General features: G+C 64.4%; 351 protein-coding genes, 3 tRNA genes, 1 other RNA gene and 2 pseudogenes (1 of these 357 only partly in view). 197 read left to right on the top strand and 160 right to left on the bottom strand.

The genetic code is table 11. The annotated features are described in order from the left end of the window. Window positions 1-846: IS3 family transposase (locus SOM28_RS11160; protein WP_320468140.1), on the top strand; the 846-nt coding region annotated here is incomplete at its 5' end. Between the two features lie 155 nt (window positions 847-1,001). Here SOM28_RS11160 and SOM28_RS11155 read toward each other — a convergent pair. The 5 genes from SOM28_RS11155 to pyrG form a co-directional block, all read right to left on the bottom strand. Next, window positions 1,002-1,286 (bottom strand): helix-turn-helix domain-containing protein, encoded by a 285-nt coding sequence (locus tag SOM28_RS11155; protein ID WP_123068321.1) that lies wholly within the window; start codon window positions 1,284-1,286, stop codon window positions 1,002-1,004. 9 nt (window positions 1,287-1,295) lie between these two features. Next, the gene (gene ftsB / locus SOM28_RS11150; RefSeq protein WP_123068322.1) at window positions 1,296-1,655 is read right to left on the bottom strand and encodes a cell division protein FtsB; all 360 of its coding nucleotides are present in this window, start codon (window positions 1,653-1,655) and stop codon (window positions 1,296-1,298) included. Between the two features lie 72 nt (window positions 1,656-1,727). Then, entirely contained in the window at window positions 1,728-3,014 is a 1,287-nt protein-coding gene (gene eno, locus SOM28_RS11145; protein ID WP_123068323.1) for a phosphopyruvate hydratase, read from the bottom strand. Between the two features lie 71 nt (window positions 3,015-3,085). Further along, window positions 3,086-3,940, bottom strand: coding sequence for a 3-deoxy-8-phosphooctulonate synthase (gene kdsA / locus SOM28_RS11140; RefSeq protein WP_320468139.1), 855 nt, complete (start codon window positions 3,938-3,940; stop codon window positions 3,086-3,088). Continuing rightward, on the bottom strand, window positions 3,937-5,625 hold the full coding sequence (pyrG, locus tag SOM28_RS11135) for a CTP synthase (RefSeq protein WP_123068336.1): 1,689 nt from the start codon (window positions 5,623-5,625) through the stop codon (window positions 3,937-3,939). Before pyrG ends, kdsA begins: the two co-directional genes overlap by 4 nt. Before the next feature lie 288 nt (window positions 5,626-5,913). On the opposite strand from pyrG, the gene SOM28_RS11130 reads away from it, so the two are divergent. After that, the gene (locus tag SOM28_RS11130; RefSeq protein WP_320468138.1) at window positions 5,914-7,653 is read left to right on the top strand and encodes a methyl-accepting chemotaxis protein; all 1,740 of its coding nucleotides are present in this window, start codon (window positions 5,914-5,916) and stop codon (window positions 7,651-7,653) included. A 62-nt stretch (window positions 7,654-7,715) separates the two neighbouring features. Here the strand turns inward: SOM28_RS11130 and SOM28_RS11125 are convergent, their stop codons facing one another. Both SOM28_RS11125 and SOM28_RS11120 read right to left on the bottom strand, forming a co-directional pair. Continuing rightward, the gene (locus tag SOM28_RS11125; RefSeq protein ID WP_320468137.1) at window positions 7,716-10,142 is read right to left on the bottom strand and encodes an eCIS core domain-containing protein; all 2,427 of its coding nucleotides are present in this window, start codon (window positions 10,140-10,142) and stop codon (window positions 7,716-7,718) included. Window positions 10,143-10,306: 164 nt separating this feature from the next. Next, window positions 10,307-10,576, bottom strand: a complete 270-nt coding sequence (locus SOM28_RS11120; RefSeq protein WP_123068326.1) for a hypothetical protein — start codon at window positions 10,574-10,576, stop codon at window positions 10,307-10,309. A 200-nt stretch (window positions 10,577-10,776) separates the two neighbouring features. Between SOM28_RS11120 and SOM28_RS11115 the strand changes: the two genes are divergently transcribed. Continuing rightward, window positions 10,777-12,153, top strand: coding sequence for an MFS transporter (locus SOM28_RS11115; protein ID WP_123068327.1), 1,377 nt, complete (start codon window positions 10,777-10,779; stop codon window positions 12,151-12,153). Continuing rightward, the gene (locus tag SOM28_RS11110) at window positions 12,150-14,519 is read left to right on the top strand and encodes a GH36-type glycosyl hydrolase domain-containing protein (RefSeq protein WP_320468136.1); all 2,370 of its coding nucleotides are present in this window, start codon (window positions 12,150-12,152) and stop codon (window positions 14,517-14,519) included. Before SOM28_RS11115 ends, SOM28_RS11110 begins: the two co-directional genes overlap by 4 nt. Before the next feature lie 9 nt (window positions 14,520-14,528). Here SOM28_RS11110 and SOM28_RS11105 read toward each other — a convergent pair whose 3' ends face one another. Beyond that, entirely contained in the window at window positions 14,529-16,310 is a 1,782-nt protein-coding gene (locus tag SOM28_RS11105; RefSeq protein WP_320468135.1) for a glycoside hydrolase family 16 protein, read from the bottom strand. A gap of 243 nt (window positions 16,311-16,553) precedes the next feature. After that, window positions 16,554-17,066 carry a gluconokinase gene (locus tag SOM28_RS11100; RefSeq protein ID WP_123068330.1) on the bottom strand — a complete coding sequence of 171 codons (513 nt, stop codon included), beginning with the start codon at window positions 17,064-17,066 and terminating at the stop codon, window positions 16,554-16,556. A gap of 284 nt (window positions 17,067-17,350) precedes the next feature. On the opposite strand from SOM28_RS11100, the gene SOM28_RS11095 reads away from it, so the two are divergent. Genes SOM28_RS11095 through cynS form a run of 4 tightly spaced genes read left to right on the top strand, consistent with a single transcriptional unit; the run spans window position 17,351 to window position 21,013 of the window. Then, the gene (locus tag SOM28_RS11095) at window positions 17,351-18,745 is read left to right on the top strand and encodes a CmpA/NrtA family ABC transporter substrate-binding protein (protein WP_123068331.1); all 1,395 of its coding nucleotides are present in this window, start codon (window positions 17,351-17,353) and stop codon (window positions 18,743-18,745) included. 14 nt (window positions 18,746-18,759) lie between these two features. Next, complete coding sequence (gene ntrB / locus SOM28_RS11090) at window positions 18,760-19,638, top strand: nitrate ABC transporter permease (RefSeq protein WP_320468134.1); 879 nt, start codon at window positions 18,760-18,762, stop codon at window positions 19,636-19,638. Further along, window positions 19,628-20,524 carry an ABC transporter ATP-binding protein gene (locus tag SOM28_RS11085; RefSeq protein ID WP_320468133.1) on the top strand — a complete coding sequence of 299 codons (897 nt, stop codon included), beginning with the start codon at window positions 19,628-19,630 and terminating at the stop codon, window positions 20,522-20,524. The genes ntrB and SOM28_RS11085 overlap by 11 nt, the downstream gene beginning before the upstream one ends. A 39-nt stretch (window positions 20,525-20,563) precedes the next feature. Beyond that, entirely contained in the window at window positions 20,564-21,013 is a 450-nt protein-coding gene (gene cynS / locus SOM28_RS11080) for a cyanase (RefSeq protein WP_123068334.1), read from the top strand. Window positions 21,014-21,024: 11 nt separating this feature from the next. Here cynS and gntR read toward each other — a convergent pair whose 3' ends face one another. Further along, window positions 21,025-22,053, bottom strand: a complete 1,029-nt coding sequence (gene gntR / locus SOM28_RS11075; RefSeq protein WP_320468132.1) for an HTH-type transcriptional regulator GntR — start codon at window positions 22,051-22,053, stop codon at window positions 21,025-21,027. 224 nt (window positions 22,054-22,277) lie between these two features. Here gntR and SOM28_RS11070 point away from each other — a divergent pair, with 224 nt between their 5' ends. Continuing rightward, on the top strand, window positions 22,278-23,912 hold the full coding sequence (locus SOM28_RS11070; protein ID WP_320468131.1) for a methyl-accepting chemotaxis protein: 1,635 nt from the start codon (window positions 22,278-22,280) through the stop codon (window positions 23,910-23,912). A gap of 97 nt (window positions 23,913-24,009) precedes the next feature. On the opposite strand, the gene SOM28_RS11065 is transcribed toward SOM28_RS11070, so the two are convergent. Continuing rightward, window positions 24,010-27,216 carry an error-prone DNA polymerase gene (locus SOM28_RS11065; protein ID WP_320468130.1) on the bottom strand — a complete coding sequence of 1,069 codons (3,207 nt, stop codon included), beginning with the start codon at window positions 27,214-27,216 and terminating at the stop codon, window positions 24,010-24,012. Window positions 27,217-27,344: 128 nt separating this feature from the next. After that, window positions 27,345-29,489 (bottom strand): hypothetical protein, encoded by a 2,145-nt coding sequence (locus SOM28_RS11060; RefSeq protein ID WP_123069729.1) that lies wholly within the window; start codon window positions 29,487-29,489, stop codon window positions 27,345-27,347. Between the two features lie 317 nt (window positions 29,490-29,806). Between SOM28_RS11060 and SOM28_RS11055 the strand changes: the two genes are divergently transcribed. Both SOM28_RS11055 and SOM28_RS11050 read left to right on the top strand, forming a co-directional pair. After that, window positions 29,807-31,972: a serine/threonine-protein kinase gene (locus SOM28_RS11055; RefSeq protein WP_123069728.1), complete on the top strand. Its 2,166-nt coding sequence runs from the start codon at window positions 29,807-29,809 to the stop codon at window positions 31,970-31,972. Next, window positions 31,969-32,547, top strand: a complete 579-nt coding sequence (locus SOM28_RS11050) for a hypothetical protein (protein ID WP_320468129.1) — start codon at window positions 31,969-31,971, stop codon at window positions 32,545-32,547. Before SOM28_RS11055 ends, SOM28_RS11050 begins: the two co-directional genes overlap by 4 nt. On the opposite strand, the gene SOM28_RS11045 is transcribed toward SOM28_RS11050, so the two are convergent. Next, window positions 32,532-34,082: a sigma-54-dependent transcriptional regulator gene (locus SOM28_RS11045; RefSeq protein WP_320468128.1), complete on the bottom strand. Its 1,551-nt coding sequence runs from the start codon at window positions 34,080-34,082 to the stop codon at window positions 32,532-32,534. The genes SOM28_RS11050 and SOM28_RS11045 overlap by 16 nt on opposite strands. Before the next feature lie 229 nt (window positions 34,083-34,311). Here SOM28_RS11045 and SOM28_RS11040 point away from each other — a divergent pair, with 229 nt between their 5' ends. The 3 genes from SOM28_RS11040 (at window position 34,312) to SOM28_RS11030 (ending at window position 39,309) form a co-directional block, all read left to right on the top strand. Beyond that, complete coding sequence (locus tag SOM28_RS11040) at window positions 34,312-35,103, top strand: PhzF family phenazine biosynthesis protein (RefSeq protein WP_320468127.1); 792 nt, start codon at window positions 34,312-34,314, stop codon at window positions 35,101-35,103. 156 nt (window positions 35,104-35,259) lie between these two features. After that, a complete protein-coding gene (locus tag SOM28_RS11035; protein ID WP_320468149.1) occupies window positions 35,260-37,638 on the top strand; it encodes a TonB-dependent receptor plug domain-containing protein in 2,379 nt (792 codons plus the stop codon). 186 nt (window positions 37,639-37,824) lie between these two features. Next, window positions 37,825-39,309, top strand: a complete 1,485-nt coding sequence (locus SOM28_RS11030; RefSeq protein WP_123069724.1) for a hypothetical protein — start codon at window positions 37,825-37,827, stop codon at window positions 39,307-39,309. A 25-nt stretch (window positions 39,310-39,334) separates the two neighbouring features. Here SOM28_RS11030 and SOM28_RS11025 read toward each other — a convergent pair whose 3' ends face one another. Next, window positions 39,335-39,493: a hypothetical protein gene (locus SOM28_RS11025; RefSeq protein WP_183407436.1), complete on the bottom strand. Its 159-nt coding sequence runs from the start codon at window positions 39,491-39,493 to the stop codon at window positions 39,335-39,337. A gap of 112 nt (window positions 39,494-39,605) precedes the next feature. Between SOM28_RS11025 and SOM28_RS11020 the strand changes: the two genes are divergently transcribed. Then, window positions 39,606-40,385 (top strand): hypothetical protein, encoded by a 780-nt coding sequence (locus SOM28_RS11020; protein ID WP_123069723.1) that lies wholly within the window; start codon window positions 39,606-39,608, stop codon window positions 40,383-40,385. 136 nt (window positions 40,386-40,521) lie between these two features. Here the strand turns inward: SOM28_RS11020 and SOM28_RS11015 are convergent, their stop codons facing one another. The 5 genes from SOM28_RS11015 to SOM28_RS10995 form a co-directional block, all read right to left on the bottom strand. After that, entirely contained in the window at window positions 40,522-41,652 is a 1,131-nt protein-coding gene (locus tag SOM28_RS11015; RefSeq protein WP_123071339.1) for a branched-chain amino acid ABC transporter substrate-binding protein, read from the bottom strand. A 54-nt stretch (window positions 41,653-41,706) separates the two neighbouring features. Then, window positions 41,707-43,065 carry an ATP-binding protein gene (locus tag SOM28_RS11010; protein WP_320468126.1) on the bottom strand — a complete coding sequence of 453 codons (1,359 nt, stop codon included), beginning with the start codon at window positions 43,063-43,065 and terminating at the stop codon, window positions 41,707-41,709. Continuing rightward, window positions 43,062-43,724: a response regulator gene (locus SOM28_RS11005; RefSeq protein ID WP_005662855.1), complete on the bottom strand. Its 663-nt coding sequence runs from the start codon at window positions 43,722-43,724 to the stop codon at window positions 43,062-43,064. Before SOM28_RS11005 ends, SOM28_RS11010 begins: the two co-directional genes overlap by 4 nt. A gap of 48 nt (window positions 43,725-43,772) precedes the next feature. Continuing rightward, window positions 43,773-45,308 (bottom strand): Do family serine endopeptidase, encoded by a 1,536-nt coding sequence (locus SOM28_RS11000; RefSeq protein WP_320468125.1) that lies wholly within the window; start codon window positions 45,306-45,308, stop codon window positions 43,773-43,775. A gap of 268 nt (window positions 45,309-45,576) precedes the next feature. Next, on the bottom strand, window positions 45,577-46,059 hold the full coding sequence (locus SOM28_RS10995; RefSeq protein ID WP_123069591.1) for an Hsp20 family protein: 483 nt from the start codon (window positions 46,057-46,059) through the stop codon (window positions 45,577-45,579). Window positions 46,060-46,276: 217 nt separating this feature from the next. Here SOM28_RS10995 and SOM28_RS10990 point away from each other — a divergent pair, with 217 nt between their 5' ends. After that, window positions 46,277-48,190 (top strand): M61 family metallopeptidase, encoded by a 1,914-nt coding sequence (locus SOM28_RS10990; RefSeq protein WP_123069590.1) that lies wholly within the window; start codon window positions 46,277-46,279, stop codon window positions 48,188-48,190. A gap of 102 nt (window positions 48,191-48,292) precedes the next feature. Here SOM28_RS10990 and hisN read toward each other — a convergent pair whose 3' ends face one another. The 10 genes from hisN to SOM28_RS10940 all read right to left on the bottom strand — a co-directional run bounded on the left by hisN (window position 48,293) and on the right by SOM28_RS10940 (window position 58,405). Further along, window positions 48,293-49,111, bottom strand: coding sequence for a histidinol-phosphatase (hisN, locus tag SOM28_RS10985; RefSeq protein ID WP_320468124.1), 819 nt, complete (start codon window positions 49,109-49,111; stop codon window positions 48,293-48,295). Further along, window positions 49,102-49,470, bottom strand: a complete 369-nt coding sequence (locus SOM28_RS10980) for a hypothetical protein (RefSeq protein ID WP_123069588.1) — start codon at window positions 49,468-49,470, stop codon at window positions 49,102-49,104. Before SOM28_RS10980 ends, hisN begins: the two co-directional genes overlap by 10 nt. 69 nt (window positions 49,471-49,539) lie before the next feature. Beyond that, complete coding sequence (locus SOM28_RS10975; protein WP_123069587.1) at window positions 49,540-50,316, bottom strand: alpha/beta hydrolase family protein; 777 nt, start codon at window positions 50,314-50,316, stop codon at window positions 49,540-49,542. An 86-nt stretch (window positions 50,317-50,402) separates the two neighbouring features. Continuing rightward, window positions 50,403-51,935, bottom strand: coding sequence for a Y-family DNA polymerase (locus tag SOM28_RS10970; RefSeq protein WP_320468123.1), 1,533 nt, complete (start codon window positions 51,933-51,935; stop codon window positions 50,403-50,405). After that, window positions 51,865-52,572, bottom strand: a complete 708-nt coding sequence (imuA, locus tag SOM28_RS10965; RefSeq protein ID WP_147934489.1) for a translesion DNA synthesis-associated protein ImuA — start codon at window positions 52,570-52,572, stop codon at window positions 51,865-51,867. Before imuA ends, SOM28_RS10970 begins: the two co-directional genes overlap by 71 nt. 133 nt (window positions 52,573-52,705) lie before the next feature. Continuing rightward, a complete protein-coding gene (locus SOM28_RS10960) occupies window positions 52,706-53,713 on the bottom strand; it encodes a DUF2955 domain-containing protein (protein WP_320468122.1) in 1,008 nt (335 codons plus the stop codon). 2 nt (window positions 53,714-53,715) lie between these two features. Then, entirely contained in the window at window positions 53,716-54,888 is a 1,173-nt protein-coding gene (locus SOM28_RS10955) for an HlyD family secretion protein (RefSeq protein ID WP_320468121.1), read from the bottom strand. Then, complete coding sequence (locus SOM28_RS10950) at window positions 54,885-56,462, bottom strand: efflux transporter outer membrane subunit (RefSeq protein ID WP_320468120.1); 1,578 nt, start codon at window positions 56,460-56,462, stop codon at window positions 54,885-54,887. Before SOM28_RS10950 ends, SOM28_RS10955 begins: the two co-directional genes overlap by 4 nt. 2 nt (window positions 56,463-56,464) lie before the next feature. Next, window positions 56,465-57,598 carry an AI-2E family transporter gene (locus SOM28_RS10945; RefSeq protein ID WP_123070922.1) on the bottom strand — a complete coding sequence of 378 codons (1,134 nt, stop codon included), beginning with the start codon at window positions 57,596-57,598 and terminating at the stop codon, window positions 56,465-56,467. Window positions 57,599-57,622: 24 nt separating this feature from the next. Continuing rightward, window positions 57,623-58,405, bottom strand: a complete 783-nt coding sequence (locus SOM28_RS10940; protein ID WP_123070923.1) for a 3-hydroxybutyrate dehydrogenase — start codon at window positions 58,403-58,405, stop codon at window positions 57,623-57,625. Between the two features lie 327 nt (window positions 58,406-58,732). Between SOM28_RS10940 and hepT the strand changes: the two genes are divergently transcribed. From hepT to SOM28_RS10915, 5 genes are all read left to right on the top strand, one after another. Then, window positions 58,733-59,152 (top strand): type VII toxin-antitoxin system HepT family RNase toxin, encoded by a 420-nt coding sequence (hepT, locus tag SOM28_RS10935; RefSeq protein WP_123070924.1) that lies wholly within the window; start codon window positions 58,733-58,735, stop codon window positions 59,150-59,152. Between the two features lie 126 nt (window positions 59,153-59,278). Beyond that, the gene (locus tag SOM28_RS10930) at window positions 59,279-59,863 is read left to right on the top strand and encodes a DUF2760 domain-containing protein (RefSeq protein WP_320468119.1); all 585 of its coding nucleotides are present in this window, start codon (window positions 59,279-59,281) and stop codon (window positions 59,861-59,863) included. Beyond that, entirely contained in the window at window positions 59,860-61,716 is a 1,857-nt protein-coding gene (locus SOM28_RS10925) for an Hsp70 family protein (protein ID WP_320468118.1), read from the top strand. The genes SOM28_RS10930 and SOM28_RS10925 overlap by 4 nt, the downstream gene beginning before the upstream one ends. Further along, window positions 61,713-64,532: an Hsp70 family protein gene (locus tag SOM28_RS10920; protein ID WP_320468117.1), complete on the top strand. Its 2,820-nt coding sequence runs from the start codon at window positions 61,713-61,715 to the stop codon at window positions 64,530-64,532. Before SOM28_RS10925 ends, SOM28_RS10920 begins: the two co-directional genes overlap by 4 nt. A 98-nt stretch (window positions 64,533-64,630) precedes the next feature. Continuing rightward, window positions 64,631-67,351, top strand: a complete 2,721-nt coding sequence (locus SOM28_RS10915) for an HAD-IC family P-type ATPase (protein ID WP_414675171.1) — start codon at window positions 64,631-64,633, stop codon at window positions 67,349-67,351. Here the strand turns inward: SOM28_RS10915 and SOM28_RS10910 are convergent. Continuing rightward, window positions 67,344-67,964 (bottom strand): hypothetical protein, encoded by a 621-nt coding sequence (locus SOM28_RS10910; RefSeq protein ID WP_123070929.1) that lies wholly within the window; start codon window positions 67,962-67,964, stop codon window positions 67,344-67,346. The two genes, SOM28_RS10915 and SOM28_RS10910, sit on opposite strands and share 8 nt — an antisense overlap. A gap of 32 nt (window positions 67,965-67,996) precedes the next feature. Further along, window positions 67,997-68,665 (bottom strand): methyltransferase domain-containing protein, encoded by a 669-nt coding sequence (locus SOM28_RS10905; protein ID WP_123070930.1) that lies wholly within the window; start codon window positions 68,663-68,665, stop codon window positions 67,997-67,999. Between the two features lie 130 nt (window positions 68,666-68,795). Here SOM28_RS10905 and SOM28_RS10900 point away from each other — a divergent pair, with 130 nt between their 5' ends. From SOM28_RS10900 to SOM28_RS10890, 3 genes are all read left to right on the top strand, one after another. Further along, window positions 68,796-69,497, top strand: a complete 702-nt coding sequence (locus tag SOM28_RS10900) for a peptidase (RefSeq protein WP_183407502.1) — start codon at window positions 68,796-68,798, stop codon at window positions 69,495-69,497. An 89-nt stretch (window positions 69,498-69,586) separates the two neighbouring features. After that, window positions 69,587-70,228 (top strand): DUF4230 domain-containing protein, encoded by a 642-nt coding sequence (locus tag SOM28_RS10895; protein WP_147934476.1) that lies wholly within the window; start codon window positions 69,587-69,589, stop codon window positions 70,226-70,228. A 61-nt stretch (window positions 70,229-70,289) separates the two neighbouring features. After that, window positions 70,290-71,414: an alpha/beta fold hydrolase gene (locus tag SOM28_RS10890; RefSeq protein WP_123070933.1), complete on the top strand. Its 1,125-nt coding sequence runs from the start codon at window positions 70,290-70,292 to the stop codon at window positions 71,412-71,414. A gap of 40 nt (window positions 71,415-71,454) precedes the next feature. On the opposite strand, the gene SOM28_RS10885 is transcribed toward SOM28_RS10890, so the two are convergent. Further along, window positions 71,455-72,018 (bottom strand): hypothetical protein, encoded by a 564-nt coding sequence (locus SOM28_RS10885; protein WP_123070934.1) that lies wholly within the window; start codon window positions 72,016-72,018, stop codon window positions 71,455-71,457. Window positions 72,019-72,174: 156 nt separating this feature from the next. Between SOM28_RS10885 and SOM28_RS10880 the strand changes: the two genes are divergently transcribed. Then, a complete protein-coding gene (locus SOM28_RS10880) occupies window positions 72,175-73,152 on the top strand; it encodes a Bug family tripartite tricarboxylate transporter substrate binding protein (RefSeq protein ID WP_123070935.1) in 978 nt (325 codons plus the stop codon). A 148-nt stretch (window positions 73,153-73,300) separates the two neighbouring features. On the opposite strand, the gene SOM28_RS10875 is transcribed toward SOM28_RS10880, so the two are convergent. Next, complete coding sequence (locus SOM28_RS10875; protein WP_320468115.1) at window positions 73,301-74,911, bottom strand: mechanosensitive ion channel family protein; 1,611 nt, start codon at window positions 74,909-74,911, stop codon at window positions 73,301-73,303. Between the two features lie 194 nt (window positions 74,912-75,105). Here SOM28_RS10875 and SOM28_RS10870 point away from each other — a divergent pair, with 194 nt between their 5' ends. Continuing rightward, on the top strand, window positions 75,106-76,131 hold the full coding sequence (locus SOM28_RS10870) for an SDR family oxidoreductase (protein WP_320468114.1): 1,026 nt from the start codon (window positions 75,106-75,108) through the stop codon (window positions 76,129-76,131). Between the two features lie 361 nt (window positions 76,132-76,492). Next, a complete protein-coding gene (locus SOM28_RS10865; protein WP_320468113.1) occupies window positions 76,493-77,158 on the top strand; it encodes a PRC-barrel domain-containing protein in 666 nt (221 codons plus the stop codon). 255 nt (window positions 77,159-77,413) lie between these two features. Here SOM28_RS10865 and SOM28_RS10860 read toward each other — a convergent pair whose 3' ends face one another. Together SOM28_RS10860 and hrpA are read right to left on the bottom strand one after the other, a co-directional pair. Next, window positions 77,414-78,034 (bottom strand): TetR/AcrR family transcriptional regulator, encoded by a 621-nt coding sequence (locus tag SOM28_RS10860; RefSeq protein ID WP_123070939.1) that lies wholly within the window; start codon window positions 78,032-78,034, stop codon window positions 77,414-77,416. 256 nt (window positions 78,035-78,290) lie between these two features. After that, a complete protein-coding gene (gene hrpA, locus SOM28_RS10855; RefSeq protein ID WP_320468112.1) occupies window positions 78,291-82,364 on the bottom strand; it encodes an ATP-dependent RNA helicase HrpA in 4,074 nt (1,357 codons plus the stop codon). A 54-nt stretch (window positions 82,365-82,418) separates the two neighbouring features. Between hrpA and argA the strand changes: the two genes are divergently transcribed. Further along, entirely contained in the window at window positions 82,419-83,732 is a 1,314-nt protein-coding gene (gene argA, locus SOM28_RS10850) for an amino-acid N-acetyltransferase (RefSeq protein ID WP_123071473.1), read from the top strand. A 39-nt stretch (window positions 83,733-83,771) separates the two neighbouring features. Continuing rightward, window positions 83,772-84,044: an oxidative damage protection protein gene (locus SOM28_RS10845; protein ID WP_123071474.1), complete on the top strand. Its 273-nt coding sequence runs from the start codon at window positions 83,772-83,774 to the stop codon at window positions 84,042-84,044. Between the two features lie 167 nt (window positions 84,045-84,211). Here the strand turns inward: SOM28_RS10845 and SOM28_RS10840 are convergent, their stop codons facing one another. Continuing rightward, window positions 84,212-84,523: a hypothetical protein gene (locus SOM28_RS10840; protein ID WP_320468111.1), complete on the bottom strand. Its 312-nt coding sequence runs from the start codon at window positions 84,521-84,523 to the stop codon at window positions 84,212-84,214. 14 nt (window positions 84,524-84,537) lie between these two features. Beyond that, window positions 84,538-85,215: a ribose-5-phosphate isomerase RpiA gene (gene rpiA / locus SOM28_RS10835; RefSeq protein ID WP_123071476.1), complete on the bottom strand. Its 678-nt coding sequence runs from the start codon at window positions 85,213-85,215 to the stop codon at window positions 84,538-84,540. Between the two features lie 180 nt (window positions 85,216-85,395). On the opposite strand from rpiA, the gene SOM28_RS10830 reads away from it, so the two are divergent. The 3 genes from SOM28_RS10830 to SOM28_RS10820 are packed head-to-tail and all read left to right on the top strand — an operon-like array spanning window position 85,396 to window position 88,588. Further along, a complete protein-coding gene (locus SOM28_RS10830) occupies window positions 85,396-86,628 on the top strand; it encodes an efflux RND transporter periplasmic adaptor subunit (RefSeq protein WP_320468110.1) in 1,233 nt (410 codons plus the stop codon). Next, the gene (locus SOM28_RS10825; RefSeq protein WP_320468109.1) at window positions 86,625-87,362 is read left to right on the top strand and encodes an ABC transporter ATP-binding protein; all 738 of its coding nucleotides are present in this window, start codon (window positions 86,625-86,627) and stop codon (window positions 87,360-87,362) included. Before SOM28_RS10830 ends, SOM28_RS10825 begins: the two co-directional genes overlap by 4 nt. Beyond that, entirely contained in the window at window positions 87,359-88,588 is a 1,230-nt protein-coding gene (locus tag SOM28_RS10820) for an ABC transporter permease (RefSeq protein WP_320468108.1), read from the top strand. Before SOM28_RS10825 ends, SOM28_RS10820 begins: the two co-directional genes overlap by 4 nt. Before the next feature lie 65 nt (window positions 88,589-88,653). On the opposite strand, the gene SOM28_RS10815 is transcribed toward SOM28_RS10820, so the two are convergent. Further along, entirely contained in the window at window positions 88,654-89,340 is a 687-nt protein-coding gene (locus SOM28_RS10815) for a helix-turn-helix domain-containing protein (protein WP_123071479.1), read from the bottom strand. Between the two features lie 146 nt (window positions 89,341-89,486). Between SOM28_RS10815 and SOM28_RS10810 the strand changes: the two genes are divergently transcribed. The 10 genes from SOM28_RS10810 (at window position 89,487) to SOM28_RS10765 (ending at window position 105,472) form a co-directional block, all read left to right on the top strand. Further along, window positions 89,487-91,529 (top strand): serine hydrolase domain-containing protein, encoded by a 2,043-nt coding sequence (locus SOM28_RS10810; RefSeq protein WP_320468107.1) that lies wholly within the window; start codon window positions 89,487-89,489, stop codon window positions 91,527-91,529. After that, window positions 91,529-92,551, top strand: coding sequence for a dipeptide epimerase (locus SOM28_RS10805; RefSeq protein WP_320468106.1), 1,023 nt, complete (start codon window positions 91,529-91,531; stop codon window positions 92,549-92,551). The genes SOM28_RS10810 and SOM28_RS10805 overlap by 1 nt, the downstream gene beginning before the upstream one ends. An 8-nt stretch (window positions 92,552-92,559) precedes the next feature. Beyond that, complete coding sequence (locus tag SOM28_RS10800; RefSeq protein ID WP_320468105.1) at window positions 92,560-93,849, top strand: peptide MFS transporter; 1,290 nt, start codon at window positions 92,560-92,562, stop codon at window positions 93,847-93,849. A 38-nt stretch (window positions 93,850-93,887) separates the two neighbouring features. Beyond that, window positions 93,888-96,131, top strand: coding sequence for a TonB-dependent receptor (locus tag SOM28_RS10795; RefSeq protein ID WP_320468104.1), 2,244 nt, complete (start codon window positions 93,888-93,890; stop codon window positions 96,129-96,131). After that, the gene (locus tag SOM28_RS10790; protein WP_320468103.1) at window positions 96,131-97,162 is read left to right on the top strand and encodes an N-acetyltransferase DgcN family protein; all 1,032 of its coding nucleotides are present in this window, start codon (window positions 96,131-96,133) and stop codon (window positions 97,160-97,162) included. The genes SOM28_RS10795 and SOM28_RS10790 overlap by 1 nt, the downstream gene beginning before the upstream one ends. Further along, window positions 97,159-98,730 (top strand): serine hydrolase, encoded by a 1,572-nt coding sequence (locus SOM28_RS10785; RefSeq protein WP_320468102.1) that lies wholly within the window; start codon window positions 97,159-97,161, stop codon window positions 98,728-98,730. The genes SOM28_RS10790 and SOM28_RS10785 overlap by 4 nt, the downstream gene beginning before the upstream one ends. After that, the gene (locus SOM28_RS10780; RefSeq protein WP_320468101.1) at window positions 98,727-99,929 is read left to right on the top strand and encodes a dipeptidase; all 1,203 of its coding nucleotides are present in this window, start codon (window positions 98,727-98,729) and stop codon (window positions 99,927-99,929) included. Before SOM28_RS10785 ends, SOM28_RS10780 begins: the two co-directional genes overlap by 4 nt. A 296-nt stretch (window positions 99,930-100,225) precedes the next feature. Beyond that, entirely contained in the window at window positions 100,226-101,896 is a 1,671-nt protein-coding gene (locus SOM28_RS10775) for a methyl-accepting chemotaxis protein (RefSeq protein ID WP_320468100.1), read from the top strand. Between the two features lie 269 nt (window positions 101,897-102,165). Further along, a complete protein-coding gene (locus SOM28_RS10770) occupies window positions 102,166-103,857 on the top strand; it encodes a methyl-accepting chemotaxis protein (protein WP_320468099.1) in 1,692 nt (563 codons plus the stop codon). 121 nt (window positions 103,858-103,978) lie between these two features. Beyond that, window positions 103,979-105,472, top strand: coding sequence for a right-handed parallel beta-helix repeat-containing protein (locus SOM28_RS10765; protein ID WP_320468098.1), 1,494 nt, complete (start codon window positions 103,979-103,981; stop codon window positions 105,470-105,472). A 51-nt stretch (window positions 105,473-105,523) separates the two neighbouring features. On the opposite strand, the gene SOM28_RS10760 is transcribed toward SOM28_RS10765, so the two are convergent. The 3 genes from SOM28_RS10760 to edd are packed head-to-tail and all read right to left on the bottom strand — an operon-like array spanning window position 105,524 to window position 108,675. Continuing rightward, a complete protein-coding gene (locus SOM28_RS10760) occupies window positions 105,524-106,096 on the bottom strand; it encodes a Rhs element Vgr protein (protein ID WP_221176187.1) in 573 nt (190 codons plus the stop codon). 15 nt (window positions 106,097-106,111) lie between these two features. Continuing rightward, the gene (eda, locus tag SOM28_RS10755) at window positions 106,112-106,735 is read right to left on the bottom strand and encodes a bifunctional 4-hydroxy-2-oxoglutarate aldolase/2-dehydro-3-deoxy-phosphogluconate aldolase (RefSeq protein ID WP_320468097.1); all 624 of its coding nucleotides are present in this window, start codon (window positions 106,733-106,735) and stop codon (window positions 106,112-106,114) included. 20 nt (window positions 106,736-106,755) lie between these two features. Next, the gene (edd, locus tag SOM28_RS10750) at window positions 106,756-108,675 is read right to left on the bottom strand and encodes a phosphogluconate dehydratase (RefSeq protein ID WP_320468096.1); all 1,920 of its coding nucleotides are present in this window, start codon (window positions 108,673-108,675) and stop codon (window positions 106,756-106,758) included. 229 nt (window positions 108,676-108,904) lie between these two features. On the opposite strand from edd, the gene pgi reads away from it, so the two are divergent. From pgi to SOM28_RS10735, 3 genes are all read left to right on the top strand, one after another. Further along, window positions 108,905-110,548 (top strand): glucose-6-phosphate isomerase, encoded by a 1,644-nt coding sequence (gene pgi, locus SOM28_RS10745; RefSeq protein WP_320468095.1) that lies wholly within the window; start codon window positions 108,905-108,907, stop codon window positions 110,546-110,548. Between the two features lie 18 nt (window positions 110,549-110,566). Further along, window positions 110,567-111,463, top strand: coding sequence for an SMP-30/gluconolactonase/LRE family protein (locus SOM28_RS10740; RefSeq protein WP_320468094.1), 897 nt, complete (start codon window positions 110,567-110,569; stop codon window positions 111,461-111,463). A 92-nt stretch (window positions 111,464-111,555) separates the two neighbouring features. Next, window positions 111,556-112,653, top strand: coding sequence for an extracellular catalytic domain type 1 short-chain-length polyhydroxyalkanoate depolymerase (locus SOM28_RS10735; protein ID WP_320468093.1), 1,098 nt, complete (start codon window positions 111,556-111,558; stop codon window positions 112,651-112,653). A 9-nt stretch (window positions 112,654-112,662) separates the two neighbouring features. On the opposite strand, the gene SOM28_RS10730 is transcribed toward SOM28_RS10735, so the two are convergent. The 3 genes from SOM28_RS10730 to SOM28_RS10720 all read right to left on the bottom strand — a co-directional run bounded on the left by SOM28_RS10730 (window position 112,663) and on the right by SOM28_RS10720 (window position 115,805). Then, window positions 112,663-113,193, bottom strand: a complete 531-nt coding sequence (locus tag SOM28_RS10730) for a cytochrome b (RefSeq protein ID WP_320468092.1) — start codon at window positions 113,191-113,193, stop codon at window positions 112,663-112,665. After that, window positions 113,190-114,263: a catalase family peroxidase gene (locus tag SOM28_RS10725; RefSeq protein ID WP_320468091.1), complete on the bottom strand. Its 1,074-nt coding sequence runs from the start codon at window positions 114,261-114,263 to the stop codon at window positions 113,190-113,192. The genes SOM28_RS10730 and SOM28_RS10725 overlap by 4 nt, the downstream gene beginning before the upstream one ends. Window positions 114,264-114,365: 102 nt before the next feature. Next, window positions 114,366-115,805, bottom strand: coding sequence for a methyl-accepting chemotaxis protein (locus SOM28_RS10720; RefSeq protein ID WP_320468090.1), 1,440 nt, complete (start codon window positions 115,803-115,805; stop codon window positions 114,366-114,368). Between the two features lie 323 nt (window positions 115,806-116,128). On the opposite strand from SOM28_RS10720, the gene SOM28_RS10715 reads away from it, so the two are divergent. The 8 genes from SOM28_RS10715 (at window position 116,129) to tal (ending at window position 124,723) form a co-directional block, all read left to right on the top strand. Continuing rightward, a complete protein-coding gene (locus SOM28_RS10715) occupies window positions 116,129-117,472 on the top strand; it encodes a sensor histidine kinase (RefSeq protein ID WP_320468089.1) in 1,344 nt (447 codons plus the stop codon). Between the two features lie 53 nt (window positions 117,473-117,525). Then, window positions 117,526-117,855, top strand: a complete 330-nt coding sequence (locus tag SOM28_RS10710) for a response regulator (RefSeq protein ID WP_320468088.1) — start codon at window positions 117,526-117,528, stop codon at window positions 117,853-117,855. Between the two features lie 170 nt (window positions 117,856-118,025). Then, window positions 118,026-119,495 (top strand): glucose-6-phosphate dehydrogenase, encoded by a 1,470-nt coding sequence (gene zwf, locus SOM28_RS10705; protein WP_320468087.1) that lies wholly within the window; start codon window positions 118,026-118,028, stop codon window positions 119,493-119,495. An 18-nt stretch (window positions 119,496-119,513) separates the two neighbouring features. Next, window positions 119,514-120,368 (top strand): SIS domain-containing protein, encoded by an 855-nt coding sequence (locus SOM28_RS10700; protein WP_123067741.1) that lies wholly within the window; start codon window positions 119,514-119,516, stop codon window positions 120,366-120,368. A 93-nt stretch (window positions 120,369-120,461) separates the two neighbouring features. After that, window positions 120,462-122,198: a S41 family peptidase gene (locus SOM28_RS10695; protein WP_123067740.1), complete on the top strand. Its 1,737-nt coding sequence runs from the start codon at window positions 120,462-120,464 to the stop codon at window positions 122,196-122,198. A gap of 68 nt (window positions 122,199-122,266) precedes the next feature. Further along, on the top strand, window positions 122,267-123,241 hold the full coding sequence (locus SOM28_RS10690) for a hypothetical protein (protein WP_123067739.1): 975 nt from the start codon (window positions 122,267-122,269) through the stop codon (window positions 123,239-123,241). A gap of 28 nt (window positions 123,242-123,269) precedes the next feature. Next, a complete protein-coding gene (locus tag SOM28_RS10685; RefSeq protein ID WP_123067738.1) occupies window positions 123,270-123,767 on the top strand; it encodes a GAF domain-containing protein in 498 nt (165 codons plus the stop codon). Between the two features lie 26 nt (window positions 123,768-123,793). Continuing rightward, the gene (gene tal / locus SOM28_RS10680; RefSeq protein WP_123067737.1) at window positions 123,794-124,723 is read left to right on the top strand and encodes a transaldolase; all 930 of its coding nucleotides are present in this window, start codon (window positions 123,794-123,796) and stop codon (window positions 124,721-124,723) included. 118 nt (window positions 124,724-124,841) lie between these two features. Here the strand turns inward: tal and SOM28_RS10675 are convergent, their stop codons facing one another. Further along, window positions 124,842-125,459 (bottom strand): TetR family transcriptional regulator, encoded by a 618-nt coding sequence (locus tag SOM28_RS10675; RefSeq protein WP_123067736.1) that lies wholly within the window; start codon window positions 125,457-125,459, stop codon window positions 124,842-124,844. Between the two features lie 194 nt (window positions 125,460-125,653). On the opposite strand from SOM28_RS10675, the gene SOM28_RS10670 reads away from it, so the two are divergent. Genes SOM28_RS10670 through SOM28_RS10660 form a run of 3 tightly spaced genes read left to right on the top strand, consistent with a single transcriptional unit; the run spans window position 125,654 to window position 131,485 of the window. Beyond that, a complete protein-coding gene (locus SOM28_RS10670) occupies window positions 125,654-126,859 on the top strand; it encodes an efflux RND transporter periplasmic adaptor subunit (protein ID WP_229414808.1) in 1,206 nt (401 codons plus the stop codon). Window positions 126,860-126,881: 22 nt separating this feature from the next. Continuing rightward, entirely contained in the window at window positions 126,882-130,040 is a 3,159-nt protein-coding gene (locus SOM28_RS10665; protein ID WP_123067734.1) for an efflux RND transporter permease subunit, read from the top strand. Continuing rightward, window positions 130,037-131,485: an efflux transporter outer membrane subunit gene (locus tag SOM28_RS10660; protein ID WP_147934429.1), complete on the top strand. Its 1,449-nt coding sequence runs from the start codon at window positions 130,037-130,039 to the stop codon at window positions 131,483-131,485. The genes SOM28_RS10665 and SOM28_RS10660 overlap by 4 nt, the downstream gene beginning before the upstream one ends. Before the next feature lie 118 nt (window positions 131,486-131,603). Here SOM28_RS10660 and SOM28_RS10655 read toward each other — a convergent pair whose 3' ends face one another. Genes SOM28_RS10655 through SOM28_RS10640 form a run of 4 tightly spaced genes read right to left on the bottom strand, consistent with a single transcriptional unit; the run spans window position 131,604 to window position 137,762 of the window. Then, window positions 131,604-131,864, bottom strand: coding sequence for a PAAR domain-containing protein (locus SOM28_RS10655; RefSeq protein ID WP_320468086.1), 261 nt, complete (start codon window positions 131,862-131,864; stop codon window positions 131,604-131,606). Next, complete coding sequence (locus SOM28_RS10650) at window positions 131,857-133,269, bottom strand: T6SS immunity protein Tli4 family protein (RefSeq protein WP_320468085.1); 1,413 nt, start codon at window positions 133,267-133,269, stop codon at window positions 131,857-131,859. The genes SOM28_RS10655 and SOM28_RS10650 overlap by 8 nt, the downstream gene beginning before the upstream one ends. Further along, window positions 133,257-134,987, bottom strand: coding sequence for an esterase/lipase family protein (locus SOM28_RS10645; RefSeq protein ID WP_320468084.1), 1,731 nt, complete (start codon window positions 134,985-134,987; stop codon window positions 133,257-133,259). Before SOM28_RS10645 ends, SOM28_RS10650 begins: the two co-directional genes overlap by 13 nt. Before the next feature lie 30 nt (window positions 134,988-135,017). After that, entirely contained in the window at window positions 135,018-137,762 is a 2,745-nt protein-coding gene (locus SOM28_RS10640; RefSeq protein ID WP_320468083.1) for a type VI secretion system Vgr family protein, read from the bottom strand. A gap of 234 nt (window positions 137,763-137,996) precedes the next feature. Between SOM28_RS10640 and SOM28_RS10635 the strand changes: the two genes are divergently transcribed. The 5 genes from SOM28_RS10635 to SOM28_RS10615 all read left to right on the top strand — a co-directional run bounded on the left by SOM28_RS10635 (window position 137,997) and on the right by SOM28_RS10615 (window position 143,989). Then, window positions 137,997-138,482 carry a sigma-70 family RNA polymerase sigma factor gene (locus SOM28_RS10635; protein ID WP_123067730.1) on the top strand — a complete coding sequence of 162 codons (486 nt, stop codon included), beginning with the start codon at window positions 137,997-137,999 and terminating at the stop codon, window positions 138,480-138,482. Between the two features lie 6 nt (window positions 138,483-138,488). Then, on the top strand, window positions 138,489-139,478 hold the full coding sequence (locus SOM28_RS10630) for a FecR domain-containing protein (protein ID WP_320468082.1): 990 nt from the start codon (window positions 138,489-138,491) through the stop codon (window positions 139,476-139,478). 77 nt (window positions 139,479-139,555) lie between these two features. Next, window positions 139,556-141,928 carry a TonB-dependent siderophore receptor gene (locus SOM28_RS10625; RefSeq protein WP_320468081.1) on the top strand — a complete coding sequence of 791 codons (2,373 nt, stop codon included), beginning with the start codon at window positions 139,556-139,558 and terminating at the stop codon, window positions 141,926-141,928. Beyond that, window positions 141,928-143,049, top strand: coding sequence for a PepSY-associated TM helix domain-containing protein (locus SOM28_RS10620; protein WP_320468080.1), 1,122 nt, complete (start codon window positions 141,928-141,930; stop codon window positions 143,047-143,049). The genes SOM28_RS10625 and SOM28_RS10620 overlap by 1 nt, the downstream gene beginning before the upstream one ends. Before the next feature lie 97 nt (window positions 143,050-143,146). After that, complete coding sequence (locus SOM28_RS10615) at window positions 143,147-143,989, top strand: zinc-binding metallopeptidase family protein (RefSeq protein ID WP_320468079.1); 843 nt, start codon at window positions 143,147-143,149, stop codon at window positions 143,987-143,989. Window positions 143,990-143,992: 3 nt separating this feature from the next. Here SOM28_RS10615 and hemW read toward each other — a convergent pair whose 3' ends face one another. The 5 genes from hemW to SOM28_RS10590 all read right to left on the bottom strand — a co-directional run bounded on the left by hemW (window position 143,993) and on the right by SOM28_RS10590 (window position 148,866). Next, the gene (gene hemW / locus SOM28_RS10610) at window positions 143,993-145,228 is read right to left on the bottom strand and encodes a radical SAM family heme chaperone HemW (protein ID WP_320468078.1); all 1,236 of its coding nucleotides are present in this window, start codon (window positions 145,226-145,228) and stop codon (window positions 143,993-143,995) included. 1 nt (window position 145,229) lies between these two features. Beyond that, entirely contained in the window at window positions 145,230-145,820 is a 591-nt protein-coding gene (gene rdgB, locus SOM28_RS10605; RefSeq protein WP_320468077.1) for an RdgB/HAM1 family non-canonical purine NTP pyrophosphatase, read from the bottom strand. A gap of 363 nt (window positions 145,821-146,183) precedes the next feature. Then, window positions 146,184-146,915, bottom strand: a complete 732-nt coding sequence (gene rph / locus SOM28_RS10600; protein WP_320468076.1) for a ribonuclease PH — start codon at window positions 146,913-146,915, stop codon at window positions 146,184-146,186. Between the two features lie 17 nt (window positions 146,916-146,932). Further along, the gene (locus SOM28_RS10595) at window positions 146,933-147,859 is read right to left on the bottom strand and encodes a PP2C family protein-serine/threonine phosphatase (protein ID WP_123067723.1); all 927 of its coding nucleotides are present in this window, start codon (window positions 147,857-147,859) and stop codon (window positions 146,933-146,935) included. 2 nt (window positions 147,860-147,861) lie between these two features. Further along, window positions 147,862-148,866, bottom strand: a complete 1,005-nt coding sequence (locus SOM28_RS10590) for a serine/threonine protein kinase (RefSeq protein WP_320468075.1) — start codon at window positions 148,864-148,866, stop codon at window positions 147,862-147,864. 94 nt (window positions 148,867-148,960) lie between these two features. Here SOM28_RS10590 and SOM28_RS10585 point away from each other — a divergent pair, with 94 nt between their 5' ends. The 4 genes from SOM28_RS10585 (at window position 148,961) to SOM28_RS10570 (ending at window position 153,312) form a co-directional block, all read left to right on the top strand. Continuing rightward, complete coding sequence (locus SOM28_RS10585; RefSeq protein ID WP_320468074.1) at window positions 148,961-149,848, top strand: YicC/YloC family endoribonuclease; 888 nt, start codon at window positions 148,961-148,963, stop codon at window positions 149,846-149,848. Window positions 149,849-150,058: 210 nt separating this feature from the next. Next, window positions 150,059-150,706 (top strand): guanylate kinase, encoded by a 648-nt coding sequence (gene gmk, locus SOM28_RS10580; protein ID WP_123069764.1) that lies wholly within the window; start codon window positions 150,059-150,061, stop codon window positions 150,704-150,706. A gap of 77 nt (window positions 150,707-150,783) precedes the next feature. Beyond that, window positions 150,784-150,987: a DNA-directed RNA polymerase subunit omega gene (rpoZ, locus tag SOM28_RS10575; protein ID WP_123069763.1), complete on the top strand. Its 204-nt coding sequence runs from the start codon at window positions 150,784-150,786 to the stop codon at window positions 150,985-150,987. Window positions 150,988-151,065: 78 nt separating this feature from the next. Continuing rightward, the gene (locus SOM28_RS10570) at window positions 151,066-153,312 is read left to right on the top strand and encodes a RelA/SpoT family protein (protein ID WP_320468073.1); all 2,247 of its coding nucleotides are present in this window, start codon (window positions 151,066-151,068) and stop codon (window positions 153,310-153,312) included. 145 nt (window positions 153,313-153,457) lie between these two features. On the opposite strand, the gene SOM28_RS10565 is transcribed toward SOM28_RS10570, so the two are convergent. Together SOM28_RS10565 and greB are read right to left on the bottom strand one after the other, a co-directional pair. Continuing rightward, window positions 153,458-154,048, bottom strand: coding sequence for a biliverdin-producing heme oxygenase (locus SOM28_RS10565; protein WP_320468072.1), 591 nt, complete (start codon window positions 154,046-154,048; stop codon window positions 153,458-153,460). A gap of 28 nt (window positions 154,049-154,076) precedes the next feature. Then, window positions 154,077-154,643, bottom strand: a complete 567-nt coding sequence (gene greB, locus SOM28_RS10560) for a transcription elongation factor GreB (protein WP_320468071.1) — start codon at window positions 154,641-154,643, stop codon at window positions 154,077-154,079. Window positions 154,644-154,755: 112 nt separating this feature from the next. On the opposite strand from greB, the gene SOM28_RS10555 reads away from it, so the two are divergent. From SOM28_RS10555 to SOM28_RS10500, 12 genes are all read left to right on the top strand, one after another. Further along, entirely contained in the window at window positions 154,756-155,871 is a 1,116-nt protein-coding gene (locus SOM28_RS10555) for a sensor histidine kinase (RefSeq protein WP_320468070.1), read from the top strand. After that, complete coding sequence (locus tag SOM28_RS10550; RefSeq protein WP_320468069.1) at window positions 155,868-156,515, top strand: response regulator transcription factor; 648 nt, start codon at window positions 155,868-155,870, stop codon at window positions 156,513-156,515. Before SOM28_RS10555 ends, SOM28_RS10550 begins: the two co-directional genes overlap by 4 nt. Before the next feature lie 133 nt (window positions 156,516-156,648). Beyond that, entirely contained in the window at window positions 156,649-158,229 is a 1,581-nt protein-coding gene (locus tag SOM28_RS10545; protein WP_320468068.1) for a GGDEF domain-containing protein, read from the top strand. Between the two features lie 59 nt (window positions 158,230-158,288). Further along, window positions 158,289-159,518, top strand: coding sequence for a flagellin lysine-N-methylase (gene fliB, locus SOM28_RS10540; RefSeq protein ID WP_320468067.1), 1,230 nt, complete (start codon window positions 158,289-158,291; stop codon window positions 159,516-159,518). Window positions 159,519-159,760: 242 nt separating this feature from the next. Continuing rightward, window positions 159,761-161,212, top strand: coding sequence for a flagellin N-terminal helical domain-containing protein (locus SOM28_RS10535; RefSeq protein ID WP_123069755.1), 1,452 nt, complete (start codon window positions 159,761-159,763; stop codon window positions 161,210-161,212). A gap of 87 nt (window positions 161,213-161,299) precedes the next feature. Beyond that, the gene (locus tag SOM28_RS10530; RefSeq protein ID WP_320468066.1) at window positions 161,300-161,656 is read left to right on the top strand and encodes a flagellar protein FlaG; all 357 of its coding nucleotides are present in this window, start codon (window positions 161,300-161,302) and stop codon (window positions 161,654-161,656) included. Window positions 161,657-161,834: 178 nt separating this feature from the next. Then, a complete protein-coding gene (gene fliD, locus SOM28_RS10525) occupies window positions 161,835-164,459 on the top strand; it encodes a flagellar filament capping protein FliD (RefSeq protein WP_320468065.1) in 2,625 nt (874 codons plus the stop codon). A gap of 22 nt (window positions 164,460-164,481) precedes the next feature. Next, window positions 164,482-164,934: a flagellar export chaperone FliS gene (gene fliS / locus SOM28_RS10520; RefSeq protein WP_123069753.1), complete on the top strand. Its 453-nt coding sequence runs from the start codon at window positions 164,482-164,484 to the stop codon at window positions 164,932-164,934. A 13-nt stretch (window positions 164,935-164,947) separates the two neighbouring features. Further along, window positions 164,948-165,277, top strand: coding sequence for a flagellar protein FliT (locus SOM28_RS10515; protein ID WP_123069766.1), 330 nt, complete (start codon window positions 164,948-164,950; stop codon window positions 165,275-165,277). A gap of 15 nt (window positions 165,278-165,292) precedes the next feature. After that, the gene (gene fliK / locus SOM28_RS10510) at window positions 165,293-166,429 is read left to right on the top strand and encodes a flagellar hook-length control protein FliK (protein ID WP_320468064.1); all 1,137 of its coding nucleotides are present in this window, start codon (window positions 165,293-165,295) and stop codon (window positions 166,427-166,429) included. Then, window positions 166,422-166,781 (top strand): EscU/YscU/HrcU family type III secretion system export apparatus switch protein, encoded by a 360-nt coding sequence (locus SOM28_RS10505; protein ID WP_123069765.1) that lies wholly within the window; start codon window positions 166,422-166,424, stop codon window positions 166,779-166,781. Before fliK ends, SOM28_RS10505 begins: the two co-directional genes overlap by 8 nt. Next, window positions 166,774-167,523, top strand: a complete 750-nt coding sequence (locus tag SOM28_RS10500) for a flagellar brake protein (protein WP_123069751.1) — start codon at window positions 166,774-166,776, stop codon at window positions 167,521-167,523. The genes SOM28_RS10505 and SOM28_RS10500 overlap by 8 nt, the downstream gene beginning before the upstream one ends. A 4-nt stretch (window positions 167,524-167,527) precedes the next feature. Here SOM28_RS10500 and SOM28_RS10495 read toward each other — a convergent pair whose 3' ends face one another. Further along, complete coding sequence (locus SOM28_RS10495; RefSeq protein WP_123069750.1) at window positions 167,528-168,340, bottom strand: SDR family NAD(P)-dependent oxidoreductase; 813 nt, start codon at window positions 168,338-168,340, stop codon at window positions 167,528-167,530. Window positions 168,341-168,584: 244 nt separating this feature from the next. On the opposite strand from SOM28_RS10495, the gene SOM28_RS10490 reads away from it, so the two are divergent. Together SOM28_RS10490 and SOM28_RS10485 are read left to right on the top strand one after the other, a co-directional pair. Further along, complete coding sequence (locus SOM28_RS10490; RefSeq protein ID WP_320468063.1) at window positions 168,585-169,043, top strand: carboxymuconolactone decarboxylase family protein; 459 nt, start codon at window positions 168,585-168,587, stop codon at window positions 169,041-169,043. A 10-nt stretch (window positions 169,044-169,053) separates the two neighbouring features. After that, entirely contained in the window at window positions 169,054-170,601 is a 1,548-nt protein-coding gene (locus SOM28_RS10485; RefSeq protein WP_320468062.1) for an HD domain-containing phosphohydrolase, read from the top strand. 39 nt (window positions 170,602-170,640) lie between these two features. Here the strand turns inward: SOM28_RS10485 and SOM28_RS10480 are convergent. Together SOM28_RS10480 and SOM28_RS10475 are read right to left on the bottom strand one after the other, a co-directional pair. Further along, window positions 170,641-171,033 (bottom strand): annotated as a pseudogene (locus tag SOM28_RS10480) (winged helix-turn-helix domain-containing protein); the annotation flags it as partial. Then, complete coding sequence (locus SOM28_RS10475; protein WP_320468061.1) at window positions 170,966-171,526, bottom strand: EF-hand domain-containing protein; 561 nt, start codon at window positions 171,524-171,526, stop codon at window positions 170,966-170,968. The pseudogene SOM28_RS10480 and the gene SOM28_RS10475, both read right to left, overlap by 68 nt. Window positions 171,527-171,767: 241 nt before the next feature. Between SOM28_RS10475 and pdxR the strand changes: the two genes are divergently transcribed. From pdxR to SOM28_RS10445, 6 genes are all read left to right on the top strand, one after another. After that, on the top strand, window positions 171,768-173,204 hold the full coding sequence (gene pdxR / locus SOM28_RS10470) for a MocR-like pyridoxine biosynthesis transcription factor PdxR (protein WP_320468060.1): 1,437 nt from the start codon (window positions 171,768-171,770) through the stop codon (window positions 173,202-173,204). A 139-nt stretch (window positions 173,205-173,343) separates the two neighbouring features. Continuing rightward, on the top strand, window positions 173,344-175,002 hold the full coding sequence (locus SOM28_RS10465; protein ID WP_320468059.1) for a cbb3-type cytochrome c oxidase subunit I: 1,659 nt from the start codon (window positions 173,344-173,346) through the stop codon (window positions 175,000-175,002). Window positions 175,003-175,012: 10 nt separating this feature from the next. Beyond that, window positions 175,013-175,615 (top strand): cbb3-type cytochrome c oxidase subunit II, encoded by a 603-nt coding sequence (locus tag SOM28_RS10460; protein ID WP_123069744.1) that lies wholly within the window; start codon window positions 175,013-175,015, stop codon window positions 175,613-175,615. An 8-nt stretch (window positions 175,616-175,623) separates the two neighbouring features. Then, on the top strand, window positions 175,624-176,217 hold the full coding sequence (locus SOM28_RS10455) for a c-type cytochrome (protein ID WP_320468058.1): 594 nt from the start codon (window positions 175,624-175,626) through the stop codon (window positions 176,215-176,217). After that, entirely contained in the window at window positions 176,195-176,848 is a 654-nt protein-coding gene (locus tag SOM28_RS10450) for an SCO family protein (protein ID WP_320468057.1), read from the top strand. Before SOM28_RS10455 ends, SOM28_RS10450 begins: the two co-directional genes overlap by 23 nt. 3 nt (window positions 176,849-176,851) lie before the next feature. After that, window positions 176,852-177,409 carry a hypothetical protein gene (locus tag SOM28_RS10445; RefSeq protein ID WP_123069741.1) on the top strand — a complete coding sequence of 186 codons (558 nt, stop codon included), beginning with the start codon at window positions 176,852-176,854 and terminating at the stop codon, window positions 177,407-177,409. Between the two features lie 171 nt (window positions 177,410-177,580). Here SOM28_RS10445 and SOM28_RS10440 read toward each other — a convergent pair whose 3' ends face one another. Beyond that, window positions 177,581-178,207, bottom strand: coding sequence for a response regulator transcription factor (locus SOM28_RS10440; RefSeq protein ID WP_123070717.1), 627 nt, complete (start codon window positions 178,205-178,207; stop codon window positions 177,581-177,583). A gap of 148 nt (window positions 178,208-178,355) precedes the next feature. Here SOM28_RS10440 and SOM28_RS10435 point away from each other — a divergent pair, with 148 nt between their 5' ends. Next, window positions 178,356-178,805, top strand: a complete 450-nt coding sequence (locus tag SOM28_RS10435) for an RrF2 family transcriptional regulator (protein ID WP_147934394.1) — start codon at window positions 178,356-178,358, stop codon at window positions 178,803-178,805. Window positions 178,806-178,809: 4 nt separating this feature from the next. Here the strand turns inward: SOM28_RS10435 and SOM28_RS10430 are convergent, their stop codons facing one another. Both SOM28_RS10430 and SOM28_RS10425 read right to left on the bottom strand, forming a co-directional pair. Then, on the bottom strand, window positions 178,810-179,229 hold the full coding sequence (locus SOM28_RS10430; protein WP_320468056.1) for a hemerythrin domain-containing protein: 420 nt from the start codon (window positions 179,227-179,229) through the stop codon (window positions 178,810-178,812). Between the two features lie 136 nt (window positions 179,230-179,365). Continuing rightward, a complete protein-coding gene (locus tag SOM28_RS10425; protein WP_320468055.1) occupies window positions 179,366-180,268 on the bottom strand; it encodes a LysR family transcriptional regulator in 903 nt (300 codons plus the stop codon). Between the two features lie 106 nt (window positions 180,269-180,374). Here SOM28_RS10425 and sugE point away from each other — a divergent pair, with 106 nt between their 5' ends. Further along, window positions 180,375-180,695 (top strand): quaternary ammonium compound efflux SMR transporter SugE, encoded by a 321-nt coding sequence (sugE, locus tag SOM28_RS10420; protein WP_320468054.1) that lies wholly within the window; start codon window positions 180,375-180,377, stop codon window positions 180,693-180,695. Between the two features lie 111 nt (window positions 180,696-180,806). On the opposite strand, the gene fliE is transcribed toward sugE, so the two are convergent. Next, on the bottom strand, window positions 180,807-181,184 hold the full coding sequence (gene fliE / locus SOM28_RS10415) for a flagellar hook-basal body complex protein FliE (RefSeq protein WP_320468053.1): 378 nt from the start codon (window positions 181,182-181,184) through the stop codon (window positions 180,807-180,809). A gap of 189 nt (window positions 181,185-181,373) precedes the next feature. Between fliE and fliF the strand changes: the two genes are divergently transcribed. The 14 genes from fliF (at window position 181,374) to SOM28_RS10345 (ending at window position 193,976) form a co-directional block, all read left to right on the top strand. After that, entirely contained in the window at window positions 181,374-183,074 is a 1,701-nt protein-coding gene (gene fliF, locus SOM28_RS10410; RefSeq protein ID WP_123070712.1) for a flagellar basal-body MS-ring/collar protein FliF, read from the top strand. Next, the gene (gene fliG, locus SOM28_RS10405) at window positions 183,067-184,071 is read left to right on the top strand and encodes a flagellar motor switch protein FliG (protein ID WP_123070711.1); all 1,005 of its coding nucleotides are present in this window, start codon (window positions 183,067-183,069) and stop codon (window positions 184,069-184,071) included. The genes fliF and fliG overlap by 8 nt, the downstream gene beginning before the upstream one ends. Beyond that, window positions 184,071-184,802 (top strand): flagellar assembly protein FliH, encoded by a 732-nt coding sequence (gene fliH / locus SOM28_RS10400; protein WP_320468052.1) that lies wholly within the window; start codon window positions 184,071-184,073, stop codon window positions 184,800-184,802. Before fliG ends, fliH begins: the two co-directional genes overlap by 1 nt. Then, window positions 184,802-186,226 carry a flagellar protein export ATPase FliI gene (fliI, locus tag SOM28_RS10395; RefSeq protein ID WP_320468051.1) on the top strand — a complete coding sequence of 475 codons (1,425 nt, stop codon included), beginning with the start codon at window positions 184,802-184,804 and terminating at the stop codon, window positions 186,224-186,226. The genes fliH and fliI overlap by 1 nt, the downstream gene beginning before the upstream one ends. Before the next feature lie 36 nt (window positions 186,227-186,262). Further along, a complete protein-coding gene (gene fliJ, locus SOM28_RS10390; RefSeq protein ID WP_123070708.1) occupies window positions 186,263-186,706 on the top strand; it encodes a flagellar export protein FliJ in 444 nt (147 codons plus the stop codon). Between the two features lie 7 nt (window positions 186,707-186,713). Beyond that, window positions 186,714-188,021, top strand: a complete 1,308-nt coding sequence (locus tag SOM28_RS10385; protein WP_320468050.1) for a flagellar hook-length control protein FliK — start codon at window positions 186,714-186,716, stop codon at window positions 188,019-188,021. 348 nt (window positions 188,022-188,369) lie between these two features. After that, window positions 188,370-188,891 (top strand): flagellar basal body-associated protein FliL, encoded by a 522-nt coding sequence (fliL, locus tag SOM28_RS10380; protein ID WP_320468148.1) that lies wholly within the window; start codon window positions 188,370-188,372, stop codon window positions 188,889-188,891. A gap of 23 nt (window positions 188,892-188,914) precedes the next feature. After that, complete coding sequence (gene fliM / locus SOM28_RS10375) at window positions 188,915-189,898, top strand: flagellar motor switch protein FliM (protein WP_147934384.1); 984 nt, start codon at window positions 188,915-188,917, stop codon at window positions 189,896-189,898. A 55-nt stretch (window positions 189,899-189,953) separates the two neighbouring features. Next, complete coding sequence (gene fliN, locus SOM28_RS10370; RefSeq protein WP_123067746.1) at window positions 189,954-190,394, top strand: flagellar motor switch protein FliN; 441 nt, start codon at window positions 189,954-189,956, stop codon at window positions 190,392-190,394. A gap of 53 nt (window positions 190,395-190,447) precedes the next feature. Beyond that, complete coding sequence (fliO, locus tag SOM28_RS10365; protein ID WP_320468049.1) at window positions 190,448-191,161, top strand: flagellar biosynthetic protein FliO; 714 nt, start codon at window positions 190,448-190,450, stop codon at window positions 191,159-191,161. Continuing rightward, complete coding sequence (gene fliP, locus SOM28_RS10360; RefSeq protein WP_123067747.1) at window positions 191,151-191,888, top strand: flagellar type III secretion system pore protein FliP; 738 nt, start codon at window positions 191,151-191,153, stop codon at window positions 191,886-191,888. The genes fliO and fliP overlap by 11 nt, the downstream gene beginning before the upstream one ends. A 10-nt stretch (window positions 191,889-191,898) precedes the next feature. Then, window positions 191,899-192,168: a flagellar biosynthesis protein FliQ gene (gene fliQ, locus SOM28_RS10355; RefSeq protein ID WP_005665867.1), complete on the top strand. Its 270-nt coding sequence runs from the start codon at window positions 191,899-191,901 to the stop codon at window positions 192,166-192,168. Window positions 192,169-192,176: 8 nt separating this feature from the next. Beyond that, complete coding sequence (gene fliR, locus SOM28_RS10350; protein WP_123067748.1) at window positions 192,177-193,013, top strand: flagellar biosynthetic protein FliR; 837 nt, start codon at window positions 192,177-192,179, stop codon at window positions 193,011-193,013. Between the two features lie 51 nt (window positions 193,014-193,064). Next, entirely contained in the window at window positions 193,065-193,976 is a 912-nt protein-coding gene (locus SOM28_RS10345; protein ID WP_320468048.1) for an alpha/beta hydrolase, read from the top strand. On the opposite strand, the gene SOM28_RS10340 is transcribed toward SOM28_RS10345, so the two are convergent. Further along, window positions 193,973-194,458 carry a GNAT family N-acetyltransferase gene (locus tag SOM28_RS10340; protein WP_123067750.1) on the bottom strand — a complete coding sequence of 162 codons (486 nt, stop codon included), beginning with the start codon at window positions 194,456-194,458 and terminating at the stop codon, window positions 193,973-193,975. The two genes, SOM28_RS10345 and SOM28_RS10340, sit on opposite strands and share 4 nt — an antisense overlap. 55 nt (window positions 194,459-194,513) lie before the next feature. Further along, window positions 194,514-195,395, bottom strand: coding sequence for a CPBP family intramembrane glutamic endopeptidase (locus SOM28_RS10335; RefSeq protein ID WP_320468047.1), 882 nt, complete (start codon window positions 195,393-195,395; stop codon window positions 194,514-194,516). A 196-nt stretch (window positions 195,396-195,591) separates the two neighbouring features. Here SOM28_RS10335 and SOM28_RS10330 point away from each other — a divergent pair, with 196 nt between their 5' ends. Continuing rightward, window positions 195,592-197,619 (top strand): AsmA family protein, encoded by a 2,028-nt coding sequence (locus SOM28_RS10330; protein WP_320468046.1) that lies wholly within the window; start codon window positions 195,592-195,594, stop codon window positions 197,617-197,619. Here the strand turns inward: SOM28_RS10330 and flgL are convergent, their stop codons facing one another. From flgL to flgB, 11 genes are all read right to left on the bottom strand, one after another. Beyond that, a complete protein-coding gene (flgL, locus tag SOM28_RS10325) occupies window positions 197,620-198,849 on the bottom strand; it encodes a flagellar hook-associated protein FlgL (RefSeq protein WP_320468045.1) in 1,230 nt (409 codons plus the stop codon). A gap of 26 nt (window positions 198,850-198,875) precedes the next feature. Then, the gene (gene flgK, locus SOM28_RS10320) at window positions 198,876-200,873 is read right to left on the bottom strand and encodes a flagellar hook-associated protein FlgK (protein WP_123067754.1); all 1,998 of its coding nucleotides are present in this window, start codon (window positions 200,871-200,873) and stop codon (window positions 198,876-198,878) included. Between the two features lie 90 nt (window positions 200,874-200,963). Continuing rightward, on the bottom strand, window positions 200,964-201,938 hold the full coding sequence (gene flgJ, locus SOM28_RS10315; RefSeq protein ID WP_320468044.1) for a flagellar assembly peptidoglycan hydrolase FlgJ: 975 nt from the start codon (window positions 201,936-201,938) through the stop codon (window positions 200,964-200,966). A gap of 31 nt (window positions 201,939-201,969) precedes the next feature. Next, entirely contained in the window at window positions 201,970-203,082 is a 1,113-nt protein-coding gene (locus SOM28_RS10310) for a flagellar basal body P-ring protein FlgI (protein WP_320468043.1), read from the bottom strand. Window positions 203,083-203,097: 15 nt separating this feature from the next. Beyond that, window positions 203,098-203,751 (bottom strand): flagellar basal body L-ring protein FlgH, encoded by a 654-nt coding sequence (locus SOM28_RS10305; RefSeq protein WP_320468042.1) that lies wholly within the window; start codon window positions 203,749-203,751, stop codon window positions 203,098-203,100. A 10-nt stretch (window positions 203,752-203,761) separates the two neighbouring features. Then, the gene (gene flgG / locus SOM28_RS10300; RefSeq protein ID WP_123067758.1) at window positions 203,762-204,544 is read right to left on the bottom strand and encodes a flagellar basal-body rod protein FlgG; all 783 of its coding nucleotides are present in this window, start codon (window positions 204,542-204,544) and stop codon (window positions 203,762-203,764) included. 64 nt (window positions 204,545-204,608) lie between these two features. After that, a complete protein-coding gene (gene flgF, locus SOM28_RS10295) occupies window positions 204,609-205,349 on the bottom strand; it encodes a flagellar basal-body rod protein FlgF (protein WP_320468041.1) in 741 nt (246 codons plus the stop codon). A gap of 160 nt (window positions 205,350-205,509) precedes the next feature. Further along, window positions 205,510-207,045, bottom strand: coding sequence for a flagellar hook protein FlgE (locus SOM28_RS10290; RefSeq protein WP_320468040.1), 1,536 nt, complete (start codon window positions 207,043-207,045; stop codon window positions 205,510-205,512). Between the two features lie 40 nt (window positions 207,046-207,085). Continuing rightward, window positions 207,086-207,802 carry a flagellar hook assembly protein FlgD gene (locus tag SOM28_RS10285; protein WP_123067761.1) on the bottom strand — a complete coding sequence of 239 codons (717 nt, stop codon included), beginning with the start codon at window positions 207,800-207,802 and terminating at the stop codon, window positions 207,086-207,088. A 13-nt stretch (window positions 207,803-207,815) separates the two neighbouring features. Continuing rightward, a complete protein-coding gene (gene flgC, locus SOM28_RS10280) occupies window positions 207,816-208,217 on the bottom strand; it encodes a flagellar basal body rod protein FlgC (RefSeq protein WP_071361650.1) in 402 nt (133 codons plus the stop codon). 14 nt (window positions 208,218-208,231) lie between these two features. Further along, window positions 208,232-208,648, bottom strand: coding sequence for a flagellar basal body rod protein FlgB (flgB, locus tag SOM28_RS10275; protein ID WP_123067762.1), 417 nt, complete (start codon window positions 208,646-208,648; stop codon window positions 208,232-208,234). Between the two features lie 166 nt (window positions 208,649-208,814). On the opposite strand from flgB, the gene flgA reads away from it, so the two are divergent. The 4 genes from flgA (at window position 208,815) to SOM28_RS10255 (ending at window position 211,884) form a co-directional block, all read left to right on the top strand. Next, the gene (gene flgA / locus SOM28_RS10270) at window positions 208,815-209,516 is read left to right on the top strand and encodes a flagellar basal body P-ring formation chaperone FlgA (protein WP_123067763.1); all 702 of its coding nucleotides are present in this window, start codon (window positions 208,815-208,817) and stop codon (window positions 209,514-209,516) included. A 117-nt stretch (window positions 209,517-209,633) separates the two neighbouring features. Then, on the top strand, window positions 209,634-209,948 hold the full coding sequence (gene flgM, locus SOM28_RS10265) for a flagellar biosynthesis anti-sigma factor FlgM (RefSeq protein WP_147934366.1): 315 nt from the start codon (window positions 209,634-209,636) through the stop codon (window positions 209,946-209,948). 3 nt (window positions 209,949-209,951) lie between these two features. Continuing rightward, window positions 209,952-210,422: a flagella synthesis protein FlgN gene (locus SOM28_RS10260; protein WP_123067764.1), complete on the top strand. Its 471-nt coding sequence runs from the start codon at window positions 209,952-209,954 to the stop codon at window positions 210,420-210,422. 226 nt (window positions 210,423-210,648) lie between these two features. Next, window positions 210,649-211,884 (top strand): GGDEF domain-containing protein, encoded by a 1,236-nt coding sequence (locus SOM28_RS10255; protein WP_123067765.1) that lies wholly within the window; start codon window positions 210,649-210,651, stop codon window positions 211,882-211,884. 1 nt (window position 211,885) lies between these two features. On the opposite strand, the gene SOM28_RS10250 is transcribed toward SOM28_RS10255, so the two are convergent. After that, window positions 211,886-212,770 (bottom strand): LysR family transcriptional regulator, encoded by an 885-nt coding sequence (locus tag SOM28_RS10250; protein ID WP_320468039.1) that lies wholly within the window; start codon window positions 212,768-212,770, stop codon window positions 211,886-211,888. A 115-nt stretch (window positions 212,771-212,885) separates the two neighbouring features. Between SOM28_RS10250 and SOM28_RS10245 the strand changes: the two genes are divergently transcribed. The 14 genes from SOM28_RS10245 (at window position 212,886) to SOM28_RS10180 (ending at window position 231,310) form a co-directional block, all read left to right on the top strand. Then, entirely contained in the window at window positions 212,886-214,001 is a 1,116-nt protein-coding gene (locus SOM28_RS10245) for an NADH:flavin oxidoreductase (RefSeq protein ID WP_320468038.1), read from the top strand. A 97-nt stretch (window positions 214,002-214,098) separates the two neighbouring features. After that, the gene (locus tag SOM28_RS10240; protein ID WP_320468037.1) at window positions 214,099-214,536 is read left to right on the top strand and encodes a hypothetical protein; all 438 of its coding nucleotides are present in this window, start codon (window positions 214,099-214,101) and stop codon (window positions 214,534-214,536) included. Between the two features lie 263 nt (window positions 214,537-214,799). After that, window positions 214,800-216,155: a chloride channel protein gene (locus tag SOM28_RS10235; protein WP_320468036.1), complete on the top strand. Its 1,356-nt coding sequence runs from the start codon at window positions 214,800-214,802 to the stop codon at window positions 216,153-216,155. Between the two features lie 481 nt (window positions 216,156-216,636). Next, window positions 216,637-217,671 carry a DUF4214 domain-containing protein gene (locus tag SOM28_RS10230; protein ID WP_123068367.1) on the top strand — a complete coding sequence of 345 codons (1,035 nt, stop codon included), beginning with the start codon at window positions 216,637-216,639 and terminating at the stop codon, window positions 217,669-217,671. Between the two features lie 170 nt (window positions 217,672-217,841). Next, window positions 217,842-219,716 carry a glycosyltransferase family 2 protein gene (locus SOM28_RS10225; RefSeq protein WP_320468035.1) on the top strand — a complete coding sequence of 625 codons (1,875 nt, stop codon included), beginning with the start codon at window positions 217,842-217,844 and terminating at the stop codon, window positions 219,714-219,716. A 16-nt stretch (window positions 219,717-219,732) separates the two neighbouring features. Next, complete coding sequence (locus SOM28_RS10220; RefSeq protein WP_320468034.1) at window positions 219,733-222,075, top strand: glycosyltransferase family 2 protein; 2,343 nt, start codon at window positions 219,733-219,735, stop codon at window positions 222,073-222,075. 88 nt (window positions 222,076-222,163) lie between these two features. Beyond that, the gene (locus SOM28_RS10215; protein WP_320468033.1) at window positions 222,164-223,996 is read left to right on the top strand and encodes a glycosyltransferase family 9 protein; all 1,833 of its coding nucleotides are present in this window, start codon (window positions 222,164-222,166) and stop codon (window positions 223,994-223,996) included. After that, window positions 223,993-224,979 carry a hypothetical protein gene (locus SOM28_RS10210; protein WP_320468032.1) on the top strand — a complete coding sequence of 329 codons (987 nt, stop codon included), beginning with the start codon at window positions 223,993-223,995 and terminating at the stop codon, window positions 224,977-224,979. The genes SOM28_RS10215 and SOM28_RS10210 overlap by 4 nt, the downstream gene beginning before the upstream one ends. Before the next feature lie 107 nt (window positions 224,980-225,086). Then, window positions 225,087-226,103: a hypothetical protein gene (locus tag SOM28_RS10205; RefSeq protein ID WP_320468031.1), complete on the top strand. Its 1,017-nt coding sequence runs from the start codon at window positions 225,087-225,089 to the stop codon at window positions 226,101-226,103. A 106-nt stretch (window positions 226,104-226,209) separates the two neighbouring features. Further along, entirely contained in the window at window positions 226,210-227,208 is a 999-nt protein-coding gene (locus SOM28_RS10200; protein ID WP_320468030.1) for a hypothetical protein, read from the top strand. An 8-nt stretch (window positions 227,209-227,216) separates the two neighbouring features. After that, window positions 227,217-227,774: a D-sedoheptulose 7-phosphate isomerase gene (gene gmhA / locus SOM28_RS10195; protein ID WP_320468029.1), complete on the top strand. Its 558-nt coding sequence runs from the start codon at window positions 227,217-227,219 to the stop codon at window positions 227,772-227,774. Window positions 227,775-227,807: 33 nt separating this feature from the next. Then, window positions 227,808-229,268 (top strand): bifunctional D-glycero-beta-D-manno-heptose-7-phosphate kinase/D-glycero-beta-D-manno-heptose 1-phosphate adenylyltransferase HldE, encoded by a 1,461-nt coding sequence (gene hldE / locus SOM28_RS10190; RefSeq protein ID WP_320468028.1) that lies wholly within the window; start codon window positions 227,808-227,810, stop codon window positions 229,266-229,268. Then, window positions 229,265-230,230, top strand: a complete 966-nt coding sequence (gene rfaD, locus SOM28_RS10185) for an ADP-glyceromanno-heptose 6-epimerase (protein ID WP_320468027.1) — start codon at window positions 229,265-229,267, stop codon at window positions 230,228-230,230. The genes hldE and rfaD overlap by 4 nt, the downstream gene beginning before the upstream one ends. A 27-nt stretch (window positions 230,231-230,257) precedes the next feature. Then, window positions 230,258-231,310: a phytanoyl-CoA dioxygenase family protein gene (locus SOM28_RS10180; protein ID WP_320468026.1), complete on the top strand. Its 1,053-nt coding sequence runs from the start codon at window positions 230,258-230,260 to the stop codon at window positions 231,308-231,310. A gap of 236 nt (window positions 231,311-231,546) precedes the next feature. On the opposite strand, the gene rfbC is transcribed toward SOM28_RS10180, so the two are convergent. The 7 genes from rfbC to SOM28_RS10145 all read right to left on the bottom strand — a co-directional run bounded on the left by rfbC (window position 231,547) and on the right by SOM28_RS10145 (window position 240,822). Continuing rightward, the gene (gene rfbC / locus SOM28_RS10175) at window positions 231,547-232,092 is read right to left on the bottom strand and encodes a dTDP-4-dehydrorhamnose 3,5-epimerase (protein WP_320468025.1); all 546 of its coding nucleotides are present in this window, start codon (window positions 232,090-232,092) and stop codon (window positions 231,547-231,549) included. Next, window positions 232,092-232,973, bottom strand: a complete 882-nt coding sequence (gene rfbA, locus SOM28_RS10170; RefSeq protein ID WP_320468024.1) for a glucose-1-phosphate thymidylyltransferase RfbA — start codon at window positions 232,971-232,973, stop codon at window positions 232,092-232,094. The genes rfbC and rfbA overlap by 1 nt, the downstream gene beginning before the upstream one ends. After that, window positions 232,970-233,887 (bottom strand): dTDP-4-dehydrorhamnose reductase, encoded by a 918-nt coding sequence (rfbD, locus tag SOM28_RS10165; protein ID WP_320468023.1) that lies wholly within the window; start codon window positions 233,885-233,887, stop codon window positions 232,970-232,972. The genes rfbA and rfbD overlap by 4 nt, the downstream gene beginning before the upstream one ends. Further along, the gene (gene rfbB / locus SOM28_RS10160; protein WP_320468022.1) at window positions 233,884-234,960 is read right to left on the bottom strand and encodes a dTDP-glucose 4,6-dehydratase; all 1,077 of its coding nucleotides are present in this window, start codon (window positions 234,958-234,960) and stop codon (window positions 233,884-233,886) included. Before rfbB ends, rfbD begins: the two co-directional genes overlap by 4 nt. A gap of 252 nt (window positions 234,961-235,212) precedes the next feature. Next, window positions 235,213-237,789, bottom strand: a complete 2,577-nt coding sequence (locus SOM28_RS10155) for an EAL domain-containing protein (protein WP_320468021.1) — start codon at window positions 237,787-237,789, stop codon at window positions 235,213-235,215. A 214-nt stretch (window positions 237,790-238,003) separates the two neighbouring features. After that, window positions 238,004-239,266 carry a sensor histidine kinase gene (locus SOM28_RS10150; RefSeq protein WP_320468020.1) on the bottom strand — a complete coding sequence of 421 codons (1,263 nt, stop codon included), beginning with the start codon at window positions 239,264-239,266 and terminating at the stop codon, window positions 238,004-238,006. Continuing rightward, the gene (locus SOM28_RS10145; protein WP_148043957.1) at window positions 239,263-240,822 is read right to left on the bottom strand and encodes an ATPase domain-containing protein; all 1,560 of its coding nucleotides are present in this window, start codon (window positions 240,820-240,822) and stop codon (window positions 239,263-239,265) included. Before SOM28_RS10145 ends, SOM28_RS10150 begins: the two co-directional genes overlap by 4 nt. Before the next feature lie 231 nt (window positions 240,823-241,053). Here SOM28_RS10145 and SOM28_RS10140 point away from each other — a divergent pair, with 231 nt between their 5' ends. Beyond that, entirely contained in the window at window positions 241,054-242,103 is a 1,050-nt protein-coding gene (locus SOM28_RS10140) for a M35 family metalloendopeptidase (RefSeq protein ID WP_320468019.1), read from the top strand. 189 nt (window positions 242,104-242,292) lie between these two features. Here SOM28_RS10140 and SOM28_RS10135 read toward each other — a convergent pair whose 3' ends face one another. The 6 genes from SOM28_RS10135 to flhF form a co-directional block, all read right to left on the bottom strand. Continuing rightward, window positions 242,293-242,796, bottom strand: coding sequence for a hypothetical protein (locus tag SOM28_RS10135; protein ID WP_147936419.1), 504 nt, complete (start codon window positions 242,794-242,796; stop codon window positions 242,293-242,295). Window positions 242,797-242,893: 97 nt separating this feature from the next. Further along, the gene (gene motD, locus SOM28_RS10130) at window positions 242,894-243,649 is read right to left on the bottom strand and encodes a flagellar motor protein MotD (RefSeq protein WP_109346663.1); all 756 of its coding nucleotides are present in this window, start codon (window positions 243,647-243,649) and stop codon (window positions 242,894-242,896) included. Between the two features lie 15 nt (window positions 243,650-243,664). After that, the gene (locus SOM28_RS10125) at window positions 243,665-244,408 is read right to left on the bottom strand and encodes a flagellar motor protein (RefSeq protein ID WP_147936417.1); all 744 of its coding nucleotides are present in this window, start codon (window positions 244,406-244,408) and stop codon (window positions 243,665-243,667) included. Then, the gene (locus SOM28_RS10120; protein ID WP_109346661.1) at window positions 244,390-245,118 is read right to left on the bottom strand and encodes an RNA polymerase sigma factor FliA; all 729 of its coding nucleotides are present in this window, start codon (window positions 245,116-245,118) and stop codon (window positions 244,390-244,392) included. The genes SOM28_RS10125 and SOM28_RS10120 overlap by 19 nt, the downstream gene beginning before the upstream one ends. Window positions 245,119-245,164: 46 nt before the next feature. Then, on the bottom strand, window positions 245,165-245,986 hold the full coding sequence (locus tag SOM28_RS10115; RefSeq protein ID WP_123070318.1) for a MinD/ParA family ATP-binding protein: 822 nt from the start codon (window positions 245,984-245,986) through the stop codon (window positions 245,165-245,167). After that, entirely contained in the window at window positions 245,979-247,367 is a 1,389-nt protein-coding gene (gene flhF / locus SOM28_RS10110) for a flagellar biosynthesis GTPase FlhF (protein ID WP_320468018.1), read from the bottom strand. The genes SOM28_RS10115 and flhF overlap by 8 nt, the downstream gene beginning before the upstream one ends. A 266-nt stretch (window positions 247,368-247,633) precedes the next feature. Between flhF and SOM28_RS10105 the strand changes: the two genes are divergently transcribed. Next, window positions 247,634-247,981, top strand: a complete 348-nt coding sequence (locus SOM28_RS10105; RefSeq protein ID WP_123070316.1) for a hypothetical protein — start codon at window positions 247,634-247,636, stop codon at window positions 247,979-247,981. 696 nt (window positions 247,982-248,677) lie between these two features. Then, complete coding sequence (locus SOM28_RS10100) at window positions 248,678-249,415, top strand: DUF2778 domain-containing protein (RefSeq protein ID WP_320468017.1); 738 nt, start codon at window positions 248,678-248,680, stop codon at window positions 249,413-249,415. A 29-nt stretch (window positions 249,416-249,444) separates the two neighbouring features. Here SOM28_RS10100 and flhA read toward each other — a convergent pair whose 3' ends face one another. From flhA to SOM28_RS10085, 3 genes are all read right to left on the bottom strand, one after another. Further along, window positions 249,445-251,559: a flagellar biosynthesis protein FlhA gene (gene flhA, locus SOM28_RS10095; RefSeq protein WP_320468016.1), complete on the bottom strand. Its 2,115-nt coding sequence runs from the start codon at window positions 251,557-251,559 to the stop codon at window positions 249,445-249,447. Between the two features lie 18 nt (window positions 251,560-251,577). After that, a complete protein-coding gene (flhB, locus tag SOM28_RS10090; RefSeq protein WP_123070312.1) occupies window positions 251,578-252,747 on the bottom strand; it encodes a flagellar biosynthesis protein FlhB in 1,170 nt (389 codons plus the stop codon). 126 nt (window positions 252,748-252,873) lie between these two features. Continuing rightward, entirely contained in the window at window positions 252,874-254,172 is a 1,299-nt protein-coding gene (locus SOM28_RS10085; protein WP_320468015.1) for an MraY family glycosyltransferase, read from the bottom strand. A gap of 367 nt (window positions 254,173-254,539) precedes the next feature. On the opposite strand from SOM28_RS10085, the gene SOM28_RS10080 reads away from it, so the two are divergent. Beyond that, window positions 254,540-255,652, top strand: a complete 1,113-nt coding sequence (locus SOM28_RS10080; protein WP_320468014.1) for a hypothetical protein — start codon at window positions 254,540-254,542, stop codon at window positions 255,650-255,652. Window positions 255,653-255,771: 119 nt separating this feature from the next. Here the strand turns inward: SOM28_RS10080 and SOM28_RS10075 are convergent, their stop codons facing one another. From SOM28_RS10075 to SOM28_RS10065, 3 genes are all read right to left on the bottom strand, one after another. Further along, window positions 255,772-256,770, bottom strand: coding sequence for a fumarylacetoacetate hydrolase family protein (locus SOM28_RS10075; RefSeq protein ID WP_320468013.1), 999 nt, complete (start codon window positions 256,768-256,770; stop codon window positions 255,772-255,774). A gap of 42 nt (window positions 256,771-256,812) precedes the next feature. Then, window positions 256,813-257,949 (bottom strand): phospholipase A, encoded by a 1,137-nt coding sequence (locus SOM28_RS10070; protein WP_320468012.1) that lies wholly within the window; start codon window positions 257,947-257,949, stop codon window positions 256,813-256,815. Between the two features lie 144 nt (window positions 257,950-258,093). Next, the gene (locus SOM28_RS10065; RefSeq protein WP_123070328.1) at window positions 258,094-258,810 is read right to left on the bottom strand and encodes a pseudouridine synthase; all 717 of its coding nucleotides are present in this window, start codon (window positions 258,808-258,810) and stop codon (window positions 258,094-258,096) included. Window positions 258,811-259,044: 234 nt separating this feature from the next. On the opposite strand from SOM28_RS10065, the gene SOM28_RS10060 reads away from it, so the two are divergent. Next, complete coding sequence (locus tag SOM28_RS10060) at window positions 259,045-259,467, top strand: hypothetical protein (RefSeq protein WP_148044040.1); 423 nt, start codon at window positions 259,045-259,047, stop codon at window positions 259,465-259,467. A 366-nt stretch (window positions 259,468-259,833) separates the two neighbouring features. Here SOM28_RS10060 and SOM28_RS10055 read toward each other — a convergent pair whose 3' ends face one another. From SOM28_RS10055 to SOM28_RS10040, 4 genes are read right to left on the bottom strand one after another with little or no spacing between them, the layout of a single operon-like run. Further along, window positions 259,834-260,829, bottom strand: a complete 996-nt coding sequence (locus SOM28_RS10055) for a S49 family peptidase (protein ID WP_123070326.1) — start codon at window positions 260,827-260,829, stop codon at window positions 259,834-259,836. 26 nt (window positions 260,830-260,855) lie between these two features. Next, window positions 260,856-261,233 (bottom strand): Rieske (2Fe-2S) protein, encoded by a 378-nt coding sequence (locus SOM28_RS10050; protein WP_123070325.1) that lies wholly within the window; start codon window positions 261,231-261,233, stop codon window positions 260,856-260,858. A 16-nt stretch (window positions 261,234-261,249) separates the two neighbouring features. Further along, the gene (locus tag SOM28_RS10045; RefSeq protein ID WP_320468011.1) at window positions 261,250-261,909 is read right to left on the bottom strand and encodes an HAD-IIIA family hydrolase; all 660 of its coding nucleotides are present in this window, start codon (window positions 261,907-261,909) and stop codon (window positions 261,250-261,252) included. Between the two features lie 60 nt (window positions 261,910-261,969). Next, complete coding sequence (locus SOM28_RS10040) at window positions 261,970-262,953, bottom strand: RluA family pseudouridine synthase (protein WP_183407470.1); 984 nt, start codon at window positions 262,951-262,953, stop codon at window positions 261,970-261,972. 659 nt (window positions 262,954-263,612) lie between these two features. Between SOM28_RS10040 and SOM28_RS10035 the strand changes: the two genes are divergently transcribed. The 4 genes from SOM28_RS10035 to SOM28_RS10020 all read left to right on the top strand — a co-directional run bounded on the left by SOM28_RS10035 (window position 263,613) and on the right by SOM28_RS10020 (window position 270,410). After that, window positions 263,613-266,804 carry an Rne/Rng family ribonuclease gene (locus SOM28_RS10035; RefSeq protein ID WP_320468010.1) on the top strand — a complete coding sequence of 1,064 codons (3,192 nt, stop codon included), beginning with the start codon at window positions 263,613-263,615 and terminating at the stop codon, window positions 266,802-266,804. A gap of 216 nt (window positions 266,805-267,020) precedes the next feature. After that, a complete protein-coding gene (gene moaA / locus SOM28_RS10030) occupies window positions 267,021-268,133 on the top strand; it encodes a GTP 3',8-cyclase MoaA (protein WP_320468009.1) in 1,113 nt (370 codons plus the stop codon). Window positions 268,134-268,144: 11 nt separating this feature from the next. Beyond that, window positions 268,145-270,028 (top strand): molybdopterin molybdotransferase MoeA, encoded by a 1,884-nt coding sequence (moeA, locus tag SOM28_RS10025; protein WP_320468008.1) that lies wholly within the window; start codon window positions 268,145-268,147, stop codon window positions 270,026-270,028. A gap of 142 nt (window positions 270,029-270,170) precedes the next feature. Beyond that, window positions 270,171-270,410 (top strand): helix-turn-helix domain-containing protein, encoded by a 240-nt coding sequence (locus SOM28_RS10020; protein WP_320468007.1) that lies wholly within the window; start codon window positions 270,171-270,173, stop codon window positions 270,408-270,410. Between the two features lie 149 nt (window positions 270,411-270,559). Here SOM28_RS10020 and SOM28_RS10015 read toward each other — a convergent pair whose 3' ends face one another. From SOM28_RS10015 to SOM28_RS10000, 4 genes are read right to left on the bottom strand one after another with little or no spacing between them, the layout of a single operon-like run. Continuing rightward, complete coding sequence (locus SOM28_RS10015) at window positions 270,560-271,879, bottom strand: DNA recombination protein RmuC (RefSeq protein ID WP_320468006.1); 1,320 nt, start codon at window positions 271,877-271,879, stop codon at window positions 270,560-270,562. A 9-nt stretch (window positions 271,880-271,888) separates the two neighbouring features. Beyond that, window positions 271,889-272,314, bottom strand: a complete 426-nt coding sequence (locus SOM28_RS10010) for a group II truncated hemoglobin (RefSeq protein WP_123068871.1) — start codon at window positions 272,312-272,314, stop codon at window positions 271,889-271,891. A 54-nt stretch (window positions 272,315-272,368) separates the two neighbouring features. Further along, on the bottom strand, window positions 272,369-274,900 hold the full coding sequence (locus SOM28_RS10005) for an ABC transporter permease (RefSeq protein WP_123068872.1): 2,532 nt from the start codon (window positions 274,898-274,900) through the stop codon (window positions 272,369-272,371). 22 nt (window positions 274,901-274,922) lie between these two features. Beyond that, window positions 274,923-275,930 carry an adenosine deaminase gene (locus SOM28_RS10000; protein WP_123068890.1) on the bottom strand — a complete coding sequence of 336 codons (1,008 nt, stop codon included), beginning with the start codon at window positions 275,928-275,930 and terminating at the stop codon, window positions 274,923-274,925. 617 nt (window positions 275,931-276,547) lie between these two features. Between SOM28_RS10000 and SOM28_RS09995 the strand changes: the two genes are divergently transcribed. The 18 genes from SOM28_RS09995 to SOM28_RS09910 all read left to right on the top strand — a co-directional run bounded on the left by SOM28_RS09995 (window position 276,548) and on the right by SOM28_RS09910 (window position 298,225). Beyond that, the gene (locus SOM28_RS09995; protein ID WP_123068873.1) at window positions 276,548-278,470 is read left to right on the top strand and encodes a PrkA family serine protein kinase; all 1,923 of its coding nucleotides are present in this window, start codon (window positions 276,548-276,550) and stop codon (window positions 278,468-278,470) included. A 189-nt stretch (window positions 278,471-278,659) separates the two neighbouring features. Continuing rightward, entirely contained in the window at window positions 278,660-279,931 is a 1,272-nt protein-coding gene (locus tag SOM28_RS09990; protein ID WP_320468005.1) for a YeaH/YhbH family protein, read from the top strand. Window positions 279,932-279,966: 35 nt separating this feature from the next. Next, window positions 279,967-281,493, top strand: a complete 1,527-nt coding sequence (locus tag SOM28_RS09985; RefSeq protein ID WP_123068875.1) for a SpoVR family protein — start codon at window positions 279,967-279,969, stop codon at window positions 281,491-281,493. 965 nt (window positions 281,494-282,458) lie between these two features. Continuing rightward, window positions 282,459-283,121: an energy transducer TonB gene (locus tag SOM28_RS09980; protein WP_123068891.1), complete on the top strand. Its 663-nt coding sequence runs from the start codon at window positions 282,459-282,461 to the stop codon at window positions 283,119-283,121. A gap of 84 nt (window positions 283,122-283,205) precedes the next feature. After that, a complete protein-coding gene (locus tag SOM28_RS09975; protein WP_170976733.1) occupies window positions 283,206-284,141 on the top strand; it encodes a MotA/TolQ/ExbB proton channel family protein in 936 nt (311 codons plus the stop codon). Between the two features lie 3 nt (window positions 284,142-284,144). After that, a complete protein-coding gene (locus SOM28_RS09970) occupies window positions 284,145-284,561 on the top strand; it encodes an ExbD/TolR family protein (protein WP_123068877.1) in 417 nt (138 codons plus the stop codon). Between the two features lie 79 nt (window positions 284,562-284,640). Further along, window positions 284,641-285,072 carry an ExbD/TolR family protein gene (locus tag SOM28_RS09965; RefSeq protein ID WP_183407367.1) on the top strand — a complete coding sequence of 144 codons (432 nt, stop codon included), beginning with the start codon at window positions 284,641-284,643 and terminating at the stop codon, window positions 285,070-285,072. A 70-nt stretch (window positions 285,073-285,142) separates the two neighbouring features. Further along, the gene (locus SOM28_RS09960) at window positions 285,143-286,372 is read left to right on the top strand and encodes a tetratricopeptide repeat protein (RefSeq protein WP_123068878.1); all 1,230 of its coding nucleotides are present in this window, start codon (window positions 285,143-285,145) and stop codon (window positions 286,370-286,372) included. A 241-nt stretch (window positions 286,373-286,613) separates the two neighbouring features. Beyond that, entirely contained in the window at window positions 286,614-287,585 is a 972-nt protein-coding gene (locus tag SOM28_RS09955) for a bifunctional riboflavin kinase/FAD synthetase (protein WP_320468004.1), read from the top strand. Between the two features lie 98 nt (window positions 287,586-287,683). Beyond that, complete coding sequence (gene ileS / locus SOM28_RS09950) at window positions 287,684-290,581, top strand: isoleucine--tRNA ligase (protein ID WP_320468003.1); 2,898 nt, start codon at window positions 287,684-287,686, stop codon at window positions 290,579-290,581. 81 nt (window positions 290,582-290,662) lie between these two features. Further along, window positions 290,663-291,193, top strand: a complete 531-nt coding sequence (gene lspA / locus SOM28_RS09945) for a signal peptidase II (protein WP_320468002.1) — start codon at window positions 290,663-290,665, stop codon at window positions 291,191-291,193. Between the two features lie 12 nt (window positions 291,194-291,205). Then, a complete protein-coding gene (coaBC, locus tag SOM28_RS09940) occupies window positions 291,206-292,426 on the top strand; it encodes a bifunctional phosphopantothenoylcysteine decarboxylase/phosphopantothenate--cysteine ligase CoaBC (RefSeq protein WP_320468001.1) in 1,221 nt (406 codons plus the stop codon). A 19-nt stretch (window positions 292,427-292,445) separates the two neighbouring features. Then, window positions 292,446-292,895 carry a dUTP diphosphatase gene (gene dut / locus SOM28_RS09935; protein ID WP_123068883.1) on the top strand — a complete coding sequence of 150 codons (450 nt, stop codon included), beginning with the start codon at window positions 292,446-292,448 and terminating at the stop codon, window positions 292,893-292,895. A gap of 12 nt (window positions 292,896-292,907) precedes the next feature. Next, complete coding sequence (locus SOM28_RS09930; protein ID WP_320468000.1) at window positions 292,908-293,999, top strand: M48 family metallopeptidase; 1,092 nt, start codon at window positions 292,908-292,910, stop codon at window positions 293,997-293,999. A 112-nt stretch (window positions 294,000-294,111) separates the two neighbouring features. Continuing rightward, complete coding sequence (locus SOM28_RS09925) at window positions 294,112-295,107, top strand: XdhC family protein (protein WP_123068885.1); 996 nt, start codon at window positions 294,112-294,114, stop codon at window positions 295,105-295,107. 196 nt (window positions 295,108-295,303) lie between these two features. Further along, window positions 295,304-296,212, top strand: coding sequence for a DMT family transporter (locus SOM28_RS09920; RefSeq protein ID WP_229414881.1), 909 nt, complete (start codon window positions 295,304-295,306; stop codon window positions 296,210-296,212). Beyond that, the gene (locus SOM28_RS09915) at window positions 296,212-297,090 is read left to right on the top strand and encodes a DNA-3-methyladenine glycosylase family protein (RefSeq protein ID WP_123068887.1); all 879 of its coding nucleotides are present in this window, start codon (window positions 296,212-296,214) and stop codon (window positions 297,088-297,090) included. Before SOM28_RS09920 ends, SOM28_RS09915 begins: the two co-directional genes overlap by 1 nt. An 82-nt stretch (window positions 297,091-297,172) precedes the next feature. After that, a complete protein-coding gene (locus tag SOM28_RS09910; protein WP_183407368.1) occupies window positions 297,173-298,225 on the top strand; it encodes a glycosyltransferase family A protein in 1,053 nt (350 codons plus the stop codon). A gap of 25 nt (window positions 298,226-298,250) precedes the next feature. Here SOM28_RS09910 and SOM28_RS09905 read toward each other — a convergent pair whose 3' ends face one another. Further along, a complete protein-coding gene (locus tag SOM28_RS09905; protein WP_123068893.1) occupies window positions 298,251-298,664 on the bottom strand; it encodes a T6SS immunity protein Tdi1 domain-containing protein in 414 nt (137 codons plus the stop codon). 208 nt (window positions 298,665-298,872) lie between these two features. Beyond that, window positions 298,873-298,949 (bottom strand) — tRNA-Met (locus SOM28_RS09900). A 186-nt stretch (window positions 298,950-299,135) separates the two neighbouring features. On the opposite strand from SOM28_RS09900, the gene SOM28_RS09895 reads away from it, so the two are divergent. The 5 genes from SOM28_RS09895 to SOM28_RS09875 all read left to right on the top strand — a co-directional run bounded on the left by SOM28_RS09895 (window position 299,136) and on the right by SOM28_RS09875 (window position 303,543). Then, window positions 299,136-299,717: an NUDIX hydrolase gene (locus SOM28_RS09895; RefSeq protein WP_123069111.1), complete on the top strand. Its 582-nt coding sequence runs from the start codon at window positions 299,136-299,138 to the stop codon at window positions 299,715-299,717. A 1-nt stretch (window position 299,718) separates the two neighbouring features. Next, a complete protein-coding gene (gene aat, locus SOM28_RS09890) occupies window positions 299,719-300,537 on the top strand; it encodes a leucyl/phenylalanyl-tRNA--protein transferase (protein ID WP_123069112.1) in 819 nt (272 codons plus the stop codon). A 63-nt stretch (window positions 300,538-300,600) separates the two neighbouring features. Continuing rightward, window positions 300,601-301,329 (top strand): arginyltransferase, encoded by a 729-nt coding sequence (locus SOM28_RS09885; RefSeq protein ID WP_123069113.1) that lies wholly within the window; start codon window positions 300,601-300,603, stop codon window positions 301,327-301,329. A gap of 109 nt (window positions 301,330-301,438) precedes the next feature. Then, window positions 301,439-302,494, top strand: coding sequence for a quinone-dependent dihydroorotate dehydrogenase (locus tag SOM28_RS09880; protein ID WP_123069114.1), 1,056 nt, complete (start codon window positions 301,439-301,441; stop codon window positions 302,492-302,494). Between the two features lie 2 nt (window positions 302,495-302,496). After that, window positions 302,497-303,543, top strand: a complete 1,047-nt coding sequence (locus tag SOM28_RS09875) for an aldo/keto reductase (RefSeq protein ID WP_320467999.1) — start codon at window positions 302,497-302,499, stop codon at window positions 303,541-303,543. A gap of 60 nt (window positions 303,544-303,603) precedes the next feature. Here SOM28_RS09875 and SOM28_RS09870 read toward each other — a convergent pair whose 3' ends face one another. The 6 genes from SOM28_RS09870 to SOM28_RS09845 all read right to left on the bottom strand — a co-directional run bounded on the left by SOM28_RS09870 (window position 303,604) and on the right by SOM28_RS09845 (window position 308,753). Continuing rightward, a complete protein-coding gene (locus SOM28_RS09870) occupies window positions 303,604-304,533 on the bottom strand; it encodes a CysB family HTH-type transcriptional regulator (RefSeq protein WP_123069116.1) in 930 nt (309 codons plus the stop codon). After that, window positions 304,530-305,603 (bottom strand): sulfate/molybdate ABC transporter ATP-binding protein, encoded by a 1,074-nt coding sequence (locus SOM28_RS09865; protein WP_123069117.1) that lies wholly within the window; start codon window positions 305,601-305,603, stop codon window positions 304,530-304,532. The genes SOM28_RS09870 and SOM28_RS09865 overlap by 4 nt, the downstream gene beginning before the upstream one ends. A gap of 19 nt (window positions 305,604-305,622) precedes the next feature. After that, window positions 305,623-306,528: a sulfate ABC transporter permease subunit CysW gene (gene cysW / locus SOM28_RS09860; RefSeq protein WP_320467998.1), complete on the bottom strand. Its 906-nt coding sequence runs from the start codon at window positions 306,526-306,528 to the stop codon at window positions 305,623-305,625. Further along, a complete protein-coding gene (cysT, locus tag SOM28_RS09855) occupies window positions 306,525-307,394 on the bottom strand; it encodes a sulfate ABC transporter permease subunit CysT (protein WP_123069119.1) in 870 nt (289 codons plus the stop codon). The genes cysW and cysT overlap by 4 nt, the downstream gene beginning before the upstream one ends. Window positions 307,395-307,637: 243 nt before the next feature. Beyond that, window positions 307,638-308,276: a peroxiredoxin gene (locus SOM28_RS09850; RefSeq protein WP_147936369.1), complete on the bottom strand. Its 639-nt coding sequence runs from the start codon at window positions 308,274-308,276 to the stop codon at window positions 307,638-307,640. Window positions 308,277-308,366: 90 nt separating this feature from the next. Beyond that, entirely contained in the window at window positions 308,367-308,753 is a 387-nt protein-coding gene (locus SOM28_RS09845) for a diacylglycerol kinase (RefSeq protein WP_123069121.1), read from the bottom strand. A 151-nt stretch (window positions 308,754-308,904) separates the two neighbouring features. On the opposite strand from SOM28_RS09845, the gene SOM28_RS09840 reads away from it, so the two are divergent. After that, window positions 308,905-309,690: an IclR family transcriptional regulator gene (locus tag SOM28_RS09840; protein WP_123069122.1), complete on the top strand. Its 786-nt coding sequence runs from the start codon at window positions 308,905-308,907 to the stop codon at window positions 309,688-309,690. 163 nt (window positions 309,691-309,853) lie between these two features. Here the strand turns inward: SOM28_RS09840 and pbpG are convergent, their stop codons facing one another. The 3 genes from pbpG to SOM28_RS09825 form a co-directional block, all read right to left on the bottom strand. Continuing rightward, entirely contained in the window at window positions 309,854-311,014 is a 1,161-nt protein-coding gene (pbpG, locus tag SOM28_RS09835; RefSeq protein ID WP_370663532.1) for a D-alanyl-D-alanine endopeptidase, read from the bottom strand. Window positions 311,015-311,194: 180 nt separating this feature from the next. Beyond that, window positions 311,195-311,893 (bottom strand): nitroreductase, encoded by a 699-nt coding sequence (locus SOM28_RS09830; protein WP_123069124.1) that lies wholly within the window; start codon window positions 311,891-311,893, stop codon window positions 311,195-311,197. Beyond that, window positions 311,890-312,798: a DMT family transporter gene (locus SOM28_RS09825; protein ID WP_320467997.1), complete on the bottom strand. Its 909-nt coding sequence runs from the start codon at window positions 312,796-312,798 to the stop codon at window positions 311,890-311,892. Before SOM28_RS09825 ends, SOM28_RS09830 begins: the two co-directional genes overlap by 4 nt. A gap of 337 nt (window positions 312,799-313,135) precedes the next feature. On the opposite strand from SOM28_RS09825, the gene SOM28_RS09820 reads away from it, so the two are divergent. Then, window positions 313,136-313,720: a phasin family protein gene (locus SOM28_RS09820; protein ID WP_109346610.1), complete on the top strand. Its 585-nt coding sequence runs from the start codon at window positions 313,136-313,138 to the stop codon at window positions 313,718-313,720. 75 nt (window positions 313,721-313,795) lie between these two features. On the opposite strand, the gene SOM28_RS09815 is transcribed toward SOM28_RS09820, so the two are convergent. The 6 genes from SOM28_RS09815 to SOM28_RS09790 form a co-directional block, all read right to left on the bottom strand. Then, window positions 313,796-314,518: an ABC transporter ATP-binding protein gene (locus tag SOM28_RS09815; RefSeq protein WP_147936365.1), complete on the bottom strand. Its 723-nt coding sequence runs from the start codon at window positions 314,516-314,518 to the stop codon at window positions 313,796-313,798. Further along, window positions 314,518-315,288, bottom strand: a complete 771-nt coding sequence (locus SOM28_RS09810) for an ABC transporter ATP-binding protein (RefSeq protein ID WP_320467996.1) — start codon at window positions 315,286-315,288, stop codon at window positions 314,518-314,520. Before SOM28_RS09810 ends, SOM28_RS09815 begins: the two co-directional genes overlap by 1 nt. A 14-nt stretch (window positions 315,289-315,302) precedes the next feature. Further along, complete coding sequence (locus SOM28_RS09805; protein ID WP_320467995.1) at window positions 315,303-316,514, bottom strand: ABC transporter permease subunit; 1,212 nt, start codon at window positions 316,512-316,514, stop codon at window positions 315,303-315,305. 16 nt (window positions 316,515-316,530) lie between these two features. Next, window positions 316,531-317,460, bottom strand: coding sequence for a branched-chain amino acid ABC transporter permease (locus tag SOM28_RS09800; protein ID WP_147936362.1), 930 nt, complete (start codon window positions 317,458-317,460; stop codon window positions 316,531-316,533). A 215-nt stretch (window positions 317,461-317,675) separates the two neighbouring features. Then, window positions 317,676-318,635 (bottom strand): 4-hydroxy-3-methylbut-2-enyl diphosphate reductase, encoded by a 960-nt coding sequence (gene ispH / locus SOM28_RS09795; protein WP_320467994.1) that lies wholly within the window; start codon window positions 318,633-318,635, stop codon window positions 317,676-317,678. Window positions 318,636-318,652: 17 nt separating this feature from the next. Continuing rightward, on the bottom strand, window positions 318,653-319,105 hold the full coding sequence (locus SOM28_RS09790) for an FKBP-type peptidyl-prolyl cis-trans isomerase (RefSeq protein ID WP_147936360.1): 453 nt from the start codon (window positions 319,103-319,105) through the stop codon (window positions 318,653-318,655). Between the two features lie 192 nt (window positions 319,106-319,297). Between SOM28_RS09790 and SOM28_RS09785 the strand changes: the two genes are divergently transcribed. The 5 genes from SOM28_RS09785 to SOM28_RS09765 all read left to right on the top strand — a co-directional run bounded on the left by SOM28_RS09785 (window position 319,298) and on the right by SOM28_RS09765 (window position 323,674). Next, window positions 319,298-320,557, top strand: a complete 1,260-nt coding sequence (locus tag SOM28_RS09785; RefSeq protein ID WP_320467993.1) for a styrene monooxygenase/indole monooxygenase family protein — start codon at window positions 319,298-319,300, stop codon at window positions 320,555-320,557. 147 nt (window positions 320,558-320,704) lie between these two features. Then, window positions 320,705-321,376, top strand: a complete 672-nt coding sequence (radC, locus tag SOM28_RS09780) for a RadC family protein (RefSeq protein ID WP_123069133.1) — start codon at window positions 320,705-320,707, stop codon at window positions 321,374-321,376. A 220-nt stretch (window positions 321,377-321,596) separates the two neighbouring features. Further along, window positions 321,597-321,833 carry a 50S ribosomal protein L28 gene (gene rpmB / locus SOM28_RS09775; protein ID WP_123069134.1) on the top strand — a complete coding sequence of 79 codons (237 nt, stop codon included), beginning with the start codon at window positions 321,597-321,599 and terminating at the stop codon, window positions 321,831-321,833. Window positions 321,834-321,846: 13 nt separating this feature from the next. Beyond that, entirely contained in the window at window positions 321,847-322,014 is a 168-nt protein-coding gene (gene rpmG, locus SOM28_RS09770) for a 50S ribosomal protein L33 (protein WP_005665735.1), read from the top strand. Between the two features lie 85 nt (window positions 322,015-322,099). Next, a complete protein-coding gene (locus SOM28_RS09765; RefSeq protein ID WP_320467992.1) occupies window positions 322,100-323,674 on the top strand; it encodes a DUF418 domain-containing protein in 1,575 nt (524 codons plus the stop codon). A 61-nt stretch (window positions 323,675-323,735) separates the two neighbouring features. On the opposite strand, the gene SOM28_RS09760 is transcribed toward SOM28_RS09765, so the two are convergent. The 5 genes from SOM28_RS09760 to SOM28_RS09740 form a co-directional block, all read right to left on the bottom strand. Continuing rightward, the gene (locus tag SOM28_RS09760) at window positions 323,736-324,947 is read right to left on the bottom strand and encodes a DesA family fatty acid desaturase (RefSeq protein ID WP_123069136.1); all 1,212 of its coding nucleotides are present in this window, start codon (window positions 324,945-324,947) and stop codon (window positions 323,736-323,738) included. A 93-nt stretch (window positions 324,948-325,040) separates the two neighbouring features. Beyond that, the gene (locus SOM28_RS09755) at window positions 325,041-326,396 is read right to left on the bottom strand and encodes a mechanosensitive ion channel family protein (RefSeq protein ID WP_320467991.1); all 1,356 of its coding nucleotides are present in this window, start codon (window positions 326,394-326,396) and stop codon (window positions 325,041-325,043) included. A gap of 12 nt (window positions 326,397-326,408) precedes the next feature. Further along, window positions 326,409-327,725 carry an RsmB/NOP family class I SAM-dependent RNA methyltransferase gene (locus SOM28_RS09750; protein WP_123069138.1) on the bottom strand — a complete coding sequence of 439 codons (1,317 nt, stop codon included), beginning with the start codon at window positions 327,723-327,725 and terminating at the stop codon, window positions 326,409-326,411. A 12-nt stretch (window positions 327,726-327,737) separates the two neighbouring features. Continuing rightward, a complete protein-coding gene (purN, locus tag SOM28_RS09745) occupies window positions 327,738-328,379 on the bottom strand; it encodes a phosphoribosylglycinamide formyltransferase (RefSeq protein ID WP_123069139.1) in 642 nt (213 codons plus the stop codon). A gap of 63 nt (window positions 328,380-328,442) precedes the next feature. Next, on the bottom strand, window positions 328,443-328,970 hold the full coding sequence (locus tag SOM28_RS09740; protein WP_370660651.1) for a barstar family protein: 528 nt from the start codon (window positions 328,968-328,970) through the stop codon (window positions 328,443-328,445). Between the two features lie 263 nt (window positions 328,971-329,233). On the opposite strand from SOM28_RS09740, the gene SOM28_RS09735 reads away from it, so the two are divergent. From SOM28_RS09735 to SOM28_RS09720, 4 genes are all read left to right on the top strand, one after another. Further along, window positions 329,234-329,779, top strand: a complete 546-nt coding sequence (locus SOM28_RS09735; RefSeq protein WP_123069141.1) for a glycine zipper 2TM domain-containing protein — start codon at window positions 329,234-329,236, stop codon at window positions 329,777-329,779. A gap of 127 nt (window positions 329,780-329,906) precedes the next feature. Continuing rightward, a complete protein-coding gene (locus SOM28_RS09730; protein WP_123069142.1) occupies window positions 329,907-330,689 on the top strand; it encodes a spermine/spermidine synthase domain-containing protein in 783 nt (260 codons plus the stop codon). A 19-nt stretch (window positions 330,690-330,708) separates the two neighbouring features. Beyond that, window positions 330,709-332,505, top strand: a complete 1,797-nt coding sequence (gene tfpB / locus SOM28_RS09725) for a type IV pilus assembly ATPase TfpB (protein ID WP_123069143.1) — start codon at window positions 330,709-330,711, stop codon at window positions 332,503-332,505. A gap of 73 nt (window positions 332,506-332,578) precedes the next feature. Further along, window positions 332,579-332,654: transfer RNA gene (locus SOM28_RS09720), tRNA-Lys, on the top strand. 228 nt (window positions 332,655-332,882) lie between these two features. On the opposite strand, the gene SOM28_RS09715 is transcribed toward SOM28_RS09720, so the two are convergent. The 4 genes from SOM28_RS09715 to SOM28_RS09700 are packed head-to-tail and all read right to left on the bottom strand — an operon-like array spanning window position 332,883 to window position 339,071. After that, window positions 332,883-334,823, bottom strand: a complete 1,941-nt coding sequence (locus tag SOM28_RS09715; protein WP_320467990.1) for a T6SS phospholipase effector Tle1-like catalytic domain-containing protein — start codon at window positions 334,821-334,823, stop codon at window positions 332,883-332,885. Further along, entirely contained in the window at window positions 334,804-335,388 is a 585-nt protein-coding gene (locus tag SOM28_RS09710) for a DUF3304 domain-containing protein (RefSeq protein ID WP_123069145.1), read from the bottom strand. The genes SOM28_RS09715 and SOM28_RS09710 overlap by 20 nt, the downstream gene beginning before the upstream one ends. Before the next feature lie 6 nt (window positions 335,389-335,394). Further along, window positions 335,395-336,264, bottom strand: a complete 870-nt coding sequence (locus SOM28_RS09705) for a DUF4123 domain-containing protein (protein ID WP_320467989.1) — start codon at window positions 336,262-336,264, stop codon at window positions 335,395-335,397. Next, window positions 336,261-339,071 carry a type VI secretion system Vgr family protein gene (locus SOM28_RS09700; protein WP_320467988.1) on the bottom strand — a complete coding sequence of 937 codons (2,811 nt, stop codon included), beginning with the start codon at window positions 339,069-339,071 and terminating at the stop codon, window positions 336,261-336,263. The genes SOM28_RS09705 and SOM28_RS09700 overlap by 4 nt, the downstream gene beginning before the upstream one ends. 198 nt (window positions 339,072-339,269) lie before the next feature. On the opposite strand from SOM28_RS09700, the gene SOM28_RS09695 reads away from it, so the two are divergent. From SOM28_RS09695 to SOM28_RS09680, 4 genes are all read left to right on the top strand, one after another. Continuing rightward, on the top strand, window positions 339,270-339,896 hold the full coding sequence (locus SOM28_RS09695; RefSeq protein ID WP_320467987.1) for a hypothetical protein: 627 nt from the start codon (window positions 339,270-339,272) through the stop codon (window positions 339,894-339,896). Between the two features lie 92 nt (window positions 339,897-339,988). Then, a tRNA-Lys gene (locus SOM28_RS09690) sits at window positions 339,989-340,064 on the top strand. Window positions 340,065-340,125: 61 nt separating this feature from the next. Further along, window positions 340,126-340,740 carry an IMPACT family protein gene (locus SOM28_RS09685; protein WP_320467986.1) on the top strand — a complete coding sequence of 205 codons (615 nt, stop codon included), beginning with the start codon at window positions 340,126-340,128 and terminating at the stop codon, window positions 340,738-340,740. A 137-nt stretch (window positions 340,741-340,877) separates the two neighbouring features. Continuing rightward, window positions 340,878-342,056 carry an MFS transporter gene (locus SOM28_RS09680; protein WP_123069150.1) on the top strand — a complete coding sequence of 393 codons (1,179 nt, stop codon included), beginning with the start codon at window positions 340,878-340,880 and terminating at the stop codon, window positions 342,054-342,056. A 57-nt stretch (window positions 342,057-342,113) separates the two neighbouring features. On the opposite strand, the gene SOM28_RS09675 is transcribed toward SOM28_RS09680, so the two are convergent. From SOM28_RS09675 to SOM28_RS09630, 10 genes are all read right to left on the bottom strand, one after another. Then, on the bottom strand, window positions 342,114-343,040 hold the full coding sequence (locus tag SOM28_RS09675) for a choice-of-anchor A family protein (RefSeq protein ID WP_123069155.1): 927 nt from the start codon (window positions 343,038-343,040) through the stop codon (window positions 342,114-342,116). Between the two features lie 90 nt (window positions 343,041-343,130). Next, window positions 343,131-343,970: an HDOD domain-containing protein gene (locus SOM28_RS09670; RefSeq protein WP_313166120.1), complete on the bottom strand. Its 840-nt coding sequence runs from the start codon at window positions 343,968-343,970 to the stop codon at window positions 343,131-343,133. Window positions 343,971-344,140: 170 nt separating this feature from the next. Beyond that, complete coding sequence (locus SOM28_RS09665; protein WP_183407386.1) at window positions 344,141-345,088, bottom strand: BON domain-containing protein; 948 nt, start codon at window positions 345,086-345,088, stop codon at window positions 344,141-344,143. A gap of 298 nt (window positions 345,089-345,386) precedes the next feature. Continuing rightward, window positions 345,387-345,791, bottom strand: a complete 405-nt coding sequence (locus SOM28_RS09660; RefSeq protein ID WP_320467985.1) for a cell envelope biogenesis protein TolA — start codon at window positions 345,789-345,791, stop codon at window positions 345,387-345,389. 138 nt (window positions 345,792-345,929) lie between these two features. Then, on the bottom strand, window positions 345,930-346,622 hold the full coding sequence (locus SOM28_RS09655) for a hypothetical protein (RefSeq protein WP_320467984.1): 693 nt from the start codon (window positions 346,620-346,622) through the stop codon (window positions 345,930-345,932). A gap of 102 nt (window positions 346,623-346,724) precedes the next feature. Continuing rightward, window positions 346,725-348,338 carry a methyl-accepting chemotaxis protein gene (locus tag SOM28_RS09650; protein ID WP_320467983.1) on the bottom strand — a complete coding sequence of 538 codons (1,614 nt, stop codon included), beginning with the start codon at window positions 348,336-348,338 and terminating at the stop codon, window positions 346,725-346,727. A 105-nt stretch (window positions 348,339-348,443) separates the two neighbouring features. Continuing rightward, window positions 348,444-350,168, bottom strand: a complete 1,725-nt coding sequence (locus SOM28_RS09645; protein ID WP_320467982.1) for a DUF8614 domain-containing protein — start codon at window positions 350,166-350,168, stop codon at window positions 348,444-348,446. A 34-nt stretch (window positions 350,169-350,202) separates the two neighbouring features. Beyond that, window positions 350,203-351,636 (bottom strand): efflux transporter outer membrane subunit, encoded by a 1,434-nt coding sequence (locus tag SOM28_RS09640; protein ID WP_320467981.1) that lies wholly within the window; start codon window positions 351,634-351,636, stop codon window positions 350,203-350,205. Between the two features lie 26 nt (window positions 351,637-351,662). Next, the gene (locus SOM28_RS09635) at window positions 351,663-353,264 is read right to left on the bottom strand and encodes a DHA2 family efflux MFS transporter permease subunit (RefSeq protein ID WP_320467980.1); all 1,602 of its coding nucleotides are present in this window, start codon (window positions 353,262-353,264) and stop codon (window positions 351,663-351,665) included. Between the two features lie 9 nt (window positions 353,265-353,273). Next, window positions 353,274-354,413 (bottom strand): HlyD family secretion protein, encoded by a 1,140-nt coding sequence (locus SOM28_RS09630; protein ID WP_123070379.1) that lies wholly within the window; start codon window positions 354,411-354,413, stop codon window positions 353,274-353,276. Between the two features lie 116 nt (window positions 354,414-354,529). On the opposite strand from SOM28_RS09630, the gene SOM28_RS09625 reads away from it, so the two are divergent. Beyond that, window positions 354,530-355,192 (top strand): TetR/AcrR family transcriptional regulator, encoded by a 663-nt coding sequence (locus SOM28_RS09625; protein ID WP_123070371.1) that lies wholly within the window; start codon window positions 354,530-354,532, stop codon window positions 355,190-355,192. Window positions 355,193-355,317: 125 nt separating this feature from the next. After that, window positions 355,318-355,503 (top strand): hypothetical protein, encoded by a 186-nt coding sequence (locus SOM28_RS09620; protein ID WP_109346579.1) that lies wholly within the window; start codon window positions 355,318-355,320, stop codon window positions 355,501-355,503. Window positions 355,504-355,570: 67 nt separating this feature from the next. Here the strand turns inward: SOM28_RS09620 and SOM28_RS09615 are convergent, their stop codons facing one another. After that, on the bottom strand, window positions 355,571-355,894 hold the full coding sequence (locus tag SOM28_RS09615) for a hypothetical protein (RefSeq protein ID WP_123070372.1): 324 nt from the start codon (window positions 355,892-355,894) through the stop codon (window positions 355,571-355,573). 221 nt (window positions 355,895-356,115) lie between these two features. Between SOM28_RS09615 and SOM28_RS09610 the strand changes: the two genes are divergently transcribed. The 4 genes from SOM28_RS09610 to SOM28_RS09595 are packed head-to-tail and all read left to right on the top strand — an operon-like array spanning window position 356,116 to window position 359,918. Further along, window positions 356,116-356,517 carry a DUF2141 domain-containing protein gene (locus SOM28_RS09610; RefSeq protein WP_320467979.1) on the top strand — a complete coding sequence of 134 codons (402 nt, stop codon included), beginning with the start codon at window positions 356,116-356,118 and terminating at the stop codon, window positions 356,515-356,517. A gap of 7 nt (window positions 356,518-356,524) precedes the next feature. Next, window positions 356,525-357,997, top strand: coding sequence for a carotenoid oxygenase family protein (locus SOM28_RS09605; protein WP_320467978.1), 1,473 nt, complete (start codon window positions 356,525-356,527; stop codon window positions 357,995-357,997). After that, window positions 357,994-359,151, top strand: coding sequence for a sensor histidine kinase (locus tag SOM28_RS09600; RefSeq protein WP_320467977.1), 1,158 nt, complete (start codon window positions 357,994-357,996; stop codon window positions 359,149-359,151). Before SOM28_RS09605 ends, SOM28_RS09600 begins: the two co-directional genes overlap by 4 nt. 20 nt (window positions 359,152-359,171) lie before the next feature. Then, window positions 359,172-359,918: a LytR/AlgR family response regulator transcription factor gene (locus SOM28_RS09595; RefSeq protein WP_320468147.1), complete on the top strand. Its 747-nt coding sequence runs from the start codon at window positions 359,172-359,174 to the stop codon at window positions 359,916-359,918. A 181-nt stretch (window positions 359,919-360,099) separates the two neighbouring features. Here SOM28_RS09595 and lpdA read toward each other — a convergent pair whose 3' ends face one another. The 3 genes from lpdA to aceE form a co-directional block, all read right to left on the bottom strand. Beyond that, a complete protein-coding gene (gene lpdA, locus SOM28_RS09590) occupies window positions 360,100-361,917 on the bottom strand; it encodes a dihydrolipoyl dehydrogenase (protein ID WP_320467976.1) in 1,818 nt (605 codons plus the stop codon). Window positions 361,918-361,930: 13 nt separating this feature from the next. After that, a complete protein-coding gene (gene aceF / locus SOM28_RS09585; RefSeq protein ID WP_320467975.1) occupies window positions 361,931-363,592 on the bottom strand; it encodes a dihydrolipoyllysine-residue acetyltransferase in 1,662 nt (553 codons plus the stop codon). A 153-nt stretch (window positions 363,593-363,745) separates the two neighbouring features. Further along, window positions 363,746-366,454 carry a pyruvate dehydrogenase (acetyl-transferring), homodimeric type gene (gene aceE, locus SOM28_RS09580; protein WP_123071827.1) on the bottom strand — a complete coding sequence of 903 codons (2,709 nt, stop codon included), beginning with the start codon at window positions 366,452-366,454 and terminating at the stop codon, window positions 363,746-363,748. Window positions 366,455-366,783: 329 nt separating this feature from the next. Between aceE and folD the strand changes: the two genes are divergently transcribed. The 9 genes from folD (at window position 366,784) to SOM28_RS09535 (ending at window position 375,696) form a co-directional block, all read left to right on the top strand. Continuing rightward, complete coding sequence (folD, locus tag SOM28_RS09575) at window positions 366,784-367,644, top strand: bifunctional methylenetetrahydrofolate dehydrogenase/methenyltetrahydrofolate cyclohydrolase FolD (RefSeq protein ID WP_123071828.1); 861 nt, start codon at window positions 366,784-366,786, stop codon at window positions 367,642-367,644. Between the two features lie 80 nt (window positions 367,645-367,724). Continuing rightward, window positions 367,725-369,797, top strand: a complete 2,073-nt coding sequence (locus SOM28_RS09570) for a M3 family metallopeptidase (RefSeq protein ID WP_320467974.1) — start codon at window positions 367,725-367,727, stop codon at window positions 369,795-369,797. Between the two features lie 77 nt (window positions 369,798-369,874). After that, on the top strand, window positions 369,875-370,300 hold the full coding sequence (locus SOM28_RS09565) for a DNA polymerase III subunit chi (protein ID WP_123071830.1): 426 nt from the start codon (window positions 369,875-369,877) through the stop codon (window positions 370,298-370,300). Further along, window positions 370,297-370,734 carry a DUF2486 family protein gene (locus SOM28_RS09560; protein ID WP_123071831.1) on the top strand — a complete coding sequence of 146 codons (438 nt, stop codon included), beginning with the start codon at window positions 370,297-370,299 and terminating at the stop codon, window positions 370,732-370,734. The genes SOM28_RS09565 and SOM28_RS09560 overlap by 4 nt, the downstream gene beginning before the upstream one ends. A 144-nt stretch (window positions 370,735-370,878) precedes the next feature. Further along, entirely contained in the window at window positions 370,879-371,211 is a 333-nt protein-coding gene (locus SOM28_RS09555; protein ID WP_109346568.1) for an H-NS histone family protein, read from the top strand. Between the two features lie 92 nt (window positions 371,212-371,303). Continuing rightward, a complete protein-coding gene (locus SOM28_RS09550; RefSeq protein WP_320467973.1) occupies window positions 371,304-373,445 on the top strand; it encodes an NHL repeat-containing protein in 2,142 nt (713 codons plus the stop codon). Between the two features lie 69 nt (window positions 373,446-373,514). Continuing rightward, a complete protein-coding gene (locus SOM28_RS09545) occupies window positions 373,515-373,625 on the top strand; it encodes an FAD-dependent monooxygenase (protein WP_123071833.1) in 111 nt (36 codons plus the stop codon). Window positions 373,626-373,928: 303 nt separating this feature from the next. Next, on the top strand, window positions 373,929-374,888 hold the full coding sequence (locus SOM28_RS09540) for an FAD-dependent monooxygenase (RefSeq protein ID WP_320467972.1): 960 nt from the start codon (window positions 373,929-373,931) through the stop codon (window positions 374,886-374,888). Window positions 374,889-375,090: 202 nt separating this feature from the next. Next, window positions 375,091-375,696, top strand: coding sequence for an SIMPL domain-containing protein (locus SOM28_RS09535; RefSeq protein WP_320467971.1), 606 nt, complete (start codon window positions 375,091-375,093; stop codon window positions 375,694-375,696). Window positions 375,697-375,721: 25 nt separating this feature from the next. Here the strand turns inward: SOM28_RS09535 and SOM28_RS09530 are convergent, their stop codons facing one another. After that, on the bottom strand, window positions 375,722-376,888 hold the full coding sequence (locus tag SOM28_RS09530) for an L-dopachrome tautomerase-related protein (RefSeq protein ID WP_320467970.1): 1,167 nt from the start codon (window positions 376,886-376,888) through the stop codon (window positions 375,722-375,724). Window positions 376,889-377,098: 210 nt separating this feature from the next. Between SOM28_RS09530 and SOM28_RS09525 the strand changes: the two genes are divergently transcribed. The 3 genes from SOM28_RS09525 to SOM28_RS09515 all read left to right on the top strand — a co-directional run bounded on the left by SOM28_RS09525 (window position 377,099) and on the right by SOM28_RS09515 (window position 379,875). After that, complete coding sequence (locus tag SOM28_RS09525) at window positions 377,099-378,133, top strand: CHAD domain-containing protein (RefSeq protein ID WP_320467969.1); 1,035 nt, start codon at window positions 377,099-377,101, stop codon at window positions 378,131-378,133. Window positions 378,134-378,314: 181 nt separating this feature from the next. Then, the gene (locus SOM28_RS09520) at window positions 378,315-379,451 is read left to right on the top strand and encodes a branched-chain amino acid ABC transporter substrate-binding protein (protein WP_123071836.1); all 1,137 of its coding nucleotides are present in this window, start codon (window positions 378,315-378,317) and stop codon (window positions 379,449-379,451) included. Window positions 379,452-379,485: 34 nt separating this feature from the next. Beyond that, window positions 379,486-379,875 carry a hypothetical protein gene (locus tag SOM28_RS09515; protein WP_123071837.1) on the top strand — a complete coding sequence of 130 codons (390 nt, stop codon included), beginning with the start codon at window positions 379,486-379,488 and terminating at the stop codon, window positions 379,873-379,875. Here the strand turns inward: SOM28_RS09515 and SOM28_RS09510 are convergent. From SOM28_RS09510 to SOM28_RS09485, 6 genes and pseudogenes are all read right to left on the bottom strand, one after another. Further along, window positions 379,872-380,432, bottom strand: a complete 561-nt coding sequence (locus tag SOM28_RS09510) for a DUF3617 domain-containing protein (protein WP_320467968.1) — start codon at window positions 380,430-380,432, stop codon at window positions 379,872-379,874. The genes SOM28_RS09515 and SOM28_RS09510 overlap by 4 nt on opposite strands. Window positions 380,433-380,955: 523 nt before the next feature. Further along, window positions 380,956-381,264: a c-type cytochrome gene (locus tag SOM28_RS09505; RefSeq protein ID WP_320467967.1), complete on the bottom strand. Its 309-nt coding sequence runs from the start codon at window positions 381,262-381,264 to the stop codon at window positions 380,956-380,958. 145 nt (window positions 381,265-381,409) lie between these two features. Then, the gene (locus tag SOM28_RS09500) at window positions 381,410-381,892 is read right to left on the bottom strand and encodes a zinc-binding dehydrogenase (protein WP_320467966.1); all 483 of its coding nucleotides are present in this window, start codon (window positions 381,890-381,892) and stop codon (window positions 381,410-381,412) included. Between the two features lie 55 nt (window positions 381,893-381,947). After that, window positions 381,948-382,037, bottom strand: a pseudogene (locus SOM28_RS26305) (hypothetical protein); the annotation flags it as partial. A gap of 65 nt (window positions 382,038-382,102) precedes the next feature. Beyond that, window positions 382,103-382,465: a DUF1330 domain-containing protein gene (locus tag SOM28_RS09490; RefSeq protein WP_123071840.1), complete on the bottom strand. Its 363-nt coding sequence runs from the start codon at window positions 382,463-382,465 to the stop codon at window positions 382,103-382,105. Window positions 382,466-382,487: 22 nt separating this feature from the next. Further along, window positions 382,488-383,423 (bottom strand): NADP-dependent oxidoreductase, encoded by a 936-nt coding sequence (locus tag SOM28_RS09485; RefSeq protein WP_320467964.1) that lies wholly within the window; start codon window positions 383,421-383,423, stop codon window positions 382,488-382,490. Window positions 383,424-383,526: 103 nt separating this feature from the next. On the opposite strand from SOM28_RS09485, the gene SOM28_RS09480 reads away from it, so the two are divergent. From SOM28_RS09480 to SOM28_RS09450, 7 genes are all read left to right on the top strand, one after another. After that, on the top strand, window positions 383,527-383,979 hold the full coding sequence (locus tag SOM28_RS09480; RefSeq protein WP_320467963.1) for a winged helix-turn-helix transcriptional regulator: 453 nt from the start codon (window positions 383,527-383,529) through the stop codon (window positions 383,977-383,979). Window positions 383,980-384,047: 68 nt separating this feature from the next. After that, a complete protein-coding gene (locus SOM28_RS09475) occupies window positions 384,048-384,272 on the top strand; it encodes a TIGR04438 family Trp-rich protein (RefSeq protein ID WP_123071843.1) in 225 nt (74 codons plus the stop codon). Window positions 384,273-384,323: 51 nt separating this feature from the next. Next, window positions 384,324-385,226, top strand: coding sequence for a LysR family transcriptional regulator (locus tag SOM28_RS09470; protein WP_320467962.1), 903 nt, complete (start codon window positions 384,324-384,326; stop codon window positions 385,224-385,226). A 13-nt stretch (window positions 385,227-385,239) separates the two neighbouring features. Then, the gene (gene lgt, locus SOM28_RS09465; RefSeq protein ID WP_320467961.1) at window positions 385,240-386,049 is read left to right on the top strand and encodes a prolipoprotein diacylglyceryl transferase; all 810 of its coding nucleotides are present in this window, start codon (window positions 385,240-385,242) and stop codon (window positions 386,047-386,049) included. Window positions 386,050-386,126: 77 nt separating this feature from the next. After that, window positions 386,127-387,425, top strand: coding sequence for a c-type cytochrome (locus SOM28_RS09460; protein ID WP_320467960.1), 1,299 nt, complete (start codon window positions 386,127-386,129; stop codon window positions 387,423-387,425). Next, window positions 387,422-387,901, top strand: a complete 480-nt coding sequence (locus SOM28_RS09455; protein ID WP_320467959.1) for a (2Fe-2S)-binding protein — start codon at window positions 387,422-387,424, stop codon at window positions 387,899-387,901. Before SOM28_RS09460 ends, SOM28_RS09455 begins: the two co-directional genes overlap by 4 nt. Then, window positions 387,898-390,081, top strand: a complete 2,184-nt coding sequence (locus tag SOM28_RS09450) for a xanthine dehydrogenase family protein molybdopterin-binding subunit (RefSeq protein WP_320467958.1) — start codon at window positions 387,898-387,900, stop codon at window positions 390,079-390,081. The genes SOM28_RS09455 and SOM28_RS09450 overlap by 4 nt, the downstream gene beginning before the upstream one ends. Here the strand turns inward: SOM28_RS09450 and SOM28_RS09445 are convergent. The 5 genes from SOM28_RS09445 to SOM28_RS09425 form a co-directional block, all read right to left on the bottom strand. Further along, window positions 390,078-390,881: a sulfite exporter TauE/SafE family protein gene (locus tag SOM28_RS09445; protein WP_208281269.1), complete on the bottom strand. Its 804-nt coding sequence runs from the start codon at window positions 390,879-390,881 to the stop codon at window positions 390,078-390,080. The genes SOM28_RS09450 and SOM28_RS09445 overlap by 4 nt on opposite strands. Then, the gene (locus SOM28_RS09440) at window positions 390,882-391,352 is read right to left on the bottom strand and encodes an EVE domain-containing protein (RefSeq protein WP_320467957.1); all 471 of its coding nucleotides are present in this window, start codon (window positions 391,350-391,352) and stop codon (window positions 390,882-390,884) included. Between the two features lie 89 nt (window positions 391,353-391,441). Next, window positions 391,442-391,623, bottom strand: a non-coding RNA gene (gene ssrS, locus SOM28_RS09435) — 6S RNA. A gap of 46 nt (window positions 391,624-391,669) precedes the next feature. Further along, a complete protein-coding gene (locus SOM28_RS09430; RefSeq protein ID WP_123071851.1) occupies window positions 391,670-391,981 on the bottom strand; it encodes a cell division protein ZapA in 312 nt (103 codons plus the stop codon). Beyond that, window positions 391,978-392,229 (bottom strand): hypothetical protein, encoded by a 252-nt coding sequence (locus SOM28_RS09425; RefSeq protein WP_229415088.1) that lies wholly within the window; start codon window positions 392,227-392,229, stop codon window positions 391,978-391,980. Before SOM28_RS09425 ends, SOM28_RS09430 begins: the two co-directional genes overlap by 4 nt. Window positions 392,230-392,669: 440 nt before the next feature. On the opposite strand from SOM28_RS09425, the gene groES reads away from it, so the two are divergent. Together groES and groL are read left to right on the top strand one after the other, a co-directional pair. Then, a complete protein-coding gene (gene groES / locus SOM28_RS09420) occupies window positions 392,670-392,960 on the top strand; it encodes a co-chaperone GroES (protein ID WP_123071853.1) in 291 nt (96 codons plus the stop codon). 40 nt (window positions 392,961-393,000) lie between these two features. Further along, a complete protein-coding gene (gene groL / locus SOM28_RS09415) occupies window positions 393,001-394,647 on the top strand; it encodes a chaperonin GroEL (RefSeq protein WP_123071854.1) in 1,647 nt (548 codons plus the stop codon). Window positions 394,648-394,761: 114 nt separating this feature from the next. Here groL and SOM28_RS09410 read toward each other — a convergent pair whose 3' ends face one another. Beyond that, on the bottom strand, window positions 394,762-396,030 hold the full coding sequence (locus tag SOM28_RS09410; protein WP_320467956.1) for a hypothetical protein: 1,269 nt from the start codon (window positions 396,028-396,030) through the stop codon (window positions 394,762-394,764). 259 nt (window positions 396,031-396,289) lie between these two features. Between SOM28_RS09410 and SOM28_RS09405 the strand changes: the two genes are divergently transcribed. Beyond that, window positions 396,290-396,760 carry a hypothetical protein gene (locus SOM28_RS09405; protein WP_320467955.1) on the top strand — a complete coding sequence of 157 codons (471 nt, stop codon included), beginning with the start codon at window positions 396,290-396,292 and terminating at the stop codon, window positions 396,758-396,760. Window positions 396,761-396,775: 15 nt separating this feature from the next. Here SOM28_RS09405 and SOM28_RS09400 read toward each other — a convergent pair whose 3' ends face one another. After that, the gene (locus SOM28_RS09400) at window positions 396,776-398,626 is read right to left on the bottom strand and encodes a glucokinase (protein ID WP_123071857.1); all 1,851 of its coding nucleotides are present in this window, start codon (window positions 398,624-398,626) and stop codon (window positions 396,776-396,778) included. After that, entirely contained in the window at window positions 398,626-400,266 is a 1,641-nt protein-coding gene (locus SOM28_RS09395; RefSeq protein WP_320467954.1) for an alpha-glucosidase family protein, read from the bottom strand. The genes SOM28_RS09400 and SOM28_RS09395 overlap by 1 nt, the downstream gene beginning before the upstream one ends. Window positions 400,267-400,556: 290 nt before the next feature. On the opposite strand from SOM28_RS09395, the gene SOM28_RS09390 reads away from it, so the two are divergent. Together SOM28_RS09390 and SOM28_RS09385 are read left to right on the top strand one after the other, a co-directional pair. Continuing rightward, the gene (locus tag SOM28_RS09390) at window positions 400,557-402,104 is read left to right on the top strand and encodes a POT-type proton-dependent oligopeptide transporter (RefSeq protein WP_183407556.1); all 1,548 of its coding nucleotides are present in this window, start codon (window positions 400,557-400,559) and stop codon (window positions 402,102-402,104) included. A 126-nt stretch (window positions 402,105-402,230) separates the two neighbouring features. Then, entirely contained in the window at window positions 402,231-404,948 is a 2,718-nt protein-coding gene (locus SOM28_RS09385) for an alpha-1,6-glucosidase domain-containing protein (RefSeq protein WP_320467953.1), read from the top strand. A gap of 211 nt (window positions 404,949-405,159) precedes the next feature. Here the strand turns inward: SOM28_RS09385 and SOM28_RS09380 are convergent, their stop codons facing one another. Further along, window positions 405,160-406,675, bottom strand: partial view of a sensor domain-containing diguanylate cyclase gene (locus SOM28_RS09380; protein ID WP_320468146.1) — the 3' portion only. 335 nt of this gene lie beyond the right edge of the window; only the last 1,516 of its 1,851 coding nucleotides appear in the window; the start codon falls outside the window, past its right edge — the gene reads right to left on this strand; the stop codon is at window positions 405,160-405,162.

Raw genomic sequence — 406,675 nt, 5'->3', positions numbered from 1 at the left:
GAGCATCGCAACGAGTTTCCTGTGAAGGCGCTGTGCCATGGTCTCGAAATCAGCCGCAGCCTGTACTACGCGTACAAGAAGGCTACGCCGAGCCTTCGTAGTCAGGAAGATCTGGCCTTGCGCGCCGAAATCGTCAGGATCAACACAGCGCATCGCTGGGCGCCTGGCGCAGTGAAGATGTGGCGTTTGCTCAATGCCGAAGGCATCAAATGCGGCAAGCACCGCGTCAGGAGGCTGCGCAAACTGGAGAATATCCAGACGTCCCGCACTAAGCGCTTCCGCGCCATTCAGGCGATGCAGCGGGTGCAGCCGCCAGCGCCGAACCTGGTCAAGCGCCGCTTTAACGTCACCGCACCAAACATGATTTGGGTTGGCGACATGACAGCCATGCGCACCAAGGAAGGGTGGCTTCATCTGGCCATCGTACTGGACCTGTTTGCCCGTCGTGTCGTCGGTTGGGCGATGGATGCCACGCAAGCGACGACCTTACCCATGGCGGCCCTGAACATGGCGCTGGCACAGCGAAAGTCTAGGGCAGGATTGATCTTCCACAGCGACCAGGGAACCGTCTATGGATCGAACGATTACCGTGAATTGCTGCAAGCGAACAGCGTGCTGCCCAGCATGAGCCGCAAAGGCAATTGCTGGGATAACGCTGTTGCAGAGAGCTTTTTCTCGAACCTGAAGAACGAGGCAATGCACGACCGCCTCTTTGCATCCAGGGCCGAAGGAATGGCAGTGGTGAACGACTACATCGAGACGTACTACAATAAGCAGCGGTTACATCAAACCTTGGGCTATCAAACGCCTGCCGCCGTCGAAGCCGCATTCCGTGTGCCTAAATAACTGTCCAGAAAGTCCGGACCACCTCAGGTCTGACATTCGGACACGACCTCAGCTGTAATTGACGTCTGAGAATGGCAACTCAATGCCGCCGGGGCTGATATGGTTGAGGCCGTGTCCGAATGTCAGACCTGACCCCGATGTGTCCGATGTCGCGGTTAGCTGTCGCTATGCCCACCACTCATATGCAAATCGACCACCTTCATGATCTCGAGCGTGAGATCGAGGTCGAACTCCCCTGACGCCAATGCAGCGCCCAGCTGCTCGCGCGGCACGCCGACAGCGGCTGCTAGCGCGCCCAGTCCCGGCGCCTGCGACACCGCCTTCAGCGCGGCGCCAATGATGGCGCCATCGCCATCTTCGAAGGCATCGGCCAGGCAGTCCGCAATCGCATCGAGCGAATCGAGGCTGGCGGGATCGATCGGGGAATTCTGTTCACTCATAATGATAAATTAGTGCGTCGGGGTCGCGTCCGGCTTGGCGCCGTTTTTCGGCGGAGGCGGCGGAGGCGGCACGGTCATCGACTCGACCGGCTGCTCGTTCTTGCGCAGCACCTGCACGAAGATCTCGCCCTGCTTGATCATGCCCAGGTCGTAGCGCGCGCGCTCTTCCACGGCGCCGGTGCCATCCCTCAGGTCAACCACCTCAGAAGCCAGCTTGGCGTTCCTGGCGGTGAGTTGCTCGGTCTTGAGCCGCGTGGCCTCGACCTGGCCCTGCATGTCGGCCACGGACAGCCAGCCGCCCTTGCCGAGCCAGAGTGGGTACTGGATCAGCACGAGCAGTGCGGCAAGGGCGATCGTGATCAGGCGCATGGCAAAAAGAGGATGCAATCTGGCCGGAGAACAGGAAGAGCAAGCGCCCTCCCCGCGCGCCGGCCAGGTGGATTACTTCAGGTTGTAGAACGCGTCGCGGCCAGGATAGCTGGCGATGTCGCCCAGGTCTTCCTCGATGCGCAGCAGCTGGTTGTACTTGGCCATGCGGTCCGAACGCGACAGCGAGCCGGTCTTGATCTGCAGGGCGTTGGTGCCAACCGCGATGTCGGCGATGGTCGAGTCTTCGGTTTCGCCCGAGCGGTGCGAGATCACGGCGGTGTAGCCGGCGCGCTTGGCCATCTCGATGGCGGCGAAGGTCTCGGTCAGGGTGCCGATCTGGTTGATCTTGATGAGGATCGAGTTGGCGATGCCCTTCTGGATGCCCTCTTTCAGGATCTTGGTGTTGGTGACGAACAGGTCGTCGCCCACCAGCTGCACCTTCTTGCCCAGCGCGGCGGTCAGGGTGGCCCAGCCTTCCCAGTCGCCTTCGTGCATCGCGTCCTCGATCGAGATGATCGGGTACTTGTCGCACCAGGTGGCCAGCATGTTCGTGAAGTCAGCTGCCGACAGGCTCAAGCCGCCTTCGCCTTCCAGCACGTACTTGCCGTCCTTGTAGAATTCGCTGGCCGCGCAGTCCAGGCCCAGGGCGATGTCCTGGCCCGCCACGTAGCCGGCCTGCTCGATCGCCTGCATGATCAGCTTGATGGCTTCTTCATGGTTCGCGACCGATGGGGCGAAGCCGCCTTCGTCGCCGACGGCGGTGTTCAGGCCCTTCGAGTGCAGGATCTTCTTGAGGGTGTGGAACACCTCGGCGCCGTAGCGGATCGCTTCCTTGAACGAAGGCGCGCCGACCGGGATGATCATGAATTCCTGGATGTCCAGGTTGTTGTCGGCGTGCGCGCCGCCGTTGATGACGTTCATCATCGGCACCGGCATCTGCATCGCGCCCGAACCGCCGAAGTAGCGGTACAGCGGCAGGCCGGCTTCTTCGGCGGCAGCCTTGGCGACGGCCATCGACACCGCCAGCATGGCGTTGGCGCCCAGGCGGCTCTTGTTTTCGGTGCCGTCGAGATCGATCAGGGTGCGGTCCAGGAAGGCTTGCTCATTGGCGTCCAGGCCCATGATCGCTTCGGAGATCTCGGTGTTGATATTCTCGCAGGCCTGCAGCACGCCCTTGCCGAAGTAGCGCTTCGGATCGCCGTCACGCAGTTCGATCGCTTCGCGCGAACCGGTCGAGGCGCCCGACGGCACCGCGGCGCGGCCCATCACGCCCGATTCCAGCAGCACGTCGCATTCGACGGTCGGGTTACCGCGCGAGTCGAGGACTTCACGGCCGATAATATCAACGATAGCACTCATGTTTCTCAGTCTCCAGGAGGTGGGGAAATCGGGTGGGGCATCCTGCCGCAGGATGCTCCCAGGATGCGCTGTTACTTGAACTTGGTTTCCATGAAACCGGTCTTCTTGACGATGCGGTCGATCTCGACGAGCGTGGTCAGGAGTTCCTTCATGTGGGCCAGTGGCACGGCATTCGGACCGTCCGACATCGCATTGGCCGGATCGGGATGCGTCTCCATGAACAGGCCGGCGATGCCCGCCGCCACGGCGGCGCGCGATAACACCGGGACGTGCTCGCGCTGGCCGCCGGACGAAGTGCCCTGGCCGCCCGGCAGCTGCACCGAGTGGGTCGCGTCGAACACCACCGGGCAGTTCGATTCGCGCATGATGGCCAGGCCGCGCATGTCCGACACCAGGTTGTTGTAGCCAAACGAGGCGCCGCGTTCGCAGGCCATGAAGTTATCTTCCGGCAGGCCCGCTTCGCGCGCGGCGGCGCGTGCCTTGTCGATCACGTTCTTCATGTCGCCAGGCGCCAGGAACTGGCCCTTCTTGATGTTGACCGGCTTGCCCGAACGCGCGCAGGCGTTGATGAAGTCGGTCTGGCGGCACAGGAAGGCCGGGGTCTGCAGCACGTCGACGATGCTCGCCACTTCGGGGATCATCTCTTCGTCGTGGACGTCGGTCAGGACCGGCACGCCGATTTCGCGGCGCACATCGGCCAGGATCTCCAGGCCCTTCTCGCGGCCAGGGCCGCGGAACGACTTGCCCGACGAGCGGTTAGCCTTGTCGAACGACGATTTATAGATGAACGGGATGCCCAGCGCCGAAGTGATCTCTCTCAGCGTGCCGGCGGTGTCCATCGCCATCTGGCGCGATTCGATCACGCAGGTGCCGGCGATCAGGAAAATCGGGTGCTCGAGGCCGACGTCGAATCCAGCGAGTTTCATGCTGCATCTCCTTGCAAGGCCGGGGCCGCATTTGCTGCGCCGGCCGCGGTATTGGTGTTGGAAGCCTGGTGCGCCAGCGCCGCTTGGATGAACGACGTGAACAGCGGATGGCCATTGCGCGGCGTCGACTTGAACTCGGGGTGGAACTGCACGCCCATATACCAGGGGTGCACGTCACGCGGAAGTTCCATGATCTCGCACAGGTCTTCGTTCGGGGTACGCGCCGACACCGTCAGGCCAGCAGCTTCGACCTTCGGCAGGTAGTAGTTGTTGCCTTCGTAGCGGTGGCGGTGACGCTCGGTCACGACGTTGCCGTAGATCTCGGCGGCCAGCGTGCCCGGATTGACGGCGCAGGTCTGGGCGCCCAGGCGCATGGTGCCGCCCAGGTTTGAGTTGGTGTCGCGCTTCTCGACCTTGCCGTCGTGGTTCTGCCACTCGGTGATCAGGGCGACCACCGGCTGGTCGGTTTCCGGATCGAACTCGGTCGAGTTCGCATTCGGCAGGCCGGCCATATTGCGGGCGTACTCGATCAGCGCGACCTGCATGCCCAGGCAGATGCCCAGGTATGGGATCTTGTTTTCACGGGCGTAGCGCGCGGCCATGATCTTGCCTTCCACGCCGCGCTTGCCGAAGCCGCCGGGCACCAGGATGGCGTCGTACTTGGCCAAGTGCTCGCAGCCGCGGGTTTCGATTTCCTCGGAATCGAGGTACTCGATGTTGACGCGGCTCTCGGTGTGGATGCCGGCGTGGCGCAGCGCTTCGGTCAGCGATTTGTACGATTCGATCAGGTCGACGTACTTGCCGACCATGCCGATGGTGATCTCGTGCTTCGGATTTTCCAGCGTGTGAATCAGCTTGGTCCACATCGACAGGTCGGCCTTCGGCGCTTCGAGGCCGAGGGCTTCGAGGATGATGTCGTCCAGGCCCTGGTCGCACAGCACTTGCGGCACCTTATAGATGGTGTCCACGTCCCACACCGAGATCACGGCCTGCTCTTCGACGTTGGCGAACAGCGAGATCTTGGCGCGCTCGTCGTCCGGGATGCGGCGGTCGGCGCGGCATAGCAGCGCGTTCGGCGAGATGCCGATCTCGCGCAGCTTCTGCACGCTGTGCTGGGTCGGCTTGGTCTTGAGTTCGCCGGCCGAGGCGATGAACGGCACCAGGGTCAGGTGCACGAACGCGGCGCCCTTGCGGCCCGAGCGCAGCGACAGCTGGCGCGCGGCTTCCAGGAACGGCAGCGATTCGATGTCGCCCACGGTGCCGCCGATCTCGACCAGCGCGACGTCGACGCCTTCGGCGCCGCGGCGGATGTAGTCCTGGATCTCGTTGGTGATGTGCGGGATGACCTGCACGGTCTTGCCGAGGTACTCGCCACGGCGTTCCTTGCGGATCACCGATTCATAGATCTGGCCGGTGGTGAAGTTGTTCACCTTCTTCATGCGGGTGCTGATGAAGCGCTCGTAGTGGCCGAGGTCCAGGTCGGTCTCGGCGCCGTCGTCGGTGACGAACACTTCGCCGTGCTGGGTTGGACTCATGGTGCCCGGATCGACGTTGATGTACGGATCGAGCTTGAGCATGGTGACTTTGAGTCCGCGGCTCTCGAGGATCGCGGCGAGGGAGGCGGCCGCGATCCCTTTGCCCAGGGAAGACACGACGCCGCCAGTGACGAATACGAATTTGGTCATTGTGCTGATGGTGCCGAACGGCACGCGCGGGAAATTGAAATTATACCTTAATCCTGCAAATACTTCTTGATATCAAGGCAGCAACACCCTCCGATGGACTGTCGCCGCCCGATCACAAACCGACTATTCTGAGTGCATTTTCGTTTCGGTTGGGCAATAATTGTAACCGGTCGGAAGAGACAATAATTTGCCGACAACAGTCGTAAAGACAGATCCAGTGTCATAAGCACAAATAAGCCGCAAGGATGCCGCCAGTCCGGCGGAAAAACCCTCTTAATTAGATAAAACATGGGCAATTTCATCAAACTCAACATCGGTACGCGCCTGGCCGCCGGCTTCGCGCTGACGCTACTGATGACCGTCATCATCGCCACCGTCGGCGTCTGGCGCCTGAACCAGGTCGCGCACGAGACTTCGTCGATTCTGGCAGAACCGCTGGCGAAGGAGCGCATGATCGCCGAGTGGTATACCCAGATCTTCGCCGCCGTGCGCCGTACCGCCGCGATCGTCAAGAGCAGCGACCCGTCACTGACCGACTTCTTCAAGGAAGACGCGGCCGCCACCGGCAAGCTGTCGGCCGACCTGGTCAAGCAGATCGAACCGTTGATCAGCGGCGACGACGAGACCGCCCTGTTCAAGTCGGTGATGGAACACCGCACCGCCTACAGCAAGGCGCGCGATGGCGCGGTCAAGGCCAAAGCCGAGGGCAACGTCGAACTGGCGGACCAAATCCTGACCCAGCAATTCAACCCGGCCGCCAAGGCCTACCAGGAACGCGTCAAGGAACTGGTCGACCTGCAGCACAAGCGCATCGCCGCCAGCGCCGAGCTGATCGCCAGCACCGCCAGCCGCGGCAACTTCGTCATCGGCTCGCTGGCCGCCGGCGCCCTGCTGCTGGGCGGCGTGTTCGCCTGGCTGCTGACCCGCTCGATCACCCGTCCGCTGCGCCAGGCGGTGCACGCCGCCGAGCAGGTGGCTGCCGGCGACCTGACGGTCGAAATCGACAGCAAGGCCACCGATGAAACGGGCGCCCTGCTGCGCGCGCTGGGCCATATGAATACCTCGCTGTCGAAGATCGTCGATGAAGTACGCAGCGGCACGCAAACCATCAGCGGCGCTTCGAGCGAGATCGCGGCCGGTAGTTTCGACCTGTCCAGCCGCACCGAACAGCAGGCCGCGGCACTGGAAGAAACCGCCGCCTCGATGGAAGAACTGACCGGCACCGTGCGCCAGAACGCCGACAACGCGCGCCAGGCCAACCAGCTGGCGATCGCCGCCTCGAGCGTCGCCACCCAGGCCGGCCAGGCGGTCGACCAGGTGGTCGCCACCATGGGCTCGATCAACGATTCGTCGCGCAAGATCGTCGACATCATTTCGGTCATCGACGGCATCGCCTTCCAGACCAATATCCTGGCGCTGAACGCGGCCGTCGAAGCGGCGCGCGCCGGCGAACAGGGCCGCGGCTTCGCGGTCGTGGCCTCGGAAGTGCGTACGCTGGCGCAGCGCTCGGCCGCTGCCGCCAAGGAAATCAAGCAGCTGATCGGCGACTCGGTCGAGAAGGTCGACACCGGCACCAAGCTGGTCGACCACACCGGCGCAACGATGCGCGAAGTGGTCGACTCGATCCAGCGCGTGACCGACATCATGGGAGAAATCTCGTCGGCCAGCCAGGAACAGATCACCGGCATCGACCAGGTCAACCAGGCCATGGGCCAGATGGATAACGCGACCCAGCAGAACGCGGCGCTGGTCGAGGAAGCCACCGCCGCCACCGCGGCGCTGCAGGACCAGGCGCAGCGCCTGGCGCAGGTGGTCGATGTGTTCAAGCTCGATCCACGGCATGTGACGCCGGCGGCGCCGGTGACGCCGGTGAAGCGTCCGCCGGCACGGCCGGCGTTGGCCAAGCCTGTGGCGCAAGCCCCGGCCAAGCCTGCTGCAAAGCCTGCTGCAAAGCCCTCAACGGCGAAGACGGCCGGCAAACCAGCCGCGCCAGCCAAGGTCAACGAGGCGGAGTGGGAAGAGTTCTAATCGTCCCCTAGCGCTTGCGGATCACACCGACCGGAGGTTGGCTCCCCGGCACCGCAGGCGTATCAATCTTCGTCCAATTCGAACCCTTCATCCGCCGCATACGCCGCCGCTTCGATAATCAAGTTCACCGCCGTGTCATCGTTGATATCGATGCCGGCATACGCGACCGCCCCCGGATAGGCCTCCTCGACCATTTCCAGGTGATGCTCCAGCAACTGCAGTTCGGCGCCGGCCGCACCTGGCGTCGGGCGCGTGCCCAGCATCAACAGGTCCTGGTAGTACCCGCTTTCTGCTTCCTGGCGTTGCGGGTCTTTCATTTCCGCCCTGATGGACTGGCCAATCGTAGCCCGGTGCTGGTCCAGCCCTTTCAGATCCATAAGTCCGAGCACGGCGGCGCGGACTTCGACCTTCGTTCCCACGCCATCCTTCACATGCTTGAGCAGGATGCCACGGTAATGCCCCTCGCGCGCGCCATTCGTATTGCCAACATAAAGGGTAGCGCCGGGCGTCAGGTTTTGCAGGTCAAGCACGCAATTGATGGCTTCCTGAATGGTAAGAAGCTGCTGGAAGGGACCGATGGGACGATCGACCTGCTTGCCCGCGTTCATCGCGACGATCCTCTTCAGCTTCTTTTCCGCGGCCCCGAGCGCGGACAGCGCCGACGACAGTTTGACCAGCTGCTTGGTATCGGCCTGGAATTTCTCGGACGCGGCATACAAGTGCTCCTGCGCCTGCTCGCTGATCTCGAGCAGCGACTGTGCCGCCTCGGCCAGTGGCGAGCTTTCCAGCTGGTTGCGCATGCGGTCGATCAGTACCGTCCAGGCCGTCGTATGCGCGCCCATGGTGCCTGAGAATGGCGACGTGGTCCGCCCCTCGATGCTGACGTCGCGGATGCGACCGTCGTCGTGCAGCGAGATCGACGAGGCGAGATAGCGCTGGCCGCTCTCGCCGTTGTTTCCGCCACGCTTGCCGGGCACCTTGACGCCGTCGCGCTGGACCTCGGCGTTCTCGTCCATCTTTTGCGTGATGTTCTGCAATAGCGTCGTGATGATGCCGTCGTAACCGGGCCGCACTTGCTCGGCCGCCGAAGGGTACATCATGTCGATGGTCCAGAGGTGCTGCTTGATCATGGCCAGCGCCCGCTGCTCGGCCGATACGGCCACGCGCATGCCCGGCGCCACCTTGTCCATCATCGCCTGATCGGTGATCGAGCAGACCACGGCGGCGGAACGGGCATCGAACAGGCCAACCACGGTGTTCACCAGGGTATCGAGCGGAATCGCCTGGCCGGCATTTGCATGCACCAGGGCACGGGCAGACTCGCCCTTGCCCTTGCCCGCTAACGGGGCGTTGATCGCCTTGGTATTGATAGTCGACAGGGGCACCAGCTCGCGCGCCTCAAGAAAGGCCTCGGCAAAACGCTGGATGTGCGCCGCATCGTGCTGGTCATAGGCGGGCCCGCCTCCGTGCAGGCGGCTCATCATGCGGGGCATCAGAAACCCCCAGATCGTCTCCATCTCGGCCCGGGCGGCATGCCACCGGTCCCGGTGCGCCTGCGGTGCGCTGTCGATCAGCAGCACCCCTGGCACATTATCCAGGTTCTGGGACAGGCGATACAGGATGACCGCGGCCTGGTCGATATTGGTTTCTTTCAGCTGCGCCTGCAGGCCCGCCACAGTCGTGACAAATGCCGAGGAATGGTCTCCCATCGTCCCGCCGAAGATATGCGGTGGACGGCCGACGATCGCGATGCCGTCGATCACGCCCTCCTCTGTCCCCTCCAGGATCTGGGCTGTGACGCGTTGCACGATGCCGGCCCCGGCCACCTTGACGCGCTGCGCAGGCATGCGCGGGCCGGCATCGATGGCGTAGCCTTGCCGCCGCAACTGGTGCGCGCGCCCGTCATGCAGGAAGGTCCCCGTCGCTGCCTTTTCGCCCATGAGATCGGCCTCACGCTCGAGCTCCGGAGCATCGTTCACCATGCTGCCTCCCTTGAGCTGCATGGTTGGCTTCACCCTTCCCTGCATCTGTTGGACCACATGCCATGCCTCGTGCGCCAAATGCCTGTCCTGCCCTGGCGCCAGATGAATCTCGGTCCCTTGTGCATATCCATGCGCCTCGAGCTGCGCGGGCTTGCCCGAGTTCCGGTGTACACGCACGGCCGACATGTCCATGCCCGAGAGCGATTCGATCCCCGCCTTTAGTTGGTCAGGCATCCCGGTCTCGTTAAGGTGCGCCTCGCTCTCGACACGCTGGAGCGCAGCGCCCCCGGATCCACTCCCGGCATGATTCATGCGCTTCCCGGTCACCGCGTTTGCCAAGTCGGCCATCTCATGCAACCGCGCCACGCGTGGCGATGCCTGCGCGAGCGCCTGCTGCCTGGCCAGTTCGGCCGTTTTCACGCGGGAATCGGTCAGGGGGGGCGAATCCGCGCGTTGCTGAACGGGCGGACGCGCCGCATTCTCTAGTTGCTGGCGATCTGCATTCATGCCATTCATCATCCTATTCGAAAGGGCGCCATGCAATACATCAGCGTCTCCAGCCGAGTGACAGCGTGTAACGAAGCGCTATCGATGAGCCTCAAGCGACGTTGCAAGACGCGAGCCATGCCAACCGCGCTACCGGCCGGCATCGCAATTCGCCCGGCATCTGGTTAAAGCCTGTCCTTGATCTTCAAAGCACTGCTCTTCGCGACGCCGCTCATGGGCACCAGCGCGAGCGCTGCGTCGATTTTAAGGATTGTTGCAGCAACCTCGTCGCGGACAGCGATGTGCTCAGACCGTGCTTCCATCGCACCATGATCGGGGTGTGAATCATCCAATTTCTTCCATGCACTCTCTAGAGTGGCTTTCGCTTGTGTAAGCGTATCGAGCAGCACTGGCAGTTGTTGCATATTAAAGTGTAGATTCACCGTGCTTGTCATGGTACCTCCTTTTGAACGTCTGCGATCCAGTGTAATTTCCAGTATGCATTATGCGGCATCCTCGCGCCGATTCCATTCTCCACCCTGACAACAACGATCACATTCGCTGGTTTCAATCCATGTTTGACATACCGCCCACTGATCGGCATACTTGCCGGATATGTTAGCGCTCACATAAAACACAAAATCTGGAGACAAGCATGTTCAAGCGCGGGCCCGAGACACCTGCAGCAGCGAACGCCCCCCTTGGCTGGCGCGAAAAGCTCAGCTATGGCGTAGCCGATATGGGCTTCAATTTTTATTGGGCCAATATCGCAACCTTCCTGCTGATCTTCTACACCGACACCTTCGGCATCTCGGCGGCGCAAGCCGCCACCCTGCTGGCCTCGATCAAACTGATCAACGCCTTCACCGACCCGCTGATCGGCGCCGCCGCCGACCGCACCAGCACCCGCTTCGGCAAGTTCCGCCCCTACCTGGTCTGGATGTCGATCCCGCTCGGCGCCGCCGCCGTCCTCACCTACACCACGCCCGATCTCGACGCCGACGGCAAACTGATCTGGGCCTACGCCAGCTACCTGGCGATGATGGTGTTCTACACCTGCGTCAACATCCCCTATAACGCGCTGTCCGGCGTGATGTCGGCAGACCCGCAGGAGCGCTCGACCATCAACGGCCTGCGCTTCATCTTCGCCTTCGGCGGCTCCACCCTGGTGACGGCCGCCACGCCGGCCATGGTGGGGTGGCTGGGCGGCGGCGACGATGAACGCGGCTGGCAGCTGACCATGGTGGCCTGGAGCATCGCCGCCGCGCTGATGTTCCTGATCACCTTCGCCAACACCCGCGAGCGGATCGCGCCGCCTCCCGGCCAGAAGAGCGACGTGCTGCGCGACATCCGCGACCTCGCTGCCAACCGTCCCTGGGTGGTGCTGTTCGTGCTGGCCCTGGTGATCATGGTGACCATCACCCTGCGCACCACCACCTCGGCCTATTACTTCAAGTACGTGGTAGAACGCCCCGAGCTGATGGCCAGCTTCGTGCCGACCTATATGATCTTCGCCGCCATCGGCGCCGCCTGCACGCCGCTCATGACCCGCTACGTCGACAAGAAGCTGCTCATGATCGTCCTGATGAGCGCGACCGCGGTGTTCTCGGCCGCCTTCTTCCTGATCCCCGAAGACCGCATCGACCTGATGTTCGCGCTGCAGGCGGCCACCGGCTTCGTGCTCGGGCCCAAGTCGCCGCTGGCGTTCTCGATGTATGCCGACACCGCCGACTACAACGAATGGACCACCGGCCGCCGCGCCACCGCCATGACCTTCGCCGCCGCCACCTTCTCGCAAAAGCTCGGCACCGCGGTTGCCGTGAGCGTGATCGGCGCCGTGTTCACCGCGCTGGGCTACGTGCCGAATGCGGCGCAAACCACCGGCTCGCAGGCCGGCATCGTGTGGCTGATGTCGTTCGTGCCGGCCTCCTTCGCCCTGCTGGCGGTGCTGGTCATGTGCTTCTATAACCTCGACGGCAAATTACTGGCGCGCATCCAGGCCGACCTGACGGCGCGCAAGGCGGCGCCATGAACACACAGGAGATTCCATCCATGCTGCACCCGCAAGACGACCGCTACGTGCTCACCACTCCCACCGCGATGCCGCAGGCCGGCGGCTTCCTGTGGAACCGCAGGATGATGATCCAGTCGACCTGCCGCGGCTATGCCACCGCCCAGTTCATGCAGCCGGAACCGAGCAAGTATTCGCATGCGCCGAACATGCAGGCCAAGTCCTTCATGCAGCCGGAGCAGCACTATTATGCCCACCATCCGGGCCGCTTCTTCTACGTGAAGGACGAAGATACGGGCGAGCTGTTCTCGGCGCCCTACGAGCCAGTGCGCGGTGGCGTCGACCGCTTCGAATTCTCGGTAGGCCGCCACGACCTGCGCTGGACCGTCGAGAAGTTCGGCATCCGCATCGAACTCGTGCTCGGCCTGCCGGTGGACGACGTCGCCGAGCTGTGGTCGATGGAAGTGACGAACCTGTCGGACCGCCCGCGCCGCATCAGCGTCTATCCCTATTTCACGATCGGCTATATGTCGTGGATGAACCAGTCGGCCGAGTACCGCCACGACCTGGGAGGCATTGTCGCTTCCAGCGTCACGCCCTACCAGAAGCTGGAAGACTATTTTAAAAACCGCCTGTTCAAGGACCGCACGGTGCTGCTGTGCGAGCAGGCGCCGGACGCCTGGGAGGTGGGACAGATCGCGTTCGAGGGCGAAGGCGGCCTGCATGCGCCTTCCGCGATCGCAGGCGAACGCCTGGGCTGCGGCGACGCGCGCTACGAGACGCCGGCCGCCGTCGTCCAGTACCGGCTATCGCTGGCGCCGAGCGAAGGAACCACGCGCCGCTTCCTGTTCGGCCCCGCCTTCGACGATGCCGAGATCGCGTCCCTGCGCGAAAAATACCTGAGCGAACAGGGCTTCGCCGCCGCGGCGCGCGACTACGCTGCCTATATCGCCGAGGGCGAAGGCGTGCTCCGGATCGCGACCCCGGACCGTGAACTCGACAACTTCGTCAACACCTGGCTCGCGCGCCAGGTCTACTACCACGGCGACGTCAACCGCCTCTCCACCGACCCGCAGACCCGCAACTACCTGCAGGACAATATGGGCATGGCCTTCGTCAAGCCGGCGGTGGCGCGCGCCGCCTTCCTGCATGCGCTGAGCCAGCAGGAAGCCAATGGCGCGATGCCGGACGGGATCCTGCTGTTCGAAGGCGCCGAGCTGAAATACATCAACCAGATCCCGCACACCGACCACTGCGTGTGGCTGCCCGTATGCCTGCGCGCCTACCTCGACGAAACGGGGGACGATGCCATCCTCGATGCGCCAGTCGCCACCCACGACGGCGTTGTGAAAACCGCGTTCGAGCGCATCTCGTTGGCGATGGACTGGCTCTTGCTGCGGCGCGATGCGCGCGGCCTGTCCTATATCGAGCAGGGCGACTGGTGCGATCCAATGAATATGGTGGGCTACAAGGGCCGCGGCGTCTCGGGCTGGCTGACGGTGGCGGCGGCTTATGCGCTGAACCTGTGGGCCGACGTGTGCGCAGCGCGCGGCGACGCCGCTTCGCTGACGCGCTACCGCGCCGGCGCCGAGGCGATGAACGGCGCCGCCGAAGCCCATCTGTGGGACGGCGCCTGGTTCGCACGCGGCATCACCGACGACAACGTCAAGTTCGGCGTCGCCAGCGATACCGAAGGCCGCATCTACCTCAACCCGCAAAGCTGGGCCTTCCTGTCGGGCGCCGCCAGTGCCGAACAGCGCGCACTGATGCTGGACGCGATCGACGAGCAGCTGCGCACGCCCTACGGCGTGCAGATGTTCGCGCCGCCCTACAGCGGCATGCGCGAGGACGTCGGCCGCGTCACGCAAAAGCATCCCGGCTCGGCCGAGAACGGCGCCGTGTACAACCACGCCGCGGTGTTCTACATCTACAGCCTGTACACGATCGGCGAAGCCGACCGCGCCTTCGACGCGCTGCGCAAGATGATCCCCGGCCCGGGCCTGGACGACTACCTGCAGCGCGGCCAGCTGCCGGTGTTCATCCCGAATTACTACCGCGGCGCCTACAAGGAATATCCGCGCACCGCCGGCCGCTCCAGCCAGCTGTTCAACACCGGCACCGTGGCCTGGGTTTACCGCTGCCTGATCGAGGGCTTGTGCGGCCTGAAAGGCGACCTGAAAGGCTTGACGGTGGCGCCGCAACTGCCGTCGGGCTGGGATGGCATGACGGTGACGCGGCGCTTCCGCGGCGCGACCTTCGAGGTCGACATCGAGCGTGGTACGGTCGACCGGGTCGAGGTGATATGCGACGGCGTCGCCCTGCCTGCGGCCCGCATCGACAACATCGAAACGGGCCGCACCTACCGCCTGGATGTCACGGTTCCATGACCGGTCCCGTCATTGCATCGTATGCGTCTGCTGCTGCGTATCCACCGCGAACCCGCGCTGCGCGTCCCAGTAGGTGAACCAGTAGCGCACCACGTCCCCGATCTTGAGCCCGCCCGCCGTGTAGGTGTTGTTGGCGCCGCTGAGCTGCATCCGCACGTTCTGCTGCGGCCCGTTGTTGACGGTGTAATGCACGTCGGCCCAGCCGCCGGTGGTGGTGCGGAACTGCAGCATCGTCGACGAGGTCTGGCTGACCGAGGTCGGGCCGCTCGGCTCCGGCTGCGGCGTGGTGCCGCCACCGCCCGATTCCCACACGATATCGTCGATCGCGAACTGGAAGCTCGATGACGGCAGCGCGCCGTCGATGCTCGAGATCATGAAGATGTCGTGGAGCGACTGCGCCGCGACCAGGGGTCCGAGCAGGGTCGAGACGGGAATCGAGACCTGGCCCCACTGGCCGTTGCGCGTCAATCCAAATGCCGTGGTGTTGGCCGGGAAGTTCACCCAATTCTGGTTCGTGTAGGTGTCGCCGATGCCGATCCTGAAGCCCACGTTGGCCGGGATTCGGATGCGGAATTTCACAGTGCCGTTGGCGCGGTAGTTACTCAGGTTGCGCGCCTGGCGCGCCTGGATGCCGCCGCCGAACCACTGGCCCGGCGTCGTGTAGTTCCAGGCGATGACGTTATTGCCCTCGAACGGCGCGGTATTGCCGGCGCCGGTGGAGGCCGCGTTCCACAGGAAGATGTCGGAGCTCGTCCCCGCCACCAGCTTGTTATTGACCGCTGTGGTGTCGGTGAACACGCCGAACTTGCCGGCGACTTCGGGCACGGTCTGGTCGCCCAGCTTCACCTGGCCCTTGCCGTCCATCTGGTAGACGCGCACGTAGTCGACGTACATGGTGCCGGGCAGCGGCGCCGTGACCTGGCCCGGGTTGGCGGCGTCGGTGAAGTTGCCGCCCACGGCCATGTTCAGCAGCAGGTAGAACGGCGCCTGCAGCGCGCTCGAATTGACCGGCAGCGGCGCGTTGTACATATTGTGTTCGACGCCGTTATCGACCGTCGTGAAGCGCATCTGGCTCTCGTCCCAATAGAAGCGGTAGGTGACGAAGCGATTCGCAAGCGAATTCTGGGGCACGTACCAGTTCTTGGTCTGCCACGCGGTCGAGGCGGCGCAGCTCTCGTTGCCGGGCACGCAGGCGGCCTGCTGCCAGGTGATCACGTTCGATCCGACGAAGTGGTTCGACGACGGCGCGTTGCCGTGCGCCCGCTCGGACGCCTTGTGGCCCGCCTCCATGATGTCGATCTCGCCGTTGCGCGGCCAGGTCTGCGGGCTCACGCCCAGCATCCACGCGGCCGGCCACAAGCCGGTGCCGAGGTTCGGCGCGGCCATGCGCACCTCGATCATCCCGTACTGCACCTGCACCTTGTTCTTGGTGTCGAGCCGGGCCGAGGTGAAGACGTTGCTGCCGATCGTCTGGCTGCGCGCCTGGATCGCCAGCGCGCGCGTGCCCGATTCGAAGGGCACGTTGACGATGCTGGCGTTATTGGGGCTGTAGTACTGCAGCTCGGCGTTGCCGTAGCCGCACAGGCCGATCTGGCAGCCGTTACCGTCCTGCAGGTTCCACACGCCGGTGTTGACATTGCTGCCGTTGAACTCCTCTGACCACAGCAGCTGGCCGATCACCGGGTTGGTGACGCTGGCCGCAGCTTGCGCCCCACAGGCCAGCAGGATGCCGGCGACAAGCGCATGGAAAGGTTTCCATCTCGAGCGATGATTCTGGTTCTGGTTGTTCACGTCGACTCCTCTTATCTCACTACAAGAAATGCGGCCGTGCCGGATGGTCGTGCCGCGGCTTGCCAACTTATTCGTTGGTCTCGAATGATGTCGTGCGGATTCGTGTGGAAAACGGGATTGGAAACCTTTCCAAGTCGGAATGGAAAATATAGTCTGATTTTCAGGACGTGTCTATCCGATGTGAATGGCGCGCGCGATTACCCCGCCGGCATATGCATGCGGCGGGGAATTGGTGGCGCTGAATTAAACGCTGGCGAGGATCTGCGCGACCAGCTGCTCCTGGCTGTCGCGGATGTCGAGGGTGATGCCGGCTTCGTCGGCCTGCAAGGGTTCGAGCGTGCTCAGCTGGCTGTCGAGCAGCGACGGCGGCATGTAATGACCGGGGCGATTGCTGACGCGCTCGAGTAGTACCTCACGCGGGCCGGCCAGGTGCGCGAAGCGTACATCGCCGCCCCCGCTGCGCAGCAGGTCGCGATAGGCGCGCTTGAGCGAGGAACACGACAGCACCGCCCCGCCCTCGCGTGCGGCGAGCTTGTCGCGCAGATTCAGGAGCCAGTCGCGGCGGTCATCGTCGGTCAGCGGGACACCGGCAGACATCTTGGCGACATTGGCCTCTGAATGGAAGGCATCGCCCTCGATGAACGGCACCCCAAGAGCGGCAGCCAGCTTCGCACCGATGCTGCTCTTGCCGCAGCCGCTCACACCCATGACTACCCAGGCCGTTCCCTTGTTGTCGTCTCGCGCTTCTGTCGTCATTTCTATATGTTAACGCTAACATCGATAAGGGAGATTGTAGCGTCTGTGGACGAATGATGTAAAGCGGTCATGCACCACGGTTGGGCAAATGCGCGTAGCCGGTGCCTGTTAGTGGAAATCGCAGGCGCCGCCCTGCCGATGAAGGCCAACGCAAAAAGCGTGTTTCACCTTTGAAATGAACGGCTTACCTGTCTGCGATTCCATATGGCACAGCTCTTGCTGTCAACATGATCAGGCCACCGTTTCATTTTTTGCGTCATCACCACTACCAGGGATCTTCGCCAATGAAAGATGAGAATCTGTACCGTCCTTACTCGACCGAGTCATCCTTGAACGGCTGCCCTTGCGGCAAGCACGGCTCCCAGGACGAGCATGATCGCCAGGCCCAAGCCGCCCGACTGCGGCGCGCGGGCGACGCCGAAGCGCTGTCCGGCGACTTCGTCGAGGCGGCCGCGGTGCGCGCCCTGTTTCCCCATGACGCCACGCGCCGGAACCTGATCAAGGCGGTGGGCGGGCCGACGCTGATGGCGGCGATCGGTTCGCTGCTGCCGCTGGCCAGCCTGCAGGCCAATGCGATGGAAAAAACGGGCGCGCTCGAGAAGAAGGACCTCAAGATCGGCTTCATCCCGATCAACTGCGCCACGCCCTTGATCATGGCCGACCCGATGGGCATGTACAAGGCGCAGGGCCTGAACGTCACCCTCAGCAAGACCGCCGGCTGGGCGCTGGTGCGCGACCAGATGATCAACCGCGAGCTCGATGCCTCGCACTTCCTGGCGCCGATGCCGCTGGCGATGTCGATCGGCCAGGGCGGCACGCCGCAGCCGATGCGCGTCGCCACCATCCAGAACATCAACGGCCAGGCGATCACGCTCGCCCTCAAGCACAAGGACAATCGCGACCCGCGCAACTGGAAGGGCTTCAAGTTCGCGATCCCCTTCGAGTACTCGGTCCACAACTTCCTGCTGCGCTACTACCTGGCCGAGCACGGGCTGGACCCGGACCGCGACGTCCAGCTGCGCGTCACGCCGCCGCCCGAGATGGTCGCCAACCTGCGCGCCGGGAACATCGACGGCTTCCTCGGCCCCGATCCGTTCAACCAGCGCGCCGTGTTCGACCAGGTGGGCTTCATCCACATCCTCACCAAGGACATCTGGAACGGCCATCCCTGCTGCGCCTTCGGCGCCTCGCAGGCCTTCATCGACCAGAACCCCAACACCTTCGCCGCGCTGTACCGCGCCATCCTGAACGCCACCGCGATGGCGCACAAGGCCGAGAACCGGCCCGAGATCGCCAAGGCCATCAGCAAGCCGGCCTACCTGAACCAGCCCGAGACGGTGGTGCTGCAGGCGCTCTCCGGCCGCTTCGCCGATGGCCTGGGCAAGGTGCGCAATGAGCCGGACCGCGCCGACTTCGACGCCCTGCCCTGGTATTCGATGGCGACCTGGATGCTGACGCAGATGAAGCGCTGGGGCTACCTGAAGGGCGACGTCAACTACAAGGCGCTGGCCGAACAGGTGTTCCTGCTGACCGATGCGCGCAAGCAGATGGCTGCCCTCGGCATGCCGGCGCCGGCCGCCGCGGCGAACGGCTACCGCTCGTTCACGATCATGGGCAAGACCTATGACCCGGCCAAGCCGCAGGCCTACCTGGACAGCTTTGCGATCAAGCGCGCCTGACACCGGAGAAGCCCATGCACAAGCAACTGAGGTTCAGGGCGGCGCTGTTGTCGCTGGCGCTGCTGCTGGTCGTGGTCGGCGTGTGGCACATCGCCACCGCGCCGCGCGCCGCGGCGCCAGTGGCGGCGATGAGCGCGGAGGAAGCCGAATACGCGGCTTTGATGGGACAGGCGCCGGCCGCTGCCGATGTGGCCCCGGCGCCCGATGCGGGCAGCGGCTTTCCCACGCCGGCCCAGTTCGCGCGGCTGGCGGCCGGCCACCTGGGCGATCCGTTCTACGACAACGGCCCCAACGACCGCGGCATCGGCATCCAGCTGGGGCATTCGCTGGTGCGCGTCGGCCTGGGCTATCTGCTGGCGATGCTGGTGGCGATCCCGCTGGGCTTCGTGATCGGGATGTCGCCGCTGCTGTACCGCGCGATCGATCCGTTCATCCAGGTCTTGAAGCCGATCTCGCCGCTGGCCTGGATGCCGATCGCGCTCTACACGATCAAGGATTCGTCGATCTCGGGCATCTTCGTGATCTTCATCTGTTCGATCTGGCCCATGCTGATCAACACCGCCTTCGGCGTGGCCGGCGTGCGCAAGGACTGGCTCAACGTCGCGCGCACGCTCGAAGTGTCACCGCTGCGCAAGGCCTTCCTGGTGATCCTGCCGGCGGCCGCGCCGACCATCATCACCGGCATGCGCATCTCGATGGGCATCGCCTGGCTGGTGATCGTCGCCGCCGAAATGCTGATCGGCGGGAACGGCATCGGTTACTTCTTGTGGAACGAGTGGAACAACCTGTCGCTGGCGAATGTGCTCTTCGCCGTGCTCATGATCGGCATCGTGGGCATGGCCCTGGACCTGATGTTCGCCGCGCTGCAAAAAAAGGTGACCTATGCCGAATGACCGCTTCGTCCAGGTCGACGGCCTGGCCAAGACCTACCGCGCCGGCCAGCCGCCGGTGTTCGAGCAGGTGACATTCGCGATCGAGCGCGGAGAGTTCATCTGCATCATCGGCCATTCGGGCTGCGGCAAGAGCACCATCCTGAACGTGCTGGCCGGGCTCGAAGCGGCCAGCGCCGGCACCGTGATCATGGACGGCCGCGAAGTGACCGGCCCGGGCCTGGACCGCGGCGTGGTGTTCCAGAACCACGCCCTGCTGCCGTGGCTGAGCGTGGAAGACAATATCGGCTTCGCCGTGCGTTCGCGCCACCGCGACTGGCCGCGCGACAAGGTGCGCGAACACGGCGCGCGCTTCATCGAGATGGTCGGCCTGAGCGGGGCGGCGCGCAAGAAGCCGTCCGAGCTCTCCGGCGGCATGAAGCAGCGGGTGGGCATCGCACGCGCCTTCGCGGTCGAACCCAAGATGCTGCTGCTGGACGAACCGTTCGGCGCGCTCGACGCGCTCACCCGCGGCACGATCCAGGACGAGCTGCTGGGCATCTGCGCGGCGACGCGCCAGACCGTTTTCATGATCACCCACGACGTCGACGAAGCGATCCTGCTGGCCGATCGCATTTTCTTGATGAGCAACGGGCCTCAGGCGCGGATCGCCGAGATCGTCGTCAACACGCTGCCGGCCGATCGCAGCCGCGCCACGATCCACCGCGATCCCCAGTTCTACAAGATCCGCAACCACCTGGTCGATTTCCTGGTGCGCCGCTCGAAGATGCTGCAGCAGTCCGGCGCCGACGGCGCGGAACCGCTCGAGACGCGCATCGTGCAGCCCGGCCTGGAGGACGATGCCGCACCTTCCGCACCCGACCATTACCCTGCCCGGGCTTCGGCCTGAGCGTCCGCCCTTACCACCACCACATCGATGGAGCCCACTATGATTTCATGTCGTGAAGACGTCACCAAAATGATCTTGTCCGCCAAGGTCCGCAAGGGCATCAAATGGCGTGACGTGACCGAGGCCACCGGCCTGTCGAAGGAATGGACCACGGCCGCCTGCCTTGGCCAGATGACCTTGACGAAGCCGCAGGCCGAGGCGGTCGGCAAGATCTTCGAGCTGTCCGACGAAGCCATCGCCTGGCTGCAGATCGTGCCCTACAAGGGATCGCTGCCCACGGCGGTGCCGACCGATCCCCTGATCTATCGCTGGTACGAGCTGGTGAATGTGTACGGCACCACGATCAAGGAACTGATCCACGAAGAATTCGGCGACGGCATCATGAGCGCCATCGATTTTTCGATGGACATCCAGCGCACCGAAGACCCGAAGGGCGACCGCGTCAACGTGGTCTTGTCCGGTAAATTCCTGCCTTATAAGAGCTACTAAGCTTCGTCAGGTCAGGCGCTCTCGCGCTCACGCAGGGTAAATCCCAGGTCGATGCGCTTGCGTTCGGGCTCCTGGCCCTTGATCACCTGCAGCAGCAGGCTGGCGGCCTCGAAGCCGATCTGGTAGCGCGGCGTGTCGATGGTGGTGAGCGATGGCATCATCCATGCCGATGCCGGCAAGTCGTTGAAGCCGCAGACGGCGATGTCCTGCGGGATGCGGATCCCGTGGCGCTGGCAGTGGTAGACGGCGCCGTGGGCCAGGTCGTCGTTGCAGCAGAAGACGGCGTCGCAGTCGGGCATATTCGCCATCATCTGCCCCATCAACTCGGCGCCGAGCGCGATCGTGGAACGCTCCGGCACCATTAGCTCGAGCCGTGGATCCGCCAGGCCCGCCTCGACCATCGCGGCCCGATAGCCGTCGGCGCGGCGCAAGGTGCGCTCGTCCAGCTGGGCGCCGATGAAACCGATGCGGCGGTAGCCCTTCCGGATCAGGTGGCGCGTCATCTCCATGCCGGCCTCGAACTGAGAGAAGCCGACCGACAGCGCGTCGGCATCGTCGGACAGGTCCATCATCGACACTGACGGCACCTGCGACGCCTCCATCATCTTCGCCACGGCCGGGCTGTGGGCCTGGCTCGAGAACAGGATGCCGTCCGGGCTCGATTGCAGGTAGGTGCGCAGCAGCTTTTCTTCCTCGGCCTGCGAATAATAGGTGTTGCCGATCAGGAGCTGGTACTGGCCCGGCGCGACGGCATCGTGGATGCCTTCGAGGACGGCGGTGAACACGGCGTTGGAAAACGACGGCACCAGCACCACGATCACATGCGATTGCGAGGAGGCCAGCGCGCGCGCCGCGCGGTTGGGCACGTAGCCGAGTTCCGCGACCGCACGCTCCACCTTGACCCGGGTAACCTCGGAGACCATCTGCGGCTGGCTGAGCGCGCGCGAGGCGGTCATGATCGACACGCCGGCCATGCCCGCCACCTGCTCGAGCGTGGCCCGTCCCGTTCCCCTGCCCTTGCTGCGGCTCGTTTTATCCATGGTCATCCTGTTGTGGCGTTCTTCATTCCTGGTTCCATTCTATCAACAACGGGCCAGCCTTTTGTGACCACCTTGGCCAGCCTGGAAACCGGCCGGAAAGTCAGTTAGTGATTTTACTGATTTTATCGTTGTATTTTTGCTGAATTTGGGACCTAGGCCGCAGACGGCCTCATCAGCTGTCGCTATACTTTTTCACGCCCTGTTGCCTTGTTGAAAGACCCTATATGCGCCTGAACACGCCGATCACCAATAACGAATACCAGCTGGCCGACAGCAAGACCATCGTCTCGACCACCGATTTGCAGGGCAATATCCGCTATGCGAATCCATATTTCGTGCAGGTGAGCGGCTTCACCGAAGAAGAACTGATCGGCGCGCCGCAGAACATCCTGCGCCATCCGGACATGCCGGTGGAGGCTTTCGCCGACATGTGGCAGGCGATCCGCGCCGGGCGGCCGTGGAGCGGCATGGTCAAGAACCGCTGCAAGAACGGCGACTATTACTGGGTGTATGCGAACGTGACGCCGGTGCTCGAGAACGGCCAGGCGGCCGGCTATATGTCGGTGCGCACCAAGCCGACCCGCGAGCAGGTACGCGAGGCGGCAACGCTGTACGCCGAATTCAAGGCCGGCAACCCGCGCGGCCTGGTATTGCGCAACGGCCGCGTCGAACACGGCGGCCTGCGTGGCCGCCTGGCGGCGCTGGGACGGCTGCCGCTGCGCACCCAGGTCAACGGCGGCATGGGCCTGTTGACGCTGCTGCTGGCGGCGATCACGCTCGAATGCTGGCGCGACGGCCTGCCTGCATGGACCTTGTTGTCGCTGGCCGCATCGCTGGCCATGGTGCTGGGCCTGTGGGCCAGCCTGCGCCGCAACGTGCTGGCGCCGCTGGCCGAGGCCTCCGGTTTCGCGCGCCGCCTGGCAGGTGGCGACCTCACCTGCCGCCTGGCGCCGCGCCGCGACGACGAGATGGGCCAGCTGGTGGCGGCCCTGCGCCAGTCGGCCGTGAACCTGTTCAGCGTGATCGGCGACGTGCGCGCCAACTTCGACGAGATCCGCCCCGCCACCGGCGAAATCGCGACCGGCAACCTGGACCTGTCGAGCCGCACCGAGACGCAGTCGTCAAGCCTGCAAGAGACGGCGGCCAGCATGGAGCAGCTGACCCACAACGTGGCGCAGAGCGCCGACAGCGTCAACGCGGCCAGCGACCTGGCGCGCCGCGCCGCCGCGACGGCCGGCAACGGCCAGCGCACCGTCACCGAGGTGGTGAGCACGATGGAAGCGATCAGCGCCTCGTCGCACAAGGTGCTCGACATCGTCGGCATGATCGACGGCATCGCCTTCCAGACCAATATCCTGGCCCTGAACGCGGCCGTGGAAGCGGCGCGCGCGGGCGAACAGGGCCGCGGCTTCGCGGTGGTGGCGGGCGAAGTGCGCACGCTGGCCCAGCGCAGCGCGGTCGCGGCCAAGGAGATCAAGGCGCTGATCGACGCCTCGATCGCCAACGTCGACAGCGGCAACCGCCTGAGCGTGGCGGCCGGCGCGGCGATCCAGGAAGTGGTGGGCGCGGTCGACCAGGTGACGCGCGTGATGGACGAGATCGCAGGCGCGACGCGCGAGCAGTCGAGCGGCATCGGCCAGGTGAACCAGGCGGTGACGCAGCTCGACGCGATCACGCAGCAGAACGCGGCCCTGGTGGAGGAAGCAGCCGCCGCGACGGCGACCCTGGCGCGGCAGACCGACGAGGTGTCGCAGGCCTTGCAGGTGTTTCAGTTGCAGGCGGGTGCGCCGGCACGGGCCACGCGTGCAGCAACCGTCCAACGTACCGTAGGGTGGACGGCTCTGCCGTCTACGCGGTGATAGTTGGCAGCAAGGTCGTCCGGCACGATATCGGAACCGATAACAATCGACGCGTGGACGGCAAAGCCGTCCACGCGTCGATCGTTGCATCGTCCCCTCAACAAAAATCCCTGCTGCGCGCATCCAGCCCGCCCAGCAGGTGCGACAAGTCCACCAGCCGCTTGGCCACCAGGTGGCGCACTTCTCCCTGGCGCTGCCAGATGCCGTACACCCCGAGCAGCGGCGCATTGAGCACTTCGCGCCGCTGCTGCTCGACCAGGGTCGGCCACACGACCACATTGACGTTGCCGGTCTCGTCTTCCAGGGTCATGAACAGCACGCCCTTGGCCGTGCCGGGACGCTGGCGCACCGTGACCAGGCCGCAGGCGCGCGCTAGCTGGCCGTCCTGGAAATCCATCAGGTTTGACGCCGGTATGAAGCGCTGCTTGAGCAGGCGCTCGCGCAGCAGCGCCAGCGGATGGCGGCCGAGCGTCAATCCCTGCGCGCGGTAGTCGCCGACGATCTCTTCGCCTTCGCTCGGCGCCTGCAATGCCGGCGTCTCTTCGCGCGGCACGGTCGGGCGCAACAAATCCTTGTCGGGCGCCGCGCCCGAGGCCTGCCACAAGGCTTCGCGCCGGTGTCCGGCCAGCGAGCGCAGGGCGTTGGACGCGGCCAGTACCTGCAGGTCGCCCCGATCGAGATGCGCGCGCCGCGCCAGGTCGGCCACGCTGTCGAAAGGCCGCACGGCGCGCGCCTGCTCGATGCGCTCGGCCGACTCCTGGCTCATCCCCCGTTGCAGCGAGAAGCCCAGCCGCACCGCCGGCTGGCGCGAGCGGTCGGCGGGATCGTACTCTTCCAGCGCCGAATCCCAGCCGCTGACGGCGACGTCGACCGGCCGCACCTCGATGCCATGGCGGCGCGCATCCTGCACCAGTTGCGAGGGACTATAAAAGCCCATCGGCTGGCTGTTGAGCAGTGCGCACAAAAACGCGGCCGGCTCGTGGCACTTGAGCCACGAACTCGCATAGGCCAGCAGCGCGAAGCTGGCCGCGTGCGATTCGGGGAAGCCGTATTCGCCGAAGCCCTGGATCTGGCTGAAGATCGCTTCGGCGAATTCCAGCTTGTAGCCGCGTTCGAGCATGCCGCCCACGATGCGCTCGTAGTATTTTTCGAGGCCGCCCTTGCGCTTCCAGGCCGCCATCGCGCGCCGCAGCTGATCCGCCTCTCCCGGCGTGAAGCCGGCGCCCAGGATCGCCACCTGCATCACCTGTTCCTGGAAGATCGGCACGCCCAGGGTGCGGCCGAGCGCGACCTTCATCTCGGGGCTCGGATAGTCGACCGGCTCGAGTCCCTGGCGCCGGCGCAGGTAGGGATGGACCATGCCGCCCTGGATCGGGCCGGGACGCACCACCGCCACCTCGATCACCAGGTCATAGAAGCGGCGCGGCAGCATGCGTGGCAACATGCTCATCTGCGCACGCGATTCGATCTGGAACACGCCGATGGTGTCGGCCTGGCAGATCATGTCGTAGGTGGCGCTGTCCTCGAGCGGGATGTCCTGCATCTCGAAATCGTCGCCATAGCGCTGGCCCACCAGCTCGAGGCCGCGCCGCATCATCGACAGCATGCCCAGCGCCAGCACGTCGACCTTCATCAGGCCCAGTTCTTCGAGGTCGTTCTTGTCCCACTGGATGACGCTGCGGTCGGCCATCGTCGCGTTCTCGATCGGCACCAGGCGCGAGAGCTTGCCTTTCGCGATCACGAAGCCTCCCGGATGTTGAGAGAGGTGGCGCGGGAAGTTCAGCAGCGACTGCGCCAGCGTGGCCCACTGGCGCGACAGCGGCGCCTCGGGATCGAGGCCGCTTTCGGCCAGGCGGCCCAGCAGATCCGCGCGGCTGTCGAACCAGTGATGGGTCTTGGCCACCTTCTCGACGATGGCAAGGTCGATGCCGAGCGCCCTTCCGCTGTCGCGCAGCGCGCTCTTGGGCCGGTAGCTGATCACCACCGCCGCCAGCGCCGCCCGCTGGCGGCCGTACTTGTTGTAGATGTACTGGATGACTTCTTCGCGCCGCTGGTGCTCGAAGTCGACGTCGATGTCGGGCGGCTCGTTGCGCTCGCGCGAGATGAAGCGCTCGAACAGCAGGCTGGCGCGCGCCGGGTCGACCTCGGTGATGCCGAGGCAGTAGCACACCGCCGAGTTGGCGGCCGAGCCGCGGCCCTGGCACAAGATGTGTTGCGAGCGCGCGTAGCGCACGATGTCGTACACCGTCAGGAAGTAGTGTTCGTAACCCATGTCGGCGATCAGTTCGAGCTCGTACTCGATCTGGGCCTGCACCTTGGCCGGCACGCCGTCGCGGAAGCGCCGGTGCGCGCCGATCCAGGTTTCGCTGCGCAGGTAGCTGCTGGCATCGTGGCCTTCAGGGACCACCTCATCGGGGTATTCGTAGCGCAGCTCGTCGAGCGAGAAGGTGCACAGGCGCGCGATGCGCACCGTCTCGGCCAGCGCCTCGCGCGAATAGATATTGGCCAGGCGCAGGCGCGCGCGCAGGTGCTGCTCGGCGTTCTGCGCCAGGCCGTAGCCGCAGGCGCCCACCGGTTTACCCAGGCGCGTTGCGCTCAGGGTGTCCTGCAGGGGCTTGCGCGAGCGGACGTGCATGCACACGTGGCCCAGCGCGACGATCGGCAGGCCGTGCTGCCAGCCCACCTCTTCCACCGTGGCGCGGTGGGCGTCGTCGAAAGCGCGGTGCAGCTGGGTGAGGCCGAGCCAGGCGCGGCCCGGGAAGGTGGTGGCCACCCATGCGGCCTGCGCGTGCAGGCGGTCGACGTCCTGGGCTTCGTGGCCAGGATATGGCGGCAGCAGGATCGCCAGGCAGTCGGGCATGTGCTGCAGGTGCGCGTATTCCGGGACGGGATTGGCAAGGTCGTCGGGCGTGAGCAGGTAGGTGCCCTTCTCGCTGCGCGTGCGGCCGATCGTGATCAGTTCGGACAGGTTGCCGTAGCCGTTGCGGTTTTGCGCCAGCAGGATCAGGGACGGGGCTGGCGTCAGATCCTCGTCGGGGTTCTTGAGGTGGAAGTGGGCGCCGATGATCAGGGGCAGGTTGGCGGCTTTCGCTTCGGCGTGGGCGCGCACGACGCCGGCCAGCGAGCATTCGTCGGTGAGGGCCAGCGCGAAGTACCCCAGCTGCACCGCGCGCGCGACCAGCTCCTCGGCGTGCGAGGCCCCTTGTAGGAATGAGAAGTTCGAGAGGCAGAACAACTCGGCGTAGGGGGGCAGCGCCTGGGCCTGGGATGCCGGGGGCTGGGCGGTGGGAGTGGGCTTGGTCACGCTGGGGGGCTGTCGAATAGCCAATACTGTATAAAAACACAGTATAACCGAGCTCACTATGCCAGCGCCTCAAATGTGGCGTTGAACGCGTGGCAAGCAAAGCCTCCCACGCTACCAGCATCGACTACTCAGGCATTTGTGGGAAAGGGGCGCGGCATGGGTCCGAGGGACGAGCCGGAAGGATCTTGTGCCCCCATCCGCGCGCGCAGGCTGGACACGCCACCACCGTGTGCACGGCGCATGATCGGCTGGTCGACGCCGACCATGCGCTCATACGCCAGCATCAACGCCGTGCCGCCCGTGGAATTGACGTAGTCGAGCATATCCATCGTGGTCTCGTAAGCCCAGCCGGAGAAGCTCTCGCCTGCCTCGGCTCCTGCCGTCGCACCCGCGCTCGTGACGCCTCCCTGCACTTTCGTCAGGATCGTGACGATGGCCCACGAAATCCCCATCCATCCAGTCGTCGCAAGCGTCATGCGCAGCACCGGCATGAGGATGCCCGCTTCGTGGATCGCCTTGAGCACGCCAAGCAAGGCGCTCGCCGGCATTGCGCGGTTGCAGTCGATGGTCGCGATCAGGATCGCGATCTTGTTCATCACGCCAGGATAGCGCCGCAGAAAGCGGTACAAGGCGAGGCCGATCTGCTGCTGGTCGCCGAGGAGCCGACCAAGGCCGGCCGCCAGAAAGCAGCCGCCAGTGAGCTTCCACACCACTTTCACCAGCTTCATGTCGACCGGACCATCCAGCATCGTCGCGCTGGCGAAGGCTTGCAAATGGCTGGCATTGCCGGCCCGTGTGGGGCTCAGCAGCAGGTTGAAGCAGGTGGAAAAATTGGTGTCGTAGCTGCCGTCCACCGCGATGGCGCCGCTTGCGGTCACCGCGATGAACGGCGCTCCCGCGCCACCGACGACGCCGATATTGATGGCGCCATTGGCCTGGAGCGATGCCATCAACTGGATTGCATCCTGCGCGCTGCCGCCGGCACGCACGATGCCATCGCTATCCGCGCTCAGGTAGCTGCCGTCACGGCATTGCAGGGTGACGGCGGGTACATCCTGGGCCTCCGGTACGCCGATGGTGAACACCTCGGCCGCATCGCTCGAGGTCCCGAGCGCCGTGATCTGGCCGTCGGCAGCGATCGACCAGTAACCGCCTGCCGCGGTCTGGAGTTTGATCTCGTCGCCGGCGGCGAGCAGTCCGGCCAGCGAGACGAAGTTTCTGTCGGTGGTAAACGTTGGCTCGGGCTGGGTGATCGAGACCGGCGTATCTTCAGGCACGTTGACGCTCGATACTCCCGCCACGCCCCAGCTATAGACCATCGAGAACGACTTGACGGCGGCCGGCCAGGTGTCGCCGAAGGTCAAGCTGTCGGCCGTGAACGACAGGCTTCCATTCTCCACCAGCGCGGCAACCTTTTCCGTGACGTCGACCGGTCCGTAGGCCGCAGCGATGATGTTTAGGGCGCGTGGATCGAGCGACGCCTGTCCGGCGGGAGCGGCCGGGTCGTAGTCGATGTGCAGGGTCTGGTTCTCGGTCGTCGCGGCCATTTGCGGCTTGCGGTCGGCGTACTGGTAGACCACGTGCAGGGTCTTGCGCATGGCCGGCCAGCCATCGCCGAACACGCTGCTGGATGCGGCGACCGACAGCCTGCGCCGGCTCACGCTGGCGCGGACGATGTCGGTGACGTCCTTCAAACCGTAGAAGGCGCTCAGGATGTGCAGCGGTGGACGGTAACTGAGTGCATAGGGATTGCCCTCGACGACGATGTCGATGAATGGAATCTGGCCGCAATAGCTGGCCACGATGACGAAGGTATTGCGCTTGCCTCCTTTGCCATCTTCGCCAAGGGCGGCGCTGTTGGCGACCAGGGACAAGGTTCCAGCCGAGTGGTCGGTCAGATTGCGTACCGTCGCGCTCACGTCGGCGCAGCCGAAGCTGGCGCCCCACACGGTCAGTACCGGCTGGGCGGCATTGTCTTGCGGTGCTGGAGCAGGAGCCCGGATAGATTGCTCGAACTGCTGGGCGCCGATGTTCAGCGTCTGGCCTTCTGAAGCGGTTGCCACGAACGTCGGGCCGCGGTCATACCGATAGATGACGGTCAGCGTTTTTTCGTGGCCGACCCAGGTATCGCCGAACGTCTGGTTGCTTGCCAAAACAGCCAGGGTCTCAGGAAAAGCCTGACGGTTGACTTGCTTGATGACCTGCGCGGTGACCTGCTTGAGTCCATAAGCCGCGCCAACGATATGCAGAACGCCTGTGCTTTGGGTAGCCATACTTGAATCTTCTTTCCGGAATGAATAACATGCTTTGCGACAATTGCGATGGCAGGCGCGACGATCTTCGTTACGTCTTCCCTCGTGGTAAGCAATAGTTTGCAAGCTCCGTGCCACCCTGAAACATGGCGTCAAAGCAACAAAATCAAGGATTTAGTCGACTATTTATGCCTGTTGGGTGTAAAACAACGGGTGTTTTTACATGTCAACGAGCAAGTTGACACGCTGGTTGCCTGAATCGAAGTAGAGAATGTATATTCGGCAATTTTCTTTTCCTGTAGTATTTACGGCGCCTGCGCCGACCAAACGAGCCGCAAATGACTTCATCGCCTGACCTGATTGCCACTCCCAGTACCGAGCGCTATCGCCTCGGTAAGCTGCTTGGCAATGGCGGCTTCGGCGATGTGCATGAGGCATGGGATCCGGCGTTGCAGCGCACCGTTGCCATCAAGCGCCTGAAGCCTGACCTGGTGCGGGATCAGCCTGACAACTTGCTGCAAGAGGCGCGCCTGGCCGCATCGCTGCGGCATCCTGCTTTCATCCAGATTTATTCGCTTGAAGACGACGGCCACAGCAAGTCGATCGTGATGGAGCTGGTTGGAGGGAAAACCCTGCATCAGCTGCTGTCCACGACCAGGCTGTCGCGGGATCAGATACTCGATATCGTTTGCCAATTGGCGGACGCGATGGCGCAGGCGCATGCGGCGGGCTTGATTCATGGAGACTTGAAGCCGGCTAATCTGATGATCGAGCCGTCAGGGCAGTTGCGCATCATGGATTTTGGACTGGCGCGCAAGATCGATCCGCTGGCGACCGAGTCGGGGGATGTGCTACAGACTCAAGGCACCATCGCCTACCTAGCGCCTGAAATTTTGAACGGCAAGCATCCGAATACGCTCAGCGATATTTATGCTGTTGGCGTGCTGATGTACGAGATGATGCATGGTGAGCGGCCATTTGCGCATCTACACGGTTTGGCGCTAGCCGCAGCGCAAATACAGTCCTCTTGTGCTCAGTGGGCCTATGCTCTGGATGCTGATCAGGACATGGTTGCGTTGGTGAGAGCGATGTGCGCACCTGATCCAGCGACGCGTGTGCCGACCATGACAGCTGTCAAAGAAGCTTCGCAGAGATTAAGGGGGGCAAGCTCCGCGATACCTTTATTACCGACGGCGTCTTCGTTCTCCAAATCCCTTCCCAAATCAAGGCGTATCGTCACATTCTGCGCTGCTGCAGTCTTGGCGGCACTAGCTGGAACTGCGTATTTTGCGCCGCCGGAGAGCCTGTCTCGCCAATGGTTGCCATCGGTTTCAGAGGCAGCGAGAATGTCAAACGGCATGACGGCACTGCGTCAACTGGATCGTGACGACAGTCTGGATATTGCAACCGAAAATTTTTCTACGATTCTGGAAAAGCAACCAAAACATGCTGCTGCAACCGCAGGCATGGCACTGACCTATGCAATGCGTTATGTAAGCGATCGCAGTGATGCCAGCTGGTTGCAACGTGCAGATGCCGGAGCCCAAGCAGCGCTTGCGCTTGATGACCAATTGGCGCTTGGCTATGCCGCCAAATCGCACGTCCGCGGACTGCAAGGCCGATATGATGAAAGTTTGCGACTCGCCCAGCAAGCATTGCAGCTTGACCCATCAAACATATTTGCTCTCAATTCCAAAGGTGAGGTACTCACTCGGCTTCAACGTTATCCAGAAGCTAGAAGCGCTATTAATAACGCACGTAATACTCACCCAAACGAACGATTATTTATCGATCAATTAGGAACTTTGCTGTATCGCCAGACCGATTATCAAGCCGCCGAGCAGGCCTTCCGTCTCAGCATCGATACAGAGCCGGACGCAGTGTATGCTTACGCCAACCTTAGCGCCGTCCTGATACGACAAGACCGAGAAGACGAAGCACTTCAAGTTCTACAGCAAGGGCTACAAATACGTCCCAACGGAATGCTTTATACCAACTTGGGAGCTGCACTTTTCAACCGGGGTAATTATATTGGCGCAGCGAAGGCATTCGAGCATGCGGTATCTGTATCCAAGGGGAATAGCATTAATTATCTGCGATGGGCGAATCTGGCCGATACATTGCGCTGGATCCCTGGGCGCGAACGAGATTCCATAGAGGCTTATCGCAATGCGGCTGCCTTGCTTAAGTCGAAGATGGAGCGCTCGCCGAACGATGCGACACTGGCATCACGTATGGGTTTATACGCGGCCAAACTAGGCGACAAAGATACTGCCACTCAGCTCAGCAAAAAGGCTGTAAGCGCCCTGCCTGCAGATGTCGACGTCCGGTTCCGCGCTGCGGTAGCTTATGAGAGTACCGGTCAACGCGATGCGGCATTGACTGAGCTGGCTAGTGCCCAAAAGCTTGGATATCCAACCAAGTTGATTGGCACAGAACCTGATTTACTGGCACTGCGAGCAGACCCGCGGTTTGATTTACTTCGAATGGAAAGGAAACAATGACACAACCACTAATGACGTTGACAGCACGTTTTGATGTCAACCAAATAGACGACGGCATCGACTGGCTGTTTTCTGATATTGACTCCGGAATCAATTCCGATCGGTCCTCTGCCGAAGAGCAGTGGAATCGCGACGTCCCATTCTCTGCCGGCCAAGAATTTCGGATTGCTATCACCGCGAGCGACAAGGACCTAACCGGATTCGAGTCGTTGGAAGTGATCGATTGCTGCTTGATCACGCGTCCCCATATTTTGTCGTGCGGGCCTGGTCAACGTACTCACTATGCTCCACCTTCGCTCTTCGCTTCCAGCAGCAGCAGTGAGCTTGGTGCGTTGTATCGAATTGAACCCTCTGCGTTTACCGCACATGGAGCGGGTGTCGGACCAAATAAGGGACGACAGATTACCCTGCTATGGGACGGAAAATTGAAGGTAGGCCCGTACAATGGGATTTGGGAACTGTCTTTTTACCTCACGGTGCGCATCAAACGCGCTGGCGACCAGCCTGAACAACTGCGAGTTTTCTACTTCGATCCCGAGACTGAAGTCGGTAACGGCACTTATCCACCCGGTTGACTGACCGGAACGCCAGCATCAAGCCCAAGCTGCCCCACATGACGCCTCAGCGCCTCTGCTGGCGTCATGAGCTTTGACGCACACCGCTGGAGATCCCCATTACTGGCCGTCCAAGCCGCACGAATCTCTTCCTCCGAAATATTGGCGGGGAAACGAATCCGAGGGTGAGCCTCCAGCAATTTATAAACCGTAGGCCGCGAAATCCCTAACGCCTTGGAAGCCGCCAGAATCTGCCACTGACTCTTCTCCATCGCATCCAAAAGATCGTCATCGCTAAACTCCGACACCTTGCGCCGCACCTGCCTCGAAGCAGCAACAGACGAAGAGGACACAGCTGCACTAGGAGGAGTAACTACCTCCGCTACAACAGGCATCCCCACCGACTGCTCCAACATCGGCACATTCCCCGCCTGCAAATCCAGCGCTACCCTCCGCATCGCATGCCCCAACTGCCGCACATTCCCCGGCCAGTCCCCATTGAACACCTGGCTCAGTAACTCGAACGGCAAACTCCACCCATCCCCAGGCGCCTCAACTTCAAGAAAATGCCGCACCAACACGCCAATATCCTCACGCCGCTCACGTAACGCCGGCACCCGAATCACAAACGCCTCGAGACGCCGCCGCAAGGCCTGGTTAAACCCACCCTCCCCCAGATCCTGATCGGTCGCCGCAACGATGCGTGCATTCGACCTCGCATCCGCACCCGCCCCAAGCGGCCGATAATCGCCACTCTCCAGAACGCGTAACAGCATGGCCTGCACCGACGCCGGCGTATCCCCAACCTCGTCCAGGAACAACGTCCCATCCTCGGCCTCGGCAAACCACCCGCGCCGGCCACTGGTCGCCCCGGTATACGCCCCCTTGACCGCACCAAACAGTTCGGCCGCCGCCAACGACTCACTCAAGGTCGCCATATTGATCGCGACAAACCGCCCGTTCCGACGCCCACTGAGCGCATGAATCGCCTGCGCCGCCACTTCTTTGCCGCTGCCAGTCTCGCCCAGCAGCAGTACCGGCATATTGGTCCCCGCCACCTGCGCGATCGCCTCGCGCATCTTGATCGCCCCATCGCCCACGCCGATCAAGCCGGGCACGTTCGCCGCGCGCGGCAGGCTGCGCATCAAATGCAGGCACACGAAGATCTGGCTCCCCAGCCCGATCACGATGCCGCGCTCGAGTTCACTCGCCGTGAAGCGGTCAGTCCCATTCGACGGCCGCCCATTGAGCTCCAGCCCCATCTTGCCGCGCACGTGATCGATCTGGATACCGCCCTCGGCGACGAAGCGGATATGCACCGGCTCGCGCGTGATCGACCGCTCGCCCAACGGCGTTCCTTCATGCCCTGCACCAGCACGCGCAAACAGCGGCGCAAACCGGTTCAGCGCGATCGCGCCGCCCGCGGCCGGGCCGAGCATCTGCTCGCCGATGCGTTCGCGCTGCGGGTGCCAGAGAACCGTGATGCCGAGCACCGGCGCCGAGGCGAAGTCCTCGGCCATCCCATAGCTGGTCAGTGTCGCGTCGGGATCGCTCACGCTTGTCCGCTCACGAAGTTGGCGCCGAGGGCATCGAGATTTTCCTGAAACATGGGCAAAGTAGGCACAATCCGCTTGATGAAAAATATACACAAATTCTAACCGATCGGAACGCCGTGGCGCCCCCTCTCGACCCTGCAAAATTGTCATGGTTTGGTCAGCGCGGACAGCCGATTCAATCTATGATCCTTCAGCCCCCGCCCGCCACGCCAGACCAGAAGGAAAACCCATGCAAGTCCACACCCTGCGCTGCTTCGGCGCCACCGCAAACGCCGGCAACCCGGCTCTCGTCATCGAAGACGATCAATCAAACCCCGACGCACGCCAGTCCTTCGCGCGCGAGCACAACACCACCTGCGTCTGGATCGATCCGCCGCAGGAAGACGGCACGGCGGCCATCGTCGACTTCTACTACCCGCACACGCGCAGCCCCCTGTGCCTGCACGCCACGCTGGCCGCGGCCGCACGGCTATTCGCACGGCCAGGCGCGAACCCGCCACTGACGGTGAAGACCGCCATGCACGGCCAGCCGCTCGTACTGACCCGCGAGGGAGAACACCTTTTCGTGCGCCTGTCGCCGCAGCCCGCCCCGCAACCGGCACTCACGCCCGAGCTGCCTGCACGCCTGCTCGGCATCCCAACGGCAGCCATCGTCGCCGCGCCGCAAGTGGCCTCGATCGGCAGCCCAAAACTGCTGGTGCAAGTGCGCGACCCGGCCACCCTGCACGCGCTGACGCCCGACCTGGAAGCGATCACCCAATGGGGCAAGGAAAACGGCGTCAACGGCCTGTACGCCTACGCAGGCGACGCGGATGCACAGGTCTTCGAAGGCCGCAACTTCAACCACCTCGACCCACGACTCGAAGACAGCGCCACCGGCGTCGCAGCCGGCGCCCTCACCTTCCTGCTCGGGCGCGGATTGACCGTGCGCCAGGGCCGCGCGACCGGCCACGATTGCCTGATCCGCACCCGGATGGAAGACGGCTCCGTACTGGTCGGCGGCTGCATCGAGACGATTTGACACGTCAAATTGTCACGATTTGTCGTAACTTGGTCGAATAAGTTCTAGCTATAGCCATACTCCGTTGCGTTATTGATACATTACGATGGTTACCGAAGAAACAATTGAGTAATATCCGAATTTCCTTCGGAGAAAAATGTGATTAAACTCAAAATAATGTCTGGTTCGGTGCTGTTTGCCTTATATGGTAGCGCCGCCGTGCTTTCCCTCGTCCCCGCCATCGCCCACGCACAGACCGCGCCAAGCGTCGCCAGCGGCGACGTCATCCCCAGCGTCAGCGTCGTCGGTTCGCGCCGCGTCGGCGCCGCATCGAGCACCGACACCCCGGTGGCGATCGACTTCATCCCGATGACGAAGGCCGCCGAGCAAAGCGGCCAGTTCGACCTGGCCCAGGTGCTCTCCAACCTGTCGCCCTCGTTCAACTCGACCCGCCAGACCGGCGCCGACGGCGCCGACCTGATCGACTCGGCCGCCCTGCGCGGCCTGGGTTCGGACCAGACCCTGGTGCTGGTCAACGGCAAGCGCCGTCACACGGTGGCGCTGGTCAACCTGTTCGGCGCGCGCAACCGCGGCAATACCGGCACCGACATGAACGCGATCCCCGTGATGGCGATCCGCGAAGTGCAGGTGCTGCGCGACGGCGCCGCCGCCCAATACGGCTCCGACGCGATCGCCGGCGTGATCAACATCGACCTCAAACGCAGCCTCGGTTGCGAATCGGTGCTCGGCTACGGCCAGTACACCGCGGGCGACGGCGAGAACTGGCTGGCATCGGCCTACTGCGGCGTGGCGGTGGCCGGCGGCGTGCTGGGCATCACCGGCGAATACTACGATCGCGGCCGCTCCAACCGCTCCGAAGCGGGCAACCCGCGCATCATCGGCGACACCAAGTCCGAGAACCAGACCGTTTACCTCAACGGCGAATTCCCCACCGGCCCCGGCAAGCTGTATTTCACGGCCGGCGCGCAAAAGCGCGACGCTTCCTCGGCCGCCTGGGCGCGCGAAGGCCTGGGCTCCGAAGACATCCCGTCGCGTAACTCGGCGGCGATGTACCCTGACGGCTTCGTCCCGTTCATCGACGGCGACGTCGACGACCGCTGGGGCACCGTCGGCTACCGCTGGGCGGTCGGTGAATGGAATGCCGACGTCTCGCAGACCTATGGCTATAACCGCCTGAAGTACGACATCAATAACACCCTCAACGCCTCGATCGCCAATCTCGACCTGATCAACGGCGGCCTGGGCGTCAGCGCCAGCCGCTTCTACGCCGGCGGCTTCTCGTTCCAGCAGTCGACGACCAATCTCGACATCAGCCGCTTCTACGGCGATGTACTGAAGGGCATGAACGTCGCCTTCGGCCTCGAGCACCGCCGCGAGAACTACAAGATCTTTGCCGGCGAGACCGGCTCGTGGATCGACGCCGACGGCGTGGGCGAAGGCGGCAATGCCGGCAGCCAGGGCTTCCCGGGCTTCCAGCCGGGCGACGAGACCGACAGCGACCGTCACAGCAACGCGGCCTATGCCGACATCGAGCTTGAGGTCACCGACCGCTTCAAGGTGCAGACGGCGGTGCGTCACGAACGCTATTCGGACTTCGGCTCGACCACCACCGGCAAGCTGGCCGCCGCATACCGCCTGGCGCCGAACGTGCTGCTGCGCGGCTCGGCCAGCACGGGCTTCCGCGCGCCGTCGCTGCAGCAGATGTACTTCTCGTCGACCTTCACCGACTTCGTTGGCGGCCAGCCGCTGGACGTGGTGCTGGCGCCGAACGGCGGCCCGGTCGCCAATGCCGCCGGCATCCCGCAGCTGAAGGACGAGGAATCGAAGAGCTACACGCTGGGCCTGACCTGGTCGCCGACGCAATCGACGTCGGTCACGGCCGACCTGTACCGCATCGACATCGACGACCGCATCGTGCTGTCGGGCCGCTTCGACGCCGACAACTACCCGGCGCTGGGCGCCACCCTGCAGCAGCTCGGCGTAGGCCAGGCGCAGTTCTTCGTCAACTCGGTCGACACCAAGACGCAGGGCCTGGACCTGACCGTGTCCAACCGCAGCAAGGTGGGCATCGGCAACCTGACCACCTTCCTGGCTGTGAACTTCAGCAAGACCGAGGTACAGCGCGTGAAGGCGCCGGCGGCACTGGAAGGTTTCGAGGACGTGCTGCTGTCGGAACGCGAGCGCCTGTTCATCGAAGAAGGCGCGCCGCGCCGCAAGGCCACGCTGGGCCTCGACTGGACCCAAGGCCAGCTCGAGACTTCGCTGCGGGTGATCCACTTCGGTCCGCAGACCCTGGGCACCTTCTCGGGCCCACCGGTGCCGAACCAGCACTATGAGTCGAAGACCTCGGCCGACCTGTCGTTCACCTGGGCCTTCACCGAGAAGACCCGCCTGACCGTGGGAGGCACGAACATCTTCGACGTCAAGCCGACCCGCCAGGATCCGAACGAGACCGACAACGGCTTCAAGTACGAGAGCGTGCAGTTCGGCCTGAACGGCGCGGCGATGTTCGCGCGCCTGGCGCACAAGTTCTGATCGCACGCCAATCCAGGCCGATCCGGCAACAGCGGCCCGCCTTATCGCGGGCCGCTTCTGCTTCGTCCGTGATTGTTGCTTGATATTCAAATCGGAACGATGTAGCATTTATTGCTACAAACAATCCTCAACATCCCCGATGCGGCATCGTGCTCAAGATCGCCAGGGCATTCGGGCGCCCCCTACATGAGCCTCACAAGCATCGACCACTCCAGTGATCGCGACGCCGACCTGGCCGCAAGGATCGCCACGCTGAAGGACTTTCATCAGTACTACCGTGATTGCCTTAGCGAACCGACCAATTTTCCGACGATCGGCAATTATCCGCTCAAGCTTCTCCACTGGGTAATCGACCGCTGCAACACCGACGTTCCACAGCTGGCGGACTTTCTCGGCACGCTGCCGCCTTCGGGCCTGTCGCCGGAACATCAACTCGCGATGCACGTGGCCATGTTCACGATTCTGCAAGCCAACCTGGCGTCGCACTACAACAATACGTATCCCAATTCCACGCTGCCACCGGACGTCATCGTCAACATCAAACGTGGCTTCAAGCGCGTCCTCGAGCTGCATCCGACCGGCGACTATATGGCGCTGAACGTCCAGATGCTTTACCGGATCAAGGAGATCGAAGAAGTCCTGGCGCTGTCGGAGAGCTTTCCCGACATCTTCGCCACCTATCCGTCCTTGCGGGCGATCACGGGATTCATCCACGCCATGCTCGGCCAGCATGCGCAGGCGCTGGCCTGGCTGGAGCCGCTTGCGCAGGATCCGCAGGGGCGCGACTTGCCGCTGGTAGGACTGTCCCTGATGACCAGCCAGTATTTCACCGGCCAGCAACCCGATTGGCCGATGAGTTTTGCCAGCCTGGACAGCGCTCCGGATGCGCTGCCGCAACTACTCCAACAACTGCCTGCCATCGAGATGGTCGAGCCGCTGGCGGAGACCCCGCGGCCGGTCGTGTTCGTGGCCTGCGACGACAATTACTTCATGGAGCATGCGCGCTACCTGGCCTATTCGCTGCATGCGACCAATGTCGGCAAACTCGACCTGCACCTGCACTTGTATTCTCCCTCCCCGCAGGTCCTGGAAGAACTGACGCTGCTGCGCACACAGTTGCCGGGCCTGTCGATCGGCCTGTCGCTCGAACGCGGACCGGTGCCGGCGCAGCAGCCGACCACCTACTATGCGACGGCGCGCTTCGTGCGCGCCTACCAGGTCTTGCAGCACTATCGCTGCGAGCTGTGCATGATGGACGCCGATGCCCTGTTCAACGGCGATTGGGACGACTTCGCCCGTGGCTTGCCCGCCACTGCCGAACTGGCCCTGGCACGTGTCGAAGCTTCACCATTCTGGGAACGCATCGCTGCCGGCTTCTGCTACTACCGCCCTACCCCGCTTGCCGAGCAATTCCTGGCAAAGGTGTCCCACTTCATTCTCCACAATCTGGCGCAGGACAAGCTGATCTGGTTCACCGACCAGATCGCACTATCGGCCTGCGACGACCATGGCTTGCGTGGCAACGCCGCCGTTCACTATCTCGATCAACACACCGTGATCGACCTGCAGCACACCCCGCATTCGCTGTGCTGGATGGTCACGACAAAGAAAACGGGGCTTCCCCTCTACGACCAGGCCAGACAGCGCCTCGCACTGCGCTACGCCCCCTGAGCGGAAGGCGCGCCGCGTTTGCCGCCTACGGCTTGCCGAAGCGCTCGGCCAGCAGGCGAAGCAGGACAAGGTAGGCCACGCAGGCCAGCAGGAATACCGCGCCATGCGGCACGGATTGCTTCACATGCTCCTGTGACACGCCAAGCAACACGATGCCGATGATGTAGATATAGATCTTGCGCATGGTCGTCCTTGTCTTTCGCGATGGGGAAGAAATCGGCATCGACGATACGATACACGGCAGCATGGCCGCCCTCCGATATATCATGCTTGTCTTTTGACGCCGTTGGAATGACATGCAAAAACTGATCGCCGAACTGATGCGGCTTTATCTTCCCGCCGACGCGCCACCGGCCGAGGTGCTGACGCTGCACGTGCTCGGCCAGCAGAACGTGCCGGTCAGCCTGACGGGTGGCGACGGCCAGACACGCGCCATGATGATCCCCTTCCGCAAGGCCAAGGGCGCCGAGAGCGATGCCCACTGGCTGCGGCTGTGCGAAGTCGCCAACACGCTGCAGGAAACGCTCGGCCTGCCGGCGCCCGCGGTGAGCATCTCGGGCGGCGACGCCTATTACCTGTGGCTGTCGCTGGCGGAGCCGGTGCCGGCCGACCGGGCCCAGACCTTCCTCGAACGCCTGCGCGACGCCTGGTTCCCCGAAATCGAACTGGATACGGACGCCGTGCGCGCACCGATCGCGCTGCCGCCCTGCCTGCATCCGCGCACAGGCAAGTGGGCCGCGTTCATCCATCCGGGCATGGGCGCCTCGTTCGCCGATGAGGCGGGGCTGGACATGGCGCCGCCGCCGCTGGGCCAGGCGGCCTTCCTCGAAGGATTGGAAAGCATTGGAGAGGAGCAGTTCGAGCGGGTCTTCCAGGCGCTCGATGCGGCGCACCAGGACAAGCCGATGGCGGTTCCGGCCACTGGTGCCGCGCCAGCGCCGTCCGTTCTACGACATGCGCCGGCGCCAGGCCTGCTGCTGAAGGACGCGACGCTGGAAGACATCGTGCGCCACCTGCATGCGATGAATATCGAGCCGACGTTCAGGCACCTGCTGCCGTCGGACCGTTACGACTAGGGGGCACTGGCCTTGGGTTCCCGCCTGCGCGGGAACGACGTGCTAGCGATTGCGACTAAGAACCTCTTTCGTAGTCCGCTGCCTTCGCCCGTCGTTCCCGCGCAGGCGGGAACCCAAGTAAACCACCCGCAGCCCCCTACTTGGTCACCGCAATCATCGACCGCTTCCCACCCTTGAACGTATACAACGTAATCGTGCCATCACGAATATCACCACGCTGATCGAACGCGATCGGCCCAGTCACACCCTTGTACTGAATCTTGGCCAGCACCGGCAAATATTTGGCCGGCGCCGACGATCCGGCCTTCACCATCGCTTCCGCCATGGCCATCGTCGCGTCGTAGGCATACGGCGCATTGATCTGCACGTCGATGCCGAAACGCTTCTTGTAGTCGGCGCGGAACTTGTCCATGCCGGCCTTGGCGTCGCCCTGCACGCCGCCCGCTTCCGCGCACACCACCTGGCCGTCCGTCATGGTGCCGCCAGACAGCTTGAAGATCTCGTCCGAGCAGATGCCGTCGCCGCCCATCATGCGCACGTTCATGCCTAACTGCTTCATCTGGCGCAGCATCGGGCCGGCGGTCGCGTTCATGCCGCCAAAGAACACCAGATCCGGTTTGGTGGCGCGGATACGGGTGACGATGGCGCTGAAGTCGGTCGCCTTGTCGTTGGTGAACTCGCGCGCGACGACGCTGCCGCCAGCCTTTTGCAGGCTGCGCGAGAACTCGGTCGCCAGGCCCTGGCCGTAGGCAGTGCGGTCGTCCACCACCGCCACCCGCTTGGCCTTCATCGGGCCGGTGGCATACCGGCCCAGGGCTTGGCCCAGCTGCACGTCGTTGGCGATCACGCGGAAAGCCGTGTTGTAGCCCTGCTGGGTGTATTTCGGGCTGGTGCTCGAGTGCGAGATCTGCGGGATGCCCGCGGTGTTGTAGATCTTGGAAGCCGGGATCGTGGTGCCCGATGTCTGGTGACCGATCACGCCATTCACCTTGGCGTCGACCAGCTTCTGCGCCACGCTCGTGGCCTGCTTCGGATCGGCCGCGTCGTCCTCGGCCACCAGCTGGAAGGTGACCTTCTTGCCGCCAATGGTCACGCCTTTGGCGTTGAGCGCCTCGATCGCCATGCGCGCGCCGTTCTCGGTGTCCTTGCCAAAATAGGCGACCGGGCCGGTCAATCCCGCCACGTGGGCAATCCGCACCACTTCCTGGCTCGAGGCCACGCCGGCCAGGGTCGACAGCACGGCTGCCATGATTATCTTCTTGTTCATCAGTTCCTAATCCATTGCGATGCGGGCCGCGGATGGCCCGCCGAACCGAACATTCTACCGCGTCTGGAGCGCGGAGGCGGACGCCGTCCTGAACGTCACGACCGCCTTCAGCCCACCCAGGCGCGCCGAACTATCCAGCGTCAAGGTCGCCCCGTGGCGCTCGGCGATCGCCTTGATGATGGCCAGGCCCAGGCCGCTGCCGGCGGCATCGCTGCCGGCCACACGGTAGAAGCGGTCGAACACGCGCTCGCGCTCTTCCGGCGGGATGCCCGGCCCGCTGTCCTCGACCTGCACCACGATCTTGCCACTCTCGTGCTGGACCGCGATGTCGACCGTGCCGCCGCCGGGCGTGTACTTGACCGCGTTCTCCACCAGGTTGCGCAGCAGGATCTGCAGCGCGTCGGGCTGGCCAAGGGCGGTGGCCGGGTCGGCCTGCTGCACGCCCAGGTCGACGCCCTTGGCAGCGGCTACGCCGGCCAGGTCGGCCACGGTGCGGCGCGCCAGGTCGGCCAGGTCGACCGGGCGGGCGACCGTGCCTTCGGCGGCCGTCGCTTCTTGCCGCGCCAGCACCAGCAGCTGCTCGACCAGGCGCGTGGCGCGGTCGATGCCGGCGGTGAGGCGCGACACCGCGACGCGGCGCGCTTCCGGGGTGTCGGCGCGGTCCAGGCTCTGCGCCTGCAGGCGCAGCGCGGCCAGCGGCGTGCGCAGCTCGTGCGCGGCGTCGGCCACGAAATGCTGCTGGGCCTCGAAGGCGGTCCTGACGCGGCCGAACAGCAGGTTCAGTTCCTGCACCAGCGGCCTCACCTCATCGGGCAAGCCGGTGTCGGACACCGGCGACAGGTCGTCGGCCTGGCGCGCGGCCACCTGCGAGCGCACCCGCGCCACCGGCTGCAGTGAGCCGCTCACCACCCACCACACCACCAGCATCAGGATCGGCATCATGACCGCGATCGGGCCCAGCGTGCGCAGGGCGAGATTGCCGGCCATATTGCGGCGCACGGCCAGGTCTTGCGCGACCTGCACGGTCTGGTTCGAGGTCTGGATCGAGAACACGCGGTAGGTGGTGCCGTTGGCGCGCACATTGGAAAAGCCCAGCACCGCGCGCTGCGGCAGGCGCGCGCGCGAGACGCTGTGGAACATCTGCACGCCGTCGGGAGACCACATCTGCACGACCATATCGTCGTTGCCGCTGGCGCTGCTCTCGGCTTCCATGCGCGCGCGCGCTTCGTCGTTCGACAGCGGCGTGCCGGAGCGCAGCGACAGCGCCATCTGCTGCATGTGGTAGTCGAAGATCTGGTCGGCGTCGTGCAGCGCGGTGCGGTAGGCGATCGTCGCCTGCGCCACCGCCGCCAGGGTGATCGCCGCGAGCAGGAACCAGAGCAGGCGCCCGCGCAGCGAGTGCGTCATTTTCATGCCTTGGGCACCATATAGCCGACGCCGCGCACGTTCTGGATCAGGTCACTGCCCAGTTTCTTGCGCAGGCCGTGGATATAGACTTCGACCGCGTTGCTGGAGACTTCGTCGCGCCAGCTGTACAGTTTTTCTTCGAGCTGGGCCCGCGACAGCACCGCGCCGGGACGCGCCACCAGCGCCTCGAGCACCGCCCACTCGCGCGCCGAGAGCGACACCTGCGTGCCGTCGACCAGCACTTCGCGGGTGGCGGGATTGATGCTGATGTTACGGTACTCGAAGATCGGCTCGGCGCGGCCGGCGGCGCGGCGCAGCAGCGCGCGGATGCGCGCCAGCAGTTCGTCGAGGTCGTAGGGCTTGAGGACGTAGTCGTCGGCGCCGGCATCCAGGCCGGCGATGCGCTGCTGGACCGAGTCGCGCGCGGTGGCGACCAGCACCGGAGTGCGGTCCTTGCGCGTGCGCATCGAGCGCAGCACTTCGAGGCCGTCCTTGCGCGGCAGCCCCAGGTCGAGCAGCACCAGGTCGTAGTTCTGGTTCTGCAGCAGGGCCGTGTCGGCCATCTCGCCGTCCTTGACCCAGTCGACGGCGTAGTGCTCGGCCCTGAGCAGGTCGAGCACCACTTCGCCGATCATCGTATCGTCTTCCACCAGCAGTAGCCGCATGTGATTTCCTAAAATGAAGCCCGTGCGGGTCGAGGACGCTATGCTTCCTTACCCGATCCGCACCGGAATGAAGATTTTGTCACCACCGCGCTGGATCAGCAAGGCCACCGACTTGCTGGCCTTGGACACCATGTCGCGCACCTGCTCGACCGAGTTCACCGGCCGGCCGTTGACCGAGATGAGCACGTCGCCCGGCTCGACGCCGGCGATCAGCGCGGCGCCCGAGGCGTCCTCGATCACCAGGCCGTTGGCGATGCCGCTGCGGCGGCGCTCGACCGACTCCAGCGGACGCAGGGTCAGGCCCAGCTTGGCGCTGTTGTCGGCCATTTCGGCCAGTTCCTGGCCCTGGCCGCGGCGCGGCCGCTCGGCCGCATCGCCCAGGGTCGCGTCCAGACGCACAAGTTTACCGTCGCGCCAGACATCGAGCGCCATCTTGTCGCCCGGCTTGGACAGGGTCATCATGGCCGGCAGCTCGCCCGACGAACCGATGGTCTTGCCATTGGCGCGGCGGATCACGTCGCCCGACTTCAGGCCGGCGCGCTCGGCCGGGCTGCCGCGTTCGACGGTCGAAATCAGCGCGCCTTCGACCGTCTCGAGCTTGAACGAGTCGGCGAATGCCTGTTCCACTTCCTGTACCTGCACACCCAGCTTGGCATGCTGCACCTTGCCGGTGGCGACGATCTGGTCCTTGATGCGCACCGCGAGGTCGATCGGGATCGAGAACGACAGGCCCTGGTAGCCACCCGTCATGCTGTAGATCTGCGAGTTGATGCCGACGACTTCGCCGCGGGTATTGAACAGCGGACCGCCCGAGTTGCCGGGGTTGACGGCGACGTCGGTCTGGATGAACGGGACGGAGGCGTCCGCGATCGCGCGGCCTGTGGCGCTGACCACGCCGGCGGTGACGGTGCTTTCGAGGCCGAACGGCGAACCGATGGCCAGCACCCACTCGCCCACCAGCAGCGACTGCGATTTGCCGAGCGGCGCCACCGGCAAGCCCTTGGCGTCGATCTTGAGCACGGCCACGTCGGTGCGCGGGTCGGAGCCCAGGACCTTGGCGCGGAATTCGCGGCGGTCCTGCAGCTTGACGGTCACTTCGTCGGCGCCTTGCACGACGTGGGCGTTGGTTAGGATGACGCCGTCCGGGCTTACGATGAAGCCCGATCCGGCGCCGAAAACGGGAGCCCCACGATCACCGCCGCGTTCGCCGCGTGGATCCTGGAACTGTCGGAAAAATTCGTAGAAGGGATGGCTCGGGTCGAGGTTCGGCAAGCCGCCGCGATTGGCGGTCTTGGTGCCGCCGACGACGCGGATATTGACCACCGCCTTGCCCTGCTGGGCGGCGATGCGGGTGAAGTCTGGCAGGGCCACGGTCGACGCCGGAGCGCCCGCGGCGGCGGCCGGCGCGGGTGCAGGAGCCGGCGCGGCGGCGATGGCGGGCGCGCTTTCGGCCGCGGTATTGGCGACGGCATTATTGTGATTGACAGCGATGGCACCGACCGCGCCTCCGATGACGCCTGCGGCACCCAGGGCCAGCATGAGGCGTTTGGCAGTGATGGCAGTAACGGCACTTGGGTTCGACATGGTGTGTGCTCCTGGTGAAAATGTGTTGAATCGATGTTGAGTATCGATGGACGTATCTTCGCGCAGCCGCCTTAGATCATGCTTAAGTTGACAAGGCTTGGGGCTTAGGCGCGCCTTAATGATGGGCAAACGCCATTCTTCCGCTAACGCAAAAACGTCGTTCCCGCGCAGGCGGGAACCTAAGTCTGCCCGCGTTACCAAGACGCTCGCAAAATTAGGTTCCCGCCTGCGCGGGAACGACGTTGATTAGGCTAACGGCAGACCAGGCTTAGGCGGCTTCGCGCTGTTCCAGGGTCTTGACGTTGTCGGCGCCGATGGTGCCATTGATTGTGCCGGTCGCATCGCCGATGGCGATCTTGCGCGGCTTCAGGGCTTCGGGCACTTCGCGCACCAGTTCGATGGTGAGCATGCCGTTGTCGAACGACGCGGTGGTGACCTTCACGTGGTTGGCCAGCTGGAAGCGCTGCTCGAAATCGCGTGCGGCGATACCGCGGTGCAGGAAGGTGCGCTGGACGTCGTCCTTCTGCTTGCGGCCAGTGACGTGCAGGCTGTCACGCTCGGTGACGATCTCGACTTCGTCGCGGCTGAAGCCGGCGAGCGCCATCACGATACGGTATTGGTCTTCGCTCACCAGTTCGATGTTATACGGCGGGTAGCTCGGCTGCGCTTCGGCGCGTTGCTCGAGCAGGCTGGCCAGGCGATCGAAACCGATGGCGGAACGGTACAGGGGAGTCAAGTCGAAAGTACGCATGATAGTCATATCCTTGTTAAGTTAAGCGATAAGGGACGGAACCTCTGTTGAGCATTCCGTTGGTACCAATCTAATGTCATGCCAAACGATTTTCAAGTCATACGAAATACGGATTTTTAATTGTTTTTGCAAATTTTGTTTGCATGATGTATCAAGACAAATTTGGGTTGGATGGGGTGCTACACTCGCCGGCTTCCCCTTGGCTTCCCGCTTCACGATGACTGTCCTCCCCTTCCTCGCCCGCGCCGCCCGTCCGGTCAGCGCCCTCGCTCTTGCTCTCGCACTCGCCCTGCCCGCTTCCGCCCAGGTCCCTGCCGTCGGCAATGCCCCGTATCCAGGCACGATCGCGCTGCACGTCGACGCCAGCAACCTGTCGCAGCAGATCTTCAGCATGCGGCTGACGATGCCGGTGCAATCGGGTCCCATGACCCTGCTCTATCCGCAGTGGGCGCCGGGCAACCACGGCCCCAATATTCCGCTGACCCAGCTGGCCGGCCTGAAGTTCAGCGCGGGCGGCAAGCCGCTCGAGTGGACGCGCGACCCGGTGCAGGTCCATGCCTTTCATGTGACGGTGCCGGAAGGCGCCACCGAACTGGTGGCCGAATACCAGTTCCTGTCGCCGCTGGACACCAGCCAGGGCCGCATCACGATGACCGACGACATCCTCGGCGTGCAGTGGCAATCGGTGGCGCTGTACCCGGCCGGCTACCACGCGCGCCGCATCACCGTGCAGCCGACGCTCACCCTGCCGGCCGGCTGGCAATTCGCCAGCTCGCTGGCGGTCGACGCCCGCACTGGTGACGAGGTGCGCTTCAAGCCGCACGACCTCGACACCCTGGTCGATTCGCCGCTGTTCGCCGGCCGCTATTTCAAGCGCATCGACCTGGCGCCGGGCGCCAAGCAGCCGGTGATGCTGAACGTGGTGGCCGACAATCCCGAGAGCCTGGATGCGAAACCCGAGCAGGTCGCACTGCACCGTGCGATGGTCGACCAGGCGATCAAGCTGTTCGGCTCGCGCCACTACAAGCAGTACGATTTCCTGTTTGCGATCTCGGACGAATTCGGCGGCATCGGCCGCGAGCACCAGCAGTCGAGCGAGAACGGCGTGCGGCTCGGCTACTTCACCGACTGGGGCCGCAACGAAGCCGGCCGCGAACTGCTGCCACACGAATTCGTGCACTCCTGGAACGGCAAGTTCCGCCGCCCCGCAGGCCAGGACGTGGCCAACTTCAACACCCCGCTGCAGAACGAGCTGCTGTGGGTGTACGAAGGCCAGACCCAGTTCTGGGGCAAGGTGCTGGCCGCGCGCTCCGGCCTGGTGTCGCAGAACCATGCGCGCGAAGCGCTGGCGATCGACGCGGCGCGCTACGACAAGACGCAGGGCCGCGACTGGCGCGCGGTGCAGGACACGGTCAACGATCCGATCATCAACGGCCGCAAGCCGATCGGCTGGGGCAACTGGCAGCGCAGCGAGGACTACTACACCGAGGGCATGCTGATCTGGCTCGACGTCGACACCAAGATCCGCGAGCTCTCGGGCGACAAGCGCAGCCTGGAACACTTCGCGCGCGCCTTCTTCGGCATCGAGGACGGCAGCATCGACGCGGTTTACTACACCTTCGACGACGTCGTGGCCGCGTTGACCAAGGTGCAGAAATTCGACTGGGCCCCATTCCTGCGCGCGCGCCTGGACGGCCACGGCCCGGGCGCGCCGCTCGACGGCCTGGCCCGCGCCGGCTGGAAGCTGGTGTATGGCGACACCCCGAGCAACGCCGTCCGCGCGCTTGAAGAACGCAGCCGCAGCGCCGACTTCACCTATTCGCTCGGCTTCTCGGTGCGCAGCAATGGCGACGTCACCGGCGTGGTGTGGGACGGCGTCGGTTTCCGCGCCGGCCTGGCCGCCAACACCACCATCGTGGCGGTCAACAACCGCGCCTACAAGGGCGACGTGCTGAAAGCGGCGGTGCGCGCCAACAAGGACGGCAAGGCGCCGATCGTGCTGCTGGTGCGCAAGGGGGATAACCTGCGTACCATCACGCTCGACTATCGCGACGGCTTGCGGTATCCGAAGCTGGAGCGCATTCCGGGAACGAGGGATCGCCTGGATGCCTTGTTCAAGGCGGCAAAATAATCCTGTCCGGGCAATGACATCGCGGCGGTCTTCGGGCCGCCGTTTTTATTGGTGATGCATCCGTCATTGACCGGCGTGCGGAAACAGGAGATCGGATAGCGCTCAAGCGTTGCACAGGCGCGCGATCAGCGGCAGCAGTTGCCGATGCAGGTCCGGGTCGCCGCAGGCAATGACCGAGCCGCCGTGCTGGGGATCGCCGCCGTCCCAGGTGGTGATCATGCCGCCGGCGCCTTCGACCACGGGGATCAGGGCCTGCACGTCGTGGACGTCGAGATGCGCTTCCAGCACCAGGTCGACCAGGCCGTGGGCCAGCAGGCCATAGGCATAGCAGTCGCCGCCGAAACGCACGATCTGCGCCTGCGAGGCGATGGCGTCGAACACGGATTGCTCGGCGACTTTCGCGCCGGCCGCGGGCACGGTCAGCATCACGCGCGCCTGCGCGAGGGTCGGGCAGCGGCGCGTGCGGATCGGTGCGCCGTTGCACCAGGCGCCATCCGGCGTGCCGATGAAACGTTCGCGTGTAAATGGCTGGTCGATGACGCCGATGACGGGTTTTATTCCGTCGTTGAGGGCGATCAGCGTGCCCCAGATCGGCAGGCCGGTGACGAAGGCGCGGGTGCCGTCGATCGGGTCGAGCACCCACTTCCACGAACTGACGCCTTCCACGCTGCCCTCTTCCTCGCCGACGATGCCATGCTCGGGATAGCGCGCGGCGATCAACGCGCGCATCGCCCGTTCGGCGGCGCGATCGGCCACGGTGACCGGGTCGAACACCGCCCCGCCGGCTTGCGCGGCCTTGTCCTCGACGACGAGGTCGGCGCGAAAGTGCGGCAGGATGGCGGCGCCCGCGGCGTCCGCGAGTTCTTCGGCAAAGGCGCGCAGGACGTCCAGTTGCGCGTTGTCGCTGCCCGTCACTTCCATTCGCCGCGCTGGTTCACCAGCGTTTTCTTGCCTTCGGTGACCACCAGGCGGCCATCCGCGAAGACGGTATAGGTCACGCGGCCGGACTTGAACACATAGCCCTGGAAGGCGCCGGGCGTGACGCCGTCGGCGGCAAGCGAATGCATGGTCTTGCCGCGCAGGGAGATCGCCTTGCCGGACTTCTTGCTGGTACCGACATAGCGCACGTCGTCACAGGTGACGTTGCCCTCCTCGCACTGCTGCGTGATCTTGACGGTGAAACCCGGCGTTTCCAGGGTTTGCTGCGCCTGGGCGTGGGCGTATGTCGACGCAGCCAGCGTCAGGGCAGCCAGGGCTGCCAGGTTCGTGAATCGCTTCATGGGTCCTCCGGTCGGCTTCGATGGGCGGATTATGCCTCATCGAATCGGCGCGACCGTTCGCTGGTTCTCTTATGGCTCCGCGCGGCCCAGGTCGAGATAGCGCGAGGCCCAGGCGGCGATCACGTCGGCGATGTAGATGGCGTCGTGGCGGCGCCTGAGGAGGTGGTCGGCGCCGTCGAGCGAGACGAAGCTTTTCGGATGGCGCGCGGCCTGGAATATCTGCTCCGCGTTGGCCACGGCAACCGTGTCGTCCGACGGCGAATGCATCACCAGCAGCGCGCGGCCGAGGTCGCGGATCTTCTGTTCCAGGCGCTGCTCGGCCACGTCTTCCAGGAACTGGCGCTTGATCGTGAACGGTCGGCCGGCCAGCTGGACGTGGGCGACGCCATGCGTGGCGATGGCGTCGATGTGCTCGCGGAACATGCCGGTGACGTGGTGCGGATCGCTGGGCGCGGCGACGGTGGCGACGGCCTTCACTTCGGGCATGCTGGACGCCGCGGCCAGCACCGCGGCCCCGCCCAGGCTGTGGCCGACCAGGAGCTGCGGCGCGGCATACTCGCTGCGCAGGAAATCGGCGGCGGCCACCAGGTCGGACAGGTTGGATGAAAAATTGGTATTGGCGAACTCACCCTCGCTGGCGCCGATGCCGGTGAAATCGAAGCGCAGCACGGCGATGCCGTGGCGCGTCAGGCCTTGCGCGATGCGGGCCGCGGCGAAGACGTCCTTGCCGCAGCTGAAGCAGTGGGCGAACAGGGCGTAGGCCTTGACCAGGCCCTCGGGGGCGTCGAGGCGCGCGGCCAGCAGCTGGCCGTCGGCGCCTTTGAAGTGGACTGCTTCGCCTGCCATGCATGTCTCCTGATGTTGTCGCAGCACGATAGCATGGGCTTGCGCGGCGCCGACATCTGCCAATGGAGACATCCATCGACACGGCATCACCCGAACAAGCCATGCAAGAACCAGCGCGGCGCCGCATCCTCGCCCGTGCCGTTGATGCGCTCGCGATAGATCCAGTACAGCGCGTGGTCTTGCCCCTCGGCGATGAAGTAGTCGCGCGTTTGCGTCTGGCTCCACCAGCCGGCCTCGATGCGTTCGGGATTGGACGCCACCCGCAGCGGTGAACCGTAGAACGGCCGGTGGTCGCGCATCAGGAGCGCGATCGGCTTGGCCAGCAGCCAGCTCGGGCGCGGCAGGCTCTGCACGTCGGGCGGCATCTGCGCCGCGCGCGCGGCGGCGCTCACCTTCTGTTGCACCGGCACCCAGGCGTTGGCGACTTCGGGCCGGTAGTCGGCCACCGGCAGCGCCTGCAAGACATTGTCTGCGCCCAGGCGCGCCACCAGCAGCTCGATCATGCGCATCCGGTCTTCTTCGGTGCCGCCGGGATCGGGGAATAGCGAGTCGGTCGGCGGCGCCATCGCCTGCAATTGCTGCGCCTCCAGGCCGATGCCGATCACGGGCGCCTCGAGTTCGAGCTTGGCCAGGCGCTCGCGCAGCAGGCGCAACAGGTGCTCGTCGCGCCAGGTGGGTTCGGCCAGCGCCACCTCGACCAGGGTCGGTGGGCGCGCCATGCGGCCGCGCTCGTGGTCGAGCGACAGCCGGATGCGCTCGACCGCCAACTGGCGCGCGCACAGCCAGCCCGTCATCTGCAGCACCAGGCGATGGGCGCCGGCCAGCAGCAGATCGGCCTGTTCGAGCCGGTCGAACAATTCGAGCCGCGCATGGAAACGCTCCGGCGGCGCCACCCACTGGAACAATTCGGCGTTCAGGCCATAGGCGGCGTCCAGCATGTCGAGCAAGGCGCGCCCGCAGCGCCGCTGCAGGCCGGGTCGCGGCAGGCGCTGCAGCTCGTCCAGGCGGCGGCAGCCGATGCCCTCGAACCAGCTGGCGAACGGCCGTGCCGGTGGCAGCAGGCCCACCGGCAAGCGGTCGAGGCGCCGTACCAGCGAGTCCATCGTGAGGGCGCGGCCCGCATTGCGGCGCGCCAGCAGCCAGGCCCCGCGCGCGGTGGGCGCGCAGGCGATGCAAGCCGTGAAGCCGAGCGCCGCCATATTGGCGCGAATGCGCTCGCACAGGCGCCGGATGCCGCCGAACAGGCGCAGGCTGGCGCCGATGTCGAGCAGCAGCGTCGCTTCTTCGGCCAGCGCCACCTGCGGCGTGTACTGCAGCATGGTCATCGCCACCGCATCCATGGCCTCGGCTTCGCGCTCATGGCTGCGCAGTTCGATGCGCGCCTCGGGCATCAGCATCAGCACGCCGCCGCGGCGCATGCCGATCTGCACGCCGGCAGCGCGCGCCGTCGGCGACAGCGCCATCACCCGCTCCTGCTCGAGGATGACGCTGCCTGGGGCCGGGCCGCCAGCAGCGCCGCCGGACTCCCCCGCCGCCTCACCCGCCGATTCACTGCACCAGCGTGGGCTGAAGACCTCGAGCGGTAGCTGGGGCAAATACAGGCCGATCCAGAGGCGCATGGCGTTGCAGTAGTGAAGATCCAAGAGGAAGGAACAGTGGCGCCTCGCGCTGCGGTCCCCGACGTTTGACGAAGTCGATATTCATGCCGCCGGCCGCTGGCCGCAGCGCAAGACGCAAAGGCGCGGGAGATGCATCTTGCGCCGCCGCCAACGGACGGAGCATGAAAAACAGCGTTTCGCCGCCTTGCGCCGCCAGGTGCAGGCGGCGCAGATTGTCGTTACGCATATGGTTGGCCCAGAACAACAAAGCACCGCAACTACCGCTGCGCAACACCTGCTCGGCCGCCCACAGCGCGTCCGCGGTGCGCGTCGTGCGCAGCCACAGCAATTGGGACGGCTCCAGGCCGAGCGCGGCAAGCGCCAAGGCCTGGGGTGGATGGGGCGGCTGCAGCAGCACGATGCGGCGTTCGGCGCAGGCGGCCAGGGCCGGCCGCAGCAGGCGCAGCTCGCCGATGCCGGGCTGCTGCAAGTGCAGGTCGACCAGGGTGCCGCCGGGCCAGCCACCGCCGGGAAGCTGGCCCGAGAGCGTTGGGTGGCCGGTATCGATGCAGCGCGTGTCGGCATGCGCCAGCTGCGACGCGCGCCACAGCGATGGGTGCACTGCCTCTGGTGCGGCAAGGATGGCTGAGTGGTTCATATCAGGCTTATCAGACAAATACTGTATAAACGTACAGTACTCGCTGAAGTCGCGTTTTGCAAGACCTATTCATTTTGGCTATACCAATTAGGTTACTGGTATTGACTAAAACTAAACGTCTTCGCTTGCCTACTCAAGCCATTGACCTCGACGCGCGCCACCCTTCCAACACCCACACGACGGCCCAGGCATACAGCGCCAGCACGATGAACAAGCTCACCCGCACGAGCGAGGCATGGCCGACGTCCTTCCCCACCACGCTATCTTCAATGGCCGGCCCCAGCAGGATCAGCATGGTCACCAGGGCATTGCTCCAGAACGAGGGGGGCAGCGCCGAGGCCTTGAGGCCAAATAGCCTGGCCCCGCTCCAGAGCGCGGCGGCGGCCATCCACAGCACCAGCATCCACAGGGTCGGCAACAAGGCCAGGCCGAACCAGGCCAGGGTCGCCATGCCCGCGCCCGCCAGGGTCGACCCCACCAGTACCCGCCCCGCCGAGCGCGCGCCGGTGGAGCCGGCCTGCTGGCCCAGCAGTACCGACTTGATGATGGCGGACAGATAAAAAGCCGGGTGGATCAGGGCCAGCACCAGCACCGGCATCACCACCAGCGTGGCCTGCGCGGCGCGCCACCTGGCCGCGTGCGCGGCAACGGCGGGGGGCGCCGACCTGGTAACGGAGTCCGCCTCATCCGGGAACAAGGCATGCGACAGGCTGCCGACCAGCACGCCGACACCCATCCCCAGCGCGATGGCGGTGCTGATCGCCGGCACCAGCGCCTGGTCGACCACGCCGGCCACCGGAACCAGGGTGAAGGCAATCGCCACGATATTCGCCAGCGGGCTGCCGCTTTGCAGGCCGACGAAGAACACCGCGTACAGCAGCAGCGCCGTCAACAGCAGCGCGACGCTGGCGTAATGCTCCAGCAGCGGCACCATCAGCACGCCGGCCGCCAGCACCACGGCGACCAGCAGGGCCACCACCAGGCCCTTCAGCAAGGGCATCGGCGGCCCCGGCTTGCTCAACAACAGCACGGTCATGACACACAGCACGAACGGCGACGGCAGCGCCAGGCCATAGGCGAGCAGCACGGCCAGCGCCAGGCCGATCGCCAGCCGCAACACCGCCTTGTCAGCGCGCTCCATCGTCAATAGAGATAAGAAAGGTAGCTCATCAGGCGGATGAAGACGGCGCCCAGCCAGTTCATCAGGCCGTAGTCGTCCGTGTACACCAGCACGTCGGCCTGTCCGCCGATCCTGGCCGCGCGCAGCTGCGCGCGCTCGGAAGGATCGAACTCCACGGCAACCGGGAAGCGTTGCGCCTGGCGCAGCCAATCGCGGCTGTTGTCGATCTCGGGCAAGGTGCCGGCCTGGGCCTGCCGGCCCGAATTGACCCCGCTGCCCACGCTACGCACCCGTCCTTTCAAGACCTTGCCCGGCACGACATCGAGCACGATGGAGACCTCGTCGCCCGGCGTGATATTGCCGAGGTTATTCTCGGTCATGTCGGCGCTGATCCAGAGGTCGTGGACGGCGATCAGGGTCATCGCGGCCGAGCCGGCCTGCACGACCTGGCCGACATCGGTGCGCAAGTCGGTCACCAGGCCGCGTGCGGGCGCGGTCACGGCCGTGCGCTCGAGATCGAGCTCGGCCTTCTCGACCGCCGCGCGGGCGCTGAGCAGCTGCGCATTGCGCTCTCCCTGCTCGCCGGCCGCCTCCTCGGCGCGGCGCAGCTCCGCCTGGGCGGCGATTTCCTGGCTGCGCGCCGTGGCCAGCGAAGCGCGCGCATTCTGCACCCGGCGGATCGACAGCGCGCCGGGGTCCTTGGCAAAGATCTGCTCCATCCGGCCCGCGTCCTGCTTGGCGAACACATGCATGGCCCTGGCGGCCTGCAGCGCCGCCTCGGCCGCCTTGACCGCCAGCGCCGAGGCATTCACCGAGCGCCGCACCGATTCATAGTCCGCCAGGCTGCGCCGCAGGGCGATGCGGTAGGTGCTGGGGTCGATATGGAACAGGAGTTGTCCTTCCTCCACCTCGTCGTTGTTCTTGACGTAGACCTCGTGCACCATGCCCGTCACCTCGGACGCCACCGGCACCACGAAGGCCTGCACCCGGGCCTGCGAGGTGTATGGCGTCAGGCGATCCGCCACCAGATACCAGCCCAGGCTGGCCACGATCAGCGCCAGCACGACAATCAAGCCCAGCCGGCTTTTCTTGCCCGGCCGCGCCGGCGCCGGCGCGCTGGATGCCGCCGGGACGGGCGTCGGCGCCGAGTCGCCGGGCGGCGCCGACTGTTCGAGCTTGACCGGTTCCGGGCTCATGGCCTGCGCTCCCCTCCAGGTGCTGGCAGGCCCTCGGCGCCGGGCGCCGGCAAGGGCGCGCGCAGGACGTCCTTCCAGTCGCTGCGCCGCTCCATGACGGCGCGGGTCGCCTCGTCCACTGGCGGGCGGCTCCGGCCCTGCTCCCAGCCGCCGCCCATGGCCTTATAGAGGGCGATCAGGTTCTGCGCCAGGCTGCCCTGGCTCGTGGCCAGGAGCTCTTGTTGGCTAAACAGAGAGCGTTGGGAATCGAGCACGCGCTGGAAATCGGTCAAACCCTCCCGATACTGAAAGCTGGCAATATCCAGCGAACGCCGGGCGGCCTTGACGCCATCCGCCAGCAGCACGATCTGCGCGCCCGTCCGGGCAAAGCCGGCGGCCGCATCGTCGACCTCGCGCGCCGCATTCAGCACCGCCCCCTGGTACTGCTCATAGAGCTGCTGGAAGCGGGCATCCTGCACCAGCACGCCGTTGCTCAGCCGGCCATGGTCGAACACATTCCACAACAGGCCCGAGCCCAGCGCCCAGTTCAGCACCCGCGGCGCCCCATCGAGCGAGGTGGCCGACAGGCCCACCGATCCCAGCAGCGAGATCGAGGGATAGAGCTCGGCCGCGCTCACGCCGATCAGGGCGGACTGGGCAGCAAGCTGCATCTCGACCGCCCGCACATCGGGCCGGCGCCGCAGCAGATCGGCCGGCAGTTCGGTGATCAAGCCGGCAGGCAGCCTGGTCATCATGTGCCGGCCGTCCTCCTTCGCCTTCATCTCGGGCAGCGGGCCGGGCGCGCGCGCCAGCAGGATACTCAAGGCATTCTGCGCCTGGCGCAGGCCGATCTCGAGCGGAGGGATGGTGGCGAGGGTGCCCAGGTACAAGGTCCGGGCCTGCTGCACATCCAGCTCGGCCTCGTTACCGCCACGGAACAGCAGCTCGGTGATCTCCAGGCTGCGCAATTGCAAGGCCGCATTGTCGCGCGCGATCGTCAACCGCGCCTCGGTGGTGCGGATCGTGTAATACAGGCTGGCCACCTGGGCCGCCATCAAGACCTGGACGTCGTCGTAGCGGGCGATGCTGGCCAGGTAGCCGGCGTCGGCCGCCTCGATGCCGCGTTTGAACTTGCCCCAGAAGTCGAGTTCCCAGCTGATGTCGAGATGGGTGTCGAAGTTGCTCAGGCTGCTGTCCGGCCCGCCTGCCCGCCGCTGGCCCACGCGCAGCAACTCGCCGCTGAGCTGTTGCCCCTGCGGATAGAGCGTGCTGCCGGCGATCCCGAGCTCGGCGCGTGCTTCCATGATGCGCAGGCCGGCGGCGCGCACCGTGGGGTTCACGCGCTGCGCCTCGGCGATCAGTGCGTCGAGCACGGCATCGTCGAAGCCGCGCCACCATTGCTGGATCGATCCGCGTCCCGGCGCGCCGGCGCCGGATGTCAGCGAGGCCAGCGAGCCGCCGTCCCAGCCGGCCAGCGCGGCCGGCATATCAGGACGTTCGAAGTCGGGCCCGACCGTCCCGCAAGCGCCCAGCAGCGTCGCGCCTGCCAGCGCCAGCGCGCCCCTGCCCGACCGCCTCCCGAGCGCGGCGCACACGGTTACTCCGGCGCCGCCGTCACAGGCGCTGGCACAGGCGGCGCCACGGCGTCGGGGCTATTCGCCACCCACCACATGAAGGCCTGGTAGCTCAGGGCCAGGAAGACCGCGCCGACGAACATGCCCAGCAGGCCGGCACTGGCCAATCCACCCAGGGCGCCGAGCAGGATCACGGGCATCGGCGCATCCACGCCGCGCCCCAGCAAGAGCGGCTTGAGCACATTGTCGAGCGAGCCGGCGAGCAGGAGCAGCACGGAATACGTGATCGCCTGCGTGCTGCTGTAGCCCCCACTGGTCCAGATATAGATAATCACCGGCAGGGTCGCCAGGATGGCCGGCACCTGCACGATGCCCAGCACCAGGATGAGCAGGGACAGCAGGCCCGCAAACGGCACGCCGGCAAGAATGAACACCAGGCCGATCACGATGGCCTGGATGAAGGCCACGCCCAGCACGCCCAGGGCCACCGCCCGGATAGTCGACGTGCACAGCAGGGCGAACTCCTCGCCGCGCTCGATGCCCACCATGCGCACGAAGATGGACCTGATGGCGTTGGCGCCCGCCCGGCCCCAGGCCATGATGATGCCGGCGATGATGAAAGAGAACAGGAACACCAGCATCGCGCCGGCGATGCTGGCCACCACCTGCAGCGCCCTCCTGGTCAGGTCAGTCACTTGCGCATGCCTGCTGCGCAGCAGCGCCGGCAAGTCCGTATAGGCTTCCAACCACACTTCGTGGATGCGCTTGCCGACCAGCGGCCATTCGGCCACATTGGGCGACGGCGCGGGAACCTTCAGGGTACCGGAGCGGAGGCTGGCGACGGCGTCCTGCAGCGATTCGCCGAGCGAGGTCATCAGGATCGCCGTCGGCACCCCGATCAGCACGATGCCGACGATCACCAGCAGGGTGGCCGCCAGCCCCTGCTTGCCCGCCATACGCTGCGCCAGCTTCTGGTGCGCCGGATACAAGGTCACCGCCAGGACCACCGACCAGACGATGAGCGACAGGAAGGGCGCGAAGATGCGGTAGCTCAGCAGCGCCAGCCCGAACACGATGCCGGCCCGGATGAACACGTCCAGCAGCTTTCTCGACAGGCGTTCTTCGAGATTGGTGTCGAGCTTGTCGGGGGCATTCACGGGGCGGTCCCTTTCTTTGCTGGCCTACTCCATGAACCAGCCATGGCTCACGATCAGCGACTGGCCGGTGAGCGCATTAGAGGGGAAAGCGGCGAAGAACAGCGCGACCCGGGCAACGTCCTGGACGGTCGTGAACTCGCCATCGACGGTCTCCTTGAGCATCACGTTCTTGATGATCTCGTCCTCGGAGATGCCCAGCTCCCGCGCCTGCTCGGGAATCTGCTTGTCGACCAGGGGCGTGCGCACGAACCCCGGCGCGATCAGGTTGGCGCGCACACCATGTTTCGCGCCTTCCTTGGCCATGACCCTGGTCAGGCCCTCGAGCCCATGCTTGGCCGTGACATAGGCCGACTTGAGCACCGACGCTTCCTTGGAGTGCACGGAACCGATATAGATGATGCTGCCGCCGCGCCCGCCCGCGTACATATGCCGCACGCAGGCGCGGGTGGTGAGAAAGGCGCCGTCGAGGTGAATCGCCAGCATCTTGCGCCAGTCGGCAAACGGAAACACTTCGATTGGATGCACGATCTGGATGCCCGCATTGCTCACCAGGATATCGATGCCGCCCCATTGCGCGACAACCGCCTCGATGCCAGCCTCGACCTGCGCTTCATTTGCGACATCCATGCCCACGCCCAGCGCCTCGTGGCCGGCGACACGCATCCCGGCGGCGGCAAGCTCGGCCGCCTCCAGGTTGAGGTCGGCGATGGCAATGCGCGCGCCTTCGCGCGCATAGGTCAGCGCGATTTCCTTGCCGATGCCGCTGGCGGCGCCGGTGATGACGGCAACCTTTCCTTCGAGCTTCATGACGCCTCCGTGGAATGTCTGTCAGATGCTCGACCGCTCGCACAGTTCGGACAATTGGACCTTGGTCGCATGATCCGGACAAGGCAAAAGTCTTCTTGAGTTAGCGCAAAAACGTCGTTCCCACGAAGGTGGGAACCCAATCTTGCAAGCGTTTCGACGACGTTTGCAGCACTTGGGTCCCCGCCTGCGCGGGGACGACGTTTTTGAACTCTAGCTCAGCTAGCTTAACTGGACGGTATTAGAGCCGTGCCTTGATTATTGACGTACTGGCACTATCTATATCGTTTAGCCCTTGAGGGCAAACCGACCACCGAAAACGGAGGCACCATGGATGACGACATTCTGGTCAGCAAAGCCGGCATCATCGAACGCTGCTGCCGGCGTGCCCGCGACGAGTATGAAAAAGACCCGAATACTTTCCCTGAAGACATCACGCGCCAGGATGCCGCTACCCTGAACGTGATCCGCGCCTGGGAAGCCGCGATCGAGATGGGCGATTATGTGATCGGCAACGCCCGTCTCGGCCTGCCGCAGGACGAGCGCGAAGTCATCACCTTGCTGGCAGAACATGGGTGGATCGCCCCCACCCTGGCCGAGGATCTCAAGCGCACCGGCGAGTTCTGCCGCGCCGAATGGGATTATCAGGCGTCACCGCTGCCGGCCCTGGTGACCATCGTCAAACGTGGCCTCGACGATTTCACCGATTATTCGGCTGCCTTGCTGGGCGGCGCACGACTCGTCGAATAAACTTTCCAGCCAGTTGTCGGCACGAAAAACAGGCGCCAACTGGTATGATTCGCCTTTTTCCGGGGGTGGCTCTCCCATTGTCTGACATGACAACCAGCCATCCCGCACCTGATTACCAAGAAAAAAATGAGCACACCTTCCAATCTGCCTGGCTTCTTCAGCCGCCTGTCGATCGCCTTCGGCGCCCTGTTCAAATCGCTCGGCGACGCCGAGTTCGCCGCGCGCGTGCGCGATGACGGCGTCGGCCCGACCGCCGCGCCCGCGCCTGCCCCCGTCCCGACTCCAGCCCCGACTCCAGCGCCAACGCCGGCCCCGACGCCGCTGCGCGCCCCAAGCCCGGATTCGGCCCTGCAACTGCTGAGCCTATTCCAGCGCGAAGCCCGCCTGATCGACTTCGCCCACGAAAACCTCTCTGCCTATTCGGATGCCGACATCGGCGCCGCCGCCCGCGTCGTGCACGAAGGCTGCGCGCGCGTGCTGCGCGAGCATTTCGCCATCGAACCGGTGCGCACCGAATCGGAAGGCAGCCGCATCACCCTGAACGAAGGCTTCGACGCCGCCAGCGTGCGCCTGACCGGCAATGTGGTCGGCAAGGCGCCGTTCAACGGTACCTTGAGCCATCGCGGCTGGCGCGTATCGAAAGTCACGCTGCCGCAGCTGGCTGAGAGCCACGATGCGCGCGTGCTGGCCCCGGCGGAGGTGGAACTGTGAGCCAGCCGGAAAACGCACGCTATGCCATCGGCATCGACCTGGGCACCACCCACAGCGCCCTCTCGTATGTCGACCTGCAGGCCAGCGACGGAGAAAAAGCCGTCGACGCCGTGCTGCCGATCCCGCAGCTGACCGCCCCCGGCACGATCGAGGCGCTGCCGCTGCTGCCGTCCTTCCTCTACCTGCCACACCCGGACGAGATGCCGGCCGGCGAACGCGCCCTGCCCTGGAGCCAGGGCGAGGAAACCGCAGTGGCCGGCGAGATGGCGCGCAGCCGCGGCGCCACCACGCCGATCCGCCTGGTGTCGTCGGCCAAGAGCTGGCTGTGCCATCCCGGCGTGGACCGTCGCGCCGCGATCCTGCCGCAGGATGCGCCTGAAGAAGTCACCAAGGTATCGCCGCTGGCCGCCTCGACCCGCTACCTCGAACACCTGCGCCAGGCCTGGAACGCGGCGCACCCGGAAGCGCCGTTCGACCAGCAATCGGTCACGGTCACCATCCCCGCCTCGTTCGACCCGGCCGCGCGCGAACTGACCGCGGAAGCGGCGCGCCAGGCCGGCTTCGCCCCCACCCTGCTGGAAGAGCCGCAAGCGGCCCTGTACAGCTGGATCCAGGGCAGCGGCGGCCGCTGGCGCAAGCAGGTGCAACCGGGCGACATCATCCTGGTGGTCGACGTCGGCGGCGGCACCAGCGACTTCTCGCTGATCGCCATCCTGGAACGCGACGGCAAGCTCGAACCGCACCGCGTGGCCGTGGGCGACCACATCCTGCTGGGCGGCGACAATATGGACCTGGCCCTGGCCCATTTCGTGGCGCGCAAGCTGGCCACCAATGGTACTCAGCTCGATGCCTGGCAGATGCGCGCCCTCACCTATGGCTGCCGCAGCGCCAAGGAAGAACTGCTGGCCAATCCGAACGCCACCACCCATCCGATCGTGGTGCCGAGCCGCGGCTCGAAGCTGATCGGCGGCTCGATCCGCACCGAACTCACGCGCGAGGAAGTCACCTCCTTCATCACGGATGGTTTCTTCCCACGCGTGGAAGCGTCGGCACGTCCTGCCGTGCGCACCCGCGCCGGCCTGACCCAGCTCGGCCTGCCGTATGCGCAGGACGCCGCGATCACGCGCCACCTGGCCGCCTTCCTGGCGCGCCAGGCCGGCGCCACCGCCGAACTCGAAGGTTTCCAGGGCCGCGTGACCGCGGAGCACAGCTTCCTGCATCCGAGCGCGGTGCTGTTCAACGGCGGCGTGTTCAAGTCCGGCATCCTGGCCCAGCGCGTGATGGACACCATCAACGACTGGCTGTACATGGAGGGCGCGGAACCGGCGCGCATGCTCGAAGGCGCCGACCTCGACCTGGCGGTTGCCCGCGGCGCGGCCTATTTCAGCTACGCGCGGCGTGGCGGCGGCGTGCGCATCCGCGGCGGCACGGCGCGTTCCTACTATGTCGGCGTCGAATCGTCGATGCCGGCGATCCCCGGCATGGAGCCACCGCTGGAAGCCTTGTGCGTGGCGCCGTTCGGCATGGAAGAAGGCAGCGAGCTCGAACTGCCGGGCCAGGAATTCGGCCTGGTGATCGGCGAGCCGGTGACCTTCCGCTTCTTCGGTTCGACCACCCGCCGCCAGGACCGCATCGGCGACGTGCTCGAGTTCTGGGGTCCTGAAGAACTGCAGGAACTGAACGAGATCCAGGCCACGCTGCCGGCCGAAGGCCGCGTGGCCGGCGAAGTCGTGCAGGTGAAACTGCATGCGCTGGCGACTGACGCCGGCACGCTGGAACTGGCGGCTGTCGCCCGTGACGGCCAGCGCTGGAAGGTCGAGTTCGACGTTCGTACTGCCTCCGACGCACAGTGACGTACCTGGTAGGCATCGACCTCGGCACCACCAACACGGTGCTGGCCTTTGCCCGCGACGGCAAAGGCGCGATCGAGCTGTTTTCGGTCGACCAGCTGGTGGCGCCCGGCGAAGTCGCTGGCGCACCGCTGCTGCCGTCGATGCGCTACCACCCGGGCGCGGATGAACTCGCGCCCGGTGAACTGCAACTCCCCTGGAATACCCCTGACGTCGCCGGCGTTGAACACGTCGCGCTCGGCCGCCTGGCGCGTGCGCTCGGCGCGGCCACGCCGGGGCGCCTGGTGGCCAGCGCCAAGAGCTGGCTGTCGCATCCCGGCGTCGACCGCATGGCGCCGATCCTGCCCTGGGGCGCCGACGGTGACGTCGCCAAGGTGTCGCCGGTGGCGGCCAGCGCCAGCTACCTGGCCCACCTGCGCGCCGCATGGAATACGCGCTTTCCCAAACAACCGCTGGAACGCCAGCAGATCGTGCTCACGGTGCCCGCCTCGTTCGACGAAGGCGCGCGTGCGCTGACGCTGGAAGCGGCGAAGCAGGCCGGCCTGTCGGACGTGCGCCTGTTGGAAGAACCGCAGGCCGCGCTGTATGACTGGCTGTACCGGCATCGCACAAACCTGGCTGCGCAGCTTTCCGATGCACGCCTGGTGCTGGTGGCCGACGTCGGCGGCGGCACCACTGACTTCAGCCTGGTCAAGGTCGACGCCAAGGATGGCGAGCCAATGCTCACCCGCATCGGCGTGGGTAACCACCTGATCCTGGGCGGCGACAATATGGACCTGGCGCTGGCCCACCTGGTCGAAGCACGCATGGCCGAACAGGTCGGCGAAGACGCCACACGCACCCGCCTGTCGAGCGCGCGCCTGGCCCAGCTCACCGAACGCTGCCGCGCGGCTAAGGAGCAGCTGCTGGCCGACGATGCGCCTGACAGCATCACCGTCACCCTGCTCGGCGCCGGCAGCCGTTTGATCGGCGCCAGCCGCAAGGCCGACTTGCGGCGCGAAGACATCGAACGCATCGTCCTGGACGGCTTCTTGCCGCTCAATGCGGCGCAGGAGGACGCGAAACGCGCACGCGCCGGCATCGTCGAATTCGGCCTGCCGTATGCAAGCGATCCGGCCATCACGCGCCACCTGGCGGGCTTCCTGCGCCAGCACGCGGCCGCCGCGCGCGAGGCGCTTGGCCTGCCTGACGATGGCAGCTTACCGGTGCCCGACACAGTGCTGCTCAACGGCGGCGTGTTCCGCGGAGCGGCGCTGGCGCAGCGGCTGGTCGACACCCTGGCGGCATGGCGCGGCGCTCCCGTGCGCGTGCTGCACAACGAGAATCCCGACATCGCCGTCGCCCGCGGCGCCGTGGCCTATACGCTGGCGCGCCAGGGCTTGGCCCCGGCCATCGAAAGCGGCGCCGCGCGCAGCTACTACCTGCTGCTCGATGGCGAGGCGCAAGGAGACAAGCTGCGCACCGTCTGCCTGCTCCCGCGCGGCACGCCAGCCGCGCTCGAGGTGGCATTGGCGGACCGCAGCTTCGCGCTGCGCGTGGGCCGTCCGGTGCGCTTCCACCTGGTCTCGACCATCGCAGACAGCGGCGCGCCGCCGCAGGCCGGGGACCTGGTTGACCTGGATCCATCCGAGGTGGCTCGCCTGCCGGCGATCGCCACCGTGCTGCGCGCCGCGCGCGGTGCACCGACCGAGATCCCGGTGCGGCTGGTGACGACCCTGAGCGAAGTCGGCACGCTCGACGTGCATTGCGTCGCCGAGGATGGCGGCCAGCGCTGGCAGCTCGCCTTCCAGCTGCGCGGCAATGACGACGGCGACGGCGACACGCAAGAAGAGGTGCTGCCTCTGGAGCTGGACGCCGCCGTTGACAAGATCGAGCGCGTGTTCGGCACCCGTTCGAAACAGGTCGACCCGAAGGAAGTGAAACAGCTGCGCGCCGGCCTGGAACACCTGCTCGGATCGCGCGAACGCTGGACCACGCCCCTGCTGCGGCGCCTGTTCGACGCCCTGCTGGCGCGCGCGAAAGGCCGGCGGCGCTCGGTCGAGCACGAGCGCGCCTGGCTGAATCTCGCCGGCTACTGCCTGCGTCCCGGCTTCGGCCACCCGCTCGACGAATGGCGCATGGAACAGTTGTGGGCGATGTTCGACGGCGGCGTCCAGCACCACAAGGACAGCCAGGTGCGCGCCGAATGGTGGACCTTGTGGCGCCGGGTGGCGGGCGGCCTGTCGCTTGAGGCGCAACTGCGCGTGCTGGACGATTTCGCCTTCAACCTGCAGGCCGATGAATCCGAACGCGGACGCCGGCCGGTCACCCTGGTCGAAGGCAGCGAAGAAGACATGCTGCGCGTCGGCGCCTCGCTCGAACGCATCCCGTCGGCCTACAAGGCGGAGATCGGGGAATGGCTACTAGGGCAGATCGATGACATCCCGTCCGCCGGCAAGCTCGATGCGCGCGCCAGCGCGCGCTATGGCCGCTACCTGTGGGCCCTGGGCCGGGTCGGCGCGCGCCAGTCGTTCCAGTCGAGCGCCCACGAAGTGGCGCCGCCCGACGTGGCCGAAAGCTGGCTGGTAAAACTGCTGCAACTGGACTGGCGCAAGGTGGAGCCGGCCGGCTTTGCCGCCGCCCACATCGCACGCATGACGGGCGACCGTTCGCGCGACATCGGCGAAGCGGTGCGCGAAGATGTGCTGCGCCGCCTGGCCGCCAGCGGCGCGCCGCCGATGTGGACGGCGATGGTGCGCGAAGTGGTGGAACTGGACCAGGCCGTCGAGACGCGCTTGCTGGGCGATGCGCTGCCGCCAGGGCTGAAGCTGCTGCGCTGACGCCGCCATACCCAAGCATCGAGGTCGGGAATCGTTGATGACCAAAACTTACTATGCTAAGTTTTGCTCATCAGGTAATCAGGGAATCGCTTCCTTGCATGTCCATGACCACGTCCTCTGTCCCTTCCGCGCCGGTCGAAGACTGGCATGCGATGCCGGCCGACGCCGTCCTGCGCCAGCTGGACTCTGCCTCCGACGGGCTCGACCCGGCCGAGGCGGCGCGCCGCCTGGCCCGGCACGGCCCCAACACCCTGCCATCGCCACCACGCACACCCGCACTGCTACGCTTCCTACTGCAATTCAATAACGCGCTGATCCTGTTCCTGCTCGTCGCCGCGGCGATGGCCGCCGTGCTCGGGCACTGGGTCGACGCCGCCGTGATCGTCGGCGTGGTCACCGTGAACGCCATCGTCGGCTTCGTCCAGGAAGGCAAGGCGGAGCAAGCCTTGGGCGCCCTGCAAGCCATGCTCGCGCCCACTGCGCGCGTGGTGCGCGCCGGCCAGCACGCGACCGTCCCGGTGGCCACACTGGCGCCGGGCGACGTGGTGCTGCTCGAAGCGGGCGACCGCGTCCCCGCCGACCTGCGGCTGCTTCGCGCCCGCGCGCTATTGATCGACGAGGCGATCCTCACCGGCGAATCGGTGGCCAGCGTCAAGACCGGCCACGCCGTCGACGCCGGCGCGGCGCTGGGCGACCGCGAAGGCATGGCTTATTCCGGCACGCTGGTCGCCGCCGGTCAGGGCCTCGGCCTGGTGGTCGCCACCGGCAGCCACACCGAGATCGGCCACATCAGCACCATGCTCAGCAAGGTCGAGCCGCTCACCACGCCCCTGCTACGCCAGATCAACGGCTTCGGGCGGCGCTTCACGGTGTTGTCGATCGCCGTCGCCGCCCTGCTGTTCGCCTATGCGGTCGGCTTGAAAGGAATGGACTGGGTCGAGGCGCTGATGGTCGTGGTGGCGATCGCGGTGGCGCTGGTGCCTGAGGGCCTGCCGGCGGTGATCACCATCACCCTCGCCATCGGCGTACAGCGCATGGCCGTGCGCCACGCCATCGTGCGCCGCCTGCCAGCGGTGGAAACGCTCGGCGCGACCACCGTGATCTGCTCCGACAAGACCGGCACCCTCACCCGCAACGAGATGACGGCCTGCCGCGTGGTGACGGAAACCGCCAGCATCGGCGTGAGCGGTGCCGGCTATGCGCCGCTGGGCGCGTTCGATCTACCCGACGGCGGCGCCGGCCTGCCGGCCAACGCCCGCCGCCTGGTCGAAGCCGGCCTGCTGTGCAACGACGCCCACTTGCACCAGCAGGCGGGCGGCTGGCGGGTCGACGGCGATCCGATGGAAGGCGCGCTGGTGGCGCTGGCGATGAAGGCCGGGCTCGAGCCGGACGCCTTGCGCGCCGGCCATCCGCGCGCCGACGAGATCCCGTTCGATGCCCAGCACCGCTTCATGGCCACCCTGCACGGCCTGGCCGACGGCGGCGCCGAGCTGTTCGTCAAGGGCGCGCCGGAGCGCGTGCTGGCCATGAGCAGTAGCCAGCTCGATGCGGCCGGCGCACGGCTGCCGCTGGACGCCGCCTGGTGGGAAGGCCAGATCGCTGCGGCGGCCTCCAGCGGCGAGCGCGTGCTGGGCTTCGCGCTGCGCCGCTTCGCACAAGCGCCGCAGCAGCTGGACTTCGACGCCGTGGACGAACTCGTGTTCCTTGGCCTGGTGGGATTCATCGACCCGCCGCGTCCCGAGGCACTGGCCGCGATCGCCGATTGCCGCAGCGCCGGCATCGCGGTCAAGATGATCACCGGCGACCATGGCGCGACCGCCGCCGCCATCGCCGCGCAACTTGGCCTCGCCGAACAGCCGGTGGTGGCGACCGGCCAGGACGTCGATGCCGTTTCCGACGCCGAACTACTGACCCTGGCGCGCCACACCCACGTCTTCGCCCGCACCAATCCCGCCCACAAGCTGCGCGTGGTGCGTGCGCTGCAGGCCGAGGGCGAAGTGGTCGCGATGACCGGCGACGGCGTCAACGACGCCCCGTCGCTCAAGCAGGCCAACGTGGGCATCGCCATGGGTAACAAGGGCACCGAGGCCGCCAAGGAAGCGGCGCAGATCGTGCTGGCCGACGACAACTTCGCCTCCATCGTGGCGGCCGTGAGCGAGGGACGCACCGTCTACGACAACATCCGCAAGGTCATCGCCTGGACCCTGCCCACCAACGGCGGCGAGGTGCTGGCCATCGTCGCGGCAATGGTGCTGGGACTGACCTTGCCGATGACGCCGCCGCAGATCCTATGGATTAACATGATCCTGACCATCACGCTCGGCCTGGTGCTGGCCTTCGAACCGGCCGAACCGGGCGTGATGGGGCGCCGGCCGCGCGACCCGCAGGCGCCGCTGCTGTCGCCCTTCATGCTGTGGCGGGTGGCCTTCGTGTCGGTGCTGTTCACCGCCGGCGTGTTCGCCGTGATGGCCTGGGCCGAACGCCGCGGCCTGGGTACAGAGGCGGCGCGCACGATGGTGGTCAATATGCTGTGCGTGCTGGAGATCTGCTACCTGTTCAACGTGCGCTACCTGCACATGCGCTCGTTCACATGGCGCGGCGCACGCGGCACGCCGGCGGTGCTGTGGGCGATCGCCGTCGTCGTGGCGGCGCAGCTGGCGTTCACCTACCTGCCGTGGATGCAGGCGCTGTTCGATACCCGCGCCGTGGCGCTGGTCGATGGCGTGGCGATCCTCGGCATCGGGCTGGCGTTCATGATCGTGCTCGAAGTCGAGAAGCTGCTGCTGCGACGCGGGAAGGTGTTCGCGGAGATCAGCTGACGCCGGCTTGATCGTTAGCGCCAGGCGGCTGTTCAAGATCCACATAAGGATACAAGACCTCGACCGAACAGACGACAGACGAGCACGAGTACCAATACTCGTCGGGAACTGCCTGCGTCGGGTGATCCATGATTTGCCTGTCCTGGATCTTCATCACCAAGCGATCCTTGAAGAAGATGATATCAAGAGAATATTCGCCCAGCGCTTCAAGATCGAACGGCAGATCGGCAGCAACCAGTTCAGCGCCCTCGGACGCTTTCCAGTACGTCTTCCCGATCAAACGGGTTCCATCCTTTGTTGCGTAGGCCTGCAGACAATGCGTTGCACCGATTCGTTTGGTGTCGACACAAAAATTCATAGTGGGATTCCATTTGTCCTTTGGCTGCAGGCCGTGCGCCGCAAAGATGACGCGCATGACTTGAGGAGAATCGCTCACCACACCTGGGAGCTTCTCCGAAAATTTCTCGTACTCGCCGCCCGCGGCATCGATCAGCTTCCTGGTCGGCGTAAGCTGTTGCACCGAGCTGGCATCCGCACCCTTGGGCGCGGCACAGCCGCCCAGCCCCGTCATCATGGCTGTCAACACCAGGATCAGGATCGGTCGAAAAGTCATGGATCGCACGCTTTCATTATCAGGATGAACGTTCAACGCAGTTGCCCTGCCAGGATCAGCGACACCGGCTTGCCAGTGTGCGGATGCAGCGGTTCGCGCATCTCGACCACGCGCAGGCCATGCCGCTCGAACAGCGCGACCCAGCTCGAGATCGTGCGGAAGTACCAGGGCGGCGCATCCTGGAAGTCAATGCTGAAGCCGGCCCAGCTGCCCGCGCGCCAACCGTCGGCATAGGGGGCGTCGCCGCAGGCCATCAAGGGATGGACGGTCTGCACGATCAGCGTTCCACCGGCCCGCAGATACGTCGGCGCGGCGGCGAACAGGCCGTCGACCGCTTCATGTCCGATCAGCGAGAAGTTGGCGACGGCGACGTCGGCCGCCAGCGCCAGCTCGCCGGCCGCGATCTGTTCATACGACAGCACGCGGAAGTCGCCGCCGCCGGCCGCCCGCGCCTGCTCGACGAGACCGTCGATCGCATCCACGCCGACCATTTCAACTTCCGGCAGCGCGCGTACCAGCCAGCCTTCGCCGCAGCCGAGATCGACGCCGCTGCGCGGCGCACGCGCGCGCACCGCCTCGACGATGGCGGCATTGGTCACCAGGGTGCGGCTTTCGATTTCTCCGCTACGCACTGCGCTGGTCCAGGGAGTCGCATTGCGCGACCAGGATTCGAGGATTGCTGCATCGGTATGACTGGCCATATTCCCTCCTTGGCACCGATTATGCACCAACCGGACGCAGCTTCCCGGCATGGCCGGTCGTGATTTTCAGTGAGCCTTTTTCGTGACCGGCGCGACATAATGCAGGGTCGATTCCGGATGATGCCTGCCCATGCCCCGATCAAGATACGCTTGCCTGATTGCCTTCACCTTCCTCGCCACCGCGGCCAGCGCCGCCGAGACCACCAGGGTATTCGTCGAAAACGGCGAGCTGCATTATTCCGGCTACCTGGACGACGACGCCAACGGGCGACTGTTCGCCCTGTACGACAGCCTGGCCATCAAGCCGACGGTGCTCGCCATCGAGAGCAAGGGCGGCATCGTCGACTTCGGCCTCGACCTCGGTGACTGGGTGTACCGGAAGGGCCTGGACGTCAAGGTAAGCGCGTACTGCCTGTCTTCCTGCGCCAACTATGTGTTCACCGCCGCGCCGCGCAAGACCGTCAGCAACGTGGCCGTCATCGGCTTCCACGGAGGCATCAGCAGCGCGACGTTCAAACTTGGCGGTGAGCGGAAAGCCGCCTACGACGCCATGACGAAGGAACAGCAGGATGCATTCTGGGCCGAGCACCGGAAGGAAACCCAGCCGCTGCTCCAGCGCGAGACCGACTTCTTCAAGAAGATCGGCGTCAGGCAGGACATCACGACGTATGGACAGGCGAGCCGATTCGACCTGCCCGACATGGACGGATGGACCTTCACCAGGGAAGACTTCGCCCGCTTCGGCGTTGATCGCATCGAGGTGATCGGCGGCCCATGGCGACCGGCTATGCCCGGCAAGGCCATCACGATCACCACGATCGAGGTCGACTAGGAACCTATCCCGGCGCTGGGCGGCGTCGGTCATCGGCTGGATCGGGTAGACTGGCCGCCTTCGATTCCACGCACTGCCATCGCCGTCCCATGACATCTCCGCAACGCCTGCCGATCCTGCTCGTCGCCATCACGGCCGCCGCCATCATCTTCGCCTTCATCAAGAAGCCGCCCGAGCAGGACACGCTACCGCCGCCGCTGGTTTCCCTGGAAAAGATGGGCCACCTGGTCTCGCTCAAGATGAACTACGCGGACGTCATCGAATTCACGCAGCCGAAAGCGGTCGACATTCCCTGGTCGCAATGGGAAGTACGGCTGGGCAGCACCCGCGTGCTGCTGGTCGCGCGCGGCGACTGCACAGTGGCGACCGACCTGCGCCAGGCGCGCTACGAAGACATCGACGAGCGTACGCGCACGCTCACCATCGTGCTGCCGCCGCCGACGCCGCTGCAGGCGCGCATTAGCCACGAGGCGCGCAACCGGGGCGGTTCCTATTTCTATGCGGTCACCGAGCAGGGCCTGCAAGCCTTCATCCCTTCTGCCCAGACCCGCACCACGGCGATGAACAATGCGCTGGAGACGGCGCAGAAGGCGGTGCAGGCAGCCTGCAGCCAGCCCGCCGTGCTGAACACGGCCAAGGAAAACGCCGCCACCGTCATGCAGGCCACCCTGGCCGCCACCGGCTGGATGCCGACCGTCATCTGGGAACCGCTGTCTGCTGCCAAGCCCTGAGCAGGAGGGACCACGGTGAGTTAATGGATAATGGCGGATAACCTTCTATCAAGGATTCCGAATGCCAAAGAATCTTACGCTTGCCATCACCTTGCTCGCCCTCCTCCTGAACGCTGCCGTGTCGTCCCCGGCAGCGGCCCAGAAACCCGAAAGCCGCGCCGAAGCGGTCAAGATCGTCGCCGACATGCGGCGTCTGGTCATGCCGGGCGCCATCGAGCGGACCGAGGCGGTACGCATCGGCGGCATCGACCAGTGGATCTCGGTGCGCGGCGTCGACCGCCGCAATCCGGTGCTGCTGATGATCCATGGCGGCCCGGGCTATGTTTCGATGCCCACCAGCTGGTATTTCCAGCGCGGCTGGGAAGACTTCTTCACCGTGGTGCAATGGGACCAGCGCGGCGCCGGCAAGACCTACGCCGCCAACGATCCGGCCGTCGTGGCGCCGACCATGAAGCGCGCCCGCATGGTCGCCGACGCAGAGGAAATGGTGCAATGGCTGCGGCGCGAGTTCGGCAAGGAGCGCATCTTCGTGCTCGGCCACTCGTGGGGCAGCTCGCTCGGCATCGAGCTGGCCAGCAAGCACCCTGAGTGGCTGCATGCCTACATCGGCATGGGCCAGGCCACCAACGGGCCTGAAGGCGAAAGGCGCGGCCTGCGCTTCGCGCTCGACGCCGCGCGGCGCGACAACAACGCCAAGGCGGTGCAGGAACTCGAATCGCTCGGCCCCTACGCGGCGCCGGGCCGCCCGATCGTGCTCAAGGACCTGTACCTGCAGCGCAAGTGGCTGGGCTACTACGGCGGCGCCGTACACGGCCGCAAGGACTTCTCCCACGAAGGCGCGGCGGCGCGCCTGGCGCCCGAATACACCGACGCCGACCTGCGCACCATGTGGGAGGGCAACGAATTCTCGCAAGACCACCTGCTGGCCGAAGTCATCTCGACCGACTTCAGCGTTCATAAACGCTTCGACTGCCCGATCGTCATCTTCAATGGCCGCTACGACTACAACGTTTCGTCGAGCGTGACCGCCGAGTGGTTCGAGACGGTGAAGGCGCCGCACAAGAAACTGGTGTGGTTCGAGCACTCGGGCCACGAGATGTTCAATGAAGAGCCGGGCAAGATGCTCGAGGCGCTGCTGCGCCACGTGCGGCCGATCGCCGAGAAGGCGGGCGACGTGGCGCCTTGAAGTCGACCTGCCTGCGCCAGCCGGACGCGCTTGTCGATCGTCAGGATGCGGGCATCGACCGAAGCAACACGTCGCGCGCGTCCTTGTACTGCCGCGATCCCTTCAGACGCTCCAGGTAACGGATTGGCCGCCGCTTGTCCATGCCGATCTCGTAATTGAGGCTGCCGCGCGCACCGCAATAGGCCGCGCAAGTACGCCCGGCATCGGGAGAGGCCCGATCGGTCAGTGTCAGCTTGCCGTTCTTTTCTCCAATCGTGAGCACGCACGGCGCATCACCCGCGATCGGCGGCTCTGGATCGCGATACACGAACATGCCGTCCTCGAAGCGCGCCATGCCATAAATGCCGCAGGTGTGGCCATTGAAGAAATCGAGGTGCACGCGCACGTAAACATGATCGCGGTCGTATGGGACGATCTCGACGATGTCTTCGGCCTGGTAGGACTCTGTTTCGTCCTTGCCGGGCACGATGAATGCGCTCATGAAGCGGTGCTTGTACACGCCAGCAATACGCTCCATCGACTGCACTGAAGGCGAGGCCGGCGTAGCGGCAATCGCTACACCGGCAAGGATGGCGCCGGCCAGGAAAAAGCCTGTATATTTCATTTCCAGCCTTGAATCGTAAGTACACGCAACACTTTACAGGACAGCGGAAGGCGCACGTACTACTACGTACGCAATCGGCATAGGCATTCGTGTAAAATCGTTTCAGCAGGTTATCGAATAATCGCGTAATAATTCAACTATATAGGTGACAAAACCATGCGAGTCTTCCCGTCCAAAGGAAAATCCCTCGTCTTCGCCCTGGCAGCAACCGTCCTCTCCACCAGCGCCTTCGCCCAGAACTGGCCAACCGGCACCGTGACCGTGGTCGTGCCATGGCCAGCCGGCGGCCCGTCCGACATCGCGGCGCGCCCGCTGGCGAAAGGCCTGACCACCGACCTGAAACAGTCGTTCGTGATCGACAACCGCGGCGGCGGCGGCGGCAATATCGGCAGCGCGGCCGTGACCCGCGCCAAGCCGGACGGCCAGACCCTCCTGATCACCTCGAGCGCACCGATCGTGATCAACCCGAGCCTGTACAAGAAGATGGCCTTCGACCCGGCCAAGGACCTGATCCCGGTCACCAACCTGCTGCGTGCGCCGCTGGTGCTGGTCGCCCACCCATCGGTGCCGGCCAAGAACGTCAAGGAACTGCTGGCCCACATCCAGTCGAAGAAAGGCCAGTTCTCGTACGCGTCGGCCGGCAACGGCACCCCGCAGCACCTGACCGGTGAACTGTTCCGCGGCGTGACCAAGCTCGACATGGTGCACGTGCCGTACAAGGGCTCGGCGCCGGCGATTTCCGACCTGCTGGGCGGCCACATCCCGATCATGTTCGACTCGACCATCGCGATCATGCCGCACATCAAGAGCGGCAAGGTGAAGCCGATCGCCATCTCGGGCAACAAGCGCTCGCCGCTGCTGCCGGACGTGCCGACCTTCGCCGAAGCGGGCCTGAACATCGAGTCCTACGCCTGGTACGGCCTGTTCGTGCCGGCCAAGACCCCGAAAGCCATCGTCGACAAGATCAACGCCGAATCGCAGAAAGTCATGAAGCAGCCTGACTTCCAGCGCGTGCTGGCCGACACCGGCACCGAGTACGTGGGCGATACGCCAGAAAACTTCGCCAAGTTCGTGCAGGCTGAGAGCGCGAAATGGTCGAAGATCGTGAAGGACAGCGGCGCGACCGTCGACTGATCCACACGATCCTGTAGCACCCAGTAAAACGGGTGACGCGGCAATGCCGGGTCACCCGTTTCTTATTGGCCGATCCATTACAGGCGTAGGGTGGACGGCTCTGCCGTCCACGCGTTCAACCAGCATCCGCTTTGCCACTCATCCGATGTTATTTGGACGCGTGGACGGGAAACCCGTCCACGCTACCGGCAACGTGGTGGAAATGCGGTGACGTCAGCCTGACGCCGGCGGCGTCGAACCCGTCCAGCACGTTCTGGTGCAGGCGGTTGCGCACCTCGGCGCGCGCGCGCGGGCTGACGGCCGCCGCGTGCGCGCACAGGCGGTATTCGATATAGAAATCCGATAGCGCCGCCTGCACGATGAAGGGCTTCGGTTCGGCCGCGATGCCTTGCGTCGCGCCGGCCGCCTGTTCGAACAGCGCGTGCACCGTGCGCCACGGCGTGTCGTAGCCGACCGTGACCTTGACCTCGGTGACGAAACCATCGTCGATCACGCCGTCGCGCGAGAAGTTGCTGGTGGTGTTGGACAGCACCCAGGCGTTGGGCATCAGGACTTCTTCGCCGCTGCCGGTGCAGAGGCGCGTCTCGAACATGCCCATGTCGACCACCGTGCCCTCCTTGTCGCCCACGCGCACGTATTCCCCTTTTCTCAGCGAGCGGGTGTACATCAGGATCAGGCCCGCGGCGCCTTGCGCCACGATGCTCGAGGCGCCGATCGACACCATCAGGCCGGCCAGCACCGTCACGCCCTGGAAGGCCGCCGTGTGCGAGCCGGGCAGGTAGGGATAGGACATCGCCAGCGCGAACAGGGCGATCACGATATTGACCAGGCGCCGGGTCGGCGCCGCCGTGTCCTGGTCCAGCCAGCCCACCTGCAATTCGCCGCTCTCGACCCGCTTGAACACCGAGGCCGCAGTCAGCATCACCAGGCGCGCCAGCGCGGCGATGACCAGCACCACCAGCAGGCCGGGAATGGCGGCCGCCATCGACTGGCCGATCCCCACCGCCATCTCGACCAGGTAGCCCTTGAGCCACTCGCCCCAACTGCGGGTGTAGGCGAATTCGCCGAGCAGGAAGCTGATCCAGATATAGGTGGCCAGCAGGCGCAGGCCCCACACCACCGCCATCGTCACCTGGCGCAGGAAGCTCACATACAGATGGGCGTCGAGCAGGCGCACGTTGCGAAAACTCACCCGCGCCAGGCGCACGCCGAGCAGGCGCTCGAAGCGGCTCTTGACCGCGCTGCGCAGCAACACCAGCGCGCGCAGCACGAAGACATAGGCCAGGGTGGCGGCGACGCACAGCGCAGCGGCTTCGACCAGCACGCGCGGATCGCTCGCCTCGCGCCGCGCGGCCAGCGCGCGCTCGAGCTTGCGCGCGCTGTCGTGCGCGACGTCCTGCGGTGTGTCATCAGCCAGCAAATTGATGTCGGCCGGCGTCACCAGGAATAGCGGCGCGCCGTCGAGCAGCACCTGGCTGCCCTCGGCCAATCCGTTGACCGTGGCGCGTTGCGGCCCCTTGGCCGACAAGGCTTTGTCGAGGCGCCGCTGGGCCGCTTCGAGGCGGTCTTGCGGCGAGTGGCCGGCAAGGGTGGCGCGGAACACGAAGACCTTGCGGGTGGCGACGGTGAAGTCGGCGCGCCCGGTCGGCTGGGCCGGCGCGGCATTAGTGGCGGTCGGAGCGGTTTCAAGCTGGGCGGCCCAGGCAAAGGGATGCAGGCCCAGCAAGGCAAGGACGAGGAGTGCGCGGATGATCGCCATGGGAAAACACAAATCGGTAAAAACGAAATGTTACCCCAGAACACTTCCGCTCAGCAGGCCAGACCACCTACTTACAACAGACCAGCACCAACATCTTGCCGACAAGCTACCGTGTTCCGTGTCTTTTCGATAACGACTAACATCTTCGTCACTACCTGGCTGCGTTTGCAGCCCCACCCCATCGAGGAGCAAGCATGAGTTCGGAAGATCAGAAGCCAGAAGGCGTGACGCCATCGCGCCGCCGTTTCGTCAGCACCGTCGCCGCGGGCGTGGCCGCCTCGGCCGCCGCCGTCCCGGCCCTGGCCCAGCAAGCGGCCAGCGGCAACCAGCCGGCGCCGGGCGCGGCGCGCGAAGCGGCCAAGCGCTATCCGCGTCCGCCCTTCCCCAAGCAGGACCAACCGTGGCCGGCCCTGGCCAGCAAGATGACGCCGCGTCCCGACCACGGCGAAACCACGTATCGCGGCAGCGGCCGCCTGGCGGGACGCAAGGCCCTGATCACCGGCGGCGACTCGGGCATCGGCCGCGCCGCCGCGATCGCCTATGCGCGCGAAGGCGCCGACGTCGCCATCGGCTACCTGCCGGCCGAGGAACCGGACGCACGCGAAGTCATGCAACTGATCCGCGACGCCGGCCGCAAGGCGGTCGCCATTCCCGGCGACATCCGCGACGAGGCCTTCTGCAAGAAGCTGGTGGAAACGGCGGTGCGCGAACTGGGCGGCCTGGACATCCTGGTCAACAATGCCGCGCGCCAGCAGAACAATAATTCGATCCTCGACATCACCAGCGAGCAGTTCGACTGGACCATCAAGACCAATGTCTATGCGGTGTTCTGGATCAGCAAGGCGGCGATTCCGCACATGTCGGCCGGCAGCGTCATCATCAATACCTCGTCGCAGACGGCTTACGATCCGCCGGAAAAACTGCTCGACTATGCGGCCACCAAGGCCTTCGAGGTGGCGTTCACGAAGTCGCTGGCCAAGCAGATGGCATCGAAGGGAATCCGCGTGAATGCGGTAGCGCCGGGGCCGGTGTGGACCCCGCTGCAACTGGCGGGCGGCAATTCGCCGGAGGGGCGCGAGAAGTTCGGGGAAGATACGCCGATGAAGCGTCCTGGCCAGCCGGCCGAGCTGGCGGCGGTATTCGTGACGCTGGCGTCGGACGAATCGAGCTATACCACCGGCCACGTGTATGGCGTGGCCGGTGGCGGTGGGCAGCCGTAAGCGTTCACTTCGATCCGTCCGGCGCTGCCGGGCGGATTGTCGTCGAGCTTAGCCGCGGCGCAGCAGGCGCGCCAGCAGGGAGGCGAAGGAACGGGTGCGGATCAGTTGCCCCAGCGGGCCGGCATTGGTGCAGCGCGAAATGACAGTCATCTCTAATTCCTCCTGGACATAGCTTGGCAGATTAGCCATGCCAAGCGTACTCATCTGTGCGCTGCCTCGCATAAGGCTTCAGCCTGCTCGGCGCTAGCGCGCGCGCCCCGATCCGCTAGCGTCCTATCATGAACTCTTCGTAGTGCGGGGGTCTGCTCCAATCGGGGTGACCGTCGCATTGTTCGCAACGTCAATAGACAAGGAGGAACATATGGGCTACGCAGACCGCGATAAATACGGTATCTACAGGGACAGCAACAATATGGGCCCGGGACCGTCCCTGATGGGCGCCGACACCTTGATCGGCGAAAGCGTCGTAAATGCCGCCGAGGAAGATCTGGGCGACATCAAGGAAATCATGCTCGACATGCAGACTGGCCAGGTGGCCTACGCCGTGCTGGCCTTCGGCGGTTTCCTGGGCATGGGAGAAAAACTGTTCGCCGTACCCTGGCAGGCGCTGCACCTGGACACGGTCAACAAACGCTTCGTGCTCAACGTCGAAAAAGACCGCCTCAAGACCGCACCGGGCTTCGACAAGGATGCCTGGCCGGATATGAGCGACCTGAGCTGGGCCAGCGGCATCCACAGCTTCTATGGCACCGACCCGAACCGTTCGGGCGCACCGACCATGGGGCCGGGTGTGCCGATGGGCGGCATGGTCGGCGGCGCCGGCACCGGTAGCGCCACCTATGCGGGCGGCGCGATGGGCTCCAGCGTGGGCGCCGGACACGCCGGTTCCAGCAGCCTGGGCGGCGCGGGCGCCGGCATGGGCGATTCGCGGGCCAACCAGGGTCCGGGCCACAGCACCGACCCACGCTCCGGCAACCTGGGCGACGACAAGGATCTGAGCCGCATCCGCGGCAGCAATATCGGCTAAGGCCGCATGAGGGGCGGCGGCGTGGCCGCCGTCCTTCGCGTCATCATCCTGCCACTTCAGCAGAACACGAAATCCTCGTTCGACCGGGGAACCCGGCGCAGCACGTCGCGCACTACATACCCTGCCAGTCCGGCCAGGGACACCACCAGTAACCACAATCCAGACATGATCGACTCCTCGTGCACAGCCCGCTTTCGCACGGGCGTGCGAAATTACATTAAAAAAAGGGAGGACGACGCCCTCCCCGGCCCGACCTTATTCGAGGTCGCTGAAACTCCGGTAGGTGGAAATGAGGCGGTTGAACGCCCGCTGCGCCCGCTTTGGCGCGTCTGCGTCATGCAGGAAGCGCGCGTCGTGCATCACGCCGATCACGAGGCTGTAGATCTCGAACACCAGTTGTTCGGGTTCGGTGTCGGGCCGCAGATGCCCTGCTTCCATCGCCTGCAGCACCGTCTTGCGCAAGGTCGCGCGCCAGCGCAGCACGCCCGCCTCGATGCGCTCGCGCAGTGGATGTGGCATGGGAATGTCGTCGAATTCGAAAGCGCCCGCGGTGTAGAGGCAAGAACCGCGCGTGGTTTCGCCGGCAATCTTCCTGAGCCACAGATTGACCATCGTGGACAGGCGCGGCAAGCCGCGCGACGCGGCCAGCGCCGGCACGAAGATCTCTTCGGAAAAGCGGCGATCGTACTCGTCCAGCACGGCCGACTGCAGGGCCTCGAGCGAACCGACGCGCGAGAACACGCCGCTCTTGCTGATGCCGGTGCGCTTGGACAGCTCGCCCAGCGAAAGCTGGCCGATGCCCTCGGTCGATGCCATGCCGACCGCCGCATCGAGGATGGTGGCGTAGGTGGCTTCGCTTTTGGCCGTGGTATTCATGCAAGTAATTTAGCACATGTGTGCGAAAGCGCAAGGAATTTGTGCTGGCCGGGGGTGATGCGACCGGGCTGGCCGACGACGGTCACTTCAGCCCGCAGCCCAAAAACGTCATTCCCGCGCAGGCGGGAATCCAAGTATGCATGCGACGCCACAAGTTCTGAACTTGGTAGCGGCGCATAGGACTTGGATTCCCGCCTCCGCGGGAATGACGTTTACGGGGTGCGGGGCGAAGTGGAAAGTAGCGAGGCGATCCCGCTTAGCGCAACATCGACTCCCACACCTTCTGCAACCGCTTGGCCGACACCGGCATCGGCGTCCTCAGCTCCTGCGCGAACAGCGACACCCGCAGCTCTTCCAGCATCCACCTGAACTCGACCATGCGCGGATCGTTGTTCTTGCCGGCCATATTCTTGAGCGTGCGCTGGAACTGGGCGGCGGCCGTCTGCCATTCGGCCATCAGCTGGGTATCGCGCGATGGATTGCCGCGCAACTTCTCGAGTCGCACATTGATCGCCTTCAGGTAGCGCGGGAAGTGTGCCAGCTGGCTGTACTCGTTGTCGGCGATGAAACGCTTGTGCACCAGCGCCTGCAGCTGCGCCTGGATGTCCGACGACACCGCCGCAGGCAAGGCCTGCACGCGCTTGGGCAGGCCGTGGTACTCGCCCAGGATCTGCCCCGCCAGGCGCGCCACCTCGTTGATGAGCAGGCCAATGCGCCCCTTGCCCTCGTCCCTGCGCTTGTTGAACGAGGCGGCATCGACCGGCAGCGGATCCTGCAGACAGGCGATGTCGATCGCCTTGGCCACGATCTGGTCGCGCAAATCTTCCTGCGAGCCGATGTTCATGAACTGCATCCCCATGCCCTGCAGGCCGGGGATATTCTTCTCGGCGAACTTGAGCTGCTCCTTGAACTGCAGCGCGAACAGGCGGCGCAGGCCCACGCGGTGGGTGCGCGCCGCCACGTTCGGATCGTCGAACACCTCCAGGTCGCAGTGCGTGCCCTTGTCGACCAGCGCCGGGAAGCCGATCAGGGTCAGCTTGCCCTGGTTGATCTCCAGCAGCTCGGGCAGCTCGCCGAAGGTCCAGCTGGTGAGGCCCGTGTGCTGGCGGCCCGATGCCGATTCCTGCACAGGCGCGGTAGCCGGCGCGGTCTGCGGCGCGTTGCCTTTGCCTTTGGCGGCAGGTGCAGCGGACGCGCTCGGTGCAGCCGCCACCGGCCGCGCCGCCTGCGCACGCGCATTGGCCGCAGCCGGCGTCGCTTCCGCCATCTTCTGGAAGCTCTGGCGCGCCTGTCCACCCAGCTCGGCCTGGAGCGTCGACAGATTGCGCCCCATGTCCAGCTGGCGGCCATGCTCGTCGATGACCTTGAAGTTCATGAACATATGCGCCGGCAGGGTCTCGATCTTGAAGTCGGCGGTCTTCACGCCCACGCCGGTCTGCGCGCGCACGTCCATGATCAGCACGTCAACCAGGTCGCCGCGCCCGAACGCATTCGCCGCATGGATGCGCTCGACGAACTTGGCGGCGTATTCCGGCAACGGCACGCAGTGGCGGCGCAGCTTCTGCGGCAGCGATTTGAGCAGCAGGTGCACCTTTTCCTTGATCATCCCCGGCACCAGCCAGGCCGGCCGCGCCGAGGGAATCTGGTTCAGCGCGAACAGCGGCACGGCGAGCGTGACGCCATCTCGCACGCTGCCCGGCTCGAAGTGGTACGTCAGGCCCATCTCGATGCCGGTGACGACCATCGTCTTCGGGAACAGCTCGGTGGTGACGCCAGCCGCCTCGTGCCGCATCAGTTCTTCGCGGTTCAGGTAGAGCAGCTTCGGATTGTCGCGCGCCAGGTCCTTGTACCACTTCTCGAAGCCGGCGCCATTCACGACGTCGTGCGGAATCTCGTTATCGTAGAAAGCCGCGATCAGCTGGTCGTCGACCAGCACGTCCTGGCGGCGCGACTTGTGCTCGAGGTTCTCGATGTCCTTCACCAGCTTGTGGTTGTGGATGTAGAACGGCAGACGCGTTTCGTAGTCACCAGCCACCAGCGCGTCGCGGATGAAGATCTCGCGCGCTTCACGCGGATTGCGCTGGCCGTAGTTGATGCGCCGGCCGCCATAGATGACGATGCCGTACAGCGTCGCACGTTCCAGCGCCGTGACTTGCGCCTGCTTCTTTTCCCAGCGCGGCTCGCCCCAGGATTTTTTCAGCAGGTGGTCGCCGATCTTTTCCACCCACTCGGGCTGGATCTGGGCGATGGTGCGCGCGTACAGGCGCGTGGTCTCGACCAGCTCGGCCGCCATCACCCAGCGTCCCGCCTTCTTGCCGAGCGTCGAGCCGGGCCAGATGTGGAACTTGATGCCGCGCGCGCCAAGGTAGACGCCGCCCTGCTCGTCCTCGGCCTTGAAACCGATATTGCCGAGCAAACCGGTGAGCAGCGCCAGGTGCAGCTGTTCATAGGTGGCGGGGCTTTCATTCAGGCGCCAGCCCTGCTCGCGCACGATGGTCAACAGCTGCGAATGCACGTCGCGCCACTCGCGCAGGCGCAGCTGCGAAAGGAAGTTGGCGCGGCAGTTGTCCTGCAGCTGGCGGTTGGTCTTCTTGTGCGCGATCGCGTCCTCGAACCAGGCCCAGATCTTCAGGTAGCTCAGGAATTCGGACTTCTCGTCGGCGAACTTCTTGTGCTTTTCGTCGGCCTGCTGCTGGTATTCGATCGGACGGTCGCGCGGGTCTTGCGTCGACAGGGCCGAGGCCACGATCAGCATCTCGGTCAGGCACTGATTGTCGAGCGCGGCCAGGATCATGCGGCCCACGCGCGGGTCGAGCGGCAGCTTGGCCAGCTTGCGGCCCAGCGGGGTCAGATCGTTGTTGTCGTCGACCGCGCCGACTTCCTGCAGCAGCTGGTAGCCGTCGGCGATCGCGCGGCCTTGCGGCGCCTCGATGAAGGGGAAGGTCTCGACGTCGGCCAGGCGCAGGGACTTCATGCGCAGGATGACGGCCGCCAGCGACGAACGCAGGATCTCCGGTTCGGTGAACTTGGGGCGCTTGTTGAAATCGTCTTCTTCGAACAGGCGGATGCAGACGCCGTCGGCCACGCGGCCGCAACGGCCAGCGCGCTGGTTGGCAGCCGATTGCGCGACCGGTTCGACCTGCAGCTGCTCGACCTTGTTCCTGAAGCTGTAGCGCTTTACGCGCGCCAGGCCGGTATCGACCACGTAGCGGATGCCCGGCACGGTCAGCGAGGTCTCGGCCACGTTGGTGGCCAGGACGATGCGGCGCGCGTTGCCGCTCGGGCGGAACACGCGGTCCTGCTCCTCCACCGACAGGCGGGCGAACAGCGGCAGGATGTCGACGTGTGGCGGGTGGTGCTTGCGCAGCGCCTCGGCGCAGTCGCGGATTTCGCGCTCGCCCGGCAGGAACACCAGCACGTCGCCCGAGCCGATGCGGCACAGCTCATCGACGGCATCGACCACGCCATCCATCAGGTCGCGCTTTTCACGCGCGGCCTGGGCTTTCGGCAAGGGCTTGCTGGCGTCGGCAGGCACGCCCGGGGTCACCGGGTCACGGTCGATCGGACGGTAGCGCACCTCAACCTTGTACAGGCGGCCCGAGACCTCGATCACCGGCGCCGGCTTGTCGCTGGCGGCGAAGTGGCGTGCGAAGCGCTCGGCGTCGATGGTCGCCGAAGTGATGATCACTTTCAGATCCGGGCGGCGCGGCAGCAGCTGCTTGAGGTAGCCGAGCAGGAAGTCGATGTTCAGGCTGCGCTCGTGCGCCTCGTCGATGATGATCGTGTCGTAGTTGCGCAGCAGCGGATCGGTCTGCGTTTCGGCCAGCAGGATACCGTCGGTCATCAGCTTGACCGAGGCGCCCTTCTGCAAGGTGTCGTTGAAGCGCACCTTGAAGCCGACGTGTTCGCCCAGCGGCGAGCCAATCTCTTGCGCGATGCGCTTGGCTGTCGACGACGCTGCGATCCGGCGCGGCTGGGTGTGGCCGATCAGGCCCTTGCTGCCGCGGCCCAGCTCCAGGCAGATCTTCGGCAGCTGGGTGGTCTTGCCCGAACCGGTCTCCCCCGACACGATGACCACCTGGTTTTCCGCGATGGCCTTTGCGATCTCGGCGCGGCGGCCGGAGACCGGCAGGTCTTCAGGGAACGTAATCGGAGGCAGGGGATTGCGCACGAGCGGCGTTTCTTCGCGCGGCGCGCGCTCCTGGCGCGGGCGTGGCTCACCCTGCGGCCGGCGCTGACGGCGGTCGGCCGAGGGTGCGGTAGCGTTGGTGGCGGTGGCGCTTGCTTCGCGCGCCGGCTGTGGCGAAGGCTTGTTACTCTGTTCAGACATTGATTTTTACAAGGATTTGGTGCGCACAACGCGCAGCGAATTATAATGCGGCAAATGGAAACTCCTACCCAATTCGTCCAGTGGCTGCGCTCGGTCGCGCCGTATATTCACGCCTTTGGCGGCAAGACCTTCGTGGTCGCCTTCCCGGGCGAACTGGTGGCCGCCGGCGCCCTGCCGGTGCTGGCGCAAGATCTGTCCCTGCTAGTCGGCCTCGGCATCCGCATCGTGCTGGTGCACGGTTCGCGGCCGCAGGTGGCCGAGCAGCTGGCGTTGCGTAACGTCGAGGGCCGCTTCCACAACGGCGTGCGCGTCACCGACACCGCCGCGCTGGAATGCGCCAAGGAAGCCGCCGGCGAGCTGCGCCTCGACATCGAGGCCGCCTTCAGCCAGGGCTTGCCCAATACGCCGATGTCGAATGCCCAGATCAGCATCGTCTCGGGCAACTTCGTGGTGGCCCGCCCACTGGGCGTGATCGACGGCGTCGACTTCGAGCTCACCGGCGTCACCCGCAAGATCGCCGCCGAAAAGATCCACCCGATCCTGCAGACCGAGGACAACCTGGTGCTGCTCTCGCCGCTGGGTTTCTCGCCGACCGGCGAGATCTTCAACCTGACGATGGAAGACGTGGCCGCGTCGGCCGCGATCGCCCTGCACGCCGACAAGCTGATCTTCATCACCGAATCGCCGATGCTGACCGACGCCGGCGGCGCCGAGCTGCGCGAATTGTCGTCGCACATGGCCGAAGCGGTGCTGCAGGCCGGCTTCCTGTCCGATTCCGCCGCCTTCTACATGCAGCACGCGATCAAGGCCTGCAATGCCGGCGTCGACCGCGCCCACATCATCCCTTACGAGATGGACGGCTCGGCCCTGCTCGAGGTGTTCACCCACGACGGCGTGGGCACCATGATCAGCCACGAGAACCTGGAAAGCCTGCGCCAGGCCACAATTGAGGACGTCGGCGGAATTATCAAGCTCATCGAGCCACTGGAAGCCGACGGCACCCTGGTCTACCGCGGCCGCGAGCTGATCGAGCGCGAGATCGACCAGTTCTCGGTGATCGACCACGATGGCGTGATCTTCGGCTGCGCCGCGCTGTATCCTTTCCCCGAATCGAAGATGGGCGAGATGGCCTGCCTGACGGTGAGCCAGGACGCCCAGACCCAGGGCGACGGCGAGCGCATCCTCAAGCACATGGAAAACCGCGCCCGCGCGGCCGGTCTCACGAAACTGTTCGTGCTGACCACGCGCACTTCGCACTGGTTCAAGAAGCGCGGCTTCGTGCCGGCCACCGTGGACGATCTGCCAAAAGACCGGCAGCATATGTACAACTGGCAGCGCCGGTCACAGGTACTGATCAAGACCTTATAATAGCGGTCTTACCCGGAAAACGCACAACAGGAGTACACAATGGCCCGCACCATCCACTGCATCAAACTGAACAAGGAAGCCGAAGGCCTCGATTTCCCGCCGGTCCCAGGCGAGATGGGCAAGAAGCTGTATATGTCCGTCTCGAAAGAGGCATGGCAGGGATGGCTCAAGCATCAAACGATGCTGATCAACGAAAACCGCCTGAACCTGGCCGACGACCGCGCGCGCAAATACCTGGCGACGCAGATGGAGAAGCATTTCTTCGGTGAAGGCGCCGACCAGGCGATGGGTTACGTGCCGCCACCGGCGTAATCAGTCCAGCACCACTGCAGCAAACACGTCATTCCCGCGCAGGCGGGAATCCAAGTCATCCGCAGACCACTTGATTCAATCGTAGTGGAACGCTGGCACACTTGGATTCCCGCCTTCGCGGGAATGACGTTTTTGGGCCGCGGGGGTGACGTTTTTGGGCCGCGGATTTACATCTTGCGGCACTGACGCAATTCGCAGCGCGCCATGAATACCTTGCCATCCTGGCACTGCATCCGGTAGACCTCGATCGGCCCCGGCTCCGTAATCAGGCTGGCGCCCTGCTCGCTGGCGCAGGCCTGCGCCCTGGCCAGCTGCTCGACCGTGGTCGACGACACGCCGACCTTGAACGGCACGCGCTGGATCTCGACGACGTCGGGCGATGCGACCACCGTCGACTCCGACAAATCCACCCCACTGCCATACACCGAACACCCGCCCAGCAGGACGGCCGCGAGCAGCGTTACCAGCGCGTATTTCATGGCCGGTCTCCCGATCAGAGCGACAGGGTCTTGACGCCGTCAAGCGTGCCGAGCAGGCAGACGTTGGCGCCGGCCTTGGCGAACAGGCCCACGGCGATCACGCCGGTGATCTGGTTGATCTGTTCTTCCAGCGCCACCGGATCGGTGATCGACAGGCCCGCCACGTCGATCAGCTCACCGCCGTTGTCGGTGATGAAAGGCTGGTCGGTGCCTGGCTTGAGGCGCAGCTTCGGCTGGCCGCCGAGCGCCGCCAGCTTGCGCATCACGACGGCGCGCGCCATCGGGATCACTTCGACCGGCAGCGGGAATTTACCCAGCGTGTCGACCAGCTTCGAACCGTCGGCGATGCAGACGAACTTCTTCGACACCGAGGCCACGATCTTCTCGCGCGTGAGCGCAGCGCCGCCGCCCTTGATCATCGCGCCTTGCGCATCGATCTCGTCGGCGCCGTCGATGTAGACGGCCATCGACTCGACTTCGTTCAGGTCGAACACCGGGATGCCATGGCCGCGCAGGCGGGCGGCGGTGGCTTCGGACGAGGCCACGGTGCCCTTGATGCGGTCCTTGATCTTCGCCAGTTCGTCGATGAAGAAGTTGGCGGTCGAGCCGGTGCCGACGCCGATGATTTCACCGTCGACAACGTAATCGATGGCGGCGCGCGCCACTGCTTGTTTCAGTTCGTCTTGAGTCATGATGCGGTTGGTAGAGGAAAGGGAATACGCCATTTTAGCGGATTACCCAACACGTCATCCCCGCGAAGGCGGGGACCTAAGTTTTTTACCTCATGCCACGATCATGCAATCTGCATTTGCTAATCTTTTACCAAGGCATCACACTTGATGCTTTACTTGCCGTTCGTTTGCCTGGAACCAATGAAAATCTTTACCAAGAAACGCATCGTCATCGCCACCGCCATCCTCGTCGCCGTTGCGACCGCCGCGGTGCTGCTCAAGCCCAAGGACAACGTCGTCCCGCCGTCGAAATACCGCAGCACGGCGGTCGACCGCGGCGCCATCAACCAGACCGTGACCGCCACCGGCACCATCAATCCTGTGGCCCTGATCAACGTCGGCTCGCAGGTCTCGGGCACCGTGGCCGAGCTGCACGCCGACTTTAACGACCGTGTAAAAAAAGGCCAGGTGCTGCTCAAGCTCGAGCCGACCATCTTCAATGCCCAGGTGGCGCAGGCCGACGCCAGCATCGCCTCGGCGCGCGCCAACCTGCAACTGGCCCAGGCCACCTACAAGCGCAACGAGCAGCTCGTGGCGCAGAACTTCGTCTCCAGCCTGGCGCTCGACCAGTCGCGGCGCGAGATGGACGTCGCCGCCGCCAACCTCAAGCTGGCCCAGGCCCAGTTCGAGCGCGCGCGGGCGGACCTCAACAACAGCGTGATCCGCTCGCCGATCGACGGCGTGGTGATCAAGCGCACGATCGACCTGGGCCAGACCGTGGCCGCGTCGTTCAACACGCCGAACCTGTTCCAGATCGCGAACGACCTGACCAAGATGCAGATCGACACCAGCGTGTCGGAAGCCGACGTCGGCCTGCTCAAGGATGGCTTGCCGGCGCGCTTCGTGGTCGACGCCTATCCCGACCGCGAATTCAACGCCACCATGCGCCAGTTCCGCCTGGCGCCGAACGTGGTGCAGAACGTCGTCACCTATAACGTCGTGCTCGACGTCGACAACACCGACGAACTGCTCAAGCCCGGCATGACGGCCCAGGTGCGCCTGGTGGTGGCGAACCGCCCCGACGTGCTGCGCATCCCGACCACGGCGCTGCGCTTCCGCCTGTCCGAAGAAGAGCAGGCGACCGAGAAGAAGCGCGAAGAAGAAAAGAACAAGGGTGCGGGCAAGGAAATCAGGCAGGTCGCCGCCAAGCCGGCGCCAGCTGCGGCCGCGGCCATCGACGACGTCGCCTTCCGCAGCGAAAGCGAGACCGCGCGCATGTTCAAGATTTATAAACTCGACGCGATGAACCAGCCGCAGCCGGTCGACATCCGCGCCGGCCTGTCCAACTTCCGCTACACCGAAGTGCTGTCGGGCGACCTCAAGCCAGGCGACCGCGTGGTGACGCGTGCGCTGGCGCAGCCGGAGAATCAATGAGCGGGCCGCTGATCGACATCCGCGGCGTCACCAAGACCTACGTCAGCGGCAGCGTCGAGACGCCGGTGCTGCATGGCGTCGACATGACGGTGGAGCGCGGCGACTTCGTGTCCATCATGGGCGCGTCCGGCTCCGGCAAGTCGACCCTGATGAACATCCTCGGCTGCCTGGACCAGGCCACCGGCGGCACCTACCTGCTCGATGGCGTCGACACCCGCCTGCTTTCCCGCCCCGCCCTGGCCGACATCCGCAACCGCAAGATCGGCTTCGTGTTCCAGAGCTTTAACCTTATCAAGCGCATGAATCTGGCCGAGAACGTCGCCCTGCCCCTGATCTACGGCGGCGTCTCGCGCGGCAAGGCGCATGCGCGCGCGCTGGCGGAGCTGGAGCGGGTCGGCCTGGGCAATCTTGCAGGCCGCACGCCCAACCAGCTGTCGGGCGGCCAGCAGCAGCGCGTCGCGATCGCCCGCGCGCTGGCGACCGATCCGCCCCTCTTGCTGGCCGACGAGCCGACCGGCAACCTCGACACGCAGACCAGCGACGACATCATGAACAGCTTCGCCCAATTGAACCGCGAGCGCGGCATCACCATTGTGCTGGTGACCCACGAGCCGGACATCGCCGCCTGCAGCCGCCGCCTGGTGCGGCTGAAGGATGGGCGGGTGCTGTATGACGGACCGGCCGCCGAAGGCCTGCGCCAGTTCGCGCCCATGGGTGCGGGAGTCGCGTCATGAACCCGATCCAGATCCTGATCGAGTCGTTCCGCTCGATGGCCGCCAACCGCCTGCGCACGGCGCTGACCATGCTCGGCATCGTGATCGGCATCGCCTCGGTGGTGCTGCTGCTGGCGCTGGGCGACAGCATGCAGCGCTTCATCGGCAAGCAACTGCAGATGCTGGGCACGAATATGGTCTACATCATGCCGGGCGGCGACCGCACGGCGGCGCAACGCGCGCGCGAGGGCAAGGTGGCGGTGCTGACCCAGGGCGATGCCGAAGCGCTCAATGCGCTGCCCAGCCTGACCGGGGCCGCGCCAGCGCTGCAGGGCAGCTTCAAGGTCAGCGCCGGCAACGAGAACCTGAGCAGCACCGTGCTCGGCGTGACCCCGGACATGTTCACGATCCGCAACTGGCGGGTCGACCAGGGCACCTTGTTCGGCGAGGCCGACGTGCGGGCCAGCGCGCGGCTGGCGGTGATCGGCCAGAAGGTGGCCGACCAGTTCTTCTACCGCGCCGACCCGCTCGGGCGCTACCTGCGCATCGAGAACGTGTCGTTCCAGGTGATCGGCGTGCTGGCCGGCGAAGGCCGCCAGCCCGACGGCACCGACATGGCGGAGCAGATCGTGGTGCCGATCACGGCGGCCAGCGCCCACCTGGTCAAGTCGCCGTTCCCGCAGAACGTCCACTACATCAATGCCCAGGGCCGGCCCGACGGCTCGATGGTCGACGCCATCGAGGACATCAAGGAAGTGCTGCGCGACCGGCACCGGATCCGGGTCGACGATCCGGACGACTTCAGGGTGCAGAACCTGAACACGATCGCCGAGACGGCCAACAAGATCACCACGGGTCTTGCGCTGCTGCTCGGACTGATCGGCGCGATCTCCCTGCTGGTGGGCGGGATCGGGATCATGAACATCATGCTGGTGTCGGTGACCGAGCGCACGCGCGAGATCGGCATCCGCATGGCGATCGGGGCCCGGCCGAATGCCGTGCTGCTGCAGTTCCTGGCCGAGGCGGTGGTGATCTGCCTGGCCGGTGGACTGGTCGGGATCGCGATCGCGGCAGGCGGCGCGGCGCTGATCACCAAGTTCGGCGGCGGCGACTTCGAGGTGTATCTCACCATGTCGGGCATCCTGGTGGCGTGCGGGTTCTCGACGGCGGTGGGGGTGTTCTTTGGGTTCTATCCGGCGCGGCGGGCGTCGCGCCTGCTACCGGTAGATTGCCTGCGTTACGAATGACATTGGCGTGGGCGGCTTGCCGCCCACGCGTCCACATTACACGATGCGCGTTTCCGGATAAGCGGCTATTTTTTGACGCTGCGCTTGCGCGGTGTTGCCGGCGCCGTTTCCACGCCATCTCCCTCCCCCGCATGCGCGTGGGTATGCGTCGACATCATCGACTGCATCTGCTCTTCGTCCGCGCTCGACATCACGGTCAGCACCTCGGCTTCGTCGCAGCCTTCCGGCGTCAGGTAGGCATGCCCCATGCTCGAGTCGAAGTAGATCGACTGCCCTTCCCTGAGCACCACCGGGTCGTAGAACTCGCTGTGCAGCACCACCGCGCCCTTGAGCACGTAGGTGAATTCTTCTCCCGAGTGATGCACCAGTTGCCCGAACTCCTTGACCGACTTGGCGCGGATGCGCGCGATCACCGGAATCATGCGCTTGCGCCTTAGCTCCGCGCACAGGTAGTGGTAGTCGTAGTTGGGCGTCTCGACCCGCACCGCCGACTGCAGGTCGCCCAGGCTGCGGCGCGCGGTGACGGGCGGCTCGGCCTCGGGTTCCTCAGCGAACAGTTCCGACATGCGCATGCCCAGCTTCTGGCTGAGCTGATACAGCTTGTCATAAGTCAGCGTCAGCTGGCCATGCTCCACCTTCGACAAGGTGGATACCGGGATGCCACTTTTCACGCTCATTTCCTTCAGCGTCCAGCCCTGGCGGCTGCGCAGGCTGCGGATCAATGCACCGAGTGTTGGGGATTCAGATGTCATAAACCAATTTTTTTATATGTTGACACAGTCTCTGATTAGGAAGATATTTCTCCAATCAGAGAAAAATAACTCGGATCAAGCTTTATTTTATAGGCTGGCCGGGTGGACCGCAAATCAACCGAACGAACAGGGAGAAGGGAGACTCGATGAGATTTCTGAAGATTCTGCTGCTGGGCATGCTGTGCTGGAACGCCGGCGCACTTGCCCAGCAGGCCACGCAAACGCCCACCTTGCCGCCGCCGCCGATCACGCCGGGCCCGGCCAAGCCTTCTGCCGGCACCCCACAGACGGCCGTCCAGTCTCCCGCTGCCGCCAGCGGACGCACCCTCGACAAGACCGACCTCGACACCTGGCTCGACGGCTACATGCCGTTCGCGCTCAATACCAGCGACATCCCGGGCGCAGTGATCGTCGTCGTCAAGGATGGCCAGGTTCTGAGCGCGCGTGGCTTCGGCTATGCCGACGTCGACAAGCGCACGCCGGTCGATGGCGAACGCACGCTGTTCCGTCCCGGCTCGGTATCGAAGCTGGTGACCTGGACCGCCGTCATGCAGATGGTCGAGCAGGGCAAGATCGACCTCGACGCCGACGTCAACACCTACCTCGACTTCAAGATCCCCGAGCGCGCCGGCAAGCCGGTGACGATGCGCGAGATCATGACCCATACGGCCGGCTTCGAAGAGTCGGTGAAATACCTGATCGTCTACGACAAGAACAATGCCAGGCCGCTGGGCGAGCTGCTCAAGGCGTGGGTTCCCGATCGCATTTTCAACGCCGGCACCACGCCCGCCTACTCGAACTACGCCACCTCGCTGGCCGGCTACATCGTCGAGCGCGTGTCCGGCATGCCGTTCAACGACTACGTCGAGAAGCAGATCTTCGCGCCGCTGAACATGCGCACCGCCACCTTCCGCCAGCCGCTGCCGGCCGCATTGGAACCACTGATGGCCAAGGGCTACAGCAAGCCCGGCGAACCGTCGCTCGGCTTCGAGATCGTCAACTCGGCGCCGGCCGGAGCGCTCTCGGCCAGCGGCCAGGACATGGCCAACTTCATGCTCGCGCACCTGGCTGGCGGCCAATTCAACGGCCAGCGCATCCTGTCAGCCGCCACCGCGAAGACGATGCATGACAGCCCGCTCGACAAGATCGGCAAGTCGACGCTGCTGCCGCCGCTCAATCGCATGGAACTGGGCTTCTTTGAAACCAACGTCAACGGACGCGACGTGATCGCCCATCTGGGCGACACCGAGGGCTTCCACAGCTCGCTGCACCTGTACATGGACGACGGCGTGGGCCTGTACCTGTCGGTCAACAGCGGCGGCCGCGCCGGCGCATCCAACACGCTGCGCAGCGCCGTGTTCCAGGATTTCTCGGACCGCTACTTCCCCACCACCCTCCCCGCCGACGGCCGTGTGCCCGAGGCCGAGGCCAAGCGCCATGCCGAAATGATGACCGGCTCCTGGGAAAGCACGCGCCGCTCCGAATCGAACTTCTTCGCCCTGTTCAGCCTGTTGGGCCAGGTGAAGGTCACGCTCGACGACAAGGGCAACCTGGTGGTGCCGGCCCTGCTCGGCCCCAACGGCCGCCCGCGCGAATGGGTCGAGATCGCGCCCTTCGTGTGGCGCGACAAGAACGGTGAAGACCGTCTCGCGGCCCAGCTCGAAAACGGTCAGGTGGTGCGCTGGAGCATGGACTTCATGTCGCCCTTCATGGTGTTCGACCGCGTCCCGGCCGGCAAGGACGGCGCCTGGCTGATCCCGGCCGCCTGCGTCGCCGCCGCGGTGCTGCTGTTCGCCGTGCTGGCCATGCCGGGCGGCTGGATCGTGCGCCGTCGCTACAAGCTGCAGCACACGCTCGACAAGCCGGCGCGCCAGGCGGCACTGGCCACGCGTCTTTCCGCGCTGGCCATCCTGGCGGTGCTGGCCGGCTGGGGCGGCGTCGTGACGGCTTTCGAGTCGACACTGGAAAACGCGACCTCCCCGCTCGATCCGTGGCTGTGGCTCCTGCAGATCGGTGGCCTCTTCGCCTTCGTGGCGGCGCTGGTGGCCGGTGCGCGCAACCTGCAACTCGCCTTTAAAGAACCGGGACGCCTGCGCAAGTTCTGGAGCGTGCTGTACCTCCTGTCCGCCTTATTGTTGGCCTACGTGGCGCTGCGCGGCGGCCTTCTTTCCATGACGGTGAACTACTGATGGCCCGCCTGACGATCTCGGTCGCGACCGAAAAGCTGCAGCTCCTCAAACCCTTCCGCATCTCGGGCCATGTGTTCGAGGCCTTCGAGGTGGTGGTCGTCACCTTGGGCGACAGCCGCCACCAGGGCCGCGGAGAAGCCTGCGGCGTCTACTACCTTGGCGACAATGCGGCCCATATGCTGGCCGCGCTCGATGGCTCCAGCGCCGCCATCGCCGCCGGTCCCACGCGCGAGGAACTGCGCGCCATCCTGCCGCCGGGCGGGGCGCGCAATGCGGTCGACTGCGCGCTGTGGGAACTGGAAGCGGCGCGCGCCGGCGTGCCGGTGTGGCAGCTCGCCGGCAAGGCGGCGCCCAAGCCCTTGCGCACCACCTTCACGCTCGGCGCCGATTTGCCGAAAGCGATGGCGACGACGGCCCTCGATTACGCCCAGGCCCACGCCATCAAGATCAAGCTGACCGGCGAACTCGATCTGGACCTCGAACGCGTGGCGGCGGTACGGGCCGCGCGGCCCGACGCCTGGCTCGGGGTCGATGGCAACCAGGGCTTCGTGGCCGGCCAGCTCGACGCCCTGATCGCCGGCCTGCAGGCCCAGGACGTGCGCCTGCTCGAACAGCCGCTGGCGCGCGGGCACGAGGCCGAGCTGGAGGGATTGCGCTCGCCGATCCCGCTGGCGGGCGACGAGAGCATCCTGTCGCTGCGCGACGTCGCCTCCGCCGTCGGCCGCTACGACGTGGTCAACATCAAGCTCGACAAATGCGGCGGGCTGACCGAAGGCCTGCTGATGGCGCAGGAAGCGCGGCGCCTGGGCCTTGGCGTCATGGTCGGCAATATGGGCGGCTCGAGCCTGTCCATGGGGCCCAGCTTCGTGCTGGGCCAGGAATGCGACATCGTCGACCTGGACGGCCCGATCTTCCTGGCCAACGACCGCCGTCCCGGCGTCGAGTACGTCGACGGCGATGTCTGGTCCGGCCCCGAAGTCTGGGGCGGGCAAGCCCCAATTGCCGGATTCACCTCCCGATGAGCGCCGGCATGCACGACGAAGCCACCTGGTTCGGCCATCCGCGCGGGCTGACGATCCTGTTCCTGACCAATATGTGGGAACAGTTCTCGTACTACGGCATGCGCGCGCTGCTGGTCTACTTCATGACCAAGGAACTGCTGCTGGCGCAGACCCAGGCCTCGTTCATCTACGGCGCCTACACGGCGGCGGCCTACTTCACGCCGATCCTGGGCGGGGTGCTGGCCGACCGCTGGCTCGGCAAGCGGCGCGCCATCATCATCGGCGCGTCGATCATGGCGGCCGGGCACTTCATGATGACCTTCGACACGCTGTTCTACGTCGCGCTGGCCACCATCGCTCTCGGCAACGGCCTGTTCCTGCCGTCGCTCCCGAGCCAGGTCGGCGACCTGTACAAGCATGGCGACGCCCGCCGCGGCTGGGCCTTCAATGTGTATTACGTCGGCGTGAACATCGGCGGCTTCCTGGCGCCGCTGATCTGCGGCACGGTCGGCGAGCTGTATGGCTGGCACTACGGCTTCGGCCTGGCCGGCATCGGCATGCTGCTCGGCCTTGTCGTCTACGTCGCCGGACAGCGCTACCTGCCGCCCGAGACCCTGCGCACGCAGGCGGCCGGCGCTCCTGCCCCGCGCGGACTGGGTCGCGAGACCGTGCTGGTCCTGGTCGGCATCGGCCTGGCGGTGACGGTGTTCCGCGCCGCCTACGAACAGGTCGGCAACACGGTGGCCCTGTGGGCCGACAGCGGCGTCGATCGCACCCTGGGCGACTGGACCATCCCGATGACCTGGTTCCAGTCCCTCAACCCGCTGTTCGTGATGCTGCTCACGCCGCCCCTGCTGGCCTACTGGCACCGCCGCGCAGCTAGCGGCGTCGACCAGGCGCCGCTGCGGCGCATGGCTTGCGGCGCGCTGATCGTGGCCGGCGCCTACCTGGTGCTGGCCACCGCCGGCTGGCGCGCGGACGGCGCGGCCACCGGCTGGATCTGGCTGGTGCTGTTCTTCCTGGTGCTGACGATCGGCGAGCTGTTCATCCTGCCCACCGGCCTGGGGCTGTTCGCCCGCCTGGCGCCGCGCCACCTGGGCAGCACCACGGTCGCGGCCTGGTTCCTGGTCACCTTCGCCGGCAGCCTGTCGGCCGGCCTGGTGGGCAGCTTGTGGAGCCGCTTCGAACCCGGCGCCTTCTTCGCCCTGCTGGCGGCATTGGCGGCGCTCTCCGCCGGCCTGCTGTGGCGTCTCAACGGTCCGATGCAGCACGCGGACCGGCTGCATGCCGGCGGGGTCGCCGTCGGCGCCAACGCTTGATGTCCCTGAAACGATAACGAGAAACAGGAGAGAACCACATGGCATTTCCCACGCCAAAAGCAGCAGGCAGCATCGTCCTGACATCCATGGCGCTCGCGGTATCCAGTGCCTACGCGGCCGGGCAAGAACAACAGCGGCAACGCGAAGACGTCCAGCAGGTGGTCGTGACCGCCCAGAAGCGCGCCCAGACCATGGTCGACGTGCCGCAGTCGATGTCGGTGGTCGGCGGCGACGCGCTGGAAAAACACCAGGCCACCGGCTTCGCCGACTACCTGAAACTGGTGCCGAGCTTGCAGCTGGTGCAGAGCACCCCGGGCGAAGGCCGCCTGGTGCTGCGCGGCCTCGACACCGGCGGCGTGGCTTCCACCGTCGCCGTGTACCTCGACGAGACGCCGTTCGGTTCGAGCAGCGGCCTGGCCAACGGCGCGATCCTGGCCGGCGACTTCGACACCTTCGACCTGGCGCGGGTCGAGGTGCTGCGCGGCCCGCAGGGCGCGCTGTATGGCGCCAGTTCGCTCGGCGGCCTGGTGAAATTCGTGACCAATGCGCCGGACTTCGACGGCTTCGCCATGCGCGCCCGCATCGGCGCAGCATCGGTTGACGGCGGCGGCGTCTCGTACCGCACGAACCTGGTGGTGAATACCCCGATCAGCGAGACGCTTGCCGCGCGCGCCTCGGTCTCGTACCAGAAGGAGCCCGGCTTCATCGATTCGATCGGCACCGCCGGTTCGGACGTGGCCAAGGACATCAACAAGGCCGAGAACTATGGCGGCCGCGCCTCGCTGCTATACAAGCCGCACAAGGACTTCGACCTGCGGCTGACCGCGGTCGCGCAGAATATCGCCACCGACGCGCCGAGCATCGTGGAGAGCGATCCAGAGTCGCTCGAAACGCTCTACGGCCGTCCGACCCAGTCGCAATTCGTGCCGCAGATGCGCGACATCCACTACCGCGTCTTCAACGGCACCGCCAACTGGAACCTGGGCAGCGCCAGCCTCACCTCCTCGACCAGCTACAGCACCCAGAAGCAATATGCGCGCGAAGACGCCACGACCAATCTGAGCCAGTTCGTCGAGGACAACCTGGGCGTACCCAACGAGATGTACCTGGGCATGGAGCTGGAGGTCAAGAAGTTCACGCAAGAGCTGCGCCTGAGTTCCAACGGCGGCAGCCGGGTCGACTGGCTGGCGGGTCTCTACTACACCGACGAGGAGGGCGACCTGGCCCAGCGCTACCACGCCCTGGTGCCGGGCACAATGACACCGGCCTCCGGCTTGCCGATGCTGGCCGACGTGAAACTGGGCTCGAACTACCGCGAGGTCGCCGCGTTCGCCAACACCACCATCCACCTGAATCCGGTGTATGACCTCGATATCGGCGGCCGCTACAGCCACAACAAGCAGGACGCCCACCAGCTCGGGGATGGCGTGCTCACCTCCCCTGCCGACAACCGCGCGGAATCGTCGGAAGACGTCTTCACCTACGCCGTCTCGCTCAAGCGCAAGTTCAGCGAACGCACCGCCGTGTACGCGCGCGCGGCCAAGGGCTTCCGTCCCGGCGGGCCGAACGTGCTGCCCCCGAACGCCCCACCCGGCACGCCGACCAGCTACGAGTCGGACAGCGTGATGAGCTACGAGGCCGGCCTCAAGACCCAGACCGACGATGGCCGCTGGTCGCTCGACCTGTCGGCCTTCCACATCAAGTGGAAGGACATCCAGTTGCTGGCGAACGTGAACGGCTTCGGCATCAACGCCAATGGCGCCGGCGCGACCGCCGACGGGGTCGAGATCAGCGCCGGCTGGCGTCCGCTGCAGGGCCTGCGCCTGTCGGCCAATGGGGCCTGGAACAAGGCGCGCCTGGACGACGACACCGACCCACAGCTGGTCGGCGGCTACAAGGGCGACCGCCTGCCGTTCTCGCCGAAGTACACGGCGGCGCTGCTGGCCGACTACCGCTGGACCATCGGCGACACCACGCCGGCCTTCGCCGGCGCCTCGGTGCGGCGCATGGCCGGACAACACGCCAGCTTCGATCCCGACTACCGCCTGGCCAACGGCCGCCAGCGCGAGATCCCGTCGTATAACGTGGTCGACGCCTATGCCGGCCTCGAACTCGGCAACTGGACCGTCGAGGTGTTCGGCAAGAACCTGGGCAATAGCGACGGCAAGCTCTCGACGGCCGAGCTCATGCCGAACGGGATGTTTGCCTATCCGAACGGCGCTCTCGGCACAGGCGTGATCGCGCCGCGCACCGTTGGCTTCACCCTGACCCGGGAGTATTGATGCCTTCATCAATGGACAACCGCGCCATCGGCCGCTGCCTGCTGTTCCTCGGCGACGTCACCGAACCGGGCTTCGCCAAGACCGCCTTCGGCCTGCGCGACTGGGCCCGCGAGCGCTGCGTTGGCGAGCTGCGCCTGCCGCAAGCCACCGTCTCGGCCGGCCTGCCGCAGCTCACTTGCGAACAGGCGGCGGCGCAAGGGGCGAGCGCGCTGGTGATCGGCGTGGCGGCGCCGGGCGGGGGCATCCCCGATGCGTGGGTGCCGGCCCTGGCAGCGGCGCTCGACGCCGGCCTGGACATCGTCTCCGGCATGCATGTGCGCCTCGACGCCCTGCCCGCCCTGCGTGAAGCGGCCGCGCGCAGTGGCCGGCGCCTGGTCGATGTGCGCACGCCGCCGGCCGACATCCCGATCGCCACCGGCCTGCCGCGCAGCGGGCGCCGCATCCTGACGGTCGGCACCGACTGCGCGCTGGGCAAGAAGTACACGGCGCTCGCGCTCAGCCGCGGCCTGGCCGCGCGCGGCGCCGACGTGAGCTTCCGCGCCACCGGCCAGACCGGCATCATGATCGCCGGCAGCGGCATGCCGATCGACGCCGTGGTCTCGGACTTCGTGGCCGGCGCCGCCGAGATCCTCAGCCCGGCCGCGGCGCCCGGCCACGTCGACGTGATCGAGGGCCAGGGCTCGCTGTTCCACCCGGCCTTCGCCGGCGTCTCGCTGGGCCTCTTGCACGGCAGCCAGCCCGATATGTTCGTGGTCTGCCACGATCCGCGGCGCGACCACCTGCTCGGCTATCCCGCATCGCCGCTGCCGTCGATCGAGACCGTGATCGCGCAGACCATCGCGCTGGGCCGGGTGACCAATACTGCTATCCGCTGCGTCGGCGTGGCCCTGAACACCGGCGGCATGGACGCCGCGGTGGCGGAGGCCGAAATTGCCGCCTATGCCGCGCGCTTGCCGTATCCTGTCGCCGATCCGATGCGCGGCGGCCCCGCCTTCGAACGCCTGCTCGACGCCTGCCAGGAGACTCCATGAAACACGTTTGCTCTGCACTGCTGTTCACCCTCGCCTGCGCGCCCGCGCTGGCGGCCCCGCCGGCCGACTTCGAAACCCGCGTCGAGCTGCTCCGCCAGCGCATTGGCGTACCGGGCCTGGCGATCGCCATCGTCGAAGACGGCAAGACCACACTGGCGCGCGGCTTCGGCGTGCGCCAGCTGGGCGCGCCGGCGGCGGTCGATGGCGACACCCTGTTCCCGACCGGCTCCACCGGCAAGGCGATCACGGTAGCGGCGCTGGCCACGCTGGTGGACGATGGAAAAATCAAGTGGGACGACAAGGTGACCGAGCACCTGCCGGGCTTCCAGATGTACGACCCTTGGGTGACGCGCGAGATCACGATCCGCGATCTGCTGACCCACCGCAGCGGCCTTGGCTACGGCGCCGGCGACCTGCTGTTCGTCCCGCGCAGCAAGCTCTCGCGCGCCGAGACCGTGCACCGCGTACGGTTCCTGGAACCGGCGACGAGCTTTCGCAGCACCTACGCCTATTCGAACCTGATGTACGTGGTCGCCGGGCAGCTGATCGAACAGGTCAGCGGCAAGACCTGGGAAGAGTACACCCGTGAGCACGTGCTGCGCCCGGCCGGTATGACGGTGTCGACCACCCACAACGAAGACAATTTCGCGACCGCGAACCGCGCCTATCCGCATGCGCGTATGAACGGCGGCCTGCGCGGCGCCGGCGACCAGGTGCGGCTCGACGAGCGCGACGACCTGGGACGCAACGCGGCCCCGGCCGGCGGCATCGCCAGCAGCGCCAACGACCTGGCGCGCTGGCTGCACACGCTGCTCGGCGCCGGCGCCACGCCCGAGGGCAAGCGCGTGTTCAGCGCCGCGACCCACGAGCAGATGTGGACGCCATCGATGCCGATGCCCACCGGGCCGATGCCGCCCGAGCTCAAATTGATCGAATCGAAGCTGTCGAGTTATGGCCTGGGCTGGGACCTGATGGACTATCGCGGCGCGCGCATGATCTGGCACGGCGGCGCGGTATTCGGCTTCGGCACCGCCGTGGTACTGCTGCCCGAGCAGAACGTGGGCTTCGCCATCGCCATCAATAGCGAAGACGGAGAACTGGTGCGCGGCCTGATGTACGAACTGGCCGACCATTACCTGGGTAAACCACAGGCCGACTGGCCGGCGACCTTCCAGGCCTACAAGGCGAAGAAGGTGAAACAGGGCCTGGAACTGCTCAAGACCAAGCAGGCCAAGCCGGTGAAATCGACGCCGTCGCTGCCGCCGGCAAGCCTGGTGGGCGAATATGCCGATCCCTGGTACGGCAAGCTCGCCATTACCCAGGACAAGAAGGGCTTGCGGGTCGACTTCACCTCGACCCAGCGCATGGCGGGCCGGCTCGAGCACTGGCAGTACGATACCTGGATCACCCGCTTCGACGATCAGGCGCTGGAACCGGCGTACCTTAGCTTTTCCTTCGACAAGGACGGCAAGGTGGGCGGCATCAAGCTGGCGCCGGTGTCGCCGATCGCCGATTTCAGCTGGGATTATGCGGACCTGAACTTCACCCCGATCAAGACGACCGAATGAAAAAGACCACGACTGCCAGCCTCGCCCTCTCCTGCCTGTTCGCGCTCGCCGGCTGCGCCGCGCCCGGCGGCGCACCGGTGGATGAAGCGCACCGCCGCCTGCTCACGCTCGACGCCCACCTCGACACCCCGGTGCACTTCGGCCGCGTCGGGTGGGACTTCGGCGCGCGCCACGATCCCGCCGTCGAAGTGGCCCAGGTCGACCTGGGGCGCATGCGCGAAGGCAGTCTCGATGGCGGCTTCTTCGCCATCTTCACCGACCAGGGGTCGTTGACGCCAGAGGGCTATGCGGCGGCGCGCGCCCACGCGCTGGCGCGCTCGCAGCTGATCGACACGACGCTGGCGCGCCATGCCGACCGCATTGGCGTCGCCACCACGGCTGCCGAAGCACGTCGCCTCGACGCCGCCGGCAAGCTGGTGGCGTTCAAGAGCATCGAGAACAGCTATCCACTGGGCGACGGCGCCGCGGCGATGGCGGCGCTGGCAGACTTCCAGCGCCAGGGCGTGCGCCTGGTCGGCATCGTCCACAGCAAGAACAACCAGTTCGCCGATTCGTCGACCGACAAGCCCGCGTGGAACGGCCTGTCGCCGCTGGGGCGCGACTGGGTGCGCGAGATGAACCGGCTGGGCATGGCGATCGACGCCAGCCATGCCTCGGACGCCACAGTCGACCAGATGCTGGCCTTGTCCGCTTCCCCGCTGCTGCTGTCGCACTCGAACTCGCGCACCAGCTACGATCATCCGCGCAATATCGACGACGCGCGCATTCGCAAGATCGCGGCAGGCGGCGGCGCGATCTGCGCCTCCACCATCTACCTGAGCGAACTGAAAATGGGCCCCCAGCGCGCGGCGCTGTTCGACCGGCTCGAACACATCGGCACGCTGGCGCCGCTTGACCAAGCCGCGTTGAGCCGCGAGTGGCTGGCGCTCGATGCGGTCGAACCGTTGTGGCAGACCAGCTTCGAACAGTACATCGCCTCGCTCAAGCACCTGATCGCGGTGGCCGGCATCGACCACGTGTGCATGGGCGCCGATTTCGATGGCGGCGGAGGACTTGCAGGACTGGACAATGTGGCGCAACTGCCGCGCATTACCGAACGCCTGAAGGCGGACGGCATGTCGGATGCCGATCTGGCGAAGCTGTGGAGCGGCAATCTTCTGCGGGTGCTGGAAGCCGCCGAAAAGGGAGGCTCGCTGTAATCAAATGTCGAAAATTTGTTAAAAATAGATTGCTGCCATATATATGGTGGCGATATAAATCTATACCAAAATTATATTGAATATAAAATAACTCTAATATGTAAGTGTTATTGAGCCGTAACATCCATACATTATTTCGTTTCCCGTTTGCAACATCGAGAGCATAAACCACACTTTTAGGTTTCCCCTGCTTAGCTACAACGTGTACTTTTGACCGGATCATATAACGCCCTCCCAACGTTACATCCTGCGATTTGACAAGTCACAAGGCTCTCTCGTCCTCGGAACTGGAAACCATGAAAATCAAAGATCTCAATATCGGCATCCGCCTCGGCGGCGCCTTTGCCGTCATTCTCGCCATGATGGTCGTCATGCTGGGTACTGCCCTATGGCAGCTGAACCATATCACCAACGCCAAAGAAGCGATGGCGTCGGCCACAGACAAGGCCAAGCTGGCCCAGGAAATGCGCGCCGGCATCATCACCAATGCCGTCAGCACCGTCGCGAAGATCCGTGCCATGGACCCGGCCGAAGAGCAGTCCTACGAAGAAGGCATGAAGGCGATCAGCAAGCGCGCCGGCGAGCTGCAAAAGATCTTCGAAGAAGTGATCGTCAGTGCCGACGGCAAGGTGCTGCTGACGGCGCTGGTCGAACAGCGCGCCAAGTACGGCTCGGTGCGCAACCAGGCCTACAAGATGAAGACCGAACTCGGGGCCGGCAATCCGGAACTGCTGGCCTTCCTCGACACCAAGGTCATGCCCGAAATGCGCGCCTACACCGAGGCGGCCGGCAAGCTGGCCGACTTCCAGGAAAAGATGGCCGACGAGGCCAATGCCAGCATCGATGACATCAGCGCCTCGGTGCAGCGCATGCTGACCCTGATCGGCATCGCCGCGGTCGCCATTGGCGCCCTATTCGGCTGGCTGCTTACCCGCAGCATCACCCACCCGCTGGCGCGCGCCGTCGGCCTGGCCCAGCAAGTGGCGTCGGGCGACCTGACCGCCGACATCCACGTCGATTCGCGCGACGAACTCGGCACCCTGACGGCGGCGCTCAAGACCATGAACGAAAGCCTGCTCAAGACCGTCACCGCGGTGCGCGCCGGCACCGAGACCATCGTCACCGCATCGCAGGAAATCGCCTCTGGCAACCTCGACCTGTCGTCGCGCACCGAGCAGCAAGCCAGCTCGCTGGAAGAAACCGCCTCGTCGATGGAAGAGCTGACCGGCACCGTGCGCCAGAACGCCGACAACGCGCGCCAGGCCAATGTGCTGGCCAAGAACGCTTCCCAGATCGCCTCGCATGGCGGCGAAGTGGTGTCGCAGGTGGTGTCGACCATGGCCTCGATCAACGAATCGTCGAAGAAGATCGGCGACATCATCGCCGTCATCGACGGCATCGCGTTCCAGACCAATATCCTCGCGCTCAACGCCGCGGTGGAGGCGGCACGCGCCGGCGAGCAAGGCCGCGGCTTCGCGGTGGTGGCAAGCGAAGTGCGCAACCTGGCGCAGCGCTCGGCCGGTGCGGCCAAGGAAATCCGTGGCCTGATCACCGACTCGGTGGCCAAGGTCGACGCGGGCGGCCGCCTGGTCGACGAAGCCGGCACGACGATGCAGGAAATCGTGGATGGCATCACGCGCGTGACCGACATCATGTCCGAGATCGCCTCGGCCAGCGCCGAGCAGACCGTCGGCATCGAGCAGGTCAACGAAGCCATCACCCAGATGGACAGCGTGACCCAGCAGAATGCCGCGCTGGTCGAAGAAGCGGCGGCGGCAGCTGGCTCGCTGCAGGAGCAGGCAGCGGCGCTGGCGCAGATCGTGAGCGTGTTCAAGGTCGGCGATGAGAACGCGGTCCGCAGCGTTCGCCGCGCGCCGGCTGGCGGCGCGCTGGTCGTGCGCACGCCTGTCTCTCGCCGTGTCGAACGCACCTCGCAGGTGGAAGTGGAAGAAGACGCGATCGCCTGATCCGTCCGAACTGTTGCACCCGCTGCGGCGGCCCGCTATCTGTGTGGTCGCCGCGCAAACAAACGATATCAATCGCTTACCACCTCATATCGTTCCGCTATTTTTCTGTCCCCTGTCAGCAACATGCATGGATATTTATGGACTCCCGGTAGTCCATACCCCGCGATCCATGCTTATCCTTGATGTAGAGCAATGAAATCTCACACATTGTCACACCCGTGGCGTCGCGTGGGATGACTGGCCACCTCGTCATTCGAACAGGAGACACAATGAAAATCAGCGACCTCAAGATTGGAATCCGGCTCGGCGGCGCATTCGCCGCCGTCCTCGCCCTCGTGGCGGTCATGCTCGTCAGCGCGCTATGGCAACTCAACCGCATCGCCGAGGCCAAGACCGTGATGGCGGATGCCGCGCTCAGCGTCAACCTTGCCCAGCAGTGGTTGCGCGGCATCGAGGGCAACGCCGTGCGCACCCGCGCCAAGGCCAGCAGCGCCGATCCGGCCGAGGACGCGCACTACGACGCCGAGATGAAGAAGACCAGCGCCGGCGTGAGCGCCACGCAGAAGCGGCTCGAGGCGATGATCGACACCGGTCAGGGCAAGGCGCTGATGGACGCCGTCGCCAGCCAGCGCAGCCGCTACACCGGCCTGCGCGACGAGGGTTTCAAGCGCAAGGCGGCGCTGGGCGCCGGGCATCCCGAGGTCCGGGCCTTCTTCCGCGACAGGGTGATGCCCGAAGTCGACAAATACGTCGCGTCGGTCCAGGCGGTGGTCGCCTATGAAGAGTCGCTGTCGGCCGAGGCGCAAGCCAATATCGACGCACTCAATGTCTCGGCCAGGCAGGTCCTGACGGCACTCGGCGTGAGCGCGCTCGCGATCGGCGCCCTGTTTGGCTGGCTGCTCACCCGCAGCATCACGGTGCCGCTGGGTCATGCCGTGGGGCTGGCGCGCCAGGTCGCCGCGGGTGACCTGACCGCCCGCATCGACGTGGCCTCGGGCGATGAAGTCGGCCAGCTTCTCGCTGCCCTCAAGACCATGAACGACAGCCTGCTCAAGACCGTCAGCGCGGTGCGCGCCGGCACCGAGACCATCGTCACGGCCTCGCAGCAGATCGCCACCGGCAACCTCGACCTGTCGTCGCGCACCGAGGAGCAGGCCAGTTCGCTGGAAGAAACGGCTTCGTCGATGGAAGAATTGACCAGCACCGTGCGCCAGAACGCGGACAATGCGCGCCAGGCCAATGTGCTGGCCAAGAACGCGTCGCAGATCGCCGCGCACGGCGGCGAAGTGGTGTCGCAGGTGGTGTCGACCATGGCCTCGATCAATGAGTCGTCGAAGAAGATCGGCGATATCATCGCCGTCATCGACGGCATCGCCTTCCAGACCAATATCCTGGCGCTCAACGCCGCGGTGGAAGCGGCGCGCGCCGGCGAGCAGGGGCGCGGCTTCGCGGTGGTGGCGAGTGAGGTGCGCAACCTGGCGCAGCGCTCGGCCGGCGCGGCCAAGGAGATCCGCGGCCTGATCACCGACTCGGTAGCCAAGGTCGACGCCGGCGGCCGCCTGGTCGACCAGGCCGGCACGACGATGCAGGAAATCGTCGAAGGCATCACGCGCGTGACCGACATCATGTCCGAGATCGCCTCGGCCAGCGCCGAGCAGACCGTCGGCATCGAGCAGGTCAATGAGGCCATCACGCAGATGGACAGCGTGACCCAGCAAAATGCCGCGCTGGTGGAGGAAGCAGCAGCAGCCGCCGCCTCGCTCGAGGATCAGGCGGCCACGCTGGCGCGCCTGGTGAGCGTGTTCAAGGTCGACGACGGCGGCGCCCAGCGCCATGCTGCACGCAACCCACGTCCGACAGGCGCGGGCCAGGCGCTGGCGGTGCGCGGTGTATCCGATCGCACCAGGCCCGCAACCCACCAAACGAAAATTAACGAAACCATCGAATCCATTCTCAGTTAGTTAGTTTTATTACGTTTTTAGTTAAATATACTTTCGAATATTGATTTTAAACATAAAAACAGGTTGATTTAACGAAGTGGGGTGATTAGTATTTACGCACCATCACCCACCGGAGACACCTTTGAAACACTTCGAAGCCTTCCTCAAACTGACGGCCCCAGCCGCTGCAGCAGCCTGCCTGCTGGTCTCGACGCAACTGGCGCATGCCGCCGTCATCACGGTTGCGCCGGGCCAGTCGATCCAGACCGCGGTCAATGCCGCTGTCGCCGGCGATACGGTCCGTGTACTGCCAGGTACCTACACGCAGAAAGTGCTCGTCTCGGGAAAATCTGGTACTGCCAGCGCACGCATCCTGATCAAGGCCGATCCAGGCGTCGTCCTGCGCGGCGGCACGGGTGTGACACCCTCCGGTCGCCAGGGTCTGATCACTATCCGTAACTCGAATTACGTGCGCGTCGAGGGATTCGAGATCACCGCATTCACGACCAGCAGCGTGAGCGCGTCGCCGGTCGGTATCCTGGTCGAAGGGAACGGGAGCAATCTGCAGATCGTCAACAACAAAATCCATGGCATCAAGCATACGAGCACCTGTACGCAGGATGATGGGGATGCGTGCTGGGTCGGCGCCCATGGCCTGGCTGTGTTCGGCACCAATGCCACCGGCATCACCGACTTGCTCGTGCAAGGCAACGAGGTCTATCAGAACGTGCTGCAGTCCAGCGAGGCGCTGGTACTCAACGGAAATATCGACCGTTTCGAAGTCCTGGATAACTACGTCCACGACAATAACAATATCGGACTCGATTTCATCGGCTTCGAGGGCGAGTGCGCCTGTGGCGACAAGGACCGCGCGCGCAACGGCATCGTGAAGAACAACCGCGCGGTGAACAACTCGAGCAAGACCAATCCCTGGTATATGGGCGTGGGCTCGGCAGCCGGCTTCTACGTCGATGGCGGCCGCTACATCGTCTTCGACGGCAACACGTCGAGCGGCAACGATCTCGGTTTCGAGTTCGCCAGCGAACATGCCGGCAAGGCGACCGAGGACATCGTGATGTCGAATAATTTCGTCTACAAGAACCGTGAAGTGGGGCTGACGGTCGGCGGCTACAATGCCAGCGTCGGCGCGGCGCGCCGCATCCATGTGCACAATAACTCGTTCTACAAGAACAAGGGCTGGGGCACCGAGATCGTGTTCCAGCACAAGGTGATCGACTCGCGCTTGAGCAACAACATCTTCTTCGGGACGGGCCCCGCGGCGGACAATTACGGGAATTACGGCAGCGGCCATAGCGGCAATGTGTGGGGAACCAACCTGTGGTGGGGCACGAACGCCAGCGGCGGCAGCCTGCCCGGTGTGCGGGTGCTTGCCAATCCACGCTTCATCGCGCCGGATAGCGGCGACCTGAACCTGCAGGCGACCTCGCCCGCCATCGGTGTCGGCGCAACGAGCGTCGCATTGACGAGCTGGACCTCGCCGCTGTGGAGCCGCTACTTTGCCGGCGGCGCCATCGCCGTCAACGGCGTCACCGACATCAACGGGCAGGCGCGCATCGAAGGCACGATCGACCTCGGCGCCGACGAATTCGGCTCCGCGCCGGCATCGAGAAGGTAGGAAGCCAGCGGGCGGTCACCGCCCGCCACCACTACACCTGCACGACGCCTTTCACATCCAGGCCGGCCGCATTCTCATTGCCAGCCAGCGCGCCGGCCCGCGGTGCAGGTTGGCGCGGTCGCCCGGTGCGTGCAGGAACTCGGCCAGCACCCGCTCGTACAGCGCCAGGCAGTCGCGGTAGCGCTGCTGGCGCATGGCGCCCGGTTTTCTCAGGAATTTGAGAACGAAGTAATCGGCCAGCAGGTCGCCCTGGGCTTCCATATTGTAGTCGGCCAGGGTGGCGTCTTCGTGCAGGGTATAGCCATAGGACAGGCCGATGCGGAAGGCCCCGCGCAGCCGCACCGGATAGCCCAGCTGGTGCTGCCACACATGCGCCATCTCGTGCATGAACCAGTGGATGGCCGGCGGATCGCCGCGCGCGTAGTCGGGCAGGAAGCAGGAACGGTGAAAATACATGCTGCCGTTCGGCGTCATCGCGCAGTTACGCGGCTGGAACGGCATGTAGCGCCGGTTGTACACGCGTACCCGGCGGTAATCGATGGCGTCGCCGAACAGCAGCGACGCCATCGCCGTCTCGCCCTCGCTCAGGGGGCGAAATCGGGAAGGATAGCGCGATCGCAGCATGCGATCCTTCTGTCCTCAAGCCGCGCGCAGCGCCGCCGCAGCCCTGGCCAGCTCGGTGATGTGCGCCCAGTCGCCGGCCGCGATCGCGTCCTTCGGGGTCAGCCACGAGCCGCCCACGCAGGCCACGTTCTTGCAAGCCAGGAATTTCGGTGCGCTCTCGATCGAAATGCCGCCGGTCGGGCAGAAGGTCACGTCCGGCAGCGGGCCGCCGATCGCATTGAGCATGCCGACGCCGCCCGCCGGCACCGCCGGGAACAGCTTCAGTTGCCTGAATCCCTGCTCGCGCGCCGCCATCACTTCGGACGGCGTCATCACGCCCGGCAGCAGCGGCAGGCCGCTCGACTTGGCCGCGTCGATCAGCGCCTGGGTCAGGCCCGGCGAGACGCCGAACACGGCGCCGGCGTCGCGCGATGCCGCGAATTCTTCGGGCTGGGTGAGCGTGCCGACGCCGACGATGGCGCCTTCGACCTGGCTCATGGCGCGGATCGCGCCCAGGCCGTGCTCGGTGCGCAGGGTCACTTCCAGCACGCGGATGCCGCCTGCAACCAGGGCCTTGGCCAATGGCACGGCGTGGTCGGGGTCGTCGATGGCGATGACGGGGATGACGCTCGCCGAGCGCATGATCTCAAGTAGGGTCATTGATTGGCTCATTGGTTGGCTCACTTGTTAGTCCTGAAAAGATGGTCTTCGTCGGAGCCGGGGATGATCTCGCCGGCGTCAATGCCATCGTGCAGCGGCACGACGGTCTGTTTCGGCGACGGCAGCGGGAAGGTGGCTGCACCCTCCTCCGCCGCGCTGATGGAATTGCGGAACATGGAGAACAGTTCGCGGCCCATGCCGATGTGGCTCGAGGTCAGGTCGGCAGTGGCCTGCTTGCGCTGGGCCCAGACGTCCGCCGGCACCAGCGCTTCCATGGTGCCGCTATTGGCGTCGACACGGATCATGTCGCCATCGCGCACCAGGCCCAGCGGGCCGCCGGCCAGGATCTCGGGCGACACGTGGATCGCCGCCGGCACCTTGCCGGACGCGCCAGACATGCGGCCGTCGGTGACCATCGCCACCTTGAAGCCGGCATCCTGCAGATTGGCCAGCGCTGGGGTCAGCGCGTGCAGTTCGGGCATGCCGTTGGCGCGCGGGCCCTGGAAGCGGACCACGGCCACGAAGTCGCGGTTCAGCTTGCCGTCTTTATAGGCGTGCATGAAGTCTTCTTGCGAATCGAAGGTCAGCGCTGGAGCTTCCACCGAATAATGCTCTTTCTTGACCGCCGAGACTTTCATCACCGCGCGGCCCAGGTTGCCCTTCACCAGCACCATGCCGCCGTTGTTGTTGAACGGGTTGGTGGCCGGACGCAGCACGTTCTCGTCGCCGCTCACCGGGGTGGCGTCGCGGAACACGACCTTGCCGTCTTCACCCAGGAACGGCTCTTTGCAGTGATTGCGCAAGCCGTGGCCGAGGATGGTGTTGACGTCGTCGTGCGCCAGGCCGGCGTCGAGCAGTTCGCGGATCACGAAGCCCGGGCCGCCCGCGGCCTGGAAGTGATTGACGTCGGCATCGCCGTTCGGATAGATGCGCGTCAGCAGCGGCACCACTTTCGACATCTCGTCGAAATCGTTCCAGTCGATCACGATGCCGGCCGCGCGCGCGATCGCCACCAGGTGCAGCGTGTGGTTGGTCGAGCCGCCGGTGGCGTGCAGCGCGGCGATGGCGTTGACGATGCTTTTCTCGTCGACGATATGGCCGATCGGCATGTAGTCGCCGCCCTGCTGCGAGATCGCGACCGCGCGGTGGGCCGCAGCGGCGGTGAGCGCATCGCGCAGCGGCGTGCCCGGCGTGATGAAGGCCGAACCCGGCAGGTGCAGGCCCATGACTTCCATCAGCATCTGGTTGCTGTTGGCGGTGCCGTAGAAGGTACAGGTGCCGGCGCCGTGGTACGAAGCCGACTCGCCTTCGAGCAGTTCTTCGCGGGTGGCTTCGCCCTTGGCGTAGCGCTGGCGGATCGCGGCTTTCTCTTTGTTGGAGATACCGGTGGTCATCGGGCCGCCCGGCACGAAGATGCCCGGGATGTGACCGAAGTGCAGCGCGCCGATGAGCAGGCCCGGCACGATCTTGTCGCAGATGCCCAAGTACAGGGCGGCGTCGAACATATTGTGCGACAGGCCGACCGCGGTCGCCATGGCGATGGCGTCGCGCGAGAACAGCGACAGCTCCATGCCTGGCTGGCCTTGCGTCACGCCGTCGCACATGGCCGGCACGCCGCTGGCGAACTGGGCCACGGCGCCGACTTCGCGCACGGCTTCCTTGATCACTTTCGGGAAATACTCGAACGGCTGGTGCGCCGACAGCATGTCGTTATAGGAAGAAACGATGGCGACCGACGGTTCCTTGTATTCGCGCAGCTTCAGCTTGTCGTTGGCCGGGAAGGCGGCAAAGCCGTGGGCCAGGTTGGTGCACGACAGGGCGCCGCGCTGGACGCCCTTGATGCGGGCCGCTTCGAGATGTTCGAGATAGGCCGCGCGCGAGCGCTTGCTGCGCTGGATGATGCGGTTGGTGACCTGTTCTACTACGGGGTGGAGCGCCATGTTCGTTCCTTCCTGAATTTAGTATCTGAAATTTTACTACAGATCGGTACGCCGCGCTCATTTCCGACCGGCCTCTCTATGGGGACGGAATGGCCGAGCGGCGCCGCCTGGTGAAGGGAAGCATCCAACAAGTTGAATTCGCGCTGTTTTTTGTAGTGAATTTACGCGCAGATGCTTGTATTATTCGATAATCCATTATTGCCAACATTGTGCCACGCACCCCGACCCCATGCGCCAGCCTCCTTTGACCAGTACCGCCAGCTTCCAAGCCCTCGCCCAACATGCCGATACCGCCAAGTCGTGGCAGATGCGCGACCTGTTCGCCGCCGATCCCGACCGCTTCGAGCGCTACTCCGACGAGGCCGCAGGCCTGTTCCTAGACTATTCAAAAAATCGCCTCGACGGGCGCACGCTTGAACTGCTGGTCGGGCTGGCGCGCGAGCGCGGCCTGGAGGCGCGCCGCGATGCGATGTTCGCCGGCGAAAAGATCAACAACACCGAGAACCGCGCGGTGCTGCACACCGCCCTGCGCGCGCCGCGCGGCGCGACCTTGGTGGTCGACGGCCAGGAAGTCAATGCCGACATCCACGCCGTGCTCGATCGTGTCAAGACCTTTACCGACGCCGTACGCAGCGGCGAATGGCTGGGCCATACCGGCAAGCCGATCACCGACATCGTCAATATCGGCATCGGCGGCTCGGACCTCGGCCCCAAGATGGTGGTGCTGGCCCTGCGCCACTATGCGCACCCGCGCCTCTCCATGCACTTCGTGTCGAACGTCGACGGCCACGACATGGACGCGGCGCTGGCCCAGGTCGATCCCGAGACCACGCTATTCATCGTCGCCTCCAAGACTTTTACTACGGCGGAAACCATGATGAACGCGCAGACCGCGCGCGCCTGGTTCCTGCAGCATGCCTCCGAAGAGGCGCTGGCCAAGCACTTCGTCGCCGTGTCCACGAACACTGAAGCGATCGAGACTTTCGGCATCGACCCGGCGAACATGTTCCCGTTCTGGGACTGGGTCGGCGGCCGTTATTCGGTGTGGTCGGCGATCGGCCTGCCGGTCGCGCTGGCCGTGGGTTTCGGCTACTTCAAGGACTTCCTGGCCGGCGCGCACGAGCTGGACGAACACTTCCGCACCGCCCCGCTCGAGCAGAACCTGCCGACGCTGCTGGCCCTGGTCGGCTTCTGGAACCGCCAGTTCCTCGACTGCGCGTCGGTGTCGATCGCGCCTTATCACCAGGACCTGAACCGCTTCCCGGCCTACCTGCAGCAGCTCGACATGGAAAGCAACGGCAAGCGCGTGACCCGCGACGGCCAGCCAGTCGATACGCCAACCTGTCCCGCGATCTGGGGCGAGTGCGGCACCAACGGCCAGCACGCCTATTTCCAGCTGCTGCACCAGGGCACCGACGTGACGCCGATGGACTTCATCGCCGCCCTGCGCCCGGCCCACGAGATGGACAACCACCACACCGCCCTGCTGGCCAACTGTTTCGCCCAGTCCGAAGCCTTCATGAAGGGCAAGACGGCGGACGAGGTGCGTGCCGACCTGCAGGCGCAAGGCCTGGCGGCGGACGAAATCGAGCGTCTCACGCCGCACAAGACCTTCCCGGGCAACCGTCCGAGCAACACCATCCTGATGGAGCGCCTGACGCCATCGACCCTGGGCGCGCTGATCGCGCTATACGAGCACAAGACCTTCGTGCAGGGCGTGCTCTGGGATGTCAACAGTTTCGACCAGTGGGGCGTTGAGTTAGGTAAAGTGCTGGCGAAGAAGATCGAAGCCGAGCTGGCGGGCGAACCCGCGCCTGGCCAGCACGACAGTTCCACGAACGGCCTGATCGCCCGCGCCAAAGCGGCCTTCTGAACCCTTCACCATCACACTATGGCAACGGAAAAATTTGAAGTAGTACACGATGCGCCGATGCTGGTCGGCGAGTCCGCGATCTGGCACGAAGTCGAATCGGCGCTGTATTGGGTCGACATCGAGGGCTACACCGTCAACCGCCTGCACGCGGCGAGCGGCAAGTTCACCTCGTGGAAGATGGGCTCGCACCCGTCGGCGCTGGCGATCGACGACAACAACTTCCTGGTCGTGGCGACCCGCCACGGCCTGCTGCGTCTGAACACCACCGACGGTTCGGAAAAGCCGATCACCGACGCGCCCTACGATCCGTCCAAGGTGCGCTTCAACGACGGCCGGGTCGACCCTGCTGGCCGGTTCTGGATCGGCACCATGTACGAACCGCGCGACCAGCCGGCCGCCGAGATGTACGTGCTGGACAAGGATCAGTTGCGCCAGGCCTGGAGCGGCGGCATGACCAACTCGAACGGCCTGGCCTGGAGCCTGGATGGCCGCACGATGTACCACGCCGACACCACCACGCACCGCATCGACTGCTACGACTTCGACTCGGCCACCGGTGAGCAGAGCAACCGCCGCACCATCGTGACCTTCCCGAGCGACAAGTCGGCCGCGGACTACGGCGGCCGTCCGGACGGCGCCACGATGGATTCCGAGGGCATGTACTGGGTGGCGATGTTCGAAGGCGCGCGCATCCTGCGCATCGCGCCGAATGGCGAGATCCTGCGCGAGATCAAGCTGCCGGTGAAGTGCCCGACTTCGGTCGCCTTCGGCGGGCCAGACCTGCGCACCTTGTACATCACCAGCGCCAGCCATGGCAGGTCAAAGGAAGAGCTGGAACAGTATCCGCTCAGCGGCAAGGTGCTGTGCCTCAAGATGGACGTGGCGGGGCGCGAAGAGCCGGAATACCGCGCCTGACGCCGACGCAGGCGCGGATGGCGTGAGCCAGCGCACCGAAGAAGTCCGCCTTCGCAGTTATATTGCACTGCAACATAACTGCGGAGACGGCGGTGGCAAAAACTACCTCAAGCCCCCGTTTGCTGCGCGACCTGGCGCGCGCCGCCAAGTCGCAACGCAAGCTGGTTGCCAAGCTGTTCGATATCTATAGCGCCAAGCCGAGCGCGCGGGCCAATGCCAGGCCACCCAAGCCGGCGCGGCCGAAACCGGCGCCCCCGGCGCAAGCGCGCCTGCCGGCCGCCTCGGGCCGATGGATCGAGGGCCATCACCTGCTCCCCTACTGGCTGTATCTTCCGCAACGCACACCCGAGCACGCCGCACAAGCCAGCTGGCCGCTGGTCGTCATGCTGCACGGCTGCCATCAAACCGCGCCCGAATTCGCGCAGGGCACGCGCATGAACCGGCTGGCGCAGGCGAAGGGTTACGCGGTGCTGTACCCGCAACAACCGGCGAGCGCGCAGGCGCAGCGCTGCTGGCGCTGGTTCGACCGCGCCGCCCAGGAAGGCCGCGGCGAGACCGGCGTGCTGGCGGCGCTCATCGACCACGTGTGCGCCGGGCACCGCATCGACCGCCGCCGCATCTATGCCTGCGGCTTGTCGGCCGGCGCCGGCATGGCCGCCGTGCTGGCCCTGAACCATCCCGAACTGATCGCCGCGATTGGCATGCATTCCGGTCCCGTGTTTGGCGCCTGCAACACCCAGATCGGCGCCTTGCACGTCATGCACCGCGGCGCCGAGGCGCAGGCCGATGCGGCCATCCACACCCTGCTCGATCGCCACGCCATGGGGTCGCCGGGGACGCCGGCGAGGTCGCTACCGCCGATGCCGGCCCTGTTGATCCACGGCGAAGACGATCCGGTGGTCAATCACGTCAACCAGCAGCAGTTGGCGCGCCAATGGCTGCGCCTGAATGGCATTCCGCTTGCCACTGCCAGCCGCGCGACTGTGAAACCCGCAGGACGTGGCGGCGCCAGTAACGCGCACGAGATCCATGATTTCACCGTGCGCCGCAAGCTCATCCTGCGCGTGGTGCGCATCGCGGGCCTGCGCCACGAATGGAGCGGCGGCGATCCGGCGCTCAGGTTCAATGCCAGGGCAAAGCCGGATGCCAGCCGCCTGATGCTCGATTTCTTTGGCAGGCACCGGCGCTGAAGGCGAGGCCTATCCCCGCCGCGCCATCTGCCCGAACACCCCGTCACGCCTCACCCATGCATGGAACAGCGCTGCGCCAAGATGAGCGAGGATGGTAAAGAACAACACGTAGGCCAGGACGCCATGCAGCGGGCGCAGGAAGCCATACATGACCGGACTATGCGGCAGGATCGGCGGCAGATTCACGCCCTCGAACAACACCACCGGATAGGCGCCGGCCGACAGCATGGCCCAGCCGATGATCGGCATCGCGAACATCAGCGCATACAGCAGCCAGTGCGAGGCCTTGGCCGCCCACACCTGGATGCGCGGCAGGTCCGGCGGCAGCGGTGGCGGTGGATGGCGCAGGCGGTTCGCCAGGCGCACGATCGCCAGCAACAGGATCGCCAGCCCGAGCGGGCGATGCAGGTCGAGCAGCAGCTCGCGGTGACGCAGCGACACCACCATGGCGGCGCCGACGAACAGCATGGCAAGGATCGCGACAGCCATCGACCAGTGCAGCACGCGGGCCAGCAGGTTGAAGTGGGGTTGACGGTTCATTCTGCGCTCCCGCTGCCGGACTTGGCCAGGCCCTGGCTGATCTCACGTTCACGACGGTTGAACGAGACCGAATAGACCGCCGAGCGGGCATGCAGCACCGGATCGTCGGTCGCCGCGATCCCCGTCGGCAGGATCAGCGGATCGAAGTTCAGGTCGAAGCAGGGGCCACCGGCCTGCGCCTCGGCGCGCACCAGCGTCAGGGTTCCTACCTTGGTCTCAGGGCGAGTATCGGGCCAGGCTTTCGAAGGATCCTCGATCGGATCGCCGGGCGCGGCAAACTGCATCACCATATCCCATTGCAGCGGCCCGGCGGCCAGGCGCCGGTCGAGATCCTCGCCCAGGAAATCGCGGCTCGCGCTCTTGAGCCGTTCCGGGTCGGCCGCCACGAAAGGCGCATGCGGCCGCATCGACCAGCGCACCGCGCGCTCCCTGCCCTGGGCGTCGATCAGGCGGAATGCGTTGACGCCGTTGAAGCGCGTATTGGCCAGGCTGTCGGGCGTGGGTGCGCTCTTCGACCACGCCATGAATCTGGCGATCTCAGGATGGTTTGCCAGGACTGCCTTCATTTTTTCCGGGTCGGGCTTGCCGGTGGCCGGATCCGGAAGGCGCGCGACGTTCATCGCCTGGAAGCCTTCCGGCGTGGACGACGCGAAGAACGGGAAGCTGTTCATCGCCATGCGCCACTCCTGCCCGTCGTCCGTCTTGAGCTGCAGCGCCATGCCGCGCACGGCTGCCTTGTTGTCGGGCGCATGGGGATCGTTGCCTGGATTGGAAAAGCGGCCCAGCACCGGCGTCGACGCTTGCGAGAACACGCGCGCCGTCGACAGTTGCGCCGCTGCCGGCGTCGGCGCGAAGGTGCCGGCGATGCAGATGCCCTTGCTGTGGGCGCGGCGGAAACCCGGCTGGGGCGAGCCCGATGCTTCGGCCGTATTGGCCATGGCCTGCGGTGTGACGCCTTTGCCCCCGAACCAGCCGCCGACCCAGGCGAACAACAGCGCCAGGACTGCGACGATCAGGAAGATCGGCAGCAACAGGATAAGGGAACCGCGGCGCGGCGAGGGTTGGGTCATGGCGGATGGCTTTCTTCGGCTGATGGTGTCAGTACAGGCCGGCGAATTGTCGCATGAACATCAGGAACGGTTCGCCACGGATGGGCAAACCGGGATAGGTTCTTAGCTGGAACGCCCCATCATCCGCGCCGAGTCGTAGCCGATCCGCACCGCCCCCCAGTGCTTCCCCTGGAACACGATTGGCATCGACAAGTCATTGATCACCTCCCCCGTATCGCGCAAATAAGTTTGCAACAGGAACGGCTCGCGGTTCCTGGCCAGCCGGATCCCCACCGGATCGTCGAAGATCCGTTTGTTACGGCAGTACACCAGGTCATGCTCGCGCTGCCCGGTCGACGGCCGCGAGAACTTGGTGTTGTGGGTCGGCGCGTATCCCCGGTTGTCTACCGCCAGCGCGTACGCCGCGCCCGGCAAGTCGGTCAGCACGCGGTCGAAAAGCTGCTGCAGGTCGCGTTCCACCGCGCGGTCGTACGAGGTCGTGAAACGCGGCGGGTCGGATTGCGGGATCGGCCGGTACTGCTGGTCGAAGATATTGGCGCCGCCGGCCGCGTACCTCTCAAGGCAGGCCCTCACCTCATCGCGCAGCACGGTGGTGGTGTCCACCAGCGCATCGAAGGCGGTGCCGCCGGTACGGAAGCCCGCCAGCACGCCCTGCAGCTCTTCGGTGGCCACCCGCACCTCGTCCACGCGGCGCGAGGCGTCCTGCATCGTGGTCTTGGCGCTGGACGCGTTCTGCGCCACCTCCTCCACCCTCGCATTGATCTGCTGGTTGACGCCGTCGAGCGACTGCATCGCCGCCGCCATCTGGTCGACGGTCGCGGTCATGCGCTCGAAGTCGGCGACGAAAGCGGTGAGGTGGCTGGCCGCGCTGCCGGCTTCGCGCGCCGACACGTTCACGCCGTCGAGGATGCCGGCGGTGGCGCCCGAGGTCGACGTCACCAGCTCGCGCATCGCGCCGCTGGCGGTCGCGATCTTGACCGCTTCGGCATTGACCACCTGCGACAGGCGCCGTACCTCGGAGGCGACCACCGCGAAGCCGCGTCCGGCCGGGCCGGCGCGCGCCGCCTCGATCGCGGCATTGATGGCCAGCAGATTGGTCTGGTTGGCCACGTTCTCGATCACGGTGCCGAATTCGCCGATCTCGCGCAGGTGGCCGACCAGCTGGGTCACGGTGGCGGAAAATCCCTGCACCTGTTCTTCGATGAGCCGCATGCGCCGCTCGAGGCTGGCCAGTTCTTCCATCGATTCGCGCGCTTGCGCCAGGTTGCGCTGGGCCGTGTCGGCGATGCGCACCGTGCCGGCATTGACGTCGGCCGACAGCGCGGCCACTTCGCGCGCGCTGGCCGCCAGTGCATCGGCCGCCCCGTGCTGGCGCGCCGCCTGGTCCTGGGCCTGGTCGACCTCCTTGCGCAGGCGCGCGGCGTTGATCGCCGTGCGGATACTGCCGTCGCGCGCCTTGACCACCAGCGTGCGCACACTCTTGCCCATGCCGCGCCCGGCAGCCGGCACCGCCGCCTGCGCCCGACGGACCAGTGACTGCATCCAAGTCTTCATTGTCCCCTCCACTGCCATCTGGTTGCGATTTATGTTTATTTTCGGAAACTATAAGCCGAATCAGCAGATATGTCATTCTTGCTGCGAGCTTGGCATACCTTTCGTCGCTTTCGCACCACCTCGAGCGCGGACACCCTAAAAAAAAATTTCGGAAACCGTTTTTCGGAACACTAAATAGCGGAAGAGTTTCAGCAATTTGTGGCAATAAAATTCAATGCTGGACAAGAGCTTTTTTGATCACGGCATGATTCAGGGGCGCCGAAAACGGCTGACGAAAAACGTGATCAATATAAAAACTGGCTTTAAAAACAATGATTTATAAAGGTTTGGCTATTGAAAATCCTTACGGTCCTTTATTTTCCCGAAAACCTGCCGCATTCGCGGTCTGGTTATCGGAAGCCTGTTATGATGAATTCACCGATGTTCGCGATTTTCGCGAAAAACGACAATCAAGGACGAAAATGACCAAACATCGGCTCAGCGATTTCATTCGCAGTGATATGGAACGTGTTTTACAGATATGGGAAGACTTCGCGCGCACCATCGAGCCGCCGGCTTTGACAATGGATGACGCCGAGCTTCGCGACCATGCCCGTCAAATGCTGCTAACCATCGCCGACGACCTGGCCACGACGCAGACCAATGACGAACGTGCGGCCAAATCGCAGGGCCTGGGCCGACGCGAAGGCGCGGATACACCAGCCGAGACCCACGCCGAGGCGCGCCTACTTTCAGGCTATACCGTGGTACAACTGGTTTCCGAGTACCGTGCGCTGCGCTCGAGCGTTCTCACCTTATGGAACGTCGACGAACGTGAGCAATATGCAACCGACGTCGCCGATATCAACAGGTTCAACGAGGCCATCGACCAGGCGCTGGCAGAATCGGTCGCGCGCTATGAGGCGATGGTGAAACGCTCGCAGAACATGTTCCTGGCCATCCTCGGGCACGACCTGCGTAATCCACTGAGCACGGTCGTCACCGGATCGCAGCTCATCATGGCTGCGGTCGATATTCCGCCCAAATACATCCTGGTGGCTACGCGCATGTACAACAGCGCCACCCGCATGAGCAAACTGATCAGTGATCTGATCGATTTCACACGGACGCACCTCGGGCCGGGAATACCGATTCATGTGCGGCAGGGCGATCTGGTCAAGATTTGCGAAGAGGTCGCCAACGAGTTGCGCACCTCGCAGCCTGAAATGCAGATCGACTTCCATGCCCCGGCCAGCATCGACGCGATCTTCGATGGAGCGCGGCTCGCGCAAATGCTGTCCAACCTGGCCGGGAATGCGATCCAGTATGGCGATGCCAGGAAGCCCATCACCATCGAGCTCAAGCGCAGCGACGACGATGTCGTTATCGCAGTCAACAATCAGGGCACGCCGATCGACGCCGATAAACTGGCGCGCGTGTTCGATCCCATGGTGCGCATCGCCGCCAGCACCGACGCCGATGCAGGCGAACGCACCAGTCTCGGCATCGGACTGTTCATCTCCCGCGAGATCGTCCAGGCACATGCGGGCCGCATCGACGTGACTTCCAACGCGCAACAAGGAACCACGTTCACGGTGACCATCCCGCGCCTTCCCTCCGGATTTTCCGCGCCCAGGACCGGGCGTGACCGGGCTGGCGAAAGATCCGCATGCTAGTGGCGGGGGCGACAAGCGTTGGCAGGCCGGGCACGCTGCCGCGCAAGGTGCTCGTGGTCGACGACGAGCCCGACCTAGCCGACCTTGCACAAGCCCTGCTGGGCTATCACGGCATCGACGTGTGTATCGCCCATGGAGCAGCCCAGGCGCTGCGGATGCTCGAGGCGGATCCGCACATCGATGCCCTGTTCTCCGACGTGATGATGCCGGGGATGACCGGACTGGAGCTGGCAGATGCCACCAGCTTGCGTTACCCGCACATCAGGATCCTGCTGACCTCGGGCTATACGGCTCCAGAGTTATTGGGCCCGCACAGCCGGCAGTACCCGTATATCGCCAAGCCATACCGGATCGACGATGTGATCGAGCGCTTGCGCCGCTAGTCCTGCGGGCCCTCCACCAACGGTCACTCCGCCCATCGCCACGAGACGCTCGCGACCATGTACCGCCAGCTATGGCATGATGGACCGGCCCATTGCGTAGTATATTTTCTTGATCGACTAAAAAATATGTAGTAAATTTACAAAATCTAATTTTTGCTCACCCTATCACCATGGCTCTCTCCGATTTCGACCTCGTTTTCTTTGGCGGCAGCGGCGACCTTGCGATGCGCAAGCTGCTGCCCGCGATGTATTCGCGCGACGTCTGCAACGACCTGCCTGAAGGCAGCCGCATCATCTGCGTGGGCCGCGACGAGGCGACGCAAGAAGAATTCCTGCGCATGGTGGAAACGAATTCGAAACCGCATATCAAGGACGGCCCGGATGAAGCGAGCTGGACGCGCTTCCTGCAGCGCATCACCTATGTGGCGCTGAACGCGACCGACGTCTCGACCTACCAAACGCTGGTCCAGGCCCTGCGCGACGACCCATCGCTGACCCGCGTCTATTACCTCGCCACGCCGCCACAGCTGTTCGCCAGGATCTGCGACAACCTGGCCAAGACCGGCCTGGCCACGCCCAATTCGCGGGTGGTGCTCGAAAAGCCCCTGGGCCGCGACCTGGCCTCAGCCAAGCAGATCAACCTCGACGTCGGCAAGGTGTTCGCCGAATCGCAGATCTACCGCATCGACCACTACCTGGGCAAGGAGACCGTGCAGAACCTGCTGGCGCTGCGCTTCGGGAACATCCTGTTCGAGCCGCTGTGGCGGCGCGAATGGATCTCGGACGTGCAGATCACGATCGCCGAAAAGATCGGCGTCGGCAACCGCCTGGGTTACTACGACAATTCCGGCGCGCTGCGCGACATGCTGCAGAACCACCTGCTGCAGCTGCTGTGCATCGTGGCGATGGAACCGCCGACCTCGATCGCGCCGGACGCCGTGCGCGACGCCAAGCTGCAGGTATTGCGGTCGTTAAAACGTTTTACCCCGACCACGCTGTCGCAGAACATCATCCGCGGCCAGTACCGCGCCGGCTACATCGACGGCCAGCAGGTGCCCGGCTACCGCGAGGAACCCGATGCGCCGAAGAGCTCGCGCACCGAGACCTTCGTGGCGATGAAGGCCGAGATCGACACCTGGCGCTGGGCCGGCGTGCCGTTCTACCTGCGCACCGGCAAGCGCATGGCCGACCGCCTGGCCGAGATCGTGGTTCGCTTCAAGCCGATCCCGCACTCGATCTTCAACCAGCCGACGTCGAGCTTCCAGCCCAATAGCCTGGTGATCCGCCTGCAGCCGGACGAAGGCCTGTCGATGAATCTGATGGCCAAGACCCCGGGCGACTCGATGCGCCTGAAGCAGGCCGAGCTCGAACTCGATTTCCGCGAGCAGTTCAAGGCGCCGCGCATGGAGGCCTATGAACGCCTGCTGCTCGACGTGCTGCGCGGCCAGCTGACCCTGTTCATGCGCGGCGACGAACTGGAAGCGGCCTGGGAATGGGTCGAGCCTATCCTCGAGCACTGGGAACAGGACGACAGCGCGCCGGCGCCATACACCTCCGGCACCTGGGGCCCGGCCGCCGCCAGCGCCCTGATCGGCCGCGACGGCCTGCAATGGCGCGAAGAATCGCTGCCGGAAGACTGAAGGCGCCCGCGACATATCATGCTGCTCGACTCGATCCGCACCCAGCTCGACACGCTCTCCAAATCGGAGCGCAAGGTTGCGCTCGCGGTGCTGGCCGCGCCTTCCGCGACCGTGAGCCAGAACATCACCGCCCTGGCGCGCAGCGCCAGCGTGTCGGAACCGACCGTGGTGCGTTTCTGCCGCACGCTCGGCTACGACGGCTGGCACGAGTTCAAGCTCAAGCTGGCGCAAGGCCTGGCGCTGGCGCTGCCCGGCGCCAGCGAGGCGCCGCACCAGGACGACCTGGCCTCGGACCTGATCAACAAGATCTGCAGCCGCTCGATCAACACCCTGCTCGACCTGCGCAACAACCTCAAGCCGGAACTGGTCCAGCAGGCGCTCGAGATCCTGGCGCGCGCCAACAAGATCGAGTTCTACGGCCAGGGCACGTCCGGCTTCGTGGCCGCCGACGCCCAGCACAAGTTCTTCCGCTCGGGCGTGCCGACGGTGGCCTATACCGACCCGTCGATCCACTCGATCGCGGCGGCCCTGCTGCGCGAAGGCGATGCGCTGGTGGCGATCTCGCAGCGCGGCAACAACCCGGCGCTGACGCGCTCCGCCAAGCTGGCCAAGGCCGGCGGCGCCGACGTAATCGTGCTGGCGCCGTCCGGCACGCCGCTGGCCGAGATGGCGACCCTGCTGATCCCGATCGACCTGGTGTTCGCGACCGATCCCTATACCCCGATCTCGGCGCGGCTGGCCTACCTGGTCGTGATCGACGTGCTGGCGGTGGGCCTGGCCCTGCGCCGCGGGCCGGAATTCCGCAAGAAGATGCAGAACGCGCAGAAGGCGCTGCAGGAATTCGACATGCAGTTCGATTCCTTCATCGGCTGATTCCACACGGCGTGAGAATGGGCGAGATTGTCGCCCATTGCATTCTTGTACACTCGGCGGGCCCGATTTCCGGGCGCCCTGCCGAGGATCTCGATGCCGCGTTCGACCATTGCCCTTCTTCTTTCCGCCATCCTGGCCCTGCCGGCCGGCGCCGACGAGCGCCACGTGAATACGCTGGCCGAGGCCACATCGCCAGCCCAGGCCAGCTACGACTACGCGCAGACGGTGCGCAATGAAGTGCGCGCCAGTCTCAAGGAAAATCCGGATCGGCCCAGCCTCGAGCAAGCGGCCCAGCGCCTCGATCAGCTCGCCGCCTGGCTCGATACGCCACTGCCGCGCGAGCTGGGCACGGGCTCCCGCCCCCTGTACTTCCGCGGCGTCGACGTGCAGCGCGACCTGGCCGCCATCCACGTCCGGCTCGGCAATACCGGCAAGGCGCTGGACGCGCTGGAAACCATGCAGCGCTACGCCTGGCTGGGCGAGGCCGGCGCCATGATCCTCGGCGACGGGGCGTTCGCGCCGCTGCGCGGCGAACCGCGCTTCCAGGCGATCCTGCAGACCACCTCGACGCCGTCGCGCATGCTGAAGGACTTCGGCGCCGATTCGCCCTACCGTGAACGCTTGAGCGTCGAAGAGCGCATCGCAGGCCTGACGCAGTTTTGGTCCGACGCCAGGGAGTATTTCGTCCACTTCGACAACGCTCCGCAGCTCGACTGGAACAAGACCTATCTCGAGTTCCTGCCCAGGGTCATGGCGGCGGAGACCACCTTTGATTACTACCGCGTCCTGATGCAGCTGGCGCCGCTGCTGCGCGACGGCCACACCAATATCTTCGCGCCGCAAGAACTGCAAGAGCGCTTTGACGCGCGCCCGCCGATCGTGACCGAGCTGGTGGGCGACACCGTGCTGGTGATCGCCGTAAACAGCACGGCGCTGGCGGGACGGCTGAAGGTCGGCGACGAGCTGGTCGCCGTCGACGGCGTGCCGGTCAAGCGCCATGCCGAAGAGAAGGTGGCGCCGTTCGTCAGCAGCTCGACGCCGCAGGATCACGCGCTGCGCACTTATTCCTACCAGCTGCTGTCGGGCGACGCGGCCGAGCCGGTGCGCCTGACCCTGCGTGACAGTGCCGGACGCCTGCGCGAAGAAAGCGTTGCGCGCGGCCCGCAAGACTTGAGCAAGTATGAAAAATTCGGATTCCGCATGCTCGCGGGCGACGTCGCCTATCTCTCGCTCGACCACTTCGACAGCGACGAGGGCGTCAAGGCATTCACGAAGGCCCTGCCGCAGATCATGCGCGCCAAGGGCCTGGTCATCGACGTGCGCAGGAACGGCGGCGGCTCGACTGCCCATGGCGAGCGCATACTCGAACACCTGACCCGGCAGGCTATCCCGCGCGCCATGAGCTTCATGCGCGGCACCAGCATCGTGGCCGGCCACCAGGCGCGGCTGGTGGCCTGGGAACCGGTGGCGCGTTCCGCGCCTGCGCACAGCAGCGATGGCGATGTCTACGAAGGACCGGTGGCGGTGCTGACGGGCGCCGCGACCTTCTCGGCCGCCGAGGATTTCGTCCTTGCCTTCAATGCCCTGAAGCGTGGCGCCACGATCGGCGCCACGACCGGCGGCAGCACCGGCCAGCCGATGAACATCCGCCTGCCGGGCGGCGGCTGGGGACGCATCTGCATCAAACGCGACCTGCTGCCCGACGGCGGAACATTCGTCGGCCGCGGCCTGAAGCCGGACATCGAAGCCGGGCCGACCGTGCAGTCGATCCGCAAGGGCGGGGACCCGGTGCTGGAGCGGGCGCTGGCCCATCTCAAAAGCCTGCGCTGACGGCAAGAAACGCATTTGGTCTAGAATGGGCGGTTACTGACGACTGCCGATCGGTCCTGAATAGTTAAATGCCGACGTTTTACAAGCTACTCCTGTCGACCCTTGTTGCGGCCGTCGCCCTGACGATGTGCATGGCCAAGTCCGAGCTGCGGCTGCCTGCGCCGATCGTGATGCGCGGCGTGAGCGATGTCGAGGGCGTCGAATTGCGCCGCATCGGCTTCGACCAGCCCGGCGCGGGCCCATTCCAGCCCCTGCTCGGCCTGGACGACCTGTTGTCGGCCAACTATCCGTTCGTGCTACATCTCGACAAGGTCTATCGCCGTTCCGGCCCTGGCAGCTTCGTCGTGCATCCCCGCGGCGACGTCCGCTCGCGCTACGTGGTCGAGGAACACGCGGATCGGTCCGACGACGGGCCCGATCGCATCACCAGCCTGTCCATCCGCGACCGCGATAGTGACGAACTGCTCGGCCGGAAGTATCTACGCGGCCGGGCTGGCGAAGATGCAACGGCGTTCGTGCGCAAGGTGCTGGGGACGGCGGCCCCGGCCGGCGGCCGGCTCGACGAGCAACCGTATGGCGCAGCGCCCGTGACGCACTCGCCGCTTCGGGCCGGCCGCATCGACCCTCCCGTCCAGGGCGGCGATGGCTGTCCGCCTTCCTACCGGATCGACACGGCGGCGTCGCCCCACCAGTTCGATGCCGGCGCGTGGTCGTTCCGGCCGCGGGGCGACGTCGACAGCTTTGCCTGCACCGGCAACTTCATCCTGGTGGCGTCGGGCGACGGCGCGCGCCTGCTGCTCGACCTGCTGGACCCGAGCGGCAAACACCTGTTCCAGACCGAGGTTGCGATGCCGCTCGACGCGCGCGCCGACGCGACCGTGCTACGCCTGCGGGTGAACGGCGAGCGTCTGCAGACCGACGTGCATTATCGTCCTGGCAAGCTCCCCGACGGCAAGCCGAGGCTGCGCGAGCGGTTCAGGCTGGTCATTTCGATGACGCCGCCTGACGCCGGAGCGCCTGCGGCTGCGGTGGCTGTAAAATAGCGGTTTTCGACCAGCATTTTCGCCTGCCATGCATATCAATCCCGAACGCAGCGACCGTCCCGACTATGACCTGCTGGTGCGTCAAGTGACCAGCGTCCTCGAGGGCGAACGCGACCTGACCGCCAATGCATCCCAGTTTTCGGCACTGGTTTACGACACCCTGTCCGACCTGAACTGGGCCGGTTTCTACTTCACGGTTCCCTCGAAAAAAAGCGAAGGCCAGGACTTGCTGGTCGGGCCGTTCCAGGGCAAGCCGGCCTGCGCCCGCATCCCATTCGGCCGCGGCGTCTGCGGCACGACGGCCGTCGAGCGCAAGACCATCGTGGTGCCGGACGTGCATGCCTTCCCGGGCCACATCGCCTGCGATTCGGCGTCGGCCTCAGAAATCGTCATTCCGGTGATCAAGGATGACAAGCTGATTGGCGTGTTCGATATCGACAGCCCGAAGCCGGACCGTTTTTCGGAGGAAGACCGCGCTGGCCTCGAAGCCATGCTCGCGGCGTTCATTGCCGCCACCGATTTCTAATTGCGCCATACCATCCAGAGACCCACATGAACCAACTCGAACAGCTCAAGCAGTACACCACCGTGGTCGCCGACACCGGCGACTTTCAGTCGATCAAGGCCTATGCCCCGCAGGATGCGACCACCAACCCGTCGCTGATCCTGAAGGCGGTGCAAAAGCCGGAATACCGTCCACTGCTGGAAAAAGCGATCGCCGATGCGCCTGGAGCCTCGGTCGAAGCGATCGTCGACAGCCTGCTGATCGCCTTCGGCGTCGAGATCCTGAAGTATGTGCCGGGCCGCGTCTCGACCGAGATCGATGCCGCGCTGTCGTTCGACACCGAAGCCACGGTCGCCAAGGGCCGTGAGCTGATCGCCCTGTATGAAAAGAACGGCGTGTCGCGCGAGCGCGTGCTGATCAAGATCGCCTCGACCTGGGAAGGCATCCGCGCCGCCGAGATCCTGGAGAAAGACGGCATCCACTGCAACCTGACCCTGCTGTTCTCGCTGTGCCAGGCCGTGGCCTGCGCCGAAGCCGGCGTCAAGCTGATCTCGCCGTTCGTCGGCCGCATCTACGACTGGTACAAGAAATCGACCGGCACCGACTACCAGGGCGCCGACGATCCGGGCGTGCAGTCGGTCAAGGGCATCTACCAGTACTACCGCAAGTTCGGCTACGACACCGAAGTGATGGGCGCGAGCTTCCGCAATACCTCGCAGATCCTGGAACTGGCCGGTTGCGACCTCTTGACCATCTCGCCGGACCTGCTGCAGAAGCTGGCCGACAGCGACGCGCCGGTGGAGCGCAAACTGGTCAAGGACGACAGCGCCGCCATCGAGAAGATCGCGATCGACGAAAAGACCTTCCGCTTCATGCTGAACGAAGACGCAATGGGCACCGAGAAGCTGGCCGAAGGCATCCGCGCCTTCGTCGCCGATTCGATCAAGCTCAAGCAGATGATCGAAGGCATGCGTTAATCGTCACAAACGCACCGCCCATACACGTCGTCCCCGCCTTCGCGGGGACGACGTTTTTATGCTAACGAAGAAAAATGCGCCGCCTGCGCAGCGAGCGCCGGGAGACGGTCGATGACCTTCACCGCACCTTCAACCCCGCCAGGAAGGTGTCGATCACCTCCCCTCCCAGCGCCATCAGGTCGAACGATTCCAGGTCGAACAGCCAGTTGCGCAGCAAGCCATCGATGATGACCCACATGCAGGTCGCGGCGTTATGCGGGTCGACGCCGGCCGGCAGCTGGCCCTTGCCGCGCGCCTCGGCCAGGTTCGCTTCCATGCGCGCGCGCCACTCGGCCACCGCTTCGCGCTTGCGCACGCGGGCCGAGTCCACGTCTTCGGTGAACTCGGTCTTGAGGGTGGCGATCTCGAACACCCGGCGCGCCTTCTCGTCGTTGACCACGATGTGCAGCACCGCCATCAGCTCGTCGCGCAAGCGCTGCAGCGGGTCGGCCACCTGGCGCTCGCCCAGCTGCTGGATGGCGGTGTCCATCGGCATCGTGGCGCGGTCCATCATCGCGCTGAACAGCGCACCCTTGTCGACGAAATGCCAATAAATCGCGCCGCGTGTTACACCCGCCGCCGTCGCGATATGCTGTAATGTCGTTCGTGAAACACCCTGCTTAGCGAACAAGATTTCTGCTGCATCAAGAATGCTGTCGCGGGTCGCCGCTGCTTCTTCCTTCGTCCTGCGAACCATTTCTTTTGAGTAACCCTCGAATTAATAGGTGCTTAAAAACATTTTACATACAGTCGTGATAGTATATAAAATTATTTGCAAAAGCCAGCGTTGATCTCTCATCCCGTGCATATGTTGTTGACCGGGGTGTGACATTGGCGCGAATTACTAACTAGAAGGATGCACACGTAATGCGCTCTGCCAACTCCTCATCCATGTCCCTCACCCGGGTCGCGGCCGCCACCATGGCTGCGGTGGTCCTGCTGTCCGCCTGCGGCAAAAAAGACGAATCGGCCAAGGCCGGCGCCCCCGCCGGCCAGCAGATGCCGGCGCCCGAAGTCGGCGTCGTCACCGCTGCCTTCCAGACCGTCGCGCTGCAGAGCGAATTGCCGGCGCGCGTGGAACCGATCCGCACCGCCCAGGTCCGTGCCCGCGTCGACGGCGTGGTGCTCAAGCGCTCTTTCACGGAGGGCAGCATCGTCAAGCAGGGTCAATCGCTGTTCACCATCGATCCGGCGCCTTACCAGGCCCAGCTCGCCGCAGCCCGCGCCGACGTCGCGCGCGCCCAAGCCAACCTGGTCGCGTCACGCGCCATTGCCGAGCGCTACAAGCCGCTGGTTGAGGCCAACGCTGTCAGTAAACAGGAATTCGACAACGCCGTCGCCGCCCAAAAGCAGGGTGAAGCCGAAGTCGCTGCCGCCCAGGCCCAGTTGAAAGTTGCGCAGATCAATGTTGGTTACACCAATGTAAACGCTCCCATCTCGGGCCGTATCGGCCGTGCACTGGTGACCGAAGGCGCGCTGGTGTCGGCGACCCAGTCGACCGAGCTGGCGCTGATCCAGCAGACCGACAGCATGTACCTGAATATTACCCAGTCGGCGACCGAGCTGCAGCGCCTGAAGAAGCAAGGCGGTGGCGCCGACAACGTGCCGGTGACCGTGCTGCTGGAAGACGGCACCGAGCTGCCGACCCGCGGCCGCCTGCTGTTCTCGGACGTGACGGTCGACCAGGGCACCGGTCAGATCACGCTGCGCGCCACCGTGGACAACAAGAACAATGCCCTGCTGCCAGGCCAGTACGTGCGCGTGCGCGTGGCGCAGGCCACGCTGCCGAACGGCATCCTGATTCCCCAGCAGGCAGTCACCCGCGGCGGCCAGAACGGCGACACCGTGACCGTCATCGGCGCCGACAACAAGCCGGTTCCGCGCCAGGTCAAGATCGCTTCGCAGCAGGACGCGAGCTGGGTCGTCACCAGCGGCCTGAAGGAAGGCGAAAAAGTGATGGTCGACGGCTTCCAGAAGCTGCAGATGATGCCACCGGGCACCGCGGTCAAGCCAGTGCAGTGGACGCCGGCAGGCGCCCAGCAGGCCCCGGCGCCGGCCCAGGCGGGCGCGACCACACCGGCCGACAGCAGCCGATAAGAACAAGGAATAGGACTTTCCAATGGCACGTTTTTTTATTGACCGCCCGATTTTTGCATGGGTGATCGCGCTATTCATCATGGTGCTCGGTGGCGTTGCCATCAAGCAGCTGCCGATCGCGCAATACCCGACCGTCGCGCCACCCTCGATCGTCATCAACGTCGCCTATCCCGGCGCATCGGCGCAGACGCTTGAAGACTCCGTCATCTCGATCATCGAACGCGAGATGAACGGCGCCCAGGGCATGATTTACATGGAATCGACCAGCCAGGCCAACGGGACTGGCTCGATCACCGTCTCGTTCGAGACCGGCACCGACCCGAACCTGGCGCAAGTCGACGTCCAGAACCGCCTGTCACGCGCTACCCCGCGCCTGCCGCCGGCGGTCACGCAGCAAGGCGTGCGCGTCGACCAGGCGCGCTCGAACTTCCTGCTGTTTACGATCCTGTCGTCGGATGACCCGAATATCACCAGTATCGAGCTGGGCGACTACGCCTCGCGCAACGTGCTGCCGGAAATCCAGCGCATCACCGGCGTTGGCCAGGCCCAGCTGTTCGGCACCGAGAAGGCCATGCGCATCTGGATCGACCCGACCAAGCTGGTCGGCCTGAACCTGTCGCCGGCCGACGTCACCGCCGCGATCTCGCAGCAGAACGCACAGGTTGCCTCGGGCACCATCGGCGACCTGCCGGTCGCCAAGGGCCAGCAGATCAGCGCCACCGTGGTCGTCACCGGCCAGCTGTCGAACGTCGAACAGTTCGGCAACATCGTGCTGCGCGCGAATCCGGACGGCTCGACCGTGCGCTTGAAGGACGTAGCGCGCATCGAACTCGGCGGCCAGGCCTATGCCACCACGGCGCGCCTGAACGGCAATCCGTCGGCCGGCATCGGCGTGCAGCTGGCGCCGTCGGGCAACGCCCTGCAGACCGCCGAGCTGATCAAGGAGCGCATGGCAGAACTGCAGAAGTTCTTCCCGAAAGGCATGAAGTACTCGATTCCTTACGACTCGACCACCTTCATCGATATCTCGATCGAACAAGTGGTGCACACCCTGATCGAAGCGATTGTGCTGGTGTTCCTGGTGATGTACCTGTTCCTGCAGAACATCCGCTACACCCTGATCCCGACCATCGTGGTGCCGATTGCACTGCTGGGCTCGTTCGCCTGCCTGCTGGCGCTGGGCTTCTCGATCAACGTGCTGACCATGTTCGGCATGGTGCTGGTGATCGGTATCGTGGTCGACGATGCCATCATCGTGGTGGAGAACGTCGAGCGCATCATGAGCGAGGAAGGCTTGCCGCCGCTGGAAGCCACCCGCAAGGCGATGGGCCAGATCTCGGGCGCCATCATCGGCGTGACCGTGGTGCTGATCGCCGTGTTCGTGCCGCTGGCCTTCTTCGCCGGCGCGGTCGGCAACATCTACCGCCAGTTCTCGGTGGTGATGGTGACCTCGATCGGCTTCTCCGCCTTCCTGGCGCTGACCCTGACCCCGGCGCTGTGCGCCCACCTGCTCAAGCCCATCGAAGCCGGCCACAACCACGAAAAGAAGGGTTTCTTCGGCTGGTTCAACCGCAAGTTCACCACTGGCGCCAAGAAATATGAGGGCTTCGTCGGCGCCATCCTCAAGCGCGCCGGACGCTGGATGGTCGTGTTCGCGGTACTGGTGGCCGTGGTCGCCCTGATGTTTACCCGCATGCCAAACGCCTTCCTGCCGAACGAAGACCAGGGTTACGTGATCGCCAACATCCAGCTGCCGCCGGGCGCCACTGCCGAGCGTACCGGCACCGTGCTGCGTTCGCTGGAAGAGTTCGTGATGAAGCAGCCCGAGACCGCCAACATCGTGGCCGTGACCGGCTTCTCGTTCTCGGGCCAAGGCCAGAACATGGGCCTGGCGTTCATCCCGATGAAGCCATGGGACGACCGCAAGGGCGACGGCCAGGACGCGCAATCGTTCGCCGGCCGCATTACCGGCCACATGGGTGCGGTGCGCGACTCCTTCATCTTCGTGGTGAGCCCGCCGCCGATCCCCGAACTGGGCACCGGCACCGGCTTCTCGTTCCGCCTGCAGGATCGTGGCGGCAACGGCCACGCGGCCCTGCTGGCAGCGCGCAACCAGATGCTGGGCATGGCGTCGCAGAGCAAGATCCTGACCGGCATGCGTCCGGAAGGGCTGGAAGACGCGCCGCAGCTCAAGCTGAACATCGACCGCGACAAGGCGCAAGCCCTGGGCGTGACTTTCGGCGCGATCAATGCGGCACTGTCGACCTCGCTGGGCTCGTCGTATGTGAACGACTTCCCGAACGCCGGCCGCCTGCAGCGCGTGATCGTGCAGGCCGATGCGCCACAGCGCATGCAGCCGGACGACCTGCTGCGCATCAATGCCCTGAATGCCCAGGGCGAACCGGTGCCGCTGTCTTCGTTCGCTAGCACCGAATGGACCACCGGCCCGATGCAGACCAACCGCTACAACGGCTATCCGGCGATGAAGCTCACCGGCGAACCTGCGCCGGGCTACTCGAGCGGCGACGCGCTGGACGAGATGGCGCGCCTGGCGGGCCAGCTGCCGGCCGGCTTTACCTTCGAATGGACCGGCCAGTCGCGCGAAGAGATCCTGTCCGGCTCGACCGCGGGCATCCTGATCGCCTTCTCGCTGCTGGCGGTGTTCCTGGCCCTGGCCGCGCTGTATGAAAGCTGGTCGATCCCGGTCTCGGTGATGCTGGTGGTGCCGCTGGGCGTGCTCGGCTCGCTGATCGCGGCCAATATGCGCGGCTTGCCGAACGACGTCTACTTCAAGGTGGGCCTGATCACCATCATCGGCCTGGCGGCGAAGAATGCGATTCTGATCGTCGAATTCGCCAAGGACCTGCAGGCCGAGGGCAAGTCGCCGTACGAAGCGGCGCTGGAAGCGGCCCACCTGCGCTTCCGTCCGATCATCATGACCTCGCTGGCCTTCATCCTCGGCGTGCTGCCGCTGGTGATCGCGGGCGGCGCCGGCTCGGCATCGCAGCGCGCCATCGGTACCGGCGTGATGGGCGGCATGATTGCCGCGACCGTGCTGGGCGTGATCTTCGTGCCGGTCTTCTTCGTGGTGATCCGCACGCTCTTCAAGGGCAGCGACCGCCAGAGTAAGATGTACGCGACTCAACACCAGAAGCACGTAGAAGAAGGAAGCAAACCATGATCAAGCACATCAAACTCGTGACGCCGCTGGCGCTGGCGATGACGCTGGCGGGCTGCATCTCGCTGGCGCCGGACTATGAACGTCCGGCTGCTCCGGTGGCTGCCGCCTTCCCGGAAACCCCGAAGGCAGCCAGCGAGTCGACCAGCCCGGTGCTGGCCGCGGCGCCAAGCACGGTCGCCTGGCAGTCGTTCTTTGCCGATGCGCGCCTGCGCTCGCTGATCGACGCCGCCCTGGTGAACAACCGTGACCTGCGCGTGGCGATCGCCAATATCGAGCAGGCGCGCTCGCAATACCGCATCACCCGCGCCGACCGCCTGCCGACCGTGGGCCTGGGCGTGAGCGGCAACCGCGCCACCGTGGGCGAAGACGAACCGATCAACAGCACCTACCAGGCCGGCCTGCAGGTGTCGTCCTTCGAGCTGGACCTGTTCGGCCGCGTGCGCAACCTGTCCGACTCGGCGCTGGCGCAATACCTGGCCACCGAAGAGGCGCGCAAGGCCACGCAGATCAGCCTGATCTCGTCGGTCGCCAGCGCCTGGCTGCAACTGCTGGCCGACGAAGAGCTGCTGCGCATCACGCAAGACACGCTCAACACCCGCCTGGAATCGGACAAGCTGTTCCAGCTGCGCTTCGAGAACGGCGTGGCTTCGCGCCTGGAACTGCAGCAATCGCGTTCGCTGGTCGAGACGGCGCGCGCCACCCTGGCCCAGCAGCAGCGCCTGCGGGCCCAGGACATCAATCTGCTGACGTTGCTGGTCGGCGGCCCGCTGCCGGCCGACGTCAGCGCCGGCGCCACCCTGGCCAAGACCGAACTGCCGGACATCCCGGCCGGCCTGCCGTCGGACCTGCTGGCCAACCGTCCGGACATCCGTTCGGCCGAGCAGCAGCTGATCGCGGCCAACGCCAACATCGGCGCGGCGCGCGCGAACTTCTTCCCGCGCATCACGCTGACCGGCTCGGCCGGCAGCGCCAGCACCGAACTGTCGGGCCTGTTCGATAGCGGCACCTGGGGCTGGACCTTCGCACCGCAGGCGATCCTGCCGATCTTCGACTATGGCCGCAACAGCGCCACCCTGGGCAGCGCCCGGGCCCAGCGCGACATCGCGGTGGCGCAGTACGAGCAATCGATCCAGACCGCGTTCCGCGAAGTGGCGGACGCGCTGGCCGGCCAGGCGACCTTCAGCGAACAGCTGCGCGCGCAATCCGCGGTGACCGAGGCCGAAGCCGACCGCTTCAACCTGTCCGACCTGCGCTACCGCAGCGGCGCGGCCAGCCAGCTCGACCTGCTCGATGCACAGCGTTCGCTGTTCCAGTCGCAGCAGTTGTCGGTGCAGGCGAATCTGCTGAGGTTGCAGAATCAGGTGGTGTTGTATCGCGTGCTCGGTGGCGGGTGGACGGAGCCTGCGGCGCCGGCGGAAGGTGGGGCGCCGGTGGCGGCGCGCTAAGCGCAGACCAAGTAGATGCGAGAACTAGAACCGGGCCTTATGGCCCGGTTTTTTTTGCTTTTCTGAATGGGGCAGAGTCGAAGTTTGCTCACATCTAAATCAAACTGGTCTCGGCGAATCAGCTAATTATGAAATTTCCTACTGTGGACATCAGGAGAGCACCGCAACTGGTCCGATGTCCATCATAGGCAACAGGAACGCCGTTAATGGTATGTCGGGAGTCTCCCTCGACGATTTCCCCCTCCCCATGTACAGGACAACTACACTTGTCGCCAACACAGGCAACAGCGATTCCGCTCACAGTGAACTGTGTAGCTGCGACTTGAGTGACTTTACCTCCGTGACTGCTGGGATCAGCGAGCCGAATGACGTTAGGCATGCTTCTCCCTCGCACCATCGGTGTTCTCATATAAATCAGTTATTGAGGTGTCCAAGGCAGCTTGCGCAGGCTTATCCTCATACGCAACGAGTGTCCATGCGGTGGCGGTCTGTACCCGGCTGCCACCGAAAATTTTGGTCCAGACTCCTGCCCCTCTCGAAGTAAAGGTATAGGGCATAGCATCACCTGCTTGCAAGAACTGTCGACGGTCGTCACTGACGAGATGTTTATCGGTAGCCTCCCACCAGCCAGCTTGCGGACAGGTTTTCCCAGCACGAACCTGAGTTCCTAGCGAGACTTTGTCGATCTTGGCCGGCGTTGCATCACCCGGCTCGCGCAGCCTGATTGTCTTGATAACCTTATCCCACAGGGCCAGCGCCTCGTCATCGGTAATGCTTGGACGGATCGCGCCCTTTACATCGTCCTTGACGCCAGAATCGAGCCTAATATCCAACTGAGGATGAAACGGATCATTAGCCAATCCGACACTATAAAATCGGAACTCATGAACAGATTCCGCGTGCTTATATGCAGGCGTTCGGAATGCCATCTCTTGGCCAGTCCAATGTCCGATCTGTCGAACTTGCTCGCGTAAGATTTTCCCCTTAGAGAACACCGCGCTTAGCCCCATTGCCTCAGCCTTCTTTCGCGCACGCTCGTGCAATGTTTTTGGATTCGCATCCTCATTCACGAACTCCAGGTTTTTATGTGCATCTATAGACAGATGCACATCTGGGAACTGGTTAAACCTGATACCAACTGTTGCTTGCTCGTATTCGTACGTACCTGAAACAAAACCACCATCAATGCACATTCCTGACTCACTTGGTATTTCTTCATTTTTTCTAAGTCGTATCGATTTTGCAACGTTATTGATCCTCTCAATAAAATTATATTCTGGTAGCCCTCCATCAAGCGTTTGTATGAATAGATCTTCTTGGATAGGCACCAACGAAAATAGTTCGTATCCAATCTGATCTTTCGATCCTACAACAATTTTTTGCTCTGGCCTGCCTCCTTCGATAACCTTGCCAAACAAAGGAAGATTTTTCAAGTCGGATTTATCAAGAAACTGCCTTTCCTTTTCAACCTCCATTATCTTTGACGAGATAAGCTCGGCTACCTTCTTAGCTGCTCCCTCCTGATACATAATAGTAGACTCAACTTGCGCTGGCCCATATACGATTATTGTCTCTTCAGGCACACTCATCAAAAATCGGCCGAAGCAAACCACTTTGGTTTTATCGAATATTCCCTGCAATTGCGGCGATAAACTGATCACATTTCCTCCAGAATCTTGATTTACTGTGCGGCGACATCCGCCAAGACCGTGAAAAAAACAAAGAGCTACAAAGATGATGAGAAAAAAATGACGCACTTTAAAAACTTTCATCACTTCGGCCATTTCATAGTTAAGATAATCTTATATAAACAGTAAATCGTCGCTGCTATCACTGCCTCATCACTGTAACTGGCTTGATGCTCATACCCCGTTTGCCTGAATACTCCCTTAAACTTACCGCATCTCAACTGAGCATCCGCCGAATACATAGGAACAGTTTGGTCGCCAGGATCAATCGGTGGAAGCAAAGTAGATCTTAATTCTCTTGTCTTTGCTGTTTTCTTTGGTGCATCATCTAGCACCTCAAGCCTCAACCCTCCTCTCCCATCATCATTAGCAATACTCATCGACTCCAAGTCATCAACAAAAAAACCTCCATCGATTTTCCATGTGACTTTGTGCCATGCTAGCCCCTTAGGATCAGCACCATAATGAGCATAGCTTTGATCGTGGTAGAATTCTTCAATTTGATTGTGAAAGGCTTTTGCACGATCAAGGAGTTCAAACGAAGACTTTAAACTAACCCCAGGCAGATTTGCAGGATTAAGCCACTCCTTCCTGAGCAAACCATACCACTTGTTGCTCATCTTATATATTTCTTCGTATGGATCACCATTCTGAGGAAGGGCCTTAACTATCTTCCCTTCGTGTACAAACTGAAGCCATCCGTTCCCATATGCTTGAGTTGGAAGCAACTCCAAGCCGCCCTGAGAATTGCCAAGAACGGGCGTAACGTGAGAACCAAGATTACCAAGGATCTTCGCTGCAGTATCGTCCCCTTCAAATCCACACCGCATGCGCTTATAGGCCGTTCCGGCCCCGATTGCCGGCATTACTCCATGTATAACACCAAGAACGTGATCGCGAATATTCCCCATATCCGGATGAACCACTGCGCGGGCAACTAACCCTCCCATTGAATGCGTAATTAAGATCACTTTTTCACACTCATACCCTTGCTGCTGATAATTTTTGATCAGTGCCTTGATCCTATTAGCAGTAGCGATTCCAGATTTTTTGTTTCCCTTTAACCAGTTATATCCCATTGCGTGAACAGGAAACCAGCACCCTTTGACAGCAGCACGCAATGACACTTCGTCGATTTTATCCAAGGGCGGTGTCGGGTTTGCCTCCCATTGAGATGGACTGACATTGACAATCGAACTCATCAAGTAGGGATCTTTAAATTTTTCCGAGAAAGCTCCATTCAACCGTACTTCACACGCGCTAAGAATTGTTTCATAACTACCAAAGAATACCTCGCCCCATCCACGCTCGCGTGCTTTTCTATCTCTGGTCTTCGCATTTGGCGACCCTGGCCTATCACTTTGAAGGAGCGGGCCGTCCAAACGCCTCCAGCTTCCGCCGTATTGGCTTGAGAAATGTGCAGATTGGTTACGCAAATCCGCTGCTTCATAAATATTTCCGGGGGAATTGCCATTTGGATCATATGTATCGAGCTCAGTGTTATTAGGATCAAATCGCATTTGCCGTTCCGCCGCGCTATCGTCCGCCATGGGAATCGTCTCTAATATATTATCGGGACGCCATGCGATATTGTTTTTCTTTCCAAGCCTAGCCTGCCGATCTGAGCTCATTCTCAAATTTGATCCCATGATCCCAGGAATGAATATAATGGGCACGACCCGCTTGGGGGGAACGCTATGAACCTGCGGCATCTTGTCCTGCCTAGGGGTAATGAAACCTTGGGCAAGCTTTCCCCCACGCTCCTCGGGTTTCGTTGGAAGCTTGTAACCATTTAATTTTTGACCGGTCGCCACGACATTCCTCTCAATATCGATACCAAGAAACTATTCATCTATAGCTTCAATGTCGTAATGAGCAAATGGGATTTCGGAAGTAAAATCTTGAGTCATACCATCTGCGTCTGTACACCCCTCGATAATCTGCCCGTCTTCTAACGTGACTCGATACCGCTGACCTACCATAGGTGAGCCCGTACTTAGATCAACCATGCGGACGCGCTGGTTGTGTTTCACGACGCTCTCGGGCATGCGCATCACTACCTTCTCGCTTCCACCAGCCCCAGGAAACTCAAATTTAGCCGCCTTAACCACGAAATTCCCTGTGCAATGGTGTGTGATCCCACCATCGCCGAAAGCGACTTGAGCGCCCTGCGTGATGATCGTGACCTTAGGAGATTGCAGAACTATTTCCTCCGATGCAGCTAAGACAATGCGTTTAGCCGCTGTAATCTCAACATTCTCGTCTTGTGCTTCGATCTCGACCTTTCCGCTCCCCGCAACTAGCTTGGCGCCGAGAGAATGTGCGAATACGCTGATCCCCTGCAACGCATGAAGAAGCAGCTTGCGGCCGGCAGATACCTGTGTGTTTCGAACGCTTAAGAGGTCAATATGTGTTTGCGCACCGATCGCGACACCTGTCTGGCTTCCGACCAGCACGCCCGAAGGCGCCTCGATAGCCACGATCCGGCCTTCGCTGTTTCCTGATGCTGATTGCCCTGCGGTATTGCTGCCTTCCTCCCACTTCTCCAGATGTGTCTTTAGCTGAGTCAGCGAATCGCTTTCCACGGCATCCGTCTCATGCGCCTCAGCCAACTCGGCTAATTGCTTTTGAATACCCGACAGGGCTTCAGACAGGCCAGCCAATCCATCACGATCTAGCAATCGCCCCGCAGCGCGCAGCGACGCGTCCGCACTGATGAGAATCCCCTGCCCACCCCGCAAGGACAGCGCTGCGTCAGTACGCAATTCCGCACCTTCGCCACGCGGCTCGGCCGAACCGTCTCGCCTTGGATGCGTGAGATAACCGAGATTCAGCTGGCTATGCGCGTGTTCGCTTCCAAGCTGCGCGCTGATCTGCCCCGGCGTGTCGTCCATGCGAAGCTGATTGGCACGCGTGCCCTGCCCTTCCTTGCTCACGATGCCAGAGAGGTGCTTGTCGCCGGGAAGCACGCTATTACGGCTGAACGAAGGTGAGGGCGTCCGTGCGCCGTGAACGTTTCCGATGACAAGAGGCTTGTCTGGATCACCGCCCATGAACACCACCACGACCTCGTCACCTACGCGCGGCAGGGAGATCGCCCCATATTGGTTTCCCGCCCACCCTGACGCCACGCGTAGCCATGCCGAGTCACGATCGCTACCAGAAGCGCCCGCTCCATCCGCATGCGCATGGTCTTCCGAACGGCATGCGGGAAAGCGGACTTTGATGCGACCACGCTCGTCACAATGAATTTCCTGATTCGCAGGTCCGACCACGATGGCGGTCTGCGCCTCGGTCCGTGGAAGCTCGATGCGCGGATCGTAGGCGGGAACAATCGGGGTCCCTCTCCGCACACATGTAAAGCGGTTCGTATAACGCACGCCGCGTTCAGCGCTGGCCTGCAACAAGGCTGCGCGATCGCTGCTCCAACGGTTCAGGGAAAATAAACGTCCGATTTTTTCGTCGAGCGTTTTCGGCAGGTTGTTCTCGGCTTCCACCCGCAACTCGGTACAGACGAATTCCCGTTGATCCGCCGGATGGGTATCGATCTCCGGATGCCCATTCATGCGACGCCATTGCCCAACCCGCATGTCCCGATCGCCGCCCTCTCCCTGGAAGAACTTCGCTTCATATTCCTTGCGCTGCATGCGCAGCACGCCAAGGCTCCGATAATCATCAGCATTGTCCCCAGCATGTGGGGAATCGATCAGGTACTCGTCGAGACTCGCCGCGAACTGGTTGCCCATCGCTCCCTGGTCGACCAGACTCGTTTCCTGACTACTCATGGACCACGTCTGGGCATAATCCCAACTGTGGCGATTGACACGCCCAGCCGTCAGCTTACGTACCGCATGCCAGGACGTAATGCTGTCGCGTTGCTCCGTACCGTGATCACGGTGGTAGCGGGCCGCACCGGCCGGATTCTGCTCCAGCGCGTTCGGGCTATCGAAAAGGACTAGCGTATGGACCGGGACATCGCTGCTTCCCCGTTCATTCGACGCGCCCGCCTTGATGAACCACGCGATACCCCGACGCTTCCAGAGACGCCGCAAGAAGGCAGCATTGGATTCGTTATATTGCATCGTGAACTCGCGAGGCGGGTACTGCTTCAACCCAACCGACTCGAAACGAAATGCGGCCGCTGCGATTGGATTGGCCAGGCGCCACTCGCGCAAGATAGTCTCGGTGATGTCGATCTCGTTGCGATTGCGGAAGACCCGTGTATTACAGGTCTGCTCCAGCAGCGAAAGCGCGTCCCGAACCATCAACTGATAAGTTGCAAGCCCTCCGTCGCTCTGCCCTTCGCTCACTCCACCGATAATCCCGCATACAGTGCGAAGCTTCCCCGAGTCGGTCACGAACTGAAGTTCGACCGGATTGGCGATAAAGCGCTTGAGCTCCATGCCCGCCTGGAGTGAAACGCACTGCAGCGCATATTCAATCCCTCCACAGATCGTCTCGACGCCACTGACGTATTTCACCAACAGCAGGTCGTCGACGATACCACTTGGGGTGGACAGACGCAGCCGTATGGCGCGGTTCATGTCGGTCAAACTACTGACACCGGCTGCAATCTTATCGATGATCACGTTATCCACCTCATGAATGAATAGTTCGTTAGTGCCGGTGAGCAAAGCCGATCATAGCCATGCCAAATCACGATGAGGTTGACAGGGCGCAACTGCACCACGAGGCACGGTGGGTGCCTGACATCGATTGCAAATGAGAACAATAATCGATATCATTTGCGATTTACACCGACCATCCTTGCCGTAAGGCCTTTGCTCTCTTGGCAAACACCAGGCAGCGCGAAGTGATCCGCCATGTCTACCATCCAACTTCTGTACAAGGACAACCACGGCTGGCTATGCCGCTGGTTGCGTCAGCGGCTCGACAGTGCCGATGATGCGGTGGATCTCGCGCATGACACTTTCTTGCGCCTGCTGCGCCGGCCGGACGAAGTCCCCGGCATCGTCGAGCCGCGCGCCTTCCTGGCCACCATCGCGCGCGGCCTGCTCAACGACCATTGGCGGCGCCGCACGCTCGAGCAGGCATGGCTGGAAACGCTGGCCGCCCTTCCAGAAGATGTCGCCTTCTCGCCCGAGCAGCTCGTCTCCATGCAGCAGGAACTGCAGCAGCTGGACGCCATGCTGGGCCAGCTGGCGCCCAAGGCGCGCGAAGTGTTCGTGCTGTCGCAGCTCGAGGGACTGACCTATGTGCAGATCGCCGCCCGCACCGGGCTCTCCGACCGCACGGTCAAGCGCTATATGGCCCAGGGCTTCGAGCTGTGCCTGAACGCGATGGGCTGAACCACGGTGCCTGGCCATGATCCCATCGCCCCGCTCGATCCGGACGTCATCAAGGAAGCGGCGAACTGGCTGGTGCGCCTGCATTCCGGCGCGGCCGGCGAAGCCGACCACCAGGCCTTCGCGCGCTGGCGCAAGGCCAGGCCCGAACACGAACAGGCCTGGCAGCGCGCCGAACGGCTGAGCCGCAAATTCGGCGCGGTCGCCCCTGAGCTGGGCGTTCCCGTCCTCACCCGGCAACCAGGCGGCAACCGGCGCGCCATCCTCAAGACCCTGGCGACGCTGGGCGTTGCGCTGCCGGCCGGCTGGTTCGGCTACCGGATGTCACGCGGCGAAGCGGACAGCGTCTTCCGCGCCGGCGTCGGAGAACAGCGTCCCGTGGTATTGGCCGACCGCAGCGCGGTGCGGCTCAACACGGCCACCGATATCGCGGTGCGCTATTCGGAGAGCACACGACTGGTCGAACTTGAACGTGGAGAAATCTATATCGAGACCGCCCGCGACACGCTTGGCAAGGCACGGCCCTTCATGGTCGATACCGCCCACGGACGGCTGCGCGCCCTCGGCACCCGCTTCACCGTGCGCGCGCTCGACGAGGATGGCGGCCGCACGCTGTTGAACGTGCTGGAGCACCGGGTCGAAATCGTCCTGCGCGACAGCGGCCAACGCAGGATCGTGGAGGCCGGGGACAGCGTGCGATTCTCGGCGCGGGCGTTCGAGGACGTCGAAGCCGCGCGCCTGCCCTCGTCCGCCGCGCCGGCCTGGACCAGGGGCATGCTGGAAGCCGACGCCATGCGGCTCGACGCCTTCCTGCAGGAGCTGTCGCGCTTTCGCCCCGGGATCATCCGCTGCGCGCCAGAGGTAGCGAAGCTGCGCGTGTCGGGCGTGTTCCGGATCGAGGATACCGACCATGTCCTGGACGTCATCGGCCAAACCCTGCCGGTGCGCATCGTCCGGCGCACCGCCTATTGGGTCACGGTGACGTCGCAGGCCGGCTGAAAAATTTTTGCTTTCTCCTGTCCCTTTTCCGTCGCCCGTTCGGCTACTACGCCGTCAAGCAAACGAAAGGAATCGAATTGGAGTCGCCGCACATCCCTGCCGCCCTGGCCCGCCTCACCCTGCCGGCGCTCATCGCCTGTACCGCGCTGGCCGCAGCCACGCATGCGCCCGCGGCCCATGCGCAAGCCGCCACGCCAGACGCACGGCATTACCGCATCGCCGCCAGTCCCCTGGCGCAGGCCTTGTCCAGCTTCGCCCGCGAAGCCGGGGTCACGATCGCGTTTCGCCCTGAAGACCTGGCCGGCCTGGCCAGCCCGGGCCTGGACGGACGCTACACGGTCGCCGACGGCCTCGCGGCCCTGCTGGCCGGTACCGGCGCACAGGCCGCGCCGCAGTCCGGCGAGGGCTACGTCATCCAGCGGCCGGCGCCATCGACGTCCGACGCCGCGCCAACCGACATCGGCATGCTGGAGACCATCACGGTGGTCGGCGACTGGCTGGGCACCGGCCTGGAAAACAGTGTGCAGGGCTTCGGCGGCGCCCGGACCCTGGTGCGGCGCGAACAGATCGTCGATAGCGGCGCGGCGACGATCTCCGACGTCTTGCGCGGCATTCCCGGCGTGCAGATCAGCGGCAGCACCAGCAATACCGGCAGCTCGGTCGGCCTGCATATCGGCATCCGCGGCCTGAACCCGCGCAACTCCTTCCGCTCGACCATGCTGATCGACGGGATCCCGTTGGCCATGGCGCCGTATGGCCAGCCGAACCTGGTGCTGGCGCCGACGAGTCTCGGCAACCTCAATTCGATCGACGTCGTGCGCGGCGGCGGCGCGGTGCGTTACGGCCCGCAGAACGTCGGCGGGATCATCAATTTCAAGACCCGGCCGGTGCCCAGCCAGGGCGGCCTGACGGCGGATGCCTCGGCGCGCTACACCACCTATGAGCGCGGCGGCTCGAACCATCAGGTCTCGGCCTACCTTGGCACCGAACTCGATAACGGTTTCGGCGTCGCCCTGCTCTATTCCGGCATGGAGGGCGAGCATTGGCGCGCCGGCAGCGACGACCGCTACAACGACATCGCGCTGAAGTGGCGCCAGAAGCTCGGCCCATCGTCCGAGGTCTACGGCAAGATCGCGCACTACGACGTCAAGTCGATGACGCCGGGCGGCCTCACACCAGCCCAGTACGAACGCGATCCGTTCCAGAACACCCATCCCACCGACTACTGGAAGGGCGAGCGCGACCAGGTCGACATCGGCTACGTCAATGCCATCTCGGCCACCCGCGAATTCGAAGTGCGCGCCTACGCTTACGACAGCGCGCGCGAAAGCTCGCTGGCCAATGCCGCCCAGGGCCGCATCGAATACCAGCCGCGCGACAACGAGGTGCGCGGATTCGAGCCGCGCTACACGCAGCGCCTGGCGTGGGGGCCGGCCACCCACGACGTCACGGTCGGCTACCGCTACATCCGCGAAACGGGCCAGGACCGGCGCATTCCGACGATCGCCGCCACCGGCCAGCAGGTCGGCGCCATCCAGGTGTTCGAGAACGGCACGCGCGCGCACGCCGTCTACATCGACGACCGCATCGCCTACGGCATGTGGCGGATCACACCGGGCCTGCGCTACGAAAAGATCGAGAGCGACCGCAACCCGAGCGGCACGGCCGACGACACGCCCTTCCACGTGCGGAACAGCCGCGCGCTACCGTCAATGAACGTCTCCTGGCTGCCGAGCGAGCGCCTGACCCTGTACACGGCCTACAGCACCTCGTTCGGCGCCGTGCAGTACACGCAGCTGAACTCGATGTCCGAGACCAATCCGCTCGACCCGGAAGTCGCAAAGACGTGGGAGGCCGGCGTGCGCTACGCGGGCCAGCAGCTGCGCTCCGAATTGACGCTGTTCGACCTGCGCTTCGACAACCAGATCCTGTCGATCCCCGGCACCAACCCGGCCGTGTTCCGCAACCTGGGCGCGACCACCCACGATGGCGTCGAGCTCGCGCTCGACTACGACTTCGACAAGGCCGGGCCGCTCGCCGGCCTGAACCTGTACGCCAACTATACCTATGTGCGCGCGATCCAGGAGTCGGGCGAGTTCGAAGGCCGCGACGTGCCCTTCTACTCACGCCAGACCGGCTCGGTCGGCGCACGCTATACGGCCAACGCCTGGGCCTTCGGCCTGTCGGCCACGGCGCAGGGCAAGCACTACACCGACACCGCGAACACGGTGCCGGAGACGGCCAACGCGGCGCTCGGCCGGGTGGCGGGCTTCGGCGTGCTCAATGCGCAGCTGAGCTACAAGATGGCGGGCAAGAAGGGACCCGACTTCCAGCTGGGGATCAACAACCTGGCCGACCGCCGCTATTACACGCGCAATACCGACACCAACGGCGGCCGCATGGTCGGCGCACCGCGCATGCTTTACGTCCAGCTGCGGCTGGCGTACTGATGACGGCATCGTTGCGCGGACTCTGGCTCAAGTGCCACCGCTGGACCGCGCTCGGCCTGGGGTGGCTGCTGATCGTCTCCGGGCTGACCGGCTCGCTGCTGGTCGTGGCGCGGCCGCTGGACCGCTGGCTGCATCCGGACTACTTCGTGGCCGCGCAGCAGCCGGCGGCGCAGGCGGTCTCGCTGGAAGCGCTGCGCGCGCGCCTGGCCGCTGAATTCGGCCCCAAGGCCGCCTTCTCCTTCCGTCCTCCACGCGAAGCCGGCGCCACGCTGGAGGTGCTGGTGCGCGGCGAGTGGCGCGGCTCGCTCTATCTGCATCCGGCCACCGGCGCCGAACAGGGCCGGCGCGGCGAACATGAAGGGGTAGTGTCGCTGCTGCACGGCCTGCACAGCGCCTTGTGGCTGGAGCAGACCGGCAGGGCCATCCTGGCGCTGGCCGCGTTTGTCTACCTGGTGCTGGCCGTGTCCGGCATCGTGTTGTGGTGGCCGCGCCGCTGGCCGCCCTCGCTGGGGATCGAGCTGGGCAAGGGATTTACACGCGCTTCCTTCGACCTGCACCGCATCGGCGGCGTCGTGTTCGCGCTGATCCTGGGCGTGAGCATCGCCACCGGCGCCTATCTCGCCTGGCGGCCGATCGGCGGCTGGATCAGCCGGCTCGCGGGCGCGCCTGTCGTCGCAGCCCCGAAGCTGCCCGCCGGTGACGGACCGGCGGCCTCGCTCGACGAGCTGGCCGCCGCCGCGCAAGCGGCCTTCCCGGATGGCCGCATCGGCCTGTTCCTGTACACGCCGCACCTGGATCGCCCGCTGGCCGTGCGCATGCACGTGCCCGACGATCCGCATCCCAACGGGCGTTCGGTCGTCTGGCTCGACCCGCGCAGCAGCCAGGTGCTGGCGCGCCAGCGCTGGGACACGCTCGATCCCGGCACGCGCATGAATTCCATCGTCTATCCGCTGCACACGGGGGAACTGGGCGGCATCGCGGGCGAGGCCGCGGTGGCCGTGCTCGGCCTGATGTTGAGCGCGCTCGGCGGCACCGGCCTGGTGCTGTGGTGGCAGCGCCGCCGGGCGCGCCTGCGCGGCGGTCGGCGCACGCCGGCGCAGCCCGTCTTGTCCAAGTTGTAACGCGGAATTGCCGGTGCGCCGGCGCTTATCTGCGGCGATTTGGATACACTGGATTCACCGACTGCTGCCAATGCGCCCCGCGGCGCAGTGTGACGCCATGCGCAATTTTTTCAACTCACACTGGAAAGTCATCCTCGCGATCCTGCTGGCCATCGTGCTGGCGATGGTGACCATGGACACGAGTTCGAGCGTGCCGCCGCTGGCGGCGCGCCTGCAGGCGCACACCCAGGCGCTGGCGGCCGCCGCATCGGGCACGCCACATTACACACGGCAGGGCACGCTGCGCCACGTCGAAACCTCGCTGCGGCGTTACGGCTATTCCCCTCGTGTCCGGCAAGGCGGCGATGCGGCGCATCCGGGCCGCAGCATCGAGGTGACGGTGTCCAGGCTGGCGCCCGGCGAGCGTCCCAGCCGCACTTTCATCGTCGGCGCCCACTTCGGTCACGACGCGGCTGCGGGCAGCGCGGGCACGGCCGCCGTGCTCGAACTGGCGCGCGCGGCCCGGACGCTGCATCCCGCCTATGGCACCGAGGTCCGCTTCGTCTTTTTCGTGAACGATGAGCCTTCCGCAAGCGCGGAGCGGCGCGCCAGCGCCGGCCGCCGCGATGGCGGCAATTTCATGGCTTTTATCGGAACGCGTGAATCGTCGGCGCAGGTGCGCCAGGCGCTGGCTGCCCTGCGCAGCGATCCGATGCTGGTCCACCAGGGACTGGCGGCGCCGGCCCACGTGATGGGGCTCACCCTGTCCGGGCATGGCAGCGGGCCGCAAGACGGGCCGGCGCTGGTGATCACCGATGCCGGCTTCCTGCGCTTCCCCTATTTCCACGCCGAGACGCCAACCGCCCAGGCGCAAGACCGTAACGACTACGACGGCATGGCGCGCATCGTCGGCGGCTTGTCGCGCACCCTGGCTGCGCTGGCCGGCGCGGTCGAAACGTAGGCCTTACCCGGCCAGGAACATCTCTTGCAGGTCGTTCAGGAAGCGCTGCCCCAGCTCGGTCGGCTTGATCAGCTTGTGGTCGCGGTAGATCAGCCCCTTCGCCTCGGCCTCGTTGAGCGCCTTTGCGATCGCACTGATGTTCATGCCGGTGCGCTCGGCGAACAGGTTCGGATCGAAACCGCCGGTCAGGCGCAGCGCGTTGAGCATGAATTCGAAGCCCATGTCGGCTCGGCCGATCTCGTGTTCTTCCTGCACCGGATTGCCGCGCTTGGCCGCCTCGATGAAAGATGCCGGCTGCTTGAAGCGCGCCTGGCGCAGCACGCGGTGCGGGAACGAGAGCTTCGAGTGGGCGCCGGCGCCGATACCCAGGTAGTCGCCGAACTTCCAGTAGTTCAGGTTGTGGCGCGCGCGCCGGCCCGGCTGGGCATAGGCCGAGACCTCGTAGTGCTCGTAGCCCGCGGCGCCGGTCACCTCGGCGATCATGTCCTGCATGTCGGCGGAGAGGTCGTCGTCCGGCAGCGCCGGCGGATACTTGGCGAACACCGTGTTCGGTTCCATCGTCAGGTGGTACAGCGACAGGTGCGGCGGCGCGAACGACAGCGCCGTTTCCAGATCACGGCGCGCTTCTTCCAGTGTCTGCGACGGCAACGCATACATCAGGTCGAGGTTGAAGTTCTCGAAGGTGCTCTTCGCGATCTCGACCGCGCGCAGCGCCTCGTCACCGTCATGGATGCGGCCCAGCGCCTTCAGGTGCGCCGGGTTGAAGCTCTGGATGCCGATCGACAGCCGGTTGATGCCGCTCTCGCGGTAGCTTTTGAAACGCTCGGCCTCGAAGGTGCCGGGATTGGCTTCCATCGTGATCTCGGCGTCCAGCTCCAGCGGCAGCAGGGTGCGCAGGTCGGACATCAGACGGTCCAGGCCGGCGGCCGACATCAGGCTCGGCGTGCCGCCGCCAATGAAGACGGTGTGGATCTTGCGGCCCCAGATCAGCGGCAGCGACTGCTCCAGGTCGAGGCGCAGCGCGTCCAGGTAGGCCTGCTCGGGCAACTCGCCCTTCGCCTCGTGCGAATTGAAATCGCAGTACGGGCATTTGCGCACGCACCAGGGCCAGTGCACGTACAGCGACAGCGGCGGCAAGGCGGAGAGGTTGAGCGCGCCCGGCTGCAGGTATTGCAGCGCGGCGCTGGCCGGCGAACGCGGCTCGCCCGGCCCGGGGGCGGCGACTTTAATCGGGATCATGTCAGGCGGACTTCAGTTTCTCGACCAGTGCGCGCAGCGCCTGGCCGCGGTGGGACAGTCCGTTCTTTTCATCCGGCGCCAGTTCGGCCGTGGTCTTGCCGAGCGACGGGATCAGGAAATGCGGATCGTAGCCGAAGCCGTTCTCGCCGCGCGGGCTGGCGATGATCTCGCCATTCCAGCGACCATCGGCGATCACCGGCTGCGGATCGTCCGGATGGCGCACGTAGACCAGCACACAATAATAATAGGCCGATTTATCGCCGAGCCCCGCCAGATCGGCGACGAGCTTCTGGTTGTTGCGGGCATCCGATTTCGGTTCCCCGGCAAAGCGGGCCGAATACACCCCCGGCGCGCCGCCGAGCGCATTCACGCACACGCCCGAATCGTCGGCCAGCGCCGGCAGGCCGGTCAGGCGCGACGCGTGGCGCGCCTTGGCCAGCGCGTTCTCGACGAAGGTGCCGAACGGCTCTTCCGCCTCCGGCACGTCGAATTCGCCCTGCGGATGCAGCTCGAAACCGATGGGGCCGAGCAGCTGGGCGAACTCCTTCAGCTTGCCGGCGTTGTTGGAAGCGAGGATCAGGCGTTGGGTCATGGTTATGCGGATTGGATTGAATGAGCCGGCTATTTTACCGGCTTCACGAGACGGCGGGGTCAAGACGGCGGGGTCAGGTCTGACATTCGGACACAGCCTCAGCAATGATCGCTTTTACGGCTGAGATCGGGGGTCAGACGGCGGGGTCAGGTCTGACATTCGGACACAGCCTCAGCAATGATCGCTTTTACGGCTGAGATCGTGTCTGATTGTCAGACCTGACCCCGGTGTTACAGGCTACAACAGCTGCAAGGCCGGTCAAGACGGCGGGGTCAGGTCTGACATTCGGACACAGCCTCAGCAATGATCGCTTTTACGGCTGAGATCGTGTCTGATTGTCAGACCTGACCCCGGTGTTACAGGCTACAACAGCTGCAAGGCCTGCTTCTGCAGGTGGATCAGGTCGGCGATGCCATGCTGCGCCAGGTCCAGCAGGTGGTTCATGCCGGCGCGGTCGAAGGCCGCGCCCTCGGCCGTGCCCTGTACTTCGATGAAGTGGCCGGTCTCGGTCATCACCACGTTCATGTCGGTATCGCAATCCGAATCTTCCGGATAGTCGAGGTCGAGCACCGGCTCGCCGCGATACACGCCCACCGAGACGGCGGCCACGAAATGGCGCACCGGGATCGCCGGGATCAGGCCGGCCGCCACCAGTTTGGCGAAGGCGTCATGGGCCGCCACCATGGCGCCGGTGATGCTTGCCGTGCGGGTGCCGCCGTCGGCCTGGATCACGTCGCAGTCGAGGTGCAGGGTGCGCTCGCCGAAGGCTTCCAGGTCGAAGGCGGCGCGCAGCGAGCGGCCGATCAGGCGCTGGATTTCCTGGGTGCGGCCGCTCTGCTTGCCGCGCGCGGCTTCGCGGTCCATGCGGCTGTGGGTCGAGCGCGGCAGCATGCCGTATTCGGCGGTCAGCCAGCCCTGGCCCTTCCCTTTCAAAAATCCCGGCACCTTCTCTTCGATGCTGGCGGTGCAGATCACCTTGGTGTCGCCGAACTCGATCAGCACCGAGCCTTCGGCGTGACGCGTGTAGTTGCGGGTGAAGGCGACGGGACGCAGCTGGTCGACCGCGCGGCCGCTGGGGCGCTGTTCAAATGTCATGACGGTTGCTTTCTTATTTACTTGATGACTTGGGATGACTTCTCGATCGCCGCACGGATCTCGGCGATCGCTTTTTCGATATCGTCGTCGCCGAAGGCGTCCGCGCCGCCGGGGGCCGCATCGGCCTCGACGATGGTCGACCTGACCATGTCCTCGCCCAGCAACTGGGTCGAGATCACATTCGGCAGGCCGGCATGCGCGGTGTCGGCGCCCTGCCAGGCGATGGCCAGCGCGGTCGTGTTGTCGGCCTGGGCGCCGCCGACGGCGGCCGCCATCTGCACCATGTCGGGCACGGCCTGCACCACGCTGCCGGTGGCCAGGCGGTGCACGATCTCGGCCTCGGGCAGCATCGACCACAGGCCGTCGGAGCACAGCAGCAGGACGTCGCCCGGCTGCAGGCTGACCTGGTGCGACAGCTCGATCTTCGGCGCGCTCGAGGCGCCCAGGCAGTTATATAGTTTGTTGCGGTCGGGGTGGGTCGCGCGCTCGTTCGGATCGGCGCGGCCGCGGTCGACCAGGTACTCGAAATGCGAATGGTCGCGCGTGCGCGCCAGCACCTGGTTGCGCCGCACCCAGTACAGGCGCGAGTCGCCGGCATGGGCCCATACCGCGCAGTTGTGCTGCACCAGGCAGGCCACGACGGTCGTGCGCGGCATCTCGGGCAGGCCGTGGGTGGCGGCATAGGCCTGGATGTCGTGGTGGGCCTGCAGCAGCGCTTCTTCCAGGAAGCGCTCGGGGCGCTTGACGTAGGGACGCGCCTGCATGCGGAACATCATCGACACCGTCTGCAGCGCGATGGTGGCGGCGATCTCGCCGTTCATGTGCCCGCCCATGCCGTCGGCCAGCAGGAGCAGCAGCGAGTCGCGCGTGAAGCAGTAGCCCATGCGGTCCTGGTTGACCTTGCGGCCGCCGATATGGCTTTGCTGGTAGACGGAAAATTGCATGATTACCCCTGGCCGCGCCCGAGTGCGCCGAGACGGTCGACGAGTCCGCGCCAGCCGCCACGCGCCTCGCCCTGAAGCGCCACCTTTGCCGATGCCGATGCGGACGGCGCCGCGAGCGGCTTCGCCGGCGCGGCCTGCAGCGCTTTCTGGATCGCGAACACGCTCTGCGGCCGCGCGAGCGGATCGAGCGCCAGGCAGGCCTGCACGAGGTCAATCAGCTCGGGCGAATAGCGGCCCACCAGTTTATCGAGCTGCTCGAGCAGCTTGTCGCCGGCGCGGCGCGCCTCGACCGACTGCGGGGTCGAGCAGCTCATGCAGGCCAGCATGGCGGCGCCCAGGCTGTAGATATCGGTCCACGGCCCGAGCGTGGCGCCGCGCGTGGACAGCTCGGGCGCGGCGAAGCCCGGCGTGTACATCGGCGCCAGCATCGGCGCATCGCTGTGCAGGGTCTGGCGCGCGGCGCCGAAGTCGAGCAGCAAGGGAGAACCATCGGTGCGCAGGTAGATGTTGGCGGGCTTGAGGTCGAGGTGCAGCAGCTTGTTGGCGTGCACCTCGCGCAGGCCGGCGCAGACACCCGTAAATACCTGGCGTACGAACTGCTCGCCGGGGCGGCTGCCCTTAGCGGCGGCGCGCGCGATGTGTTCCTGCAGCGAGTGGCCGGATTCGTAGGCCATCACCATGTACACGGTGTCGTGGGCGCGGAAAAAGTTCAGCACGCGCACCACGTTCGGGTGCACGATACGCGCCAGTGCCCTGCCCTCTTCGAAGAAACACTTGAGGCCGATACGGAACACGGCCAGGTGCGGCTTGGCGACGACCGGCACCAGTTCGCCCGGCTGGCGCAGCGCCAGGGCGCTCGGCAAATACTCCTTGATGGCGACCGCATTGCCCTCGCCGTCATAGGCAAGGTAAACAATACTGAACCCACCGGACGCAATTTTCTTTACAATGCGGTATCCGGCAATGTCCAGCCCATCGGGCAGGGGAGCGTTATTCTGTGCAGCCATCCAAGTGGGTTTCCTTGCTAAACAGGGCGATTGTGTGGATAAATGTCGGCTTTGTAAAGAATAAAAACCGGGGATCCCATTGAGCATTTCAAGCATGACAGGTTATGCGGTCGCCACCAGCGAAGGCGCTGCCGGAACCCTCACGATCGAAATCAAGAGCGTCAACTCGCGCTTCCTCGATCTGCAGTTCCGCATCAATGACGAATTGCGCGCGCTGGAACCCGACCTGCGTTCGGCGATCATGGCCGCGATCACGCGCGGCAAGGTCGAGGTACGCCTGTCGTTCGGCCGCAAGGTCAGCGGCGGCTCCTCGGCACTGAACCAGGAACTGCTGGCCGACCTCGCCCGCCTGCAGGGCGAAGTGACGCGTCACTTTGCCCAGGCATCCCCGATGACGGTGGCCGAGCTGCTGCGCTGGCCCGGCGTCATCGAAGAATCGACGATCGGCCAGGAGTCGTTGCAGGCCGACGTGGCCGGCCTCACCGCCACCACCATCGCCGCTTTCGTCGACAGCCGCAGGCGCGAAGGCGCGGCGCTCGAAACGATGCTGCAATCGCGGATCGAATCGATGGAAGCGATCGTCAAGCGCATCACGCCGCTGATCCCGCAAGTCATTTCGCAATTCCAGCACAAGGCCATCGAGCGCATGCAGGATGCATTGGGCCTGGCCGGCCACGGCAATCCGTCCACGCTCACGCGCCAGGAAGTGCTGGAGCGGATCCGCCAGGAAGTGACCTTGTACGGCATCCGCATCGACGTCTCCGAAGAACTGTCGCGCCTGTCGGCCCACCTGAACGAAACCCGCCACATCCTGAAAAAAGGCGGCCAGGTCGGCAAGCGCCTCGACTTCATGATGCAGGAACTGAACCGCGAAGCGAACACGCTGGGCGCCAAGGCCTCGGTCAAGGAGCTGGCGGATGCGTCGATGGAGCTGAAGCTGCTCATCGAGCAGATGCGGGAACAGGTGCAGAATCTGGAGTGATCCGGCTGACGTTGTTCAGCAAGTGAATTAATTTTTTTGTTAGCCCCAAAACCGTCGTTCCCGCGCAGGCGGGAACCCAAGTTGCAAGCGTTTCGATATCGCTGGCAAACTTAGGTTCCCGCCTTCGCGGGAACGACGTGTTTGAGCTAACGTATCAAAACAAACACCGCGACCAAGCTCGCAACAAAACGCTTTATTCAAGGAACCACCATGCTCCCACAAGCCTTCTCCGGCAGCCTGTTCATCGTCGCCGCCCCGTCCGGCGCCGGCAAGTCGAGCCTGGTCAACGCCCTGCTGGCGCAGGAACCCGGCATCAAGCTGTCGATCTCGACCACAACCCGCAAGCCGCGGACGGGCGAGCTGGATGGCGAGCATTACCACTTCACCACCGCCGAGGACTTCGTCACCCGCGCCGAACGCGGCGAATTCCTGGAATGGGCCGAGGTGCACGGCAATTACTACGGCACGAGCCGCCTGACCGTCGAACAAGAGATGAAGAACGGCACCGACATCCTGCTCGAGATCGACTGGCAGGGCGCCCGCCAGGTGAAGAAACTGTTCCCGGACGCGGCCGGCATCTTTATTCTGCCGCCGTCGATCGAGGCGCTGGAAGAACGCCTGCACAAGCGTGGCACCGACGAGCCGCACATCATCACGCGCCGCCTGCTGGCGGCCGGCGGCGAGATGGCTCACGCTCCCGAGTTCGAGTATGCTATCATCAACGAAGAGTTTAACGTCGCCCTGGCCGAACTGCAGGCGATTGTCAAAGCGACACGTTGCCGGTTCGCCCAACAGGCCGCCCGCAACGCTACGCTGTTTGCCCAGCTGGGAATCCACGCGCATCAACCTCAATCCTGATCAGCGCGCCATTTAGGCGCGCTTTCACTGTTGTCGTTGCCCTCGCGTTTTGTATTTATTGCACATTAGGAGCACACATGGCCCGCATCACCATCGAAGACTGCCTCAAGAACATCCCTAACCGCTTCCAGCTGACCCTGTCGGCTACCTACCGTGCTCGTCAGCTGCTGCAAGGCCACACCCCGAAGGTCGAAGCCAAGGACAAGCCTACCGTCGTCGCCCTGCGCGAGATCGCCGCCGGTAAGGTCGGCATCGAAATGCTGAAAAAAGTGCCGATGTAATTCCCTTCGGGGTTGCCTGAATTAGCGTCATCCCGTCTTCTGTTATTCTGTACCTACTACGGCTTGACGATTAACGTAATGAACCTGTTTCCTCCAGATTCGACCAATTCACGCAACCCCGTTGCTCCACGCGAGCGGCGCGCCGACAATCGTCCTCCGGACTTTGCCGAGCCGGTCGCGCCCGGCGTAGCGTCCGTTACGCAGCTGATCGCGAAGCTGTCCGAATACCTCACGCCCGCCGAACTCAAGAAGGTCAAGGAAGCCTACCGCTTCTCCGACGAGATGCACCTGGGCCAGGTCCGCAAGTCGGGCGAACCCTATATCTCCCATCCGATCGCCGTCGCCGAGATATGCGCCGAGTGGAAGCTCGATGCGCAAGCCATCATGGCCGCCCTGCTGCACGACGTGATCGAAGACCAGGACGTCAAGAAGGACGAGCTGATCGAGCGCTTCGGCGCCCAGGTCGCCAACCTCGTCGATGGCCTGTCCAAGCTCGAGAAGATCGAATTCCAGAGCCAGCTCGAAGCGCAGGCCGAGAATTTCCGCAAGATGCTGCTGGCGATGGCGTCCGACGTGCGCGTCATCCTGATCAAGCTGGCCGACCGCCTGCACAATATGCGCACGCTGGGCGTCATGGTGCCGGCCAAGAAGCGCCGCATCGCCGGCGAGACGATGGAAGTGTATGTGCCGATCGCCCACCGCCTCGGCCTGAACAATATCTATCGCGAGCTGCAAGACCTGTCGTTCTCGCACCTGTATCCTCTGCGCTACCAGACCCTGTCGAAGGCGATCAAGGCCGCGCGCGGCAACCGCCGCGAAGTGGTCAAGAAGATCCTCGAGGCGGTCAAGGCCCAGCTCGAGTCGAGCGGATTGCAGTTCGAAGTCGATGGCCGCGAAAAGACGCTGTACGGCATCTATAAAAAGATGCGCAACAAGCACCTGTCGTTCTCGCAGGTGCTGGACGTGTATGGCTTTCGCGTCGTCGTCGACAGCGTGCCCAACTGTTATGTTGCGCTCGGCACCCTGCACGCCCTGTACAAGCCGATGCCCGGCAAGTTCAAGGACTATATTGCGATCGGCAAGATCAACGGCTACCAGTCGCTGCACACCACCCTGATCGGCCCCTACGGCACCCCGGTCGAATTCCAGATCCGCACGCAAGAGATGCACCGCACCGCCGAAAGCGGCGTGGCGGCGCACTGGCTGTACAAGACGGGCGACTCCAACATCACCGACCTGCAGCACCGCACCCATGCCTGGCTGCAGTCGCTGCTCGACATCCAGCAGCAGACCGGCGACTCGGCCGAGTTCCTCGAACACGTGAAAGTCGACCTGTTCCCGGATTCGGTCTATGTGTTCACGCCCAAGTCGAAGATCATCGCGCTGCCGCGCGGCGCCACGGCGCTGGACTTCGCCTACTCGATCCACACCGGCATCGGCGACCACACGGTGGGCGTCAAGATCAACAACGAAGATCAACCGCTGCGCACCGAGCTGCACAACGGCGACATCGTCGAGATCATCACCAACCCGGAGTCGCGTCCGAGCCCGACCTGGCTCACGTTCGTGCGCACCGGCAAGGCGCGCTCGGCGATCCGCCACCACCTGCGCGCGATCGACGTCAACGAATCGGTCGAGCTGGGCCAGGAACTGCTGGCCCAGGCTCTGGCGGTGCGCAATATCAAGCCAGAGCTGTCGGACGCCGTCATCGAGCGCCTGCTGGCCGAGACCTCGGCCAAGTCGCTCGAAGAAATGTATGCCGACATCGGCATCGGCAAGCGCATGCCGGCCCTGGTGGCGCGCCACATCTTCGGCCTGATGGAGGGCGACCCCGAACTGCTGCCCTCGAACAAACCGATCCCCAGCAGCGAGATCGCGCCGGTCACGATCTACGGCAGCGAAGGCGTGGCGGTGCAACTGGCGCCGTGCTGCCTGCCGATCCCGGGCGACCAGATCACCGGCCAGCTGCGGCGCGACCAGGCGCTGGTGGTCCACACCTGCGACTGCCTGCCGGCCAAGCGCATCCAGGCCAAGGAACCCGACCGCTGGATCGCGGTGCAATGGGGTGACGAGCTCAACCGCCGCTTCGACTGCCGCATCCGCCTGTTGATCAACAACGAAAAAGGCATTCTCGCCCGCGTGGCCGCCGAGATCGGCGAGTCGGACGCCAACATCACCTATGTGGGCATGGACGAGGATGACGAGCACAGCATGACGCAGCTGCGCTTCACGATCCAGATCAAGGACCGGGTGCACCTGGCGCAGCTGATTCGCAATCTGCGCCGGGTGGCGGGGGTCAATCGCGTGGAGCGGGAGCGGTCGTAAGCTTGCCCGCCGTCGTTCCCGCGAAGGCGGGAACCTAAGGCCGCTTGAGCAGCGGCTACGGTTGACTTCAACTTACGGCAGAAGACTTAGGTTCCCGCCTTCGCGGGAACGACGTGCTGGGGATGCGGGCTGCGGTGAGCCTCCCTCAGGCTTTCTTGTCGATACTCAGCGCAAGGATGCTGTCGAACGCCGCACACGCCCCCGCGCACGCATCCGCGATCTCGTCGGGCGACTTCACGTGCTCTTTCAGCGCCAGCATGAACGCGCGCCAGCGCGGCCCCGGGCCTTCGTCGGCCCCGCGCAGGTAGCGCAGCGGATGCGGCGCCAGCCGCTCCGAGAGCTTCCCGTACAACACCTTCCCGCCCAGCTGCGATCCTTCGATCACGTACACCACGCCCCAGCGGTAGGCGGCGCTGGCATCCTGTGGCCAGGCATGCGGTATTGAAGGCACGCGCACCGGCGGCATGCCGGGTTCGTTCAAGTCTGCATCGATCAGCGCCAGCCGCTCGACCGCCGGCAAGACCGTTTGCGGGCCATCGTTGAAACCATCCAGCCAGGCCTGCAGCGGCGCCAGCCAGTCGCGCACCAGGGTCAGGTGCGTGGCATAGTCGTGCATATCGGGAGCGGGACCGGACAGCGGCAGGCCGCTGTCGAGCCGTTCATGGCGTTCGGAAGTGGCGGCGCGCAGCGCGGCCAGGGCGTCCACATCGGGCGCCGTATCGTGAGGTCGGTTCATCCCCTCATCTTAGCAGCGAACCAATCACTCAGTCGGCCACGGGCTCCGGATAGTCGACCGAGATGATCTCGAGCTCGTCCATGCCGAGCGGCGTCTGCAGCGGCACCACATCGCCCTCGCGGCACTTGGTGAGCGCGCGCGCCACCGGCGACACCCAGCTGATCTTGCCCTTCAACGGGTCGAGCTCGTCCACGCCGACGATGGTGACCGTGTGTTCCTCGCCCGCCTTGTTGATATAGCCCACCGTGGCCCCGAAAAAGACCTGGTCATTGCCGTAATGAACAGTCGGGTCGACCACGAAGGCCGAATCCATGCGCTTGGTGAGAAAGCGGATGCGGCGGTCGATCTCGCGCAGGCGGCGCTTGCCGTAGATATAGTCGCCGTTCTCGGAACGGTCGCCGTTCGACGCGGCCCAGTGCACGATGCGCACCACCTCGGGCCGGTCGACGTCGATCAGCTGCAGCAGCTCATCCTTGATGCGCTGGTAGCCGGCCGGGGTGATGTAGTTCTTGGCGCCGGCGGGAATCGCCTGCGCCAGGGCCAACGCTTCTTCATCGTCGTCGTTGTCCGACTCTTTAACAAATGCCTTATTCATGACCTTATTGTAACGAGACTTGGCGTCGCCTGCGCCGGGATTCACGCGCTTTTATCGTATGATGCAGACAAGCCAAAAGCAGCGCACGAAAAAAGAAGCGACGAGACAAACAATGAGCCTGCCCTCCTCTTTCCACACCGAACATCCTTCCACCTCCGGCCTAGTCTACCAGTTCGTCCTGCATCCCGACGGCGCCATCGGCTTTCCCAGCCTGAACGACGGCTGCAGCGCGCTGCTCGGCCTCGCGCCCGGCGAGCTGCGGGACGATCCGTCCCTGTTCGAAGGCCTGATCCTGCCGGAAGACCGCCGCGCCTATCACGAGGCGATGCAGATGTCGGCCGCCGCCCTGGCGGCCTGGAACTGGGAAGGTCGCATCCGCATTCCAGCCTGGAACGACGTCAAGTGGATCAACCTGCGCGCCACCCCGCATACCCGCGAGGACGGCGCAGTTCAGTGGGATGGCATCATGACCAATATCACGGCAAGCAAGCAGGAGCAGGAAGAATCGCACCGTTCGCGCGAACGCCTGGCCGAGCTGACCGCGCATATCGAGCAGGCCAAGGAAGACGAGCGCACCCGCATCGCGCGCGAGATCCACGACGACCTGGGCGGCAACCTCACTGCGATCAAGATGGCGCTGGCCATGCTGTCGGCGCGCCTGCCTGCCGATCAGCCGGACCTGATCGACAAGGCCAACTACGTCGACGACCTGGTCGACCGCACCATCGAGGCGGTGCACCGCATTTCGCTCGACCTGCGCCCGAGCACGCTCGACCTCGGCATCGTCGCCGCTATGGAATGGCAGGCACGCGAGTTCGAGAAGCAGATGGGGATCGCCGTCGTCATGCGCTGCCCGCATAGGGACGATGGAGACCTGGAACTCGAGCCCGACCATGCGAGCGCGCTGTTCCGCATCTTCCAGGAAGCGCTCACGAACATCGCCAAGCATGCCGATGCAACCAGGGTAACGGTGTCGCTGCGGCGCCAGCGCAAGCTGCTGACGCTGTCGATCTGCGACAACGGCCGCGGCATCCAGCCCGCCGACCGCCTCAAGCCGCAATCGTTCGGCCTGCGCGGCATGAGCGAGCGCGCCAGCGCGCTGGGCGGCACGCTGGCCTTGTCGTCCGCGCCCGGAGGTGGCACGATGGTGACCATCAAGACCAGGCTGGCACCCCGGACCTCCACGCAGCAAGCCGCGACCGACCGGGCAGCCCAAGAAGAAGAATGACCGAGAAAATTACCATCCGCGTTTTCATTGCCGACGACCATGCCATCGTGCGCGAGGGCCTGAAGCAGATCCTGGCCGAGCAGCGCGACATCGACGTCGCCGGCGAAGCCGAGAACGGCGTCGACGCCGCCCGGCTGGTGGGCAAGTCCAAGGCCAATGTGATGCTGCTCGATATCTCGCTGCCCGACCGCAACGGTATCGACGTGTTGAAGCAGATAAAGAAAGACCGGCCCGAACTGGCGGTGCTGATGCTGTCGATGCACCGCGAAGACCAGTACGCGATCCGCGCGCTGAAGGCCGGCGCGTCCGGCTATCTCACCAAGCAGAGCGCGCCGCGCGAGCTGGTGACTGCAATCCGCCAGGTGGCGGGCGGCCAGAAATACGTGAGCGCGGCGCTGGCCCAGACCCTGGCCAGCTCGATCGGCGCCGACCACGAGGCGGCGGTGCACGAAGGCCTGTCCGACCGCGAGTACCAGACCCTGACCATGATCGCTTCCGGCATGACGGTCAGCGAGATCGCGCGCGAGCTGTCGCTGTCGGTCAAGACCATCAGCGAATACCGCGCCCGCTTGTTGGTCAAAATGCAACTCAAGACCAGTGCCGAACTGACGACCTACGCCATCCGTAACGGTTTGGTGGATTGAATGTGACAATCCGTTGCGCTGGGGCGGCAACCGGCGCATCCAATGGCTGTGTTACCGTTTTTTAATTGATGCACGGCAAAAAAGCTGATTATCATGTCGCCAATCCCGCGAATTCGTCATTGCGCAGTAATCCATGTCCATCTCAACTCCTGCCGCGCCCGCCGTGAACCAGCCAGCCAACCCCGCTGAGATTGCACGCGAGGCCTTCCGCCGCCTCGCCACGCGCCGCCTCGCGCCGACGCCGGACAATTACCGCGCCATCTACGACGAGATCGCCGGCACGCCATCGGCGCCGCCTCCCGCATCGACTCCCGACCTTGGCGCGATCGAGGTCCTGGCCGGCTTTGCGCGGCGCATGGCCGAGACGCCGGGCGAGCTGTCCGAGTATGGCCGGCGCATGGCGCGCGCGGTCAAGCTCGAAGACTGGACCGGCTACACCCAGGCGCTGGGGCAGATGTCCGAACGTCATCTGCGCCGCAATACCCCGGTGATGGCCCTGGGCGACGAGGAGCCGGACACCGTGCTGCTGCGCGACATGCTGGCGCGCACCCTGTCCTTCGCCTGCGCCTCACTGCTGAGCGGCGACGCCGAGCTCTCGGCCGAGGCCGAGGCGTTGGGCGCGGCGGTCAAGATCGCCGTCGGCGAATCGGAACTGCAAGACATCGCGGCGCGCCTGAAGCAGTTGTGCTTCCAGATCGAGCTGCGCAAGGACGATGGCGCCGAACAGCAGGAGCTGCTGCTGCGCCTGTTCCGCCTGCTGCTCGACAATATCGAAGGCCTGCTCGACGACGACAACTATATGCGCGGCCAGGTGCTGGTGGTGCAGGACCTGATCAAGGGTCCGCTCGACACGCGCGCGCTGGAAGACGCCACCCGCGGCCTGAAGGACGTGATCATCAAGCAGGGTCACCTCAAGCACGGCATCGACGACGTGCGGGGGGCCATGAAGAATATGATGATGACCTTCATCGACCGCCTCGGCTCGGCCGCCGCCTCCACCAGCGACTACCACGCCAGGCTGGGCGGATTCTCGGAGCGCATCGGCCGCGCCACCGACGTGAACGAGATCAACGGCGTGCTCGACGAAGTGCTGCGCGAGATGCGCAGCGCCCAGGACGAGGCGCTGGCTTCGCGCGACCGCATGGTCGGCGCGCATAAAGAGGTGCAGGAAGCCGAGCAGCGCATCCGCGAGCTCGAAGCCGAGCTGCAGCATATGAGCGAGCTGGTGCGCGAAGACCAGCTGACCGGCAGCCTCAACCGCCGCGGCCTGGACGATGTGTTCGAGCGCGAGAGCGCGCGCGCCGACCGCCGCAAGACGCCGCTGTGCGTGGCCCTGCTCGACCTCGACAATTTCAAGCGGCTCAACGATACCTACGGCCATATGGCGGGCGACGCCGCGCTCAAGCACCTGGTGAAGGTGGTGCGCGAGACGCTGCGCTCGATGGACGTCATCGCCCGCTTCGGCGGCGAGGAATTCCTGATCCTGCTGCCGGAGACCACGGTCGATGCCGCCGCCGCCGCCATGGTGCGGGTGCAGCGCGAGCTGACCAAGCATTTCTTCTTGCACGATAACGAGAAGATGCTTATTACATTCTCGTGCGGGGTGGCGCTGCGCACGCCCAACGAAGAGCAGGCCTCGCTCATGGCGCGCGCCGACAAGGCGATGTACCAAGCCAAGAATAGCGGGAAGAATCGGGTGGTGATCGCGGATTGACCGGCGTCATGCCGGATTTATACTCGGCTGCAATGTAGTCATCATCAAGCAGCCAGTCCATGCCCATCCTGCATCGCACCCAGTCCTTGTCCGCGCTCATGCCCCGCTTCGTCGAGCGGTTCCGCTGCATCGGCGCCAGTTGCGAGGACACCTGCTGCTCCGGCTGGACGGTGTATGTCGACAAGAAGACCTACAAGGCCTATCGCAAGGAATCGGTCCCGGCCCTCGGGCGCATGATGGCCAATATGACGCGCCTGGACGGTGGCGGCGAGGATGCCTACGGTGCGATCACGGCGGTTGGCCAGGAACAGCGATGCCCGGCACTCCAGGACGGCATGTGCTCGGTGCAGACCCACCTCGGCGAAACCTATCTGTCCGACACCTGCCACACCTACCCGCGCACCAACCGCAGCGTGCATGGCCAGGTCGAGCAGTCGATCACCCTGTCCTGTCCCGAAGCCGCGCGCCTGGCCCTGCTGGCCGAAGACGCCTTCGATTTCGTCGAGGCCCCGGTCCAGCTCAGGCATGCGGCCATGCTCGGCGTCGGGCCGCGTTTCGGTGTATCGCCGGCGCTGATGGCCGAGACGCGCATCTTTTGCCTGAACCTGCTGCGTACCCGCGAACTGTCCTTGTGGCAGCGCCTGGCGCTGCTGGGCGCCTTCTGCGACACCCTGAGCGCGCTATGCGCGAGTGGCGGACAGGAGAGCATTCCCGCCATGATCGACGACTTCGTGCGCCTGGTCGAAAACGGCGAGCTGGTCGCGACGCTGGACCTGATCCAGCCCGACCATGACGCCCAGGCCATGGTGTTCGCCACCTTGTGGGCAACCAAGGGCTTCGAATCCAGCTCAACGCTCGAACAGGCCTTGATGCACGAGGTCGCCACCAGGTTCGGCGCCGATGCCCACGGCCAGGTCAGCGCCGAGCGCCTGGTGGGCGCCTACCGGCATGGCCTGGGCCGCCTCGACGAGGCACTGGCCCAGGCCCCATGGCTGCTCGATCATTACCTGGTCAATGAAGTCCTGGTCGAACTGATTCCGTTCAACGGCGCAACGCCCTACGACAGCTATGTGCAGCTGATGGCGCGCTTCGGCCTGTTGCGCCTGATTCTTGCCGTGCAATGCAATACCGAAGGCGAGCTGCCGCCGCTGGCCACCCTGGTGTCGACGGTGCAACTGCATTGCCGGCGTTTCCAGCATGTGCCCGGCTATACCAAGCGCGTCAACGATTCCCTGTATGACAGCGGCTGGGCGGAACTTGGCAAACTGTACACATTACTCAAGACCTGAGCCCAAAAATAAAAATTATTTTTGCCCTCAAGTTCCTTTTTTGCCTGCCGCCAAGGCCAGCGCTTTTTGCCAGCGCCCTCCTCGCAAGCCATTTATTTCGAAACGGGGCCCTAAACTTTTTCCATAGGGCACCGTTACCAGCAACAACAGCGGTTTGAACGTCACGGAACAGCGCGACGGACCAAAGTACACAGCAGCACGGTCGCTGCACCCTGTAAGACCACGTCTCTGGAGTAGACACCATGGCATCCGTAATCAATACCAACGTTCCTTCCCTGAACTCGCAGCGTAACCTGTCGACCTCGCAGTCGCAGCTGAACACCTCGATCCAACGCCTGTCGTCGGGCATGCGCATCAACAGCGCCAAGGACGACGCCGCCGGCCTCGCGATTTCCGACCGCATGAACTCGCAGATCAAGGGCATGACCCAGGCCACCCGTAACGCCAACGATGGCGTGTCGATGGCGCAAACCGCCGAAGGCGCCCTGTCGAGCTCGGGCGACATCCTGCAGCGTATCCGTGAACTGGCAGTGCAGTCGTCGAACTCGTCGAACTCGTCGAGCGACCGTAAAGCCCTGCAGACCGAAGTTACCCAACTGACCTCGGAACTGAACCGTATCGCCAACACCACCGAGTTCAACGGCCAGAAGCTGATGGACGGCACGATGGGCACCGCGAACTTCCAGGTCGGCGCCAATGCAGGCCAGCTGATCTCGATGTCGGGTTCGAACTTCACCACCTCGACCTACGGCAATAACACCACCGACATCGCCGCCAAGAGCGCCTCTTCCGCCGCGACCAACGGCGTGGTTGCCGGCACCGTCACCATCAACGGTTCGCAAGGTTCGAAGGGCATCAACGTTGCTGCCGGCGACACCGCCAAAGCCACCGCGGCCCAGATCAACAACGCCAGCGGCGAAACCGGTGTTACCGCGACCGCCAAGACCGATGCCAACCTGGACCTGGCCGCCAACAAGTCGTACACGATGACGCTGGAGTCGGATAACGATACCGCAGTGACGATCTCGTTCTCGGTCGGCACCGACGACGCCAACGGCCATGCCGGCGCCATCAGCGCCTTCAATGCCCAGTCGGCCAAGACCGGCGTCACCGCCTCGTACGACAGCAAGAACGGCGGCATCAAGCTGACCCACGCCGACGGCAACGACATCAAGCTGAAGAACACCACCACTACCGCAGCTGCCAACGACGCCAATCTGTCGACGTACGACACGGAAGGCGTCAAGGGCACCGCAGTTGACACGATGGGCGCGAACGGCGGCACCGCGATGGGCAAGATCACCATGAACTCGGAAAAGAGCTTCTCGGTGGTTGACGCGACCACCACGATGGGCCTGGGCGGCAACTCGGACCTCGATTCGGTGGCCGACCTCGACATCGGCACCTTCGAAGGCGCACAGGCTGCCATCCGCACCGCCGATGCAGCCCTGGCGGCAGTCAACAGCCAGCGCGCCGAATACGGTGCACTACAGTCGCGTTTCGAATCGGCGATCTCGAACCTGGGTTCGTCGACCGAGAACCTGTCGGCATCGCGCAGCCGCATCGTCGATACCGACTTCGCTGCTGAAACCGCAAAGATGACCCGCGGTCAGATCCTGCAACAGGCTGGTACCTCGATGCTGGCCCAGGCCAACTCGCTGCCGAACGGCGTCCTGTCGCTGCTGCGTGGCTAATCGCTAGCCAACGGTAGTAACAACGCGAGGTAAGCGGTTCCTCGGCCAGAGAAATCTGGCCGGGGAATTTTCATTAGGGAGTGCGACATGCAGATCCAGTCAATTGGTACGCCCAGCATCGCCAAGCCCGAGGAACGTTCGGCTGCGGCCACTGCGACGGGCACGGTCAACGCGCGCCAGGTGCGTCCGGATACGCCGGATGCGCCCGATGCGCTGCCCGGCAAGGACGAAGTGTCGGCAGCCGTCAAGAAGCTCAATGAGGCGATGCCGCCCTCGGCCCAGTCCCTGGAGTTCGAGATCGACGAGGACAGCCAGGAAATCGTTGTCAAGATCATCGACCAGAGCACCAGGGAAGTGGTGCGTCAGATGCCGAGCAAGGAAGCACTGGAAATGGCCAAGGCAATCGACAAGATGCAGGGATTGCTGATCCGGCAAACCGCCTGAGTCACTATCGGGTGAAAAAGCGCCACCTCCGCGAGGACGTGGCGCTTTTTATATGGTTCTAGCCTGAGCGGCATCGTAACTGTTTCGCAAAATCAAAATAAAGCCACATTTACCGCTCTTAAGTACCGATTGTTTCTGCCGATAATCACTTACATTATCGCTTTCACGGGAGATACAAGTGGCACTCGACATCAATGGCCTGGTTTCACAGCTGATGCAGCAAGAGGCTGCACCGCTGGCCAACTACGACAAGAAAACGCTCGCGCTGCAGTCGCGCAGCGCCGCGTACAGTCAGGTCAGCGCCGCGGTCGGCACCTTCCAGTCCGCCCTGACCAAGCTGAACACTCCCGCCACCTTCCTGGGCCTGAGCGCCAGCGCCAGCAACAAGGACGTCTTTTCCGCCACTGCCGGCGCCGACGCCGTCGCGGGCAAGTACAAGATCAACGTCACCCAGCTGGCGCAGGCCCAGAGCCTCAAAAGCAATGGCTACGCCAGCACGACCTCGACCATCGGCGGCAGCGCGCCGACCACCCTGACCTTCCAGTTCGGCACCGCGAGCGGCGGCACCTTCGGCACCACCGGCAATGCGCTGAGCCTGGCCGCTGCATCGAGCGGCATCGGCAACGGTTCGCTGAGCCTGAACGGCGTCGCGATCGGCACCGGCCCGACCACGCGCAGCGCGCGCGCCCTGGCCGAGGCGATCAATGCGCAGTCCGACAAGACCGGCGTGGTCGCCACGGCCGGCGCCGCCAGCACCAGCGCCGGCCTGTTCAACAACTTCGGCCAGGTCAGCGTGGACCCCGGTTCCAGCTATGCCCTGTCGGTCGGCGGCGTGCAGCTGACCAACCTGACGCCCGGCAGCGCGCCCCTTACCGGCGCCGGCCTCGACACCGCGCTGGCCAGCGCCAGCACCCGCAATGCACTGGCGGCAGCCAATATCACCGTCAGCGGCAGCGCCGCCGACGGCACGCTGCAGTTCAGCGCGTCCGACGGCTCCTCCATCGACGTGACCGAGACCGTGACCGGTACCGTGCGCGGCGGCATCGGCCTGGCCGCTACCGCGGCCAATACCGGTTCGACCGTGACGGCGACCGCCGGCGTCACCCTGAGCTCGAACGACGGTAACCAGATCACTGTCGGTGGCACCAACCCGGCCGCCGCCGGCTTCACCGCCGGCAGCGTCGGCACCCATATGGGCGCGGGCTTTTCGCTGAACGGCGCCATCAACAGCAAGACGATCACCCTCGGCACCGGCGACCAGTCGCTGCAAGGCATCCGCGACGCCATCAACAAGGGCGATATGGGCGTGACGGCCACCATCGTGTCCGACGGCAGCGCCAAGCCCTACCACCTGGTGCTGACCTCGAACAAGACCGGCGAAGCGACGACCATGAAGATTACCGTCGGCGGCGAGGACGGCGAAGCAGGCGATCCGGCCATCGCCGCCATGCTCGGCTACGACCCGGCCGGCACGCAGGGCATGACCCAGACCGCCGGCGCCCAGAGCACCAAGCTGAACATGAACGGCATCGAGATCAAGAGCGACAGCAACTCGGTCTCGGGGGCCATCCAGGGCGTGACCCTGGATGTGTCGGCCGTCGGCAGCTCGACGCTGACGGTGTCGAAGGACACCGCGGCCATCACCAGCTCGGTGAACGAATTCGTCAAGGCCTACAATGAACTCAACAAGACGATCAACGGCCTGACCGCTTATAACACCGAGACCCAGAAAGGCGCGGTCTTGCAGGGCGACGCCAGCGTGCGCGCGATCCAGAGCCAGCTGCGCAAGCAGATCAGCACGGTCATGGAAGGCACTGGCGGCAAGCTGACCTCGCTGAGCCAGATCGGCATCGGCTTCCAGAAAGATGGCAGCCTGCAAGTCAATTCGACCAAGCTCAACAAGGCGATCACGGACAATGCGGCCGACTTCGGCGGCCTGTTCGCCGCGATGGGTTCGACCACCGACAACATGATCAAGTTCGGCCAGTCGAGCGCCGCCACCAAGGCCGGCACCTACGCGATCAATATCACCAACCTGGCGACCCGCGGCAACCTGACCAGCAGCGCCGCGCTGAGCGGTTCGACCACGATTGCACCGAACACGGTCTGGAGCGTCACGCTGAACCAGACCGACCCGGTCACCGAAACCAAGACCCAGGAGATCAAGCTCCAGGCCGGCACCTACAGCAACGACGACCTGGCCGCCCTGATCCGCTCCGCGATCAACGGCAACTCCGTCTTCGCCGGCGCCGGTGACACGGTCGAGTCCGAGGTGGGCGACGATGGCCGCCTGAAGCTGTCGTCGAGCAAGTACGGCGAACTGTCGAACATCTCGATTGCCGCCGTCAGCGGCAGCCCGGTCGACAGCATCTTCGGTGGCGCCGCGCCGACCAAGGGCACGGACGTGGAAGGCACCATCGGCGGCGTCGCCGCCACCGGCAACGGCCAGTCGCTGACCGCGGCGGCCGGCTCGCCGGCCGAAGGCATCCAGGTGTCGGTCACCGGTGGCGTGATCGGCGACCGCGGCAGCGTCACCTTCTCGCAGGGTTTCGCCCACCAGCTGACCAACCTGGCCGCGGGCTTCGTCGGCAAGGACAGCCTGCTGCAAACCAAGACCGATGGCCTGAGCGTCTCGATCAAGTCGATCGCCTCGCAGCGCGAACGCTTCGAGACGCGCCTGGAAAGCATCGAAAAGCGCTACCGCGCGCAGTTCGTCGCGCTCGACGCCATGATGAGCTCGATGCAGAACACTTCTAACTATCTCACCCAGCAGCTGGCGACCCTGTCGTCCAACTGGGGTTAATTAAGCATTACTGGAGAATCACATGTTTGGAACCCCAAAACGCGGTGTCGGCGCCTATGCCACGGTTGGCCTGGAAACCGGCGTCGCCGCCGCCTCGCCGCACAAGCTGGTGGTGATGCTGTACGACGGCGTGATCGTCGCCCTGCTCAGCGCCATCAACGGCATCAAGTCGTCGAACATCGCCATCAAGGGCGCCTCGATCTCGAAGGCCATCACCATCATCGACAACGGCCTGCGCGCCTCGCTCGACAAGAAGGCCGGTGGCGAGATCGCCGCCAACCTCGACTCGCTGTATGACTACATGAGCCGTCGCCTGCTGGAAGCGAACATCAAGAACGACGCGGCGATCGTCGAAGAAGTCCACGGCCTGATGGCCGACCTGCGCGGCGCCTGGGTCCAGATCGGCGAGCAGCAGGAAGCGCCCGAGCCGATGCCGCCGGCGATCCAGAAAGCCCCTACCCTGATGAGCGTTTGAGGAAATGATGACGATGACGATGAGCGGACAGGAAGTCGTGACCACCTACGAAACCATGGTCGGCATCACCGAGCGCATGCTGGATGCAGCCAGCGCCAATGAGTGGGATCGCCTGGCCGAGCTGGAGCAGGAATGCGCACGCCATGCCAACCGCCTGAAAGCGAATGAAGGCGGCGCGCCGCTGGGCGGCCCGGAGCGCCTGCGCAAGGTCAACGCGATCCGCCGCATGCTCGACTTCGACCGCCAGATCCGCGACCTCACCATGCCATGGATGGCCCACCTGTCGTCGCTGATGAAGAGCACCTCGACCGAACGCCGCGTCGTGCGCGCCTACGGCGTCTGATAATGGGAGGGCCCGATGCTGCCGCGTGAACTCGTCGGCAGCGTCGCGCCTGTCACCCCGGCGCGGGCGGCCGAGCAGGCCGCCGATCCGCGCCAGCAAGCCTTTGCGCGCGAAATGGCGCCGTTGCTGGGCAAGGCAATCCACGGCGCGGTCCAGGCCCGCCTGCTAGATGGTACCTTCGTCGTCAAATTCGCCGACACCCAGGCCCGCATGCAGCTGCCGCCCGGCGCCCAGGTCGGCGCCGACGTGCCGATGACCCTGGTCGGCCTGCATCCGCGGCCCACCTTCCAGGTCGGCTCGCAAACGACCACCGCCTTCGCCGAAGCCGGCCCCGCGCCGCAAGAGGATGCCGATGGCGCGCATGCGCCGCTGTCGTACCGCGAAGGCGCCGCCGTTGGCCGCGCCAGCGCCCTGCTGGCTTCCAGCGGCGCGATGGCCGCGCAGGCCTTCGCCGGCGGCACCGAAGCGAAGAACACCACCTTGAGTCCCACCGCCCAGGCCCTGGCCGGCGTGCTGGCCGCGGCCCAGAAGGCCGACAGCCAGCTGTCGAGCATTGTCGGCCGCGCGCCGCTGGTGGGCGCCCCCGGGGCCGATCCGGCGGCGCTGGCCGCAGGCCTGCAGCAGGCCTTCGGCAAGAGCGGCCTGTTCTACGAATCGCATGTGGCGGAATGGGCGCGCGGCGCCCTCCCGCTGTCCGAACTGGCCGGCGAGCCGCAGCAGCAGGCCGCCCAGGGCGGCGTGCGCCCCAATCCGCAAGATCCGGCCACCGCCCAGTTCATCAGCATGCAGCTGGCGGCCCAGGAACAATCGCAGCTGGCCTGGAAGGGCCAGCTGTGGCCGGGCCAGCCGATGGAATGGGACGTGCAGCGCGAGGCCCATGGCGGCAAGGATGGCGAGGGCGAGCAGGCGATCTGGCACTCGCGCCTGCGCCTGCGCTTTCCGCAGCTGGGCGAACTCGAGGCGCAGCTGCGCATGGTGAACGGCGCCTTGCAGGTGCAGTTCGCGGCGGCCGACGACGCCACCGCCGGCCTGCTGCGCGAGCACATGCCGGAACTGGCGAGCGCCCTCGATGCGGTGGGCACACCGCTGGCCGGCTTCGACGCGCGCGCGCGCGCCGGCAAGCCTGATTCGAAGGATGTAGGCGATGACTGAATCGGCCGGCAAGCGGCGCCAGAACGCCGTGGCGCTGGCCTATGGCGCCGGCGAGCGCGCCCCGACGGTGGTGGCCAAGGGTTCCGGCATGGTGGCCGAGCAGATCATCCAGCGCGCCCAGGACGCCGGGGTGTTCGTGCACGAATCGAAGGAGCTGGTGTCGCTGCTGATGCAGGTCGATCTCGACCGCGAGATTCCGCCGGCCCTGTATCGGGCAATTGCGGAACTGTTGGCATGGCTATATCATATAGAGTCGGCTCGACAACATGGTGAGCTCTTGCCTCCCGCGCCCGATCCGACGCCCCACCTCCCAACGGAATTAGCGGCAAGGACAGATGCAAGCAATGATTGAAGCAGAACTGGAAGACTGGCACGACTACGAAGTCGGATCGCGCCGCGAGATCGTGGCGCTGCTGCGCCAGATCGGAGAAAAGAACCAGCTGATTCGCATGCTGATCAAGGGCGAGGCCGACGTCTGCGTGACCTCGATCCTGGCGGTGGACGAAGACAGCGGCACCGTGGTGCTCGACCGCTCGGTCGACCGCGCCCAGAACGAGCGCATCGTGGCCACCGGCCGCGTCAAGTGCGAAACCACGCTCGACAAGATCCGCATCCTGTTCGGCGCCGATGGCCTGGCCGCCACCACCTGGCGCGGCGAGCCCGCGCTGCGCGCCGACATCCCGCCCACTCTGATCCGCCTGCAGCGGCGCGAGTACTACCGCATGCCGACGCCAGTCAGCAATCCGGTGCGCGCATTGATTCCGGTGCCGATCGACGCCGGCGGCGGCATGGGCGTGTTCCCGCTGCACGACATCAGCGTCGGCGGCATCGCCCTGCTCGACAACAAGCTCCAGCTAGGCGCGGGCATCGGCCGCGTGATCGAAGGCTGCCGCATCGAGCTGCCCGAGATCGGTCCGATCGCGACCTCGCTCGAGATCCGCAACTCGCTCGACCTCACCCTGCTGAACCACAAGACCAGCCGCCGCCTGGGCTGCCAGTTCGTCGACATCTCGCGCGGCGGCCTGGCGGCCGTGCAGCGCTACATCACCAAGCTCGAACGCGAGCGCAACGCCAAACTGGCGGGCTTGGCCTGAACCTTCAGGCGGCCCGCCGCGCCGGCACGCCGTAGCGTGGCGCCGGCGCGATATTGCCGAACATCCCGGCCAGCTCGCGCCGCGCCGTATCGAAGGCGGCCCACTTCTCTCCATCGTGCAGGCCCGGAATGGTGACCTGCTCGCCCTGCGCCAGGCCCGCCAGCGCGGCGTCGACCAGGTCGTCCACGCTCATGATGACCCCGGCCGGCAAGCGCTCCAGGGGATGGCCCAGCGTGTCCCAGAAACCGGTGGCGGTCACGCCCGGCAGCACCGCCTGCACGCGCAGCCCCTTGGCCCCGAACTCGTGCTGCAGCGCCTGGGTGAACGCCAGCACATAGGATTTGCTGGCGCCATACACGCCATTCATCATCTCGGTCGCGACCGCGACGATCGACGACACGTTGACGATGGCGCCGGCGCCGCGCGCCGCCATGCCCGGCGCCACCGCATAGGTCAGGCGGGTCAGCGCGGTGACGTTCAGCGCGATCATCCGGTCCATCGCATCGACGTCGTCGCCATGCAGCGGCGCCACCGAACCGATGCCCGCGTTGTTCACCAGCAGCGTGACGTCGGCGCGTACGCGCAGCAGCGCTTCGACGCGGCGCAGCGCCTGCGGATCGACCAGGTCGGCGGCCAGCACCTCGACCTTGCGGTCGGTGGCGGCGCGCACCAGGCTCGCCACCCGCGCCAGGCGTTCCTCGTCGCGCGCGATCAGCACCAGGTCGTAGCCCTGGCGCGCCAGGCGGTCGGCATACACCGCGCCCATGCCGGTCGATGCGCCGGTAATCACAGCGGTTCCCTTGTTTGCGTGCGTCATTGGATGTCCCTTTCAGAAATTGGCGGGACCAGTGTAGCGAGCCGCCCATAAAGGTGCAATCTTGATGCCTCTTTAATCGGAGGGAGGCCGGCATCGCGCATCGGCAGGCCCGGGACGGCGCGCTCCTCCTTTCGGGAGAGTTTCGAGAAAAAATCGCGCCGCATGTCACAGCCGCGCGCGCCCGCTCGTCTTATCTGCAAGAAGGCCGCACAGTGCGCCCTCGCCACCCTGAAAGGAACACATCATGTCCGCACGTCTGAACCTGTTCACCCTGGCCCCCGCCAACCTGAAAGCCATGGTCAACCTGTCGATGACCAACCGCCAGAGCTCGATCGGCGAACGCCTGTTCGAGCTGGTGCAGCTGCGCGTCTCGCAAGTGAACGGCTGCGGGGTCTGCATCGACATGCACTGGCGCGACCTGATCAAGCAGGGCGCCGATCCGCGCCACCTGAACTCGCTGGCCGCATGGCGCGAATCGCCGTTCTTCAGCGAGCGCGAACGTGCCGCCCTGGCCTGGGCCGACGCCGTCAACGCGCTGCCGCACCGCGACGACACCGACGCCGCGTGGCCGGCCCTGCGCGAGCATTTCAGCGAGAACGAGATCGCCGAACTTGGCTATACTATCGCGGCGATTCGCGGTTGGAACGTCATCAACCTGAGTCTGCGCAACCAGATCCCGGTGCATCCCGCCCCGGGCATGTAACCGACGATCGATGGACACGGCCGCGCGCGAACCTTCTTCTTCCCTGTCGCTTCCCGCGGCCTGGCTGCACGGCCACGACACCGCGACTCTGTCCCAGGCGATGGGACTGCTCGCCATCGTCGGCGACCTGAGCATGGGCCAGCCGATCGACGGCTCGGAGCGCGCCGCGCGCCTGGCCGCGCGCGTGGCCGCGGCGGCCGGCGCCAATGCCGCCGCCTGCGAGCATGCGCGCATGGTGGCGCTGCTGCGCTGGTCGGGCTGTACCGCCAACGCCGCCGGCTTCGCCGCGATGATGGGCGACGACGTCGGCGCGCGCCATGCACTGGTCAGCCGCACCCTCAATACCCAGCAGATTGCGCGCCTGCGCGACACCACCGAGCTGGCCGAAGTCCACTGCGAAGTCGCGGGCGACATCGCCGCCATGATGGGCTTGCCGGCCGCGGTCGAAAGCGGCTTGCGCCACGTGTGGGAGAACTACGACGGCAGCGGCCTTCCGTTCCACCTGCGCGGCGACGAAGTGCCGACCGTGGTGTACCACGCGGCGCTGGGCGGCGACCTCGAGATCCTGGCGCGCGTGCATGGCATTGACCGCGCGCTGGAGATGATCGCGCAGTTGGGCGACGTCAAGTATCCGGCGCGCCTGGTGGCGCTCGTGGCGCCGCACGCGCGCGCCTGGCTCGACGAACTGGAGGCCGACGAAGCGCCATCGTCGCAGGCGGATTTTCTTCCGGTGTCGGTGCCGCTCACGCTGGTGTCCGACATGATTGAACTGAAGCTGCCCTGGCTGGCCGGCTATTCGCGCCGCGTCGCGCTGCTGGCGCAGGAGGCGGCGCAGCTGGCCGGCCTGCCCGAGGCGCAGCAGCGCAGCCTGGCGCGCGCCGCCCTGCTGCACGGGATCGGGCGCGCGGCGGTGACCAACACGGTGTGGGAACGCAGCGGCAAACTGAGCGCCGCCGACTGGGAAGCCGTGCGCCTGGTGCCCTACTGGACCGCGCGCGCCGGCAGCCGCATCGACGGCCTGGGGCCGGATGCGCAACTGGCCTCGCACGTCTACGAGCGGCTCGACGGCAGCGGCTACTTTCGCAGCCTGGACGCGAGCGCCCTCGGGGCGCCGCAGCGCCTGCTGGGCGTGGCCGCCGCCTTGGTGGCGCTGCGCTCGCCGCGGCCATGGCGCGCGCCCCATGAGCCGGCGGCGGCCGGCGCCCTGCTCGCGGCCCAGGTGACGGGAGGACGCTTCGACCGCGTCATGGTAGACGCTGTCATGGCCGCGGCGACGGGCGTTCGCACCGCGACGGTAAATGGAACGAGAGATGCGGGCGCGAATGGTGGAGGCAGCGCGAATGGAAGCGCCGGCGCGCCGGTGCGCGCCACGCTGTCGGCGCGCGAAGCCGAGGTCTTGCAGCGCATCAGCCTCGGAGAGAGCAACAAGGAGGCCGCGCGCGCCATGCGCATCAGCCCCAGCACCGTGCGCACCCACGTCGAGAGCATCTTCCGCAAGCTCGATTGCTCGACCCGCGCCGCCGCCACCCTCAAGGCCCTGACCCTGGGCCTGATCTGAACCCGAAATCTGCTCGAGCGGACCGCGGAACATATAGCCGCGCAGCGGCACGTTGACGATCCAGGCGCCGGCATCGGGCGCCACCGCGCCCAGCGCCTTGCGCAGGTTCGAGACGTGTACGCGCACGTTCGCTTCTTCCACCACCAGGCCCGGCCACACCTGGCGCAGCAGTTCGTCCTTGCCCACCACCTCGCCGGCGCCCCGTACCAGGCACACCAGCAGGTCGAAGGCGCGCGAGCCCAGCGCCACTTCGCGCCCGCCGGCTTCCAGCCGGCGCCGGCGCGGGAACAGCACGCATGGTCCGATGCGCCAACCTGTCTTCACTATCACTCTCCTGCAAGGCGCGGCGTGGCCGCGCCATTGATCATGCCGCGGTATCGAGCGCGCGCGCCATCGACTCAAGCACCGCCGCGGCGTCGTACTGCGCCGCATGGCGCCGGTGCAGCGCGCCCATCGCGGCCGGGTCCATGGCGCCGCGCTGTTCGAGCTGGCGGCGGAAATCCGCATCGCGGAAGGGGTCGCGCACGCTGTCGCCGAATTCTTCCAGTCCCAGGCGGCCATCGCCATCGACGTCAAGCATCGAGTGAAGTTGCCTGGCGCGCTCCATGCCTTCGTCGCCACCGAGCCCGGTCGCCAGTTCGTCGACGCCGATGATGCCGTCGCCGTCGGTATCGATCGACTTCGCCACCTCCTGCTTGTACAGCATGGTGTACGAGCCCTGGGTCATGGTCATGCCCTTGGCGGCGAAACCGGCGATCGCATCGGCATGGCGCGCCGCGTTTTCCTCAAGGCGGCGCTTGTCTTCCGCCGAGTCGGCGCGCGCCTGGGCGATCGCGAACGGCACCTGGCTGGCCGACGGCTTCGCACTCGCGATACGGGGCATTGCCGACGACAGCGCCGACGACAGGCTGGAAGAAATCTGCATGGCTGCTCCATCATGGATGAGGGACTGTCATCGTCGCGCCGAATGCGCGCTGGATAAAGAGCCAAGATCGGGCCAATGACTGGGGCCATCGCGGCGGCGATGCGAAGTCGCATGGGACGCTACCCACGCCATGGACCAAGATCTGGATTTAAGGCTGGGCCAAGCCGTTCTTGGCCCAGTCCGCTCTTTCGTAACTACCGGTCCAAGTGCATAATCTACTGCCAAGGAGGTAACGTTTCCAATGCAAGACCTGTCCGTCAGCGACTACCTGACATTCGACGCCGGCAGCCCCATCCCGCTGTACCGCCAGATCCACGCCCGCGTGCGCGAAGCGGTCGACACGGGCGTGCTCAAGGCGGGCGACCGCATCCCCGCCACCCGCGTGCTGGCCGAGGAACTCGGCCTGGCGCGCGGCACGGTGGCCGCCGCCTATGCCCTGTTGTCGGCCGAGGGCTACCTGGAAGTGCGCGGCGCGGCCGGCTCGGTGGTCGCGCGCCGCGATCCCCTGCACCGGCCGCCGGCGCGCGCCAAGGTGGCGCCGCGCGCACGCCCGCTGCCGCTGGACGTCGGCGGCGCCGTCGCCCCGCTGCCGTTCCAGATGGGATTGCCGGCGCTGGACGCCTTTCCGCGCAAGGTGTGGGCGCGCATGGCCGCGCGCACCGCGCGTTCGCTGCAGACGCGCCACCTGCTGAAGGAATCGAGCTTCGGCGCGCCCGCTTTGCGCACCGCCATCGCCAGCTACCTCAAGCTCTCGCGCGGGATCGACTGCACGCCGTGCCAAGTATTCGTCAGCGCAGGCTACCGCGAGGTCCTGGGATTGATTGCACACGCCCTGCTGTCTCCGGGCGACATGGTGTGGACCGAAGAGCCGGGTTTCCCGCCCACGCGCCACCTGCTGGCGGGCCTGGGCTACGTGCCGCGTCCGGCCCCGGTCGACGAGCATGGCCTGGACGTGGCGCGCGCCGCGCTGCTGGCGCCGGGCGCGCGCATGGCGGTGGTCACCCCGGGCCACCAGTGCCCGCTCACGGTCAGCATGCCGCCGGCGCGGCGCCGGCTTCTCCTCGACTGGGCCGGCGCCCACGATGCCTGGATCGTCGAGGACGACTACGACGGCGAGTTCCGCCACAGCGGACGGCCGCTGCCGGCCCTGGCCAGCATGGACCGCGCCGGCCGTGTGATCTATAGCGGCAGCTTCAGCAAGGTGATGTTCCCGGGGCTGCGCCTGTCCTACGTGGTGGTGCCGCCCGAGCTGGTCGAGCGCTTCGAGGATGCCGCGAGCCTGCTCAGCAACGGCTGTCCGGCGCTCACCCAGTCCATCCTGTGCGAATTCATGCAGGACGGCCACTTCGTGCGCCACGTCCAGGCCATGCGCCGCCTGTACGCCGAGCGTTGCGAGCTCACGGCGCGCGCACTGGCCCCGGCCTTCCGCGCGCGCGCCACGATCCTGCCCCAGGCCGGCGGCCTGCACCTGGTGGCCGAAGTCGCGCCGGGCACTGACCGCCTGCTCGCCGCGCGCCTGCGCGAGCACGGCCTGGCGCCGCTGGCGCTGGCCGATTTCCATGCCGGCACGCCCACCCGCAGCGCGCTCCTGATGAACTTCACCAACGTGGCCAGCGAAGGCCAGGCCGAAGAACTGGCGCGGCGGGTGGCGCAGGCGATGGACGCGCCTCTCCCTTAATCCAGGGTACACGGGGCGGCCCGCGCCGCTCTACCCAAAGGCGTATTGCGGCGGTCCCGCCCTATTTCGTATCTTTGAGGCATCTTTTTACGGCCTGCGCACCCGCGCCTGGGCCGACCTTCTTTCGCCTGGACCCGCCATGAATACCATGACCATCCTGCTGTCCTCGTTCATCCTCTCGGTGACGGGATTGGCGATCTTCATCTGGTCGCTGCGCAACCGCCTGTTCGAGGCCAGCCCCGCCGCGGCCCGCACCATCTTCTCGGAAGGCGAAATCGGCCGCAGCGACGACCCCGCCGCCACGCCGAGACAAGCCGCGGCCCAGGCCGCGCACGATGCCGCGCCGCCCCTGACCGAGGACGAGGCGCGGCGGTTGAACGAGGAATTGCAGGCGCGGGTCGAGGCCGACCGTTCCAGCTCGCTCGTGACCTTCCTGTTCCTGGCCTGCGCCGTCGTGTGGCTGCTGGTGGCGACCGCCGCCGGCCTGCTCAGCTCCATCAAATTGCACGAGCCCGACCTGCTGGTGAACCAGGCCTGGCTCACCTTCGGGCGCATGCGCACCATCCACCTGAACGCGGTGGCCTATGGCTGGGCGCCGATGGCGGCGCTGGGATTGGCGATGTGGCTGCTGCCACGCCTGCTCAAGACGCCGCTGGTCGGCGCGCGCTACGCGATCGCCGGCGCCATGGTGTGGAACGCGGGCCTGATCGCGGGCCTGGGCTGCATCGCCGTGGGCCTGTCCGACGGCATGGAATGGCTCGAGATCCCGTGGCAGGTCGACATCCTGTTCGTGGTCGGCGGCGCCCTGGTGGGCCTGCCGCTGGTGTACACGCTGCAGGCGCGCACCGTGCGCCACCTGTACGTATCGGTCTGGTACATGGGCGCGGCGCTGTTCTGGTTCCCCACCCTGTTCCTGGTCGGTAACCTGCCGGCGATGCACTTCGGCGTGCAGCAGGCGGCCATGAACTGGTGGTTCGGCCACAACGTGCTGGGCCTGTTCTACACGCCGATGGCGCTGGCCTGCGTGTATTACTTCCTGCCGAAGATCATCGGCCGTCCGATCCAGTCGTACAACCTGTCGCTGGTGGGTTTCTGGTCGCTGGCCTTCTTCTACGGCCAGGTCGGCGGCCACCACCTGATCGGCGGCCCGGTGCCGGGCTGGCTGATCACGCTGTCGATCGTGCAGAGCGTGATGATGATCGTGCCGGTGCTGGCATTCTCGATCAACCAGCACCTGACCATGAAAGGCCACTTCAAGCGCCTGTGGGATTCGCCCACGCTGCGCTTCATCGTGCTGGGCGGGATGATGTACACGCTCAGTTCCGTCCAGGGTTCCATCGAGGCGCTGCGCAGCGTGAACACGGTGGCGCACTTCACCCACTTTACGGTCGCCCACGCCCACCTCGGCCTGTACGGCTTCTTCACGCTGGTCATGTTTGGCGCCGTGTACTTCGTGATGCCGCGCGTGATGGACTGGGAGTGGCCGTATCCGAACCTGATCTCGCTGCACTTCTGGCTGGTGGTGGTCGGTTTCGGCATCTATTTCGTCGGCCTTTCGATCGGCGGCTGGCTGCAGGGCTTGGCCATGCTGGACGCGGCGAAGCCGTTCATGGATTCGGTCAACGTGACCATCCCCTGGCTCAAGAGCCGCTCGGTGGGCGGCGCCATCATGGCCCTCGGCCACCTGGTGTTCGCGATCCACTTCGTGCTGATGGCGACCCGCCGCGGCGTGGCGCGCGACGGCGCGGCGCTGCTGAACGAACCGCTGAGGGCCACCCCGGTCGCAACGGCCGCCTGAAAGGAAGATCATGCAAGACGAACTCAAACTGCTGGGCGGCGCGATGGTGACGCTGGCGCTGGCGACATCGGCGCTGGTCGTGGTGCCGCACATGCAGCTCAAGGACGGCGAACCGCCGCCGGGCCTGAAGCCCTATTCCTCGGCCGAGCTGCGCGGACGCCAGGTGTACATCGCCAACGGCTGCATCTATTGCCACTCGCAGCAGCCGCGCGACCCGATCCAGGCGCCGGACGACAAGCGCGGCTGGGGCCGCGCCTCGGTGGCGGCCGACTACCACTACGACAAGCCGCACCTGCTGGGCACCATGCGCACCGGCCCCGACCTGTTCAACATCGGCGCGCGCCAGCCCAGCGTCGACTGGCACCTGGGCCATATGTACCAGCCGCGCGCCTACGTCGCCGGCTCGATCATGCCGGCCTATCCCTACCTGTTCGAGGTCAAGGACAAGGCGGACGAAGGCGACCGCGTGGTGACGCTGCCGCGCGGCTATACGCCGGCCGGCAAGGTGGTGGTGGCGCGCCAGGAGGCGCTCGACCTGGTGGCCTACCTGGTGGGCCTCGATCATACCTATCCGGCGGTCGAGACCATCGGCACGCAGAGGGAACGCAAATGAGTGAGCAGATGAATGATCAAGAGCGTGAGCACGAGCGCGCGCAGCGCCGCGAGAACCCCGATCCGACCGAAGGCGAGCGCCCGTTTCCGAAGCCGCTGATGGCGGTGGTGATCGGCCTGGTGGCCTGGGGCATCGGCTATATCTACGTCACCCAGAGCAACGACGACGCCGCCTTCGGCGACCACCGTACCCTGGCTACCCTGCAAGGGCCGGCGCCGGGCGCCAAGGTAGACGGCGCCCAGATCTACAACGCCCAGTGCGTGGCCTGCCACCAGGCCAGCGGCCTGGGCCTGGCCGGCGTGTTCCCGCCGCTGGCGGAATCGGAATGGGTGACGGGCGATCCGAAGCGCCTGGCGCAGATCGTGCTGCACGGCGTCTCCGGCACCCTGACGGTGAAAGGCGCGGCCTACAACGGCACGATGCCGCCGTTCAAGGACAAGCTGGAGGACGCCGAGATGGCGGCCCTTCTGACCCATATCCGCAGCCAGTTCGGCAACCGCGCCGATGCGGTCGATGCGAAACTGGTCGCCGAGGCGCGCAGCGCCAGCGCCGATCGCACGGCGCCATGGAAGGGCGACGATGAACTCGCCTCATTCAAATAACGCCGGTAGCCGCGCCACCCTCCTTGCCGTGCTGGCCATCTCCCTGGCCGGCAGCGCCGCCCTGTACTACGGCAGCAGCGGCTTTCGCGCGATCTCGACCGAGGCCGCGCGCCGCATCGAGGTGGCCGAACGTCCGCTGCGCTTGCCGCCGGCGACCCTGGGCGGCGCCGACGGCGCGGCGCGCCTGCTCGCCGACGAGCTGGCGCGCGACGGCCGCATCACCCTGGTCACCTTCATCTATGCGCGCTGCCAGTCGATCTGCCGCGTGGTGGGCACCGAGCTGCAGCAGATGCAGGAGCAGATCCGCGCGCGCGGCGCGGCGGACAAGGTGCGCCTGGTGACGATCAGCTTCGACCCGCGCGACGATGCGCGCGCGCTGACCCAGTACGGCCGCATGATGAAGAGCGATCCGGACGTGTGGCGCCTGTACGGAATAACGAACGATGCCGAACGGCGCCGCCTGCTCGACGCCTTCGGCGTGATCGTGGTGCCGGCGCCGCTGGGCGAGTTCGAACACAATGCGGCCTTCCACGTGGTCGGCCGCGACGGTCGCCTGGTGCGCATCCTCGACTATACCGAGCCCGACGCCGCGCTCGACGACGCGCTGGCGCGCGCCGCGGAAAGGACGTAGGCGATGACGCGCCTGATGCGCTGGAGCGGCCCCGCGCTGCTGGGGGTGCTGCTGGCCACCCGCGCGCCGCTGGAAGCATCGATGCTGTGCCATATGCTGGTGCAGCTGCCGCTGCTGGTGCTGTGCGGCGCGCTGCTGCGGCCCTGGCTGCGCCTGCCGCCGGGCCTGGCGCGCTGGGACTTCCAGGGCCTGGCGACCTTCACCGCGACGGCCTTCATCACCACCTACTGGATGATTCCGCGCGCGCTGGAACAGGCGCTGTTCGAGCCGCTCGCGGCCGGCGCCAAATTCGTTAGCATGCTGCTGCTCGGCGCCGCCCTGCCGGGCGCCCTGCGCCGGGCCCATGTGGTGGTCCAGCTGTTTTACGTCGCCAATATCTGCGCCATGATGGCGATCGCCGGCATGCTGTACCGTGAACTGCCGCAGCGCCTGTGCAACGCCTACCTGCTCGACGACCAGACCGTGACCGGCAGCGCGCTGGTCGGCCTGGCGCTGGCGCTGGGCATCGCCTGGTGCATCGTCAATGCCCGACATTTTGCGGATCCGCCGGAAAAGTCGTAGCGGCCACTCAGTGGCCCGCAGCCTCAGCACGTCATTCCCGCGCAGGCGGGAATCCAAGTATGCATGCTTGACCACATAATTTGGCGCTTGCCACTGCTCGGAAGCCTTGGATTCCCGCCTGCGCGGGAATGACGTGCTTGGGCTGCGGGCTACCCGATGACGTGCTGCGGCTCAGTTATACGCGCTGCGGATGCCGCTGCCGGGACGGATCAGGCCGCGCTGGGTGGCGACCACCACCGCATGGGTGCGCGCGGTGGCGTCGAGCTTGCTCATCACGCCCTTCACATGGGTCTTGACGGTGCCGACGCCGATGCCCAGCTTGCGCGCGATCGACTTGTTGCAGCAGCCTTCGGCCAGCAGTTGCAGCACATCGGTCTCGCGGCCGGTCAGGTTCTCGCGGCTGAGGCTATCGGCCACGCTGCGCGTCACCGATTCGCTCAGGTAGCGCTGGCCCTGGGCCAGCGACGTGACCGCCTTGAGCAGCTCGTCCTGGCTGCACGACTGCAGCACGTAACCATGCACGCCCGCGTCCATCGCGAGGCGCACTTCCCATTCCTTGTCGAGCTGGGTGACGATCAGGACACTGGGTCGGCGCAGCCCCGCGTGCTCGGGCTGGCGCGCCAGCGCGAGGCCCGTGTCGTAGTCGGCGACCAGCACCCGCGCCACTTGCCGCGCCTCGGGCTGGCTCAGGTGGGTGCTGACGCGCCATTCGGGGCGGTCGGCGAGGATGGCGTGCAGGCCGGCGGTCATCACCGGATCGTTGTGGATGATATGAACGGCGGATGGAATGGTAGGCATGGTGTACTCCTGATTTAGCTGCGTCGGGCTCGCTACCCGTTCGTTCATATTGGAACGACAAGTTAAGTCCGGCAAGTTAATACATGTAAAAATTGCGCCGGCAGGTCCCCGGTCGGCGTCGGGTCGAATGCGTTATACTTGGGCGATCATGCGTCTGACCTCCTTCACCGATTACACGTTGCGCACGCTGCTGCACCTGGGCAGCAACCCCGGTCGCCTGGTGACGATCCAGGAGATCGCTGACCTGCACAGCATTTCTAAAAACCACCTCATGAAGGTGGTGAATGAACTCGCGCGCAACGGCACCATCGAAACCATTCGCGGTCGCAACGGTGGTTTCCGCTTGGCACACGAACCGAAGGACATCAACGTCGGCGCCATCGTGCGCATGAGCGAGAGCGACTTCTACATGGCCGAGTGCTTCGACCCCAACGGCACGCCCTGCGGCCTGGTCAAGGCTTGCGGCCTGAAGAGCGTGCTGGGCAATGCCACCGCCGCCTATCTGGCCGAACTCGACCGCCATACCCTCGCTTCCCTGCTGCCCGAGCCGCGTCCGCGCGAAGTACCGGTCACGGTGCACCGGCGCAAGGCCGCCTGAACCGTCAGGCAGCAACCGCCCCGGCCTCGATCGCCGGATAGAATTCCCGGTCTTCGCGCCGGATGCGCTGGTACAACTTGCGCAGCACCCGATTCGCCTCTTGCCTGAACTGTTCCGGCGCCTTGACCAGCCGGCTGGCCAGGTTCCAGCGCCCGGCGAACGCCAGGTAGTCGGCGGCGATGTCACCCATCTCGTTCTGGTAAGACTGGCTCATGCGCGCCAGGCGCAGGTCGCCTTTCGCCAGCGCCGGATACAACGTGTCGTTCTCGACTGCCAGGTGCAGCCGCACCACGCCGCTCATCGCCAGGATCTGCGCGGCGATCTCTTCCGCGTGCTCGGCCACGCCCTGCTGGCTGCTGGCGCGCAGGCGGTCGATGCCTTCGAGGATGTCGAGATGCTGGTGCTTGAATTTATCGATGTTCATGATCGCTTCCTTCGTCTGTCTACCGAGGCTTGTGCTCAGCAGTTAACCAAGTGTAATGCGATTTCCGTAAAGATGCAAACGCTATGCTTCTTATGGCCCGCACTGCGTCCGGCCAGCCTTGCGGCCTGCCCTGGCCTCAGGCCGAATGGATGCGGCGCTCGTTCAACAAGGCCACGAAGCGCCGCGCCGCCAATCCTTGCGGACGGTTGTTGGCCCATACCACGTCGACGAACAGCTTCATGATGTTGGTGAAATTGGCCGAAGGGATTTGCACCAGCTGACCATCCGCCAGCGGTGCACGCACGAAGCCGGCGGGCAGCCAGGCCCAGCCGAGGCCGGCGGTGACGAGGCTGAGCGCCGCGACCGGGTTGTCGGTCTTCCACTGCAGGCGCGACATGGCAATGCGCTTGTCGACCTGGTCGGCGTGGCGGCCGGCCATCACGATCTGGCGCTCGCCCAGCAGGTGCTGGTCGCGGATCGCGCCGGCCGGCACCCGCGCCAGCAAGGGGTGATCGGGCGCCAGCACCGCCACCAGGGTTTCGTGGGCCACTTCCTGGAAACCCTCGCGCGGGTCCATGCCATAGCGCTCGAACACCAGCGCCAGGTCGGCGCGGCCATCCTGCAACATCGCCAGCGCATCGGCTTGCGCCGCGCTCAGGACGTTCACTTCCAGCAAGGGGAACGCATCGGACAGCGCGCGCAACGCATCATGCCAGGGTGCGGCGGCCATCAGCTCGGGCACCAGCACCAGGGTCAGCGAAGGTTCGAGGTCCTGGCTCAGCGACAGCGCGTGCTGGTTCAGCAGCCGCAACTGCTCGACCAGCAGGCGCGCCTGCGGCAGCAGGGCCAGCGCGTGTGCGGTGGGACGCGGTTCGCGGCCGCTGCGATCGAACAGTTCCAGGCCGAGTTCGGCTTCCAGGTTGGCGATGGCCATGCTGACGGCGGACGGCACGCGTCCCAGTGCGCGTGCGGCGGCGGAGAAGGAGCCGTGGTCGACGGCGGCGAGCACGATGCGCAATTGGTCGAGATCGAAGGCCATCTATCAATCATACTGATAGCTGCTGACTTTTTCCATCATCTCGATTCACATAAGATGTGCTCATTATCAACGGCAAGGTCTGCCGTATTCATCCAAGGAGAGCATCATGGTGTGGTTGGTCTTGTTTCTGGCCGGTTTGTTCGAGGTGTGCTGGGCCGTCGGCTTGAAGTACACGGAAGGTTTCACCCGCCTGTGGCCGACGGTCGGCACGGTGGCGGCGATGGCGGTCAGCTTCGGCCTGCTGTCCCAGGCCATGAAGACGCTGCCGCTGGGTACGGCATATGCGATCTGGACCGGCATCGGCGCGGTTGGCACTGCCCTGGTCGGCATCGTCCTGTTCGGCGAATCCGCCAATCCGGCGCGCCTGGCCTGCATCGGCCTGATCGCGGCGGGCATCGTCGGCCTGAAGCTGGCGTCGCCGGCCTGACATATTCGTGGGGGCGTGTCGATTTCACGACACCCGATTGGTCGCAGGGGCACGCCAGGCGTCGCGCCTCGGCGCTCCCCGAACCAGGAAAACGATAGGCCCCCAACGACCTTACACCTGCATATTCATGATGTCGTGATAGGCCGACACCAGTTTGTTGCGCACCTGCACCGTCGCCTGGAAGGCGATGCTCGATTTCTGCATCGCGACCATGGTGTCCGACAGGCTGACCGTGTCGTCGCCCATGGTAAAGCGCTTGCTGAGCGCCTGCGCCTCGGCCGAGCGGTCGCTCACGCCCTGCAAGGAATTGTGCAATGCCTCCGCGAAGTCCAGCTTGACCGCAGACTTGCCGCCCACCGCGCTGGCACTGCCAAGGCCACCAGGCGCAACCGGCCCCGCCGACTCCGGCTTGGTGGCCGCCGCCTTGAGCTGCTCCATCATGGCCTGGATGCGGCTGCTGTCGATGCCGCCGATACCGCCAATACTCATGTTACCCTCCTGCACGTTATTGCCTTGTAGAATCATCTAAAAATGCACTCAGGAAAGCAGAATATCAGCGCAGGCGCCAATTTCACCCGTGAGTTAGGGCGGTAAACGCCCCCTATTTCGGGGTTTGAATGTTGCCCCCGGGCTCCATAATGCTGCCTGTTCCCACACATTCACCTGAATCCATCCAACATGGCTGCAACTGCGGAAGACCTTCTCGACACCACCCAGGGCCAGCCTCCGGCAGCGCCCCAGTCGTTTTTCCAGACGACCATGGGCAAGCGCGTCGCCATCGGCGGCGGCATCGCGCTCATCCTGGCGCTGATGATCGCTGTCTGGATGTGGAGCCAGGCGCCTGAATATCGCGTGCTGTTCTCGAATTACAGCGACCGCGACGGTGGTGCGATCACCGCATCGCTCGACCAGATGGGGGTGCAATACAAGTTTTCCGAAGGCGGCACGGCGATCCTGGTGCCGGCCGAGCAGATCCACGACCTGCGCCTGAAGCTGGCCGCGCAAGGCCTGCCGAAGGGCGGCAACGTCGGCTTCGAGCTGATGGAAAACCAGAAGCTGGGCGTGTCCCAGTTCCTGGAACAGGTCAACTACCAGCGTTCGCTCGAAGGCGAGCTGGCGCGTTCGATCCAGTCGCTGGGTTCGGTGAGCGCCGCGCGCGTCCACCTGGCGCTGCCGAAGCCGTCCGTGTTCGTGCGCGACCAGCAAAAGCCGACCGCCTCGGTGCTGCTCAACCTGCAGCCGGGCCGCGCCCTCGACCAGGGCCAGGTCAGCGCCATCGTCCACCTGGTCGCCTCCAGCGTGCCTGAACTGACCTTCGGCAACGTGACCGTGGTCGACCAGACGGGCGCCCTGCTGTCGGAACAGGCCGGCAAAGGCGCGGGCAACAAGATGCTCGACGCCACCCAGCTGAAGTACGTGGACCAGGTCCAGGAAAACATCATCAAGCAGGTCGAAGCGATGATCAAGCCGCTGGTCGGCGAGGGCAATGTGCGCGCCCAGGCGACCGCCGAGATCGATTTCGCCCAGGTGGATACCGCGGCCGAGATGTACAAGCCGAATTCGCCGCCCGAGCCGCAGGCGATCCGCAGCCAGCAGACCTCGGAAACGCAAGGCGCCGGCGCCGGCGCATCCGGCATCCCAGGCGCACTGTCGAACCAGCCGCCGGGCGTGAACACCGCACCGATCGATGGCGAAGCCCCGGCCGAAGCGCCTGCTCCTACCGGTCCGAGCACCAAGAATTCGACCACCAATTTCGAAGTCGACAAGACCATCCGCTACGAACAGCGTCCGATGGGCGGCGTCAAGCGCCTGACGGTCGGCGTGGTGGTCAACTACCGCCGCATCGTCGACCCGGCCACCGGCAAGGTCACCGTGCGTCCGCTGGCGGCCAATGAAGTGGCCCAGATCAATGAGCTGGTCAAGCAGGCAATGGGTTACAGCCAGGCACGCGGCGACACCCTGAACGTGACCAACGCACCGTTCGACGGTGTGGACAAGCCGGCCGAAGCAGTGGTAGAACCGGACTGGTGGCGTGACCCGGCAAATATGCCGCTGTTCAAGGACCTGGCCCGCTACGCTTTCGTGGCAGCAGTGATCGCCTTCCTGTACTTCCGCTTCCTGCGCCCGCTGCTGCGTCCGGCGATCAAGAAGTTCGACGAAGCGACCGCCGTGCCCGAAGAGCCGAAGGAAGAAGACAAGGCCGAAGGCGAGGCAGGCGAAGAGGAAGCCGAGGCGGACGAAGAAGAGCTCGAGGAAGAAGAAAAGATTCGCCGTGACATGGGTTACCGCGCCAACCTGAAACTGGCGAAAGACCTGGCAAACCAGGATCCGCGCATCGTCGCAAACGTGATCAAAGCATGGTTGGGTTCAAATGAGTGATAAAGACAAGGACGGCACGAACAAGGCGGCAATCCTGATGCTGGCCCTGGGTGAAGCCGAAGCGGCCGAGGTGATGAAATTCCTCGGCCCGCGCGAAGTGCTCAAGCTGGGCGCCGCGATGGCGCAGATGAAGGCGGTGCAACACGGCCAGGTGGTCACGGTGCTCGAAGAGTTCGTCGAAGAGACCAACCTCCACTCGACCGTCGGCCTGGATTCGGACGAGTACATCCGCCAGGTGCTGACCAAGGCCCTGGGCGACGACAAGGCAGCCGTTTTGCTGAACCGTATTCTCGGCGGCAAGGACGCGTCGGGCATCGAGAGCCTGAAGTGGATGGACTCGGTCTCGGTGGCCGAGCTGATCCGCAACGAGCACCCGCAGATCATCGCCACCATCCTGGTCCACCTCGAGCGCGACCAGGCTTGCGAAATTCTGGCAAACTTTACCGAACGACTGCGCAACGACGTCGTGCTGCGCATCGCCACGCTGGACGGCGTGCAGCCGGCCGCACTGCGCGAACTGAACGACGTGCTGACCAAGCTGTTGTCGGGTAACGAACACATCAAGAAGTCCTCGCTGGGCGGCGTGCGCACCGCGGCCGAGATCCTGAACTTCATGAGCGGCGAACAAGAGTCGGCCGTGATGGACAATATCAAGAACTACGACAACGACATGGCGCAGAAGATCATGGACGAGATGTTCGTGTTCGACAACATCATCGATATCGACGATCGCGGCATCCAGTTGCTGTTGCGTGAAGTGCAGTCCGAGATGCTGATCATTGCCTTGAAAGGCGCCTCGCAGGATCTGCGCGAGAAGATCTTCAAGAATATGTCGCAGCGTGCCAGCGAGATGATGCGCGAAGACCTCGAATCGAAAGGTCCGGTGCGCCTGTCCGAAGTAGAATCGCAGCAGAAACAGATCCTGCAGATCGTGCGTCGTCTGTCCGACGAAGGCCAGATCGTGCTGGGCGGTAAAGGTGAGGATTCGTTCGTCTGATGGCACTACCGAAAGAACAGCAGAGCGCCTACCAGCGCTGGGAAATGGCGTCGTTCGGCGACGAGCGCCCGAGCACGCTCGCACGCCGCGCGGCCGAAGCCGCCGTGGCCGCGCCCCCTGCTGACAGCAGCCCCGCCCTGCCGCCGGGATTCAACCTGCCGAGCGTCGAAGAACTGGAAGCGATGCGCGAAGCGGCGCGCCAGGAAGGATTCGCACAAGGTCTGGACGAAGGCCGCGCCCAGGGCCATCAAGAGGGCCATGCTCAGGGTTATGCCGAAGGCGCCGAGGCCGGCCAGCGCGAAGCCGCGGCCGAGCTGGAGCAGCTGCGCCAGGTGGCCGCCGGCTTCAGCGACGCCATCGCCCAGGCCGACGAGACCATCGCCCGCGACGTGCTCGAACTGGCCCTGCGCCTGGCGCGCGGCATGGTGCGCACCGGTTTCGACGTGCGTCCCGAACTCATCCTGTCGGTGGTGCGCGACGCCATCGACCAGCTGCCCGTGCTGCAACAGCCGGCCGTGCTCACCCTGAACCCGCAGGACGCCGAACTGGTGCGCCATGGCATGGCCGAGGAATTGACGAAAGGCGGCTGGCGCATCGTCGAGAACGGTTCCATCGCACGCGGCGGCTGCAAGGTCGAGACCGCCACCAATCAGATCGACGCGCAGGCCACGGCGCGCTGGAACCGCCTGACCCATGCGCTGGGCGCCAACGTCGAATGGCTGGGCGACTGATGGACGACCACCAGCATCACCAGGAAGGCACGGGCAGCAGCGACCCGCACACGGGGCGCTGGAAATCCTATCTGCGCGATTGCGACACCCTGGTCAGCTTCGCCGATCCGCTGCAAGTGTCGGGCCGCGTCACGCGCGTGGCCGGGCTGGTGATGGAATGCGTCGGCCTGCGCCTTGCGGTGGGCGCCGCCGCCACGATCCCGACCGCCAGCGGCTTCATCGAGGCCGAAGTGGTCGGTTTCGAGGGCGAGCGCCTGTTCCTGATGCCGCAAAGCGATACCGAGGGCGTGGTGCCCGGTTCGCGCGTGTTCCCGGTCGAGAGCGTGCTGCCGCCGCCGGGCACTGTGCCGCACGGACGCCGCCGTCCGCAAGACCGCGCGCGCCACCTGCCGGTCGGCATGCAGCTGCTGGGCCGCGTGGTCGATGGCGCCGGCCGTCCGCTCGACGGCCTCGGCCCGCTCAACACGACCGAGGTGGGCCCGCTCAATGCGCGGCCGGTCAATCCGCTCGACCGCGCGCCGATCAAGGACACGCTCGACGTCGGCGTGCGCGCCATCAATGCGATGCTTACCGTCGGCCGCGGCCAGCGCCTGGGCCTGTTCGCGGGCACCGGCGTCGGCAAATCGGTGCTGCTGGGGATGATCGCGCGCTACACCGAAGCCGACGTCATCGTGGTCGGCCTCATCGGCGAACGTGGCCGCGAGGTCAAGGAATTCATCGACCAGATCCTGGGCCCGGAAGGCCGCGCCCGCTCGGCCGTCGTGGCGGCCCCGGCCGACTCGCCGCCACTGCTGCGCTTGCAGGGAGCGGCCTACGCCACGGCGATCGCCGAACACTTCCGCGACCAGGGCAAGAACGTGATGCTGATCATGGATTCGCTGACCCGCTACGCCATGGCGCAGCGCGAGATCGCGCTGGCGATCGGCGAGCCGCCGGCCACCAAGGGTTATCCACCATCGGTGTTTGCAAAACTCCCGGTGCTGGTCGAGCGCGCCGGCAACGGCCTGGAAGGAGGCGGTTCGATCACGGCCTTCTATACCGTGCTGTCCGAGGGCGATGACCAGCAGGATCCGATCGCCGATGCGGCGCGCGGTATTCTCGACGGCCACATCGTGCTCAATCGCCACCTGGCCGAGGCCGGGCATTATCCGGCCATCGACATCGAGCAGTCGATTTCGCGGGCGATGCACTCGATCACGACCCACGAACACCAACTGGCGGCGCGCAAGCTCAAGCAACTGTATTCACGTTATCAGCGCTCGCGCGACCTGATCAATGTCGGCGCCTATGCCGCCGGCAGCGATCCGGTGCTCGACCAGGCCATCGCGAAGAATGGGGTCATCGAGGAATTCCTGTGCCAGGAAATCCACGACAACGCCACGCTTCCCCAGAGCTTGGGGCAACTTTCCTCGCTATTCAACTGATTGGCAAGAATTGCTCAGCGGTAGAATCGCTGCACCATGGCCCAACTATCCGCACTTGAAACACTGATCGACCTGGCGCAGAAGGATTCCGATGCTGCCGCCAAGCGCCTGGGCGCGGCCAATAAACTGGTCGAGGAAGCCGAACAGAAGCTGGAAATGCTGGTCGGCTACCGCGACGAATATGCGCGCAAGCTGGATGCGGCCCAGGTGGCCGGCATCACGCCGTTCGCGTACCACAACTTCGTTGCCTTTATTGGCAAGCTGGACAATGCCTTGAATGGCCAGCGCGACGTGTTGAAGCATGCAATATTCAAGGCAGACACCGAGCGCAAGACGTTGCAGGAAAGCGAACGCAAGCGCTTGTCGTATCGCACGCTGAACGAACGTGCCGCGAGCGAGGCGCTCAAGGTGCAGAACAAGCGCGACCAGAAACAGATGGACGACCACGCGGCGCGTGGCGCCCGCTACAAACAACGCTGAGCCAAACATGACGACGCAGACCACGAATCTCCTGTTCCAGACCACGGGCGCCAATGCCGCCGCGCCGCGCAACACGAGTCAGGACCGGCTGGCCGACAGTGCACGCAACAATGGCGCCTTCGGCGCCACCCTGTCGCGCGAACTGGCGGCGCGCCAGCAGGCGCCGCAGCCACAGGCACCGACTCCGGCGGTCCAGCAGCCCAAGCCGGCCGCGCAGCAGCAATCGAAGCCGAACGCCGCCGACAAGCCCGCCAACCGCGAGCCGGTGCGCGAGCAGGCCAGGGCCGGCGCCAGGCCGGCCAGCCACGAAGGCGATGCGAAGACCGCGAAGACCGCGTCCGCCGAGGGCAAGGAAGAATCCGGGGCAGCCGAAGGTGCGGCCGAGGCGGCCGAAGCCGCCGCTGCGGCCACGACGCCGGTCACCGACATGCTGGCTTTCATGGCCAGCCTGACCAGGCCAGCGGCGGCCGACGCCGCAGCCGTGCCAACCGACGCTGCGGCCGCCGACGCCGGCGACCAGCAATTGAAGGCACTGGAAAGCGCGCTGGAGAACATGACCGGCGCAGCTACCGGCGCGGGCGATGACGCCGCGGCCGGCGCCGCCGTCACCGACGAACTCGGCAAGGGCGTCACGCTGGCCACCGGCGTGCAGCGCGCCCCGGTCGACCCGAACGCGCCCCAGGCCCAGGCCGGCGCCCTGCCGGAAGGCCAGCAGGATGCCGCCCAGTTCCAGACCCAGTTGCGCGAGAGCCAGCAGCAGCTGGCGGCAAGCGTCGAGGAAGCCCCGGCCCCGCTGGCCCAGCTGCAGGCCCAGGCCGCCAAGATGGCGGATGCGGTCGGCAACCCGGCCGCCGTGCCGGGCGACCGCATCCCGGCCCGGGTGGGCAGCCAGGCCTGGGACAACCAGGTCAGCCAGCGCATCGTCTACATGGTCGGCAAGGAGCAGGCCGCCACCCTGACGTTGAATCCGCCGGACCTGGGTCCGGTCCAGATCGTGCTCAACGTGAGCAACGACCAGGCCACCGTGGCCTTCTCGGCCGAGCAGCTGGAAGTGCGCCAGGCACTGGAAAACGCCCTCCCGCGCCTGCGCGAGATGATGAGTGAAAGCGGCATCGCCCTGAACAATGCGACGGTCGACGCCGGCGCACGCCAGCAGCAGGATGAGCAACGCCGTACGCCCGGCGGCGCGGGCGCCCATGGCAACCTGGCCGGCGCCGGTACCGGCGACGAGGGCGAGGCAGCGTTGAACGAAGTGGCGCCGCGTACCCGCACCGTGGGGCTGGGCGACCGTGGAATGGTGGATCTGTTCGCCTGACCCCGGCCACTTACTCAAACACGTCGTTAGCTTAAGCACGTCGTTCCCGCGCAGGCGGGAACCTAAGTTCCTCAGCACCGCCGCACCATTCACCACAGTCGGTTCGCATGCACACTTGGGTTCCCGCCTCCGCGGGAACGACGGTCTTAAGGGTAACGTTCGAATAAGCCCGACCATAAATCACCCGCCCTTTTACTTTCCGTCATCGCGCGCCTGCAACAATTCCGGATTTACTGCCTCTTCCCCCCTCTTTTCTAGGCTTGCCCGGGTGCATCTTTCCGCGACAATGCCATAATGTTGAATCCCTTTAACCAGCACTGAAGACCTATTTTGAAAGCGAATCCGAAAATGAAGGCTGATCCGAAAGCGGACACGGCAGCAGCGGCGCCGGCCGGCTCGAAGAAAAAGCTCGTCATCATGATCCTCGCCGCAGTTCTCGTGCTTGGCGCGGGCGTCGGCGGCGGCTGGTATTTCAGCCAGTCATCGGCCGCCCATGGCGAAGAAGAAGCACCGGCCAAGGAATCCAAGAAAAAGAAAAAGAAAGACCCGGCGGTCAAGCCGGAATATGTGCCGATCGAGGCATTCACCGTCAATCTGCAGCCGGAAAACGGCGAGCAGTATTTGCAGGTACAGTTCACCCTGCAAGTCGAGGGCGCGGAACAGGCGACCCTGGTGAAGGATAATATGGCGATCGTGCGCAATCGCGTGCTGCTCCTGTTGTCGAGCAAAAAAGCATCCGAAATCAATACGGTGGAGGGCAAGCAGCAATTGGCGTCCGAAATCCAGGCGGCGATCGTCGAGCCGTTTGAAAAACAGGGCGACGAACAGGAAGTGTCCGACGTATTATTCACTTCGTTTATCATCCAATAAGCATTCAGTAAACACGAAGAAACATGGCCGATAATTTCCTCTCACAGGAAGAAGTCGATGCCCTCTTAAAAGGGGTCAACGGCGATCAGGACGACATTGCGGCGCCTGAAGACACCTCGGGGGTACGCACCTATAACCTGGCAACGCAGGAGCGCATCGTGCGCGGCCGCATGCCGACGCTCGAGATCATCAACGAGCGTTTCGCCAGGTATCTGCGGGTCGGCCTGTTCAACTTCCTGCGCCGCAGCGCCGAGGTCTCGGTAGGATCGGTGCGGGTCTCCAAGTACAGCGAATTCATCCGCAACCTGGTGGTCCCGACCAACCTCAACCTGATCCACATGAAGCCGCTGCGCGGCACCGCCCTGATGGTGTTCGATCCGGGCCTGGTGTTCCTGCTGGTGGACAACCTGTTCGGCGGCGACGGGCGCTTCCACACCCGCGTCGAGGGCCGCGACTTTACCCAGACCGAGCAGCGCATCATCATGCGCATCCTCGACATCGTGTTCGAGGCCTATGGCAAGTCGTGGGAGCCGGTGTACCCGATCGAGTTCGAGTACATCCGCTCCGAGATGAACACGCAGTTCGCCAACATCGCGACCCCGAACGAAGTCGTGGTGTCCTGCACCTTCACGGTCGAGCTGGGCTCGGTGTCGGGCCAGATCCACTTCTGCATGCCCTACTCGATGATCGAGCCGATCCGCGATGCGCTGACCTCGAGCATCCAGGGCGAGGCGCTGGAAGTCGACAAGCGCTGGGTGCGCCTGCTGACGCAGCAGATCCAGGTGGCCGAGGTCGAGCTGGTCGCGGTGCTGGGCAACGGCAAGGCGAACTTCGACGAGATCCTGAACATGAAGATCGGCGACGTGATCCCGATCGTGGTGCCGGAAATGCTGCAGGCCACGGTCGACGGCGTGCCGGTGATGGATTGCAGCTACGGCGTGCACAACGGGCAATATGCGCTGAAGGTCGAAAAGCTGCTCGCGAATAGCGACACCTTCAGCAAGTAATCGATACTATTGGGACAGGCGCACGGCGCCGACCAAGGCAATACAGGAGAACACCATGTCGGACAACCAGGAAGACCAGGACCACATCGACGACGATTGGGGCGCGGCGATCGCCGAGCAGGCCGCGGCCGAAGCCGCAGCGCTCGAGCGCCAGCAACAGCAGGCGACCGCCCCGGCCGCGGCTGCCGCCGTGTTCAAGGATTTCTCGAACAAGGGCGCGCGCAACGAGACGCCGAACGACATCGACTTCATCCTCGACATCCCGGTGCAATTGACGGTGGAACTGGGCCGCACCAAGATCGCCATCAAGAACCTGCTGCAGCTGGCGCAGGGCTCGGTGGTCGAGCTGGACGGCCTGGCCGGCGAGCCGATGGACGTGCTGGTCAATGGCTGCCTGATCGCCCAGGGCGAGGTGGTGGTCGTGAATGACAAGTTCGGGATCCGACTCACTGATATCATCACGCCATCTGAACGGATTCGCAAACTGAATAAATGACCCCGCGCCGCGCCCCTGTCTTTGATTGCATACGAGTCGTCACCGCCTCGTTATTGCTCGCACCTTGCCTTGCCTTCGCCCAGCAAGCCACCGACACCACATCGAAGCCAGCGACGCCGGCCAGCATGGCCGGCACCTCGACCGCACCGGCTCCGGCCGCCCACGAGGATGCCGAAACCCCTCGCCGGCCCGGCGAAACCACCACCGGCCGCCCACCGGCGCCGGCCGTGCCGGCCCCGGCCACCACACCCAGCGCGAAAGCCCCGCCGACCGCCCCGCTCCCCGGCGATGGCGCCGCGACGACTGACACCACCCCGCCGGTCTCCACCGCGCCCGTGTCGCCGACCTCCACCGCGCCGCTGAGCGAAGCGCCGCGGGTGTCGATGCCCGCCTCGATGCCCACCTCGTCCACCGCCAGCCCCGGCGCCGGAGGCCTGCTCAAGACCATCATGGCCCTGATGCTGGTGCTCGGCCTGCTGGCCGGCCTGGCCTGGGTGATGAAGCGCTATGGCCCCAAGATGAGCGGCGGCAGCGCCAACCTGCGCGTGGTCGGCGCCCTGAACCTGGGCGGACGCGAACGCATCATGGTGGTCGAAGTCGGCGACCAGTGGATCGTGGTCGGCGCCGCGCCGGGCCGCGTCAACGCCCTGCACACCATGCCACGCCAGGAAGCGGACCTGACGCCGGCCGCCGCCCACGGCGCCATCCCGGCGAATAACTTCTCCGACTGGCTCAAGAAGACGATCGACAAACGCAATGCGAGCTAAATATTTCCTGTTGGCCGGCGCACTGGCCCTGCCGCTGATCGCGGCGGCCCAGCCCGGCATCCCGGCATTCCAGAGCAGCCCGGCGGCGGGCGGCGGCACCTCGTACTCGCTGCCGGTCCAGACCCTGCTGCTGCTGACCTCCCTCACCTTCCTGCCGGCCGCGCTGCTGATGATGACGGCGTTCACCCGCATCATCATCGTGCTGTCGCTGCTGCGCCAGGCGCTGGGCACGCAAACCGCGCCGCCGAACCAGGTGATGGTGGGGCTGGCGCTGTTCCTGACCTTCTTCGTGATGGGGCCGACGTTCGACCGCATCTACAGCGAGGCCTATCTGCCGCTGCAGCGCAACGAGATCCAGATGACCGATGCGATGAACCGCGGCGCGGTGCCGCTCAAGGAATTCATGGTCAAGCAGACGCGCCAGTCCGACCTGGCGCTGTTCGTCAAGATCTCGCGCTCGGAGGCGCTGCAGGGACCCGAAGACATTCCGCTGCGGGTCCTGATCCCGGCCTTCGTCACCAGCGAACTCAAGACGGCGTTCCAGATCGGCTTTGCGATCTTCATACCGTTCCTGATCATCGACATGGTGGTGGCCTCGGTGCTGATGGCGATGGGTATGATGATGATGTCTCCCGCCGTCATCGCCCTGCCATTCAAGCTGATGCTGTTCGTGCTGGTCGACGGCTGGCAGTTACTGCTGGGCTCGCTGTCCCAGAGTTTCTACTGAGGACGCGGCCATGACACCCGAAAGCGTGATGACGATGGGCCGCACGGCCATGGAGGTGACCCTGATGATCTCGGCGCCGCTGCTGCTGGTGGCGCTGATCATCGGCCTGATCATCAGCATCTTCCAGGCCGCGACCCAGATCAACGAGGCGACCCTGTCGTTCATTCCGAAGCTGGTCGGCGTGTTCGTCGCCCTGGTGGTGGCCGGACCGTGGATGCTGTCGGTGATGCTCGATTACATGCGGCAGGTGTTCACCGGGATTCCGGGGTTGATCGGGTAAAGCACTTCGTGCTGACATTGACTTCGGCGGAGATCAACACCTGGATCGCTGCGCTGCTGTGGCCGCTGTCGCGCATCCTGGGCCTGATCGCGGCCGCGCCGCTGTTCGGCAACGCCGCCGTGCCGCTGCGCGTCAAGGTCTTGCTGGGCGTGTTCCTGGCGCTGGTGATCGCGCCGCTGGTGCCGGCGGTGCCGGCCGTCGATCCCACCTCGTGGGCGGGCCTGCTCATCCTGGTCAAGGAAATGATCATCGGACTGGCGATGGGCTTCGCCATGCGCCTCGTGTTCGCCGCCGTCGAGTATGCGGGCGAGGTGGCCAGCCAGACCATGGGCCTGGGTTTCGCCATGTTCTTCGATCCCAGCACGCGCGGACGCTCGTCGGCCATCAGCCAGTTCATGGCCCTGGTCGCGACCATGGCCTTCCTGGCCGTGAACGGCCACCTGGTGCTGCTCGAGGCGCTGGCCGAGAGTTTCATCACCATGCCGATCACCGAGACGCCGTTTTCCTCGAACGCGGCGCTGGAACTGGCGCGCTGGGGCGGGCGGATCTTCTCGGCCGGCCTGCAGATCGCGATGCCGATCATCGCCGCCCTCCTGATCACGCAAGTCGCCCTCGGCATCCTGACGCGCGCCGCGCCGCAGCTGAACATCTTCGGCATCGGCTTCCCGATCACGCTGGGCGTGGGCTTCCTGACCCTGAGCCTGGCCCTGCCCTACCTCAGCGCACCGATCGTCAACCTGTTCAACCAGGGCATCGAGACCACCCGTTCGCTGCCGCGGGCCGGTAATCCGCAGCCGGGCGCGGCGCCGGCGCAGCCGACGCCGGTGGTGCCGGCGCCTGGATGATCACAGGAAACAAGGTTAAAATGAGAATAATTCTCATTCGCCTTGTTTCCTATGCCCGACTCCTTACCTCGCCGCCGCCTGCTCGGCGCCGCCGCCGTCACCACCCTGGCCGGCCTCGCCGCACCGCTGGCGCGCGCCGCCGAGGGATGGCAAACCGCCACCCTGCCGCTGGCCCGGCAATATGAGCTGAAGTCCGCCATCACCGGCCAGCATTACCGCATCTTCGTCGCCGTGCCGTCCGGCCCGGCACCTGCCACCGGGCATCCGGTGCTGTACGCGCTGGATGGCAATGCCACCTTCCCGACGCTGGCGCTGATGGGCCGCACGGCGGGCGTGCGCAGCAGTGTGACCGGCCAGACGCCGCCCGTCATCGTCGGCATCGGCTATGCCGGCGACCAGCCCTGGAACAGCGCACGCGGCCGCGACTACACGCCACCGACCGGCGCCGCAGGACCGGCGACCGAAGGCGGCGCCGACCTGTTCCTCGACTTCATCGACAAGGAACTCAAGCCGCTGGTGGCAACGCTGGCGCCGCTCAATCCGGCGCGCCAGGCCTTGTATGGGCACTCGTATGGCGGCCTGTGCACGCTGCACGCGCTGTTCACCCGCCCCGCCATGTTCCAGACCTATCTCGCGGCCAGCCCATCGATCTGGTATGGCGAACGTGCGGTGCTGACGGGCATGGACGGATTCGCCAAACGCCTCGCCGCCCTGCCCTCGAAGCCCTCCTTGATGCTGGCCGTGGGCGAACTGGAACAGCCGGTGGCGAATGGCGCCGTGCTGGAAGGCCGCCAGGCGATCGCAGCCAGGCGGCGCATGGTCGACGAGGCGCGCGAGCTCGCCAGTCGGCTGCAGGCGGAGCAAACACTGGCGCGGGTCCGGTTCCACCTGCTGGCCCACGAGAACCATGGCTCGGCGATGTTCCCGGCCATGGCGCGCGGGCTGGAGTTCTTCCTCGCTTAGTTCGCCGGCGCGCGATAACGCATGGCGACGTCGCAGCGCGCATAGCGCGCGCCATAGTCCGCCATGATCCCGGCGTCGTGCTCGAAGCCCAGCTTCTCGTACAGGTGGATGGCGGCGGCGCACTTGGCGTTGCTGAGCAGGTAGAGCGGCTCTGCCTCGAGCTGCATGGCGCGCGCGATCATCGCCTCCAGCAGGAACTCGCCGGCTTTCAGGCCGCGCGCGCTTTCGCGCACGCCCATCTTGGTCAGCTCGAAACTGCGCTCACCCGTCTTTTGCAGCGCACAGGTGCCGACAATGCCCAGGCCGTGCGCCTCCACGAACAGGATCACGCCGCCCGGGTCGACGATCTTCGCGCGCGGGTTTTCCAGCACCTCGCGGTCGGTCGCTTCGAGCTTGAACATGGCGTTGATCCACTCCGCATTGATGTCGTGAAAGTGGTGCGCAAGCGCGTCGCTGAACTCGTGGATCCTGAGGCCCGGCATCTGCAATCTCCATAAGGCAATAGATAGCAGTGTAACGGCTTCGCCGCGCCAGTGCTCAACCTGCCAGTGCCGGATAGGTAAACGCCACGAAGTGCACCGCATTGAGGGCGAAGTGCGCCAGAATCGCGCCCTCCACCCGCTTTGACAGCAGGTAGGCCGCCGCATAGTGCAGGCCCGCGATCGTGGCCAGCAGCGCCAGCAGGCTCCCGCCGCCCAGGTGCGCCAGGCCGAACAGGATCGACGTCACGAGCGTGGCGACGAGCACGCCGCCGCGCCAGCCGCGCATGGCATGGGCCATCTTCCCGAGCAGGAAGCCGCGGAAAAACGCTTCCTCCGCCACGCAGGTGATCAACAGGTTGGAAGCGAGGAACCAGGCCGACCAGGGCGTCCATTTGACGTCCGGACGGATCTCCCCCAGCAGCCACCCCAGTCCCAACACGAGCACCAGCACTGACGCCACCACCGGCGCGATCCGGCGCAGCATTTCCCGCCATTCGGCCGCGCTGCCGATCCGCTCGCAGAACACGCCGACCAGCACGATGCCCACGACCGCCTTGTCAAAGTTGGCCCACAGCGCGAACAGGGCGCCGTCGCTGGAAAACCGGATGCCGTCGGCCAGCATGGGATTGTGGAAGCCCGGCGCCTTGTGCAGGGCCAGCGCCAGGGCGGCGACGGCGGTCAGCACCACCAGCAGCGCCCGCGCGGTCTTGCCCCGCGCCGCGCGTGCACTCCAGGCCAGTGCGGCAAAGACCGCGATCGACAGCGGTGCGCGCCAGTCGAGGATGCCGCCGTGCAAGCCCGCGAGTATCGCCAGCACCAGGCCGCCGCACCAGGGCCAGGCGCGGTTGCCGCGGATCGCGGGCAGCGGCGCCCATAGCGACAGGACGGTCAGGGCCAGCAGGCCGAAAGTGAGCAGGACGTGGGCGGGAATGGTCATGGAGCGTGATTATATTCCGGGCAAGGTTGAATGGCAGCAACTCGTACTTACGCCATTGGCCAGACCCCGGATGCTGAAATTCCACCTTTTGAGCCGTAATGCTACTTAGCCAACAAACAAACCCGCATGGCAGGGGTAGCCTGAACATCCCAGGGCGTAGCGCCTCCACCAAGCCATGCATGTGGCCGCTATCGACATGAAAACATCAAGTCCTCTCAAGATCGTCGGCTGGATCCTGCTCGGAATCACGGTCATCGTGATCCTGTTCTTCCTCCTGTTCGACTGGAATATGTTGCGGCCGTATATCAACCGCAAGGTGTCGGAGACCACCGGCCGTGAATTCGCGATCCGGGGCGACCTGGACGTGAAGTTCCAGCGTGGCCTGGACAGCGAACGCGGCTGGCGGCGCTACGTGCCACGGCCATTCATCAGCGCCAACGACGTCACCATGAGCAACCCGACCTGGAGCACCGTCGGCCCGCAGATGGCCACTGCCCAGCGCGTCGAGATGGGCCTGCACGTGCTGCCGCTGCTGCGCAAGGACGTCGTCATCACCGACCTGCGCCTGGCGGGGCCGGACATCGCCGTGCAGCGCCTCGAGGACGGCCGCAATTCCTGGACCTTCAAGGACAACGGTCCGTCGCAATGGAAGGTCGACATCCAGCGCCTGTCCTTCAATAGCGGCAAGCTGCGCTACCAGGACGAGCCGCTGCGCCTGGACCTGCGCGCCGACGCACGCTCGATCGACGGCCAGCAGCCTGCGCCGGCCGAGGGCGTACCGCCGTATGGCCTGGCCTTCACGCTATCCGGCACCTACAACAAGGCGAAGATCACCGGCGGCGGCAAGGCCGGCGCCGTGCTGTCGCTGACCGGCGAAGACATCACCTTCCCGATCGAGGCCAAGGCCAGCGCCGGTGAAAACAAGCTCGGCCTGCGCGGCGTGGTCCGCGATCCGCGCTCGCCGTCCGGCTTCGCCCTCAAGATGGAACTGGCCGGCGCCAGCATGGCCGACCTGTACGGGCTGACCGGCGTGCTGCTGCCAGAAACGCCGCCCTACTCCACGCGCGGCGATCTGCTGGGCAAGAAGGAAGGCGAATTCTGGACGTTCACGTATAAAGACTTCACGGGCAAGGTCGGCGCCAGCGACCTGGCCGGCACCCTGAGCTTTGCCCAACGCAAGCCGCGTCCCTTCCTGAGCGGCACCCTGACCTCGAAACAGCTGCGCCTGGCCGACCTGGGTCCGACCATTGGCGCCGATACCGGCGCCGGCACCAAGGCAGCGGGCCGCGTCAAGGCGCCGCCGGCCGGCAAGGCCTTGCCGGTGGAGGGATTCAATACCGCGAAATGGGGTGCGCTGGATGCCGACGTCAAGTTCTCCGGCAAGCGCATCGTGCGTACCAATGACATTCCGCTGGAAAACCTCGAGACCACCATCCGCATGAAGAACAAGGTGCTCACGCTCACCCCGCTCAGCTTCGGCATGGCGGGCGGACGCATCGTCTCGAACATCCGCCTCGACGGCAGCACCAAGACGCTCGACGCCTCGGCCCGCCTGGCGGCGCGCGGCCTCAAAATTCGCGAGCTGTTCCCCAAGCTGCAATCGCTGCAGGCCAGCTTCGGTGAAGTCAATGGCGATGGCGTGCTGGCCGGCAAGGGCAATACGGTCGCGGCCATGCTGGGCACCTCGCAGGGCGAGATCAATGCCGTCGTTACCGAAGGCACGGTCAGCCAGTTCATCCTCGAACTGGCCGGGCTGAACGTGGCGAACGCCGTCTATGCGAAGATCTTCGGCGACAAGCAGACCATGCTCAATTGCGTGGCGGCGCAGACCACGGTGCGCAACGGCCGCGCGAATATCGACCGCTTCGTGCTCGACAGCGAGGATGCGGTGGTGAATGCCTCGGGTTATGTCGACCTGGCCAGCGAAAGCCTGGACGTCGACGTGCGGCCGAAATCGAAGGGTGCGCGCATCCTGACCTTGCGCACGCCGCTGTATGCGCGCGGCACCTTCACCGATCCGAAAGTCGGGCCGCATGTGGGTCCGCTGGCGCTGAAGGCTGGCGCCGCCGTGGCGCTGGCGGCGGTGAACCCGCTGGCCGCCCTGCTGCCGCTGGTGAACGTCGACAAGGCGCCGGACACCAACTGCGGCGCCGAGATCCGGGAAGCGACCAAGCCGCCAAAGGTGAATGCGAAGACGCCGCCGAAGCCGGTGGCGGCCGGCTAATCAGATGACGTTGAACAGCGACAGCCCCGACATCGTCTTGAACGACATCTGCGCCGCCTGCAAGGTCAGCTGCTGCTGGGAGAAGTCCGAGATCGCCTTGACCGTGTCCAGTCCCTGCAGGTCGTCCAGCGTGCTCGCATACTGGATGTCGAGGTCCATGCCGGCGCTGTCCAGGTAGTCGAGCTCGTTCATGTGAGCGCCGACCGAGGCCTGCACCGTCAGCACGTTGTCGTGGGCGTTCTTGAGGTTGTCGATCGCCGAGTTCAGCTGGTTGGTCAGGGCCGCCTTGCCGGTGGAGCCATCGGTGGGCGAGCGCAGCGTCTTGATCAGGTCGGTCACGGTGGTGAACACCGATTGCTTCTGGCTCGGCTCGACGCTGAACTTGTCGCCGGCGGTCGGCACGCCCTTGATGTCCATCGCCATGCCGCCGAAGGAGATCTGCTGGCCTTCCTTGTAGGGCAGGTCCTGCTGGTCCGGCAAGACGGTGCGCGGATCGTTGCTGGTGTTGTACACCGAATACGTCGGCACCGGCGGCGTGTCCGCGCTCATGCCGAACTCGATCTCGTACCTCGTGTTGTCCAGGCCCGGGCGGTTGACCACCGAGCCCGACGAGATGATCGCGGCGCCCTTGTTGGTGGCGTCGGCCTTGGTGGTGAACACGCCGTTGCCGGTCGGGATCGATTCGAACACGGTGCTGCCGGAGGCCGACAGCGGCACCTTGCGCGAGTCGCTCACCTGCAGCTGGCGCACGCCCGCATCGCCCTGGTAGGCGGCGCCATTCGCCGTCGCCGTGAACGGCTGGGTGGTGGTCTTGAAACCCGAGAACAGGTAGCCACCCACGCCGTCGGAGGTATTGGCCACGCCCAGCAGGTCGGTCAGGCGTCCTTCGAGTTCGGTCGCCAGCTTCTCGCGGTCGGCTGGCAGCATGATGCCGTTGCCGGCCTCCACCGCCAGCTCCTGGATTTCCTGGAGCAGGTCGCCGGCGTTCTGCAGTGCCGATTCCACGTGGGCCATCGACGACTTCGCACTGCTGCGGTTGGTCGCGAACTGGGCGTTGATGTTCTGCGACTGGGTCACCTCGAGCGCGCGCGCCGACGCCACCGGATCGTCGGCCGGGGTCAGCAGGCGGCGGTCGGTCGACAGCTGCATCTGCGTGCGCGCGAGCGCCGACTGCAGGTTGTTGAGCTGGTTGGTCGAGGTGTTGTAGAAACTCTGGGTACTGATGCGCATGATTAACTTTCGCGTGGGCCCGGGCGTTAGCGGCTGATCGACAGCAGCGAGTCGAAGATCGTGCCGGCGATCTGCATCACCTTGCTGGCCGCCTGGTAGGCCTGCTGGTACTTGATCAGGTTGGTGGCTTCCTCGTCCAGGTTGACGCCCGAGACGTCGGCCTGCGCGCCCTGGGCCTGCGCCAGTTGGGCATTGCCGGCCGCGGCGTTGATCTGGACTTCGCGCGTCTTGTTGCCGACTTCGCTCACCATCTGGGCGTACGACGACTGCAGGGTGGCGGTGCCGCCGTTGAAGATGTTCTTGGTCTGCAGCTCGCCCAGCGCCGCGATATTGCGGGTGTCGCCGACGCCGCTGCTGTTGTCGCTGATGGTGAACTGGTCGCCGCCGTTGGGCGCGCCGGTCATGGTCACGCTGATGCCGCCGAAGCTGTAGGTGGCGCCGTTCTCGAATTCGACAGGGCCGGTGATTTCGGTCTTGTTGCCCTTGGCGTCCACCTTGTAGATGGTCTCGCCGGCCGGGAAACCGGTCAGCGTGTCGGGCGTGGCGGGCGCGGGAGGCGCGGCGGGCGTGCCCTTGTTGAAGGTGAGCGTGATCGGCAGCGCCGGCGGCGTGTCCAGGAACTCGCTGTCGACCTTGGTCTCGGAGATCTTGCCGGTGCCGGTGTTGGTCGGCAGGTCGCCACCCAGGATCGGCGCCGCCGCTGCGATCTGCGACACGTCGTTGATCAACACCTTGAAATCGGAGGCGCCATTGATGGTCGGACGCACCAGGAAGGTATCGCCCTGGCGTGGACGCTCGGAGAACGAAAGTTCGACGCCGTTCACGACCAGCGTGGCATTGCCGTCGGCATCCGGCTCGACCGAACCGACCGCTTGCCGGCTCGGCAGGCTGACAACATGGTATTCGCCATCGTTGAACTTGACCTCGTAGTCGTTGTCGCTCAGCTTGCTCGGATCGACGATCTTGGCAGTCACTGCGGCGGCGGGATCAGCGGCGGTGCCCTTGGCGTTATTGATGCTTGCGCCGACAAATCCCGGCGCGATATTGAAGAAGGGCTTGCCCGGCTGGCCATTCTGGTCCAGGCCCAGCTCGTGCTGCTGGTTGAACTCGAAGGCCAGGCCGACCGCGATCTTGCCCAGCTGGCTCTGGGCCTTGTCCAGGGTCGTGCTGCGGAAATCTAGCGCACCGCCCAGCTTGCCACCGGGCAGCGCGCCGTCCGGCAGCACCGACACCTTGCCGCCCACCAGGTAGCCCACTTCGAGGCGGCTCAGGTCGGTTGGCGACGCCATGGCTGCCAGCTGGAAGGAATCCTGGCCCACCACCAGCGGTTGGCCATTGCCGATCGACACGGTCAGGCTGTTGTTGTCGCCTGGCCGGGCGTCGGCCTTGACGTATTTGTTCAGTTCCAGCACCAGTTGGTCGCGCTGGTCCAGCAGGTCGTTCGGCGGACGCTGATCCGACGATGCGTAGTTGCCGATCTGGTCATTGAGCTTGGCGATCTGCTTGGCATAGGTGTTGATCGCGGTGACGCTCGACTCGATCTCGGAATTGACGCCTTCGCGGATCTGGCCGAGGCGCGCATCGAGGTCGTTCAGGCGCGTGGCCAGCGTCTCGGCGCTCGACAGCATCGCCTGGCGCGACGGCACCGAGGCGCGGTTGGCCGCCATGTCCTGGATGCCCTTGAAGAAGCCCTGGGTCGCCGGGGTCAGGCCCGAGGTGGTGTCGGCAAGCAGGTTGTCGATCTGCTTGATCTGCGAATAATACGATTCCAGGCCGCTCGTGCCGGCCTGGGCGGTGCGTACTTGGGTATTGAGAAAGTCGTCGCTGTAGCGCTTGATCTGCGAAATCTGGGTGCCGGTGCCCATAAAGCCGACGCCGGTGTTCAGGGCCGCCGCGGTCGCCTGCACCACCACCTGGCGGCTATAGCCGGCCACATTGGCGTTGGTGATGTTGTGGCCGGTCGTGGACAGGGCCGCCTGTGCTGCGTACAGACCTGTTTTACCGATGGCGAGGAGGCTACTCATGATTTTTTTCTCTCTTTAACAAGTCCGTCTACGGCAGTTTTTGGGAAAACTTGACGGTCATTTGTAAGGACATTTTTCTGGGCCAGGTCTTCAGGCCAGCGAGTTCTTGATCAATCGGGTCAGCTTGGCCGCGTAATTCGGGTCGGTCGCATAGCCGGCGCGCTGCAGGCCCTTGGCGAACGACTCGGCATCGCCACCGCTGGCGATGACTTTTTCGTAACGCGGATTGTTGGCGATCAGCTTGGCATAGTCGCGGAAGGAATCGGCCGGCGTATCGTAGGCGCGGAATTTCTCGACCCGGGTCTGCGGCTTGCCGTTCACGTACTCGGTGGTCACGGCGGTGGCAACCTTGCCTTTCCAGCCAGGGCCGGCCTTGATGCCGAACAGGTTGTTGCTGCTGGTGCCGTCGGCATTCTTGATCATGCGCTTGCCCCAGCCGGTCTCGAGCGCAGCCTGGCCCAGCATGAACTTGGCCGGCACGCCGGTGGTCTGCTCGGCGGCGTGGGCGTGCTCATGCATCTTTTCCTGGAAGGCGCGCACGTGCGGCGCCTGCACCCGGCCACTCTCGGTGGTGGCGGCCAGCGGCGGCGCCTTGCTGGCGGCCGAGCCGGCCATCGCGCCATTCTGGTACATGGCGGCGGCGTTCATCGCCGTCGGCAGGCCCTTCATGCCAGGCGCGGTGACGCCGGCAGCACCAGCAGCAGCACCGGCGCTCACACCGTCGGCGCCGATCGCCAGCGCCTGCTGGCCCATCTGCTGCGAGCTCAGCTGACGCACCAGCACGTCGGCCAGGCCGACGCCGCGCTTGGCCAGATTCTGGCTGGTCTGCTGGTCGAGCATGGTGGTGAAGGTCTTGGTCTGCTGGTTGTCCATCAGGCCTTCCTGCGGCGTGGCGTCGCGCATGCTCTTCATCATCATATTGATGAACATCGCTTCGAACTGGGTCGCCGCTTCCTTCATGGCGGCCGGCGAGCCGTCCTTCGCGCTCTGCCGCAAGCCATTGAGGCTGTTGGTGTCGAGCGCCAGTTTGGCGGTCTGGTCGGCGGAAGTGGTCGAAGCGATCATGCGTGGCTCGGCAGGTTAATTTGAGATGCGATCAGATGATTTCGAGTTCGGCGCGCAGCGAACCGGACGCCTTCAGCGCCTGCAGGATGGCCAGCAGGTCTTGCGGGGTGGCGCCGATCGAATTCATCGCCTTCACCACTTCGGCCAGCGAAGCGCCGCCCTTCACGTTGAGCACCTGGCCCGGTTCCTTTCGGATCTCGACGCTCGGATTCTGGGTCACGACGGTGGCGCCCAGGGTGCCCGGATTCGGCTGGCTCACCTGGGTGTCGTTGCCGATCGTGATCGACAGGTTGCCGTGCGAGATCGCGCAGTCGTCCAGCATCACGGCCTGGTTCATCACCACCGAACCGGTGCGCGCGTTCATGATTACCTTGGCCGAGGCCAGCGGCTGCTTGACGTCGATCTGTTCCAGCTGGCCCAGGAAGGCCACGCGCTGGTCGCTCGACGACGGGGTGCGCACGCGCACCACGCGGCCGTCCAGGGCGGTCGCGACGCCAGGACCGAACTGGTCGTTGACAGCTTCCACGACGCGCGCCGCGGTGGCGAAGTCGGTCTCTTTCAGTTCCAGGCGGATCTGGTTGTCGGCGCCCAGGTTCGAGGCCACCGCGCGCTCGACGGTCGCGCCGCCCGAGACGCGGCCCACCGACAGGTGATTGACCTGCACCTGCGCGCCGCCGCCCGGGGCTTGCGCGCCGACGCCGCCGACCACCAGGCTGCCCTGGGCCATCGCGTACACCTGGCCGTCGGCGCCGTGCAGCGGCGCCATCAGCAAGGTGCCGCCGCGCAGGCTTTTCGCGTTGCCGATCGACGACACCGTGACGTCCAGCGTCTGGCCCGGCTGGGCGAAGGCCGGCAGCGAGGTGGTGACCATGACGGCCGCCACGTTCTTGAGCTGCAGCTGGACGCCGGGCGGCAGGTTGACGCCCTTCTGCTGCAGCATCGCCTTGATCGACTGCACGGTGAATGGGGTCTGCGTGGTCTGGTCGCCGGTGCCATCCAGGCCCACGACGATGCCGTAGCCGGACAATTGGTTCTGGCGCACGCCGGCGATGGTCGCCAGGTCCTTCAGGCGCTCGGCCTGGGCTACTGGAGCAGTTCCCCCGAGCACGGCGGCGAGCAGCATGAAGACGGTGATTTTACGCATGGGATTCTCTAACAATCAGAACGGCAGCATCGACAGGAAGAAACGCGACAGCATCGAGGTCACCTCGGCGCGGTCGAGACGGCTGTTGGTGCGGTATTCGACCCGCGCATCGGCGATCAGCGCCGACGAGACCGTATTGCCGGCCTGGATGGTGTCCGGGCTGACCATGCCCGAGAAACGGATGAACTCGGTGCCCTTGTTCATCGCGACCTGCTTTTCGCCGGCCACGATCAGGTTACCGTTGGGCAGCACTTCGGTGACGGTCACGCCGATGGTGCCGGTGAAGTTGTTCGAGGCGCTCTGGTTGTCGCCGTCGGCAAACTTGGTGCCCGACTCGAGGTCGACACCGGCGCCGATGACGCCAGCCAGCAGGCCAGGCGCGGTGAAGCTGGCGCTGCCGGTCTTGTTACCCGAGCTGGCGCCGGCCTTGGTGGCGCTGGTGCGCTCGCTGATGTTGACGGTCAGCAGGTCGCCGATATGGCGCGCGCGGCGGTCTTCGAACATCGGGCGGTAGCTGTTGACGTTGAAGATGGCGCCATCGGTGGCCGGCGCGTTGTCGACCATCATCGGACGGGCGCTGGTCGGGCCTTGCACGATGGTGGTCGGCGCGGTATTGCAACCGGCAAGCAGGACCACGGCTGCAACCAAGGACAGGGACAGGATTTTCATGAGGACTGGATTAGAGCTGCGACAGTTTCTGGAGCATCTGGTCGGACGTCGTGATCGCCTTGCTGTTGATCTCGTAGGCGCGCTGGGTCTGGATCATCGCGACCATCTCTTCGACCACGTTGACGTTCGAGGCTTCGACGTAACCCTGCATCAGGTTGCCGGCGCCATTGGTGCCAGGCACGTTCAGGTTCGGCGCGCCGGAGGCGGTGGTTTCGACGTACAGGTTCTCGCCGCGCGACTCGAGGCCGGCGGGATTGATGAAGGTGGCCAGCTGCAGGGCGCCGATCTGGGTCATCGCGGCTTCGCCGGCGATCTTGACCGACACGGTGCCGTCACGGCCGACGCTGATCGATTCGGCATTCACCGGCACGGTGATGGCGGGCTGGACCACGAAGCCGCTCGAGGTGACGAGCTGGCCGTTCTGGTCTTTCTGGAAGGAGCCGTCGCGGGTATATGCCTGGGTGCCGTCCGGCATCATGACCGGGAAATAGCCAGGACCGTTGACCATGACGTCCTTGTCATTGCCGGTCAGCTGGGGATTGCCCTGGGTGTGGATGCGCTCGGTGGCGACGGTGCGCACGCCGGTACCGATCTGCAGGCCCGATGGCAGGTTGGTTTGCTGCGACGACTGGGCGCCCGGCTGGCGCACGTTCTGGTACAGCAGGTCCTCGAACACGGCGCGCGACTTCTTGAAGCCGTTGGTGCTGACGTTGGCGAGGTTGTTCGAAATGACGTCCAGGTTGGTCTGCTGGGCTTCCAGACCGGTCTTGGCGATATACAGCGAACGAATCATGGCATTCTCCTATTGGTGGCAGGCGAACACCGCCACGCACAATAGAATTATGCCGGGGCAACTATCAATTCAAAGCGAGGATCTGGGTCGCTTTTGCGGCGTTATTCTCGGCGTTCTTCAACAGGCTCATTTGCGTGTCGAACGACCTTGCCAGGGAAATCATGTCGACCATGCAATCGACCGGATTGACGTTGCTGCCCTCGAGCGCGCCGCCCGCCACCCGCACATTGGGGTCGAGCTGGGCGTTGCCGCCATCCTTCAGGCGGAACAATCCGTCGTCGCCGCGCACCAGGTCGCCTTCCGGCGGGTTGACCAGCTTCAGGCGCCCCAGCACGGCCGGCGCAGCCGGCGAATCGACGTTGGAGATGGTCGAGACGGTGCCGTCGCCGCCGACCGTCACGGTGGCGTCGGGCGGAAGCGTGATCGGACCGCCCTCGCCGGCGATGGTCTGGCCGGATGCCGTGGTCAGCACGCCGTTCGGACTCATCTGCAGCGAACCGTTGCGGGTATATGCCTCGGTACCGTCCGGCATCTGCACCGCCAGCCAGCCCTGCCCTTTCACCGCCACGTCCAGGTCGCGGCCCGTGACCTGCAGCGCGCCCGACGAAAAATCGTTGCCGGCGGTCGAGTCGACCACGAAGGCGCGCGTCGGCAGGCCCGGGCCCTGCACCGGCGCGGCGCGGAACACGTCCATCTGGGCGCGGAAGCCGGTGGTGCTGACGTTGGCCAGGTTGTTCGAGGTCGTGGCCTGCTGCTCGAGGATGTGCTTGGCGCCGGAGGCGGCGGTGTAGATCAGGCGGTCCATGGTGTGGTCCTTAGTTTGTTGCGGTAGTGCGGCAGTGTGTTACGTCGTTGGTGCGCGAGCGTGCGTTGAACGCGTGGACGGGAGACCCGTCCACCCTACGATGCAGGCGGTAGGGTGGACGGCTTGCCGTCCACGCGTTCAACCACCGCCGGCATGATCATTAACGCAGGTTCACCAGCGTCTGCAGCACCGAGTCCTGCGTCTTGATGGTCTGCGCATTCGCCTGGTAGACGCGCTGCGCGGTGATCATGTTGACCAGTTCGGCGGTCAGGTCGACGCTCGAGGCTTCGGTCGCGCCCGACTGCATCACGCCCATGCCGCCGGTGCCGGCGGTGCCGATCAGCGCAGTGCCCGAGGCGGCCGATTCGGCCCAGGCGTTATTGCCCAGCGACTCCAGCCCGTTCGGGTTGGTGAAATTGGCCAGGATCACCTGGCCCAGCGGCTTGGTCTGGCCGTTGCTGTACTGGCCCAGGATGGTGCCGTCGGCGCCGGTGGTGAAGCGCTGCAGGGCGCCCGGCTTGTAGCCGTCCTGGTCCAGGCGGCCTTCGCTGGTCGGGCCGCCGTACTGGGTGCTGTTGGTGAAGTCGAAGGTCACCGGGATCTGCAGTTCGGCGCCGGTGGCCGGCACCACCGGCAGCGACGTCGAGAACTTGCCGTTGAAGCCAGGCGAGGTGCCGCTGGTCGCCATGTTCAGGGCGCCATTGGTGTCGAAATTCAGGGTGCCGAGCTTTGCCGCAGGCACTTTGAGCGCCTTCAGGATGGCCGCATCGACCTGCTCCGGCGTGGTGCCCGGCACGGCGGCGGCGGCGTTGGCGGCGGCGGCGATGGCGGCCTGGTCGTCCGCGCTCATCGTGGTGCCGGCGGCTGTGTAAGCGGCGAGTGCGCGGGTCAGCACGGCGCCGGAAGCGGCGGTTGCATATGCAGTGATCGCGGCGCCCTTGCCGGCCGTGGCCGCGTTGTCCCATGCCGTGCGCGCGGTCTGCGTCGGACCGTCGGTCAGCGTGACGCCGGCCACGTCCAGCGCGGTTTTTTCGGTGCCGCCCATGCTGGTGTAGACATCCCAGGTGCCGGCTTCGGTCTTCACGTAATACAGTTGCAGGGTATGCGGATTGCCCAGCGTGTCATACGTGGACATGGCGCTCTGCTTGTTGTACGAGAAAGGATCGGCCGCATTGAACGGCTTGTTCTTCGGCGGTTCGACGCGCGAATCGAGCTGGATCTCGGCAAAGATGTTCTCGGTGACCTTCGGCGGCTGGTCCGAGGTGTCGATCTTGATCGGCACCGGCGCGCCGGCGGCCAGTTGGCCGTTCGGGCCCAGGCCGTAGCCGGTCAGTTTCGCGCCCTGCGCATTGACGATGAAGCCCTGCTTGTCGAGCGAGAACTGGCCATTGCGCGAGTATTGCACCACGCCGGCCTGTTCGATGCGGAAGAAGCCGGCGCCGTTGATGGCGATGTCGAGCGGATTGCCCGAGGTTTCGATATTGCCCTGGTTGAACTGCTGGGCGACGGCCGCCACTTTGACGCCGATACCGGCCGAAATGCCGCCGGCGCCGTTGAGCGCGTTGGCGTAGACGTCGGCGAACTGGGTGGTCGAGCCCTTGAAGCCGACCGTGCTGGCGTTGGCGATATTGTTGCCGATGACGTCAAGCGATTTTGCGGCGCCGTTCAAGCCGCTCAAGCCTTGTTGGAAAGACATGGTAATACTCCTGAATAAGTAAAAGGCGTAAGCGGCTTGCTTACATGACTTGCTTGATGTCGGCGAGGGTCACAGCACCCTTGCCAGGAAGATTGAGTTTGACGCCATCCTTGCCGCCGGTGGTGACACTGGCGACGCTGTCGAAGGCCAGCGTCTTGACGTCCTTGAGCTTCTCGCCGCCGCGCGAAGCCTCCACGCGGAAGGTATAGGCGCCGTCGGGCAGCGCGATCGGCTTGCCGTCGGCGTCGACCTTGGTCGGGTCGGGCACGCCGTCCCAGGCGATCGGCAGGATGCCGGCTTCCTGTTCGCCCAGCTCGATCGAGGCCACGTCCTTGCCGGTCTTGGAATCGACGATGGTGATCTGCACCTTGTCGGCCGGGGTTTCCAGCTCCAGGCCCAGGATCGCCTGGCTCTTGTGCAGCAGGATGTTTTCGCCCTCGACCAGCACGCCGGCGCCGATCAGCTGGGTGGCCTGCAGCGATTCGGTCGACTGGTAGCTGGCCTTGAGCGATTCCAGGGTCGTGTTCAGCTTGTTCACGCCGGTCACGGTCTGCAGCTGGGCCAGCTGGCTGGTCATCTGCGCATTGTCCATCGGATTCAATGGATCCTGGTTCTGCAGCTGGGTCACCAGCAGGGTCATGAACTTGTCGGTGTCGGCCTGGACGCCATCGACTTCGGCTTTCGGCTTGGCGTTCATTGCCGACTGCAGGTCGGAGATATTATTGGCGGCACTCTGGGTGCTGATCGGGCTGGTCATGATGAATAAAAGTTTATTGTCCGATGGTCAGGGTCTTGAGCAGCATGGTCTTGGCTGCGTTCATGGTTTCGACGTTGGTCTGGTAGGAGCGCGAGGCCGACAGCATGTTCACCATCTCGTCGACCACGTTCACGTTGGGCATCGACACATAACCCTTGTCGTCGGCCATCGGATGCTTGGGATCGTAGACCTGCTTGAGCGGCGACGGGTCTTCGACCACTTCGCGCACCCGCACGCCGGTGGCGCCCGAGGCGGTCGGCACCGATTCGAACACGACCGCCTTGGCGCGGTAGGCTTCGCCGGTGGGCGACGTGGCGCTGTCGGCGTTGGCCAGGTTGCTGGCGGTGGTATTCAGGCGCTGGGCCTGGGCGCTCATCGCCGAGCCCGACACATTGAAGATATTAAATAGCGACATAATCAGTCAGCTCCTTATTGGCTCTGCAGCGCCGTCATCAGGCCCTTGAGCTGGCTGTTGATCATCATGACCCCGGCCTCGTAGCGCAGCGCGTTGTCGGCGAACTGGTTGCGCTCGACGTCCATGTCGACGGTATTGCCGTCGACGCTGCCCTGCACCACACCGCGGTACATCACCGGCGTGCCATTGGCCAGGGTGTCGCCGGTGGCGGCGCCGCGCGGCATATGGTTATTGCTGGTGGTGTTCATCGCGCCGGCGTTCTTGCCGCCCGCCATCGCGTTCTGCAGGGCGCTGGCGAAGTCGATGTCGCGTGCCTTGTAGTTGGGCGTGTCGGCGTTGGCGATGTTCGACGCCAGCAGTTCCTGGCGCTGCGAGCGCAGGGACAGTGCGGTTTCATTGAAACGCAGGTAGTTGTCGAGATTGCCGATCATGCTGCCTCCGATGGTGGCTTGTTTGGACAGAAGCGATGATACGGACCCTGCCTGCCGGCCAATCGACGAATAAGGAGGTGGAAATCCCCCGCTATTCAATGTTTCGCTACGGAATCATTGGATCTAAGATTGCAGCATTCCCGATGTCCCTTCAACTGGAATCACTATGAAACAGCAATTTGTCGCTTTTTCGCTGCTGGCTTTGCTGGTTGGCGGCGCCCAGGCGCAACAGACGCCCGGCGCCGCGCGCCAGAAGCCGGAAAGCGTGCGCGCGGTCGCCGAACAGTTCCTGAAGACCCAGAGCGCCGGCCTGCCGGGCCAGGTGACGGTGAAAGTGGGCGGGGTCGACCCGCGCCTCTCCCTGCCGGCCTGCCCTGCGCCGGAAGCCTTCCTGCAACCGGGCGCCCGTCCCTGGGGCAAGACCACGGTAGGCGTGCGCTGCAGCGCCCCGGCCTGGTCGCTCTATCTGCAGGCGCAGGTGAGCGTGGTGGCCGACTACGTCGCCGCCGCCGTGCCGCTGGCCCAGGGCCAGCCGCTCGATGCGAGCCAGCTGGTGCTGGTAAAGGCCGACATCGCCGCCATGCCGAACGGCATCATCACCGACGTGGCGCAGGCGATCGGCCGCACCCCGACCATCTCGCTGCCGGCCGGCACCGCGTTGCGCACCGACACCCTGCGCAGCCAGCAGGTGATCAAGCAGGGCCAGGCGGTACGACTGGTATCGCGCGGTTCGAACTTCTCGGTTTCGAGCGAAGCGAAGGCGATCAACAACGCCAGCGACGGCCAGGTGGTGCAGGTGCGCACCCAATCCGGCACCGTCGTCAGCGGCCTGGCGCGCAACGGCGGGATGGTGGAAATAGTGCTGTAAAGAAATTGTGATTTTGACGCGTCTATTTCGTGATTGATCGCTAAAGTTTGTAAAGGCGCAGCCGTTACAACAAGCAGATCCCGGAGCTTGTAGCTTCGAACCGAGAAGGATGATGCTGTGAAAATCAACGATACGCTCAAGGGCAACCCTGGCCTCCAGCCGGCGGCCACGCAGACGAATACCGCGCGTGGCGCCGACAAGGCCGCAACGACGGCGCCGACGACCCAGGCGCAGACCGACAGCGTGCGGCTGTCCTCGCAAGGCCAGGCCATGGCCAATGCAGTGGGCGGCGGCGCGCAGGTGTTCGACGCGAAGAAGGTCGAACGCATCAAGATGGCCATCGCCGATGGCCAGTTCCAAGTCAACTCCGAGAAAGTGGCGGACGGCTTGCTAGAAACCGTACGTGACTTGCTCCATTCAAGACAACGCTAAACCATGACGCCGAGCCCGATCCAGACTATTGCCGCAGAACACCAACACCTCGATGCCCTCGTGGCATTGATGAAACAGGAACAGCAATCCCTGGTCGCGCTCGACGCCGACGAGCTATCCAGCCTGACCACGCAGAAGAACGCCCTGCTGGCCAGCCTGTCGAGCCTGTCGCAACAGCGCCACGCGGCGCTGCAGGCAGCCGGATGCGAAGGATCGGAAGCGGGCATGGAGCCATGGCTGGCCGCCAGCGACGATGGCGAAGTGCGGGAACAATGGCAACGCATGCTGCACGTGGCCCGCGAGGCCAAGGAACTCAACCGCGTCAACGGCATGCTGATCAGCAAGCAACTGGCGCACAACCAGGGCGTGCTCAACGCCCTGCGCACCCCGACCAATGCGCCGACCGGCGCGATCTACGGCGCCAGCGGCCAGACTGTTGGGCTGGGGGTGTCGAAGCGGTATGTGGTCGGCTGAAGAGTCACGATAAACATTCCTGCTGGCAAAACATTAGCGGCATAATGCTGCTTCATCCGTATCACGGAACCCCAGCACGTCGTTCCCGCGCAGGCGGGAACCCAAGTTTTTTGCGTCATCGGTACGCTGGCAAGCTTAGGTTCCCGCCTGCGCGGGAACGACGTGCTGCCGCTAACTGTGAAAATTCTTTTGCTATCTTAGCGGCCCGATCCATAGGCTGTTTCCCATGCTCGCCACCCAGCAGATCTTCCTGATCGCCGCCCTGCTCTGCTTTCTCGTCTTCCTGGCCCTGCTGGCGGCCGGATCGGAGAACGTGCGGGGCATGCGCGCGATGCTGGCGTCCACCGTGCTGGGCCTGGCTGGCAACCTGCTGTACGCCTTCGGCCGTGAACTGCCGCCGCTGCTGGCCTATGAAGTGGCGAATATGGCCTATGCCGGCGCCGGCGCGGCGCTGGCGGCCGGCTACCGCCAGCTGGCCGGCCTGCCGGCCCGCATCAAGCCATTGGCCCTGCTGGTCGGCGCCGTCGGCCTGCTGATCGCGCTATTCCATTACCGTATCGATTCCTTCGCCGCGCGCAGCGCCGTTGCGTCGCTGTTCCAGGCGGCCGTCTGCGCCGACATCGCGCGCAGTGTGCTGGTGCGCCGCGGCGCCGGCCTGGCGCAGCCCCTGGGCGGACCGCCGGCGCGGCAGGCGCCGGCCACCCTCGACAAGGTGCAGCGCTTCGTGCTGCTCATGTGCGGCCTGATTGTAACGGGCCACGCGGTGCGCATGGCCTGGCTGCTGCTGGCGACCGAACCGCCTGGCTCGCTGCTGCAGCCGAGCATCGCCAGCCTGGCGATCCTGACCGCCGCCGCGCTGGCGCTGCCAGCCCTGACCCTCGGCGGCCTGTTGACCATGCACCGCTACATCCTGCACCAGGCCGAGTACATCGCCAACCACGACCACCTGACCGGCGCCTGGTCGCGCAAGGCCTTCTTCGACATCGCCGAGCGCGAGCTGGCGCGCAGCCGGCGCAACGGCCAGCCGCTGGCCCTGATGCTGATCGACCTCGACCATTTCAAGGCAATCAACGACAGCGGCGGCCACGAAGCCGGCGACGTCGCCCTGCAACTGGTGGCCGAACGCGCCCGCGCCTCGCTGCGCGCGGTCGACTGCATGGCGCGCCTGGGCGGCGACGAGTTCGCGGTGCTGCTGCCGGACACCACCCTGGCCCAGGCCTGCACGGTCGGCGACAAGCTGCAGGCCGAGCTGCGCCAGTTGGCCGCCGCCCTGCAGCGCCATGCCGGACAACCGCCGCTGACCCTGAGCATCGGCGTGACGGCGACCCAGGCCGACGAGCCGTTCAAGGCGACCCTGGCGCGCGCCGACGCCGCGCTGTACGCGGCCAAGTCGGCCGGCCGCGACAAGGTGATCGCGCTGGCGCCGCAGCTGCAGCCGGTGCGCCCGCGCCAGGCAGGCTGATTCAGCCGCCCAGGCGGACCAGCTCGTCCTCCAGCGCATCGAGGAACACCTTGACCCGTTCCGGCACGTAGCGCCGGGTCGGCGTCACGGCCCACACCGACAGCACTTCCATCGCCGCATCCTCCAGTTCGACGCGCACCAGGCTGCCCGCGCGCAGGTGTTCATGCACGTCCCAGAACGTCAGCATCGCCAGGCCCAGCCCCTGTACGGCGGCGGTGCGCGCGGCATCGACGCTGCTGGTGAGCACGCGGGCATCGACCCGCCTGCGCTGCAGGCTTGCGCCCACCACGAAGGGCCAGCGCGCCACCGCGTGCAGGCCGATGCACTGGTGGCGTTCGAGATCGGCCAGGGTGGCGGGCGTGCCGTGCGCGCGCAGGTAGCGCGGCGCCGCGCACAGCAGGCGCGGATTGGCGGCCAGGCGCCGCGCCACCAGTTCCGAATCGCCCAGGGTGGCCACCCGCAGCGCCAGGTCCAGGCCCTGGCCGACGATGTCCTGCACCCGGTCGGACAGGTCGAGGTCGACGCGCAGGTCGGGATGCCGCTCGAGCAGGGACGGCAGCAACGGCAGCACGATCGCCTGGCCGAACACGCTGGGCGCCGTCAGGCGCAGCAGGCCGGAGGCGCGCGTGGCGCTGGGCCGCAGCGCGCCGCGCGCGCTCTCCTCGGCCTCGGCCAGGGTGGCTGCATACGGTGCGAAGGCCTCCCCTTCGGCGGTCAGCGCCAGCGAACGCGTGGTGCGGTGAAACAACCGCACGCCAAGCTCGGCTTCGAGCGCGGCGATGCGGCGCGAGGCCTGCATCGGCCCGATATCGAGCCGGCGCGCGGCCGCCGACAGGGTGCCGCCGGCCGCCACCGCAAGAAAGATGCGTACATCCAAAATCTGCATGTTTATAACCGAATACGTTAAAGCGGCTGCACGCCACCCCGTCTTTATCGTCCGCCGGCGCTCGCCTACCATGGCTTCATCGTCGTTAAGCGACACCAACCGAGCGAGGACCGGCATGAACGATTCCCTGAACCAGATTTTATCCGCAACCGATATAAAAGGCGCCAAGCTGCGCAACCGGCTGGCGGTGGCGCCGATGACCCGTGTCTCCGCGACGCCGGAAGGCGCCCCGACCCAGGCCATGCATGACTACTACCTGCGCTTTGCCCGCGGCGGCTTCGGCCTCGTGATCACCGAAGGCCTGTACACCGACGGGGCGTTTTCGCAAGGCTACCTGAACCAGCCCGGCCTGGCCGACGACGAACAGGCGCGCGGTTGGGCGCCGATCACGGCGGCGCTGCACGAACAGGGCGCCCTCGCCTTCGCCCAGCTGATGCATGCCGGCGCGCTGAGCCAGGGCAATCGCTTCCGCAGCCACGGCGTGGCGCCGTCGGCCGTCCAGCCGAAGGGCCAGCAGATGACCTTTTACTACGGCAAAGGCGAGTATGCCGTGCCGCACGAGATCGGCGAGGAAGAGATCGCGCAGGTCGTGCAGGGCTTCGTCGACAGCGCCGTGCGCGCGGTAGGCATCGCCGGCTTCGACGGCATCGAGATCCACGGCGCCAACGGTTATCTGCTGGACCAGTTCCTGACCGCGCACACCAATCTGCGCACCGACCGCTGGGGCGGGCCGGTCGAGCAACGTGTCGGCCTGCTGGTCGAGGTGCTGACGGCGGTCAAGGCGGCCGTGGGCGACCAGGCGCCGGTCGGCATCCGGATCTCGCAAGGCAAGGTGAACGATTTCACCAATAAATGGCCCGGCGGCGAGCACGATGCACAGGCGATCTTCGGCGCACTGGCGCGGGCCGGCGCCGACTTCATCCACGTTACCGAGTTCGAGGCATGGCAACCGGCCTTCACCGATGGCGGCGACAGCCTGGTCGCACTGGCGCGCAAACATGCACCGGGCGTGCCCATCATCGCCAATGGCGGCTTGCATGACGCGCAACGCGCGGGCCAGGTGCGCGCCGCCGGCGCCGATGTGCTGGCGCTGGGGCGCGGCGCCCTGGCCAATCCCGACATGCCGGGATTGTGGCAGCGCGGTCTGGCGCCGCGCGCCTTCGACAGCGGCATCCTGGGACCGATCGCCGACATCAAGAAAAGTGAGCTGGCATTGGCTGCGACCGATTGAACGGAAAGTCCTACGCGCAGGCGCTCTGCCCTCCTATTGGGAACGATGGCAGGCAGACCCAGATGATTATTTTCTCAGCTATGCCAAGGAGCGCATCATGGAAGATAAGAAATCGAAGGACATCCAGCAGGACAATCCGGACCAGGGCCTGCGCCAGGGCCGCGCGGATTCCTATGCGGGCTTCGTGACCGACGACCAGGACGGCACGTCGAGCATCGGCTCGGGCAACCAGCAGTCCGGCGTCAACAGCAACTTCGCCAAGGCTTCGCCTGAAAGCAATGTCGGCCCGGCGGGTGCGGCGCAGAGCAGCCATGGCAATGCGTCGGGGCCGCTTCCCGGCGGCGTGCTGGGCAAGGCGGAAGCCGGGCAGAACAGCCAGTCGGCGATCGGCGGCGCGGCGACCGGCGGCTCGCCGCGCACCCATCTCGACCGCGCGGCGCAGGATTATGTGGGGCGGGCCAGTAATGACAAGATCAGTGAGCGGCTGGCGGATGGGGCCGAGAGTTCGGGGACGCCGGGGGATGGGCCGCGATAGTTTGGCAGCCTGAATTCAAGCGGGCCTTCATTCTGCCTGTAGCCTCTGCACGTCGTTCCCGCGGAGGCGGGAACCTAAGTCCGTTGCGCAGTCGATCTGTTCATATATTCCGTCAGCTCGAGCACACTTAGGTTCCCGCCTTCGCGGGAACGACGGGGTGGTGCGAATTTCGGCTAATGTGTTTAGTGTCGTAATTACGCACCAAACAGCAATACATTCGTACAAATGTTTATAATGATGGCTTCCCCTATTCACCGGCCATCATGCCGCCCGAACCCTCTTCGCACGATGTGCGCTCCGCCTTCCGGCGTGAATTCGTTTCCCCTCATCTCTGGCGCACCCGGATCGTCGTGGTCAGCATGGCCGCCATCGCCGGCCTGGTCGTGGTCGCCTTCACCTGGCTCGCCGAATCCGCCTTCGGACGATTCCAGCAACTAAATGACCTGGCATGGTGGGCGCCCCTGATATGGACGCCGCTGTGCTGCGCCGCAATCGTCTGGGTGACGCGCCGTTATGTGCGCGGCGCGGGCGGCTCCGGCATCCCGCAAGTAATGGCGGCGCTCGATCCCGCGCTGTCGGGCGGACGCCGCCCCCTCCTCGTTTCGCTCAAGCTGAGCCTTGCCAAGATCGGCCTGACCTCGGCAGGCCTGCTGGGCGGCTTGTCCCTGGGACGCGAAGGCCCGTCGGTGCAGATCGCGGCCGGCGTGATGCTATCGGCCCGGCGCTGGTTGCCACGGCGCAGCGGCATCAGCGCGCACTCCTTATTAGTGGCGGGCGGCGCGGCCGGCATCGCCGCCGCCTTCAACACCCCGCTGGCGGGCATCATGTTCGCGATCGAAGAACTGTCGCGCACACCTGAGCAGCGCAATAGCGGCCTGATCGTGGCGGGCATCGTGCTGGCCGGCCTGATCGCCGTCTCGGTCCATGGCAACGGCCCCCACTTCGGCGTGATTCATCCCGGCCCGATCGGCCTGGCGCTGCTGTGGCCGGGACTGCTGGCCGCCGTGGTGTGCGGCTTCGCCGGCGGCCTGTTCGCGCGGGTGCTGCTGGCCAGCTTGCGCGGCACCTCGCCCGACCTGCCCAGCCGCTGGCGCGCCCGCCATCCGGTGCGTTTCGCGCTCGGCTGCGGCCTGGCGGTCGCCGTCATCGGCATCGTCAGCGGCGGCGCCACCTATGGCAGCGGCAATGAAGCCACCCGCAGCCTGCTGGAGAACGAGTCCAGCGTGCCGGTCGCGTTCGCCCTGTTCAAGTTCGCCGCCACATGGCTGACCGCCTGGTCGGGCGTGCCTGCCGGGATTTTCGCGCCATCGCTGTCGATCGGCGCCGCCCTGGGCCACGACATCGCCCTGCTGACCGGCTATCCGCATGCGCCAGCATTGATCGCGCTCGGGATGGTCGGCTTCCTGGCTGCGGCGACCCAGGCGCCGTTGACGGCTTTTATCATCGTCATGGAGATGGTCGATGGACATGAAATGGTGCTGAGCCTGATGGCTTGTGCCGTGGTGGCGAGCACGGTGTCGCGGGTGCTCGGACCACCGCTTTATGGGGCGCTGGCGGCGATTCAATTGCCTCCGCGACCGGTGCGCCAGACAAGCGATAGCAGCGAACAAGCGGGATAGCACTCCATCAAGTGTTCATGCCGCATAGCAGCAACACTACCTAAAAATGTTTCGACAAGGTAATACTATTGGTATAGTGCATTTATCTGTCCGTAATTTCGTGTCATTTGCGCGTAAATACATCATGCACAATTGAATACATTTTTTAGCCATGAAACAATCGGAGAGTTTTGTTGAAGAACGATCCATGTAGAATCCCGACGATTGCGCACTGCATCATGGAAACTCTGTGAATCGGTGGAGTCAAGATTGCTGGCCTGTAGTGATAACGCTCTCAACTTGACCCGTTGCAATGACGGCGAAGCTCGTGCCGAACTCTTCGATCTGTATCGATTTCCCGTCAGCAGTATTGCCTCGGGAGCCGCCCCAGTCACGACGGGCCCACGATATCTAGGGTGCGCAAGCAAGGTCCACAGGCATTGCTTGTGTATCTGGAGCGTCCGGTCATGCCGGGAATTTTGATCCTACTTAGGAGTAGTAAATGTACGATACCAACGCCACCGCGATCAGCAACCAGCTGAAATCCACTTCGGCGACCTTCTTCACCGATGACACGATCGCCAGCATCCTGGATCTGATCTCCACGCCTAACAACAGCACAATCGTTGCCAACAACGTCCAGGCTTCGAACAACACCACCATTAGCGATGCCGCTGGCGTCGATATCGTGTTCGTGGAGACCTCGGCTACCGAGCGCACGAACGTCAACGTGACTGCCGACATCCCGGCAATCTTCTTCCAGGGCGCAGGCGGCGTGAATGCAAGCATCGGTGCTGCTCCAACACCGAGCGCTGAAGGCAACTCGTCGGCAGCTATCGTTGCCGGTGAAGAAATCGTGCGTGTCGTGGTCGGTACCGCAGGCGCCGACACCATCACCATCGTCGACGGCAAGAACACCCAGGTGGTCGCCGGTGACGAAGACACCGTCGTCGCAGGTTCGGGCCGCACCCTGGTGATCGCAGCCGAAGGCAGCAGCACCGTCGTGGGCAACGACAAGACCGTCGTCCAGGCAACGGGCGCTGAAGAAGACTTCGTCATCACCACCGCAGACGGCAAAGCCACCATCGTCAACGCCGCGACCGGCGTGTCGGTGACCATGAGCGACGTCGACTTCGTCCAGCTGGATGGCGACGATGTCCTGATCTTCGCTGCCAACGAAAAGCAGGCAGCCGTGGCCAACCTGTACCACGCACTGCTGGGCCGTAACGCGGACGCCGGCGGTCTGGAGTTCTGGTACGACCACGCCGATGGCACCACCACCCTGCACACGATCGCCTCGGGCTTCCTGGAGTCGGCCGAGTACACCGCCCTTGACCAGGATGACGCCGAATTCGTCGCCGCCCTGTACGAAGGCCTGTTCGACCGCACCGACGCCACCGGCGCCGCGTACTGGCTGGAGCGCCTGGAAGACGGTGCGTCGCGCGCAGACGTGGCAACCGCATTCGCGGAAGCGTCGGTCGACGGCGACGAAGTGGAGATCGTCGGTTCGGTCACCATCATCGACCCAACCGCGTAATCTGTAGCACGATGCAACACCCAAAAGGGGGCCCTGCCCCCTTTTTCCTCTCTACGTGCACGTCCCGCCTGCGGGACGATGCACTTCTGACGCGAGCTGTGGAATTGTTCACGGCTGGCCAGCACGCCGATGCGCTACTGGCCGCCGAGTACGTATGCCGCCGCTTGCCCATGAACCGCATCCCCGCCATCCTGCGCGCCAAGATCCTGCAAACGGCCTATCCGTTCATGGCATCCCGCGCCTGGCACGCTGCATGGCTGAGCGAAGCGGAGAATCCCCTGTTGCAGGACATCATGCTGCAGACCTGGCTGAAGGACGGCGGCCGCGCCGACGTCGCCAGCCTGGGCCCGGCCTTCCTGCCCGCGCGCTGCCGCGCGGGGCGCCATGACAGCCTGATGCCCATCCTGCGCGCGGCCGGCGTCACCCATACCGGCGCCTGCTGGAAGAATGGCGACGCGATCGAAGCGATGGTCTTCCTCGGCACCGCCGGCAACAACGCGCCACGCGCGACCCTGCTACTGTCCGACGAAACCACCCAATACCAGTTCGAGGTGCCCGGCGACGGCGCCCGCGTGCGCCTGATGCCGCCGCGCCCCGGCGCCGTGTGGTCGATCACCCTGCTGCAACCCGACGGACGCCGGCAACTGCTGCCCGGATCGCCGCTGGCGTTCTACGAAACGCCAACCATTCGCGCTGGCGCGGCGCCAGCCGCGACGAATCCTGCCGAGACCGATATTCGGCCGGTATCGATCGTGATCCCCGTCTACCGCGAGCTGGCGCTGGTGCGCGCCTGCATCGAGAGCGTCAAGAGCAGCCTGCCGCTCAACCAAACCCCGGCCCGGATGGTGGTGGTGGACGACTGCAGTCCGGAACCCGCGCTGTCGGCCTGGCTCGACAAGCAGGCTGCGGCTGGCGCCATCACGCTGCTGCGCAATGCCTGCAACCTCGGCTTCATCGAGACGGTCAACCGTGGCATGCGCGCCCACCCGGACCACGATGTGCTGCTGCTCAACGCCGACACCCAGGTGCACGGCGACTGGATCGACCGCCTGGCGCGCGCGCTGTATGCGACGACTGACGTCGCCTCCGTGACGCCATGGACCAATAACGGTGAGATCAGCAGCTTTCCGGTGATGAGCCAGGCTGCGCCTGCGCCTGACACGCGCGAACTCGCGCTGCTCGACCAGGTGGCGGCCGAAGTGCGCGCCGCCCCGGACGGCGCCGACATCGAGCTGCCGTCCTGCTGCGGTTTCACGATGCTGATCCGGCGCACGGTGCTCGACGCCGTCGGCATGCTGGACGGCACCGCGCTCATCCGCGGCTACGGCGAAGAAGTCGACTGGTGCATGCGCGCCCGCGCTGCCGGCTGGCGGCATCTGCAGGCCACCGGTGTCTTCGTGGCGCACGAAGGGACGGTGTCGTTCCGTGCCGAGAAGACGCTGCGCGTGGCGCAGAACCGGGGCGTAGTGGTGGCGCGTTATCCCGATTATTACTCCGAGTTTTCGGACTTTACGCGCAACGATCCCCTGTCCGGCGCCCGCGCGCAGTTGCGCGATGCGCTGGCCCAGTCGCGCGCAGCCGGCTGGCTGCGCAAGGCCGACGCCGCGCAGCACACCGCCGCCCTGCCGCAAACGGTGGCGAAGAAGCCCTTGCCGGCGACGCTGCCTGCGCTGCCGTCATCTGTGCAGCGCATTGCCGTCTGGCGGCATGATCCGCTGGCGCCAGTGGCCCGACAAGTGCTGGCGCTGGCGCGCATGCTTGCCAGCCGGCCGCAGCTACATTTGCGGCTGCTGGTGATCGGCGGCGCGAGCGACGCGCTCCTTCACACCGGCGTAGTCGACCACGTACCGGAACTCCAGGGCGATGCCCTGGCGCTGCTGGACGACGTGCGCCTGCTTCAGATAGCCGGCTGCCGCGCCGTACTGACCGATGACCCTGCGGGCCTGCCTTCCAAGCTGCGTCCCGTGCTCCTCGACGACGGCTTCAATGCCGCCGCCTGGCTGAACGACTGGCTTACCCGCAACGCAGGCGCCAAGGCCGCCTGATTTCTGCTTTCCCTGAATGAAAAACGAATCCGAAATTCTTGATGAGGCGACTGTCGGCGCCGCGCGTTGGCATGGCGCGCTCGATGGCATGTATAAACAGCTGGTGTACGGTTGGGCCGTTGACCGGAATCGTCCTGACGCACGTGTGATCGTTGAGATCTGCCGCGACGATGTGCCTATCGCCTGCATCCTGGCCGATGTGGCGCGAACCGATCTGGCTGCGGAGCTGGAGGTACTCGGCGCGCCTGACTTGTGCCATGGCTTCGTGGCCGATCTCGGCGCGCTCCCGGCTTCGTCCGGCGGCGTCATCTCGGCACGCGTGGCGAATACAGAGGTTACGCTGACGGGCGGCTTCCGGCTCGAGGAATCGAAGACACCGCCTGCGGCCGCCATCAATAACGTCGTCGGAGACGGCGGCCTGCGCCTGCATGGCTGGGCGCTCGACCCCGCCGACCAGAAAAGAACCGTGACGGTGCGCGCGTTCGTCGGCAACGAGATGGTGGCGCAAGCCGCCGCCAATATTATCCATCCTTCGATGCGCGGCTATATCGACGGCGCGCACGGATTCGACCTGGCACTGCCGGCGTCGTTGGCCGATGGCGCCGTGCACAGCGTGCGCGTGGTGGATGACGAGGGACGGTCGATAAACGGCAGCCCGTTGACGATCTGCTGCTCGATGGATGGCCTGGTCGGCCTGCTGCCGGACGACGCCGACGAACTGCTGCTGAAGGTGGCCGATATCTATCAGCGTCACCTGCCGCGCAGTCTTCCCATGTCGGCCTGGCCGGAATGGTCGGCGCGATTCGATCGTGAGGGCCCGACCACCCTGCCGGCATTGACGACAGCCGTAATTGTGACAGGAGAGGCAGACGCAGAGGCGCTGGAGCGCACGCTAGCCAGCCTGGAGTCGCAGCACGGCATGACCGTGCAGGTCTTCTCCGACCAGCCATTCGCGGCCCTGCTAGCGCAGGCGCTGGCATCAAACTGCGATGTGCTCTGCTGCGTACGCACCGGAGACACCCTGGCACGGCATGCGCTGGCTTGGGCGTTGGAGGGATTCGCGCTGCCACAGGCACAGGTGGTGTATACCGACAGTGAAACCAATGGCACGCCGTGGTTCAAGCCGGCGTGGAATCCTGACTATGCGCTGGCCAGCGACTATCCGCTCGATCTGCTGCTGGTACGTGCAACAACGGCAAAATGCCTGCTTGAAGTGCACGATGCCGCCGACTTCGCCTGGTCGGCGTTGGCCGCGGCTTGGTCGCAAGGCTCTGAAACCATCGTGCACGTGCCACGCGTGCTGTTGCAAAGAGCCTCGCCGCCGGATGCTGCCGAACAGTCCGCACGCCTGGCGGCCGCCACGCGCGCCTTGGCCGCAGTGTCGCCGCAGGCCGTGCTGGAAGAGCTGGACAGTATCTCGCCCGGCAGCGCGCATTCCGCGCGCCGGGTCCGCCATCCGCTGCCAACCGGCGCACGCGAATTGACCGTTAGCCTAGTCATCCCGACGCGCGACCGCGCCGACCTGCTTCAGCGCTGCATCGACACCATCCGGCACTTCACCGACTGGCCAAAACTTGAAATCGTCGTGATCGACAATGGTTCGGCCGAAGCAGCCACGCATGCCTATTTTGCCGCGATCTCTGCGCAAGGCGTGCGGGTACTGCCGATGCCCGGCCCCTTCAACTACGCGGACCTGAACAACCGAGCGATCGCCCAGGCCAGCGGCGACATCATCGGTCTGGTCAACAACGATATCGAGGCGCTTCACTCAGGCTGGCTGGACGAGATCATGGCCCAACTGTTGCGCCCCAATGTCGGCGCAGTCGGAGCCAAGTTGCTCTGGCCAAACGGCATGGTGCAGCATGGCGGAGTGTTGCTCGGCGTCGGCAACGTTGCCGGCCACTTCGGCAACCGCCTCGCGGACGCGGACTGGGGCGACCATGGACGAAACCAGCTGGTGCAGCAGGTCAGCGGCTGCACTGCCGCCTGCCTCTTCCTGCGCAAGACTGACTACCTCCAGCTCGGGGGCATGGATGCGAATGCGTTCCCGGTCGCCTTCAACGACGTTGACCTGTGTCTGAAAGTGCGGGCATCGGGCAAGGCGATCGTCTGGACCCCATACGCCAAGCTGCTGCACGCCGAATCGGCCAGCCGCGGGCACGAAGACACGCCACAGAAGAAGGCGCGCGCGCAGCGCGAGGTCGATCAGCTGCGGATGAAGTGGAGGCATGTACTAATGCGGGATCCGGCGTATCACCCGGCACTCAACCTGGATCCGAATAGTCATGCATTTGGTGGGGTGGCACTGCCGCCGCGGGAGCGATCTCCAAGAAGGTCCTCATTGCCGAGCGAACGATAGGACCAACACCGACCAATGCCGAAGTGCTGCGGCCCAGCGTTGGCATCGGCGCGACGCCCATGACTACAAACATAATGAAAAGAATCCAATGACTACGGAAATGCATCACAAATCGCTGATCGATACGCTAATCGCGCAAAATGCCACGCTGTCTGGTCGTGTCAGCCAACTCGAATCCGAAAACAGTTCCCTTCGCATCCAGCATGCCGGCTTCGAACGTTATTTCAACGAACACCGCCGCGATCTGTATCGCCGGCACCGAACCGCGCTGTACGGAATTACGGGCGAGCCCGCAGCCGGTAATATGGGAGACATCCCGACGCGGCGCGAAGCGTTCCTAAAGCTCGTCTCGGATATCCCAGGCTGCGATAGCCTGCAGGCGCTACATCCCCACAACGGAATGGGCTCTCGCTACCGCGTCCTGCTGTTGAGTGCGGGGGGTATGGGCGATTGCCTGATCCTTACCTACTTGGCAGCGCTGGTTCGCGCTTACCTCCCGGTAGATTACTTGGCGGTCGGTTTCGAATCGAAACAGGTCAAGGAGATCTTTGCCGACACCGCACTGGCGGACGCAGCGCTTTCACTCAACCATGAGACTCGGGATGCACTGTTCTCGGTAGCGACAGCAATCGATATCTTCGATATCGTGATCGACGTCCGCTATGCGGCAGTCGCATTCTTTCCGCCACAATCCCGTGTCCCGCTCGAGTATCAACTCACGGTGCGTAGCTTCAGCGAGCCGTGGTTCAAGTACAACCTCTTCGATTGGCCGCACCTCAACCACCATTTCGCGAATGCCGCGATGGAAGCCAAGCTCACCGCGTATTCGCTATTCCCACACTCGCTCGCGCTCGGCAACGTCCGTATGAGACCGGTCATGGACATCGAGCCAAGCTACTCTTCCGCGATCGATGAACTCCTGGCGTTCAAGAAGCCTATCGTATGCTTGGGCATCGGTAGTGATGCCAAGATGGCGAGCGACAAGGGCTTGTCGACAAAAACCATTCCGCTGGAAACTGTCATTGCGACAGCCGACGAACTCAACAAATTGGGATATCTGACCGTTCAACTCGGGATGTCCCATGAGCCCATGATCGGGAGTGTTGCGGTCGACATGCGTGGGCGCCTTGCCGTCCGCGAGTCCGCCGCGATCCTGAAATTAGCCGTCTGCTTCGTCGGTGTGGAGGGCGGCCTCGTGCATATGGCAAAAGCGGTGGGCACTCCGTCCGTCGTCTCCTTCGGTCCCACCCCCGCAGCGTTCTTCGGCTATGACGAAAACGTGAACATCAGCACCAATCAGTGTACGCCTTGCTGGTGGACTACGCGTGAATGGATGACGCGCTGCATCTCGCAGACCGAGCGGCACGGTTGCATGAAAGGGGTGAGTGCTGCCGATTTGATTGACGGCGTAAGGACCTTGCACAGCAGGCAGGTCCGCAAGCTTGAACTCACAATCGTGCCCGAGAAACAGCTCAGCTTCGATGCAGTTCCAAGTGACGGTTTTCCTGACATGGGCTCCATCTATCAGGACCTCCCTGAAAGTTCATTGCCGCATACAATCGTGTCGTCTTATGTCGATTACGCTGGCGATTCTGGTGTCCTTGTCCTGAAGAGGAACAATGTTCCCCATGCCCTGTCTATCAAGAACTATACCTTCGTCGATGGGTCCGACCTTCATCGACTGAAACTTCAGGTAACGAACGTGTCAAACATCCTTGACGCAGGAGGGGCAGGCACGATTGCCGTGGGTAGGCTCGAGGCGCAGAAGTTGAATGGCCTCTCGTCCGGCGCCATCGAGACTGCATTCCAAGAAATCATTTCGGCATTTACTGCGAAAGGCCACCCCTTCAAAGCTCTTAAACCGAAAAAGCTGTCATCTGATACCAACTACTACGTCACGATCAAGTGGGCGGCTGAATGAACGTCGCGCGATTGATGGAGGACCTAGTATCTTCTCTACAAGCTCAGCCGGAGGAAGTTCGTTCGAATTATTTCGATTCTAGTCTCACTCTTGCCTGCAATCTGATCACGAACACGAATTCCGGCGATCTCTCCGACGCTAACCTCATTGCCTATCTGGACCAAGAGTTCCTGAAAATGCTGCTTGGACGACGCTTCGGCACCAGTCCCTTGGGCCAAGGTATCCCTTTGCTCCTGCAAGGCTTATATTACCTGCGCACCAACGGCTCATCCCAGCTCAACGGGGATGTGGTCAATGCTTGCCTGCTAGATTTCTATAGGGCGGCGCTGCCCTTGGGAGACTGGGATGACCTGCTCGTTGAGGAGCGCCGCCCACACCCGACTGCCCGGAGACTGCTGGCGTATATTCGTCCGGATATCAGGCCCCAACTGCAAAGTGAACAAGATCGCAACGCTTGGCTGATCAGACATGGTTTTCAGGAGCTACCACTTTATCGGTCTCGACTGCGCCGTTATTTTGCGGAAGCGACCGGATACAAGGACTTCCAACTACAAAGCGGCGATATCGGCTATGCGTTTCATCAAATTTCCTCGTCCACACCACCGAAAGACCACGATCTTTTCCACCACGACCTGAGTTTCAGACGATGGATTTGCGTGCGCGGTGCGATGCTCATGTATAAGAAGAAGCCGTTCGAAAATCGCATTCATGATCTGCGCTGGTTAAACCAGAATACAACGCTAGCACTGCGTAACGTCTACTTGGGAAATGAAGGACGCGTGTTGCTTTCGCTGGGTGCTCTCGGCGGCACAGGCAGTTTCAAAGTAACGATTCATAGCGCAACGGATGACCAACAACGAACAGTTAATTTCGACAACGTCTCAGCATTATTATGTGAATTCCGCATACAGAAGTGGGTAGATACAATTCGCATCAGCATCGAATCCAGCGGAAACTATGTCGCCGATCTAGGGACGACTTAAAAAACGTATAACGTGATTTTCTAAAGAATCACGTATCCAGATTTTTCCCGTCACCCTTAAGTCAATCATTCTAGCCGCATACCAAACCCGCACCATGGAACGAAATAATGAATAGCTGCAATCGAATAAACTTTGAAGTTTTTAACAATTCGACCGAGCACCTCATTGTCGTGATGTCGCCGATGGAACTTCCGATCGATAAACTCCCCCATTACAAGGATGAGAATTTCGATAATTTCAGCCGAATATTGATCAATCCTGGCTCACGAAATTACTATAAAGACTGCGTTGCAGAAGTGCGGGATGCCATATCAACTGCGATAAAGGAGACCGGCGCTAAACACTTGGTTTTCTGCGGATCATCGATGGGCGCATTCGGGGCGATTTATATGGGCTCTCTATTCGTAGAGACCAAGTACATCGTCGCTTATGCACCGTTCATCCGCCTTGATCATCCTGGCACGTTATCGAAGTCATCTATCGATCCTGATTTTCTCATGGATGAAGATCGCAACTCTAGTGAATTGACAGAGAGATTAAAAAATACCAAGGCCAAAGTATTCCTTTTCTATCCCTGTATTGATGGACAAGATGGGGTAAAGATCGCTGAATCGGAAGCATTTAACGAGTGTGCGCATATCGCCAGATATTATCTGATGTGCGAACATAATATTCATCAGCACATAGGCTTACCAGCACTAGTAGCCGACCTCATAGATTCGGGCAAGGTTTCGACAGAAAAGATCGAACAACTGGCCGCCACTGAGGATGATAAGAAATTTTCGCAATACACCTATCAGTTCTATATTGCGGAGTTGGAAAACTCGAAGATAACATTTGAGTTCCCAAGCATGCCGCTGGAAAACACTAAAAACTGGTTGTATTTCTATTGGAAAGCCCGCTATCAAGCGAGGCAGGAGCAACATTGGGAGAGCCTATGCAACTATATGGTATCAATGTCGAATGGTGGCGATAATGTAGTGGAAACACACTTCTGCGTTGCTAACACACTCAAGACGCTTGGCTTGAAACACGCAGCACTCGGCTACTATCAGGAGGCCTTCAAGCGGTCTCCAATGAATAATCAGATCGCACTCATCATTAGCGATTTATTGACGGCATAACGCAAATGGTAGCCATCTGAACGACACGTGTAAGTTGCAATCAAATTAAGTTGAAGTACGCCAGAAGAGCGATTGCACGACCGTTCACAAGCGCTGTAGAGATCATATGAAAACCAAAGTCTACTCCGTACTCCGGCCCTGTGACTCAGACACGCTCGTCGTGATCTTAGCGCCGATGAACTTGCCAGCAACGCAACTTCCACACTACAGGAATTCGGAGATCATAAATGCCAGCAAACTCCTTATCAATCCGGCAAACTCAAACTTCTACCAAGACTGCGAAATAGAAGTTAAAGAGCTGATCTCCAGTTCACTGGTCACTACGCAGGCGAAAAAACTGATCATTTGCGGCAGCTCTATGGGGGGATACGGCGCCTTACTGTTCGGACCCCAGTTCAAGGAAACGATTGCATTGTTCTCGTACGCTCCGGCTTTTAGGCTGGATCATCCCTATTCCCGCTCGGCCTTACAGATGGAAGTAGAGCACCAGAATGGATCAGGGAGCGTGACTGAAGGTTTGGCGAGAACATCGGCTGATATACATCTGTTTTTTCCGTGCTTCGACCATCAAGATGGGGTCAACATCGCTGATGCATTGGCACTGACAGGGGATTATCCACATCTGGCGATCCACTACCTTAACTGTACGCACGATATCAATACCCATCTTCCATTACCTGAGTTGGTGAACTGGTATCTACAGACATCGCGAATTCCGGAAGACAAAATCGCTCCTTTGCGTGCTTCCTTATACGATGCCCGCATTGCAGCCTCGACGTATGCGCTCTATTGCCGGGAGAATGGAATTTCCGTAGATATCGAGTTCGACCATTACCCCACTGAAAGAACGGCGAATTGGCGATATTTTTATTGGAAAGCCCGCAATTTGGCAAAGATGCAGAAAATGTGGGAAAGCGTACATAACTTTATCGCAGCCATGGAAAAAGGTGGCCTAAGCGTCAGCGAAGTGCAGTTCTGCCTTGCGAATGCCTACAAGGACATAGGAATGACACAAGCCGCAGTTGGTCACTACCGGGAAGCCGACAGAATCAGGCCAAATGACCCAACCACGCTCTCAGCAATCGACGCTCTCACCAAACAATAACCTAGATCATGTTTAAAGAATCTCTACAGAATCACTTAGACGTTTTCAGCCGCCTACTCTCGATTGAACCCGAGCTGGACCGCGCGATTGAAATCATGTATGAGTCGTTGAAAAACGACGACAAACTGATGTTTTGCGGAAACGGTGGCTCTGCCGCCGACAGCCAACATCTGGCTGCAGAGTTTGTTGGGCGATACATTAACGATCGACCTCCAATCGCCGCAATTGCTCTTTCTACAGATACTTCAGCACTAACATGCATTAGTAATGACTATGGATATGAGCACGTGTTTTCCCGCCAAGTGAGCTCGCTCGGCCGCGCAGGCGACACGCTCATCGGCATATCCACCTCGGGCAATTCGGCCAACGTCATCCGTGCTGTAGAAGCAGCAAAACAGAGGGGTGTGCATACGGTCGCGCTGCTCGGTCGCGATGGCGGCGCGCTCAAGGACATGGTGGATGTAGCCATCGTAGTGCCATCGAACGTGACAGCGCATATTCAGGAAGCGCACATCTTCATTGGTCATCATTTTTGCTCGGCGCTCGAGCAAAAGCTTGGCTACTAATAATCTTAAGTATCGATAGAGGATTGGATTGTAATGGACTCAGGTAACGGACAACGTTTCCTTACGCGGATTCCCGATTTTTCGGGAGCCAAGCTATTAGTCGTCGGTGACGTCATGCTCGACAGCTACTGGCATGGGGTGACTAACCGAATTTCTCCCGAGGCACCTGTCCCAGTGGTAAAAATCGATCAGGAAGAAGTCCGGGTCGGCGGTGCGGGCAACGTAGCGCTCAATGTGGCGTCCCTTGGCGCATCTTCGTCCCTGATCGGACTGGTCGGCGGAGATGCCGCAGCCGACCAGTTGCGTGCGCTGCTGTCGGCCGCGAACGTCGAGCCGCTGCTGCAGGAGGTACCCGGGTCCAGAACCATCACTAAGCTTCGTATCGTCTCGAAACATCAGCAGTTGATCCGTGCCGACTTCGAAGATAATTTCCCGCACTGGGACACGGGCAGAATGCTTGCGGAATACCAGGACCGACTGGCCGATGTCGACGTGGTCCTTCTGTCGGACTACAAGAAGGGGGCATTACGCCACTGCCCGGAGCTGATTCGTGCTGCAAAGACTCTCGGCAAGGCAGTGGTCGTGGATCCAAAGGGATCCGATTTCTACCAGTACCGCGGTGCCACCGTCATCACGCCCAATATGTCCGAGTTCGAAGCCGTTGTCGGGCCATGCCAAAACGACGAGGAAATCGTCCAGCGTGGCACCGAGCTGCGTGACAAACTTGAATTGGATGCGGTCCTGATTACGCGAAGCGAGAAAGGCATGACCTTGCTGGCCCGCGGGCACGAACCATTTCACCTGCCAACGCGTGCACAGGAGGTTTTCGATGTTACCGGCGCCGGCGATACGGTCGTTGCGACCCTGGGCGCCGCCTTGGGCGCGGGCCTATCCTTGCATGAAGCCGTCATACTGTCGAATATGGCCGCAGGCATTGTGGTGGCCAAGCTGGGTACGGCGACGGTCTCGGTCAAAGAGCTGCAGAATGCCCTACATTCTGGCGCGCCGGAATACAGTGAAAAAGGCCTTGTATCTGAAGAGCGCCTCATTCGCGCAGTCCGTGCAGCCCGCGCACGCGGAGAACGCATCGTGATGACGAACGGCTGTTTCGATATGCTACATCCTGGCCATCTCGACTACCTGGAAGAAGCGCGCATGCTGGGCGACCGGCTGATTGTTGCGATCAATGACGATGCATCGATTACCCGCATCAAGGGGCATGAGCGTCCGGTAAACAGCATCGACATCAGGGCACGGATGCTAGCCGGCCTGGCATCCATCGACTGGGTAGTGCCATTTTCGGAAGATACCCCCGCGCGGCTGATTGGCGCTGTCCTGCCGGATATTCTGGTCAAGGGTGGCGACTATACCGTGGATCAGGTGGCAGGGGCGGAAGCCGTACGCAACTCAGGGGGGCTCGTACAGATCCTTGGTTTGACGGAGGGGCATTCGACGAGTGCGCTCATCGAACGCATCCGGAGGGGCGCAGAATGATCATCGTCACTGGCGGCGCCGGTCTTGTCGGCAGCAACATTATCGCGGCACTCAACGCACGTGGGATCAGCAATATTCTGGTGGTCGATCACCTGAAAAATGGCCGCAAGATGATCAATCTTGCCGACCTCAACTTTATCGACTATATGGACAGGGAGGACTTCATCGCGCGCCTGCGGTCGGGCCATTCGTTCGGCAAGGTGGAGGCTGTCTTTCACGAAGGCGCGTGCTCGGCCACTACTGAATGGGATGGGCAGTTCATCATGCGCAACAATTTTGAATATTCAAAAGAATTGCTGCATTGGTGTCAGCGACAAAACGCACAGTTTCTCTACGCTTCGTCGGCCTCAGTCTATGGGTTGGCCGAACACGGGTTCAGCGAAAATCGGGAATGCGAGATGCCGATCAATATGTACGCTTTCTCGAAATTCCAGTTCGACCAGTACGTCCGGTCGCTGAAAAATGAGCTGAAACGGCAAGTCGTCGGCCTGCGCTATTTCAACGTGTATGGTCCGCGCGAGTCGCACAAAGGGTCGATGTCCAGCACGCCATTCCATTTCAACAATCAGATCGTCGCAAACGGCGTTGCGCGCCTCTTCAGTGGCGCCGATGGGATCGGTGATGGCTTGCAGCAGAGAGATTTCGTTTATGTCGAGGACTGCGTCGCGGTGAACCTCTGGTTCTTCGACAACCCACAGCGCAGCGGTATATTCAACCTTGGTACCGGTATGGCGCGCACCTTCAACGACGTCGCCAGAGCGGTCATCGCCTGGCACGGTCGGGGCCACATCGAGTACATTCCGTTCCCCGAACATCTGAAAGGTGTGTACCAGAGCTACACGCAGGCCGACATTCGCAATCTACGTGCAGCTGGTTACGACAAATCCTTTCACACGATCGAGGAAGGGGTTACAAAATACATGGCTTGGCTCAATCGAGCTTCGCAGGCTTCGGCCATCTAAACACGGTCTGCTCCTGTGACAGCGCATATGACTACTACCCCCCTTCCCGGCGTTCCACATGTCGAGTCGCCTTTCTTCTCGCGCATCTTCAGTGCGCCTGACATGGACGAGGAAACCCGCCGTATCGCCTTCGACCTGTCCGTCAAAGGCTACGCCGTGCTCGAGTTCCCCGACGTCGCTTTCGCCGGAATGACCGACAGGATCAAGGCGAACCTGCACGCCCACTACGACTTCGACGGCTGGCGCACCCACGGCCACCCAGCCGGCATCAGCCTGCGCGTGCAGGACGCCTGGTCCTTCGACGAGAACGTCAAACGCATCGCCTGCAACGAGCATATCATCGCGCTGCTTTCGCGCCTCTACGGCCGCCAGGCCTGGCCCTTTCAGACGCTGAACTTCCCGGTCGGCACCCAGCAGCACTTCCATACCGATTCGATCCACTTCAGCTCAAGTCCCGAGCGCTTCATGTGCGGTGTCTGGGTGGCGATGGAAGACATCGACGAGACCAACGGTCCGCTGATGTATTTCCCCGGTAGCCACCGCTGGCCAATTTATACGAATGAGCACATCGGCACTTGCGTCGCCGAGCTGGAAGGCACGCCGACGCAGGCGATCTACGAGGCGATGTGGCGCGACCTGGTGGAAGCGCATGGCGTGGAGCCGCAGTATTTTCATGCCAAGAAGGGACAGGCCCTGATCTGGGCCGCGAACCTGATGCACGGCGGGACGAAGCAGCGCGACCCGGCGCGCACCCGCTGGTCGCAAGTCACCCACTACTTCTTTGACGACTGCGCCTACTACACGCCGATGATGTCCGATCCCTTCTACGGCAGCATTGCGTTCCGAGCGCTCACCAACATCGTGACCGGAGAACCTGTCCCCAACCGTATCGCTGGGCACGATGTGCCTGCGCGCTTCATCGAAGCAACGACGCCGGGTCAGGTGAAATGGCGGGAGGAAGAAGCGTTCGATCCACAGTTGTACCTGCTCGCCAATCCGGACGTGGCGGCAGCCGGAATCGATCCAGCCCAGCACTATCTGCAGCACGGCATTCAAGAAAAGCGCCGACTCCGTCCCTGAGCACTATCTTGGTATGGCACTGGATGGAAAACAGGTCGGCTTGCCGACGAGAGATAGTCTGCCATAGCAGAGCCCATAGCCATGTCATCCCTCCCAGACCCCGTTAGCCAGCGTGATCTCGATGATGTTCATCTAGTTGTAATCCGCCGCGATCACTTTCCAGTTGCCGGCCGTGAGCGTGCCGCGATTGGCCAACGTGTCGATCTGCCCGACCGGCTTGCCAATGAAGGTAAGGCTTAGTCGAAGGTTTCTGCGGTCTTGAGCAGCAAGCCACAACCATCCTTGGCCGACAACATCGGCGCGTGGCCGATCGGCCAATCGACGTTGATGGCTGGATCATTCCAGGCGATGCAGCGTTCGTGCTCGGGCGCGTAGTAATCTGTTGTCTTGTAGACGAATTCAGCGGATTCGGACAGCACTAAGAAACCGTGAGCAAACCCTTCAGGAACCCACATCTGCGCCTTGTTCTCAGCGCTCAGGACCTCGCCCACCCATTGTCCGAACGTCGGCGACGAGCGACGCAAATCCACCGCTACGTCAAAGACGCTGCCGGCGACGACCCGCACCAGCTTGCCCTGCGGCTGGCGAATCTGGTAATGCAGACCGCGCAGCACGTTATGAGCCGATTTCGAATGGTTGTCCTGCACGAAGGTCACCGACCGGCCGACTGCCTCCTCGAACCGGGCTTGATGAAAGCTCTCGTAGAAAAATCCACGCTCATCACCAAACACGCGAGGTTCGATACGCAGGACGTCAGGAATGGCCAAGCGGGTAATCTGCATTAAAACACCGTTTCTTTCAAAACACGCATCAGGTATTGGCCATATCCGTTCTTCTTCATCGGATCAGCCAGTTTTTCGAGCTGACCAGCGTCGATCCACCCCTTGCGGAAAGCAATCTCTTCCGGACATGCCACTTTCAACCCCTGCCGACGCTCGATCGTCGCGATGAACTGGCTTGCGTCGAGCAGTGACTCGTGGGTACCTGTATCGAGCCAGGCGTAACCGCGTCGCATGATCTCAACGTGCAGCTTGCCCGTTTCCAGATAGAGGCGGTTCAGGTCCGTGATCTCGAGTTCTCCGCGCGCGGACGGCTTGAGCGTGCGAGCCATCTGCGACACGTTCTCATCGTAAAAATACAAGCCCGTCACAGCGTAGTTCGAACGCGGCGCCGCCGGCTTTTCGTCCAGGCTCACGGCCTTGCCTTCACGATCGAATTCAATGACCCCATACCGTTCCGGATCCTGCACGTGATAGGCAAAGACGGTCGCGCAATCGGTCCGCGCATTCGCACTGTCGAGCAAGATGTTGAGGTTGTGCCCGTAGAACAGGTTGTCGCCCAGGACCAGCGCCGAGGGAGAGTTATCGAGGAATCGCTCGCCGATCAGGAAAGCCTGCGCCAGTCCGTCCGGCGACGCCTGCTCGGCATACGACAGATTCAGGCCCCAACGCGCGCCGTCCCCCAGCAATTGCTGAAAACGCGGCGTATCCTGCGGCGTCGAAATAATCAGGATGTCGCGAATCCCACCCAGCATCAGTGTGCTCAGCGGGTAGTAAATCATCGGCTTGTCAAACACCGGCAACAACTGCTTCGAGATCGCCAGCGTGGCCGGATGCAGCCGGGTGCCGCTGCCGCCGGCGAGAATGATGCCCTTGCGTTTCACGGGTTCGCTCCTAGGTTTCCTTGCGCCGACAATTCGGCGATCATGCGGTTCACGTGGTAGCGCCAGTCTGGCAGCACCAGGCCGAAAGTCGCGCAGAATTTGCTGCAATCCATGCGCGAGTTAGCCGGCCGCACAGCTGGCGTCGGAAATGCGCTCGAAGCGATCGGCTGCACCGACTCGGGCCCTGCCTTCAAGATTGCGCCATGTTCCTGCGCCTGCGCCAGCACGTGCCGCGCATAGGCATGCCACGTGGTGGCCCCACTTGCAGCCAGGTGATAGGTGCCGGACAGAGCGAGCGCCTCCGGCCCCAAGACCGCGATGCGATGCAAAGCCAGTGCCGTGACATCGGCCAGCAGTTCCGCGCCAGTCGGTGCGCCATGCTGGTCGGCCACCACGCTCAGGGTTTCGCGCTCCTTCGCCAGGCGCAGCATGGTCTTGGCAAAATTGCCGCCGCGCGTGGCGAATACCCAGCTCGTGCGCAGGATCAGATGCATGGCGCCGCTGGCGCGAATCCGCTCCTCGCCCTCGTACTTGGTACGGCCATACACCGACAACGGATTGACGGCATCGGTCTCGACCCAAGCGCCCTCTTTCGAGCCGTCGAACACGTAATCGGTCGAATAATGCACCAGCCACGCGCCGAGGGCGGCGGCCTCTTCAGCCAGCACGCCGGGAGCAACCGCGTTGCAAGCGTGCGCGGCAAGCTGGTCGCTTTCGGCCTTGTCCACCGCGGTATAAGCCGCCGCGTTCACGATGACGTCGGGCGCAACATCGCGTACCAGCGCGCGCAGCGACGTGGGATCGTCGAAATCGGCTTCACTGCGGCCATACGCAAGCAATTCGCCCAGCGGCGCCAGCGCACGCTGCAACTCCCAGCCAAGCTGGCCATCCTTGCCGAGCAACAGAATCTTCATGCGGCTGGCCGCCCGTCGGCATATTGCCGGTCGATCCACTCCCGGTAGCCGCCACTGGTCACGTTGCGCACCCACTCCCCGTTGGCCAGATACCACTCGACGGTCTTGCGGATGCCGGTCTCGAAGGTTTCGGCCGGACTCCAGCCCAGCTCGCGCTCCAGCTTCCCGGCGTCGATCGCGTAACGACGGTCGTGGCCGGGACGGTCCTTCACGAAGGTCATCTGCGACGCATACGATTCGCCATCGGCACGCGGGCGCAGTTCATCGAGGATCGCGCACAAGGTGCGCACCACGTCGATATTCGCCTTCTCGTTGCAACCGCCGACGTTATAGGTCTCGCCCAGCCTCCCCTCGGCCAGCACGCGGCGGATGGCGCTGCAGTGGTCGGTCACATACAGCCAGTCGCGGATCTGCTGGCCATCGCCATAGATCGGCAGCGGCTTGCCGGCCAGCGCGTTGTGGATCACCAGCGGAATCAGCTTCTCCGGGAAGTGGAAAGGTCCGTAGTTATTGGAGCAGTTGGTTGTCACGACCGGCAAGCCATAGGTGTGGTGGTAGGCGCGCACCAGGTGGTCGGACGCCGCCTTGCTGGCGGAATACGGGCTGTTCGGTTCGTAGCGATTCTGCTCGTCGAATGCCGGCGCATCGCTCGACAACGAGCCGTACACCTCGTCCGTGGACACGTGCAGGAAGCGAAACGCCGAACGCGCGTCCGCCTCCAGGCTGCCCCAGTAAGCGCGCACTGCTTCCAGCAAATTGAAGGTGCCGACGATGTTGGTCTGGATGAAGGCCCCGGGACCTTCGATCGAACGGTCGACGTGGCTCTCGGCCGCAAAGTTCAGTACCGCGCGAACGTGGTGTTCGGCCAGCAGGCGGCCCACCAGGGCGCCGTCGCCGATGTCGCCACGCACGAAATGGTGGCGCGGGTTGTCTTCAAGACTGGCGAGGTTCTGGAGATTGCCTGCGTAAGTCAGCTTGTCGAGGTTGACGACTGGCTCGTCATGCTGCGCCAGCCAGTCGATGACGAAGTTCGAGCCGATGAAGCCCGCTCCGCCCGTCACGAGGATGGTCATTCCTGCGATTCCTGGTAGATGTGTAGAGATCGGCAGCGCCAGGGCGCATACCCGAGCCCGAAGATTACCGTGACATTTTCGGCGCGATCTGGCCGGATTGTCAATGTGACGGCGGCGTAGATAAAAGTGCCGGTGCGGAGATCCGACTATCGGATATCACCGTATTGACGATGAATCAGTCCGCCCTGCCGCTACAGGACATAAGCATAACAAATGCCGGCTGCATGAAAATACGCGGATTCCCACTCGGGTTCACGCCGCCTCCGCCGCCTTCAACAACGCCTCGATCCCCTGCGGCTCCACCGGCCTGCTGAAACAATACCCCTGCATCTGATCACACCCATGCTCGTGCAAGAAGGCCAGCTGCTCCGACGTCTCCACTCCTTCCGCGATCACGTTCAGCTTCATCGAATGCGCCAGCGCGATCACCGCGTTGACGATCGCGGCGTCGTCCGCATCCTGGGTCAGGTCGCTCACGAAGGAGCGGTCGATCTTGAGGCTGTGGATCGGGAAGCGTTTCAAACTGGCCAGGCTCGAATACCCGGTCCCGAAATCGTCGATCGCCAGCTGCACGCCCATGTTCGCCAGCCTGGCCATGGTCTCGGCGGCGGCGGCCGGGTTCTGCATCAATACGCTCTCGGTGATCTCCAGCGTCAGCCAGCGCGGATCGCAGCCGGTTTTCGCCAGCAGCGCGGCCACGCGCTGGGCCACGTCCTGGCCCAGGAACTGGCGCGCCGACAGGTTCACGCTCACGCGCACCGGCGGCAGGCCACGGCGCAGCCAGGCCACCTGCTGCGCCATCGCGGTCTCGAGCACCCATTCGCCGATCGGGACGATCAGCCCGGTCTCTTCGGCCAGCGGGATGAAGTCGGACGGCGCCACCATCGGCCGGCCGTGCGGCTTCCAGCGCAGCAGCGCTTCCACGCCGCTCACGTTGCCGGTTGCGATGTCGACCACCGGCTGGTAGTGCAGCAGGAACTCCTGGCGCTGCAGCGCGCGTTGCAGCGCGCCTTCCATGCGCAGGTGCTCCACCGACTGGGCGCCCATGTCGGCCACGTAGAAACTGTAGTGGTTGCCGCCCGAGCCCTTCGACTGGTACATGGCGCTGTCGGCGCACTTGAGCAGGGTCGCCGCGTCCAGGCCGTCGCGCGGGTACATCGAGATGCCGATCGAGCCGGTCGGAAAGACCTCCTGGCTGCACAGCAGCAGCGGCTGGAACAGGTTATCCAGCAGCTTCTGCGCCACCTTGGCCGCATCGCCCTCCCCGGCCAGCTCGGGCAGCACCACCACGAATTCGTCACCGCCCTGGCGCGCCACCGTGTCGCTCTCGCGCAGGCTGCTCGCCAGGCGGCGCGCGATCTCGACGATCATCTTGTCGCCGGCGTCGTGGCCCAGGCTGTCGTTGACGTGCTTGAAGCGGTCCAGGTCGATGAACATCACCGCCACCTGCGTGCTGGCGCGGTGGGCGTGCACGATGGCTTGCGCCAGGCGGTCCTGCAGCAGCACCCGGTTCGGCAGGCCGGTCAGCGCGTCGTGGTTAGCCATGCGCAGCAAGGCCTCCTCGGCGCTCTTGCGGCGCGAGATGTCCTCGACCACCGAGATGAAGCGCTGGTTGCCATTGGCGTCGCGCATCATGGAGACGCTGATGTTCACCCAGATCGGCGTGCCGTCGCGCCGCAGCAGGCGCCGCTCGCGCTGGTAGTCGCCGATTTCTCCGGCGCGCAGGCGTTTGACCAGCGCCAGCTCGTCGGGCAAGTCGTCTTCGTAGGTCAGTTGCTGGAAGAAGCGCTGCAGCAGCTCTACTTCGCTATAGCCCAGGATCTGCGCCATCTTGCGGTTGACGCGCAGCAGGCGTCCGTCGGGGCCCAGCAGCACGATACCCACCGCCGCCTGGCTGAAGGTGAGCCGGAAGAATTCCTCGCTCTCCTGCAGGCGCAGGCGCGCCTTGCGGCGGAAGGTGATGTCCTGGCCGATCAACAGCAGCATGTGGCCGCCGGCCTGTTGGGTGCGGCGGATGTTGAACTCCACGTAGCGCACGCCGTCTGCGCGGCCGTCCAGCGTCACCAGCACGTTGTCTTGCGGGGTGCCGGTGCGCAGCGCCTCGTCGACGCGCGCCGCCAGCTCGGCGTCGGGCAGCCATTCCTCGAGCGGGCGCCCGGCCGCCGCGGCTTCTTCGGGCGCGCCGATCAGGTCGGCCATCGTGCGGTTCATCGAGCGCACCTTGCGATCGGCGTCCACCACCACCAGGCCGGCCGGCATGCCGTCGATGACTTGCTCCAGATAGTCGCGGTTCTGGCGCACATTGCGCTGGTCGGCGTGGGCATAGGTGTCCAGCGCCAGCCCCATGTCGAAGCAGACCACCTTCAGCACCGCATCCCAGGCCTCGATGAAGCGCGCCGGGTCGTGGTGCAGCTTCTGCCACAGCATGCTGGATAGTTCAGAGAGGTATTTGCGGTAGGCGCCGATATACCATTTCGGGTCCAGCCCGATGCGCTGGTGGGCCGCGCCCACGCGCAGGCGCTCGTGGATGTAGGCCGGGCCGTAGTCGCCGGACGTCAGGCTGCTGAAGTAAGCCGCTTGCGCGCGGCGCAGGCGCGCCGTGGTGTCGGCGTCGCCCAGCAGCTCACGCATGCGCGGGAAGGCCAGCAAATGCTCGTAGAAGCTGTCCGAAAAGGTATCGCGCTCCTGTTCCAGCAACGCGTGCACTTCGCGCAAGACGGCGGCGTCGCGCCCGCCGAACTGCAGGAAACCTTTTCGCGCCGCGATTTCCTCTTCATCCAGACCGATCTCGCGCGCCAGGGCGTCGATCAATTCCCCGCTTTCCCTCATGCAAACCTCCACCGGCGCGATGGGGGCGACACCGTCCGGTACCTGCGGGATTCAAACTGGATCGTCATGGGGCAAGACTCGGTCGACGCACATTACCAAGATTGATGATTTATGAAAATTTCACTTGCATGATAGCAAGTTCATTGCCCCGAGTCGCGACTCCTTTATCTGCTGTTGTTTATTGGTCCCTGAAGCGTCAGTTCAATAAACCAGGTTAAGAACCGGGCGACGGCGGCGACCCGGCATGGGTCGGGTCCGCTTGCGGCAGGAAGACGATGAAACTCGAGCCACGGCCCGGGCCGGCGCTTTCGACGCTGATCGATCCCTCGTGCAGCTCCACGATACGGCGGACGATATACAGTCCCAGGCCCAGGCCGCTTGAGTTGGCATGGGTCTGCAGGGTAAATGCCCCGAATACATGCGGCAGGTCGTGGGCGGCGATGCCATGGCCGCTGTCATTCACACGGATGCGCACCCCATCGGCGGCGCCCGTGATCAGAACCTCGATCGCACCGCCTTCGTCGGTAAACTTGATCGCATTGAGGATCAGGTTCCACAACACTTGCTGCAACCGGCGCGGGTCGGCAAGCACCTGGAAACGGTCGCCGAAATCGGCCGGCGTGACCTTGAACGCGATGCGCTTGTCGTGCGCTTTCGCCTCGATGGTCGATACCGCCTCGCGCACGATCCGGCCCAGCGATACCGGGATGCGCTCGATCGACATGGTGCCGGTGAGCGTGCGGGCGGCGTCGATCAGGTCCTCGACCATGGCGGCTTCCTGGCGTACATGCACCCGCATCGCCGTCAACGCCGCGGTCAGTGCCGGCGGCGGATCCTGCATGGTCTTGAGCAGCAGGTCGATGCGCAGCGCCAGCGCCGAAAGCGGGGTGCGCATTTCGTGCGAAACGGTGGCCAGGAACAGGTCGCGTGTCTGGCTGACGCGCTGGAGCTCGTCGATCGTGTCGCGTTGGCGATCGAGCGAATCGGCCAGCGTGCGCAGCAGTGCGCGGAAGGTGGCCAGGCGTCCCGCAGCCAGCGGCGCCTCCAGCCGCACTTCGTTCCACAATGCCTGGCCAGGCAGCTTCAATAGCCTGGCCAGTCGTTCGCATGCCATGGGAGAACTGAAATCGCTCCAGCGCCAGCCGAATACCACCGCACCGTAGCGCTGTCCCGCGCGGGTCAATGGCAGGCCGCAGACGCGCATGCCGTGAAACTCTTCCTCGGCATAGTCGACCGGGCCGTTCAGCGCCGCGACAATCCGCTGCTCGACGGCTGAACCCGGCCCATCCTCGTTCCACAGGCACGATGTACCCAGCAGGCGTGCCGTTTGCGAGCCCAGCATCGGTCCGATCTGGCGCCCTCCCCCAATGTCGTAGGCCGACACCACCATGCCGCTAGCCTGGCAGAACTGCAGCAACGGTGCCTGCCATTCGCTCCAGTCGAGCTGTTTCGAGAAGGATTGGGCGATGCGAATCACGTCGGATCTTCGACCGCCTGCGCCACCGATGACGGTAGCGCCTCGCCTTGGGCGACGGCGACCTCGATGGCGGGACTGTGGCGTGTAGGCGAGCGTGACAACAGGCTGGAATAGGCAGAAAACGGCAGTTGCGGGACCGCATTGGCATTGTGGGCATCCGACGCGTCATCTTCGAGCAGTGCCACCCCGCCGGTTGCGATGATGTATTCGCGGGTAACTTGCTGGATGCGGCTGCCGCGCACCTTCGGAATCGCGATCGCACGGCGCAATACCGTCGAGATCTCGACGTAGCTCAGCAGGATGATATTGTCGACCAGGTGCGATCCCTTGAGTTCTTCGCTGATCTGCGACACCCCCAGCAATTCCGGACTCTCATAGTTGAAGAACACCGTAGCCAGCCGGTTCTTGAAATAGGTTGCCACCGCATACAGGAAATCGGCCACCTCATGGCGGCTGGCCAGCTCGTACACGGCGACCGAGTCGAACACGATGCAGTCGATGCCTTCGCGCTCGACCAGGCTGGTGACGTAGTCGAAGTGCACGTCCAGCTCCAGTTCGAGCGGCGATTCGTATAGCAGGAACAATTCACCGCGGTCGATCATGCCCTGCAGGTCGAAGCCGAGCGATGCGGCATTGCGGATCAGTTGGCGTGGATGTTCGTCGAGCGTGACCAGCAGGGTCTTGCGGCCGGCCTGGGCTGCCGCGGTCAGGAACTGCACCGACAGCACGGTCTTGCCGGTTCCCGAAATCCCGCTCACCATGGTCACCGAGCCTTCGTACAGGCCGCCGTCCATCAGGACGTCGATGGCGGGAGCGCCGGTCGAGATGCGCTGGTTCGAGGTCGGCTGGTCGTCGAGCAGCTTGGGGCGCGACTGTGCGCGACGATATACATGCACGCCCTGATGCGCCTCGATGCGCATGGTGTGGCTGCCACCGATGAAATCCTGGCCGCGCGACTTGGCGACCGTCAGGCGGCGCTCGACCCGCCGCTTGTGCTCCTCGCGGCGCAGTTCGATGATGGTGTCGAACACGAAGCGTTCATGCGCCGGCGTTGCCAGCGACTCGTCGCGTTCGGCCGTGACCATGGTGGTCACGCCGAGCCGGTTGAGGCCTTCGATCAGGACATGGACGTCTTCGCGGAATGGTAGGTCATGCACCTCGGCATACAGGCGCATCGGTGTCAGGCCATCAATCAGCAGGCGCTTGGCGCCCATCCCGCGCAGCGCATCGGCGAACACGCCGTCGCCGTTGCGGAACTCGGACAGCAGCACGGCGGGGCTGGTCTGGATGATCTTGATCTTTCCGGCATCGATCTGCTTTTGCAGATCCCAGTCGAAGCCTGCCGCATCACGCAGCAGCTTCTCCGAATCGAGTTCGAACGACACGATCACGCCGGGCTCGTCATACTGCTCGGCGCCCGCATGGATGAAACCTAGGCCGAGCGTCGTCTTGCCCGAGCCTGGCGGGCCTTCGACGATCAGGTTGTTATGACGCGGAATGCCGCCAAGAAGGATTTCATCGAGTCCTGCGATACCGGTTCTGATCAGCGTGCCCACATTGATACCTTCGCTAAAATGTTGTTGCTGAGTTAAATCAAAGAGACAGTCTAGCAGTTGCCGCGCGTGTCCGTTGACATGCGTTCGAGAACGATCGCAGGGGCCGGTACGCCGCTCGTCTTTCTCATGAATGGTGCGCAAGCGCTTCGATGTGCAGCCTTGTAGTAGCGCAATGTCCGTAACAAATATCAGAGGGAAAGTGCTTGATGTATATCTCTTAGGGAAACCATCATGCCGCTATCACCCCAGCTGCTACAGATTGCCACTGCGGTACTCGGCTGTGCCATCTCGGCCAGCGCCGCAGCCAACGTCGAGGTTGCCGTAACCCCACTGCAACCGACGGTCGACCGCGGCGACGATGTGCTCGTGCGTGTCGTCATGACCAACACATCGGCCACGGCGCAGCACCTGCTGCGCTGGCGCACGCCGCTCGACGGGGTCGAATCCCCCCTGTTCGAGGTGCGGCGCGACGGCCAGCCGGTGCGCTACCTCGGCCGGCAGATCAAGCGCGCGGCGCCCGGCCCGTCGGACTACGTGCGCCTGGAGCCCGGCGCCTCGCTCAGCAAGACGGTGGAGCTGTCGCGGCTGTACGAGATGAGCGTGACCGGCAGCTACACGATCCGCTACCACAGCGCGGCCATGCCGGCGCCGGGCGCCGGTGTCCAGGCGGTGGTCGGCGAGCTGGTCTCGAAACCGGTCAGCATCTGGGTCGACGGTCGCCTGCCGCGCGGCGCCAAGCCGGCCGGCATGGCGCCGGAACCGGGCGCCGCCGGCCTGAGCTACGCCAACTGCTCGAACGCCCAGCAGGAGCAGTTGGTGACGGCGATGGATGCGGGACGGGCGATGACGGGCGACAGCCATGCCTATCTCACCTCGGGCAAGCAGTATGGCGAGCGCTACACCACGTGGTTCGGCGCGCTCGACGCCGCGCGCGGCGCCAAGGTCACCAGCAATTTCACGGCCATCAAGGATGCGTTCGAGAACAAGCCAGTCAAGATCGATTGCGATTGCGACGAGCCGTATTTCGCCTATGTGTATCCGGCGCGGCCGTACACCGTGTGGGTGTGCAGGGCGTTCTGGGCCGCCGCCGTGACCGGCACCGATTCGCGCGGCGGCACCCTGCTGCATGAGCTCAGCCATTTCAACGTGGTGGCGGCGACCGACGACCACGTGTACGGCCAGGCCGGCGCCGCCGAGCTGGCGCGCGAGGCGCCGGAGCGGGCGATCAATAACGCCGATTCACATGAGTATTTTGGGGAGAATACGCCGGTACAGCAGTGAGGGTCGGGCGTCGGAAGATTGCTGGCGCTGGCAATGGCCAACAACACCAGCACGTCGTTCCCGCGCAGGCGGGAACCTAAGTTATTAGCGCTGCGTTAGCGCATGCAAAATTAGGTTCCCGCCTGCGCGGGAACGACGTTTTTAGGCTAACAATAGAACAGTGTCGCGATCGGCCGACGCGGTCACCGTTCAACGCTGCGTAAACGAAAACTTCACCGGAATCGCCGGACTGCTCTTGATACTGGCCGCATCGAGCTTGCCCAGGCTACTCAGCCACGGCCCCGCATAGCGGATCTCGTAGCTGTGCTGCCCCGGCTTGAAGGCATAGGCTTCGGTAATGTCGATCGTGTTCAGGTGCGTGGTCTGAGGCTTGACCTCGAGGTAGTCGGCCGGGCCGGGCGCGGCGCGCTTGACCATGCGGCCCGTATAGGCCACTTCTTCTCCGGGCGTGCGCAGGTTGAAGCGCGGGGCGGACAGATCGTCGCCCAGGGCGATCTCGCGCGGGATCCATACCGACTGGTCGCCGCGGTTCTCGATCAGCACCCGCACCTTGACCGACTTGGCGCCGGTCTCGACTTCAAGCCGGTGATGCACGTTCACCTTGGCCTCCACGGCCTTGACCGCGCCGGCCAGGCCGCCCAGCGCCAGCAACGTCGCCAGCACAGCTGCCGGCATGCTTCGTTTGACATGCATCTTGCCTCCTTCCGGGACGGGGCCACCTCGGTTTACCAACGCGCCGCCGCAAACGCGGCAATCGCCTTTCGATTATGACACGAGTTGGAGTGACAGTTCAGGGCAGTATGTTACCGCCTGTTTCAGGCAGCGCCGCCAGGATGGTCACCGCCACCCGCCGGTTGCGGGTTTGCCCGGCGATGTCCGTGTTCGGCGCCACCGGCCGCGTGTCGGCAAACCCGATCGCCGACAGGCGCGCGGGCGGCAGGCCGTTGTCGATGAACAGCCGCACCACGCTCGATGCGCGCGCGGTCGACAGTTCCCAGTTCGATGGATACACGGGGCTGGCGATCGGCACGTCGTCGGTATGGCCCTCGACCTCGATGCGGTGGGTATCGTCCTTCAAGAGGCCCGCCACGGCGCCCAGCACTTCGCGCGCTTCAGGGTCGAGCAAGGCCTGGCCCTGCTCGAACAGCACGCTGGCATTGATCTCCACGCTGATGCCGCGCGCATTCTGGGTCACCCGCACCTGGCCCGACTTCACCAGAGGCAGCAGGGTCGCCGACAGCTCGCGCGCCATCACGCCCATGCGCTCCTGCTCGCGGCGGGCGGCCTCGTTGCGCTTGCGGTTGATGATGTGCGACAGCGGCAGCACCGGCTCGACATTGGTATTGACCTGGGTCGCCGCGCCGCGTCCACCAAAGGCGTCGCCCAGCGCGTCCGACAGCACCTGGTACTTGCCCTCGTTGACGATGGAGATCGCATACATCACCACGAAGAAGGCGAACAGCAAGGTGATCAGGTCGGCGTAGGAGATCAGCCAGCGCTCGTGGTGCTCTTGCGGGACGTCGTCGTCGTAGCGCTTGCGGGCCATGACCTGGTTCCCCGATCAGTGCCGCGCCAGCAGGCTGGCGACGCGTTCGTCGACCACGCGGCCATGGTCGCCGCTGGCGAGATCCGCGAAGACCTCGGCCAGGATCTCGTACTGCGAGACCCGGTCGTTGACGATCGCCTTGAGCTTGTTGCCGACCGGGTAGAAGAACAGGTTGGCCAGGCCGACGCCGTACACGGTCGAGACGAAAGCGACCGCGATGCCGGAACCCAGGCGCGCCGGGTCGGACAGGTTTTCCATCACGTGGATCAGGCCCAGCACGGCGCCCAGGATGCCGATCGTCGGCGCATAGCCGGCCGCCGACTCCCAGATGCGCGCCGCTTGCCGCTGGGCGAATTCATAGCCGTTGATCTCGTGTTCGAGCAGGCTGCGCAGCTTGTCCGGCGCGATGCCGTCCACCACCAGCCGCAGGCCCTTGGCCACGAAGGGGTCGGCCTTGGCCATGTACTGCTCGAGCGACAGCAGGCCGTCGCGGCGCGCCGTCTGGCTCCACAGGGTGATGTCGCGCGACAGCTTCTGGCGCCCGTTTTTGGGCGGCACGAATACCCAGCGCAGCATGCCGATGCCGCGCAGGAAGGTGCGCGTTTCGCTCTGCAGCAGTACGGCGCCGAAGGTGCCGACGACGACAATGGCGAAGGCGGCCGGCTGCATCAGCGATGCGAACCTGCCGCCGTCGAGCGTGTAGCCGAGGAAGATGCCGGCGATCGCCAGCACCAGGCCGATTACGCTGGCCCAGTCCATATATGCTCCCGCAAGGTGGTGCGCAGGCGCGCAACGGCCTGGGTGTGCAGCTGCGACACCCGCGATTCAGAGACGCCCATGACGGCGCCGATTTCCTTCAGGTTCAGCTCTTCTTCGTAGTACAGGCCCATCAACAGCTTTTCGCGCGGCGGCAGGTTGTCGATGGCCTCGATTACCGCGTGGCGGAAGTCGGTTTCCATCAGGCCGCGCAAGGGGTCGCTGTCATCCACCGCGTAACGGTCGAGGAAGTTGCCGTCGCCGTCGTCGTCATGGAAATCTTCGTAATAGAGCAGCTGGTGGCCGCCCGAGTCGGCCAGCATGTCCTGGTAATCCTCGAGCGAAAGCTTGAGCGACTTGGCCACTTCGGATTCGCTCGGCGGCCGGCCCAGGCGCTGCTGCAGCTCGTGCATCGCGCTCTCGACCTTGCGCATGTTCTGGCGCGTACTGCGCGGCATCCAGTCGCTGCTGCGCAGCTCGTCGAGCATGGCGCCGCGGATGCGCAGCACCGCATAGGTCTCGAACTGGGCGCCGTGGTTGTCTTCGTAGCGGTTGATGGCATCCAGCAGGCCGATCATGCCGGCTTGCACCAGGTCATCCACTTCCACCGAAGGCGGCAGCTTGGCCTTCATGTGGTGGGCAAGGCGCTTTACCAACGGCATATGCTCCGTCAGCAAAGAATTCTTGTCCGCTTTCCCTTTGACCGTGTACATGCTGGTGTAAGTCTTCTCTCTGCTTGTGCTCTATTGCCGATATCGATTACGAACCAAAGTGGGCTGCGCTCCCCTGCTTGCCGAACTGCGGCATGGCGTGCAGCGCGAACTTGCCTGCCAGCTGGCGAAACGCCACCGAAGCGCCGGCCAATGGGAAGGCGTCGACCACGGCCCGGCCCAGGCGCGCGGCCCGGTGCAAGTACTCGTCGGCCGGCACCGAGCCCATGAAACTGAGCTTGACGGCAAGGTAACGTGTTGCTGCTGCTGACATATTATCGTATACCACCTTGGCTTCTGCCTCTGTCGCACCGGTAACAAGGATCCCGAAAGGGCGCCGGCCCAGTTGCTGCGACAAGCGCTTGACCAGCGAATAGGCATTGGTGATCGACGCCGCGCTGGTGGATACCTGCACCACGATCTCGGATTCAACCATCGAGGCCACCGGGAAATCGCCGTCCGGGCCGAGTTCGGCGTCGACGATCACGATTCCCGATTGCAGCGCCAGCACGTCGAAGGTATTGCCCAGGCGACGAGCTTCGGCCGCCGTCTCGGGCGCGCCCATCGGCACCACCGAGAAGCCTTGCGGCGCCGGGCGGATCACCTGATTCAAGGCGCTTTCCTGGCGCGCCACCTGCAGCAGCGAGGCGCTGCGGTTCATGCCGAGCCGGCGTGCGACGCCGTATTCCACTTCGCAGGCGTCGACGATCAGCACGTCGTTGCCGGCCTGGGCCAGCGAGGCGCCCAGGTTGACCAGCATGGCGCCCTTGTCGTCTTCCGGCGTGGCCGACAGAAACGTGACCACGCGCGGACGCGGGCCCTGCAGCATGCGACGCAGGCCTTCGGCCTGGTCGAAATCGAAACTAGCCAAGGTTCACCTCGCGTGCGGCAGCGGATTGGGCGGCGGCCATCATCAGCGGCAGGTCGGCGTCTGCGGCCGCGTTGCCGCGGTTGCGGAAGGCGCGGTCGACCAGCATGGCGCGGTCGGCCACGTGCAGGTCTTCCGGCACGCGCTGGCCGTTCGAGATGTAGTGCAGGTTCAGCTTCTGGCGGATCACGACGTCGAGCACGCCGCCGATCGATGCGGCTTCGTCCATCTTGGTCATGATGGCGCCGTGCAGGCCGCTGCCCTGATAGGCGCGCACCACTTCGTTCAGCGTTTCGTTGGTCGAGGTCGAGTTCAGGCACAGCAGGCGCTTCACGTCGGCGCCCGAACCGGACAGCATGGCGACCTGCTCGGCCACCATGTGGTCGCGCTGCGACATGCCGATGGTGTCGATCAGCACGGTGTGCTTGTTGCGCAGTTCCTTCAGGGCGATGCGCAGGTCGGCTTCGTCCTTCACCGAGTGCACCATCACGCCCAGGATCTTGCCGTAGATGCGCAGTTGTTCGTGGCCGCCGATACGGTAGGCATCGGTGGTGATCAGGGCCAGCTTGTCCGGGCCGTGACGCATCACGCAGCGCGCGGCCAGCTTGGCGGTGGTGGTGGTCTTGCCGACGCCGGTCGGGCCGACCAGGGCGTAGACGCCGCCCTGCTCCAGCAGCGCGTCTTCGTTGCCGATGGTGGTCAGGTTACGGGTCAGCACGGACTTAACCCAGCGCATGGCTTCCGCGGCATCCTTGGTTGCCGGCATTTTTTCAATCAGGAAGCGCGCCAGGGTGGCCGAGAAACCGGCGGCCAGCATCTCGCGCAGCACGGTCGCCTTTTGCGGCTCGCGCTGGGCGGTGGCGTTCCACGACAGTTCGGCCAGCTGGGTTTCCATCAGGCCGCGCATGGCGCGGATCTCGCTCATCATGCCGTTCATTTCGGCGGCGGCCGATTCCTTGGCCTGGGAGATGGCGGCGCTCATCATCGAGGTCATGGCGCTCATGTCGATCGCCGGCTCCGCGGCCGGAGCGCGGCGCTCGGCGTAGGTCGGGGCTGGCTCGGCGTAGGCTGGTGCGATCGGTGCGGCTGGCGCGGCCGGGGCGGCGTCCTGCAGGCGGCGCGACAGGAAGGCTGGCGCTGGCGCCGGTGCGGCAGGCGCCACGTCGTCGAATTGCTGCAGCTGCAGGTTCGGCCGCGGCTGGGCCATTTCCGAATCGGCGGCCGGCGCGGCCAGCGAGGCCACGTCATCGTTGTCCAGCGCCAGGATCTCGACCTGGCCGTCGACTGGACGGTTGGAGAGGATGACGGCATCCGGCCCCAGCGCTTCGCGCACCTTGCGCAATGCATCTCGGGAAGTTGCTGCCGTAAATTTCTTAACCTTCATCTGGTTCTCCGCGCTTCAATCTGGTTCTGCATGACGGGCACGATGCCTGTCGATAGGAAGCATTATTGACGATGCCCTCAGGAAACCATCATGGGAAAAGGATGGGGAAAATGGTCTATTTCGACGGAATCAGTAAAACCGATACCTTTTGACGGAGTGACAAGCCGGATTTGTCGTCAAAAGGCGTCTATGGCTGGGCGATCTTTGCCGCCGCAGAAAGGTCTAAACAGACAAGGCCACCTTATCGATGGCGCAGGGAGGAGACCATGGTCAAATCAATTCGACTGTTGTACCGCAACGTCCAGGGCCGCGTGCGATGCAATTACAACTGGGACTGGCAAAAGATGTGCGAGCGCTCCGCCGTCATGGTCACCGCCGTGGAGTGGAGCGGTGGGGCTGGGCCGGGCGCTGTGACCTTTACCAGCGATTCCTCTCCCGGCCACCCCCACTTGGGCCAGGCCAATGTGTATGTGACCAATATCGGACCGCACGATTCCGAGGGCGGGCCAGGCGGCGTCGAGTTCTATCTGCATGCCGACTCCGACACGCCGCTGGATGTGCTGGTGACCATTACCGACCTTGGGCAGGTTGAGCGCACGGTGTTCGTCAAGTGACTGCTGCCGAACAGGCCAGTTTTGAGCAGGCTCATCGACGGCATACGCCATTTACCTATGATCGACAGCTTGGGAGCACAGCGCTCATGGAGATGGCGTGGGTCAGAAGAGTATTCCTGGCAGCACACTAAAAGTCTACGGAAGAGTGACCGTCCGGTGAAAAAGACAAACCAACGACTCATTCTCGCGCTATGGGTCATTTTTGCCAGCTTCGCCCTTACACATCTATGGATCGTCAATTCAAGTCGGCTCCCGACGATCCCCCAGCCATTCGCGATATGGCTTGTTGATCTGTATGGCGCAAACAATGCGGAAGAAATTCGGGATCTCGAGGTACTGCTCGGACTAGCCGTCGCGTTTCCTCTCGTCCTGGGACTCACATATTCGGGCATCCTTATTTGGCAACGTATCCGCGACCGCACAGTCGATCGATAGTCGACGCTCCCAGCGCGGCATTTACGGTCGCATTACATGGAGTTGACTGACCAGGCAGCATTCGCACGCCGCCCCCCCCTGTCACATTGCTATCACGTTGGGTCTGGCGCAAATACCGCCCGCTGGTGCTGCGCCCTGAACGATCAGGGTAGCCCCACGCCACGCCGGTATACCTGCCAAGGTATTGCGAAGACTCACTGACTGCCTACGCCATCTCCCTATGATCAAAAGCGTGTGGACTAAATTTCCAGGAGATAGCGCATGGTCGAGTGCACGTTCGAACTCAACGGCAAGCCAATGAGCCTGTTTAAGATAGGCGCTACTCACTTTCCAGCGTTCTCAGGCTTGGGAAGGCATGTGAACCAACGACAGTTCATTTGTACTCCCAACGTCGGTCCTATTCCTCCCGGCAGCTACTATATTGTGGACCATCAGTCGGGCGGCAGACTAGGCGCTCTACGTGATCTGTTACGAGACCGATCGGAGTGGTTCGCCCTCTATGCAGCCGACGGGAAGATTGATGACGAAGTATTTTGCGACAATGTAAAGCGAGGAAACTTCAGACTTCATCCGAACCGAGTCGGCGGCGTAAGCCAGGGATGCATCACTTTGGAGAGTCTGGCTGACTTCAATACTTTGCGCGCCCATCTCAAAGCAAGTAATCAGGTGGACGTTCCGGGGAAGCTCGCTACAGGCCTATGGAAGGGTCATCGTCAGGTGAACAAAACCGTTACGCGTTTTCTTCTCGCCATCTGGACCCTTGTCGCTACCGTCGCGCTCACCCGACTGATCCTTGTCCGCCCCGACCTTTTCCCTCGAGTTCCCGAGTCATTCGCACTCTGGGCAATCGATGTGTATGGTTCGACAAATGGCGAGGAACTGGCCGATCTCGAAACGCTGCTCGCACTTGGCTTTTCATTCATCGTCGTGCTGCTCGTCACGGCGCTCTGCAGATTCATCTGGCGCAGAGCCGGCCGCTTCACGGCGCTCGCCGACTGACCGGGCAGCACACGAACCGCCCTCCCCCATTACATCGGCACACCCACCAGGCTGGTCACCCGAATTGTTTTGCTCTCCGGCACTTCCGCATGCGACAGCACCTTCAGCTGCGGCACGGCGCGGCGCAGGAAGCGCGACAGCAGCACGCGCAGCGGGGCCGGCACCAGCAGCACCGGGGTGTGGCCCATCTGCTCCTGCTGGTTGGCCGAGTTGGCCGCCTGCTGGGCGATGGTGTCGGCCAGGCCCGGCTCGATGCCGGTACCGTCGCCGCCATTGCCCATGGCTTGCAGCAGCAGGCGCTCGAGGCGGTTGTCCAGGGTCATCACCGACAGCTCGTTCTCTCCCGGGAACAGCTGCTGGACGATGGCGCGGCCCAGGGCCACACGCACCACGGCGGTCAGTTCCGACGGATCCTGCGTAATGTTCGCGTGCTCCGACAGCGCCTCGATGACCGAGCGCATGTCGCGGATGTGCACGCCTTCGACCAGCAGGTTCTGCAGCACTTTTTGCAGGACCGACAGCGAGACGACCTTCGGCACCAGGTCTTCGACCAGCTTCGGCGTTTCCTTGCCCAGGTGGTCCAGCAGCGCCTGCACTTCCATGCGGCCCAGCAGTTCCGAGGCGTGCATCGTGATCAGGTGGTTCAGGTGGGTCGCCACGACAGTACCGGCGTCGACCACGGTGTAGCCCATGCTCTGCGCTTCGTCGCGCAGGCCGGCTTCGATCCAGGTGGCCGGCAGGCCGAAGGCCGGATCGGTGGTCACCAGGCCTGGCAAGGTGCCGCTGGCCATGCCGGGGTTGATCGCCAGGAACTGGCCATTGATCGCTTCGCCGCTGCCCACTTCCACGCCCTTGAGGGTGATGCGGTAGGCCGATGGCTTCAATTCCAGGTTGTCGCGGATGTGCACTGGCGGCGCCAGGAAGCCCACTTCTTGCGCGAACTTCTTGCGGATGCCCTTGATGCGCTTGAGCAGCTCGCCGCCCTGGTTCTTGTCGACCAGCGGAATCAGGCGGTAGCCGACTTCCAGGCCCAGGGTGTCGACCGGCATGACGTCCTGCCAGGTCGCTTCTTCGCTCTCGGCTGGCGCCTGCTTGGCGGCGGTGGCGTCGGCGGCGGCCGCGGCGGCCGCTTCTTCCTTGGCCGGCGCCGCCTTCTGGCGCTTCGAGATCATGTAGCCGGCGCCGGCCAACGAACCGGCCAGCAGCAGGAACACCAGGTTCGGCATGCCCGGGATCAGGCCCAGGCCGCCGATGATGGCGGCGGTGATGTACATCGATTCCGGACGCGCCATCAGCTGGTTGGTCAGCTGCGAGCTCACGTCTTCGTCGTTGGCCACGCGCGACACGACCATACCGGCCGCGATCGAGATGATCAGCGAAGGAATCTGCGCCACCAGGCCGTCACCGATGGCCAGCAGGGTGTAGATCTTGGTCGCTTCGCCGAAGGCCAGGTCGTGCATCACCACGCCGACGATCAGGCCGCCGACGATATTGATGACGGTAATCATGATACCGGCGACGGCGTCGCCTTTCACGTACTTCGAGGCGCCGTCCATGGCGCCGTAGAATTCGGCTTCCTGGCTGACTTCGGCGCGGCGCTTGCGGGCTTCGGCTTCGCCGATCAGGCCGGCGTTCAGGTCGGCGTCGATCGCCATCTGCTTGCCTGGCATCGCGTCCAGGGCGAAGCGTGCGCCGACTTCGGCGATACGGCCGGCGCCCTTGGTCACGACCGAGAAGTTGATGATGGTGAGGATGATGAAGACGACGATACCAACGGTATAGTTACCGCCGATCAGGAAGTGGCCGAAGGCCTCGATGACCTTGCCGGCGGCGGCGCCGCCGGTGTGGCCTTCGGTCAGGACGATACGGGTAGAGGCGACGTTCAGCGCCAGGCGCAGCATGGTCGAGACCAGCAGGATGGCCGGGAAGGCCAGGAAGTCGAGCGGTTTGACTGTATACAGTGCAGTCAGCAGCACGATGATCGACAGCGCGATATTGAAGCTGAAGAACACGTCGAGCACGAAAGCCGGCAACGGCAGGATCATCATTGCCAGCAGCATGATGATCAGGATCGGCGCTGCCGCCTTGCTGCCTTGCGCACCAAGGCCGCTCATCCAGGCTGGCAGTTTCATGCTGTTGGTCATTCAATCTCCGTGTTCAGTTCAGTTCGGCCCCCCTGGCGTGAAAGGCGCTTGCGACGCCGGGTTCAGCGGGTCCATCTCGTCAGGCACTTTCAACTTCGTCGGGCGATCCGGGTAATCCCCGTCACCCTTCTTGTAGGCGCGCAGCTGGTAGACATAAGCCAGCACTTCCGCCACCGCCGAGTACAGCTTTTCCGGGATCTCGTCGTCGATATCGGTATGCTTGTACAGGGCGCGGGCCAGGGCCGGGGCTTCCATCAGCGTGACCTTGTGTTCCTGGCCCAGCTCGCGGATCTTGGCGGCCACGTCGTCGATGCCCTTGGCCACGACCCGCGGCGCGCCTTTGCCATCCGTATACTTCAGCGCCACTGCATAGTGGGTCGGGTTAGTGACAATCACATCTGCAGTAGGAACATTTTGCATCATCCGGCCCCGGGCCATTTCGCGCTGCAGCTGGCGAATCTTCCCCTTAATCTGAGGATTGCCGTCCGACTCCTTCGATTCCTGGATCATTTCCTGGCGCGTCATTTTCAGTTTGTCTTTCCAGTGCCACAACTGGTAAGGACCGTCGATCAGGGCGATGAAGCCCAGCGCGCCGACGATGAACAGGAAGGATTTGCCGATCATGGCGCCCACGTGGGCGCTGCTTTCGTTGAGGGGTTCGACCGCCAGGCCCAGCATCGCCTCCTTCTGGCCGCTGACGACGATATAGGCCACCACGCCCACCACGATGGTCTTGGCCACCGCCTTGAACAGCTCGACCAGGGCGTTTTTCGAAAACATATTGCCAATACCCTTGATCGGGTTCAGCTTTCCGAAATTGGGCATGAACGCCTTGGACGAGAACAGCCAGCCGCCGATCAGGAGCGGCGACACCAGGGCGATGACCATGATGGCGCCGGCGATCGGCAGGCAGGCCAGCAGCACGCCCACCAGGTCGTTGAGGATGCGTTCGATCAGGATGGCGGGATTGAAGACCTGCTCACGGTCGAGCGTCAGGCCGGACTTGAGCGCCAGGCTCAGCTTACCGACGAGCATGCCCCCAAAGGCCCACAGGCAAGCCCCGGCGGTCATCAGGACGGTAAAGGTGGCCAGCTCCCGCGATCTGGGAACGTCGCCGTCCTCGCGCGCCTTCTCGATCTTCCGGGGCGATGCGTCTTCTGTCTTCTCTGCGTCGCTATCTTCCGACATCCGTACTCCGCCAAAACTATGTCACATGCGCCTTTGTACCGCGCAAATGAAATTATCGCCGGAATTGCCGTGCGGCCAGGAAGAAAACAGAGGGAGGAACCAGCCGCTGTTCGCGGCTGGTAGGCGTTACATGCGGCGGCGGACGAAGGCCCGGGCCGGCTGCTCGCGGCCAAGGTCGGACAAGGGCGTTGCCTGGTTGGCCGCGCTCGGCTTGGCGACGCGGGCCGCCACGATGACCGGAGAGATGACCGGCGTAATCACCGGCGCCGACATCGGGACGATCGGGGCGATTGGGGAGGCGATCGGCTTGACGACCTTGACCGTGGCCGTGGTGGCCGGCGCCAGCGGGGCGGCGGCCATATGGGTCGGCAGGCGGCGGCGGGCGCGCCAGGCGGCGACCACCAGGCCGTAGACGGCCAGGTACAGCGCGAAACTGGCGACCACACCCTGCATCAGCACGTCGGGCGTGCCGGCATGGTTGACGGCCAGCGCCGCCGGCACCAGGGCGATGCTCCACGACACCGGCGACACGCAGGCATTGCGCAGCGGCGCCGGCAGCATGCGCAGGTAGCGCGCGGTGATCGCCGTCTTGACCAGGCTGTGCAGGTGCCAGCTATCCGGATGGCCCGGATGGCGGCGGCACCACAGGCGGCGGCAGATGGTGAACAGGGTTTCGAAGACCGGATAGGCGCAGGCCAGCAGCGGGGCCCAGGCCGAAACCGACGGATTGCGGTAGACCAGCATCACCGACAGCCAGGCCAGCAGGAAGCCAAGCAGGTAGGCGCCGCCGTCGCCGAGGAATAATTTACCAAACGGGAAATTGACGACAAAGAAGCCGGCCGTCACCGCGCAGATCACGAAGCACAGCTGGGCCAGGTGGACGTCGCCGGCGCCCAGGGCCATCAGGCCCAGGGTGGCCAGGCCGATCACGACCGTGCCGCTGGCCAGGCCGTTGAAACCGTCGATGATGTTGACCGCATTGGCCACGCCGCCCACCGCGAAGGCGGTGAACAGCACCGAGAACGGCAGCCAGCCCAGCAGGCCGTCGATCAGCGGCAGGCCGGTGTATTGCAGGGTGACGCCTGTCAGGAACCAGCAGACCGCGCCGCTGGCCATGGTCGCCAGCAGGCGCGCGCGCACCGACACGGTGCGGGTCAGGTCTTCGGCCAGGCCGAACACGAAAGCCGGCAACGCGGCCACCAGCACCGGCAGCAGCAGTTCCTGCTGCGCCTGCGGCAGGACGCCCAGCGCCATCCACAGGCCGATCATGATGGCGGCGCCGCCGATGCGCGGGGTCGGGGTGATATGGAATTTCTGCACACCGCGCGTCGCGTCAAGCGAATAGCGCCCATGCCAGCGTGTGGTGAACACGAGCAGGAGGGAGCAGATCAGCGATGTGGCAAAGCCGATTTCGAGGCCGGCCATGGGAAGGTTATTAATACTCATAGAACCACTTTGTTAACTCGTCAATTCTAGCGCATTTCTCGTTGATTTTCCGGCAAACGTGCCCGGGCACGGATTCTATCCCAATGTCACAAATGCTCTGTTCCGTAATGCAAGCCATTGATTGTGCAAGAACAATTCGACGATTCTAGGTAGGTTGCGATCTGCCAATCAATCGCCCTGAAACTTCTCCTAATATTTCTCGACAAATTGTTACACTTTTCTCCAGTGATATTTGGATAGATTTATTTCTTGTTCACAAATAAGGTGGACCATGGCGAAACATAATCGCAATCCGCAAACTTTCATTTTCTGCATTGTGTTATGCCTGAGCGCGCTGTACCCGGGAATGGCCCGGCCGCAGGGCGTCCCCTCCCCCGAATTACTGGAAGCCCGGGCCCGCCTGCTGGAAGCGGAAACCCGGCGGGCGCTGGCCGAAGCCGAGCGCGCCGAACTGCTGGCGCGCCTGCCGCCGGTCCAGGCCAAGGCCTTGAGCGGCAACGTCGAAGCGGGCAAGCTCGGCGCGGCCGGCCTGGCGCGCGCCTTCGACCTGGCGCTGGAACTCGCACATGAAGTCTGCGCCGGCCTGCCCCAGGATCGCCAGGTCACCCTGTACGACCCGGGGGTCAGCCAGGGCGTGGTGGCGGCGCGCACCGTCGACGGCGCCCTTGCACGCACCGCGCAGGAATTGGCCGAGCGCAATCTCGAGCTGCAACGCTACATTAACGCGCAGACCCCGGAATCGGCTGACCGCCGCCCGGCAATACCGCTGATCTGGCTCACGACGCCCACGGTATTGCTGCGCGCCGGCGCCGACCTGGCCAGCCTGTTCAAGAGCGACGCGACGCTGGCCGGCAGCGCCTATGGCGACGGCGCACGCGCCCTGTTCGCCAGCGCGCTCGCGCGCAGCTGCCCCGCCCGCCTCGCCGGGCTGAGCGGCGGCTATATGGGCGAACTCGACATCGCGCGGCATGACCGCCTGCTCGAGCGCGTCAGGCTGATGGGGACCGAGCGGTCGGTGCTGGCCCAGCACGCGGTGCGGCTGGAGGTGCTGGCCGACGCCGCCAAGGGCGAGCTCAAGAAAGAGCTGCAGGCCGTCGAGGCCGCCGCCAGGGCCCAGCTGAAGGCGGTCGACGCCTTCAGCGAGGGCTTACGCGCGGGCGAGGCCAGCGACAAGAGTCCCCTGTTCACCGCCGCGCGCTACCTCGGCCAGGCCGAACGCAGTGCCGGCGCCCTGGTGCTGGACGTCGACCTGCGGCTGGAAGGCCTGACCCAGGTGCGCGGCAACCTGTTCGGCGGCGAACGCCTGTCCCTGTCCGGCGTGGCCTTCCTGTGGTACCGGCTGCACGAGCCGGACGGCCGCCTGCTGCGCGCCGACGCGCTGCGCCGGGTCAGCCGGCCGGTGGAGGTGCAATTACGTGGCGAGCGCGTTTCCGACGAATTCTGGAACTCGCAACGTTGAACAATAGTTACCCATAACCAACGTCATCCCCGCGAAGGCGGGGATCCAAGTGCTGCCCGCACCACAGGGCTGCATGCAAACTTAGGCCCCCGCCTGCGCGGGGGCGACGTGCACGTGTCTCAGGCCGAATCCGGATGTTTGAGCGTCTGCTCGATCGCCCCAAACAGCGATTTGCCGTTCTCATCGAGCATCTCGATGCGCACCGTGTCGCCGAAGCGCAGGTACTGGGTGACGGCTTCGCCGCCATCGATCGTTTCCTGCCAGCGCTGGGTGGAGATGCTGGCGTAACCCGGCGTGTGGCGGCGCGTTGCGCGGTTCGCCACCACGCCGGCGCCGACGACCGTGCCCGCCGCGACCTTGCGGCTGCCGGCCAGCGCCGCCAGCAATTGCGGGAAATTGAAGGCCATGTCCTCGCCCGCCTCCAGGGTGCCGACCGGATTGCCGTTCCACACCACCCGCAGCGGCAGCGCGGCCTTGCCGCCGCGCCAGGCCTCGCCCAGCTCGTCCGGCGTCACCGCCACCGGCGCGAAGGCCGTTGCCGGCTTTGCATGCAGCAGGCCCAGGCCCGCGGCCCGCTCATCTGCCACCAGGTTCTGCAAGGTCACGTCATTGGCCAGCAACAGCAGGCGGATCTGGCCGTGCGCCTGGTCCGGCGTCGCGCCCTGCGCCAGGTCGCCGCTCACGACTGCCAGTTCGGCGCCGAAATCGATACCCCATTCCTCGCGCGCCAGCACCAGCTCTTGCCGCGGACCGAGGAAACCGTCGCTCGCCGCCCAGGCCAGCTGCGGCGCCTCGCGCCAGGCCGCCGGCAGTTCGCGCCCCAAGGCGCGGTGCTCCAGCTCGTGGTGATGCAGATAGGCGGCGCCGCACACGCGCCCGCTCGCGCGCGGCAGCGGGGCCATGCAGCGGGCCGGGTCGAAGTCGAACGGACGGCGCGCCTTGCCCTCGTTCAGTTGGCGGTACAGGGCGTCGAGCTGGGGCGCGATGAAAGCCCAGTCGTCGAGGGCGGCGCGCAGGCTGGGCGCGATGCCGTCGGCGACGTGGGCGGTTTTGAGGTCACGCGACACCACGGCCAGCTGGCCGTCGCGCGTGCCGTCGTCGAGCGTGGCGAGTTTCATGGAGGGGCCTCTTGGTTCGAGGCCGCCATTTTACGATACCGCTCAGTACTTGACGATGACGCCGGCGCCGAGCGAACGCTGGAAGTAGTTGTAGTCGATCATGCTCTGGCCATAGCCGGCGAAGGCATTGATATAGCCCTTGACCGGGCCCGCCAGCGGGAAGGCCCATCCGACCTGGACCGCACCTTTGTCGGTGCTGAAGTTACGGCGGACCATGGCGGACAGTTCGTGGCCGCCATTCAGGCGGTAATTGCCTTCCAGCTCGAAGCGGCCCATGTAGTCGATGATGTCCGGATTATTGTCGTCATCGAACGACTCATTGACGCGTTTCCAGACCTTGGCCGTCATGGTCAGCGGGCCGCGCTCCAGGCCGACCTGGGCATAGAAGCGGTTCCAGCTGCGCGACAGGGTCGACGACTGGCCATTCGACTGGTGCACGAAGCCCAGGTTCAGGAAGCGCACGTTGACGCCGGCCAGCGCGTAGTCGAGCGGCGTGACGACCATGACCTCGGGCTGGTAATTGGTCTCGCGGAACGGGCTGGACGCCTCGTGGTTGGCCGCCTGCCAGAAGCTGTTCTGGGTATAGCCGAACCAGACGTCGACCGGCAGTTCGAACAGCGTTTCGGCCATCTTCATCTTGAAGCTGAGCTGGAATTCCAGCTCGGCCTTCGACAGGCCCTCGGCATCCGGATCGGTGGCCAGGAAGTCGCGGTACGGCTCTTCGTTCGGGCGGTGGGTGCGGGTCGCCATCAGGTAGCTCGGGCGGTGCGGACGGAACTTGAACACGCCGCGCTTGTCGCGCGGGTCGAGTTCCCAATGGCTGCTCAGCGTGTACTGGGACGCGGCCTGTACCACCGGATCGACCGAGGCGGTGCTGTCCACCGCGCTGGTGCGCGGCGCATCGAAGGCGCCCTCGGCCACAGGCGCCGTGGTCGGCACCGGCGCCACGGCGCCGGGCGTGGTGGGCGTGGCGACGGCCGCGGTAGCCGGGCCGGTACTGGCGGCGGCGGCCTTCTGGCTGGCAACGACGCCGTCGAAGCAGGCCAGGCGCTGGCCGGCATCCGCAATGGCGGCGCATTCCGCCATGGTTTGCGGCGCGGTCTGGGCCAATGCCGGCAAGGCCAGCAGGAGCGGAATCAGGGCGATGGTGTGGGGAAGTCTCGGGCGATAAGCGTGCATATTTATTGTTCTATATCAAAACGTTCGCGCAGCAACTGATGTTCAGTTGCCATCGCGCGTAAGTGTCGCGGATATTTCTTATCGATGTCGCACGTATTGCATTCAGGCATGCGGCAAACGGCCCCGGCCCTGACTGCGGATCGATCAGGCAGGCACCAGCAGGTCGAGCTGGGCCTGGTCCAGGAAGCACCATTCGCCCTCTTCGAGGCCGAGCGATTCCAGGGTCAGGCCGCCGATCTGCGAGCGGTGCAGCGCGCTGCAGTGATTGCCGGCGGCGGCCAGCATCCGTTTGACCTGGTGGTATTTGCCCTGCTCCAGGACGATCTCGAGGGTATGTTCGCCGCGTTGGACGCAGGATACCGCCGTCAAAGGCGCCGGTTCGTCGTTCAGCTGCACGCCGGCCAGCATGTGGGCGACCAGCTCGGCTGTCACCGGCTCGGCGGTCGTGGCCTGGTAGACCTTGGGCACGTGGCGCTTGGGCGAGGACTGGGCGTGGATGAAGGGGCCGTCGTCCGACATCAGGAGCATGCCCGTGGTGTCGTGGTCGAGGCGGCCGACCGGCTGTACATCGCGCCAGGTGAACTGTTCCGGCAGCAAGGTCAGCACTCCCGGATGGTGGCTCGGCTTGCGCGAGCATTCGAAGTTGGCTGGCTTGTACAGCGCGATGTAGGCGTGCTCGCGATAAGGCCATTCTTCGTCGAACACCGTCAGGACCAGGCCGTCGGTGTCGAAGGTGGCCTTGTAGCTGTCGACGGTCTCGCCGTTGACGGCGACGTCGCCGTCCTCGATCAGCGCGCGGCAATATTTGCGGGTGCCGAATCCCTGCGATTGCAGGATACGGTCTAGGGACAATTTACTCATGGGCCGAGACTTTACCAGATGCGCAGGCGCTATGGGGAGGGTTGCCAGGCACACCTGTTAGCGTTATCGGGTAAATTTGTTACCGTTACCTCTAACCCATTTTGCATGCATTCGTTCATTTGAGCAGCGTCAAGCCTTTCGAAATTCGCATTGATAGACTTCAACACGTTAGGAATCCGCCTAACGGCACCTAAGGCGTCTTTGTCATGGGGAAGCCATAGCCAGAGGATAGGAATGAACGTGAACGACGATCTCGACACAGCAAATGGAAAGCTTTCCGCTCAAGAGTCCCATTGTGCGCGCCAACGGCTCGCCAAGGACCACGCGGCGCTTTTCCCCACCCGACTCGCCATGGCGCGCTGGCGCGGCGGCGGCCTCCCCCACCTCCATGGCGGCCACCCACCGTTGCGCGCCGCCTGGTATGCCCGCACCGTGCGCGACCACCAGGCTTGGCTCGACCGTGGCGGCTTCGCCCAACACGAACAGCTGGCACCCTTGCGAAAGCCGGCGATGTGGCATCCGCCACAAGCGAACTTGTCACAAGGCGGCTTGCAAGTCCCACAACAACATAACCAATACCCTACGCAGCAGAATTCGCAGTCACCCTGCCGTTCGGATCGCGACGGCGATTCCCGGCAGTGCGGCACTTGTACCTGAACCGGCACGCCTCCCGGCAGGACGCCGGAGGCACCCCGATGAGACCGGAAAACAGGGCGACGGAAAAACTGGAAGAGAGCAGTAGCCGTACCGATAAGGTACAAGCCGATGAAGTGCAGATTGGTGAAGTGCAAAAATGAAAACGACGGCCAAGGCCGTCGTTTCCGTTCCTGCGGCAGGCGCGCCATGCGGCAAGCCTCCCAGGGACGTACTACCATGAGGAATTGAATTCTCTCGAAACCGCACTGCGTGCGGTGGATAGCGTGTCGCCGTCCGGGCCGACCGAAGCATTTGCCTCTTGACCCTTGCTGCTCGCGCTACCGTTCCACTATAGACGCTCGCCGTCTGTATTCAAGTACAAAATGCTCAGCGCAATTTCGGCACGGCGCCGTGATACGCCGCCTTGACCGCGCTTTCGCCGACCGCAGCGCCAAATTTCTTGAGCACTCTTTCTGGCAGGCCTTCGTGCGCCGTGTAGTCGACGATGTCCTCGGCCTTGACGATGTCGCGCGCCACCGTGTCGACGGTGCCGAAGGCGTCGGCCAGGCCCATGTCGACCGCCTTGGCGCCGGTCCAGTACAGGCCGGAGAAGGTTTCCGGGGTTTCCTTCAGGCGCTTGCCGCGCCCGGCGCGCACCACCGCGATGAATTGCTGGTGGATCTCGTTGAGCATCTCCTGGGCGTGCTCGCGGTGCTTCGCCGACTGCGGGCTGAACGGATCCATGAAACCCTTGTTCTCGCCGGCCGTCATCAGGCGCCGCTCGATGCCGAGCTTGTCCATGGTGCCGGTGAAGCCGAAGCTGTCCATCAGCACGCCCACCGAGCCGACGATCGAGGCCTTGTTAACGTAGATACGGTCGGCCGCCGAGGCGATGTAATAGCCGCCCGAGGCGCAAATCTCGTCCACCACCACGTACAGCGGTTTATCGGGGTAGCCGCGTTTGAGGCGCTGGATCTCGTCCACGATGATGCCGGCCTGCACCGGGCTGCCGCCGGGACTGTCGATGCGCAGCACCACCGCCGCCGAGCCGGGATCGGAAAACGCCTTGTTGAGCGAAGGAATCACGGTATCGGCCGCGCCGCTGCCCTCGGCTTCGATCTCGCCGTTAATTTCGATCAGGGCCGTGTGGCGGCCCAGGTTTTCGACGTCGCCGCTGCCGAAATTGAAGTCGTAATAGGCCCACAGCGCCAGCAAGGCCACGGTGAGGAAACTCAGTTTGAAGAAAATACTCCAGCGCCGGGCACGGCGCCGCTCCTGGACGGTGGCGAACACCAGTTTCTCGAGCGTTTCGCGCTCCCAGTTGCCAATCGTCGGATTCGATGCGAGCCGGCTGTCGCCGGGGTGGTTCGTTTGGTCACTCATAAAGTCGGATGGGTCGACGGCGAGCGCTATCCCTGCGCAGGCGCGCGGAACCGCTCGTCGGGCAGCCAGTATATCTCGCCCGCGCCTTCATGTACGGCGATCGGATGCAGGCGCCCGCCGCGGCACGGACCGCCGGTGCACTTGCCGCTGCCGGGCTCGTAGACCGCGCCGTGGGTGGCGCACATCAGGTACTGGCCGCCGGACTCGAAGAACTCCCCTTCGCGCCAGTCGAGCTCGATCGGAACGTGGGCGCAACGGTTCAGGTAGCCATAGACCTGGCCGCCGTGGCGGATCACGAAACCGGTGGCCGGCTGCCCCCAGGCCTGCAGCGCAAAACGCACGCCGCGGCCGGAGTCGACCAAATCATCGGCATCACACACAAACAGGCGCTCATCTTCCGCCATCTGCAAACTTCCTGGCTCAGGCATGCTCGAGCAGCCAGGCATGCAACTCGGGGATCGAGCGCGCCGAGAACAATGGATGGCAGGCTTGCAGCTGGGACACCGGGTGTGCGCCGAACTCGACGGCGATGCCGGACGCGCCGGCATTGTTCGCCATCAGGAGATCGTGGGTGGTGTCGCCGATCATCACGGTGCGGCGCAGGTCCTGGCCCAGCTCACGGGTCAGTTCTTGCAGCATGGCGGGATGGGGCTTCGAGAATGTCTCATCCGCGCAACGTGTAGCGTCGAAGATCGACAGCAGGCCGGTGGCGTTCAGGGCCCGGTTGAGGCCCACCCGGCTCTTGCCCGTGGCCACGGCCAGAAAGTAACCCTCGTTATTAAGATCGGCCAACATCTCCCGAACGCCCTTGAACAGCACCAGTTCGTGATCCTTGGTCAGAAAATGATAGCGATAGCGCTCGACCATGCGCGGGTACATGGCCGGCTGGATGTCGGGCATCACCGCCTGCATCGCCTCAGCCAGGCCGAGGCCGATGACATGGGCAGCCGAACTGTCGCTCGGAACCGGCAGGCTGAGGTCGCGCGCCGCCGCCTGGATGCACTTGACGATGGCGGCCGTGCTGTCCATCAGCGTGCCGTCCCAGTCGAACACGATCAGGTCAAATTGTTTTCTTGCCATTAGTTAGCGGCGGCCCAGGGCGCCTGTCTCCGTAGTTTTTTGGTCGTGCGCAAGCTTATATCACGCACTTGCACCCCCCAAGCTTACCAAGAACCGCTCGCACTCTTCCGGCATCGGCGCGCGCAAGGTCATCCGCTCGCCGCTGTCCGGGTGGGTGAACGTAATCTGGTGCGCGTGCAGGAACATGCGCTTGAGCGCCCCGCGTCCCTGACCCGCCTTGTGCAACTGTTTATTGAATGCAAAGTCGCCATACTTCTCGTCACCCAGGATCGGGAAGCCGCTTGATGCCAGGTGGACCCGGATCTGGTGCGTGCGGCCGGTCTTGAGCTCGGCTTCGAGCAAGGCGAAATGCTGCCATTTTTTCAATAAGTTGAAAATGGTGTGCGCCTCCTGGCCACCGGCCTGGACCACGACCCGCTTCTCGCCATCGGCCGTCGTGTATTTATGCAGCGGCAATTTGACGTGCTGGCGCTTGTTCTGCCAGTCGCCCTTCACGGCCGCGAAATAACGCTTGTCGGTCGTGCCGTCGCGCATCTGGTCGTGCAGGTTCGTCAGCGCGCTGCGCTTCTTGCCGATCAGGAGCAGGCCCGAGGTCTCGCGGTCGAGCCGATGCACCAGTTCCAGGAACTTGGCGTCCGGCCGCGCCGCGCGCAATTGCTCGATCACGCCATAGGACACGCCGGAGCCGCCATGCACGGCCACGCCGGCCGGCTTGTTAATGACAAGCAAGTGCGCGTCTTCGAACACGATGGGGAATTCGGTCCCCGGCACGGTGTCGTTATTGGCTTTTTCGGCGATGCGGATCGGCGGGATGCGCACGGTATCGCCCTCGGCCAGCCGGTACAGCTGGTCGATGCGGCCCTTGTTGACACGGACCTCGCCCGAACGGAGGATGCGGTAAATATGACTCTTCGGTACGCCTTTGCAGACACGCAACAGGTAGTTATCGATACGCTGTCCGGCGTCTTCTTCGCCGATTGTCACGAACTGCGCCTGCAGAGCCTGTTGTGATGAAGGGGAAACAACATCGTTTTGGGTCGCCATTCGCTCTGTCTTCCCAGAAATTCTCTGTAAGTCCTTCATTTTGAATATATAATCGACAGGCGGCGGTCAAACCTCTGCTGGTGTAAGAATTAAAACGATATTTTACACAGGGGCGCGCTCCATCGGCCCTGCTCATTGCAAATTCGATGGAAAGAAATGTGTACGCACATCCTCGCGCCGATCAGGGTTGCACCTGCAGTTGTAATCGGGTTGCGCGCAAGGATGCAGGATTGGATTGTCAGGATTCTTAAGGATAAGTACCGGCAAGCAGATCTTGCTTGCCGGGTGATGGTGTCGATAACGCTTGTCGTTTTTCGCCGGGCTCGATGCAGAACCATCCTCATGACTTGAGCAAGGCTGTCTTTTCGCCTCCAGGTCCTGGACGGTTGCTGGCATCGATCCGGCTGGCTGTTAGCACGCCCCCTTCGTTCGCCGCTGTGCCAACCCCAACGTGGTGGCAATCGGCCGGCTGAGGTCGCGGCGTGCGTAGACAATGACGTTCGACCCCACAGCGCCCTGTTGCGGCAGCGGTTTTTCTCGCTGTATCGCACGCTACGGGCATTCCCCCTCCTGAACTCCCATCCCCGCATACATCCCTGTAGCTGCGCCGCCCGCGAGGGCGGCCATCACACGGCCCACGGGTCGCGGAGTTTATAAAAATGAAACGCATGTTGTTTAACGCTACGCAGCAAGAGGAGCTGCGCGTAGCGATTGTCGACGGTCAAAAACTGATCGACATCGATATCGAGACTGCCGGTCGCGAACAGCGCAAGTCCAATATCTACAAGGGTGTCATCACCCGCATCGAACCCTCCCTCGAAGCCTGCTTCGTCTCCTACGGCGAAGACCGCCACGGATTCCTCCCCTTCAAAGAAGTCGCCCGCACGTATTTCCGCGAGGGCGTCGACGTCCGCAACTGCACCATCAAGGAAGCGCTGCGCGAAGGCCAGGAAATCATGGTCCAGGTCGAGAAGGAAGAGCGCGGTAACAAGGGCGCCGCCCTGACCTCGTTCATCTCGCTGGCTGGCCGCTACCTGGTCCTGATGCCGAACAATCCGCGCGGCGGCGGCGTGTCGCGCCGTGTCGAAGGCGAAGAGCGCCAGGAACTGCGCGAAACCATGGACAAGCTCGACCTGCCGCAAGGCATGTCGGTGATCGCCCGCACCGCCGGCATCGGCCGCAACGTCGAAGAGCTGCAGTGGGACTTGAACTACCTGATGCAGCTGTGGCGCGCAATCGAAGGCGCCGGCAAGTCGTCCGCCGGCGCTTTCCTGATCTATCAGGAATCGTCGCTGGTCATCCGCGCCATCCGCGATTACTTCCAGCCCGATATCGGCGAAGTCCTGATCGACACCGACGAGATCTACGAACAGGCCCAGCAGTTCATGAGCCACGTGATGCCCGACATGGCGCACCGCGTGAAGCGTTATAGCGACGACGTGCCGCTGTTCTCGCGTTTCCAGATCGAACACCAGATCGAGACCGCCTACGCGCGCACCGTGCCGCTGCCATCGGGCGGCGCGATCGTGATCGACCACACCGAAGCCCTGGTCTCCATCGACGTCAACTCGGCCCGCGCCACCCGCGGCTCGGACATCGAGACCACTGCCTTCAACACCAACTGCGAAGCGGCCGACGAAGTCGCCCGCCAGCTGCGCCTGCGCGACCTGGGCGGCCTGATCGTGATCGACTTCATCGACATGGAAGTGGCCAAGAACCAGCGCGAAGTCGAGCAGCGCCTCAAGGACGCCCTGCACCACGACCGCGCCCGCGTCCAGATGGGCAAGATTTCGCGGTTTGGCCTGATGGAGCTTTCGCGCCAGCGCCTGCGTCCTTCGCTGTCGGAAGGCTCGCACGTGACCTGCCCGCGCTGCTCGGGCACCGGCCACATCCGTGATACCGAATCGTCGGCCCTGCAAGTCCTGCGTATCATCCAGGAAGAGGCCATGAAAGAGAATTCGGCCGCGATCCACGTTCAGGTGCCGGTCGACGTCGCCGCCTTCCTGCTGAACGAAAAGCGCGGCGAAGTGCTCAAGATCGAGAACCGCCACCGCATCACCGTGATCCTGATCCCGAACAAGCATCTGGACACCCCGCACTACAAGCTCGAGCGCATCAAGCACGACGATCCGCGCCTGGAAGACGCGCACGCCAGCTATGCGATGGCCGAGACCGCCGACACCGACATGGCCTACGCCAAGCGCCAGAAAGAAGAAGCCAAGCCGCGCCAGGAAGCCGTGGTCAAGACCATCACCCCGGCCCAGCCGGCCCCGGTGGTCGACCGCAGCGAAGCGGCCAAGCCGGCGAAAGCCGCCGCCGCTCCGGCCGCCGTTCCCGCTCCTGCGCCAGCCGAGAAAAGCTTCTTCGGCCGCCTGCGCGACTTCTTCTTCGGCAAGCCGGAAGAACCGGCTCCGGCGCCAGTCGTGGCCGAGAAGCCGGCCGCGCCTGCGCCGGCCGAGCGCGGCGACCGCAATAACCGCAACAAGGGTGGCCGCAACGGCGGCCGCAATGGCGAACGCGGCGAACGCGGCGCCAAGCCGGGCCGTGAGCGCGAAGAGCGCGACGCGGTTGCCACCACCGTCGCCAAGGGCGCGCCGGGCGAGGAAGTCGCCAAGGGCGCACCTGGCGCACAGTCCGATGAAACCCGCGAAGGCCGCCAGCCACGCCAGCCACGCGAGCGCAAGCCACGCGAGCCGCGTGAGCCGCGCGAGCTGGTCGAAGGCGCACCGCGTGTCGAAGGCACCGAGCGTCCTGAGCGCAAGGAGCGCCAGCCACGCCAGCCGCGCGAGCGTACCGAGCGTACCGAACGCACCACCCAGGCCATCGAAGCCAAGCTCGATGAAGTGAGCGTGAGCCAGGTCGTCTCCACCGAGGTCGTCTCGGTGAGCACGACCGGTCCCGAAGGCAGCCAGGAAATCGTGCAGCAGGTCGTGAAGTCGGTGACGACGATCGGCCCGGATGGCGAAGAAATCGATGGCGAAGGCGACGGCGACGAGCCACGCCGCCGCCGCCGCCGTGGCGGCCGCAACCGCAATCGCCGCGACCGTGACCAGGTCGAGGGCAGCGAGGCGCTGGAAGGTTCGGACGAAGCGCCGGCATTCACCCCGGTCGCCGATGAAGAAGCGGCCAAGGTTGCCGCTGCCGCCAAGGCCGCGAAGGCCAAGCCGGCGCGCGCCACTGCCCAGGATGCATGGCCGTTCCCGACCTCGGCGTCGGTGGCGGCTGAGAAAGCGCAGGCCGAGAAGGCTGCTGCACCTGCACCTGCGCCAGTTCCAGCACCTGCTGCTCCGGTCGCACCGGCGCCAGTAGCTGCCGAGCAGATCCCGTTCCCGACTGCGGCTTCGGTCGCTGCTCAGCAGAACATGTTCCCGACGGCTGCGTCGGTGGCTGCGGCAAGTGCCGCCGCCGAGCCTGCACCTGCAGCTGCGCCGGCCCCGGCAGTTGCACCTGCCCCGGCTCCGGTCGAGCAGGCGCCAGCACCCGCTCCGGTGGTCGACACCGCGCCGGTGGCTGCACCGGTCGCCGCATCGGCGGTCGAGACGGCTCCTGCAGCCGCACCGGCCATCACCGTCGCGCCGATGCCAGCCGCCGTGCCTGCAGTCAGCGCACCGGCGCCTGGCGCCGCGCTGGCTGCTGCTCCGGCAGCGCCGGCAGCGCCTGTCGAAGCACCGGCCAAGCTGGACGACGTGCTGGCCCAGGCCGGCCTGCAACTGGCAGCGACCGACCCTGAAAAACTGCGCGCCGCCCAGGAAGCCGCAGTGGCAACCCCGGTCCGCCTCGGCCGCGCCCGCAAGGCAGTGGTCGTGCCGGTCGACGAGCCGCTGGTGCAGGTCGATACGACGCGCCAGTAATCCGGTAGTCAGCTACACCCGCCGTCGTTCCCGCGCAGGCGGGAACCCAAGTTTCAAGCACTGTGGTAACGCTTGCAAACTTAGGTTCCCGCCTTCGCGGGAACGACGTTTTTGGGCTAGCGAAAAATTTGTCACTTAGCTAAACGGGATCAAGCCATTGCCCCCATTCCCCTAGCGATACGGGCAGCTTCATCAGCACCGTGCTATCGTACTGAAATGGCTGAAAAAATCATTCTGATCAATGACCTGCGATCATCCGCGCTGCAGGTCCCGGCCGTGCCCGAAGCTCCGACCGGCCTCTTGACCGACGCCCTCGGCCGGCCCCTGCACGACCTGCGCATCTCGGTCACCGACCGCTGCAACTTCCGCTGCGTGTACTGCATGCCGAAGGAAGTGTTCGACAAGGATTACCAGTACCTGCCGCACGGCGACCTGCTGTCGTTCGAGGAAATCACGCGCGTGGCGCGGCTGTTCATCGCGCATGGCGTCGAGAAGCTGCGCCTGACCGGCGGCGAGCCGCTGCTGCGCAAGAACCTCGAGCGCCTGGTTGCGATGCTGCGCGCACTGCCGACGCCGAGCGGCCGTCCGCTCGACCTCACGCTGACCACCAATGGCTCGATCCTGGCGCGCAAGGCCCGGCTTCTTGCGGACGCCGGCCTGGACCGCGTCACGGTCTCGCTCGACGCGATGGACGACACGGTGTTTCGCAGCATGAACGACGTCGATTTCGCCGTCGCCGACGTGCTGAACGGCATCGACGCCGCCCATGCGGCCGGCCTGGGGCCGGTCAAGGTCAATATGGTGGTCAAGGGCGGCACCAACGACGACCAGATCCTGCCCATGGCGCGCCACTTCAAGGGCTCGCCGACCATCCTGCGCTTCATCGAATTCATGGACGTCGGCGCCTCGAACGGCTGGAATATGCGCGACGTCGTGCCGTCGCACGAAGTGGTGCGGCGCATCTCGGCCGAGCTGCCGCTCGAACCGGTCGCGGCCAACTACAGCGGCGAAACCGCGTCGCGCTGGCGCTACGTGGACGGCGGCGGCGAGATCGGCGTCATCTCGAGCGTCACCCAGGCTTTCTGCGGCGACTGTTCGCGCCTGCGCCTGTCAACCGAGGGCAAGCTCTACACCTGCCTGTTCGCCACCCGCGGCCACGACCTGCGCGCGCTGCTGCGCGCCGATCGCAGCGACCTCGAGCTGTCGGGCGCCATCGCCCAGCTGTGGCGCGGACGCGCCGACCGCTATTCCGAGACACGTACGGCCCAGACCGGCATCGGGCAGCGCGACGGGGCGCGCAAGGTTGAAATGTCCTATATAGGCGGATGATGGAACAAGGGATGATCAGCGGACTGGTATTGGCGGGCGGTCGCGGCTCGCGCATGGGCAATGTCGACAAGGGCTTGCAGCCCTTCCGGTCGAGCACCATGGTCGAGCACGTGCTGGCGCGCCTGCGGCCGCAGGTCGGGCCGGTGGCGATCAGCGCCAACCGCAATCTCGACACTTATCGTGCATTCGACGCGATGGTGTTGCCGGATGAGATCGCGGACGGGGTGGAACCTTATGCCGGGCCGTTGGCCGGCCTTGAAACCGGGCTGCGTCACTGCGCCACGCCCTACCTGCTGGCCGTCCCCTGCGATTCGCCCTTCCTCCCGGCCGACCTGGCATCCCGCCTGTTCGCCGCGCTGGAGGAAGCCGATGCCGACGTCGCTTATGCCGCGACCCAGGAAGCCGGCCAGCGCCCGCAGCCGCATCCCGTGTTCTGCCTGGTGCGTGTGGACCGCCTGCCGCAGCTGTCGGCCTATCTTGCCGAGGGCGGTCGCCGCGTCGACGGCTGGCACCGCGACCTGAAGGCGGTCGAAGTGGTCTTCGACGATGCCGACGCCTTCCGCAACATCAATACGCTGGACGAGCTGCGCGGGCTGGACGATTCTTCTCCGCCCTTCCCTGCCAGCCTGGCCCAGGTCGCGAGCTGCATCAACGGCTACGATCCGGACGCCCTGCGCGTGCAGGATGCCCAGCGCATCATCCGCGACTTCGTGCAACCGGTGCGCGCGGTCGAGATGGTCGCGCTGCGCACTGCGCTCGGCCGCGTGCTGGCGCGCGACCTGGTCTCGCCGATCAACGTGCCGGCGCATGACAACTCGGCCATGGACGGCTACGCGCTGCGCGGCGGCGACCTGCCGGCCGACGGCACCGTCACCTTGAAGGTGGTCGGCATCGCCTATGCCGGAAAGCCACTGGACATCACGCCAGGGCCTGGCGAATGCGTGCGCATCATGACCGGCGGCGTGATGCCGGCCGGCTGCGACAGCGTGCTGCCGCAAGAATTCGCCGAGAGCACGACCGACGACACGGTCACCCTGCGCGCCGGCGCCATCCGCGCCGGCGACAATCGCCGCCTGGCCGGCGAAGACCTGAAGGCCGGCAGCGCCGCTTTGAAGTCCGGCCGCGTCATCCGTCCGGCCGACCTGGGCCTGTGCGCCTCGCTCGGCTTCGCCGAGATTCCCGTGCAGCGCCGCCTGCGCGTCGCCTTCTTTTCGACCGGCGACGAGCTGCGCTCGATCGGCGAGAAGCTCGACGAAGGCTGTGTGTATGACAGCAACCGCTACACGATCTACGGCATGCTGGCCCGCCTGGGTTGCGAGATCATCGACATGGGTGTGGTGCGCGACAGTCCCGAGGCGCTGGAAGAAGCGCTGCGCACCGCCTGCGAAAACGCCGACGCGATCATCACCTCGGGCGGCGTCTCGGTGGGCGCGGCCGACTACACGAAGCAGGTAATGGCCGAACTGGGCGACGTGACGTTCTGGAAGATCGGCATGCGTCCGGGCCGGCCGCTGGCCTTCGGGCGGGTATCGTCCAACGGCCGCAGCGCCTTTCTATTCGGCCTGCCGGGCAATCCAGTGGCGGTGATGGTGTCGTTCTACTTCTTCGCACGCGAGGCGCTGCTGCGCATGATGGGCGCCGAGGCGCCGCTGCCGCTGCTGCGTGCGCGATCAAGCGAGGCGATCCGCAAGAAACCGGGGCGTACCGAATACCAGCGCGGCATCGTCGCGCGCGGGGCGGACGGGGAGCCTGAAGTGCGCATCACCGGGTCGCAGGGATCGGGCATCCTGCGCTCGATGTCGGAGGCGAATTGCATGGTGGTGCTGCATGATGGGCAAGGCAGTGTCGCGGCGGGGGAGATGGTGGATATTCTGCCGTTCGAGGGCCTGTTCTAAAACAATAAAAAAATCTTACCGATCGGTATTGCACGGTCGCTTTTTGCTCAAGATCATAGCAATCCTTACCGATCGGTGATTTTCGCCCAATTTTCAGGCATAATTACTTCAAATCTTACCGATCGGGTTGAAAGGAAAAGGTATGGAGATGCCCCGCAATACCGTTGATGAGATCTCCATTACATCGGTAGGTGAACTTGGCAAACTGATCCGGCAAACACGCAAGGCCCAGAAAATGACACAAGAAGATGTGTCGGGTCTGGCGGGACTTGGCAACAGGTTCATCATCGACCTCGAACACGGCAAGGAAACGGTCCAGGCGCAGAAGGTGATCGACGTCCTCAACTTGCTGGGCCTCGATCTCATCATCCGGAAACGCTAATCGTGACCAAGTCCGCATGGCCCCAAACGCTCCCCATATTGATGCCGGGCCACCGTGTAACGGCGCGTCGCGTCACGGGATCGCTCACCAAAAAGCTATGCACCAACATGCTCGGCGCATCTCATTGAGAGCGCCAGACCCACCGAGCGTCAGTCGTCCCGCTCCAGGCCATCCGGCCCCAGCATCAACTGTGCCGCCTCGCTCGGCAGCGCCTCGACCGACTTGAGCTTGCGCGCCATCTGACGGCTGCGCACCTCGGCGTTTTCGATGTTCTTGGCGGCTTTCTCCAGCGTCAGCTTGGTGGTCGCCAGCACGTCGCCGAATTTGGTGAACTCGGTCTTGACCGCCCCCAGCACCTGCCACACCTCGGACGAGCGCTTTTCGAGCGCCAACGTGCGAAAGCCCATCTGCAGGCTGTTCAACAGCGCGGCCAGGGTCGACGGACCCGCGATCGTCACCCGCAAGGTGCGCTGCAGGTCGTCGGCCAGGCCGGGACGGCGCATCACCTCGGCGTACAGGCCCTCGGTGGGCAGGAACAGGATGGCGAAGTCGGTCGTCTGAGGCGGCGACACGTATTTGTCGCAGATGGTGCGCGCTTCGCTCCGCACCGCCCGTTCCAGCTCGGCGCCGGCGCGCGCGACGCCATCGGCATCGGCGACGTCGGCGGCCGCCAGCAGGCGTTCGTACTGCTCCTTGGGGAATTTGGCGTCGATCGGCAGCCAAAGCGGCGCACCGCCGTCGACCACGCCGGGCAGCTTGATCGCGAACTCGACCCGCGCGTTCGAACCGGCCACCGTCTCGACGTTCTTCGCATACTGTTCGACAGTGAGCACCTGCTCCAGCAGCATTTCCAATTGCACCTCGCCCCAGGTGCCGCGGGTCTTGACGTTGGTGAGCACCCGCTTCAGGTCGCCCACGCCGATCGCCAGCTGCTGCATCTCGCCCAGGCCCTGGTGCACTTTCTCCAGCCGCTCCGACACCTGGCGGAACGATTCACTCAAGCGCGTCTCCAGCGTCGCATGCAGTTTTTCGTCGACCGTCTGGCGCATCTCTTCGAGGCGCTTGGCGTTATCGGTTTGCAGGTCGCGGATCTTGGTTTCCAGCGTGGTGCGCACCTCGAGCATGCGCTGGGCGTTCGATTCGGTGAGATTGCCCAGCGTCTGCTGCAAGGTGTCGGCGAAGCGTTTCAGAGCGCGTGCCTGCTCTTCGCGCCCGCTACTGGAATGCAGCTGCATCTGCTGGCGCATGCTGTCCAGTTGCTGGACGGTGGCATTGTGATACTGCGCCAAATGAGAGGACAGTTCCTGGCGCGTAGCCTGGGCGCTCGATTGCAGCTCCTGGCGCAGTTCGCGCTCGAGGCGTTCGACGTGGTTGCCGTCGCCATTGCCGCGCATGCGCACGAGGACAGCGACCAGCAGGCCGGCCACGATGACGAGGCCGACCAGGATGAGGATTTCGGCAACGGTCATGGGTGACAATCAGTCAGGTTTATTGCGCATCCAGTCCGCGGTCTGGAAGAAGGAATTCATCATGCGCACGCGCAGCGTGTCGTCGTAGCCCAGGTCTTCCATGGCCCAGGCCATGCAGCGCAGCCACTGGTCACGCTCCGCGCTGCCGATCGCGAACGGCAGGTGGCGCGCGCGCAGGCGCGGGTGGCCATAGCGTTCGATGTACAGGTCGGGACCGCCCATCCAGCCGGACAGGAACATGAAGGTCTTTTCGCGCGAGCTGTCGTTGGGCACCGGGTGCATGGCGTGGATGCCGGCGAAATCGGGCTCCAGCTGCATCAGGTCATAGAAGCGGTCGACCAGCGCCCGCAAGCGCTCGCCGCCGCCCATCATCTCGTACAGGGTCTGGGGTTCGGCCTGCACGTCGGTCTGTGTTTCGGTGTTGTGTTCGGACATCCCATCATGATAGCGCACGGCCACGGACCTTGTCCGCGGCCGTGCCATCGTCGCTTATGCTTCGCGCAACGTCTGCAGCGGCGGCTGGCGCAATACCCCGCGCAGGCCCAACCAGCCGCCCACGATCGCGCACAGCGCGCCGACGAACAGGCCCGCGATCCATACGCCCGGCTCGAACACCCATGGGAACTTGAACTGGTAGGTGGCCAGAGCCCAGCCCAGCGCCGCCGCGCCGCTCGCCGCCAAGAGGCCCGCCAGGCCGCCCACCAGCACGAACTCGATGCGCTGCGCCTGCGCCAGCTGCTGGCGCGTGGCGCCCAGCGCGCGCAGCAAGCCGGCTTCGCGCGTGCGCTCGGACTGCGATCCCATCAGCGCCGCATACAGCACCAGCACGCCGGAAGCGAGCGTGAACAGGAACAGGAACTCGACCGCCGTCACCACCTGGTCCAGCACGTCCTGCAGCTGGCGGATGATGCCCGAGACGTCGATCACGGTCAGGTTCGGATGATTGCGGGTCAGCGCATTGCCCAGGTTCGCGCCTTCAGGCGGCACGTGGAAAGCCGTCATATAGGTGGTCGGCGCGTCCATCATCGCCGCCGGATTGATGATGACGAAGAAGTTGGCGCGCATCGAGCCCCATTCGAGCTTGCGCACGCTGGTTATCTTCGCCTCGACCAGCAGGCCCGCCATGTCGAAGCGCATGCTGTCGCCCAGCTTCAGGCCCAGGCGCTCCATGATGCTCTGCTCGACCGAGGCCTCGGCCACGCCCGGCGCGTCCTTGAACCACTCGCCCTGCACCACCTCGTTCGCCTGCGGCAGCACATCCGTGGTCGAGAGGTTGAATTCGCGGTTGGCCAGGCGCCGCGCCTCGCCGTCCGCAAAGGTGTCGCGCGTGATTGCGTCGCCGTTGATGGCCGTCAGGCGGCCGCGGATCATCGGATACAGCACCGGTTCCTTGACGCCGGCCGCAATCAGCTGGCCTTCGACGCCCTGCTTTTGCTCGGGCAGGATGTTGATCACGAAGCGGTTCGGCGCATCGGCCGGCGTGGCCAGCTGCCAGGCCGACATCAGGTCGCCGCGCACCACGGTCAGCAACAGCAGCGCCATCAGGCCCAGCGCCAGCGACACCACCTGCACCACGGTGGCGCCGGGCCGGCGCTGCAGCGAGTTGACGGCGAAGCGCCAGGCCTGGTGCTGGAAGGCGCCGCGCATCCGGCGCAGTCCTTGCAGGCCGAGCCAGGCCACCAGGGCGAAGAAGGCGAAGCCGCCCAGGAAGCCGCCGGCGGTGATCAGGGCCAGGGTCGGGTCGCCCGCTTGCCACAGGAGCAGCAGGAAGAACACGCCGATGCCCAGGCCATAGGTCGCCAGCGCGGCCGGCTGCGGCGCGCCCTGCTCGCGCCGGATCACCCGGTTGTGCGGCACGTTGCGCAACTGGAGAATCGGCGGCAGCGCGAAGCCGACCAGCAGCATCAACCCCGTCGCCACGCCCTGCAGCGCGGGCAGCATCGACACCGGCGGCAAATCGGTCTTGATCAGCGAGGCGATCATCTCGAGCAGCACGAAGTGGGCGCCGAAGCCGACCAGCACCCCGAGCGCGCTCCCCAGCAGACCGATGAATCCGAATTCGAGCAGGTACAGCACGGTGACCTGGTTCTGGGTCAGGCCCAGGCAGCGCAGCATGGCGCAGGCGTCCAGGTGGCGGCCCATGAAGCGGCGCGCCGCCATCGCCACCGCGACCGCCGCCAGCATCGCCGACAGCAAGCCCACCAGCGACAGGAACAGGCCGGCGCGATCGAGCGTCGCGCGCATCTCGGGGCGGCCGTTTTCCAGCGTCTCGATGCGCACGCCCTTGATATTCTCGGTGCGGATCTGGGCGCGTATCCACTGTTCGTAGTCGCGCACCGCGGCCATGTCGTTCGCGTCTTTCGATGCGACCATCAGGCGGAAGCTCACACGCGCGAAGTCGTCGACCAGGCCGGTGGCTTGCAGGTCTTCCAGCGCCAGCATCACGCGTGGCGCGAAGTTGGCGAACGAGGCGCCTTTATCGGGTTCGGTGGCGATCAGCTGGGCGATGCGGAACTGGCTGTTGCCCAGCGTGAGCGTGGCGCCGACCTCGGTGCGCAGCTGCGGCAGCAGGCCGGGATCGACCCAGACCGTGCCGCGCGCCGGCACCTCGCGTGTCGGCGTGCCCTGGGCGCCGCCGGCGGCGACGGGATCGGTCGTGATGCTCACCTGGCCGCGCAGTGGATAGCCTTGAGATACCGCCTTGATCGACGACAGCTGGGCCAGCGAGTCGTCGCCCTCGCCGGCTTGCGCCATGCTCGGGAAGGTGACGGTGTCGGCCAGCAGCAGGCCCCGTTTCAGGGCTTCGTCGCGCCACGCCTGGCGCACCGGGTCGTCGGTATTGACCAGCAGGTCGGCGCCGAGCAGCTGGTGGGCGTCGCGGTCCATGCCCGAGCGCATGCGGTCGATGAAGAAGCCGACCGAACTCAAAGCCGCAACCGCGACAATCAGCGCCACCAGCAGGAAGCGCAGCTCACCGGCGCGCCAGTCGCGCGCCGTCATGCGAAGAGCCTGGACGAACATGGATCCGCTCCGTTCTTAAAGGTCAGGCGTTGGCGAAGAAGTCGTCGACTTCGGCGAGGAAGGCGCGCTTGCGCTCCGGGTCGACGAAGGCGGCCTGGAAGCTGTTGCGCGCCAGCTGGCGCGCATGGCTTTCATCCAGCGGCAGCGCGTCGAAGGCAGCGAAGTAGTTCTCGTTGACGTAGCCGCCGAAATAGGCCGGATCGTCCGAGTTGACGGTCACCGCCAGGTTCGCGTCGAGCAGCGTGCGCAGATTGTGCGAACCCATCACGTCGAACACGCGCAGCTTGATGTTCGACAGCGGGCATACGGTGAGCGCCATCTGCTCGCGCGCCAGGCGCTCGACCAGGGCCGGGCTTTCCAGGCTGCGCACGCCGTGGTCGATGCGTTCGACCTTGAGCACGTCGAGCGCGCTTTCGATATAGGCCGGCGGACCCTCCTCGCCCGCATGCGCGACCAGGCGCAGGCCGAGCGCACGGGCGCGCTCGAATACGCGCGCGAATTTCTCGGGCGGGTGGCCGACTTCGGAAGAATCGAGGCCGACGCCGATGAATTTGTCGCGGAACGGCAGCGATTCTTCGAGCGTGGCGAGCGCCTCGTCTTCGGACAGGTGGCGCAGGAAGCACATGATCAGGCTGGCGCTGAGCGGCGCGTCCTGGCAGGCGCGCCAGATGCCGTTGATGGCGGTCTCGAACGGCACGCCGCGCGCGGTATGGGTTTGCGGATCGAAGAAGATCTCGGCGTGGCGGACATTGTCGGCATGGGCGCGCGCCAGATAGGCCGCGGTCATGTCGTAGAAGTCTTGTTCCTTCAGCAGCACGCTGGCGCCGGCATAATAAATGTCGAGGAAAGATTGGAGATCGGTGAAAGCGTAGGCCTCACGCAACGCTTCGACCGAGCTATAGGCGAGGTCGACGCCGTTTCTTTGCGCAAGCTCAAAAATCAGTTCCGGTTCGAGCGAGCCCTCGATGTGGATGTGCAGTTCTGCCTTGGGCATGTTTCGCAGCAGCTTGCGCAGGCGTTCGTCGAGCATGGTTTTCTCCAACAGGTACATCAGTAAATATTCAATTGTGCGGGTCACTCCGACCCGACCGGCAAGTGTAACGCATGCGCGCTTTCCGCCTGCGGCAAGGCGAAAATGGCTGCGTTCGGCTCTATGACATGCACGATTCGCGTGCGCCGCGTGTTGAGCAGTTCGTGCACTATCGGCGCACAACGGAAGAAAATGGAGGTGCCGCCGGCACGCCGTTCTTTCGTTCAAACCGGCCTCGACGCCGTGTTCCGGTCCCACCTTCCTTGGGCCGCCGCGACGCCCGCAAAAACCGACTTTCGATAGTTGAATCAAGCACTTGGTACCGCCTCAACAGCTTGCACGACACTGCTTTGACTTCGGAAACTAATAGGCACATAATAAATTTCATAAACGCAAAAAAAGCGTTCTCCACCACGCGAGGATTTGGCGCACCGCCTTGGCGAACCGCCGAATCGACAAAAGCAATCGCACGTGAATTCCACAAACGGCGCCGGCCATCCCGGCGCGGCACGTGACGACCGAACAGGGAGTACGCGACAAAGTAACCGGGGCCCCGGGCAGCTTCGACAGTAGCTGCTGTGACAGTGATTCGTTGTTGGCACATTAAAGGAACTTCAATGAGCATCTTTGAAAACTACGCGGCCCGCTATGAGCGTACTCGGGAAGAAGAATACTCCCTGACGGAATATCTCCAACTGTGCAAGAAAGACCCGCTGACCTATGCCAGCGCGCCTGAGCGCATGCTGGCCGCCATCGGCGAACCCACCCTGGTCGATACCCGCCTCGATCCGCGTCTGTCGCGCATCTTCGCCAACAAAGTGATCAAGATCTATCCGGCCTTCCGCGAGTTCTACGGCATGGAAGAAGTGATCGAACAGGTGGTGTCTTATTTCCGCCATGCGGCGCAAGGACTCGAAGAGCGCAAGCAGATCCTGTATTTACTCGGTCCGGTCGGCGGCGGCAAATCGTCGATCGCCGAGAAACTCAAAAGCCTGATGGAACTCGTGCCCTTTTATGCGATCAAGGGCTCGCCAGTAAATGAATCGCCGCTGGGCCTGTTCAGCGAAGAAGAAGACGGCACCATCCTCGAAGAAGACTACGGCATTCCGCGCCGCTACCTGCGCGCCATTCCAAGTCCGTGGGCCGTCAAGCGCCTGCACGAATTTGGCGGCGACATCGAAAAATTCCGCGTCGTCCGACGCTATCCATCGATCCTGAAACAGATCGCGATTTCCAAGACCGAACCGGGCGACGAAAACAACCAAGACATCTCTTCGCTGGTCGGCAAGGTCGATATCCGCAAGCTCGAGGATTTCCCGCAGGACGATCCGGACGCCTACAGCTATTCCGGCGGCTTGTGCCTGGCGAATCAGGGCCTGATGGAATTCGTCGAGATGTTCAAGGCGCCGATCAAGGTGCTGCATCCGCTGCTGACGGCCACGCAAGAGAGCAACTACAAGGGCACCGAAGGCTTCGGCGCGATTCCCTTCGACGGCATCGTGCTGGCGCACTCGAACGAATCCGAGTGGAAGACCTTCCGCAACAACCGCAACAACGAGGCTTTCCTCGACCGTATCTATATCGTGAAGGTGCCGTATTGCCTGCGCGTGTCCGATGAAATCCAGATCTACGACAAGCTGCTGCGCAACTCCTCGCTCGACAAGGCGCCGTGCGCGCCCGGCACCCTGCGCATGATGTCGCAGTTCGCCGTGCTGTCGCGCCTGAAGGATCCCGAGAATTCGAGCATCTTCTCCAAGATGCTGGTCTACGATGGCGACAACCTGAAGGACACCGATCCCAAGGCCAAGTCGCTGCACGAATACGTCGACTATGCCGGCGTGGACGAAGGCATGAACGGCCTGTCGACCCGCTTCGCCTTCAAGATCCTGTCCAAGGTCTTCAACTTCGACAATACCGAAGTGGCGGCCAATCCGGTGCACCTGCTGTACGTGCTCGAACAGCAGATCGAGCGCGAACAGTTCCCGCCCGAGACCGAGCAGCGCTACCTCTCCTATATCAAGGAGCACCTGGCGCAGCGCTACGTCGATTTCATCGGCAAGGAGATCCAGACCGCCTACCTGGAAAGCTATTCCGAGTATGGCCAGAACATCTTCGACCGCTACGTGACCTTCGCCGACTTCTGGATCCAGGACCAGGAGTTCCGCGATCCGGATACCGGCGAAAGCTTCGACCGCGAATCGCTCAACGCCGAGCTGGAAAAGATCGAAAAGCCGGCCGGAATCTCGAATCCGAAGGATTTCCGCAACGAGATCGTCAACTTCAGCCTCAGGGCGCGAGCCACCAATGCCGGCAAGAATCCGGCCTGGACCAGCTACGAGAAGTTCCGCAGCGTGATCGAGAAGAAGATGTTCTCGAATACCGAGGAACTTTTGCCGGTAATTTCCTTCAATGCAAAAGCGAGTGCCGAGGATGCGAACAAGCATGCCGACTTCGTCGCCCGCATGGTAGAGAAAGGCTATACACCGAAGCAGGTGCGTCTGTTGTGCGAATGGTATCTGCGCGTGCGGAAATCCTCGTAACGGGGGAGCTAGCGTGTTGCCGGTTCGCCGCAGGCCGCCGCCGGCAACACGCGACGCTGCGCGTGCGTCGCACGCTCGTTCGCGCAGCGTATTAAGATAGGGGTGCCGTCGCATGCGACGGCGCCGAAGCGCCAGCGACAAGCGCTACATGTCGCCAGTTCCGCGCTTATTAAGAGCAGGAGGCCTGTTTTGACTTACCTCATCGACCGTCGCTTGCAGGGCAAGAACAAGTCAGCGGTCAACCGCGAACGTTTCCTGCGCCGCTACAAGGCGCAGATCAAGGATGCTGTCGGCCGCGCCATCAAGGGCCGCTCGATCACCGACATCGAGAACGGTGAAAAAGTCACCATTCCCGTCAAGGACGTGAACGAACCGCATTTCGGCCACGCCCATGGCGGCGTGTATGAAACCGTTAACCCCGGCAATACCGAATATCAAAAAGGCGACCAGCTCAACCGCCCCCGCGGCGGCGGTGGCGGCGCCGGGCGCGGCCGCGCCGGCAATAGCGACCAGACCGTCGAGGACGATTTCATCTTCGAGCTGTCGCGCGAAGAGTTCATGAATTACTTCTTCGAGGATCTCGAGCTGCCGAACATGGTCAAGACGCAACTGTCCCAGACCATCGAATACAAGAACCAGCGCGCCGGCTACAACGTGTCCGGCACGCCCTCGAACATCCACGTGCTGCGCTCGCTGCGCGGCGCCCTGGGCCGCCGCATCGCCGTCGGTGGTCCTGCCCGGCGCCAGCTGGCCGAGGCGGAAGAAGCGCTGCAGGCCTTGCTCGACGAAGGTGCGCCGTCCGACGACGAACAGGTGGTCGCGCTGAAGGACCGCATCCACCACCTGCACATCCGTCTGAATGCCATCCCCTTCATCGATCCGTTCGACCTGCGTTATTCAAACCGGATCAAGGTCCCCAAGCCCAGCACCCAGGCCGTGATGTTCTGCATCATGGACGTATCGGGCTCGATGGACGAGACGCGCAAGGATACGGCCAAGCGTTTCTTCATCCTGCTGTATCTCTTCCTCAAGCGGGTCTACGAAAAGATCGACGTCGTCTTCATCCGCCACCACACGGCGGCGGCCGAGGTCGACGAGAACGAGTTCTTCCATTCGCGCGAGTCGGGCGGCACCGTCGTGTCGTCGGCCCTGCACCTGCTGCAGAAGGTGATCACCGAACGCTATGGCAGCGCCGACTGGAACGCCTATGTAGCGCAAGCCTCGGACGGCGACAACTGGGATAACGACTCGGTGCTGTGCAAGCAGATTCTCACCAGCGCGATCATGCCGCGCGTGCAGTATTACACCTATGTCGAGATCACCGATGGCCCGCCGCAGAATTTGTGGGAACAATACTGCGACGTCGCCGCCCAGCACCGCAACTTCGCGATGCAAAAGATCGTGACCCCGGCCGATATTTACCCGGTCTTCCGGGAACTGTTCAAGAAGCAGGCCAAATAGCCTGCGGAACAGATGCATTCACAGCGAGGCGCCCCATGCCAAGAGATCCAAGCAATCCGCGCGCCCTGCCCGAACAGTCGGAGTGGACCTTCGACCTGATCGAGCAGGCACACGAAGAAATCAAGCGGGTGGCCAAGCGCTACGGCCTGGACACCTATCCGAACCAGCTCGAGATCATTACCGCAGAGCAAATGATGGATGCCTACACCTCGGTAGGCATGCCGGTCTCCTATAACCACTGGTCGTTCGGCAAGCACTTCCTCAGCACCGAGAAGAGCTACCGCCGCGGCCAGATGGGACTGGCCTACGAGATCGTCATCAACTCGAATCCCTGCATCGCCTACCTGATGGAAGAAAACAGCCTGACGATGCAGGCGCTGGTGATCGCCCATGCCGCCTACGGCCACAATTCTTTCTTCAAGGGAAATTACCTGTTCCGCAGCTGGACCGATGCCGACGCCATCGTCGACTATATGGTGTTTGCCAAGAACTATATCGCCGAGTGCGAGCAGCGCTATGGCATCGATGCGGTCGAAGAGCTGCTCGATTCCTGTCACGCGCTGCAGAACTACGGCGTCGACCGCTACAAGCGGCCGGCCAAGCTGTCGGTGGCGCAAGAGGCGGCGCGCACCAAGGAACGCGAGGAATACGCCCAATCCCAGGTCAACTCGATCTGGCGCACCCTGCCCCAGCGCGAAGAACAGGCGGCGGCGGATGCGCCGACCCACCGCTTCCCGCCCGAGCCCGAGGAAAACCTGCTGTATTTCATCGAGAAGTACGCGCCGCTGCTCGAACCCTGGCAGCGTGAACTGGTGCGGATCACGCGCAAGATTTCGCAGTATTTTTATCCGCAGCGCCAGACCCAGGTGATGAACGAGGGCTGGGCCACCTTCTGGCACTACACGATCCTGCAAGACCTGTATAAAGAGGGGATCGTCGGCGACGGCTTCATGCTCGAGTTCCTGCAAAGCCATACCAACGTCGTCTACCAGCCGCCGGCCAACAGCCCGTATTACAGCGGGATCAATCCCTATGCCCTCGGTTTCGCGATGATGACCGACATCCGGCGCATCTGCGAAAACCCGACCGATGAAGACCGAACCTGGTTCCCCGACATCGCCGGCAGCGACTGGCTCAAGACGCTCGACTTCGCGATGCGCAACTTCAAGGACGAGAGCTTCATCGCCCAGTACCTGTCGCCCAAGCTGATTCGCGACTTTCATTTCTTTGCCGTGCTGGATGACGACCGCAGCGACAAGCTGACCATCTCGGCCATCCACGACGAAGCCGGCTACCGCTACGTGCGCCACAAGCTGGCCGAGCAATACAACCTGGGCAGCCGCGAGCCGAACATCCAGGTCTGGCAAGTCAATACACGCGACGACCGCGCCCTCACCCTGCGCCACACGCAATACAACCGCCGCCCGCTCAACGGACAGGCGCAAGAAGTGCTCAAGCACGTGGCCCGGCTATGGGGCTTCGACGTGCGACTGGAGACGGCCGATCCGGCCGGGCACGTGGTCAGCTTCCTCGAGTGCCGGCGCGAGAAGCGCGGGCGCTGAACGACTCCGCGCCTGCCTTGACGCCCCGCGGTTCGCCACCGCGGCCTGTCACTGCGGCGATAACGATTAGCTGCCGCAGTCGTAGGGTGGACGGCTAAGCCGTCCACGCGTTCAACCACAACGTGCCATTCGGTATTGCGGCTTGGGTTGGACGCGTGGACGGCATAGCCGTCCACCCTACTGGGCCTCGACAACTCGCAGCAGCCACGGTCGCCCGCGCCACCATGCCCCCTTCCACTCAGCCTCGCCGCGCCCGATGCGGGGTAGAAGCACCTTGCCTTGCTTATGCATGTTCAATTACGCTCGTCCGCTATCGCCAACATACAGATTTCATGGTATGTTCGCGACATCACATGTTAGCGCTGTCACAACCACGACATGGCAATTTGTCGGTGAAGGGTCTAGCACTAACTGAGTAATATAGTTTGTCTCTCAGGGTGTAGGAGTGCGCAGCTTTCATTCCTGTCAAGCCGAAGTCATCAACTGACGCTCTGTTGAGGCAGCTCAAACGCAATAACGGGTATCGCTTTTATCTATACCGTATGTACACTCGGGACGACTTCCAGGACAATGCAGGAAGCCGGGGACTGATGAGAATAGGCTATTGTTTGCAGAAAGGTCATTGTGGTGTCATATGAAATTCGCCAACTTGCTGATTTAGCGTCAGAAATTTGGTGAATATGGCATCTGCACTGATCTTCCACGCGATGAGGAGAATCGATACATAAAACTACACATTTTCCGGCCTTCCGAACCCCTCAAATCGACCTCGCCAGGCTTGTATAGATGAGCTTGTTTGCCTGCATTTACAGGTAGTTAGCGCACCTTTCGGTGCTGTAAAAATGTATGTGCAAAAAAGAATTCGTAGGTATAATTCTTCGATGTCCCGGATGCGGCTCTAGGCTTTTGTCGTGTTTAGTGGGTTTGGTAGCAACAAAAAAGAGTTGGTATTGGAGAAATATGGCATGAATTTTTCGAATGAGAAGCAACCCGGGAAGAATCTCACAGGATTCATCGTTGTCCTCATCTTCCACATTCTCGTGGGATGGGCACTCGTGGCTGGCCTGGGGACCCGGATTGTCACCACGGTGACCGAAGCTGTGGAAACCAAGCTGATTGAAGAGACCGCGCCGCCACCGCCGCCGGAAACTCCGCCGCCGCCGCCGCCGCCAGAAATGAAAGCGCCGCCGCCGCCGTTCATTCCGCCGGTCGAAGTGCAGGTGCAGCAACCGCCGCCACCGCAAAACACGATCGCTACCGCGACCAACACGCCGCCGCCAACCACCCAGCTGGCTCCGCCGGCACCGCCAGCACCTCCGGCTCCGCCGGCACCGCCGGCACGTGGTCCTAGCCGCACCGAGGCAGTCGCTGACTTTAATACTTGCGCACGTCCGGAATATCCGCGTTCGTCGCAGCGCAATGAAGAAACCGGTACCACGACCCTGCAGTTCCTGATCGGTGTCGATGGTCGGGTGATCGAAGCCAAGCTGGCGAAGTCGAGTGGCTTCCGTGACTTGGACCGGGCCGCGCAATCGGCTCTGAGCAAATGCCGATTCAAGCCCGCCATGATTGATGGCAAGCCGGAACAGGCGTGGACAGCGGTGCAGTACGTCTGGACGCTGGAATAAAACCGAGGCAGAACACCGTCTCAAATTTTGATTGTCGTTGTCATTAGTTCAGCGAACTGTCTATTTAATATCTTTGGAGGAAGCATGTTTAAGAATACCCGTTTGTCCGCTTTCCTGGCGGCTGTCCTGTTGTCGGTTACTGCAGCATCGGCTCTGGTCTCGGCCCCGGCCTTCGCTCAAGAAACCCCGGCAGCCGACGCGGCTCCAGTGGCGACCGACGCAGCTGCACCAGCTGTCGATCCAGCTGCTGCTCCTGCTGACGCTGCTGCTCCTGCAGATGCTGGCGCGCCAGCCGCTGCTCCAGGTGGCGAGCAGACCGAAGAAGTCTACAACCCGTACGGCCTGCAAGCCATGTGGGAACACGGCGACTTCGTCAACAAGGGCACCCTGATCATCCTGTCGCTGATGTCGATCGGTTCGTGGTACATCATCATCACCAAGCTGATCGATCAGCAAAAAGTGATGCGTCAAGCTAAAGACATGCAAGCCAAGTTCTGGAAAGCACCGTCGATCGCTGCTGGTTCGGCTCAGCTGAAAGAAGGTTCGCCATTCCGCTTCATCGCTGAAACCGGCACCAAGGCTACCCAGCACCACGACGGCGCCCTGCTCGAGCAGATCGACCTGTCGACCTGGGTCACCATGCAGATCCAGCGTTCGGTCGACCGCGTCCAGTCGCGTCTGCAAGATGGCCTGTCGTTCCTGGCAACCGTCGGTTCGACCTCGCCGTTCATCGGTCTGTTCGGTACCGTCTGGGGCATCTACAACGCACTGACCGCCATCGGCATGTCGGGTAACGCCTCGATCGACAAGGTCGCAGGTCCAGTCGGTGAAGCACTGATCATGACCGCCTTCGGTCTGTTCGTTGCAGTTCCTGCCGTCCTGGGTTACAACTGGCTGGTGCGTCGTAACAAGACCGTGCTGGAAGAAGTCCGTTCGTTCTCGGCTGACGTGCACTCGGTGCTGATCTCGGGCGCAATGTCGACCTCGAACGCAGCTGCACAAGCTAAAAAGATTGGATAAATTATGTCGATGAGTGTCGGTTCCGATTCCGGCGAAGATGCACTGAATTCAGAGATCAACACGACGCCACTCGTTGACATCATGTTGGTTCTTCTGATCATCTTCCTGATCACGAGCCCGGTGGTTCTGAATCTTCAGAAAGTTACGCTGCCTGAAGAAGAGAACCAGGTCACCCTGTCCAAACCGGAAGACGTCAATATCACCGTCAATAAAGACGGTGAGATGTACTACAACCAGACTCACCTCGCGAACACGGACGAGCTGTTCAAGTTCCTCGCGGAGCAGTCGGTGAAAGTGCCGCAACCGGCGGTGAAAGTTCGTGGCGACCAGGAAGCCCGCTACGAAGCAATCGGCCGGGTCATTTACACGGCACAACGTGCTGGTGTGCAGAAGGTTGGTTTCGTTATTCAGCCGCAATAAGCTGATAGCGCTGCACGCGGCGCCTGGCTTTCGGGCCGGGCGCCGTAACCTTCTCCCCAACATTTGATAAGGACACACCATGAGTATGAACGTAGGTGGAGGCTCCGCAGCGGATGCGGATCCGGAACCGATGATGGAAATGAACATGACGCCGCTGATCGACGTCTTGCTCGTTCTTATCATCATGCTGATTATTACAATTCCGAAGCAAGATCACTCGGTCAATCTGAACATGCCAGTTGGTAACCCGCCGCTGAGCGATATCAAGCCTGTCGTGATCACGATCGACGTCGACTTCGACGGTACCATCCTCTGGGATGGCGAAGTTGTGCCGGACCGCGCTGCGCTGGAAGCCAAGATGAACGCTGTTGCCGCCATCCCTGACCAGCCCGAAGTGCACCTGCGTCCGAATAAGCTGGTAGAGTACAAGGTTGTTGCCGGTGTCATGGCATCTGCCCAGCGTATTGGCGTCACCAAAATCGGCATGGTCGGTAACGAGCAGTTCCAGTAATCGTTCCATGTTTTGACCAACACGGCAGGGCTATCCCTGCCGTGTCCATTTTGAAATAAGGATTTTTCAGATGATCAAGTTCCGTCTCGCTCACCTCAGCCTTGCAATGGCCGCTCTGGGCTTTACCGCGCTCACCCCGGTAATCGGCCTGTCTTCCGCCGTCGCGCAGGAAGCGATGCGCCCGGAGATTGGCAAACCGCTGCAGCAAGCCCAGGCCCAGATGAAACAGGGCAAGCACAAAGAAGCACTGGCTACCCTGCGCGGACTGGACAAGGTGGGCAACAAGACCGCCAATGAAAGCTACCTGATCGAGCGCGTGCGCGCCGGGGCAGCATCGTCGGCCGGCGATTACGATACTGCCGCCAAATCCTTTGAAGCCCTGCTCGCGTCCGGCAAGCTGAACGCCAACGAGCGTTCGCAATTCGCCGAAGGCCTGGTGGGTATCTATATGCGTGCAGGCGACCTGAACAAGGCGAACAGCACCATCCAGACCCTGCTCAAGCAGAAAGAAGATCCAAAACTGCGCGCTTACCTGCTGCAGAACTATTACAAACAAGGCAACACCGCTGCCCTCGAGCAAGAACTGCGCACCATCGAGAAAAGCGGCCGCCTGAGCGAAGACCAGCTCGGCATGCTGGCCAATATCCAGCTCAAGAAGAACGATACCGCCGGCTACGTCCGCACCATCGAGAAGCTGGCCGCCAGCTATCCGAAGGCCCAGTACTGGACCGACCTGCTGAACCGCGTGCAGCGTCAGCCAGGCTACTCGCAGCGCCTGAACGTCGACGTGTACCGTCTGAAGCTGGCCAACAACCTGCTCAAGAAGCCAAGCGAGTACATGGAAATGGCCCAGCTGGTGCTGCAGGCGAAAGCCCCGGCCGAAGCGCTCAAGATCATCGACAAGGGCTACAAGGCCGGCGCCCTGGGCACCGGCACCGACGCCGCGCGTCACCAGCGCCTGAAGGACCTGGCCGAGAAGAACCTGGCAGAGCAGAACAAGAACTTCGCTGCGCTGGAAGCCGAGCACACCGCGGTCAAGGACCAGGATTCGCTGGTGGGCCTGGGTTACGCACTGGTGCAGGCTGGCCAGGCTGACAAGGGCCTCAAGATGATGGATGCGGCGATCAAGGCCGGCGGCCTGAAGAACCCTGAAGACGCCAAGCTGCGCCTGGGCGAAGCCTACGCTGTTGCCGGCAAGAAGCAGCAAGCCATCGCCACGCTCAAGACCGTGGGCGGCAAGGACGGCACCGCCGAACTGGCCCGCTACTGGATCCTGGCGATCAACAATCCGCTGAGCTAATCAGCAACAGCGGCATTACCCCGTCGTCCCCGCGCAGGCGGGGACCCAAGGTTTCGCGCAGCCCACTTCGGTCCAACGAAGTAGCTGCGCTGACAAGCTTGGGTCCCCGCCTGCGCGGGGACGACGTTTTTGCGTTAACGATCCCTGCGGCCGTCGCCCATATGCAACTACCGAGTTACCGTATAATCAGGGTTTTCGCGCCGCACCAATGTCGCGCGGCTTGTAACCGGACCCAGATTTGATGAAGGTATTTCGCGGACTTCCCAACGACAGGGCGCGCGCGCCCTGCGCGCTCACGATCGGCAATTTCGACGGCGTCCATCGCGGCCACCAGGCCCTGCTGGCCCACGTGCGCAGCGCCGCAGCGGGGCTCGGCCTGGAAGCGGCCGTGATGACGTTCGAACCCCATCCGCGCGAATACTTCGCCCGCAAATCCGGCGACCTGTCGCGCGCCCCGGCCCGCATCGCCAACCTGCGCGACAAACTCGAAGATCTCGACCAGGCCGGCATCGACCGCGTCATCGTCGAGCATTTCAACGAACAGTTCGCCGCCATGTCGCCGCGCGACTTCATCGAGCGCGTGCTGGTCGACGGCCTGCACGTCAAGTGGCTGATGGTCGGCGACGATTTCCGCTTCGGCGCCCGGCGCCTGGGCGATATCGCGATGCTGGTCGAGGCTGGCCGCGAGTTCGGCTTCGACGTCCACACCCTCGACGCCGTCATGCATGGCGACCAGCGCATCTCGTCCTCGGCCGTGCGCGCCGCCCTGCTCGAAGGCGATTTCGCCCGTACCAGGGAGCTGCTCGGCCATCCATATGCGATGTCGGGCCACGTGATCCATGGCCAGAAGCTGGGCCGCACGCTGGGCTTTCCGACCATGAACCTGCGAGTCGCGCACCGCCCTGCTCTCTCCGGCATCTTTGTCGTGCAGGTGCACGGCCTGGCGGACGCGCCGCTGCCGGCCGTGGCCAGCCTGGGCGTGCGTCCGACCGTCGAGGATGCCGGCCGTATGCTGCTTGAAGTCCATGTATTCGACTACGCCCAGCAATGCTACGGCAAGCTGGTGCGCGTGGAATTCCTCGCCAAGCTGCGCGACGAAGAGAAGTACGACGACCTGGCCACGCTCACTGCCGCGATCGACAACGACGCGGCCCAGGCGCGCGCCTTCTTCGCCCACCGCAGCAGCGCGCTGACGGCGACCGACCGAATTTGAGCGCGTTTCCCGGGCCGTGACGGCTCCTGGAAGCGCCTCACCAGACTCTGCCGCGGCGCGCTGCGCCGTGCACACCGAACACTTACCAGAAGAAGCTTATGTCCGATACCAAACAGAACAACGGCCAGTCCCAGGCAACTAAGGGCCAGAAGAAACCTGAAAGCAAATACCCGGTCAATATGACCGACACCCCATTCCCGATGCGGGGCGACCTCGCCAAGCGCGAACCGGGCTGGGTCAAGCAATGGCAGGACAAGAAAATCTACGAGCGCGTGCGCAAGGCCGCCGCCGGCCGTCCAACCTTCATCCTGCACGACGGTCCGCCGTACGCCAACGGCGACATCCACCTGGGCCACGCCGTCAACAAGATCCTCAAGGACATGGTAATCAAGTCGCGCACCATCGCCGGCTTCGACGCTCCTTACGTGCCGGGCTGGGATTGCCACGGCATGCCGATCGAGATCCAGATCGAAAAACTGTACGGCAAGAACCTGCCGACCGCCGAAGTGCTGCAAAAGGCACGCGCCTATGCGCTCGAGCAGATCGACCGCCAGCGCGCCGGCTTCATCCGCCTGGGCGTGCTGGGCGAGTGGGACAACCCGTATATGACCATGGCCCACGGCAATGAAGCCGACGAGCTGCGCGCGCTCGGCACCCTGCTGGAAAAAGGCTATGTCTATCGGGGCCTGAAGCCCGTCAACTGGTGCTTCGACTGCGGTTCGGCGCTGGCCGAGGCCGAAGTGGAATACCAGGACAAGCGCGACCCGGCGATCGACGTCGGCTTCCCGTTCTACGAGCACGACAAGATCGCCGCCGCCTTCGGCCTGGACAAGCTGCCGGTCGATAAAGGTTTCATCGTCATCTGGACCACGACCCCGTGGACCATCCCGTCGAACCAGGCCCTGAACGTGGGCCCGGAAGTCGGCTATTCGCTGGTGCAGGTCGAGCGTGACGGCCAGCCTCAATTGCTGATCCTCGGTTCGGAGCTGGTGGAGTCGGTGCTGGCCCGCTACAAGCTGGAAGGCACGGTCATCGCCACCACCGTCGGCGCCAAGCTCGAAGGCATCCGCTTCAAGCACCCGCTGCACGCGCAGGACACGTTCTACGATCGCCTGTCGCCGGTCTACCTGGCCGACTACGTGACCGTCGACAGCGGCACCGGCGTGGTCCACTCGGCCCCATCCTACGGCCTGGAAGACTTCCAGTCCTGTAAAGCGCACGGCATGAAGGACGACGAGATGCTCAAGCCCGTGATGGGCGACGGCCGCTTCGCCTCGACCCTGCCGCTGTTCGGCGGCATGACGATCTGGGAAGCCAGCAAGCCGATCTGCGGCGCGCTGACCGAAACCGGCGCCCTGTTCGAACTCAAGATGTTCGACCACAGCTACATGCACTGCTGGCGCCATAAAACCCCGATCGTCTACCGCGCCACCAACCAGTGGTTCGCCGGCATGGACGTCGTGCCGAAGGATGGCGGCGCCACCCTGCGCCAGACCGCGCTGGCCGGCATCGAAAAGACCCAGTTCTTCCCGGACTGGGGCCAGGCGCGCCTGCACGGCATGATCGAGAACCGTCCGGACTGGACCCTGTCGCGCCAGCGCCAGTGGGGCGTGCCGATGGCCTTCTTCGTGCACAAGGAAACCGGCGCCCTGCACCCGCGCACCCCGGAACTGCTGGAGCAGGTGGCCAAGCTGATCGAAGCGGGCGGCATCGAGGCCTGGCACGAACTCGATCCGGCCACCCTGCTGGGCGAGGACGCCGCGATCTTTGAAAAGAACAAGGACACGCTGGACGTCTGGTTCGATTCGGGCAGCACCCACCAGACCGTGCTGCGCGGCTCGCACAAGGCGCAGTCGAGCTTCCCGGCCGACCTGTACCTGGAAGGCTCGGACCAGCACCGCGGCTGGTTCCACTCGTCGCTCCTGACCTCGTCGATGCTCAATGGCGAACCGCCGTACAAGGCGCTGCTGACCCACGGCTTCACCGTCGACGAGAACGGCAAGAAGATGTCCAAGTCGCTCGGCAACACGATGGCGCCGCAAAAGATCTCGGACACCCTCGGCGCCGACATCCTGCGCCTGTGGGTGGCTTCGACCGACTACACGGGCGAGCTGTCGATCGGCGAAGAGATCCTCAAGCGCGTGACCGAGTCGTACCGCCGCATCCGCAACACGCTGCGCTTCCTGCTGGCGAACACCTCGGACTTCGACCCGGCGCAACATGCGGTGCCGATGGCCGAGCTGCTCGAGATCGACCGCTATGCGATCGCCTCGATGGCCCAGCTGCAGAACGACGTCGCCGCCCACTTCGAGCGCTACGAGTTCCACCCAGTCGTGTCGCGCCTGCAGAACTACTGCTCGGAAGACCTGGGCGGCTTCTACCTCGACATCCTGAAGGACCGCCTGTACACCACCGGCGTGGAATCGCAGGCGCGCCGCTCGGCGCAGACCGCGCTGTGGCATATCGCCCACTCGCTGCTGCGCGTGATGGCGCCGATCCTGTCGTTCACCGCTGAAGAAGCGTGGGAGAAGTTCGCCGGCGCCGAAGCGTTTGCCGCAAGCGACGAGACCATCTTCACCCAGACGCTGTGGACCTTCCCGGAACTGCCTGATGCCGAGGCCTTGCTGGGGAAATATGCGCTGCTGCGCCAGGTGCGCCTGGACGTCACCAAGCAGCTCGAAGAAGTGCGCACCTCGGGCGCCATCGGTTCGTCGCTGCAGGCCGAGCTGGCGATCAAGGCCGCGGGCGACAAGTACCGCGCGCTGGCCAGCCTGGATGACGACCTGAAGTTCGTCTTCATCACCTCGCAGGCGACCGTCAGCGAAGTGGCGGCCGAAGCCGACGAAAGCGTGACCGTGGAACCGTCGACGGCCGAGAAGTGCGAGCGCTGCTGGCACTACCGCCGCGACGTCGGCCACGACCACGCGCATCCGACGCTGTGCGGCCGCTGCACCAGCAACCTGTTCGGCGCCGGCGAGAAGCGCCGCTACGCCTAAGCTCCCGAGGGTCGATCGACCCGCGGGTTTTTCCGCCATGCCGCCTCCCGGGCGGCATGGCGCGTACCGACACCACACACCATGGCAACCAAAAAGAAACCCATCGCAGCAGGCCCGAAACTTGTCACGCGCAGCACCGGCGCCAGCCTGTTCCCCTGGATCGGCCTGTCCCTGATCATCGTCCTGCTCGACCAGGTCACCAAGATCACCGTCGAACGCACTTTCGCCTATGCCGAAACGCTGCCGATCACGAGCTTCTTCAACCTGATCAAGGTGTACAACCCGGGCGCCGCGTTCAGCTTCCTGGGCGACGCCGGCGGCTGGCAGCGCTGGCTGTTCCTGGGGATCGCGATCGCCGCCGTGGTGTTCTGCGTATATATGATGTCGAAGAACGCGAGCCAGCGCCTGTTCTGCTTCGCACTGGCCCTGATCATGGCCGGCGCGATCGGCAACGGCATCGACCGCGTGGTGCACGGACACGTGATCGACTTCCTCGATTTCTACTGGACCGGCATCGGCCACTTCCCGGCCTTTAATATCGCCGACATCGGCATCTCGGTGGGTGCGGTGCTGTTCGTCCTCGACGAGCTGCGCCGGGTGAACAAGACTTAAAGGAGCTTGAACATGGAGCTGAAAGGCAAGCGCATCGTCCTCGGCCTCACCGGCGGCGTGGCCTGCTACAAGGCGGCCGAGCTGTGTCGCGCCCTGGTCAAGCAGGGCGCCAGCGTGCAGGTGGTCATGACCGAGGCCGCCACCCACTTCATCGGCGCGGTCACCATGCAGGCCCTGTCGGGCCAGCCGGTCTACCTGGACCAGTGGGATGCGCGCATGGCCAACAATATGGCCCACATCGACCTGACCCGCAACGCCGACGCGATCCTGATCGCGCCCTGCTCGGCCGACTTCATGCGCAAGCTCGCGCACGGCGCGGCCGACGACCTGCTGTCGACGCTGTGCGTGGCGCGGCCGCGCCATGTGCCGCTGCACGTGGCGCCGGCGATGAATGTCGAGATGTGGGAAAACCCGGCCACCCAGCGCAACGTCGCCCAGCTGCGTGAGGACGGCGTCAAGCTGTTCGGCCCCGGCTGCGGCTCGCAGGCCTGCGGCGAGACGGGCCTGGGCCGCATGCTCGAAGCCGAGGAACTGGTCGAAGAACTGATCGCCTCGTTCCAGCACAAGGTGCTGGCCGGACGGCGCGTGCTGATCACGGCCGGCCCGACGTTCGAGCCGATCGATCCGGTGCGCGGCATCACCAATCTGTCGTCGGGCAAGATGGGGTATGCGCTGGCGCGCGCGGCGCGCGAAGCCGGCGCCGAGGTGACCCTGGTCTCGGGCCCTGTGTCGCTGCCCACGCCGCATGGCGTGCGCCGCATCGACGTGCTCACCGCGCAGCAGATGCACGACGCCGTGATGGCGGGCGTGGAAGGCCAGCACGTGTTCATCGGCGTGGCGGCGGTGGCCGACTGGCGCGTGGCCAATGCGTCGTACCAGAAGATCAAGAAGACGCTTGATGGCGCGCCGCCGCAACTGGAGTTCGCGCAGAACGCCGACATCCTGGCGTCGGTGGCGGCCACCGTCACCCTCTCGGGCTGGCCCTACTGCGTGGGCTTCGCGGCCGAATCCGAGCAGCTGGAACAGTACGGCGCCGCCAAGCGCGAAAAGAAAGGCATCCCTCTGTTGGTGGGCAATATCGGCCACCAGACTTTCGGGCAGGATGACAATACCGTGATCCTGTTCGACGAAAGCGGCCACACGGTGCTCGAGCGGGCCGACAAGCTCACGTTGGCGCGCCAGCTGGTGTCCGAAATCGCCAAGCGACTCGAACAGCGCTCCCTGCTTACCTAAAACACATAACAAGTATCAGATGAAGAATATCGACCTCAAGATCCTCGACCCGCGCATGCAAGACCTGCTGCCGGCCTACGGCACCCCAGGCAGCGCGGGCCTCGACCTGCGCGCCTGCATCGATGCGCCGCTGACCATCGAGCCTGGCCAGACGGTGCTGGTGCCGACGGGTCTCGCCATCCACATCGGCGATCCGGGCTATGCCGCCATGATCCTGCCGCGCAGTGGGCTCGGCCATAAGAGCGGCATCGTTCTGGGCAATCTGGTAGGCTTGATCGACTCCGATTACCAGGGCCAGCTGATGGTCTCCACCTGGAACCGCGGCGCCACCACCTTCGTGCTGCAGCCGATGGACCGGCTGGCGCAGCTGATCGTCGTGCCGGTGCTGCAGGTCGGCTTCAATGTGGTAGAGGAGTTCGCATCGAGCGACCGCGGCGCCGGAGGATTCGGCAGCACCGGCAAACAATAATAGAGGAGGACCATGATCCCAAACCGTCTTCAACGCTTCAAGTCCGCGGCCCTGGTCGCGGGCACGGCGGCCTTGCTGGCCGCCTGCAGCACGCCAGGCCAGATGCAGTCGTCGACCACGCCTGGCGTGATCCCGAGCCAGGCGCCGGGCAAGCCCGAGGTCACGCCGCAGATGGCCGCGGCGGCCGACACGCTCACCCGCATGGCGACCCAGCACGACCGCCTGTACCGGATCGCGGCTCCCCTCCTGATCGACAACGCCGAGCTGTGCACCAAGCATGCCCGCAACCTGCTGGGCTTCACCGCCAAGAACCGCTACACCTATCCGGGCCAGTACAACGAGGCGGCCTGGGTGGTGCTGGGCATGGGCGAGCGCCTGCAGGTCACCAATGTCCTCAATGGCAGCGGCGCGGCGCGCGCCGGCCTGCGCCAGGGCGACCGCCTGCTGGCGGCCGCCGGCACGCCGCTGCCCGAGGGTCCGAACGCCCTGTCCCAGGCCGGCGCCGTGTTCGGCCCGATCATGTCGAAGCAGGCCAGCCTGCCGCTGACGATCGAGCGCAACGGCAACCAGCGCGACCTGACCATCCCGGTCACCCGCGCCTGCGCCTTCGCGATCGAACTTGGCAACGCCGACAATATCAACGCCTATGCCGACGGCTCGCGCGTGATGGTCACCCGCGGCATGCTGGGCTTTGCCCAGAACGACGACGAACTGGCCTATGTCGTGGCGCGCACGATGGCGCACAATATGCTGGGCCACGCCGCCACGCAGCGCAATGCGGCCACCATCGGCAGCATCATCGACAACCTCACCGCGATCACGCCCGACACTTCGATGCTGATCGGCAGCGGCGGCATCAAGGCCATGCCGGTGGCCGACGACGTGGCGGCCGACCGTCTGGCGATCTACCTGGTGGCGCGCGCCGGCTACCGCATCGAAGGCGCGTCCGCCTTCTGGAAGCGCCTGGCGGCCACCTACCCGGCCCGCATCCTCAACGGCTACACGGCCAACCACCCATCGACCACGCAGCGCATCGCGGCGATCGACAAGACGGTGGCCGAGGTGAAGACCAAGAAGAGCGGCAAGAAACCGCTGGTGCCCTAGCAAGTCCCCCGTGCGCGGCCCCGGGCCGCGCACGCCCGCTCCAGCGCCCTCCCCGCTTTTTTTGTATGATTGTCCATCTTGTATCTATCCCGCATATGGCGGCGACCACACCATGGACAGCATCGACCTCGACGTACTGAAAACCTGCGCCGCCTGGCTGGCGGGCGGCCAGCGCTGCCAGCTGGTCACGGTGATCAAGACCTGGGGCTCGAGCCCGCGCCCGGTCGGCGCCACGCTCGCCATCTGCGAGGACGGCCAGGTGGTCGGCTCGGTCTCCGGCGGCTGCATCGAGGACGACCTGATCGCCCGCGTGCGCGACAACGGCATCGAGATCGACCTCCCCGAGATCATCAGCTACGGCATCAGCGCCGACGAGGCGCACCGCTTCGGCCTGCCCTGCGGCGGCACCATCGAACTGGCGATCGAGCCGCTGTCGACCGAGAGCCGCATTCCCGAACTGCTGGCGCGCCTCGATGGCGGCGAGCTGGTCGAGCGCCACGTGCACCTGGCCAGCGGCGCGGTCACCCTCGAACTGGCGCAGGCCAGCGCCATCCAGCGCATCGAGGATGGCGTGCTGCATACGCTGCACGGCCCGCGCTGGCGCCTGTACATCATCGGCGCCGGCCCGCTGTCGCGCTTTTTGGCCACGATCGCGGCCGGCATGGATTACCGCGTCACCGTGTGCGACCCGCGCGAGGAATACCGCAGCGGCTTTTCCATCCCCGGCGTGAGCCTGGTGCACGCGATGCCGGACGACCTGGTGATCGAGGCGAAGCTCGATGCGCGCAGCGCAGTGGTGGCGCTGACCCACGATCCCAAGCTGGACGACCTGGCGCTGATGGAAGCGCTCAAGTCCGACGCCTTCTATGTCGGCGCCATCGGCTCGCGCGCCAACAACGCCAAGCGGCGCGAGCGCCTCAAATTGTTCGACCTCACCGAGGCCGAACTGGCGCGCCTGCACGGCCCGATCGGCATCTACATCGGCAGCAAGACGCCGGCCGAGATCGCGATCTCGATCATGGCCGAGATGACGGCCGTGAAGAACGCGGTGCCGCAGCAGATGCTGGTGCCGCACGCCGCGGCGCTGACCCTCGCCAGCGCCGCCTGATGATGGGTAGGTTGGACGGGTCTCCCGTCCACGCGTTCAACCGATGCATGCGATGCGGTATCGCAGCCTTGGGTTGAACGCGTGGACGGCGTAGCCGTCCACCCTACCGCCGTAAAATCAAAAGCAAGGAGCGGCTGGCAGGAAAACGCCGACCCTGCCACAATGGCCCGTTATCAGACGGGCCATCTTTTTATCAATGAACACCGCGAACATGCTGCGCCTGGTGGCGCTGGCCGCCATCTGGGGCGGCTCCTTCCTCTTCATGCGCATCGCCGCACCCGTGCTCGGACCGGCGCTGCTGATCGAATACCGGGTCGGCTTCGCCGCCCTGTTCCTGGCGCTGGTGGCCTGGTTCCTCCACCTGCGCGGCAAAGGCGCCCCGCTCGGCGTGCGCCGCCACTGGAAGCACTACCTGATCCTCGGCCTGTTCAATTCGGCCCTGCCCTTCCTGCTGTTCGCCTTCGCCGCGCGCACCCTGTCGGCCTCGGTGCTGTCGGTGCTGAACGCCACCGCGCCGATGTGGGGCGCACTGGTCGGCGCCGCGTGGGCGCGCCAGAAGGTGTCGGGACGCAGCGCGCTCGGCCTGCTGCTCGGCACCGGCGGCGTGGCGCTGCTGGTCGGCTTCGACCACGTGGCCGAACGGCCCGGCGCCGGCATCGCCGTCGGCGCGGCCCTGATTGCGGCGTTCAGCTACAGCATCGCCAGCCAATACGCCAAATCGGCTCCGGCGGTCGCGCCGTTCGCCAACGCCCATGGCTCGATGTGGGCGGCCGCCATCCTGGTGCTGCCGCTGGTGTTCTTCTTCCCGGCGCCGGGCGAGCCGACGATGGGCATCATGGCCGCCGTACTGGCGCTGGGCGTGGTCTGCAGCGGCATCGCCTACATCATCTATTTCAAGCTGATCGAGGAGGTCGGCACCACCTCGGCGCTCACCGTCACCTTCCTCAACCCGGTGTTCGGCATCCTGTGGGGTGCGCTGTTCCTGCATGAAGCCATCGGCTGGCACACGATCGCCGGCTCGGCCATCGTGCTGCTCGGGACCGCGCTGGTGACGGGCTTCCGGCCCCGCGTCAAGCGCGCAGCCGCACCGGCCGGCGGTAAATGATGGAGACGACGCAGGACATCGCCCTGCCGCCTGGCTACCGCCTCGCCGACGTCATCGCCTTCCATGGCCGCGACGCCGAGGGCGTAGCCGAGCAGGTGTCGCCGCAAGGCCTGCGCAAGGGCGTGCTGCTGGATGGCGTGCCGACCCTGCTCGACATCCGTTTCGACGTCGACGTGGCCCGCTGCCGCATCGCCCGCGATGGTCCGGCCACGCCGGCGCTGGAAGCCCTGGTCCAGGACGCGCTGCTGAACGTGCTGGGCCTGCGCATCGACCCGGCTGCCTTCGCCGCCTTCGCGCACGACGATCCCGTGCTCGGCCCCATGCTGGCGCGCCAGCCCGGCCTGCGCATCGTGCAATCGGCCACCGTATTCGAAGCGCTCACCTGGGCCATCATCGGCCAGCAGATCAACCTGACCTTCGCGATCGCGCTGCGCCGCACGCTGATCCAGCTGGCCGGCCGCCCGCATTCGAGCGGGCTGTGGTGCTATCCGGAAGCGCAAGACGTCGCCCGCCTCGCCCTGGAAGACCTGACCAGCCGCAAGTTCTCGGGCGCGAAGGCCGAGACCGTCCTGCGCGTGGCGCGCATGGTGGTGGACGGCAGCCTGTCGCTCGAACGGGAACGCGATGCCGCCCAAGTGAGCCAGGAACTGCTGGCGGTCAAGGGCATCGGCCCCTGGACCGTCAATTACGTGCTGCTGCGCGGCTACGGCTACACGGATTGTTCGCTCGAAGGCGACGTGGCCGTGCGCAACGCCCTGCACAATCTGACCCGCAGCGCCCAGCGGCCGACGCTGCTCGAAGCCCAGCGCCTGCTGGCGCGCTATGCGCCGCACCGCACCATGGCGGCCGCCTACCTGTGGGCCAGCCTGGCTGGATAGCAAGCAGGAACGCCACCTGATAGTGTTTTCGATTGGAAAGACGGACGTCGTTCCGGCAAGGACGTGTGATATATTCAGCAACATGAGCACCCCGATTTCCACCTCCTCCAGCAGCGCCGGCAACGCTGCCGCCGCGCCTGCGAGTGCGGCGATCGCCGTCGTGATTCCCTATTTCCAGCGCCAGGAAGGCGTCCTGCAAAAGGCACTGGCCTCGATCGCCGCCCAGCAGTTGTACCCGGCCGAAGTCATCGTGGTCGACGACAGCTCGCCGGTCCCGGCGCGGGGTGAGGTGGAGGCCGTGCAGCGGCGCTGGCCGCACCTGAACATCCGCGTGATCGAACAGCCGAACGGCGGACCGGCCGCGGCGCGCAACAAGGGACTCGACAGCGTGTCGCCGCAGTGCGACTACGTGGCTTTCCTGGATTCGGACGACGAGTGGCACGATACGCACCTGCTGCATGCGAGCGCCGCCCTGACGCCGGGCAACGACTTTTATTTTTCGGATTTCTTCCGCCTCGGCCAGTCGACAACCGTGTTCGAGCAGAGCATGGTGTTCAGGAAAGACGCGCACCCGGTGTTGCCGGGCAGCTACCCGGTTGCCCAGTACCGCGGCGACATGACGGAACAGATCCTCGGCGCCAACGTCATCGGCACGTCGACCGTTGTGTACCGCTTCCGCAAGTTCGCCAAGCTGCGTTTTCGCGAAGAATTCGTCTATGCCGGCGAGGACTTCCTGTTCTGGCTGACGCTGAGCACGCTAACGAAAAACTATGTCTTCGGCACCACGCCGGAAGTGACCTATGGCCGCGGCGTCAACATCTATGCCGGCTCGGGCTGGGGCACCGAAAAGTCGATGGACCGCCTGCACTACGAAACCAAACTCGAGCTCGCGCTGCCGCGCCTGTTCAAGCTCAATGCCGAACAACAGGGACGCAACCGCGCCAAACTCCGGTTTTTGCGCCAGACCATGCTCAAGGACATCGTCCACCGGCTGACGCATCGCAAGACCATCAACGGTCCGCTGCTACGCCGCCACCTGGCGATGGACCCTGTGCTGCCACTGTACGTGCCGTCGGTTGCGTGGCAGATCGTCGCTGGACGCCTGCGCCCCCAGGCCGCCCCGCGCAAGGAGTAGCGCGGCGCGGCCGCTGCCCGGGACGTCAGTTCCAGCGCGGCAAGCCGTCAAACTGCTGCGCTCCTTCTCCCGAAAACCGGATCAGCTCGGCCAGCGGCACGGTGGCCAGGTTGTCGCAGCCATAGTGCCCGCCCAGCGCGCTGGGAATCTTGAGGCAGTATTTGCGCCCCTCGGTCAGCGGACCGAGCGCGGCTTCGGCCAGGCGCACCGCCTCGGGCATATACCAGTCGTTGAGGAAATCCTGGTTGTAGGCCAGCGCATCGAGCGCAGCGCGGCTGCGCGCCAGCGGTTCGCACACCAGTTCATGCGGACGCAGGCACCAGAAATGGTCGTCCTCGTCGCGGATGATGAGGTTGCCGAAGGCATTGGCACCGAGAACTTCGACGGCGCTCATGCCGACCCAGCCCCAGGCCTCGTTGATGTCGTCTACATCGATCATGATCATCGCCCCTGAATGTCGCCATGGCGCATGCGCGCGGCGGTTTGCAGGGTTGGACAGGGCGGGCTCGTGTGCATTGCAGCAGAGACGAGCGGGTTTGACCTGCGTCGAGGCCGTTAAGACGGGGAAAGGGAGTTGCCTGACATGAAAAATATCGGCCTGAAAAACGAAAAAGCCGCTGACTCTTGCGAATCAGCGGCCTTGAATCTGGTTGCGGGGACAGGATTTGAACCTGTGACCTTCGGGTTATGAGCCCGACGAGCTGCCAGACTGCTCCACCCCGCGTCTGTTGAAATGAATTATACGCCCATTCCCCTTATTAGGCAAATGCAATACTGCGCCCATGTGCGATTGCAACACGATATAACTCATGGCCTGCGCCAAAAACAGGCCCTGATCACCACCCGGGCACTGCCCTATCGCCCCCGCATTCGGTGTAAAGTAATGGCAATACCAATTCGCCACACGACCATGAAATTCTGCTCCGAGTGCGCCCACCCCGTGCTGCTTTCCATCCCCGAAGGCGACAACCGGCCGCGCTACGTCTGCACCCATTGCAACACGATCCATTACCAGAATCCGAAACTCGTCGTCGGCTCGATCCCCGTCTGGGAGCGCGACGGCAACATCCAGGTCTTGCTGTGCAAGCGCGCGATCGAGCCGCGCTACGGCTATTGGACCCTGCCGGCCGGCTTCATGGAAAACGAGGAGACCACCGAACAGGCGGCCGTGCGCGAGACCGAGGAAGAAGCCGGCGCCAACGTCGAGCTCGGGCCTTTGTTCACCCTGCTCAACGTGGCCCACGTGCACCAGGTCCACCTGTTCTACCGCGCGCGCCTGCTCGACCTCGATTTCGCGGCCGGCATCGAAAGCCTCGACGTCCAGTTATTCACCGAAGACGAGATCCCCTGGGACGACCTGGCCTTCCCTACCATCCGCAGCACGCTGGAACTGTTCTTCGCCGACCGGATCAAAGTGCGCGAGGGGGGCGCCTTTGGCTTTCACAGCCGCGACATCCATCGCCCGATGATCGCCCCACGCGAACCGGATTGAGATGATTCCCTGGCTCGAGACCGATACGCCGTTTCCCGACGTATCCAAGGCATTGACGGTCGAAGCGCCGGGCCTGCTCGCGGCCGGCGCCGACCTGTCGCCGCCGCGCCTGCTGCAGGCTTACCGCAACGGCATCTTTCCCTGGTTTTCCGAAGGCCAGCCCATCCTGTGGTGGAGCACCGACCCGCGCATGGTGCTGTACACGGCCGACTTCAAGGTGAGCGACAGCCTGGCCAAGACGCTGCGCAAGGTCGAGCGCAGCCGCCTCGACGGCGGCCGTTGGGACGTGCGCTTCGACTCCGCCTTCAGCGACGTGATGCGCGCGTGCGCCGCGCCGCGCCGCGACGGCCCCGGCACCTGGATCTCGGACGAGATCGTCGACGGCTACAGCGGCCTGCACGTGCTGGGCTACGCCCACTCGTCCGAAGTCTGGCTCGACGGCGAACTGGTCGGCGGCGCCTATGGCGTCTGCATAGGCCGCATGTTCTATGGCGAATCGATGTTCGCGCGCGTGTCCGACGCTTCCAAGGTCGCGCTGGCCTACCTGGTGGCTTTCCTGCGCCGGCACGGCGTGCGGATGGTCGACTGCCAGCAGGAGACCGGCCACCTGGCCTCGCTCGGCGCGGCGCCGATCCCGCGCAGCCGCTTCCTGGAGCACCTGCGCGCCGCCATCGCCGAGCCACCGATCGGCGACTGGACGGTCGGGCCGCCGTTCGCGGCGCGGGACGACAAACCGTCCGCCGCGTCCGTAACGCCCGCAGCATCAGCCGCGGCGCCCGACCGATCCGGCAACTCGCCCGCGATACCGTTGGATGGCTAACGGTATCGCGCGCGGGTTTTCGCTAGAATAGGTTCCTCACACGTCGTCTCGAGAGTTTTTTGCATGACGCACCTACACGACCTGCCATTCGCGACGCTGCAGTTCTACACGACGGCGCCCTATCCCTGCAGCTATCTCGACGCGCGCCAGGCGCGTTCGCAGGTCGCCACACCGTCGCACCTCATCAACGCCGACGTGTATTCAGAACTGGTCAAGAACGGCTTCCGGCGCAGCGGCATCTTCACTTACCGCCCCTACTGCGACGGCTGCCAGGCCTGCATTCCGGTACGCGTCAAGTGCGAGGACTTCATGCCCAACCGCACCCAGCGCCGCGCCTGGAAACGCCATGGCGACCTGGTCGCGATGGTGGCCAACCTGGCCTTCTCCGACGAGCACTACGCGCTCTACCTGCGCTACCAGACCACGCGCCACGTGGGCGGCGGCATGGACCAGGACAGCCGCGACCAATATGCCCAGTTCCTGCTGCAAAGCCGCGTCAACACGCGCCTGGTCGAATTCCGCGAACCCGACGGCACGCTGCGCATGGTGTCGATCATCGACGTGCTGTCCGACGGCCTGTCGTCGGTCTATACCTTCTTCGATCCCGACGTCGAGAACGCCTCCTACGGCACCTACAATATCCTGTGGCAGGTGAACCAGGCCCACGAGCTGGGATTGTCCTACGTCTATCTCGGGTACTGGATCGAACAGAGCCCCAAGATGGCCTACAAGATCAACTTCCGGCCCCTCGAAGCCCGCATCGACGGCGAATGGGGCGTGCTTCAACGCTAGGGTCTGGCGCGGCCGTGTGATACAAGTGCTAACAAAGTCGTTGACACTCAAATACGTATGCCGCAGCGCATCACGTTAGAATGATGGGGAGATCCTTTTTGAGTTCCCCATGCCCGATAAATTCCTGTACACCCTCGTTCGCCCCGCACTGTTCTCCCTCGATCCGGAGACTGCCCACAACCTGACCCTGCCCATGCTGCGGCGGGCAGGCGCGCTCGGCCTGACGGGCGCGTTCAGGCAACCCCTGCCCGACCCACGCACCGTCATGGGCATTACCTTCCCCAACCCGGTCGGCCTCGCCGCCGGCCTGGACAAGGATGGCGCCTACATCGACGGCCTGGCCGCGCTCGGCTTCGGCTCGATCGAGATCGGCACCGTGACCCCACGCGGCCAGGCCGGCAACCCCAAGCCCCGCATATTCCGCCTGCCGCGCGCGCGCGGCATCATCAACCGCATGGGCTTCAACAACGGCGGCGTCGACGCCTTCGTGGCCAACGTCCAGGCCTCGCGCTTCTACCAGGAGCGCCAGGGCGTGCTGGGTCTGAACATCGGCAAGAACGCCGACACGCCGATCGAACGCGCGGCCGAGGATTACCTGCACTGCCTGCGCAAGGTGTACCCGTATGCGAGCTACGTGACGGTCAACATCTCGTCGCCCAACACCAAGAACCTGCGCCAGCTGCAGGGCGCCTCGGAACTGGACGACCTGCTGTCGCAGCTGAAGGCGGAGCAGACCAAGCTGGCCGACCACCACGGCCACTACGTGCCGGTCGCGCTCAAGATCGCGCCCGACGTCGACGCCGACCAGATCCGCGACATCGCCGGCGCCCTGCTGCGCCACAAGATCGACGGCGTGATCGCCACCAACACCACGCTCAACCGGCGCGACGTCGAAGGCATGAAGCACGCGCAGCAGGCCGGCGGCCTGTCTGGCGCCCCGGTGTTCGAGCAGTCGAACATCGTGATCCGCGCGCTCAAGAAAGAACTGCGCGACGACATCCCGATCATCGGCGTGGGCGGCATCATGCGCGGCCAGGACGCCAAGGCCAAGATCGCGGCCGGCGCCAGCCTGGTACAGCTGTACAGTGGCCTGATCTACGCCGGCCCGGGCCTGGTGCGCGAATGCGCCGACGCGCTGCGCGCCACCGACAAGAAAAAGAAATGAGCATGCAGCGCAAGAAGCTGGGCCGCACCGACCTCGAGGTGAGCACCGTCTGCCTCGGCACGATGACCTTCGGCGAGCAGAACACCGAGCAGGAAGCGCACGTCCAGCTGGACTACGCCCTCGAGCGCGGCATCAACTTCATCGATACCGCCGAGCTGTATCCGGTACCGCCGAACGCGGCGACCCAGGGTTCGACCGAGCGCTTCATCGGCTCCTGGCTCAAGGCGCGCGGCGGCCGCGACAAGCTGGTGCTGGCGACCAAGATCGCCGGCCCGAACGGCAGCCAGGCCTGGATCCGCGGTTCGAAACACAACCACGACGCCGCCAACCTGCGCGCGGCCGTCGACGCCAGCCTGCGGCGCCTGCAAACCGACTACATCGACCTCTACCAGCTGCACTGGCCGAGCCGCAACGTGCCGATCTTCGGCGCCAACCAGTTCGATCCGCGCAAGGAACGCGACGGCGTGGCGATCGAAGAGACACTGCGCGCCCTGGCCGACCTGGTCAGGGAGGGCAAGATCCGCCACATCGGCGTGTCGAACGAAAGCCCGTGGGGGGTGTGCGAGTTCGTCAAGCAGGCCGAGATCCACGGCCTGCCGCGCATCGCCACCATCCAGAATCTGTACAACCTGACCGCGCGCGCCTTCGAGACCACCTTGCTGGACGAAGTCTGCTACCGCGAGGAGGTCAGCCTGCTGGCCTACAGCCCTCTCGCTTTCGGCCAGCTGAGCGCCAAGTACGTCGACGACCCGCAGGCGCGCGGGCGCCTGACGATCTATCCGCCGACCTGGAGTCCGCGTTACCTGCGCCCAAGCGTGTTCGAAGCGACCCGCGAGTACGCGGCGCTGGCGCGCGAGCATGGCTTGACGCCGGCGCAGATGGCGCTGGCCTGGTGCTATTCGCGCTGGTTCATGGGCTCGACCATCGTCGGGGCGACCACGCTGGCGCAGCTCGGGGAAAACATCGATGCGGCGCAGATCCAGTTGAGCGACGAGGTGCTCAAACGGATCGACGAGATCCACGGCCGGATCACGAATCCCGGCCAGTAAGCTGGCCAGTAAGCTGGCCAATAAGCGATCAATGCAAAATGGGGCAGATGCCCCGTTTCTTCATTCCGTCGTCGCGATCGCCTTCTCGATATCCGCCCGCGTATAGCCCTGGGCGAAACGTTCGATGAAGTGGAAGGCATACGCCCGCAGATACGAGCCGCGCCGTACCGCCAGGCGCGTCACGTTCTGGGCGAACAGGTGCGAGGCCTCGATCGCGCGCAGGCCCTTGTCGCGGCCATGGTCGAAGGCCATCGAGGCCACGATGCCCACGCCCAGGCCCAGCGACACGTACTGCTTGATGACGTCCGAATCCATCGCGGTGAGCACGATGTCCGGCGCCAGCCCGGCTTCGACGAAAGCGGCGTCGATGTGGCTGCGGCCGGTGAAGCCGACGTCGTAGGTGATCAAGGGATGCTCGGCCAGGTCTTCCAGGCGCAGCGGCGTCTTGCTGGCAAAGATCGGGTGGCCCTCGGGCGCCACGATCAGGTGGCTCCAGCGGTAGCACGGGAAGGACACCAGGTCGGGGAAGGCCGACAGGCCCTCGGTCGCGATCCCGACGTCGGCCTTGCCCGACGCCACCCATTCGGCGATGTGTTCCGGTGAGCTCTGCTGCAGGGCGATGCGCACATTGGGGAAGGCGGCGCGGAACGACTGCACCACCTGCGGCAGCGCGTAGCGCGCCTGGGTGTGGGTCACGGCGACCGTCAGCGTGCCGCTGTCTTGCGCGGCGTATTCGCGGCTGGCCTGCTGCAGGTTCTCGGCTTCGACCAGCAGCTTTTCGACGATACGCAGGATGCCCTTGCCGGGCGGCGTCAGGCCGGTCAGGCGCTTGCCGTTACGCTCGAAGATGACCACGCCGAGTTCTTCCTCGAGCTCGCGGATCTGGCGTGACACGCCCGGCTGCGAGGTGAACAGGGCGTTGGCGACTTCGGTCAGGTTGAAATCGCGGCGGGCCGCTTCGCGGACCGAGCGCAGCTGCTGGAAGTTCATATCGCGTTTCCTTCGTCGACGAACACTTCGATGCGGCGCGGACGCACGACCAGCGTCTCGCCTTCCTTGAGGCCCAGGCTGGCGAAGCGCTCGTTCGGCATCACCGCCTCGATGATCTGCTGGTTGTCGGCGCGCTCCAGGTCGAGCTGGGCCAGGGGACCGATCGCATGCGCGCGGCGCAGCTTGGCCACCACGCCCGCGGCGCCGGGCGTGTAGCGCTCGACGTCCAGGTCGTGCGGACGCACGTAGCCGATGCCGGCGCCATCGCGCACGCCGGCATGCTGCGGCGCCTGGAAGCTCACGTCGCCGCTGGCCAGCACGCCGTCGGTGACGCGGCCATGGAACAGGTTGACGTTGCCCAGGAAGCCGTAGACGAAGGGCGAGGCCGGGTTGTTGTACACCTGGTCCGGGCTGCCCAGCTGCTCCACGCGGCCCTTGTTCATCAGGACCACCTGGTCGGCCACTTCGAGCGCCTCTTCCTGGTCGTGGGTGACGAAGATCGAGGTCACGTGCAGGTCGTCGTGCAGGCGGCGCAGCCAGCGGCGCAATTCCTTGCGCACCTTGGCGTCGAGCGCGCCGAACGGTTCATCGAGCAGCAGCACGCGCGGCTCGACCGCGAGCGCGCGCGCCAGGGCGATGCGCTGGCGCTGGCCACCCGACAGCTGCGGCGGATAGCGGTCGGCGATCCAGTCGAGCTGCACCAGCTCGAGCAGCTTTTTGACTTTCTCGCGGATCTGCGATTCGCTCGGGCGATCCTTGCGCGGCTTGACGCGCAGGCCGAAGGCGACGTTCTCGAACACGGTCATGTGCTTGAACAGCGCATAGTGCTGGAACACGAAACCGACCTGGCGCTCGCGCACGTGGCGGTGCGAGGAATCCTGGCCGTCGAGCAGCACGGAACCGGAATCCGGGTATTCGAGGCCGGCGATGATGCGCAGCAGCGTGGTCTTGCCGCAGCCCGAAGGCCCCAGCAAGGCGGTCAGCTCACCGTCGGGGAACTGCAGCGACACGTCGTCGAGTGCGGTGAACTGGCCGAACTGCTTGCGGATATGTTGTACTTCGATCGTCATGCGTGGCTCCGGCGTTGTTTCAGTGAGGGGCGTCCGTCGTCGAAGCCTTGCGGGCTTCGTGGAGGCGCCATTCGATAAAGGACTTGATGGCCAGGGTCACCAGTGCGAGCAGCGCCAGCAGCGATGCGACGGCGAAGGCGGCCGTGAAGTTGTATTCGTTGTAGAGGATCTCGACGTGCAGCGGCATCGTATTGGTCTCGCCGCGGATGTGGCCCGAGACCACCGACACCGCGCCGAACTCGCCCATCGCACGGGCGTTACACAGGATCACGCCATACAGCAGGCCCCATTTGATGTTCGGCATCGTCACGCGCCAGAAGGTCGACCAGCCCGAGGCGCCCAGCACCAGCGCGGCTTCTTCTTCCTCGGTGCCCTGCTGCTGCATCAGCGGAATCAGCTCGCGCGCCACGAACGGGAAGGTGATGAACACGGTGGCCAGCACGATGCCCGGCACCGCGAACAGGATCTTGATGTCGTGTTCCGCCAGCCAGGGGCCGAACCAGCCCGAGGCGCCGAACACCAGCACGTACATCAGGCCCGCGATCACCGGCGAGATCGAGAACGGCAGGTCGATCAGGGTCAAGAGGATGCTCTTGCCCCTGAATTCGAACTTGGCGATGGCCCATGCCGCGGCCACGCCGAACACGAGATTCAGCGGCACCGAGATCGCGGCTGCGATCAGGGTCAGCTTGATGGCCGACAGCGCATCGGCGTCGATCACCGATTCGACATACACCTCCCAACCCTTCTTGAGCGCCTCGGTGAACACCGCGGCGAGCGGGATGAACAGGAACAGGGTCAGGAAGATGAGCGCGACGGCGATCAGGCTGATGCGCACCCAGCCCGGCTCGAGCACGCTGGTGTCGAGGCGCTTGTTGTTCGCCGGGCGCTTGGCCGGCGCCACATTGTCGAGGACCGCGCTCATGACTTGCCCGCCCGTTTGCGCGTCCACGCCTGAAGCAGGTTAATCGCCAGCAGCAGGATGAAGGAGAACACCAGCATCACCACCGCGATCGCGGTCGCGCCGGCGTAGTCGTATTGCTCCAGCTTGGAAATGATCAGCAGCGGCGTGATCTCGGACACCATCGGCAGGTTGCCGGCGATGAAGATGACGGAACCGTATTCGCCGGTGGCGCGCGCGAAGGCCAGCGCGAAGCCGGTCAGCAGCGCCGGGGTAATGGTCGGCAGCACCACGCGGATGAAGGTCTGCAGCGGCGCGGCGCCCAGGCTGGCGGCGGCTTCTTCCAGTTCCTTCTCGGCTTCTTCGAGCACCGGCTGCACCGTGCGCACGACGAACGGCAGGCCGATGAAGGTCAGCGCCACCACCACGCCCAGCGGCGTGAATGCCACCTTGATGCCCAGGCTGGCCAGGTACTGGCCGATCCAGCCGTTGTGGGCGTACAGCGCGGTGAGCGTGATGCCGGCCACCGCGGTCGGCAGCGCGAACGGCAGGTCGACCAGGGCGTCGACCAGGCGCTTGCCGGGGAACTGGTAGCGCACCAGCACCCAGGCCACGATGCCGCCGAAGACGACGTTGAGGGCTGCCGCGATCAGGGACGCGCCGAAGCTGAGGCGGTAGGACGCCATCACGCGCTCGGACGTGACGGTCGCCCAGAAATCCGCCCAGCTCATGCTGAAGGTATTCAGGAACACCGCGGACAGCGGAATGAGGACGATCAGCGCCAGGTAGAACAGCGTAAAGCCCAGCGAAATGCCAAAACCGGGAATGACCCGGCCCGGCCGCCTGGGCTTGGTTGCTGCCGCGTTGCCCGGCAATGCAAGCGAAGTCATGCGAGTCCTTATTACAAATTCTTCTATCGGAATCGCATATTCTCACGGTGTGTTCATAAAGCAAACGAAAGAATACTTATTTGTTTAGATGCGAATTGCTATGTGGCAGCGAGGCAAAAGCGCATGTTCTTATGCGGAAAAATTCGTAAGGAGCGCATTATTTTTCGGCTGTCGTTGTGAAATACCAAATAAAAACGGCGAGCCTGGCATTGCCGGGCTCGCCGTTTTAGTGTGCGATGCGGATTACTTGTTCGGCTGCGGCGTCAGGCGCAGGTAAGGACGCGGCGCCTCGAAGCCTTTCGGATACTTCTGCTTGATGACGTCGGGATCGGTGACGGTCAGCGGGATGATGACGTTGTCGCCGTCTTTCCAGTTGCCCGGCGTGGCAACGGTATAGCCGTCGGTCAGTTGCAGGGCGTCGATCACGCGCAGCACTTCGTCGAAGTTGCGGCCGGTGCTCATCGGGTAGGTGATGGTCAGGCGGATCTTCTTGTTCGGGTCGATCACGAACAGCGAGCGCACGGTGGCGGTGGCCGACTGCTCGGGATGGATCATGTCGTACAGGGTCGAGACCGAACGGTCGGCATCGGCCACGATCGGGAAGCCGACCACGGTCTTCTGCGTTTCTTCGATATCCTTGATCCAGTCGATGTGCTTGTCGGCCGGGTCGACCGACAGCGCGATCGCCTTGACGTTGCGCTTGTCGAACTCCGGCTTGAGCTTGGCGGTCAGGCCCAGTTCGGTCGTGCACACCGGCGTGAAGTCGGCCGGGTGCGAGAACAGCACCACCCAGGAATCGCCCGCCCACTCGTGGAAGCGGATCTTGCCGATGCTGGAATCCTGTTCGAAATCGGGAGCGGTGTCGCCGAGGCGTAAGGTCATAGTCTTCTCCATGGTTGAGTCATACATAGCGCCGCCCGCAGGTGTGGGCAGGGACGGCTCTCAATAAACGCGCCATCCACGCGGATGGCTTCAAACAAAGCGGTTGTACAGCACCACGGCCCAGGTAGCGGCCGCCAGCAGCAGGGTGAGCGCCACTGCGGCGCTGCCCAGGTCCTTGGCCGCCTTGGACAGCGGGTGCCGTTCCAGCGAGATGCGGTCGACCACCGCCTCGATCGCCGAATTGATCAGCTCGACCACCAGCACCACGACCAGCACGCCGACCAGGGCCAGCTTCTGGAAGCCGGACACCGGCAACAGCAGCGCCACCACGCTGGCGATGACGATCAACACCACCTCTTGCCGGAACGCCGCTTCGCTGCGCCAGGCCCAGCGCAGGCCGTCCCAGGTATTGCGGCAGGCGGCGCCGATGCGCTCCAGGCCGCGCAAGGTCTTGAATTCGCTGATCGGGTTTTCCATCGTTCTTGGCATTCAAACATGCAGGAACGACATTATGCCCCGTCCGCGCACAAGCATGTGGCAAGTTGGCCTGCGACGCAACCCGCCGGTTTGCATGGTCTTTTCACATCATGGTATAAAGTGAACGATACTGCACTGCACCAACCACATCATGAAAATGGAAACCCCTACTCCAGCCAAGACGTCGATCCAGGTCATCGAACGCATGATGGCGCTGCTCGATGCGTTGGCGAGCTATACCGACCCTGTGAGCCTCAAGGAATTGTCGCGGGTATCGGGCCTGCATCCCTCGACCGCGCACCGGATCCTCAACGACATGGTCGTCACGCGCTTCGTCGACCGTGTCGAGCCGGGCACTTACCGCCTCGGCATGCGCCTGCTGGAACTGGGCAATGTGGTCAAGAGCCGGCTGTCGGTGCGCGAAGCGGCGCTCGACGCCATGCGCGCCCTGCACCGCAAGACCCAGCAGACGGTCAACCTGTCGGTGCGCCAGGGCGACGAGATCGTCTACATCGACCGCGCCTTCTCGGAACGCTCGGGGATGCAGGTAGTGCGCGCCATCGGCGGACGCGGCCCGCTGCACCTGACCTCGACCGGCAAGCTGTTTTTATCGGTGGATGACGTCAAGGCGATCCGCGCCTATGCCACCCGCACGGGGCTGTCCGGCCACACGCGCAATTCGATCACCGAACTGGCGCGGCTCGAACGCGAACTGAGCCTGGTGCGGGCGCGCGGCTATGCGCGCGACAACGAGGAACTGGAACTGGGCGTGCGCTGCATGGCGGCCGGCATCCATGACGACAGCGGCAAGCTGGTGGCGGGATTGTCGATCTCGGCGCCGGCCGACCGCTTGCAGGAAGACTGGCTCGAAGACCTGGTGCAGACGGCGTCGCGGATTTCGTCGACGCTGGGGTATCGGGCGGTGCCGAACGTATAACTCACCCCCGTCCACTACCACCGCTACCGCAACCGCCACGTCGTTCCCGCGAAGGCGGGATCCCAAGTCCTCTGCATAGCCGAAAAAAATGATGTCGCCTCGACGCGGGCGAGCTTGGGTTCCCGCCTTCGCGGGAACGACGGATCAGCGGCTGCGGCAGCGATCAGTGCGGCAGCGTCGGCGCGCTAGCCGTGATGGTCGGCGCGCGCACCGCATCGACGTCCATGCGGTCCGGCAGCGACTCGATCCAGCGGCGGATGCGGCCGGCGTCGGCCGTGCGCGACATCTTGCCTTTCGAATCCAGGAACACCATCACCACATTGCGGCCATGGATCATGGCCTGCATCACCAGGCAGCGCCCCGCTTCGTTGATGAAGCCGGTCTTTTGCAGGCCGATATTCCAGTCGGGCAGCGACACCAGGTAGTTGGTGTTTGCGTAATGCATGGTGCGGCCGCTGGCCTGCACGGTCGATTTCGGCGTGGTGGAGAATTCGCGCAGCACCGGGTCTTCATGGGCCGCCATCACCAGCTTGACAAGGTCGCGTGCGCTCGAAACGTTGCGGCTCGACAGGCCGCTCGAATCGACGTAATGGGTATCCATCATGCCGAGTGCGCGCGCCTTGGCGTTCATCGCGGTGACAAAAGCCTCGATGCCGCCCGGGTAGTTGCGGCCCAGCGCCGAGGCGGCGCGGTTTTCGGAACTCATGAGGGTGATGTGCAGCAGTTCGCGCCGCGTCATGCGCGAGCCGACCGACAGCCGTGAGCTGCTGTATTTCAGGCGGTCGACGTCGGCGTCGGTGACGCGCAGCACTTCGTCGAGGTCTTGCTTGGCCTCCATGACGACCATGCCGGTCATCAGCTTGGTGATCGAGGCGATCGGCAGCGCGACGTTGGCGTTCTTCTCGAACAGCACTTCGGCGCTGTTCTGGTCGACCACATAGGCGACGCTGGAACGCAGGGACAGCGGATCGTCGGTCTTGTGCAAGCCCGCCTTGTCGCCCGCCGTCGCCGCCGCCGCCACTGCGACGGCGCCTGCCGCCGCGGTGCGCGCCGGATGATAGGTGACGACGCGCTTGCCGTTGACGGTCCGGACCCGGCGCACCATGCGCTGGCCATTGTCGCCGGCGACCGCGACTTCCTTGCGCTTCTTGGTGGTCTTGGCCTTGGCTTTGCGCTTGGGCTTTTTCTTGGCAGCCTTGGCAGGCTTGGCCTTCTTCACTTGTTCGGTCGCGCCCGCACCTGCGCCCGCCCCCGCACCGGATGCCTGCATGGGTGCAATAGCGAACAACGTGGCGACAACTGCAGCCAAAGCAAGTTTAAACATCGAGACGCCCCTGGACCAAACTGATGAGATACAGATGGAAGTGTAGCGGAACGACGCTCGATCGCAAGAGAAAAGAATATTCTGTGCGGCAATAATCCGCAAAAACCAACAGACTCTTCCTTGCGAAACTTTCGTTTAATATCAACGAGATATTATTACTTGTTACTTTAGTCCATGAACCTAGTCCATAAAGCGGGCGAACACGTGGCTGGGTTCGCGCTCGGTTTCCAGGCTGTTCTCGATCCGCGCCGGATCGGCCCAGCCCAGCGCCATGCCGCACACCACCATCTCGCTCGCCGGCAGCCCCAGTTCGGCCGCGATGATCCGATGATACTGCGTAAAAGCGGCTTGCGGGCAGGTATCCAGTCCCCTCGCCCGCGCCGCCACCATGATGTTCTGCAAGAACATCCCGTAATCGAGCCAGGAGCCCTGCTCCATGATGCGGTCGATGGTGAAGATCATCCCGACCGGCGCATCGAAGAAGGCGAAGTTGCGCCCATGCTGGGCCGCCATGCCGGCCTTGTCCTCGCGCGTCAGGCCCAGCAGGCTATATAAATCCCAGCCGACCTTGCGGCGCCGGTCGATATACGGCGACACCCATTCGCGCGGATAGTAGGGGTATTCCTCGTGGTGCTGGGCGGCCTGCCCGGGGTCGGCATATGCCGCCAGGATCGCGCCCGACAGGCGCGCGCGCGCCTCGCCGGTCAGCACGTGGACTTTCCACGGCTGGGTGTTGGTGCCGGACGGCGCACGCGCCGCCACGTCCAGGATGCGGGCGATGTCTTCGCGCGCGACCGGCTTGTCGAGGAAGGCGCGGATCGAACGGCGCGAGGTGATGGCGGCATCGACCGCTGCCTGGCCGGGATTCTCGATGGTCATGTGGTCTCCTTTGGTTTGCGCACGACGAAGGCGACGCCGGTGACGGCCACCGCCATTCCCGCCAGGCCGAGCGCGTTGAAGGCTTCGCCGAACAGCAGCCAGGCCATGATGGCCGTGGTCGGCGGGGTCAGGTACATCAGGCTCGTCACCTCGGTGGCCTGGCTGCGCCCGATGAGTTTGAATAGCAGGAAGATGGCCCCGATCGACAGCGCGAACACCGACCACAGCCAGGCGACGATGAAGTCGGCGCTCCAGGTAATGCTCGAAAACACCGGATCGAGGTCTTCCAGCCACACCGCGATCGGCGCCAGCACCAGCACCGTGGCCCCGAACTGGATCGCGGTGCCGCTGCGCAGGTCGAAGCGGGGGCAGAAGCGGCGCTGGTACATGGTGCCGGCCGTGATGGAGAGCAGCGCGAACACGCACAGGCCAAGGGCCGCCGGCGACAGGCCGGCCAGGCCCAGCTTGGCGTAGACCACCAGCGCCACGCCGGACAGGCCGAGCAGCAGGCCCAGCCATTGGATCGGCCGCACCCGCTCGCCGATCAGCGGGGCGGCGGCGGCGGTGAGGATAGGCTGCATGCCGACGATCAGGGCGGTCAGTCCCGCCGGCATGCCGAGCTTGATGGCGGCCCACACGCCGCCCAGGTAGCCCGCCTGCAACAGCAGGCCGGAGAGCGCGAGGTGCAGGACCTGGCCGCGCGGCCACGGCGCGCGCCAGAGCAGCATCAGGGGCAGCAGCACCGCCAGCACGCCCAGGCAGCGCACGATGAGGAAGGTCAGCGGCGGCGCATACGGCAGGCCGAGCTTGGCGACGATGAAACCCGTGCTCCAGAGGAAGACGAAGAACAGGGGCACGGGCGACAGCCAGGAGCTGCCGGAGATGGAAGGTGCGTGGGTCGACATGGTCCTGGCAATGCGCCGTGATAGTGCACGGCACTTATTGAATATACAAGCGCAAATCGCAAGTACCGAGTCTAGCATGCGCTCTACCATGGAGTTTTGAGCGGCTGAAAGATGCATTCGATTTGCGCCAGATCAATTGACTTTTCTTGCATTAAATGCATTCAAGAAAATTATGTATCTTGGATGGTGCATCGCATCAAAAACGCTTGACGCTTGAAGCGAACTGACAGAAAATCTGCCCTGTTGCGGTGCACAAAAGAGTTTCGTCGCGTTTTAATGAAGAACCTGTCTCACAGAGCAATAGTCCATTCTTGAAACGACATATTTGGAGAGCCACATGTTTGCAATCCCTGAACAATTTTCGAACGCCACCAAGGCCAGCCTGGAATCCCAATTCGCCCTGTTTTCGGCACTGACTTCGAAGACCTTCGAAGGCGTGGAGAAGCTGGTTGAACTGAACATCAGCACCGCACGCTCGACCCTCGAAGATTCGTCGGCCGCTGCTCGCCAGCTCCTGAGCGCCAAGGACCCACAAGAATTCTTCTCGCTGACCGCCTCGCAAGCCCAGCCGAACGCCGAGAAAGCCCTGTCGTACAGCCGCCAGCTGGCTTCGATCGCCACCGGCACCGGCGCCGAATTCTCGAAAGCCGCCGAAAGCCAGATCGTCGAAGCCAACCGCAAGGTCATCTCGCTGGTCGATGAAGTGAGCAAGAACGCCCCGGCCGGCTCGGAAAGCTTCGTCGCCGCCGTCAAGACCGCGATCAGCAACGCCAACGCAGGCTACGAGCAATTCAGCAAGACCTCGAAGCAGGCGGTCGAAGCGCTGGAAAGCAATATGAACGCCGCCGTGTCGCAATTTTCTGCGACTGCTGCTAAAGCTGGCAATGCTGCCAGCGCTGCCACGGCTGCCGCTGCGGCCTAAGCTGCGGCTGGTCAAATAAGAAAGGCCGCCAGACGCAGTCGCGTCTGGCGGCCTTTTCATTTCTGCCCTGCGATCCTACTCGCCCAGATACGCCGCCTGCACCCGCGGATCGTTCAACATATCGCGTGCATTGCCGGTCATGGTGATCGCGCCCGAATCCATCACGTAGCCGCGGTGCGCGGCCTGCAGCGCCAGCTTGGCGTTCTGCTCCACCAGCAGGATCGTGATGCCCTGCTGCGACACGTCGCGGATCACCTCGAAGATCTTTTCGACCATGATCGGGGCCAGGCCCATCGACGGCTCGTCCAGCAGCAGCAGGGTCGGATGGCACATCAACGCGCGCGCCATCGCCAGCATCTGCTGCTCGCCGCCCGACAGGGTGCCGGCCAGCTGGCTGGAGCGCTCCTTCAGGCGCGGGAAGACGGTGTACCACTTCTCGATGTCGGCATCGATCGCGGCCTTGTCGTCACGCGTATAGGCGCCCATCAACAGGTTCTCGTGGATCGACATGCGGGTGAACACGCCCCGCCCTTCCGGCACCATGGCCAGCTTCTGGCGCACCATCCGGAACGACTGCGTGCCGCGCAGCGGCTGGCCGAGATACTCGATCGCCCCCTCGACCTTGCACGGCGGGAGGGTGCCGGTGATGGCTTTCAGGGTCGTGGTCTTGCCGGCGCCGTTGGCGCCGATCAGCGTCACCAGCTCGCCTTTCGCCACCTCGAGGTCGACGCCCTTGACCGCCTTGATGCCGCCATAGGCGACCTTCAGGCCGGCGATTTTCAGAACGATGTCAGCCATTAGTGGGCACCTCCGAGGTAGGCGTCGATCACGGCCTGGTTTTTCTGGATCTCGGCCGGCAGGCCTTCGGCGATCTGCTTGCCGTATTCGAGCACCGTGATGCGGTCGCACAGGCCCATCATGAGCTTGACGTCGTGCTCGATCAGCAGCACGGTCCGGCCCTCGGCCTTGATTTTCACCAGCAGCTCGCGCAGCGCCAGCTTTTCGGTGGCGTTCATGCCGGCCGCCGGTTCATCCAGCGCCAGGAGCTGCGGATCGGTGGCCAGCGCGCGCGCGATTTCCAGGCGGCGCTGGTCGCCGTACGACAGGAATTTGGCGGTGCGGTTGGCGAATTGGCCAATGCCCACGAAATCGAGCAGTTCCTGGGCGCGCAGGCGGATCGCGGCTTCCTCTTCGCGCGCCGCCTTGTGGCGCAGGATCGCGCCCAGCACGCCCTGCCTGGTGCGCACGTGGCGCCCGACCATCACGTTCTCCAGCGCGCTCATCTCGCCGAACAGGCGGATGTTCTGGAACGTGCGGGCAATGCCGGCCTTGGCCACGTCATGCGGCGCCGACGGCGAATACGGCTTGCCGGCCAGCTCGAAGCTGCCGCTGTCCGGCTGGTACAGGCCCGTGATCACGTTGAAGAAGGTGGTCTTGCCGGCGCCATTGGGGCCGATCAGGCCATAGATCTGGCCCTGCATGATCCGGATGCCGACGTCGGTCAGCGCCTGCAGGCCGCCGAAGCGTTTATTGACGCCCTGGATATCGAGGAGGATTTGTTCGCTCATGGTCTGTTCACTCATCACGCGGTCGACGCTTCTTCTTCCTCGCGCGCCAGGGCGGCGTTGGGACGCTCTTCCTTGTTCGGCGACGGCCACAGGCCGGCCGGGCGGATCAGCATGATCAGCACCAAGGCCAGGCCGTACAGCAGCTGGCGCAGCACCTCGGCCTCGATGATCACCTTGCCGAACACGGCCTGCTGGAGCGGATCGACCACGTGGCGCAGCACCTCGGGCAAGGCCGCCAGCAGCACGCCGCCCAGCACCACGCCCGGAATATGGCCGATGCCGCCCAGGACCACCATCGCCAGCACCGCGATCGACTCGGTCAGCGAGAAGGATTCAGGCGACACAAAACCCTGGAAGGCGCCGAACATCGCGCCGGCCACACCGCCAAAGGACGCGCCCATGGCGAAGGCCAGCAGCTTGACGTTGCGGGTATTGATGCCCATCGCCTTGGCCGCGATCTCGTCTTCGCGGATCGCCACCCAGGCCCGGCCCAGGCGCGAATGCTGCAGGCGGCTGGTGATGAAGATCGTCGCGATCACCATCGCCAGGAACAGGAAGTAATAGGCGTTCACCGAGGGCATCGCGTAGTCGCCGATCATGACGTTGGCGCCCGAACCCGACTCGCCCGCCAGCGACACCCCGAACACGCGGATCGGGTCGATCATATTGATCCCCTGCGGCCCGTTGGTGAAGTTGATCGGGTCGTTCAGGTTGTTCATGAAGATGCGGATGATCTCGCCGAAGCCGAGCGTCACGATGGCGAGGTAGTCGCCGCGCAGCTTCAGGGTCGGGGCGCCCAGCAGCGCGCCGCACAGGGCGGCGAACAGCGCCGCCAGCGGTACGATGGCCCACAGCGACAGGTGGATGCCGTTGGTGGCGATCTCGGGGCCGAAGAAGGCGACCAATGCCTCGCCGATCGCCGGCGAATAATAGATGAGCGACTCGAGCAGCGCGGCGAACTGCGGCGACGAGAACAGGCCGACCAGGTAGGCGCCGACCGCGAAGAAGGCGATATAGCCCAGGTCGAGCAGGCCCGCGAAGCCGACCACGATGTTCAGGCCCAGCGCCAGCATGATGTACAGCAGCGCGATGTCGATGATGCGCACCCACGAGTTGCCGAACTGCGAGGCGACGAAGGGGAAGATCAGCATCAGGATCAATACCGCCGCCATGCTGATATAGGCTTGGCGCGGCTTGTGCTGGGTATCAAAAGTAAGGAGTGCCATGGTGTGCTCCTTAAGGTCAGGCGCGGTCGGCCACGCGTTCGCCCATGATGCCGGACGGTCGCAGGGTCAGGACCAGGATCAGCACCACGAAGGCGAAAATGTCCTGGTAGTGGCTGCCGAGGAAGCCGCCGGTGAGGTCGCCGATATAGCCAGCGCCCAGCGCCTCGATGATCCCCAGCAGCAGGCCGCCGAGCATGGCGCCATAGATGTTGCCGATCCCGCCCAGCACCGCGGCGCAGAAGGCCTTCAGGCCCGGCAGCACGCCCATGGTGAAGGTGATCGACGCATAGTTGGCGCCCCACATCACGCCGGCGACGGCCGCCAGTGCGGCGCCGATGGCGAAGGTAGCGACGATCACGCGGTTCGCGTCGACGCCCATCAGGCCGGCCACGCGCGGGTTTTCGGCCACGGCGCGCATCGCGCGGCCCATCTTGGTGCGCTCGACCAGCAGCACCAGGGCGCCCATGGCGACGGCCGCCAGCACCAGCAGCAGCACTTGCGTCTGCGAGATCATGGCCCCACCGATCATGATCGGTTCGGACGACAGCAGTTGCGGGAACGGGATCGGGCTGCGGCCCCAGATCATCATGGCGAAGGTCTGCAGCAGGATCGAGACGCCGATCGCCGTGATCAGGGGCGCCAGCCTCGGCGCGTTGCGCAGGCGGCGGTAGGCGACGCGCTCGATGAGGATGCTGACCAGCATGGTGAGGGGAATCGCGCCGAGGATGGCAACCGCCAGCTGGACATAGCCCGGCAGGCCGGGAATGTAGGCCTCGAGCAGTTGCAGGATCGTCAGGCCGAGCATGGCGCCGATCATCAGCACGTCGCCGTGGGCGAAGTTGATCAGGTTGAGCACGCCGTACACCATCGTGTAGCCGAGCGCGACCAGCGCATACATACTGCCCAGCACCAGGCCGTTCAGTAGCTGTTGAATAAAGGTTTCCATCGTTCCGCCTATCGTTCCGCCTATCGAGCCGCCTGTATTGATGTGAGCGTCCAGCAAAAACGGCACCGCGGGATGACTCCCGAAGTGCCGTTCATGGCCTGCTCCACCATGACTAATTTTCCGAGCCCATCATCATAACTTGGCTTTTGGAAAACTAATCACGGTTAATCGCTACTGTAGCAAATTTTGTTTTCTAGCGAAACGAAAAATAAAGTTCAGGCAGCAGGCGTTGCCGGCTCGGTCCGTGCGCCGTCCAGGCCTTTCGGCAGCGGGAAGGTCACGTGTTCTTCGACGCCTTCGAGCGCGCGCACGCTGGCCGCGCCCAGTTCTTTCAGGCGGTCGATCACGGCCTGCACCAGCACCTCGGGCGCCGAGGCGCCGGCAGTCACGCCGATCCGCTTCTTGCCCTCGATCCAGCTGGGGTCGATCTTGCCGGCGTTGTCGACCATATAGGCCGGCGTGCCCATTTTTTCGGCCACTTCGCGCAGGCGGTTCGAGTTCGAGCTGTTCGGGCTGCCCACGACCACCACGACCTCGACCTGCGGCGCCATGAACTTCACGGCTTCCTGGCGGTTGGTGGTGGCGTAGCAGATATCGCCCTTCTTCGGCTCGATGATGTTCGGGAAGCGCGCCTTGAGCGCCGCGATGATGTCCAGGGTGTCGTCGACCGACAGGGTGGTCTGCGACACATAGGCCAGCAGTTCCGGGTTACGCACTTGCAGCGTCTGCACGTCGTCGACCGTCTCGACCAGGTGCATGCCCTCTTCGGCCTGGCCCATGGTGCCTTCGACCTCGGGGTGGCCGTCGTGGCCGATCATGATGATCTCGGCGCCCTGCTTCCGCATCTTTGCCACTTCGACGTGGACCTTGGTCACCAGCGGGCAGGTGGCATCAAAAATGGTGAGTCCGCGCGCCTCGGCGTCGGCGCGCACGGCCTTCGAGACGCCGTGGGCCGAGAACACCAGCGTATTACCTGGCGGGACGTCTTCGAGTTCCTCGATGAAGATCGCGCCCTTGGTGCGCAGGTCTTCGACCACATAGGCGTTGTGGACGATTTCGTGGCGCACGTAGATCGGCGCGCCGAATTGTTTCAGGGCGCGCTCGACGATCTCGATCGCGCGGTCCACGCCGGCGCAGAAGCCGCGCGGCTGGGCCAGCAGAATTTCGTTTTCCATCATTATTCCTGTCGTCCTTACAGAACCGAAATCAGTTTCACTTCGAATTGCAGGGCGCGGCCGGCCATCGGGTGGTTGAAATCGAACAGGGCCGAATCGGCGCGCGATTCCAGCAGGACGCCGGCGAAACGGCCGCCCTTCGGCGCGTTGAACTCGACCACCTCGCCCACGTTGTACTCCGTGCCCGGCACCGAATTTTCTTCCAGCGTGGCTTTCGACACCGACTGGATCAGCTCGGGATTGCGCTCGCCGAATGCCTCCGCAGCGCTGAGCTCGAAGGTCTGGTGCGTGCCTTCCGGCATGCCGATCAGGCGCGCCTCGAGGAAGGGCGCCAGCTGGCCCTGGCCCAGCAGCAAGGTGGCGGGCGTGCCATTGAAAGTCGTGACCACATCGGAACCGCCGGCGACGGCCAGGCGGTAATGCAGGGTCAGGTAAGAGGATTCGTTGACGACGGGAGCAGCGTTGGACATGTTCTTAGCGTGGCAAGCAGAGCTGATGGGGCAAAGCGCTATTGTAAGCCAGGCGCGCCGCTTGCGCCTTCGCTGCCTGTTTTTTTGGCGACACGTCAAACGGGGAGGCAAGCCGCGCGCCCGCCCCTCCCGCATCTGATCCGCTATACAAGGCATAGCTCTCACTTTCGACCAACCGATACAGGGAGCTTCATGAAAAAAATTGCCATCGTGGGCGCCGGCCAGGCCGGCTTGCAGCTCGGCTTCGAATTGCTCTCGCACGGCTGCCAGGTGACGCTCTACACCGACCGCAGCTCGCAAGAGGTGCTGAACGGCCCGACCGGCCCGATCGCCATCCAGTTTCATCCGCGCACCGTCATCGAGCAAGAGTTGGGACTGGATTTCTGGTTCACCTACGACGGCGCCCGTATCGACGCGACGGTGATGAAGCTGTTCTCGCCCGACGGCGAAAAAGTTCTGCAGGCCGGCGCCATGCTGTCGTCACCGGCGCAGGCGATCGACCTGCGCCTGAAGTATGCGACCTGGCTGATGGAATTTCCCCGCCGTGGAGGCGCCGTCGTGGTCGGACCGGCCGATCTGGCCCTGCTGGAACAGGCGGCCGCCACGCACGATGCCGTGTTCGTCACCACCGGCAACAACACCTTCCAGGAACTGTTCCCGCGAGATCCGGAACGCTCCGAGCTCGACCGGCCCTATCGCCATCTGACGCTCTTCTTCGCGAAAAACTGCGTGATGGATCCCGACGTCGACCCCGCCATCCACGTGAACGGCCTGAACAGCATCGTCGGCGTGGGTGAATGCCTGTTCTACAACTTCCTCGATCGCGACCTTACCAAGACCTGGGTGCTGTTGTTCGAAGGCGTGCCGGGCGGCCCGCTCGACCTGCTGGGGCACGGCGGGAGCGTGCGCGCGCAGTTCGAGCAGGTGCGGAACTACCTGAAGGATGCTTGCCCTCAGGTGCACGCGATGATCGCGTCGGCCGAGCTGGTCGAGCACGAAACCATGCAGGGGGCGATCACGCCCACCGTCCGGCGTGCTGTGGGCCGGCTGTCCTCCGGCAAGGTGGCGATGGCGCTGGGCGACGCCCTGGTCAGCTATGACCCGATGACCGCGCAAGGCCTGAACGCGGCGTCGCGCAGCGCCCACCACGTCGCCCAGGCCATCCTGGCGGCGCCCGACGCCGTGTTCGATGCGCAGTGGATCGATGCGGTATTCCTCGATTACTGGAAGACGGCCCGCCATGCATTCCACCTGACCCGGGATTTCGTGACGCAGCTGCAGCCGCACCAGCAGCTGGCGCTGTACGCCGCCAGCGTCATCCCCGAGATCGCCAGCGACGTGTTCGACAATGCTGGCGAGATGGAAAAAATCTATGCCTGGTTCAGCGATGCGGACGCGACCATGGCCTACCTCAAGGAAAAAGGTTTTACGCCCGAGCCGGCTGGCGGCTGACTGCCGACGCTATCGCAGCCGCCGCATCCGCGTCCAGAGCGGCATCAAGCAGGTCCTTGTCGTGCCCGGCATGCCCGGCCCGGCAAACCGCTATCGTGACGCAGGCGGCCAGCACCCTGGCTGCCGCTCACCTTGGCGAGGAGTCATATGGGGATTTGCGACTGGCCCGAGCAGGACCGTCCGCGCGAGCGCCTGCTGCGCGATGGCGCGCATGCGCTGTCGGATACCGAATTGCTGGCCATCTTCCTGCGCGTGGGCGTGGCGGGAAAAAGCGCGGTGACCCTGGCCGGCGACACGCTGGCGCATTTCGGCTCGCTGCACCGGCTGCTGCATGCCGAGTCGGGCGAGTTCGGCCGGCTGCACGGCCTGGGGCCGGCCAAGTACGCGCAACTGCAGGCCGCGCTCGAGCTGGCGCGGCGCGCGGTGGCCGAACAGTTCCGGCGCGAGGCGCTGTGCTCGCCCGAGGCGGTGCGCCACTACCTGCGCAGCCAGTTCGCGCTGCAGACCCATGAATCGTTCATGGTGCTGTTCCTGGACGTGAAGAATCGACTGATCAATTGCGAAGAAATGTTCAGGGGCACGCTCACGCATACGAGCGTCTATCCGCGCGAGGTGGTCAAGGCGGCGCTGCGGCGCAATGCGGCTGGCGTGATCCTGGCCCACAACCACCCGTCCGGCGTGGCCGAACCGAGCGAGGCCGACCTGCGGCTGACAAGTGCCCTTGTGCAGGCGCTGTCGCTGGTCGACATCCGGGTGCTCGATCACTTCGTGGTGGCGGGCAACCAGGTGCATTCCTTTGCGGAGAGTGGGCAGTTGTGACCGATAAACCTCAGCGAAGCCCCGCCCACGTCCTTACACGGGCTGTCATGTTTGCTTGAAATTACACAGCGTAAACAGCGAGTTACGACACTCATCAGGAATTGTTAAATTTTTCCATCAAACAAAGACACCTTTGTTTTTCGTAAGTGATTGATTCCGCTTTGCTTTTCACGCTATACTCTCATTTTTCCAAGTCTGGAACATATTTAAGGAGTGCACTATGGCACGTGTTTGCCAAGTAACCGGCAAGGGTGTGATGGTTGGTAACAACGTCTCCCACGCTAACAACAAAACGAAGCGTCGTTTCCTGCCTAACCTGCAGAACCGTCGTATCTACGTCGAATCCGAAAACCGTTGGGTTTCGCTGCGTCTGTCGAACGCCGGCCTGCGCGTGATCGACAAGCTCGGCATCGACGTCGTGCTGGCCGACATGCGCGCCCGCGGCGAAAAAGTTTAATTAGGGAGCTATCATGGCAAAAACTGGCCGCGACAAAATCAAGCTGGAATCGACCGCAGGTACCGGTCACTTCTACACCACCACCAAGAACAAGCGCACGATGCCGGCGAAGATGGAAATCACCAAATTCGACCCGAAAGCACGTAAGCACGTGATCTACAAGGAAACCAAGATCAAGTAATCGATCTTGTCTTCTTGACGAAGCCGCCGGCGCGCAAGCCCGGCGGCTTTTTTGTTGTCCCGTCAATCCGCGCTACCATCGGGGGATGACCAGTCTGCCTTCCTCTTCCACCTTCGTTCCCACCCCAAGCCAAAACCGTCTCGATGCCCTCGATGTATTGCGCGGGTTCGCGCTGATCGGCATCTGCATCGCCAACGTCGAATTCTTCAACCGCCCCGTGGCCGAAACCGGCAACGGCATCCCGGCCGGGCTGCATGGCCTCGACTGGCTGGTGGCTTTCGTCGCCGCGTATTTTGTTAGCGGCAAGTTCTGGACCATTTTCTCGCTGCTGTTCGGCATGGGTTTCGCCCTGATGCTGGAACGCGCGCGCACGGCAGAGCGCCCTTTCCTCCCCTCCTATGGCCGCCGGATCGCCGTCCTCGGCCTGTTCGGCCTGCTGCATTACCTGCTGCTGTGGAGCGGCGACATCTTGATCAGCTATGCGATCGGCGCGCTGGCCTTGATGCTGATGCTGTTCGCCAGCGGGCGCTGGATGATCGGCGCCATGGCCGCCTGCTTCCTGCTGGCCCAGCTGCCGGGCTTTCGCTTCGCCGGCTGGCTGGTCACGCCGCTCGTGTTCGCCGGCCTGGTGGGCGTGTACCTGCGCAGCGAACGACGCGCGCTGTTTCCGCTGGTGGCGATCGTCCCGGGCAGCCTGATGCTGCTGGCGGCCGTGATCAACTTGGTCCGCGGCGAGGGCGATATGGGGGCGCTGCTGGCGATCGGCGCCGTCCTTGTGCTGCTCGGCCTGTTGGCCTGGGGTTTCGACCAGCCGGAACGAACGCGGCCGCTGCGGGCCGGCGTCGCGATCTTCATGCTCACCTATGGCCTGACCGCGCTCGATGGCGGCATCCGCCACTTCGCGCCCCAGCTGGCGCCAGCGTCCAGCGTCAGCGCCACCGGGGAAGAGACCGACGCCGCATCCGCTACCCTCTTGCAGTACCGCGAGCGCACGGCGCGCAGCGTCGAAGAGAAGGAGGTACTCACCAACGGCAGCTACGCGGACGCGGTCGCGATGCGCCTCGGCCACCTGGAGGCGCGGATGCGCGACGAAACCGGCTTCGTGGTGGTGGGCGTGAGCGTGTTCCTGGTGGGGGTCTGGTTCGTGCGCTCGGGCGTGATCGCCAATGCCGGCCGCCACTTGCCCCTGTTCCGGCGCCTGGCCGTTGGCGGAATCGGCTTCGGGGTCGGGCTTGGCCTGCTCAGCAGTCTGATCAGCACCGGCCGTCCTGCAGGCGTCGACGACGGGGGCTATGACCTGGCGAACGCCTTGCTGACCCTGGGCAGCCTGCCCGCCTCGCTCGGCTACGTCGCGGCGGTGGTCCTGGCGCTGTACAGCAAGGGCATGCCGGCCCGGGTGCGCATCCTGGCGCCGTTTGGACGTATGGCGCTGAGCAATTACCTGATGCAGTCGCTCGTGTTTTCCCTGCTGTTCTATGCCCACGGACTGGGGCTGTGGGGCGTCGGCAGGACGGAGCAGATATGCATCGCGCTGCTGCTGTGCGCGCTGCAGATCGTATTCAGCCACTGGTGGCTGGCGCGCTTCCAGTACGGGCCGCTCGAATGGGTGTGGCGGGCGCTGACGTATCTGACAAGGCCGCCAATGCGGCGTGGCGTGTAAGGCACAAACGACAACGGCTTCCGAAGAAGCCGTTGTCTTTACCATCTACCGACCGCCAGGATCATGCATAGGTGCGCAGGCGGATCGAAAAGTCCTGCAGCGCCTTGATCTTCGATGCTTCGGCGCGGTTGCACCAGTCCTGCAACTGGTGCAGCAGCTGGTCGCGGGTCGAATGCGAACGCTCCCAGATGGCGCCCAGCTCCACGCGCATATTGTGCATGGTTTCCAGCGCCTTGCTGTGCTGGAACAGCTCGACCAGTTGCTGCTGTTGCGACGATTCCAGCTTGGCCGGCTCGCGCTGCATCAGCTTGCGCGAGCTTTTCAGGAAGCGCGATTCCAGTTGCGCCTTGTGCTTGAGGTGCTCGAATTCTTCATGGAAGGCGTGGCGCACCGACTTGGCATACTTGGCCATCACGTCGTAGCGGTTGGCGATCACCGACTGCAGGGTATCGAAGTCGGCTTGCGCCTTGTCCTTGGCCAGCTTCGGCTTCGGCGCCACTTTCTTCACCTTGGCCAGGCCGACCATTTCCAGCATGCGGATATAGCCCCAGCCCAGGTCGATCTCATACCACTTGCTCGACAGCTTGGCCGAGGTGGCATAGGTGTGGTGGTTATTGTGCAGCTCTTCGCCACCGATCAGGATGCCCCACGGGAAGATATTGGTCGCGGCATCGTTGCAATCGTAGTTGCGGTAACCCCACCAGTGGCCCAGGCCATTGATGATGCCGGCTGCGGTGATGGGGATCCACATCATCTGGATCGCCCACACGGTCAGGCCGAGTACGCCGAACAGGGCAACGTTGATCACCAGCAGCGACGCCACACCCAGCATGCTGCGGCCGGTGTACACATGGCGCTCGATCCAGTCGTCCGGCGTGCCATGGCCGTACTTGTCCATGGTTTCCTTGACCTTGCTTTCGGCACGGTACAGCTCGGCGCCTTCGAACAGCACCTTGCGGATGCCGCGCGTCTGCGGGCTGTGCGGATCTTCTTCGGTATCGCACTTGGCGTGGTGCTTGCGGTGGATCGACGCCCATTCCTTGGTGACCTGACCGGTGGTCAGCCACAGCCAGAAGCGGAAGAAGTGGCTCGGGATCGGATGCAGGTCGAGCGCACGGTGCGCCTGGTGACGATGCAGGTAGATCGTCACGGCGGCGATCGTGATATGCGTGACCACCAGCGTGTAGATCACGATTTGCCAGGCCGAGAAATCGAGCAGGCCGGTGGACAGGAACGACAGCACGGCGTGCAGGGCGTCGTTAAAGAAATTCATTCAGTCTCCAAAGGGCTTATTCAATGTGCAACCACTGTGACCGCACACCTATAACCCGGGCATTTTACGTGGTTCTACTGCCGCACGGCAGTTTTACTTGCCCAAATTTGCGCCAGCCCCGATGTCGTCCCGGCCTTCTTCCTGAGGAGTCCGCCCCACCACCTTCGTGATGTGGGCGTCAAGCAAGCGCGTGTCCATCGACGGATGTCCGAGTTTGATCGCGCCGGACTGCACAAGTGCATAGATCTTGCGGTTCACTTCGGAGATCGGACCGCCCTGCCCGTTCTCAGGGTCGCCCAACCAGAAGCCGACTTCGAGCTCGTAGCCGTCGGCCACGAAGGCATTGAGCAGCACGTTCGGCGCCGGCGTCTCGAGCACGCGCGCCACGCCGTTCGGCTGAGCTTCCAGCAGCGGCATCACCACGGACAGGTCGCTGTCGTAGGACACGACCAGCTTGGTGATCGCGCGCACGTTGCGGTTGGTGCCCGACTGGTTCAGCACCACGCCCGTGATCAGCATCTCGTTCGGCAGCAGCGTTTGCGTACCGTCGGAACCGCGCAACACCGTGTAGCGCGTATTGATGCGCGCTACCTTGCCGGAGTATTTATCGAGCGTGATCGGATCGCCGATCGACAGGCTGCGCTCGAACAGGATGATGAAGCCGGACACGTAATTACTAGCAATGCGCTGCATGCCCAGACCGAGGCCCACGCCCAGCGCGCCGCCGAATACCGACAGCACGGTCAGGTCGAGCCCGGCCAGCGACAGGCTGAACAGCACCGCGACCAGGATCAGCGCCGCGCGGCCCACGCGCGCCATCGCCACCCTGAGCGAGCTGTGCATGCGCTCGAAGCCCATCAGGCGTTCTTCGAGCGCGGCGCCGGCCCACAACGCCAGCATCATGAGCACGACGATCGAGATCGCGCCCTGCAGCAGGTCGGCGATCGAAATCTTGTTCTTTCCAACCGGCAGGACGGTGTTTTCAAGGACCCTGATCACGTCCGGCAAGATGCCGGTCAGGTGCATGGCGACGATGATCCAGACCACGAAGGCGAACACCTTCTCGAAGGTCTGCAGGGCCGCCCCCACCTGGCCGCGCCGCGCGAAAGCGCGTCGCAGCAGGTAGAAGAAGGTGCGGATCACCGCCAGCGAGATGAACAGCGGCAGCGCCACGCGCAGCAGCGACACTCCCTGGTATTGCTCCAGCACGGTCTTGGCCAGCGCCAGCAGACCGACGGTCAGGAGCGGCCACAGCACGCGGCTGAAACTGCCCAGGCCGACACTGATCAGGCCGCCCGTCTGCGCCCGGTCTTTCAGCAGCGAACGGTGAATCAGCCGCGCCAGACCCCAGCTCACCGCCACGCACAGGGCAAGGGCGACGATCTGCCAGACGATGGCGGGACGGCGGGCATCGTCCAGCAGGACGCTCAGCAGGTCTGACAGCGGCATCGGTACTCCTTATTACTCGTCCGCGGCATCCGCGTCCGCCTCTTCGGCGACGACGGCCTTGACCGGCTTGGCCAGCGCCTTGCGCTGCAGGACGGCGGCAAAGAAGCCGTCCGTTTGATGCTTGTGCGGCAGCAGTTTCAGGTAGTTGCCCATCTCGAGCGGGATCTTTTGCTCGGCCAGCACCTGGCTCATCGGCACGAGTTCAAAGTCGGCGTGATTGGCCAGGAAGCCTTCGACGATGAAGTCGTTCTCTTCGTTCAGCAGGCTGCAGGTGGCGTACACCAGGCGGCCGCCGCCCTTGACCAGGCGCGCGGCGGCGTCCAGGATCGAGGCTTGCTTCTCTTGCATCTCAGCCACGGCGCCCGGCTGCTGGCGCCACTTGACGTCAGGGTTGCGGCGCAGGGTACCCAGGCCCGAGCACGGCGCGTCGACCAGCACGCGGTCGATCTTGCCGGCCAGACGTTTAACTTTCGCATCGCGCTCGTGCGCGATCACCACCGGATGCACGTTCGACAGGCCGCTGCGCGCCATGCGCGGTTTCAGCTTCGTCAGGCGCTTCTCGGACACGTCGAACGCGTACAGGCGGCCGGTATTGCGCATCAGCGCACCCAGGGCCAGCGTCTTGCCGCCGGCGCCGGCGCAGAAGTCGACCACCATCTCGCCGCGGCGCGCGCCGACGATCTGGGCCAGCACCTGGCTGCCCTCGTCCTGCACTTCGATCGCGCCTTCCTTGAACAGCGGCAGGTTCTGCAGCGCCGGCTTTTTCATCACGCGCAGACCCAGCGGGGCGAACGGCATCGGCTCGGCCACGATCGGCGCTTGCGCCAGCTGGGCGATCACGTCGTCGCGATCGGCCTTGATGGAATTGACACGCAGGTCCAGCGGCGCCGGGGTGTTCAGCACGGCCGCCAGTTCCAGGGCTTCCTGCTCGCCGAACTGGGCCACCAGCTTGTCGTACAGCCATTGCGGCAGGTTCGCGCGGATCGGGCCCGGCAGCAGGTTGCGGTCGACTTCCTTGATGCGGGTAAGGAACTCGGTCTCGTCTTCCGTCAGGCCGCCAATGCTGTCGATGCCAACGGTCTCGGACAGGCCCAGCAGGGCCAGCTTGCGCATCGACGGCGTGTTGCCATGGCCGGCGAAGTCGGTGAAGAACGATTTATTGCGCAGCACGGCATACACGGCTTCGGCGATGACGCCGCGCTCGCGGCCGCCGAAGCGCGGGTTGTCCTTGAAGAAGCGCGACAGGGTGACGTCGGCCGGCGAAGTAAAACGGAGAATCTCGCGCAAGACTTCTTCGGTCTTGGCGACGATCGCTGGAGGCAATCTCATGTAAATCCTTGATTAAATACTGATGGCGTCGGCCCGGGAGCGATCCATGGACTCGACGATGCGCACCGCGCCGTCTTCGATGACCAGGCGGTCTTCGATGAACAGGCGTACGGCGCGTGGGTAGATCTTGTGTTCCTCGGCCAGCAGGCGGGCAGCCAGCAGGTCCGGTGTGTCGCCCGGCAGGACTGGAATCCTGGCCTGCAGCACCGACGGGCCATGATCGAGTTCGGCGGTGACGAAGTGCACGGTCGCGCCGTGTTCGGTCATGCCGGCGTCGAGCGCCTGCTGGTGCGTGTGCAGCCCCGGGAACAGGGGCAGCAGCGACGGGTGAATGTTCAACATCCGGGCCGCATAGTGTTCCACGAAGGGCGCGGTCAGGATACGCATGAAGCCGGCCAGCACGACCAGGTCGGGCTGGAAGGTGTCAATGACTTCCTGCAATCTGGCGTCGAATTCGGCGCGGGTAGCGAAATCCTTGTTCGACACTACGGCGGTCGGGATGCCGCGCGACTGGGCAAATGCCAGGCCGCCGGCATCGGGCTTGTTGCTGATCACCGCTGCAATACGGGCAGGCCAGCCTTCAGCCTGGGCCGTGCGCACGACCGCTTCCATATTGCTTCCGCGGCCGGAAATGAGGATCACGATGTTTTTCATAGCCGGCATTGTACCGTAACGCCGGCTGGCAACCGCAGCCCTCAGAGAGGGTTTCCCGTGGACTCAGGCGGTCGGCGGGACCGTTGCGAACGAGTAGAACACGCGGAACGGCACCTTCTTCTCGGCCCAGAATTCAGCCGCGTCGCGGAACACGTCGAGCAGGTTTTCGCGCGCTTCCTTGTCGAATTTCTGAGCGCTTGGCAACTGCTCGAGCACCACGATGAAGCCCGGCTGCGGGCCGGCTGCGTGGATGGTCTCGGTCAGGCAGGTGCGCAGCGCATCGAAATTCTTGCTGCACGGTTTGGGGAAATAAAAATTCTCGCCGATGCGGGCGCAGACCTGCTGCTTGGTGAGCGTATTGGCGCAGTGGGCATACAAGAAGTGATGACCGAGGCGCCCGGCCTCCTGTTGCAAATCGCCAACGTTAAACGCGCGAATCGCTTGAACAAGATTTGGCGCCACTCTCATCAACAAACTCATTTTTTCCTCAAATCGACCTGTCAATAACGCGCCATGGCGCCACCCCTCGCGGCGCTGGGTAGCGCTGCTACTTCTTACCTCGCTGTCGTTGCTATACGCCAATAAGTCCATGATTTGTGTAAGGGTAACGTTTTGTGGTATTGGAAGCAACCCAAATGTGAGTTTCAGATGCCTATTTGTAAGAATCGGTAGGTACATATGTGACACGAAAACGCCGTATTGGGGGCCGGTTTCATTCTGGCGCGAGTTGTTGCGCGCTTTATTCGCTGTTACATTTTGTTGCCACGCGGATTCGATGGTTTTTTGCGATAGGCGTACCATCAAGTCTGTAACGAATCGACGAACCAAGTCGCACCACTCAACGAGGTACTACCATGAACTTGCAAGCCAAACTGATCATCTCGGCACTCGGCATCGCCACCCTGCCGCTGGCCCAGGCCGCCGACTTCGAAGACTTCGGCCGCGTGGTGCGGGTCGAGCCGCGTCTCGAGCAGGTCCGTACCCCGCGCCAGGAATGCCGTACCGAATACGTGCAAGTGCCGGTGCAGCAGGAACGCGGCGCCGGCGGCACGATCATCGGCGGTATCGCCGGCGCCCTGCTGGGCAGCCAGGTCGGCGGCGGCAATGGTAAGGTGGCCGCATCGGCCGCCGGCGCTATCGCTGGCGCCATGGTGGGCGATCGCGTCCAGAACAATGGCCGTCCGCAAGGCAGCAGTGTGCAAGAGCAAGCTGTGCAGCAATGCCGCACCGTGGAAGCGATCGAATCGCGCACCGCCGGCTACAACGTGACCTATGAATACCGTGGCCAGAACTACACGTCGCTGATGAGCCGCGACCCGGGCAACCGCGTGCGCCTGCGCGTCTCGGTCGAGCCGCTGGACAGCTACAACGGCCAGGGCCAGGCATACAGCCAGTACTGATCGCCCTACTGTTGGAAATCTCGCAACGCGGCCCATGAGGCCGCGTTGTTGCATTCGGGCTCAGACCCCGCGCTTGCGCTGGGGGAACCCGTCCCCCGATAATAGGGCGATTCCACCAGGCTTCTTTATGCTCATCAAACGTAAATCCATCGAACAAGTCGAATCCTCGCGCCGTCCGGCGCGCAAACCGAAATTCGCCCCCGTCACGCTGTCCGAACAGGATGGTGTCCGTTATCTCCACTTCGGCACGGAATGGGTGCAAGGCGCCATGCGTATCCGCAAGCCCGACTGGCCCGAACTCGAATACGCGCAACAAATGATGGCGTGGATGCTGTTCAAGGAGACGCCACAGGCCGTCGCGCAGCTCGGCCTGGGAACGGCCACCCTGACCAAGTTCTGCTATCGCCAATTTCCTGAGGCGAGCGTGACCGCCGTCGAACTCAACGAATCCGTGATCGCGATCTGCAACTCGATGTTCAAGCTGCCGCCCGAGGACGAGCGCCTGCGCGTGCTGGAAATGGATGCGCTCGACTTCGTCGAGGACCCGGCCAACCACGAAGCCTACGACGTGCTGCAGTGCGACCTGTACGACGCCACCGCGCGCGGCCCGGTGCTCGACACACCCGAGTTCTACCAGGCCTGCGCCGCCTGCCTGACGCAGGATGGCATCATGACCGTCAACCTGTTCGGCGACCACCCGAGCTTCGCCAAGAACCTGAAGGCGATGAAGTTCGCCTTCGGCCACGTGATCTGCCTGCCCGAGGTGCACGACGGGAATGTGGTGGCGCTGTGCTTCAAGACCCGCCCCACGCTCGACAAGGATGCGCTCGCGGCGCGCGCCGCGCAGATCGTGGCGCAGACCAAGCTGCCTGCGAAATCCTGGGTCAAGGGATTGTTCGCCACCGATTGACCATCTAGCCAGGGCCACCGTGAACGCCATCCCGCAAAAACCCGCCAGCCTGCGCAAGCTCGACCTGCAATCGATTTTCTCGTGGCTGCTGGCCGACGGGATCGTCACCAAGGACAAAGTCAAAGCCGATTTCGCCCAGGCCCAGGGAATAATGAAAAATGCGCCGGGCATCATGCATCCGCTGACGGCGGTGGCGCAGTGCAAACTGGTGTCACACCTGCCGCCGCACCGGTTGCTGACGCTGGATGTGCTGACTGAATGGTGTGCGGCCAAGGTCGGCCTGCCTTTCATCCGCATCGACCCGCTCAAGATCGATTTCACCAAGGTGGCGGACGTGATGTCTGCCAGCTATGCGGCGCGCTTCAATATCCTGCCGGTGGAAATGACGCCGACCACCTTGGTGGTGGCGACGGCCGATCCGGCGTTGACCGAATGGGAAGCCGAGATCGCCAAGGTCTCGCGCCGCCGCATCGAACTGGTGCTGGCCAATCCGCTCGACATTGCCCAATACATTTCGCAGTTCTTCGCGCTGGCCAAGTCGATCCGCGACGCGAGCCGCAGCAGCGGGCAAGACGTCGCGATGCGCAACAACTTCGAGCAGCTGGTCGAGCTGGGAAAATCGAACAAGCAGTTCGACGCCAACGACCAGCACATCGTCAATATCGTCGACTGGCTGTGGGGCTATGCCTTCGAGCAGCGCGCCTCGGATATTCACCTGGAACCCAAGCGCGAATTCGCGACCGTGCGTTTTCGTATCGATGGCGTGCTTCACCAGGTTTATCAGGTGCCGGCGGCGGTGATGATCGCGATGACCGCGCGCATCAAGCTGCTGGGACGGATGGACGTGATCGAAAAACGCCGTCCGCAGGATGGCCGTATCAAGACACGCACTGCGGGCGGGCAGGAAGTCGAACTGCGGCTATCGACGATGCCGACCGCGTTCGGCGAAAAGCTGGTGATGCGTATCTTCGATCCGGACGTCGTCGTCAAGACCTTGCCGGAACTGGGATTCCCGTCTGACGATGCGCAGCGCTGGGATGGGCTGACTCGACGTCCGCACGGCATTATTCTCGTGACCGGACCGACTGGTTCGGGCAAGACCACGACCCTGTACACGACGCTCAAGGCGCTGGCGACCAGCGAAGTGAACGTGTGCACGGTCGAGGATCCGATCGAGATGGTCGAACCGGCATTCAACCAGATGCAGGTGCAGCCGGGGATCGACCTGTCGTTTGCCGACGGCGTGCGTTCGCTGATGCGGCAGGACCCGGACATCATCATGGTGGGCGAGATACGCGACCTGGAAACGGCCGAGATGGCGATCCAGGCGGCGCTGACGGGACACCTGGTGTTTTCGACCCTGCATACCAACGATGCGCCGTCGGCGGTGGTGCGCCTGCTGGAATTGGGCGTGCCGGATTATCTGCTGGAGGCGACCCTGATCGGCGTGATGGCGCAGCGGCTGGTGCGTACGCTCTGCCCTGTGTGCAAGGCGCCGGGCGGGGAAATGAGCGATGAGGTGTGGGACAGCATAGGCGGGGCGTGGAAGATCGCGAAGCCTGCGACCGTGTATCGGGCGGTGGGGTGTCCGGAGTGCAGGCAGACCGGGTATCGGGGGCGGACCGGGATTTATGAACTGCTGACGGTAAGCGAAGGGTTTGGGCGTTTGATTCGTGAATCGGGCGAGATGCGGACCTTGCGCGAGCAGAGCGTGAAGGATGGGATGAAGCCGCTGCGCATTGCTGGAGCGATGAAGGTGGTCGAGGGAGTGACGACGGCGGATGAGGTGCTGAAGGTGACGTCGGCGCTGGCGTGAACGGGGGCTTGTGTCGAAAATGTTGGGCCACCCTAGCGCAAACCGCAATCGCCCGCTATAATGCTGCCTCTTCGGGTCGTTAGCTCAGTTGGTAGAGCAGCGGACTTTTAATCCGTTGGTCGCGTGTTCGAGCCACGCACGGCCTACCAGAATATGTTGTAGCAAAGAAGGCGTTACGAGTGATCGTGACGCCTTTTTTGTTTTTCAAATTCGACTGAACTATTTCGAAAAGCACATAGGCGGTGCGAAAAATAGGATCTACAGTTGCATCCTAGCGACCGACTACTTCACTTAGAAAAACGCTGCCCATGATGAAGCGCTTTTCTTATTTCTCTTGAGATGCAGTAAAGAGGATGTCAGCCACCGATCGAAAACCGTCAGCCCACCATTATGTCTTTAGCGCCATTAATGTGAACAGCAAAACGTAATTTTTTGTCTCCGCCAACATAAATTACACGCGGATCTGACGGATAGGTTGCATCCCTGCCAAAACCAGCGAGAGAATCATGCACATATTGCTCAAAGATCCGATTGATGATCACATCCGGATTTTTCTCGACTCGGAATATTTCGTTCTCATAGGAATCTACCAAGCCTTGATAATGTGGTCGTAGATTACTCTTGGCGTACTTACCATTCTTTGATTGCAATAACGAACGAATGGATTGTGCATCATCGAGTAGTTGGCGGTCATAAAGTGGAGTCAGCGAATAGGCCCTGGACATGTCTGGTATGGCATCGCGCTCAGCCTTCATTTTCAGATATTCGTGTTTCCTCGCCACCACCTCAGCCTTTGCTTTTTCAATCATATGACTTGATGGTGCCATTGCATCACTCGCTCCTCTGGCGGCGATCAGAGCTTTTTCGGCTGCTCCAAGTTGCTGCTCAAGTGCTTTGAGTTTCGGTTCGCACGCAGCTCTCTCGCTCCTAAACCTCTCCTCCTCCTTTCGCAATGATTCGGCGACGCCATTCTTTTCTTTCGCATTCCGTTTCATGCACTGAAAGCGCCAGGTCAAATAAAATTTCATATGCCGATTAAAACCTTCCCCAAGGGTAGCGGTATTCCCGACAGCTTGCTGGTATTTATTAAACGCCTCACGAAGATCACTGCTTGTACGAAAGTCCTCAAGAATCAGCCGACCTTCAGGCTGCATCGGTACGCCCTTCGACACTGCAAAATCGTACATGTGACGCAGAGGTATCAGACTCAAACTCTCGTCCTCCAATAATGATTTTGCGCCTTCGCCTGCCGCATATCCTCCACCTACGTCCGAGTGAGCGCCAGGATAGATCACTTCAAAAAAGTGGGCGGGCTTTACAATACGGCCATCCCTCATAACACTGATGCTATCGAGAGGAAACGAGTTGCGTATCTCATGAGCAGCAACGAAATGTCGGACTTCCTCGACACTTTCATGGATTTCCAACTTTTCCGCCCACGAGTCGTGTCCTGCATTTTTCCCGGGCGCTGGATCTGCCCCGGGCACCCCACCGCCAGAAAACGCCAATCTTACCGGACGAGTATCGGCGTAATCTTCTGCCCTCTCATCTAGCATACCCTTCACATCTGATATCATCGGATTATAATAATCAGTGTTATTCTGGCTCATCGGCTGCCCCACCGATGCCACGGTATCGAATAATCCCATGAAGGAGAACCTTACTGGCCAGCCCCCCTGTCTCAGAACCCACTTTCGATCTGTGAATTTGCAGCGAGTTTCCATGAGGGCATTGACAAAAGCCCGAGCCAATGCGGCTCCACGGCTGAATCCAAATACTGCAATGCCGATTTCCTCAATAGCATTCGCTGGGACAGTGGCCCTGAGAATTGGTAACTTTAAATATCTATCAAACTCTTTCAACGCAAAATCAAGACGAGCCTCGCCCATGGCTCCAAAGGCTGCTCCTGTTACAGTTCCACCGGGATCTCCGATCTCACGAAAATATGTTCCGATCCCTGGTATGTAGATTGAGTGAAGACCGTTCGCTGCATTAGTCGATAAATGAGCGCGATACAACCGCGCAACATTGCTGTGCTTTTGCAATTTTATATCTGCATCGAGATTATTTCCGGTCCCATCAAAAAAGAACGAGAACCAGATCCTTTGCCGGCACTTCGAAGGTTGAGCATTCCTTTCGATTTGGGCAGAAATATTAGCAACAGCATTCGATATGGGGGAGGCTTGATACGTAGCTTGAGACATTGTCGCAGGCGCTTTTGCGGAAAAATCGACAGCATCTCGCAGATCTGCTGCTGACTTTCTTGAGGCGGGCGATTTAGTATCGCCAACTTTCGAACTATCTGGACCTTTTTTCATCCTTGCACCTCAAAAAAATGCTCTGATCCTTACGATTTTCATCAAGGTGCATTTCGGGAGGAGAGATGACTTCCGTCACCTTGACTTTCACGGAACCATCGGGATAGAAATGTGTCTCCAAGTAAGCCGGGGCTGAACTGGTGGATGGATCTACATAGGCAAGCGCTTCCTTGTAATGAAAAATTCGTCTTTCACCAATGCGTCCTGTCGAACTCTTGACTGGATAGGTGCATCCATCAACTTGCCACTTGACCTTTACCTCTACTTTCTCACGCTTAACTTTCGATATCATTGTGCAACATACAACCCCACTACCCCCGCTTGTTGGTGAACTCAAGTGCACGTGTCCGCCCCCTGAACTATCCACTGAGTAATGATCGATGAGCCGATCAGTGTAATTGAACCCAATTAGTCCTAAAGTAAAGTATTCACCAGCATCACTTTCTTCTACCATCCTTCCTCCTGCCGCCTCTTTCGCTACTACATCTCTCATCAATAGCCCAAATAAAAACGTCAACATCAGAGCAAGACAGAACAATATTTTTTTTGCTGCCATTTTATTCATACCTCTCTAGATATAGACTTCACCATTGTTCAGGAGGATTTTTAAGTTATTGACATCATTGGACCTTAGATACCTAACCGCCTTCTCATACACCTCCACAGACATCATTCCTTTCACGTAAAACAACCTGATCATTGCATACAGTGACAGCTGCAATACCGATTCGAGCTTTTTGCTCCTTGCCTCAATAACACTCTCGGAGACAAAGTCACATTGCGATTCACGCGGGATCTCCGAAAACAGATCAGGAACACTTGACCTCAATGAATTCAATATTTGGTCGATCTCGGAAGCCGCCAGCATGTGATCTTCCTGTTCCTGACTCAGTGAGACAGGTTTTGAGGCGAGGTTAACCGCTCCATGCTTACTTGTGGTTTGCGCAATCCGGCCGGATCGATCAACGTAGTGCCACGAACTAGCTACACCGAGAAAATCCTCCTTCTGCTCCCGTGTCAGGATATTGAGCAGACTCTCAAACACGCGGGGATCGAAAAAGCGCAGCATGGCTTCGACACCGCCTGCGAGAGTAATATGCATGCGCGTGCCAAGCTCCCTTGCCAGGCATGTCAAATCTAGCGACGAGACGAGCATCATTACTGACGAAGAGTAAGTTCCATGCTGCTTTAGCCAGTCAAATACAAGACGGGACAGCCTGATTTCCCCTTTACTGGCAGCTAGAACGAGAATGGGGGCAACCGCCAGAGCACCTTCCTCATTGGTCCGATCAAACAAGCTCATCCATTCTGTCGAACCGTACTGCAGCTTTCTTGATAATCCGGGCAATCCACCGTGGTCAAGTAAAAGAAAGATATTTTCTTGAGGTCTGGATTCGAGTAATTTCGCGCTTACACCTCTGAAATCAATATACTTACTCATGCCGACCTCAATACAAATGGAGAACCCGTGCTGCGTGCACGTATCAAGCACTCTACGCAGATGCTCGCTGGCAAGGTTGGCAATGGATAATCCAGCTGGTTTGCCCCACTCAAGCTCTTCTTCCCTGCCTGTATAGCAATCTTTCCCGGGCACAAGACGTTGATGTTTCCGCCGTCGATGACGATGCTCGCGCCGCCTGCGGTCGACAAACTGATGCTCTTTACCGCTGCCCAATCGATGTGCGCATTCGCACTCATTACGCTTACTTCGTCGCGCGCTTGAATCTTCAGCTCATCACCCTGAACCTGAATATCGATTGCCTCCCGTGCTGCGATCAACTGCAAACCTGCATCGTCTGCATCATTCTTGACTGTTCCGCCGAGCACTCCGATAACCTGACCAGAATGAATGCAAATCTGACCGCCACTGATAGACTGGGCATCTCGCCCAGCCATCATCGAAACCGTCTCTCCATTCGTAATTTGTAAGCTCTGCCCCGCATTCACGCCCATTCCTTTTTTGGCGGTAATTGCTACCATCGGGGCGGCCAATTCCGACATGCCCGGACCATCCTCGGTCTTGTCAAACCGACGTATATCGACGTTGCCCGACAACGTGGCAAATACTGCGTTCATGGGTGCCATATTCTGATCCAGCACACTCGAACCAGCCTTCGCCGCCCCTGCATGTGCCGCCAACCCAACGGTTTTATGATTCGTCGCCGCCCGATGAAAAACTTCAGCCACCTTCACCGCCTGCTCCACGAGCCCCACGCCATCCGCATTCTCGCTAGCGGCATCCCGCACAGAAGCCCCATGATTGATCCCGTAACTCGAAATCAGAAGACCTCCACCCGCCCTCACCGTCCCATACGCATCGGTCCGCAACTCCACCCCCAACCCGCGAAAACTTCCACGATAGTTATCCGCCGAATGAACCAAATGCCCCAGATTCAACTCGGTCGCTGCATGACTACATCTGAGCTGCACCCTTCCCTGCCCATCGGTATCGTCGAACAGCAATTGGCTATACCCCGGACCACCAAACTCCTTACTGCGAATCCCCCACTGCGCCGCGCCATTACGATGTCCTTCGCCCTCGGGCGACGCCCCATGCCACACCGGGCTATTACCGCCCGCCAGATTGCCCTGCCCCGACCGCGCATGGTCGTTCGCCTTTTCAAAGGGCGACACCTTGTTTTGGGCAACCCGCTCTCCCCCAGGCGTCGGCACCACACCACCCTCACCCTGCCCGTTATACAAAGCACCAACGATCACCGGCCGATCGATATCGTTCTCCAGGAACTGGACCAGCACCTCCTGCCCAATGCGCGGCAAAAACTGAAACCCCACCGACCGCTGCGCCACGCGTACCCAGCAAGTCGCGCTGCCGCCGTCCTGCCAGTGAAACCTGATCCGCACCCGCCCCAGCCGGTCGCAGCACAATTCGTCGGCGCCCTGCGCGCTGTCGTTGCCGCTCATCCCGACCACGATCGCGCTCTGCGCGCCACGCGCCGTCGGTTTGGCATGCGTGCGCCCGTCGCTGCCCGGCAGTTCCGGACGCCAGGGCACCGCAGAAGGGATCGCCTCGAAGCAATTGGCATAGCCCGTGCGACGCGCCTGCGCGATCGCCAGCCCGAAATCCGCCGGCACCACGCGCAGCGCCTGCTCCAGCAGTTCGGGAATCGGCCCAAACAACTCCGCCAGCGCATCCCGGGCCGGCGGCGGCAGATTGTTGATGCCGACGCTGCTCACCCGCAGGACGGTGAAGGCGCCGGCCGCGCCCAGTTGCTGCAGCGGCGCGCCAGTCACGTCCATTCGCGTGCCGGCACGCAAGGTGCGCACGGTCGAACGTCCCGACCAGATCTGTCCGCGCGCTTCCTTTCCCTGCATCTGCAGATCCACATACCGCCGCGCCTGCGCGCTATTGGCGTAGGCATACTGCCCAGGCACGTCATACGACTCGAGTTCCGGCAGCTTGTTAAAGCGCACACGTGATGGGGAGTTCGCGCTCACGCTGCGCCTGCCCTTGTAATCGCTGCTGAGCACCGTCATGAGCGAGGCGTGCAGCCGCTGTTGGGCGTGCAGGGATTGCACGGAATCGCGTTGCTCGACCGAGCTGACGCCGTGGTAGCGAATGCCGCCGTCCGACGCGCTGCTTGCATCCTCCGGCACACCGCTCGGCTGGCTACTGTCGGCGAACAACACCAGACCGTGTCCGTCATCGGTCTCCTCCACGCGAAAGGACAAGCCTTCCTCCGCCAGCAGGCGCAGCACGAACTCCAGATCGGACTCGCGGTACTGGCAGCAATAGCTGCGGGGCAGCGCGTCAGCCATGAAGGAATTGATTTCGTCGCTCCAGCGCCAGCGCGCCGCCGGCCGGTAATCGGCGAAGACCGCATCGACGATGTCGATCGCGCGCTTGTCTTGCCACACCCTGCAGTTGCGCACATGCGCCAGGCGCCAGATCCAGGGCGCGATGCGAATCCGGTAACGGGCCAGCCCGCCATCGCTGCCCAGCATGGCGGCTTCGCAGATATCCCCCGAAAAACGTGCCCGCATGCCATCGGCCAGAGTGAGCTCGAGCGTGGCCGGCTGTCCCAGCAATGCCGTCACCGGGATATAGGCGCTGGTCGACAAGGCGATTACATCGCGCAGACTGACCTCCTGCACCGCCTCATCGGCCGTGAATGCCTCGACCAGCAGCCCGTAGTCATCACGCTCGCCGATCCTGAGGTCGATCAGCCTGGTCGCTCCAGAAAACTCCGCCAGCGCGACGCTCAGCACTTCAGTCAATGCATTTGCCATGGCAATACGTGCTCCCAATCAACTGATCAGGCACACGATATAAGCAGCTGGCCAACAGAGAATTGCGCACCGTCAGCAGCACAAGCCTTAACCGCCAAATCGTGGAGCGAAGAGAACGCACACGCGACAGCGCGAGCCGAACGCTACCCTGTGAGAATTTGATGTTAAAGTAATTACAACTTTCTCTACTATTGCACCATGCATCTTATTTCCAGAATTTTCCTCATCGGATACCTGCTGATCGTCGCCCTGTTCTTTATCTGCGGCATCGGCTTGATTGTCCTGTCCGCACTCGAAGCCTGGAATGCGCTCAACCCGGGCATCGACGCTCCAGTACGCGCCCGCTTTGAAATCCTGTTGGAGTGCATTGGCCTGCTGACTATTGCCGTTGCTTCTCTGGAGCTCGGCCAGACGGTGCTGGAAGAAGAGATCCAGCGCTCAGCTAATATCAGCTCGCCTACCCGCGTGCGTCGTTTCCTGTCGCGCTTCCTGATTGTGGTGGTGGTCTCGCTGTCGGTGGAAACCCTGATCGGTGTATTCCAGTTCGTGCATAGCAAACCCGAATTCCTGCCGCATGCGGCCTCGGTCGGCCTGGCCGCCGCGGCGATCCTGGCGACCTGGGGCCTGTTCGTACGCATGAATACCGAAGCCGAGAAGCTCGAACCGGAAGCCATGGCCGAGGTCAAGGCCGAGGATGACGAAGTCGAAGGCGAGGACAGCGGCGACGCTCGTCCCCAGACCGAGCCCGTCCACGCCAACGAGATACCGCCCCACCACACGCCAGGACAGCCCCACCCAGCCCCTCCGCGCTCGCCCAAGGAATGAAGACCAGCTGCCCTGCGCACGCCTGAATCTATAAAAAGTGATTCGAAGCACTTGGTAAATCGGTCAAGTGCCGCTATAATCTCGTCTTCTTCGGGTCGTTAGCTCAGTTGGTAGAGCAGCGGACTTTTAATCCGTTGGTCGCGTGTTCGAGCCACGCACGGCCTACCAAAGATTCAGACAACAACGCCAGCCTTCGGGTTGGCGTTGTTGTTTTCACTTTCCGAACGCCATGCCCCAGACGATCGCCAGCGCTGTTCAGCACGAACTGGTCATCAAGAAAAGCCGCTTCATCGCCTGCGTACAGCCGATGCCGGACCGCGCCGGGGCCGTCAAGATCGTGGCCGAACTGCGTGCCCAGCATCCGGGCGCGGCCCATGTGTGCTGGGCCCTGCTGGCCGGCGGCCAGTCGGCAGCGGTCGATGACGGCGAACCCAGCGGCACCGCGGGCCGCCCCATGCTCGACGTCTTGCGCCACCAGGACCTGGAAGGTGTGCTGGCTACCGTGGTGCGCTACTTCGGCGGCGTCAAGCTCGGCGCGGGCGGACTGGTGCGCGCCTATACCGACAGCGTGGCCCAGGCCCTGCTGACGGCGACCAAGATCCCGATCATCAAGCTGCGCCAGTTGCGCTGCACCGCGCCCTATGCCATGGAAGGCATGCTGCGGCGCGAACTCGATGCCGCCGGCGCCAGCCTCGATGCGGTCGAGCACGGCGACGACGTGCGCTTTACCTTCAGCCTGCCGGCCAGCGCCGCCGACGCGCTGCGCGCCCGCCTCGACGAAGCCGGCCACGGGCGCATCGGCTGGCCGTCCGACGTCGATGACGAAGACGGCGACCAGGCCTGAAGCCATTCCGGCGCCCTATACCCGTCATCACGACACGAAAGCGGACGCGTCCGCCTGCTCCCGGTATAGTGCCAGACCCGGCCGCGCATACGCTTCGGCCGGCTTTCCTCTTTCCACCCCGAACAACAACAATCCCCGTGATCAAGAAAAGCCTACTTCCACTCGCCCTTGGCGGCTTCGGCATCGGCATGACCGAATTCGTCATGATGGGCATCCTGCCCGATATCGCCAGCGGCTTGCACATCACCATCCCGCAAGCCGGCTACCTGATCACCGCCTATGCATTGGGCGTCGTGGTCGGCGCGCCAACCCTGGTCAGCCTGGTGGCCGGACGCCCGCCGCGCAGCGTGCTGGTCTGGTTCATGCTGATGTTCGCCATTTTCAATGCGATGTCGGCCTTCGCGCCGAACTTCGAGATCATGATGGTGTCGCGCTTCCTGGCCGGCCTGCCGCATGGCGCCTTCTTCGGCGTTGGCGCCGTCGTGGCCAGCCGCCTGGCCGACGAGGGCCGCACCGCCGCCGCCGTCGCCACGATGTTTACCGGCCTGACCCTGGCCAATGTGCTGGGCGTGCCGCTCGGCACCTGGATCGGCCACGTCATCGACTGGCGCCTGGTGTTCCTGATCGTGGCCGTGATCGGCCTGCTCACCATGTGGAGCTTGCGCCAGTGGGTGCCGCATATCGAACCGGGCAAGCGCACCGGCATCATGCAAGACTTGCGCATCTTCCGCCACCTCGACCTGTGGCTGGCGCTGGGCATCGTCTCGATCGGCACCGGCGGCTTCTTCGCCTGGTTCAGCTATATCGCGCCATTGCTCACCGACGTCACGCGCTTCGATTCGACCACGATTCCCCTGATCATGACCGCGGTCGGCGTCGGCATGACGGTCGGCGTCCAATTCGGCGGCCGCCTGGCGGACCGCGTGCACCCGCTGCCCGCCCTGCTGATCCTCATGATGTCGATGACCGTCCTGCTCCTGTGCAATGGCTTCCTCGCGGAATCGAAGCTGGCGATGGTCGTGCTGGCCTTCCTGACCGGCGCCAACGCGCTGGCGATCGGGCCGCCGATCCAGCTGTTGCTGATGGACCACTCGCGTGAGGCTGAAATGCTCGGCTCATCGCTGGGCCAGTCCGGTTTCAATATCGGCAATGCGCTGGGCGCCTTCCTGGGCGGCGTGCCGCTGACGCTGGGCTATGCCTATACGGCGCCGCAGTGGGTGGCGGCGGCCCTGGCGCTGTGCGGCGTGGGATTGACGGCGCTCATGCTGGCGCGTCACCGCATGCAGACGCGCATGCTGGCGGCCGGCTGCACCTGATCGGGAAACAAAAACGGCGGCCACTGGCCGCCGGCTCGTCCTTCACTAAAAACGTCTTCAGGCGCGACGGCGGCGCAGTGCGATTCCGCCAAGCAGCCCCGCAATCATCAGCATCAGGGTGCCCGGCTCGGGTACCTCTGCCGGCGGCCCGACCGGCGGCTCATTGTCGACCAGTTCGAAACCAGGGACATCGATCGGCTTGAAATAATTCTCGGCATCCACCTGCACGCTCGAATTCCAGGTATCGGCGATCACCTGGCCCTTGATCACGCCCCAGTTATGGACAACGGTGGCGTGTGGTGCAAGCACAGTGCCAAGGACACCTTTTACGTCGACCGTTTCTGCCTCGAAGAAGTTAAACAGGACGTTATAGCCCCACAGCGTCTCCATGCCGCCGTTGAACACGCCATGCTCGCCGCTGATATTGAAGATCAGCGTCTGCCCCTTGGTCAGGCCACTGAGCACCCAGTTGTTTCCCCCGCTCAAAAAGCCGGCCGACACATTGAATACGTCCACGCCCCCCTTGCCGCTTCCGATAATCTTGTTGGCGCTATCCTGGCGCTCCACACGCCCTGTCGCACCGATCAAGCTTAAGCCATTGGCAATATCGATAAATTGCTCCGTCGCCGCGGCGAAATCGACCGGCTTGACTGTCGAGCGTGGCGGCGCGCCGGCGCTTTCCAGAGTGATCTTGCCACCAGCATAGACTTGGCCATGGATGGTGCCGCTGGTCAGCGAGATATCGCCGCCGGACACGATGGAATAACCGGCATAGGCCGCCTGTGCCTTCTTGTTGACCTCGTAGCTCTGGATCGTGACGTTACCTCCAGAAACGATTGCCCCCTCGACATCGCTGGAATAAGCGTTGAAATCGCGCGCGGTATACACGTTCGCGCCGCCCATGATGGCTCCCAGATCGATAACGCCTGCCTGGGCACCCATGCTGGCCAGTGCAACACCTAGAAATACGCCAAGCTTGATCATAAAAGTTCCGATTGGAAATTAATAATGATCAATAGTATCACTTCGATACCACTATTTGGTTGCAAAATAGATACGCTTTTTGCTAAGTGGTCACACCAGGGCGACGTCGCCCATTGCCTTCGCGGTCTCGGCCGCTTCATCGAGGATGTCTTGCAACGTGAATTCGTCGAAGACGAAATCAAGTGCGCTCTCGCCGTGCTCCGGCAGGTTGGCGCGGCGGCTGTCGAGGGGCGACGCCACTGGCGCATACTGGTTCGCTAGTAGCAAAGTGTCGAGCAAGGTGCCCGGCGGCATATTCATCCAGCCGCCGCGCATGTCCGCGATCGCCTCCGACACCGCCGGCGGTATCGACAGCTTTTTCATTACCTCGGCGCTGACCACGTCCTCGCACAGGGCGCCCCAGTTCTCCGGATCGTCGTCCAGCAGGCCGGGAAATTCGTCGGCCCGCGCCAGCAGGTAAAAGGCGCCGACCTCGTGCACGATGCCCGCGAACAGGGCGGTATCGGGATTGACGCCGGTGACGCGGCGCGCCAGCGAATGGGCGATCGAGGCGACGTGGGTCGTGTGCGCCCACAACTGCTCGGCCTTGGCACGCAGGCCGGGATCGTTGATGCGGTTACCGAATTGCCGCACCACCAGGCTGGCCACCAGGGCCTGCAGGCGCCGGTAGCCGATGCGCGCCACAGCGGCGCGGACATTGGTTACCGGCATCGCGCTGCTGCCGCCGAAGGCGGGCGTATTGGCGATGGCGACCGTGCGCGCAGCCAACTGCGGTTCGGCCAACACCAGGCGGATCGCCTCGTCGATATGACAATCCGGATCGTCGAGGGCGAGCTGCAGGCGCAGCACGGCATTGACGCTGGTGGGGAAAGTGATCTCACCGCGTACGGCCTGCGCCGCGATGTATCCGAATGCTTCGAGTTTATTCACGTCGGTAATTATAGCCCCCGCCGGATGCCGGACCGGACGCCATGGCCGTCCCCCTATTCAACGGCTACCCAAACTGTGGCGCATCATCCACATCGCATAGGCATGCGCCGGATGCAAAACAGCCCGCGCGCCGGACGGCACGCGGGCTGTTTCAACGCGATCAGGCAGGATTACTTGACCTTGATTGCGCTCTTGACGTTGGTCACGCCATCGACACCCTTGGCCACTTGCATGGCTTTATCGGCTTCGGCCTTCGATTCGACGAAGCCGCTCAGCATCACCACACCGCCTTCGGTGTCGACGTTGATTTCCATGCCCTTCAGGGCGGGATCGGACACCAGTCCGGCCTTGACCTTGGCGGTGATGTTGCCGTCCGAGGCCACGCGGGCGGTCTTCTCGCCGGCGCGCTCGGTGGCATTTTCCGCCTTGTGGGCGGCGTTCGACGCCATTTCCTTGGTGCGGTCGATGGCGGCAGCGGTCTTTTCCTTCACGGTGGCGACCGCTTCACGGGTGTTGGCGGCCACGGCCGCGCCGGTGGTGGCCGCCACGTTGGTGGCGGTGGTGACGTTGCCGCGCTTATCGACCACGCAGGCGGTGCGCGCATCGCCGTTCATCTGTTCGCACTTCTGGACGGCGGCGGCCGTCGCCGGATCTTTCGAGTCGATGCTGCTCACCAGCTCGCCACTGCTGCTGTGACCGACGGCGCGGTCGATATTGCGGTCGTCCAGGCGGGCCAGTGCGGCATCGCGGATCGAGCCGGCCGTGGCCTTGCAGCGGTCCTTGTCGCCGGCTGCGGTGGCGTCGCACTGGGTATCGGCCAGCTCGTGCTCGGCGCGGACCACCTTGGCGCGCGCATCGCGCAGGTTGCCGCCGGTGGTGTCATATTTGGTATAGGCATCGAGCTCGGCGCGCGCCTGGGCCAGCTTGGCCTCGTCCTCGCACACTTCTTCGGCATTGCCCTTCATGGCGTCGCATTTGGTCTTGGCAGTGCGGTAGTCGGCGGCGGCCTTGTCCATCGCGGCGCGGTGGGCGTCCTTGTCGACGGGGGCGGCGCTGGCAGGAGCAATGGCGACGGCGGATACGGCGGTTGCGATCAGGGTAGCGATGAGGGTTTTCATGGTCGGATTCCCTTGCATGCGTTGTTAGGATGGCATCCATTAAACGCCCTGCGCCCTTCAACATCTGTGCGACAACGTACCTTGATTAGACAAACTGGATTCCGGGATATAGCAGCAAATCCACTTCTCTCGTTAGCCCCAAAACGTCGTTTCTGCCACTGGCAGAAACGACTTCCCGCGCAGGCGGGAACCTAAGTCTGCGAGCGTTACGACAACGCTAAAAACTTGGGTTCCCGCCTGCGCGGGAACGACGTTCAGATGCCACCGCAGTGAGGTGCGGCGGCAAACTGATCAACGATTACTTGGCCTTGTTGGCATCACGTGCGGCATCGCGGGTCGACTTGGCCTGCGCTTCGCACTTGTCCTCGGCATCGCCTTTCAGCGAGTCGCATTTTTCGTCGGCCAGTTCGTACTCGGCGTCGATCACGTTGTCGCGTGCCTTGCGCACATTGTTGCCGGTGTTGTCGAACTTGGTGGTGGCATCCAGTTCGGCTTTCGCGCGCATCAGCTTGGCTTCGTCTTCGCAGATGTCTTCGGCGTGACCGCTCATGGCGTCGCATTTGTCCTTGGCGACACGGTAGTCGGCCTTGACCTTGTCCATCGCCGTTTTAAAGGCGTCCTTATTGGTCTGGGCGGCTGCAGGAGCGATGCCGATGGCGGCGACGGCGGCGGTGGCGATCAAGGTAGCGATGAACGATTTCATGTTAAGTCCCTCTATTGGTTATTGGTGAGTCCATTAAACGCCCTCGCCGCAGAGCACTCTGTGCGGCACCGAACGCTTATTAAAAAACCAATTAAGCTTATAAGGACGATAGTGACAAACGTCGATCTACCTCAATCGTCAATGCAACAAGCCTTCACGCCACAGCGCATCGGCGGCCTCGAATGGCGACAGGCGACTGTCGAACTGGCTGCCCTTGCCAGCCAGCTTGACCCAGGCGCGCGTGTCGTGGCCGCTGCCCGGCACGGCGACGGTGGCGCGCACGCCGCGCAGCCAGTCGTGCACCCGCGCGTATTCTCCCGGCTGGGTGCGCTGGATCCAGGCCAGCGCCACCAGGTCGGCGAAACCTTCCTCGCGCCGGGTGTCGCGCATCGCCTTCGCGGCCGCCAGCAGTTCGGGATCGTGCGAAGTCTGATCGCCCGTTTCGACGAAACCCGCCGGCAGCAGATGCCACTCGCCCTGGGCATAGCGCCAGCAGTGGGCCAGCTCGTGCGCGGCCATGGCTTCGATCAGCAGCGCCTGCTTGTCGGCAGGGACGTCAGCCAGCACCTTCTCGGCCTCGGGATTGCCGCGCATCGACAGCACCAGCTTGCAGCGGCCCTTGTCGAAGCCCATTGCCAGCGGCACCGCGCCGGCCGGCGCACGCGGCTGGACGATGATGTCGACAGGCAGGTCGATCGATTTCGAATATTCCAGTACGGGTGCGGCGGCGCGCAGCCAGCGCGTCTCCTGGGACGTCAGGGGGGACGCATACGAAGGAAGCGAAGCGGATGCGGCGATCAAGACTGCCGCGGTCAGGAGATACCTGGACATGTGCTACTCCGGGGATAAACGAAATTCCTACCGGAAATTCTATCCCCGAATACAGCACAGCTTTCAGGAAAATATTCCTGTCTGTTTAAAAGAGCAAAGATGTCAGGTTGGCAGTGCCAGCCGTGTCTTGCCACCGATGTGCGCCGTCTGGTCGAGACGGAAGATGCTGACCAGCTGGGCCAGGCGTTCCGCCTCCTCTTCCAGCGAGGCCGCAGCCTGGCTGGCCTGCTGCACCAGTTCGGCATTCTGGCGCGTGGCGTCGTCGATCTGGCCGATCGCGCCATTGACCTGCTCGATGCCGGCATTCTGTTCCGCGGACGCATGGCTGATCTCGGCCATGATGTCGGTCACGCGCTTGACGCCGGTGACGATCTCGTCCATCGTCGCGCCGGCCTGGTCCACCAGACGGGCGCCGGCATCGACCCGCTCGACCGAGCTGCCGATCAGGACCTTGATCTCCTTGGCCGCCGCCGCCGAACGCTGCGCCAGGTTGCGCACCTCGGTTGCCACCACGGCGAAGCCACGGCCCTGCTCCCCGGCGCGCGCCGCTTCCACGGCCGCATTGAGCGCCAGGATATTGGTCTGGAACGCGATGCCATCGATCACGCCGATGATGTCCACGATCTTCTTCGACGATTCATTGATCGCCGCCATCGTGCCCACCACCTCGGCCACGACCTTGCCGCCGCGCTGCGCCACCTCAGAGGCCGATTCGGCCAGCATATTCGCCTGCCGCGCGTTGCCGGCATTCTGGCGCACGGTGCCGGTCAGTTGCTCGACCGAGGCGGCAGTGGCCTGCAGGGTGCCGTTCTGGCGTTCGGTGCGGCTGGCCAGGTCGCGGTTGCCGTCCGCGATCTCGGTCGATACGGTGCCGATCGCCAGGGTGCCATTGCGCACCTGGGCCACGATGCGCACCAGGCTGTCGCGCATGCCCTGCATCGCAAACAACAGGCTGCCGCGGTCGCCGGGACGGGTGACGATCTCCACGCCCAGGTCGCCGCTGGCGATGGCGCTGGCGATCGAGGCCGCATAGTCCGGCTGGCCGCCCAGTTGGCGCAGCAGGCCGCGGCTGATGTACCAGGCGGCCGCCGAGCCGGCCGCGATCGCGCCTGCGCACAGCAGCGCCATCCAGGCAAAGAAACCGTTGGCCATGCGGCGCGCCTCGGTGGCCGCCTCGTTGCTCAGCTTTTCCTCGAGGTCGATCAGGCGGTTGATGCTGGCCAGCCAGGCGGTGAAGGCCGGCGCCGCCTCTTGCGCCAACAGCGTGTTCGCTTCGAGGGCCTGGCCGGCCGCGTGCAGCGCGATCACGCGCGCGATCAGCGGCTTGGTCACGCTTTCCTGGGCCTTGATCGCGGCCAGTGCTTCCTTCTCTTCCGGCAGGATGTCCTTGCGGTCATTGAACAGCGCATCGAGCGGGCCGGCCGAGCGCGCATAGTTGTCGTCCAGCGTACGGATCAAGGCGATCGGCGCGCTGGCGCCGGCCGCGTCGGACGCCAGCACCACGTCACGCAGGGCGATCGCGCGGTCGTGCACACTGCCGCGGAAATTGATGGCGTGGCGCTGCTTGACGCTGTTGACTTCGTTGATGTGGTTGAGGACGCTCTCGATCCGGCCCACGCGGTTCACCGCCAGCGCGACCAGGGCGATCATCAATAAGAAAACGGCGCCGTAGCCGAATGCCAGCCGGGCGCCGATGGTCAGGTTCTTGGTTTTCATGGTAGCACCGTGCATATCGTTTTAGTTGAACTAAATACCATAGGTATTTCCTAATGGAAACGATTTGACTATAGCACGGTGCTGCGAGGTTTGCTTACGGCAAGCTTATTTGAGCAAGCTTTCTGCAGTGACGAAAGCCGGACGGATGTCGTTCGGCACCGCCTTCAGCTTGTCGAGCGCCTTGCGCACCTCGGGACGGATAACCACGTACTTGTCCATCATCGCCTTGGCGCGCGCATAGTCGCCGGTGGCTTCGATGGTCAGGAATTCGCGGTCCAGGTCGATCACGGCGCCCTTGATCTTCTTGAAGTCGACCGAGAAGGTGCCGTTGTCGTGGGCGACAAAGCCGCCCTTGTCGAGCAGGTAGTTGACCTGGATCGCCATGCCGCGCGCATGCGAAGAGCTTAGGCCGAAGTGCAGGGTGCGGAAGCTCGAGGCCAGGAAGGTGTTGTACAGCTTGCGCTCGGCCGCCGCGCCCTGCCCCAGCGTGTCCTTCAGCAGGCCCTTGTCCATCATGTACTGCAGCGCCCACAGGCCGGTGATGTCGGCCTTCGCTTCCTCGATGGTCGAATAGGTTTCCTTCAGGTCCTGGCGCGGGGTCGAGTCCTTGCCGTCCTTCTTGGTGTGGTGCGGTCCCAGGCCGTGCATGATCTCGTGCGCCAGGATGTGGGTGAAGAAGGAATCGAAATCCAGGTCCTTCTGGTCCGCCGGCTTGAGCACCTGCTTGCTGATCGGCGTAAGCGTCGAGGCGAACTTCGCCTGCTGCACGTTCTTGAGCATCACGCGCTTGGAACCGCGCTCACGGATCACGCGCTCGTCGTTCGGCAGATTGTAGGCCGCGGTCTGCACGCCCATATTGCCGTCGCCGGCGCCATAGACCTCATTGACCACCACCATCGGCGCGATGGCGCCGACCTTCGGGTTGCGGTACTGCTTGTCGAGCGGCAGGTTGTCTTCGAGTTCCTGCAGGTGCTTGCCGAAGAAGTCCAGCTTGGCCGTTTCCTTCGGATCGCGGATGCTCACATAGGCCTCGAAGGCGGCCTTGTAGCCGAACAGCTCGTCGTTATAGGTTTCATACGGGCCGATGGTCACGTCGACCGGCGAATCGAGGTCCATCCAGGCGAAGTCCGAGGCCAGGTAGTCGTTGGAAAGAAAGGCGTCGGCGCGCAGGCTCAGGAATTTCTTGAGCGATGCGTTATCGGTGGCTGCCGCCGCGTCGCGCAGCAGCTTGGCCAGCTTGTCCAGCTCGGGGCGGTACTCGTCCGAATATTTCACGGTGCGCAGCTTGCCGTCCGGGCCGGTGCGGATCACGGTGAAGAACCACTGCGCCTCTTTCTTCTGCTCCGGCGCCAGGCCGTTCATCCAGTTTTCCAGCGACGCCTTGGTAGCGCCTTCCGGATAGAAGTTGGCGCCCTCGGGCTTCTTCGCCGGAATCTTGATGCCCGCATACTCGGCCGGCATGAACGACGCATTGTTGTCGAGGTTCGACCACGGGCCTTTGTTGAGCCAGAAGGCATCCAGGCGCGCGCGGCCGAGCGGCGTGGTGTCCTTCTTGAGCGCGCTCCACAGCGCCTCGTTATGGGCCCAGCGCTGGCGCAGCTGCAGCGTATCGATGATCTTGGCCGCTTCGATCAGCTTGACGATGGCGGCGCGGTCGCCCTTGGACAGGTGCGACACATCGGCGCGCAGCTCGACCGGCGCGAGGCGTTTCGACATGGCTTGCAGCTGGTCGGCGCTGGCGACTGTCGGCGCGGTCTGCGCGTACACGGCTGGAATGAATGCGGCGCTGATGGCAAAGCACAAAGCGAGCGGTGCGAAGATTTTTTTCATGGTCTCTCCCGTATCCTGGATGGCAACCAGACCATTATCGCACCGTCGCCAACGCCTCCCCCTGCTCCCAACCGCCGCCGAGCGCACGCGCCACCGCCACCGTCGCCAGCAGGCGCTGGGTGCGGATCTGGGCCGCGGCGCGGTCCGCCGCCAGGGTGCTGCGCTGGGCATCGGTCACGTCGAGATAGGTCGATACGCCACGCTCGTAGCGCGCCTGCGCCACCAGCAGCGCGCGCGCCGCGGCCTGTTGCGACTGGGCCTGTACGTCACCCTGTTGCTGGCGCTGCTGCAGGTCGGACAGCGCGTCTTCCACTTCGCGCAGCGCCGTCAGGAGCTTCGTCTGGTGGTTGGCCACCGCTTCGTCGTAGCGCGCCCTGGCCAGCGCCAGGTTGGCGCGATTGCGTCCGCCATCGAAGATCGGCAGCGACAACGCCAGCGGGCCGGCCGAGAACTGGCGCGCACCGCCGTTGGTCAGGTCGTTCAGGCTTTGCGAGGCATAGCCGAAATTCCCGGTCAGCGACAGCGCAGGATAAAAGGCGCCTTCGGCCACGCCGATCTGCGCATTGGCCGCCTTCAGCTGCGCCACGCTGGCTGCCAGGTCGGGCCGCTGGCCCATCAGGCTGGCCGGCAGGCCGACGGGGATGGCAGGCGGCTGCGGCAGTTGCGCGGCCGCATCTGCGTCCAGCAATGGCACGCTGGGCGTGCTGCCCACCAGCGTGGCCAGCGCGTGTTCCACCAGGTTGCGCTGGCGCTGCACCTCGTGCAGGTCGGCTTCGGCGTTGGCGCGCTCGATGCGTGCGCGCGATACATCCAGCTCGTTCGACAGGCCGGCATTGAAGCGGGCCTCGACCAGCTGCTCCGACTCGCGCCGCGTGGCCAGGGCGCCCTCCAGGATCGCGCGCTCGGCGTCCAGGCCGCGCAGCTGCCAGTACGATGATGCGACCTGGCTCGACAGCAGCAGGATCACGCCGTCGCGGTCGTCCTGCGCCGCCAGCGCCTGCGCATCGCTGGCCTCGACCACGCGGCGCACGCGGCCCCACAGGTCGAGCTCATACGACAGCGAGGCGCCGACGCTGTAGTTATTGCCCTCGATCGAGCGCCCGCCCAGGGCCAGGCCCTGCGACGTTTCGGCCGAGGTACGGGCATTCGACACACCGGCGCCGACCGAGACGCTCGGCAGCTGGCCGGCACGCACCACGCCGAGTTGCGCCTGCGCCTGCAGCAGGCGCTGGGCCGCGGCCTGCACGCCTGGATTGTCGCGCAGCGCGCGCGCCTCGAGGCTGTCGAGGGTGGCGTCATGGAACACGGTCCACCAGGCGGCCGGCAGGCGCGCGCTGGCGCTGCCCGCCTCGATATGACGGAACGCCGTTTGTGCCGGCGCGTCCGGCGCCTTGAAATCCGGGCCGAGCGTGGTGCAGCCGGAGACCAGGGTAGCGATCGCGAGGACGGAGGCAAGAGGTTTGAACATGGTTGATCTCTTCATTCGATTCAGTATCAATGGGCGCCTGAGCCACCCGGCGACTTGACCTTGTCGGCCATCCAGATCGCCGCGATGCAGCCGAGCAGGATCATGCCGATGATCCAGAAGCCGTCGTTATAGGCCATCACATAGGCTTCGCGCCGCACCAGGCGGTCGACCACGGCCAGGGCCTGGTTGGCGGCGCTGGCCGGGTCGATGCCCTTGGCGATGAAGCCCTGGGTCAGCACGTCCAGGCGTTCCTGGGTCGCCGGTGCATAGCTTGAAACCGCTTCGCCCAGGCGCGCCGAGTGGAAGTGTTCTCGGTTGGTGAGCGAGGTGGCCAGCAGCGCGATGCCGATCGAGCCGCCCAGGTTGCGGGTCATGTTGAACAGGCTCGAGGCCGAGCCCATGTCGCGTGGCTGCAGGCCTGACATCGCGAAGTTCGACAGGGTCAGCATCACGAAGGGCTGGCCGATGGCGCGCACCACTTGCGTCCACATCAGCTGGTCGTAGCCGGTGGTGGCGTCCATGAAGGAATTCATGATGCACGAGATGCCGAACATGAACAGGCCGAAGCTGCACAGGATGCGGTTGTCGACTTTCGAGGACAGCTTGGCCGCGAACGGCATCACCAGCAATTGCGGCAGGCCGACCCAGGCGATTACTTCGCCGATCTGCATCGGCGTATAGCCGGCGATCTGGCCCAGGTACAGCGGCAGCAGGTAAGAGGAACCATACAGGCCCATGCCGATCACGGCCGACAACGTGGTCGCCACCAGGAAGTTACGCTGGCCGTAGAGGCGCAGGTTGACGAACGGTTCCGGCTTCGAGAAGCTCAGCGCCACCCAGCCCAGCAGGCCCGTGAGCGAGAGCGCGGCGAAGGCCACGATGAAGCTCGAATCGAACCAGTCCTTCGAATTGCCTTCTTCAAGGAAGATCGTCAGGCAGGCCAGGCCCATCGCCATCAGCGCGATGCCCAGCCAGTCGGCCTTCACCAGCGTCCTGAGGTTGGCCTTCTCGGGATTCAGGCCCCAGGCCATGCCGGCGATCAGCAGCACGCCCGGCACCCAGTTGATGTAGAAGATCGACGGCCAGCCATACAGCTCCGACAGATAGCCGCCCAGGGTCGGGCCCATGGCCGGCGCCAGCGTCGCGGTCAGGCCGAAGATGGCCATGCCGGTGGCGCGCTTGGATGGCGGCAGCAGCGTCATCACGAGGGTCATCGCCATCGGGATCAGCGCGCCGCCGGTGAAGCCCTGCAGCATGCGAAACACGATCATGCTCTCCAGGCTCCAGGCCGCGCCGCACAGGGTCGAGAACACCAGGAACAGCGCGGTGGTGCCGATCATGTAATTGCGCACGCCGAAAGCGCGCGTAAACAGCGCCGTCAGCGGGATCACGACGATTTCGGCGCACAGGTAGGCGGTCGAGATCCACGAGCCTTCTTCCTGCGTGGCCGACAAGGTGCCGAGGATGTCGCGCAGCGAAGAGTTGGTGATCTGGATGTCGAGCACCGCCATGAAGGCGCCCAGCATGCCGGCGGCGATCGCGATCCAGGTGCGCAGGTCCACCGCTGCGCCGTTCACAGGCGCGCCCGGGACTACTCCCAGGCCGGCGGGTTTGCTCAGGGTAGTCATGGCCAGCGCTTATTGGACGGCGGCGGTCTGGGTCGGTTTGACGTCCTGGCCCAGTTCGACCTCGGCCACCACCGACATGCCGGGCACCAGGCGGCCGGCGTATTTTTTCACGTCCTGCGGGTCGAGCGTGATCTTGACCGGCACGCGCTGCACGATCTTGGTAAAGTTGCCGGTCGCGTTATCGGCCGGCAGCAGCGCGAACTGGTTGCCCGAGGCCGGGGCGAAGCTGTCCACGCGACCCACCAGGTGATGCTCGGGCAGCGCGTCGACGTCGAGGCTGACCTTCTGCCCTGGCGCCAGGCCGGCGAGCTGGGTTTCCTTGAAGTTGGCGACCACCCACACATTATCCTCGACCACCGCCAGCATCGCCTGGCCCGGCTGCACGCGGGCGCCGACTTCGATGCTGCGGCGGCCGACGCGGCCGTCCACCGGCGCCACGATGCGGTTGTAGGCCAGCTGCTGCCGCGCTTCCTTCCACTGCGCCTGCAATACCTTCACCTGCGCCTTGAGCACGTCGCGGCCCGCCTCGGCGGCGCCGATCTGGGCTTGCGCGGCGGACGCATTGTCGCGGCGCGCGGCCAGGTCGGCCACGGCGGCGTCGCGCGCGGCGCTCGACGCATCCACCTCGGCCTTCGAGACCGCCTTCATGGTCTCGTTGTACAGCTGGCCGAAGCGCTCGGCATCCTGGCGCGCCCGCAGCAGTTGGGCCTGGGACTGCTTGACCTGGGCGCCGGCGGCGGCGGCCTGCGCGCGCACCTGCTGGATCTGGGCCTCGGCCTGGCCGACCTGCTGCTGCACGCTGGCGATCTGGGCCTCGATCTGCTCGACGTGCACGGCATGGTCGACCGGATCCAGCTCGGCGATCGTGTCGCCCGCCTTCACCAGCTGGTTGTCGTCCACCGCTACCCGCGTCACCACGCCGGCCACGCGCGACGACACCTGGTGCACGCGCCCGGTGACGTAGGCATTTTCGGTCTCGACAAAGTGATGGCTGCGGTACCACATGCGTCCACCGGCGCCGATCGCCACCAACGCGATCAGGCCGACCACGACCAGCACGCGCTTGTTGGGCCCGCTCTTGCCGGGCGCCCCGCCCGCTGGGGTTTGTGCCGCGGGCGCCTGCCCTGCCGTGCTGTGCATCTCTGCCATGAAAAAGCTCCGGAAAATGAAATGAAATGGATTCATCGCATTATTTGCCAGCAATACGCGGAAGTCAAGAAATGAAACGGTTGCGTTTCATTTTAGTTTGCACTAGAGTCTTTGCCATGAGCAAAGCACAGAATGAAACAGTGGCGGCCGTCAAATCCGCCGGACGCCCGAAGGCGTCGGAAGTCGAGGCCCGCACCCAGGAATTGATCCACGCGGCGGGCTGCCTCATCCTGCGCCATGGCTATACCAAGGTCAGCCTGGAAGCCATCGCCCGCGAGGCGCGGGTGGCGGTGCGCACAATCTATGTGAAGTTCGGCGGCAAGGCCGGGCTGCTCAAGGCCGTGCTCGCCTCACGGCGCGAACGCCTGTTTGCCGGCCATAGCATGGACGCCGACACACGCCCGCTGCGCGAAATCGTCGACGACTTCGCGCGCGATTTCTACGATATGCTGGTCGAACCCGAGGCGATGGCCATGCAGCGCGTGGTGATCGCCGAAGCCGGCAGCAATCCGGAACTGGCCGAGGCTTTCTATGAAGGCGGGCCGCGCCTGACGCGCGAGATGCTGTACCGCTTCTTTTCGCGCCCGGACATCCGCAGCCAGCTGCGCGACGATGTGCCGCTGGAGTTGCTGCCGACCCACCTGATCGGCTGCATCAGCGGTGATCCGATCGGACGCTTCCTGTTCCCCGACACCCAGCCCACGCGCGAGGAAACGCGGCGAGAACTGGCGGCGCGCCTCGAGCTGTTCTATGCCAGCGTGCTGAAAATTGTTAAATAATTGTTAAGTCACGAAACTAAGTGCGGCATCGCACGGACACAAGGGATGATTTTGTGGCAATCTGTAAGCCTTCACAGAGGATGTCGTGAATATCAATAACAGCGGTGTGACCGCGAGGAGAAAGCATGAGCAAGTCGTCCAGATACGAATGGCGTGATCAACAAGCATCGCTGCAAGAACGCATGAAGAACTTCATCGAAAACCCTGGCGCCGACCAGATGGAAGCGGTCATCGCTGAAATGCGCACCTATGCCGCCGCCGCCAAGGCCGGCACGATCGATATCCCGGAGCGCTTCGTCAGCTTCGGCTGACGCAAAGTCGCCTTCATGACAATGCCGTCCGGTGCAAGCCGGGCGGCATTTTTCATTTGCAGCACCTTCAAATGGCCGACACGGGCACCGGCCTGGCCTGCTCTTCCACGTCATGCACGCGCGTGAGCAGGTGCACCTTGCGCGGCGCCCGGTGACGCTCGTGCAGTTCGCGGGTCAGCACCTCGACCCGGCGCGGCCGCACCGCCACCTGCTGCGGATCGACGGTGCCGATGGCGCCCGGCACGTACTGGCTGAACTGCGAGGCCAGCAGCTGGGACACGGTGCCGGTAATGGTCGCCGGCGCGCCGTGGACCGTGGTATGGAGTTCGAAACAGCGGGTTTCCGGTAACACGTAGACGGTCCCGACGTACTCGTTGCAGTGCTCGTCCATCTTGCCCTCCTGAGCTGAACACGGACGCGGCAAGTCGGCTTGCCGCCGCATTCTTCCATCATAGGCTTTTGGCGGGCGCTGGCAAGCGGCGCACGCGGGCAAGGCAACTGGCGCCGCATGACTGCAACTCGCGCCGCCAGGCGCCGCTTCGTCGCAAACCGCGGTGGGCTCCGGTTCGCTCTTCCAGAATGGCCCCACTGACCACTCAACCGGAGCCTTCCATGAACCGCCTTGCCCTTCTGCTTGCCCTGCTGTCCAGCGCTGCCGCCAGCCACGCCGCCGACCTGTCGATACAGGTCGACGGCGCGCGCGGCGACGGCGGCGCCGTCCGCGCGGCGCTGTTCGACAGCGCCGACCGCTTCCTCAAGCGCCCCTTGCAGGTCGCCAGCGCCGCGGTCGGGGCCACCCTCGAGTTCAAGGGCCTGGCGACCGGCCAGTACGCCGTCTCCGTGTACCACGACGCCAACGACAACGGCAAGCTGGATCAGAACATGATGGGGATCCCGGTCGAGGCAACCGGCTTCAGCAACGATGCGCTGGGGAATATGGGCCCGCCGTCGTTCGAGTCCGCCCGTTTTGCGCTGCCGGCCGAAGGCAAGGCCATCCGCGTCACCCTGCGCTGAGGCCGCCATGGACCGCCGCTCCTTCCTGCATGCCGGCGCCGCCTTCGGCGCCCTCGCCCTCGCACCGGCGGTCCGCGCCGACGAGGCCACCTACCAGCGCTTCCATGCCGCCCTGGCGCGCGATCCGTCGCTGGCGGTCTACGCCAACCAGGCCGGCAGCCAGCAAGGTGATGCCGTCGTCAAGGGCCGGCTGCCGCGCGACCTGCGCGGCACCTTCTACCGCAACGGGCCAGGCCGCTTCGAGCTGGGTGGCGAACGTTACCACCACTGGTTCGACGGCGACGGCTTCGCCCAGGCCTGGACCGTGGGCGACGGCAAGGTGCGCCACCGCGGCCGCTTCGTCGAGACCCAGCGCTACGTCGACGAAAGCGCGGCGGGCCAGTTCCTGTATCCGGCCTTCGGCACGCTCGTGACGCGCCGGGGCGTGCGCGACAACGACACGATGAACGCCGCCAATACCAATCTGCTGCCCTACGACGGCCAGCTGTACGCGCTGTGGGAAGGCGGCTCGGCCATCGAGCTCGATCCGGAGTCGCTGGCCACGCGTGGGATCAAGACCTGGAGCGACGAGTTGCGTGCGATGCCATTCTCGGCCCATCCCAAGCTCGATCCGCAGGGAGGCATGTGGAACTTCGGCACGCTGCCCGGCGCCAACCGCCTGGCCTTGTACCAGATCGGCGCCCGTGGCCAGGTGTTGCGCACCGCCGTGCTGCCGGTCCCGCAGCTGGCGCTGGTGCATGATTTCGTCGTCAGCGCAAAGCACCTGATCTTCGTGGTTCCGCCCTACGATCTGCAGAACGATGCCGGCCGGAGTTTCGCCGACCGCCATGCATGGAATAGCGCACGTCCGGCACGGGTGATCGTGGTGGCAAAGGACACGCTGACGCTGCGCCAGGTGTTCGAACTGCCGCCGCAGATGGTATTCCATTTCGGGAATGCGTGGGAAGACGGCGACTGCACCCGCTTCGACGTGGTACTGCACGAGGGCGATGCGCTGGCCGAAGTGGGCAGCGTGATGCGCGGGGAGCACACGCCGCCGCGCAGCCGCGCGGTGCAGGTCACGCTGGACTATGCCGCTGGCCAGGCGCGCACCGATCGCCTGTTCGGCACCAGCGAATTCCCGCGCGTGATGCCGCAGGTGGCGATGGCGCGCCACCGCCGCCTGGCCCTGCTGGGCGCCAGCGGCGCCTCGCCCGACCTGAGGCTCGACAGCGTCAACCTGGTCGATACGGATAGCGGCAAGGTCGATGGCTACGTCTTCGGCGCCGGCTGGCAGGTCGAGGAACACGTGCTGGTCCCGCGCCGCAACGCGCGCTCGGAAACCGACGGCTACCTGGTCGGCGTGGCCCAGGACTTGCGCGCCAGGCAGACCGTGATGACGGTGTTCGATGCCGCCGGCATCAAGGATGGTCCCGTGACACTGGCGCGACTTCCCTATCGCGCACCGCACTGCTTTCATGGTAATTTCCTAGCAGCATGAATACAGCTACCCCGACCCTGGCGCGCAGGCGCGGCCATCCGCTTGAACTATTCCCGGTATTCCGGCGCTGGCCGCGCTCGGCCATGCGCGACCTGCTCTATACCGCGCTGTGGAATACCCTGATCGCATTGGCGATCACGGTGGTATTACAGACTTTCGGCAACTGGCCCTCGTCGTTTCACACCATGTTCGGCTACAGCCTGCTGGCTTCGCAGTGTATCGGCTTCCCCATCCACGGCGCACTGCGGCTGCTGGAAATAGTCGTGCCGCCGACCGCCAGCCGGCTTGTCGCGCGCCTGCTCGAACTGGCTGCGATCGCCCTGTGCGCCGCCTTCGGCCTCGTCCTGTCGGGCGCCATCCTGCGGGGCGCGCTGCCGGCCATGCATTCCGATGCGTTTACCGGCTTGCTTGCCCTCGGCCTGGTCATCGGCGTGGCCATGCTGGCGGTGCTGGTGGCGGGCGAGCGCCGCATCGAACGCCAGACCCTGGAAGCGCGCCGGCATGAGCAGATGGCGACCGCGGCGCGGCTGCTGGCCGAGGCCCAGCTGCGCGCGCTGCAGGCCCAAATCGAGCCGCACTTCCTGTACAACACCCTCGCCAATGTGGTCAGCCTGATCGACGGCCAGCCGATCGACGCGAAACGCATGCTGGAACGCTTCATCGACTACCTGCGCGCCAGCCTGGCCGCCAGCCGCGCAGGCAGCGCCACGCTCGGCGCGGAGCTGGATCTCGCGGCAAGCTATCTCGACGTGCTGGGCGTGCGCATGGGCGCGCGCCTGCGCTGGCGCATCGAGGCCGACGAAGCCAGTCGCGCCTTGCCAATTGCGCCGATGCTGGTCCAGCCGCTGGTGGAGAACGCCGTCATGCACGGGCTGGAACCCAAGGTGGATGGCGGCGAGATCGTGCTGCGCGCCGCCGTCGATGAAGGCGTGCTGCGGGTCGAGGTGCGTGACAGCGGCCGCGGCTTGGTGGCCGCGCCGCCCCGCCCCGGCGGCGGCGTCGGCCTCTCCAACCTGCGCGAGCGCGTGCGCCAGCTGCACGGGCCTGGCGCCCGCCTGGAACTGCTCGACAATCCCGGCGGCGGCGTGGTCGCGCGCCTGCTGCTTCCCTTTTCACAGACCGAGGTGACATCATCGACCGCTGCCTTGCCCTGATCGCCGACGACGAGCCGCATCTGCTCGACTATCTCACCACCCAGCTGCTCGAGGCCTGGCCCGGGCTCGACATCGTACGCGCGCCGAACGGCATCGAAGCGCTGCGCCTGATCGACGAGCTGGCGCCGCAGGTGGTCTTCCTCGACATCCAGATGCCGGGCCTGACCGGGATCGACCTGGCCGCGCGCCTGTGCGCCGGCGGCAATCCTCCACGCATGGTGTTCACCACCGCGCACGAACATTACGCGGCCCAGGCCTTCGAGCACGAGGCCTTCGATTATTTGCTGAAGCCGATACGCCAGGAGCGGCTGGCGCGTACCGTGGAGCGGCTGCGCGCTACCCTCTCGGCACCGGCGCCCGCGCCCGCCCTGCCGGCGGATGCGCTACAAGCGCTGCTGCGCCAGCTGGGAGCCGGTGTTCCCGCGGTGCCTGCCACGCCGGCGCCGCTGCAGTGGATCCGCGCCGCCGCAGGCCAGGAAACGCGCCTGATCGCGGTCGAGGAAGTAATCTACTTCCAGAGCAACGACAAGTACACCAGCGTATTCCTGCCGGACGGCGAAAGCCTGATCCGCACGCCGCTGCGGCAGTTGAAGGAACAGTTGGACCCACAGCAGTTCTGGCAGATCCACCGTGGGGTGATCGTGGCGGCGCGCCACGTGGCGGGCACGCGCACCGATTTTCGCGGCCGGCTGCACGTGAAGCTCAAGGGACGGGAGGAACAACTGGTGGTGAGCCGCAACTACATGGACGTGTTCCGGCAAATGTAAAAAAAACAGTGGGGTCAGGTCTTAAAAAAACAGCGGGGTCAGGTCTGACATTCGGACACGGGCTCTACAACACCGGTGTACGAATATCAGCTTTTGACCCAGCTGTTGCTTGATGAATGCTGAGGCCGTGTCCGAATGTCAGACCTGACCCCAGTTTTTTGTGACCCCAGTTTTTTGCGGCTTAGCGCTTCTTCGGCGGCGGCAAATCGGTGCAGACGCCTTCGTAGGCTTCTGCCGCCATGCCGATCGACTCGCCCAGGGTCGGGTGCGGGTGGATGGTCTTGCCGATGTCCACGCCGTCCGCGCCCATCTCGATCGCCAGCGCGATCTCGCCGATCATGTCGCCGGCATTGGTGCCGACGATGGTGCCGCCGACGATGCGGTGGGTCTCGGCGTCGAACAGCAGCTTGGTAAAGCCCTCGTCGCGGCCGTTGGCCACAGCGCGGCCGCTGGCGTTCCACGGGAAGTGGCCCTTCTCGACCTTGATGCCCTTCTGCTTGGCTTCGTCCTCGGTGAGGCCGACCCATGCCACTTCGGGATCGGTGTACGCGACCGACGGAATGACCTTGGCGTCGAAGTGGGTCTTCTTGTCCAGGGCCGCTTCGGCCGCCACGTGCGCCTCGTGCACCGCCTTGTGCGCCAGCATCGGCTGGCCCACCAGGTCGCCGATGGCGAAGATGTGCGGCACATTGGTGCGCATCTGGCTATCGACCGAAATGAAGCCGCGATCGCTCACCGTCACGCCGGCCTTGTCGGCCGAGATCTTCTTGCCGTTCGGGCTGCGGCCCACGGCCACCAGCACCAGGTCGTACAGCTGCGGCTCTGGCGAGGCGGCGCCGGCTTCGGCGGCTTCGAAGGTGACCTTGATCCCTTCCGGCAGCGCTTCCACGCCGACGGTCTTGGTCTTGGTCATGATGTTGTCGAAGCGGTGGGCGTTGAACTTCTGCCAGACCTTGACGGCCTCGCGGTCGGCGCCCTGCATCAGGCCGTCCATCATCTCGACCACGTCGATGCGCGAACCCAGCGACGAATAGACGGTCGCCATTTCCAGGCCGATGATGCCGCCACCGATGACCAGCATCTTCTTCGGAACCTGGCGCAGCTCCAGCGCGCCGGTCGAATCGACGATGCGCGGATCTTCCGGCACGAACGGCAGCTTCACCACCGACGAACCGGCGGCGATGATCGCCTTCTTGAAGGCCACGACCTTCTTGGCGCCGTCAGGACCGGTGACTTCGATGTGGTTCGGGGAGAGGAACTGGCCCACGCCCTGCACCACATTGACCTTGCGCGCCTTGGCCATGAAGGCCAGGCCGCCGGTCATCTTCTTGATCACGCCGTCCTTGTGCGCGCGCAGCTTGTCGATGTCGACTTGCGGCTTGTCGAAGGCCACGCCCAGGTCGGCCATGTGCGCGGTTTCATCCATGATGTGCGCCACGTGCAGCAGCGCCTTCGATGGAATGCAACCGACGTTCAGGCACACGCCGCCCAGGGTCGCGTACTTCTCGACCAGCACGGTGTTCAGCCCTAAGTCGGCGGCGCGGAAGGCGGCCGAGTAGCCGCCAGGGCCGGCGCCCAGCACCATCATCTCGCATTCGATGTCGACCTGGCCCGAGTAGCTCGAGGCGTTCGGTGCGGCTGCGGCCGGCGCGGCCGGCGCAGGCGCCGGCTTGGCTGGCGCCTGCGATTCGGTCGGCGCGGCTGGCGCGGCGGCTGGCTTGTCGGCCGGCTTTTCAGCTGCCGGAGCTGCAGCGCCAGCGCCCGACTCTTCCACCGTCAGCAACAGCGTGCCTTCGTTGATCTTGTCGCCGACCTTGACCGCGATGTCCTTCACCACGCCCGCGTGGGTCGATGGGATCTCCATGCTGGCCTTGTCCGATTCGACGGTGATCAGGGACTGGTCGACCTTGATCGTGTCGCCGGCCTTGACCATCAGCTCGATCACTTCGACGTCCTTGAAGTCGCCGATATTCGGGACTTTCACTTCAACAGTGCTCATCTAGGCGCTCCAATCACAGAAGGGTCTTGCGCAGGTCGGCCAGCACTTCGCCGAGGTAGGCGGCAAAGCGCGCGGCGCCGGCGCCGTCGATCACGCGGTGATCGTACGACAGCGACATCGGCAGCATCAGGCGCGGCTGGAAGGCCGAACCGTCCCACACCGGCTTCATCGCCGACTTGGACAGGCCCAGGATCGCCAGCTCCGGCGCGTTGATGATCGGCGTGAAGTTGGTGCCGCCGATGCCGCCCAGCGACGAGATGGTGAAGGTCGCGCCCTGCATCGCGGTCGGCGGCAGCTTGCCGTCGCGCGCCAGACCGGACAGCTCGCCCATTTCGGTGGCGATCTGCGAGATGGTCTTCTTGTCCGCATCCTTGACGACCGGGACCACCAGGCCGTTCGGGGTGTCGGCCGCGAAGCCGATGTTGTAGTACTGCTTGGTGATCAGGGCTGCGCCGTCTTCCGACAGCGACGCATTAAATTGCGGGAATTTCTTGAGCGCGGCGACGCTTGCCTTGATCACGAAGGCCAGCATGGTCAGCTTGACGGCCGACTTTTGCTTGGCCAGCGCGGCGTTCGAATCGACGCGGAACTGTTCCAGGTCGGTCACGTCGGCTTCGTCGAAGTGCGTCACGTGCGGGATCATGACCCAGTTGCGATGCAGGTTCGGGCCCGAGATCTTCTTGATGCGCGACAGCGGCACGGTTTCGGTCGGACCGAATTTCGAGAAGTCGAGCGACGGCCAGGCCAGCAGGTCAAGTCCAACGCCACTGCCGCCCGATTTTGCCGGTGCGGCTGCTGGCGCAGCCATCACACCCTTGACGAAGTTCTGCACGTCTTGCTGGGTGATGCGGCCTTTCGGACCCGAACCAGGCACGCGGCCCAGGTCGACGCCCAGTTCGCGCGCGAACTTGCGGATCGACGGCGAAGCGTGGGCTTTCGAGCCGGTCACGCCTGGCGCTGCAGCTGCAGCTGGAGCAGCAGCAGGTGCTGGCGCCGATGCTTGCGCTGGCGCGGCTGCGGGCGCTGCGGCAGGCGCAGGTGCAGCAGGTGCAGGCGCTGCAGCAGGAGCCGCGGCGGCAGGCGCGCCGCCGGTCGCTTCCACGACCAGCACCAGCGAACCCTTGGCAACCTTGTCGCCGACCTTCACTTTCAGTTCTTTCACGACACCGGCATGGCTCGACGGGATTTCCATGCTGGCCTTGTCCGATTCGACCGTGATCAGCGACTGGTCGACCTTGATCGTGTCACCAACCTTGACCATCAGTTCGATGACTTCGACTTCCTTGAAGTCGCCGATGTCCGGCACATTGACGTCGACCAGGCCGCCGGATGCGGCAGGAGCGGCAGCGGCTGGCGCTTCGGCAGGCTTTTCAGCCGGTTTTTCAGCGGCGGCAGGCGCGGCTGCGGGAGCAGCAGCAGGCGCTTCGGCTGCGCCGCCGGCTTCCTCGAGCAGCAGCACCAGCGAACCCATGGCGACCTTGTCGCCGACATTGACCTTGATCTCTTTGACGACGCCGGCATGGCTCGATGGAATCTCCATGCTCGCCTTGTCCGATTCGACGGTCAGCAGCGACTGGTCGACCTTGATCGTGTCGCCCGGCTTGACCATCAGTTCGATGACTTCGACTTCCTTGAAGTCGCCGATATCGGGGACTTTGACTTCCACAATGCTCATAGTGTTAGCTCCGTTATTTTTCATTGGCTTGGAGACCGTCGTTCCCGCGCAGGCGGGAACCCAAGTTTGCCAGCGCACCAATACCAGAAACAGTAATGGCAGCGCTGAGGACTTGGGTCCCCGCCTTCGCGGGGACGACGGGTCACCAGAGCATTACTGGGTCACCGGATTCGGCTTGTTCTGGTCGATGCCGTACTTGGCGATCGCCTGCGACACGATGGCACGGTCGATCTTGCCTTCGTCGGCCAGCGAGCGCAGCGCAGCAACCGTGACGTAGTAGCGATTCACCTCGAAGAACTCGCGCAGCTTGACGCGCGAATCCGAGCGGCCGAAGCCGTCGGTGCCCAGCACTTTATAGGTGCGGTCCTTCGGCATGAAGGCGCGGATCTGCTCGGCGAACATGCGCATGTAGTCGGTGGTCGCGACGATCGGGCCGCTGGTGTTCTGCAGCAGCGAGGTCACGTACGGCACGCGCTGCGGCTGTTCCGGGTTGACCATATTCCAGCGCTCGGCGTCCTGGCCATCGCGGGCCAGCAGGGTCAGCGAAGGCGCCGACCAGACGTCGGCATCGACGCCCCAGTCGTTCTTGAGCAGCTGGCTTGCTGCGATCGACTCGCGCAGGATGGTGCCGCAGCCGATCAGCTGCACGCGCGGCGCTGGTTTGTCGCCAGCGATCGCAGCGCCTTCCTGCAGCAGGTACATGCCCTTCAGGATGCCCTCTTCCTGGCCTGGCTTCAGGCCTGGATGCGGGTAGTTCTCGTTCATGATGGTGATGTAGTAGAACACGTCTTCCTGTTCTTCCACCATGCGGCGCAGGCCGTCCTGGATGATGACGGCGACTTCGTGGCCGAAGGTCGGGTCATACGGCAGGCAGTTCGGCACGGTCGCGGCGATCACGTGGCTGTGGCCATCTTCGTGCTGCAGGCCTTCGCCGTTCAGCGTCGTGCGGCCGGCGGTGCCGCCCATCAGGAAGCCGCGCGCACGGATGTCGCCGGCCAGCCAGACCAGGTCGCCCACGCGCTGCATGCCGAACATCGAGTAGAAGGTGTAGAACGGGATCATCGTGCGGTTGTTCGACGAGTACGAAGTCGCCGCCGCGATCCACGAGCTCATGCCGCCCGCTTCGTTGATGCCCTCTTGCAGGATCTGGCCTGCCTTGTCTTCACGGTAGTACATCACCTGGTCGCGGTCGACCGGCTCGTACAACTGGCCCTGCTGGTTGAAGATGCCGATCTGGCGGAACAGGCCTTCCATGCCGAAGGTACGCGATTCGTCGACCAGGATCGGCACGATGCGCTGGCCGATGCTTTCGTCCTTCAAGAGGCTGGTGATCACGCGCACATAGGCCTGGGTCGACGAGATCTCGCGGCCTTCCGGGGTCGGCTCGAGCACGCCCTTGAACGATTCCAGCTTAGGCACCACCAGCTGCTCGTCGGCCTTCTCGCGGCGCTGCGGCAGGTAGCCGCCCAGGGCCTTGCGGCGCTCGTGCAGGTACACCATCTCGGGCGCGTCGTCGGCCGGCTTGAAGAACGGGATGTCGGCCAGCTGGTCGTCCGGGATGGCGATGTTGAAGCGGTCGCGCATGTCGCGGATCGCCTGGTCGTCGAGCTTCTTGGTCTGGTGGGCGGTGTTGCGCGCCTCGCCCGACTTGCCCATGCCGAAGCCCTTGACGGTCTTCACCAGCAGCACGGTCGGGGTGCCCTTGTTCTCTTGCGCGTTCTTGAACGCGGCGTAGATCTTGTGCGGATCGTGGCCGCCGCGGGTCAGGCGCCAGATGTCGTCGTCGCTCATCTTCGAGACCATCTCGAGCAGCTTTGGATGCTTGCCGAAGAAGTGCTTGCGCACATAGGCGCCGTCCTTGGCCTTGTAGTTCTGGTATTCGCCGTCGACCGATTCCATCATGACGCGCTGCAGGATGCCGTCCTTGTCCTGGGCCAGCAGCGGATCCCACTGCGAACCCCAGATGACCTTGACCACGTTCCAGCCGGCGCCGCGGAAGTCGGCTTCGAGTTCCTGGATGATCTTGCCGTTGCCACGCACCGGACCGTCCAGGCGCTGCAGGTTGCAGTTGACGACCATGACCAGGTTGTCCAGCTGCTCGCGCGCGGCCATGCCGATCGCGCCCATCGATTCCGGCTCGTCCATCTCGCCGTCGCCGCAGAAGACCCAGACCTTGCGGTTGTCGGTCTTGGCGATGCCGCGTGCGTGCAGGTATTTCAGGAAGCGCGCCTGGTAGATCGCCATCAGCGGGCCCAGGCCCATCGATACGGTCGGGAACTGCCAGAAGTCCGGCATCAGTTTCGGGTGCGGGTACGACGACAGGCCCTTGCCGTCGACTTCGCGGCGGAAGTTGAGCAGCTGTTCTTCGGTCAGGCGGCCTTCGAGGAAGGCGCGCGCGTAGATGCCGGGCGAGGAGTGACCCTGGATGTACAGCAGGTCGCCGCCGTGGTCTTCGGTCGGGGCGTGCCAGAAGTGGTTGAAGCCGGTGCCCAGCATGTTCGCCAGCGAGGCGAAGGACGAGATGTGGCCGCCCAGGTCGCCGTCGGCGCGGTTGGCCTTGACGACCATCGCCATCGCGTTCCAGCGCATCCACGAGCGCAGGCGCTCTTCGTATTCGAGATTGCCCGGCGAATTCTGGTTCAGGTGGGCCGGGATGGTGTTCACGTAGGCGGTATTGGCCGAGAACGGAACGTGGGCGCCGCGACGGCGCGCCAGGTCCACCAGGCGCTCCATCAGGTAATGGGCGCGTTCGGTCCCTTCATGTTCGATCACCGCTTCCAGCGCATCGAGCCATTCCTTGGTCTCGATCGCGTCCGGATCATTGGCGGCTTGCGCGGTCAACTGGTCGAGTTGAGCTGACATGTCATGCGTCTCCTAGAGTGGTGCGCCCCGACCCGATCCCTGCGCAGGCTGGCGGCGAGTAGTGAATTTTCAAACTGACTTTTTGATAAACCAATGGATTCTACCAGTGGATTTTGGCATTTTCAAATTACGGTATGCGATTTCACTATATGAAATCGTATGCTGCAAGTGCACATTTTTCATAGGGAAACATTGAACTTTCGATCAACGGACATCGTATACCGAAGCGCCTTTGGTCCGGCGAAAAACGGGGCATTTATAGGCTGAACGGAGGAGATTGCATGCCCGAGTCGTATAATTCTGTTTTTGCCCAGCGACGAGCCTTCACCATGCCTGCACAACTGATCGACGGAGTTCTCCTTTCCAAACAACTGCGCGAAGATATCGCCGCGCGCGCCGCCAAACTCACCGCCGCCGGCAAGCAGCCCGGCCTGGCCGTGATCCTGGTCGGCGAGGACCCGGCCAGCCAGGTCTATGTGCGCAACAAGGTGAAGGCCTGCGGCGACGTCGGCTTCCATTCGGTGCTCGAGAAATACGAGGCCGACCTGTCCGAAGCGGCCCTGCTCGACCGCATTGCAGCATTGAACGTGGACCCGGCCATCCACGGCATTCTGGTGCAGATGCCGCTGCCGAAGCATATCGATCCGTCGAAGGTTATCGAGGCCATCTCGACTGCCAAGGACGTCGACGGCTATTCGGTGCTGTCGGCCGGCGAGCTGATGACCGGCCTGGAAGGCTTCCGCCCCTGCACCCCGTACGGCTGCATGAAGCTGATCGAAACCACCGGCATCGACCTGCGCGGCAAGCACGCCGTCGTCATCGGCCGCAGCAACACCGTTGGCAAACCAATGGGCATGTTGCTCTTGCAAGCCAACGCCACCGTGACCATATGCCATAGCGCGACCGCGGACCTGGGCTACCACACCCGTCAGGCCGACGTGATCGTGGCCGCCGTGGGCCGCCGCAATACCCTGACCGCCGACATGGTCAAGCCGGGCGCGATCGTGATCGACGTCGGCATGAACCGCGACGACGCCGGCAAACTGTGCGGCGACGTCGACTTCGACGGCGTGAAGGAAGTGGCCGCTCACATCACCCCGGTGCCGGGTGGCGTGGGCCCGATGACGATTACCATGCTATTGCAGAACACGGTGGAGTCGGCCGAGCGCGAACTGGCGAAACAACGCTGATTTGCTTGTCTGTCGAGGGGCATGCGCGCCCGCGACGGGCGTTCGGCGCACACCGATTTAACGAATCTGGAAGGAACACGATGACGACCGACACCAGCAATCCCCTCCTCGACTTTTCCGGCCTGCCGCGCTTCGACGCGATCAAGCCCGAGCACGTCACGCCCGCCATCGAACAGCTGATTGCGGATGCGAACGCCGTAGTGGCCCAACTCGAAGCCCCGGTCGACGACGTCACCTGGGACACCCTGGCCCCGCTCGACGACGCCAGCGAACGCCTGGGCCGCGCCTGGGGCGTGGTCGGCCACCTGAACCACGTGGTGGACACGCCCGAGCTGCGCGCCACTTATAACGAGAACCAGCCGAAGGTCGTGGAGTTCTCCACCGCCATCGGCCAGAACGAGGCGCTGTTCGCCAAATACAAGCAGTTGCGCAACGGCCCGCACTGGGACAGCCTCAATCCGGTGCGCCAGCGCATCGTCGAAAACGCCCTGCGCGATTTCCGCCTGGGCGGCGCCGAACTGCCGGAAGATAAAAAGCCGCGCTTCGCCGAGATCCAGGAACAGCAGTCGCAGCTGTCGACCCGCTACTCGGAAAACGTGCTGGACGCGACCAACGACTACAAGCTACTCGTCGAGAACGAAGACGAACTCGCCGGCCTGCCCGACGATGTAAAAGCAGCGGCGAAGGCCGCCGCCGAGCGCGATGGCAAGGGCGGCTGGCAGTTTACCCTGCACTTCCCGTCCTACTTCCCGGTGCTGCAATTCGCCGATAACCGTCTGCTCCGCGAAAAGATCTATCGCGCCAGCGCCACCAAGGCGTCGGATGCCGGCATCATGTTCACCGAGGTCGAGAAGTGGGACAACTCGTCCAACATCGTCAACCTGCTCAAGCTGCGCAACGAAGAAGCGCGCCTGCTCGACTACGGCAGCTTCGCCGACGTCTCGCTGGTGGCCAAGATGGCGCAGAGCCCGCAGCACGTGATCGAATTCCTCGAAGACCTGGCGCGCCGCGCGCGTCCGTATGCCGAGAAAGACCTGGCCGAGCTGCGCGAATTCGCGCGCACCGAGCTTGGCATCGACGAGCTGCAATCCTGGGACGTCACCTACGCGTCCGAAAAGCTGCGCGAGAAGCGCTATGCCTTCTCGGCCCAGGAAGTGAAGGAATACTTCCCTGAACATAAGGTAGTGCAAGGCCTGTTCGGCGTGATCCGCCAGCTGTTCGAGGCCGACGTCATCCCCGAGGACGCGCCCGTGTGGCACCCGGATGTGCGCTTCTACCGCATCGAGCGCAATGGCCAGCTGGTCGGCCAGTTCTACCTCGATCCGTATGCGCGCGCCGGCAAGGCGCAGGGCGCCTGGATGAACGATGCGCGCGGCCGCCGCCTGCTCTCTGGCGGCACGGTGCAGACGCCGGTCGCCTACCTGGTCTGCAATTTCACGCCGCCGGCGATGGTGGACGGCGTGCTGCAGCCGTCACTGTTCACGCACGACGAAGTGACCACGCTGTTCCACGAGTTCGGCCACGGCCTGCACCATATGCTGACCGAAGTCGAAGAGCTGTCGGTGGCCGGCATCTCGGGCGTCGAATGGGATGCGGTGGAGCTGCCGTCGCAGTTCATGGAAAACTTCTGCTGGGAGTGGGACAAGCTGCAGCAGATGACGGCGCACTACAAGACCGGAGAACCGCTGCCACGCGCGCTGTACGACAAGATGCTGGCGGCGAAGAACTTCCAGTCCGGGATGCAGACCCTGCGCCAGGTCGAGTTCTCGCTGATCGACATGCACCTGCATTACGATTTCGATCCACACAACCAGGAAGTGCAAAGCCTGGTCGACGACATCCGCCGCAACTTCGCCGTCATCACGCCGCCGTCGTTCAACCGCTTCCAGCATTCGTTCAGCCATATCTTCGCGGGCGGCTATGCGGCCGGCTATTACAGCTATAAATGGGCCGAGGTGCTGTCCGCCGACGCTTATGCCGCATTCGAAGAAGCCGTCGAAGGCGGGGCCGACCTGTTCGAAACCGGACGCCGCTTCCATCGCGAGATCCTCGCCGTGGGCGGCTCGCGTCCCGCGCTTGAATCGTTCAAGGCCTTCCGCGGCCGCGAACCTTCGATCGACGCCCTGCTGCGCCATAGCGGCATGAATGCCTGATCGTTCAGAAAACTGCGCAGAAAACTGCGCAGGAAACTGCACCGGAGGGCGAAAGCCCTCCTCTTTTTAGTGATGCCATGACCCGGATCGACTTCCACACGAATATCCCAGATAAGCTGTCCTATGCCTGCCGGCTGGCGCGCAAGGCATATGGCTCACGCGCCAAAGTCGTGGTGCTGGCAGAAAGCACCGAGCAGGCCGAGGCATTGAATGCGGCGCTGTGGAACGTGGGCGATACCGATTTCATTCCGCACGTGCTGGCCGACGATCCGCTGGCGCCGCAAACGCCGATCGTGATTACCGATAATGAAGACGCGACGCTACCGCACCACGATATGCTGGTGAACCTCACGCGCCGCACGCCGAACAATTTCGCGCAATTCGCGCGCGTGTTCGAAATCATTTCGACCGATGAAGACGATGCCGCCGAGGGACGCAAACGCTATGTCGCATATAAAAAGCAATCCTATCCATTGACCCACTTCGTCGCAGGACAGACATGAACCAGGATCCCGCTTTCGATACCAGCATTCCCGTATTGACCGAGGTCGTCGCCGACTCGCCGGCGCCGGCCGCGCCAGTGGCGTCGGCTGCTCCCGCTGCTGTTGCGGCAGTCGCCATCACGACGGAAACGAGCGCCAGCGACGACGACGCGGATACCCCGGAGGCGCTGGAGCGGCGGGCCGCCGACCGTTGGAGCGGCGAACAATGGAGCGTCATGGAACGCCGCCTCACCGAACGCGTACTGCAGCAATTGCAGGGACGGATCGATTTCGTGCTCGAACAGCGGCTGCGCGATGGCATCGCCGAAGCGGTGGATAAAGCGATGGCGGGTTTTTCGGCTGAAATTCGAGCTAGCCTGCATCAATCGCTGGACCAGGTCGTGACCCGCGCCGTTTCACAAGAAATTGCCCATCTCCAGACCCTGGGAAAATAACCCCATATGCATTAATAATTTGCCATGGGATTTGATTCGACATCACCCCGCGCACGATTGTCATTCATATTTGACGATTAAATAGTAAAATCCCTGCGCGGCACTTCGAAACGAATCGAATCACCTAATCAAGGATGAAACAAAATGGCAAACATCGATCTGTCGGGTTATAACCTCGCCGAGCTGAAGGGACTTCAATTCGATATCGAAAAGGAGATCAAAAACCGCCAGCAGCAAGACGTCAAGAAAGCGCGTGAGCAGATTCTCGAGATCGCTCAGAATATGGGAATCTCGGTGGAAGAATTGCTGGCCAAGGGCACTGGCAAAAGCAAGAAAGCGGGCAGCGGCGCCAAGGTGAATCCCCAATACCACAACCCGGCCGACAACTCCCAGACCTGGACCGGCCGCGGCCGCCAGCCGAAATGGGTAGTCGAAGCACTGGGCAAGGGCAAGTCGCTCGACGATCTGCGTATCTGAGCTTTCAGATCATTCCGCGTGGGGTGGACCGGGGCGCGTAGTCGGCGCTGCCGTCCACCCCACATGCATTTAAGCATCCTCTCTTGCGTCTCGTGAAACGAACTTCCCTCATTGCCGCGCTCGTGGGCGCCGCCATCCTGGCTATCGGCACGGCCGTCTACTTCACCGATACCATCGAACAACGCCCCGGCGCCCTGGCCATCCTGACGCCGCCCATCGCGAAGACCACGCCATTCTGGCCGGCGCGCGTGAGCCTGCTGGCGGGCGACGGCCGCGACGGCGTGATCGACGGGCCGGCCAGCGCCAGCCGCTTCAGCGACCCGTACGGCGTGGCCATCGGCCCGCGCGGCGCGGTCTACGTCGCCGACGGGGGCGAAGCCAACCGCATCCGCCTGGTCCAACCCGACGGCACGGTCTCGACGCTGGCCGGCGGCAAGGAAGGCTTTACCGACGGCATCGGCGCGGCGGCCGCCTTCCACACCCCGTCCGCCCTGGCGCTCGACCATGAAGGCAATCTGTACGTGGCCGACACCGGCAACCATGCGATCCGCAAGGTGGCGCCCGACGGCACGGTGACCACGGTGGCCGGCAGCGGCAGCCCCGGCTACCTGGATGGCGTGGGCCGTGCGGCCCAGTTCAACGGCCCGGTCGGCATCGCGGTGGACGACGCCGGCATCGTCTACGTGGCCGACACCTATAACGACCGCATCCGCCGCATCGCGCCCGACGGCACGGTGACCACGCTGGCCGGCAATGGAAAACCCGGCCTGCTGGACGGCGCGCTGCTGGACGCCGGCTTCGACACCCCGAGCGCGCTGGCGGCCGACCGCGACGGCACGCTGTACGTGGCCGACACCGGCAACCACGCGGTGCGCCGCATCAAGCCCGACGGCACGGTCGACACGCTGGCGATCCCGCTCGAGGGCGAGATCCGGCCGCCGCTGCGGCGTCCGGCGGGCCTGGCGCTCACGCGCGACGGCTACCTGTACATCGCCGCCAGTTCCGGCGGCCGCATCCTGCAACTGACGCCGCAAGGAGAAATGCGTCCGCTGCAGGACGCCGACCGCCCGCTTGATCCGAACGGCTTCGGCAGCGACGGCACGGTGCAGCTGTACGGCCCGCGCGGCATCGCGGTCAGCCGCGACGGCAGTCTGGTGGTGGCCGACGCCAGTGCCCACCGCGTGCACCGGCTGGCGCCGCCGCGCGAGGGCGAACCTGCGCCGGTACTGGCGCGGCCGGCGCTGGTCACGCGCACCGAACCGATGCCGTGGCCGGTCGGCCCGCAAGACATGGTCCATGAAGTCGTCGGCGTGATGGGCGAGGTGCGCGGCGCCTACAACGGAGACAGCCGCCACCATTTCCACGCCGGCCTGGACGTGCGCGCCGACGTCGGCGCGAAAGTGCTGGCGGTGTTCCCGTCGAAAGTGACCGACCCGCATGCCAACTGGGGCTTCAACACGCTCAGCGAAGGCCTGAGCCTGGGCCCGCTCTCGTACATCCACATGCGCGTCGGCCGCGACCCGCAGGGCCGGCCGCTCGATCCGCGCTTCCAGATCCTGCGCGACGCCAAAGGTAAAGCTGAACGCGTGCGGGTGCCGCGCGGCACCCGCTTCGCGGTAGGCGATGCGCTCGGCACCATCAATGCCATGGCCCACGTCCACCTGGATTACTACCAGGGCGGCAACGTGGTCAACCCGCTCACCTTGCCCTTCACGGGCTTTACCGACACCGTCCCGCCGTACATCCAGCGCATCGCGCTGTACGACGGCGCCGGCAAGCGCATCACGGCGAAGAAGGGCCAGCCGATCCTGTTGACCCGCAGCCTGGGCGACATCCAGGTGGTGGTCAACGCCTACGACCAGGTGAACGGCAACCTGGCGCGCCGCAAGCTCGGCCTGTACAAGCTGGGCTACCAGCTGCTGGGCGCCGACGGCACGCCGCTCGCCGGCTTCGAGCAGCCGCTCATCACCCAGGTCTTCGACCGCCTGCCGCGCAACCAGGACGCCGTCAAGGCCGTCTACGCGCCGACCAGCGGCATTACGGTCTACGGCAGCAAGTCGACCCAGTTCGACTACGCGCTCAACAACCGCCTGCAGGACGGCGAGATCGAGACCGGCAGCTGGCGCATCGGCGAGCTCGCCCCCGGCCGCTACACCCTGCGCATCCACGCCGCCGACTTCGCCGGCAATCTGGCGCTGGAGGGGCGCGACCTGGCCTTCGAAGTGGTGGAGTAAAGGCCTCGCGGCTGCCCTCCATGTAACCTTCGGACCAGGCCGGCATCTGAGTAAGAGAAGGAGGCGGCGATGAACAGGTACGACATGCTCATCGCCGGCGCAGGGCCAACCGAGTTGGTGCTGGCCCTGTGGCTGGCACTCTCGGGCGTCAAGGTCTCGGTCGTGGATAAGGCGGGGTAGCCCGGCACGACCCTCGCGCGCTTCTCGCAACAGGACGCCGGCGAGAAGCTCACGCCGTTCTTTCAAACTTACGCAATGCTAACCGTAGTTAGCTTTGCTGTTGAATTCCTGCTTCACGGGAGACGGTTTCACCTGACAATGTACATGCCGGGCCAGCGCCTTCTCCTCCACAGGCAGAGACGGTGGAACTCACCGCCAACATCTTCAACGGCAGCCAGATACAGGAGCCGATGGTTATAAGAGGGGCGAGACGAGACATAGTTCCCGAAATTGTCTCCGCAAGAGGAGTTATTTGTTCGCGACTTGCACGGCATTGACGTCGCGGCCGACGGCGAGGTGCACGTCTCGCTCGAGACGTCCGACTTCATCATCATGCTGCCCTATTCCGACACCGGTCGCGGACGCCTGATCGGCATCGTGCATGCAAGCCGCACGGCCGGCGCCGGCCCCTATACCTTCGACAACGTCGGCCACAGCGCCCTGTCCAGCCTGGGCCTGCGGGTCGACCAGGTGCACTGGTTCTCGACCTACCGCGTGCACCACCGCGTGACCAGCCATTACCGCAGCGGCCAGGTCTTCCTGGTCGGCGACGCCGCCCACGTGCACAGCCCGGCCGGTGGCCAGGGCATGAATACCGGCATCGGCGACGCCGTCAACCTGGCCTGGAAGCTGGCCGCCGTGGTGCGCCACGAGGCGCCGGACAGCCTGCTCGACAGCTACGAGACCGAAAGACTGGCGTTCGCGCGCAAGCTGGTCGACACCACCGACCGCCTGTTCAACTTCATCACGGCCGAGGGCAACTTCGCCGATTTCGTGCGCACCCGGATTGCGCCGCTGTTCGCCACCGTTGCCTATGGCGTCGACGCGGTGCGCGAACTGATCTTCAAAATCGTCTCGCAGATCACGATCAGCTACCACGACAGCCCGCTCAGCACCGGCAGCGCGGGGAGCATCAAGGCCGGCGACCGGCTGCCCTGGGTCGAGGCAGATGGCGTGGACAACCACGCGCCGCTGGAGAAGATCGACTGGCAGGTGCAGGTCTATGGCGAGGCCGGCGATGGCCTGCGCGCCTGGTGCCTGCTGCACGGCATGCCCATGCGCGAATTCGCCTGGACCGCGCGCCATGAAGCAGCCGGCTTCGCACGCAACGCCTACTATCTCGTGCGGCCGGATGGCCACATCGCGCTGTGCGATCCGGGCCGCGGGCCGGACGCCCTCGCCCACTACTTCCGCGACCGCGCCTACCGGCGCTTCTGCGACTGACGGTCGCCCTACCCGTCCGGCATGAAATATCATCACTTCTAGACATCAATGTCTAGATAACCTAAGCTGGCTGTCGCCGGGAATCCTCCCGCCTCACAAGGACCGTCATGCTGAAGAACTCGCCGCCATATTCGCCATCGCTTCCTGCGCCGCACTCACCCCGGCCCAGGCGGCCGACCTGCCGAACTATCCCTTCATCCACGTGAACGCCGCCGCCAACCTGCACGTGATGCCGGACGTGGGCGAGATCGATTTCGAGATCGTCAGCCTGGACCCCGACCTGGAAGCGGCCTGGAAGCTGGTGAGCGAACGGCTCGAGGCCAGCCGCGCGCTGCTCGCGCAGCATGGCGTCGCGGTCGAGGACATCTCGGTGCAGGACCTGCTGCGCCGTCCTCTCAAGCAAGGCGATACGGTGCAGGCGATCGAGACCCGCGCCGCGGTCCACGCCACGGTGCGCAATCTGGAGGGGTGGACGGCGCTGATCCAGGCCCTGATGACGATGCCGCACGTCGAGTCGCTGGCGGTCGCCTTCAGCCGCAGCGACGCCGACAAGATCGAGGCGGAACTCGTGAGCCAGGCCCTGGGCGCGGCGCGCCTGAAGGCGCAGAACATCGCGCGCGGCATTGGCGCCAGGCTGGGAGCGGCGAACGGCGTGGCGCTTGCGCCGCTCAAGAATCTATCGAACGCGATGGGACTGGCCACTGACGGGCCGCGTTACAGCCCGGTGTCCGCGCCGGGAGATCCGCTGCTGGTGACGGTACAAAAATTGGTGCAGGGCGTGGACGTGATCTACCGGATCGGCAAGTAAGCCTCAAGTGAGCATCAAGTGAACATCAGCGCGTCGGCGCCGGCCCGTGCCCGATCTTCATGCGCAGCAGGCGGTATGGCTTGGCACGCAGGTCCTTGCCGCCGTTGAAGCCGGCCTGGCGGTGCAACTGGTTGGCGGTGACGTACAGGTAGCCATCCGGACCGACGGACAGCGTATCGGGCCACAGCAGCTCGGGGCTTTGCGCAATGGTGCGCCAGCTGCCATTGGCTTCCAGGCGGCGGATCGCATTGTTTTCGTAGTCGGTTGCATACAGGTTGCCGGCGGCATCGGTCTCCAGCCCGTCGGACGCACCCTTCTCGCCCAGGTCGCGCACGGCCAGCGCCAGCGCCGCCTCGCTGACCGCCGCATCGCGCAACAGGCGCGTTGCCACCGCGTAGCCATGCCGGCCCGACAACGGGCTGAAATACAGGGTCTCGCCGTCGGGCGAGAGCGCGATGCCGTCCGACGCCACCCGGAACGGCGCGGTCTTGCCATCGGCTGCACGGCTCTGCAAGACGCGGCCCTCTACGCGCGGCACGAAGTGCGGGTCGGCCGAGGTGGAGCGATCCCCTTGCAGGCGGCGCTGCGCCTTGCCGGTGGCCAGGTCGAGCACGATGATGGCGCCCGGCCCGCTCAGCGACGAATCGGTCACATAGGCCACGCCTTCGGCGCCCACGCGGAAATCGAAACGCACGTCGTTGACGTAGGTGCTAGGCAGGATCACCTCGGGCGGAAACACGATCGTCCTGACCACCTTGTCGGTCTTGAGGTCGACCGCCACCAGCTTGGCGCCGCCCGGCCTCGGCGCGGCGAAGCCCGGTGCGGCGGTGTCCAGGATCCACAGGCGTCCCTGGCCATCGGCGACCACGCTTTGCACGCTGACCAGGCCGCGGGCCGGATCGTCGGGGTCGGCGCGGTTGATGGCGGCGTCGGGATACGGAACCGGCCTGCCATCGCGGATTTCCGCCACCGTATAGGGGACGTCATCGCCCCAGCGCGGGAAGTTCACGAAGATGCGCTTGCCTTCGGCCACCGTGACACCGGTGGGCATCGGGCCGTCGAAGGCGGCCACGCGTTCGAGCTGGCCGATGGTCGGGATGGGCGCGGCCGTCGCCGCGTGGGCCGCGCCCGGGACGGCGATGGCAATAGCGATGGCGGCGTACAAGCGCGCGAGGGTCTTTGGATGCATCATGTCATTCTCCTGTCATGTATGGGCGAGCTGGCCGGTTCATCGGCGTATGATCGATTTGTCCAGCTCGTTGTCGGGAGAAGCATAGGACTTCTCGTGGCAGCGAAACAGCCAGCGGAGTGGGTAGCACTTTCACGCTCGCAGTGAAGATCCACACAGACTTCTTCGCGATCCACCTTGCCGCTGCGCTTGTCTACCGTGAAAGGAACCAGCATGAGTAAGCAACAGAAAGAAAAACTGGCGTCGCAAGGCAAAGACGCGGCCATCGCAGCGCCGGCCGAACAGCAAGTCCCGCAGCAGGCTGCAGCGGTGGCGCCATCCGAACCCCAGCAGGATCAACCTTTGCCGAAGGAAGAACCGATCCGCCCGGTCAAGGCCGAACCGGTGCGCCTGCGCGGGCGCATGACGCTGGAAGACGCCTTCCAGTCCATCGGCCTCAATTGCGTCCAGCAGATCGAAGCGAACCTGCCGGGCGTGGGCAAGCAAAACGTCGAAAGCCTGCACCAGATGCGGGTCGGGCTGCGCCGCCTGCGCGCGCTGCTTGCCATGTTCGAGGACCTGGCCGCGCCGCCGGTTGCCCTGCATGCCGACATCGAATGGCTGTCCGGCGAACTGGGACCGGCGCGCGACTGGGACGTGCTGGCCGACTCCACCCTCGACCGGGTCCAGGGCTTCGACTCGACGGCGCTGCGCCAGGCCGCGCACGAGCGGGCGAACGCGCACCACGCGCACATCCTGAACGTGCTGCGTGAGCCGCGCTACGTCGAGCTGATGATGCAGCTGAACGAATGGCTCGGCGAACGCCGCTGGCGTCCCGAGGCCACGCTGGACAAGGATTCGCCGCTGGCCGAGCGCGCCGCCAGGGCCGCCCTGCCCCTGCTGCGCAAGGCCGAGAAGCGCCTGGCCAAACGCATCGACGGCCTGGACGAGGACGACGCGCCGGGCCGCCACCGGGTGCGCATCGCCGCCAAGAAGGCGCGCTACGCTGCTGAATTCTTCCGCGACCTGCTGCCGGCGCGCCGCGTCAAGCGCTACGTCGGCCACCTGGAAAAGCTGCAGGACCGCCTTGGCCTCCTGAACGACATGGCGGTGGCCGACCACCTGCTCGAGGAACTCAAGGGCGGCAGCAGCCAGGTCGCCAAACAGGCCGCCTATGTGCGCGGCTACATGGCCGCCAGCAGCGAAGCCGATGCCCAGGGCCTGGCGAAGACGCTGGCGGACGTCGCCAAGCGCCGTATCACGCGCTGATCCTGCCCCGCGGCGGCGCGCCAGGCGGCCGTCGGCGCACCACCTTCCGGCGCCGCCGCACCGCCCGGGTGCGGCCCGCGCGGACCCTGTATTTATCGCTTTCCGAAGCCTGTAATTTGCGGTAACGTTGCTCTGCAATTTCAGATCTGCCACGTCCACCACCCTACTTCGGAGCCCGTCCATGCGGTTCATCAGCAAGCCCATCGCGTTCGCCATTGCCCTGACCGTCGCCTCCGGCGCCGGCGCCCAGCAGATCGTCAAGATCGGCCATGTGGGACCGGTCTCCGGCCCCAATTCCCACCTCGGCAAGGACAACGAAAATGCGGCGCGCATGGCGATCGATGAACTCAACGCCAAGGGCTTCACGATCAACGGCCAGAAGGTCACCCTGCAGCTGCTGGCCGAGGACGACGCCAGCGATCCCAAGCAGGGCACGGCGGTGGCGCAGAAGCTGGTCGACGCCAAGGTCAATGGCGTGGTCGGCCACCTGAACTCCGGCACCAGCGTGCCCGCCTCGCGCATCTACCACAACGCCGGCCTGGTGCAGGTGTCGCCGGCCACCACCGCGACCCAGTTCACCAAACAGAAATTCCCGGGCGTGTTCCGCGTGGTCGCCAACGACGCCAAGCTGGGCGGCACCCTCGGCAAGTACGCGGTCGAGACGCTCAAGGTCAAGAACATCGCCGTCATCGACGACCGCACCACCTACGGCCAGGGCGTGGCCGCCGAATTCGCGAAGGCCGCCAAGGGCCCGGGCGTGCGCATCGTCGACAAGCAGTTCACCAGCGCCACCGCCACCGACTTCACTGCCATCCTCACCGCCATCCGCGCCAAGAAGCCCGACCTGGTCTTCTTCGGCGGCATGGATGCGGTGGCCGGCCCGATGCTCAAGCAGATGAAGGCGCTCGGCATCAATGCCCGCTTCATGGGCGGCGACGGCATGTGCACCACGGCGCTGGGCCGCCTGGCCGGCGACGCGGTCGGCGAAGACAAGGTCGTGTGCGCCGAAGCGGGCGGCGTGAAAGGCGCACAAGAGCAGGTGATGACCGACTTCCGCAACCGCTTCAAGCAGAAGACGGGGCTCGAAGTGCAGCTGTATGCGCCGTATGTGTACGACTCGGTGATGGTGATGGCGGCCGCGATGCAGAAGGCGAAATCGGCCGAGCCGGCGAAGTACCTCCCTGAGCTCAAGAAGATCAAGTACGAGGGCGTGACCGGCACCATCCAGTTCGATCCGTCGGGCGACATCCTCGATGGCGCGCTGACGCTGTACACCTACAAGGGCGGCAAGCGCACGCGGATGGACGTGATCCGCTGATCGTCACGCCGCCAGACTTTCGTGGAGTAGACCGATGGGCATCCTGGCCGCACCGCAGCAACTGGTCCGAGGATCTTCCACGCATGGCGGCGGCGACATCGCGGCGCGCCTGCGCGCCTGGCATGAGGAGGCCACGGCGCTGTGCTTCGTCTATGCCAGGTCGCTGGGCGGTCTGGTGCAGTCGGGCCGCGGACGCATCGCCATGCTCAACGAGATGGCGCTGAAGATCGACGCGGGCGGCTCGACCCTGCTGGTAATGCTGGCCGGCGCCACCTACGACGACGCGCCGCAGATTTTCTTCACGCCCGACTTGGGCAGCCATTTCCAGGTAGCCGGGATCGGCATCAGTCTCGGCAACCACGACTGGCTATTCTTCTCGCCCGACGAGGTGCCGCCGACGGCCTTGCCCGGGGTAGGCACTTAGCCCTCGCCAGACACCCGCGCGACACTGCCGCAGTCGCTGCCCAGCCATTTACCCGTGCCGCTGGTTTTCTGGGTCACCATCATGCCGTTCGGACCGGCCACGGTGGCAGTCGAGTCGAAGGTATAGGCCGTCTCGTTCGGGGTCTTCACAACGGCATCGATTTTCATTTGCGGCTGGGTGCACTGCATGCTGACATTCATGCCGCCCGCGGCGGGGGTCGCATTCCTGGTGCAGCCGTCAGGACCTTTTTTGCCAAATACGTCGAACTTCGCGATGTCCTCTTTGGTGATGCACTGTTTGGTGCGCAGGCCATCGTCCGTGAATTCAGTCCCACTGGCGCCCAGCCTTTTCTGTATCTCCGCGCGCTGGGCCGGCGACATCGAGGCCATCTGATTCTTCATCAACGCAGCGATACCCGCCATCTGATTGCCCCCGCCCTGGCCGGGCAGGGTCATGTCGATCTGCCACAGCCCAGGCTTGATATTGACTTGCTGCGCAAACGCATTCGTCGCGCACAAGGTTGCCATACTCAATGCGATGCTTGCGGTCCGAATCATTCTCATAGTCGCTCCTGGTGGTTGGCCACCAGTGTAGCCGACCTGGCTCCGCCGCCGCGCACGCAGACGCGCCTCCTTTCGCGCCCATCCCTATTAGGGTCAGAGTAAAATTAATTAGCAATTTCCCTAAAACCTTACGAATTAATTAGGGTCGGAGTCAAATTATTGAGCAATTTTCCCGCGCCGGCTGTCGTTCCAATGGCGCGTCGCCATACCATTTCCCCACGGTGTGATTTTGCACAAGCGATCGTTAGGCTGATTTTGATTTCGCACAAAATAATCATTTTCCGCCTTGGGAGCTACGTCTTCACGGCATCTAAAATCAATCGCGTCTTTCGTTTGTGCAAAAAGTTATCAAAGAATTCGACTCTGACCCTAATTGATTAGTAAGGTTTTGAGGAAATTGCCGAATAATTCGACACTGACCCTACCTGGACGATCCTGTACAACGAATGAAGTCGGCCGTAAACGACAAAGCGCGCCTTGCTCACGCAGGCGCGCTTTTTACGGATAAGGGTGATGCTTACTTGGTCGCCAGCACCCACTTGACCAGCGAGCGCGCCTCGGCCTCGCTCACCTGCGGATTTGCCGGCATCGGGATCGGGCCCCAGGTGCCCGAGCCGCCTTTCAGCACCTTCTGCACCAGCTTGTCCTCGGCGCCCTTCTGGCCCGCGTACTTCTGCGCGACGTCCTTGTAGGCAGGACCGACCAGCTTGGTGGCGACGGTGTGGCAAGCCATGCAATTCTTGGCCTTGGCCAGGTCGGCCTGGGCGTACGCACCCGACGACGCGAAAGCCGACAGCACCACACACAACATCAGGGACCGCTTCATTTGTTTCTCCGAATTTATGACTGATTGGATTCTACCCCCTTTCCCACTGGGGCAATCGGGTCGATACACTCTGTAACGCGATCGCCACGTTTACCAATATCCTGTAACAAGAAACTGTCAACTTTTACCGCACACTCGAGCATTGTCAAAGGCGAACGATCACACGTCCGGCAGGACGGCCTTCCACCAGGAAGCGCATCGCTTCCGGCGTCGCTTCGAACGGATACACTTTCGCCACGACCGGCTTGATCTTTTCCTCAACCAGCAGCCGGCTGATGCCTTGCCAGGCCAGCGCCCACCGCTCCGGACTCTCGAACAGGAAATTAAAGCCACGAATCTGCGCGGCTTTCCAGATCAGCTTCGTCACGTCGATCGCGACTTCACGCCCGGCCGAATAGCCGACCGTGACGATGGTCCCGCGTGCGGCCAGCACCTCCAGCGAGGCGAAAAGCACGGGGCCGCTCAAGCCATCGACGACCACGTCCACGCCACGGCCGCTGGTCTCGCGCAATATCGCCTCCGCCAGCACGGCCTCGTTCATGTCGATGACATGGTCGAAACCCGCCGCACGCGCCAGCGCCGCCTTGCCCGGGGAACCCGTCGACGACAAAACGAGGCCGGCGCCCATGCTCGACCACCCCCGAGCCCTCATTACCAAGTATCAGGGGCGCGGCGACCATCGGCATCTTGCCATGCAGGATGGCATGATCGACAACGTTGACGCCGGCGGCGGCCACCCGGACCAGAAGCCGGTCCTGATCCGCCACCGGCATCGCGGTTTGTTCAAGCCGGATTCCGCCAAACCCCGTGAATGAATCTGCTACGAATGCACGCATCATCAATGCTCTTTCTTGTTTTCCGTGGCCCGGCCGGCCACCAGGCCTGCGAGCGCCTCGGCGGCCTTGTAGCCAGGGGCGACGCCCTCGACCAGGATGACGTCGGCCGACGCATTCGCGGTGCGTAGCGCAATGATGTCCTGGTAGGCCGCCGAGCCGTACCAGCCCTCGGCGCTGGCGCTGTCGGGAAACTCGATGAGGACGAGCTGGCCGGTCCACGCGCCTTCCAGCGGCTTGATGGCGCCGTTATGGACGCGGAACCGCCCCGCGTAAGGGGCGAGCGTCGCGTCGATGCGGCCGAGGTATTCGACGATGTCGTCGTTGACGGTCGAATGCGTGATGTGTGCGAGAGCGAAAGTGGTCATGGGTTTCCCGAAAATGTGAAGGTCATACGAGGATCAACGCGGCTTTTCCCAGCATGGATCCCGCTTCCAGGGCGCGATGCGCCTGCGCGCCTTCGGCCAGTGGAAAGGTCTGGCTCACGTGCGGCGTCAGGCGGCCGGCGGCCACCCACTCGGCTAACTGGCGCAGGCCGGCGCCGTCGGGCTGGACGGCGATGCTGGAAAAGCGCTTGCCGGCCGCCGCGGCCAGCGCCGGCATGTGGCCATGGCTGAGGCCAAGCGCCGTCACGACGATCCCGCCAGGCCTCAACACCTGCAACGAGCGTTCCGCGCAATCTCCGCCGACCACGTCGAACACCACATCCACGTCCCGCACCTGCTCGGTAAAATCGACTGCGGTGTAATCGATGACCTCATCCGCACCGCACCCACGCACGAAGGCGTGCTTGGATGCGCTGGCGGTTGCGATCACATGCGCGCCCATGGCCTTGGCCACCTGCACCGCCAGATGGCCGACGCCGCCGCCTGCGCCATGGACCAGGACACGCTGCGAAGGCTGCAGCCGCGCGATGTCGCGCAGCGCCTGAAGCGAAGTCAGGCCGGCCAGTGCCAGCGACGCCGCCTGGGCGTGGCTCAGTTGCGCAGGCTTGTGCCAGAGCTGCCCCGCGGGCGCCACGACGTATTCGGCGTAGGCATTGGCGGCGCGCGGGAACAACGGCATGCCGAACACCTCGTCGCCGACCTTGAACGTCGTCGTGCCAAGCTCGATTTCCTCGACCACGCCGGAGATGTCCCAGCCCGGCACCACCGGCGCCGGCCCCAGGATCGGCATCACGCCGGCGCGCGTGTACAGGTCGATCGGATTGACGCTTGCCGCATGAACGCGCACCAGCACGTCGCCAAAGTTGCGAACGGGGCGCGGTCGCTCTTCCAGCACAAGAACGTCGGGACCGCCGAAGCTGTGTTGAATCAAACTTTGCATTGCAATTCTCCTGGTTGGTTGGCCGCTTGATCGGCCGCGCAGGCATTGTCGGATTGACGGTCTCTGATGTAAACTAGGCACCTTTATGGAAGGTAGGTACCTGATGGATACCATGCTCAATGGCCTGACGCCCAGCCAGCGTCGCAAACTGCCGCCGGCCGATGTCTTCAACGGGAATTGCCCGTCGAGGGAGCTGGTCGACATCCTCTCGGGCAAATGGGCGACGCTGCTGCTGTGGTCGCTCGCGCGTGAACCGATGCGGTTTGGCGAGTTGCGGCGCCGGCTGGAAGGCGTGACGCAGAAAATGCTGACGCAGACGCTGCGCACGCTCGAGCGCAATGGCCTGGTGTCGCGCACCGTGTACGCCACCACGCCGCCGAGCGTCGAGTACGCGCTGACGCCGCTCGGGGTGAGCGTGTCGGGAATCTCCGAGCAGATGTGCCAGTGGGCGCAGGTACACATCAAGGACGTGATCGTGGCCCGCCAGGGTTATGACAAGGCTGCACTGCGGCCGGACGGCGTATCGATCGTCACGGGTGGCAAGCGCCAATCGTGAGTCCACATGAATTCGCCCCACAAGCATCGTTTTCTTTGTAAGATGCCTGCTTGTAAGGAGTACAGCACATGCCCCTGATCCTGTTGATCGTCGCCCTTGCCGCCCTGCGTTTCTTCGAGGTCTGGCGTTTTGCCGAGCTGTCCTGGTGGGTCATCGCCGGGCTGTTCGTGCTCGCCTTCATCTGGTTCGAGTACATCGAAAAGATCCTCGGGCTCGACAAGAAAAAGGAACATGAGCTCCAGGACAAACGCCGCAACGAACGCGTCAAGAAGACCCTCGACAAGCGCCGCTGAACCGGCCCTGTGATACATTGGACATATCACAGTCCCGTCCAATCATTACCCATGCATCCCGAACTGCGCCAGCTGCGCCATTTCGTCACCGTGGCCGAAGAGCTGCATTTCGGCCGCGCCGCGCGCCGCCTGCACATGACCCAGCCGCCGCTGTCGCAGAGCATCGCCAACCTCGAAGAACTGTTCAAGGCCCCGCTGTTCGTGCGTAACCGGCGCATGGTCGGCCTGACCGCGGCCGGCGCCGCCCTGCTGCCGGAAGCGCGCCGCATCCTCGAGGAGGCCGCCGCGCTGCCCGAGCTGGTGCGGCGCGCGGCCAGCGGCGAAGCGGGCCGCCTGGCCCTGTCCTTCGTCTCGACCGCCGGCCTCGGCATGCTGCCCGACGTGCTGCGCCGCTATCGCGCCGCCTATCCGGCCGTGCGCCTGGTGCTGCAAGAGGCGACCTCCGACGTCCAGTTCGACGAACTGCTCTCGGGCCGCATCGACGCCGGCTTCGTGATACCGCCGCAGCCGGGCGCCGCCGACGTCATGGCCGACGGCGCCCTGGATTACCTCAAGATCGTCGACGAGCCGCTGGTGCTGTGCGCACCGAGCGGCCTGGCGGCGCTGGACAAACCAGGCCCGGTGCGGCTGCGCGACCTGCCGCCGCTGCCGCTGGTGATCTTCCCGCGCGCAGTGGCGCCCAGCCTGCACGATGCGATCCTGGCCTGCTTTCGCACGGCCGGGGTGCTGCCCACCATTGGCCAGGAAGCGATCCAGATGCAGACCATCGTCAGCCTGGTTTCCGGCGGCATGGGCTTGGCACTTGTGCCACAATCCGTGTCGAACCTGATGCGTCCCGGCGTAGAATACCGTGCCCTGCACGACCCGGCGCCGCTGGCCGAAACCGGCCTGGCCTGGCGGCGCGACAACGATTCGCCCGTGCTGAGGGGCTTCCTGGAATGTTTGAAGAATTGAAGAGAGACTGACTATGCTGATTCATCCGCAGCCGGACCCGATCGCCATTGCGCTCGGCCCGGTGCAAATCCACTGGTACGGCCTGATGTACGTGGTGGCCTTCGCCCTGTTCATCATCCTGGGCCGGGTGCGCATCCGCATGCCGCACGTGGCCGCGCAGGGCTGGACCCGCGACGACCTGGACGACATGCTGTTCTACGGGATGCTGGGCGTGATCGTGGGCGGCCGCCTTGGCGAAGTGCTGTTCTACCAGCCACTGTACTTCCTCGAACATCCGCTCGAGATCTTCATGATCTGGAAGGGCGGCATGTCCTTCCACGGCGGTTTCCTGGGCGTGCTGATCGCGATGGCGCTGTGGGCCCGCAAACGCAAGCGCAACCTGCTCGACGTGTACGACTTCATCGCGCCGCTGGTGCCGCTCGGCTATGCCGCCGGCCGCATGGGCAACTTCATCAACGCCGAACTGCCGGGCCGCCTGGCCGACCCGAGCCTGCCGTGGGCCATGCTGTGGCCCGGCGTGGCTGGCCCGCGCCATCCATCGCCGCTGTACCAGGCGCTGGTCGACGGCGTGCTGGTGTTCGTGATCCTGTGGATGTTCGCGCGCAAGGCGCGTCCGCGCCTGGCGGTCGGCGCCATGTTTACCCTGCTGTATGGCTGCGCGCGCTTCTTCACCGAATGGTTCCGCGTGCCGGACTGGGAAACCACCGTGTTCGGCCTGCCGATCACTTCGGGCCAGGTGCTGTCGCTGCCGATGATCGTCGCCGCCCTCGTCATGCTGGCCTGGGCCTATCGCCAGGCGCCGGGCCGGCCTGTAACCGCCTGATCCGCCTCTGAGTGGGCGAGCGCACAGAGCGCTCGTCCTTCACGCCCGACAATGAGGCTCCACGGATCGGAGCCCTCATGGATCAAACAAGGCGCAGGCGGCATACCCGATGGTGGCTGCTCCTCGCCGCCATCATCGTATTGACAGGCATCGCCTTCGCCATCATGTGGCGACCCGCGCTGGCGCCGCGAGCCACGCCACCTTCCTTCGACCAGGCCCGCATCGAGCGCGGCGCCAATCTCGCCCACCTCGGCATGTGCGCGTCATGCCACACAGCCGACCTGTCCCGCCCCTTCGCCGGCGGCAAGCCGATGGAAACGCCGTTCGGCACCGTCCACAGCACCAATATCACGCCGGACCGCGACACCGGCATCGGCGCCTGGAGCGCTGAAGCTTTTACTCGTGCCATGCGCGAGGGCGTCTCGCGCGACGGCCACCGGCTGTATCCCGCCTTCCCCTACAACCATTACGTGCGCATGACCCAGGCCGATATCGACGACCTGTACGCCTACTTCATGACGCGCTCCCCGATCGCCGCGCCGGCGCCCGCCAACGACATGACCTTCCCCTTCGGTTTCCGGCCGCTGGTCGGCTTCTGGAACGTGCTGTACCTGGACGATGCGCCGTGGCGGCCCGACCCAGAACAATCCGCCGAATGGAACCGCGGCGCCTACCTGGCCGATGCCGTCGCCCACTGCGCCGCCTGCCACACGCCGCGCACGAAGCTGGGCGGTCCGGATATCAAGCGCCAGCTGGATGGCGGCGAAGCCGAGGACTGGTACGCGCCGGCCCTGAACCGTCACTCGCCGTCGCCGCTGCCATGGACACGCGAACAGCTGCAGGCCTACCTGCGCACCGGCATGGCCGAGGATCACGCGGTCGCCGGCGGGCCGATGCAGGACGTGGTGATGCACCTGGCCCAGGCCGATGAAGGCGACGTCGCCGCGCTGGCCGCCTGGACCCACAGCCACCTGTCGCGGGCGCCGCTGCGCGCGACGCCGGCGCAGCAGGGCGGAGCGCTCCCCCAACCCGCCGCCGACGATCCCGACCTGCCGCGCATGCGCCTCGGCTACGAGCTGTATGCCAATTCCTGCGCGCGCTGCCATGACGTCGGCCGCGCCCCGAGCTCGGGCAGCGCCCTGCCGCTGCAGAAAGCGATCGCCCTGTACGACCCCGACCCGCGCAGCCTGATCCACATCGTCGACAGCGGCATCCTGCCGCCGGAGGGCGAGCCGGGACGCTGGATGCCCGGCTTCAAGGCGATCCTGAGCGATGAACAGGCCGGCGCGCTGGCCGCCTACCTGCGCAAGTACGGCGCCGGCCAGCCGGCCTGGCCGGAACTGGACCAGCAAGTGAGCAAAGCGAGAGCACCATGACGACTTACCGCCTGCAGGTGAACGGCAAGCCCCACGCCGTCGATACCGATCCCGACACCCCGCTGCTGTACGTGCTGCGCAACGACCTGGCGCTGAACGGCGCCAAGTTCGGCTGCGGCCTGGGCCAGTGCGGCTCCTGCACCGTGATCATGGACGGCAAGCCCGTGATGTCCTGCCTGGTCCCCGTGTCGAGCGTCGGCACGCGCGCCGTGCGCACCGTCGAAGACCTGGGCAGCAGCGACAAGCCCGGCGTGCTGCAGCAGGCCTTCATCGACGAGCAGGCGGCGCAATGCGGCTACTGCATCGCAGGCATGATCATGCAGGCCAGCGCGCTGCTCGAAAAGACGCCGGCACCTACCGACGCGCAGATCCGCGCCCACATGTCGCCCAACCTGTGCCGCTGCGGCACCCATATGCGCATCCTGCGCGCGGTGAGGCGTGCCGCCGACGTGCTGGCAAAGGGAGAAAAGCGATGAGCGCAGACCAGGGCCGCCGCCGCTTCCTGGCCGCCGGCGGCGCGCTGACGCTGTCGTTCGCCATGCCAGCGTGGTCCGCGCAGGACGCATTACCGAAAAGCCTCGAACAAACGCCCTGGCTCGACGCCTGGATCCGCATCGACGCCGATGAACGCATCACGGTCTTCACCGGCAAGGCCGAGCTGGGGCAAGGCATCAAGACCGCGCTGCTGCAGGTCGTGGCCGACGAGCTGCGCATCGCGCCAGGACGCCTGACGCTCGTCACCGCCGACACCGCGCGCACGCCGGACGAAGGCATGACCGCCGGCAGCAACTCGATGAAGGACAGCGGCGCCGCGCTGCGCCATGCGGCGGGCCAGGTGCGGATGCGCCTGGGCGAACTGGCGGCGGCGCGCCTTGGCGCGCCCGAGGCCGGCCTGGCCTTGAAGGATGGCGCCTTCGTCGCCCCCGACGGCCGTCGCGCGAGCTTCGGCCAGCTGGTCACCGGCCAGGAGCTGCACCTGCGCGCCACGCCGCGACCGGCGCCGCCCGCTCCCGGCCCGAAGACGGCGATCGGCCAGTCGCTACCACGCGTCGACATCCCGGCCAAGGTCACGGGCGGACCCGCTTACGTGCAGGACCTGCGCCTGCCGAACATGGTACATGCGCGCGTGGTGCGTCCACCCTCGCAGGCAGCGACCTTGACCGGGTTGGATACGGTCGCCGTCATGCGCCTGCCCGGTGTCTTGAAAGTCGTGCGCGACGGCCGCTTCCTGGCCGTGATCGCGGACGGCGAATACCGCGCCGTGAAGGCCGCCGCGCTGCTGGCGCGCGCCGCACGCTGGGAGACGCCGGCCGCGCTGCCGGTCCATCCCGACATCAAAGCGCTGGTAATGGCCCAGCCGGCCGAACCGACGACCATCCTCGAGCGGGGCGCGCGGGTGCCGGAGGGCATGCACTTCAAGGCCACCTATACCCGCCCCTTCCAGCTGCACGCTTCCATCGGTCCGTCCTGCGCGGTGGCGCAGCTGGTGGAGAACCGCTACACGGTCTGGACCCACTCGCAGGGCGTATTCCCGCTGCGCAGCGCGCTGGCCGAGCTGCTGGGAACCCGGGAGGACGCGATCCGCTGCATCCACGTCGAGGGTTCGGGCTGCTATGGCCACAACGGCGCCGACGACGTGGCGGCCGATGCCGCCCTGCTGGCGCGCGCCTTCCCGGGCCGGCCGGTGCGGGTGCAGTGGATGCGCGAGGACGAACACGGCTGGGAGCCCTTCGGCGCTGCGATGGTGGCGCAGGTGGCGGCCACGCTGGGCGCTGACGGCCGCATCGCCGACTGGCAGTACGACGTTTTCACGCCGCCGCACAATACGCGTCCCGGCAAGGCCGGCAACCTGCTCCCGGCAACGCATCTGGCCAAGCCGTTTACGCCGCCAAAACCGAAACCCAGCCCGCAGCCGGAAGGCAGCGGCGACCGCAATGCCATCCCCTATTACCGGCTGCCGAACGCGCGCGTGACCCATCATTTCCAGCCGGAGGCGGTCCTGCGCACCTCGGCCATGCGCGGCCTGGGCGCCTATTGCAATGTGTTCGCGATCGAAAGCTTCATGGACGAACTGGCGCGCGCGGCGAAAGTCGACCCGGTCGCGTTCCGGCTACGCCACCTAGACGATCCGCGCGCCATCGACGTGGTGAAGCTGGCGGCGGGAAAATTTGGCTGGGCCGATTACAAGAAAACCGCGCGGCGTGGCCGCGGCTTCGCCTTCGCCCGCTACAAGAACCTGGCGTCGTATTGCGCGCTGGCGGTCGAGGTGGAAGTGGCGCGCGAAACGGGTCTGGTGCGGGTGACGCGCGTATCGAGCGCCGTGGATTGCGGCGAGATCGTCAACCCTGACGGCGTGCGCAACCAGATCGAGGGCGGCGTCAATCAGTCGGCCAGCTGGACTTTATTGGAACAGGTGCGCTTCGACGCCGCGCGCGTGCTCACCGTGGACTGGGCCTCGTATCCGATCCTGCGCTTCGGCCAGGCGCCCGACAAGGTCGACGTGCACCTGATCGACCGCCCCGGCCAGCCCTTCCTGGGCACCGGCGAAGCGGCGCAGGGCCCGGCCGCCGCGGCGATCGCCAACGCGGTGTTCGACGCCTGCGGCCTGCGCATGCGCGACCTGCCGCTCGATCGCGCGCGGGTCAGGAAAGCCTAGTTGAAGGCCTTCCAGAACATATAGGCCGCCAGCGCATACAGGATCACGGCGAAGATGCGCTGCAGCTGGCGCACCGGCATCTTGTGCGCGGTGCGGGCGCCGAGCGGCGCCATGGTCACGCTGGCCAGCACGATGATGGCCAGCGCCGGCAGGTAGACGAAGCCCAGCGACCATGCCGGCAGGCCCGGCTCGCCCCAGCCATAAAACATATTCGACAGCGTGCCCGAGAGCGCGATCGGAAAGCCCAGCGCCGCGCTGGTGGCGACCGCGTTATGGATGCGCACATTACAGCGCGTCATGAACGGCACCGAGACGAAGCCGCCGCCGGCGCCCACCAGTCCCGACAAAATCCCGATCAGGCCACCGGTGGCAAACATGCCGGCCCGGCCCGGCAATTCGCGCGCCGCCTTCGGCTTCTTCCCGATCAGCATCTGGGTGGCCGAGAAGGCGACGAAGCAGCCGAAGAAGAAGGCCAGCACCGAGGTATTCATCTGCTTGCCGATCCAGGGTCCGATCCAGGAGCCGATCAGGATGCCTGGCGCCAGCAGGCGCACCACGGGCCACAGCACGGCGCCGTGCTTGTGGTGGGCGCGCACCGAGGACATCGAGGTAAACAGGATGACGCCGAGCGCGGTGGCGATCGCCATGTGGACCACGAGTTCGTCGGCGAAGCCACGCGCGGTGAAGATCATGGTGATGAAGGGGACCAGCACCATGCCGCCGCCGATGCCGAGCAGGCCGGCCGCGAAGCCGCCGAAGGTGCCCATCGCCAGCAGGGCAAGGATCAGCCAGGGGTCCATTCAAGCCTCCCTGGCGCGCACGAGTTCGACGACCGCATCCCATTCGGATCTGGTGACCGGCGAAATCGACAGCCGGCTGCCCTTCTGCAGCAGCACCATGCCTTCCAGCGCGGGGACGGTGCGCATCTCGGCCAGCGGCAGGTAGCGCCCCGCCTCGCGCGCGCGCACGTCGACCGAGATCCAGCGCGGCGCTTCCTGCGTGGCTTTCGGGTCGTGGTAATGGCTGGCCGGGTCGAACTGGGTGGCGTCGGGATAGGGACCGCTCGCGATCTCGGCCAGCCCGGCCACGCCGGGCACGGCGCAGCTGGAGTGATAGAACAGGACGCCGTCGCCGACGGCCATCGCGTCGCGCATGAAGTTGCGCGCCTGGTAGTTGCGCACGCCGAACCAGGCCACGGTCTGGGCGGGTGCGGACAGGACGTCGTCGAAACTGACTTCGTCCGGTTCGGATTTCATCAACCAATAGCGCATCGCGCCGTTCTCCCTGCAAGGCGCCGTCACGATCGACGCGCGCACAAAAAAAAGCGGCTGCGTACAAAGTGCGCAACCGCTTGTGTATCCTAGCCCCCGCCAGTGCCGTTTTTGCCGGCATCCTGAACCAAAACGGTTCAAGGCGGTCACGGTCAGATCAATTTCGGGTTCGTCAAACGAGTGACGCTCACTCCCATCGAACTTGTTCCACGACCTATGCGTAAGAATGGTTCAAGGAATATATGGCAAATCTCGAACACCGCAGGGTAGAGCGCAGTTTACTCTTTTGAAGCGGCATGTCAAACGGATTCGGCTTTTCAGAAAAGATTTTCCTGGGGCGTCAGCGCCTTGTCGAGCACCGTGTGCATCGCTTCCAGCTTTTGCTTGACCTCGAGGATCGACATGTCCGACAACGGTCCCTGTGGCGACTTCACCGACAGGAATTCCGCGGCGACGCTCAGCGCGGCCATGACGGCGATGCGGTCGGTGCCCCTCACCTTGCCCGAGTCGCGCAGCTGGCACATCTTGCCGTCGAGGTAAGCGACCGCCTCGCGCAGGGTGCGCTCTTCGCCGTCGCGGCAGGCCAGGCGGTAGGGCTGGCCCATGATGGTGACGTCGAGATGGATCATCGTTGCTCCTGACGGGCGGCGTGCGCGAGATGGAGCGGCAGCGGCTCATCCGGCCCGGGCTCGGGTTGACCGCCCTCGCCTTCGGGTTCCGGTTCCGGTTCGCCCGGCGGCTTGGGCAACTCGTCGAGCACGGCCTCGACCCGGCGCTGGGCCTCGATCAGGCGCTCCTTGAACGCCAGGTTCTCGGCGCTGAGCAGGGTATTGGCCTGGCGCAGCAAATAGTTCTCGGCGCGCAACGACTGGGTCAATTGGGCGAGCCGGTCGATTTTGTCTGAGAGGTCTTGGAATTCGGAAATCATCCGACACTATAGGATCGAGATGGATTTTCCGTCAACCGAATCGCGCTGCGGTGCGGCAAGACAAGCGTGGAAGGCCGTGCCGCGGCAGCCTGGCGTGCGGCAGGAAAGCGCCAGGCGGTGTACGCTGCCCGCCTCTTGCCTGTTCCGCACTTGTCGGCAATAGATGCAAAAAACACATTGCACCGGGCCTGGACTGGTTTGCGCTGGCTCAAGCGCATAAAACTATATCTACCGCCGGACGCTTGAAAAGGCAAGTTATCGTCCCTATAATTAGCACTCGTTAGCTGAGAGTGCTAACAACTCTTTGCAGATTGCCGCGGCACCTGAATACAGGGCCGGGGCGATGTCAAAAAACGCTAGTTAAACCACTGAATATTAAGGAGTTTTGCATGAACCTTCGTCCTCTGCACGATCGCGTAATCGTCAAGCGCCTCGACCAGGAAACCAAGACTGCGTCTGGCCTGATCATCCCTGATGCCGCGGCAGAGAAGCCAGACCAGGGCGAAATCCTCGCCATCGGTAACGGCAAAGTGCAAGACAACGGCCAGGTCCGTCCGCTGGAAGTCAAGGTCGGCGACCGCGTGCTGTTCGGTAAGTACTCCGGCCAGGCCGTCAAGGTCAACGGCGAAGAACTGCTCGTGATGCGCGAAGAAGACATCATGGCCGTCGTCCAGCAGTAATTCCCTGACCCCATTCACGAAACATTCGGAGAAATAACAAATGGCAGCTAAAGAAGTAGTGTTCGGCGACGCAGCGCGCGCCAAGATGGTCGAAGGCGTCAATATCCTGGCCAACGCAGTCAAGGTCACCCTGGGTCCGAAAGGCCGCAACGTCGTGCTCGAGCGCTCGTTCGGCGCCCCGACCGTCACCAAGGATGGTGTCTCGGTCGCGAAAGAAATCGAACTGAAAGACAAGCTCCAGAACATGGGCGCGCAGATGGTCAAGGAAGTCGCTTCCAAGACCAGCGACAACGCCGGTGACGGCACCACCACCGCGACCGTGCTGGCACAAGCCATCGTGCGCGAAGGCATGAAGTTCGTTGCCGCCGGCATGAACCCGATGGACCTGAAGCGCGGCATCGACAAGGCCGTCGCTGCGACCGTCGAAGAACTGAAGAAGATCGCCAAGCCAACCACCACCACCAAAGAGATCGCACAAGTCGGCGCCATTTCGGCCAACTCGGAAACCTCGATCGGCGAGCGCATCGCTGAAGCGATGGAAAAAGTGGGCAAGGAAGGCGTCATCACCGTGGAAGACGGCAAGTCGCTGAACGACGAGCTGGACATCGTGGAAGGCATGCAGTTCGACCGCGGCTACCTGTCGCCGTACTTCATCAACAACCCGGACAAGCAAGTCGCCGTCCACGAGCAGCCGTTCATCCTGCTGTGCGACAAGAAGATCTCGAACATCCGTGATCTGCTGCCGGTGCTGGAGCAAGTCGCCAAGGCTGGCCGTCCACTGGTCATCATCGCCGAAGACATCGAAGGCGAAGCGCTGGCGACCCTGGTCGTCAACAACATCCGTGGCATCCTGAAGACCGTCGCCGTCAAGGCGCCTGGCTTCGGCGACCGCCGCAAGGCCATGCTGGAAGACATCGCCATCCTGACCGGTGGCCAGGTCATCGCCGAAGAAGTCGGCCTGACCCTGGAAAAGGTCACCCTGGCCGAACTGGGCCAGGCTTCGCGCATCGAAGTCGGCAAGGAAAACACCATCATCATCGACGGCGCCGGCCAGGCTGAATCGATCGAAGGCCGCGTCAAGCAGATCCGCGCCCAGATCGAAGAAGCGACCTCGGACTACGACCGCGAAAAACTGCAAGAGCGCGTGGCCAAGCTGGCCGGCGGCGTTGCCGTGATCCGCGTCGGTGCAGCCACCGAAGTCGAGATGAAAGAGAAGAAAGCACGCGTCGAAGATGCACTGCACGCTACCCGCGCTGCCGTGGAAGAAGGCATCGTCGCCGGCGGCGGCGTGGCCCTGCTGCGCGCTCGCGCTTCGATCGACATCAAGGGCGACAACCCGGACCAGGACGCAGGCATCAAGATCGTCCTGCGCGCCATGGAAGAGCCACTGCGCATGATCGTCCAGAACGCCGGCGAAGAGCCATCGGTCGTGGTCGCAGCAGTGTTGGCCGGTTCGGGCAACTACGGCTACAACGCTGCCAACGGCACCTACGGCGACATGGTCGAAATGGGCGTGCTGGATCCAGCCAAGGTCACCCGCTCGGCACTGCAGAATGCAGCGTCGATCGCCGGCCTGATGCTGACCACCGACTGCATGGTCTCGGAACTGGCTGAAGACAAGCCAGCCGGTGGCATGGGCGGCATGGGTGGTATGGGCGGCATGGGCGGCATGGACGGCATGATGTAATTCAGCCGGTCGCCTGGCGCGCCGCGGCAACGCCGGCGCGCCAGTCTTCCACGATAAAAAGCCCGCGAGGTTCACACCTCGCGGGCTTTTTTGTTGTTTGATGCAGCGGGAACCTCAGCTCCTGGCGCGCGGCCCCTTGCGACGCAGCCACAGCATGGCCGCGAAGGCCGCGCCGCCCAGCCACAGGGTGCCCGGCTCCGGCATGTCGACCGGGTCGTTCGGCTCGACCTCGATGTCGTCCGGCGGACCACCCGGGGTGCCGGGGATGCCGGGATTTCCCGGGGTGCCCGGAACGCCTGGCGTGCCCGGCGTATCGGGACCTCCCGGCGTGCCCGGCACACCCGGTGTGGGCGGAGGCAACTCGGGATTGGGTCCCGGGCCAGGATCGGGATCGGAGCCCGGGTCCGGCGTCGGCGTTGATGGCGTCGGCGTGGAAGGGGTCGAAGCGCCAGGCAGGTCGCCGCCAGGACTGTCGCCGCTACCGGTATTGCCATTGCCGGCACTTCCCGGCGTCGGGGTACTGCCGACAGGCGTCCCGGTCGACGGCGTCGTCGCGCCATCGCCGCTGCCGCCGCCCAGCGTGCCGCCGTTCGAAATGCCCGAACCATACCGTGCGGGCGGACTGCCCATGAGGTCGGCCAGGCGCGGCTGCGCGGCCGGCGCAGCGCCCGCCAGCAGGCCGGCGCCGTTCGGGAACACCTCGGTGTGATAGCGCTGTCCTGCGTAGGGATCGTCGTCGAGCCCCTCGAGGCCGGCCGCCACGGCCATCAACCCGCCGCCATCCTCGACGACGAAGGAATCGAGTTCCGACTCGGTCGGCCCATGGGCTTCGACCGGATACATCGGCACATCTGAAATCCGGTTGGCGCAGCGCGCCCGCATCTCGTTCTTGCCGTCGGTGAGCAGGGTTTCGCCCGGCGCCAGCATCAGCTTCTTCTTGGTCCAGTAGATCTGGTCGCCCTTGCGGTACGACACGTAGACGGCGCGCGGCGCGGTCACGGTGACCGCGCGCGCATTCGCCACGTCGAAGCCGGCATAGTGCGCTGCGACCACGGCGTCGGTGCGGATGACGCGCGCCAGCTCGTCCTTGTCCGCCACGCCGCCCGGAATGATCGAGAACGGATAGATGCGCCGCGCGGCGCCCTGTTCGGCGGCCGGCGCCGGGACCGACGCGGCCGGCGCCAGTGCGGCGCCCGGGCTTGCGCCGACGTGGGTGATCTCATCCGGATTGCGGTCCAGCCGCGTCCAGTCGATATTCAGCGGCGGCGCCAGCACGCCCGCGACGCCCGCGGCGAGCCCCAGCATCGCGAGCGCGCCCAGGCGCTTTTCGCGTTGCGACGCCCTGGCGAGGCGGCGAGTATAAGCAGAGCGGCGGCGGTCCATGACGGGAATTTCAAGTAGGAGTGATCCTACAGAGTAGCATTATTTCTACGAATAAATTCCGGTTCCATAGTGAAAAATGTGATTTCGTGGCGAAAAACACGAATTACTTTCCGTATGGAAATGGCTTGAATGAAGAACGCAAGACATCGTTGCAATGATCTTGCTTTCGGTGCAATCCATGCTGGTCGCGAACGGCGTCCCGTGTTGCTGGTCGAACACGCATGGTTTACCATGACCGCCTGCCTTCACGAGACCTGCCATGTCCACACGCGCCGCATCTTTTTCTCCCTTGCGCCTGACCATTGCCGCACTGATGCTGTGCTGCGCCGTTGCCGGCTGCAAGCGCGCCGAGCGCGAAGCGCCGCCGGCGCCCGCGCCCGCCGCGCCCACGGCCCAGGCGCCGGCGCACTCGAAACAGGACGCGATGGATTCGCTGCTGGCGCTGCCGGAACTGCAGGCATGGTCGCGCCAGATCGAACAGCGCAGCCAGGGCAAGGCGCACGGCGCCGTGATCGAGGACGATCCGGTCCCGCGCGAAGTCAACGGCAAGAAGTATTACCAGCTGAGTTTTGTCGAAAACCGCGCCGACGATGCGCGTCGCCGCGAGAGCTTCCTGGTGGCCCAGGACGGCAGCGAGATCCTGGTCGACGACACCGGCTCGGACACCCTGCTCAGCCTCCAGGAATGGCGCCGCACCATCGAGCGCGTGGACATCAAGAGCGCCAACTGACGGCGCCCCGAGTCTTCAACTATCCAGGTGCGAGATGAGCAGCCGGCGCGGGTCCTTGCCCGCCTCCGGCCCATGCTGGCCATCGACCGAAATCCCCACCGCCATGATGTCGATCAGCAGCAATTGCAGGATGCGCGAGATCATCGACAGGAAGCTGGTGCTGTCCTCGCTGTGATCGACCGCCAGGCACACGCTGGCCTTGCGCGCCAGCGGCGACTGGCTGTTGCTGATGGCGATCACGTCGGCGCCGGCGGCGCGTGCGATGTCCACCGCCTGCAATAGCTCCGGCAAGCCACCCGAATTCGATACCGCGATCACCACGTCGCCCGGCCCCAGCAAGCCCGCGGCCAGCGTGAACAGGTGGGCGTCGCCATACAGCGCGGTCGGGATCCTGAAACGGAAGAATTTGTGCTGGCCGTCCAGCGCCACCGCACGCGAGTTACCGAGCGCGTAGAACTCGACGCGCCGCGCGCGGCTCACCAGTTCGATCGCGCGGTCGAGCGAACGCACGTCGAGCTGGTCCCTGAAGCGCAGGATCGCCGACACCGTGTTGTCGATCACCTTGGCCGACAGGTCGTGGGTGCTGTCGCTCATGCGCACCTGGCTGTGGCGCACGGGGATCGCGCCGGTCAGGCTGCTCGCGAACTTGAGCTTGAATTCGGCCAGGCCCTGGAAGCCCAGCGAGCGGCAGAAGCGGATCACGGTCGGCTGGCTCACGTCGGCCAGCCGCGCGATCTCGGCGATCGGTTCGTTCAGCACCGTGCGCGGATGCTCGAGCACGAGCGTGGCCACGCGCGCCTCGGCCGGCGACAGCTCTTCGCGCAGTTGCCCGATGCGTTCCATCAGCGTGTTGGCGCCGCTGCGGCCCCGCAGGTGCTCGGCCAGGATGGTCGCCACGCCGTGGAAGGCGGGATTCGGCGTGGTGATCACATAGGTCGGGATGTCGGCCAGGTAGTCCGAAAAACGTCCCTTGGCCTCGAACCGCATGCGGAACGGCGAGCGCGCGAACCATTCGCCGAGGCGCGGCACGATGCCGCCGCCGATGAAGATGCCGCCGAAGGCGCCCAGTGTCACCGCCAGGTTGGCGGCGGCCCCGCCCAGCATGCCGCAGAAGCATTCGAGCGTTTCCAGGCACAGCGGATCGTCGGCCTCCAGCGCGCCGGACACGATGGCGGCCGCGCTGCGCGCCGTGGCGTCGACACCGTTGCGGTCGGCCAGCGCGCGGTAGATGACTTCCATGCCGGGGCCCGAGATCAGGCGCTCGTTCGACACGTGCGGCCATTCGCGCCAGGCGTATTGCAGGATGGCGAACTCGCGCTCGTCGGCCGGCGCGAAGTTGACGTGGCCGCCTTCGCTGCCCAGGGTGACGAAACCGTCCGCGGTCGGGATCCCGCCCGACACGCCGAGGCCCGTGCCCGGTCCCAGCACGCCGATGACAGCGCCCGGCACGGGCGTGCCCGGCCCCACCTGCATCAGGTCTTCCCTGGCGAAGCCCGGCAGCGCGGTGGCCAGCGCGGTGAAATCGTTGACGATCAGGAGGGTCGACAGGCCCAGCTCGCGCCGCACCGCGTCGGTGGAGAACTCCCAGGCGCGGTTGGTCATGCGCACGTAGTCGCCGTTGATCGGGTTGGCGACCGCGAAGGCGCCGTGGTTCAGCCGCACGTCCTCATGGTCTGCCAGGTAGTGGCGCAGCAGCGGGACGATGCCCTCGAAGTCGTCGCAGCGCAGCACCTGGACCGAGCGGAACACACCCGGCGCGGTCTGCAGCGCGAAGCGCGCGTGCGTTGCGCCGATGTCGGCCAGCAGGCGCGGTCCGTCGGCGAACGCCGTGCGCGCGAACTTTTCAGGCCCCTGCTGGGTATTCATCAACCCTCCGCGCGGACCAGGCCAAACCAGGCGCCGTAAGGCGGCAGGGTCACGCGGCCGCGCTGGGCTGCACCGGCCAGCCCCTCGACCGCCATGTGATCGGCGCCTTCGGTCGCCGGCCAGTCGAACGTCACTTCTTCGTTCGACAGGTTGAAGGCCGCCAGCACGCTGCGCTCGCCCGCGAGATCGCGGCGCAGGGCCAGCACCGGTTCCGGCGCGTCGATGAAGGCGATCTCGCCGCGCGTCAGCTGCGGCATGGTACGGCGCAGGGCGATGAAGCGGCGCTGGAAGTTCAGCATCGAATCGGGATCGGCGTCCTGCAGGTCGACCGCGGCGGCGGCGTGCGAAGGCTCGACCGGCAGCCACGGCGTGCCCGCGGTGAAGCCGGCGTGCGGCGCGCCGGCCTGCCACGGCATCGGCGTGCGGCAGCCGTCGCGACCCTTGAACTCGGGCCAGAAGGTGATGCCGTACGGGTCTTGCAGCAGTTCGAACGGGACGTCGGCTTCGTGCAGCGCCAGCTCGTCACCCTGGTACAGGCAGGGCGTGCCCTTGAGCGAGAGCTGCATCGCCAGCACCATCTTGGCGAAGCCGGCGCTGGCTTGCGGGCCGCCCCAGCGCGTCATCACGCGGATCGCGTCGTGGTTGCCGACCGACCAGGAGGCCCAGCCTTCCTCGACGCGGCGTTCGAAGTCTTCCACTTGCGCGCGGATGTGCGCGGCCGTGAACACCGGCGTCAGGAAGTTGAAGCTGTAGGCCATGTGCAGCTTGTTCCCGCCTGCCATGTACTCGTTCATCTGGGCCAGCGCGTCGTCCGAGCTGATCTCGCCGATCGACACCGCGCCGAATTCGTCCAGCTGGGCGCGCAGCTTTTCCATGAAGGCGATGTTCTCGGGCTGGGTCTTGTCGTAGATGTGGGCCTGCATGCCGTACGGGTTCACGTCCGTCACGGTCGAGGTGTCGCGCACCAGCGCCGGCGGATTGCTGCGCAGCTGGCGATCGTGGAAGTGGAACACGCAAGCGTCCATGCGCACGCCGTCCACGCCGCGCTCGAGCCAGAAGCGCTGGGCCGCCAGGTGGGCCTTCTGCACGTCCGGGTTATGGAAGTTCAGCTGCGGCTGGCTCACCAGGAAGTTGTGCATGTAGTACTGCTTGCGGCGGGTATCCCACTGCCAGGCCGAGCCGCCGAACACCGACAGCCAGTTATTCGGCGGGTTGCCGTCCGGGAGCGGATCGGCCCAGACATACCAGTCCGATTTCGGATTGTCGCGGTTGGAACGGCTAAGGGCGAACCAGGGGTGAGTGTCGGCGGTGTGCGACATCACCTGGTCGATCATGATCTTCAGGCCCAGGCCGTGGGCCTTGGCCACCAGGCGGTCGAAGTCGGCCAGGGTGCCGAACATCGGATCGACGTCGCAGTAATCGGCGATGTCGTAGCCGAAGTCGCGCATCGGCGACTTGAAGAACGGCGACAACCAGACGATGTCCACGCCCAGGCTCGCGATGTAGTCGAGCTTTTCGGTAATGCCGGCCAGGTCGCCGATGCCATCGCCGTTGGTATCGAGGAAGCTGCGCGGATAAACCTGGTAGATGATGGCGTCGCGCCACCAGTTCGGATTTGTCGTGGTCGAGATCTGGGTCATGGCTGGTCTCTGGTTTGGAATTCTAGGCAATATACAGGACGCAACAAAACTTGACAATTCCGGAAGTTTTCCTAAAATTCACGATTTATCCTTATGATTCAATGGCTTGAAACATCGAAAACGTTTCCAGCGGCGTCGTCGTCGTAACTAAACTACGTCGGTATGTTTCTCGTTTGTTTCACAACAATATTTTTATTGCAAAGTGATACGCCCTCGTCATAGCATCGCGTCTGTTTGACATTTCAAGGACGCGGTCGATGACTGATCTAGCAAAACCAGGTTCCGGGCGAATGCCGCGGCAGATTCCCTACATTATTGCCAACGAAGGCTGCGAGCGTTTCAGCTTCTACGGGATGCGCAACATCCTGACACCCTTCCTGATCACGACGCTCCTGATGTTCCTGCCGGAAGACATGCGCACCGGCGAAGCCAAGCACGTGTTCCACACCTTCGTCATCGGCGTGTACTTCTTCCCGCTGCTGGGCGGCTGGCTGGCCGACCGCTACTTCGGTAAATACAATACGGTGTTCTGGCTCAGCCTCGTCTACTGCGCGGGCCATGCCTGCCTGGCCATCTTCGAGGACAACGTCAACGGCTTCTACTTCGGCCTGTTCCTGATCGCGCTCGGCTCGGGCGGCATCAAGCCGCTGGTGGCCTCCTTCGTGGGCGACCAGTTCGACCAGACCAACAAGGACAAGGCGAAGGTCGTGTTCGACGCCTTCTACTGGATCATCAACTTCGGCTCGTTCTTCGCCTCGCTGCTGATGCCGCTGCTGCTGCGCGACTACGGTCCGGCCTGGGCCTTCGGCGTGCCCGGCATCCTGATGTTCATCGCCACCATGGTGTTCTGGAGCGGCAAGAAGAAATACGTGCACGTGCCGCCCTCGCCGCCGAATCCGCACTCCTTCATGCAGGTGGCCAAGACCGCCCTGCTGGCCAAGGCGCCCGGCCAGGGCCGCCCGGGCCTGAACGTGGCCCTGATCGGCGCCGCGGGCGCCGTGGTCTCGCTGGCGATGTCGGTGCAATGGGGCTTCGTGATCGGCGCCTGTACCGCGCTGGTGCTGCTGATGGCCTTCGGCGGCATCGGCGCCTCGATGCAGCTGGACCGCGCACGCGGCCTGCATCCGCAAGAAGCCGTGGACGGCGTGCGCGCCGTGCTGCGCATCCTGATCGTGTTCGCGCTGGTGACGCCGTTCTGGTCGCTGTTCGACCAGAAGGCCTCGACCTGGATCGTGCAGGCCAATGCCATGACCACGCAAGTGAGCTTCCTCGGCTGGAGCTTCGACGTCATCCCGGCCCAGATGCAGGCCCTGAACCCGCTGCTGGTGATGATCCTGATCCCGGTGAACAACCTGCTGCTGTTCCCGATGCTGCGCAAGTTTGGCATCGAACCGTCGCCGCTGCGCCGCATGACCGCCGGCATCGTGCTGTCGGCCGCTGCCTGGATCGTGGTCGGCAACCTGCAGGTCGCGCTCGACGCCGGCGATCCGGTCTCGATCGCCTGGCAGATCGCGCCATATGCGCTGCTGACCCTGGGCGAGGTGCTGGTCTCGGCGACCGGCCTCGAATTCGCCTACAGCCAGGCCCCGGCCTCGATGAAGGGCGTGATCATGGCCCTGTGGTACCTGGCCGTCACGGTGGGTAACCTGTGGGTGCTGATCGTGAACGCGAGCGTCAAGAACGAGTCGGTGGTGGGCTATATCGAAGGCACCGGCATGGGCGTGATGGCCGCGCAGATGTATTTCTTCGCCGGCTTCGCACTGCTGTCGGCGCTGGCGTTCGGCTGGTATGCGACGCGCTACAAGATGGTCGATCATTATCGCGGCAACGCGGCCTGATCGCATTGCTGCACTGAACGTGGGGTGGGCGGCTTGCCGTCCACGCGTTCAAATCCCTATCAACTGCCAATACGGCGGTGTTTTCCGGCTGCTTGAACGCGTGGACGGGGAACCCGTCCACCCTACATGAGCAAACTGCATCTCGCCCTCGTGGCGGCTTCACTCTCGACGTCCGCCTACGCCGCGGTTCCCCTCGCCACTTGCGACAGCGCCGGCTTCCAGGAAGTCCTGCAAGCCAATGGCGAACAAGTCGATGCGCGCGCCGTCTGGCTCGACAAGCGCCTGGTGCGCTGGCCCGGCGCCGCCGCTGACGGCGCTTATCGCCTGTATCACTCCCCTGCCGCATCGGTCAATGCCAAGCCAGGCGTCAAGGTGACCGGCGCCACCGGCTCGATCAAGCTCGACATCTCGACCACCGCCGTCCCGCAAGCCGCGGCCGAGCGTTTCAAATGGGTCTCCACCGGCCCGACCCTGCGCGTGGCGGACGGCGACCTGTCGCGCCTGCCCTCCTTGCACCGCGAACAGCTGGTGCTGGTGCAGGAAGACGCGCGCGGCATGGTGGTCGCCGCCACCCGCATCCAGTCGGCCGGCGCGCTCGACGAACTGTACGCCGCGGCCGAAGCCATCCCCGATCTCGGCGCCACGCCGACTGCGAAGAAGACCGGTTTCAAGCTGTGGGCGCCGACAGCGCGCCAGGTGGCGGTCTGCAGCTATGACGGTCCGACGGCCAAGGCGAACGCCGTGCACGCGATGACGCTCGACGAGAAGACCGGCGCCTGGTCGGCCAGCCTGCCGCGCGACCTGTCGGGCACCTATTACAAGTACGCGGTCGACGTCGTCGTGCCCGGCGCCGGCCTGGTGCGCAACCTGGTCACCGATCCGTATTCGATCAGCCTGAACGCGGATTCGAAGCGCAGCTACATCGCCGACCTCGATGCGCCGAACCTCAAGCCGCGCGGCTGGGACGACACCCGTCCGCCAGCCACGGTGCAGGCCCAGACCGACATGGTCATCTACGAGCTGCACGTGCGCGACTTCTCACTGATCGACGACACCGTGCCCGCCCCCAAGCGTGGCAAGTACACCGCCTTCTCCGAGACGAACTCGAATGGCATGAAGCACCTGCGCGCGCTGGCCAAAGCCGGCCTGACCGACGTGCACCTGCTGCCGGTGTACGACATCGGCAGCATCCCGGAAATCGGCTGCGCGCTGCCGCAGCCGTCCGGCGCGCCGGATGGCGAGAGCCAGCAGGCCCTGATCGGCAAAACCGCGCATACCGACTGCTTCAACTGGGGCTACGATCCGCAGCACTTCAATGCGGTCGAGGGCAGCTATGCCAGCGACCCGCAGGATGGCGCGCGCCGCATCGTCGAGTTCCGCGAGATGGTGATGAACCTGCACAAGGCTGGCCTGCGCGTCGGTACCGACGTGGTCTACAACCACACCTTCATCGCCGGGCAAGAAGAAAAATCGATCCTCGACCGCGTGGTGCCGGGCTACTACCACCGCCTGGATGCGCAAGGCGGCATCGAGACCTCGACCTGCTGCTTCAACACGGCCACCGAGAACACGATGATGGCCAAGCTGATGATCGACTCGTCGGTGCTGTGGACGCGCCACTACAAGATCGATTCCTACCGCTTCGACCTGATGGGCCACCAGCCGCGCGCGGCGATGGAACGCCTGCAGAAGGACGTGAACGAGGCCGCCGGCCGCCACGTGCAGCTGATCGGCGAAGGCTGGAACTTCGGCGAGGTGCAGGACGGCGCGCGCTTCGTGCAGGCCTCGCAGCTATCGCTGAACGGCACCGGCATCGGCACCTTCAGCGACCGCGCGCGCGACGCCGTGCGCGGCGGCTCGCCGGGCGACTCGGGCGAGATCGTCATCCGCCAGCAAGGCTATATCAATGGCCTGGTGTACGACCCGAACGCGCTGGGCGGCGACGCCAAGCCTGATGCCCTGCTGCGCGCGGCCGACCTGATCCGCGTCGGCCTGGCCGGCTCGGTGCGCAGCTACCCGATGCAGACCTTCGACGGCAAGGTGCGCCAGCTGCAGGACATCGTCTATGGCGGCAACCAGCCGGCCGGCTATGCGAGCCAGCCAGCCGAGGCCGTGAACTACGTCGAGAACCACGACAACCAAACCCTGTACGACATCAACGCGCTCAAGCTGCCGGTGGCGACCAGCGTCACCGAGCGCGCGCGGGTGCAGGTGCTGGGCATGGCGATCAATGCCTTCAGCCAGGGCGTGGCCTATTATCACGCCGGCATCGACGTGCTGCGTTCGAAGTCTTTGGACCGCAACAGCTTCAATTCTGGCGACTGGTTCAACCGTCTCGACTGGACCTACCAGGACAACTTCTTCGGCACCGGCCTGCCGCCGGCCGCCGACAACGCCAAGGACTGGCCGCTGTTCAAGCCGCTACTGGCCAATGCCGCACTCAAGCCGGCGCCCGCCGACATCGCATTCGCGCGCGACGCCTTCCGCGACCTGCTGCAGATCCGCTCCAGCTCCACGCTGCTACGCCTGCGCAGCACGGAAGACATCAACGCCCGCCTGCGTTTCTTCAACACCGGCCCGGAGCAGGTACCGACCGTGCTGGCGGCCTGGATCGACGGCCAGGGCTATCCCGGCGCGAACTTCGCCGGCCTGGGCTACCTGGTGAACGTGGACAAGAAGGCGCACACCATCGACGCCGCACTCCTGCGCGGCAAGAAGCTGCGCCTGCATCCGGTGCATACCGCGGCCGGCGCGGCGGACCAGCGCGCGCAGGAGGCGCGCTTCGACAGCGCGCGCGGCACTTTCACCGTGCCGGCGCGTACCGCCGTGGTGTTCGTGGAGTAGTCACGCAGTAGTTGAACGGCAACAACCAACACCGCAACACCGGGGTCAGGTCTGACATTCGGACACGGCCTCGACAATCACTACGCACCAATTGGTTGTCCTGCACTTTCGAGAGCTGCAACAAGCGCCGCAAAGGCTGAGCTCGTGTCCGAATGTCAGACCTGACCCCGGTTTTTGACCCCGGTTTTTACGGCCGGGTGCGACGCCGGCCTCAGGCCACGGCGTCGAGCGCCAGCGTGTCGGCCAGCCTTGCGATGGCAAAGGTATTGCGCCCCATGCCCTTGGCCTCGTACAGCGCGCCGTCGGCCAGCTCGCTGATCGCCTGCGCCGTGACGCCCGGCGCGTCGGCCAGGCCGACGCCGATGGTGACGCCCACGGGAATCGCATGGCTGCCGACCACGAACGGCGCTTCCATCGCCTGCATGATCTTCTTGGCCACCAGCTCGACGTCGCGCGGCGAGCCGACTTCGTCGAGCAGTACGGTGAATTCGTCGCCGGCCAGGCGCGCCACCAGGTCGGAGCTGCGCACCACCTTGCGCACGCGGCGCGCGAACTCCACCAGCACCATATCGCCCACCGCGTGGCCGTGACAGTCGTTGATCTGCTTGAAGTGGTCGATGTCCAGGTATAACAGGGCGAAGGCGCGCTCGCGCTGCGGCGCGCGCTGCACCGCCGCCTGCAGCGCCAGCTCGAACTGGCGCCGGTTCGGGATGCCGGTCAGCGCGTCGGTGTGGGCCAGCGCGTGCAGGTTACGCTCGTGCATGCGCGCCGCGGTGGCGTCGGTGGTCAGGATGTAGACGCCGACCACCTTGCCGTCGCGCAGGTGCGGCAGGAAGGTCGAGTGCACGATGCGGATGTGCTTCTTGCGCACGATGTCGTGCTCGCACTGCGAGGCCTTGCCTTCCCAGGCATCCTTCAGGGCTTCCTGCTGCTGCGACCAGTAGTCCTCGCCGAAGGCCTCGACCATGGTCTGGCCCACCACCTGCTCGGGCGCCTTGCCCAGCCAGGACTGGTGCACCGCGTTGGCGAACACATAACGATGGTCGTGGTCGAGATGCGCGATCAGCACCGGCAGGTTGTCGGTGATCGTGCGCAGGCGTTCCTCGCTCTCGACCAGCCGGTCCTTCGAGGCCTTCAGTTCGGTGATGTCCTTCATCGCCACCACCGCGCCGAGGGTCTTGCCCTGGGCGTTGCGCAGCGGCCGGCCGCTGGACATCAGCGTATAGGGAACGCGTTTGCTCGGCGCGATCACCATCGCGCCGTCGCGCACCACCTCGCCCTTGAGCGCGCGCACCAGCGGCACCTCGTCCATCGCCATCGGCGTGCGGCCGTCGGCGTGATAGAGCGAGTAGTACTGCGACCATTCGCTTGGCGCCACCGCCTTCAGGTCGAGGCCATGGAAATCGCGCGCGGTGCGGTTGAACAGCGTCAGGTTGCCGATGGCGTCGCAGGCGACCACGCCGACGTCGATCGATTCCAGCACTGCGTCCAGCAGCTCCTGCTTTTCTTCAAGCTGCTGGCGGATGCGCATGGACTCGGCCACGCGCTCTTCCAGCTCGGCGGTGCGGGCCGCGATGCGGGCTTCGAGTTCGGTGTTGAGCGACTTGAGCGCCTGCTCGGCGAGCATGCGCGCCATCACCGCCTTCATGTGATTCAGTTCGGTTTCGACCAGCCCGGCCAGGTCCTTCAGCACCTGGCGCTCCTCGATGCTGAAGCCGCGTGGCGCG

The sequence above is a fragment of the Massilia sp. CFBP9026 genome (assembly GCF_034045165.1).
Lineage (GTDB): Bacteria > Pseudomonadota > Gammaproteobacteria > Burkholderiales > Burkholderiaceae_D > Telluria > Telluria arenae.
This window is presented reverse-complemented; position numbering and strand designations above follow the sequence as displayed.

Excerpts from the sequence above, each read along its gene's own strand:
- SOM28_RS11155 (WP_123068321.1), bottom strand. The coding sequence starts at position 1,286 with ATGAGTGAACAGAATTCCCCGATCGATCCCGCCAGCCTCGATTCGCTC.
- ftsB (WP_123068322.1), bottom strand. The coding sequence starts at position 1,655 with ATGCGCCTGATCACGATCGCCCTTGCCGCACTGCTCGTGCTGATCCAG.
- eno (WP_123068323.1), bottom strand. The coding sequence starts at position 3,014 with ATGAGTGCTATCGTTGATATTATCGGCCGTGAAGTCCTCGACTCGCGC.
- kdsA (WP_320468139.1), bottom strand. The coding sequence starts at position 3,940 with ATGAAACTCGCTGGATTCGACGTCGGCCTCGAGCACCCGATTTTCCTG.
- pyrG (WP_123068336.1), bottom strand. The coding sequence starts at position 5,625 with ATGACCAAATTCGTATTCGTCACTGGCGGCGTCGTGTCTTCCCTGGGC.
- SOM28_RS11130 (WP_320468138.1), top strand. The coding sequence starts at position 5,914 with ATGGGCAATTTCATCAAACTCAACATCGGTACGCGCCTGGCCGCCGGC.
- SOM28_RS11125 (WP_320468137.1), bottom strand. The coding sequence starts at position 10,142 with ATGAATGCAGATCGCCAGCAACTAGAGAATGCGGCGCGTCCGCCCGTT.
- SOM28_RS11120 (WP_123068326.1), bottom strand. The coding sequence starts at position 10,576 with ATGACAAGCACGGTGAATCTACACTTTAATATGCAACAACTGCCAGTG.
- SOM28_RS11115 (WP_123068327.1), top strand. The coding sequence starts at position 10,777 with ATGTTCAAGCGCGGGCCCGAGACACCTGCAGCAGCGAACGCCCCCCTT.
- SOM28_RS11110 (WP_320468136.1), top strand. The coding sequence starts at position 12,150 with ATGAACACACAGGAGATTCCATCCATGCTGCACCCGCAAGACGACCGC.
- SOM28_RS11100 (WP_123068330.1), bottom strand. The coding sequence starts at position 17,066 with ATGACGACAGAAGCGCGAGACGACAACAAGGGAACGGCCTGGGTAGTC.
- SOM28_RS11095 (WP_123068331.1), top strand. The coding sequence starts at position 17,351 with ATGAAAGATGAGAATCTGTACCGTCCTTACTCGACCGAGTCATCCTTG.
- ntrB (WP_320468134.1), top strand. The coding sequence starts at position 18,760 with ATGCACAAGCAACTGAGGTTCAGGGCGGCGCTGTTGTCGCTGGCGCTG.
- SOM28_RS11085 (WP_320468133.1), top strand. The coding sequence starts at position 19,628 with ATGCCGAATGACCGCTTCGTCCAGGTCGACGGCCTGGCCAAGACCTAC.
- cynS (WP_123068334.1), top strand. The coding sequence starts at position 20,564 with ATGATTTCATGTCGTGAAGACGTCACCAAAATGATCTTGTCCGCCAAG.
- gntR (WP_320468132.1), bottom strand. The coding sequence starts at position 22,053 with ATGGATAAAACGAGCCGCAGCAAGGGCAGGGGAACGGGACGGGCCACG.
- SOM28_RS11070 (WP_320468131.1), top strand. The coding sequence starts at position 22,278 with ATGCGCCTGAACACGCCGATCACCAATAACGAATACCAGCTGGCCGAC.
- SOM28_RS11060 (WP_123069729.1), bottom strand. The coding sequence starts at position 29,489 with ATGGCTACCCAAAGCACAGGCGTTCTGCATATCGTTGGCGCGGCTTAT.
- SOM28_RS11055 (WP_123069728.1), top strand. The coding sequence starts at position 29,807 with ATGACTTCATCGCCTGACCTGATTGCCACTCCCAGTACCGAGCGCTAT.
- SOM28_RS11050 (WP_320468129.1), top strand. The coding sequence starts at position 31,969 with ATGACACAACCACTAATGACGTTGACAGCACGTTTTGATGTCAACCAA.
- SOM28_RS11040 (WP_320468127.1), top strand. The coding sequence starts at position 34,312 with ATGCAAGTCCACACCCTGCGCTGCTTCGGCGCCACCGCAAACGCCGGC.
- SOM28_RS11035 (WP_320468149.1), top strand. The coding sequence starts at position 35,260 with ATGTCTGGTTCGGTGCTGTTTGCCTTATATGGTAGCGCCGCCGTGCTT.
- SOM28_RS11030 (WP_123069724.1), top strand. The coding sequence starts at position 37,825 with ATGAGCCTCACAAGCATCGACCACTCCAGTGATCGCGACGCCGACCTG.
- SOM28_RS11025 (WP_183407436.1), bottom strand. The coding sequence starts at position 39,493 with ATGCGCAAGATCTATATCTACATCATCGGCATCGTGTTGCTTGGCGTG.
- SOM28_RS11020 (WP_123069723.1), top strand. The coding sequence starts at position 39,606 with ATGCAAAAACTGATCGCCGAACTGATGCGGCTTTATCTTCCCGCCGAC.
- SOM28_RS11015 (WP_123071339.1), bottom strand. The coding sequence starts at position 41,652 with ATGAACAAGAAGATAATCATGGCAGCCGTGCTGTCGACCCTGGCCGGC.
- SOM28_RS11010 (WP_320468126.1), bottom strand. The coding sequence starts at position 43,065 with ATGAAAATGACGCACTCGCTGCGCGGGCGCCTGCTCTGGTTCCTGCTC.
- SOM28_RS11005 (WP_005662855.1), bottom strand. The coding sequence starts at position 43,724 with ATGCGGCTACTGCTGGTGGAAGACGATACGATGATCGGCGAAGTGGTG.
- SOM28_RS11000 (WP_320468125.1), bottom strand. The coding sequence starts at position 45,308 with ATGTCGAACCCAAGTGCCGTTACTGCCATCACTGCCAAACGCCTCATG.
- SOM28_RS10995 (WP_123069591.1), bottom strand. The coding sequence starts at position 46,059 with ATGCGTACTTTCGACTTGACTCCCCTGTACCGTTCCGCCATCGGTTTC.
- SOM28_RS10990 (WP_123069590.1), top strand. The coding sequence starts at position 46,277 with ATGACTGTCCTCCCCTTCCTCGCCCGCGCCGCCCGTCCGGTCAGCGCC.
- hisN (WP_320468124.1), bottom strand. The coding sequence starts at position 49,111 with ATGGAAGTGACGGGCAGCGACAACGCGCAACTGGACGTCCTGCGCGCC.
- SOM28_RS10980 (WP_123069588.1), bottom strand. The coding sequence starts at position 49,470 with ATGAAGCGATTCACGAACCTGGCAGCCCTGGCTGCCCTGACGCTGGCT.
- SOM28_RS10975 (WP_123069587.1), bottom strand. The coding sequence starts at position 50,316 with ATGGCAGGCGAAGCAGTCCACTTCAAAGGCGCCGACGGCCAGCTGCTG.
- SOM28_RS10970 (WP_320468123.1), bottom strand. The coding sequence starts at position 51,935 with ATGCGCCTCTGGATCGGCCTGTATTTGCCCCAGCTACCGCTCGAGGTC.
- imuA (WP_147934489.1), bottom strand. The coding sequence starts at position 52,572 with ATGAACCACTCAGCCATCCTTGCCGCACCAGAGGCAGTGCACCCATCG.
- SOM28_RS10960 (WP_320468122.1), bottom strand. The coding sequence starts at position 53,713 with ATGGAGCGCGCTGACAAGGCGGTGTTGCGGCTGGCGATCGGCCTGGCG.
- SOM28_RS10955 (WP_320468121.1), bottom strand. The coding sequence starts at position 54,888 with ATGAGCCCGGAACCGGTCAAGCTCGAACAGTCGGCGCCGCCCGGCGAC.
- SOM28_RS10940 (WP_123070923.1), bottom strand. The coding sequence starts at position 58,405 with ATGAAGCTCGAAGGAAAGGTTGCCGTCATCACCGGCGCCGCCAGCGGC.
- hepT (WP_123070924.1), top strand. The coding sequence starts at position 58,733 with ATGGATGACGACATTCTGGTCAGCAAAGCCGGCATCATCGAACGCTGC.
- SOM28_RS10930 (WP_320468119.1), top strand. The coding sequence starts at position 59,279 with ATGAGCACACCTTCCAATCTGCCTGGCTTCTTCAGCCGCCTGTCGATC.
- SOM28_RS10915 (WP_414675171.1), top strand. The coding sequence starts at position 64,631 with ATGTCCATGACCACGTCCTCTGTCCCTTCCGCGCCGGTCGAAGACTGG.
- SOM28_RS10910 (WP_123070929.1), bottom strand. The coding sequence starts at position 67,964 with ATGACTTTTCGACCGATCCTGATCCTGGTGTTGACAGCCATGATGACG.
- SOM28_RS10905 (WP_123070930.1), bottom strand. The coding sequence starts at position 68,665 with ATGGCCAGTCATACCGATGCAGCAATCCTCGAATCCTGGTCGCGCAAT.
- SOM28_RS10900 (WP_183407502.1), top strand. The coding sequence starts at position 68,796 with ATGCCCCGATCAAGATACGCTTGCCTGATTGCCTTCACCTTCCTCGCC.
- SOM28_RS10895 (WP_147934476.1), top strand. The coding sequence starts at position 69,587 with ATGACATCTCCGCAACGCCTGCCGATCCTGCTCGTCGCCATCACGGCC.
- SOM28_RS10890 (WP_123070933.1), top strand. The coding sequence starts at position 70,290 with ATGCCAAAGAATCTTACGCTTGCCATCACCTTGCTCGCCCTCCTCCTG.
- SOM28_RS10885 (WP_123070934.1), bottom strand. The coding sequence starts at position 72,018 with ATGAAATATACAGGCTTTTTCCTGGCCGGCGCCATCCTTGCCGGTGTA.
- SOM28_RS10880 (WP_123070935.1), top strand. The coding sequence starts at position 72,175 with ATGCGAGTCTTCCCGTCCAAAGGAAAATCCCTCGTCTTCGCCCTGGCA.
- SOM28_RS10875 (WP_320468115.1), bottom strand. The coding sequence starts at position 74,911 with ATGGCGATCATCCGCGCACTCCTCGTCCTTGCCTTGCTGGGCCTGCAT.
- SOM28_RS10870 (WP_320468114.1), top strand. The coding sequence starts at position 75,106 with ATGAGTTCGGAAGATCAGAAGCCAGAAGGCGTGACGCCATCGCGCCGC.
- SOM28_RS10865 (WP_320468113.1), top strand. The coding sequence starts at position 76,493 with ATGGGCTACGCAGACCGCGATAAATACGGTATCTACAGGGACAGCAAC.
- SOM28_RS10860 (WP_123070939.1), bottom strand. The coding sequence starts at position 78,034 with ATGAATACCACGGCCAAAAGCGAAGCCACCTACGCCACCATCCTCGAT.
- hrpA (WP_320468112.1), bottom strand. The coding sequence starts at position 82,364 with ATGTCTGAACAGAGTAACAAGCCTTCGCCACAGCCGGCGCGCGAAGCA.
- argA (WP_123071473.1), top strand. The coding sequence starts at position 82,419 with ATGGAAACTCCTACCCAATTCGTCCAGTGGCTGCGCTCGGTCGCGCCG.
- SOM28_RS10845 (WP_123071474.1), top strand. The coding sequence starts at position 83,772 with ATGGCCCGCACCATCCACTGCATCAAACTGAACAAGGAAGCCGAAGGC.
- SOM28_RS10840 (WP_320468111.1), bottom strand. The coding sequence starts at position 84,523 with ATGAAATACGCGCTGGTAACGCTGCTCGCGGCCGTCCTGCTGGGCGGG.
- rpiA (WP_123071476.1), bottom strand. The coding sequence starts at position 85,215 with ATGACTCAAGACGAACTGAAACAAGCAGTGGCGCGCGCCGCCATCGAT.
- SOM28_RS10830 (WP_320468110.1), top strand. The coding sequence starts at position 85,396 with ATGAAAATCTTTACCAAGAAACGCATCGTCATCGCCACCGCCATCCTC.
- SOM28_RS10825 (WP_320468109.1), top strand. The coding sequence starts at position 86,625 with ATGAGCGGGCCGCTGATCGACATCCGCGGCGTCACCAAGACCTACGTC.
- SOM28_RS10820 (WP_320468108.1), top strand. The coding sequence starts at position 87,359 with ATGAACCCGATCCAGATCCTGATCGAGTCGTTCCGCTCGATGGCCGCC.
- SOM28_RS10815 (WP_123071479.1), bottom strand. The coding sequence starts at position 89,340 with ATGACATCTGAATCCCCAACACTCGGTGCATTGATCCGCAGCCTGCGC.
- SOM28_RS10810 (WP_320468107.1), top strand. The coding sequence starts at position 89,487 with ATGAGATTTCTGAAGATTCTGCTGCTGGGCATGCTGTGCTGGAACGCC.
- SOM28_RS10805 (WP_320468106.1), top strand. The coding sequence starts at position 91,529 with ATGGCCCGCCTGACGATCTCGGTCGCGACCGAAAAGCTGCAGCTCCTC.
- SOM28_RS10800 (WP_320468105.1), top strand. The coding sequence starts at position 92,560 with ATGCACGACGAAGCCACCTGGTTCGGCCATCCGCGCGGGCTGACGATC.
- SOM28_RS10795 (WP_320468104.1), top strand. The coding sequence starts at position 93,888 with ATGGCATTTCCCACGCCAAAAGCAGCAGGCAGCATCGTCCTGACATCC.
- SOM28_RS10790 (WP_320468103.1), top strand. The coding sequence starts at position 96,131 with ATGCCTTCATCAATGGACAACCGCGCCATCGGCCGCTGCCTGCTGTTC.
- SOM28_RS10785 (WP_320468102.1), top strand. The coding sequence starts at position 97,159 with ATGAAACACGTTTGCTCTGCACTGCTGTTCACCCTCGCCTGCGCGCCC.
- SOM28_RS10780 (WP_320468101.1), top strand. The coding sequence starts at position 98,727 with ATGAAAAAGACCACGACTGCCAGCCTCGCCCTCTCCTGCCTGTTCGCG.
- SOM28_RS10775 (WP_320468100.1), top strand. The coding sequence starts at position 100,226 with ATGAAAATCAAAGATCTCAATATCGGCATCCGCCTCGGCGGCGCCTTT.
- SOM28_RS10770 (WP_320468099.1), top strand. The coding sequence starts at position 102,166 with ATGAAAATCAGCGACCTCAAGATTGGAATCCGGCTCGGCGGCGCATTC.
- SOM28_RS10760 (WP_221176187.1), bottom strand. The coding sequence starts at position 106,096 with ATGCTGCGATCGCGCTATCCTTCCCGATTTCGCCCCCTGAGCGAGGGC.
- eda (WP_320468097.1), bottom strand. The coding sequence starts at position 106,735 with ATGACCCTACTTGAGATCATGCGCTCGGCGAGCGTCATCCCCGTCATC.
- edd (WP_320468096.1), bottom strand. The coding sequence starts at position 108,675 with ATGGCGCTCCACCCCGTAGTAGAACAGGTCACCAACCGCATCATCCAG.
- pgi (WP_320468095.1), top strand. The coding sequence starts at position 108,905 with ATGCGCCAGCCTCCTTTGACCAGTACCGCCAGCTTCCAAGCCCTCGCC.
- SOM28_RS10740 (WP_320468094.1), top strand. The coding sequence starts at position 110,567 with ATGGCAACGGAAAAATTTGAAGTAGTACACGATGCGCCGATGCTGGTC.
- SOM28_RS10730 (WP_320468092.1), bottom strand. The coding sequence starts at position 113,193 with ATGAACCGTCAACCCCACTTCAACCTGCTGGCCCGCGTGCTGCACTGG.
- SOM28_RS10725 (WP_320468091.1), bottom strand. The coding sequence starts at position 114,263 with ATGACCCAACCCTCGCCGCGCCGCGGTTCCCTTATCCTGTTGCTGCCG.
- SOM28_RS10720 (WP_320468090.1), bottom strand. The coding sequence starts at position 115,805 with ATGCAGTCACTGGTCCGTCGGGCGCAGGCGGCGGTGCCGGCTGCCGGG.
- SOM28_RS10715 (WP_320468089.1), top strand. The coding sequence starts at position 116,129 with ATGATTTATAAAGGTTTGGCTATTGAAAATCCTTACGGTCCTTTATTT.
- zwf (WP_320468087.1), top strand. The coding sequence starts at position 118,026 with ATGGCTCTCTCCGATTTCGACCTCGTTTTCTTTGGCGGCAGCGGCGAC.
- SOM28_RS10700 (WP_123067741.1), top strand. The coding sequence starts at position 119,514 with ATGCTGCTCGACTCGATCCGCACCCAGCTCGACACGCTCTCCAAATCG.
- SOM28_RS10695 (WP_123067740.1), top strand. The coding sequence starts at position 120,462 with ATGCCGCGTTCGACCATTGCCCTTCTTCTTTCCGCCATCCTGGCCCTG.
- SOM28_RS10690 (WP_123067739.1), top strand. The coding sequence starts at position 122,267 with ATGCCGACGTTTTACAAGCTACTCCTGTCGACCCTTGTTGCGGCCGTC.
- SOM28_RS10685 (WP_123067738.1), top strand. The coding sequence starts at position 123,270 with ATGCATATCAATCCCGAACGCAGCGACCGTCCCGACTATGACCTGCTG.
- tal (WP_123067737.1), top strand. The coding sequence starts at position 123,794 with ATGAACCAACTCGAACAGCTCAAGCAGTACACCACCGTGGTCGCCGAC.
- SOM28_RS10675 (WP_123067736.1), bottom strand. The coding sequence starts at position 125,459 with ATGGTTCGCAGGACGAAGGAAGAAGCAGCGGCGACCCGCGACAGCATT.
- SOM28_RS10670 (WP_229414808.1), top strand. The coding sequence starts at position 125,654 with ATGTCCCTCACCCGGGTCGCGGCCGCCACCATGGCTGCGGTGGTCCTG.
- SOM28_RS10665 (WP_123067734.1), top strand. The coding sequence starts at position 126,882 with ATGGCACGTTTTTTTATTGACCGCCCGATTTTTGCATGGGTGATCGCG.
- SOM28_RS10660 (WP_147934429.1), top strand. The coding sequence starts at position 130,037 with ATGATCAAGCACATCAAACTCGTGACGCCGCTGGCGCTGGCGATGACG.
- SOM28_RS10655 (WP_320468086.1), bottom strand. The coding sequence starts at position 131,864 with ATGCCTAACGTCATTCGGCTCGCTGATCCCAGCAGTCACGGAGGTAAA.
- SOM28_RS10650 (WP_320468085.1), bottom strand. The coding sequence starts at position 133,269 with ATGGCCGAAGTGATGAAAGTTTTTAAAGTGCGTCATTTTTTTCTCATC.
- SOM28_RS10635 (WP_123067730.1), top strand. The coding sequence starts at position 137,997 with ATGTCTACCATCCAACTTCTGTACAAGGACAACCACGGCTGGCTATGC.
- SOM28_RS10620 (WP_320468080.1), top strand. The coding sequence starts at position 141,928 with ATGACGGCATCGTTGCGCGGACTCTGGCTCAAGTGCCACCGCTGGACC.
- SOM28_RS10615 (WP_320468079.1), top strand. The coding sequence starts at position 143,147 with ATGCGCAATTTTTTCAACTCACACTGGAAAGTCATCCTCGCGATCCTG.
- hemW (WP_320468078.1), bottom strand. The coding sequence starts at position 145,228 with ATGATCCCGATTAAAGTCGCCGCCCCCGGGCCGGGCGAGCCGCGTTCG.
- rdgB (WP_320468077.1), bottom strand. The coding sequence starts at position 145,820 with ATGACCCAACGCCTGATCCTCGCTTCCAACAACGCCGGCAAGCTGAAG.
- rph (WP_320468076.1), bottom strand. The coding sequence starts at position 146,915 with ATGACATTTGAACAGCGCCCCAGCGGCCGCGCGGTCGACCAGCTGCGT.
- SOM28_RS10595 (WP_123067723.1), bottom strand. The coding sequence starts at position 147,859 with ATGCAATTTTCCGTCTACCAGCAAAGCCATATCGGCGGCCGCAAGGTC.
- SOM28_RS10590 (WP_320468075.1), bottom strand. The coding sequence starts at position 148,866 with ATGGCTGCACAGAATAACGCTCCCCTGCCCGATGGGCTGGACATTGCC.
- SOM28_RS10585 (WP_320468074.1), top strand. The coding sequence starts at position 148,961 with ATGACAGGTTATGCGGTCGCCACCAGCGAAGGCGCTGCCGGAACCCTC.
- gmk (WP_123069764.1), top strand. The coding sequence starts at position 150,059 with ATGCTCCCACAAGCCTTCTCCGGCAGCCTGTTCATCGTCGCCGCCCCG.
- rpoZ (WP_123069763.1), top strand. The coding sequence starts at position 150,784 with ATGGCCCGCATCACCATCGAAGACTGCCTCAAGAACATCCCTAACCGC.
- SOM28_RS10570 (WP_320468073.1), top strand. The coding sequence starts at position 151,066 with ATGAACCTGTTTCCTCCAGATTCGACCAATTCACGCAACCCCGTTGCT.
- SOM28_RS10565 (WP_320468072.1), bottom strand. The coding sequence starts at position 154,048 with ATGAACCGACCTCACGATACGGCGCCCGATGTGGACGCCCTGGCCGCG.
- greB (WP_320468071.1), bottom strand. The coding sequence starts at position 154,643 with ATGAATAAGGCATTTGTTAAAGAGTCGGACAACGACGACGATGAAGAA.
- SOM28_RS10555 (WP_320468070.1), top strand. The coding sequence starts at position 154,756 with ATGAGCCTGCCCTCCTCTTTCCACACCGAACATCCTTCCACCTCCGGC.
- SOM28_RS10550 (WP_320468069.1), top strand. The coding sequence starts at position 155,868 with ATGACCGAGAAAATTACCATCCGCGTTTTCATTGCCGACGACCATGCC.
- SOM28_RS10545 (WP_320468068.1), top strand. The coding sequence starts at position 156,649 with ATGTCCATCTCAACTCCTGCCGCGCCCGCCGTGAACCAGCCAGCCAAC.
- fliB (WP_320468067.1), top strand. The coding sequence starts at position 158,289 with ATGCCCATCCTGCATCGCACCCAGTCCTTGTCCGCGCTCATGCCCCGC.
- SOM28_RS10535 (WP_123069755.1), top strand. The coding sequence starts at position 159,761 with ATGGCATCCGTAATCAATACCAACGTTCCTTCCCTGAACTCGCAGCGT.
- SOM28_RS10530 (WP_320468066.1), top strand. The coding sequence starts at position 161,300 with ATGCAGATCCAGTCAATTGGTACGCCCAGCATCGCCAAGCCCGAGGAA.
- fliS (WP_123069753.1), top strand. The coding sequence starts at position 164,482 with ATGTTTGGAACCCCAAAACGCGGTGTCGGCGCCTATGCCACGGTTGGC.
- SOM28_RS10515 (WP_123069766.1), top strand. The coding sequence starts at position 164,948 with ATGACGATGAGCGGACAGGAAGTCGTGACCACCTACGAAACCATGGTC.
- fliK (WP_320468064.1), top strand. The coding sequence starts at position 165,293 with ATGCTGCCGCGTGAACTCGTCGGCAGCGTCGCGCCTGTCACCCCGGCG.
- SOM28_RS10505 (WP_123069765.1), top strand. The coding sequence starts at position 166,422 with ATGACTGAATCGGCCGGCAAGCGGCGCCAGAACGCCGTGGCGCTGGCC.
- SOM28_RS10500 (WP_123069751.1), top strand. The coding sequence starts at position 166,774 with ATGATTGAAGCAGAACTGGAAGACTGGCACGACTACGAAGTCGGATCG.
- SOM28_RS10495 (WP_123069750.1), bottom strand. The coding sequence starts at position 168,340 with ATGACGCACGCAAACAAGGGAACCGCTGTGATTACCGGCGCATCGACC.
- SOM28_RS10490 (WP_320468063.1), top strand. The coding sequence starts at position 168,585 with ATGTCCGCACGTCTGAACCTGTTCACCCTGGCCCCCGCCAACCTGAAA.
- SOM28_RS10485 (WP_320468062.1), top strand. The coding sequence starts at position 169,054 with ATGGACACGGCCGCGCGCGAACCTTCTTCTTCCCTGTCGCTTCCCGCG.
- SOM28_RS10475 (WP_320468061.1), bottom strand. The coding sequence starts at position 171,526 with ATGCAGATTTCTTCCAGCCTGTCGTCGGCGCTGTCGTCGGCAATGCCC.
- pdxR (WP_320468060.1), top strand. The coding sequence starts at position 171,768 with ATGCAAGACCTGTCCGTCAGCGACTACCTGACATTCGACGCCGGCAGC.
- SOM28_RS10465 (WP_320468059.1), top strand. The coding sequence starts at position 173,344 with ATGAATACCATGACCATCCTGCTGTCCTCGTTCATCCTCTCGGTGACG.
- SOM28_RS10460 (WP_123069744.1), top strand. The coding sequence starts at position 175,013 with ATGCAAGACGAACTCAAACTGCTGGGCGGCGCGATGGTGACGCTGGCG.
- SOM28_RS10455 (WP_320468058.1), top strand. The coding sequence starts at position 175,624 with ATGAATGATCAAGAGCGTGAGCACGAGCGCGCGCAGCGCCGCGAGAAC.
- SOM28_RS10450 (WP_320468057.1), top strand. The coding sequence starts at position 176,195 with ATGAACTCGCCTCATTCAAATAACGCCGGTAGCCGCGCCACCCTCCTT.
- SOM28_RS10445 (WP_123069741.1), top strand. The coding sequence starts at position 176,852 with ATGACGCGCCTGATGCGCTGGAGCGGCCCCGCGCTGCTGGGGGTGCTG.
- SOM28_RS10440 (WP_123070717.1), bottom strand. The coding sequence starts at position 178,207 with ATGCCTACCATTCCATCCGCCGTTCATATCATCCACAACGATCCGGTG.
- SOM28_RS10435 (WP_147934394.1), top strand. The coding sequence starts at position 178,356 with ATGCGTCTGACCTCCTTCACCGATTACACGTTGCGCACGCTGCTGCAC.
- SOM28_RS10430 (WP_320468056.1), bottom strand. The coding sequence starts at position 179,229 with ATGAACATCGATAAATTCAAGCACCAGCATCTCGACATCCTCGAAGGC.
- SOM28_RS10425 (WP_320468055.1), bottom strand. The coding sequence starts at position 180,268 with ATGGCCTTCGATCTCGACCAATTGCGCATCGTGCTCGCCGCCGTCGAC.
- sugE (WP_320468054.1), top strand. The coding sequence starts at position 180,375 with ATGGTGTGGTTGGTCTTGTTTCTGGCCGGTTTGTTCGAGGTGTGCTGG.
- fliE (WP_320468053.1), bottom strand. The coding sequence starts at position 181,184 with ATGAGTATTGGCGGTATCGGCGGCATCGACAGCAGCCGCATCCAGGCC.
- fliF (WP_123070712.1), top strand. The coding sequence starts at position 181,374 with ATGGCTGCAACTGCGGAAGACCTTCTCGACACCACCCAGGGCCAGCCT.
- fliG (WP_123070711.1), top strand. The coding sequence starts at position 183,067 with ATGAGTGATAAAGACAAGGACGGCACGAACAAGGCGGCAATCCTGATG.
- fliH (WP_320468052.1), top strand. The coding sequence starts at position 184,071 with ATGGCACTACCGAAAGAACAGCAGAGCGCCTACCAGCGCTGGGAAATG.
- fliI (WP_320468051.1), top strand. The coding sequence starts at position 184,802 with ATGGACGACCACCAGCATCACCAGGAAGGCACGGGCAGCAGCGACCCG.
- fliJ (WP_123070708.1), top strand. The coding sequence starts at position 186,263 with ATGGCCCAACTATCCGCACTTGAAACACTGATCGACCTGGCGCAGAAG.
- SOM28_RS10385 (WP_320468050.1), top strand. The coding sequence starts at position 186,714 with ATGACGACGCAGACCACGAATCTCCTGTTCCAGACCACGGGCGCCAAT.
- fliL (WP_320468148.1), top strand. The coding sequence starts at position 188,370 with ATGAAGGCTGATCCGAAAGCGGACACGGCAGCAGCGGCGCCGGCCGGC.
- fliM (WP_147934384.1), top strand. The coding sequence starts at position 188,915 with ATGGCCGATAATTTCCTCTCACAGGAAGAAGTCGATGCCCTCTTAAAA.
- fliN (WP_123067746.1), top strand. The coding sequence starts at position 189,954 with ATGTCGGACAACCAGGAAGACCAGGACCACATCGACGACGATTGGGGC.
- fliP (WP_123067747.1), top strand. The coding sequence starts at position 191,151 with ATGCGAGCTAAATATTTCCTGTTGGCCGGCGCACTGGCCCTGCCGCTG.
- fliQ (WP_005665867.1), top strand. The coding sequence starts at position 191,899 with ATGACACCCGAAAGCGTGATGACGATGGGCCGCACGGCCATGGAGGTG.
- SOM28_RS10345 (WP_320468048.1), top strand. The coding sequence starts at position 193,065 with ATGCCCGACTCCTTACCTCGCCGCCGCCTGCTCGGCGCCGCCGCCGTC.
- SOM28_RS10340 (WP_123067750.1), bottom strand. The coding sequence starts at position 194,458 with ATGCCGGGCCTCAGGATCCACGAGTTCAGCGACGCGCTTGCGCACCAC.
- SOM28_RS10335 (WP_320468047.1), bottom strand. The coding sequence starts at position 195,395 with ATGACCATTCCCGCCCACGTCCTGCTCACTTTCGGCCTGCTGGCCCTG.
- SOM28_RS10330 (WP_320468046.1), top strand. The coding sequence starts at position 195,592 with ATGAAAACATCAAGTCCTCTCAAGATCGTCGGCTGGATCCTGCTCGGA.
- flgL (WP_320468045.1), bottom strand. The coding sequence starts at position 198,849 with ATGCGCATCAGTACCCAGAGTTTCTACAACACCTCGACCAACCAGCTC.
- flgK (WP_123067754.1), bottom strand. The coding sequence starts at position 200,873 with ATGAGTAGCCTCCTCGCCATCGGTAAAACAGGTCTGTACGCAGCACAG.
- flgJ (WP_320468044.1), bottom strand. The coding sequence starts at position 201,938 with ATGATCGCTTCGACCACTTCCGCCGACCAGACCGCCAAACTGGCGCTC.
- SOM28_RS10310 (WP_320468043.1), bottom strand. The coding sequence starts at position 203,082 with ATGCGTAAAATCACCGTCTTCATGCTGCTCGCCGCCGTGCTCGGGGGA.
- SOM28_RS10305 (WP_320468042.1), bottom strand. The coding sequence starts at position 203,751 with ATGAAAATCCTGTCCCTGTCCTTGGTTGCAGCCGTGGTCCTGCTTGCC.
- flgG (WP_123067758.1), bottom strand. The coding sequence starts at position 204,544 with ATGATTCGTTCGCTGTATATCGCCAAGACCGGTCTGGAAGCCCAGCAG.
- flgF (WP_320468041.1), bottom strand. The coding sequence starts at position 205,349 with ATGGACCGCCTGATCTACACCGCCGCCTCCGGCGCCAAGCACATCCTC.
- SOM28_RS10290 (WP_320468040.1), bottom strand. The coding sequence starts at position 207,045 with ATGTCTTTCCAACAAGGCTTGAGCGGCTTGAACGGCGCCGCAAAATCG.
- SOM28_RS10285 (WP_123067761.1), bottom strand. The coding sequence starts at position 207,802 with ATGACCAGCCCGATCAGCACCCAGAGTGCCGCCAATAATATCTCCGAC.
- flgC (WP_071361650.1), bottom strand. The coding sequence starts at position 208,217 with ATGTCGCTATTTAATATCTTCAATGTGTCGGGCTCGGCGATGAGCGCC.
- flgB (WP_123067762.1), bottom strand. The coding sequence starts at position 208,648 with ATGATCGGCAATCTCGACAACTACCTGCGTTTCAATGAAACCGCACTG.
- flgA (WP_123067763.1), top strand. The coding sequence starts at position 208,815 with ATGAAACAGCAATTTGTCGCTTTTTCGCTGCTGGCTTTGCTGGTTGGC.
- SOM28_RS10260 (WP_123067764.1), top strand. The coding sequence starts at position 209,952 with ATGACGCCGAGCCCGATCCAGACTATTGCCGCAGAACACCAACACCTC.
- SOM28_RS10255 (WP_123067765.1), top strand. The coding sequence starts at position 210,649 with ATGCTCGCCACCCAGCAGATCTTCCTGATCGCCGCCCTGCTCTGCTTT.
- SOM28_RS10250 (WP_320468039.1), bottom strand. The coding sequence starts at position 212,770 with ATGCAGATTTTGGATGTACGCATCTTTCTTGCGGTGGCGGCCGGCGGC.
- SOM28_RS10245 (WP_320468038.1), top strand. The coding sequence starts at position 212,886 with ATGAACGATTCCCTGAACCAGATTTTATCCGCAACCGATATAAAAGGC.
- SOM28_RS10240 (WP_320468037.1), top strand. The coding sequence starts at position 214,099 with ATGGAAGATAAGAAATCGAAGGACATCCAGCAGGACAATCCGGACCAG.
- SOM28_RS10235 (WP_320468036.1), top strand. The coding sequence starts at position 214,800 with ATGCCGCCCGAACCCTCTTCGCACGATGTGCGCTCCGCCTTCCGGCGT.
- SOM28_RS10230 (WP_123068367.1), top strand. The coding sequence starts at position 216,637 with ATGTACGATACCAACGCCACCGCGATCAGCAACCAGCTGAAATCCACT.
- SOM28_RS10225 (WP_320468035.1), top strand. The coding sequence starts at position 217,842 with ATGAACCGCATCCCCGCCATCCTGCGCGCCAAGATCCTGCAAACGGCC.
- SOM28_RS10220 (WP_320468034.1), top strand. The coding sequence starts at position 219,733 with ATGAAAAACGAATCCGAAATTCTTGATGAGGCGACTGTCGGCGCCGCG.
- SOM28_RS10215 (WP_320468033.1), top strand. The coding sequence starts at position 222,164 with ATGACTACGGAAATGCATCACAAATCGCTGATCGATACGCTAATCGCG.
- SOM28_RS10210 (WP_320468032.1), top strand. The coding sequence starts at position 223,993 with ATGAACGTCGCGCGATTGATGGAGGACCTAGTATCTTCTCTACAAGCT.
- SOM28_RS10205 (WP_320468031.1), top strand. The coding sequence starts at position 225,087 with ATGAATAGCTGCAATCGAATAAACTTTGAAGTTTTTAACAATTCGACC.
- SOM28_RS10200 (WP_320468030.1), top strand. The coding sequence starts at position 226,210 with ATGAAAACCAAAGTCTACTCCGTACTCCGGCCCTGTGACTCAGACACG.
- gmhA (WP_320468029.1), top strand. The coding sequence starts at position 227,217 with ATGTTTAAAGAATCTCTACAGAATCACTTAGACGTTTTCAGCCGCCTA.
- hldE (WP_320468028.1), top strand. The coding sequence starts at position 227,808 with ATGGACTCAGGTAACGGACAACGTTTCCTTACGCGGATTCCCGATTTT.
- rfaD (WP_320468027.1), top strand. The coding sequence starts at position 229,265 with ATGATCATCGTCACTGGCGGCGCCGGTCTTGTCGGCAGCAACATTATC.
- SOM28_RS10180 (WP_320468026.1), top strand. The coding sequence starts at position 230,258 with ATGACTACTACCCCCCTTCCCGGCGTTCCACATGTCGAGTCGCCTTTC.
- rfbC (WP_320468025.1), bottom strand. The coding sequence starts at position 232,092 with ATGCAGATTACCCGCTTGGCCATTCCTGACGTCCTGCGTATCGAACCT.
- rfbD (WP_320468023.1), bottom strand. The coding sequence starts at position 233,887 with ATGAAGATTCTGTTGCTCGGCAAGGATGGCCAGCTTGGCTGGGAGTTG.
- rfbB (WP_320468022.1), bottom strand. The coding sequence starts at position 234,960 with ATGACCATCCTCGTGACGGGCGGAGCGGGCTTCATCGGCTCGAACTTC.
- SOM28_RS10155 (WP_320468021.1), bottom strand. The coding sequence starts at position 237,789 with ATGAGGGAAAGCGGGGAATTGATCGACGCCCTGGCGCGCGAGATCGGT.
- SOM28_RS10140 (WP_320468019.1), top strand. The coding sequence starts at position 241,054 with ATGCCGCTATCACCCCAGCTGCTACAGATTGCCACTGCGGTACTCGGC.
- SOM28_RS10135 (WP_147936419.1), bottom strand. The coding sequence starts at position 242,796 with ATGCATGTCAAACGAAGCATGCCGGCAGCTGTGCTGGCGACGTTGCTG.
- motD (WP_109346663.1), bottom strand. The coding sequence starts at position 243,649 with ATGGCCCGCAAGCGCTACGACGACGACGTCCCGCAAGAGCACCACGAG.
- SOM28_RS10125 (WP_147936417.1), bottom strand. The coding sequence starts at position 244,408 with ATGGACTGGGCCAGCGTAATCGGCCTGGTGCTGGCGATCGCCGGCATC.
- SOM28_RS10120 (WP_109346661.1), bottom strand. The coding sequence starts at position 245,118 with ATGTACACGGTCAAAGGGAAAGCGGACAAGAATTCTTTGCTGACGGAG.
- flhF (WP_320468018.1), bottom strand. The coding sequence starts at position 247,367 with ATGAAGGTTAAGAAATTTACGGCAGCAACTTCCCGAGATGCATTGCGC.
- SOM28_RS10105 (WP_123070316.1), top strand. The coding sequence starts at position 247,634 with ATGGTCAAATCAATTCGACTGTTGTACCGCAACGTCCAGGGCCGCGTG.
- SOM28_RS10100 (WP_320468017.1), top strand. The coding sequence starts at position 248,678 with ATGGTCGAGTGCACGTTCGAACTCAACGGCAAGCCAATGAGCCTGTTT.
- flhA (WP_320468016.1), bottom strand. The coding sequence starts at position 251,559 with ATGACCAACAGCATGAAACTGCCAGCCTGGATGAGCGGCCTTGGTGCG.
- flhB (WP_123070312.1), bottom strand. The coding sequence starts at position 252,747 with ATGTCGGAAGATAGCGACGCAGAGAAGACAGAAGACGCATCGCCCCGG.
- SOM28_RS10085 (WP_320468015.1), bottom strand. The coding sequence starts at position 254,172 with ATGGCCGGCCTCGAAATCGGCTTTGCCACATCGCTGATCTGCTCCCTC.
- SOM28_RS10080 (WP_320468014.1), top strand. The coding sequence starts at position 254,540 with ATGGCCCGGCCGCAGGGCGTCCCCTCCCCCGAATTACTGGAAGCCCGG.
- SOM28_RS10075 (WP_320468013.1), bottom strand. The coding sequence starts at position 256,770 with ATGAAACTCGCCACGCTCGACGACGGCACGCGCGACGGCCAGCTGGCC.
- SOM28_RS10070 (WP_320468012.1), bottom strand. The coding sequence starts at position 257,949 with ATGCACGCTTATCGCCCGAGACTTCCCCACACCATCGCCCTGATTCCG.
- SOM28_RS10065 (WP_123070328.1), bottom strand. The coding sequence starts at position 258,810 with ATGAGTAAATTGTCCCTAGACCGTATCCTGCAATCGCAGGGATTCGGC.
- SOM28_RS10060 (WP_148044040.1), top strand. The coding sequence starts at position 259,045 with ATGAACGTGAACGACGATCTCGACACAGCAAATGGAAAGCTTTCCGCT.
- SOM28_RS10055 (WP_123070326.1), bottom strand. The coding sequence starts at position 260,829 with ATGAGTGACCAAACGAACCACCCCGGCGACAGCCGGCTCGCATCGAAT.
- SOM28_RS10050 (WP_123070325.1), bottom strand. The coding sequence starts at position 261,233 with ATGGCGGAAGATGAGCGCCTGTTTGTGTGTGATGCCGATGATTTGGTC.
- SOM28_RS10045 (WP_320468011.1), bottom strand. The coding sequence starts at position 261,909 with ATGGCAAGAAAACAATTTGACCTGATCGTGTTCGACTGGGACGGCACG.
- SOM28_RS10040 (WP_183407470.1), bottom strand. The coding sequence starts at position 262,953 with ATGGCGACCCAAAACGATGTTGTTTCCCCTTCATCACAACAGGCTCTG.
- SOM28_RS10035 (WP_320468010.1), top strand. The coding sequence starts at position 263,613 with ATGAAACGCATGTTGTTTAACGCTACGCAGCAAGAGGAGCTGCGCGTA.
- moaA (WP_320468009.1), top strand. The coding sequence starts at position 267,021 with ATGGCTGAAAAAATCATTCTGATCAATGACCTGCGATCATCCGCGCTG.
- moeA (WP_320468008.1), top strand. The coding sequence starts at position 268,145 with ATGATCAGCGGACTGGTATTGGCGGGCGGTCGCGGCTCGCGCATGGGC.
- SOM28_RS10020 (WP_320468007.1), top strand. The coding sequence starts at position 270,171 with ATGGAGATGCCCCGCAATACCGTTGATGAGATCTCCATTACATCGGTA.
- SOM28_RS10015 (WP_320468006.1), bottom strand. The coding sequence starts at position 271,879 with ATGACCGTTGCCGAAATCCTCATCCTGGTCGGCCTCGTCATCGTGGCC.
- SOM28_RS10010 (WP_123068871.1), bottom strand. The coding sequence starts at position 272,314 with ATGTCCGAACACAACACCGAAACACAGACCGACGTGCAGGCCGAACCC.
- SOM28_RS10005 (WP_123068872.1), bottom strand. The coding sequence starts at position 274,900 with ATGTTCGTCCAGGCTCTTCGCATGACGGCGCGCGACTGGCGCGCCGGT.
- SOM28_RS10000 (WP_123068890.1), bottom strand. The coding sequence starts at position 275,930 with ATGCTCGACGAACGCCTGCGCAAGCTGCTGCGAAACATGCCCAAGGCA.
- SOM28_RS09995 (WP_123068873.1), top strand. The coding sequence starts at position 276,548 with ATGAGCATCTTTGAAAACTACGCGGCCCGCTATGAGCGTACTCGGGAA.
- SOM28_RS09985 (WP_123068875.1), top strand. The coding sequence starts at position 279,967 with ATGCCAAGAGATCCAAGCAATCCGCGCGCCCTGCCCGAACAGTCGGAG.
- SOM28_RS09980 (WP_123068891.1), top strand. The coding sequence starts at position 282,459 with ATGAATTTTTCGAATGAGAAGCAACCCGGGAAGAATCTCACAGGATTC.
- SOM28_RS09975 (WP_170976733.1), top strand. The coding sequence starts at position 283,206 with ATGTTTAAGAATACCCGTTTGTCCGCTTTCCTGGCGGCTGTCCTGTTG.
- SOM28_RS09970 (WP_123068877.1), top strand. The coding sequence starts at position 284,145 with ATGTCGATGAGTGTCGGTTCCGATTCCGGCGAAGATGCACTGAATTCA.
- SOM28_RS09965 (WP_183407367.1), top strand. The coding sequence starts at position 284,641 with ATGAGTATGAACGTAGGTGGAGGCTCCGCAGCGGATGCGGATCCGGAA.
- SOM28_RS09960 (WP_123068878.1), top strand. The coding sequence starts at position 285,143 with ATGATCAAGTTCCGTCTCGCTCACCTCAGCCTTGCAATGGCCGCTCTG.
- SOM28_RS09955 (WP_320468004.1), top strand. The coding sequence starts at position 286,614 with ATGAAGGTATTTCGCGGACTTCCCAACGACAGGGCGCGCGCGCCCTGC.
- ileS (WP_320468003.1), top strand. The coding sequence starts at position 287,684 with ATGTCCGATACCAAACAGAACAACGGCCAGTCCCAGGCAACTAAGGGC.
- lspA (WP_320468002.1), top strand. The coding sequence starts at position 290,663 with ATGGCAACCAAAAAGAAACCCATCGCAGCAGGCCCGAAACTTGTCACG.
- coaBC (WP_320468001.1), top strand. The coding sequence starts at position 291,206 with ATGGAGCTGAAAGGCAAGCGCATCGTCCTCGGCCTCACCGGCGGCGTG.
- dut (WP_123068883.1), top strand. The coding sequence starts at position 292,446 with ATGAAGAATATCGACCTCAAGATCCTCGACCCGCGCATGCAAGACCTG.
- SOM28_RS09930 (WP_320468000.1), top strand. The coding sequence starts at position 292,908 with ATGATCCCAAACCGTCTTCAACGCTTCAAGTCCGCGGCCCTGGTCGCG.
- SOM28_RS09925 (WP_123068885.1), top strand. The coding sequence starts at position 294,112 with ATGGACAGCATCGACCTCGACGTACTGAAAACCTGCGCCGCCTGGCTG.
- SOM28_RS09920 (WP_229414881.1), top strand. The coding sequence starts at position 295,304 with ATGAACACCGCGAACATGCTGCGCCTGGTGGCGCTGGCCGCCATCTGG.
- SOM28_RS09915 (WP_123068887.1), top strand. The coding sequence starts at position 296,212 with ATGGAGACGACGCAGGACATCGCCCTGCCGCCTGGCTACCGCCTCGCC.
- SOM28_RS09910 (WP_183407368.1), top strand. The coding sequence starts at position 297,173 with ATGAGCACCCCGATTTCCACCTCCTCCAGCAGCGCCGGCAACGCTGCC.
- SOM28_RS09905 (WP_123068893.1), bottom strand. The coding sequence starts at position 298,664 with ATGATCGATGTAGACGACATCAACGAGGCCTGGGGCTGGGTCGGCATG.
- SOM28_RS09895 (WP_123069111.1), top strand. The coding sequence starts at position 299,136 with ATGAAATTCTGCTCCGAGTGCGCCCACCCCGTGCTGCTTTCCATCCCC.
- aat (WP_123069112.1), top strand. The coding sequence starts at position 299,719 with ATGATTCCCTGGCTCGAGACCGATACGCCGTTTCCCGACGTATCCAAG.
- SOM28_RS09885 (WP_123069113.1), top strand. The coding sequence starts at position 300,601 with ATGACGCACCTACACGACCTGCCATTCGCGACGCTGCAGTTCTACACG.
- SOM28_RS09880 (WP_123069114.1), top strand. The coding sequence starts at position 301,439 with ATGCCCGATAAATTCCTGTACACCCTCGTTCGCCCCGCACTGTTCTCC.
- SOM28_RS09875 (WP_320467999.1), top strand. The coding sequence starts at position 302,497 with ATGCAGCGCAAGAAGCTGGGCCGCACCGACCTCGAGGTGAGCACCGTC.
- SOM28_RS09870 (WP_123069116.1), bottom strand. The coding sequence starts at position 304,533 with ATGAACTTCCAGCAGCTGCGCTCGGTCCGCGAAGCGGCCCGCCGCGAT.
- SOM28_RS09865 (WP_123069117.1), bottom strand. The coding sequence starts at position 305,603 with ATGACGATCGAAGTACAACATATCCGCAAGCAGTTCGGCCAGTTCACC.
- cysW (WP_320467998.1), bottom strand. The coding sequence starts at position 306,528 with ATGAGCGCGGTCCTCGACAATGTGGCGCCGGCCAAGCGCCCGGCGAAC.
- cysT (WP_123069119.1), bottom strand. The coding sequence starts at position 307,394 with ATGACTTCGCTTGCATTGCCGGGCAACGCGGCAGCAACCAAGCCCAGG.
- SOM28_RS09850 (WP_147936369.1), bottom strand. The coding sequence starts at position 308,276 with ATGACCTTACGCCTCGGCGACACCGCTCCCGATTTCGAACAGGATTCC.
- SOM28_RS09845 (WP_123069121.1), bottom strand. The coding sequence starts at position 308,753 with ATGGAAAACCCGATCAGCGAATTCAAGACCTTGCGCGGCCTGGAGCGC.
- SOM28_RS09840 (WP_123069122.1), top strand. The coding sequence starts at position 308,905 with ATGAAAATGGAAACCCCTACTCCAGCCAAGACGTCGATCCAGGTCATC.
- pbpG (WP_370663532.1), bottom strand. The coding sequence starts at position 311,014 with ATGTTTAAACTTGCTTTGGCTGCAGTTGTCGCCACGTTGTTCGCTATT.
- SOM28_RS09830 (WP_123069124.1), bottom strand. The coding sequence starts at position 311,893 with ATGACCATCGAGAATCCCGGCCAGGCAGCGGTCGATGCCGCCATCACC.
- SOM28_RS09825 (WP_320467997.1), bottom strand. The coding sequence starts at position 312,798 with ATGTCGACCCACGCACCTTCCATCTCCGGCAGCTCCTGGCTGTCGCCC.
- SOM28_RS09820 (WP_109346610.1), top strand. The coding sequence starts at position 313,136 with ATGTTTGCAATCCCTGAACAATTTTCGAACGCCACCAAGGCCAGCCTG.
- SOM28_RS09815 (WP_147936365.1), bottom strand. The coding sequence starts at position 314,518 with ATGGCTGACATCGTTCTGAAAATCGCCGGCCTGAAGGTCGCCTATGGC.
- SOM28_RS09810 (WP_320467996.1), bottom strand. The coding sequence starts at position 315,288 with ATGAGCGAACAAATCCTCCTCGATATCCAGGGCGTCAATAAACGCTTC.
- SOM28_RS09805 (WP_320467995.1), bottom strand. The coding sequence starts at position 316,514 with ATGGCACTCCTTACTTTTGATACCCAGCACAAGCCGCGCCAAGCCTAT.
- SOM28_RS09800 (WP_147936362.1), bottom strand. The coding sequence starts at position 317,460 with ATGGAAACCTTTATTCAACAGCTACTGAACGGCCTGGTGCTGGGCAGT.
- ispH (WP_320467994.1), bottom strand. The coding sequence starts at position 318,635 with ATGGAAAACGAAATTCTGCTGGCCCAGCCGCGCGGCTTCTGCGCCGGC.
- SOM28_RS09790 (WP_147936360.1), bottom strand. The coding sequence starts at position 319,105 with ATGTCCAACGCTGCTCCCGTCGTCAACGAATCCTCTTACCTGACCCTG.
- SOM28_RS09785 (WP_320467993.1), top strand. The coding sequence starts at position 319,298 with ATGAAAAAAATTGCCATCGTGGGCGCCGGCCAGGCCGGCTTGCAGCTC.
- radC (WP_123069133.1), top strand. The coding sequence starts at position 320,705 with ATGGGGATTTGCGACTGGCCCGAGCAGGACCGTCCGCGCGAGCGCCTG.
- rpmB (WP_123069134.1), top strand. The coding sequence starts at position 321,597 with ATGGCACGTGTTTGCCAAGTAACCGGCAAGGGTGTGATGGTTGGTAAC.
- rpmG (WP_005665735.1), top strand. The coding sequence starts at position 321,847 with ATGGCAAAAACTGGCCGCGACAAAATCAAGCTGGAATCGACCGCAGGT.
- SOM28_RS09765 (WP_320467992.1), top strand. The coding sequence starts at position 322,100 with ATGACCAGTCTGCCTTCCTCTTCCACCTTCGTTCCCACCCCAAGCCAA.
- SOM28_RS09760 (WP_123069136.1), bottom strand. The coding sequence starts at position 324,947 with ATGAATTTCTTTAACGACGCCCTGCACGCCGTGCTGTCGTTCCTGTCC.
- SOM28_RS09755 (WP_320467991.1), bottom strand. The coding sequence starts at position 326,396 with ATGCCGCTGTCAGACCTGCTGAGCGTCCTGCTGGACGATGCCCGCCGT.
- SOM28_RS09750 (WP_123069138.1), bottom strand. The coding sequence starts at position 327,725 with ATGAGATTGCCTCCAGCGATCGTCGCCAAGACCGAAGAAGTCTTGCGC.
- purN (WP_123069139.1), bottom strand. The coding sequence starts at position 328,379 with ATGAAAAACATCGTGATCCTCATTTCCGGCCGCGGAAGCAATATGGAA.
- SOM28_RS09740 (WP_370660651.1), bottom strand. The coding sequence starts at position 328,970 with ATGGACTTATTGGCGTATAGCAACGACAGCGAGGTAAGAAGTAGCAGC.
- SOM28_RS09735 (WP_123069141.1), top strand. The coding sequence starts at position 329,234 with ATGAACTTGCAAGCCAAACTGATCATCTCGGCACTCGGCATCGCCACC.
- SOM28_RS09730 (WP_123069142.1), top strand. The coding sequence starts at position 329,907 with ATGCTCATCAAACGTAAATCCATCGAACAAGTCGAATCCTCGCGCCGT.
- SOM28_RS09715 (WP_320467990.1), bottom strand. The coding sequence starts at position 334,823 with ATGAAAAAAGGTCCAGATAGTTCGAAAGTTGGCGATACTAAATCGCCC.
- SOM28_RS09710 (WP_123069145.1), bottom strand. The coding sequence starts at position 335,388 with ATGAATAAAATGGCAGCAAAAAAAATATTGTTCTGTCTTGCTCTGATG.
- SOM28_RS09705 (WP_320467989.1), bottom strand. The coding sequence starts at position 336,264 with ATGAGTAAGTATATTGATTTCAGAGGTGTAAGCGCGAAATTACTCGAA.
- SOM28_RS09700 (WP_320467988.1), bottom strand. The coding sequence starts at position 339,071 with ATGGCAAATGCATTGACTGAAGTGCTGAGCGTCGCGCTGGCGGAGTTT.
- SOM28_RS09695 (WP_320467987.1), top strand. The coding sequence starts at position 339,270 with ATGCATCTTATTTCCAGAATTTTCCTCATCGGATACCTGCTGATCGTC.
- SOM28_RS09685 (WP_320467986.1), top strand. The coding sequence starts at position 340,126 with ATGCCCCAGACGATCGCCAGCGCTGTTCAGCACGAACTGGTCATCAAG.
- SOM28_RS09675 (WP_123069155.1), bottom strand. The coding sequence starts at position 343,040 with ATGATCAAGCTTGGCGTATTTCTAGGTGTTGCACTGGCCAGCATGGGT.
- SOM28_RS09665 (WP_183407386.1), bottom strand. The coding sequence starts at position 345,088 with ATGAAAACCCTCATCGCTACCCTGATCGCAACCGCCGTATCCGCCGTC.
- SOM28_RS09660 (WP_320467985.1), bottom strand. The coding sequence starts at position 345,791 with ATGAAATCGTTCATCGCTACCTTGATCGCCACCGCCGCCGTCGCCGCC.
- SOM28_RS09655 (WP_320467984.1), bottom strand. The coding sequence starts at position 346,622 with ATGTCCAGGTATCTCCTGACCGCGGCAGTCTTGATCGCCGCATCCGCT.
- SOM28_RS09650 (WP_320467983.1), bottom strand. The coding sequence starts at position 348,338 with ATGAAAACCAAGAACCTGACCATCGGCGCCCGGCTGGCATTCGGCTAC.
- SOM28_RS09645 (WP_320467982.1), bottom strand. The coding sequence starts at position 350,168 with ATGAAAAAAATCTTCGCACCGCTCGCTTTGTGCTTTGCCATCAGCGCC.
- SOM28_RS09640 (WP_320467981.1), bottom strand. The coding sequence starts at position 351,636 with ATGTTCAAACCTCTTGCCTCCGTCCTCGCGATCGCTACCCTGGTCTCC.
- SOM28_RS09635 (WP_320467980.1), bottom strand. The coding sequence starts at position 353,264 with ATGACTACCCTGAGCAAACCCGCCGGCCTGGGAGTAGTCCCGGGCGCG.
- SOM28_RS09630 (WP_123070379.1), bottom strand. The coding sequence starts at position 354,413 with ATGGCAGAGATGCACAGCACGGCAGGGCAGGCGCCCGCGGCACAAACC.
- SOM28_RS09625 (WP_123070371.1), top strand. The coding sequence starts at position 354,530 with ATGAGCAAAGCACAGAATGAAACAGTGGCGGCCGTCAAATCCGCCGGA.
- SOM28_RS09620 (WP_109346579.1), top strand. The coding sequence starts at position 355,318 with ATGAGCAAGTCGTCCAGATACGAATGGCGTGATCAACAAGCATCGCTG.
- SOM28_RS09615 (WP_123070372.1), bottom strand. The coding sequence starts at position 355,894 with ATGGACGAGCACTGCAACGAGTACGTCGGGACCGTCTACGTGTTACCG.
- SOM28_RS09610 (WP_320467979.1), top strand. The coding sequence starts at position 356,116 with ATGAACCGCCTTGCCCTTCTGCTTGCCCTGCTGTCCAGCGCTGCCGCC.
- SOM28_RS09605 (WP_320467978.1), top strand. The coding sequence starts at position 356,525 with ATGGACCGCCGCTCCTTCCTGCATGCCGGCGCCGCCTTCGGCGCCCTC.
- SOM28_RS09600 (WP_320467977.1), top strand. The coding sequence starts at position 357,994 with ATGAATACAGCTACCCCGACCCTGGCGCGCAGGCGCGGCCATCCGCTT.
- lpdA (WP_320467976.1), bottom strand. The coding sequence starts at position 361,917 with ATGAGCACTGTTGAAGTGAAAGTCCCGAATATCGGCGACTTCAAGGAC.
- aceF (WP_320467975.1), bottom strand. The coding sequence starts at position 363,592 with ATGAGCATTGTGGAAGTCAAAGTCCCCGATATCGGCGACTTCAAGGAA.
- aceE (WP_123071827.1), bottom strand. The coding sequence starts at position 366,454 with ATGTCAGCTCAACTCGACCAGTTGACCGCGCAAGCCGCCAATGATCCG.
- folD (WP_123071828.1), top strand. The coding sequence starts at position 366,784 with ATGCCTGCACAACTGATCGACGGAGTTCTCCTTTCCAAACAACTGCGC.
- SOM28_RS09570 (WP_320467974.1), top strand. The coding sequence starts at position 367,725 with ATGACGACCGACACCAGCAATCCCCTCCTCGACTTTTCCGGCCTGCCG.
- SOM28_RS09565 (WP_123071830.1), top strand. The coding sequence starts at position 369,875 with ATGACCCGGATCGACTTCCACACGAATATCCCAGATAAGCTGTCCTAT.
- SOM28_RS09560 (WP_123071831.1), top strand. The coding sequence starts at position 370,297 with ATGAACCAGGATCCCGCTTTCGATACCAGCATTCCCGTATTGACCGAG.
- SOM28_RS09555 (WP_109346568.1), top strand. The coding sequence starts at position 370,879 with ATGGCAAACATCGATCTGTCGGGTTATAACCTCGCCGAGCTGAAGGGA.
- SOM28_RS09545 (WP_123071833.1), top strand. The coding sequence starts at position 373,515 with ATGAACAGGTACGACATGCTCATCGCCGGCGCAGGGCCAACCGAGTTG.
- SOM28_RS09530 (WP_320467970.1), bottom strand. The coding sequence starts at position 376,888 with ATGATGCATCCAAAGACCCTCGCGCGCTTGTACGCCGCCATCGCTATT.
- SOM28_RS09525 (WP_320467969.1), top strand. The coding sequence starts at position 377,099 with ATGAGTAAGCAACAGAAAGAAAAACTGGCGTCGCAAGGCAAAGACGCG.
- SOM28_RS09520 (WP_123071836.1), top strand. The coding sequence starts at position 378,315 with ATGCGGTTCATCAGCAAGCCCATCGCGTTCGCCATTGCCCTGACCGTC.
- SOM28_RS09515 (WP_123071837.1), top strand. The coding sequence starts at position 379,486 with ATGGGCATCCTGGCCGCACCGCAGCAACTGGTCCGAGGATCTTCCACG.
- SOM28_RS09510 (WP_320467968.1), bottom strand. The coding sequence starts at position 380,432 with ATGATTCGGACCGCAAGCATCGCATTGAGTATGGCAACCTTGTGCGCG.
- SOM28_RS09505 (WP_320467967.1), bottom strand. The coding sequence starts at position 381,264 with ATGAAGCGGTCCCTGATGTTGTGTGTGGTGCTGTCGGCTTTCGCGTCG.
- SOM28_RS09500 (WP_320467966.1), bottom strand. The coding sequence starts at position 381,892 with ATGGGCGCCGGCCTCGTTTTGTCGTCGACGGGTTCCCCGGGCAAGGCG.
- SOM28_RS09490 (WP_123071840.1), bottom strand. The coding sequence starts at position 382,465 with ATGACCACTTTCGCTCTCGCACACATCACGCATTCGACCGTCAACGAC.
- SOM28_RS09485 (WP_320467964.1), bottom strand. The coding sequence starts at position 383,423 with ATGCAAAGTTTGATTCAACACAGCTTCGGCGGTCCCGACGTTCTTGTG.
- SOM28_RS09480 (WP_320467963.1), top strand. The coding sequence starts at position 383,527 with ATGGATACCATGCTCAATGGCCTGACGCCCAGCCAGCGTCGCAAACTG.
- SOM28_RS09475 (WP_123071843.1), top strand. The coding sequence starts at position 384,048 with ATGCCCCTGATCCTGTTGATCGTCGCCCTTGCCGCCCTGCGTTTCTTC.
- SOM28_RS09470 (WP_320467962.1), top strand. The coding sequence starts at position 384,324 with ATGCATCCCGAACTGCGCCAGCTGCGCCATTTCGTCACCGTGGCCGAA.
- lgt (WP_320467961.1), top strand. The coding sequence starts at position 385,240 with ATGCTGATTCATCCGCAGCCGGACCCGATCGCCATTGCGCTCGGCCCG.
- SOM28_RS09460 (WP_320467960.1), top strand. The coding sequence starts at position 386,127 with ATGGATCAAACAAGGCGCAGGCGGCATACCCGATGGTGGCTGCTCCTC.
- SOM28_RS09455 (WP_320467959.1), top strand. The coding sequence starts at position 387,422 with ATGACGACTTACCGCCTGCAGGTGAACGGCAAGCCCCACGCCGTCGAT.
- SOM28_RS09450 (WP_320467958.1), top strand. The coding sequence starts at position 387,898 with ATGAGCGCAGACCAGGGCCGCCGCCGCTTCCTGGCCGCCGGCGGCGCG.
- SOM28_RS09445 (WP_208281269.1), bottom strand. The coding sequence starts at position 390,881 with ATGGACCCCTGGCTGATCCTTGCCCTGCTGGCGATGGGCACCTTCGGC.
- SOM28_RS09440 (WP_320467957.1), bottom strand. The coding sequence starts at position 391,352 with ATGCGCTATTGGTTGATGAAATCCGAACCGGACGAAGTCAGTTTCGAC.
- SOM28_RS09430 (WP_123071851.1), bottom strand. The coding sequence starts at position 391,981 with ATGATCCATCTCGACGTCACCATCATGGGCCAGCCCTACCGCCTGGCC.
- groES (WP_123071853.1), top strand. The coding sequence starts at position 392,670 with ATGAACCTTCGTCCTCTGCACGATCGCGTAATCGTCAAGCGCCTCGAC.
- groL (WP_123071854.1), top strand. The coding sequence starts at position 393,001 with ATGGCAGCTAAAGAAGTAGTGTTCGGCGACGCAGCGCGCGCCAAGATG.
- SOM28_RS09410 (WP_320467956.1), bottom strand. The coding sequence starts at position 396,030 with ATGGACCGCCGCCGCTCTGCTTATACTCGCCGCCTCGCCAGGGCGTCG.
- SOM28_RS09405 (WP_320467955.1), top strand. The coding sequence starts at position 396,290 with ATGTCCACACGCGCCGCATCTTTTTCTCCCTTGCGCCTGACCATTGCC.
- SOM28_RS09400 (WP_123071857.1), bottom strand. The coding sequence starts at position 398,626 with ATGAATACCCAGCAGGGGCCTGAAAAGTTCGCGCGCACGGCGTTCGCC.
- SOM28_RS09395 (WP_320467954.1), bottom strand. The coding sequence starts at position 400,266 with ATGACCCAGATCTCGACCACGACAAATCCGAACTGGTGGCGCGACGCC.
- SOM28_RS09390 (WP_183407556.1), top strand. The coding sequence starts at position 400,557 with ATGCCGCGGCAGATTCCCTACATTATTGCCAACGAAGGCTGCGAGCGT.
- SOM28_RS09385 (WP_320467953.1), top strand. The coding sequence starts at position 402,231 with ATGAGCAAACTGCATCTCGCCCTCGTGGCGGCTTCACTCTCGACGTCC.